This window comes from Saccharopolyspora sp. ASAGF58, from assembly GCF_012277335.1.
Classification (GTDB): Bacteria; Actinomycetota; Actinomycetes; order Mycobacteriales; family Pseudonocardiaceae; genus Saccharopolyspora; species Saccharopolyspora hattusasensis.
Genome location: NZ_CP040605.1, coordinates 1,200,810 through 1,560,000, shown reverse-complemented (window position 1 = coordinate 1,560,000; position 359,191 = coordinate 1,200,810). Strand labels below are relative to the sequence as shown.

At 68.8% G+C, this 359,191-nt stretch carries 336 protein-coding genes, 4 tRNA genes, 2 rRNA genes, 7 pseudogenes and 1 riboswitch (2 of these 350 only partly in view); of the genes and pseudogenes, 216 read left to right on the top strand and 133 right to left on the bottom strand.

Annotated elements, in window-relative coordinates; genetic code table 11:
• Both FDZ84_RS07090 and rrf read left to right on the top strand, forming a co-directional pair.
• Nucleotides 1-1,211 (top strand): 23S ribosomal RNA (locus FDZ84_RS07090); it begins 1,861 nt to the left of the window's first position.
• 121 nt (nucleotides 1,212-1,332) lie between these two features.
• A 5S ribosomal RNA gene (gene rrf, locus FDZ84_RS07085) occupies nucleotides 1,333-1,449 on the top strand.
• A gap of 122 nt (nucleotides 1,450-1,571) precedes the next feature.
• Here the strand turns inward: rrf and FDZ84_RS07080 are convergent.
• On the bottom strand, nucleotides 1,572-2,351 hold the full coding sequence (locus FDZ84_RS07080; RefSeq protein ID WP_246868854.1) for an RNA methyltransferase: 780 nt from the start codon (nucleotides 2,349-2,351) through the stop codon (nucleotides 1,572-1,574).
• Nucleotides 2,352-2,419: 68 nt separating this feature from the next.
• Between FDZ84_RS07080 and FDZ84_RS07075 the strand changes: the two genes are divergently transcribed.
• Nucleotides 2,420-3,853: a wax ester/triacylglycerol synthase family O-acyltransferase gene (locus FDZ84_RS07075; protein ID WP_168585243.1), complete on the top strand. Its 1,434-nt coding sequence runs from the start codon at nucleotides 2,420-2,422 to the stop codon at nucleotides 3,851-3,853.
• On the top strand, nucleotides 3,850-4,353 hold the full coding sequence (locus FDZ84_RS07070) for a hypothetical protein (RefSeq protein WP_168585242.1): 504 nt from the start codon (nucleotides 3,850-3,852) through the stop codon (nucleotides 4,351-4,353). Before FDZ84_RS07075 ends, FDZ84_RS07070 begins: the two co-directional genes overlap by 4 nt.
• A gap of 92 nt (nucleotides 4,354-4,445) precedes the next feature.
• On the opposite strand, the gene FDZ84_RS07065 is transcribed toward FDZ84_RS07070, so the two are convergent.
• From FDZ84_RS07065 to aroA, 5 genes are all read right to left on the bottom strand, one after another.
• Complete coding sequence (locus FDZ84_RS07065) at nucleotides 4,446-4,619, bottom strand: hypothetical protein (RefSeq protein WP_168585241.1); 174 nt, start codon at nucleotides 4,617-4,619, stop codon at nucleotides 4,446-4,448.
• 202 nt (nucleotides 4,620-4,821) lie between these two features.
• The gene (locus FDZ84_RS07060) at nucleotides 4,822-6,252 is read right to left on the bottom strand and encodes an NF041680 family putative transposase (protein ID WP_210435628.1); all 1,431 of its coding nucleotides are present in this window, start codon (nucleotides 6,250-6,252) and stop codon (nucleotides 4,822-4,824) included.
• A 165-nt stretch (nucleotides 6,253-6,417) separates the two neighbouring features.
• Nucleotides 6,418-7,278, bottom strand: coding sequence for a hypothetical protein (locus FDZ84_RS07055; RefSeq protein WP_168585240.1), 861 nt, complete (start codon nucleotides 7,276-7,278; stop codon nucleotides 6,418-6,420).
• A 158-nt stretch (nucleotides 7,279-7,436) separates the two neighbouring features.
• Entirely contained in the window at nucleotides 7,437-8,447 is a 1,011-nt protein-coding gene (rsgA, locus tag FDZ84_RS07050) for a ribosome small subunit-dependent GTPase A (RefSeq protein ID WP_168585239.1), read from the bottom strand.
• 19 nt (nucleotides 8,448-8,466) lie between these two features.
• Nucleotides 8,467-9,735 carry a 3-phosphoshikimate 1-carboxyvinyltransferase gene (aroA, locus tag FDZ84_RS07045; RefSeq protein WP_168585238.1) on the bottom strand — a complete coding sequence of 423 codons (1,269 nt, stop codon included), beginning with the start codon at nucleotides 9,733-9,735 and terminating at the stop codon, nucleotides 8,467-8,469.
• Nucleotides 9,736-9,942: 207 nt separating this feature from the next.
• Between aroA and FDZ84_RS07040 the strand changes: the two genes are divergently transcribed.
• Genes FDZ84_RS07040 through FDZ84_RS07030 form a run of 3 tightly spaced genes read left to right on the top strand, consistent with a single transcriptional unit; the run spans nucleotide 9,943 to nucleotide 12,070 of the window.
• Nucleotides 9,943-10,707: an SOS response-associated peptidase gene (locus FDZ84_RS07040; RefSeq protein WP_168585237.1), complete on the top strand. Its 765-nt coding sequence runs from the start codon at nucleotides 9,943-9,945 to the stop codon at nucleotides 10,705-10,707.
• Between the two features lie 38 nt (nucleotides 10,708-10,745).
• On the top strand, nucleotides 10,746-11,462 hold the full coding sequence (locus FDZ84_RS07035; protein WP_168585236.1) for an SOS response-associated peptidase: 717 nt from the start codon (nucleotides 10,746-10,748) through the stop codon (nucleotides 11,460-11,462).
• Nucleotides 11,459-12,070, top strand: coding sequence for an alpha/beta family hydrolase (locus tag FDZ84_RS07030; RefSeq protein ID WP_168585235.1), 612 nt, complete (start codon nucleotides 11,459-11,461; stop codon nucleotides 12,068-12,070). The genes FDZ84_RS07035 and FDZ84_RS07030 overlap by 4 nt, the downstream gene beginning before the upstream one ends.
• Before the next feature lie 179 nt (nucleotides 12,071-12,249).
• On the opposite strand, the gene ybaK is transcribed toward FDZ84_RS07030, so the two are convergent.
• Nucleotides 12,250-12,726, bottom strand: coding sequence for a Cys-tRNA(Pro) deacylase (gene ybaK / locus FDZ84_RS07025; RefSeq protein ID WP_168585234.1), 477 nt, complete (start codon nucleotides 12,724-12,726; stop codon nucleotides 12,250-12,252).
• A 299-nt stretch (nucleotides 12,727-13,025) separates the two neighbouring features.
• Here ybaK and FDZ84_RS07020 point away from each other — a divergent pair, with 299 nt between their 5' ends.
• Nucleotides 13,026-13,658, top strand: coding sequence for a sigma-70 family RNA polymerase sigma factor (locus FDZ84_RS07020; protein WP_168589860.1), 633 nt, complete (start codon nucleotides 13,026-13,028; stop codon nucleotides 13,656-13,658).
• The gene (gene rsrA / locus FDZ84_RS07015) at nucleotides 13,655-13,987 is read left to right on the top strand and encodes a mycothiol system anti-sigma-R factor (protein ID WP_168585233.1); all 333 of its coding nucleotides are present in this window, start codon (nucleotides 13,655-13,657) and stop codon (nucleotides 13,985-13,987) included. The genes FDZ84_RS07020 and rsrA overlap by 4 nt, the downstream gene beginning before the upstream one ends.
• A 74-nt stretch (nucleotides 13,988-14,061) precedes the next feature.
• Here rsrA and FDZ84_RS40535 read toward each other — a convergent pair whose 3' ends face one another.
• The gene (locus FDZ84_RS40535; protein ID WP_371812874.1) at nucleotides 14,062-14,139 is read right to left on the bottom strand and encodes a 50S ribosomal protein bL37; all 78 of its coding nucleotides are present in this window, start codon (nucleotides 14,137-14,139) and stop codon (nucleotides 14,062-14,064) included.
• 182 nt (nucleotides 14,140-14,321) lie between these two features.
• Here FDZ84_RS40535 and FDZ84_RS07010 point away from each other — a divergent pair, with 182 nt between their 5' ends.
• Nucleotides 14,322-14,537: a biotin/lipoyl-binding carrier protein gene (locus FDZ84_RS07010; protein ID WP_168585232.1), complete on the top strand. Its 216-nt coding sequence runs from the start codon at nucleotides 14,322-14,324 to the stop codon at nucleotides 14,535-14,537.
• A gap of 30 nt (nucleotides 14,538-14,567) precedes the next feature.
• A complete protein-coding gene (locus tag FDZ84_RS07005) occupies nucleotides 14,568-16,061 on the top strand; it encodes a PAS domain-containing sensor histidine kinase (RefSeq protein WP_168585231.1) in 1,494 nt (497 codons plus the stop codon).
• Nucleotides 16,062-16,346: 285 nt separating this feature from the next.
• On the opposite strand, the gene FDZ84_RS07000 is transcribed toward FDZ84_RS07005, so the two are convergent.
• Both FDZ84_RS07000 and FDZ84_RS06995 read right to left on the bottom strand, forming a co-directional pair.
• Entirely contained in the window at nucleotides 16,347-16,601 is a 255-nt protein-coding gene (locus tag FDZ84_RS07000) for a WhiB family transcriptional regulator (protein WP_010304783.1), read from the bottom strand.
• Nucleotides 16,602-16,849: 248 nt separating this feature from the next.
• On the bottom strand, nucleotides 16,850-17,776 hold the full coding sequence (locus FDZ84_RS06995) for a diacylglycerol kinase family protein (protein WP_168585230.1): 927 nt from the start codon (nucleotides 17,774-17,776) through the stop codon (nucleotides 16,850-16,852).
• Between the two features lie 423 nt (nucleotides 17,777-18,199).
• Between FDZ84_RS06995 and FDZ84_RS06990 the strand changes: the two genes are divergently transcribed.
• Complete coding sequence (locus FDZ84_RS06990) at nucleotides 18,200-18,637, top strand: hypothetical protein (protein ID WP_210435458.1); 438 nt, start codon at nucleotides 18,200-18,202, stop codon at nucleotides 18,635-18,637.
• 9 nt (nucleotides 18,638-18,646) lie between these two features.
• On the opposite strand, the gene FDZ84_RS06985 is transcribed toward FDZ84_RS06990, so the two are convergent.
• The 3 genes from FDZ84_RS06985 to sodN form a co-directional block, all read right to left on the bottom strand.
• Nucleotides 18,647-19,114, bottom strand: coding sequence for a GNAT family N-acetyltransferase (locus FDZ84_RS06985; protein ID WP_168585229.1), 468 nt, complete (start codon nucleotides 19,112-19,114; stop codon nucleotides 18,647-18,649).
• Nucleotides 19,115-19,188: 74 nt separating this feature from the next.
• Nucleotides 19,189-19,785 (bottom strand): acid phosphatase, encoded by a 597-nt coding sequence (locus FDZ84_RS06980; protein WP_168585228.1) that lies wholly within the window; start codon nucleotides 19,783-19,785, stop codon nucleotides 19,189-19,191.
• 321 nt (nucleotides 19,786-20,106) lie between these two features.
• Entirely contained in the window at nucleotides 20,107-20,514 is a 408-nt protein-coding gene (gene sodN, locus FDZ84_RS06975) for a superoxide dismutase, Ni (RefSeq protein ID WP_168585227.1), read from the bottom strand.
• A gap of 78 nt (nucleotides 20,515-20,592) precedes the next feature.
• Between sodN and FDZ84_RS06970 the strand changes: the two genes are divergently transcribed.
• Nucleotides 20,593-20,907 (top strand): S24/S26 family peptidase, encoded by a 315-nt coding sequence (locus tag FDZ84_RS06970; protein WP_168585226.1) that lies wholly within the window; start codon nucleotides 20,593-20,595, stop codon nucleotides 20,905-20,907.
• Nucleotides 20,908-20,911: 4 nt separating this feature from the next.
• Here the strand turns inward: FDZ84_RS06970 and FDZ84_RS06965 are convergent, their stop codons facing one another.
• A complete protein-coding gene (locus FDZ84_RS06965) occupies nucleotides 20,912-21,520 on the bottom strand; it encodes a dTDP-4-dehydrorhamnose 3,5-epimerase family protein (RefSeq protein WP_168585225.1) in 609 nt (202 codons plus the stop codon).
• 437 nt (nucleotides 21,521-21,957) lie between these two features.
• Here FDZ84_RS06965 and FDZ84_RS06960 point away from each other — a divergent pair, with 437 nt between their 5' ends.
• Together FDZ84_RS06960 and FDZ84_RS06955 are read left to right on the top strand one after the other, a co-directional pair.
• Nucleotides 21,958-23,157 (top strand): NADP-dependent malic enzyme, encoded by a 1,200-nt coding sequence (locus FDZ84_RS06960; protein WP_168585224.1) that lies wholly within the window; start codon nucleotides 21,958-21,960, stop codon nucleotides 23,155-23,157.
• Between the two features lie 314 nt (nucleotides 23,158-23,471).
• Nucleotides 23,472-26,285 (top strand): bifunctional diguanylate cyclase/phosphodiesterase, encoded by a 2,814-nt coding sequence (locus FDZ84_RS06955; protein WP_246868853.1) that lies wholly within the window; start codon nucleotides 23,472-23,474, stop codon nucleotides 26,283-26,285.
• Nucleotides 26,286-26,356: 71 nt separating this feature from the next.
• Here FDZ84_RS06955 and FDZ84_RS06950 read toward each other — a convergent pair whose 3' ends face one another.
• The gene (locus FDZ84_RS06950; protein WP_168585223.1) at nucleotides 26,357-27,901 is read right to left on the bottom strand and encodes a bis-aminopropyl spermidine synthase family protein; all 1,545 of its coding nucleotides are present in this window, start codon (nucleotides 27,899-27,901) and stop codon (nucleotides 26,357-26,359) included.
• Nucleotides 27,902-28,086: 185 nt separating this feature from the next.
• Between FDZ84_RS06950 and FDZ84_RS06945 the strand changes: the two genes are divergently transcribed.
• Genes FDZ84_RS06945 through FDZ84_RS06930 form a run of 4 tightly spaced genes read left to right on the top strand, consistent with a single transcriptional unit; the run spans nucleotide 28,087 to nucleotide 31,392 of the window.
• Nucleotides 28,087-29,184, top strand: a complete 1,098-nt coding sequence (locus FDZ84_RS06945) for an ABC transporter ATP-binding protein (RefSeq protein ID WP_168585222.1) — start codon at nucleotides 28,087-28,089, stop codon at nucleotides 29,182-29,184.
• Nucleotides 29,181-29,837, top strand: coding sequence for an ABC transporter permease (locus FDZ84_RS06940; RefSeq protein WP_168585221.1), 657 nt, complete (start codon nucleotides 29,181-29,183; stop codon nucleotides 29,835-29,837). The genes FDZ84_RS06945 and FDZ84_RS06940 overlap by 4 nt, the downstream gene beginning before the upstream one ends.
• Nucleotides 29,834-30,514, top strand: a complete 681-nt coding sequence (locus FDZ84_RS06935; protein ID WP_168589857.1) for an ABC transporter permease — start codon at nucleotides 29,834-29,836, stop codon at nucleotides 30,512-30,514. Before FDZ84_RS06940 ends, FDZ84_RS06935 begins: the two co-directional genes overlap by 4 nt.
• Nucleotides 30,514-31,392, top strand: coding sequence for an ABC transporter substrate-binding protein (locus FDZ84_RS06930; protein WP_168585220.1), 879 nt, complete (start codon nucleotides 30,514-30,516; stop codon nucleotides 31,390-31,392). Before FDZ84_RS06935 ends, FDZ84_RS06930 begins: the two co-directional genes overlap by 1 nt.
• Nucleotides 31,393-31,464: 72 nt before the next feature.
• Here FDZ84_RS06930 and FDZ84_RS06925 read toward each other — a convergent pair whose 3' ends face one another.
• A complete protein-coding gene (locus tag FDZ84_RS06925) occupies nucleotides 31,465-32,256 on the bottom strand; it encodes an IclR family transcriptional regulator (protein WP_168585219.1) in 792 nt (263 codons plus the stop codon).
• 93 nt (nucleotides 32,257-32,349) lie between these two features.
• Here FDZ84_RS06925 and hutH point away from each other — a divergent pair, with 93 nt between their 5' ends.
• The 5 genes from hutH (at nucleotide 32,350) to hutI (ending at nucleotide 39,386) form a co-directional block, all read left to right on the top strand.
• Nucleotides 32,350-33,909 (top strand): histidine ammonia-lyase, encoded by a 1,560-nt coding sequence (gene hutH, locus FDZ84_RS06920; RefSeq protein ID WP_168585218.1) that lies wholly within the window; start codon nucleotides 32,350-32,352, stop codon nucleotides 33,907-33,909.
• Nucleotides 33,906-35,558, top strand: coding sequence for a urocanate hydratase (gene hutU / locus FDZ84_RS06915; protein WP_168585217.1), 1,653 nt, complete (start codon nucleotides 33,906-33,908; stop codon nucleotides 35,556-35,558). Before hutH ends, hutU begins: the two co-directional genes overlap by 4 nt.
• Before the next feature lie 131 nt (nucleotides 35,559-35,689).
• On the top strand, nucleotides 35,690-36,871 hold the full coding sequence (locus FDZ84_RS06910) for an allantoate amidohydrolase (RefSeq protein WP_168589856.1): 1,182 nt from the start codon (nucleotides 35,690-35,692) through the stop codon (nucleotides 36,869-36,871).
• A gap of 5 nt (nucleotides 36,872-36,876) precedes the next feature.
• Nucleotides 36,877-38,193: a formimidoylglutamate deiminase gene (locus FDZ84_RS06905; RefSeq protein ID WP_168585216.1), complete on the top strand. Its 1,317-nt coding sequence runs from the start codon at nucleotides 36,877-36,879 to the stop codon at nucleotides 38,191-38,193.
• A gap of 35 nt (nucleotides 38,194-38,228) precedes the next feature.
• Nucleotides 38,229-39,386 (top strand): imidazolonepropionase, encoded by a 1,158-nt coding sequence (gene hutI / locus FDZ84_RS06900; RefSeq protein ID WP_168585215.1) that lies wholly within the window; start codon nucleotides 38,229-38,231, stop codon nucleotides 39,384-39,386.
• A gap of 406 nt (nucleotides 39,387-39,792) precedes the next feature.
• On the opposite strand, the gene FDZ84_RS06895 is transcribed toward hutI, so the two are convergent.
• The 12 genes from FDZ84_RS06895 to FDZ84_RS06840 form a co-directional block, all read right to left on the bottom strand.
• A complete protein-coding gene (locus tag FDZ84_RS06895; RefSeq protein WP_168585214.1) occupies nucleotides 39,793-40,707 on the bottom strand; it encodes a LysR family transcriptional regulator in 915 nt (304 codons plus the stop codon).
• Nucleotides 40,704-41,891, bottom strand: coding sequence for a glycine C-acetyltransferase (locus FDZ84_RS06890; RefSeq protein ID WP_168585213.1), 1,188 nt, complete (start codon nucleotides 41,889-41,891; stop codon nucleotides 40,704-40,706). Before FDZ84_RS06890 ends, FDZ84_RS06895 begins: the two co-directional genes overlap by 4 nt.
• The gene (gene tdh / locus FDZ84_RS06885) at nucleotides 41,891-42,931 is read right to left on the bottom strand and encodes an L-threonine 3-dehydrogenase (protein WP_168585212.1); all 1,041 of its coding nucleotides are present in this window, start codon (nucleotides 42,929-42,931) and stop codon (nucleotides 41,891-41,893) included. The genes FDZ84_RS06890 and tdh overlap by 1 nt, the downstream gene beginning before the upstream one ends.
• A 154-nt stretch (nucleotides 42,932-43,085) precedes the next feature.
• Nucleotides 43,086-43,391, bottom strand: a complete 306-nt coding sequence (locus FDZ84_RS06880) for a hypothetical protein (RefSeq protein WP_168584080.1) — start codon at nucleotides 43,389-43,391, stop codon at nucleotides 43,086-43,088.
• A gap of 764 nt (nucleotides 43,392-44,155) precedes the next feature.
• The gene (locus FDZ84_RS06875; protein WP_010304877.1) at nucleotides 44,156-44,332 is read right to left on the bottom strand and encodes a DUF6104 family protein; all 177 of its coding nucleotides are present in this window, start codon (nucleotides 44,330-44,332) and stop codon (nucleotides 44,156-44,158) included.
• A 334-nt stretch (nucleotides 44,333-44,666) separates the two neighbouring features.
• Nucleotides 44,667-48,290, bottom strand: coding sequence for a multifunctional oxoglutarate decarboxylase/oxoglutarate dehydrogenase thiamine pyrophosphate-binding subunit/dihydrolipoyllysine-residue succinyltransferase subunit (locus FDZ84_RS06870; RefSeq protein WP_246869133.1), 3,624 nt, complete (start codon nucleotides 48,288-48,290; stop codon nucleotides 44,667-44,669).
• A 746-nt stretch (nucleotides 48,291-49,036) separates the two neighbouring features.
• Complete coding sequence (locus FDZ84_RS06865) at nucleotides 49,037-52,711, bottom strand: ABC transporter ATP-binding protein (protein ID WP_168585210.1); 3,675 nt, start codon at nucleotides 52,709-52,711, stop codon at nucleotides 49,037-49,039.
• A gap of 364 nt (nucleotides 52,712-53,075) precedes the next feature.
• Nucleotides 53,076-53,930, bottom strand: coding sequence for an ABC transporter permease subunit (locus tag FDZ84_RS06860; protein WP_168585209.1), 855 nt, complete (start codon nucleotides 53,928-53,930; stop codon nucleotides 53,076-53,078).
• Nucleotides 53,930-54,898, bottom strand: a complete 969-nt coding sequence (locus tag FDZ84_RS06855) for an ABC transporter ATP-binding protein (protein WP_168585208.1) — start codon at nucleotides 54,896-54,898, stop codon at nucleotides 53,930-53,932. The genes FDZ84_RS06860 and FDZ84_RS06855 overlap by 1 nt, the downstream gene beginning before the upstream one ends.
• A gap of 462 nt (nucleotides 54,899-55,360) precedes the next feature.
• Nucleotides 55,361-55,588, bottom strand: a complete 228-nt coding sequence (locus FDZ84_RS06850; RefSeq protein ID WP_168585207.1) for a hypothetical protein — start codon at nucleotides 55,586-55,588, stop codon at nucleotides 55,361-55,363.
• A 459-nt stretch (nucleotides 55,589-56,047) separates the two neighbouring features.
• Nucleotides 56,048-57,163: an alanine dehydrogenase gene (gene ald, locus FDZ84_RS06845; protein ID WP_168585206.1), complete on the bottom strand. Its 1,116-nt coding sequence runs from the start codon at nucleotides 57,161-57,163 to the stop codon at nucleotides 56,048-56,050.
• Between the two features lie 315 nt (nucleotides 57,164-57,478).
• Entirely contained in the window at nucleotides 57,479-59,035 is a 1,557-nt protein-coding gene (locus FDZ84_RS06840; protein ID WP_168585205.1) for a CdaR family transcriptional regulator, read from the bottom strand.
• Nucleotides 59,036-59,148: 113 nt separating this feature from the next.
• Nucleotides 59,149-59,253, top strand: a riboswitch (glycine riboswitch).
• A 149-nt stretch (nucleotides 59,254-59,402) separates the two neighbouring features.
• On the opposite strand from FDZ84_RS06840, the gene gcvH reads away from it, so the two are divergent.
• Together gcvH and FDZ84_RS06830 are read left to right on the top strand one after the other, a co-directional pair.
• Nucleotides 59,403-59,774 (top strand): glycine cleavage system protein GcvH, encoded by a 372-nt coding sequence (gene gcvH / locus FDZ84_RS06835; RefSeq protein WP_168585204.1) that lies wholly within the window; start codon nucleotides 59,403-59,405, stop codon nucleotides 59,772-59,774.
• A gap of 27 nt (nucleotides 59,775-59,801) precedes the next feature.
• A complete protein-coding gene (locus FDZ84_RS06830; protein WP_168585203.1) occupies nucleotides 59,802-61,157 on the top strand; it encodes an L-serine ammonia-lyase in 1,356 nt (451 codons plus the stop codon).
• A gap of 229 nt (nucleotides 61,158-61,386) precedes the next feature.
• Here the strand turns inward: FDZ84_RS06830 and FDZ84_RS06825 are convergent, their stop codons facing one another.
• The 5 genes from FDZ84_RS06825 to FDZ84_RS06805 all read right to left on the bottom strand — a co-directional run bounded on the left by FDZ84_RS06825 (nucleotide 61,387) and on the right by FDZ84_RS06805 (nucleotide 65,787).
• On the bottom strand, nucleotides 61,387-62,262 hold the full coding sequence (locus tag FDZ84_RS06825; protein WP_168585202.1) for an NAD(P)-dependent oxidoreductase: 876 nt from the start codon (nucleotides 62,260-62,262) through the stop codon (nucleotides 61,387-61,389).
• A 16-nt stretch (nucleotides 62,263-62,278) separates the two neighbouring features.
• Nucleotides 62,279-63,130: an NmrA family NAD(P)-binding protein gene (locus FDZ84_RS06820; RefSeq protein ID WP_168585201.1), complete on the bottom strand. Its 852-nt coding sequence runs from the start codon at nucleotides 63,128-63,130 to the stop codon at nucleotides 62,279-62,281.
• Entirely contained in the window at nucleotides 63,127-64,242 is a 1,116-nt protein-coding gene (locus tag FDZ84_RS06815) for an FAD-binding oxidoreductase (RefSeq protein WP_168585200.1), read from the bottom strand. Before FDZ84_RS06815 ends, FDZ84_RS06820 begins: the two co-directional genes overlap by 4 nt.
• A gap of 446 nt (nucleotides 64,243-64,688) precedes the next feature.
• Entirely contained in the window at nucleotides 64,689-65,006 is a 318-nt protein-coding gene (locus FDZ84_RS06810; protein ID WP_168585199.1) for a multidrug efflux SMR transporter, read from the bottom strand.
• Nucleotides 65,007-65,046: 40 nt separating this feature from the next.
• Nucleotides 65,047-65,787 (bottom strand): SDR family NAD(P)-dependent oxidoreductase, encoded by a 741-nt coding sequence (locus FDZ84_RS06805; protein WP_168585198.1) that lies wholly within the window; start codon nucleotides 65,785-65,787, stop codon nucleotides 65,047-65,049.
• Between the two features lie 131 nt (nucleotides 65,788-65,918).
• Here FDZ84_RS06805 and FDZ84_RS06800 point away from each other — a divergent pair, with 131 nt between their 5' ends.
• Nucleotides 65,919-66,557: a TetR/AcrR family transcriptional regulator gene (locus FDZ84_RS06800; RefSeq protein WP_168585197.1), complete on the top strand. Its 639-nt coding sequence runs from the start codon at nucleotides 65,919-65,921 to the stop codon at nucleotides 66,555-66,557.
• A 55-nt stretch (nucleotides 66,558-66,612) separates the two neighbouring features.
• Here FDZ84_RS06800 and FDZ84_RS06795 read toward each other — a convergent pair whose 3' ends face one another.
• A complete protein-coding gene (locus FDZ84_RS06795; RefSeq protein ID WP_168585196.1) occupies nucleotides 66,613-67,104 on the bottom strand; it encodes a cupin domain-containing protein in 492 nt (163 codons plus the stop codon).
• Nucleotides 67,105-67,542: 438 nt separating this feature from the next.
• Here FDZ84_RS06795 and FDZ84_RS06790 point away from each other — a divergent pair, with 438 nt between their 5' ends.
• The 5 genes from FDZ84_RS06790 to FDZ84_RS06770 all read left to right on the top strand — a co-directional run bounded on the left by FDZ84_RS06790 (nucleotide 67,543) and on the right by FDZ84_RS06770 (nucleotide 75,913).
• Entirely contained in the window at nucleotides 67,543-70,320 is a 2,778-nt protein-coding gene (locus FDZ84_RS06790; protein WP_256413667.1) for a helix-turn-helix transcriptional regulator, read from the top strand.
• A 114-nt stretch (nucleotides 70,321-70,434) separates the two neighbouring features.
• Nucleotides 70,435-70,809, top strand: a complete 375-nt coding sequence (locus tag FDZ84_RS06785) for a VOC family protein (RefSeq protein ID WP_223839953.1) — start codon at nucleotides 70,435-70,437, stop codon at nucleotides 70,807-70,809.
• Nucleotides 70,810-71,077: 268 nt separating this feature from the next.
• On the top strand, nucleotides 71,078-72,769 hold the full coding sequence (locus FDZ84_RS06780) for a class I adenylate-forming enzyme family protein (protein WP_168585193.1): 1,692 nt from the start codon (nucleotides 71,078-71,080) through the stop codon (nucleotides 72,767-72,769).
• A gap of 192 nt (nucleotides 72,770-72,961) precedes the next feature.
• The gene (locus FDZ84_RS06775; RefSeq protein WP_168585192.1) at nucleotides 72,962-74,017 is read left to right on the top strand and encodes a methyltransferase; all 1,056 of its coding nucleotides are present in this window, start codon (nucleotides 72,962-72,964) and stop codon (nucleotides 74,015-74,017) included.
• 276 nt (nucleotides 74,018-74,293) lie between these two features.
• A complete protein-coding gene (locus tag FDZ84_RS06770) occupies nucleotides 74,294-75,913 on the top strand; it encodes an FAD-binding protein (RefSeq protein ID WP_168585191.1) in 1,620 nt (539 codons plus the stop codon).
• A gap of 58 nt (nucleotides 75,914-75,971) precedes the next feature.
• Here FDZ84_RS06770 and FDZ84_RS39945 read toward each other — a convergent pair whose 3' ends face one another.
• Nucleotides 75,972-76,085, bottom strand: a complete 114-nt coding sequence (locus FDZ84_RS39945; RefSeq protein ID WP_256413745.1) for a DUF397 domain-containing protein — start codon at nucleotides 76,083-76,085, stop codon at nucleotides 75,972-75,974.
• 104 nt (nucleotides 76,086-76,189) lie between these two features.
• On the opposite strand from FDZ84_RS39945, the gene FDZ84_RS06760 reads away from it, so the two are divergent.
• The gene (locus tag FDZ84_RS06760) at nucleotides 76,190-76,618 is read left to right on the top strand and encodes a hypothetical protein (RefSeq protein WP_168584079.1); all 429 of its coding nucleotides are present in this window, start codon (nucleotides 76,190-76,192) and stop codon (nucleotides 76,616-76,618) included.
• A gap of 330 nt (nucleotides 76,619-76,948) precedes the next feature.
• Here FDZ84_RS06760 and FDZ84_RS06755 read toward each other — a convergent pair whose 3' ends face one another.
• Complete coding sequence (locus tag FDZ84_RS06755) at nucleotides 76,949-78,355, bottom strand: adenylosuccinate lyase family protein (RefSeq protein WP_168585189.1); 1,407 nt, start codon at nucleotides 78,353-78,355, stop codon at nucleotides 76,949-76,951.
• 50 nt (nucleotides 78,356-78,405) lie between these two features.
• Nucleotides 78,406-80,316 (bottom strand): FAD/NAD(P)-binding domain-containing protein, encoded by a 1,911-nt coding sequence (locus tag FDZ84_RS06750; RefSeq protein WP_168585188.1) that lies wholly within the window; start codon nucleotides 80,314-80,316, stop codon nucleotides 78,406-78,408.
• Between the two features lie 252 nt (nucleotides 80,317-80,568).
• On the opposite strand from FDZ84_RS06750, the gene FDZ84_RS06745 reads away from it, so the two are divergent.
• The 3 genes from FDZ84_RS06745 to FDZ84_RS06735 all read left to right on the top strand — a co-directional run bounded on the left by FDZ84_RS06745 (nucleotide 80,569) and on the right by FDZ84_RS06735 (nucleotide 83,800).
• Complete coding sequence (locus tag FDZ84_RS06745; RefSeq protein ID WP_168585187.1) at nucleotides 80,569-81,804, top strand: aspartate kinase; 1,236 nt, start codon at nucleotides 80,569-80,571, stop codon at nucleotides 81,802-81,804.
• Between the two features lie 13 nt (nucleotides 81,805-81,817).
• Complete coding sequence (locus FDZ84_RS06740) at nucleotides 81,818-82,630, top strand: 2-amino-3,7-dideoxy-D-threo-hept-6-ulosonate synthase (protein WP_168585186.1); 813 nt, start codon at nucleotides 81,818-81,820, stop codon at nucleotides 82,628-82,630.
• A 66-nt stretch (nucleotides 82,631-82,696) separates the two neighbouring features.
• Entirely contained in the window at nucleotides 82,697-83,800 is a 1,104-nt protein-coding gene (locus tag FDZ84_RS06735; protein ID WP_168585185.1) for a 3-dehydroquinate synthase II, read from the top strand.
• A 121-nt stretch (nucleotides 83,801-83,921) separates the two neighbouring features.
• Here FDZ84_RS06735 and FDZ84_RS06730 read toward each other — a convergent pair whose 3' ends face one another.
• The 3 genes from FDZ84_RS06730 to FDZ84_RS06720 all read right to left on the bottom strand — a co-directional run bounded on the left by FDZ84_RS06730 (nucleotide 83,922) and on the right by FDZ84_RS06720 (nucleotide 85,241).
• Nucleotides 83,922-84,251 carry a DUF202 domain-containing protein gene (locus FDZ84_RS06730; protein WP_168585184.1) on the bottom strand — a complete coding sequence of 110 codons (330 nt, stop codon included), beginning with the start codon at nucleotides 84,249-84,251 and terminating at the stop codon, nucleotides 83,922-83,924.
• 1 nt (nucleotide 84,252) lies between these two features.
• Nucleotides 84,253-84,645 (bottom strand): YidH family protein, encoded by a 393-nt coding sequence (locus FDZ84_RS06725; RefSeq protein WP_168585183.1) that lies wholly within the window; start codon nucleotides 84,643-84,645, stop codon nucleotides 84,253-84,255.
• Nucleotides 84,646-84,743: 98 nt separating this feature from the next.
• Complete coding sequence (locus tag FDZ84_RS06720; protein ID WP_168585182.1) at nucleotides 84,744-85,241, bottom strand: SSI family serine proteinase inhibitor; 498 nt, start codon at nucleotides 85,239-85,241, stop codon at nucleotides 84,744-84,746.
• Between the two features lie 197 nt (nucleotides 85,242-85,438).
• Between FDZ84_RS06720 and FDZ84_RS06715 the strand changes: the two genes are divergently transcribed.
• Nucleotides 85,439-86,755, top strand: a complete 1,317-nt coding sequence (locus FDZ84_RS06715) for an MFS transporter (protein WP_168585181.1) — start codon at nucleotides 85,439-85,441, stop codon at nucleotides 86,753-86,755.
• Between the two features lie 600 nt (nucleotides 86,756-87,355).
• On the opposite strand, the gene FDZ84_RS06710 is transcribed toward FDZ84_RS06715, so the two are convergent.
• The 3 genes from FDZ84_RS06710 to FDZ84_RS38630 form a co-directional block, all read right to left on the bottom strand.
• On the bottom strand, nucleotides 87,356-88,678 hold the full coding sequence (locus FDZ84_RS06710; protein WP_168585180.1) for a long-chain fatty acid--CoA ligase: 1,323 nt from the start codon (nucleotides 88,676-88,678) through the stop codon (nucleotides 87,356-87,358).
• 117 nt (nucleotides 88,679-88,795) lie between these two features.
• Nucleotides 88,796-89,512, bottom strand: coding sequence for a MerR family transcriptional regulator (locus FDZ84_RS06705; protein ID WP_168585179.1), 717 nt, complete (start codon nucleotides 89,510-89,512; stop codon nucleotides 88,796-88,798).
• Nucleotides 89,513-89,803: 291 nt separating this feature from the next.
• The gene (locus tag FDZ84_RS38630; RefSeq protein ID WP_246868852.1) at nucleotides 89,804-90,112 is read right to left on the bottom strand and encodes a hypothetical protein; all 309 of its coding nucleotides are present in this window, start codon (nucleotides 90,110-90,112) and stop codon (nucleotides 89,804-89,806) included.
• 71 nt (nucleotides 90,113-90,183) lie between these two features.
• Between FDZ84_RS38630 and FDZ84_RS38625 the strand changes: the two genes are divergently transcribed.
• The 6 genes from FDZ84_RS38625 to FDZ84_RS06675 all read left to right on the top strand — a co-directional run bounded on the left by FDZ84_RS38625 (nucleotide 90,184) and on the right by FDZ84_RS06675 (nucleotide 95,238).
• Nucleotides 90,184-90,324 carry a hypothetical protein gene (locus FDZ84_RS38625; protein WP_246868851.1) on the top strand — a complete coding sequence of 47 codons (141 nt, stop codon included), beginning with the start codon at nucleotides 90,184-90,186 and terminating at the stop codon, nucleotides 90,322-90,324.
• 307 nt (nucleotides 90,325-90,631) lie between these two features.
• The gene (locus FDZ84_RS06695) at nucleotides 90,632-91,765 is read left to right on the top strand and encodes a CaiB/BaiF CoA-transferase family protein (protein WP_168585178.1); all 1,134 of its coding nucleotides are present in this window, start codon (nucleotides 90,632-90,634) and stop codon (nucleotides 91,763-91,765) included.
• A 220-nt stretch (nucleotides 91,766-91,985) separates the two neighbouring features.
• Nucleotides 91,986-93,164: an acyl-CoA dehydrogenase family protein gene (locus FDZ84_RS06690; RefSeq protein WP_168585177.1), complete on the top strand. Its 1,179-nt coding sequence runs from the start codon at nucleotides 91,986-91,988 to the stop codon at nucleotides 93,162-93,164.
• Nucleotides 93,165-93,206: 42 nt separating this feature from the next.
• Nucleotides 93,207-94,370, top strand: a complete 1,164-nt coding sequence (locus tag FDZ84_RS06685) for an alkaline phosphatase family protein (protein ID WP_168585176.1) — start codon at nucleotides 93,207-93,209, stop codon at nucleotides 94,368-94,370.
• 39 nt (nucleotides 94,371-94,409) lie between these two features.
• Nucleotides 94,410-94,862, top strand: a complete 453-nt coding sequence (locus tag FDZ84_RS06680) for a cytochrome b5-like heme/steroid binding domain-containing protein (RefSeq protein WP_246868850.1) — start codon at nucleotides 94,410-94,412, stop codon at nucleotides 94,860-94,862.
• Nucleotides 94,846-95,238, top strand: a complete 393-nt coding sequence (locus tag FDZ84_RS06675) for a hypothetical protein (protein ID WP_168585174.1) — start codon at nucleotides 94,846-94,848, stop codon at nucleotides 95,236-95,238. Before FDZ84_RS06680 ends, FDZ84_RS06675 begins: the two co-directional genes overlap by 17 nt.
• 310 nt (nucleotides 95,239-95,548) lie before the next feature.
• On the opposite strand, the gene FDZ84_RS06670 is transcribed toward FDZ84_RS06675, so the two are convergent.
• From FDZ84_RS06670 to FDZ84_RS06655, 4 genes are read right to left on the bottom strand one after another with little or no spacing between them, the layout of a single operon-like run.
• Complete coding sequence (locus tag FDZ84_RS06670) at nucleotides 95,549-96,064, bottom strand: hypothetical protein (protein WP_168585173.1); 516 nt, start codon at nucleotides 96,062-96,064, stop codon at nucleotides 95,549-95,551.
• Between the two features lie 23 nt (nucleotides 96,065-96,087).
• Nucleotides 96,088-96,852 carry a hypothetical protein gene (locus FDZ84_RS06665; RefSeq protein WP_168585172.1) on the bottom strand — a complete coding sequence of 255 codons (765 nt, stop codon included), beginning with the start codon at nucleotides 96,850-96,852 and terminating at the stop codon, nucleotides 96,088-96,090.
• 22 nt (nucleotides 96,853-96,874) lie between these two features.
• On the bottom strand, nucleotides 96,875-98,044 hold the full coding sequence (locus tag FDZ84_RS06660) for a WXG100 family type VII secretion target (protein ID WP_168585171.1): 1,170 nt from the start codon (nucleotides 98,042-98,044) through the stop codon (nucleotides 96,875-96,877).
• Nucleotides 98,041-98,367 carry a hypothetical protein gene (locus FDZ84_RS06655; protein WP_168585170.1) on the bottom strand — a complete coding sequence of 109 codons (327 nt, stop codon included), beginning with the start codon at nucleotides 98,365-98,367 and terminating at the stop codon, nucleotides 98,041-98,043. Before FDZ84_RS06655 ends, FDZ84_RS06660 begins: the two co-directional genes overlap by 4 nt.
• A 448-nt stretch (nucleotides 98,368-98,815) precedes the next feature.
• On the opposite strand from FDZ84_RS06655, the gene FDZ84_RS06650 reads away from it, so the two are divergent.
• The 5 genes from FDZ84_RS06650 (at nucleotide 98,816) to FDZ84_RS06630 (ending at nucleotide 106,415) form a co-directional block, all read left to right on the top strand.
• Nucleotides 98,816-100,300 (top strand): FAD-linked oxidase C-terminal domain-containing protein, encoded by a 1,485-nt coding sequence (locus tag FDZ84_RS06650; protein WP_168585169.1) that lies wholly within the window; start codon nucleotides 98,816-98,818, stop codon nucleotides 100,298-100,300.
• Entirely contained in the window at nucleotides 100,300-101,556 is a 1,257-nt protein-coding gene (locus tag FDZ84_RS06645; RefSeq protein WP_210435456.1) for an FAD-binding oxidoreductase, read from the top strand. Before FDZ84_RS06650 ends, FDZ84_RS06645 begins: the two co-directional genes overlap by 1 nt.
• Nucleotides 101,556-102,878 carry a (Fe-S)-binding protein gene (locus FDZ84_RS06640; protein ID WP_168585168.1) on the top strand — a complete coding sequence of 441 codons (1,323 nt, stop codon included), beginning with the start codon at nucleotides 101,556-101,558 and terminating at the stop codon, nucleotides 102,876-102,878. Before FDZ84_RS06645 ends, FDZ84_RS06640 begins: the two co-directional genes overlap by 1 nt.
• Before the next feature lie 91 nt (nucleotides 102,879-102,969).
• Nucleotides 102,970-104,184 (top strand): acetyl-CoA C-acetyltransferase, encoded by a 1,215-nt coding sequence (locus tag FDZ84_RS06635; RefSeq protein WP_168585167.1) that lies wholly within the window; start codon nucleotides 102,970-102,972, stop codon nucleotides 104,182-104,184.
• 14 nt (nucleotides 104,185-104,198) lie between these two features.
• The gene (locus tag FDZ84_RS06630; protein WP_168585166.1) at nucleotides 104,199-106,415 is read left to right on the top strand and encodes a 3-hydroxyacyl-CoA dehydrogenase NAD-binding domain-containing protein; all 2,217 of its coding nucleotides are present in this window, start codon (nucleotides 104,199-104,201) and stop codon (nucleotides 106,413-106,415) included.
• A 482-nt stretch (nucleotides 106,416-106,897) separates the two neighbouring features.
• On the opposite strand, the gene FDZ84_RS06625 is transcribed toward FDZ84_RS06630, so the two are convergent.
• The 3 genes from FDZ84_RS06625 to FDZ84_RS06615 form a co-directional block, all read right to left on the bottom strand.
• Nucleotides 106,898-107,149, bottom strand: coding sequence for a hypothetical protein (locus tag FDZ84_RS06625; RefSeq protein WP_246868849.1), 252 nt, complete (start codon nucleotides 107,147-107,149; stop codon nucleotides 106,898-106,900).
• Nucleotides 107,150-107,410: 261 nt separating this feature from the next.
• Nucleotides 107,411-108,244: a hypothetical protein gene (locus tag FDZ84_RS06620; protein ID WP_168585164.1), complete on the bottom strand. Its 834-nt coding sequence runs from the start codon at nucleotides 108,242-108,244 to the stop codon at nucleotides 107,411-107,413.
• A 469-nt stretch (nucleotides 108,245-108,713) separates the two neighbouring features.
• Entirely contained in the window at nucleotides 108,714-108,911 is a 198-nt protein-coding gene (locus FDZ84_RS06615) for a hypothetical protein (RefSeq protein ID WP_210435832.1), read from the bottom strand.
• A 66-nt stretch (nucleotides 108,912-108,977) separates the two neighbouring features.
• Between FDZ84_RS06615 and FDZ84_RS39940 the strand changes: the two genes are divergently transcribed.
• The 4 genes from FDZ84_RS39940 (at nucleotide 108,978) to FDZ84_RS06605 (ending at nucleotide 110,791) form a co-directional block, all read left to right on the top strand.
• Nucleotides 108,978-109,109: a hypothetical protein gene (locus FDZ84_RS39940; RefSeq protein ID WP_256413666.1), complete on the top strand. Its 132-nt coding sequence runs from the start codon at nucleotides 108,978-108,980 to the stop codon at nucleotides 109,107-109,109.
• 124 nt (nucleotides 109,110-109,233) lie between these two features.
• Complete coding sequence (locus tag FDZ84_RS38620) at nucleotides 109,234-109,695, top strand: hypothetical protein (protein WP_246868848.1); 462 nt, start codon at nucleotides 109,234-109,236, stop codon at nucleotides 109,693-109,695.
• A complete protein-coding gene (locus FDZ84_RS38615) occupies nucleotides 109,692-109,976 on the top strand; it encodes a hypothetical protein (protein ID WP_246868847.1) in 285 nt (94 codons plus the stop codon). The genes FDZ84_RS38620 and FDZ84_RS38615 overlap by 4 nt, the downstream gene beginning before the upstream one ends.
• Nucleotides 109,977-110,059: 83 nt before the next feature.
• Nucleotides 110,060-110,791, top strand: coding sequence for a DUF6319 family protein (locus tag FDZ84_RS06605; RefSeq protein WP_168585163.1), 732 nt, complete (start codon nucleotides 110,060-110,062; stop codon nucleotides 110,789-110,791).
• Between the two features lie 834 nt (nucleotides 110,792-111,625).
• On the opposite strand, the gene FDZ84_RS40530 is transcribed toward FDZ84_RS06605, so the two are convergent.
• Together FDZ84_RS40530 and FDZ84_RS40525 are read right to left on the bottom strand one after the other, a co-directional pair.
• Nucleotides 111,626-111,940, bottom strand: a complete 315-nt coding sequence (locus tag FDZ84_RS40530; RefSeq protein WP_371812952.1) for a hypothetical protein — start codon at nucleotides 111,938-111,940, stop codon at nucleotides 111,626-111,628.
• Between the two features lie 274 nt (nucleotides 111,941-112,214).
• Nucleotides 112,215-112,382 (bottom strand): annotated as a pseudogene (locus tag FDZ84_RS40525) (M14 family zinc carboxypeptidase); the annotation flags it as partial.
• 418 nt (nucleotides 112,383-112,800) lie between these two features.
• On the opposite strand from FDZ84_RS40525, the gene FDZ84_RS06595 reads away from it, so the two are divergent.
• Together FDZ84_RS06595 and FDZ84_RS06590 are read left to right on the top strand one after the other, a co-directional pair.
• Entirely contained in the window at nucleotides 112,801-113,907 is a 1,107-nt protein-coding gene (locus FDZ84_RS06595; RefSeq protein ID WP_246868846.1) for an MFS transporter, read from the top strand.
• A gap of 338 nt (nucleotides 113,908-114,245) precedes the next feature.
• On the top strand, nucleotides 114,246-114,665 hold the full coding sequence (locus FDZ84_RS06590; RefSeq protein ID WP_168585162.1) for a hypothetical protein: 420 nt from the start codon (nucleotides 114,246-114,248) through the stop codon (nucleotides 114,663-114,665).
• Here FDZ84_RS06590 and FDZ84_RS06585 read toward each other — a convergent pair.
• Nucleotides 114,658-115,038: a hypothetical protein gene (locus tag FDZ84_RS06585; protein WP_168585161.1), complete on the bottom strand. Its 381-nt coding sequence runs from the start codon at nucleotides 115,036-115,038 to the stop codon at nucleotides 114,658-114,660. The genes FDZ84_RS06590 and FDZ84_RS06585 overlap by 8 nt on opposite strands.
• Nucleotides 115,039-115,353: 315 nt before the next feature.
• On the opposite strand from FDZ84_RS06585, the gene FDZ84_RS06580 reads away from it, so the two are divergent.
• The 5 genes from FDZ84_RS06580 to FDZ84_RS06560 all read left to right on the top strand — a co-directional run bounded on the left by FDZ84_RS06580 (nucleotide 115,354) and on the right by FDZ84_RS06560 (nucleotide 121,808).
• Complete coding sequence (locus tag FDZ84_RS06580; protein ID WP_246869130.1) at nucleotides 115,354-117,420, top strand: transglycosylase domain-containing protein; 2,067 nt, start codon at nucleotides 115,354-115,356, stop codon at nucleotides 117,418-117,420.
• Nucleotides 117,421-117,765: 345 nt separating this feature from the next.
• Entirely contained in the window at nucleotides 117,766-118,722 is a 957-nt protein-coding gene (locus FDZ84_RS06575; protein WP_168585160.1) for a CPBP family intramembrane glutamic endopeptidase, read from the top strand.
• 116 nt (nucleotides 118,723-118,838) lie between these two features.
• Nucleotides 118,839-120,197: a serine hydrolase gene (locus tag FDZ84_RS06570; protein ID WP_168585159.1), complete on the top strand. Its 1,359-nt coding sequence runs from the start codon at nucleotides 118,839-118,841 to the stop codon at nucleotides 120,195-120,197.
• Nucleotides 120,198-120,366: 169 nt separating this feature from the next.
• Complete coding sequence (gene arfB, locus FDZ84_RS06565) at nucleotides 120,367-120,801, top strand: alternative ribosome rescue aminoacyl-tRNA hydrolase ArfB (protein ID WP_168589852.1); 435 nt, start codon at nucleotides 120,367-120,369, stop codon at nucleotides 120,799-120,801.
• 62 nt (nucleotides 120,802-120,863) lie between these two features.
• Nucleotides 120,864-121,808 (top strand): patatin-like phospholipase family protein, encoded by a 945-nt coding sequence (locus FDZ84_RS06560; protein WP_168585158.1) that lies wholly within the window; start codon nucleotides 120,864-120,866, stop codon nucleotides 121,806-121,808.
• Between the two features lie 64 nt (nucleotides 121,809-121,872).
• Here FDZ84_RS06560 and FDZ84_RS06555 read toward each other — a convergent pair whose 3' ends face one another.
• From FDZ84_RS06555 to FDZ84_RS06545, 4 genes and pseudogenes are all read right to left on the bottom strand, one after another.
• The gene (locus tag FDZ84_RS06555) at nucleotides 121,873-123,351 is read right to left on the bottom strand and encodes a sodium:solute symporter (RefSeq protein WP_168585157.1); all 1,479 of its coding nucleotides are present in this window, start codon (nucleotides 123,349-123,351) and stop codon (nucleotides 121,873-121,875) included.
• Nucleotides 123,348-123,575 (bottom strand): DUF3311 domain-containing protein, encoded by a 228-nt coding sequence (locus FDZ84_RS06550; protein WP_168585156.1) that lies wholly within the window; start codon nucleotides 123,573-123,575, stop codon nucleotides 123,348-123,350. The genes FDZ84_RS06555 and FDZ84_RS06550 overlap by 4 nt, the downstream gene beginning before the upstream one ends.
• A 27-nt stretch (nucleotides 123,576-123,602) precedes the next feature.
• On the bottom strand, nucleotides 123,603-124,142 hold the full coding sequence (locus tag FDZ84_RS39935; protein ID WP_371812799.1) for an amidohydrolase family protein: 540 nt from the start codon (nucleotides 124,140-124,142) through the stop codon (nucleotides 123,603-123,605).
• Nucleotides 124,143-124,276: 134 nt separating this feature from the next.
• Nucleotides 124,277-125,188 (bottom strand): annotated as a pseudogene (locus tag FDZ84_RS06545) (amidohydrolase family protein); the annotation flags it as partial.
• A gap of 587 nt (nucleotides 125,189-125,775) precedes the next feature.
• Between FDZ84_RS06545 and FDZ84_RS06540 the strand changes: the two are divergent.
• A protein-coding gene (locus tag FDZ84_RS06540; RefSeq protein WP_371812682.1) for an IS3 family transposase occupies nucleotides 125,776-127,022 on the top strand; the annotation gives its coding sequence in 2 pieces (ribosomal slippage) (nucleotides 125,776-126,082 and nucleotides 126,082-127,022; 1,248 coding nt in all).
• A 17-nt stretch (nucleotides 127,023-127,039) separates the two neighbouring features.
• Here FDZ84_RS06540 and FDZ84_RS06535 read toward each other — a convergent pair.
• Both FDZ84_RS06535 and FDZ84_RS06530 read right to left on the bottom strand, forming a co-directional pair.
• Nucleotides 127,040-127,429, bottom strand: a complete 390-nt coding sequence (locus FDZ84_RS06535) for a hypothetical protein (protein ID WP_168585155.1) — start codon at nucleotides 127,427-127,429, stop codon at nucleotides 127,040-127,042.
• Nucleotides 127,430-127,520: 91 nt separating this feature from the next.
• On the bottom strand, nucleotides 127,521-128,561 hold the full coding sequence (locus FDZ84_RS06530; protein ID WP_168585154.1) for an IS630 family transposase: 1,041 nt from the start codon (nucleotides 128,559-128,561) through the stop codon (nucleotides 127,521-127,523).
• Nucleotides 128,562-129,109: 548 nt separating this feature from the next.
• Here FDZ84_RS06530 and FDZ84_RS06525 point away from each other — a divergent pair.
• Together FDZ84_RS06525 and FDZ84_RS06520 are read left to right on the top strand one after the other, a co-directional pair.
• Nucleotides 129,110-130,150, top strand: a complete 1,041-nt coding sequence (locus FDZ84_RS06525) for an IS630 family transposase (protein WP_168585154.1) — start codon at nucleotides 129,110-129,112, stop codon at nucleotides 130,148-130,150.
• 281 nt (nucleotides 130,151-130,431) lie between these two features.
• Entirely contained in the window at nucleotides 130,432-130,926 is a 495-nt protein-coding gene (locus tag FDZ84_RS06520; RefSeq protein ID WP_168585153.1) for a S1C family serine protease, read from the top strand.
• Nucleotides 130,927-130,948: 22 nt separating this feature from the next.
• Here FDZ84_RS06520 and FDZ84_RS06515 read toward each other — a convergent pair whose 3' ends face one another.
• Complete coding sequence (locus tag FDZ84_RS06515; RefSeq protein WP_168585152.1) at nucleotides 130,949-132,310, bottom strand: IS4 family transposase; 1,362 nt, start codon at nucleotides 132,308-132,310, stop codon at nucleotides 130,949-130,951.
• Nucleotides 132,311-132,416: 106 nt separating this feature from the next.
• Between FDZ84_RS06515 and FDZ84_RS06510 the strand changes: the two genes are divergently transcribed.
• A complete protein-coding gene (locus FDZ84_RS06510) occupies nucleotides 132,417-133,064 on the top strand; it encodes a S1C family serine protease (protein ID WP_168585151.1) in 648 nt (215 codons plus the stop codon).
• Nucleotides 133,065-133,120: 56 nt separating this feature from the next.
• On the opposite strand, the gene FDZ84_RS06505 is transcribed toward FDZ84_RS06510, so the two are convergent.
• From FDZ84_RS06505 to FDZ84_RS06485, 5 genes are all read right to left on the bottom strand, one after another.
• Nucleotides 133,121-133,726 (bottom strand): ATP/GTP-binding protein, encoded by a 606-nt coding sequence (locus tag FDZ84_RS06505; RefSeq protein ID WP_168585150.1) that lies wholly within the window; start codon nucleotides 133,724-133,726, stop codon nucleotides 133,121-133,123.
• 77 nt (nucleotides 133,727-133,803) lie between these two features.
• Entirely contained in the window at nucleotides 133,804-134,334 is a 531-nt protein-coding gene (locus FDZ84_RS06500) for a DUF742 domain-containing protein (protein ID WP_246868844.1), read from the bottom strand.
• Between the two features lie 76 nt (nucleotides 134,335-134,410).
• Nucleotides 134,411-134,851 carry a roadblock/LC7 domain-containing protein gene (locus FDZ84_RS06495; RefSeq protein WP_168585148.1) on the bottom strand — a complete coding sequence of 147 codons (441 nt, stop codon included), beginning with the start codon at nucleotides 134,849-134,851 and terminating at the stop codon, nucleotides 134,411-134,413.
• Between the two features lie 51 nt (nucleotides 134,852-134,902).
• Nucleotides 134,903-137,857, bottom strand: coding sequence for a nitrate- and nitrite sensing domain-containing protein (locus FDZ84_RS06490; RefSeq protein ID WP_168585147.1), 2,955 nt, complete (start codon nucleotides 137,855-137,857; stop codon nucleotides 134,903-134,905).
• A 242-nt stretch (nucleotides 137,858-138,099) separates the two neighbouring features.
• Nucleotides 138,100-138,438 carry a hypothetical protein gene (locus tag FDZ84_RS06485; protein WP_168585146.1) on the bottom strand — a complete coding sequence of 113 codons (339 nt, stop codon included), beginning with the start codon at nucleotides 138,436-138,438 and terminating at the stop codon, nucleotides 138,100-138,102.
• Between the two features lie 426 nt (nucleotides 138,439-138,864).
• Here FDZ84_RS06485 and FDZ84_RS38610 point away from each other — a divergent pair, with 426 nt between their 5' ends.
• Together FDZ84_RS38610 and FDZ84_RS06475 are read left to right on the top strand one after the other, a co-directional pair.
• Nucleotides 138,865-139,029, top strand: coding sequence for a DUF485 domain-containing protein (locus FDZ84_RS38610; RefSeq protein ID WP_246868843.1), 165 nt, complete (start codon nucleotides 138,865-138,867; stop codon nucleotides 139,027-139,029).
• Nucleotides 139,030-139,144: 115 nt separating this feature from the next.
• Nucleotides 139,145-140,018 (top strand): annotated as a pseudogene (locus tag FDZ84_RS06475) (cation acetate symporter); the annotation flags it as partial.
• A 997-nt stretch (nucleotides 140,019-141,015) separates the two neighbouring features.
• Here FDZ84_RS06475 and FDZ84_RS06470 read toward each other — a convergent pair.
• Entirely contained in the window at nucleotides 141,016-141,567 is a 552-nt protein-coding gene (locus FDZ84_RS06470) for a GNAT family N-acetyltransferase (protein WP_168585145.1), read from the bottom strand.
• 368 nt (nucleotides 141,568-141,935) lie between these two features.
• Between FDZ84_RS06470 and FDZ84_RS37660 the strand changes: the two genes are divergently transcribed.
• The 4 genes and pseudogenes from FDZ84_RS37660 (at nucleotide 141,936) to FDZ84_RS06460 (ending at nucleotide 144,009) form a co-directional block, all read left to right on the top strand.
• A complete protein-coding gene (locus tag FDZ84_RS37660; protein ID WP_210435455.1) occupies nucleotides 141,936-142,223 on the top strand; it encodes a hypothetical protein in 288 nt (95 codons plus the stop codon).
• A pseudogene (locus tag FDZ84_RS37655) lies at nucleotides 142,223-143,031 on the top strand (hypothetical protein). The gene FDZ84_RS37660 and the pseudogene FDZ84_RS37655 overlap by 1 nt, the downstream one beginning before the upstream one ends.
• Complete coding sequence (locus FDZ84_RS37650) at nucleotides 142,929-143,186, top strand: SAF domain-containing protein (protein WP_210435453.1); 258 nt, start codon at nucleotides 142,929-142,931, stop codon at nucleotides 143,184-143,186. Before FDZ84_RS37655 ends, FDZ84_RS37650 begins: the two are co-directional and overlap by 103 nt.
• Before the next feature lie 70 nt (nucleotides 143,187-143,256).
• Nucleotides 143,257-144,009 (top strand): FadR/GntR family transcriptional regulator, encoded by a 753-nt coding sequence (locus FDZ84_RS06460; RefSeq protein WP_168585144.1) that lies wholly within the window; start codon nucleotides 143,257-143,259, stop codon nucleotides 144,007-144,009.
• Between the two features lie 232 nt (nucleotides 144,010-144,241).
• On the opposite strand, the gene FDZ84_RS06455 is transcribed toward FDZ84_RS06460, so the two are convergent.
• A complete protein-coding gene (locus FDZ84_RS06455; protein WP_168585143.1) occupies nucleotides 144,242-144,799 on the bottom strand; it encodes a MarR family winged helix-turn-helix transcriptional regulator in 558 nt (185 codons plus the stop codon).
• Nucleotides 144,800-144,853: 54 nt separating this feature from the next.
• Between FDZ84_RS06455 and FDZ84_RS06450 the strand changes: the two genes are divergently transcribed.
• Entirely contained in the window at nucleotides 144,854-145,576 is a 723-nt protein-coding gene (locus FDZ84_RS06450) for an SDR family NAD(P)-dependent oxidoreductase (RefSeq protein ID WP_168585142.1), read from the top strand.
• Between the two features lie 94 nt (nucleotides 145,577-145,670).
• On the opposite strand, the gene FDZ84_RS06445 is transcribed toward FDZ84_RS06450, so the two are convergent.
• Both FDZ84_RS06445 and FDZ84_RS06440 read right to left on the bottom strand, forming a co-directional pair.
• Nucleotides 145,671-146,039 (bottom strand): methyltransferase domain-containing protein, encoded by a 369-nt coding sequence (locus tag FDZ84_RS06445; RefSeq protein ID WP_371812798.1) that lies wholly within the window; start codon nucleotides 146,037-146,039, stop codon nucleotides 145,671-145,673.
• A gap of 7 nt (nucleotides 146,040-146,046) precedes the next feature.
• Nucleotides 146,047-146,119 (bottom strand) — tRNA-Arg (locus FDZ84_RS06440).
• A gap of 239 nt (nucleotides 146,120-146,358) precedes the next feature.
• On the opposite strand from FDZ84_RS06440, the gene FDZ84_RS06435 reads away from it, so the two are divergent.
• Nucleotides 146,359-147,276 (top strand): cation diffusion facilitator family transporter, encoded by a 918-nt coding sequence (locus tag FDZ84_RS06435; RefSeq protein ID WP_168585141.1) that lies wholly within the window; start codon nucleotides 146,359-146,361, stop codon nucleotides 147,274-147,276.
• Nucleotides 147,277-147,315: 39 nt separating this feature from the next.
• Here FDZ84_RS06435 and FDZ84_RS06430 read toward each other — a convergent pair whose 3' ends face one another.
• Together FDZ84_RS06430 and FDZ84_RS06425 are read right to left on the bottom strand one after the other, a co-directional pair.
• Nucleotides 147,316-147,987: a DUF305 domain-containing protein gene (locus FDZ84_RS06430; protein WP_168585140.1), complete on the bottom strand. Its 672-nt coding sequence runs from the start codon at nucleotides 147,985-147,987 to the stop codon at nucleotides 147,316-147,318.
• A gap of 3 nt (nucleotides 147,988-147,990) precedes the next feature.
• Nucleotides 147,991-148,776 carry a DUF3105 domain-containing protein gene (locus FDZ84_RS06425; RefSeq protein WP_168585139.1) on the bottom strand — a complete coding sequence of 262 codons (786 nt, stop codon included), beginning with the start codon at nucleotides 148,774-148,776 and terminating at the stop codon, nucleotides 147,991-147,993.
• A 212-nt stretch (nucleotides 148,777-148,988) separates the two neighbouring features.
• On the opposite strand from FDZ84_RS06425, the gene argS reads away from it, so the two are divergent.
• The 6 genes from argS to rho all read left to right on the top strand — a co-directional run bounded on the left by argS (nucleotide 148,989) and on the right by rho (nucleotide 158,204).
• Nucleotides 148,989-150,650 carry an arginine--tRNA ligase gene (argS, locus tag FDZ84_RS06420; protein WP_168589851.1) on the top strand — a complete coding sequence of 554 codons (1,662 nt, stop codon included), beginning with the start codon at nucleotides 148,989-148,991 and terminating at the stop codon, nucleotides 150,648-150,650.
• Nucleotides 150,651-150,718: 68 nt separating this feature from the next.
• The gene (lysA, locus tag FDZ84_RS06415; RefSeq protein ID WP_168585138.1) at nucleotides 150,719-152,140 is read left to right on the top strand and encodes a diaminopimelate decarboxylase; all 1,422 of its coding nucleotides are present in this window, start codon (nucleotides 150,719-150,721) and stop codon (nucleotides 152,138-152,140) included.
• On the top strand, nucleotides 152,137-153,441 hold the full coding sequence (locus FDZ84_RS06410) for a homoserine dehydrogenase (RefSeq protein ID WP_168585137.1): 1,305 nt from the start codon (nucleotides 152,137-152,139) through the stop codon (nucleotides 153,439-153,441). Before lysA ends, FDZ84_RS06410 begins: the two co-directional genes overlap by 4 nt.
• A 20-nt stretch (nucleotides 153,442-153,461) precedes the next feature.
• Nucleotides 153,462-154,526, top strand: coding sequence for a threonine synthase (gene thrC, locus FDZ84_RS06405; protein ID WP_168589850.1), 1,065 nt, complete (start codon nucleotides 153,462-153,464; stop codon nucleotides 154,524-154,526).
• A complete protein-coding gene (thrB, locus tag FDZ84_RS06400) occupies nucleotides 154,523-155,449 on the top strand; it encodes a homoserine kinase (RefSeq protein ID WP_168585136.1) in 927 nt (308 codons plus the stop codon). The genes thrC and thrB overlap by 4 nt, the downstream gene beginning before the upstream one ends.
• A 781-nt stretch (nucleotides 155,450-156,230) precedes the next feature.
• Nucleotides 156,231-158,204 carry a transcription termination factor Rho gene (gene rho / locus FDZ84_RS06395; protein ID WP_210435451.1) on the top strand — a complete coding sequence of 658 codons (1,974 nt, stop codon included), beginning with the start codon at nucleotides 156,231-156,233 and terminating at the stop codon, nucleotides 158,202-158,204.
• Between the two features lie 122 nt (nucleotides 158,205-158,326).
• Here the strand turns inward: rho and FDZ84_RS06390 are convergent, their stop codons facing one another.
• Nucleotides 158,327-158,701 carry a hypothetical protein gene (locus FDZ84_RS06390; protein WP_168585135.1) on the bottom strand — a complete coding sequence of 125 codons (375 nt, stop codon included), beginning with the start codon at nucleotides 158,699-158,701 and terminating at the stop codon, nucleotides 158,327-158,329.
• 277 nt (nucleotides 158,702-158,978) lie between these two features.
• Here FDZ84_RS06390 and rpmE point away from each other — a divergent pair, with 277 nt between their 5' ends.
• From rpmE to FDZ84_RS06315, 15 genes are all read left to right on the top strand, one after another.
• Entirely contained in the window at nucleotides 158,979-159,200 is a 222-nt protein-coding gene (rpmE, locus tag FDZ84_RS06385; RefSeq protein WP_010305211.1) for a 50S ribosomal protein L31, read from the top strand.
• 211 nt (nucleotides 159,201-159,411) lie between these two features.
• Nucleotides 159,412-160,479, top strand: coding sequence for a peptide chain release factor 1 (prfA, locus tag FDZ84_RS06380; RefSeq protein ID WP_168585134.1), 1,068 nt, complete (start codon nucleotides 159,412-159,414; stop codon nucleotides 160,477-160,479).
• A gap of 9 nt (nucleotides 160,480-160,488) precedes the next feature.
• On the top strand, nucleotides 160,489-161,361 hold the full coding sequence (gene prmC / locus FDZ84_RS06375) for a peptide chain release factor N(5)-glutamine methyltransferase (protein ID WP_168585133.1): 873 nt from the start codon (nucleotides 160,489-160,491) through the stop codon (nucleotides 161,359-161,361).
• Nucleotides 161,362-161,498: 137 nt separating this feature from the next.
• Nucleotides 161,499-162,149, top strand: coding sequence for an L-threonylcarbamoyladenylate synthase (locus FDZ84_RS06370; protein WP_168585132.1), 651 nt, complete (start codon nucleotides 161,499-161,501; stop codon nucleotides 162,147-162,149).
• A 146-nt stretch (nucleotides 162,150-162,295) separates the two neighbouring features.
• Entirely contained in the window at nucleotides 162,296-163,498 is a 1,203-nt protein-coding gene (locus tag FDZ84_RS06365) for a glycosyltransferase family 4 protein (protein WP_168585131.1), read from the top strand.
• Nucleotides 163,464-163,940, top strand: a complete 477-nt coding sequence (locus tag FDZ84_RS06360) for a hypothetical protein (RefSeq protein ID WP_168585130.1) — start codon at nucleotides 163,464-163,466, stop codon at nucleotides 163,938-163,940. The genes FDZ84_RS06365 and FDZ84_RS06360 overlap by 35 nt, the downstream gene beginning before the upstream one ends.
• Before the next feature lie 271 nt (nucleotides 163,941-164,211).
• Nucleotides 164,212-164,991, top strand: a complete 780-nt coding sequence (gene atpB / locus FDZ84_RS06355) for a F0F1 ATP synthase subunit A (protein WP_168585129.1) — start codon at nucleotides 164,212-164,214, stop codon at nucleotides 164,989-164,991.
• A gap of 60 nt (nucleotides 164,992-165,051) precedes the next feature.
• Nucleotides 165,052-165,309, top strand: coding sequence for an ATP F0F1 synthase subunit C (locus FDZ84_RS06350; RefSeq protein WP_029534827.1), 258 nt, complete (start codon nucleotides 165,052-165,054; stop codon nucleotides 165,307-165,309).
• A gap of 30 nt (nucleotides 165,310-165,339) precedes the next feature.
• Nucleotides 165,340-165,921, top strand: coding sequence for a F0F1 ATP synthase subunit B (locus tag FDZ84_RS06345; protein ID WP_210435655.1), 582 nt, complete (start codon nucleotides 165,340-165,342; stop codon nucleotides 165,919-165,921).
• Between the two features lie 21 nt (nucleotides 165,922-165,942).
• Nucleotides 165,943-166,773: a F0F1 ATP synthase subunit delta gene (locus FDZ84_RS06340; protein ID WP_168585127.1), complete on the top strand. Its 831-nt coding sequence runs from the start codon at nucleotides 165,943-165,945 to the stop codon at nucleotides 166,771-166,773.
• Between the two features lie 73 nt (nucleotides 166,774-166,846).
• Nucleotides 166,847-168,493 (top strand): F0F1 ATP synthase subunit alpha, encoded by a 1,647-nt coding sequence (gene atpA / locus FDZ84_RS06335; RefSeq protein ID WP_168585126.1) that lies wholly within the window; start codon nucleotides 166,847-166,849, stop codon nucleotides 168,491-168,493.
• An 11-nt stretch (nucleotides 168,494-168,504) separates the two neighbouring features.
• Nucleotides 168,505-169,431, top strand: a complete 927-nt coding sequence (locus FDZ84_RS06330) for a F0F1 ATP synthase subunit gamma (RefSeq protein WP_168585125.1) — start codon at nucleotides 168,505-168,507, stop codon at nucleotides 169,429-169,431.
• A 1-nt stretch (nucleotide 169,432) separates the two neighbouring features.
• Complete coding sequence (gene atpD / locus FDZ84_RS06325; protein ID WP_168585124.1) at nucleotides 169,433-170,863, top strand: F0F1 ATP synthase subunit beta; 1,431 nt, start codon at nucleotides 169,433-169,435, stop codon at nucleotides 170,861-170,863.
• Between the two features lie 173 nt (nucleotides 170,864-171,036).
• Nucleotides 171,037-171,402 carry a F0F1 ATP synthase subunit epsilon gene (locus FDZ84_RS06320; RefSeq protein WP_010305255.1) on the top strand — a complete coding sequence of 122 codons (366 nt, stop codon included), beginning with the start codon at nucleotides 171,037-171,039 and terminating at the stop codon, nucleotides 171,400-171,402.
• Nucleotides 171,403-171,414: 12 nt separating this feature from the next.
• Complete coding sequence (locus tag FDZ84_RS06315) at nucleotides 171,415-171,852, top strand: DUF2550 domain-containing protein (protein WP_168585123.1); 438 nt, start codon at nucleotides 171,415-171,417, stop codon at nucleotides 171,850-171,852.
• 457 nt (nucleotides 171,853-172,309) lie between these two features.
• Here FDZ84_RS06315 and FDZ84_RS06310 read toward each other — a convergent pair whose 3' ends face one another.
• Nucleotides 172,310-172,882, bottom strand: coding sequence for a cob(I)yrinic acid a,c-diamide adenosyltransferase (locus FDZ84_RS06310; protein WP_168585122.1), 573 nt, complete (start codon nucleotides 172,880-172,882; stop codon nucleotides 172,310-172,312).
• A 162-nt stretch (nucleotides 172,883-173,044) separates the two neighbouring features.
• On the opposite strand from FDZ84_RS06310, the gene murA reads away from it, so the two are divergent.
• The 5 genes from murA (at nucleotide 173,045) to ehuA (ending at nucleotide 177,455) form a co-directional block, all read left to right on the top strand.
• Nucleotides 173,045-174,301 carry a UDP-N-acetylglucosamine 1-carboxyvinyltransferase gene (murA, locus tag FDZ84_RS06305; protein ID WP_168585121.1) on the top strand — a complete coding sequence of 419 codons (1,257 nt, stop codon included), beginning with the start codon at nucleotides 173,045-173,047 and terminating at the stop codon, nucleotides 174,299-174,301.
• Between the two features lie 97 nt (nucleotides 174,302-174,398).
• Nucleotides 174,399-175,292 (top strand): ectoine/hydroxyectoine ABC transporter substrate-binding protein EhuB, encoded by an 894-nt coding sequence (ehuB, locus tag FDZ84_RS06300; protein ID WP_168585120.1) that lies wholly within the window; start codon nucleotides 174,399-174,401, stop codon nucleotides 175,290-175,292.
• Between the two features lie 20 nt (nucleotides 175,293-175,312).
• Entirely contained in the window at nucleotides 175,313-176,026 is a 714-nt protein-coding gene (gene ehuC, locus FDZ84_RS06295; protein WP_168585119.1) for an ectoine/hydroxyectoine ABC transporter permease subunit EhuC, read from the top strand.
• A complete protein-coding gene (gene ehuD / locus FDZ84_RS06290) occupies nucleotides 176,027-176,677 on the top strand; it encodes an ectoine/hydroxyectoine ABC transporter permease subunit EhuD (RefSeq protein WP_168585118.1) in 651 nt (216 codons plus the stop codon).
• 13 nt (nucleotides 176,678-176,690) lie between these two features.
• Nucleotides 176,691-177,455 carry an ectoine/hydroxyectoine ABC transporter ATP-binding protein EhuA gene (ehuA, locus tag FDZ84_RS06285; protein WP_168589848.1) on the top strand — a complete coding sequence of 255 codons (765 nt, stop codon included), beginning with the start codon at nucleotides 176,691-176,693 and terminating at the stop codon, nucleotides 177,453-177,455.
• A gap of 24 nt (nucleotides 177,456-177,479) precedes the next feature.
• On the opposite strand, the gene FDZ84_RS06280 is transcribed toward ehuA, so the two are convergent.
• Together FDZ84_RS06280 and FDZ84_RS06275 are read right to left on the bottom strand one after the other, a co-directional pair.
• Nucleotides 177,480-178,019: an NUDIX hydrolase gene (locus tag FDZ84_RS06280; RefSeq protein ID WP_168585117.1), complete on the bottom strand. Its 540-nt coding sequence runs from the start codon at nucleotides 178,017-178,019 to the stop codon at nucleotides 177,480-177,482.
• A gap of 47 nt (nucleotides 178,020-178,066) precedes the next feature.
• Nucleotides 178,067-179,425, bottom strand: coding sequence for an HNH endonuclease signature motif containing protein (locus tag FDZ84_RS06275; RefSeq protein WP_168585116.1), 1,359 nt, complete (start codon nucleotides 179,423-179,425; stop codon nucleotides 178,067-178,069).
• A 345-nt stretch (nucleotides 179,426-179,770) separates the two neighbouring features.
• Here FDZ84_RS06275 and FDZ84_RS06270 point away from each other — a divergent pair, with 345 nt between their 5' ends.
• The 3 genes and pseudogenes from FDZ84_RS06270 to nucS all read left to right on the top strand — a co-directional run bounded on the left by FDZ84_RS06270 (nucleotide 179,771) and on the right by nucS (nucleotide 182,909).
• Complete coding sequence (locus FDZ84_RS06270) at nucleotides 179,771-181,402, top strand: alpha-amylase family glycosyl hydrolase (protein ID WP_168585115.1); 1,632 nt, start codon at nucleotides 179,771-179,773, stop codon at nucleotides 181,400-181,402.
• Between the two features lie 611 nt (nucleotides 181,403-182,013).
• A pseudogene (locus FDZ84_RS06265) lies at nucleotides 182,014-182,142 on the top strand (endonuclease); the annotation flags it as partial.
• 107 nt (nucleotides 182,143-182,249) lie between these two features.
• Nucleotides 182,250-182,909 carry an endonuclease NucS gene (nucS, locus tag FDZ84_RS06260; protein ID WP_168589847.1) on the top strand — a complete coding sequence of 220 codons (660 nt, stop codon included), beginning with the start codon at nucleotides 182,250-182,252 and terminating at the stop codon, nucleotides 182,907-182,909.
• A gap of 108 nt (nucleotides 182,910-183,017) precedes the next feature.
• On the opposite strand, the gene FDZ84_RS06255 is transcribed toward nucS, so the two are convergent.
• The 4 genes from FDZ84_RS06255 to FDZ84_RS06240 form a co-directional block, all read right to left on the bottom strand.
• Nucleotides 183,018-183,155, bottom strand: coding sequence for a hypothetical protein (locus tag FDZ84_RS06255; protein ID WP_168585114.1), 138 nt, complete (start codon nucleotides 183,153-183,155; stop codon nucleotides 183,018-183,020).
• A 19-nt stretch (nucleotides 183,156-183,174) separates the two neighbouring features.
• A complete protein-coding gene (locus tag FDZ84_RS37645) occupies nucleotides 183,175-183,480 on the bottom strand; it encodes a hypothetical protein (protein ID WP_210435449.1) in 306 nt (101 codons plus the stop codon).
• A gap of 63 nt (nucleotides 183,481-183,543) precedes the next feature.
• Complete coding sequence (locus FDZ84_RS06245; protein ID WP_168584078.1) at nucleotides 183,544-184,005, bottom strand: hypothetical protein; 462 nt, start codon at nucleotides 184,003-184,005, stop codon at nucleotides 183,544-183,546.
• A gap of 617 nt (nucleotides 184,006-184,622) precedes the next feature.
• A complete protein-coding gene (locus FDZ84_RS06240) occupies nucleotides 184,623-184,805 on the bottom strand; it encodes a hypothetical protein (RefSeq protein ID WP_168585113.1) in 183 nt (60 codons plus the stop codon).
• Nucleotides 184,806-185,103: 298 nt separating this feature from the next.
• On the opposite strand from FDZ84_RS06240, the gene FDZ84_RS06235 reads away from it, so the two are divergent.
• The 14 genes from FDZ84_RS06235 (at nucleotide 185,104) to FDZ84_RS06170 (ending at nucleotide 199,291) form a co-directional block, all read left to right on the top strand.
• Nucleotides 185,104-186,786, top strand: a complete 1,683-nt coding sequence (locus tag FDZ84_RS06235) for a sodium:solute symporter family protein (RefSeq protein ID WP_210435654.1) — start codon at nucleotides 185,104-185,106, stop codon at nucleotides 186,784-186,786.
• A gap of 31 nt (nucleotides 186,787-186,817) precedes the next feature.
• Entirely contained in the window at nucleotides 186,818-187,075 is a 258-nt protein-coding gene (locus tag FDZ84_RS06230) for a hypothetical protein (RefSeq protein ID WP_168585112.1), read from the top strand.
• A 115-nt stretch (nucleotides 187,076-187,190) separates the two neighbouring features.
• On the top strand, nucleotides 187,191-188,171 hold the full coding sequence (locus FDZ84_RS06225) for a DUF3558 family protein (protein ID WP_168585111.1): 981 nt from the start codon (nucleotides 187,191-187,193) through the stop codon (nucleotides 188,169-188,171).
• Nucleotides 188,172-188,241: 70 nt separating this feature from the next.
• The gene (locus FDZ84_RS06220) at nucleotides 188,242-189,756 is read left to right on the top strand and encodes an aldehyde dehydrogenase family protein (protein WP_168585110.1); all 1,515 of its coding nucleotides are present in this window, start codon (nucleotides 188,242-188,244) and stop codon (nucleotides 189,754-189,756) included.
• A gap of 161 nt (nucleotides 189,757-189,917) precedes the next feature.
• A complete protein-coding gene (gene dhaK, locus FDZ84_RS06215) occupies nucleotides 189,918-190,913 on the top strand; it encodes a dihydroxyacetone kinase subunit DhaK (RefSeq protein ID WP_168585109.1) in 996 nt (331 codons plus the stop codon).
• A 13-nt stretch (nucleotides 190,914-190,926) separates the two neighbouring features.
• Nucleotides 190,927-191,565 carry a dihydroxyacetone kinase subunit DhaL gene (gene dhaL, locus FDZ84_RS06210; protein WP_168585108.1) on the top strand — a complete coding sequence of 213 codons (639 nt, stop codon included), beginning with the start codon at nucleotides 190,927-190,929 and terminating at the stop codon, nucleotides 191,563-191,565.
• Nucleotides 191,562-192,239 (top strand): dihydroxyacetone kinase phosphoryl donor subunit DhaM, encoded by a 678-nt coding sequence (gene dhaM / locus FDZ84_RS06205; protein ID WP_168585107.1) that lies wholly within the window; start codon nucleotides 191,562-191,564, stop codon nucleotides 192,237-192,239. Before dhaL ends, dhaM begins: the two co-directional genes overlap by 4 nt.
• A 162-nt stretch (nucleotides 192,240-192,401) precedes the next feature.
• A complete protein-coding gene (locus tag FDZ84_RS06200) occupies nucleotides 192,402-193,385 on the top strand; it encodes a hypothetical protein (protein WP_168585106.1) in 984 nt (327 codons plus the stop codon).
• A gap of 22 nt (nucleotides 193,386-193,407) precedes the next feature.
• Nucleotides 193,408-193,722: a hypothetical protein gene (locus FDZ84_RS06195; protein ID WP_210435448.1), complete on the top strand. Its 315-nt coding sequence runs from the start codon at nucleotides 193,408-193,410 to the stop codon at nucleotides 193,720-193,722.
• 45 nt (nucleotides 193,723-193,767) lie between these two features.
• On the top strand, nucleotides 193,768-194,517 hold the full coding sequence (locus FDZ84_RS06190) for an alpha/beta hydrolase (protein WP_168585105.1): 750 nt from the start codon (nucleotides 193,768-193,770) through the stop codon (nucleotides 194,515-194,517).
• Nucleotides 194,518-194,814: 297 nt separating this feature from the next.
• Nucleotides 194,815-195,567 carry a 3-hydroxybutyrate dehydrogenase gene (locus FDZ84_RS06185; protein ID WP_168585104.1) on the top strand — a complete coding sequence of 251 codons (753 nt, stop codon included), beginning with the start codon at nucleotides 194,815-194,817 and terminating at the stop codon, nucleotides 195,565-195,567.
• 29 nt (nucleotides 195,568-195,596) lie between these two features.
• Complete coding sequence (locus FDZ84_RS06180; protein WP_168585103.1) at nucleotides 195,597-196,925, top strand: MFS transporter; 1,329 nt, start codon at nucleotides 195,597-195,599, stop codon at nucleotides 196,923-196,925.
• A 4-nt stretch (nucleotides 196,926-196,929) separates the two neighbouring features.
• Nucleotides 196,930-198,738 (top strand): GAF domain-containing protein, encoded by a 1,809-nt coding sequence (locus tag FDZ84_RS06175; RefSeq protein ID WP_168585102.1) that lies wholly within the window; start codon nucleotides 196,930-196,932, stop codon nucleotides 198,736-198,738.
• 121 nt (nucleotides 198,739-198,859) lie between these two features.
• Nucleotides 198,860-199,291 carry an alpha/beta fold hydrolase gene (locus FDZ84_RS06170; protein WP_246868842.1) on the top strand — a complete coding sequence of 144 codons (432 nt, stop codon included), beginning with the start codon at nucleotides 198,860-198,862 and terminating at the stop codon, nucleotides 199,289-199,291.
• A gap of 211 nt (nucleotides 199,292-199,502) precedes the next feature.
• Here FDZ84_RS06170 and FDZ84_RS06165 read toward each other — a convergent pair whose 3' ends face one another.
• Nucleotides 199,503-201,311 (bottom strand): M protein, encoded by a 1,809-nt coding sequence (locus FDZ84_RS06165; protein WP_168585101.1) that lies wholly within the window; start codon nucleotides 201,309-201,311, stop codon nucleotides 199,503-199,505.
• 243 nt (nucleotides 201,312-201,554) lie between these two features.
• Between FDZ84_RS06165 and FDZ84_RS06160 the strand changes: the two genes are divergently transcribed.
• The 3 genes from FDZ84_RS06160 to FDZ84_RS06150 all read left to right on the top strand — a co-directional run bounded on the left by FDZ84_RS06160 (nucleotide 201,555) and on the right by FDZ84_RS06150 (nucleotide 205,268).
• Nucleotides 201,555-201,953 (top strand): SPW repeat protein, encoded by a 399-nt coding sequence (locus FDZ84_RS06160; protein WP_168585100.1) that lies wholly within the window; start codon nucleotides 201,555-201,557, stop codon nucleotides 201,951-201,953.
• A 128-nt stretch (nucleotides 201,954-202,081) separates the two neighbouring features.
• Nucleotides 202,082-202,744, top strand: a complete 663-nt coding sequence (locus tag FDZ84_RS06155) for a TetR/AcrR family transcriptional regulator (protein WP_168585099.1) — start codon at nucleotides 202,082-202,084, stop codon at nucleotides 202,742-202,744.
• A 106-nt stretch (nucleotides 202,745-202,850) separates the two neighbouring features.
• Nucleotides 202,851-205,268 carry a penicillin acylase family protein gene (locus FDZ84_RS06150; protein ID WP_246868841.1) on the top strand — a complete coding sequence of 806 codons (2,418 nt, stop codon included), beginning with the start codon at nucleotides 202,851-202,853 and terminating at the stop codon, nucleotides 205,266-205,268.
• A gap of 72 nt (nucleotides 205,269-205,340) precedes the next feature.
• Here FDZ84_RS06150 and mce read toward each other — a convergent pair whose 3' ends face one another.
• Nucleotides 205,341-205,787 carry a methylmalonyl-CoA epimerase gene (gene mce, locus FDZ84_RS06145; RefSeq protein WP_168585098.1) on the bottom strand — a complete coding sequence of 149 codons (447 nt, stop codon included), beginning with the start codon at nucleotides 205,785-205,787 and terminating at the stop codon, nucleotides 205,341-205,343.
• Nucleotides 205,788-205,919: 132 nt separating this feature from the next.
• On the opposite strand from mce, the gene FDZ84_RS06140 reads away from it, so the two are divergent.
• The 3 genes from FDZ84_RS06140 to FDZ84_RS06130 all read left to right on the top strand — a co-directional run bounded on the left by FDZ84_RS06140 (nucleotide 205,920) and on the right by FDZ84_RS06130 (nucleotide 209,169).
• The gene (locus tag FDZ84_RS06140; protein ID WP_168585097.1) at nucleotides 205,920-206,927 is read left to right on the top strand and encodes a hypothetical protein; all 1,008 of its coding nucleotides are present in this window, start codon (nucleotides 205,920-205,922) and stop codon (nucleotides 206,925-206,927) included.
• Nucleotides 206,928-207,146: 219 nt separating this feature from the next.
• Nucleotides 207,147-208,334 carry an acetyl-CoA C-acetyltransferase gene (locus FDZ84_RS06135; RefSeq protein ID WP_168585096.1) on the top strand — a complete coding sequence of 396 codons (1,188 nt, stop codon included), beginning with the start codon at nucleotides 207,147-207,149 and terminating at the stop codon, nucleotides 208,332-208,334.
• Between the two features lie 67 nt (nucleotides 208,335-208,401).
• On the top strand, nucleotides 208,402-209,169 hold the full coding sequence (locus tag FDZ84_RS06130) for a hypothetical protein (RefSeq protein WP_246868840.1): 768 nt from the start codon (nucleotides 208,402-208,404) through the stop codon (nucleotides 209,167-209,169).
• A gap of 6 nt (nucleotides 209,170-209,175) precedes the next feature.
• Here the strand turns inward: FDZ84_RS06130 and FDZ84_RS06125 are convergent, their stop codons facing one another.
• The 3 genes from FDZ84_RS06125 to FDZ84_RS06115 all read right to left on the bottom strand — a co-directional run bounded on the left by FDZ84_RS06125 (nucleotide 209,176) and on the right by FDZ84_RS06115 (nucleotide 211,843).
• Nucleotides 209,176-210,495, bottom strand: a complete 1,320-nt coding sequence (locus FDZ84_RS06125; protein WP_168585095.1) for a DNA polymerase IV — start codon at nucleotides 210,493-210,495, stop codon at nucleotides 209,176-209,178.
• Nucleotides 210,496-210,581: 86 nt separating this feature from the next.
• The gene (locus FDZ84_RS06120; RefSeq protein ID WP_246868839.1) at nucleotides 210,582-211,022 is read right to left on the bottom strand and encodes a nuclear transport factor 2 family protein; all 441 of its coding nucleotides are present in this window, start codon (nucleotides 211,020-211,022) and stop codon (nucleotides 210,582-210,584) included.
• A gap of 233 nt (nucleotides 211,023-211,255) precedes the next feature.
• Nucleotides 211,256-211,843, bottom strand: coding sequence for a sigma factor (locus FDZ84_RS06115; RefSeq protein ID WP_246868838.1), 588 nt, complete (start codon nucleotides 211,841-211,843; stop codon nucleotides 211,256-211,258).
• Here FDZ84_RS06115 and FDZ84_RS06110 point away from each other — a divergent pair.
• A complete protein-coding gene (locus FDZ84_RS06110; RefSeq protein WP_246868837.1) occupies nucleotides 211,842-212,126 on the top strand; it encodes a hypothetical protein in 285 nt (94 codons plus the stop codon). The two genes, FDZ84_RS06115 and FDZ84_RS06110, sit on opposite strands and share 2 nt — an antisense overlap.
• Before the next feature lie 124 nt (nucleotides 212,127-212,250).
• On the opposite strand, the gene FDZ84_RS06105 is transcribed toward FDZ84_RS06110, so the two are convergent.
• The 11 genes and pseudogenes from FDZ84_RS06105 to FDZ84_RS06055 all read right to left on the bottom strand — a co-directional run bounded on the left by FDZ84_RS06105 (nucleotide 212,251) and on the right by FDZ84_RS06055 (nucleotide 221,855).
• Nucleotides 212,251-212,661, bottom strand: a complete 411-nt coding sequence (locus tag FDZ84_RS06105; RefSeq protein WP_246868836.1) for a TipAS antibiotic-recognition domain-containing protein — start codon at nucleotides 212,659-212,661, stop codon at nucleotides 212,251-212,253.
• A gap of 189 nt (nucleotides 212,662-212,850) precedes the next feature.
• On the bottom strand, nucleotides 212,851-213,036 hold the full coding sequence (locus tag FDZ84_RS06100; RefSeq protein WP_168585093.1) for a hypothetical protein: 186 nt from the start codon (nucleotides 213,034-213,036) through the stop codon (nucleotides 212,851-212,853).
• Nucleotides 213,037-213,449: 413 nt separating this feature from the next.
• A pseudogene (locus FDZ84_RS38605) lies at nucleotides 213,450-213,611 on the bottom strand (helix-turn-helix domain-containing protein); the annotation flags it as partial.
• Nucleotides 213,612-213,870: 259 nt separating this feature from the next.
• Nucleotides 213,871-214,923, bottom strand: coding sequence for an ISAs1 family transposase (locus tag FDZ84_RS06090; protein WP_168585092.1), 1,053 nt, complete (start codon nucleotides 214,921-214,923; stop codon nucleotides 213,871-213,873).
• A 117-nt stretch (nucleotides 214,924-215,040) separates the two neighbouring features.
• A complete protein-coding gene (locus FDZ84_RS06085; RefSeq protein WP_246868835.1) occupies nucleotides 215,041-215,733 on the bottom strand; it encodes a DUF6879 family protein in 693 nt (230 codons plus the stop codon).
• 232 nt (nucleotides 215,734-215,965) lie between these two features.
• Nucleotides 215,966-216,910: an IS630 family transposase gene (locus FDZ84_RS06080; RefSeq protein WP_256413664.1), complete on the bottom strand. Its 945-nt coding sequence runs from the start codon at nucleotides 216,908-216,910 to the stop codon at nucleotides 215,966-215,968.
• Between the two features lie 96 nt (nucleotides 216,911-217,006).
• Nucleotides 217,007-217,984 (bottom strand): ABC transporter substrate-binding protein, encoded by a 978-nt coding sequence (locus FDZ84_RS06075; RefSeq protein WP_168585090.1) that lies wholly within the window; start codon nucleotides 217,982-217,984, stop codon nucleotides 217,007-217,009.
• Between the two features lie 43 nt (nucleotides 217,985-218,027).
• Entirely contained in the window at nucleotides 218,028-219,077 is a 1,050-nt protein-coding gene (locus FDZ84_RS06070) for an ABC transporter permease (protein WP_168585089.1), read from the bottom strand.
• Nucleotides 219,077-219,841: an ATP-binding cassette domain-containing protein gene (locus FDZ84_RS06065; RefSeq protein ID WP_168585088.1), complete on the bottom strand. Its 765-nt coding sequence runs from the start codon at nucleotides 219,839-219,841 to the stop codon at nucleotides 219,077-219,079. Before FDZ84_RS06065 ends, FDZ84_RS06070 begins: the two co-directional genes overlap by 1 nt.
• Nucleotides 219,838-220,884: a class I mannose-6-phosphate isomerase gene (locus FDZ84_RS06060; protein ID WP_168585087.1), complete on the bottom strand. Its 1,047-nt coding sequence runs from the start codon at nucleotides 220,882-220,884 to the stop codon at nucleotides 219,838-219,840. The genes FDZ84_RS06065 and FDZ84_RS06060 overlap by 4 nt, the downstream gene beginning before the upstream one ends.
• Entirely contained in the window at nucleotides 220,881-221,855 is a 975-nt protein-coding gene (locus FDZ84_RS06055) for a LacI family DNA-binding transcriptional regulator (RefSeq protein WP_168589841.1), read from the bottom strand. The genes FDZ84_RS06060 and FDZ84_RS06055 overlap by 4 nt, the downstream gene beginning before the upstream one ends.
• Nucleotides 221,856-222,125: 270 nt before the next feature.
• On the opposite strand from FDZ84_RS06055, the gene cutA reads away from it, so the two are divergent.
• Both cutA and FDZ84_RS06045 read left to right on the top strand, forming a co-directional pair.
• A complete protein-coding gene (gene cutA, locus FDZ84_RS06050; protein WP_168585086.1) occupies nucleotides 222,126-222,443 on the top strand; it encodes a divalent-cation tolerance protein CutA in 318 nt (105 codons plus the stop codon).
• 85 nt (nucleotides 222,444-222,528) lie between these two features.
• The gene (locus FDZ84_RS06045; protein ID WP_168585085.1) at nucleotides 222,529-222,879 is read left to right on the top strand and encodes a DUF3817 domain-containing protein; all 351 of its coding nucleotides are present in this window, start codon (nucleotides 222,529-222,531) and stop codon (nucleotides 222,877-222,879) included.
• A 1-nt stretch (nucleotide 222,880) separates the two neighbouring features.
• On the opposite strand, the gene FDZ84_RS06040 is transcribed toward FDZ84_RS06045, so the two are convergent.
• Nucleotides 222,881-223,381 carry a MarR family winged helix-turn-helix transcriptional regulator gene (locus tag FDZ84_RS06040; RefSeq protein WP_168585084.1) on the bottom strand — a complete coding sequence of 167 codons (501 nt, stop codon included), beginning with the start codon at nucleotides 223,379-223,381 and terminating at the stop codon, nucleotides 222,881-222,883.
• Nucleotides 223,382-223,520: 139 nt separating this feature from the next.
• Here FDZ84_RS06040 and FDZ84_RS06035 point away from each other — a divergent pair, with 139 nt between their 5' ends.
• Nucleotides 223,521-223,823 carry an MTH1187 family thiamine-binding protein gene (locus FDZ84_RS06035; RefSeq protein ID WP_168585083.1) on the top strand — a complete coding sequence of 101 codons (303 nt, stop codon included), beginning with the start codon at nucleotides 223,521-223,523 and terminating at the stop codon, nucleotides 223,821-223,823.
• A gap of 57 nt (nucleotides 223,824-223,880) precedes the next feature.
• Here FDZ84_RS06035 and FDZ84_RS06030 read toward each other — a convergent pair whose 3' ends face one another.
• Nucleotides 223,881-224,141: a hypothetical protein gene (locus FDZ84_RS06030; RefSeq protein ID WP_168585082.1), complete on the bottom strand. Its 261-nt coding sequence runs from the start codon at nucleotides 224,139-224,141 to the stop codon at nucleotides 223,881-223,883.
• Nucleotides 224,142-224,469: 328 nt separating this feature from the next.
• On the opposite strand from FDZ84_RS06030, the gene FDZ84_RS06025 reads away from it, so the two are divergent.
• Nucleotides 224,470-225,399 (top strand): tetratricopeptide repeat protein, encoded by a 930-nt coding sequence (locus FDZ84_RS06025; RefSeq protein WP_210435651.1) that lies wholly within the window; start codon nucleotides 224,470-224,472, stop codon nucleotides 225,397-225,399.
• Nucleotides 225,400-225,958: 559 nt separating this feature from the next.
• On the opposite strand, the gene FDZ84_RS06020 is transcribed toward FDZ84_RS06025, so the two are convergent.
• Nucleotides 225,959-227,377, bottom strand: coding sequence for a neutral zinc metallopeptidase (locus FDZ84_RS06020; protein ID WP_246868834.1), 1,419 nt, complete (start codon nucleotides 227,375-227,377; stop codon nucleotides 225,959-225,961).
• Nucleotides 227,378-228,050: 673 nt separating this feature from the next.
• Complete coding sequence (locus tag FDZ84_RS06015; protein WP_246868833.1) at nucleotides 228,051-229,301, bottom strand: peptidase; 1,251 nt, start codon at nucleotides 229,299-229,301, stop codon at nucleotides 228,051-228,053.
• Nucleotides 229,302-229,389: 88 nt separating this feature from the next.
• Between FDZ84_RS06015 and glgP the strand changes: the two genes are divergently transcribed.
• Nucleotides 229,390-231,942: an alpha-glucan family phosphorylase gene (gene glgP / locus FDZ84_RS06010; RefSeq protein WP_168585079.1), complete on the top strand. Its 2,553-nt coding sequence runs from the start codon at nucleotides 229,390-229,392 to the stop codon at nucleotides 231,940-231,942.
• Here glgP and FDZ84_RS40520 read toward each other — a convergent pair.
• Entirely contained in the window at nucleotides 231,864-232,493 is a 630-nt protein-coding gene (locus FDZ84_RS40520; protein ID WP_168585078.1) for an MFS transporter, read from the bottom strand. The genes glgP and FDZ84_RS40520 overlap by 79 nt on opposite strands.
• Between FDZ84_RS40520 and FDZ84_RS38590 the strand changes: the two genes are divergently transcribed.
• The 5 genes and pseudogenes from FDZ84_RS38590 to FDZ84_RS40515 form a co-directional block, all read left to right on the top strand.
• Nucleotides 232,423-232,608 (top strand): hypothetical protein, encoded by a 186-nt coding sequence (locus FDZ84_RS38590; protein WP_168584077.1) that lies wholly within the window; start codon nucleotides 232,423-232,425, stop codon nucleotides 232,606-232,608. The genes FDZ84_RS40520 and FDZ84_RS38590 overlap by 71 nt on opposite strands.
• 223 nt (nucleotides 232,609-232,831) lie before the next feature.
• Nucleotides 232,832-233,092: a hypothetical protein gene (locus FDZ84_RS05995; protein ID WP_168585077.1), complete on the top strand. Its 261-nt coding sequence runs from the start codon at nucleotides 232,832-232,834 to the stop codon at nucleotides 233,090-233,092.
• Between the two features lie 118 nt (nucleotides 233,093-233,210).
• The gene (locus FDZ84_RS05990; protein ID WP_168585076.1) at nucleotides 233,211-233,783 is read left to right on the top strand and encodes a TetR family transcriptional regulator; all 573 of its coding nucleotides are present in this window, start codon (nucleotides 233,211-233,213) and stop codon (nucleotides 233,781-233,783) included.
• A 152-nt stretch (nucleotides 233,784-233,935) separates the two neighbouring features.
• A complete protein-coding gene (locus FDZ84_RS37640; RefSeq protein ID WP_210435446.1) occupies nucleotides 233,936-234,601 on the top strand; it encodes an HNH endonuclease in 666 nt (221 codons plus the stop codon).
• A 339-nt stretch (nucleotides 234,602-234,940) separates the two neighbouring features.
• A pseudogene (locus tag FDZ84_RS40515) lies at nucleotides 234,941-235,066 on the top strand (NADP-dependent oxidoreductase); the annotation flags it as partial.
• 10 nt (nucleotides 235,067-235,076) lie between these two features.
• Here the strand turns inward: FDZ84_RS40515 and FDZ84_RS05975 are convergent.
• The 3 genes from FDZ84_RS05975 to FDZ84_RS05965 all read right to left on the bottom strand — a co-directional run bounded on the left by FDZ84_RS05975 (nucleotide 235,077) and on the right by FDZ84_RS05965 (nucleotide 237,550).
• A complete protein-coding gene (locus tag FDZ84_RS05975) occupies nucleotides 235,077-236,201 on the bottom strand; it encodes a hypothetical protein (RefSeq protein ID WP_246868832.1) in 1,125 nt (374 codons plus the stop codon).
• 297 nt (nucleotides 236,202-236,498) lie between these two features.
• A complete protein-coding gene (locus tag FDZ84_RS05970) occupies nucleotides 236,499-236,924 on the bottom strand; it encodes a rhodanese-like domain-containing protein (protein WP_168585075.1) in 426 nt (141 codons plus the stop codon).
• Nucleotides 236,921-237,550, bottom strand: coding sequence for a cysteine dioxygenase family protein (locus FDZ84_RS05965; RefSeq protein ID WP_168585074.1), 630 nt, complete (start codon nucleotides 237,548-237,550; stop codon nucleotides 236,921-236,923). The genes FDZ84_RS05970 and FDZ84_RS05965 overlap by 4 nt, the downstream gene beginning before the upstream one ends.
• 480 nt (nucleotides 237,551-238,030) lie before the next feature.
• Between FDZ84_RS05965 and FDZ84_RS05960 the strand changes: the two genes are divergently transcribed.
• The 4 genes from FDZ84_RS05960 to hrpA all read left to right on the top strand — a co-directional run bounded on the left by FDZ84_RS05960 (nucleotide 238,031) and on the right by hrpA (nucleotide 244,992).
• Nucleotides 238,031-238,798: an ABC transporter ATP-binding protein gene (locus FDZ84_RS05960; RefSeq protein WP_210435649.1), complete on the top strand. Its 768-nt coding sequence runs from the start codon at nucleotides 238,031-238,033 to the stop codon at nucleotides 238,796-238,798.
• Between the two features lie 77 nt (nucleotides 238,799-238,875).
• Nucleotides 238,876-239,658 carry an enoyl-CoA hydratase/isomerase family protein gene (locus FDZ84_RS05955; protein ID WP_168585072.1) on the top strand — a complete coding sequence of 261 codons (783 nt, stop codon included), beginning with the start codon at nucleotides 238,876-238,878 and terminating at the stop codon, nucleotides 239,656-239,658.
• Between the two features lie 96 nt (nucleotides 239,659-239,754).
• The gene (locus FDZ84_RS05950; protein ID WP_168585071.1) at nucleotides 239,755-240,933 is read left to right on the top strand and encodes a class I SAM-dependent methyltransferase; all 1,179 of its coding nucleotides are present in this window, start codon (nucleotides 239,755-239,757) and stop codon (nucleotides 240,931-240,933) included.
• Nucleotides 240,934-241,035: 102 nt separating this feature from the next.
• The gene (gene hrpA, locus FDZ84_RS05945) at nucleotides 241,036-244,992 is read left to right on the top strand and encodes an ATP-dependent RNA helicase HrpA (RefSeq protein WP_168585070.1); all 3,957 of its coding nucleotides are present in this window, start codon (nucleotides 241,036-241,038) and stop codon (nucleotides 244,990-244,992) included.
• A 369-nt stretch (nucleotides 244,993-245,361) separates the two neighbouring features.
• Here hrpA and FDZ84_RS05940 read toward each other — a convergent pair whose 3' ends face one another.
• The gene (locus FDZ84_RS05940) at nucleotides 245,362-246,207 is read right to left on the bottom strand and encodes a DegV family protein (protein ID WP_168585069.1); all 846 of its coding nucleotides are present in this window, start codon (nucleotides 246,205-246,207) and stop codon (nucleotides 245,362-245,364) included.
• A gap of 289 nt (nucleotides 246,208-246,496) precedes the next feature.
• On the opposite strand from FDZ84_RS05940, the gene FDZ84_RS05935 reads away from it, so the two are divergent.
• Both FDZ84_RS05935 and FDZ84_RS05930 read left to right on the top strand, forming a co-directional pair.
• Nucleotides 246,497-247,279: an electron transfer flavoprotein subunit beta/FixA family protein gene (locus FDZ84_RS05935; protein ID WP_168585068.1), complete on the top strand. Its 783-nt coding sequence runs from the start codon at nucleotides 246,497-246,499 to the stop codon at nucleotides 247,277-247,279.
• 35 nt (nucleotides 247,280-247,314) lie between these two features.
• Entirely contained in the window at nucleotides 247,315-248,265 is a 951-nt protein-coding gene (locus FDZ84_RS05930) for an electron transfer flavoprotein subunit alpha/FixB family protein (RefSeq protein WP_168585067.1), read from the top strand.
• Between the two features lie 61 nt (nucleotides 248,266-248,326).
• On the opposite strand, the gene rnhA is transcribed toward FDZ84_RS05930, so the two are convergent.
• On the bottom strand, nucleotides 248,327-248,785 hold the full coding sequence (gene rnhA / locus FDZ84_RS05925; protein ID WP_168585066.1) for a ribonuclease HI: 459 nt from the start codon (nucleotides 248,783-248,785) through the stop codon (nucleotides 248,327-248,329).
• Between the two features lie 296 nt (nucleotides 248,786-249,081).
• On the opposite strand from rnhA, the gene FDZ84_RS05920 reads away from it, so the two are divergent.
• The 6 genes from FDZ84_RS05920 to mnmA all read left to right on the top strand — a co-directional run bounded on the left by FDZ84_RS05920 (nucleotide 249,082) and on the right by mnmA (nucleotide 254,902).
• The gene (locus FDZ84_RS05920; RefSeq protein WP_246868831.1) at nucleotides 249,082-250,263 is read left to right on the top strand and encodes a glycosyltransferase; all 1,182 of its coding nucleotides are present in this window, start codon (nucleotides 249,082-249,084) and stop codon (nucleotides 250,261-250,263) included.
• A gap of 212 nt (nucleotides 250,264-250,475) precedes the next feature.
• Entirely contained in the window at nucleotides 250,476-251,240 is a 765-nt protein-coding gene (locus FDZ84_RS05915) for a GNAT family N-acetyltransferase (protein ID WP_168585064.1), read from the top strand.
• Nucleotides 251,237-252,082 carry a 1-acyl-sn-glycerol-3-phosphate acyltransferase gene (locus FDZ84_RS05910; RefSeq protein WP_168585063.1) on the top strand — a complete coding sequence of 282 codons (846 nt, stop codon included), beginning with the start codon at nucleotides 251,237-251,239 and terminating at the stop codon, nucleotides 252,080-252,082. Before FDZ84_RS05915 ends, FDZ84_RS05910 begins: the two co-directional genes overlap by 4 nt.
• Before the next feature lie 117 nt (nucleotides 252,083-252,199).
• The gene (locus FDZ84_RS05905; protein WP_168585062.1) at nucleotides 252,200-252,511 is read left to right on the top strand and encodes a hypothetical protein; all 312 of its coding nucleotides are present in this window, start codon (nucleotides 252,200-252,202) and stop codon (nucleotides 252,509-252,511) included.
• 63 nt (nucleotides 252,512-252,574) lie between these two features.
• The gene (locus FDZ84_RS05900; RefSeq protein WP_168585061.1) at nucleotides 252,575-253,810 is read left to right on the top strand and encodes a cysteine desulfurase family protein; all 1,236 of its coding nucleotides are present in this window, start codon (nucleotides 252,575-252,577) and stop codon (nucleotides 253,808-253,810) included.
• A 3-nt stretch (nucleotides 253,811-253,813) separates the two neighbouring features.
• The gene (mnmA, locus tag FDZ84_RS05895) at nucleotides 253,814-254,902 is read left to right on the top strand and encodes a tRNA 2-thiouridine(34) synthase MnmA (RefSeq protein ID WP_168585060.1); all 1,089 of its coding nucleotides are present in this window, start codon (nucleotides 253,814-253,816) and stop codon (nucleotides 254,900-254,902) included.
• Nucleotides 254,903-254,917: 15 nt separating this feature from the next.
• On the opposite strand, the gene FDZ84_RS05890 is transcribed toward mnmA, so the two are convergent.
• Complete coding sequence (locus FDZ84_RS05890) at nucleotides 254,918-255,094, bottom strand: hypothetical protein (RefSeq protein WP_168585059.1); 177 nt, start codon at nucleotides 255,092-255,094, stop codon at nucleotides 254,918-254,920.
• A gap of 2 nt (nucleotides 255,095-255,096) precedes the next feature.
• Nucleotides 255,097-256,287: an FAD-dependent monooxygenase gene (locus tag FDZ84_RS05885; protein WP_168585058.1), complete on the bottom strand. Its 1,191-nt coding sequence runs from the start codon at nucleotides 256,285-256,287 to the stop codon at nucleotides 255,097-255,099.
• A gap of 84 nt (nucleotides 256,288-256,371) precedes the next feature.
• Between FDZ84_RS05885 and FDZ84_RS05880 the strand changes: the two genes are divergently transcribed.
• From FDZ84_RS05880 to ligA, 7 genes are all read left to right on the top strand, one after another.
• Complete coding sequence (locus tag FDZ84_RS05880; RefSeq protein ID WP_168585057.1) at nucleotides 256,372-256,902, top strand: TetR/AcrR family transcriptional regulator; 531 nt, start codon at nucleotides 256,372-256,374, stop codon at nucleotides 256,900-256,902.
• 31 nt (nucleotides 256,903-256,933) lie between these two features.
• Entirely contained in the window at nucleotides 256,934-257,710 is a 777-nt protein-coding gene (locus FDZ84_RS05875) for an alpha/beta fold hydrolase (RefSeq protein WP_168585056.1), read from the top strand.
• Between the two features lie 141 nt (nucleotides 257,711-257,851).
• Nucleotides 257,852-259,384: a fatty acyl-CoA synthetase gene (locus tag FDZ84_RS05870; protein WP_168585055.1), complete on the top strand. Its 1,533-nt coding sequence runs from the start codon at nucleotides 257,852-257,854 to the stop codon at nucleotides 259,382-259,384.
• Between the two features lie 135 nt (nucleotides 259,385-259,519).
• Nucleotides 259,520-260,551, top strand: coding sequence for a methionine synthase (locus FDZ84_RS05865; RefSeq protein ID WP_168585054.1), 1,032 nt, complete (start codon nucleotides 259,520-259,522; stop codon nucleotides 260,549-260,551).
• Between the two features lie 205 nt (nucleotides 260,552-260,756).
• Nucleotides 260,757-261,767 (top strand): DUF6461 domain-containing protein, encoded by a 1,011-nt coding sequence (locus tag FDZ84_RS05860; RefSeq protein ID WP_168585053.1) that lies wholly within the window; start codon nucleotides 260,757-260,759, stop codon nucleotides 261,765-261,767.
• A gap of 51 nt (nucleotides 261,768-261,818) precedes the next feature.
• Nucleotides 261,819-262,514 (top strand): hypothetical protein, encoded by a 696-nt coding sequence (locus FDZ84_RS05855; RefSeq protein WP_168585052.1) that lies wholly within the window; start codon nucleotides 261,819-261,821, stop codon nucleotides 262,512-262,514.
• Between the two features lie 84 nt (nucleotides 262,515-262,598).
• Nucleotides 262,599-264,788, top strand: coding sequence for an NAD-dependent DNA ligase LigA (ligA, locus tag FDZ84_RS05850; protein ID WP_371812794.1), 2,190 nt, complete (start codon nucleotides 262,599-262,601; stop codon nucleotides 264,786-264,788).
• 198 nt (nucleotides 264,789-264,986) lie between these two features.
• On the opposite strand, the gene FDZ84_RS05845 is transcribed toward ligA, so the two are convergent.
• Complete coding sequence (locus FDZ84_RS05845; RefSeq protein ID WP_210435648.1) at nucleotides 264,987-265,640, bottom strand: amino acid-binding protein; 654 nt, start codon at nucleotides 265,638-265,640, stop codon at nucleotides 264,987-264,989.
• Nucleotides 265,641-265,969: 329 nt separating this feature from the next.
• On the opposite strand from FDZ84_RS05845, the gene gatC reads away from it, so the two are divergent.
• Genes gatC through gatB form a run of 4 tightly spaced genes read left to right on the top strand, consistent with a single transcriptional unit; the run spans nucleotide 265,970 to nucleotide 269,497 of the window.
• Nucleotides 265,970-266,269: an Asp-tRNA(Asn)/Glu-tRNA(Gln) amidotransferase subunit GatC gene (gene gatC, locus FDZ84_RS05840; protein ID WP_168585051.1), complete on the top strand. Its 300-nt coding sequence runs from the start codon at nucleotides 265,970-265,972 to the stop codon at nucleotides 266,267-266,269.
• The gene (gatA, locus tag FDZ84_RS05835) at nucleotides 266,269-267,801 is read left to right on the top strand and encodes an Asp-tRNA(Asn)/Glu-tRNA(Gln) amidotransferase subunit GatA (RefSeq protein ID WP_168585050.1); all 1,533 of its coding nucleotides are present in this window, start codon (nucleotides 266,269-266,271) and stop codon (nucleotides 267,799-267,801) included. Before gatC ends, gatA begins: the two co-directional genes overlap by 1 nt.
• Entirely contained in the window at nucleotides 267,798-267,995 is a 198-nt protein-coding gene (locus FDZ84_RS05830) for a hypothetical protein (RefSeq protein WP_168585049.1), read from the top strand. The genes gatA and FDZ84_RS05830 overlap by 4 nt, the downstream gene beginning before the upstream one ends.
• The gene (gatB, locus tag FDZ84_RS05825; RefSeq protein ID WP_168585048.1) at nucleotides 267,992-269,497 is read left to right on the top strand and encodes an Asp-tRNA(Asn)/Glu-tRNA(Gln) amidotransferase subunit GatB; all 1,506 of its coding nucleotides are present in this window, start codon (nucleotides 267,992-267,994) and stop codon (nucleotides 269,495-269,497) included. Before FDZ84_RS05830 ends, gatB begins: the two co-directional genes overlap by 4 nt.
• Before the next feature lie 91 nt (nucleotides 269,498-269,588).
• On the opposite strand, the gene FDZ84_RS05820 is transcribed toward gatB, so the two are convergent.
• The gene (locus FDZ84_RS05820) at nucleotides 269,589-270,728 is read right to left on the bottom strand and encodes a sorbosone dehydrogenase family protein (protein WP_246868830.1); all 1,140 of its coding nucleotides are present in this window, start codon (nucleotides 270,726-270,728) and stop codon (nucleotides 269,589-269,591) included.
• Nucleotides 270,729-270,837: 109 nt separating this feature from the next.
• A complete protein-coding gene (locus FDZ84_RS05815; RefSeq protein WP_168585047.1) occupies nucleotides 270,838-271,794 on the bottom strand; it encodes an alpha/beta fold hydrolase in 957 nt (318 codons plus the stop codon).
• Nucleotides 271,795-272,032: 238 nt separating this feature from the next.
• Between FDZ84_RS05815 and FDZ84_RS05810 the strand changes: the two genes are divergently transcribed.
• On the top strand, nucleotides 272,033-272,836 hold the full coding sequence (locus tag FDZ84_RS05810) for a DoxX family protein (RefSeq protein ID WP_246868829.1): 804 nt from the start codon (nucleotides 272,033-272,035) through the stop codon (nucleotides 272,834-272,836).
• 156 nt (nucleotides 272,837-272,992) lie between these two features.
• On the opposite strand, the gene ilvD is transcribed toward FDZ84_RS05810, so the two are convergent.
• Complete coding sequence (gene ilvD, locus FDZ84_RS05805) at nucleotides 272,993-274,837, bottom strand: dihydroxy-acid dehydratase (protein ID WP_168585045.1); 1,845 nt, start codon at nucleotides 274,835-274,837, stop codon at nucleotides 272,993-272,995.
• Nucleotides 274,838-275,295: 458 nt separating this feature from the next.
• Nucleotides 275,296-275,892, bottom strand: coding sequence for a PH domain-containing protein (locus FDZ84_RS38580; RefSeq protein ID WP_246868828.1), 597 nt, complete (start codon nucleotides 275,890-275,892; stop codon nucleotides 275,296-275,298).
• A gap of 402 nt (nucleotides 275,893-276,294) precedes the next feature.
• On the opposite strand from FDZ84_RS38580, the gene FDZ84_RS05795 reads away from it, so the two are divergent.
• From FDZ84_RS05795 to FDZ84_RS05760, 8 genes are all read left to right on the top strand, one after another.
• On the top strand, nucleotides 276,295-278,127 hold the full coding sequence (locus FDZ84_RS05795; RefSeq protein WP_168589833.1) for an acetolactate synthase large subunit: 1,833 nt from the start codon (nucleotides 276,295-276,297) through the stop codon (nucleotides 278,125-278,127).
• A gap of 139 nt (nucleotides 278,128-278,266) precedes the next feature.
• A complete protein-coding gene (gene ilvN / locus FDZ84_RS05790) occupies nucleotides 278,267-278,773 on the top strand; it encodes an acetolactate synthase small subunit (protein WP_168585044.1) in 507 nt (168 codons plus the stop codon).
• A gap of 147 nt (nucleotides 278,774-278,920) precedes the next feature.
• Entirely contained in the window at nucleotides 278,921-279,916 is a 996-nt protein-coding gene (gene ilvC / locus FDZ84_RS05785; protein ID WP_168585043.1) for a ketol-acid reductoisomerase, read from the top strand.
• Between the two features lie 183 nt (nucleotides 279,917-280,099).
• Entirely contained in the window at nucleotides 280,100-280,345 is a 246-nt protein-coding gene (locus tag FDZ84_RS05780; protein WP_168585042.1) for a DUF397 domain-containing protein, read from the top strand.
• A 716-nt stretch (nucleotides 280,346-281,061) separates the two neighbouring features.
• Nucleotides 281,062-282,657: a phosphoglycerate dehydrogenase gene (gene serA / locus FDZ84_RS05775; protein ID WP_168585041.1), complete on the top strand. Its 1,596-nt coding sequence runs from the start codon at nucleotides 281,062-281,064 to the stop codon at nucleotides 282,655-282,657.
• 260 nt (nucleotides 282,658-282,917) lie between these two features.
• Nucleotides 282,918-283,961: a 3-isopropylmalate dehydrogenase gene (locus FDZ84_RS05770; protein WP_168585040.1), complete on the top strand. Its 1,044-nt coding sequence runs from the start codon at nucleotides 282,918-282,920 to the stop codon at nucleotides 283,959-283,961.
• A gap of 438 nt (nucleotides 283,962-284,399) precedes the next feature.
• A complete protein-coding gene (gene cimA, locus FDZ84_RS05765; RefSeq protein WP_168585039.1) occupies nucleotides 284,400-286,037 on the top strand; it encodes a citramalate synthase in 1,638 nt (545 codons plus the stop codon).
• Between the two features lie 112 nt (nucleotides 286,038-286,149).
• The gene (locus FDZ84_RS05760; protein ID WP_168585038.1) at nucleotides 286,150-286,932 is read left to right on the top strand and encodes a fumarylacetoacetate hydrolase family protein; all 783 of its coding nucleotides are present in this window, start codon (nucleotides 286,150-286,152) and stop codon (nucleotides 286,930-286,932) included.
• Between the two features lie 256 nt (nucleotides 286,933-287,188).
• Here the strand turns inward: FDZ84_RS05760 and FDZ84_RS05755 are convergent, their stop codons facing one another.
• Nucleotides 287,189-288,418 (bottom strand): FAD-dependent oxidoreductase, encoded by a 1,230-nt coding sequence (locus FDZ84_RS05755; protein WP_168585037.1) that lies wholly within the window; start codon nucleotides 288,416-288,418, stop codon nucleotides 287,189-287,191.
• Nucleotides 288,419-288,521: 103 nt separating this feature from the next.
• Here FDZ84_RS05755 and gltX point away from each other — a divergent pair, with 103 nt between their 5' ends.
• The 5 genes from gltX (at nucleotide 288,522) to FDZ84_RS05730 (ending at nucleotide 291,884) form a co-directional block, all read left to right on the top strand.
• Nucleotides 288,522-290,018 (top strand): glutamate--tRNA ligase, encoded by a 1,497-nt coding sequence (gene gltX / locus FDZ84_RS05750; RefSeq protein ID WP_168585036.1) that lies wholly within the window; start codon nucleotides 288,522-288,524, stop codon nucleotides 290,016-290,018.
• Nucleotides 290,019-290,158: 140 nt separating this feature from the next.
• The gene (locus FDZ84_RS05745) at nucleotides 290,159-290,941 is read left to right on the top strand and encodes an HAD family hydrolase (protein ID WP_168585035.1); all 783 of its coding nucleotides are present in this window, start codon (nucleotides 290,159-290,161) and stop codon (nucleotides 290,939-290,941) included.
• Between the two features lie 170 nt (nucleotides 290,942-291,111).
• Nucleotides 291,112-291,183: transfer RNA gene (locus tag FDZ84_RS05740), tRNA-Gln, on the top strand.
• 33 nt (nucleotides 291,184-291,216) lie between these two features.
• Nucleotides 291,217-291,289, top strand: a tRNA-Glu gene (locus FDZ84_RS05735).
• Nucleotides 291,290-291,808: 519 nt separating this feature from the next.
• Nucleotides 291,809-291,884 (top strand) — tRNA-Glu (locus tag FDZ84_RS05730).
• Between the two features lie 122 nt (nucleotides 291,885-292,006).
• Here FDZ84_RS05730 and FDZ84_RS05725 read toward each other — a convergent pair.
• Complete coding sequence (locus tag FDZ84_RS05725) at nucleotides 292,007-292,708, bottom strand: IclR family transcriptional regulator (protein ID WP_168585034.1); 702 nt, start codon at nucleotides 292,706-292,708, stop codon at nucleotides 292,007-292,009.
• Between the two features lie 88 nt (nucleotides 292,709-292,796).
• Between FDZ84_RS05725 and leuC the strand changes: the two genes are divergently transcribed.
• The 3 genes from leuC to FDZ84_RS05710 all read left to right on the top strand — a co-directional run bounded on the left by leuC (nucleotide 292,797) and on the right by FDZ84_RS05710 (nucleotide 295,815).
• Nucleotides 292,797-294,200, top strand: coding sequence for a 3-isopropylmalate dehydratase large subunit (gene leuC / locus FDZ84_RS05720; protein ID WP_168585033.1), 1,404 nt, complete (start codon nucleotides 292,797-292,799; stop codon nucleotides 294,198-294,200).
• 165 nt (nucleotides 294,201-294,365) lie between these two features.
• Entirely contained in the window at nucleotides 294,366-294,968 is a 603-nt protein-coding gene (gene leuD / locus FDZ84_RS05715) for a 3-isopropylmalate dehydratase small subunit (RefSeq protein ID WP_168585032.1), read from the top strand.
• A 232-nt stretch (nucleotides 294,969-295,200) separates the two neighbouring features.
• On the top strand, nucleotides 295,201-295,815 hold the full coding sequence (locus FDZ84_RS05710; protein WP_168585031.1) for an HU family DNA-binding protein: 615 nt from the start codon (nucleotides 295,201-295,203) through the stop codon (nucleotides 295,813-295,815).
• Between the two features lie 374 nt (nucleotides 295,816-296,189).
• Here the strand turns inward: FDZ84_RS05710 and FDZ84_RS05705 are convergent, their stop codons facing one another.
• The 4 genes from FDZ84_RS05705 to tnpA form a co-directional block, all read right to left on the bottom strand.
• The gene (locus FDZ84_RS05705) at nucleotides 296,190-297,179 is read right to left on the bottom strand and encodes an NUDIX hydrolase (RefSeq protein WP_168585030.1); all 990 of its coding nucleotides are present in this window, start codon (nucleotides 297,177-297,179) and stop codon (nucleotides 296,190-296,192) included.
• Between the two features lie 5 nt (nucleotides 297,180-297,184).
• Nucleotides 297,185-299,491 (bottom strand): RNA degradosome polyphosphate kinase, encoded by a 2,307-nt coding sequence (locus FDZ84_RS05700; protein WP_168585029.1) that lies wholly within the window; start codon nucleotides 299,489-299,491, stop codon nucleotides 297,185-297,187.
• A complete protein-coding gene (cofC, locus tag FDZ84_RS05695; RefSeq protein WP_246868827.1) occupies nucleotides 299,484-300,227 on the bottom strand; it encodes a 2-phospho-L-lactate guanylyltransferase in 744 nt (247 codons plus the stop codon). The genes FDZ84_RS05700 and cofC overlap by 8 nt, the downstream gene beginning before the upstream one ends.
• A gap of 75 nt (nucleotides 300,228-300,302) precedes the next feature.
• A complete protein-coding gene (gene tnpA, locus FDZ84_RS05690) occupies nucleotides 300,303-300,722 on the bottom strand; it encodes an IS200/IS605 family transposase (protein WP_168585028.1) in 420 nt (139 codons plus the stop codon).
• Nucleotides 300,723-301,059: 337 nt separating this feature from the next.
• Here tnpA and FDZ84_RS05685 point away from each other — a divergent pair, with 337 nt between their 5' ends.
• The 4 genes from FDZ84_RS05685 to FDZ84_RS05670 all read left to right on the top strand — a co-directional run bounded on the left by FDZ84_RS05685 (nucleotide 301,060) and on the right by FDZ84_RS05670 (nucleotide 304,908).
• Nucleotides 301,060-301,836: a 1-acyl-sn-glycerol-3-phosphate acyltransferase gene (locus FDZ84_RS05685; RefSeq protein ID WP_168585027.1), complete on the top strand. Its 777-nt coding sequence runs from the start codon at nucleotides 301,060-301,062 to the stop codon at nucleotides 301,834-301,836.
• Nucleotides 301,823-302,830 (top strand): NAD(P)H-dependent glycerol-3-phosphate dehydrogenase, encoded by a 1,008-nt coding sequence (locus FDZ84_RS05680; protein WP_168585026.1) that lies wholly within the window; start codon nucleotides 301,823-301,825, stop codon nucleotides 302,828-302,830. Before FDZ84_RS05685 ends, FDZ84_RS05680 begins: the two co-directional genes overlap by 14 nt.
• Nucleotides 302,831-303,000: 170 nt before the next feature.
• Nucleotides 303,001-304,107: a cystathionine gamma-lyase gene (locus FDZ84_RS05675; protein WP_168585025.1), complete on the top strand. Its 1,107-nt coding sequence runs from the start codon at nucleotides 303,001-303,003 to the stop codon at nucleotides 304,105-304,107.
• Nucleotides 304,108-304,440: 333 nt separating this feature from the next.
• Nucleotides 304,441-304,908: a cysteine dioxygenase family protein gene (locus tag FDZ84_RS05670; protein WP_168585024.1), complete on the top strand. Its 468-nt coding sequence runs from the start codon at nucleotides 304,441-304,443 to the stop codon at nucleotides 304,906-304,908.
• A 212-nt stretch (nucleotides 304,909-305,120) separates the two neighbouring features.
• Here the strand turns inward: FDZ84_RS05670 and FDZ84_RS05665 are convergent, their stop codons facing one another.
• On the bottom strand, nucleotides 305,121-305,462 hold the full coding sequence (locus FDZ84_RS05665; protein WP_256413742.1) for an FMN-binding negative transcriptional regulator: 342 nt from the start codon (nucleotides 305,460-305,462) through the stop codon (nucleotides 305,121-305,123).
• A 39-nt stretch (nucleotides 305,463-305,501) separates the two neighbouring features.
• Nucleotides 305,502-306,164 (bottom strand): pyridoxamine 5'-phosphate oxidase family protein, encoded by a 663-nt coding sequence (locus FDZ84_RS05660; RefSeq protein ID WP_246868825.1) that lies wholly within the window; start codon nucleotides 306,162-306,164, stop codon nucleotides 305,502-305,504.
• 60 nt (nucleotides 306,165-306,224) lie between these two features.
• Between FDZ84_RS05660 and FDZ84_RS05655 the strand changes: the two genes are divergently transcribed.
• Together FDZ84_RS05655 and FDZ84_RS05650 are read left to right on the top strand one after the other, a co-directional pair.
• Nucleotides 306,225-307,637 (top strand): PLP-dependent aminotransferase family protein, encoded by a 1,413-nt coding sequence (locus FDZ84_RS05655; RefSeq protein ID WP_168585022.1) that lies wholly within the window; start codon nucleotides 306,225-306,227, stop codon nucleotides 307,635-307,637.
• A gap of 448 nt (nucleotides 307,638-308,085) precedes the next feature.
• Nucleotides 308,086-309,177 (top strand): D-alanine--D-alanine ligase family protein, encoded by a 1,092-nt coding sequence (locus FDZ84_RS05650; protein WP_168585021.1) that lies wholly within the window; start codon nucleotides 308,086-308,088, stop codon nucleotides 309,175-309,177.
• A 99-nt stretch (nucleotides 309,178-309,276) separates the two neighbouring features.
• Here FDZ84_RS05650 and FDZ84_RS05645 read toward each other — a convergent pair whose 3' ends face one another.
• From FDZ84_RS05645 to FDZ84_RS05635, 3 genes are all read right to left on the bottom strand, one after another.
• A complete protein-coding gene (locus FDZ84_RS05645) occupies nucleotides 309,277-310,347 on the bottom strand; it encodes an IS110 family transposase (RefSeq protein ID WP_168585020.1) in 1,071 nt (356 codons plus the stop codon).
• Nucleotides 310,348-310,648: 301 nt separating this feature from the next.
• The gene (locus FDZ84_RS05640) at nucleotides 310,649-311,182 is read right to left on the bottom strand and encodes a DUF3515 domain-containing protein (RefSeq protein ID WP_371812790.1); all 534 of its coding nucleotides are present in this window, start codon (nucleotides 311,180-311,182) and stop codon (nucleotides 310,649-310,651) included.
• A 132-nt stretch (nucleotides 311,183-311,314) separates the two neighbouring features.
• Nucleotides 311,315-311,548, bottom strand: a complete 234-nt coding sequence (locus FDZ84_RS05635; protein WP_168585018.1) for an Lrp/AsnC family transcriptional regulator — start codon at nucleotides 311,546-311,548, stop codon at nucleotides 311,315-311,317.
• 97 nt (nucleotides 311,549-311,645) lie between these two features.
• On the opposite strand from FDZ84_RS05635, the gene FDZ84_RS05630 reads away from it, so the two are divergent.
• Nucleotides 311,646-312,611, top strand: coding sequence for a thiamine-phosphate kinase (locus tag FDZ84_RS05630; RefSeq protein WP_246868824.1), 966 nt, complete (start codon nucleotides 311,646-311,648; stop codon nucleotides 312,609-312,611).
• Nucleotides 312,612-312,615: 4 nt separating this feature from the next.
• Here FDZ84_RS05630 and FDZ84_RS05625 read toward each other — a convergent pair whose 3' ends face one another.
• A complete protein-coding gene (locus FDZ84_RS05625; protein WP_168585016.1) occupies nucleotides 312,616-313,953 on the bottom strand; it encodes an MFS transporter in 1,338 nt (445 codons plus the stop codon).
• A gap of 373 nt (nucleotides 313,954-314,326) precedes the next feature.
• Between FDZ84_RS05625 and FDZ84_RS05620 the strand changes: the two genes are divergently transcribed.
• Together FDZ84_RS05620 and FDZ84_RS05615 are read left to right on the top strand one after the other, a co-directional pair.
• The gene (locus tag FDZ84_RS05620) at nucleotides 314,327-315,001 is read left to right on the top strand and encodes a uracil-DNA glycosylase (RefSeq protein WP_168585015.1); all 675 of its coding nucleotides are present in this window, start codon (nucleotides 314,327-314,329) and stop codon (nucleotides 314,999-315,001) included.
• A gap of 107 nt (nucleotides 315,002-315,108) precedes the next feature.
• Nucleotides 315,109-315,696 carry a hypothetical protein gene (locus tag FDZ84_RS05615; RefSeq protein ID WP_168585014.1) on the top strand — a complete coding sequence of 196 codons (588 nt, stop codon included), beginning with the start codon at nucleotides 315,109-315,111 and terminating at the stop codon, nucleotides 315,694-315,696.
• Nucleotides 315,697-315,869: 173 nt separating this feature from the next.
• Here the strand turns inward: FDZ84_RS05615 and rpmB are convergent, their stop codons facing one another.
• Entirely contained in the window at nucleotides 315,870-316,061 is a 192-nt protein-coding gene (gene rpmB, locus FDZ84_RS05610; protein ID WP_093262649.1) for a 50S ribosomal protein L28, read from the bottom strand.
• 291 nt (nucleotides 316,062-316,352) lie between these two features.
• Between rpmB and FDZ84_RS05605 the strand changes: the two genes are divergently transcribed.
• The 11 genes from FDZ84_RS05605 (at nucleotide 316,353) to FDZ84_RS05570 (ending at nucleotide 330,149) form a co-directional block, all read left to right on the top strand.
• Entirely contained in the window at nucleotides 316,353-317,906 is a 1,554-nt protein-coding gene (locus FDZ84_RS05605; RefSeq protein WP_168585013.1) for a DAK2 domain-containing protein, read from the top strand.
• Nucleotides 317,907-319,445: 1,539 nt separating this feature from the next.
• Nucleotides 319,446-319,922, top strand: coding sequence for a reverse transcriptase N-terminal domain-containing protein (locus FDZ84_RS37635; protein WP_256413663.1), 477 nt, complete (start codon nucleotides 319,446-319,448; stop codon nucleotides 319,920-319,922).
• A gap of 82 nt (nucleotides 319,923-320,004) precedes the next feature.
• A complete protein-coding gene (locus FDZ84_RS37630; RefSeq protein WP_210435444.1) occupies nucleotides 320,005-320,742 on the top strand; it encodes a reverse transcriptase domain-containing protein in 738 nt (245 codons plus the stop codon).
• Nucleotides 320,739-321,050: a hypothetical protein gene (locus FDZ84_RS37625; RefSeq protein ID WP_210435443.1), complete on the top strand. Its 312-nt coding sequence runs from the start codon at nucleotides 320,739-320,741 to the stop codon at nucleotides 321,048-321,050. Before FDZ84_RS37630 ends, FDZ84_RS37625 begins: the two co-directional genes overlap by 4 nt.
• Before the next feature lie 163 nt (nucleotides 321,051-321,213).
• Complete coding sequence (locus FDZ84_RS37620; protein ID WP_210435442.1) at nucleotides 321,214-321,552, top strand: hypothetical protein; 339 nt, start codon at nucleotides 321,214-321,216, stop codon at nucleotides 321,550-321,552.
• Nucleotides 321,553-321,578: 26 nt separating this feature from the next.
• A complete protein-coding gene (locus tag FDZ84_RS05595) occupies nucleotides 321,579-322,520 on the top strand; it encodes a reverse transcriptase domain-containing protein (protein WP_246868823.1) in 942 nt (313 codons plus the stop codon).
• 408 nt (nucleotides 322,521-322,928) lie between these two features.
• Nucleotides 322,929-323,165, top strand: a complete 237-nt coding sequence (locus tag FDZ84_RS05590; protein ID WP_168585012.1) for a hypothetical protein — start codon at nucleotides 322,929-322,931, stop codon at nucleotides 323,163-323,165.
• Nucleotides 323,166-323,179: 14 nt separating this feature from the next.
• Entirely contained in the window at nucleotides 323,180-323,641 is a 462-nt protein-coding gene (locus FDZ84_RS05585) for a hypothetical protein (protein WP_168585011.1), read from the top strand.
• A gap of 84 nt (nucleotides 323,642-323,725) precedes the next feature.
• Nucleotides 323,726-325,963 (top strand): ATP-dependent DNA helicase RecG, encoded by a 2,238-nt coding sequence (recG, locus tag FDZ84_RS05580; RefSeq protein ID WP_168585010.1) that lies wholly within the window; start codon nucleotides 323,726-323,728, stop codon nucleotides 325,961-325,963.
• A gap of 26 nt (nucleotides 325,964-325,989) precedes the next feature.
• On the top strand, nucleotides 325,990-326,253 hold the full coding sequence (locus FDZ84_RS05575; protein ID WP_210435440.1) for a PIN domain-containing protein: 264 nt from the start codon (nucleotides 325,990-325,992) through the stop codon (nucleotides 326,251-326,253).
• A 518-nt stretch (nucleotides 326,254-326,771) separates the two neighbouring features.
• The gene (locus tag FDZ84_RS05570) at nucleotides 326,772-330,149 is read left to right on the top strand and encodes a pyruvate carboxylase (protein WP_168585009.1); all 3,378 of its coding nucleotides are present in this window, start codon (nucleotides 326,772-326,774) and stop codon (nucleotides 330,147-330,149) included.
• A gap of 57 nt (nucleotides 330,150-330,206) precedes the next feature.
• On the opposite strand, the gene FDZ84_RS05565 is transcribed toward FDZ84_RS05570, so the two are convergent.
• The 3 genes from FDZ84_RS05565 to FDZ84_RS05555 form a co-directional block, all read right to left on the bottom strand.
• The gene (locus tag FDZ84_RS05565) at nucleotides 330,207-330,632 is read right to left on the bottom strand and encodes a PIN domain-containing protein (RefSeq protein ID WP_168585008.1); all 426 of its coding nucleotides are present in this window, start codon (nucleotides 330,630-330,632) and stop codon (nucleotides 330,207-330,209) included.
• Nucleotides 330,629-330,862 (bottom strand): DUF6364 family protein, encoded by a 234-nt coding sequence (locus FDZ84_RS05560; protein WP_168585007.1) that lies wholly within the window; start codon nucleotides 330,860-330,862, stop codon nucleotides 330,629-330,631. The genes FDZ84_RS05565 and FDZ84_RS05560 overlap by 4 nt, the downstream gene beginning before the upstream one ends.
• A gap of 298 nt (nucleotides 330,863-331,160) precedes the next feature.
• Nucleotides 331,161-333,239, bottom strand: coding sequence for a UvrD-helicase domain-containing protein (locus FDZ84_RS05555; RefSeq protein ID WP_168585006.1), 2,079 nt, complete (start codon nucleotides 333,237-333,239; stop codon nucleotides 331,161-331,163).
• A gap of 439 nt (nucleotides 333,240-333,678) precedes the next feature.
• On the opposite strand from FDZ84_RS05555, the gene rsmD reads away from it, so the two are divergent.
• The 8 genes from rsmD to FDZ84_RS05515 all read left to right on the top strand — a co-directional run bounded on the left by rsmD (nucleotide 333,679) and on the right by FDZ84_RS05515 (nucleotide 339,893).
• Nucleotides 333,679-334,239, top strand: coding sequence for a 16S rRNA (guanine(966)-N(2))-methyltransferase RsmD (gene rsmD / locus FDZ84_RS05550; RefSeq protein ID WP_168589831.1), 561 nt, complete (start codon nucleotides 333,679-333,681; stop codon nucleotides 334,237-334,239).
• A gap of 68 nt (nucleotides 334,240-334,307) precedes the next feature.
• Nucleotides 334,308-334,790: a pantetheine-phosphate adenylyltransferase gene (gene coaD, locus FDZ84_RS05545; protein WP_168585005.1), complete on the top strand. Its 483-nt coding sequence runs from the start codon at nucleotides 334,308-334,310 to the stop codon at nucleotides 334,788-334,790.
• 155 nt (nucleotides 334,791-334,945) lie between these two features.
• A complete protein-coding gene (locus FDZ84_RS05540; RefSeq protein WP_168585004.1) occupies nucleotides 334,946-335,371 on the top strand; it encodes a ribonuclease domain-containing protein in 426 nt (141 codons plus the stop codon).
• Nucleotides 335,372-335,565: 194 nt separating this feature from the next.
• Nucleotides 335,566-336,321, top strand: coding sequence for a DivIVA domain-containing protein (locus FDZ84_RS05535; protein WP_168585003.1), 756 nt, complete (start codon nucleotides 335,566-335,568; stop codon nucleotides 336,319-336,321).
• 527 nt (nucleotides 336,322-336,848) lie between these two features.
• The gene (locus FDZ84_RS05530) at nucleotides 336,849-337,592 is read left to right on the top strand and encodes an ESX secretion-associated protein EspG (protein WP_246868822.1); all 744 of its coding nucleotides are present in this window, start codon (nucleotides 336,849-336,851) and stop codon (nucleotides 337,590-337,592) included.
• A gap of 105 nt (nucleotides 337,593-337,697) precedes the next feature.
• Entirely contained in the window at nucleotides 337,698-338,027 is a 330-nt protein-coding gene (locus tag FDZ84_RS05525) for a hypothetical protein (RefSeq protein WP_168585001.1), read from the top strand.
• Complete coding sequence (locus FDZ84_RS05520) at nucleotides 338,024-338,602, top strand: DUF3558 domain-containing protein (protein ID WP_168585000.1); 579 nt, start codon at nucleotides 338,024-338,026, stop codon at nucleotides 338,600-338,602. Before FDZ84_RS05525 ends, FDZ84_RS05520 begins: the two co-directional genes overlap by 4 nt.
• 19 nt (nucleotides 338,603-338,621) lie before the next feature.
• Nucleotides 338,622-339,893, top strand: coding sequence for a hypothetical protein (locus tag FDZ84_RS05515; RefSeq protein WP_168584999.1), 1,272 nt, complete (start codon nucleotides 338,622-338,624; stop codon nucleotides 339,891-339,893).
• Between the two features lie 592 nt (nucleotides 339,894-340,485).
• Here FDZ84_RS05515 and FDZ84_RS05510 read toward each other — a convergent pair.
• The 3 genes from FDZ84_RS05510 to FDZ84_RS05500 are packed head-to-tail and all read right to left on the bottom strand — an operon-like array spanning nucleotide 340,486 to nucleotide 341,542.
• Complete coding sequence (locus FDZ84_RS05510) at nucleotides 340,486-340,824, bottom strand: hypothetical protein (RefSeq protein WP_168584998.1); 339 nt, start codon at nucleotides 340,822-340,824, stop codon at nucleotides 340,486-340,488.
• Entirely contained in the window at nucleotides 340,821-341,273 is a 453-nt protein-coding gene (locus tag FDZ84_RS05505; RefSeq protein ID WP_246868821.1) for a hypothetical protein, read from the bottom strand. Before FDZ84_RS05505 ends, FDZ84_RS05510 begins: the two co-directional genes overlap by 4 nt.
• Nucleotides 341,270-341,542, bottom strand: coding sequence for a zinc finger protein (locus FDZ84_RS05500; protein ID WP_168584997.1), 273 nt, complete (start codon nucleotides 341,540-341,542; stop codon nucleotides 341,270-341,272). The genes FDZ84_RS05505 and FDZ84_RS05500 overlap by 4 nt, the downstream gene beginning before the upstream one ends.
• A gap of 364 nt (nucleotides 341,543-341,906) precedes the next feature.
• Between FDZ84_RS05500 and FDZ84_RS05495 the strand changes: the two genes are divergently transcribed.
• From FDZ84_RS05495 to mutM, 11 genes are all read left to right on the top strand, one after another.
• Complete coding sequence (locus FDZ84_RS05495; RefSeq protein ID WP_168584996.1) at nucleotides 341,907-342,752, top strand: helix-turn-helix transcriptional regulator; 846 nt, start codon at nucleotides 341,907-341,909, stop codon at nucleotides 342,750-342,752.
• 10 nt (nucleotides 342,753-342,762) lie between these two features.
• Entirely contained in the window at nucleotides 342,763-342,969 is a 207-nt protein-coding gene (locus FDZ84_RS05490) for a DUF397 domain-containing protein (RefSeq protein WP_168584995.1), read from the top strand.
• Between the two features lie 180 nt (nucleotides 342,970-343,149).
• Complete coding sequence (locus FDZ84_RS05485; RefSeq protein WP_246868820.1) at nucleotides 343,150-343,698, top strand: ESX secretion-associated protein EspG; 549 nt, start codon at nucleotides 343,150-343,152, stop codon at nucleotides 343,696-343,698.
• Nucleotides 343,691-344,020, top strand: coding sequence for a hypothetical protein (locus FDZ84_RS05480; RefSeq protein WP_168584994.1), 330 nt, complete (start codon nucleotides 343,691-343,693; stop codon nucleotides 344,018-344,020). The genes FDZ84_RS05485 and FDZ84_RS05480 overlap by 8 nt, the downstream gene beginning before the upstream one ends.
• Nucleotides 344,017-344,598, top strand: a complete 582-nt coding sequence (locus tag FDZ84_RS05475) for a DUF3558 domain-containing protein (RefSeq protein WP_168584993.1) — start codon at nucleotides 344,017-344,019, stop codon at nucleotides 344,596-344,598. Before FDZ84_RS05480 ends, FDZ84_RS05475 begins: the two co-directional genes overlap by 4 nt.
• Nucleotides 344,541-345,104, top strand: a complete 564-nt coding sequence (locus FDZ84_RS05470; RefSeq protein ID WP_371812789.1) for a DUF5753 domain-containing protein — start codon at nucleotides 344,541-344,543, stop codon at nucleotides 345,102-345,104. Before FDZ84_RS05475 ends, FDZ84_RS05470 begins: the two co-directional genes overlap by 58 nt.
• Before the next feature lie 13 nt (nucleotides 345,105-345,117).
• Nucleotides 345,118-345,261, top strand: coding sequence for a DUF397 domain-containing protein (locus FDZ84_RS05465; RefSeq protein ID WP_168584991.1), 144 nt, complete (start codon nucleotides 345,118-345,120; stop codon nucleotides 345,259-345,261).
• 379 nt (nucleotides 345,262-345,640) lie between these two features.
• Complete coding sequence (locus tag FDZ84_RS05460; RefSeq protein ID WP_210435438.1) at nucleotides 345,641-346,213, top strand: DUF177 domain-containing protein; 573 nt, start codon at nucleotides 345,641-345,643, stop codon at nucleotides 346,211-346,213.
• Between the two features lie 2 nt (nucleotides 346,214-346,215).
• Complete coding sequence (gene rpmF / locus FDZ84_RS05455; protein ID WP_010305807.1) at nucleotides 346,216-346,398, top strand: 50S ribosomal protein L32; 183 nt, start codon at nucleotides 346,216-346,218, stop codon at nucleotides 346,396-346,398.
• A gap of 14 nt (nucleotides 346,399-346,412) precedes the next feature.
• On the top strand, nucleotides 346,413-347,162 hold the full coding sequence (gene rnc / locus FDZ84_RS05450) for a ribonuclease III (protein ID WP_168584990.1): 750 nt from the start codon (nucleotides 346,413-346,415) through the stop codon (nucleotides 347,160-347,162).
• Between the two features lie 65 nt (nucleotides 347,163-347,227).
• Nucleotides 347,228-348,118 (top strand): bifunctional DNA-formamidopyrimidine glycosylase/DNA-(apurinic or apyrimidinic site) lyase, encoded by an 891-nt coding sequence (gene mutM / locus FDZ84_RS05445; protein WP_168584989.1) that lies wholly within the window; start codon nucleotides 347,228-347,230, stop codon nucleotides 348,116-348,118.
• Between the two features lie 45 nt (nucleotides 348,119-348,163).
• Here mutM and FDZ84_RS05440 read toward each other — a convergent pair whose 3' ends face one another.
• Nucleotides 348,164-350,254, bottom strand: a complete 2,091-nt coding sequence (locus tag FDZ84_RS05440) for a glycosyltransferase family 39 protein (RefSeq protein ID WP_168584988.1) — start codon at nucleotides 350,252-350,254, stop codon at nucleotides 348,164-348,166.
• A 238-nt stretch (nucleotides 350,255-350,492) separates the two neighbouring features.
• On the opposite strand from FDZ84_RS05440, the gene FDZ84_RS05435 reads away from it, so the two are divergent.
• The 4 genes from FDZ84_RS05435 (at nucleotide 350,493) to FDZ84_RS05420 (ending at nucleotide 356,352) form a co-directional block, all read left to right on the top strand.
• Entirely contained in the window at nucleotides 350,493-351,752 is a 1,260-nt protein-coding gene (locus FDZ84_RS05435; RefSeq protein ID WP_168584987.1) for a bifunctional glycosyltransferase family 2/GtrA family protein, read from the top strand.
• Nucleotides 351,749-353,980, top strand: coding sequence for a glycosyltransferase family 39 protein (locus tag FDZ84_RS05430; RefSeq protein ID WP_168584986.1), 2,232 nt, complete (start codon nucleotides 351,749-351,751; stop codon nucleotides 353,978-353,980). The genes FDZ84_RS05435 and FDZ84_RS05430 overlap by 4 nt, the downstream gene beginning before the upstream one ends.
• A gap of 207 nt (nucleotides 353,981-354,187) precedes the next feature.
• Nucleotides 354,188-354,904: a response regulator transcription factor gene (locus tag FDZ84_RS05425; RefSeq protein ID WP_168584985.1), complete on the top strand. Its 717-nt coding sequence runs from the start codon at nucleotides 354,188-354,190 to the stop codon at nucleotides 354,902-354,904.
• On the top strand, nucleotides 354,901-356,352 hold the full coding sequence (locus tag FDZ84_RS05420) for a cell wall metabolism sensor histidine kinase WalK (RefSeq protein ID WP_168584984.1): 1,452 nt from the start codon (nucleotides 354,901-354,903) through the stop codon (nucleotides 356,350-356,352). Before FDZ84_RS05425 ends, FDZ84_RS05420 begins: the two co-directional genes overlap by 4 nt.
• A gap of 358 nt (nucleotides 356,353-356,710) precedes the next feature.
• On the opposite strand, the gene asnB is transcribed toward FDZ84_RS05420, so the two are convergent.
• Nucleotides 356,711-358,543, bottom strand: a complete 1,833-nt coding sequence (gene asnB, locus FDZ84_RS05415; protein WP_168584983.1) for an asparagine synthase (glutamine-hydrolyzing) — start codon at nucleotides 358,541-358,543, stop codon at nucleotides 356,711-356,713.
• Between the two features lie 431 nt (nucleotides 358,544-358,974).
• Here asnB and kdpF point away from each other — a divergent pair, with 431 nt between their 5' ends.
• On the top strand, nucleotides 358,975-359,070 hold the full coding sequence (gene kdpF / locus FDZ84_RS05410; RefSeq protein ID WP_010305839.1) for a K(+)-transporting ATPase subunit F: 96 nt from the start codon (nucleotides 358,975-358,977) through the stop codon (nucleotides 359,068-359,070).
• A protein-coding gene (gene kdpA, locus FDZ84_RS05405; protein WP_168584982.1) for a potassium-transporting ATPase subunit KdpA crosses the window boundary here: on the top strand, nucleotides 359,070-359,191 show its 5' portion. Its footprint extends 1,540 nt past the window's final position; the window shows 122 of its 1,662 coding nt (coding positions 1-122); the start codon lies at nucleotides 359,070-359,072; its stop codon lies beyond the right edge, outside the window. The genes kdpF and kdpA overlap by 1 nt, the downstream gene beginning before the upstream one ends.

Below are 359,191 nucleotides of genomic sequence, written 5' to 3'. Positions count from 1 at the left end.
AACTTTGGGAGAAGGGGGGCCACTGCTGGTGAACCGACGTGCTTGGGGAGCTGGTGGTGGTCGCAGAGGCCAGGGAGAAGCGACTGTTTACTAAAAACACAGGTCCATGCGAAGCCGTAAGGCGATGTATATGGACTGACGCCTGCCCGGTGCTGGAACGTTAAGAGGACCCGTGAACCCTTTGGGGTGTAGCGGAGAATTTAAGCGCCAGTAAACGGCGGTGGTAACTATAACCATCCTAAGGTAGCGAAATTCCTTGTCGGGTAAGTTCCGACCTGCACGAATGGCGTAACGACTTCTCCGCTGTCTCGACCACAGGCCCGGTGAAATTGCAGTACGAGTAAAGATGCTCGTTTCGCGCGGCAGGACGGAAAGACCCCGGGACCTTTACTATAGCTTGGTATTGGTGTTTGGTTCGGCTTGTGTAGGATAGGTGGGAGACTGTGAAGCATTCACGCTAGTGGGTGTGGAGTCGTTGGTGAAATACCACTCTGGTCGTTCCGGGCATCTAACTCGGGTCCGTGATCCGGATCGGGGACAGTGCCTGGTGGGTAGTTTAACTGGGGCGGTTGCCTCCTAAAGGGTAACGGAGGCGCCCAAAGGTTCCCTCAGCCTGGTTGGCAATCAGGTGTTGAGTGTAAGTGTATAAGGGAGCTTGACTGTGAGACTGACGGGTCGAGCAGGTGCGAAAGCAGGGACTAGTGATCCGGCACTGGCTGGTGGAAGCGGTGTCGCTCAACGGATAAAAGGTACCCCGGGGATAACAGGCTGATCTTGCCCAAGAGTCCATATCGACGGCATGGTTTGGCACCTCGATGTCGGCTCGTCGCATCCTGGGGCTGGAGTTGGTCCCAAGGGTTGGGCTGTTCGCCCATTAAAGCGGCACGCGAGCTGGGTTTAGAACGTCGTGAGACAGTTCGGTCCCTATCCGCCGCGCGCGTAGGAGACTTGCGGAAGGCTGTCCCTAGTACGAGAGGACCGGGACGGACGAACCTCTGGTGTGCCAGTCGTTCTGCCAAGGGCGTGGCTGGTTGGCTATGTTCGGGAGGGATAACCGCTGAAAGCATCTAAGCGGGAAGCCTGTTCCTAGATGAGGTCTCCCACCCGTTGTGGGTTAAGGCCCCCAAGAGATGATTGGGTTGACAGGCCAGATATGGAAGCACGGTAACGTGTGGAGTTGACTGGTGCTGATAGGCCGAGGACTTGCTCACAAAGATTGCTACGCACCCACTATACGGTTCTGGGGCAACAACCAGAACCTTTTGATAATTGAACATGTGTCATTCGTGTTCTGACGCCTGGTTTCCCGTCGTTTACGGCGGGGTGAGGGTTGTCGGTGGCGATGGCGGGGAGGGTCCGCCCGGTCCCATTCCGAACCCGGTAGCTAAGCTCCCCAGCGCTGATGGTACTGCACTCGACAGGGTGTGGGAGAGTAAGACACCGCCGACACACTATTTGAAGGGGCCCCTTCTTCCGGAACGGAAGAAGGGGCCCTTCTCATTTCTGCGTCCCATTGCGCGCCAATGCCGGTGGTAATGATCGGCGCGATGACGACCATTACCACCGGCGACTCATGAAGTCAGCTTGCGCCGGAGCAGTTCGAAGCACAGCACCGCCGCGGCGCTGGCGACGTTGAGCGATTCCACGCCTCCAGCCATCGGAATGGCCAGCGGCTGCGCGATGCGAGTCTGCACGTCCTCCGAAAGCCCGGCGGTCTCGCTGCCCAGCACGAACACCGCGCGCGACCCGAAGTCGGCGTCGAAGATGCTCTCCTCTGCGGACGCCTCCAGTGCGAACAGCGGATAACCCGCCTCGCTCAGCATTTCCGCTGCCTCACCGGCCGTCCTGGTACGCAGCACCGGGGCGTGGAACGCTACGCCGGCCGAAGCCTTGATAACCAGCGGATCGAGGCTGGCGACCCCGCGGTGCGGCACCACGATTCCGTCGATCCCGGCCGCGGTCGCGGTGCGCAGGATCATCCCGACATTCGCCGGTGTCGTCAGACCGTCGAGCAGCAGAATGGTTTGCGGCGCGTGCGCAGGCTCGGCGAGCGCATCCGAGAGCGGCCGCATCTTCCGTGCCACCACGTCGGCCACCACGCCTTGGTCGTGCCGACCGTTCCCGGCCAGCACCTTCACCCGATGCGCGCTCGCCCGCTGGATCTTCACCGCACGGTCGGCGGCGGCGTCCTTGATCTCCTCGATGATCGGCCCGCGCAGCCCCTCGGCGAGGATCACCTTGTCCACGCGCAGGTCGTGGTCCGCCAACGCCTCCAACACCGGCTTTCGGCCGTAGACGGTGACGAATCGATCTTTCGGGGAAACTTCGCTGGTCACGTTTTCAAGTGTCACATGCGCTCCCACGCCCGCCTCGACTGGAACCCTCGGGATCGGGCCGGTTGTGTGCCAGGATCGCGGTCATGTCCGATCGTCTCTCCGCAGTCGACGCCTCCTTCCTCTACCTGGAGGACTACACGACGCCGATGCACGTCGGCGGCGTCGCGGTGTTCCGGCGCCCGCGCACCGGGTTCGACTACGACAAGGTGCTGGCGCTGATCGACCGCCGCCTGGGCCTCGTGCCGCGCTACCGGCAGCGGGTGATGCAGGTTCCGGGCGGGCTCGTCCGCCCGGTGTGGGTGGACGACCAGGACTTCGACATCACCTACCACGTGCGTCGCTCGGCGCTGCCCAAGCCGGGCAACGACGACCAGCTGCACGACCTGGCGGCCCGGCTGATGTCCCGGAAGCTCGACCACACCCGCCCGCTGTGGGAGATCTACCTGGTGGAGGGTCTGTCCAAGAACCGGGTGGCGGTGATCACCAAGACCCACCAGGCGATGGTCGACGGTATCGGCGCGATCGACATCGGCCAGGTGATCCTGGACGTGGAATGCGACCGGGAGGTCCCGGACGCCGACGAGCTGTGGATGCCGCGCCCGGAGCCGAGCCTGGCCGAGCTGCTGGTCGAGGCGATGACCGATGCGGTGCAGCGGCCCGGTGAAGTGGTGGAGAACGTCCGGGCAGCGGTGGCCGACGCGACCGCGACGGTGCAGAAGGTCACGAGGGCGCTCGGCGGCGTCGCCTCGGCACTGCGGACGGCAGTGGTCCCGGCGCCGAGCGGGCCGCTGAACGCGCCGACTTCCACCCAGCGACGTTTCGCCGTCGCGAGGGCCAAACTCGACGATCTCCGTGCCGTCCGCCGGGCCCACGGCAGCACGGTCAACGACGTGGTGCTGGCGGTAGTGACCGGTGCCTTGCGGAACTGGCTGTTGTCCCGCGGTGAGGTGGTGACCCCGTCGATGACGGTGCGCGCGATGGTGCCGGTGTCGGTCCGCTCCGACGACGAGGCGCGGGCGACGTACCCGGAGACTGGCAGCCTGCCGGTCGGATCGGTCGGCGGCAAGGTGTCGGCTTATCTCGTGGATCTGCCGGTCGGTGAGGGCAACACCATCGTCCGGCTGCATCAGGTCAGTCATGCGATGAGGGCGCACGCGGAGTCCGGCCAGTCGGTGGCGGCCAGTGCGCTGGTGAAGGTGTCCGGGTTCGCGCCGCCGACCCTGCACGCGTTGGGTGCGCGGGTCGCGAACCAGTTCTCCGACCGGCTGTTCAACGTGCTGGTGACGAACGTTCCGGGACCGCAGGTGCCGTTGTACGCGGCGGGGGCGAGGATGATGGAGATGTTCCCGGTGGTGCCGTTGGCCAAGAACCAGTCGCTGTCGGTTGGCGTTACTTCCTACGACGGCGGCGTGTACTTCGGGTTGAACGCGGATCGGGATGCGATGCCCGATGTGGACGTGCTCGCGGCGATGATCGGAGAAGCAGTGGACGAGATGATCGGGACGGTCGACGCATGAGGGTTTACCTGCCCGCCACGGTGCCGATGTTGCGGCGGTTGGTGGAGGAGAAGCAGTTGCAGCCGTTGGGCGGGACAGCGTTCGCGTTGACACCGGCGCTGCGCGAGTCCTACGCCAGCGGCGACACGGAGGAGTTGGAGTACGCGGCGATGCGGGAGGCCGCTCGGGCGTCGCTGCGGTTGATCGCCGGTGATCTGGGCGCGGGCGAGAAGGTGGAGCTCCGGCGGGTGGTGATCTCCGTCGATGTCGAAGACGTGAATCTGCGACCGGACCTGGACCACGCTGTCGTGAAGGTGGCCGGGCCGGTGCAGTGGCGGCAGCTCGCGGCGGTGCACGTGGACGCCACGGAAGCCGAGGAGGCGGTGCGCGCCGCGGCTGAGGTCATCGACGCGGCTGATCTCGGCGACCCGGATGCGGAGTTCACCCTCGGCGAGGCCGAGGACCACGAGCTGGCCTGGTACGCGCCTCAGGAAGTGCCTTTCCTGCTGGAACTGATGTAGCCGATTCCACGCGGAAATCGGCGAAGCGTCGCGCTGCGACGTGGACCGGATGGTGCGGCCCGGGGCGGGGTGCCTCGGGCCGCACCGCGGTGTCACTGCTGCTTTTCCTGGGCCTGGTCCGCTGGCGGAACGTTGATCTGGACCGGCTTGCCCCAGTCGCTGTAGTGCACCGTCATGGTCGACTCGGGGATCTGCTGGCCGGCCACGTTGAGGGCGGGCGTGGTCGAGTTGGCCTTGATCGGCAGGCCCTCGGCGTCCAGCCACACGGTCTGCTTGATCTCGGAGACTCCGGCTCCGACCAGGGCCTCGTACGCCGCCTCGTCCTCGGCCTTGGCGCCGGCGACGGCCGCGTTGAGGTCGGTAACGATCTCGTAGCGGGTCGCGTCCTGGCCGTCGACCTGCTCCTTCGCGCTGGTGGTGATGCTGGAGCCGGGCGCGGCATTCGCCGACAGGCTCTAACCTTGTTGTTTAACCTTTGCGGTTTTGGTGCTGTTCGAGGGTGAGGTCGCGTTTGATGGTCTTGCCGACGTCGTGACGGGTGGCGCGGTGGGTGTTGCGGGAGCCGGTTGGGCGTCCGGGACCGGGTCGGGAGGGTTTCGGTGCGGCTGCCGGGGAACCGGTCTTCGCGTGGAGGTTGCGAAACCCCCGCCGGACGCGGGCGGGCGTCAGCCGACGGGCCTCGGTGACCGGTCTTTCCCAGGGCCGTCGAAGGTCTTCAGCGATGGGGCGGGCGAGGCGTAGTTGCGTGTGGGCGACCACGATGAGCCAGGTCCAGCGATCGGCCGAGCCGGGTGCCCGCAGTTTCGGGCGGGTCCACCCGAGGGTCTGCTTGAGCAGTCGGAAGGTGTGCTCGAGGTCGAATCGGCGGAGGAATGCCTGCCAGAGCAGATCAACCAACTCGGCGCTGGCGCCGGTGACCGAGGACCACAGCCACACCGGTTTGGGGTCCCGGTCTCCGGGCAGGTGGTCGACCTGTAAGCGGATCAGGGTGCCCTCGACGAGGGGTAGCTCGCCCTCATGGTCCAGCCAGGCACCGCGGTGGGTCAGGCGGGGGTGCAGCCGGTCCCAGGCCCGTGCCTGGGCGTGTCCATAGCGGGTGGTGTCGGTGCCGGTGGTGTGGTCGGGGGCATGCCAGCTGTTCTCCTCGGCGAGGGTGAACACGCCGCCGTGCTTGCGTGGCCGCCCGACGGTACCCGGCGGTCGGGGCGGTGCGGGCCGCAGCAGGACGCGGTCGGAGCGGATTCTGCCCACCAGCTCCACGGGCAGATCGGCGAGGACGAAGGCCAACCGGGTCACGTCGTAGCCGGCGTCGGTCACGATCAGGATGCGCGGATCGCCGGGCCGCCAGTGTCCGGCGTCCATGATCCGGCCCACGACCTCACGTAGCTGAGCGGCGGTGACCGCGGTGGCATCGTCGGCGGGCCCCAGCCGCACCGCATCCAGGATCGCCGTCCACGAGGTACGCCCCGTCTCCAGCGCGGCGACAAAGGAGTAGGGCCAGCCCGGGATGAGCTGCGAGGCGCTACGGGAGCGGCCATAGACATGGCAGAACAGCCGCTCGGGGCTGCACGCGGCGTCCGGGCGCAGCCAGGGCGAGACGTCCACGGCCAGGGTGATCCGCCCGTCAGCGGCACGCGGTAATGGCAGCCTGGCCAAGGTGGTGCGTAACCGGTCGACCTCGACGCGGCCGTGGTTGATCGCGTCGTAGCCGGCGCCATGCCCGCGCCGGTGCTCCGCGGCCAGGGACAGCTCGGCCAGGCTGGTGACCGGTCCATCGCTGCATAACACCGCGTCGGTCAGCTCGAACAACGCATCCGCCCGCCCGGTCAGACACTCGTAGAACCGTTGGCGGAACCCGGACAGCTCCCCGAGCGCATCAGCTTGGCCGGTGTCGTGCACACTCATCATCGAAGCCCTTGGTTGTGATCTTCCATCTGTCGCAAGAGGAATGATCAACCAAGGGCTTCATCTATGATCAACCGGGGCCCCACCACGGTGCTACCTGGTTAAACAACAAGCTAACATTCCGCGTTGCCCTTTTAGGGCGCTTTGCCAGAAGCCCGGTCAGCGCGGCGGTTGTTGGGCCTGCCGCGGCAGGTCCTCGAAGACGCCGACCTGTCCGGCCGGCGGGACCGGAATTTCGGTGGCCGCGCCCCAGTCGCGGTAGGTCGAAGTCAGCGACACCTTGCCGGCCTGCGCGACTTCGTGGCTGGCCGCGAACCGCGCGGGCAGGCCGGATTCGTCCAGCCACAGCTGGTATCCGAGTTCCGGTTCCCCGTCTTCGGCGGCCTGCCGGAACTGGGCGCGCTGTTGCGGGTCGGCGGCCACGTCGGCGGCCTGCGATGTGATGACCCGCAGGTCGTAGCGGGTGGTCGGCTTGCCGTCGACGGTGTCGGGCGCGCTCTGCTGGATGCGGGTGGCGGTTTCGACGCCACTGAAGGTGGCGCGCGGGTCGACGGCTTCGTGCAACTGGTGCAGTGCGGGACTAAGGAGTTTTGCGCCGAAATCTGCGCCGCCGGGGGTGATCTTGAGCCACGGCTTGTCGGGTGCGGGCCGCGTCAATGGGGTCTGCAGGTACCCGACACCGTCCACGATGGACAGCTCGATGTGCTGCGGTTTGTCCCCGGGGGCGCGGGTCTGGCCGCTGAACGCGAGATCGGCCAGCGGCCCCCGGTAGCGGACGGCGCCTTCCGCGGCCAGTTCGCCCACCATGCCGAGGCTTCCGCGAACGGTGCTGCGCACGCTGCCGCGTGCGTTGATCTTGCCGATCACCTGCGACAACATGGCGCCCGCGGCTGGGCGAGCGTCGGGTTGGGTGGCCATCAGCGCCCTGGCCTGCGGGAGTGGCTCGGTGCCGCAGGCGCTGAGTGCGGCGATCAGGGCGAGACCAGCGGACAACACCGCGGTCCTGCTGGCTCGTGGCATCGGGCGAGCTCCTCGGGCCGGTGGCGGCACTGTGCTCGTGCGGTTGTCCGCACGCCATATTGGCTGTGCGGGCGTGAGAATGACCCGCGCAGACCGAGCCCCACGCTAGCAACGATGTCGTGAGACCACAGGGGACGATCGCGACTCGTTCGGGGGGATCAGGCTTCGTCGAGTCCGGCACGGGAGCGCAGCAGGCGGCGCAGTGAGGCGAGCTGTTCGACGTTCCCGCCGTCGGACGCGTAGGTGTCCAGGTGGCACTCCGGATCGTCGGAACCGCCGAGGTGACCGCAGTTCGGCGGACATTCCTCGGCGGCTTCGGAGAAGCCCTCAAACGCGGCGATCACGTCGTCCGCGGTGACGTGCGCCAAGCCGAACGAGCGGATGCCCGGAGTGTCCACCACCCACCCGCCCCGCTCGGGTAGCGGCAGCGCGACCGCCGAGGTGGAGGTGTGCCGGCCCTTGCCGACCCCGCTGACCTCGCCGGTCGCCCGGTCCGCGGCCGGCACCAGCCGGTTGACCAATGTGGACTTGCCGACCCCGGAGTGGCCGACCAGCGCGGAGACCCGGTCGGTGAGCAGGGCGCGCAGCTCCTCGGGTTCGGCGTCCAGCCGGGTGATCGTGATCGGCATGTCCAGCGAGGAGTACGTGTCGATCCACTCGCCGGGGTCGGCGAGGTCGGCCTTGGTCAGGCACAGCACCGGGGTCAGCCCGCCCGCGTAGGCGGCGACCAGGCAGCGGTCGATGAAGCCGGGGCGCGGCGGCGGGTCGGCCAGCGCGGTCACGATGACCAGCTGTTCGGCGTTGGCGACCACGACCCGTTCGTAGGGGTCGGTGTCGTCGGCGGTGCGGCGCAGCACGCTGGTGCGGTCTGCGACCCGCACGATGCGGGCCAGCGTGTCGGGCTTGCCGGAGATGTCGCCGACCAGGTCGACCCGGTCCCCGACCACCACCGGCGTGCGGCCGAGTTCGCGGGCCCGCATGGCGGTGACCAGTTGGTCGGGGTCACCTTCCAACGCGCAGGTCCACCGCCCGCGGTCGACCGCGACGATCATCGCGGCCGCGGCGTCGGCGTGCTTGGGGCGTTGCTTGCTGCGCGGACGGCTGCCGCGGCGTCCGGGACGCACCCGCACATCGGACTCGTCCAGATCCCGCCAACCGCGCTTGCGCATCAGATCGCCGCCCCCGCGCTCACGCCGTTTCCCCGAGCATCGTCGCCCACATCCCCGGGAAGTCGGGGATCGTCTTGGCGGTCGTCGCGATGTCCTCGACGGCCACTCCGGGCACCCTCAGCCCGAGGATCGCGCCAGCCGTGGCCATCCGGTGGTCGGCGTAGGAGTGCCAGTTCCCGCCGGTCAGCGGCCGGGGCTCGATCAGCAGCCCGTCCTCGGTCTGCTCGACCGCGCCGCCCAGCTTGTTGAGCTCGTTCTGCAGCGCGGCGAGCCGGTCGGTCTCGTGGCCGCGCAGGTGCGCGATGCCGCGCAGTTGCGAGCGGCCGGGGGCTAGCGCCGCCAGCGCCGCGACCGTCGGGGCGAGCTCGCCGACGTCGTGCAGGTCGATGTCGATCGGGGTGAGTTCGTCGGGGCCGGTGACGGTCAGACCGGCCTCGGTCCGCTGCACGTGCGCGCCGATCTGGCGGAGGATTTCGCGGATGGCGTCGCCGGCCTGCGTGGTCTGCGCCGGCCAACCGGGCACGGTCACGGTGCCGCCCGTTACCGCTGCGGCGGCGAGGAATGGGGTGGCGTTGGAGAGGTCGGGTTCGATGTCGACGTCCAGCGCGTGGATCTTGCCCGGTGCCACCCGCCAGGTGTTCGGTTCCTGGTCGTCGACGTCGGCACCGGCGGCGCGCAGCATCGACACCGTCATCTCGATGTGCGGCAGCGACGGCACCGGCTTGCCTTGGTGCAGCACCGTGACGCCTTGCTCGAACCGCGGCGCGGACAGCAGCAGGCCGGAGACGAACTGCGACGACGCGGACGCATCGATGGTGACCGTGCCACCGGCGAGCTTCCCGGTGCCGTGCACGTCGAACGGCAGGGCGGTGCCGTCGATCTCGGCCCCCAGCTCGCGCAGCGCGTCGAGCACCGTGCCCAGCGGGCGCTGGCGGGCCTGCGGATCACCGTCGAAGGTGATCCGTCCGACTGCCAGGGCAGCGACCGGCGGCACGAACCGCATGACCGTGCCGGCCAGGCCGCAGTCGACTTCGGCCGGCCCGTGCGGCTCGGCCGGGGTGACCTGCCACGAGCCGTCCGGTCCGTCGTGCACCTCGACCCCGAGGGAACGCAGCGCCCCGGCCATCAGCTCGGTGTCCCTGCTGCGCAGCGGGGCGCGCAGGGTCGACGGGCCCTCGGCGAGCGCGGCGAGCACCAGCGCGCGGTTGGTGATGGACTTCGAACCGGGCACCGGGACGGTCGCGTGCACCGCGCCGCGGGCGACCGGGGCAGGCCAGAGCTGGGTCATAGGGCAATGATCCCCCACCCGGCTCCCCGTTTTCAGCGGCGGGGGCCACCCGGTGGTGCGTCTGCGCAGGTCGGTTCGCGTGGCGGCGCGAGTTGCGCCAGTGGTGGGCGTCGTGGTTCGGGTAGCGATGTCGCTCGCCTGCGGCGATCCGGGCTGCAAGGATGAGGTCGAGCGTTCCGCTACGAGGCGACGGAGGTTCGACCAGGCATGTGCGGCAGGTACGCCTCCACGAAGGATCCGGGCAAGCTCGCGGCCGAGTTCGCGGCGTTGGACGCCACCGGCGGGGCAGCCCCGGGCGCGGACTTCAACGTCGCGCCGACCAAGAACGTGTTCAGCGTCGTGCGGCGGCACCCCCGCGACGATGCCGGTGATCGGGACCTCGAACGGACCGAACGCACCATCCGGGTGATGCGGTGGGGTTTGGTGCCGATGTGGGCGAAGGAGAAGTCCATCGGCAGCCGGATGATCAACGCCAAGTCGGAGACGGTGACCACCAAACCCGCCTTCCGCAGCTCGATCAAGCGCTACCGGTGCCTGCTGCCCGCCGACGGCTGGTACGAGTGGAAGCGCGAGGGCGGCCGGAAGCAACCGTTTTTCATGACCTCCCCGGACGGTTCCAGCCTGGCGATGGCCGGGATCTACGCGTCCTGGCGCGACCCTCAGGCCGAGGACGCGCCGCCGCTGGTGACCTGCTCGGTGCTCACCACCAGCGCGATCGGGCAGCTGACCGACGTGCACGACCGGATGCCCCTGCTGCTGCCTGCGACGGCTTGGGAGCAGTGGCTCGACCCGGACCTCCCGGACGTCACCGATCTGCTCGGCCCGCCGCCGCGGGAACTGGTCGACGGACTGGAGATCCGACCGGTGTCGACCGCGGTCAACAGCGTACGCAACAACGGCGCGAAGCTCCTGGAGCGCGTGTCGCTCGGCGAGCAACCGCAGGCGGTAGGTTTGGATCGGGACGTGAAGTGAGCCGGCTCGGGCGCCGGGCGAACGCGGGGTGAGTTCTGATGTGTGGTCGGTACGCCGTCGGGCACGACCCGGCGGAGCTGGCCGAGGAGTTCGCGGCGGTGGATCGCGCGGCCGGTGCGGTGGGCGCGGATTTCAACGTGACACCGACCAAGACGGTGCCGATCGTCGTGCAGCGCGGTGCCGAACGCAGCATCCGGCCGGTGCGCTGGGGCCTGGTGCCGACCTGGGCGAAGGAGATCGGCAGCGGCCCGCCCATGATCAACGCCCGGGCCGAGTCGATCACGACCAAGCCGGCCTTCGCGGACTCGGCGCGACGCCGCCGCTGCCTGATGCCCGCCACCGGCTGGTACGAGTGGCGTCCCGGTGACCGGCGTCGGCAGCCGTACCTGTGCACCCGCGGGAGCGGCGCCAGCCTGGCGATGGCCGCGGTGTTCTCCGCCTGGTGGGCGCCGGACTCCACCGATCAGCCGTTGGTGACCTGTGCGGTCGTCACCACCGATGCCGTTGGCGAGCTGGCCGACATCCACCACCGCATGCCGCTGGTGCTGCCCGAGCACCGCTGGGCCGACTGGCTCGACCCGCGGCGCACCGAGATCGCGGACCTGCTGGAACCCGAGCGGGAGGTGCTCGACGAACTGGCGATCCACCCCGTCTCCACCGAGGTGAACAGCATGCGCAACAACCATCCGGACCTGCTGGAACGGGTCGAGCCGCTGCCCGAACCCGCCGAACAAGCCGCGCTGTTCGAGTCATGACCAGGGTCGAGGTCGAGACGCCGCACGGCCCGGCCCGGGCCGAACTGCACTGCGCCGAAGAGGGCCGCGCCGCGCTGCTGCTCGGGCATGGTGCGGGCGCTGGCATCGCCGCCCCCGACCTGGTGGCGGTGACCCGGGCCGCGACCGAAGCCGGGGTGCACGTGGCGCTGATCGAGCAGCCCTACCGGGTCGCGGGCCGCCGGGCACCCGCCCCGGCCAAGCAACTCGACACGGCGTGGCTCGCGGTGGTGGAAGACCTCGGCGAGCGCTGGTTCGCGGATCTGCCGCTGATCTTCGGCGGGAGGTCGTCCGGGGCGCGGGTGGCTTGCCGAACCGCGGAGGCGGGCGCGGCATCGGCGGTGCTGTGCCTGGCGTTCCCGGTGCATCCGCCGGGCAAGCCGGAGAAGTCGAGGCTCGGTGAGCTCGAGGGGGTGGAAGCTCCGGTGCTGGTGGTGCAGGGTGAGCGGGACGCCTTCGGCCAGCCGGAACCGTCGCACAACCGCGAAGTGGTGCTGGTTCCCGGCGACCACTCGCTGAAGGCCGATGTGGACGCGGTCTTCCGCGCGGCCCAGGAGTGGCTCGGACGAGTCCTCCGCCTCCTCGACTGAGTGCTAGGCTCCGGCTTCGGCCGCAATTTCAATGGAAATCGAAGGTCGAATTTCCATTGAAATTGCGGAAGTTGTCCACAGGCGTCGGCGTGTCGTGGTGCGACACGCCGATCATCCGCAATTTCCATTGAAATCGAAGGTCCAATTTCCATTGAAATTGCGGAAAATTTGGTGTCGGGTCAGCTGGCGATGTCGGCGATGCGGGCGTCGAGCAGCCGGACCAGGTCGTCGGCGGCCAGCTCGATCTCCAAGCCTCGCCGCCCGGCGCTGCAGTAGATCATTTCGAACCCCGTCGCCGACCTGTCGATCACCACCGGCAGCCGCTTCTTCTGGCCGAGCGGTGAGATCCCGCCCGCGACGTAGCCGGTGGCGCGTTCGGCGTCGGCGACCTCGGCCATCTTCGCCTTCTTCCCGCCGACGGCAGCGGCGAGCGCCTTCAGGTCGAGCTGCCCGGTGACCGGGACCACGCCGACGGTGAGCTTGCCATCGACCTCCGCCACCAGCGTCTTGAAGATCCGCTCCGGCGGCTGGCCGAGGGCCTCGGCCGCCTCCAGCCCGAACGACTCGGCGCGTGGATCGTGCTCGTACGCGTGCACCCGGTGAGAGATGCGTCGCTTGCTCAACAGCGCTGTAGCCGGAGTGCCCTTGCCTGCCATGCGCGTCACTCTAGAAGGCTGGAATAACCCTTGACGCAGACCGCGTTGCACGGTTCGTGACGATGGATTCGACGAACACCTGCGTGCTGGATCGCCCCGAGTGCGCACTGCTGCCACCACCAGATAACAGCAGGCGAGCGCGGGTATCCTGGAACACGGACCATGCGAAAGATCGCATGGGTTCGTCGCCTGCAGTCACCTCGTCCAGGCGGCGGGAAAGGAGCCAGGTGCCAAGCACTCCAGAGCACCCGGACGTAACCCGGCGGCCCGGCGATGACGGGCGGCTCAGCACTGCCGACATCGAGCCGACGGTTAACTCCTCCGAGGTCGACCGCAGCGAGGAGACCGACGAGCAGCGCGCGGCCCGCTTCGAACGGGACGCGATGCCGCTGCTGGACCAGCTCTACGGCGCGGCACTTCGGATGACCCGCAACGCGCAGGACGCCGAGGACCTGGTCCAGGAGACGTACCTCAGGGCCTTCTCCGCCTTCAAATCGTTCGCGCAGGGCACGAACCTCAAGGCCTGGCTGTACCGGATCCTCACGAACACCTACATCAACGGTTACCGCAAGCGGCAGCGGCAGCCGCAGCAGCAACCGACCGACGAAATCGCGGACTGGCAGCTCGCCCAGGCCGAGAACCACACCTCCAGCGGCCTGCGCTCGGCCGAGGTCGAAGCGCTGGACCGGCTGCCGGACACCGACGTGAAGGCCGCCCTCCAACAGTTGGCCGAAGAGTTCCGCATGGTCGTCTACCTCGCGGATGTGGAAGGCTTCGCGTACAAGGAGATCGCCGAGATCATGGGCACACCGATCGGCACGGTGATGTCGAGGCTGCACCGTGGTCGCCGGCAACTGCGTGAGATGCTCACCGACGTCGCCCGTGATCGCGGCTTCTTGCGGGAGACCAAGCGGGAGGTGAGCACTAAATGAATTGCGGCGGGCCCGACGGAGCCTCCTGCGAGGACGTGCTCGCTGAAGTGTGGCTGTTCCTGGACAACGAGTGCGACCAGCAACGGCGCGCGGCGGTGCAACAGCATCTCGACGGCTGCGGTAGCTGCCTCGAACACTTCGGCATCGAAGAGCACATCAAGGCGTTGCTGCATCGCAAGTGCGGCGGTGAGCACGCCCCCACGGAGCTGAAGGACCGGCTTCGGGCCTCCATTCGGGAGGCAGTGCTGCGGAAGGCGGAGGTGACCGTCGAGCGCGGCCCGGAAGGCACCTCGGTGGAGGTGCGGGCCAAGCGAACATCGGCGGAATGACCGCAAGACGACGAATGGCCCCGGACCGCCCGGTCCGGGGCCATTCTCGCGTTCGGCGGCTGGCGCCGCCGAATTCACGAGCCGTTGGGGCGCTTGCCGTGGTTGGCCTTGTTCTTGCGCCGGTCCTTCTTCTTGCGGGCCCGCTTACCCATGGCCTCTCCCTAAAGTTCGCCTGTCCGACCAGTCCGACCGGGGATGGGCGTTCGCGACCACCCGGTTTCCGCTGGGGTTTCGAGCATCCAGTTTGACATGGCCACCACCTGCCGCTGGCGGGTGGTTCCGGTCATGGTTTCCTAATCAGGGGCCCACCGGCTCCACGACGAGGAGGAACGCGATGGCCGAGGAGATCCGCGCCGAGATGGTCGCCAACGTGATGGCGGTGTCGGTCAGCGAGGGCGACTCGGTCGGCGACGGCGACTCGCTGGTGCTGCTGGAGTCCATGAAGATGGAGATCCCGGTGCTCAGCGAGGTCGCGGGCACGGTCAGCACGATGGCGGTTAAGCCCGGCGACGTGGTCCAGGAAGGCGATCTCATCGCGGTCGTGGAGTGACGCGGCCGCGCCGACGAAGAGAGGCGGATCTTGTCCACGCTGAGTGATCTGCTCGCCGAGCACACCGGACTGTCCGGCACCGCCGCCGACCACCTGCAGCTCGTGGTCGCCGAATGGCAGTTGCTGTCCGACCTGTCCTTCGCGGACTTCCTGCTCTGGGTCCCGATCGGCCCGCAGGAAGCGCCGGAAAGCCGGTTCCTGTGCGTTGCGCAGGCGCGGCCGACCACGGCGCCCACGGCCCACCCGGAAGACGTCGTCGGCACCGAGGTCACCCAGGAAGAGCACCCGCAGCTGCGGCGCGCCGCCCTGGAGGGCCGGATCTGCCGCGAGGAGGATCCGCGCTGGCACCTGGGCGTGCCGGTGCGCCGGGAGACGATCCCGGTGAAGCTGGGTGACGAGATCGTCGCGGTGCTCAGCCGGGACACCAACCTGGCCGTGCCGCGAGTGCCGTCGCCGCTGGAGATCTCCTACCTGGGCAGCGCGGCCGACCTGTGCCAGATGGTCGCGGACGGGACCTTCCCGACCCCGGAGCCGGCGCCCGATGTGCACACCAGCCCGCGGGTCGGCGACGGCCTCATCCGCCTGGACAGCTCCGGCACGGTGGTGTTCGCCAGCCCCAACGCGCTTTCCGCGTACCACCGGATGGGCCACGCCGCGGATCTGGTGGGCGCGCAGCTCGCCCCGCTGACCCGGTCGCTGCTCAACGATCCGTTCGACGCGGACGAGGTCGCGCAGCGCGTCCGCCGGGCGATGAGCGGACAGCCCAGCATGCGCATCGAGGCCGAGGCGCGGGGCGCGACGGTGCTGTTCCGGGCGCTGCCGCTGCGGCCCCGCGGGCAGCAGGCCGGCGCTTTGGTGCTGGTGCGCGACGTGACCGAGGTCAAGCGCCGGGACCGTGCGCTGATGTCCAAGGACGCGACGATCCGTGAGATCCACCACCGCGTCAAGAACAACCTGCAGACGGTGGCGGCTCTGCTGCGACTGCAGGGCCGGCGGACCGTGAACAATGAGGCTCGGCTTGCTTTAGACGAGTCGGTCCGGCGGGTCACGTCGATCGCGCTGGTCCACGAGACGCTGTCGATGTCCGTGGACGAGCGGGTGGATCTCGACGACGTGGTCGACCGCGTGATCCCGATGATGAGCGATGTCGCCGCGGCGGAGACCGGGGTCAAGGTGCGCCGTGAGGGTCGCTTCGGGGTGGTGTCGGCGGAGCTGGCCACGCCGTTGGTGATGGTGCTCACCGAATTGGTGCAGAACGCTTTCGAGCACGCATTCCCGGAAGGCCAGGGCGGTGAAGTCGTTGTGCAGGCGGAGCGTTCGGCGCGTTGGCTGGACGTCGTCATCTTCGATGACGGTCGCGGCCTTCCGAAGGGTTTCTCCCTCGAACGCGCCGAACGTCTCGGCCTGCAGATCGTGCGGACCCTCGTGGAATCCGAGCTCCGAGGGTCGTTGAGCTTGCGCGGTCGCGGCCGGCAACCCGGTACCGAGGCGGTGTTGCGGGTGCCTCTGAAGTACCGGCGCTGACGCCGTCCCGTGGGTGGGAGTGCCGCGCTGGTGCGTCGATCTCCGGTGACATGCCGGTCGGGTGGCGTGTCGTAGCCGATCGGGTCGGGTTCCTGGCGGAACTCAGCTCATCGAACGGAGAGCTTTGCGGTTCCTGCCGGGGCCGACATCGACGCGGATCGGCTGGGTATCTCGTCGGGGTTTGCATTGTCGGGTGCGATGGCCGTTTGTTCGACCGGGGCGAAAACGTGTGGTCGGCCACCGGGGGTGTGACCGACCCGGCACGTTTTCAGCGAGCTTCGCGACTCAGGCGTTGGTGCGGGCCCGGGTGCGAGCGTTGCGCCGCTTGAGCGCGCGCCGCTCGTCTTCGCTCATACCGCCCCATACGCCGGCGTCCTGCCCGCTCTCCAGTGCCCAAGCCAGGCACTCGGAGGCGACCGGACAACGGCGGCAAACGGCCTTCGCCTCGGCGATCTGCAGCACAGCAGGACCACTGTTCCCAACGGGGAAGAACAGCTCCGGGTCCTCGTCGCGGCAAACCGCACGGTGGCGCCAGTCCATCGTTCCTTGCTCCTCGCTAGGCGCGCCCACGCGCGCCGCTCGTTTCGTTCGGGGTGTTTGTGAATGCTTTCACGGAGTCCGTGTGCTTGTGAATACTTTCACGAACTGCCGCGATGTCAAGAGTTCGATCTCGTGTGGTGAGGGAACTCACCTGAAAGATCGACAGGGCTTGACCAGGGGTTTCGGTGTGTCATCGATCGCAGATGGGGGTCGCGAGTCGACAACTATGTCCATCCGTTACGAGAAGGTTATACGGCGACGCGGAGAGCATCTGGGACGGAGAAAAACTCGATCGCCGAACGCTCACCTAGGCAGTCACCGTCGACCTGCAGGCGCAACGGCTCCGTACAGGTTACGCGGAGATGGCCTACGTCCGCACGCTGAATTGAGTTTCTCGGGTGTGGTTTCCCTCTATCGCGTAGCATCTCCGCTACATGTTGTAACACAGGGTAAGCATTCATGTTGTGCAATGCGAAAACCCCGAGGCCGGTATCGAAGCTGGTGTCGGGGCTCATGCGCACGGGACGTGACCCGAGATACGTCCACGGATCGGCGTTCGAAATGAACACGCTGTGTAGTTGATGAATCGGTTCTTCGTGACCGATTTGCAAGCTGATCAACGGGGCCCGGCGCGCCATGCGGAAGTAGCAGCTCAACGCGGTGCGCGCGTACAGGGCGGGGGTCACGTTCTGGCCGCGGGAGCGTTGCCGCTCGACCTCGGCGACGACCTCGGCGTCCCAACCGACGCCGGCGTTGAAGGTGAACCACCGGTCGTCGGCCTTGCCAAGCCCGACCATCCGCCCGCTGCCGTCCGCCACCGCGCGCAGCAGCCGGTGGGTGGCCTCGACCGGGTCCTTGGGCAGACCGAGCGCGCGAGCGAACACGTTCGCGGAACCGCCGGGCACCACGCCCAACGTCGGCATCACCCGATCGCCGGGGTCGGCGGCCGAGAACATGCCGTTGACCACCTCGTTCACCGTGCCGTCGCCGCCGTGCGCGATCACCAGGTCGACGCCGTCCTCGACGGCCGCTCGCGCGGTGTCGGAGGCGTGGCCCCAGTACTGCGTTTCGACGACGTCCAGCTTCAGCTCGCTGGCCAGCGCGTGGGCGATGACGTCCCGGCCAGCCGCAGTGGTGGATGTCGCCTGCGGGTTGACGACGAGTACGGCGCGCACAACCGAAGCCTAGGCGAGGCCCGTGCGGGCCGACGCACCGTCCGGTGCTCCGCGTCGCAACTGCGGTTCAGATCTCCCGGTGATCCCCCTTCCGCAGCGGGCCGCACACGGACCGGCCGGCGTGCCGGGCTGCGGTGGGGCCGGCCGGCTGAGACACCAGGAACGGGTGCGCCGCGCCGTTGAGACTGCCACCAAGATCCGGCGGAACCCGGATGCGCAACCCCGGAGCGCATCCGACCGTTTTCCGCCGGTACCTGCCCGGCCGACGGCGGATCGCGAGGACACCCCGATATCCCCGACCGCCGCTCTAGCCATGAGTCGATCATTGCGCGTGACAGTGGTCGCAGCCATGCGGCGTTCGGGCGGTATTACCATCGGAGGCGCATACGCAGAGTCACCGATTTTGATCCGGGAAAGGCGACCGTGACCGTGCCGACCGAAGTCGTCCCGCGCACCATCCGCATCGCGGGTGTCCTGACCACCCTGCAAGGGGTGGCCGGGCTGATCTTCGTCGTGGCGCTGCTCGTCCGCAGCACCGCGCCCGACCTCGGGGGAGTGGGGCAGTTCGAGCGCGGCCAGATGTACGGCGAGGCCGGGTACTACACGCTGCTGGCGGGAGGTGTGCTGGCCGCGGGCATTGGCCTGTGGAAGGGCAAGCACTGGGCGCGCACGCCCGCCCTGCTGATGCAGCTGCTGCTGTTGGGCACCGCCTGGTACGCGTTCGGGCCGTCCTCGCAACCGGTGATCGCATTGGTGATCGCGGTGCCGGCGGTCGCGGTGCTGTGGTTCCTGTTCAACCGGGAGGGGCGGGCCTGGTCCTTCTCGTCGAGCACCGCCCCCGACGCCGATCGCGACGAATGAGCGGGCGCGTCAGGCGCTGAAGTTGCGCAGCGCGTCGCCGGTGAGGCGGTACGCGGTCCACTCGTCCATCGGGATCGCGCCCGCCGCCTTGTAGAAGTTGATCGAAGGCTCGTTCCAGTTCAGCACGGACCACTCCAGCCGCGCGTAGCCGCGCTGGACGCACTCCTGCGCCAGGGTCTGCAGCAGCGCCTTGCCGAGGCCGGAGCCGCGTTGCTCGGGGCGGACGTAGAGGTCCTCCAGGTAGATGCCGTGCACGCCTTCCCAGGTGGAGAAGTTCAGGAACCACAGGGAAAGGCCCGCGACCGCACCGTCCACTTCGGCCACGTGGCCGAACAGCGCCGGCGCCGGGCCGAACAGCGCGTCCCGCAGCTGCTGCTCGGTCAGGTGGCACAGCTCCGGCGCCTTCTCGTAGAGCGCGAGTTCGTGCACCAGCTCGACCATGGCGGGTACGTCGGCTCGGGTCGCCCGGCGAATCATCGATACCTCCACATGAGTTGCGTCGCCCCAGGATATTCGGGGGCGCGCACCAGCCGGCGCAACGGATTACCCGGTCAGCCCTGTTGCCAGGGCGGGATGTTCGACCGCTCCACCTGCGGGACGCCGCGCTCGTGGCCAAGCACCGTGATCCCGGCGGGATCCAGCGCGAAGCGCACCCCTGAAGTGGCCGACAGCCCCAGCCAGCGCGCGATCAGGCAGCGGCTGAAGTGGCCGTGCCCCACCAGGACCACGTCGGAACCGGTGTCCGCGATGCGGGTCAGCAGCTTGTCGGCGCGCGCGGTGACGTCCGCCGCCGTTTCCCCGCCCGGGCAGGGGTGCGTCCACACCGTCCAGTCCGGCACCTGCTCGCGGATCTGCTGGGCGGTCAGTCCTTCGTAGTCGCCGTAGTCCCACTCGGCGAGCAGCGGTTCGGTGCCCACATCGGCCAGCCCGGCCAGCGTCGCCGTGCGCTGGGCGCGCTGCCGGGGGCTCGCGAGCACTACGACCGGCCCGGCCGGGCGCAACGCGGAGAGCGTCTGCCCGGCCTGCCGCGCCCGCAGCTCGCCCTCGACCGTCAGCGGGATGTCGGAACGACTGGTGTGCTGACCGGTCTGGGACCACTCGGTCGTGCCGTGCCGGAGGACGTAAACGCGATGCTCATCCTGTGCCACGGCTCCGAGCGTAACCGCGCTGCGCGGGGCCTACCGTTCCAGCGCCGTGGCCACCAGCGCGGGACCTGCCTTCTCGGGTGAGCCGGCGTCGAACGGCGGATCTGGCCGTCGTCGAGCCGAACCGCGGCCGCCACGGCCTGCCTGCAAAGCGTTCCGCCAACGGCGCTCCACCAGTTTGATGGCCGCGTCCACCAATCGTTGATCGAGTCCAATCCGGGCAGTCTGCCCGGGCCGAAGACCGGGCCGGAAGGCGCACGACGAAAAGGACGCCGACCCGCGGAGTCGTCCCCGCTGGTCGGCGTCCTCCCGGAACTGCGGCGCTCAGCCCTGCTTGGTCTCCCAGAAGATCTTGTCGATCTCGGCGATGTAGTCGAGCAGCTGCTGACCGGTTTTGGCCTGCATGGAACCCTTGGTCCCGGCCGCGCCCGCGGCCTTGGTGGCCTTGTTGATCAGCTCGTGCAGCTGCGGGTACTTCTCGAAGTGCGGCGGCTTGAAGTAGTCGGTCCACAGCACCCACAGGTGGTGCTTGACCAACTCGGAGCGCTGCTCGGCGATCAGAATCGCGCGAGTGCGGAACTCCGGGTCCTCATTGGCCGCGTACTTTTCCTGGATCGCCTTGATGGACTCAGCTTCGATCCGCGCCTGCGCCGGGTCGTACACGCCGCACGGCAGGTCGCAGTGCGCGGTCGCCTCTAGGCGAGGGCTGAGGATTCGCGACAGGAGTCGCATGATTCCTCCCTGACAGTAAGTGCTCCGACAGGCCCGACCCTACTCTTGAAGATCCTCGACGTCCTACTGGAGGTGGCTGTGAAATCCCTCGGGCGCTGGCCCTGGCGGCGGTTGCTGGTGCGCGGGCCGTCAATGGTTCCCACCCTGCGGGATCGCGACGTGGTGCTGCTGCGGCTTCGGGGTTCCGCCCGGCCGGGAAACGTCGTGCTGGTGCGTTGGGCCCGGCGCCCGGGGCAGTTGTCGGTGAAGCGCGCGCTGCGCCGCGAAGGCGATGGCTGGCATGTCGAGGGTGACAACAACTTCGGCTCGACGGACTCGCGGGAGCTCGGGCCAGCCGAGGTGCTCGGCGTCATCGGGTGGCGCCTCTGGCCGAAGCCGGGCCGCTTGCGGTGACAGTTCAGCCGGCGCTGCGCAGGCTTTCGTAGTGGGCGAGGCATGTTTCGTAGTCCGGAAGCAGGCCCTTGCCGGCGGCTTCTGCCAGGCTCGGGGCGGCCCGGTCCTTTTCGGACAGGATCGGTTCGCCTTCGAGGTTGGACCACGGCAGCGCGAGTTCCGGGTCGAACGGGTCGATGCCATGCTCGGCGCCCGGGTTGTAGGGCGTCGAGCAGAGGTAGGTCATCACGGTGTCGTCGGTCAGCGCGGCGAACGCGTGCCCGAGTCCTTCGGCCAGGTAGACGGCGCGGTACGCGGTGTCGTCGAGCCGGACCGCTTCCCAGCGGCCGAAGGTCGGGGAACCGACCCGGATGTCGATGACCACGTCGAGTAGCGCGCCCTGCGGGCAGTACACGTACTTCGCTTGGCCCGGCGGCACGTCCGAGAAGTGCACGCCGCGGATGACGTTGCGCGCCGAGACGCTGTGATTGGCCTGCGCGACTCGCAGCGGGTGCCCCGTGGCGTCGACGAACGCCGCCTCCTGGAACGGGGCCACGAACAGGCCCCGGTGGTCGGGGAAGGCCTTCGGGGTGAACTCGTATGCACCCGTGATCTCAAGTCGGCGTACCTGCACGGCCGAAAGCCTATGAGGTTGGCTGGAATGCGGTTCGCTGGGGCGGAGTTGATATGGGTCATGCGAGCCATTGGCCTCCGGTTTCAAAACGGACGTACGTACTGCGAAATGGGGCACCGAAACCGGACGCACGTACTGCCGCAATTCCGATCCAAATAGGACGTGCGTACTGCCAAGCTGGTTTGACAAATTGTTGAACCTGCTGGTGAGGTTGTGTGATCCCGGTCGCTGACAGTGATCTCGCGGCCTGGCACACTGTTCGAACCGCAGCGTCCGCCGAGCCGCTGTCCGACCAGGGCGGCCGGTCTCGGCCATTTCAAGACGTTCGCCTGTCCGGCACGCAAGGGCAGGCGACGTCGCACGGGTGGCGAAGTGCCACCCGGTCCGCCCGGCCTGGAATGCGTCCGGGCCGCAGGCATGGCTACAGGAGGGACGCCGTGACCACCGTGAACGACAGCACCGCGAGCGGAGTCGGTGCCGAATTGACCAACGAGGAGATCTTCGCGGCGCACGAGGGCGGCAAGCTCGCCGTCGGAGTGACCGCGCCGCTGGATTCCGCGCGGGATCTGTCGATCGCTTACACCCCGGGCGTGGCGCAGGTCAGCCGCGCAATCGCCAGCGACCCGGCGCTGGCCGACCGCTACACCTGGACGCAACGGCTGGTGGCCGTGGTCAGCGACGGCACCGCGGTGCTCGGCCTGGGCGACATCGGGCCGCGGGCCTCGCTGCCGGTGATGGAGGGCAAGTCGGCGCTGTTCAAGACCTTCGCCGGCCTCGACTCGATCCCGCTGGTGCTGGACACCACCGACGTCGACGAGATCGTGGAAACCCTGGTCCGGCTGCGCCCGTCGTTCGGCGCGGTCAACCTGGAGGACATCTCCGCGCCGCGCTGCTTCGAGCTGGAGCGCCGGGTCGCCGAGGCGCTGGACTGCCCGGTCATGCACGACGACCAGCACGGCACCGCAGTGGTCGTGCTGGCCGCGCTGCGCAACGCCGCCAAGGTCGTCGACCGAGAGCTGGAATCGCTGCGAGTGGTGATCTCCGGCGCGGGCGCGGCCGGTGTGGCCTGCGCGAAGATCCTGCACACCGCCGGTGTCGAGGACATCATCGTGCTCGACTCGCGCGGGGTGGTCCACTCCGCGCGGGACGGTCTGACGCCGGTCAAGCAGGAACTGGCCGAGTTCACCAACCCGCGCGGCATCACCGGCGGGCCCGCGGAGGCGCTGCGCGGCGCCGACGTGGTGATCGGGGTCTCGGTCGGGCAGCTCCCGGAGGAGCTCGTGGCGACGATGTCCGACGACGCCATCGTGTTCGCGCTCTCCAACCCGGACCCGGAGATCCACCCGGACGTCGCCCGGCGGCACGCCAAGGTGGTCGCCACCGGCCGCAGCGACTTCCCGAACCAGATCAACAACGTGCTGGCGTTCCCCGGGATTTTCAAGGGAGCACTGGACGTCGGGGCGCGCGAGATCACCGACGGCATGAAGGTCGCGGCGGCCGAGGCGATCGCGGCGGTCGCCGCCGACGACCTCAGCGCGGACCACATCGTGCCCAGCCCGCTGGACCCGCGGGTGGCGCCGGAGGTCAGCGCGGCGGTCGCGAAGGCGGCGCGGGCCGACGGCGTCGCAACCGCGTGAGCCGTCGAGGCTGTCGTTCCGGGGCCGGACAGCGGTAGGTTCGGCTTGCAGTGGCGGGGCCGGGGGAGCCGGGTAGCGGCTCCCCCGGCCCCGCCGCATTGGCGGCCGACAACCGAATTTCGTCGGTCGGCGTCATCATGTCGTGCGACGGCTGTCACTCTTCCAGGGAATCGGTCCGTGCCCCGGCACCATGGCGTTACTGCCGGTGCGCGGACCGGTAAGGTCAGCTGCACGGTTCGCTGTGTTGCACGTCACTCGCCGGTGGCGTGTCGGGCGTCCGCGGGCGGCGGCCGGGCGGCTGCTACGCAGGAGGGGTGCTGTTGACCGAGCGGAGCGAGAGGAACCGGACGACCTCCGGCGGTCTCGGACTGGCCGGTGCCCGCGCCGAGGCGTTCGCGTTGGTTCCCCTGCCGGCCGCACCGGCCCTGCTCAGCACCGAGGACGGCGTCGTGGTGCGGGCGACGGAGCAGGCCGCGAAGCTCGCCGGCGAAACCAGCCCCGCCACCCTGGTCGGCTGCCGGCTCGCGGATCTGGTGGCGCGCGACGGGCAGGTTTCGCTGCTGCGGTCGCGCGGCGGCCGGGTCCCGGTCCGCCCGCTTAGCTGGCCGCACGCCGACGACGAACGGCTGCGCGTCACGGTGCTGATCGACGTTTCGGACCTGACCGAGGCCTCGCCGGAGACGTCCGGGGCCTCCGAGAACGAGCGGCGTTGGCTGATCGAGGCGCAGCGGATCGCGAAGGTCGGCAGCTGGGTGTTCTACCCGGAAACCGGTGAGCTGTACCAGAGTCCGGTGCTCACGGAATTCCTCGGCGGCTCCGGTGCGGAGGGCGCCACCGACGCCTTGTCGATGATCGCGGCGACCCATCCCGAGGACCAAGACCGCGCCGAGGAGTTCTACACCGAGGTGCTCACCGCCCCCGAAGGAGAACTGCTGGAGGTCGAGCTCCGCGACCTGCCCGGCAAGCGGATCTACCTGTGCACCGGGCGCGCCGAGTACAACCGCTCCGGCCGGGTGGAGCGGGTGCAGGGCACCGTTCAGGACATCACCGAGAACCGGGCGCTGGAGCGCCAATTGCGCGACGAGCGACGCAAGCTGCAGGACGCGCAGCGGATCGCCCGGCTCGGCACGTGGGAGTGGAATCCGCGGACCGATGTCTTCCGGTTGTCGCGGATGCTGCGCGAGATCATCGGCAAGCCCACCACCGCGCACAGCACCTTCGACACCTACCTGGAACGGGTGCACCCGGACGACCAGGACTGGGTCCGGCGGGCGTGGCAGCCGCTGAAGGAGCAGCACGAGCCTATCGAGGTCGAGCACCGCTACGTGCGCATCGACGGCACGATGCGGATCCTCCGCCTGCACGGCACCGCGATCCGGGACGCGGACGGCCAGGCCGTCCTGGTCGGCACCGTTCAGGACGTCACCGAGCAGCGCGCCGTGGTGACCCGCATGGAGCGGTCCAGCCAGCGCTTCACCGACCTGGTCAGTATCACGCCGGTCGGGATCGGCCTGTTCGACCGGGCGGAGCGGCTGGTCGACGCCAACGACGCGCTGTGCGACCTGCTCGGCTACCGCCTGGAGCAGCTGCGCGGCATGACGGTCCCGGACATCACGCACCCGGACGAGCGGGAGACCGGCCTGCCCACGCCCGCCGAGCGGCCGGGCATCCGGCGCCGGGTGCCGCAGCGGGTGTTGGTGCGCTCCGACGGCGAGCCGGTGTACTGCGAGCTGCGCACGTCCTCGTCGGTGCAGGACGACGGCACCCAGTTCTGGCTGGTGGTGTTCCAGGACATCACCGAGCGGCGGCGTGCGTCCGAAGCCCTGCGCTACCAGGCCACCCACGACGACCTGACCGGGTTGCCGAACCGGGCGGCGGTCAAGGACCTGCTCAGCCACCTGCTCGGGCGCGCCGACTCGCACCGCGTCGCGGTGCTGTTCTGCGATATCGACAACTTCAAGCGGGTGAACGACTCGCTGGGCCACGACGCCGGGGACGAGCTGCTGGTCGCGCTGGCGCGGCGGCTGGAAGGCGGACTGCCGGGCGGTTGCACGGCCGCCCGGCTTTCGGGCGACGAGTTCGTGATCATCTGCCAGGACATCGAGGCGGTCGGCGGCGTCGATTCCCTGGCCACCAGAGTTTCCGGGCTGCTGCGCACCGCGGTACCGGTGCACGGCCAGCTGATCCGGGTATCGGCGTCGATCGGCGCCGCCGTGCCCAACGGGTCGCGCGCCGGCGGCGAGGACCTGTTGCGGTTCGCCGATGCGGCGATGTTCGAGGCGAAGCGCCGCGGCGCCGGCAAGGTCTCGCTGGCCAGCCCCGCGCTGATGGCCTCGGCGGACCGGCAGCTGCACCTGGAGGGGCAGCTGCGGGAGGCGCTGAACAACGACGGCCTCGTCCTGCACTACCAGCCGGTGGTGAATTCCGACGGCGCGGTGGTCACCGCCGAAGCGCTGGTGCGTTGGCCGCATCCGGATCGCGGGATGCTCGCGCCGGACGCGTTCCTGCCGGTCGCGGAGCAGGGCGACCTGTTGCGGGAGCTCGATCGCTGGGTACTGCGGACCGCGCTCCGGGAGGCGGCGACGTGGCCTGCGCGCGGCGGTCGCCAGGCGGGCGTCGCGGTGAACCTGGCGGGTCTGGTGCCGGGTGGGCCGGAGTTCGTCGACGCGGTCGCCGACATCGTCGCCGAGTCCGGCATCGCCTGGAACCGGGTGATCCTGGAGCTGGTGGAGACGGCGCTGGTGGACCTGCCGTCGCGGACCCGGCACGAGATGGGCGAGCTGGTCGCGCGCGGCGTTCGGTTCGCCGTCGACGACTTCGGCACCGGCTACTCGTCGCTGGCCCGGTTGAAGGACCTGCCCGCGCAGATCATCAAGGTGGACCGCAGGTTCGTCGCCGGGGTCGGCGGCGACGCCTCGGACTTCGCGGTGGCGCGGGCGGTCGTGGACATGGCCCGCGCGATGGGCCGCCTGTGCGTGGCCGAGGGCGTGGAGACGGCGACGCAGTTCCACGTGCTGTGCGGGGTCGGGGTGGATGCCTACCAGGGGTGGCTGTTCTCCGGAGCGATCCCGGCCCACGAGTTCCGCGACCTCCTCGAACTAGGCCCGCTGCCCATCCCGGGAACGTGAGCCCGTGAGTGTTTGTGGGTGCTATAGCCCCCACAAACACTCACGGGCTCTGAACTGCGGAAATGATGGCGCTACGCCGTCATCGAGCGGACGAGTTCGGCGATCCGGTGGCGGGGCAGGTCGATCAGGCGCAGGTCCAGGTCGTCCGCGTTGGGCGCGAGCTCGGCGATGCGGTCCTTGGCCTCGCGCTTGGTCAGGCTCTCGTCGGAGTAGGTGATCAGGCCTTCCCGCCAGATGTTGCCGACCTTGCCGTGCGCCCGGTTCAGCAGGTAGCGCGCCACGGACGGGGTTTCCACCGCGTCCGCCACCACAACCGCGTGCTTCGAGTCCGGGCTGCTGCGGTGGAACCGCAGCCGGTACTTCGCCGCGACGAGCTCCGACAGGGCTTGCTGCGCGCGCTCGCTGGTGATGTCCGGGTGGTTGTTGTCGACCACGAATCCGGCGCGTTCGGCGTTGCACGCCAACAGCATCCGCAGTAGCCACGGCCCCGGATCGTTGCGCAGGTCGAACACCGGTGCGCCCTGCTGCTGCCGGATCGGCCGGGGCCAGCCAGGATCCCGCAACGTCGCGACCGGGCCGCCGACGCGCTCACCGACCGCCTCCATGAACTCCGCCGGCGCCGAGGCCTCCAACGCCTCCACCGACTGGGGGCCGTGCGTGTAGATCCCCGGCGCTTGGCGCAGGGCCAGCTTGCGGGTGTGCGCGGTCGGCTGGCACACGTACAGGTCGCTCGCGCTGCCGATGGCTTGCGCCCCGAAGTACCGGTGGAAACGCGGCAGGATCGCCTCGAACACCATGCCCAGCCGCAGCAACTCCTGCTGCACCTTGTGCCCCAGCGCCGGGGTCCGCGCGCTGTAGCCGTAGGCGATCAGGAGCCGGCTGTGCGGGCCAGCCAGGCATTCGGCGGCCCGCGTGGCGAACAGCCCGATGCCCTCCGGGGTGTAGGGCGGATCGGTGAACACCAGGTCTGCGCAGCCTTCCAGCACCGTCGGCACCCCGAACCGCAGGTCGGCGTGCAGGGTGCGGATGGTGAAGCCCTGTTCGGCCGCGACCGAGTCGATGTGCGCCAGGATCCGTTCGTCGAGGTCCACCACGGTCACCGACGCCGATGGCACGACCAAGCTCAACGCCAACGACGTCAGGTCGTGATCGCCCAAGCAGAGTAGCTGCGCGCCGCGCAGGTCGTAGTTGTCGCGCAGCCATTCGGCGCGGCGCAGCGCGGTTTCCGGCGTAGCCGTCACGTGGTCGAGCGCCGCGGCGGGCGCCGGGCCGCTCTCGACGAAACCGCGCATCCGCTCCAGCTGCTCGGCCCCAGCGGGCGGGGCGGGGCGCAGCTCGTCCAGCGCGAAGCGCTGCCGGTAGCGGTTGCGCGTTTCCGGCGTCAGCCGGTACGTCTCGCCGGTGGCTTCGACGTCGGGCCCGGCGGCGGCGAGCAGGTCCTCGACCGTGCGCCGCGCGACGGCCGTCCTGCGGATCAACTCGTCGAGCGGCAGCGCGCCTTCGGCGAGCTGGGCGAGGATCTCGCGCAACCGTCGGGCGAGGACTCCGGCGTCGGCGAGTACCGCGTGCACGGCGTCGATGGGCTCGGGAGTTGCGGGGTGCTGAGCAGTGTTCATCGGATTCCCAACCTTACGGCGTGCCCCGCGGCGTCGCCGCCGCGCCGGGCTCCCAATCGGTGGGATGGTGCAGCTGGGACGCCCCGAGAAGATCACGCGACGGTATCGGTCGATCGCACGATTGCACCGATCGAGCTAGGGTCGGCCAGGTTTGGGGGACCGCGACGATCTACGAGGGGGCTCGGGTGATCGAGTTCCAGGCCGTGCGCAAGCAGTACGGCAACGGCACTGTCGCCGTCCACGAGCTGAGTCTGTCGGTGCAGACCGGCACTATCACCGTGCTGGTGGGGCCGTCTGGGTGCGGCAAGACCACCTTGATGCGGATGGTGAACCGGATGATCGAGCCGTCGTCGGGGAAGGTGCTGGTGGGCGGCACCGACGTGCGCGAGCGCGATCCCGCGCAGCTGCGCCGCGGCATCGGCTACGTCATCCAGCAGGCCGGGCTGTTCCCGCACCGCAACGTGCTCGACAACGTGGCGACGGTGCCGCTGCTGCACGGTCGCAGCAAGCAGGAGGCGCGGCGGCGGGCCGGTGAACTGCTGGAGCTGGTGGGGCTACCGCAGGAGTTGGGCAAGCGCTACCCGGCCCAGCTCTCCGGCGGTCAGCAGCAGCGCGTCGGGGTGGCCCGGGCATTGGCCGCCGACCCGCCGGTACTGCTGATGGACGAGCCGTTCAGCGCGGTGGACCCGGTGGTGCGGGAGGGCCTGCAGGACGAGCTGCTGCGACTGCAGGACGAGCTGGACAAGACAGTGCTGTTCGTCACCCACGACATCGACGAGGCCGTGAAGCTTGGCGAGAAGGTCGCAGTGCTGCGCCAGGGCGGGCACCTCGCCCAGTACGCCCGGCCCGACGACCTGCTCGCCGACCCGGCGGACGACTTCGTGACCGCCTTCGTCGGCCGGGACCGCGGCTACCGGCGACTGTCCTTCGTGGACTCCGAGGGCGTGCGGCCGGAGCCGGTGGTCACGGTCGAGCTGGGCACGAAGGTACCGCCGGAACCGCGCTGGCGCTTGGCGGTCGACGGCGACGGCCGACCGCGGGGCTGGCTCCCGCCCGAGTCCAATGTGGATGGTGAGCTCGCCGAGGCGCAGCTCGTCGCCGGTGGGTCGCTCTACACCGAGCACACCCCGCTGCGCGGCGCGCTCGACGCAGCGCTGTCCGCGCCGTCCGGACAGGGTGTCGTCGTGGACGGCGATGGCCGGTTGGTCGGCGTGATCACCATCGACCACGTGCTCGACGTGATCGCACAGCACCGCCGCCGCGTCGGCGAAGGGCCGCCATGATCGATTTCTTCGAAAGCCCAAGCAACCGGGAAATGGTGCTCGGCCAGCTCGGCGAGCACATCTATCTCGCGCTGGTGCCGCTGCTGCTCGGCGTGCTGGTGGCGCTGCCGCTGGGGCGCCTCGCGCAGCAGGTGCGCTGGCTGCGCGGCTTGCTGCAGGGCGGGGCCAACGTCTTCTACACGATCCCGTCGCTGGCCCTGTTCGTGATCATCCCCGGGCTGGTGGGGACGCCGCTGCTGTCCTCGGTCAACGTGATCATCGCCCTGACGCTCTACACCGCGGCGCTGCTGGTGCGGCCGGTCCGGGACGCGCTGGACTCGGTGCCCGCGCACATCGTCACCGCCGCGACGGCGATGGGGTACCGGCCCGGACGGCGGTTCCTCGCCGTGGAGCTGCCGCTGGCGGTGCCGGTTCTGGTCGCGGCGGTCCGGGTCGCATCGGTCAGCAATATCAGCCTGGTCAGCGTCGGTGCGCTGGTCGGCATCGGCGGTCTGGGACGGCTGTTCACCGCCGGATTCCAACTGGACTACCCGGAGCAGATCGTCATCGGCATCGTGCTGACCCTGCTGCTGGCCCTGGTGGTCGACCTGCTGCTGGTGGCGTTGTGGCGGCGGTTGACGCCGTGGGCGCGGGCGGCGGTGAGCCGCGCATGATCAGCGAGCTGATCGCCTGGTTGACCGACCCGGGGCACTGGACCGGGCCGGGCGGGATCCTGGCGCAGACCCTGCTGCACCTGTACTACTGCGTGGTCTCCGTCGCCGCCGCGTCCGTGGTGGCCGTGCCGCTGGGTATCTACATCGGACACACCGGGCGCGGCGCGGTTCTCGTGGTGGGGATCAGCAACGCGATGCGGGCGCTGCCGACGTTGGGCGTGGTGACGCTGCTGGTGCTGGGCTTCGGGCTCGGGGAGGGCCCGGCGCTGGCCGGGCTGGTCATCCTCGCGGTCCCGGCGATCCTTTCCGGCACCTACGCGGGGGTCCGCAACGCGCCCGCCGACGCGGTCGATGCGGCCAAGGGCATGGGTATGACGCCCGTGCAGCGGCTGTGGCAGGTGGAGCTGCCGACCGCGTTGCCGCTGCTGTTCGGCGGGGTGCGCAGCGCGATGCTGCAGGTTGTCGCCACCGCAGCCGTCGCGGCCTACGTCGGGCTCGGCGGGCTGGGACGGATCCTGCTGGACGGGCTGAAGATCAGCGACTACGCGCAGATGGCCTCGGCCGCGATCGTCATCGCGGTGCTCGCGGTCCTGCTCGACTTGGTGTTGGCCGGCGCGACCCGGCTGTTGGTGCCGCGCGGTCTGGTGCTGGCCGCCCGACGAGGAGGTAAGGATTGATGAAGCGGTTGCTGATGTGCGCCGCCGCGGCGGCGTTGCTGCTGACCGGCTGCGGTTCGCAAAACCCGTTGGAGGCCAACCGGAACCAGGGCGGCGCGCTGGTGGTCGGCTCGGCCGACTTCGCCGAGAGCGAGCTGCTGATGAACATCTACGCCGAGGCGCTGAAGTCCACCGGCGCCGAGGTGGAGACCCGCCCGCGCATCGGCGCCCGGGAGTTCTACGTGAACGCGGTGCGCAACGGGGAGCTCTCGGTGGTCCCCGACTACACCGGGAACCTGCTGAAGTACCTGAACCCGCAGGCGTCGGCGACCGAACCCCAGCAGGTCTACGAGCAGCTCAAGCAGGCCGTGCCGGGCGAAATGGAGCTGCTGGAGCAGTCCCCGGCCGAGGACTCCGACGTGCTGACCGTCACCGCCGCCACCGCCGGTACCGGGGTGCGGTCGATGGCTGATCTCGGGCCGCGCTGCGGCGAGTTCGTGCTCGGCGCGCCGGCGGAGTGGAAGTCCCGCTGGGAAGCCAAGATCGCGGAGGACTACGGCTGCCGGTTCAAGGAGATCCGCCCCGTTGAGGCGGGCACCATCACGGTGGACGCGTTGACGTCCGGCCAGATCCAGGTGGCGAACCTGTTCACCACCTCGTCGCAGATCGCGGCGAACAACCTGGTGAAGCTGGCGGACCCGAAGAACATGTTCCCGGCGCAGAACGTGGTTCCACTTGCGCACAAGGGGAAGCTGACCCCGCAGCAGGCCGAGGCGCTGAACAAGGTGTCCCGCGCCCTCGACACGGACAAGCTGACGGAGCTCAACCGGAAGATCGAGGTCGACAAGGCCAACCCGGCCGATGTCGCCAAGGAGTTCGTCGCCTCGGCCGGCCTCTGACGTTCAACCCATGTCGTGAGTGCGAAAACCGGTAAGAGCCGGTTTTCGCACTCACGACACCGAGGCGTGCTGTTAGGCCGAGCGGCCGCTGATCCTGGTGGTCAGTTCCGCCGCCGTTCGGTGGACCTGGGCGGCCAGGTTCGGCCAGGTCTCGGCGCAGGGTTCGCCGCCCGGGGTTTCGCAGAAGTGGCGGAAGGTGACGCTGATCGCCGCGATGGGGCGGGCCCCGTGGTCGAACACCGCGCACGCCACCGACGCGAAGCCCGCCGTCACGAAACCGTCCTCGATCGCCCAGCCGCGTCGGCGCTCCTCCGCCAGCAACCGGCGCAGTTCGGGCAGGTTCCGCGGGCCCCGGTCGGTCCGCCGCACGAACCGCTCGCTCGACGGCAGCACGGCCCGCACGTGCGCGGCGGGCAAGTGTGCGAGCAGCGCGCGCCCGGACGCGGTCAGCTGCGCGGGCAGCCGGACGCCGACATCGGTTACCAGCGTCTGCGGCTGGGACGGGCGTTCCTTGATCAGGTAGAGCGACTCGCTGCCGTGCAGGACGCCCAGGTGCGCGGTGCGGCCCACCTCGTCCACCAGCCGGCGCAGCAGCGGCCCGGCGAGGCGTTCCAGCGGGTCGTGGCGCAGGTAGGCGGAGCCGAGCTCGAAGGCCGCCATGCCCAGCCCGTAGCGTCGCTCCTCCGGCAGGTGGGTCACGAATCCGGCGGCGACCAGCTCGGCCAGCAGGTGGTAGGTCGTCGACCGGGGCAGGCCCAGGTCACGGGCGATGACCCCGGCCGACACCGGCCCGGCGCGGCCCGCGAGCACCCGCAGGATGGCCAGCCCGCGTCGCAGCGCGGGAACGTCGCTGCTGCCGCCCACGACCCTCCGTTCGGGGGATTGGTGTCTGGAACTCCAGACACTCTCACCCTAACCGGGCTTCTGCCGACGGCGCAGTAGCGCTGATATGGAGTTATGCAGGACAACGTGCTCAATGTTGGTCCGGAGCCGCTCGACCGCGACGACGTAGTGGACGTCGCCCGCGGCGGCACGCGCGTGGAACTGACCCGGCTCGCCGAGCACGGCATAGCCGCGACGCGGAAGCACATCGAAGCGCTGGCCGCCGAGCAGCGCCCCACCTACGGGGTGTCGACCGGGTTCGGTGCGCTGGCCGTGCGGCACATCCCCAGCGACCGGCGCGCCGCCCTGCAGCAGTCCTTCGTGCGCTCGCACGCGGCGGGCGCCGGCCCGGCCGTCGAACCGGAGGTGGTGCGGGCCCAGATGCTGCTGCGCCTGCACACGATCGCGACCGGGCGCACCGGCGTCCGCCCGGAAACCGCGCACGCGCTGGCCGGGATGCTCAACGCCGGCATCGTGCCGGTGGTGCACGAATTCGGCTCGCTCGGCTGCTCCGGAGACCTCGCGCCGCTGGCGGCCGTCGCGCTCGCCCTGACCGGCGAAGGCGACGTCTTCGACGCCTCGGGGCGGCTCCGTCCGGCCGCCGAGGCGCTGGCCGGCGCCGGGATCGAGCCCGTGGTGCTCGCGGAGAAGGAAGGCCTGGCGTTGACCAACGGCACCGACGGCATGCTCGGCATGCTGGTGCTCGCGCTGGACGACCTGTCCGCGCTGCTGGACGTGGCCGATGTGACGGCGGCGATGAGCGTGGAGGCGCTGCTGGGCACCGACCGTGTGTTCGCCGCCGATCTGCAGCGCCTGCGCCCACACCCGGGGCAGGCGGTTTCCGCGGCGCGGATGTTGGCGCTGCTGGCGAATTCGCAGATCGTGGCCAGTCACCGCGGGCCCGAGTGCACGCGCGTGCAGGACGCGTATTCGCTGCGGTGCGCACCACAGGTGCACGGCTCGGCCCGGGACGCCGTCGGCTACGCCGAGACCGTGGCGGATCGGGAGCTCGCGGCCACCATCGACAACCCGGTCGTGCTCGACGACGGCCGGGTGGAGTCCAACGGCAACTTCCACGGCGCCCCGTTGGCCCATGCGCTGGACTTCCTCGCCATTCCGCTGGCGGACGTCGCGAGCATGGCCGATCGCCGCACCGACCGGATGCTCGACGTCGCGCGTTCGCACGGGCTGCCCGCGTTCCTCGCCGATGACCCGGGCGTCGACTCCGGGCACATGATCGCGCACTACACGCAGGCAGGGGTGGTCGCCGAGCTGAAGCGGCTCGCGGTCCCGGCGTCGGTCGATTCGATCCCGACGAGCGCGATGCAGGAGGACCACGTGTCGATGGGCTGGTCCGCCGCGCGCAAGCTCCGCCGCGGCATCGACGGCCTGACGACGGTGCTCGCGATCGAGCTGCTGACCGCCGCGCGAGCCCTGGACCTGCGTGCCCCGCTGGAGCCGGGCCCAGCCACCGGCGCGGTGCGGGACCTGCTGCGCACCCGGGTCCCGGGCCCCGGAGCCGACCGCCACATCGCGCCGGAGATCGCCGCGGCCGAAGAACTGATCCGTTCCGGCGCGGTGCGCGAAGCCGTCGCCGGCTTCACAAAATCCACAGTGGACCGGAGGGTGTCATGAGCGAAGCCCGACCCGTGCGCGCCCCGCGCGGGACGACGCTGACCGCGCGCAGCTGGAGCACCGAAGCGCCGCTGCGGATGCTGCAGAACAACCTCGATCCGGAGGTCGCGGAGCGGCCCGACGACCTCGTCGTGTACGGCGGCACCGGCAAAGCGGCCCGGAACTGGGCTTCGTTCGACGCGATGGTCCGGGAACTGACCACGCTGCGCGAGGACGAGACGCTGCTGGTGCAGTCCGGCAAACCGGTCGGCGTCCTGCAGACCCACGAGTGGGCGCCGCGGGTGCTCATCGCCAACTCCAACCTGGTCGGCGACTGGGCGAACTGGACGGAGTTCCGCCGCCTCGACGCGCTCGGCCTGATGATGTACGGGCAGATGACCGCCGGGTCGTGGATCTACATCGGCACCCAAGGCATCCTGCAGGGCACCTACGAGACGTTCGCGGCGATCGCGGCCCGCCGCTTCGGCGGCAGCCTCGCGGGCACCCTGACCATCACCGCCGGTCTGGGCGGCATGGGCGGCGCGCAGCCGCTGGCGGTGACGATGAACGACGGCGCCGCACTGGTCGTCGAGTGCGACCCCGAGCGCGCGCACCGCCGGGTCCGGCACGGCTACCTCGACGAAGTCGCCGGCGACCTCGACGCCGCGATCGAGAAGGCCGTCGCCGCGAAGAACGACCGGCGCGCCTACTCGGTCGCCGTGATCGGCAACGCCGCTGAGCTGCTGCCCGAGATGCTGCGGCGCGGCGTGCCCGCGGACATCGTGACCGACCAGACCTCCGCGCACGACCCGCTGTCCTACCTGCCACTGGGCGTCGACCTGGCCGACTGGCGCGACTGCGCGGCCAAGAAGCCCGACGAATTCACCGAGCGGGCGCGCGATTCGATGGCCAAGCACGTCGAGGCGATGGTCGGGTTCCTCGACGGCGGTGCCGAGGTCTTCGACTACGGCAATTCGCTGCGCGGCGAGGCCGAGCTCGGCGGCTACGAGCGGGCCTTCGCCTACCCGGGCTTCGTGCCCGCCTACATCCGGCCGCTGTTCTGCGAGGGCAAGGGCCCGTTCCGGTGGGCGGCGCTGTCCGGCGACCCGGCCGACATCGCCAAGACCGACCGGGCGATCCTCGACCTGTTCGGCGACGACGAGCACCTGGCGCGGTGGATCCGGCTGGCCGGCGAGAAGGTTTCGTTCCAGGGGCTGCCCGCGCGGATCTGCTGGCTCGGCTACGGCGAGCGGGCCGAGGCGGGCCTGCGGTTCAACGAGATGGTGGCCTCCGGCGAGCTCGAGGCGCCGCTGGTGCTCGGGCGGGATCACCTGGATTGCGGGTCGGTGGCCTCGCCGTACCGGGAGACCGAGGCGATGGCCGACACCTCGGACGCGGTCGCGGACTGGCCGCTGCTGAACGCCCTGGTCAACACGGCCTCCGGCGCGACGTGGGTGTCGTTGCACCACGGCGGCGGGGTCGGCATGGGGCGGTCGCTGCACGCGGGCCAGGTCACGGTCGCCGACGGCACCGAGCTGGCCGCGCAGAAACTGGCGCGGGTGCTGACCAACGACCCGGGCACGGGCGTGATCCGGCACGTCGACGCGGGCTACGAGCGAGCGGACGAGGTCGCCGCCGAACGCGGCATCCGAACTCCGCTCGTCGGCTGAGCACCCGTGAGCGTTTTTGGGCGCTATAGCAACCAAAAACGCTCACGGCCTCGGAAAGATCCAGGGCGGGCAGTTCTGCCCATGACGCGAGTGTTCGGGAAGGAGCGGCTGTGGCGGGACCGAACGAGTTGATGGCGGCCATCGCCGATGTCGGCGCGGACCGGCGCCGGGGCGGGTACTCCCGGCACGTCTTCGACGATGCCGAACGGGAGTTGCGCGAGTGGTTCGTCGAGCAGGCCGAGGCGCGCGACCTGCGGGTCACCACCGACCGGAACGCCAACATCTGGGCGTGGTGGGGCGAGCCGGGCGATGACGCGGTGGTGACCGGCAGCCACCTCGACTCGGTGCCCGGCGGCGGGGCGTTCGACGGGCCGCTGGGCGTGGTCAGCTCGTTGAGCTCGGTGGACCTGTTGCGGGCCAAGGGTTTCACCCCCCGAAAGCCGCTCGCGGTGGTGGTCTTCGCGGAAGAGGAGGGCGGCCGGTTCGGCGTGCCGTGCCTGGGATCCAGCCTGCTGGCCGGGACCATCGACGCGGACCGGGCCCGCGCGCTCCGCGACCCGAACGGGGTGACGTTCGCGGAGGCCATGAGCTCCTTCGGCGCGGACCCGGCGCGGCTGGGGCGGGACGAGGAGGCGTTGCGGCGCATCGGGCAGTTCGTCGAGCTGCACGTCGAGCAGGGGCGCGGCCTGATCGACCTGGGGCGGCCGGTGGCGGTCGCGTCGTCGATCCTGGCACACGGCAGGTGGCGATTCCGGTTCGGCGGTCAGGGAAACCACGCCGGCGCGACGCTGATCGCCGACCGCCACGACCCGATGCTGCCCGCGTCGCGGCTCATCCTCGAAGCGCGCCGGATCGCTGAAGGCGTCGACGGCGGACGGGCGACGGTGGGGCGGCTGGTCCCGAACCCCGGCGGCAGCAACGTCATCGCGTCCACTGTGGACGTGTGGTTGGATGCGCGGTCGCCAGACGACCGGTCGACGAGGTCCATCGTCGAGGACCTGTCCGGGGCGGCGGGGGAGTTCGCTGCCGCGGAGGGCTGCCAGGTCGAGGTGGTCGAGGAATCCTACGGGGACAACGTGCACTTCGACACCGCGTTCCGTGACCAGCTCAGCGGCCTGCTCGACGACGCGCCGGCGTTGCCGACCGGGGCCGGACACGACGCGGGGATCCTAGCCGCCGAGGTGCCGACTGCGATGCTCTTCGTGCGCAACCCGACCGGCATCAGCCACGCCCCGGAAGAGCACGCGGAGCCCGACGACTGCGATTCCGGTGCACACGCGCTCGCCCGGGTCCTGGAAAACCTCGCGGGGTGACGCGGATGGCCACGTACTGGTGCGAATGGGCCTGGCTGCCGGGCGGCCCGGAGCGGGGCGTGCTCTTCGAAGTCGATGGCGGCCGCATCAGCGCCGCAGGTCCGGCCCGAACCCCGCCCGAGCACTCCGAACGGCTGCCGGGAATGACGCTGCCCGGGCTCGCGAACGCGCATTCCCACGCCTTCCACCGGGCGCTGCGCGGTCGGCACAACGGCGCGCGCGGCACCTTCTGGACCTGGCGCGACCAGATGTACCAGGTGGCGGCGGTGCTGGACCCGGACAGCTACTACCGGCTCGCCCGCGGCGTCTACGCCGAGATGGCGCTTGCCGGGATCACCTGCGTCGGCGAGTTCCACTACGTGCACCACGCCGCGAGCGGAACCCGCTACGACGACCCGAACGCGATGGGCCACGCCCTCGTGCAGGCAGCGCAGGACGCGGGGATCAGGCTCACGCTGCTCGACACCTGCTACCTGGCAGGCGGTTTCGGCAGGCCACTGGACGGCGTGCAGCGGCGCTTCTCGGACGGCGCTGCGACTAGCTGGAGCGACCGGATCGATCAGTACATTATGGACAGAGATCGGGTTCGTCTCGGAGCCGCCCTGCATTCGGTCCGCGCGGTACCCGCCGAGGAGATCCCGGAGGTGGCGGGCTGGGCTCGCAAGAGCGAAGCGCCGTTGCACCTGCATCTTTCCGAGCGGCGCGCCGAGAACGAGGCATGTCTGGCGGCGCATGGCTGCACGCCGACCCAACTGCTGGAATCGCACGGCGCGCTCGGCGCGGATGTGACGGCGGTGCACGCCACCCACCTGGCCGCATCCGATGTGGCGCTGCTGGGCGGTAGCGGGACCGGGGTGTGCCTGTGCCCGACGACCGAGGCCGACCTGGCCGACGGGATCGGTCCGGCGGCGGCGTTGCGCGTCGCGGGAAGCACGCTCGCGATCGGCAGCGACGGGCATTCGGTGATCGACCCGTTCGCGGAAGCCCAGGCCGTCGAGTCGTACTCGCGGCTGAACACCGAGACCCGCGGGCACTTCGCGGCCGACGAGTTGCTGGAGATGGCGACCACGGCCGGGCACCGGTCGCTCGGCTGGCCCGATGCGGGCTGGCTCGGCGTCGGCGCCCGCGCCGACTTCGTCGCCGTGGATCTCGGGTCGACCCGGCTGGCGGGCGTTGCGCCGGAGGCCGTCCCGGCGGTCGCGCGGGCCGACGATGTGCGGGTCGTGATCGCCGATGGTCGCCGCATCGTGCAGGACGGTCGCCACCAGGCGATCGACGCGGCGGGAGAACTCCACGACGCGATCAGCGCGCTCCGCGCGTAAGCAATTGGCATACCAAGAACGGAAAGCAACAAACGATGACAGGCACTGTTATTACTGGAATCGGCGAGCTGGTGACGAACGACGACGAGCTCGGCACGCTCACCGACGCCGCGCTGGTCATCGACCGGGACCGGGTCGTCTGGGCCGGGCCTGCGGCTAGCGCCCCGGACGCTGACGAGCGGTTCCACGCCGCCGGGCGAGCGGTCCTGCCGGGCTGGGTCGACAGCCACACGCACCTGGTGTTCGCCGGGGACCGCACCGCGGAGTTCGCCGCCCGGATGGCCGGAAAGCCCTACCAAGCGGGCGGAATCGCGGTGACGGTAGGGGCGACGCGGGGCGCCACCGACGAGGAACTGGCCGCCAACCTGCGCAAGCACATCGCCGAAGCGGCGGCGCAGGGCACGACGTGCATGGAGACCAAGACCGGCTACGGGTTGACGGTCGCCGACGAGTTGCGGTCGGCGAAGATCGCCGCCGAAGCCGATGAGGTCACATTCCTCGGCGCGCACCTCGTGCCACCGGGCGAGGATGCGGACGCCTACGTGGATTTGGTGTGCGGGAAAATGCTCGATGCGGTGGCCCCGCACGTGGGTTGGTGCGATGTGTTCTGCGAGAAGGGCGCATTCGACGTAGACCAGTCCACACGGATCCTGGAAGCGGCCAAGGAGCGCGGGCTGGGCTTGCGCGTGCACGGCAACCAGCTCGCGCCCGGGCCCGGCGTGCGGTTGGCCGTCGAGATGGGAGCCGCGAGTGTCGACCACTGCACCTATCTCGCGGAGTCCGATGTGGACGCACTGGCCGGTTCTGAAACCGTGGCGACGCTGCTGCCCGCTTGCGACCTGTCGACGCGGCAGCCGTTGCCGGACGCCCGGGCGCTCATCGACGCTGGCGCCACGGTTGCCTTGGCATCCAACTGCAATCCCGGTTCCTCCTACACGTCGTCGATGGCGTTCTGCGTGACGACGGCTGTGCTGCAGATGCGGATGAGCATCGAGGAAGCGGTGCGCGCGGCGACCTGGGGAGGTGCGCGTGCGCTGCGCCGGGAATCCGGCGATGGCGCGGTCGGCGTGCTCCGGCCCGGCGCGCGGGCGGACGTCCACATCCTCGACGCCCCGAGCACGACCTGGCTCGCCTACCGCCCCGGCGTCCCCCTCACCCACGCCGTCTGGCGCCGCGGCAACCGGATCCGCTGAACGCCGGCAGACCACGGTTGCGCCTGCTCAGGACCCGTGAGTGGTTTCGGGCTATGGGGCTGCTCGGGATCTCGTTGTGCGGCAGCCGTGCGTCCTTGTTGGCTGGCGTGGAGCGAACGGCCTGTTCGCGTTCGATAGGAGGCGTGAAGTGAACGGTCCGTTCGCTCGCACTCATCACGGGACCCTGGACAGTTCGGGTGCCCTGGCCCGGCGAGGGAGTGTTAACTGCCTCGGCGCTTCAAAGACACGAGTGGCCCCACCACGGCGCCACACCGAAACGGCCTCTATAGATCCGCGTTCCCCGCAGCACATCCAGCCAGCGGGTAACATTTCCGTCCACACCGGGCCACAGCAAGCGGTCATTCGGCGAAACTTGCTGATCAACGCGCGCTAGAGGGTCGCTTCCTCACGACGGGCGAATGGTCCCGCGTTCCTTGTTCGCCAGCAGTGCGTCCAGCACGACGCGGACCAGCGGGTGGTCCTCCCGCCCACACTGGACCGCGGCGAAGACGCGGCGGGTCGGCGGTCTGCCCGCGACCGGTAGCGCAACCACGCCCTGATCACCAGCGATGGCCGTGCGGGGTACCAGCGCGACACCGGTGCCCGCCGCGACCAGCGCCACCACGGCGTGGAAATCGTCGGAAGTGTGCGTGATGTTCGGGACGAAACCCGCGTTCTCGCAGCACACCTGCGCCACCGCGCGGCAGGGGTTGCCCGGCAGCGGCGCGATCCAGTCGTCGTCGCGGAGCTCGTCGAGCGCGACCGCGTCCGCCGCGCTGAGCCGATGCTGCGGCGGCAGCACGACGTCGAACGGCTCGGTGTAGAGCGGAAACCGGCTCACCCGCCGGGCATCGGCCTGCAGCGTCGAGGTGTACTCCATCGAGATCGCGATGTCGATCTCCCCGGCCAGCAGCATCATGAGGCTGTTGTGCGCCTCGGCATCGCGCACCAGCACCCGCACATCGGGTGCCCGCTGCCGCAACACGACGATCGAAGGTGCCACGACCTGCGTGATCGCCGACGCGAACGACGCCACCTCCACCGTGCCGACGGTGCCCGCCGCGCAGGCCGCCAGGCTCGCCTCCGCTCGCTCCAACTCGGCCAGCACCGCCTTGGCGTGCTCGACCAGCAGCTCACCGGCCGCGGTCAGCCGGACACGACGACCCTGCCGGGCCAGCAGCGACTGCCCGACCTCGTTCTCCAACGCGGTGAGCTGCTGCGACACCGCCGACGGCGTCAGGTACAGCTTCTCCGCGGCAGCGCGCACGGTGCCGTGGTCGGCGAGCGCGCGGAGCACCAGAAGCCGCCGCGGGTCAATCACCGGGCGATGATACCCATCCGTTCGCGGGCCGCGACGAACGCCGAAACCGCACTTTCTACGTCGTCGGCGCGGTGCGCGGCCGACATCTGGGTGCGGATACGGGCCTTGCCCACGGGCACCACCGGGTAGGAGAAGCCGATGACGTAGACGCCCTCCCCCAGCAGCAAGTCCGCCATCCGTGCGGCCTCGGCCGCGTCGCCGATCATCACCGGAATGATCGGGTGCTCGCCCGGCAGCAGGTCGAAGCCCTCCTCGGCCATGCGGCGCCGGAACAGCGCACTGTTGTGCCGCAGCCGCTCCCGCAACTCCGGCTGCGCGGCCACCAAGTCCAGCGCGGCCAGCGAAGCCGCCACGATCGACGGCGCGAGCGAGTTCGAGAACAGGTAAGGCCGGGAGCGCTGCCGCAATAGCTCGACGATCTCGGCCCGCCCGGACACGTAGCCGCCGCTCGCCCCGCCGAGCGCCTTGCCCAGCGTCCCGGTAACGACGTCGACCCGGTCGGAGACGCCGAACAGCTCCGGGGTGCCCGCCCCGGTCGGCCCGGTGAACCCGACCGCGTGCGAATCGTCGACCATCACCAGCGCCCCGTACTTCTCGGCGAGCGCGCAGATCTCGTCCAGCGGAGCCAGGTAGCCGTCCATCGAGAACACGCCATCGGTGACGACGAGCTTGCGCCGCGCGTCGGTGTTCTCCTGCAACAGCCGCTCCAGGTCGGCCATGTCGCGATTCCGGTACCGGCCGCGGCGGGCCTTGGACAGCCGGATGCCGTCGATGATGCTCGCGTGGTTAAGCTCATCGGAGATCACCGCGTCGCGATCGTCGAGCAGGGTCTCGAAAACCCCGCCGTTGGCATCGAAGCACGAGCTGTACAGGATCGTGTCATCGGTGCCGAGGAACCCCGAGAGCCGCCGTTCCAACTCCTTGTGCGGGGCCTGCGTGCCGCAGATGAACCGCACCGAAGCCATCCCGAAACCCCACTTCGCCAGCGCCTCCTCGGCGGCGGCGAGCAGCGCGGGATGATCCGCCAACCCCAGATAGTTGTTGGCGCAGAAGTTCAGCAGCTCGGCGCCGCCGACACCCACTCGCGCGCTCTGCGGCGAATCCAGCACCCGCTCGTCCTTGTACAGCCCGGCGGCCCGGATCTCGGCCAGCTCAGCCCGGACGTCGTCAGCGATCGTGTACATCAGGCGGACCCCTTCGTCGTCCAGTCGAGGATGACCTTGCCGCAGCGGCCGCTGCGAGCCGTCTCGAACGCCTCTGCGTGCTCCGTGTACGGGAAGCGGTGCGTGATCACCGGCATCAGGTCCAGCCCGGACTCCAGCAGCACCGACATCGAATACCAGGTCGCGAACATCTCGCGCCCGTAGATGCCCTTGACGGTGAGCATCTTGAACACCACCGCGCTCCAGTCCAGCGAGAAGTCCTCAGCCGGCAGCCCCAGCATCGCGATCCGGCCGCCGTGCGCCATGTTCGCCACGACCTCCCGCAACGCCTCAGGCTTCCCGGAAACCTCCATCGCGACGTCGAAGCCCTCGCTCAGCCCCAGCTGCTGGTGCGCGTCGGCGACCCGCGCCTGCGAAACGTCCACGGCAAGATCCACACCGACGCGGCGCGCCAGCTCCAACCGGTGCTCGCTGACGTCGGTGATCACCACGTGCCGCGCGCCCGCGTGCCTGGCCACGCTCGCCGCCATCAACCCGATTGGCCCGGCACCGGTGATCAGCACGTCCTCGCCTACGACCGGGAAGCTGAGCGCGGTGTGCACCGCGTTGCCGAACGGGTCGAAGATCGCCGCCACGTCCGGATCGACCTCGCCGCGATGAACCCAGACGTTCTGCTCCGGCAGCACCGCGAACTCGGCGAACGCGCCGTTGCGGTGCACCCCGAGACCTTCCGTGTGTGCGCACAGGTGACGGCGGCCGGCGAGGCAGTTGCGGCACCGGCCGCACACCAGATGCCCCTCACCGCTGACGAAGTCGCCGACCGCGGCCCGGGTGACTGCAGCACCGGTGGCCACCACCTCACCGGCGAATTCGTGCCCTACCACCAGCGGGGTCGGCACGGTGCGAGCCGCCCACTCGTCCCACGACGCGATGTGCAGGTCCGTGCCGCAGATCCCGGTGCGCATCACCCGCACCACGACCTCGTCCGGGCCGGGCGCCGGGTCGGGGAGTTCGGTCAGCTCCAGGCCGGGCGCGGGCGTGGTCTTCACCAGAGCGCGCAAGGTTCCTCCGCTCTCGACGGCTTGTCGCAACGGAGTCTGTCCCGGTGCGGTGGGCAGGTCCATCGCGACTTTCTGCACTGGCTGGTTAGCGGCACTGCACAGCACGCCGCGCCCCATCCGCCTTCGACGAGTGGGGCGCGGCGCAGCCGGATGGTTATCCCTTCCAGGACGACCCGCCCTGCAGCGTCTGCGCCTGCTGGGTGGACGACCGGGAATGCTGCTGCCCGTGCTGGGTGGACGACTGGGTGTGGTGCTGTTGCGTTTTCTGGTACTTGTGCTGCTCGTTCACGCTCACCTGGCCGTGCTTGGTCGGCCCCTGCGGCCCACCGACGGCACCGGCGATCTCGGCGAGGATCTGGTCCGGGGTCGACGGCCGCGGGGCGTCGCTGGCCGCGGCCGTTCCGGCAGCCCCCAGCACGGCAAGACCGGTGAGCAGGGCGCCGGCGAGAAGACGTCGCATGAAAATCCTCCGAAGTGCGTTGGAATTGCCAGCGCAGAGGCGATCACACATCGGCCGCGCTCGCCGCACACATCACTCCGTAGTGGATCAAGCACCCCGCCCAGCCACCCGGCCAGGGGAGCACCCCTCGGCTCTTCCGCCGCGCCGGGCCGGAGCAAGGGAACCTTCCTGTCACCGACGGTCGCGCAGGAGCGACGTGAGCAAGGGAACCTTCCTGCCATCGCGCAGGAGCGACGTGAGCAAGGGAACCTTCCTGTTACCGACGGTCGCGCAGGAGCGACGTGAGCAAGGGAACCTTCCTGTTACCGACGGTCGCGCAGGAGCGACGTGAGCAAGGGAACCTTCCTGTCACCGCGGAGGACAAGTTCCCTGCTGTTCTCGGTCGAAGACGGGAAACCGGGCCATTCCACGTCCACCTGCAATGCCCGCGGGGCGGCCATGTGCTGCGCCAACTGGCCGGTCGCCCTCGGCGAGCAAACGTCCAGACCGACAGCCTTCACGAATGCTCGCTCCGCTCTGCTCCCCGATGGCGTCGATCCATCAGCGACCAGGCTTCAGGAGCGCGAAAGGCGTGCGGATCTTCGTCCCGTAGGCGGCGCAGCGAGGTGGACGACGTGCTCAGCGCGCGCCGAAAAATGCGAGCAAGACCTCGGATCATGCGGATTCCTCCTCGTGGCCGCGGAGCCGAGAAGGGACGAGCCCTGCTGCCACCCGCGTGGGTGGGGCAGGGCTCTTCGAGTTGTGGCTTTCGCAGTCACTCGCCGTCACTCGTCGTCGGCGTCGTCGCGGGCGAGGAAGGTGGCGAGGCGTTCGGTGGCGTCCTCGAAATCGGGGTTGAGGTCCACGAAGGCCCGCATCCGGTCGGCGACCCAGGCCAACGTGACCTCGTCATCACCGCGACGATCTTCGAGTTCCTCAATGCCGCGGTCGGTGAAGTACACCGTGTCCTCCTAAATTTGTCCGTCCGTGACCGGTGCGATCGGGGTTGGCAGAACAGCAGAGTACGAAACGCCTCGACGGATGCAGCACTGGAACCACGAGTGTTCGGTGACAGGAAGGTTCCCATGCTCCACGGACGTTTCCGGGCTGTCCGCCGGAGACCCGGGAGCCGAACTCTATGCCGCCGCCCCAAACTGATCCCAGCCGGGGAGCCTGAAGTGAGGATGGGAACCTTCCTGCCACCCGCAAGCCGCCGTGGCGCGGGTTCGGCAGTGGCACAGCGCAAAAACGGGCCGCCGGTTCCGGGTGGAACCGGCGGCCCGCTCCAGCCGCGGATCAGGCGAAGGCGTTCTGCACGACCTCGGCCTGCTCGACCTCGTGGACCTTGGCCAGGCCGGTGGCCGGGGCGGCCATCGGACGGCGCGAGACCCGCTGCAGCTTGCCGACCAGCTGCGGGAACAGCTCCGGCAGCGCCAAGCCCAGGAACGGCCAGGCACCCTGGTTAGCTGGCTCTTCCTGCGTCCACCGGATCGACGTGGCGTTCGGGTACCGCTCGAACAGCGCGCCCAGCTTGCGGTGCGGCAGCGGGTAGAGCTGCTCCAGCCGGACGATCGCAGTGTCGGTGATGCCGTGCTTGTCCCGGTGCGCCGCCAGCTCGTAGTACAGCTTGCCGGTGCACAGCACCACGTTGCGCACCGCAGCCGGGTCGGGCTGCGCCAGGTCGTCGATCACCGAGGTGAACTTGCCTTCGGTGAAGTCCTCGACCGGACTGGTCGCGGCCTTCAACCGCAGCATCGACTTCGGCGTGAACACCACCAGCGGGCGGTGGATGCCGTCCAGCGCGTGACGGCGCAGCAAGTGGAAGTAGTTCGCCGGAGTCGACGGCATCGCAACCGTCATCGACCCCTCGGCGCACAGTTGCAGCCACCGCTCGATGCGACCGGACGTGTGGTCCGGGCCCTGGCCCTCGTGCCCGTGCGGCAGCAGCATGACCACGTCGGACCGCTGGCCCCACTTCGCCTCACCGGACGAGATGAACTCGTCGATGATCGACTGGGCGCCGTTGAAGAAGTCGCCGAACTGCGCTTCCCACAGCACCAGGGAGTCGGGGTTGCCGACCGAGTAGCCGTACTCGAAGCCCACGGCCGCGAACTCCGACAGCGCCGAGTCGTAGACCAGGAACTTCGCCTGGTCGTCCGACAGGTTCTGCAGCGGAGTGAACTCGGAGTTGTCCTTGCGGTCGATCAGCACCGAGTGCCGCTGGACGAACGTGCCTCGCCGGCTGTCCTGACCGGTCAGGCGCACCTGGCGGCCCTCCATGACCAGCGAGCCGAACGCCAGCAGCTCGCCGAACGCCCAGTCAATGCCGCCCTCGCGGCCCATCTTGGCGCGCCGCTCCAGCACCGGCTTGACGCGCGGGTGCGGGGTGAAGCCCTCGGGCAGGTTGATGTGCGAATCGGCGATGCGCTCCACGGTCTCCCGCGGGATCGCGGTCGTCAGTCCGCGCGGCACCTGCTGCTCGGACTCCACCGACGGGCTCGGCGCCGGCGGGTGCTTCTCCAACTCGCGGACCTCGTTGAACACGTGCTCCAGCTGAGCGGCGTAGTCCTTCAGGGCCTTCTCGGCCTCTTCGACGGTGATGTCGCCGCGGCCGATCAGAGCCTCGGTGTAGACCTTGCGGACGCTGCGCATCTTGTCGATCGCGTCGTAGATCTTCGGCTGCGTCATCGACGGGTCGTCGCCCTCGTTGTGCCCGCGGCGGCGGTAGCAGACCATGTCGATCACGACGTCCTTGCCGAACGCCTGGCGGTACGCCACGGCCAGCTTGGCGACCCAGACGCAGGCCTCCGGGTCGTCACCGTTGACGTGAAACACCGGGGCACCGATCATCTTCGCCACGTCGGTGCAGTACTTGCTGGAGCGCGAGTGCTCCGGCGCAGTGGTGTAACCGACCTGGTTGTTGACGATCACGTGCACCGTGCCACCGGTGCGGTAGCCACGCAGCAGCGACAGGTTCAGCGTCTCGGCGACCACGCCCTGGCCGGCGAACGCGGCGTCACCGTGCAGCAGCACCGGCAGGACGGTGAAGCCCTCCTGGCCCTTGTCCAGGATGTCCTGCTTGGCGCGGACGATGCCCTCGAGCACCGGGTCGACGGCTTCCAGGTGCGACGGGTTCGACGTCAGCGACACCTTCGTCTCGCCGTCGCCGAACATCCGGAAGTACTTGCCCTCGGCACCGAGGTGGTACTTGACGTCGCCGGAACCGTGCGCCTGCCCCGGGTCCAGGTTGCCCTCGAACTCCCGGAAGATCTGCGAGATCGGCTTGCCGACGATGTTGGCCAGCACGTTCAGCCGACCACGGTGCGGCATGCCGATGACGACCTCGTCGAGCTCGTGCGCCGCCGAGGTGTCCAGCACTGCGTCCAGCAGCGGCACAACGGTCTCGGCGCCTTCCAGCGAGAACCGCTTCTGCCCGACGTACTTGGTCTGCAGGAACGTCTCGAACGCCTCGGCCGCGTTGAGCTTCGACAGGATGTACTTCTGCTCGGACGGCTCGGGCTTGGTGTGCGGCTTCTCGACCCGCTGCTGCAGCCATTCGCGCTCGTCGGGTTCGAGGATGTGCATGTACTCGACGCCGACAGTGCGGCAGTAGGAGTCGCGCAGCACGCCCAGCACGTCGCGGAGCTTCAGGTGCTCCTTGCCGGCGAAGCCGCCGACGGCGAACTCCCGGTCCAGGTCCCACAGGGTGAGGCTGTGCGAGAGGACGTCGAGGTCCTCGTGCCGCCGCTGCCGGTAGTTCAGCGGGTCGATGTCGGCCATCAGGTGGCCGCGAGTGCGGTACGCGTCGATCAGCTCGAGCACGCGGGCGGTCTTGTCCACCGCGCCCTCGGGGATGTCCTGCGTCCAGCGCACCGGCTCGTACGGGATGCGCAGCGAGGCGAAGATGTCGTCGAAGAACCCGTCCTCGCCCAGCAGCAGCTGGTGCATCTTGCGGAGGAAGTCGCCGGACTCCGCGCCCTGGATGACCCGGTGATCGTAGGTGGACGTCAGCGTCACGATCTTGCTGATGCCCATGTCGACCAGCGTCTTCTCGCTGGCGCCCTGGAACTCCGCCGGGTAGTCCATCGCGCCGACGCCGATGATCGCGCTCTGACCCTTGGTCAGCCGCGGCACCGAGTGGTTGGTGCCGGACGGGCCGGGGTTGGTCAGCGAGATCGTGGTGCCGGCGAAATCGTCGGCGGTCAGGGCGTTGCCGCGGGCCTTGCGGATGATGTCCTCGTAGGCCTGCCAGAACTGGTGGAACGTCATGTCCTCGCAGCCCTTGATGGAGGCGACCACGAGGTTGCGAGACCCGTCCTTGGCCGGCAGGTCGATCGCCAGGCCCAGGTTGATGTGCTCCGGCGTGACGGCAGCGGGCTTGCCCTTGGCGTCCTCGCCGTAGTGGCGGTTCATGTTCGGGAAGTCCCGGACCGCCCGGACCAGCGCGTAGCCGATCAGGTGCGTGAAGGAGACCTTGCCGCCCTTGTTCCGCTTGAGGTGGTTGTTGATGACGATGCGGTTGTCGAACAGTAGCTTGGCCGGCACCGCGCGCACGCTCGTCGCGGTCGGCACGGTCAGCGACTGATCCATGTTCTTGGCGATCGCGGCAGCGGCCCCGCGAAGCGTCTTGACGTCCCCGCCGGCCTGGGGCTCCTTCACGGGAGCGGCCCTGGCGGCCTGCTGCGGCGACGGCTTAGGCGCGGGCTTGCTCGCCGGGGGCGCGGTCGTGGCGGCGGCCGGCGGGGCCTGACCATTGGTCTCACTGGGGCGCGTCACCGTGGCCGTAGTCGTCGGAGCCGCTGCAGCGGCGGCCGCAGCAGCGGTGTTCTCGATTGCTGCCTGGCCCGGCTTGTAATCGGCGAAGAATTCGTGCCACGCCGAGTCTACGGAAGTGGGATCTTGGAGGAACTGCTCGTACATCTCCTCGATCAACCACTCGTTGGGGCCGAACTGTGACGCAGGGCTGCTGGACACGGCTGGCGTTCGCCTCGATCCATATGCTCGTGATTTACAGACACACTCAGGTACCAGGCTAGCGGTCCGATTCGCGAGGTTGACACACAGTGCGGCCGTTCGGTCGACGAGGTCGGTCACAAAATCGATCAGGAAAGACCAGCTCGCGGGTAACGGGCCCCGGTCCGCTCGCGTCAACGATCATCGACCGCACTCGACATGCCCCACTCGAAGTCGGCGTTGCTCGGTACTACTCCATCTGGGTTGTCGCCCAACACCAGTATGACGTTTCATCGACACGCTGTGTTCCCGTCCCGCGGGCGAGGTTTCTCGCATTTCGGACGGCGCGGCACTCCAGTCCCACCCGCCCCGGGACAGTGTGACCGATCCCGCTCGCGGTTGCGGAACGTGTCCGAAAAGTCCCCATCCGTGCAAGCCGACGTCACTGTCGTCCGCTGCGGGGCGGTGACAGGAAGGTTCCCTTCCACCACCCCAGCAACGCCTGTGCCGGGCTGCGGATGACAGGAAGGTTCCCTTCCTCACGTCAGGACCCATGCTCGCGCGCCCCGTCGGTGACAGGAAGGTTCCCTTGCTCCACTCCGGCACCACGCCGAGCCGCTGGGGCGTGGAATGACAGGAAGGTTCCCTTCCTCACATCACATGGGCCCGGCAGATGCGGTGGATGACAGGAAGGTTCCCTTGCTCACGTCCGGTTAGGCGATGTTGGTCTCGCCGATCTCCGGGGTCTCCTCGCTCGGTGCACCGTCCGCCGCCCGCCACAGGCGCGCGTAGTAACTGTTGTCCGCGAGCAGTTCGGCGTGGCTGCCCTGCTCGACGATCCGGCCTCCGTCGACGACCACGATGCGATCGGCGCGGGCGGCGGTGGCTAGCCGGTGCGCGACGACGAACGTCGTGCGCTGGGCCGCGACCTGGTCGCTGGCCGCAACCACCATCGATTCCGTCGCGGGGTCGAGCGCCGCGGTTGCCTCGTCGAGCAACAGGACGTCGGGGTCGACCAGTTCTGCCCGCGCAAGCGCGACCAGCTGTCGCTGGCCCGCCGACAGTCCGCGCCCACGCTCGCCCACCTGCTGACGGAAGCCTCGCGGCAGCATGGCTATCCCCGGCAGCGCCCCCACCGCCCGGGCCGCTGCTTCGACCTCGGCCGGATCGGCGTCCGGGCGCGCGTAGGCGATGTTGGTGGCGATGTCCCCGGTGAACAGGTGGCCTTCCTGCGGGACCACGGCGAGCCGCCGGTGGAACGCCGCCAGGTCGTAGCTGCGGATGTCCTGTCCGTCGACCAGCACCGCGCCGTCGGTGGCGTCGTAGAACCGGGCGATCAACTTGATCAGCGTCGACTTCCCGGCGCCGGTCGCGCCGACCAGCGCCACGGTCTCGCCGGGCCGCACACGCAGCGCGATGTCGCGCAGCGCGAACTGGTCGGTGCCGGGGTAACGGAACGACACCGATCGCAGCTCGATGCCGCCTTCGAACCGTTCCGGCACCGGGGTGGGGTCGGTGGCGGCGGGCACCGAAGTGGGCGTCCGCAGCAGTTCCCCGATCCGCCGCAACCCCACCTTGGCCTGCTGGTAGCCGTCGAAAACCCCGGATAGCTGCTGCACAGGCGAGAAGAACAAGCCGAGGTAGAGCAGGAACGCGACCAGCACCCCGGCGGTCAGGTCGCCCGACGCGACTCGCGCCGCGCCTACCCCCAGCACCACTGCCTGCGCGATCTCCGACAGCAGCGCGACGAACGGGAAGTAGGTCGCGATGTAGCGCTGGGCGCGCAGCCGGGACCGCCGGTAGGCGTCGCTGCGCTGCGCGAACACCTTCGCAGCGTGCCCTTCGCGGCGGTGCGCCTGCGCCACCCGCATCCCGGCGACGTTCTCCTGCAGGTCGGCGTTGACGGTGCTCACCCGCTCGCGCGCCTCGGCGTAGGCGGTCGCCGAGACCTTGCGGAAGATCAAGGTGGCTACCAACAGGACCGGCAACACCGCCATCGCCACCAGCGCCAGCGAAACATCGGTGATCAGCAGTGCGCCCGCGATGCCGAACAACGTCAGCACGCTCACCACGAAGGTCGCCAGCCCAGTCTGCAGGAACGTCGACAACGCGTCGACGTCGGTGGTCATCCGAGTCATGATCCGGCCGGCGAGCTCGCGCTCGTAGTAGTCCAGCCCGAGCCGCTGCAGGTGTGCGAAACTGCGCAATCGCAGCAGGTAGAGCAGGGTTTCGCCGGTTCGCGAGGTGATGACGGTCTGCAGCTTGACCACCAGCCAACCCCCGGCGACGATCACGGCACCCAGGCCCGTGGCGATCCACAGCGCATCGAGGTCGCCTGCGCTCACACCGCCGTCGATGCCCTGGCGGACCAGTGAGGGCAACGCGATCGACGTCAGCGCGTCCCCGGCCACCAGCAGCGCTGTCAGCAGCAGGCCCCAGCGGATCGGCCGCAGCAGCCGGGGGAGCTTGAAGTCCGGGTCCGGCGCGGTGGGGTCTTCGCCGCGCAGATCGGGCTGGTCGGTCGCGGGCGGCAGCTTCCGGATGCCTTCGATCAACTCGGGTGTCGGCGGCATCGTCATGCCGCCCATGCCGCGCGATCCGGGCGTCGTGGCGGCGTTGCCGGTGACCGCCGGTTCGGCGTCGTCCTCCGGTGGCCAGAGCTCCGGCGTGATGCCTTCAGAACCGGGCACGACCCGGCCGTCGCAGCGATTGTCGATCAATTCCCCAGGCCCGGCGAGCAGCGACCGGAACAGCTCGCAGCGCTGGTTCAGCTCGTCCTCGGTGCCGATGTCGACGACGTGTCCTTCGTCGAGCACCGCGATCCGGTCGGCCAGGGCCAGCGTCGACCGGCGGTGCGCGATCAGCAGTGTGGTGCGCTGCGCGGTGACCAAGCGGAGGGTGTCGTGGATGGCCGCTTCCGTCGCCGGATCCACCGCCGACGTCGCGTCGTCGAGCACCAGGATGCGCGGGTTCGAAAGCAGCGCCCGCGCGAGCGCCACGCGTTGGCGTTGCCCGCCGGACAGCGTCAGGCCGCGCTCGCCGACCGTCGTGTCGTATCCGTCGGGGAGAGTGCTGATGAACTCGTGCGCTTCGGCCGCTTTTGCAGCGGCGATCACGTCGGCTTCCGAAGCGTCAGGACGGCCGTAAGCGATGTTGCCGCGAATGGTGTCGGAGAACAGGAACGCCTCCTCGAACACCAAACCGACCGCGGCGCGCAGCGAATCCAGCCTCAGGTCGCGGATGTCGTGGCTCACCGAGCCGTCGTCGGCGGGACCGATCTTGATGCTCCCCGAGTGCAGGTCGTAGAAGCGCGGCAGCAGCAGCGACACCGTCGACTTGCCCGATCCGGCGGGGCCGACCAGCGCCACCGTCTCACCCGGACGGACCTGCAACGACGCGTTGCAGAGCACTGGCTGATCACGGGTGTAGCCGAAGCTCGCGTCGTCAAGCCGGACCTGCAGCGGCCCTTCCGGCAGCGTTGCCGCTCCGGGCTTCTCCTGCACCTCGGGCTGGGAATCGATCAGCTCGTGGATGCGTTCGACACCGGCGCGCGCGAGCTGCGCCTGGATCATCACGCTCGACAACATCCGGGCCGGACCGGCCAACATCGCCACGTACCCGGCGAACGCCACGAACGTCCCGAGGCTCACCTGGTCCTGCAGCACCATCCAGCCGCCCAGGCCGAGCACTCCGACCTGCCCGGCGGAGGGCAGCGCGGCCAAGCTCGCCGCAGGCATGGAAGTCATCCGGGCCGCGCGCAGCCGCTCGCCGAACAGCCGACGAGCACGGCGCTCCAGCCGCCCGACCTCGCGGTCTTCCTGGCCGAAGCCCTTAACGACCCGGACACCCGTGACGGTTTCCTCGACGTGCTGCGCGATGTCCGCGGCCCGCTGCTGCGCCGACCAGGTCGCCGGGAACAGGCTCTTCTTGCTGCGCGCCGAAACCACCGCGATCAGCGGCGCCACGACCAGCGACACCACCGTGAGCAGCGGCGACAACCACAACATCACCACGATCGCGAAAAGCGCGAGCACCGCGGTTCCGGCCGCCAGCGGCAGCATCGACAGCAGCGAGTTCACCATTTGCAGATCGCTGATGGAGCGGGACACGACCTGCCCGGTGCGCAGCGCATCCTGCTTCCCGCCGTCCAGCCGCTGCATCGCCGCGAAAACCGCGCGGCGCAGGTCGTGCTGGACGTCGAGGGCGAGCCGCCCGGCGCTGTAGCGGCGGACGAACGCCGACGCGAAGCGGAACACGCCGAGCGTGAGGAGCGCGATCACGATCCACAACAAGCGGTCGGTGCTGTGCGCGACGGCATCATCCACCGCGGCCTTGGTCAGCAGCGGAACCAAAGCCTCCAACCCGACAGCCGTTACGGACGCGCCCATCGCCAACGTCAGAGCAACGGGGTGCCGACGGCAAGCGGCGAAGAGGCGACGGATCCAACCGCCGGAAGACGGACGGGGATTACCGGAGTCGCTCACACCCGCCAGGTTATGCCGCCCTACCGACCATGCAGACCGGCCGAACGTTCTGTGATCCCCGCCAAAGGGAGAGGCGGTTAGAGCAAGGGAACCTTCCTGTCACCACGGCAGCCGGGACCGGCGCCGGGAGTGGCAGGAAGGTTCCCTTCCTCGCAACGCCAGGCGTGGCCAGTGCCCGGAGTGGCAGGAAGGTTCCCATGCTCACGTCGCTGGACCTCTCCGATGGTTGGGCGATGGCAGGAAGGTTCCCATGCTCACGTCGTCCGCCTCAGCTGATGTCGCGTCGGCGGCTGACCAGCCAGCCGCCGGCGATGAATACGGCGGCGTATCCGAGGAAGGTGAGCAGGCTCGCCCACCACGGGTGGCCGTAGCTGCCGCCGAAAAAGAGGTGCAGGAACTCGAAGGCCGCTCGCGGTGTGTTCGGCTCGTCGGGCCCCGCCACCGCGGTGACGAACAGCGGCACCGCGAGGTTCGCGACGATGCCGTTCCCCGCCGTCCCGGGCAAGTAGGGGCTGATACCGGCGGCGGGGGATTCGATCAAGCTCAGCGAGAGGATGAACTCGACCATGAACTTGTAGACCAGCGGCACGATGATCGCGAGCACGGCGTTCGCGACCAGCGCGCCGAAGCCCACGCCCAGCAGCGTCCACAGCACCATCGCGAGCACCGCCGCCGCGCCGACGCTGAGCCAGTCGCCCAGGCTGCCGAAACCGCCGAAGTCCCGGCCCGCGCCCACCAAGCCCCCGACGCTCGCGAAGAGCACATTCGCGAGGCCGTAGATGAGACCGACGCCCGAGCAGGCGATCAGCTTTGCCGCCAGCACCGCACTACGCGGGTTACTTGTGAGATAGGTCGTGGTGATGCTCTTGTTCCGGAACTCGCCGGCGAAGGCCATGGCGCCGAAGAGCGCCGCGAAGATCGTGCTGAAGTTCGTCGACATCGACACCGAAAGCAGCCCGAGGGGCACCGCCCGGTCGAACTGCTCCACCGCGTCGATGAGCGCGACGATGGAGCTGCCCAACCAGCCCGCGCCGAAACCGAGCAGCGCCACTGGGATGAGCAGCGCCCACCACAGGCTGGTGCTGAAGATCTTGCGGAACTCCGCCTTGACGAGCCCGCCCATCAGGCATTCCCCCCGAATCCTTGGCCGCCCGGGGCAGACCACTGCGCGCCGTGCTGCTGGACGCCGTTGTACTGGCCGTTGGTGAGCTGGAAGAACAGCTGCTCCAGGCCGATCCGCTCGTCCTGCATCCCGTACAGCGCGATCCCGGCCTCCAGTGCGAGGTCCGCGACCGCGCGGGAGTCGGAGCCGGTCACGGCGATCCGGCCGTCCGGGAGGTATTCGATGCTGTACCCCGCTTCCTGCAGCTTGTCGACGAGCTTGCTGGGGTCGGCGGCCTGCACGAGCGCCCGGGAGCGTTGCGCGGCGCGGAGCTGATCGAGGTGGCCGTCGAAGACGCAGCGCCCGCGGCTGATGATCACCAGCTGGTCCACGGTGTGTTCGATCTCCCGCAGGAAGTGGCTGGACATCAGCACCGTTCGACCGCTCGCGGCGAAGGCCTTCAGGAAGTTCCGCAGCCAGGCGATGCCCTCCGGGTCCAGCCCGTTGGCCGGCTCGTCCAGCACCAGCACCTGCGGGTCGCCGAGCAGCGCGGTGGCCAACGCCAGCCGCTGCCGCATGCCCAGCGAGAACGTGCCCGCCTTGCGCTTCGCGGCGGCGCTCAGCCCGACGAGTTCGAGAGCCCGGTCCACCTGCGCGTCCGGCACGTTCATCGCGGCGGCGTAGCACCGAAGGTGCTGGCGCGCGGTGCGGCCCGGGTGGAAGCTCTGCGCGTCCAGTACGGCTCCGACCACGGTCGCAGGGTTCGGCAGCTGGTGGAACGGCAGGCCGTTGATCGTGGCCGTGCCCGCAGTCGGCGTGACCAGGCCGAGGAGCATCCGCAGCGTGGTCGTCTTGCCCGACCCGTTGGGCCCCAGGAACCCGGTCACCGAGCCGGGCCGCACCGTGAAGTTCAGGTCCTGCACCGCGTTGACCGGGCCGAAGCTCTTGCTGAGTCCCTGCACAATGAGCCGGCCACTGCCGTCGTGCACGCGTCCCTCCATCCGTCACCCGTTCAGCCGTCGGTGACCATCCTGCCGGACAACGACGTGTGCTCAGGCGCGGAGCCTTAGTTTTCCCAGGTTGTTATCAGCGGCCCGCGGCGGATCCGGTGGGGGCGAGGAGCCCTCAGGGCCAGCGGATGGACCGGTCGATCACGGACGCCCGGTAGACCCTGCCTGACCCGTTTCGAGGTGGCCGATCGTCATAGGAGTGAGCGGCGGCGGGGTGGAGGTGGGTGCGAGGTGGTCATGCCGGGGCGGATGAACTTGTTGGTGTCCCAATCGCTCGGCCCGGGACCTGTCGAGGAGACGATCGGGTCGGGGATGACTTCGACGTCCTTCGTGTCAATCCTCCGACCTGCGCCGCAGCTTCCGTCGCAGCGCTTCCAGACCGGTGCCGCAGGCGTGCGCGGGCTGCCCGAAATGATCATCGATGATGCTGGCGGTGCGCCGTCAGCCACACGGTGCACGGCCACGGCCGGCTGCGCGGCGCGCCCTGGCAGGAGCGGCACCTGCCGGCCTCGTCCGGATCGTGTTCGTCGAGCAGGGCGCGGAGGTGAGCAGGTAATAGGAGGTGAGCAGGTAGAGCTGGGTGCGGGCGAGGGGCAGCAGCACTTCGGGGGTGTCGTCCGCGGTTGTGAGGTCCACTCCGTCGAGCTGATCGAGGACAGCTCTTCGCAACGCGCGTCTGTCACGTCGTCTCCCACCGTCGTTTTCGAGTGCGTCGGTGCTGCCGACGGGATCGCGGGAACGGGTGCCCCGCCGACTCCATTGGGTGACGTCGGCAGTCGGGGCGCACGCCTGTACGGACACCACTGGATGCTCACCCCGTCGAGTGGTTATAGGTTCGGCTTGAAATTGGCGGCCATGCGGCGGCCCGCGTCGTCGGCAAATGGGCGATCGTGGCCTACACTGACGGTGGCGGCCTGCTCCCGGTGACCCCCAGGCTGGTTGAGCGGGCCGCCCCGTTCGGCTGTTTGAGCCCGTCACCCTTTCGGTGGTCTGAGTCCGTTCGTGCGACTGAACGGTGTCCCGGATCCTGTTGCGACGACTTCCAAGCCAGCGGGCATTCGAAGCTGTTGGGAGCAAGGGAACCTTCCTGCCATTCGTGGCAGGAAGGTTCCCTTGCTCCCAGTGCGATCAGCCCAGGACGCTGCTGAGCGGGGTGCTGGTGAGGCCGTGCGCCTCGGCGACCGGCTCGTTGACCAGCTTGCAGTCGTGGGTGTTGAGGCCACCGGCCAGCGCGGCGTCCGCGCGGCAGGCCTGCTGCCAGCCCTGGTCGGCGATGCGCAGCACGTACGGCAGCGTGACGTTGGTGAGCGCGTGCGTCGACGTGTTCGGCACCGCGCCCGGCATGTTTGCCACGCAGTAGAACACCGAGTTGTGCACCCGGTACGTCGGGTCGTCGTGCGTGGTCGGGCGAGAGTCGGCGAAGCAGCCGCCCTGATCGATGGCGATGTCCACCAGCACGCTGCCCTGCTTCATCTCAGACACCAGGTGGTTGGACACCAGCTTCGGCGCCTTCGCACCCGGGATCAGCACGGCACCGATGACCAGGTCCGCGGCCCGCACCGCCTGCTCCACCGAGTACCGGTTGGACGTCACGGTGCGGATTTGGCCGTGGAAGTCGCGGTCGATCTCGCGGAGCTTGTCGACATTGGTGTCGAGCAGCTCGACATCAGCACCCATGCCCATCGCGACGCGCGCGGCGTTGAGGCCAGCGACTCCACCGCCGATCACCACGACCCGCGCCGGGTGCACGCCGGGAACACCGCCCGGCAGCACGCCGCGGCCACCGCTGGGGCGCATCAGCGAATAGGCGCCGACCTGCGGGGCGAGACGCCCGGCGACCTCGCTCATCGGCGCCAGCAGCGGCAGGCTGCCGTTGGCGGTCTGCACCGTCTCGTAGGCGATACCGGTGACCCCGGACTTCAGCATCGCGTCGGTCAGCTCGGCGGAAGCCGCCAGGTGCAGATAGGTGAACAAGACCTGGTCCCGGCGCAGCCGCGGGTACTCCTCGGCGATCGGCTCCTTGACCTTGAGGACCAGCTGGCCTTCCGCCCACACCTCCTCGGCGGTGGGCAGCACCTTCGCGCCGGCCGCGAGGTAGTCCTCGTCGGGGATCGAAGAGCCCGCGCCGGCGTTCGTCTCCACGAAAACGTCGTGGCCGCGGGTGGTCAGCTCGTGCACGCCCGCAGGTGTGATCGCGACCCGGTACTCGTTGTTCTTGATCTCGCGCGGCACTGCGATCTTCACGGCGGAATCCTTTCGTCTCCTGTTGCGCACAACAATCCGCTGCCACTGCGGGGGGCGCATCATTCCCGCCGAATGAGATTGCCCCGCGCGCTTTGTGCTCGCAGCACAAAGCGCGTGGAGCGCCGATCCAGCGCCCGGACGGGGGCACGGACGGGGGCACGGACGGGCGGACCTGACAGGAAGGTTCCCTTCCTCGCAACCGACCGGCAGCCCGGCGAAAGCAAGGGAACCTTCCTGCCACGACAGGAAGGTTCCCTTGCGCACGTCACCGAGGGGTTCTGCGCGCCCGGCTGTGACAGGAAGGTTCCCTTGCTGTCAGCCGTGCTGCGCCCATCGGTCGGCGAGCAGTTGCGCGAACAGCGCGGAGCGGACGTTGGGGTCTTCGAGGTCGACGTCCACGAGTTGGGTGAGCCGCTTCATCCGGTAGCGGAAGGTGTTCGGGTGCACGCGCAACTCGCGGCTCGCCTGCCGGGGATCGCCGGGGTGGCGCAGCCACGCGTGGAGCGTGGCCAGGTATTCGGTGCCCTGCGTTCGGTCGTGCTCGCGCAGCACCGGTAGCGGGCCGAGGGCACCGATACCGGCGTCGGTCGCCGCACCGGCCATCCGGCTGAGCACCAGCAGATGCCAGTTCTCCTCGTACACCGCCACCCGTTGCTGCAGTTGGCCGGTGCGCAGCAAGCTGATCAGCTCCTCGGCCTGCGACCGCGACTGGGGCAGCTCGGCGACCGCCACCGCGGTGCCCACCGCGATCAGCGGGCGCGGCGAAACGTCGTGGGACGTGAGCGCTGCCCGCAGATCCGGCCAGCCGCCCGCGCGCCCCCGGTCGGGCACCAGCGCGTAGAGCATGGTGCCGATCTCGGTGACCAGCGGGCGCCGCCCGATTCCGCGCGTGATCCACTCCCACATCGCCAACCGGTGCCCTTCCGCGGGGCTGGCGGACGGGGGCATTTCGATGGCGACGACCCGGTGCGCTTCGGCGGGCACCGCCAGCTCGTTCGCTGCCGCCCGCCAGCCTTCGCCGCCCTCCAGCAGCAGCCGCACCTGCTCGGCAGATCGGCGGCGCTCCGCGTCCGCCACCGCACGCCACCGCAGCAGTTGCAGCGCGACCAGCGGTGCGGTGTCGGCGAACGCGGTGGAGCGTTCTTCGGATACCTCGCCGGGGACCACGGCCCACATCGAGCCGAGCAGTTCACCGCCCATCCGGATCGGCACCACCAGCCGGGGCAGGGTGCCGTCCTGCTGGGCGGGCACGAAGATCGCCGAACTGCCCTTGCTGAGCTGGCGGAACGTGCCGCGGGCGCGGAACTTGGCGAGCACGTCGTCGGGCTGCCTCCGGCCCATGATCGTCGAGACCCGCGCCGGGTCGGTGAGGTCCTGCCGGGCGGAGTAGGCCAGGACCTGGGAGCGCGCGTCCTCGATGGTGACCGGCGCGTCCACCACGTCCGCCACCGCGTCGGCGAGCCGGAACAGGTCGCCGACCCCGGTGCTGGGCGCGTCGGCCTCCTCGATGTCCGTCCCGGCCAGCGCGGCACGGATCAGCCACACCAACTGCGCCCACGCCGTGCCAGGGCGGACCTCGACCAGCGCCACCCCCGCGTCCCGGGCTGCCGCGGCCACCGCGTCGTCCGCCGAAATCGGCGGTTTGAGCAGCACCGCCGCGGCACCCTTCGCGCCGCAATCCCTCGTCAGCGCCACCGCGTGCTCGCGGTCCGGGATGGCCACGCCCAACACGAGGTCGCCGCCCGCCGCCGTCGGCGGCTCATCGGGTTCGGCGATGACGACGTCCCCGACGCACACTCTCGGTTCCGGGGCGACCACGGTGCGCAGCAGTGTGGGGCCGACCCGCTCGACCAGTGCCCGGATGTCCAGCATCACCGGCCTCCTGAATACCTCGGGCCGCCTCCGTGCGTTGTGGGGGAGGGCATTGACACCAGGGCTGGCCCGTTTATCGTTGCTGAGCACACCGACAATCGCATACCGGCCGTCGACCCCGTGCGGGAGAGACCCTGCGAGCTCACGCCGAGCCCCCAGGGCGCCGAAGGAGCAAGACTCCCCACAAACTCTCAGGCACCCATGACCGTTCGGGCGAGGCAACTCTGGAAAGCGTGCGTCTCATCGACGCTCCACCCACGGTGCAAGCCGCGAGGCCCGCGGCGAAGCTCTCAGGTTCCGCAACAGAGGGGGAGGCCCAGCCACCACGGGCACGAGTGCCCCCCCGACTGCCTTGGAGCCTCCCGACATGTCCCTGCCTGCGCACCTGCGTTATTCCGAAGAGCACGAGTGGATCGAGGACCGCGACGAGCTGGTCCGCATCGGCATCACCCAGCACGCCGCGGACGCGCTCGGCGACATCGTCTACGTGCAGCTTCCCGAGGTGGGCGACAAGATCGAAGCGGGCCAGGCCTGCGGGGAGCTGGAGTCCACAAAGTCCGTCAGTGACCTGTTCGCCCCGGTGACCGGCGAAGTCGTGGCGCTCAACGAGTCCGTCGTGGACGACCCGGCGCTGCTCAACGCGGAGCCGTTCGGCGACGGATGGCTGCTCGAAGTGCGCCCGACCAGCACCGGTTCGCTGCTCACCGCTGAGCAGTACGCCGAGCTGATCGCGGAGTAACGGGCCAAGCGAGGTAGGAGGCGGTCAATGGCGATCAGCGTCTTCGACCTGTTTTCGGTGGGTATTGGGCCGTCCAGTTCGCACACGGTTGGTCCGATGCGTGCGGCGCGGTTGTTCGTGCAGCGGTTGCACAGCGCGGGCCGGTTGCCGCAGGTCGAGCGGATCAAGGCGGAGTTGTTCGGGTCGTTGGGTGCGACCGGGCATGGGCACGGTAGCCCGAAGGCTGTGCTGCTGGGTTTGGAGGGGCACAGTCCGGAGACTGTTGATCCGGCGGCGGTAGAGGGCCGGGTCACCGAGATCCGTGACTCCGGCCGGTTGCGTTTGGATGGGGTGCAGCAGATCCGGTTCATCGTGGACCGTGACTTGGTCATGCACCGGCGCAAGTCGTTGCCGTTGCACCCCAACGGGATGCGCTTCGCCGCGTTCGGTGCCGATGATGCCGAGCTGGACAGCGCGGTGTTCTACTCGGTGGGCGGTGGCTTCGTCGTCGACGAGGACGCTACCGGCACTGATCGGATCAAACCGGACGAGACCGCAGTGCGGTACCCGTTCCGCACGGGTGTGGAACTGCTCGCGCGGACCGAGCAGTCAGGGCTGCCGATCAGCGGTGTGATGCTGGCAAACGAGTTGTCCTGGCGTGGTGAGGATGCCGTGCACAAGGAGTTGCTCGGTATCTGGCAGGTCATGCGTGAATGCGTTGACAACGGCTGCCGCAACTCCGGTGAGCTGCCCGGTGGGCTGAAGGTCCGTCGTCGGGCGGCGGAGCTGGCGGCTTCGTTGACCGAGCGCGACGATCCGCTGGAGTGGGTCACGCTGTTCGCGCTCGCGGTCAACGAGGAGAACGCGGCTGGTGGGCGGGTGGTGACCGCGCCGACCAACGGTGCGGCCGGGATCGTTCCTGCGGTCCTGCATTACTACACGCGGTTCGCGCCTGGCGCGGATGATGCTGGTGTCGTGCGGTTCCTGCTGGCGGCGGGTGCGGTCGGCGTGTTGTTCAAGGAGAACGCGTCGATTTCGGGTGCGGAGGTCGGTTGTCAGGGCGAGGTGGGTTCCGCGTGTTCGATGGCTGCTGCCGGGCTCGCTGAGGTGCTGGGTGGAACGCCGAGACAGGTGGAGAACGCCGCGGAGATCGCGATGGAGCACAACCTCGGGTTGACCTGCGACCCGATCGGTGGGTTGGTGCAGATTCCGTGCATCGAGCGCAACGCGGTCGCGTCGGTGAAGGCGATCACGGCTGCGCGGATGGCGTTGCGTGGCGACGGCAGCCATTTCGTTTCGCTGGACAAGGTGATCAAGACGATGCGGGAGACCGGCCGCGACATGAAGGTCAAGTACAAGGAGACGGCCCGCGGCGGCCTCGCCGTCAACGTCATCGAATGCTGACCCTTCCGCCCGACCAGCGCGAGGATGGGAACCTTCCTGTCACCGCCGGCCGCCGGAGAGCTCTGCCGCGTGAGCATGGGAACTTTCCTGTCACCGCTCGGCTCTGCCGCGCGAGGATGGGAACCTTCCTGTCACCCGGCGTGCGGTGAAAGCGTCCAGATGCCGACGGTGGAGTCCTTCCGCCGTCGGCATCGGCGTGCCCGTTGGTGCGAGGATGGGACCCTTCCTGTCACCGGTCTTCGTCGTCGCCGAGCGGCCAGATGCCGTGCACCGGGGCCCAGCCGAGGAGTTGCCGCGCCGCTTCGCTGCTGACGCGGTGCGAGGGTTCGGCTGCCGCGTTCGGGTCGTGGCGGGGCGGCGGGCTGTCGTCCGCGCGGGCCAGGTCGCGGTAGTAGTCGGCGACCCGCACTGGTTGGTCCGCCACGTTCAGCGTCTTGCCCGCGCATCCGCGCTCCAGCGCGGCGACCACCGCGTCCGCGTAATCGCGGGCGTGCACCATCGACACCCACTCACGGCCAGCACCGGGGATGGGCAGGTCTTCGGCGCGCAGCCGGGCGCGCTGTTGGTCCTGCACCGTTCCCGGGCCGACGAAGCGCCCGCCACGCAGGATGCTCCACGCGATCTCGTCGGCGGGCAGCTTGCGTACTGCGGTCTCCATCGCCAGGACCGGGTCGACGAGGGTCGCCCGTTCCGGCCGGTGGTCCAGCGGTGCGGCCTCGGTCAGCTTGTCGTCGCCGCCGTCGGCGTAGACCATCGTGATGCTCATCTGGACGAAGCGGCGCACCTCGGCTTCCTGCAACGCCCCGGTCACCACGGCGGTCCCGGTGCTGCGCAGCGCAGTGTTCCGCGCCCAGCCGCCCGGCGCGGTCGGCATGGCGGGGACGGCAGTGGCCGCGTTGACCACCGCGTCCACCTCCTTGAACTCCGCCGCCAGCAAGCGTTCCGCCGCCGGGTCGAGCAGCGAGGCGCGGACCCGGCGGGCCTCGCCCGGTAGCCGGTCGAGGCGATCGGGCGCCATGACGGTCACATCGTGTCCTCGGCGCAGCAACATGGGGACGAGGTGGCGCCCCAGGACCCCGCTGGCCCCGATGGCGAATACGTGCATCGGTTCCCTCGTTTCGTCAATTCCGCAACTGTTCGGCGAGGCCGGCGGCGAACGACCGGTAGTCGCGCGGCGGGCGGCCGGTGATGTCGTTGATCGCCGTCGTGACCACCTCCGCGTCGCCGGCCCGGTAGGTGGCGTAGAGCTGCAGGCGCGCCGCCACCGCCCAGTCGGGGACCCCGGCCGAGCGCATGGCCGCCGCGACCTCCGCCGGCTCCGCATCCACGTGCCGGATCCGGCGACCGGCCACTTCGGACAGGATCGACGCGACTTCCCGGTAGCTGAGGGCTTCCGGCCCGGTGAGGTCGTAGTCGCCGACAGCGTCCGAGGTCAGCAGGGTCACCGCCGCGAGCCCGATGTCCCCGACGTCGATCATGCTGACCCGCGCCGCCCCGACCGGCAGCACGATCGCGTCGCGCCTCCGGATGGTCGGCAGCCACTGCAGCGCGTTCTGCATGAAGGCGTTGGGCCGGAGCACCGCGTGCGGAAGACCGGAGGCGCGCAGCTCGTCGTCGCCGACGCCGTGCTGGTGGTGGATGCTCGACTCGGCACCGGGCCGCGCACCGAGCGCGGACAGCTTCACCACTCGCTTGACCCCGGCCTCCGCGCTCGCCGCGATCAGATTGCGTTGCAGCACAAGCTGTTCCGAGTGGAAAGGGGTGAGCAGGAACAGCCGTTCCGAGCCGTGCAACGCGCGCAGCGTAGCCGCGCGATCGGTGAGATCGCACTCGACGACCGTCGCGTCGGGCGACAGGTCGCGGTTCGGCGAGCCGGGGCGCACCAGCACGCGGGGACGGTGGCCGAGCCGCACGAGCTCCCGCGTAACCGCGCGTCCGACGACGCCCGAGGCACCTGCGACGGTGAGGGTCATGCAGCCCCCAATGCGCGGGCTCCGGCGAGTTCCAGGTCGGCCGGGAGCCCGTCGTCCACCGCCGAGTCCGCCAGCAGTTCGCCCAGCTCCGGGGCGAACTTGAACAGGTTGTGCCCGGCGATCGCGGTTACACCGGGGGCGTGCCACGCGCGGAGCGCGTCGCTGCCAGCGGGCAGCTTGCTCATGATGCACACCCGGACGCCCACCGGTTCCGGGATGAGCCCCGGCAGGGCGCGCTCGACGTAGCCGGTGACCCGGCGGACGTGGTCCTCCATGCCTTCCTCGCCGGTCAGCGCGCCGCGCGCGTCGAACGGCACGTCGACGCCGTCGCCGATGAGCCCCAGCACGTACTGGTCGGTGTACGGGATCACCGAGCCGTACACCATTTCCCCGAACTCGCCGGACTTGTCCACCCAGCATGGCGTCGGGGCGCCGCGCAGCTCCTCGCGGATCCGGTAGTGCGGGCGGGCGTGCAGCGCGCAGTCCAGCGGGATGTCCCAGCCGAGGCGGGCGGCCAGGCGCGGCGTGTCGACGCCGGCGCAGAGCACGACGTGCCGCGCGTGGTAGATCGCATCGGCCGTCTGGAACTCGACCTTGCCGTTGTCGAGCACCAGCAGGCTGTGGATGTCGTTGGCGACGATGTGGCCGCCGACCCAGCCGGTCAGCGTCTCGATCACGTGGTTGACTCGCAGCGCCCCGGCCGTCGGGTCCACCAGCAGCGGGCCACCGATCGGCCCAAGCGCGCCGAACACCTGCTCCCGGTCTGCCTCAGGCACGTAGTGGTGCGGCACCTGGTGCGCTTTCAGACCGAGGGTGTCGTCGGCGGTGGTGCCCAGGTAGGCGCAGCCCTCGGTGCCGACCATCTCGACCCCGGAGCGCCGCTCCCACTCGCGGTAGCCGGCCAGGCCGCGCACGGCGAGGTCGACGATGTGCGGGTCGTCGTGCCGGTGCCGGAAGGTGCGGGAGAGCCCGCCGGATTGCCCCGCCCCGGGGCGCCTGCCGTCGAAGCACTTCACGTCGGCGCCGCGCCGCAGCAGGGCGTCCGTGGTGGACAGCCCGAGTACCCCGGCGCCGATCACCGCGATGTCCAGTTCCCTCTTGTGCTCAGCCATTTCCCGCTCCTCCAGCCGTTGCCGGCGTCTGGTTCTCCTTGCGGCAGCCGGATCCCAGGATGCTTGGCCGGGCCCCGCCGCGACATCACGTGTTCTCGGGAGCCGCAAAGAGAAGATGCCGCCTCGCACGGGCGAGACGGCATCTCCTGCAGGGGAGGGGGAATAGAAGTGTCTGCAGTGGTCGATTTGATGCAGGCAGCATGCCTGCGACGGGGCGGGTTCTTGCCTTTGCAGCGGCGAAGCCGCTTAGCGCACCTAAGCAACTTGCACGCCGCGGGTTCTCAGACTGTGCCGACCCCGTCGGGGTTCTTGGCGAGGCCAGTCCCCGAAGCCGCGTATTGGTCGTGCGTAAGTTGGTGATCGCGGAGACCAGGCGGCGTCTGTAATTCCCGCAGGGGGCCGCCACCCGCACCGCTGAGCAAAGCGAGTTCTTACAGTCTTCGCGATCAGCCTTCCACGAATTTGAGTCCGGCTATGCCGACCACGATCAGCCCGAGGAAGGCCAGCCTGGACACCGTCACAGGTTCGCTCAGGAAGAGCATCCCCACCGCAGCGACGCCAACGGTGCCGATGCCGACCCAGATCGCGTAGGCGCTGCCGACCGGCAGGTCCTTCAGCGCCACCGAAAGCATGCCTAGGCTGATCATGGCGACGGCGATGCCCAGCAACGCCGGCCACACCCGGGTCAGGCCTTCGGCGTGCTTCAACGCCAACGACCAGACGATCTCCAGCAGGCCCGCTACGACGAGGATGACCCAAGCCATTGCTGCTTCCCTTGTTCCAGAAGGTGAACGCACGCCGCCGTCAGGCGTTGGCGCCGGCGTCGACGAGGATGCCGGTGCCGGTGATGTTGCGACCGCCCTCGCCGGCCAGGTACGCGACCGCCGCCGCGATGTCGGCCGGGGCGTTGTAGCGGCCGAGGGCGGTCAGGGCGCGCTCGGCGTCCGCCTCCTCGCCGTCGGCCGGGTTCATCTCGGTATCGGTGGAGCCCGGGTTCACCAGGTTGACCGTGATGCCGCGCGGACCGAGGTCGCGGGCGAGGCCCCTGGTGAAGCCGGTCAGCGCCGACTTGCTCAGCGAGTACAGGCTCAGGCCGGGGCCGGGAGTCCGGTCGGCGAGGTTGCTGCCGATGCTGATGATCCGGCCGCCCTCGGGCAGGTGCTTGACGGCGGCCTGCACCGCCACGAACACCGCCCTCACGTGGATGCCGACCGTCTCGTCGAACTGCTCTAGCGTCAGTTCGTCGATGGTCGCCCACGGGAAGATCCCGGCGTTGTTGACCAGGATGTCCAGCCGGCCGAACTCCGCGACCGTCTGCTCGACGGCGCTGGTCACGGCCGCTGCGTCGGTGGCCGGGGCCGCGAACGCCGCGCCGCGTCGCCCGGCTCCCTTGATCTTGTCGACCACGCCGTTGGCCCGGTCGGCCGAGGTGTTGTACGTGATCGCGACGTCGGCACCGTCCGCGGCCAGTCGCTCGGCGACTGCCGCACCGATGCCGCGGGCACCACCGGTGACCAGCGCGACCTTGCCATCCAAGCCCGTCATGAAGCCCCTCGCTTTTCTGTGTCGAACGATATATAAATGGTTATCACCGCTACCCTTGGGTGTCAACAAGCCCGCTGGGAAAGGTGTGAAGCGGTGCGGGACCCGCGCCGTCTTGGGAGGAGGGGAAGCCGATGTCGCCACGTGGGCGCCCGCGCAGCTTCGACCGGGAGGCCGCCCTGCGAACCGCCATGGAGCTGTTCTGGGAACGAGGGTACGAGGCCACATCCCTGAGCGACCTCACCGGCGCGATGGGGATCAGTTCGCCGAGCCTGTACGCCGCGTTCGGGTCCAAAGAGGACCTTTTCCGGGAAGCGGTCGGGCTCTACAACGGCGCCGACGAGGCGGTCGGTGAAAGGTCGTTGCAGCGGCAGCCGACCGCTAGGCGCGCGATCGAAGCCATGCTGCGCGACAACGCCGACGCCTACGTGGATCCGAGCACTCCGCGCGGATGCATGGTGGTGCTCGCGGCCACCAACTGCACTCCGGAGAACGGGCGGATCCGGGATTACCTCGCCGAATGCCGGAGGGACGACTTCCGTGCCGTGCGGGCCAGGTTGGATCGCGGCATCACCGACGGGGATGTGCCGCCCGGTGCGGATCTGGAGACGATCTCCTCCTTCTACCTGACAGTCCTACAAGGACTGTCCATCCAGGCCCGGGATGGGAGCTCCCGCGAGACCATGCACGCGGTCATCGACTGCGCGATGCTGGCCTGGGACGGGATGGTGGCTGCGGCGGTGGAGAGCCGCGATGCCTCGTTACCGGTCTGAACCGGTGGCCCGGCATCGACGGTGCCTGGTGCCCGACGCGCGCTCCAGCAGGCGTTCAGTCGGACTCGATGCCGTACTTCTCGGTCGCGACGCGCATCGACCGCTCGACGTCGGCCGCGAATTGGCTCGGCGGCGGCGCCGGCTGCCCCGGCACCACTTCCGCGCCCACTTCCAGGAAGAATTTCTCGAATCCGCTCGGCATGAAAAGCATGAGCATTTTGGCGGGGGTGTCGAAAATGTTCTTGAATCCGTGCGCCTTGCCGCGCGGCAGATAAATGAAGGAGCCCGGCTCGGCGATGAATTCGCGATCGATGTCGACGACCTGGAGGCGCCCTTCGACGAGGTAGAAAGCCTCGTCCTCGTTCCAGTGGATGTGCGGCGGCGGACCGCTGCCCGGCGGGATCTCGGCCTCCATCACGCCGATCAGCCCGCCGGTTTCCTCCGCGCCGACCTTGAGTGTGTAGCGGTCGCCGCTGAAGGCCCAGACGCTTTGGCCAGCGCCGGGCGGTACGTGGATCGCCCGGTGGACGATCTCCGGTGTGCTCATGTTGTTCGGACTCCTCTCGACCAGCGGGTGCGCGCTTTCGAGCTTTGGCGATCGGCGGGGTCCGGACATCACGTCATCGCGGGATTCCCGCTGGATGGGCGTTCCCGAATTGCCCATCGTGGAATGTGTCCGAGATCACCGTTGCGCGGGTTGTCCGCGCCGCGCTGGTCCGAACGGTGGCGTGTGCTGCCGCCGCCGAGAATTGGCGGTGCGGATGGCGCGGATATGCTATGAAAGGGAAATGGCCGAGAGGTTACGGACTTTGATACCAAAGTGGCGTCGCCTAGTAAAGATCTAACTGTAGTCTCGTAGTGCGGCACTCGGGTGAAGTATGTCCCTTTGCCGTTCTTGGAATAATAGGCCGGGCGCTGATCGTTCGGGTACTGTCGCGTCAGCTATCTGCGTTCGTCCGATGCTGCTCACTGAGGGGGACACACGATGGACACTGATGCGTTACCGCTGATCGGTCGGGAACGTGTCTTGGGTGAATCGCGCGAGTATTTGCTCCAGGTCGCCGAGGGGGCCGGGAACTGCGTGGTTGTGGAAGGTCCGGCAGGCATCGGCAAGAGCCGACTGCTGCAGGAAGTGGTGGCCGAAAGCCACGCGCTCGGCCTCGGCGTCATCACATCGCAAGCTGTCAAATTGGACAAGAACACACCGTTGATCACCTTGCGGTCGCTGTTCCGCTCGTGCCACCTGTTCGGCCCGCAGCTGCCCGCGGGACCGGGCTTGAACACCTCCACGCTGTGGGCGGTGGACCAGATAACCGAGTTGATAGCGCAGCAGGCCCGCAAGCAGCCGATGCTGATCGCCCTCGACGACGCGCACTGGGCCGACGAGGCGACGGCGCTGGCGCTGCGGGTCCTCGTGCCCGCCCTGCAATCGGATGGCGTGCTCTGGTACTTCACCCGCCGCCCTTACCCGATTCGCGGCTGCGCGCAGGAAGCGCTGGACTGGCTCATCGGTGAGGGCGCCCAGAAGCGCCAGCTCGAACCGCTCTCCGACGACGCGGTCGCGCAGCTGTGCACCCGGATACTCGGCTGCAAACCGGACGCAGCGACCCTGTCCTACGCCGCGCGCAGCGGCGGAAATCCCTTTCTGCTGCGGGAAATGCTGCGCGGGCTGCCGGGGGACGGCCTGCCGGTGCCGCCCGCCACGCTGACGCCGACGTTCTTCGACGCGGTCGGCGAGCGGATGCAGGACCTGCCGGAAGAAACCCGCCGCGCGCTGGACGCGATGACGGTGTTCGGCCGGCCCTTCGGAGTGCACGAGGTCGCGGCGCTGCTCGGGCGCCCGGCGGTGGAGCTGCTCGGCACGGTTGCGATGCTCGTCGACGCCGAGGTGCTGGTGGAGCAGGGCGCGAAGCTGTCCTTCCGGCACGAGCTGATCCGCGACGCGCTCTACTACCGGATGCCGGAGCCGACCCGGGCGACTCTGCACCAGGAGGCCGCTTCGGTGCTCGCCCAGCACGGCCGGTCGGCCACCGAACAGGTCAAGCACCTGCTGCTCAGCGGAGGCGGCTGGATGGACGTGGCGACCGTGGTGAAGCGCGCGGTGCAGGAGATCGCGCCCGCGGCGCCGAACACCGGCGCCGACCTGATCCTCCGCAGCCTGCCGCTGATCGACGAGGGCAGGCCGATCCGCGCGGAACTGGCGGCCGAGGCGGTTCGGCTGCTGGTGCTGGCGGGTCGCCCGGCGGAAGCGATCGAACTCGGGCAGCGCTTCCGCGGCGGCGGGCTGTCGCAGAACACGGAGGCGATGCTGCTCCTCGGGCTCACGGAAGCGCTGCATACAGTTGGCGAGCACTCGCGGGTCCTGGAGCACACGGTGCTCGCCCTGCCCCGCGCGAAATCGGACTCGCTGGCGCGCGCCGAGCTGCTCGCGATGCACGCGCACGGGCTCGCCTCGCTCGGCGATCTGGAGGCGGCGTCGGCGGCAGCGACCAACGCGGTGCACGTCGCGAACCGCGCGAGAACGCACGGCGCGCTGGTGTGCGGGACGGGCGCGCGGAGCAGGGTTTCCCTTGCGCAGGGCGATATTCCGGCCGCCATCCGGTACGCGACCGAAGCGGTGCGGCTCGGTGACCGTGTCGGCGTTGTCGGGCGGACCCGGCACCCCAGGCTGCACCTCGTCGCCGCGCTGACAGCAGCCGACCGCCTCGCGGAGGCCGAGGAGGAGCTGACCAAGGACGAGCAGGACGTCGCAGAACTGGAGACGGTGTGGTCGCAGCCGCCGCGCTACCTGTGCCGGGCCGAGCTGCTGCTCGCCGCCGGTCGGCTAAACGACGCCGCGGCCGAGGCGGAAGCCGGCGTGCTGCTGACCGAACAGCTTTCCGCCAAGGCCTTGGCCGTTCCGCTGCTCGCGTTGCGGGCCGTCGTTTCGTTGCGCGTGGATGTGCAGGCCGCCTGGAAGCACCTGAACCAGGCCCAGGAGATCGTGGAGACCGGGCGGCGCCGCCTACCGGACCTGCTGGTTTGCGCGCGGCTGCTCGCCGAGGAAGCCGAAGGCGACCCGGACAAGGTCCGGCTGGAACTGGTGGAGGTCCTCGACCGGGTCAAGCGCAGCAACGCGTTGCTGGTCAGCGCGCCGGAGCGGATCCCGGCGCTGGTGCGGGTGGCGCTGCGGGTCGACGCCCGCGAGGCGGCAGCGCAGGTGGTCGGCTCGGCAACCGAGCTGGCGCGGCGCAACCCCGACGTCGCGGTGCTCCTCGGCGCGGCCAAGCACGGTGCCGGTCTGCTGCGGCGCGACGTTCGTGCCCTGCGCAGCGCCGTCGAGCACTACCGGGCGGGATCGCGGCCGGTGATGCTGGCACAGGGGTTGGAGGACCTGGCGGCGGCCGAGGCGGATTTGGGCAACTTGGAGAAGGCCGCGCAACTGCGCATTGAGGCCGAGTCCGGGTACGTGCGGTGCGACGCGCCGCTGGACGCCGCCCGGGTGCGCGGGCTGCTGGCGCGGACCCCGAACGTCCAGGTGCAGCGGCGACAGAACTCCCGCAAGACGGGCTGGGAAAGCCTGACCCGAGCGGAACTCCGCGTGGTGCGGCTCGTCGCCGAGGGGCTCACCAACCGGGAAGTGGCGAACCGGTTGTACCTGTCACCGCACACCGTGGACAGCCATCTCCGGCACAGCTTTGCCAAGCTGGGGATAACCAGCCGCGTCGAGCTGGCCCGGCGGGTGATGATGCACGACCAACCGGCAACTCACGCGAACACGTGATGACCGGCGGCGGACCGGGCGGGGATGCTGGTGCAGGGTCGGCCGGAAACCCGCCGGAATAGGCGGAAGTCCTTTCCACCGACCGAATCCACCCGATTCCCGTTAGGAGCTGTGGTGTCCACAAACGTAGTCGGACCGGACTTTCTGACCCTGCAGGTGCGCGATCTGGAGCGGGCGCGGCGGTTCTACACCGAGGTCGTCGGATTCTCCACTGTTGAATCCAAGGTGCCCAACGCGGCGGTTCTGGGCGCCGAGCCCATCCGCATCGCGCTGCGCCAGGCCACGATCGACCTCGACGAGGTCGCCAAGGTCGGGCACGGCGTGGTCGTCTGGATCAAGGCGGAGAACCCGGACAAGCTGCACGCGCAGCTCACCTCGGCCGACGTGCCGATCAGCAAGCCGATCTGCGACGGCTCCTGCGGTCGCGAGTTCATCTTCGAGGACCCCGACGGCTACCTGATCACGATCTACGAAGGCCAGCCCGGATGAGGACTTCGAAGGTGTTCGCCCAGCGGTGCGGGTAGCGGAATCTCAGAGGTCTTCTCGCCGCGGATCCCTGGCTGGTTCGCCACGCCGGGGCCGTCCTCGCGAGAAGACCCCTGAGACCCGCGGCCGACACCGATCGAGGAGCAACACCTGGTCCTCTGTAGACGATTGTGTCGTCCGTTGCGGCGCGCCGCCGGGCCGGCGTGCCGTATCCCTCCTGTCGTCCGCCCGGGTCGAACGCGTCCCGAGCGGTCCCCGAAGGAGCGCCAGCATGATCGCACTTGACAACATCCGTCCCGATGCGCGCCTGCCGCTGCCTGCGCGGCTGAAGTTGTTGCTGGACCGGGAACTGGGCATGGGCAACTTCCTGGACCGCGCGGTGGCCAACAACCCCGCTCCGAACCGGGCGTTCCTCTTCGCCCAGCGGCCGGGAAACCCGGAAACCGCCCCCGAAGCCGACGTGGTGGCCTACAGCCTGGTCCGCCTGCTCGGAGTGCGCAACGCCTACGCCTCCTGGTACCACGCGCAAGGCGTCGGCAAGGGCGACGTGGTGGGCGTGCACGTCCCGGAAGGCATCGACTCGTTCCTGCACTTCCTGGCGTTGACGTCGCTCGGCGCGATCGCGGCGCTGGTCAACGGCCGGATGCCGGCGGAAGTCGCGGCCGAGTACCTCGGCCGGATCGGAGCGCTGGGCGTGGTGGCCGACGAGCCTCGCCTGGCTCGGTTGCGCGCCGCCGGACTGGACACCGAGCGGCTCGCGTTCCACGCCGACCCGGCCGACCTGCCCACCACGCCCGCGGCCGGCGCCAGCTACCCGGGTGTCTTCCCGTACGCCCACGCCGACGACGACCTGGTGATGGTCTGCCACACCTCCGGCACTACCGGCCCACCGAAGGCGGCCAGCTTCGGGCACCGCCAGTTCTTCCTCGGCAAGCGCCAGCGGCTGTGGAACTTCCCGGCAGCCGCACGGAACCGGCTGCTCACCGCGCTGCCTCAATCGCATTCGGCCGGTATCAGCTACCTGATGACGACGACGCTGCTCGGCCTGCCCACGCTGGTGATGGCCGACACCACCGGCACGGCGGTCCGGGCGGCGATGCGCCGGTTCCAGCCGACCATCGTCGCCGCATTCCCGCAGACCTGGGCCGACCTGGCCGAGATCGGCCTGGAGGCGACGGGCGCGCAGCACGTGCACACGTGGATCAACACCGGCGACGCCGCGCACGAAGCGCACATCAAGGAGCTGATCGTGCACGGCCGGCGCCCCGGCTTGCTGCGATCGCGGCCCGGCAGCCGGTTCATCGACGGCCTTGGCTCCTCCGAGATGGGCATGGCGCTGTTCCGCAAGGTCCGCGAGCTGGGCAGCACCGACTACGGCCGCTGTGTGGGAACGCCGATCAAGGTGGTGCGCCGCGCCGTGGTCCTCGACGACGACGGCCGGGAGCTCGGGCCGGGACGCGCCGGGCGGCTGGGCGTGCTCACCCCGACGCGCACGCCGGGCTACTGGAACAACTCCGACGCGACGGTGAAGTCGTCCTTCGCGGGGTACTGGCTGACCGGCGACGTGGTCTACCGGGACGAACGCGGCCGGTTCATCCACCTCGACCGGGTGCCCGACGTGATCCGCACCGCGGACGGCCCGGTTTACAGCCTCCCCCTGGAAGAGGCGATCCTCGTGGCCTGCCCGTTCGTGGCGGACTGCTCGGTGATCGGGGTCCGCGACCCCGGCTCGCCCGACGCGCAGGCGCCGCTGGCCGTGGTGCGCCTGCGCTCCGACGCGGAGGAGGTGGCGGACCTGGCCGGTCCGATCAACGCGGTGCTCTCCGCCGCCGGACTGTCCGAAGTGCACGGTGTGGTGGTGGCCCGCGAGGACGCGGACTTCCCGACCGGGCCCACCGGCAAGATGCTCAAACGCCAACTCCGCGAACGCTTCGCCGACCACCTGACCGGGATCACCGCCTGATGCCGCGACGGACCGGGGTGTGCCGCAATTTCCATTGAAATCGAAGGTCCGATTTCCATTGAAATTGCGGAAGAACGCGGTCCGGTCGTCTCGGGAGGCGGAGGTCGAAGTTGAGTTCAACGTCAGTCAACAGGACGTTCTTTGCAGACCGGGCGTTTTCGCGTCCCGGCCCGAGGTAGTGGAAGGGGAGTCATGAACGAACCCGGCTCGGCGGCGCCCTACGGCGTGCTCTCCGAAGGAGCGCAGGTGCCGCCCGCGGTCCGCATGTACGAAATGCTCTACAGCTCGCTGGTCAGCCAGCTGCTGATCGCGGTGGCCGAGCTCGGCGTGGCCGACGCGATCGGTGGGGAGCCGACGCACGTCGACGACATCGCCGCCCGCGTCGAGGCGGACTCCGACAGCCTCTACCGGGGGCTGCGCGCGCTGGCCAGCGTCGGGGTGTTCACCGAGGTCGAGCACCGGGTGTTCGACCTGACCCCGCTCGCGGCGACCCTGCGCAGCGACGTCGAGGGCTCCATGCGAGACCTGGCCCGCTACGTCGGACTGCCGGAGCGGCAGCGCTCCTTCGGTGCGCTGGTCTACAGCCTGCGCAAGGGCCGCCCGGCCTTCGAGCACGTGCACGGCCGCACCTGGTGGGAGCACTTCGCCGACCACCCCGAGCTGGCGACGCTGTTCAACAACGCGATGGGCAGCATGGCCCGGCTGGTGAACTCCGCGATGCTGCAGGCCTACGACCTCACCGGCGTGCGGCACGTCGTCGACGTCGCGGGCGGGCAGGGCCACCTCGTCGCCACCATCCTGGCGCACTACCCGGAGATGACGGCCGTGGTCTTCGACCTGCCGCGGGTGGTGCCGGAGGCTGAGGCGGTGCTGGAGGCCGCGGGCCTGTCGGATCGTGCGAGGTGCGTCGGCGGCGACTTCTTCGAGTCGGTGCCGACCGGCGGCGACTTGTACGTGCTGTCCTGGACCATCCACGACTGGAAGGACGAGGACGCGATCAGCATCCTGCGCAACATCCGGGCGGCGATGAAGCCGGGCAGCCGGCTGATCGTGATCGACGAGGTGCTGCCGCCCGGCGACACACCGCACTTCGGCAAGTTCGAGGACATCGTGATGCTGAGCCTGCTCTCCGGGCACGTCCGCACCGAGCCCGAGCTGGCGGCGCTGTTCGAGAAGGCGGGCCTGCGCCACGAGGAGACGCGGGCGACGAGCTCGCCGACGAGCGTGGTGGTGGCGGTCCCGGTCTGATCGACCGAACTCCTCGCAAGCACTCGTGCCCGGCCGGCCCCCCGGCAGGGCACGAGTGCGTTTGCCCGAAAAGCGCCGCCACCGAGCGTTATTCATCACGTGATCGCGTGATGTCTTTCGGCGCAAGTGGCTACACGATTGGCCGTAGCCGCCCGTGATCGGCGCGCCGGACGCGACTCTGCGTCATCAGCGTCTGCTCCATGAGGTCGATGTTGGTCCGGCCCATCCGCGGATCGCGACGGCGCAGGGGACCAAGTCACACTCGGAGGAGTTCGCATGAGCGCGTTATCGCGCCGCAACCTGCTCACCTGGGCGGCTGCTCTCGGCGGTTCCGTCGCCGTCGCCTCCCGCACCGAAGCACTCGCGGCACCGCCAGCCCCGCAGCAGCCCGTCGGCCCGGCCGCCCGCACGGCCATCACCGTCGGCCCCGCGGACGTCCGCTTCGCGGGCCTCACCCGGGGCCAGAACCAGCGTTTCGCGAGTAACCCCGAAAGCGTGTGCCTGCCCGCCACAACGGAGCAGGTGGTGGCCGCCGTCGGCGCCGCGGTGCGCCGCGGCAAGCGCATCGCCGTGCGCAGCGGCGGGCACTGCTACGAGGACTTCGTCGACCACCCCGACGTGCGGGTCCTCATAGACATGACCCAGATGACCGCGATCGCCCACGACACCAAGATGAAAGCGATCATGGTCGAGGCCGGCGCGGAACTCGGCGATGTCTACGACACCCTCTACAAGCGCTGGGGCGTCTGCCTGCCCGGCGGATCCTGCTACACCGTCGGCGTCGGCGGGCACGTCACCGGCAGCGGCTACGGGCCGCTGAGCCGCCGGCACGGCTACATCAGCGACCACGTGCACGCGGTGGAGGTCGTGGTGGTCGACGCCGGCGGGAAAGCGCGCGCGGTCGTCGCGACCCGGGCGGCCAACGACCCCAACCGGGAGCTGTGGTGGGCGCACACCGGAGGCGGCGGTGGCGGTTTCGGCGTCGTGACCCGCTTCTGGTTTCGCGCCCCGGACGCCACCGGCACCGACCCGGCGAAGCTGTTGCCGACCCCGCCGCGTGAGGCCTGGATCCACCGCCGCGAGTGGGCCTGGGACCAGATGACCCCGGAGCGGTTCGCCCGGCTGCTGCGCAACTACGGCACCTGGCTGGAACGCAACAGCGGCCCGGACAGCCCCTACACCGGGCTGTTCTCCCGGCTGGAGCTGACCACCCGCGCTTACGGCCCATTCCACCTGGTCGTGCAGATCGACGCGGGCCTGCCTAACGCCGAGCGGCTGCTGAACAACTTTCTCAACGCGGTCGGCGAGGGCGTCGGGGTGACGCCCGCCGTCACAGACCACCGGAAGCTCCCGTGGCTGCACGCGACCGGCTGGCCCGGGATGTGGATGAGCAACCCGACCGACCGCTACAAGTACAAGTCCAGCTACCACCGCAAGGGCTTCACCGACGCGCAGATCGCCGCGCTGTACGAGCAGCTGACCAACACCGACTACGCGCAGCTGCCGTTCGTGGTGTCGATCGCGTCCTTCGGCGGAAAGGTGAACACCCTCCCCGCCGACGCGACCGCCAACCCGCACCGCGACTCGGTGATGAAGCTGCTGTGGGGCACGGCGTGGCAGGCGGCGGCCGACGACGACCGCCACGTGGGCTGGCACCAGCGGTTCTACCAGGCGGTCTACCGGGACACCGGAGGTGTCCCGGTGCCCAACGACGTCACCGACGGCTGCTTCATCAACTACTGCGACATCGACATCAGCGACCCGGCGTGGAACTCCTCGGGAGTGCCGTGGCACGACCTGTACTTCAAGGGGAACTACCCGCGCCTGCAGCAGGTGAAGAAGGCCTACGACCCGGGCGACGTCTTCAAGCACAGCCAGTCGATCCGCCTGCCCTGACAGGCACAGCGCGGCCGCGGGTGGTGCCAACACCCGCAGCCGCGCCGGCGTTTGCGAGTCACCAGCGGCGATCCCGTAACCCCGAGACGAACGCCGCCCATTGCTGCTGGGGGAACACCAGCACGGCGCCCTTCCTGCTGCTCTGGCGGACGGATACGAAAACTGGCCGCAAAGAGCTGATCCGCAAGACCTGTGATCGTCAGTGGGAGTCGGTGTGTCCGCCGTGCAGCGATCGAACAACGGGTACGCACCCGGATCCTGCGGCACTTCGGTGAGATGCCGCTGTCCAAGGTCGCGCAACCCGGCGCGGTGCGGGACTGGATGGAATGGCTGCGCGCTGATCCACGGGTGAGCGTGAACTATCAGGCGCAGCTGTTCGACGTGCTGTCGTCGATCCTCTCCGGCGCTGTCGCCGATAAACGCGTGCCTGAGAATCCGTGCCGAACGGGCAGCATCCGGCGTCCGCAACCCACCCCGAGTAAGACGGTGGCCTGGGATGCCGCACGGGTTTCGGCAATCGCCTCGGCGCTGCCCCTTCGGCAACGCATCGCCGTCCCGCTGGGATCCGGTGTGGGCAGCCACAAAGACCCGGGCTTCACGCTCCGCGTGTACACCCACCTGTTGCCCTCGTCGCACAACCGAGCACGGGCCGCGATCGACGACTTCACGGCCCAGCTCACGACCAACGATCAGCTCGCAGCCTGACACGGCCTAGAGACGGCCTGACAAGATCCACAAACCTTAAACCGCTGGTCAGAGCACATATGCTCCCAGATGGTGCCCTTCACCTCAAAAAAATCACCCAGAACGGGCTGGTGCGGGGACTTCCCCCGGCCACTCCGCACCGGCCCATCCCCGGTGACCGGGCGCGAACACCCTCCGCGCGCCCGGTCACCGGCACTCCCGTAACGAGGCGTAGGTGGTTGCCTCGGTCAATACGCCGGCCGCGCGCGATGAACCAGTTCGCCAACGTTCGCCAGATCTGCCCGCCCGACGCGGAGTTCTCGGCGTTGTGATTGTCGCTGCATCCCGTGATCAGGCGGTCCCGTATTCGTCGAGTGCCCGCTGTACGAACAGCGAGGCCGCGCCGAGGTAGTTCTGCGGCGTTAGCAGGTCCTGGACTTCCGCAGCATCGAGTCCGGCTACATCGGACTCGCGGAGTTCGGGAGCGTCCGCCAGGAGCTCGTCGAAGGTGCCGTGGCCAGCGGCAGCGTCGGCCGCGATGCGGGCCAGTACCTGCTTCGCGCGGGCTTTGCCCAGGGCGGGGGCGAGCGCGACGTTGACCCGCTCGGCGACGATCGCGCCTCCGGTCCGGTGCAGGTTTTCCAGCATTCTGTCCGGGAAGACCGTGAGCCCCTCCGCCAATTCCGCCGCCGTGTGTGCTGCGCCGCCCGCTGCGCGCAGGCCGTCCCGCAGCGGTTGCCACTCGGCGTGCCAAGCCCCGGCCGGGCGTTCGTCCTCGGCGAGCATGCACTGGGCCAGCACCCCGGCTGCCGGGGCGACCTGCCGGGCCGCAGCCACGACCAGGGTCGACAGCACGGGATTGCGCTTCTGCGGCATCGCCGAGGAAGCCCCGCGCCCGGCCGGGCCGGGCTCGACGGCCTCGCCGACCTCGGTGCGGCACAATACCTGCACGTCCACGGCGAACTTGCCCAAGGTTCCGGCGACGATGCTGAGCACCCAGCCGAGGTCCGCCAGCGGCACGCGCTGCGTGTGCCAGGGCAGGACCTGCACGGCCAGGCCGAGTTCGGCCGCCATGCCCTCGACCAGCTCGGCCACGAGATCGGTGCCAGTGGCCTCCCGCGCATAGGCCGCATACGCGGCGGCGGTGCCACCAGCCCCGCCGATCGACACCGGCAGCCCTTCGGTGCGCAGCCGGTGCATTCGGCGGCGGGCCTCGCCGATCCCGGCCAGCCATCCCGCCGCCTTGAGCCCGAACGTGGTCGGCACGGCGTGCTGTGTCAGCGTCCGGCCCGCCATCGGCGTGTTCCGGTGCTGCTCCGCCAGCGACGCCAACGCGGCCGCGCAACGGTCCAAACAGGACTCCAGCTCGGCGAGGGCCCGGCCGGCGATCAGCATCGTCGCGGTGTCCAGCACGTCCTGGCTGGTGCAGCCGCGGTGCACGTGGTCGGCGGCGGCCGGGTTCTCCGCGGCCACCAGCGAGGTCAGCGTCGACACGAGCGGCACCACCGGGTTGGCGGCCTCCCGCGCCCGCACGGCCAGCTCGCCGACGTCGAACCGCTCGGGCCGGGCCACCGACTCGATCACCGGGACCGCGGATGCGGGAATCACCCCGAGCCGAGCCTGCACCCTGGCCAGCGCGACCTCCACCTCCAGCATCGCGCCGAGCCACGCGTCGTCGGAGGTCGCGGCGTGCACCGGGGTACCCGCCCACACCGGAGAGAGCAGGCCCGCATCCGAGCCGGCCGGACTTCCGATCATCGAGCTGTTCCTCCCGTCTGGGCGGCAGTTTCGACTGAAACCGCCGGTTTCTAGCGCCCCGAGCTGGTCGGCAACCAGTCGAGCGGGTTGTGGTAGTCGGCGTACAACCTCGGGGCAGGTGCGCTGCGGGGCACCGCGAGGCACGCGCGCGCGATGCTGTCCGCGTCGGAGAGGCTCACCGAGTTGACGCCGGGCCGCGCCCCGGCCGCGGTGACCCAGTGCACTGCCTCGGTCGGCACCCCGAAGGCGAAACGCCGCGGATGCGGGCGGCCGGCCGCGTCGATCAGGTGGTACGGGCGGCGCGTGACTGCGAGCCCACCGGTCCGGTAGGCGCCGTTCGGATCGGCGATCCGGTACGCCGCGCACTGCCCGGTCCGTTGCAGCCAGCGCAGCAGCGGATCGGCCGAGCGCCGCAGGTCCGGTTCGGGCAGCCGCGCCTCGATCAGCGTCGTCACCCGGACCGGTGGCGCCGCCACCCCGCGCGCGCAGACCGCGAACGAACCGTCGGTCGTAGACACCTGCATGCCGGGGCCGAGCACGTGCACCACGCCCGCCTCGATCAGCGCGATCAGCTCGGCGATCCGGCGGGCCGGCGGGCCGATCGACAGGAACGCGTTCTCACCCGTGTACCAGAGCTGCACCTCGTCCCGGTAGGAGCTGCCGGTGATCCCGCCGTGGTCGATGACCAGCCGGATCTCGTTGCGCAGGTCCCGGAGCACGTCCAGCGCCGCTTTCAGCGGCCCGGCGACGTTGCCCCGCTCGGCCTCGGCGAGGTCGCGTTCGAGGTGCTCCAACAGCCAACCGTGGAACTCGTCGCGGTCGGCGAAGACCCGCTCGCCGCAGGGGCGCGTCACCCGGTCCCAGTCCCACCATTCTTCGCGCGGCACGGCGAAGCGGCGCAGCACCGCGAGTTCGGCGACCTCATCCCCGATGGCGCGCAGGTAGGCGTGGCGGAACGCGCGGGCAGTGCTGGCGCTGCGGTGCTGCCCGATCCAGGTCGTGTAGTACACCGCCCGGACCTCTTCGGAGACCAGCGGCCACACGTCGACGCGGAACGAGGGCGGAGTGCCTTCGGCGGCCTTCTGCTGGAGCCCGGCGATCACCTCCGGTGTCAGGAACAGCGGTTCGTGGCGCCCCGACACCCCCTTCTGGTTCTGCCCGCGCGCGTGGTAGGGAACACCCCGGCGGGAACCCGCGAAGAGCACCGGCTCGCGCCCGGACGGGAGGTACTGCAGCTTCCCGGACACCGGCACGAACCGGCCGCCCCGGCCGGCGGTCAGCAGCGCCAGGTAGTCGAAGAAGTTCAAGCCCAACCCACGCAGCCCGATCGGCTCACCCGGGCGGATCGACGAAAGGTCCACTTCGGACGGATTGCTCGGCGGCACGTAGCGCAACCGGTGCCGCCGGGCGAACCCCGCCAGCTCCTGCTCCGCACCGGTCGATTCGGCATCGACGTGCCCCTGCGCGAGCACCACGGCGTCCGCCACCAGCTCAGCGCCGTCCGCGAGCCGAACGCGCTGGCGCTGCGCCTCATCGCGAATCGTGACAGCGGTGTCGCGGTGCCACCGCACCGTGACGTTGGGTGGCGCGGTCGCGATCACGTGGTCGAGGAACCAAGCGAGGTAACGACCGAAGAGTGCGCGGGTCGGGTACTCGTCCGGCTCGAGCGGCTCCGCGTCCGGATCGGCACTCGCCCACTCGTGCAGGCTCGGCCCGGGGCGGATCGGCCCCTCGCAGTCGACGCTGTCATCGGTGAAGGCGGTGACCTGCGAAGCCACCGTGTTCATCAGCAGCAGCGGGCTCTGCTCGGTCCACCACACCCGGCCGCCCGCCCCGGCGAACGGGTCGACCAGGTCGACCTCGACGGGCACCGCCGGCCCGAGAAGTTCGCAGCAGTTGGCGCTGATCCGCTCCAGCACCGCAAGGCCACGCGGCCCCGCACCGATCACGCAGATCCGCATCGGAGTTTCCCTCGATCGCACGGCATCCTCGAATCTCCCGGCCGAACAACGTCGCACCGTCCGATTCAAGACCGGCGGGCCCCGCCGCACAGCACGTCTTTCCGGGATATCGCGGGGCAAACCGGGCGGCCCCTCGACAATCACGTGTTCCCGCGATGACGTCCGACGCGGAGTTCGATTAGAAAGATTTTGCACGACAGAACGTTTCGTCCCCGGCGCCGGTTCTGCCGCGCCCCTCGCGATGAGGTGTCGATGAAACCATTGGTGCAGAAGTACGGCGGCACCTCCCTGGGCACCGCCGAACACGTTCGCCGGGTCGCCGAGCGGATCGACGTCTCCCGGCAGACCGGCCGGCCTACGGTCGCGGTGGTGTCGGCCCGCGGCGACACCACCGACCGACTGCTGGCCGACGCCAGGCAACTACACCCGCACCCCGCGCCGCGGGAAACCGACCAACTGCTGGCCACCGGCGAGGTGGCCTCGGCCGCCCTAGTGGCCACCGCGCTGCACCGGCGCGGCACCCGGGCCGTCTCGCTCACCGGCGCGCAGGCCGGCATCCGCACCACCGGGCCGCACGGTGCGGCCCTGATCAAGAGCATCGACACCCGGGCGGTGCGGGCGCACCTCGAACGCGGCGCGGTCGTGGTCGTCGCCGGGTTCCAGGGCATCGACGCGGCGGGGGAGCTGTTCACCCTTGGTCGCGGCGGGTCGGACACGACGGCGGTGGCGCTCGCCGCCGAACTCGGCGCCCGGTGCGAGATCTACACCGACGTCGACGCCGTCTACACCGCCGACCCCAGGCTGGTGCCGCGGGCGCGGCCGCTGCCCGAGGTCGCGGCGCCGCTGATGGCCGAGATGGCTTTCGCCGGGGCGCGCGTGCTGCACGCCCGCGCAGTGGAACTCGCCGCCGTCAGGGGCGTTCCGCTGCTGGTGGCGAGCGCCATGGACGACCGGCCCGGCACAACGATCACCGGAGGGAGCTCCAACGGCATGCTGGAGAAGGAAGGATTCGTCACCGCGATCACGCACGACGCCGACATCGCCCGGTTCACCATCCGGCTGGACCCCGGCGACCCCGACCGGCCGCACCGGGCGCTGCGCGCCGTCGCGGAGCAGTCCATCCCGGTCGACCTGGTGACCTGGGCCGATGACCGACCGGCGCTGAGCTTCAGCATCACCGGCAACGCCGTCCACCAGGTGCGGCGGCACGTGGAACTCGCCGTGCCCGACGCCGACCGCGACGTCTCGGTGCAGCGTGAACTGGGCAAGATCTCGTTGCTGGGCACGGGAATGCTCACCCGGCCCGAATACGCGGTGCGGGTGCTGAGCACCCTGGCCGCGCTGGGCGTCCCCGCGAACTCCTTGCACACCAACCAGTTGCGCGTGTCAGTGCTGATCCCGGCCGAGCATACCGCCGCGGCCGTGGCCGCATTGCACGATGAATTCGAACTGGACCGTCCCCGCCCCGATCCCGTCCCCACCTCGTGAACAGGAGGACCCGGTGTCCACCACCCGATCGTTCGGCGCGCAGCTGAGGCTCCGGCGGATGTCCCGCAACGGCGACGACCGCTTACTCGTGGTGCCGATGGACCACTCCGTCACCGACGGCCCGTTACCAACCCCCGGCGGCCCGGGCGGCTTGGCGCCGACGTTGGCGGCCAGCGGAGTCGACGCCATCGTGCTGCACAAGGGCGCGCTGCGCTACGTCGATCCGGCGGCCTTCACGAACATGTCGCTGATCGTGCACCTCAGCGCGAGCACGGCACACGCGCCGGACCCCGATGCCAAGTATCTCGTCGCCAGCGCGGAAACCGCGCTGCGGCTTGGCGCCGACGCGGTGAGCGTGCACGTCAACCTGGGCTCGGCGCAGGAGCGCCAGCAGGTCGCCGACCTGGCCGCCGTCGCCGAGGAAGCCGACCGCTGGAACCTGCCGCTAATGGCGATGATCTACCCGCGCGGCCCGCAGATCACCGACCCCCGCGACGTGCGGCTCATCTCGCATGCCGCCACCCTCGCGGCCGACCTGGGCGCGGACCTCGTCAAGACCGTCTACCCCGGCACGGTCGAGGCCATGGCCGAGGTGGTGGAGTCCTGCCCCGCGCCGATCGTCGCCGCGGGTGGCCCGCGCGTCGAAGACGAGGCGCAGGTGCTGGCCCACGTCGACGACGTGCTGCGCGCGGGCGCGGCCGGTGTGGCCGTGGGGCGCAACATCTTCCAGGCCCCGAACCCGGGGGAGCGGGCCCGCCGGGTCGCGGCCCTGGTCCACCCCGCCCTGGAATTCACCGACGACCTGGTGCCGGAACTGGCCTCCTGACCCGGCCCAGACGCGCGGGTGATCGCCCGCGAAACCGAGTCACGCAACCTGAACGAGGAGCGAGCAATGAGACTGACGTGGTTGGACATCCGCGGCGTCGACGCCGAGATCAAGCCCGCCATCGTCGAGGAGGCAGTGCACCAGCGGGTCAGCGCCGTCGTGGCCGACGAGCCCGGCGAACTGGTCGACCTGCCGCCGACGGTGCGCAAGGTGCTGCTGCCGCGCGGCCCGCTGCCCGAGGACCTGGGGCCGGCCGACGTGGTGATCGTCGACCCGCAGCGGCACGGCGACCCGGCTGTGCTGGCGGCCCGCCACCCGGGCGTCGAGTTCGGGCCGTTCGTGGAGATCGTCGACGCGCCCACCCTGGAGGTCGCCTGCGAGGCGGCGCGCACCCAGCGGTGGAGCGTGCTTTGGTTCCGCGACCCGACCAAGATCCCGCTGGAGATCGTGCTCGCCGCGGCGGCCTCAGCCACCGGCAGCATTATCACGGTCGTCGAGGACGTGGAGGAGGCCGAGATCGTCTTCGGCGTCCTGGAGCACGGCTCGGACGGCGTGCTGCTGCAGCCGGAGAAGGTCGGCGACGCCACCGCGCTTGTCGCGGCCTCCGCGGGCGGCTCGCCCGACCTGGAGCTGACCGAACTGGAGGTGGTGCGCACCGAGCACGTCGGCATGGGCGAGCGGGCGTGCGTGGACACCTGCACCTACTTCGGCGAGGACGAGGGCATCCTGGTCGGCTCCCACTCCAAGGGCATGATCCTCTGCGTCAGCGAAACCCACCCGCTGCCGTACATGCCGACCCGCCCGTTCCGGGTCAACGCCGGGGCGATCCACTCCTACACCGTGTCCCACCAGGGCCGCACCAACTACCTGAGCGAGCTGAAGTCGGGCAGCAAGGTGCTCGCGGTGGACACCAAGGGCCGCACCCGCGTGGTCACGGTCGGCCGGGTCAAGATCGAGAGCCGCCCGCTGATCTCGATCGAGGCGATCAGCGCCTCGGGTCAGCAGGTGAACCTGATCCTGCAGGACGACTGGCACGTCCGGGTGCTGGGACCGGGCGGCGTGGTGCTCAACAGCACGGAGCTCAAGCCCGGCGACCGCCTGCTCGGCTACCTGCCGGCGGAGGACCGCCACGTCGGTTATCCGATCAAGGAGTTCTGCCTGGAGAAATGAGCCGACGTGGTTGAAGGGCCCTCGCCGCCGACCCGGCGGCGAGGGCCCCTTTGCTGGGCGGGCTGAGGCTGGGTTCTGGTGGCAGGAAGGTTCCCTTGCTGTCAGGTGGGCAGGCTGAGGCTCAGGCGAACAGCACGTAGATCAGGCCGGAGCAGCCGGCGAGCACCGACAAGGCGGCGGCCGCCGCCGGTAGCGCCCCGCCGGGCAGCGGGGTCTCGGCGTGCAGCCCGCGTTCAGTCCGGAGGTGCCGCCGCCAGGCGAGCCAGCTGATGGCGGCCCCGAGCGGCAGGGTGAGCGCGCCGCAAACCGCCGCCGCGAGGGTGCTCTCGTGCGCGATGAGCCGCAGCAGCACCAGCATGCCGACGACGAAGGTGAGCACGGTGCGCAACCATGCGAGCGTGGTCCGTTCGATCTGCAGCCCTGGATCCCAGGGCCCGCTGGGGCGCTCCACGTCAGAACCCGGACACGAAAAGCAGGACGCAGGCGGCGATGCCGATCGCGCCGAGCCCGTAACCGATGACCGGCGCCAACCGCGGCGCGGGCAGCGGCCGACCGCGCCGCAAAGCCCGCTCGGTGGCCATCCACCGGGCGAAAGCCGTTGCGCTGCAAAGCACCCCACCCAGCAGCAGAAGGACCGCCAGCGCCGTCCGCAGTGGACTCGCCTGGCCGGTGGCCGCGTTCAGGGCCTCGATGCCCACACCCCCGGCCATCAGGGCCAGCGCGGTGCGGATCCAGGCCAGGAAGGTGCGTTCGTTGGCGAGGGTGAACCTCGGGTCTGGGTCGGAGCCGTCCCGGTACAGCCGCCGTGGCCAGCGCGAATCGCGGTCTTCAGGGTCGGTCGCCATGGGCTCACGGTAACCCTCCCGAACCGTGGGACGAGAGACCTCGCCCGTCGGTCGCGGCCGGTGTCGGGCCCCGCACGCAGCGGGGCCCGACCGCGGCATCAGAAGGAGAACACCTTCCCAGTAGCAGCGCCGGCCACGCAGTCGTTCGGGAAGGTCTTCTCGAAGGTGACCGGCTTGCCCTGCCACCTGCCCTTCGCCGAGAGCGTCACCGGTTTGTAGTTGAGCGGGCATGCGGAGTGCTCGGTGGTGAGCTTTGTGAAGTCGCCGTTGGCGTCCGTCAGTGCCTGACACGCGTCATTCGCGTAGGGATGCGATCCGCCGGTGGGCTCGCAGGTCAGGAACGCGGTCCTGATGTCCTCGCGCGCCTCGCCGCGGATCGACAGGTTCATCATGCTGCCGTGCGCCGACGACGCGGGTTCCGCGTTCGCGAGCGCCGGTGCCAACGCGGTGCCGACCAGAGCCGCGGCGGCGAGGCAGGTCCGGGCGATGAGCCGTTTTGCAGCCATCTCGTCATTCCTCCTGGGTTTTTGAGTGACGATTCGCTTCTCTTTATCGCCGAAGCTGAGGAAACCGCGGCAGATGCGACGGCGGATCACTGAACCGTGTTTCGCCCGAACAGGTTTCCATCACGACCTGTCACGAAAAGGCGTGGTCAGGCGGGAGAGGTAGTCGCCCACAAGCGGTGAGCTGCTCGATAAGGTGGTGGACCTTTCGGCGATCACTGGTCATTGTTGAGCGGGACCACGTGACGCCCGGTGGCCCTTCCTGGCGTCCGCAACAGACAGGAGGCCTGATGGCGACGGTAGCCGCGGGGCCGGACAGCGCCACGGTGCGCAAGGCGGCGTTCGCCAGCGCGGTGGGCAACACCATCGAACTGTACGACTTTCTGATCTACGGCACCGCCGCGGCCGTGGTGTTCAACAAGCTGTTCTTCCCCGCCGGTGACCCGTGGGTCGGGTCCCTGCTCGCGTTCGCCACGTTCGGCGCCGGCTTCCTGGCGCGACCGCTGGGAGCGGGCGTGATCGGCCACTTCGGCGACGTGGTCGGGCGCAAGCTGATGCTGGTCATCACGCTGAGCGTGACCGGCGTGTGCACCGCGGCGATCGGACTGCTGCCGACCTACCAGCAGGTCGGGATCTGGGCGCCGGTGATGCTCGTGGTACTTCGGCTGGTGCAGGGCTTCTTCCTCGGCGGCGAACAGGGCGGTGCGGTGCTGATGGCCGTCGAACACGCGCCGCCGCACCGGCACGGCTGGTACGGGGGATGGACCTTCCTGGGATCGCCGAGCGGCATGTTCCTGGCCACCGGCGCGTTCGCCGGCGCCACCGCGATCTCCGGGGACGCCTTCCTCACCTGGGGCTGGCGGGTCCCGTTCCTGATGAGCCTGGTGCTGGTGGGAGTGGGCCTGTACGTGCGGCTGCGGCTGGCCGAAAGCCCCGAGTTCGCGAAGATCCGGCAACGCGGCGAGCGTGCCCGGCTGCCCGTTGCCGAAGCGTTCTCCCGCTCGTGGCGGCAGATCCTGCTGTCGGCCGGGGTGAACCTGGGGTTCAACACGTTTATCTTCATCCTGACGACGTTCCTGCTGACCTACGGCACCCAGAAGCTCGGTGTGACCCGCGACGTGATGCTGCTCGGCAGCCTGTGCGGGTCGGCGGCGCAGATCGCCGGGATCCTGCTGTTCTCGCATCTGTCGGACCGCATCGGCCGCACCCAGGTGATGCTCGGCGGCGGGATTTTCCTTGCGCTGTACGCGTTTCCGATGTTCTGGCTGCTGGACACCGCGAACCCGGCGCTGATCGTGCTGGCGATGACGCTGGGATGTGCCGGTTCGGCGGCGGTTTTCGGGCCGATGGCGGCGTTCTGCGCCGAACTGTTCGCGACGAAGGTCCGCTACACCGGTGTTTCCCTGGGCTACCAGAGCGGTTCGGTGTTGGGCGGCGGGTTGTCGCCGGTGGTGGCGACCGCGCTGCTCACGACCTCCGGCGGGTTGTCCTGGCCGATCGCGGCCTACCTGGTGATCGGGGCGCTGATTACGGTCACCTGCCTCGCCATCACGGGTGAACCGACCCGCTGGGCCCGCACGGACGAACCCGAACCCGCGACGACCTAATCGCTTGCTGGCAGGGAGGTTCTCCCTTTCTGCTGGACCACCGTGCGCGATGCCAGGAAGGTTCCCTTGCTCGCGTCCCGGGAAGCTGCCGTGACAGGAAGGTTCCCTTGCTCGCGTCCCGGGAAGCTGCCGTGACAGGAAGGTTCCCTTGCTCGCGTCCCGGGAAGCTGCCGTGACAGGAAGGTTCCCTTGCTCGCGTCCCGGGAAGCTGCCGTGACAGGAAGGTTCCCTTGCTAGCGCTGTCGGGTCACTCGCCGTAGAGCTGGTCGATGATGTCGGCGTACTTCTCGTGGATCACGCGGCGTTTGAGATTCAACGTCGGGGACAGCTCACCGCCTTCCTCCCCGCAACTGGTCGAGGATCCGGTAGCGTTGACTGCGGGAAACGTAGCGCGCAGACCCTTAGCTCCAGCTAAGGGTTACCGCGTCAAGTTCGCGGTTGACGTGGGCAGCGGTGACCCTGCCAAGGTTATTTTCCTGCCCTCTGCATAATGATCAGCTGTGGGCTTCGAGGTTGCTCGGCGGTGAAGCAGGAACCAACGGGAACCCGCGAGGCATTACCGCTCCGACCAACGCTTCCGTTGGCCGGAGTCCCTCGGCTTTAGTTATCCAGAGGTGCTGGGAGCGACGGGGAGGACGCCAAGGTCAGGTAACCGTCGGCGTCCAGCACCCCGACGTCACCGGTGCGCAGCCATCCGTCGGCGTCCGCGGCGGGCCTGATCGCCCCGTCGGGCTGCAGGTAGCCCGCGCATACCAGCGGACCGCGCACCAGCACTGCCCCGTCGGCGGCGGTGCGGACCTCGACGCCGGGCACGGCGCGGCCGACGGTGCCCGGGCGGTGGGCGCCCGCGTGGTTGGTGGTGACGCAGCCGGTGGTTTCCGTCATGCCCCAGAGCTCGAAGATGTCCACGCCGATCGCGCCGAAGAACTCCAGCAGGGCGGCCTCGATCGGGGCGGCACCGCTGGCCGGCCACACGGCGTGGTCCAGCCCGATGCGGGCCCGCAGCCAGCGCAGCGCCTGCGGATCGGAGCGCCGCTCGGCCGGAATTTTCCGGATCGCGGCGGCGAGCTTCTCCCAAACCCTGGGCACGGCGAAGAAGAGGGTCGGCCGGGTGCGGACCAGGGCCGCGAGCATTCGGCCTTGATCGGCGCAGAAGTGCACGTGCGCGACATCGTGGATCGCCGCGTAGAGCCCGATCATCCGCTCCGCGATGTGCGCCAGCGGCAGGTAGCACAGCCGCGGCGCGTGTCGCTCGGGCTTCGTGGCCTGGTGCAGCGCGGCCGCCGCGAAGCAAATGTTCCGGTGGGTGAGCACCACGCCTTTCTGCTCGCCGGTGGTTCCGGAGGTGTAGAGGATCGCGGCCGGGTGGTTCGGTTGGATCGCCTGCCACGCCCGCTGCACCAGTTCGGGATCGTCGCGCAAGTGCTGCTCGCCGAGCCGCCACAGGGTTTCCCAGGTGCGGAACCGGGGATCGGCGGACACCATCGCCGCCTCGTCGAGCACCACGATGTGCTCGATGGTGGACGTGTTGCGCAGCGCCTTCGACCAGCGCCGCAACTGGTCGGCGACGTCGAGCACGACCACCCGCGCCCTGCTGTGCTGGGCGATGTGGTGCACCTGGTCCTGGCTGAGCGTGGGGTAGAGGGTGCTGGGCACCGCGCCGAGATGGGTGGCCGCGACGTCGATCAGCCAGTGCTCGGCGCGATTCGCCATCATGATCAGCATCGTTTGGCCGCTTTGCAGGCCCATCGCCGCGAGCCCGGCGGCCAACGCGTGTACCCCGTGGTGCGCCTCGGCCCAGGTCCAGGTGCGTCCGTCGTCGGTAAGCGCCGGACGCTGCGGGAACTCCGCGGCGTTGCGCGAGAACAGTTGCGGGATGGTCGCTTCCAGCGCGGCGGTGGCCCAGGCTTCCGAAACGCTCATTTGGCCTCCCCTCGGCACACCTTCGAAGTGGCGTGCGTCACGACGCGATGAAACCTCACGGGTGGCGTCGCTGGCGAGCGGCCGAAAGCCGGAATCCGATAACGTGATCCGGTCAAATCAGACGTGATCGCGGATCACGTCGTTGACGGCCCGCTGGAATCCGTTCACCAGGACCTGGATGGTCAGCGGTCGCAGTTGGTCGGTCGCGGCGCGGACCCGCTCGCGTTCGTCCTCCGGCCGGCCGCGCTCGACGTAGGGGCGCAGCACGTTCGCGGCGAACAGCTCGCGCAGGTCGGCCGCGATCTGCGCGGTGTGCTGCTCGACGATCCCCTTGGCCTGCAACAGCATTTCCAGCGGAAGGTCGAGGTCCAGGATCTGCAGGCCGACGCCCAGCATCGCCGGGCTGGGCAGCCGGAGCCTCGCCGAGTCCGGAATCCGCTGCAGGATGCCGAGTTCGATGAGCTGCTCCACCAGCGCGTCGTCTAGGTGCCGGCCGGCGCGGCGGTCCAGCTCGTGCCGCTCCAGGTCTTCGGCGTGCTCGTCCGTCCACGGCGCGATCAGCGCGCGTTGCAGCGCGAGTTCGTCCGGCGAGGCGTCGGCCGGGATGCGCTCCAGGTGGCGCTCGATCGCCGACAGCGTGAAACCGAGCGCCTGCAGTTCGCGGATCAGGTCGAGTCGGGCCAGGTGATCGCCGCCGTAGAGGCCGAGCCGGCCGCGCAGCCGGGGCGGCGGCAGCAGGCCGCGCGAGGAGTAGAACCGGACGGTGCGCACGGTGACTCCGGCGCGGGCGGCCAGTTCGTCGATGGTGAGCTCTTCGTCCGCAGTTCGGAGCATGGCCGCAACGTTACTCCTCGGCCGCTGTAACACCAACGGTGTCTCATCGACGCTGTGATCCCAGCTGGCTGGGTTCGGGCAGGTCAAGCCACATTATCGGGGGTTTGATCATGGTGCCCGACGCTGCCTGTCGGAGGTCTGCGCCGGGCGCTCCGGACCTAGCCGACTCGCAGCGTCGGGGCTTCTCGTCCGCATTCGATGGCAGGGGCCGCGGTAAACCCTTCCGGCATCTGCGCGAGCTGGACGGGTGCACCTGCGGTCCGAGCCCGTAGAACTTCTGGAAACCCATGATCACCGGTCGCCACGCGTCCGGGTCGATGCGGTCGGTGGTTCCCTCCATGCGGATCTCCTCGTGCACGTGCACGAGGAGATCCGCACCTCCACGGCCACGATCCCGCCGCGCTGCGCCTCGTCGTCCTCGGCCACCGGATGCTCCGCTTCGACGACTGCTTCCATCGCCACCGGGCACTCGGCGGCTCGTGGCGGCGACACCGTTTCGGAGGCGACCGGCGTGAGTTCCGCGCGGCCGAACCTGTCGGACTCGAACCGGTAGCTCGCCTCGTGCTTGTAGGGCGGAATCGGATTCCAACCCGGGGTCATACGCCAGCCGATCGACGACGTGCGCGAGCGAATCGGACGGCAGGTTCAGGACGCATTCGCCGGTCCGCCGCGTGTTCTGGACGGTCTTCGAGTGGGTGCTCATTCCGAGCGTGCCTCGCCAGGCGTGCCAGAAAGCCGACGACATCGGGGCGAGGTTGGCGGATCCGTCTTCGTTCAGCGTGGAGATCAGCACCGTCGGCGTCCCGAAGTAGAGAATGCTAGTTCGATTCGGGTGTGCGTCGAGGTCTTTGCCATCATGAGATCGATCTTTGTGGCGGGAGATGCCACCGGGCTGGCGGCAATCAGACCTCTCGTTGCACGCGCCCACGGCACCACTGCGAGAGCTGCGCGGGAGCCAGGTGCCCGTCTCGTGTGCTGTGATGCAGGTCCGCTCGAACCTGCTCCGAACGCAGGGCGTTCGGGGCAGGTCAAGGCCTTGACCGCCGTAACACCAACGGTGTAACACTAGAGTAGTCGCGATGCTTGTGATGCGCGACACAGGCTGCGGAGAGGTGTGGCGTGACAGGTACAGGCGGGCCGCTGGCCGGGATCAAAGTCGTCGAGCTCGCAGGGATCGGGCCCGCCCCGTTCTGCGCGATGCTGCTGGCCGACCTTGGTGCCGACGTGGTGCGGGTGGACCGTCCCACCGCCGTCGGCGGCAAGACCGACCTGCTCAACCGCGGCAAGCGCTCCGTGCAGGTGGACCTGAAGCACGAGCGCGGCGCGGAGGCGGTGCTGGCGCTGGTCGAGCGGGCGGACGTGCTGCTGGAAGGGTTGCGTCCCGGCGTCACCGAACGCCTCGGGGTGGGGCCGGAGCAGTGCTGGGCCGTCAACCCGAAGCTGGTCTACGGGCGCATGACCGGCTGGGGGCAGCAGGGGCCGTTGGCGTCCACCGCCGGGCACGACATCGACTACATCTCGCTGACCGGCATGCTGCACGCCATCGGCCGAAAGGGCGGTCCGCCGCAGGTCCCGGCGAACCTGCTCGGCGATTTCGGCGGCGGCGCGATGTACCTCGCGGTCGGCGTCCTCGCCGCGCTGCTGGAGGCCCGCACCAGCGGCCGTGGCCAGGTCGTGGACGCGGCCATTGTGGACGGTGCTGCGCACCTGGGGACCATGCTGTTCGGGTTCCTGGCCAACGGCGGTTGGCGCACCGAGCGCGGCACGAACCTGCTGGACACGGGTGCCCCGTACTACGACGTTTACGAAACCTCGGACGGCGAGCACGTTTCCGTCGGCGCGCTGGAACCGCAGTTCTACGCCGAACTGCTGGACCGGCTGGGCCTGGCGGGCGAGGTGCCAGACCGCGACGACCCGGCGAACTGGCCGGAGCTGAGAGAACGGTTCGCCGCTACCTTTCGGCAGCGCACCCGGCAGGAGTGGGCGGAGGTGTTCGCGGACTCCGACGCGTGCGTCGCTCCGGTGCTCTCCATGACCGAAGCGGAAGTTCACCCCCACATGGCGGCCCGCGAAACGCTGGTCCGGCGAGACGGCACCCTGCAACCGGCGCCCGCGCCGCGGTTCAGCCGGACCCCGAACCCGCCGCCCAAACCGGTGGCTGAGCCCGGCGCCGACACCGAAGCCGTGCTGCGGGACTGGAAGATCCCGACCGAACTGCTCGGCTCCGGCGCATTCGGTCTGGGGAAGCCATGAACGTCTCCGCCCCGGCGGCCCGCCGACCGGGCGGGGGGTGGCAGGAAGGTTCCCTTCCTCGCGCCGGCCCCCACCCGCGCCCCAGGCGCGCGCCTGCGGCTGGATCCGGTCCGTCGGTGACAGGAAGGTTCCCATGCTCTCGCCGCGCCGGGGCTGGGGTGACAGGAAGGTTCCCTTCCTCGCACGACCGGCACGAGCACTGATTAGGAGGCGTGAACCGATGCGCAGGGAGTTGTTCGAGCCCGAGCACGAGGCGTTCCGCGAGACGGTGCGCACCTTCGTCAACAAGGAACTGGTGCCGCACATCGAGGAGTGGGAGGCCGCCGGGGTGGTCAGCCGCGAGGCGTGGCTGGCGGCCGGATCTCAGGGGCTGCTGGGCTTCGCCGTCGACGAGCAGTACGGCGGCGGTGGCGTCGACGACTTCCGGTTCAACGTGGTCTTCGACGAGGAACTCGTCAACGCGGGCATCTCCGGCTTCGGTTCCCTGCTGCACAACGACATCATCGCGCCCTACCTGATGGCGCTTGCCGACGAAGAGCAGAAGCAGCGCTGGCTGCCCGGGTTCTGCCGGGGCGAGATCATCACCGCGATCGCCATGACCGAGCCGGGCGCGGGCAGCGACCTCCAGGGCATCCGCACCACCGCGGTGCGCGACGTTGGGGGCACCTCCCGCTCGAGCGAAGCCGCGAGTGGGGGCGACTTCATCCTCAACGGGCAGAAGACCTTCATCAGCAACGGCATCCTCGCGGACCTGGTGATCGTGGTGGCCCGCACCGACCCGGACGCCGGACACCAGGGCATCAGCCTGCTGGTCGTGGAGCGCGGCATGCCGGGCTTCGAACGCGGCCGCAACCTCGACAAGATCGGCCTGAAGTCGCAGGACACCGCGGAACTGTTCTTCAACGACGTGCGGGTGCCGGCGCGCAACCTGCTCGGCGAGGAAGGCCAGGGCTTCATCTACCTGATGCAGAACCTGCCGCAGGAGCGGCTGTCGATCGCGGTGGCCTCGGCCGCCACCGCCGAGAAAGTCCTGTCGATCACCAAGGACTACTGCCGCGACCGCACCGCTTTCGCCCGCCCGATCGGCAAGTTCCAGCACATCCGCTTCGAGCTGGCGGAGATGGCCACCGAGGTCGAGATCGGCCGGGTGTTCACCGATCGTTGCATCATGGACCACGTTCGCGGTGAACTGGACGTCGAGCACGCCGCGATGGCCAAGTGGTGGCTCAGCGAGTTGAACAAGCGGGTCGTGGACCGCTGCCTGCAGCTGCACGGCGGCTACGGCTACATGACGGAATACCCGGTCGCCAAGGCGTATCTGGATTCCCGGAGCCAGACGATCTACGGCGGCACCACCGAGATCATGAAGGAGATCATCGGGCGGTCGATGGGATTCTGACGGTCGTGAGCGCCGCCGCGCTCACGAGAGAGGCAGGGCGCCATGGATTGGATCGTCGCTCCCGACGGTGCCGGGCGCGCACTGCCCGACGTCCTCCCGTCGCTGCTCGGCGCGATGGGCGTGACCGGGTTCGCCGACACCATCGGGTTCCCGGCCTGCCGCACCGCCGGGGTGCTGCTGATCGACGGTCTCGGCCGGGACTTGCTGCAGGAGCACGCCGGGGACGCGCCGTTCATGGCGAGCCTGCTGACGACGCCACCGCTGAAGGCGGGTTTCCCGACGACGACGGTCACCAGCATCACCTCGCTGGGCACCGGCCGGTGCGCGGGCGAGCACGGTCTCGTCGGCTACAGCTTCGCCGAGCCGTCGGGCGGCCTGTTGCATCCGCTGAGCTGGGGAACGCACGGCACGGTAGGCGATTCCACCGGAGGCCGTCGAAGTCTGCTCGACCAGTGGCCGCCGGAGCAGGTGCAACCGACGCCGACGGTGCTGGAACGGGCGGTCGCGGCGGGCGTCGAAGTCCGGACCGCCGTGCCCGCGGAGTTCAAGAACACGGGGCTGACCAGGGCAGCGTTTCGCGGCGGGGATTTCCGGGGCTTGCGGGCCCTGGGCGATCTCGCAGCCGAGCTGCTCGCCGCGCTGAGCGCCGGCGGCCCGGCGCTGAGCTACGGCTACCACGGTCATCTCGACCTGCTCGGGCATGTGCACGGCCCGGGCTCGTTGCCCTGGCGCCTGCAACTGACCGTGCTCGACCGGCTGGTTGCGACGCTGGCTGAGCGGCTCCCGCCGGGCGCGGTGCTGGCCGTGATCGCCGACCACGGCATGGTCCAGGTCGACCCGGTTGAGGCAATCGATGCAGACACCGACCCGGCGCTGCAAGCCGGTGTGCGGTTGCTGGGCGGCGAAGTCCGTGCCCGCCACGTCTACGTCGAGCCCGGTGCGCTGGCCGATGTGCATGCCGCGTGGTGGGAGACGATCGGCGACCGGGGCGTGGTGCTCACCGGCGAGCAGGCTATCGACGAGGGCTGGTTCGGTCCCGTGGTGGCCGATTCGGTGCGCCCGCGCATCGGCGACGTGCTGGCGATCATGCGCGATTCCGGGGTGATCCGGTCGGTGGTCGAGCCAGGCGAGTCCGCGCTGCGCGGGCACCACGGGTCGCTCACCTCGGCCGAGCAGTTGGTGCCGGTGCTCGTGCTGGGCGGATGAGGGACGATGTGCGACGAAGGGCTGTTCGGGCCGCAAACCGTGACCTGGCAGCTGCACGCCGATCCGGCGATGTGGTTCGCCGGCATCTGCAGCCTCTACCTGCAGGCGCTGCATCCCCAACCGGCGAGCGGGGAATCTCGTATCTGTTCCCTGCCGGTCGTCTCAATGGCGGACGTCGCGGACCGGGATGCGCAATGGATAGTGATCGACGATCAGGTTCTCGACGTCACGGAATTCACTGCACAGCACCCCGGCGGATGCGCCGTGATGTACGCCAACATCGGTCGTGACGCGTCGCGGGACTACCACCACGTTTCGGCCCACCACAGGAAATCCGTGGCCCGGAAGATCGAGCAGCTCGGCGTCGCCAGGATCGATCCGCGCGACCGGGCCGAAGATTCGCCTGAGTGGCAGCGGCTGCTCGATTACCTGTGTCTGTTCCGGAACTCGTTCGCCGTGCAACGCGGCGATACACGTGATCCGGGTTCTTGAGTTGGTGTTCTCCGGTCAGTCTTACTGCCATTTGCTGGATGATCACCTTCCCTCGTTCATGCAGACTCTTGAGTGCATCGGTGCGGACCCGCGCGCGACTCAGCCTACGGACAGCGCGGTCTTCACCAGCAACGTCAAATCGGTGACCGAAGGCGTTCTTGCCGCCGGTGACGCGGCGACCGCTCGAGCCATTCTTGAGCGCCTGCGACCCTCGGTCGCCAACTTGATGGACACGCTCATTCGTATCAGTGCCAACGCGACTCGCCCGGGAACGCGCGATGCCGACGACAGCGATTCAGTCCAACACGCCCAGCAAGCCGTCGACCACATCGGACAATGGATCGGGGAAGAGCATGAGTACTGGTGCCACGGTTGACACCACGGCCAAGCAGGACCGTACGATTCCTGAACAGAGACGGCGGAGTTCGCTGAACCCGGTCCCTGAACAGCGTTCGGCGGGATCGCTGGACCACTGTGTCTGCGGGGCGCCAGCGACACCCGTTTCGACGAGACCCAGGAGGCTTTTAACGAATTGGTGGATGCCTTCGCGGGACCGCACGGGTTGCTTGGTGTGCACAAGGGAAAGGTGCTCGATGCCGCCTACCAGTACTTGAAGGCCCCGATCGTGTTGATCTGGGAAGGGAGCAAGGGAACCTTCCTGTCACCTGACCGCCGGCGGCGACGCCCTACTGCCGGAGCAGGAGGTTGGAGCCGTCGGCGAAGTCGATGGATGCGAACGGCGTGCCGAAGAACGCCCGGCCCAGCAGCACGTCCCGGATGCCGCGTACCGCGTTCGGCGGCTGCTCCCACCAGGTGACCAGCGGTGCCGCGGGTTGGTCGATGAATCGTGCCGGGATGACCACGGCGATGCGCTGCGTCGTGGTGACCAGCCAGGCGTAGCCGTTGCCGGCCGCCAGCACGTCCGCGACCTGCACGGCGAGCTGGTGGCCGTCGGCGGCCGTCGCCCATCCGCGAATCCCGCGGTCGTGCACCCACTCGTCGCCGACGTGTTCGCCGCGCGCGACGAGCTCGGACGGCTTGAGGTAGTCCGCCGACACCGCTTGGGCGCACTTCGGCACCGGGTTGACCGGCACATGCGGTGCCTTCGGGCTACCGGCCACTGTGGACGCCAGGAAGCCGGGTCGGCGTTCGAAGATCCGGTGCATCGACTCGCCCTGGCGCAGCCAGCTCTGCGCGGCCACCTGTGCGAGGTCCTTCGGTGTTGTTACCAACTTCCGACCCCGTTTCCGCGCACCAGGCCGAGGACCCGGTTCGGATCGGTTCCGGCCGGGATCCGCAGTTCGAGCCTGGAACCGTCGGCGAAGTTGATCCGCAGGTAGGAGCTGCTGCGATTGTCCTTGTCGTAGTCGTGCCCGCGAAATTCGCGTGGCACGACGCCGTAGCCGCTGATCTGCTCGGTCCCGACGTTCGCGCGTTCGACCACCTGCGGTGTCCGGGTCTGGCCGTCGTGGTCGAAGTAGCGGCCCTTGTTGTTGATCGTGCTGCCCATCGTGCCCGCGAAGTCGTCGGCGAGCTGGTAGGCGGGGCCGGTGGCCTTCTTGATCTTCTCCAGGCCCTTGTCGAACCAGTCCTTGGAGCCTTCCGGGATCTCGGTCAGCTCCAGCAGCGCCAAGCGGCCGGGAGTGGCCACCAGGACCCCGGGGAGTTCTCCGGGGGAGGCCTCGCCCTGCGTGCCGGTCATCCTGACCGCGGTGGCGTCGGCACCCCGGGCCGCCACCACCGCGGTGGGCAGGTTGCGCTGATCGGCGGGTTCATCGCCCCAGGTCATCAGCGAGTTGATGCGGAAGGGCAGCGAGCCCACCTGGAACGCGGCGCGGGTCAGGATGTTCCGCCGCCGCTTGCCGTGCTCGTCGAGACCATCCACTTCGAACAGCGGGATGTGGTACGGGTCGGGGAAGGCCCAGACGATCGGCTCGCCCGGCTCGCACCACCACGAGCGTGCGCTGAGGATCAGGTGGTCCAGGGTCATTGCGCTCGACGCCCCCACGAGGTCACGAGAATCCCTTCTCCTGCGCGGACTTGCTCTCCTCCGGGGTGAGCTGCCCGCTGATCCGCTGGTTGGTCTCGTCGTACATGGCCTTCGGGATCTCCTTCACGGCCTGTCCCTCGGCAGTCTCCATCACGCCGCTGACGGCAGCACCACCCAGGGATGCCTTCCCGCCGAGTGCCCCGCCGATGACCTTGCCCGCGAGGTTGGCGGCCAGCGCCTCCTCACCGGTCTTGTGCAGCCCCTGGCTCTTCATGAAGACGTTGCTCGTCTTCGAGGTCGCGAACTCGCGCAGTACCTCACCGGTGTTGGGATCCTTGACCTGCTCGATCTTGCCCTTGGAGAGCTGCCGGGTGAGCAGCCTGCCGAGCCGGCCGGACTCGCGGATCTTGTTGAGCAGTTCTTCCAGCTTCTTGAGCCACTTGTAGAGCTGGGCCTGGATCTTGGCGACCTGCGCGGCGATCCGGCCGCCGGTGATGCCGACCGATGCCGTCGTGGTGGCGCTGGCGGCACCGACCGAGGCGCCTGCGGTGATCCACGAGGCGGCGAGTGCGGCGAGCCACTGGATGATCAGGCTGATGATGAGTTCGGTCAGGATGTTGATGACGAGCTCGACGAACATGTCGAACATGTCCGCAATCCCGTCGAGCGTTTCCTTGAGTCCGCGGACGTCCTGGGCCAGCGCCTTGGTGCCCTCGCCGAATTCGTTCATCTGGTTGCGGAAGGCGTCGCCGTCCTGGCCGACCCACGACGCGGCGGTCGCCTCGGCGCGCTTGGGCTCCTGTTCGCCGACCGAGTCGAGCCACTTCGCGACCTCTTCCCAGCCCTTGCCGGTGGCCCGCATCTGCTCGGGGTCGCCGATGGCCTGCTCGGCGATCTCGATCAGCGGCGTCATCACGATCGACACCAGGAAGCCGAGGCCGTTGTCCAGCAGCGCCTGGCCCGGGTTCTGCAGGAGTTCCATCTGCTCCTGGCGCGCCGAGATGACCGCGGAGGTCCACTCGGGTGCGGCGGAGCCGTCGGCGAAGCTGCCGCCGTCGGTGTTGACCGCCGCGTCCCGGAGGCCGTACGCGGCGTTGGCGGCGGAGGAGCCGCGGGTCAGGGTCTGCTCCGCCCAGTTCTTGCGGGTGGAGTCGCCCTGGTTCAGTTCGGTGAACGTCCCTGGCCCCGTCATCCGGCAAGCCCCTCCCCGGCCTTGTTGAGCAGTTCGATGATCTGCTGCTCAGTGTCGTTGTAGTCCTTGACGGTGTCGTCGAGGGACTGCTTGGTCTCGACGAGGAACTGCTGCGCCTTCTGGGCCATCTCCTGGCAGCCCTGCAGCGTCTCGAAATACTTGTCGCTGATGCCGACGGCATTGCCGATCGGGCCGAAGCACTGGTCGTCGGTCCGGGCCTGTTCGAGCAGTTGCGCCAACTGCCCGAACTTGTCGGCCAGGCTCTCGCAGCCACCGCCGTGCCCGGACAAGGTCCCGGGCGTCATCCGCAGCTCGCCGCCCACGGCGCCTCCCTCAGTGTGAATTGACTGGTTGTCGTCTCCTTGTCGGTTTCGACGTCGGTCAGGAGCTGCCGGTTCCGTTCGATTCGCGGCGTCTTGGTGGATCTGTCTCATTGCCGCGGCCGGCGCGGTGGGCCACTCGGCGCGAGGATGGGAATCTTCCTGTCGCCTGCCGGTCCGGGGGCGTGAGCATGGGAACCTTCCTGTCATTGCCAGCCCGGCGGCGGGGCCGTGTTGCGCCGCCGCCCGGCTCGCCTTGCGGGTGGGTTGGCAGGAAGGTTCCCTTGCTCTGGTCATGACGGGTGCTGGGGGCGATCCTGGTTCTGTGCGGGACTCGAGCGTCACGGCGGGGCCATCTTGTCGACCTCTTGTATCTATGTTGTGGACAACCTATGGTTCCCCGTGACCGGAATGGTCTTTCCACAGCCGGAAGAAGTCCGGGAGGCTGAGCATGCAGTCGACCAGCACCGAGGCCGAGCAGGCGCTCGACCAAGTCGTGCAGCGCTTCCGCGCGGCACTGCCCCCCAACGCGGTGATCACCGACCCGCAGCGGCTGCGCACCTACGAGTGCGACGGACTGGCGAGCTACCGAGTCGTGCCCGCCGTGGCGGTGCTGCCCGAAACCGCCGAGCAGGTCCGCCAGATCGTCCGGATCTGCGCCGAGCACCAGGTCCCGTTCGTCGCCCGCGGCTCCGGCACCGGGCTGTCCGGTGGGGCGCTGCCGCACGCATCGGGCGTGCTGGTGGTGACCTCGAAGATGCGGCGGATCCTGGAGATCGACCTCGCCAACGAGCGGGCCGTGGTGGAACCGGGCGTGATCAACCTCGACGTCACCAAAGCCGTCGCCGCGCAGGGCTACTATTTCGCGCCGGACCCGTCCAGCCAGCAGGTGTGCTCGGTGGGTGGCAACGTCGCGGAGAACTCCGGCGGCGCGCACTGCCTGAAGTACGGCTTCACCACCAACCACATCCTCGACCTGGAAGTCGTCACCCCGGACGGAGACATCGTCGAACTCGGCGGCGACGCGCGGGAAGCCCCCGGATACGACCTGCTGGGCGCCTTCATCGGAAGCGAGGGCACGCTCGGCGTGGTCACCAAGATCACCGTGCGGCTGCTGCGCAAACCCGAAGCGGTGCAGACCCTGCTGGCCGGGTTTCCATCGACCGACGAGGCGGGCGCGGCGGTGTCGGCGATCATCGCCGACGCGGTCACCCCGGCGGCGATCGAGATGATGGACGCGCTGGCCATTGAGGCCGCCGAGCAGGCCGTGCAGTGCGGCTACCCGGAAGGCGCCGGTGCGGTGCTGGTCGTCGAGCTCGACGGCCCGGCCGCCGAGGTCGCGCACACCTTCGCCGAGGTCAAGCGGCACTGCGAAGCGCACGGCGCGTTCGAGATCCGGGTCGCCGCCGACGACGGCGAGCGCGCGATGATCTGGAAGGGCCGCAAGTCCGCGTTCGCCGCGGTGGGCCGCATCAGCCCCGACTACATCGTGCAGGACGGGGTGATCCCGCGGACCGCGCTGCCCGAGGTGCTCGGCCGCATCGCCCGGCTGTCCGCCGAATCCGGCGTGCGGGTCGCCAACGTCTTTCACGCCGGCGACGGCAACCTGCACCCGCTGGTGCTCTTCGACGACGCCGAACCGGGCGCGAACGACCGGGCCGAGGCGGTCTCGAGCGCGATCCTCGACCTGTGCATCGAGCACGGCGGCTCGATCACCGGCGAGCACGGCGTCGGCGCGGACAAGGTCAAGTACATGGGCCGGATGTTCACCGCGGACGACCTCGACACCATGCAGCGCGTACGCTGCGCCTTCGACCCGGTCGGGATCTGCAACCCGGGCAAGGTCTTCCCGACGCCGAGGCTCTGCGGCGAAGTGCCCGGGCCCCGGCGCGGCGCGCATCCACTGACCGAAGCGGGATTGGCGGACCAGTTCTGATGCCCACCACAACCAAGGACGCCGCGCGCGAAGCACTCGTGGCCGCGCTCGGTTCCGAATGCGTGCGGGACGCGACGAATACCGACGTGGTGTCGGGCGTCCGCCCGCACTGGGTGGCCACTGTGGACGGAACCGAGCGGACGTCGGTCGCGATGAAGGTCGCCGCCGAGCACGGCCTGCGGATGGTGCCCAAGGGGTCGGGCAGCAAGCTCGACTGGGGCAGCGCTCCGGAGGCGGTGGACCTGCTGCTCGACGTGTCGGCCGCCAAGGGCATCGTCGACCACGCCGCGGGCGACCTCGTCGTGCACGCCCTGGCGGGAACACCGATCGCCGAGGTCAACAACACCGTGCGCGCCGCCGGGCAGCAGCTGGCGATCGATCAGCCGCTGCCGACCGCGACGCTTGGCGGGATCATCGCCACCGGCACCGCTGGCCCGTGCCGGCACCTCTTCGGCGGGGTGCGTGACCTGCTCATCGGCATCACGGTCGTGCGGGCCGACGGCACCGTGACCACCGCCGGCGGGAAGGTCGTCAAGAACGTCGCCGGCTACGACCTCGGCAAGCTCTACACCGGTTCCTTCGGCACGCTCGGGGTGATCACCGAGGCGGTGTTCCGGTTGCACCCGGTCGCCGCCGAGCACCGCTGGATCACCGTCACCACCGACGCCCCCGCGACGGCCGCGACCGCAGCCGACATCGTCCGGCATTCCCAGGCGATGCCCACCGCGATCGAGCTCGATCGTCCCGAGCCCGCCGGACCGATCACGATCTGCGCGCAGCTCGAGGGCAGGCCCAACGCCACGCACGACCGCGCGGTCGAGCTGGCCGCCGCCATCGGGCACGGCGCGGAAGTGCTGGACAAGGCCCCGTCCTGGTGGGGCCGCTACCCGTTCGACCCGGTGGGTGGGATCGGCCTGCGCCTGGGCGCGGAGCCGACGGCACTGCCCCGAGTGCTCAGCGGCGCGCAAGAAGCGGCCGCGGCGAGCGGCCTGCCGTTGGCGATACGCGGAGCGGCCGGGCTCGGCGTGCTCAACGCCGGGCTGCCCGGCGACACCGACCCCGCAGCTGTCGTCGAACTCGTCAAGGCACTGCGCACCGGCTGCGACTACGCGGTGCTGGTCCGTGCGCCGAAGGATGCCGCGATCGACCCGTGGGGGCCGATCGCACCGGGACTGCTGGCGCTGATGCGCCGCACCAAGGACCAGTTCGATCCGGAACACCGGCTCGGCCCCGGTCGGTTCGTGGGAGGAATCTGATGACCGAGACCCCGGCCCGCCCGGGCGCCTTCGACGCGCTGCACCCGCCGCAGCGCGAACTCGTCGACGACTGCGTCCACTGTGGATTCTGTCTGCCCAGCTGCCCCACCTACGACCTGTGGGGCGAGGAGATGGACTCGCCGCGCGGCCGCATCTACCTGATGAAGGAAGGGCTCGAAGGAGAGCCCATGACCGACACCATGGTCGGCCACTTCGACGCGTGCCTCGGCTGCATGGCATGCGTGACCGCCTGCCCGTCCGGGGTGCAGTACGGCACGCTCATCACCGAGACACGGGCGCAGGTCGAGCGGAACCACCAGCGCGGACGCTGGGAACGGCTCCTGCGCACGGCGATCTTCACGCTGTTCCCGTACCCGCGCCGCCTCAAGGCGATGCGCGGACCGCTCGCGCTCTACCAGCGGCTCGGCATCGGAAACCTGCTCAAGCGGTCCGGGCTGCAGGCGTTGCTGCCGGACGGGCTGCAGGTGATGGAATCCCTCGTGCCGCCCATCGGCCGCGCCCCGAAGCTGGGGCACCGGATACCGGCGCGCGGCAAGCGGCGCGCGACCGTCGGGATGATCACCGGCTGCGTGCAGAGCGCCTTCTTCCCCGACGTCAACGCGGCGACGGCACGCATCCTCGCCGCCGAGGGCTGCGACGTCGTGATCCCACCGGCGCAGGGCTGCTGCGGCGCGCTCAGCGAGCACTCGGGGCGGGAAGAGGAAGCGATCAAGTTCGCCCGCGACCTGCTCGACACCTTCGAAGAATCCGGAGTGGACTACGTCGTCATCAACTCGGCCGGCTGCGGCTCCACGCTGAAGGAATACCCGCGGCTGCTGCAGGACGACCCCGAATACGCCGAACGCGCGGAGCGCTTCTCCGCGCGCGTGCGGGACATCGCCGAGCTGCTCGTCGAACTCGGACCGGTCGCGAAGCGGCACCCGCTGCCGGTGCAGATCGCCTACCACGACGCCTGCCACCTCGCGCACGGCCAAGGCATCCGGTCGCAGCCCCGTGAACTGCTGCGCGCGATCCCCGAGCTTGAACTCAAGGAGATCAACCGCGGCGAACTGTGCTGCGGCTCCGCTGGCGTCTACAACCTGCTCCAACCGGAGCCGGCGCGCGAGCTCGGCGACCGAAAGGCCGAGAACGTCCTCGCCACCGGAGCGAAGCTGCTGGTGACGGCGAACCCGGGCTGCTCGATGCAGATCCGCACCGCGCTCGAGCGCCGCGGCGAGCACCTCGCGATGGCGCACACCGTCCAAGTGCTCGACGCGTCCATCCGTGGCCAGGGCGTCGAAACCCTGCTGCCACGGGTGTGATCGCTCGACAGGCGGTGCAGCCATTGACTGTGACAGTGTTGGTGTCACACTCTGGGTGGAGCACCTGCCGCAACGAGGAGGCACGCCACAAATGTCCGAGGCGTTCGTCTACGACGCGATCCGCACACCACGCGGTCGCGGCAAGAAAACCGGGTCGCTGCACGGGGTGAAGCCGATCAGCCTGGTCGTGGGCCTGATCCAGGAGCTGCAGCGCCGCCACCCGCAGCTGGATCCCGCGCTGATCGACGACATCGTGCTGGGCGTGGTCTCGCCCGTCGCCGACCAGGGCGGCGACATCGCCAAGGCCGCCGCGCTCGCCGCGGGCCTGCCCGACACTGTCAGCGGTGTGCAGCTCAACCGCTTCTGCGCCTCCGGCCTGGAGGCGGTCAACATCGCCGCCCAGAAGGTGCGCTCCGGCTGGGAGGACGCCGTGCTCGCCGGCGGCGTCGAATCCATGTCCCGGGTGCCGATGGGCTCCGACGGCGGAGCCTGGGCGATGGACCCCGAAACGAACTTCGCCACCTCCTTCGTGCCGCAGGGCATCGGCGCCGACCTGATCGCCACGATCGAGGGCTTCGACCGGACCACTGTCGACGCCTACGCGGCCGAGTCGCAGAACCGCGCCGCCAAGGCCTGGGCCGACGGCCGCTTCGCCCGCTCCGTGGTGCCGGTGACCGACCGCAACGGCAGCACCGTCCTCGACCGGGACGAGCACATCCGCGCGAACACCACGGTCGACAGCCTCGGCGGGCTGAAGCCGTCCTTCGCCGACATCGGCGAGCTCGGCGGATTCGACGCCGTCGCGCTGCAGAAGTACCACTGGGTGGAGCGCATCGACCACGTGCACACCGCCGGGAACTCCTCCGGCATCGTCGACGGTGCCGCGCTGGCCCTGATCGGCGGCGAAGCCCTCGGCGAACGCACCGGGCTGCGCCCCCGCGCCCGGATCGTCGCCGCCGCCCTCAGCGGCGCCGACCCGACGATCATGCTGACCGGGCCAGGCCCGGCGGTGCGCAAGGCGCTGGGCAAGGCAGACCTGAGCATCGACCAGATCGACCTGATCGAGATCAACGAGGCCTTCGCCGCGGTCCCGCTGAAGTTCATGAAGGAATTCGGCGTGAGCCACGACAACGTCAACGTCAACGGCGGGGCCATCGCCATGGGCCACCCGCTGGGCGCCACCGGGGCGATGATCCTGGGCACCCTCATCGACGAGCTCGAACGCCGCAACCTGCGCTACGGCCTGGCGACGCTGTGCATCGGCGGGGGCATGGGGATCGCGACTGTCGTCGAACGGATCGGCTGAAGGACACATCAGACATGAGCGAGCAGAACACCATCCGCTGGGAATCCGACGCCGACGGCATCGTCGTGCTGACCCTGGACGACCCGCAACAGCAGGCCAACACCATGAACGAGCGCTACCAGCGCAGCATGGCGGAAACCGTGCAGCGCCTGGAGGACGAGCGCGACAACATCACCGGCGTCGTCCTCACCTCCGCGAAGAGCACCTTCTTCGCTGGCGGTGACCTCCGCGAGCTGGTCCAGGCCCGGCCCGGCGACGCCGAACGGGTCGCCGAGACCATCACCGGCGTCAAGCGGCAGCTGCGGCGCCTCGAAACCCTCGGCGTGCCGGTGGTCGCCGCGCTGGGCGGCACCGCCCTCGGCGGCGGCCTGGAGATCGCGCTGGCGTGCCACCACCGCATCGCGCTGAAGAACCCCAAGGCCAGTTTCGGGTTCCCCGAGGTCACCCTCGGCCTGCTGCCCGGCGCCGGCGGTGTGGTCCGCACGGTCCGCCTGCTCGGCATCGCCGACGCGCTGCTCAACGTGCTGCTGCAGGGCCAGCGGCTGCGGCCCGAGAAGGCCGCGGAGATCGGCATCGTCGACCAGCTCGTCGACACGCCGGAACAGCTGCTGACCGCCGCCAAGGAATGGATCAAGGCCAACCCCGACGCCGCACAGCCGTGGGACCGGCCCGGGCACAAGATTCCCGGCGGCACACCGTCGAACCCGAAGTTCGCCGCGAACCTCCCGGCGTTCCCCGCCAACCTCCGCAAGCAGCTCAAGGGCGCGCCGCTGCCGGCCCCGCGCAACATCCTGGCCGCCGCGGTGGAAGGCGCGCAGGTCGACTTCGACACCGCGCTCACCATCGAGGGCCGCTACTTCGTGGAACTGGTCTGCGGCCAGACCGCCAAGAACATGAGCAAGGCGTTCTTCTTCGACCTCCAGCACATCAACTCCGGCGGCAGCCGCCCAGCCGGTGAACCCGAGTGGCGGGCACAGAAGGTCGCGGTGCTCGGCGGCGGCATGATGGGCGCCGGTATCGCCTACGTGTGCGCCAAGGCCGGTATGGAGGTCGTGCTCAAGGACATCTCGCTGGCCGCGGCCGGGAAAGGCAAGGACTACTCGGCGAAGCTGCTGGAGAAGGCCATCGCCAAGGGCCGCTCGACGCAGGCCAAGGCCGACGAGCTGCTGGCCCGGATCACGCCCACCGACCAGCTCGAACCGCTGGCCGGCTGCGACCTGGTCATCGAAGCCGTCTTCGAGGACCCGAAGATCAAGCACCAGGTGTACGCGGAGGTGCAGGACGTCGTCGAAGGCGACGCGCTGATCGCCTCCAACACCTCCACGCTGCCGATCACCGGCCTCGCCGAGGGCGTGCGCCGCCGCGAGGACTTCATCGGCCTGCACTTCTTCTCACCGGTCGACAAGATGCCGCTGGTGGAGATCATCTGCGGCGAGCACACCAGCGAGCGGGCCTTGGCGCGCGCGTTCGACGTCGTGCAGCAGATCAACAAGACGCCGATCGTGGTCAACGACAGCCGCGGCTTCTTCACCAGCCGCGTCATCGGCACCTTCGTCAACGAGGGCGTGTCGATGCTCGCCGAAGGCGTGCACCCGGCGTCCATCGAGCAGGCCTCGGCGCAGGCCGGGTTCCCGGCGCCCGTCCTGCAGCTTTTCGACGAGCTGACCCTGACGCTGCCGCGCAAGATCCGCGACGAGACCAAGCGCGCCGTCGAGGCGGCCGGCGGAATCTGGACCCCGCATCCGGCAGAGCAGGTGCTCGACCGCATGGTCGACGAGTTCGACCGCAAGGGCCGTTCCAGCGGCGCCGGTTTCTACGACTACGTCGACGGCAAGCGGGTCGGGTTGTGGCCGGGCCTGGTCGAGCACTTCGGCACGGCCGAGCGGGATCCGGCCGAGGTGAGCCTGACCGACCTCACGGAGCGGATGCTGTTCGTGGAGGCGCTGGAAACCGTCAAGTGCCTCGACGAGGGCGTGCTGCGGTCGGTCCCGGACGCCAACATCGGATCGATCCTCGGCATCGGGTTCCCCGCCTGGACCGGCGGTGTCGTGCAGTACATGAACGGCTACCCGGATGGGCTGGCCGGATTCGTCGCGCGCGCCCGGGAACTGGCGGAACGCTATGGGCAGCGGTTCGAGCCGCCGGCCTCGCTGGTCCACCGGGCCGAGGCGGGGGAGCCGTTCGACCTCGGCGAACCCGACCCGGCCATCGTCGCCGCTACGGCGGCGTGATGCGCGAGTCGGCGTAGACGCCGAACTCGTCGAGCAGTTCCTCCTCCACCAGCAGCGCGGAGCGGGCCGGCACCGACGAGGTTCTTCACGTTTACAAGGGGTCTCACATCAGTAACAGACACAACTTCTGGCAACCTGCTTAGCGGGTGCACGAAGAAGCCGACGCCGGTGCGGAGCTGATCGTGCTGCCGGAGCTCGCCAACATCGGCTATCCTGCCAGCGCCGAAACAGATCGCCATCGTCTCGGACGAGATCTACCGCGATCTCGCATACGGCGACCAGGTTTCCAGCGCGGCGGCCATGCTGCCGGACCGGTGCTTCCTGGATGACGCTGCATAGCGACGACCCGACCGCGTTGCCCTGGATCGAGGACGCGCTCGCGCAGCTGACCACCGCACTGGACGCGATCCGGAAATCCTGAGCGGCCAACGGGAAAGGCGCCGGAACCGCACGGTCCCGGCGCCTCTTCTGGCTGGCCGTGATCAGCCCATCTTGGGGTGGTCGACGATCGGCGCGTTGACGCAGTTGTTGATCTGCGGCGACAGCAGCGACACCACGGCGCCGAGGACGGCGACGTTGTTGCCGCAGGCCTGCACCGGGACGGCGCTGGCGTTGTTGTCGTCCAGCAGGTTGACGCCGTGGTTGTTCGCGCTGTCGGCGAAGGCCGGGGAGGCGATTGCCATCATCGCTGCGGCCGTCGTGGCAACACCAGCAATCGCTGCACCGATACGCACTGTGCTTCTCCTTAGGTGACTGAACATTCAGCGGTCATACCGCGCGACGCCGGGAAATCGCGGGAAGACGCCCCGTACGAAGGCGACCGCGCGGCAGAGTCTGCGCGAGGCCATCGGCGAAGTCGGACCGAATCGGGTGTTTCCGCACAAGTTCCCACCATGGAGTGATTTATTCCAATGTGGGCGTTATTCGAGCGTTGCAGGAGAACGAAAAAAAGTGGCCCCGGAGCCAAATCCGGGACCACTTGATCGGATCGTCGATCAGCGCAGCGGGCGGGTGACGCTGTCGATCGTCGGGAGCTGCCCGGTGATCCGATGCACCGGAGCCTGCGGGAGGAGACCGGTGGCCTGCTGGGTGAGGTCGTTCGCCGCCGGGCCCAAGCCGCCGTTCAGCTCGGAGGTCACCGGAAGCTTGCCGACCGCTGGCAGGAGCCTCGCCGCCTGCGGCAGGGCGACCGGCGCACCGGGGCGCAGGTCGTTCTGCAGGACGGGAGCAACGGCACCGACTGGGTTGGCCAGCGGTTCCGTCTCGTAGCCTTGGGCGGCGGTCAGGTCGATCGCGGTGTCCAGCGCCGACGTGCCCTGGTGGCCGGGCTCGCGCGGGCCGACCTCGGTGTCCAGCAAAGCGGCGTTCGGTATGCGTTCGGTGACGACGCCGAGGTGGTTCGGGACCACCGAACCACCGACGGCCGGCCGGGTCTTGGTCATCTGCTCGACGCGGGTGGTCTCGGCGAAGACATGCCCGAGCACCTGGTTCGGCTTGCCAGGGGCGAGCAGCGGGCGGCCGTCCCGCAACTCGCCGCCCATTCCGTGGGCAGTGGTCGTAATGTCCGCGCCCACCTTCTTGACCAGGTTTGGGGTGTTCACGTGCAGTTCGGTGTCCGCGCACGGAGCCTTGGTCGGGCCGTACCCGGGGCCGTCCTGCAGTTGGCAGGCGTTCAGCGGGGCGAGGACCCCGATTTGGTCCGGAACGGGCGACAGGTCCGGCTTCGGGAGGGCGGTGCTCTCCGCGGCAGCGGTGGCACCGGTCCCGACTGCGGCGAACCCCGCGGCCACAACGGCTGCCTTCACTGTGCGCGTGGTCCAGGGGCGCAAGATTTGTTCTCCTTGGTCTGGCGTGTTGGCACGGCTGACTCGGTATCGGAGACCCCTCTGCCGATCTTGAGCCCATACCCAACCCAACCGCCTGAACGAGTGAGTTTCACGCGGACTCACGGCGTTCACTGAGCGACGGAATCCTGCAAACCGCCGCCTCGGGCCCGCGTCCGGAGCCCCTCGGGGATCGGCGCGCCGGCAAGCACCGGACATGGCGCCCCGGCCCGTCGGCGGATGGCAGAAAGGTTCCCATGCTCCGGAAACGCGGGACGGCGTCCGGTGTGGATGACAGGAAGGTTCCCATGCTGCAACGGCACGAAAGGCGTGCTGGCAGGCGTTAGGTGACAGGAAGGTTCCCTTGCAGCGGAAACGCCGGGAGCTATTGGCACGCGGGTGACAGGAAGGTTCCCTTGCTACAAGGCGAGGATGCGCGGTGGGTTTACTGTGCGTGTCGGGGCTGCCGGATGTGTCAGTGGCCCGGGGTGAGGCTGGGGGCGAACAGTTTCATCAGGTGGCTCGTGGCTTGCTCCGCGGTGATATCCGGGCGGCGGTCCCGCCACAGGGCGAGCCGCTCGGAGGCGCCGATGATCGCCTCCGTGAACGCCTCCAGCTGCACCGGATCGAGGTCTGGGCGCGCGGCCCCGAGCAGTCCGGAGGTGAATTCCACGACGAGTGCAACGGCACCTGGACGGTGTCCACCGCGGACGGAACTGAGTAATTCGGTCGCGCGCTGATGTCCGGCGTCGGCGCCCTGCGCATCCCGAGCTACCCGGAACTGCCCGGCGTGGAGAGCTTCGAGGGTCAGGTGTTTCACTTCGCCGAGTGGAACCACGACTACGACCTTGAGACAAGTGGGTCGCGGTGATCGGCGCTGGTGCAAGCGCCATCCAGTTCGTGCCGCGCATCGCCAAGAAGGCGCTCAACTGCACCTGTTCCAGCGCAGTCCGCCGTGGGTCCAGCCAAAACCGGACCGGCCCATCCCGGAGTCGGTGCAGCGCCTTTTCCGCAACGCTCCACTGGTCCAGCGGGCTGCCCGCGCTGCGCTGTACTGGGTGCTGGAAGCGCGCTACTCCGCGGTGTTCAACCGCCGCCTCGGCAAGATCGTCGAGCAGCTGACCGAGCGCTACATACGCAAGGCAGTCAAAGACCCGAGGCTGCGCGCCGCGGTGACGCCGGACTACTCCATGGGCTGCAAGCGGATCCTGCTCTGCATCGACTACCCGGCTGAACATGTCCCATGTCGACGTGGTGACCACTGGGGTGGCCGAGGTCAGACCGCGATCCGTGCTGACTGGAGATGGACAGGAGCACCCTGTCGACGCGATCATCTACGGCACCGCTTCCACGTCACCGACGCGTTCGACCACCTGAGCATCGTCGGCCGCGACGGACGCAAGCTCTTCCTGCTGGGGTCCAACACCGGGCTCGGCCACAACTCCGTGGTGTTTTGATCGAGTCGCAGATCAACTATGTGCTCAGCTGTCTGCGGCCGGTCTGCCGCGGCAAGCTGGGGCAGATCGACGTGCGGCAGTTGGTGCAGGACTCCTTCAACTCCGACATCCAGACCGCGCTCGCCGACGCGGTGTGGTCGGCCGGTGGCTGCCGGAGCTGGTACCTCGACGAGAACGGCGTCAACCGCACGATCCGGCCCGGATTCACCTGGAAGTACTGGCTGCGAACCCGGAAGGCGGACCTGGGCGACTACGGGACGACGGTCCGCCAATCCCGTTGAAGCTTCGCACGGGCGTTCGATATAGTGGTGGCGTCACTGTCTAGCAGCCCCGACCGGGGCTCACCCTTGAGCAAGGGGCGGCGATGTCACCGCTGTCGTCCGACGAACTCCGCGAACTCCGCGAAGACCTGAGCACCGGAACCACCCCGACGGTGTGGTTCACCGGTTCGGCCGTAGGCGTCCCGGAAGGCCGATCCGGCAAGGTCGTCGCGCTCGGCGAACCAGCTGAAGGCGACTTCATCCAAGTCCGCCCGGCCGGATCGAGGGACGTGTTGTCCTTCTCGGCCACCGAGGTCACGAAGGTTAAACCACCCCGCAAGAAAGCGGCACCACCCGAGCCACCGGCGAAGTCCGCGGCGAAGCCGCGGACGGCCGACGCTCCACCGGCGAAGCCGCCGGTGGGACGGGCGAAGCCGACTGCGGAGCAGGCGAAACCAGCGGCTCCGGCAAAGCCCCGCGCCGCCGCGGCCTCGGCTCCCGCAGGTGCCTCGACGTCGGCGAAGCCGGCCGGGGACGCGGCGCCACGCCGCAAGCCGCGGCAGGCGAAGCCGATCGGCGGAGCGACGGTGACGCTGACAGCCGACCAGGACGGTCAGTGGAGCGTCGAGGTCAGCACCGGCAAGAAGCGCGTGGTGCGCCCGACACCGGTCGCCGCGAACGCCGTCGCCCAAGCCGCGAAGGCGCTGCACGACGACGTCGCGGCAGCCGTGGAACCGCTGGTCGACGCCGCCCGCGAACAGCAGCGCGCCCGCGTCGAGCAACTGCGCGCGGAACTCGCCGCGGCGCAGGCGGCGCTCGACGAACTGGGGTCCTGAATCCCGCGGCGCTGAGCCGGATTGCCACGTCCGAAGCTCGCCAGCATCGGTCCTCGTCCTCCGATTCACTCATGTCAGGCAAGAAGCCTGGTCGTGGTGAAGAGGGGTTCGGTGATCGGACCGGCACCACAGGTGCGCGGGTCCAACTGGCAGCTCGCCGCGCTGCTGGGCGGGATTGTCCTCGGCAATGTGGACATAGCCATCGTCAGCATCGCCGCGCCGTCGATCCGCGATGACCTGTCCGCATCGGGCCTTCAGCAGGGACGTGGTGAGGCCGCCCCTGCTCGCCACCGCATTCGCCGGGATTGGCGCTTGCCGGTGGTGGCCTGCCACGTCCAACGGGGGCCTGCTGAAGCCCTGCTCGGCCTCGGTGGGTTGGGGTATGGAGCGGCGTTCAGCGCCACGCTCGACCACGTGACGAGCATCGGCGAAACCCGCCACGCGACTGACGTGAGTGGACTGTTCAACACAATCCTGCAGATCGGCGGGGTGGTGGGAGTCGCTGTTTTCGGCACGGTCTACCTGGATCTGGCGCCAACCAGCGGCGCTGCAGCGGTATCCGCCTTCAGCACCGTCACCTTCGCACTCGCGGCTTTGGCCCTAGCAGCAGCGGCAAGCGCCAACAAGCGATCAGCAGCGCCCGAACCCCAGTCCCCTCGGGGAGCTGATGTGAGCATGGGAACCTTCCTGTCACCTACCACCCAGGGAATCTACCGCGACCAGGTCTTTTCCATGGTGTCCGTAAGACGAGCGGCGCTCGCGATGCGCGGATGCAGTCGACGAGCGCCGCTCACGGCTGATCGATTGGTCGGGATTCGATGTCGGTGGTCGCCGTCATGGTCTGCTGGCCGCGGTCGGCGGCGGAATCCGGTCGTAGGCGGCGGGGTCGAGGTGGTCGGCCTGGCCGCTGGCGACAGACGAGAGGATCCCTTCGAGTCCGATGTAGACCGCTCGGGTCAGCATCCCACGATGCTGCTCGCCGAGGGTCTGGGTCTGGCCGCGCACCTCGAACAGCACCACGCCGCTGCCGTTGAGCTGGAACGCGCCGAGTCCGGTGCCCGGCAGGTTGATGTCCTGCGAGTAGAGGGTGATGTTGCCGCAGTCGGGGTTCTTGCTGGCCGCGGCCCGCAGTGCGTTGTATGCGGCCACGTTGAGCTGTTTCTCCGGGCTGATGAACCAACCCGGCCGACCGCCGCTGCCGGGGAAGTCCTGCGGCTGCGGCTGGTAGTCGAGGTTTGGGTTGTAGTCCCGGTTGACGTCGAAACCGGGCCGCGCGAGTAGTTATCGCCTTGCGGGGCGCGGTGTAGTAGTTCCACGCCGGCGGTGCGGTCGCCAGCTGCGGGAAGCGCTCCTGCACCTCCTGCCACGTCATGTCGTTGCCGCGTCGGTCCAGTACCGCCCCGCCAGGATTGATCTTCGGCATCGCCACCACGGTCAGCTTCTCGCGGATCTGCCTGGCCCGGCTGGAATCCGAGGTGCCCAGGAAGTCGAGCAGATCGAGCACCGCGTCTGGTCCGGTCTTCTCGTTGCCGTGGACCTCGGCGGTGACGAACACGACCTTGGGGCCGGTGCCGACGCGCGCGAGGAACATGTCACGGCCCGGCTCGACTCACCGACGGTCTCCACCGCGACCCGCCCCGCGCTGACCCGCTCGATCCGATCGAGCTCGACGAGGAGTTCGTCGTAGCTGGTGAACTCGCTGATCGGGTTCTCCCGCGGCTCTTCGCTGCACGGTGGTGGGCCGGCATCGTCACCGGAGCGGTGGCCGCCGCAGGAAAGATTGCCGACCCCGCGACCACGGCTGCCAGGGCCAGCACGCGCATCCGGTTCATGCAGAACTCCTCGCCGTCGCAGTGACGGCCCCAGCCAAACCGATCACGGCCAAAGCCACAATCGGCCATGAGTGGACATCTCGGACTCTTGGAGCCGGATGGACAAAAGTTGGCTGCACGCCTATCAAAGAACTGGTGCGAATCCCGGAAGAACCCCGCGTCAAGGACACAACAGCGTTGCAGCATCGGTCTTTTCGGCATCTGCTGGTAGCGACCGTCGGCGGTTTTGCGGGATACGTGCTGCTGCTTCCGGTCGTCCCGCTATGGGCGGTAACGGGCGGTGCTGGTGAGGTTGCGGCCGGCGCGACCAACGCCGTTTTCATGCTGGTGACAGTTCTGACCCAGCTCGGCATGCCATGGCTGCTCAAACGCATCGACCACCGCGTTGCTTTCGCCTCGGGCACGATGCTGATCGGCTTGCCGACCCCGTTGTACGCGCTGTCCAGCGACCTGTGGCTGCTGCTCGGTGTTTCCAGCATGCGAGGAGTCGGCTTCGGCCTCCTCACGGTGACCGGCGCAGCGCTGGTGGTCGAGCTCGTACCCGCTGCGCAACGCGGCCGGGCGGCTGGGCTCTACGGGTTGTCGGTCGGCCTGCCAAACGTCCTGTTCCTCTCCGCTGGCGTGTGGTTGACGCAGCAGATCGGATTCGGCCCGCTGTTCTGGATCGCTGGTGCCCTGCCCGTGGCGGCCACTGCTGCTGTGCTGGGGATGTCGCGAGTGCGGGCTAAGCCCGCGCAGCACTCAGACGCCCCTGCGTTTCCCCTCGCGTTGCTGCCGCCCTGGACCGTCATGACCGCTGCGGCGGTTGCAGCTGGTGGGCTCACGGCGTTCCTGCCGTTGGCAGTCGCTGGGTCGGTTGCCCCGGCCGCGCTGATGGTCTTCGGCGCCTCCACGATGCTGGGCCGGTGGGCCGCAGGACAGTTCGGCGACCGACTCGGCCAACACCGCGTCCTGGTCCCCGCCGTGCTGCTGGCAGGCCTGGGCACGGGCTTGCTCGCGGTTGCTGCGTGGGGAGCCGACCCGCTCGCCCTGCTCGGCGCGGCCGCCTTCGGAGCCGGGTTCGGTGCGGTGCAGAACATCACCCTGGTCGTGATGTTCGAACGAACCGAGTCCGGGCCCGCCAGCACCGCGTGGAACATCGCCTACGACGCGGGCCACGGCCTCGGCGCCATCGGTTTCGGCGCCCTGGTCACCCTGTCCGGCTACCCGACGACCTTCGCGGTCGCGGCGATCCTCATCACCATCTGCATCCCCCTGACGACCGCCCGCCGCAGGCGGAGCTGAGAGCAAGGGAACCTTCCTGTCACCAGCGGCTGCCGTCGGCGTTCACCGCAAATGCAGGGCCGGTCCTGCCGCGTGCCTTGGACAGGCCGGAAACGTGCAGCATGGGAACCTTCCTGCCATCCGGTGCACGAGTGGTGATTGAGAAGGGCCGGATACTGGCCGGCGAGCGGTGACAGGAAGGTTCCCTTGCTCACGCCAGCCGGTGAGGTTGTGGTGTGTTTTTGGACACAAGTGCCGCGTGATTTCAGCACGCCGGATCGTGATTCATGAGGCGGGTGGGAACGGGCTGTGACGACGCCGGGCCGCCCGCCTGCTCGGGACCGCCTAGAATTCGGGACGTGTACCGCAGCCTGTTGACTCCGCGTTGGCTGCTTCTGCACGCGCTGTTCGTCGTGGCCACGGTCGCCACCGGTTTCCTGGCCGTGTGGCAGTGGGATCGTGCGCACGAAGCTGGGGGGAGCTTCCAGAACCTCGGCTACGCGCTGCAGTGGCCGCTGTTCGGCGTGTTCACGATCTTCTTGTGGATCCGCCTGACGCGCATGGAGGTGCACCGCGGGGACGAGGCAGAACCGGAAGCTGCATTTCAGGAAGAAGCGGTCGGACCGGAGGTCACCGAGGAGGCGCCGCCCGTAATGCGGCGGAAGCGGCCGCTCGTGCCGCCACCGGCGCCGCCGGTCGATGCTGGGGGTGATCCGGAACTCGCCGCCTACAACCAGTACCTGGCGGAGTTGAACGAGACGGATCGGCGCGCTAGCTGAACGTGATGTTGCCCTTGATCTCGCGCGCCTGAATCAGGTTGTTGACCTCGCCGTGGTTCACGTTGACCACGCCGTCGTCGGCGGCCGAGATGGCTTTGTGCACTTCGGCGCCTTCGGCGCGCAGCTGCTCGGCGAAAGCGGCATCCTCTCCGCAAACCTGGTCCAGCCGTTCGGCCAGGGCCTTGATCTGCGGCTTACCCGCGGACTCCTGCTCGGCGGCTTCGAGCGCGGCCTGCGTCTCCGGATCGTTCTGCGACCTGCGGCGCACGAGCTCGCGTACCTTCACTAGGGCCTGGCTTCCGGCTTTGCCCAGCGCGGTGGCAACCTGCCCGGCGAGCGCGGTGGCCAGGGAATCCAGGAACGGGTCGGTCATTTTTCCTCCGCGTGATCAACTACGGTGGTCACCAAGTGTAGTGATCTGATCCGGACCCGTGGGGTTGTCGGCCAGGACTCGGCCATTTGGTGCAGCGCCGCCGGGATCGGAGGATGTGATATCAACGAATCGACTGACAGCAAAGAGAAACAGGTGTCGACTGGTTCCGCGTGTGCGGGTCGGCGGTAAGCTCGTCGGCCAGTCGGTGGATGGACAAGACGGGGCCTGGGTGGGCACTGCGCCCCGCGATCGGTGGTCAAGTCGTTTGGACACTTGGTGATTGGGGCTGGCGTGCGCAGCGGCGTGCTGTTGAAGATGTTCGGGCTGTGCGTCCTGGCCGGCGTGCTGGTAGCGGCGTTGCTGCTGCCGATGGCGACCGGTGCCGGGGCGATGGTCAACCAGACGAGCGACGCCATGTCCAGAATGTCAGGTTCCCTGGCGAGGCGGGACATGCCGCAGGTAACCACCGTCACGGACAAGGACGGCGCGCCGATCGCGTACTTCTTCAAGGACTACCGCATCGAAACGCCGCCGGACCAGATCTCGGACACCATGAAGGCCGCGATCACCGCGGTCGAGGACAAGCGCTTCTGGGACCACGGCGGCGTCGACTGGCACGGCACCATGCGTGCGCTGGCGACCAACGTCAGCAGCGGTTCGGCCGCGCAGGGTGCATCCACGATCACCCAGCAGTACGTGAAGAACTACCTCGTGCACGTCGCGGCGAACAACGCGGTGGAGGCCGAGAAGGCCAAGGAATCGACGGTCGCCCGAAAGCTCCGCGAGGCGAAGATCGCCGTCGAACTCGAACACACCATGACCAAGGAGGAAATCCTCACCGGATACCTCAACGTGGTGCCCTTCGGCAACCAGACGTTCGGCGTCGGTGCGGCGGCCCAGACCTACTTCGGCACCACCTCCGACAAGCTGACCATCGCCCAGGCCGCGCTGCTCGCCGCGATCGTCAACCAGCCGGGGTCGCTGAACCCCAACAGCAACCCGCAAGACGCGATGCAACGGCGCAACCTCGTGATCGACCTGATGGCGGACCCGAACAACAACATTCGCATCACCAAGGAAGACGCGGAAATCGCCAAGAAGGAGCCGCTCGGCGTGATGTCGCCTCTCGGGCGGCCGCCGAACGGCTGCGTCGGCGTCGGCGACGGTGCCACCGACGGTTTCTTCTGCACCTACCTCGTCGACTACCTCGACCGGCTCGGCATCGACAGCGACAAGCTGAAGAGCGGCGGCTACACAATTCGCACCACTCTCGACCGCAAGGCCACCGACGCGGCCAAGGCCGCCGCCGAAGCGCAGGTACCTACCCAGACCGAGGGCATCGCGAACGCGATGGCGATGGTCGAACCAGGCAAGGACAAGCACAAGGTCCGGGCGCTGGTCGCCAACCGCGACTACGGCAACGACGCGAGCAAGGGCCAGACGGCCTACGACATCGTCAGCAGGGTGCAGCCCTTCGGTGCCGGCTCGATCTACAAGGTGTTCACAGCGGCCTCCGCGATCGAACAAGGCATGAGCATCTACGACACGCTCGACGTGCCGCCGTCCTACACGTCCCGCGTGTACAAGAACGGGACCGCGCCGTACACCGTCTCGAACGCCGACGGGGTGCAGCCGGGGCCGAGGACGCTGCAGATGGCGTTGGCCACGTCCCCGAACACGGCGTTCGTGGCATTGCAGGAGAGGGCCGGACTCAACAACGTCGTTGACATGGCCGCGCGTCTTGGGCTGCGGAACGGGATGACCGCCGTCAACACCAGCGGCCAGGGCCTGAAGCCCGACGGCTCGAACGGCCCGTCCCAGGCCGACGCGATCAAGAAGGGCAACCGCGGCGCATTCACCCTCGGCTACACCCCGACGAGCGTGCTGGAACTGTCCAACGTCGCCGCAACGATCATGAGCGACGGCGTCTACTGCCCGCCGACGCCGATCGAAGAGATCAAGGACCGGCACGGCAACCCCGTGCAGCTCAATGAACCCGGCTGCGAGCAGGCCGTGTCCCCGCAGGTCGCGGCGGCGCTGGCCCAGGGCATGAGCAAGGACGACACCGACGGCACGTCGCGCGCGGCAGCGCAGAGCGTCGGCTGGAACCGCCCCATGATCGGCAAGACCGGGACGACCCAACTCCACCAGTCCGCGGGGTTCTTGGCGGCAACCCCGCAGATGGCGGGTGCGGTCCTGACCTACGCTGACGGGAACAGCCCCCAAGGGATCTGCGACGGCGGTGGCGACGCGCCCCCGTACCTGTGCGGCAAGAACGGCGGCAACATCTACGGCGGCAAGGTGCCGGCCCGAACCTGGTTTGCCGCGATGACGAAGGTCCACGAAGGCCTACCGGCAGCACCGCTGCCGGGCACCCCGTAAGGGATCTGACGCAGATGAGGTCCGTGCCCGCTCGTTCGGCAGGCACGGACCTTTCGAATGCGAGCCAGGTTTAGAGGACCGGCTCGCGGACGCGCTGACTTTCGCTGCTGTCAGCCCACAAGGGCGTCTCGTCGGATGCCCGCTTCGCGCCCCCGCATGGCGGCGCCAGCGAACCGCCATCACGGCCATCTCCGGACGTCCCCCGCCTGCTTCCCGAATTGGTCAGCGCTGCAGGTGGACGTGTGAGCATGGGAACCTTCCTGTCAGGAATGACAGGAAGGTTCCCATGCTCACAGCAGGGGCGACCCTCAGCAGGAGCTCAGCAAGGGTTGGCAAAATGCCGACGTGAGCACCGAGCATGACCGGGTCGATGTCCGGGGCGTTGTCAGTTTCGTCGCAATTACCTATGTGCCGGCATGGCTGTTGACCTTGCCGTTGTGGCTGACCGGCAAAGGACTGTCGTGGAATTGGGCACCGCTCTTTCTCGCGGTCATGATGTTCATGCCCGCTGTCGCGGCGTTAGTGGTCAACAAGTGGATCAGCCCACGACCGAAATTGCTGCGCAGCCTGGGAATCACAAATCCCGGCGGCATCAAGAAATGGTGGCCTTATGTCCTGATTGCCTGGGTGGGGCCTCCGCTGGTGATGGCCCTCGCGCTGTTGGTGGGCTATTTGCTGGGGGTCTACCAAGCCGACTGGACAGGTTTCTCCGGGCTCGCAGAACAGGCCGGGCCCACAGTGGTGGGTTCGGCACCGCAAACGCCACCCGGGGTGATCGCGCTCATCCAGATCGCAATGGTCTTCGGACTGGGCTGGTTGCAGATCATTCCCGCGCTCGGTGAAGAACTGGGGTGGCGTGGCTACCTCACTCAGGCGCTGCTGCCCCTCGGGCAGCCCGGCGCGTTCCTCACGACCGGGGTGCTCTGGGGTCTCTGGCACGTGCCGGTGCTGATCCTCGGCTACAACTACCCGACGCTCCCCATCGTGGTGGCGGTCATCATGATGGTGTGCTTCTGCACCCTGGTGGGAACGTTGCTCGGCTGGCTCAGGCTCGTTTCGCGCAGTGTCTGGCCGCCGACGATCGCCCACGGATTTCTCAATGCGGCGGCTGGTTTGGGCACGGTCTTCAGCATGGCCGGACATCCCGTCGACAACGCGTCAGTGGGCCTTCTCGGGTGGACCGGATGGATCGTGCTCGTCCTGCTCATCCTGGTCCTCGCAATGCTAGGGAAACTGCCGGTGCAGTTTCCTGCAGAGATGGTCGGAATCACCCGAGGAGTCAACCGGCGCAGTCGACGCTGACGACTCCACGAGAGCATGGGCACCTTCCTGTCACTCGCCGAGGAACAGGCCGTCTGACGGCGTGGGAACGCCGAATGCTCCACCCTCGCGATTTGGCGGAGTGAAAGCATGAGGGCATGACGAGTCTGCTGCCCTCCACCCAGCGCGCACTGCTGCGGCGTCTGGCCGTGGAACAGAGTGAAAACCGTGTTCCCTCGTTGATCGCGGGGCTGATCCGCGATGGTGAGACGATCTGGGTGGACACCCGCGGACAAGTCGGCGGTCGGCCCTCCACAACGGACACCCAGTACCGAGTTGGTTCGATCACGAAAACCTTCGTCGCGGTGCTGGTGATGCGGCTGCGCGACGAGGGTCGCCTCGACCTCGCCGACAAGCTCGACGAGTACGTGCCGGGCACCTCGATCGGAAAGCAAAGCATCGGCCAGATCCTCTCGCATTCGAGTGGGCTGACTGCGGAACCCGCTGGGCAGTGGTGGGAGCGAACCCCGGGCGGCAGCGCCGACGAACTGCTGTCCACCATCGACGAACACGCACGGCGCCCGACACCTCGGCACGGCTTCCACTACTCCAACGTCGGCTTCGGGGTGCTGGGCGAGCTCGTATCCCGGTTGCGCGGAGCTCCGTGGGGCGAGGTCCTGCAACGCGAGATCCTCGAACCGCTCGGCATGAAACGGACCACGCTGAGCCCCGTCGCGCCGCACGCGGAGGGGTTCGCCGTGCACCCGTGGGCGGACGTGGTCCTTCCTGAGCCAGCCGAGGATGCGGGGGCGATGGCCCCTGCCGGCCAGCTGTGGTCGACCTTCGAAGACATGGCCAGCTGGGCGCGTTTCGTGAGTGGCGACACCGGCGAGGTGCTGCACCCAGCCACGGTTGCCGAGATGCGGTTGCCCGGGTCGGTCGACGATGGCCCCGAATGGCGGGGCGGCTACGGGCTCGGATTGCAGCTGATGCGGTACCGCGGACGCCGACTGGCCGGGCACACCGGCTCGATGCCCGGCTTCCTGGCGACTGTTTGGACAGACCCCGCCGAAGCCACCGGCGTGATCTTCATGGCCAACACCACAGCAGGTGTCACAGGGGCGTTGGCGACCGATCTGCTGGATTTGCTCGCAGAACACGAACCACGGATCCCGGCCGCGTGGGAGCCCCGCGGAGACGTGGACCTGCAACTCCTGGAGCTCACCGGCCAGTGGTATTGGGGCCCGACACCTTATGCGCTGCGGGTTCTTCGCGATGGGCTGCTCGACCTCTCGCCGTGGCAGGGACGCGGGCGAGCCTCACGATTCCGGGCCAACCCGGATGGCACCTGGACCGGACTGGACGGCTACTACGCAGGAGAGATTCTGCGCGTGGGCCGGGACGAAAGCGGTGTTCCCACGCACCTGGACCTGAACACGTTCATCTTCACCCGCACTCCGTACGACTCTGATGCCCCGGTCCCCGGCGGCGTAGCCGGCTGGCGCCCAGCGCGGTAACCCCCGGCTGGGAGCGCGAGCATGGGAACCTTCCTGTCACGGCCATGACAGGAAGGTTCCCCATGCTTCAACAGCCGGAGCCGCTATCCAGACGAGGCATTCCGGCCTCGATTTCGGCGGGTGGTGCCGTCGCTGCACTGCGGAAACGGTGTGGGGCATCCTGATTGGTATGCCCGCAGACCTGCCCGTCACCAGCCGCTGGACCATTCCTGCGGCCGAGCTATCCGAACGTTTCTCGCGATCCTCCGGTCCTGGTGGGCAGGGTGTTAACACGACGGACTCGCGGGTCGAACTTTCCTTCGATCTAGCTCGCTCAGCGTCGGTCCCAGAACTCCTACGGCAACGTTCGATGGAGCGCCTCGCTCACCGCCTCGTCAATGGCGTGATCACGATTGCGGCCTCGGAGTATCGCGCGCAGCTTGCAAACCGTGAAGCGGCGCGGGAACGGCTGGCAAAACTGCTAGCCGAGTCCGTCGCTCCACCCGCCCCCAAACGGCGCCGCACCAAGCCGACCAAGGGATCGCAGCAGCGCCGTCTCGCTGGTAAAAAGCGGCGCGGCGAGGTGAAGCGGCAGCGTCGTCGAGGTGATCCCGGCGACGGCTGACGTGTGCCGCCGGTGTTCGCGACTAGCCTCGGGACAGGACTAACGCAGAAGGGACATTGCTGATGCGTACGGCTTGGGTCTTGCCGGGTGGCTCCACCTTCGGAGCAATCCAGGCCGGCCTCGTTACGGCATTGTTCGAGGCCGGTGTCGAACCCGACCTGCTCGTCGGGACCTCCGCTGGCTCGCTGAACGCAGCATGGTTTGCTGGCGACCCGACGCCTCGTGGGGCGGCAAAACTCCGCGAGCTCTGGATGTCGATGCGGCGCACGGATGTCTTCCCGATCCAACCCACGCGGATATTCGCGGGAAAACTCGGCTTGTCGAACCACGTGATGGGCAACCACGGGTTGGCGCGCTGGCTGCACAACAACCTGCCGTTTCGCCGGTTGGAGGACGCGCAGATCTCGGTGACCGTGACCGCAACCGATCTGGACACCGGTGAGCCGGTGTATTTCGAAAGCGGTCCGGCGCTTCCTCCGCTGGTCGCGTCGTGCTCGATTCCTGGGATGTTCCCGCCGGTGAAGGTTGGGGACCGTTGGCTGGTGGACGGTGGCCCGGCGGCGTTCATGCCCATCAGCCGCGCTGTTGAGCGCGGGGCGGAGCGTGTTTTCGTGCTGCCGTGCGGCGGCACTGAACCGTTCGAATTCAACCGGCGCAGGCGCGGGATCGGTTCGATCGCGACCTGGCCACCGCCGAAGACGCCGCCGAGGTCGGTCGGCGGAGTGAACGGCGCAGCGCTCGGGGCAGCGATGGTGTCTGCCGCGCGGCTTGATATGCAGTTGAACGCGACGCGCTGCGAGCTCTACGTGGTGCCCGCCCCATCGGTGGTGGGCCTCTCGCCGTACTCGTTCGCGCACGCGGGTGCCCTGATCGACGCTTCTTGGGAGATCGCCAAACGGTGGTATCCCACAGCCAAGCCAGTGCCATCCGGACCCGTCGACATCGGTGGCAACCCGAGCACCAGCGGTCGGTTCGGGGTTTCCGAATCAGCTCCCAACGCTCAATGACCCGTCGATGAGAGCAAAGGAACCTTCCTGCCAGCTGGTCGGAAGGTTCCCTTGCACTCGATAGTCACGCCCGCGGTGATACTGCTTCGGATAGTTCATCCACGGCGAGTCGTTCCGGTGGTGCGGTAGCGGGGCGCGCGAGAGTCACCGCAAGGTTGACCAAGATGTTGACCGCGAGCCCGAGCAATCCGACGTTGATCCCAAGCCAGGGGTCGTTGCCGGTGACAACGAGCACGGCGACAACGACCACTCCCGCTGCGAGCCCGGAGGCAGCGCCCGCGGTCGACATGCGTTTCCAGAGCAAACTGATCAGCACTACCGGAAGGAGTTGCGCCAGGCCTTGGTAGGAGAGGACTGACAACTGCACCAGGGTGCTTGGCGAGATGAAGGTGAACACGAACGCCACCAGCCCGACGAGGAAGGTGACCAGTTGGGACAACTGCTTCTGATGTGGTGCCGTTCGGGGATGCACGCCGAGGACGGACCGCCCCCACATCGTGCCGATCACGAGCATGAAGACCGCCATCGGAACGATCGATGACAACGCCCCGGCGACCCCGACGAGGCCGACCAGCCAAGCCGGCATCGAGTCGACGACGAGCTTGAACATCGCCAGGTTGGAATCCTCAAGCCCAGGAACCACGAACACCGCGGCCAAACCCAAGAGGATCGGAACGAACAACAACACCTGGTAGAAAGGCATAATGATCGCGTTGCGGCGAAGCACACCCGGATTCTTCGCCCCCAGGTAACCGGCCACAGTGGTCGGAAAGATCGTGTAGACGACACCGTTGAGCAGACCCGTGGTGGCGAACCACAGCATGCCCAGGGACTCCGTGCCTTGACCTGGCAGTACGAGCCATTCGGGGCGTTCCGCAACGAGCCGATCCAGCATCGGGCCGAGGCCGCCGAAATATTCCACCGGAACGCAGATGAAAACGACCAGCAACGTGATGATCACCAGGCTGTCCTTGAGGATGGACACCCAGGCACTACCGCGCAGACCCGAGAATATGATGAACGCTTCGGTCACGACGAATGCGATGAGATAGCCGGTTCCCAAGCTGATCGTGCCGTAGCTGATCGTGGAAACGACAACACCCATCCCCGTGATCTGAAGTTGGATGTACGGCAAGAGGAACACAGTGGTGAGTATCGCCACCGCGGCCCCGAACCACGGCGAATCGAACCGGTATGTGGTTATGTCGGTGATGTTGTGCAGCTTGTTCCGGTGGGCGTAATGCCACAGGATCGGCCCGATGACGTAGCCGACGGCGAAACCGATCGCCAGGTATGCCAGCAGGTAGAACACCGGCATCCCGTAGTTGTAGGACCAGCCGGCCGCGCCGAGGTAGCTGAAGCTCGTGTAGGTCTCGCCCGCCATCAGCACGAAGATCAACGCAACGCCGAGGCTCCGGCCACCGATCGACCATTCGGCGAGATTCGCGCGGTCCCGGCCCCGTAGCGAAAGGAGGCCCAATGCGACCGCCGCCAGCATGAACACGGCGAAAATTCCGACCGAAACCGCAGCGCTAGTACTCATTCGCCGTCACCACGCCGACGCTCCCGATCACTTCGCCACAACGGATCTTTGCGAGCGGCAAGCCAGATGCACGCCGGGGTCAGCAACGTCGCCAAAAACGTCCAGAACATGAAGAACGGCAAGCCCAGAACAACGGGTTCGATCCTGTTGTATAGCGGGAGGGCCAGCACATAAAGCACGAATGGCCCCAACAACCACCACAGCGATTTTCGTTCCTTGAGCACGTATCCCTCCCGGCCGTCGAATCCGACTCAGCGAGGGAACCTTCGCGGCGTGGGTGACAGGAAGGTTCCCATGCTCCCTCCAATCAGGCCAGTGCGTCGCGCGCCTGTTCTGATGCTGGGTTCGATGTTGGTTGTTTCGCAGTCCTGGTCGTCGTTTCGAGAGTCACGGCCGATCCTCCTTGTCGCGCCAGGCCGGCCGCCCGCCGACACAGGTTTGGTGAGGGTGAATGCCCGATAGGGTTTCGGGTCGACTGCCAGCGGAGCGTCCGACAGCACGACGAAATCCGCGAGAGCCTCACCCGAACACGCCGTGCCGCGCAACAGGTTGCCGACGCAAAGTCGGCCTTTGACGGAGGCTTCGCCGGTTGCGTGTGCTGAACGGGTGGTGTAGATCACGAGCGCTTCCTGAGCACTGATCTCCTGCGACGGCCCGAGAACACGTCCTACAGTCCGCCCGGCCGTGAAGGTTTGGGTGACGCAACTGGCGAGGTTCGAAGGGACCACAGGGGAAATCGCTCGACCCGCCACTGGAACGCCCGCATCCAGCAGGCTTCGATGGGAGTACATCCGCTCCAGCCGGTCCTCGCCGTAGTAGTCGAGGAGCTTGTCACCGTGGAACGCAACATAGCTACCGAACGGAGAGCAATGGCGTCCAAGGCTTTCATCCGCGCTAGAATCTCCGTGTCCACCATGCTGCAGTGCTCAAGCCGATGTGCTGTCCTGATCACCGGATGTGCTGCTCTGGCCCGTTCAAGGCTGTCGAGGACAAGCTTGATCGCCCGGTCGCCGTTGACGTGGATCGAGAGCCGGGATCCGGCGGCATGCACGCGAAGCGGCAAGTCGTTGAGTTCGTCGGTGCGCAGTGTTTGGATCCCGTGATCATCGGTGCCGTAGAACGGCTCCTCGACCAGGCGGGTTCCGCCTGCGACGGCTCCGTCCGCGAACGCTTTGACACCGCCTATTCGAAGCCAGTGGTCGCCGAAACCAGTGCGCAGCCCAGCCGCGTGGAACGTGTCTACATGCCGATAGGTCAGCAGCGCGGTGAGCTCACCGCGTTGGTGCGCCTCCTGCAACAACGTCAGCTCGGCGGGGTCGACCATCGCGTCGCCGACACTTGTTATTCCCGCGGCATTGAGCTCTCGAAGCGTGCTTTTTAGCTGTGCCAGTGCGGTTTCACCGTCCTGAACTGGGAACACCAGGCGCCCGTAGGAGAGAGACGGATAAGCCAGTTCGAACAGCGACTGCTCGTGCACCACCCCGTTGAGGTGGCCTGCAGCGTCTCTGGTGAGCCCCCCACCGGGCGGCGCGGCGCTCTCACCGATGTTGATCAGAAGCACCGGATGGGTATAGGTGACCTCGTCGAGGTCCGCGCGGGTCAGCGGCTTGCCACCAGTCGACTTTCCGTGGTCGTAGCGAGTCCCGAGCACCCATTGCCCGGGAAGCGTGTCGCGGGCGCCGCCCCTGAGCTCATCAAGCAAAGCAACATGAGAAATCGCCGCCGACACGTCGACGCCCCGCTGGTTCGCAGCCATCATCGTCGGATGCTGGTGAGCGTCGTTGAACCCCGGAACGATCGTCGCGTCTCCGAAGTCCACCAGCTCGGCTTCGGGCATGCGGCGGCGCAGGTCACCGAGATCACCGACGCCGACAATCCATTCGCCCAGGCTCGCCAGAGCGGGCCGATCCGCATCCACGTGCGGCTGGTCGGCCATTGCGACGAGCCGGCGGGCAGTGACCAGAGTTGGTGGTTGTCCAGCGCTTGCCACAGCACCTCCCACGACGCGGTCGATGCCTGGCATGCTGCCCCGGAAACCCGTCGAGCACCAGCCCCGGACCCAATGCCATGGACCCTCAGGCCGCGTTCCGTTCACGCAGAGCCGCTGGTGGCGCGCCCCGTGACTGGACACCCCGGAACGGCGTTGGTGAGTCCTTGAACGTGCGGAGAATTGCACGTGGCACTGCTGTTCCGCGCCTGCTGCCGAGCTCCATCTCGGCGACGAGGTCCTCGAACCGGCAGAGATTCTCCTGCTGAATCGCCTCGAACAGCAGGCTTTCCGTCACGGTCCAGGTCTGCCAAGTACGGGCACCATCCATGACTGCCCGCACCGGAGGGGCGACCGGAATACCGTTGACATGAATTGGTTTCGGTAGTCGGGTTGGACCACCCCGGGTTTGTTGGAGGCCGTTGGTTCTGGAAAGGATGAACGGCATGGCAGCAGCGAGGAAGTACCCGGTGGAGTTGAAGGAGCGCGCGGTGGGGATGGTGCGTGATCTGGAGCGGGAGCTGGGTCCGGGGCGTGGGGCGATCGCGCGGGTGGCCCAGCAGTTGGGGGTCAATCCGGAGGCGTTGCGGTACTGGTTACGTCAGGACGATCAGGGGCGGCGGCCCTCGGGCGAGCGGGTGGCGGGCTCGATGTCGGAGGCTGACGCGCGGATCGCTGAATTGGAGCGGGAGAACCGCGAGCTTCGCCGGGCGAACGAGATCCTGAAAGCGGCCTCTGCTTTTTTCGCACGGGAACTGGACCCTCGACCGCCGAGATAGCCGGGTTCGTCGATACCTACAGCGGCGAATTCGGTGTCGCCCCGGTGTGTGAGGTGATCGGGTTTGCGGTCTCGACGTATTACGCGACGAAGAAACGTCAGGAGCAGCCGTCGGATCGCCGGTTGCGGGATGAGGAACTGATCCCGGAGATCCGGGCGGTCTGGGAACAGCAGGGCAAAGGCATGTACGGAGCCCGGAAAGTGTGGAAACAGCTCTTACGCGAGGGGGTGAAGGTGGCGCGGTGCACGGTTGAGAGACTGATGCGTGCCGAAGGCATGACCGGGGTCGTGGCCACACGGCACCGGCCGCGGACGACGATCCCCGGCAGTGCGGACACCAGGCCGCGTGACCTGGTGGAACGAGATTTCAGGGCGCCGGCGCCGAACCAGCTGTGGGTCACCGATGTGACCTATGTGGACATTCTCGATGGCGATTTCTGCTATACCGCTTTCGTGACGGATGTGTTTTCCCGTGCGATCGTGGGCTGGCAGGTGTCGGACAACCTGAGAACCGAGCTTGCGCTAGACGCGCTCGATATGGCATTGTGGTCCCGGAGAGAGCATCTCAGTAAAGCATTGGTGCATCACAGCGATCGAGGTGTTCAATACACCTCGATCCGTTACGGGAAACGGCTTGCCGACGCCGGGATCGAACGATCTGTTGGCAGTACGGGCGATTCCTACGACAATGCGCTGGCAGAGTCGGTCAACGCTCTCTACAAAAAGGAACTCATCGGCCGGAACGGCCCATGGAAAAACGCTGCCGAGGTCACCTTGGCGACCGCGGAATGGGTTTACTGGTATAATCATGAACGGTTGCACTCCTGGTGCGGCGACAGGCCACCGATGGAGTTCGAGCAAGCCTTCTGGCAACGCAGACACGTGCAGCCCCCGACAGCGGCATAGCCCCACGAGACAGATGATCAGGTCTCCACAAAACCCGGGGCGGTCCAGGTTGTCCGTTCGAATTTCGTTCCGGGGTAGCTCTGGACCTTGCGGCGGTGCGGGATCAGCACGTGAATGTCCGCCTCTTCCGGGGGAGTTCTCAACCCGAGCAGCCGTGCGGCGTGCAGGCCCGTGATCATCGCCCCGGGCCCGGCACGTAGTAGCGCCGCGTTGATGCGATCTCTGATCGTCGGTGGTCCTGGCGCGATGAGCAGGACGCCAGGAGCGAGCCGCGTCCAGGGCCCGCCGGGGCGAGCCTGACGATACGACGTCGACTGAGAGATCCCGAGATTCTCCAGCTCGACGACGCGAAGAACCCGTCGATCGGTGCACGGCATGACTGAGCTTTTGGTGACCGTTGTACGCATGCCAAGCACTATCCAGCATGCCAAGTCGATAGCTTCGCTGATTGCCCAGATTCGGTACTGTGTCGGGCACCCTTTTTTGAGCAGCGGACTGCTAAGCACCTGGCCAAAAGTCTTGTCCGAAACCTTCGGGTAGCCAGGGCGTGGTCCAGGGGGCTGCAGTGGCGAGTGTTTGTTCGGGGGTGCGACCGCGGAAGTAGGCGTGGGTTTGCCGGACACGGTCGGCCATGGTGGCGGGTGCGGTGTTGGCGATCCACTGTTTGAGCCCGGCCCAGACTCGCTCGACCGGATTGTCCTGCGGGCTGTACTTCGCGCCCTCGATCAGCATGAGGCGCGGGTGTTCGGCCAGCCACCGCTTGGTGATCCCGCTGTGGTGGGTGGATCCGTTGTCGCAGACAACGGCCACGACCGGCGCGTTGGGGTAGGCGTCGAGCAGGAGTTGGAGGAAGTAGCAGAACACCACGGAGACGTTCTTCACCGAAATGTGGTGGTGCCAGGCCCCGGTAGCGAGGTTGACGGCGCCGTGCACGGTGCGGCGAACGTTGCTGCCGGGAGTGAGAATCCTGTGTCGCAGGCCGGCGGGCATCCAGCAGGCCCGGACTCGGGCCAGTAGGTCGAGGTGGGTTTCGTCTTCGGCCAGTACGACCGATCCGGCGGGGAGAGCAGCGATGCGGGTCTGAATGTCGGCGCAGATGGTGTCGTGGTCGGGGTCTCCTTTGGCGATCAGGCGGGGGCGGCACCAAGTGGCTTGTTCGCGCAGCCGCCGGTAGAAGGTGCGCAGGCTCATCTGTGGTCGCCCGGCCGCACGCCAGACACGGTTGGTGGTCCAGGCTTTCGGGGTCTGTAACAGGTTTCGGATGCGTTGCCCGAGCCGTGGGCTGCCCAGGCGGGGCCGTCCACTGCGCGGCCGGTCGGGCAGCCCGTCGATGCCGTCGCGGGTGTGACGGCTGATCCATCGCCGCACGGTGACTGGGTCGTAGTGCAGTAGTTCGGCGATTTCGGGGGCACTCATCCCGGCTGCGGACAGCAGGATCATGACGATGCGGGCGGCGACACGCCACTGCCGGTGCAGGGCGGTGATCAGATCGCGGTGCTGTGCGGGGGTCAGGTCGGCGTAGATGTGTGCCGGGCGCATACTTGTTGTGGCCTCGTCGGGTCGATCCAGTTGTGGTGACCAGATCCAACCCGACGAGGTTCTTCACGTTCACAAGGGGTCTCACATCAGTAACAGACACAACTTCTGGCAACCTGCTTAGGGCGCGAGCATGGGAACTTTCCTGCCATCCGATGAAAGGAAGGTTCCCATGCTCCTAGCCTGCGTTTCCCCGCTAGCTGATTGCTCGACAGCATTTCCCTTGGGGCGCTTAGGTTTCGACCCGGGCCACTGTATTACCCAGTACGGCAGCGGCCAGTCCCGACGGCCCATGGCGTAACATCGAGTTTCCGCGGCCTCACGTCGGTGACCTGCGAGCACACCACAGCGGTGATCGAGCTAGTTGGGTAATACGCCGGGGATCATGAAACGTGCCCTCTGATCAGCCGAAACTCTGATGTTGATCATGTTAAGCAGGTTGCCAGAAGTTGTGTCTGTTACTGATGTGAGACCCCTTGTGAACGTGAAGAACCTCGTCGGGTTGGATCTGGTCACCACAACTGGATCGACCCGACGAGGCCACAACAAGTATGCGCCCGGCACACATCTACGCCGACCTGACCCCCGCACAGCACCGCGATCTGATCACCGCCCTGCACCGGCAGTGGCGTGTCGCCGCCCGCATCGTCATGATCCTGCTGTCCGCAGCCGGGATGAGTGCCCCCGAAATCGCCGAACTACTGCACTACGACCCAGTCACCGTGCGGCGATGGATCAGCCGTCACACCCGCGACGGCATCGACGGGCTGCCCGACCGGCCGCGCAGTGGACGGCCCCGCCTGGGCAGCCCACGGCTCGGGCAACGCATCCGAAACCTGTTACAGACCCCGAAAGCCTGGACCACCAACCGTGTCTGGCGTGCGGCCGGGCGACCACAGATGAGCCTGCGCACCTTCTACCGGCGGCTGCGCGAACAAGCCACTTGGTGCCGCCCCCGCCTGATCGCCAAAGGAGACCCCGACCACGACACCATCTGCGCCGACATTCAGACCCGCATCGCTGCTCTCCCCGCCGGATCGGTCGTACTGGCCGAAGACGAAACCCACCTCGACCTACTGGCCCGAGTCCGGGCCTGCTGGATGCCCGCCGGCCTGCGACACAGGATTCTCACTCCCGGCAGCAACGTTCGCCGCACCGTGCACGGCGCCGTCAACCTCGCTACCGGGGCCTGGCACCACCACATTTCGGTGAAGAACGTCTCCGTGGTGTTCTGCTACTTCCTCCAACTCCTGCTCGACGCCTACCCCAACGCGCCGGTCGTGGCCGTTGTCTGCGACAACGGATCCACCCACCACAGCGGGATCACCAAGCGGTGGCTGGCCGAACACCCGCGCCTCATGCTGATCGAGGGCGCGAAGTACAGCCCGCAGGACAATCCGGTCGAGCGAGTCTGGGCCGGGCTCAAACAGTGGATCGCCAACACCGCACCCGCCACCATGGCCGACCGTGTCCGGCAAACCCACGCCTACTTCCGCGGTCGCACCCCCGAACAAACACTCGCCACTGCAGCCCCCTGGACCACGCCCTGGCTACCCGAAGGTTTCGGACAAGACTTTTGGCCAGGTGCTTAAGAGGGAAACTCAGGCTAGCCGTTCGGCGCCCGGCGCGGGTTGGTTTCCGACGAAGTCGACAGCTGGCACAAAGGTAGTTCTCAGATTTGCGCGGCACTGTTGGTGGCATGACAGCAGCTGGTTCCGGCGGAGCGCCGGAGTACAGAGATGGCATGCAGCACACACCGGGGCAGGAAACCGCTCCTACCGAATCATTCGGCCCTGCAGCCGGACCGCTGCCGGGCACCTCGAGTACCTACCGGGCCAATCCCGGGACCGCGGAGCCCCGACGTTGGAAAGGCGTGGTCGCGGCTGCGCTGATCGCCGGAGTGATCGGGGGAGGCATCGGGGTCGGTGGCGGAATGATCATCACTGATGGTGGTGGCTCCAGCCTCGTGCTGTCGCAGCATGACCCTGTTACCGGCACCCAGATCAACGCTCAGACCGGCACCGTGCAGTACGCGGCTGGTAAAGCATCGTCGAGCACGGTCGACATCACTGTTCGCGGCAGCCGAAGCGGTTCGGAAGGAACCGGCGTGGTGTTGACCCCGGACGGATACGTGCTGACCAACAACCACGTGATCGGTTCTGGCGGCGAGATCACCGTTACCCTGCCCGACGGGACGACGAGAAGCGCAAGCGTCGTTGGCACCTCACCCTCATACGACCTGGCGGTTATCAAGCTCAACGGGGCGAGTGGGCTAACCCCAGCGGAACTCGGCAAGTCCTCAGAGCTGACGGTTGGGCAGCCCGTCGTCGCCATCGGCTCGCCACTGGGGCTAGAGGCAAGGCCGTGAAGTTTGGCTGTTGTAGTGATCGTCAAGGGTCTGCGGGTGTGAGGATGTCGACGCCGACAGTGGCTTTGTAGCTGGTTCGGTCGATGTTCGGGCCTCGGGCCTGGTATTTGGAGATGGCGCGTTTGACGATGCGGGGACATACCCGTAGTCGTCGGGCGGGCAGCAGGTCGGCCAGGATATGGCGGCCGATGGTGCCGACCAGATCGATGACCGTGTCGGCGATGACGTTGGCGGCCTGGATGAGTTGGTCACGGGCGGCCTGGTAGGCGATGGTGAAGCTGGCTCGGTCGGGATCAATGTCGGGTTGGGTGTTGGTGGCGTCGGCCATCGCGGTGCGCAGCAGGTGGTAGGTGACCAGCAGGGCGTAGATCTCCTGTTCGGCACCGGCCGGGGTGCGGGCGCGTAACACCCGGCCGCCGAGGATGGACGATTTCAGTTCCAGGTAGGCGGTTTCGATCTCCCACCGGTGGTGGTACAAGGTGATCAACTCGGCGGCCGGGTAGTGCTGGTGATCGGTCAGTGTGGTGGCCAGCCGGTAGACACCGGTGTGCCGACCGGCGGTGGTGGAGATGGTGATCTCGCACTCGACGACCCGTACCAGCAGCCGGCCCAGCATCGACAGGTAGGACCCGTCGGGGTATCGGGCCAGGACTGGCATCTTGCGGCCGTTTTTCAGCCGGACGAGGACGTCGGCGCCGGTGTCTGCGATCTCAGTGATGAGGTCTTTGGCGCCGAAGTTGCGGTCGGCCAGCAGGATCATCCCTGGTCGCAGACTGCGCAGCAGGTGTGGTGTGTAGGTGGTCTCGCCGGTGGTGGTGGGGCCGAACACCGCGTCGATCAGGGTGCGTGTGCCGCAGGCGAGCAGGGCCACCAGCCGGATCTGGGGGTAGCCGGTGCCACCGTGGTTGCCGCGGTGTTTGGTGAAGCGGGCCAGCATTCTGGGGTTGTCGGGCACGGTCAGGGTGGTGCCGTCGATCGCACAGACCAGCAGGCCACGCCACCAGGTTCCGCGCTGCCCCACCGTGGCTGCCGGTCCGCGGAGCAGGTCGAACAACCATCGCAAGGGCGCGACGCCGATCCTGCGGCGGGCTTGCGCGAGTCCGCTGGTGGTGGGGGTGACCAGGGGCAGGCCAGTGAGCGAGGCGGTGAGTTTGCGCCATACGCCGGGATAGCCGATCTCGGGGAACAGACACGCGGCCAGCAGCAGGTAGACCACCACCCGTGAGGGCAGATCCCGCAGCCGGGACTGCGTGGTGCGGGTGGCGGTCAGGGCCTCATCGACCATCTCGAAGGGCAGGTGCTGGGTGAGTTCACCGAGGTGGCCGGGTGCGAACCGGCCCCCGGACACGGTGATCGTGCGGGTGATGACAGACTGGGTATCCAACGGAGTTCCTGCTATCTGGTGATCTTGGTCGACACCGATCTAGCAGGGACTCCGTTGCCCGTTCCCGGGGGGTTGACAAACCGGCTCACGCCTTAACTACCCGGCCTTGGGGCTAGAGGGAACGGTTACCTCGGGGATCGTCAGCGCGCTGAACCGAACCGTCGAAGTGCAGGGGGAGGACGGCCAGCCCGTCATCTACAACGGCATTCAGACCGATGCGTCGATCAACTCGGGCAACTCGGGCGGCCCACTGGTGAACGTGGACGGCCAGGTGATCGGCATCAACACCAGCATCGTTTCCAACAGCAGCTCCTCAGGAAACATCGGACTGGGGTTCGCGATCCCGATCGACACGGCGAGCCGCATCGCGAACGAACTCATCAGCGGTGGCGTGGCGTCAAAGCCCCAACTCGGTGTCACCGGAACCAACAGCCAGTCGGGAGCAGCGACCATCAACTCGGTCGTGCCCGGTTCTGCCGCAGACCGTGCAGGCATCAAGGCAGGGGAGACGATCGTCAAGGTCGACAACCGGGCGGTCAGCAGCTTCTCGGACCTGGTTGCCCAGGTCAGCGCCCACGCGCCTGGCTCGAAGGTCACCCTCACCGTCGCGGACTCCGCGGGCGGCAACCAGCGGCCCGTTGATGTCGCCTTGGGCAGCGAACAGGACAAGACCGCTGAAACAGCCGACGACGCACGGTTCCAGCAGCAAAGCCCATTCACGTGGCCGAACGGCCAGCTACCAGGTGACAGGTAGGAGTGCGGTAGGGGATCCTGCCTGGGATGACCGTAAGGTTCCCTTGCTGCACCAGACTAGGCGGTGCGGCGCAGCCACCAGTGCATGGCGTACTCGACCAGCCGGATCAGTGCTTGCTTGGTGGATTCGCGATTTCGGGCGTCGCAGGTGACGATCGGGACGTCGGCTGGAATCGCGATGGCTTCCCGGACCTCTTCGACGCGGTGGAGCAGGGTTCCGTCGAAGCAGTTGAGCCCTACGATGTAGGGCAGTCGGCGGTCTTCGAAGAAGTCGATGGCTGAGAAGCAGTCCGCAAGGCGCCGGGTGTCGACGAGCACCACGGCGCCGATCGCGCCCCGGACCAAGTCGTCCCACATGAACCAGAAGCGCTGCTGGCCGGGGGTTCCGAAAAGGTAGAGGATCAGATCGGAATCCAGCGACAACCTGCCGAAGTCCATGGCCACCGTCGTGGTGTTCTTGTTCGGGGTGGCGTGCAGGTCGTCGATGCCTTTGCTGGCTTCGGTCATGACGGCCTCAGTGGTCAGCGGAACGATCTCCGACACGGAACCGACGAAGGTGGTTTTGCCGACTCCGAAGCCACCCGCGACGACGATCTTCGCCGAGGTTGCGGTCGTGGACCGACCACCGGTTTGCGCGGGACAGGATCGCGTTTCAGGTGTCATGTCTGCCAACCTCAGGTATCGAGTCGACCGGGCGTCTGCGGTTCGCGAGCTGCTCCATGAGATCCGCGCCCAGACGTTCAGAGCCGGCGAAGCCCACCAAGAACCCTTTCCATCAACAACAAGTGCCGTTTGCTGCCGTTTTCGCTCACTGTTCGGTGCACCATGATCAGGCCGAGGTCGGCCATGTCGCTGAGCAGGACCTTCGCCACGCCGAGCGGAACGTTCAGCAGCGCAGCGATTTCCGCCACCGAACGCGGACGCTGGCACAGCTCGGCGACTGAGTGGTGTTCGAGCCTCTGTAGCCTCCCCGGTGGACCCGATTCGCTGGTGGACACCAGGGTTTCCAGCTCCAGCCGGTGATTCGACCGGGTGCGCCCACCCGTCCATGTGTATGGCCGGATGTAGGTGGCTGCAGCTTCGAACTCCTGGGGGTTCGCTTGCTCACGAGCCGCGGACAGGGCCGGGAGGTCGACCGGTTCGGACGACGGCCAGGGCGGCTCCGGCCTCGGCGGTGCCGATTCCTGCGGTTCGGGCTCGTCGCGAGCCCGTTTGCGGCGGCGCCCGCGACGGCCGCTGTCGAGGGTGAACCGGTTGAAGACCTCGGCCATGGCGTCAGCTTCGGGTGACTCTCGGTCATCCCAGCGGTGTCGCCCGGACGAGTCCGGACCTGTGCTCATGCCGTCCTCACACCGACTGGCCGGTCATCACCCGATTCGTTCCCTGCAGTTGGGAGCGCAGTTCGGGGGTCAGAATCTGGCCGACTCGTTCCACCAGCAAAGCCATTTCGTAGGCGATCAGGCCCATGTCGCAGTGCGGCGCGGCCAGCACCGTCAGGCACGAGCCGTCGCTGATCGCCATCTGCAGCATGAGGCCGCGTTCCATTTCAACCACGGTTTCGTTCACGGCCCCGGCTTCGAAGCATCGCGCCGCGCCTTGGGTGAGGCTGAGCAGCCCTGATGCGACCGCCGCGAGTTGGTCGGCCCGGTCGGTGGGCAGTCTCGCGGATGCCGTCAGCAGCAGCCCGTCGGCTGAGACGACCACGGCGTGCGCCACGCCTGGAACTCTCTCGGTGAAGTCCGTGACCAGCCAGCCGAATTGGTTCGGTTGGGAGTTTTGGGCGTTCATCGGCCCTCCTGTCCTCTCCACTGATTCGGGTTGTCACCGGCGTTAGTCGGCTTAGCGCGCGTCGCGGAGGCTGTGCTTGCCTTCGCGGACTCCGCGTTGGAAGCTGGCCAGCCGCCCACGCATCAGGTCCGCATCGCGGCGCGGCGTCACAGCCGGATCGGTAGCCGTTCCCGGCACCAGTTGGGCTCTTGGGGTTCGCCGGGGCAGCCCGGCAGTGGTGTAGTCGACGGATTCCTGGTCGATGAGTGGCTCGGGTGCTGCGGCGGCGCCGTTGGTGCTTGGCTCTGGGACCACCTGCGGCGACGCCCCTGCCGGTGCGGTGCCGTTGTGAGGGGCCGAGTGCTGCCTGTGGCGGCCACGCCGAACACCGGCCTGGAAGTTCGCCAACCGGCTGCGGGCAACATGCGGATCGCGGGGCGGCCGTGCCCGTTCGCTGTGATCGGCTCCGGCGCTCCCGGCCACCAGGTTCGCTCGCGGGACCCGCAGCGGAAGACCCGCAGTGGTGTAGTCGGCGGGTTCTGCGGCCGCAACCTTCTCTGCCCGCTGTCGTACTTCGTCGTTCGCGAAGGTCCACACGCTCTGGCCGCGGTGACCGTTACGCGCGGGCTGGGAGGAAGGGAACCTTCCTGTCATCGGTGGCAGGAAGGTTCCCATCCTCTCAGCATCTGCTGCGGGAGCGGGCCATTGGATGGCGGGGCGGGTGGCGGTGTGGGAGGACTGCGACGGCACCTGGAACCACGCGGAGGCGAGGTTGTTGAAGATCGGTGCCGGGGCTGTCTCGTCGTTGTGCTGTTCGGGGATCTGCGCGGGCGCTGGGGTGATCTCCTGGGTGTTGGACAGTTCGCCTGGCGGCACGGGCGGAGCCCCGTTGGCAGGGGAACGGAACAGGTGGATTCCGTTGTGCACGAGGTGGCGCTGGCTGGACGCGTCCTGTTCGGCCGCCTCCCAGTCGAACTCCTCGACCAGCGTGTCAGCGGTGCGGTCGTTGGGCACGATGCCGTTGGCCGCGACCGGCAGTGCCGGGCCCGCCACATCCACCAGCAGTTCGGGGCCGAGGCTGACCGCGACGTGCACCCCGACCGCTTCGGGTCCGGGGCGCAGTTCGGCCCGGATTCCGTGGCGGCTGGCGAGCCGGCCGACGACGAACAGGCCCATGCGCCGGGACGTCGACAGCTTGATCTCTTCGTCGGTGGCCAGCCGCTGGTTGACGGCGGTCAGCTCATCCGGGGACATGCCAATGCCGCGGTCGACGATGCCGACTTCCAGCGATCCGTCGCCGCGCCGATGTCCGGAAACCGTGACCTGGGTTTCCGGGGCTGAGAAGTTCGCCGCGTTGTCGAGGAGTTCGGCCAGCAGCCGCACCAGGTCGCTGGCAGCGTATCCGACGATCTTGACGTCCGGCAGCGGCTGGACGATCACCCGCGGGTAGTGCTCGATCTCCGACACTGCGGCCCGGATCAGATCCGCGGGCGACGTCGGCTGCGAGAACCGCCGCGCCGGGTCAGCCCCGGAAAGCACCATGAGGTTCTCGTTGTTGCGGCGCATCCGGGTGGCCAGGTGGTCCAGCTGGAACAGCGTCGCCAACTGGTCGGGGTCTTCCTCGTCGCGTTCGAGCTGCTCGAACAGCCGGAGCTGCCGTTCCAGCAGGCTCTGGCTGCGTCGCGACACGTTGACGAACGAATCGCTGTAGCTGCGGCGGAGTTCGGCCTGCTCGGTGGCGAGGTTGACGGCTTGGGTGTGCACGTCGTCGAAGGCCCTCGCCACTTCGCCGATCTCGTCAGTGCTTTCAACCGGCACCTGGTCGACGGGGGATCGGCTGGCGTGACCGGCGCGGATGTCGGCGACAGCTTGCGGCAGCTGGTGGTTCGCCGTGTCCAGTGCGGTGCGCCGCAGGATATCGAGGGAGCCGAGCAGGTGCCTGGCGACCACCACGACGATCGCGCCCGCGATCAGCAGCGCCGACAGCAGGATCACAGACTCCAGCCCGGCCATGTTGCTGGAGGTGTCCTGCAAGGCGAACGCGGTGTCGTGCAGCTGCTGGTCAAGGTGCGTTTGGAGCGTGTAGAGCGCTTCAAGCGCCGTCCGGGACTGGTCCTTCCACGCCGAGGGCGATATCAGCTGCGTGGAGATCCGCGACTTGCTGTTGTCGCGTTCGACCATTGCCAGCTGCACCGACGTTTCCCGCGCCGGCACCTCCGGCTTGGCGTAGAGCTGGTCGTAGCGCATCCGCTGTGGCGGCGTGGCGGACGCGCGGAATTCCTTGACCGCGGAGGTGCGGCGCGATTCGCTGGCCGCGAGCCGAGTCAGGTTGTCGGTGGTGAAGTTGCCGCGGGTCAGCCCCACGAGTACCAGGGCCTGCTGGAGCTGCATCTCCTCGCTGATCTGCGCCAGCTCGTGCGCGCTGATGGCGGTGGACACCAGTTGGGACGACGAGATCTGGCTGGTCAGCGTGCGGTCGAGCGCAAGCAGCACCCCGACGAACTCGGTGTAGGTGTTGATCACTACCCCGGGGTCCGGGTGGCCGCCCAGCACCTGCTGGCGGATCGGAGCGAGCCCGGTGAGCTGCCGGTCGGTGTCCTGCCGGGCGAACCGGACCGCATCGCTGTCCGGGACGGCCCGCAGTCGCTGGTGGATCTCGTCCAGGGCCCGGTCAGTTGCGGTGTAGCGTTCCTGCACTTCCGGCGCGGAAACCGGCCCGCGCACCAGGAATTCCGCGGCCTTGCTGCGTTCCTGCTGCAGTTGGCCAACCGCCGCGCGCACGACGTTGCCGGCCGCGACCACCCGGTCCAGCTTGGCGTATTGGTCGGCCTGGTTGATCTGGCTGAGGATCTGCAGCACGCCGAGCACCAGTGCGAAGATCACCGGAACGAGTACGACGGCGGTGATCTTGACCGGTAGTTTCCAGTTGCGCCAATTGGTGATCCACCCGGTGAGCTTTTGTGTGGTGCGCGACCACGTGGACGCCCGGGTTGCGTTCGCGGCCGGGTTTTCGAGTCCGCTGCTCACGACGCAGTCCTTTCCCGCGCGGTCGAAGTCTGCACCGACGGCGCGTTCATGTGGTGGGCAGCCTGGGCCCGTCTGTGGTGTGCGCGGCAGGTCTTGGTGGCTGGTGGCGCTGCTCGCGGCCGGTTTTCGCTGGTGGCCGGTGCGGTCGTCGACACCGGAGTCCGGAGCCTGCGATCGATGTCGGGGGTGCTCGCGGCCGCACCGGATTCTTCGTCGCCGAGTGTCGGTGGCAGAACACTACCTCAACGAAATGATCTCCTCCGCATCTCGGATTTGGTTTGCTGACCAGCGAATTCGTCGCCGGTGGAGATTATTCTTGCCGGGGCGGTGCCGGATGGGGAAAGTCGTGAACACTGATTGTGGTCGTCGTGGCAATGTCTGGATGCGCTTTTGTCGCTCGATAGGTAGATGTTGAAGCTACGAATGATTTTTTCGGCCAGGGGGCTGGGGGAAGTGCCGCCCGGGTTCCCGGCGAGTCCGCTGGCTGCCTTGTTGACCAGCTGAAACTGGCTTCCCGCCAGGGTTTTTCGGGTGCTAGCAGGTAGGCATGATGGTGCTTCGGGGCTGATCAGATACATCACGTTGACCACATACCGTGATCGACGAATTCATCAATGTGTGTGCTGTGTTGTTGCAGAACGCTGTGTGGGCCGGTTCGCTGGCTAGACTTCCGGGCTGGTTGGCAGCGCAGGCAGCGCGGTTCACCGACACCTCGGATTCGCAAACCACTCGATATCGCCGGATCGAAGCGGGATCCAGGTGATCGGCCACGGAGCGCGGGGTACTCCGAAGCATCGGCCGAAATCACGTCGATGCAGTTCTACTGCTTGGAAGGACGCATGCCCAACGCAACTCAGCCCCCGCCGCCGCGCACCCCAGCGGCGGGCCCGCAGCGGCCGCCACCTTCGGTAAGGTAGGTCGACAAGCCCGCGCCGCGAGCTCATCGACCGCCGGCACCGGACTACGAGCGCATCGCGCGAAGCCCCGAATTCCTCGACCTGCGCGCCATGCTGCGCCGCTTCGCCTTTCCGATGACCGCGGTATTCCTCATCTGGTACCTCGGATACGTCATCATCGCCGCCTACCAGCCGGAATTCATGAGCATTCGGCTCGGCGGCGAGGTCAACATCGCCCTCGTCATGGGGGCGGCCAGTTCGCGACCACGATTCTGATCACCGCTCTCTACCTCCGGTACGCGGCTCGCCAGATCGATCCGCGGGTGCAAGCGCTCTACCAGGACGCGGTCGGGGAGGACCCTCGGTGATCGACACCAACCCGGTGCTCAACATGAGCATCTTCGGGGTGTTCGTGCTGATCACGCTCTACATGGTCTACCGCGTGAGCAGCACCGGCACCGCGACCGACTACTTCGCCGCCGGTGGCCGGTTCACCGGGGCGCAGAACGGCATCGCCCTGTCCGGGGGACTTCCTGTCGGCGGCGTCGTTCCTCTGAATCGCCGGGGCTATCGCGGTGCACGGCTACGACGGCTTCCTCTACTCGATCGGCTTCCTAGTCGGCTGGCTGATCAACCTGCTGCTGGTCGCCGAACTCCTGCGCAACACCGGGCGCTTCACGATGGGTGACGTGCTTAGCTTCCGGATGCGGCAGCGGCCGGTCCGCGCGGCCGCCGCAGTGTCCACATTGGTGATTTCGTTCGTCTACATGATCGCCCAGATGGCTGGCGCGGGCAGCCTGGTGGCGCTGCTGCTCGACGTGCACAGCTCCGGCGGCCAGACGCTGGTCATCGGCGGCGTCGGTTTGGTAATGGTCGTCTACGTGCTGGTGGGCGGCATGAAGGGAACCACCTGGGTGCAGATCATCAAGACAGGCATGCTCCTGCTGTGCGCGGTCATGATGACCTTGTTCCTGATGGGCAAGTTCGGGTTCAGCATCACCTCGCTCCTGCAGCACGCGGCGGAGCAGAACCCGTTGGGGGACCGGATCTTCTCGCCCGGCGCGAAGTACGGGCAGAGCGACGTGACCAAACTGGACTTCGTGTCGCTGTCGCTGGCGTTGGTCCTGGGCGTCGCTGGGCTGCCGCATGTGCTGATGCGGTTCTACACAGTGCCCGATGCGCTGCAGGCACGGCGCTCCGTGGTTTGGGCGACCTCCACGATGGCCGTGTTCTACCTGTGCACCCTGGTGATCGGGTACGGGGCGGGGCGGTCAAGCCAGGTGAGCGAGAAGCGAACCGCGGAGATGGAAGTGCGCTCCCTCACCGGCATCGGCTCGTGAGCTGAAGCATGGGAACCTTCCTGCCACCTCCGTGACAGGAAGGTTCCCATGCTCTCCCCCGGGGTGGGCTCGAGGTCAGGCGAACCAGCCCATCACGCGATCCCAGAGGGACGTAACCGAAGCGGGAGTCGCGGGTCGCGTGGTCTCATGGGTGCCTTGGTCGTGTGAGGCGGCAGGCGTCAAGCCTGCGGGTTGCTGAGCTTCGAGCGCGCCGGTTTGCGCGGTGCCCTGTCGTCCAAAGATCACGCCCGAGCAGGAGTAGAAGGCCTCCGGGCTGTCGGTCCCGCAGGTTGCGTTCGCCCACGGTGACATGCAGGCGCCGGCCGGTCGCGCCTACATCTGCTACCGGCCAGCACATGCTCTACATGATCTGGCAGCGCACCGACAGCCACGATGGACAAGCAGCCGAGAACAGCAGGCGCGGCAGCCTTATGACGCACGTTCACGTCGATTCTCCTCGCTACCCGCCGGTGCCGACGTCGGCCGCAGGCGGCGCACATCGATCACCGGTACGTCGTTTCTGGATGAATCGATGTTGACTTGGCAGGTGATGCGACGTCCATACGCAGAATTCTGCTCTTATGCAGTGGAAACATTGATCGAATGGTCTGTTTTAGCAGGTAGGGGTCGGTGTGGTGATGGTTGGGAATTATATGTAATGAGGGCCGACCGGGCTATAGACGGTCCTTAATTGCGAATTGTCGCCGTATGTATGAGGTGTTCGGTGGTGTCGTTACTTTCTCGCGCATTAAGTTTCCTGAACGTGGTGTTCGGCGGCTGTTGCCGGCAGGAAGGCTCCCATGCTGCAGTTGGGCGGCCGCGCGTTCCTTCGCGTGGCTATCGTGCCCGTCGAGCGTGGTGACGCTGCCCGGGTGAAGCATGGGAACCTTCCTGTCACTGGCGCGGTCCACCTCGGGTGCATTCAGCGCGGGATCGGGATTTCGAAGTGGATGGCCGGGCTGTGCTGGTGATCTCCGCGCGCGTCGTAGATCTCCTTCGCCATCGCGCGCCAGAAGGGTTCGGCTCCTTCGATCGCCGGGTTGGTGTGCAGGTAGATCGCCGAATATCCGTCGGTGTCGGCGACGAAGTCGCAAGCCATCGCAACCAGGGCGCGTGCGAGGCCGTGTCGGCGATGCGCTCTGTCGACGTAAACCCGGAACAGCTGGGCGGTCTCGCCGCTCGGGTAGTGGTCGACGATCCATTGTGGATGTGGCGGGCTGCTGGGTCCGTTTGCGCGCACTGCGGTTGTCGCCGCGACCTCGCCGTTGCGGACCGCGACGAACAGGGCGTGCCGGGGGTTTTGGAGGTAAGCGTGCTCGATGCCGATCACGTCCGTGTGCCATGTCGAGTCGTAGCCGTGTCCGAACTCCTTGTAGAAGGTGTCGAGCATGACCTTTCGTGCGCCGTCGACGTCGGATGGTTTGGCGGCCCGAAGGGTGTACTCGCCGATGCGGTGTTCGAGGTTGTGCTGCATCGCGTCCTCTCTGGCGATTTGATGGTCCGTGTTCGCTTCGGATGGCAGGAAGGTTCCCTTGCTGCAGAGCCGAGGCGGCTGAAACCGCTCCAGCAACGCAATGATAATCGTTTTCAACAAATTGAGAGAACGGTGGTCCCGCTTCCGAACTGTGCTGTCGCGGTTTGGGTGACAGGAAGGTTCCCATGCTGTCGCCCTCTGTGGCGGATTGACGGTGGGCGGGGGTGGCGTTAGGTTCGACGCCAGTTATGGTCAGACCGTATGGCCAGTAAGGGGCTTGATGAAATTTCCACACTTTGTTGGGTGAGCGGGCACGGGATCGGGGACCGGTCAGGGTCGGGGTGCTCGGGGCGGGGAAGTTCGCTTCGATGTACCTCACCCAGGCGTTGAGCACCGAAGGCGTGCACGTCGTCGGTGTCGCAGATCTGGCGCCACAGCGGGCACGCGCAGCGCTGGAGCGCACCGGTTGGCCAGCGGAGCGTTACGCGGCGGCCGACTTCGACGAGGCGTTGCGCAGTGGCGGGACGCATGTCACCGACAGCGCCGATGCGTTGATCGATGCTCCGGACTGGACGTGGTCCTGGAGATCACCGGCGATCCGGTGGCAGGCACGTATCACGCTGTCCGGGCGATCAATGCCGGTCGGCACGTCGTGATGGTCAACGTCGAGGCCGACTGCATGGTGGGGCCGCTGCTCGCCGAGCGGGCCCGGAAATCCGGGGTCGTCTACTCGATGGCATACGGTGACCAGCCGGCGCTGATCTGCGAGCTCGTCGACTGGGCGCGCACGGTCGGCTTCGAGGTGGTGGCCGCGGGCAAGGGCACGAAGTACCTGCCGGAATACCACGCTTCCACCCCGGACACGGTGTGGGACCACTACGGCTTCACGCCGGAGCAGCTCGACCGCGGGGACTTCAACCCGAAGATGTTCAACTCGTTCCTGGATGGGACGAAGTCGGCAATCGAGATGGCGGCCGTGGCCAACGGCACCGGGCTGGTGCCGCAGGATGAAGGTCTGTTCTTCCCGCCGTGCGGCGTCGACGACCTGGCAACCATGTCCGGCCTGCAGAGATCGGCGGTCAGCTGGCCCGCCGGGGCACCGTCGAGATCGCCTCCAGCCTGCACCGCGACGGCACCGAGGTGGCGCGAGACCTGCGTTGGGGCGTCTACGTCACCTTCGAAGCGCGCACCGACTACGCCGTTCAGTGCTTCGCCGAATACGGTGTGCGCACGGATGAGACCGGACGCTACGGCTCGCTTTACCGGCCGTACCACATGATCGGGCTCGAACTCGGCGTCAGCGTCACTTCGGCCGCAGTCGCGGCGAGGCGACCGGATGCCCGACCGGCTTCCGCAGCGACGTGGTCTCGGTCGCCAAACGCGCGCTCAAGGCCGGGGAAATCCTCGACGGTGAGGGCGGCTACATGGTTTACGGCAGGCTTGCCCCGGCTGAGGTGTCGCTGAAGTCGGGGGCGTTGCCGATGGGGTTGGCGCGTGGTTTCAAGCTGCGCAACGACGTTCCCGAAGGCGGCGTGCTCGGTTGGGACGACATCGAAGTGGACGAAACAATGCTGGCAGTGCAGTTGCGGCGCGAGCTGGAACGGACAAGGCGCGGCTGACGCCGGACAGCGGCGGACGTCGCCCGTAAGGTAGAGCGGTCCTGGGCACCGCTGGAGATCGAGGAGAAGCATGAGTTCCGCGAGCCCGAGCTCATGGGAGCCGGTGCGCAAGGTCCGCACTTACGAGCAGGTCATGGCGCAGATCGAGCAGCGCATGCTGGAGGGGCTGCTCGCCCCGGGCGACCGGCTGCCCAGCGAACGTGAACTCTCACAGCTCCTCGGCGTCAGCCGCCCGTCGCTGCGCGAGGCGCTGCGCGTGCTGGAAGCGCTCGGCATTGTCGAAGTTCGGCCCGGCCGCGGCCCCGAAGGCGGGACGGTGTTCGTCGGCCGTCCCGGTGAGGGCTTCGCGATCCTGCTGAAGATGCAGTTGGCGCTCGGGCATTTCAGCGACACCGACGTCCTCCGCACCCGGCTGATGCTGGAGGAGTGGGCGGTCGCCGACGCGGCGCGCAACGCAACCCACGAGGACCACGAAGCGTTGCGCGGCATCCTGGACCAGATGGACGCGCCGGAGCTCACCGCCCGCGACTTCAACCGGCTGGACACCGAATTCCACGTGCGGGTCGCGGAATCCACCGGGAACTCGCTGGCCTCCTACCTGATGAGCTCGCTGCGCACCGTCATCCAACGCCAGATGGTCGACGCGTACGAGCAGCTGGCGGACTGGCGCGAGACCGCGAAGGCGGTGCGCGCCGAGCATCGGGAGATCCTGCGGGCCATCGAGGAGCACGACGCGCCGCGGGCTGTCGAACTCGTCCGCGGCCACATCAACGACTTCTACGAGCTCGGCTCGTTCTCCGGCGGAGCCGAGAACGATCAGTGACCGCAAGCCCACCACGTGCCGGAGCGGTTCAGCCCGCGAACTTCGGCATCACCTGGCGCAGTTCGGCTTCGGAGCTGTTGGGCAGCGATTCGCCTTCTGCGGGCGGGTGGAGCATGGGAACCTTCCTGTCACCTAACGTGATCCCCGGCAAGTGGAACCTGTTCGGCACCCGCCCCAACCTGGAAGCTGAACCGGCGGAGCAGGACCCCGAATGAGTCCGAAGTGGACGAGCTCAGCCCGCCGGTTCGTCCCGGGGCGGTCCGACGAGCGATTGTTCGAGCTTGGCGAGGAATCCGGTGAGGGACGCACGTTCGGCCGCGCCGAGCGCGCTGATCAGCTGCGACTCGTGTTCGAGCAGCTCGCGCACGGTGGCTTCGATGAGGCGGTGACCGGCGTCGGTCAGCCGGACGGCCACCGCTCGGCGCGATGCCGTCGACGGTGCTCGGGCGACCAGCCCGGCCTGTTCGGCCCGGGCGATGCGCTGGGAGACCGCGCCGGGGGTGACCAGCGTTCGGCGGGTGATCTCGCGGGTGGTGAGTTCGTACGGCGGCCCGGCGCGGCGGATCACGCTGAGCAGGTCCAGCGTGGACGGATCGATCCCGAGCCTGTTCAGGGTGCGCCGCCGGTCGTCGGCGAGGACCTTCGCCATGCGCCAGATCGGGGTGATGACCTCGATGGAATCCGTGTTCACGCCGGGGAGTTCGCGTTGCCAGGCGGTGGCGATGTCCGCCGCCGGCCACGTGGAGGTCGAAGCGAGCGGATAACCCTCGGCGTCTGAACCGTTGGACATCGACAACCCTCCCGCGATATGTTTAGCTCTAAACGTATCATTTGGGGGTCAACAGTGAACCGCATCGTGCTGGTGACCGGAGGCGGTAGCGGAATCGGCAAGGCTGTGGCGGCAAGATTCCGCGCCGACGGGGACACCGTGATAATCACCGGCCGCGACCAGGAACGGCTGGCGGCCGCGGCGGCCGAGCTAGACGTCCGCTCGATCGCCTGCGACGCGGCCGATCCCCGGCAGCTGGCAGACCTGGCCGCCGAACTTGGGGAACACCTCGACGTGCTGGTCAACATGGCCGGCGGCAACACCGACCTCCAGCGGTCCGGGGAACCGGCGGACCTGGAGCAGGTGAAGGACGCGTGGCGCGCAAACCTGGACGCCAACCTGCTCAGTGCAGTACTCACAACGACGGCCGTGCTCGACAAGCTACGGCCGGGCGGCACCATCATCAACGTCGGATCCATCGGCGCCGAATACGCCTCGACGTCCTACGGTGCGGCGAAGGCGGCGCTGGCGGCCTGGAACGCCGGCCTGTCCGCGCAGATCGGCCCGAAGGGCCTGACGGCCAACCTGATCGCTCCCGGCTACATCGAGGAAACCGGGTTCTTCCACGGGCAGCTCAGCGAACAACGCCGAACGGCACTGATCGACTCGACTCACAACGGGCGGCCGGGTCGCCCGAGCGACATCGCCGAGACCGCGCAATTCCTGGCATCCGAGGGCGCGAGCCACATCACGGGCCAGACCCTGCACGTGAACGGCGGCGCCCACACCACCCGATGACGGGACGAATCACCCCCTTGGCGGAGAACCCGCCAAGAGGCTGATCTCTGTGCGCCGGTACGCCTTCCGGTTCCAGGCCGGACATGTGCGGAAATCAGGGGAGGCGGCGTGCGAAAAGGACCGCTTGCGGACGATTCTCATCCGGGACGAGCAGTATTTGGGCCTCGACCATGAACCCGGCTTCCCGCAGCCAGGTTGCCACCTGGTCCGGCCGGCGGCGGTGGACGTGGGCCCTCATCGGGTGGCCAGCATAGCCCTCCGTCTTCAGCCGCGACTCGTCGCCAGCATGAAACATGAGCTGGAGCGGTCCGCCCGGGCGCAATGCGCGGTGGAAGTGCTCGAAGACGGCGGGCACCTCGTCGTCGGGGATGTGGATCAACGACTTCCAGGCGAGCAGGCCAGCCGAAAAGCAGATCCGCCCCTGAGGGCATTCTGCCGACTCAGGGGCGGGTCTCGCTGGCACTGCTATGCGCCCTCGACAGGACTCGAACCTGTGACACCTGCCTCCGGAGGGCAGTGCTCTATCCGCTGAGCTACGAGGGCTTGTCGCTGCGGACGATCGTTAGCTTAGCGCACCCGGCAGATTCCCTTCGAAGGGGGTCGGATTGCCCCTTCTTGCATTTCACCGCACCTTCGCGGAGGAGTTGGAGCAAGGGAACCTTCCGGTCACCGATGGCAGGAAGGTTCCCTTGCTGCGTTCCGGCGGGTGGGGTCGAGCCTTGACGCGTGCATTCATGCATACTTCACTATGTATCTGAGAGGCGGCGTGAGGAGGACGGTCGATGGGTCAGGGGCACGGGCACGGCTCGGCCGCCGATGCGGTCAGCGCATCCGGTCGTTACCTGCGGCGGTTGGTCGCGTCGTTCGCGATCCTGCTCGCGTTCTTCGTCCTTGAAGCGGCGGTCGGCTTCCTCACCTCATCGCTGGCGCTGCTCTCCGACGCCGGGCACATGCTCACCGACGTGCTCGGGGTCGGCATGGCGCTGGCCGCGATCACCGCGGCGCGGCGACCGGTCGGGGACAAGCGGACCTTCGGCCTCTACCGCATGGAAGTGCTGGCCGCGCTCGCCAACGCCGTGCTGCTGTTCGGCGTCGCCGGCTACATCCTCTTCAAGTCCATCGCCCGGTTCCAGGAGCCGCCGGAGGTCGCCGGCCTGCCGATGATGCTGACCGCCGCCGCCGGCCTTATCGCCAACCTGGTGGTGTTCGCGCTGCTGCGGCAGGGCGCCAACGAGAGCCTGAACGTGCGCGGCGCCTACCTCGAAGTGCTCGCGGACACCATCGGTTCCGTCGGCGTGCTGATCGGTGGCGCCGTGACCTGGGCGTTCGGCTGGTACCTGGCCGACCCGATCGTCGCCGTCGCCGTCGGACTGTTCGTGCTGCCGCGAACCTGGAAGCTCGCCCGGCAGGCGCTGCGGATACTCGTCCAGCAAGCGCCCGAGGGTGTGGACGTGCCGGAGCTACGGGCCGATCTCGCCGCGCTGCCATCGGTCACCGAGGTGCACGACCTGCACGTGTGGACCCTCACCTCGGGGATGGAGGTCGCCTCGGCCCACCTCACCACCGGGGCCGACGCCGACCACGGCGGCGTGCTGATCGCGGCGCAGCGCCTACTGGCCGAGCGCTACCAGATTGACCACGCGACCCTGCAGGTCGAACCCGCGGAATGCGCCAAGCGCTGCCAAGCCCTGACCTGGTGATCGCCGCCCGGCGGTGACAGGAAGGTTCCCATGCTCGCGTCAGCGCAGCGGGTGGGCGCCTCGTTCGGAGAGCATGGAGCGCATCAGGTCGCTCTCGCTGCGCTGCGAGCCGAGCATGTTCTTCGCCAGCTCACGTACCGCCGGCAGCGCCGCGTGCGTCGCGCCGTAGTCGGCCATCGGGGCGCCGCCTTCGTGGTGGCGCAGCATCAGCTGCAGGAAGTAGACGTCGAACTCCGGGCCGCGCAGCGACTGCAGCCGGGACATCTCCGCGCTGGTGGCCATGCCGGGCATCGGCCCTCCCGAGGACGCCCCGGCCGCCGCGGGGGCGGTGTGGTCGTGGCCACCGTCCGCCGTCATCCACGTCATCAGCGGGCCGACGGCCTGCGCGGGTTGACCCCACAGGCTGAGCCAGCCCTGCATCCGGCCGATCTGATCGCGCTGGTTGGTTTCGATGTCGAACGCCAGCTGCCGCACATCGACGTCGGCGGCGCGCTCCCGCGCGAGCGTCGCCATGGTCACCGCCTGCTGGTGGTGCACCGACATGTCCTGCGCGAACCCGACGTCGACCGCTGTCGGCTTCGGTTCGGCGCTGTCGAAGGACGGCACCCGGATCAGCAGACCGAGCGCCGCCCCGAGCAGCAGCAGGGCGACCGCGGCCGCGACGGCCACGAAGATGCGGGCCCCGAGCGGCCGCCGCGCCTCAACCGACACCGCTCACTGACCCATCTCGCCGGAAGCCTGGGAGGAGCCGCGGCCGTCCATCGGGACCGCGTCGGGGCCGGGCGGGGTCCCGTCGAACTTCGGCGGGTTGTTCGTGTCGAACGCGCCCGGGTAGGCCTGGCAGGAGCCGCCGATCTCCGGGTAGACGCCGTTGTTGTTCAACCGCAGCGCGGTGATGAACTGGTCGATGCGCTGGTCGTCGGCGCGGTCGACCTTGAGCTGGTGGCCCCACGACTGCAGCGAGATCGCGCTGTCCAGACCCGGGTACGGCGACATCATCGTGTAGGGCTTGGCGTCCACGCGGGCCTTGAGCCGTTCCAGGCCGGGCTCGTCGACCTTGTCCGGGTTGTAGGCGATCCACACCGCGCCGTGCTCCAGCGAGTGGACCATGTTCTCGGTGCGCACCGCGTCCGGGTAGACCACGCCGGTGCAGTCGGCCCAGATGCCGTCGTGCGGGCCGCCGAACGGCGGGCTTTGGTCGTAGGCCACCCGCTGCGCGGCGGTGATGTGCATCTGGCCTGGGTAGTTCACGACGGTAACGCCGGGGATCGTCTTGGACGGGTCCGGGTTCTGCGGCGACGGCTTGAACGCCTCGGCCGCCTGCTCCGCCGCTGCCTGGGCCTGCCGGACGGATTCCTGCCCGGACCACCGGGAGTACGCGTAGCCGAAGATCACGGCCGCGAACACCACCACGACGGTGACGCCGGAGATCAGCATCCAGGGGATCGACCGCTGGTGCACCACGGCGCCGCGCACCGCTTTGTTCTTCCTGTTCGCCATGCTGTTCGCAAACCTCGTCTCGACAAGAACCACCGTGGGGATCCGGCCCGTAAGTGTAGAGATTGCGGGCGCTTCGGGTGGCCGTGCGTCCAATGCTCGCCACCACGTTCTCACATATGAGTGACGATGTGATCACGCGGCGTGGTGTGCCCGGTCTCGCCGTGCCCAACCCGTTGGCTGAGCAGCGAGGACGCATCCTTAGACTGCATAGGGTGACTCCCGCCGCGCTCGCAGAACTGGTCCGCAACACCGCCGTCGAGGTCCTCACCGCCAGAGACCTGGACATTACGGTCCTGCCGGAGGCGGTGACGGTTGAGCGACCCCGCAACCCGGAGCACGGCGACTACGCGACCAACCTGGCCATGCAGGTCGCCAAGAAGGCCGGCGTTTCGCCGCGGGATTTCGCCGGCTGGCTGGCCGAGGCGCTGACCGGGCAGGACGCCATCGACTCTGTGGACGTCGCCGGGCCGGGCTTCCTCAACCTGCGGCTGGCCGCCGACGCGCAGGGCCAGGTCGTGCGCGAGGTGCTGAACGGCTCCGCCGCGTACGGCCGCGGCGACCTGTACACCGCGCTGAAGGTCAACCTGGAGTTCGTCTCGGCCAACCCGACCGGCCCGATCCACCTGGGCGGCACCCGGTGGGCGGCGGTCGGCGACGCGCTCGGCCGCGTGCTGGCCGCGCAGGGCGCCGAGGTGACCCGTGAGTACTACTTCAACGACGCCGGCGCGCAGATCGACCGGTTCGTCCGGTCCCTGGTCGCCGCCGCGAAGGGCGAGCCCGCCCCGGCGGACGGCTACGGCGGCGACTACATCGCCGACATCGCCGCGGCCGTGCTCAAGGCCGAGCCGAACGCCATGGAGCTGCCCGAAGCGGAGCGCGACGAGACGTTCCGCCGCGTCGGCGTCGGGCTGATGTTCGACGAGATCAAGCAGAGCCTGCACGAGTTCGGCACCGACTTCGACGTGTTCTTCCACGAGGACTCGCTGCACACCTCCGGCGCGGTCGCCGAGTGCGTCGAGGAGCTCAAGAAGTCCGGTCACGTGTACTTCTCCGACGGTGCCTGGTGGCTGCGCTCCACTGAGTACGGCGACGACAAGGACCGGGTGCTGATCAAGAGCGACGGCGCGCCCGCCTACATCGCCGGCGACGTCGCCTACCTGCGGGACAAGCGCCGCCGCGGTTTCGACCTGTGCATCTACATGCTGGGTGCCGACCACCACGGCTACATCGCCCGGCTGACGGCGGCCGCCGCGGCGCTGGGCGACGACCCCGCCGTCGTCGAGGTCCTCATCGGGCAGATGGTGAACCTGGTGCGCGACGGTGCGGCGGTGCGGATGAGCAAGCGCGCGGGCACCGTCGTGACCCTGGAGGACCTCGTCGACGCCGTCGGTGTGGACGCGGCCCGATACTCGCTGATCCGGTCCTCCGCGGACTCCGCGGTCGACATCGACCTGGACCTGATCAGCAAGCGCACCAACGAGAACCCGGTCTTCTACGTGCAGTACGCGCATGCCAGGCTGGCCTCGCTGCAGCGCAACGCCGCCTCGCTCGGCATCGGGCGAGGCTCGGTGGACAACGCCGACCTGTCGCTGCTCACCCACGAACGTGAGGGCGACCTGATCCGCACCCTGGGTGAATTCCCGCGCGTGGTGCGCTCGGCCGCCCAGCTGCGGGAACCGCACCGGGTGGCCCGCTACCTGGAGGACGTGGCCGCCGCGTACCACAAGTTCTACGACGCGTGCCGCGTGCTGCAGCCCGGTGACGACCAGGCGAGCCCGTTGACCATCGCGCGGCTGCAGCTGTGCGAGGCGACCCGCCAGGTCCTCGCCAACGGCCTCGGCCTTCTCGGGGTCAGCGCCCCCGAGAAGATGTAGGGCGCTGACGCGAGCCGATGTACGTAACAACGGCCTGTCCAGCAGCAGGCCGCGCGAAGGAGCTATAAATGCGCGCCCATCCCGCCGGGCCGCGGCATGCCGATGTCGTGCCGCCCGGCAACACCGCAGGGCCCGTTCCGAGCACCGCCGGAGAACTCGACCTGCTGCACCCGCACGTGTGGCCGCGCAACTGCGAGCGCGGCGCCGACGGCGTCACCCGGTTCGCCGGGATCGACGTCCGGGAGCTCGTCGAACGCTTCGGCACCCCGCTGTTCGTGCTCGACGAGGACGACTTCCGGTCGCGCTGCCGCGACTACGCCGAAGCCTTCGGCGACCCGGCCGCCGTGCACTACGCCTCGAAGGCGTTCCTGTGCACCGAGGTCGCCAAGTGGGTCGCCGAGGAGGGCTTGAGCCTGGACGTGTGCAGCGGCGGCGAGCTCGCCGTGGCGCTGCGCGCCGGGTTCCCGCCCGAGCGGGTCACCTTCCACGGCAACAACAAGTCCGTCGCCGAGCTGACCGCCGCGGTCGAGGCCGGGGTCGGTTCCGTGGTGCTGGACTCGTTCCACGAGATCACCAGGCTGGACCACATCGCCTCCGAGCGAGGCGTCCGCCAGCACGTGCTGGTGCGCATCACCGTCGGCGTCGAGGCGCACACCCACGAGTTCATCGCGACCGCGCACGAGGACCAGAAGTTCGGTTTCTCGCTGGCCAACGGGCAGGCCGCCGAGGCGGTGCACCGCGTGCTCAAGGCCGACTCGCTGGTGCTGTCCGGCCTGCACAGCCACATCGGCTCGCAGATCTTCGACGTCGACGGCTTCGAGCTGGCCGCGCACCGGGTGGTCCGGCTGCTGGCGGAGCTGCGCGAGGAGCACGGCGCCGACGCGCTGGCCACCGCTTCCACCGTGGATCTCGGTGGCGGTTTGGGCATCGCCTACACCGCCGGGGACGACCCGCTGCCGCCGGCGCAGCTGGCGGTCCGGCTGCACGAGATCGTCGGAAAGGAAGCCGGGAACGCCGGAATCCCGGTGCCGAAGATCGCCGTCGAGCCCGGCCGCGCCATCGTCGGCCCGGGCATGGTGACCGTCTACGAGGTCGGGACCATCAAGGACGTGGCGCTCGGCAGCGACGTGGAACGCAAGTACGTGAGCGTGGACGGCGGCATGAGCGACAACATCCGCACCTCGCTCTACGACGCCGTCTACGACTGCCGTCTGGTGTCCCGCGCCGCCGAGACGCCCGCCGCGCTGTCCCGCATCGTGGGCAAACACTGTGAATCCGGTGACGTAGTGGTGCGCGACAGCTGGCTGCCGGAGGACATTGCTCCAGGAGACCTGCTAGCGGTGGCCGCCACCGGCGCGTACTGCTACGTGATGGCCAGCAACTACAACCGCCTGCCCAAACCGCCCGTGGTGGCGGTTCGCGATGGTCAGGCGCGGTTGCTGCTGCGCAGGGAGACTGAGGACGACCTGCTCCGGCTGGAGGTTGAGTGATCCACGACCGTGAACCGATCAGGGTCGCGCTCTTGGGGTGCGGGACCGTCGGTACCGAGGTGCTGCGCCTGTTGCAGGACCAACCGGAGGAATTCGCCGCGCGCACCGGCGCGCCGATGCTGGTGACCGGGGTGGCCGTGCGCCGCCCGCACAAGCACCCCGACGTGCCCGAGCACCTGCTCACCACCGACGCGCAAGCGCTGGTGGAGGGCGATGTCGACGTCATCGTGGAGCTGATCGGCGGCATCGAACCGGCCCGCAGCCTGCTGCTGACCGCGCTGAAGTCCGGCAAGTCGGTGGTGACCGCGAACAAGGCGCTGCTGGCCGAGCACGGCTCCGAGCTTTACGCGGCGGCCGACGCCTCGGGCGCCGACATCTACTTCGAGGCGGCCGTGGCGGGCGCGATCCCGCTGCTGCGCCCGCTGCGCGAGTCGCTGGCCGGGGACCGGATCAACCGGGTCATGGGCATCGTCAACGGCACCACCAACTACATCCTGTCGGCGATGGACTCCACCGGCGCCGGCTACTCCGAGACGCTGGACGAGGCCGGTCGGCTGGGCTACGCCGAGGCGGACCCGACCGCGGACGTGGACGGCTTCGACGCCGCCGCTAAGGCCGCGATCCTGGCCTCGCTGGCCTTCCACACCCGGGTCACCGCCAGCGACGTCCACCGCGAGGGCATCTCGGCGGTGACGCCCGGCGACATCGCCGCTGCGCGCACCCTGGACCGCACGGTGAAGCTGCTGGCGATCTGCGAGCGGGTGGTCGACGAGGACGGCACCGAGTCGGTGTCGGCCCGCGTGCACCCGGCGATGATCCCGCGCAGCCACCCGCTGGCCGGGGTCGGTGACGCGTTCAACGCGGTGTTCGTGGAGGCCGCGGCCGCCGGTCAGCTGATGTTCTACGGGCAGGGCGCCGGGGGGGCGCCGACCGCCAGCGCGGTGCTCGGCGATCTCGTCGCCGTCGCCCGTAACCTGGTCGTGGCGGGCAAGGGGCCCCGTGAGTCGGCGCACGCGCAGTTGCCGATGCGCCCGATGGGCAAGACCCCGACCCGCTACCACATCAGCCTCGACGTGGCCGACAAGCCGGGCGTGCTCTCGCAGGTCGCGGCCACGTTCAACGAGCACGATGTGAGCATTTCGGTGGTGCGCCAGCAGGGCAGGGGAGCGGAGGCCAGCCTCGTGGTGGTCACCCACACCGCGCCCGATGCGGCACTGAGGTCCACAGTGGACAAGATCGCGCAGCTACCGGTGGTGCGCGAGGTGGTCAGCGTGATGCGCGTGGAAGGTGAATCGTCGTGACGAACGTCCAGGGTGTGCCGGTGCAGTCCGGTGCTGGGTGGCCTGGCCTGATCGAGGCGTACCGGGACCGGGTCCCGGTCCCGGACGGGGCGCGCATCGTGACCCTGCAGGAGGGCAACACCCCGCTGGTGCCGGCCCACCACCTCTCCGAGCTCACCGGTTGCACCGTCTACCTGAAGGTGGAGGGCGCCAACCCCACCGGTTCGTTCAAGGACCGTGGCATGACGGTGGCCATCACGCACGCCCTCGCCGAGGGCAGCAAGGCCGTCATCTGCGCCTCCACCGGCAACACGTCGGCCTCGGCCGCGGCCTACGCCGCTCGCGCCGGGCTGACCTCGGCGGTGCTGGTGCCGCAGGGCAAGATCGCGCTCGGCAAGCTCGCCCAGGCGGTCGTGCACGGCGCGAAGATCCTGCAGGTCGAGGGCAACTTCGACGACTGCCTGGAGTTGGCCCGCAAGACCTCCGCCGAGCACCCGGTGACCCTGGTCAACTCGGTCAACCCGGTCCGGCTGGAGGGCCAGAAGACCGCCTCGTTCGAGATCTGCGACGTGCTCGGCCGGGCGCCCGACGTGCACTGCCTGCCGGTCGGCAACGCCGGCAACATCACGGCCTATTGGAAGGGCTACACCGAGTACGCGGCCGACGGCGTGATCGAGCACACGCCCCGCATGTTCGGCTTCCAGGCCGCCGGTGCCGCGCCGCTGGTGCACGGCCAGGCCATCGCGCAGCCGGAGACCATCGCGACCGCGATCCGGGTCGGCAGCCCGGCGTCGTGGGCCGGTGCGGTGCGCGCGAAAGACGAGTCCGGCGGGCTGTTCGAGGCGGTGACCGACGAGCAGATCCTCGCCGCCTACCGGACGCTGGCCGCGCGGGAAGGCGTCTTCGTCGAGCCCGCCTCGGCGTCCAGCGTCGCCGGCCTGCTGGCCACCGCCGCGGACGGCCGGCTCCCGGCCGGTTCGGTCGTGGTGTGCACGGTCACCGGCCACGGCCTCAAGGACCCGGACACCGCTCTGTCCGGCATGGTCGAGGTCGAGCCGCTGCCGGTGGACCCCGGCGCGGTCGCCACCGCGCTGGAACTGGCATGACCGGACTGCCGGTATCGGCCGTCCGGGTGACCGTGCCCGGCTCCACCGCGAACCTCGGCTCCGGTTTTGACACCCTGGGCATGGCGTTGTCCTTGTACGACGCGGTTTCCGTGCGGGTCGTCGATGGAGCCGCGGGTTCGGCGTGCGTGTCGGTCGAGGGGCAGGGCGCCGCCGAGCTGCCCACCGACGAGCGTCACCTGGTGGTGCGGGTCATCCACAAGGCGTTGGCCGAACTGGGTTTCGCGGCACCGGCGCTGCGGTTGCACTGCCAGAACTCGATTCCGCAATCGCGCGGGCTGGGCTCCTCGGCGGCGGCCATCGTCGCCGGGGTCACCGCCGCCTTCGGGCTCGCCGGATTCGATTTGCGCGACAAGGAAAACGCCGACCGGGCGTTGCAGCTGGCCGCGGTCTGGGAAGGGCATGCGGACAACGCCGCGGCGAGCCTGTTCGGTGGATTCGTCGTCGCCTGGCAGGAATCCGGGCGCTTCCACGCGGTCCGGATGCGGCCGCACCCGGACGTGTCACCGATCGTCCTTGTCCCCCAAGAGGAGTCGTTGACGCACACCACCCGCGGTTTGTTGCCCGAACGGGTTCCGCACGCGGACGCGGCGTTCGCGGCCAGCCGTGCGGCGCTGGCGGTGCACGCCATCACCAGCGATCCGGCTTTGCTGCTGGCCGCCACCGACGACCGGCTGCACCAGAACTACCGCGAGCCGGCCTGGCCGGAAACCATCGCGCTGGTCCGCCGGCTGCGCGCGGCGGGCATCGCCGCCGCCGTGTCCGGAGCGGGCCCGACCGTACTGGCGTTCCCGCCCGGCGGGGCGCTTCCGGCCGGCATTGCGTCCGGCATTGCGCCGAACGGCTTCGACGAGCTGCGCCTTCCGGTCGATCCGGCCGGCGTGCGGGTCGAGCCGCAGGCCTGACCCGGGGCCGTGAACCATGCCGAAAAGCCCAGTTCACGGCCCCGGAACCCGGCGTCTTGCGGCCGAGTGGTACAAAGGAAGTGTCGTCGGCCGCTGGCAGCGGCTCCCGTTGGGTAGTTGTCGACGGCGTGATCTGCGACGGGCATGCCATGCCCAGGGGGGTTGTTGCACCCGGACTACGGGGCGTCTACCCTCAAGGTCAATCAGTCACCGCGCCCAGGGCGCCGGTGCATGCCCGGGACATCGTTTTCCGGGGCGCATCTCCCGCTGTGAATTGAACTCCACCCGGTACGGGTGAAGATCAACTTAGCGAGTCCGGGGCGATCGCGGTGACCGAGGCAGGAGTTGTCAACTCAATTGAGTTCGCTTCGGGACGATCGGCGGTGCACATCCGTTGCCGATGTCGGGGTGGGGGCCTTAAGTTCCACGGTGTGGCCCCCGAGGTGACCATGACGCCGGCTCGACGCCCCGTAGCTTCCCGGTTCTCCACCGGGGCGCAAGGTGAGTCGGGAATTCCTGGAATGAGGCGGCAGCAGGGCGTGCATCGGCATGTGTGGATCGGAGTGGATGCGTCGCACATGGACCACGCGAGCCGGGTACCTCCCACCGCCCGGTGCTGCTGGTTTCCCGAGCCATCGCCGAAATCGGTCGCGCCGCGTGCGCGGAGCTGACCCGAACCGGCAAGAGGGCTGGTAGCACACACCGGCCGCCCGCACTCCAAGAGCGGGCGGGCAATCCGCTGGGTCGCGTAGGAGGCGCGGTCCGGTCAGGAAGGACATTCGTGAGCAACACCGAACTGTTGAGCAGCGAGGCGACGAACGCCTCTTCGGCTGGCCAGCAGGAATCCGAGGCCAACGGCACCCCGCGGCGACGTGGCGGACTCTCCGGCATGGTTCTCGCCGAACTGCGCCAACTCGCGGGGGAACTGGGGATCGAGACTGGTGGTCTGCGCAAGGGCGACCTGATCGCCGCGATCAAGGAGAAGCAGGGCGGCACGACCGCGCCGCGGACCCGCTCCGTCAAGAAGAGCACGGCCCGCGCCGAGGAGATTCCGGCCGCCAGGGCCCACCAGCCGGCGCTGGACGAGACCGAGGCCGCCCCGCGCGAGACCCCGGCCGAGTCCGGCAGCGGCACCAACGGTGCCCGCACCCGTGCCCGGCGCCCGCAGGCCGTCGAGTCCGCAGGTGAGGACGACAACCGGCGCGGTAACCGTCGCCGCCGTTCGCCCGGCCGGGCCAGCGCGGCCGCCGAATCGGGTGGTGCCGACGAGCAGCGCGGCACCGAGCGCAAGCCGGAGGGCCGCGACAACCGCCAGGAGCGGGACAACCGCCCGGACCGGGACAACCGCCTGGAGCGGGACAACCGCCCGGACCGGGACAACCGCCAGGACCGGGACAACCGCCTGGAGCGGGACAACCGCCTGGAGCGGGACAACCGCCAGGAGCGGGACAACCGCCAGGACCGCGGCAACCGGCAGGACCGGGACCGCGACAACCGGCAGGACGACGATGACGACGAGGGCGGTCGTCGGGGTCGTGGTCGCCGGTTCCGTGACCGCGACCGCCGCCGCAACCGCGGCCGCGGCGAGGGCGGCGAGCCCGAGGTCCGCGAGGACGACGTGCTGCTGCAGGTGGCCGGCATCCTGGACGTGCTGGAGAACTACGCCTTCGTGCGCACCTCCGGCTACCTGGCCGGCCCGAACGACGTCTACGTGTCGTTGTCGCTGGTCCGCAAGTACGGGCTGCGCCGCGGCGATGCGATCAAGGGCGTCATCCGGCAGCCCCGCGAGGGCGAGCAGCAGCGGCAGAAGTTCAACCCGCTGGTTCGGGTGGACTCCATCAACGGCCTGGAGCCGGACGCGGCGAAGAACCGCCCCGAGTTCCACAAGCTGACCCCGCTCTACCCGAACGAGCGGCTGCGCCTCGAAACCGAGCCGCACAACCTGACCGGCCGGATCATCGACCTGGTGATGCCCGTCGGCAAGGGGCAGCGCGCGCTGATCGTCTCGCCGCCGAAGGCCGGTAAGACGATGGTGCTGCAGGCGATCGCCAACGCGATCACCACCAACAACCCCGAGTGCCACCTGATGGTCGTCCTCGCCGACGAGCGTCCGGAAGAGGTCACCGACATGCAGCGCTCGGTCAAGGGTGAGGTCATCGCCTCCACCTTCGACCGGCCGCCGTCGGACCACACCACGGTCGCCGAGCTGTCCATCGAGCGGGCCAAGCGGCTCGTCGAGATGGGCCACGACGTGGTCGTCCTGCTGGACTCGATCACCCGACTGGGCCGCGCCTACAACCTGGCGGCCCCGGCGTCCGGGCGAATCCTGTCCGGTGGTGTGGACTCCACGGCGCTGTACCCGCCGAAGCGGTTCCTCGGCGCGGCCCGCAACATCGAGAACGGCGGCTCGCTGACCATCTTCGCCACGGCGCTGGTGGAGACCGGTTCCACGATGGACACGGTCATCTTCGAGGAGTTCAAGGGCACCGGTAACGCGGAGCTGAAGCTGGACCGCAAGCTCGCGGACAAGCGGCTGTTCCCGGCGGTGGACGTCGACTCCTCCAGCACCCGCAAGGACGAGATCCTGCTCTCGCCCGACGAGCTGGCCGTCACGCACAAGCTGCGCCGGGTGCTCGCCGCGCTCGACGCGCAGCAGGCGCTGGAACTCCTGCAGGACCGGCTGCGCAAGACGCGCACCAACATCGAGTTCCTGATGCAGGTCGCCAAGACCACCCCGGGCAAGGACGACGACTGACCGGTTCCCACCGGCTGTCCCGTTCCGCGCGACGGCAGGGCCCGCACCGACCCCGGTGCGGGCCCTGCCGTTTTTCTGGGGGTGGGTGACAGGAAGGTTCCCATGCTCACACCCGCGCGGCGTCAGGCTCGGGCGCACTCCGGGGTGTCCCGGTCGCGGTAGGCGCGGACCAGCAGGGCGGCCAGCAACGCGGCGCCGACCGGGCCGACGGCGAGCGCGGCGACGACGGGCAGCCGCAGCCCGTCCATGGCGAGGGCGCAGGCAACCATCAGCAGCGGGTAGCTGAACCGCAGGCCGCGGCGCTGCCAACGGAAGTTCCAGCGGACGTGGCTCGCGGTGAACAGGGCCAGCCCGGTGGCGAACCCGAACAGCAGCGGCGCGGAGAGGCTCAGGTCCTGGTCGAGGCTCGGGTCGCGCACGAGCAGCACGTCGAGCAGGGCGGCTACCCCGGCCGCGCTGCATACGAAGAGCAGGGGCAGGAACACCCACGACTTCACGGTGAGCCTTCCAAGGACCGAACACAGCTGCACGCGTCGAGGATGGACGGCGTACCACCCCGGACGCACCCTCGACCGGGGGTCGCTCGGCAGGCGGTTCGTTTGGTGCGTTGGGCGGTTGCGCGGACGCGCCGAAAGGCCCGGCGGAATACCGGATGGGCCCCCTGCGTTGCAGGTCACGAGCCCTGGTCTGGCAGAATGCAGGGTTGATCCGGCACCGGTTCACCGCGCGGCAGCGGCCGCGTGGACCCGGCGGCCAAGTAGAGAGGACGAGCCGTTGAAGAGTGGCATCCACCCCGAGTACGTGGTCACGCAGGTGAACTGCGGTTGTGGCAACAGCTTCACCACCCGCAGCACCCGCAAGACCGGCCAGATCACCGTCGAGGTGTGCTCGAACTGCCACCCGTTCTACACGGGCAAGCAGAAGATCCTGGACACCGGCGGCCGCGTGGCCCGCTTCGAGGCCCGCTACGGCAAGCGCCAGAAGGCACAGAAGTAGCTGCACCGACGGCGCCCGTCCCACGCGAGCAGCGCGGGACGGGCGCCGTCGCCACGTTTGGTGTCCGAACGCCCGCCAGCAAAAGAAGTCCCGCAAGGCACTTCTGAGAACCCGCGGCGGTGCAAGTTGCTTGCCCCACCGCAAGTTGCTTGCCCCACCGCAAGCGGCTGACGCCGCTTGTTAAAGAGGAACCAGCGGAAGAGGGTCGCCAGTGGAGACATCGAAGCTCGAAGTGCTGCTCACCGAGTACGCGGAACTGGAGCAGCGACTGGCCGATCCCGGCGTGCATGCCGACCAGGCCAACGCCCGCAAGCTCGGCCGGCGCTACGCCGAGCTCGCCCCGATCGTGCGCACCGCGCGGGAGCTTGACCAGGCCCAGTCCGATCTGGATACGGCCCGCGAGTTCGCCGCCGAGGACGCCGCCTTCGCCGAAGAGGCCGGCTTGCTCGCCGAGTCGGTCCCGGTTCTGGAGGCGAAGCTCACCGAACTGCTGCTGCCCCGCGACCCGCACGACGGTTCCGACGTGCTGCTGGAGGTCAAGTCGGGCGAGGGTGGCGAGGAGTCCGCGCTGTTCGCCGGCGACCTGCTGCGCATGTACCTGCGGTTCGCGGAGCGCCAGGGCTGGCGGGCCGAGGTACTGGACAAGACCGAATCCGACCTCGGCGGCTACAAGGACGCCACGGTCGCCATCAAGGCCAAGGCCGGCGACACCAGCCCCGACGGGGTCTGGTCGCGGCTGAAGTTCGAGGGCGGCGTGCACCGCGTGCAGCGGGTGCCGGTCACCGAGTCGCAGGGCAGGGTGCACACCTCCGCCGCCGGGGTGCTGGTTTACCCCGAACCGGAGGAGGTCGAGGTCGAGGTCGACGAGAAGGACCTGCGCATCGACGTCTACCGGTCGTCCGGGCCGGGCGGGCAGAGCGTGAACACCACCGACTCGGCGGTGCGGGTCACCCACCTGCCGACCGGCATCGTGGTGTCCTGCCAGAACGAGAAGTCGCAGCTGCAGAACAAGCAGCGCGCCATCCAGGTGCTCAAGGCCCGGTTGCAGGCGCTCGCCGAGGAAGAAGCCGAGCGGGAGGCTTCGGAGGCAAGGCGCAGCCAGGTGCGCACAGTGGACCGTTCGGAGCGCATCCGCACCTACAACTTCCCGGAGAACCGCATTTCCGACCACCGGGTGAACTACAAGGCCTACAACCTGGACCAGGTCCTTGACGGCGATCTCGATGCGGTGCTGGCAGCCCTGCTCGCCGCCGACCGGAAAGAACGCCTCGCGCTTTAAGCTAACCGTGTGACGCGACAGCCCCTACGCCTGGCCATTCTCGAGGCGGAACGCATCCTCGCCGCGGCGGGCGTGGCGAGCCCGCGCACCGATGCCGAACTGCTTGCCGCGCACCTGCTCGGGGTCGAGCGCACCAAGTTGATGATGGTGCCGCTGGTGGACCCGCCGGTCGTCCAGGCGCTGCACGATCTGGTGCGCCGCCGGGCCGCGCGGGTGCCGCTGCAGCACCTCACCGGTGCCGCGTCGCTCGGCGCCGTGGCGCTCGAAGTCGGGCCCGGCGTGTTCGTGCCCCGGCCCGAGACGGAACTGCTGCTCGTTTGGGGCCTGGCGACGCTGGAAGGCGTGGAGCGGCCGACCGTGGTGGACCTCTGTACGGGGTCCGGGGCGCTGGCGCTGGCGATGGCGAACGCCCGCCCGGACGCCACCGTGCACGCGGTGGAGAAGGAGCCCGCCGCGCTGGCCTGGGCGCGCCGCAACGCCGACCAGCAGGCGCAGGCCGGTGACACCCCGATCCATCTCTACGCGGGGGATGTCACCGACCCGATGCTGTTCATGGAGCTGGAGGGCCTGGCCGACCTGGTCCTCTGCAACCCGCCGTACGTGCCGGAGGGCACCCCGGTGCCGCCGGAGGTCCGCGACCACGACCCGCACCAGGCGGTGTTCGGCGGCCGCGACGGCCTCGACGTGGTCCGGCACGTCGTGGGCTGCGCGGCGCGGCTGCTGCGTCCCGGCGGTGGGGTGGCCATCGAGCACGACGATACCCACGGCGGCTCGGTGCCCGCTCTGCTGCGCGCCCGCCGCGTCCTCGAAGACGTCCAGGAGCACACCGACCTGGCCGGTCGCCCCCGCTTCGCCACCGCCCGCCGCACCCGGCCGGAGTGACAGGAAGGTTCCCATGCTCCAGCCGCCGGGCCGGGATCAGCTGCGGTCGTTGACGAACTCGCGCAGCAGGCCCGCCGGACGGCGATGAGCCGCACCACTCGAACGGGGCCGATCCCGGGCGTGCCAGGATTCGGGGTGTGAGCACCGTCTATGACTGCACCAGTCCGGACAGCCGCGAGGAAGGCCTGGCCGCCGCGGCCAACGCGGTTCGCGCGGGCGGGCTGGTAGTGCTGCCCACCGATACCGTCTACGGCATCGGCGCGGACGCCTTCGACTCCAACGCCGTGCACGCCCTGCTCGCCGCCAAGGGGCGCGGCCCGGACATGCCGGTGCCGGTCCTGGTCGGCTCCTGGTCCACTGTGGACGGGCTGGTGATGTCCGTTCCGCAGCAGGCGCGCGCGTTGATCGAGGCGTTCTGGCCCGGCGGGCTGTCGCTAGTGCTGCCGCAGGCGCCGTCGCTGTCCTGGGACCTCGGCAACACTCGGGGCACGGTGAACCTGCGGATGCCGCTGCACCCGGTGGCCCTGGACCTGCTGCGCGAGGTCGGCCCGATGGCCGTCTCCAGCGCCAACCGCACCGGCCACCCGCCGGCCGGCAACGCCGACCAGGCGCGTGAGCAGCTCGGCGACTCCGTGCAGGTCTACCTCGACGGTGGCCCGTCCGGGGAACCCGTCGCCTCCACCATCGTCGATCTCACCCAGGGCAAGCCGCGGGTGCTGCGGGAGGGCGCGGTGAGTCTCGCCGACCTGTCCGAGGTGCTCGGCGAAGAGCTCGAAGCGGACCGGTGAAAGCGCCCCGGGCGCGGGCCGATAGCGTTAGCACTCGCCAGCCACAACGTGAACAGCGATGAGGAGCGCCGGGCTTGAGCAATCCGTTCTGGGGGCTGAACACCGAATTCCCGCGGGCCTCGGCGCAGCGCGGGTGAGCCACCGGTATGGACAATGCGCCGTGGGCTCCGGCCGGGCTACCCGCCCGTGAGTACCTCCTCGTCATGCTCACCGCTGCGGCGGCGACCTTCCTGCTGACCGGGCTGGTCCGGTTGCTGGCGATCCGCGTCGGCGCGGTCGCCTACCCCCGCAAGCGGGACGTGCACGTCAAGCCGATGCCGCGGATGGGCGGGGTCGCGATGTACGGCGGGGTGCTGGTGGCGATGTTCCTCGCCGCCAACCTGCCGACGCTGTCGCGCGGCTTCTCCTACTCCAACGACATCCTGGCCGTGGTCATCGCCGGGGGGCTGATCGTCCTCGTCGGAGCGCTGGACGACCGCTTCGAGCTGGACTCCCTGACGAAGCTGGCCGGGCAGGTCACCGCGGCCGGCATCCTGGTGCTCTTCGGTGTGCAGTGGTTCATGTTCTGGGTCCCGTGGGGTGGTGGGGACGAGGGCCACGTGGGTCAGCTGATGGTGCTGGGCAGCAACCAGGGCCAGCTGCTGACCGTGTTGCTGGTCGTCGCGATGATCAACGCGATGAACTTCGTGGACGGGCTGGACGGGCTGGCCTCCGGCATCGGCCTGGTCTCGGCCACCGCCACCTTCGTGTTCTGCCTCGGCGTGCTGGACCGGCAGGGCGGCGACGTCAACGCCTACCCGCCTGCGCTGATCGCGGCCGCGATCGCCGGGGCCTGCCTGGGCTTCCTGCCGTACAACTTCCAGCCCGCGAAGATCTTCATGGGCGACTCGGGTTCGATGCTGATCGGCCTGATGCTGGCCACCGCCAGCACGTCGGCGTCCGGCCGGATGAACTACGCCTACATGAACCCGACCGACACCATCGCGCTGCTGTCGCCGCTGCTGGTGGTCGCGGCGGTGCTGTTCGTGCCGCTGCTGGACCTCATCATGGCCGTCGTGCGCCGCACCCGGGCAGGCAAGAGCCCCTTCCACGCCGACAAGATGCACCTGCACCACCGGCTCCTGGAAATCGGGCATTCGCAGCGCCGCGCGGTGCTGCTGATCTACCTGTGGGCGGCCGTCATCGCCTTCGGCGCGGTGTCGTTGACGCTGTTCAACGCGGTTGTTGTGGCATGGGTCGTAGGCCTCGGGGTGTTGCTGGCGGCTATCATCTCGGTGATTCCGCGAATGCGCACCCGAGCGATCGAGAGTCCCGATGAGCGAAGCGACCGACGCGCCGACCCCCGCTGAGTCCCCCGAGGCGGCCGAGACCGCGAACCCGCACGCGGAAATCGTGCGGAAGCTCGCATCGGCCATGCTGCGCACCGCCGTGTGGCCGGGTGTGGCGACGGTGGCCATCGGGGCGACCGTGGCGACCGTGCTGTTCGGGGTCCCCGGGCTGATCGGTGCGCTGGTCGGCGGCGTCGTGGCGTTCGCCTCGTCGCTGCTGACGATCTGGCTGATGCGGTTCACCGGTGGCATGAACCCGCACTTTGTGATGGTCGCCGCGCTTGGCGGCTACATCGGCAAGATGATCGTGCTGCTGGTGGTGATGACGCTGCTGGGCGGCATCGACGCGATCCACCGGGAATCGCTGGCATTCACCATGCTGGCCACCGTGATGGTGTGGGCGGGCGCCGAAGTGGTGGCTTTCAAGCGCACCAAGATTCCCACCATCGTGCCGGGGAACTGATCGGTTTCGGCGGGGTTTCCCCGTGGTCGGCCGTTGGCCGGATGGGTGGTGCCCGACCACATGTCGGGTGGCTACTTACCCGCTGATATCGTCCCGCGGCAGAAGCCTTCCCTGCGCAGCGCGGGTCGGAGGACTCCACGGAGGTCCTGCGATCCCACGCGGTGGGGAGGGCCCCTCCGCGTGCCAGATCGCGTATCAGGTACGTTAAGTGCAAAACGTGACGATTCCCCCGGCAGAGTGAAGTTCACCGGGAGAACCGGAAGGAGCCCAGTTGGGCGCGCTGATGCTGGCCGAGGTCGGAACATTCCAACCGCCGGGTGCCGATAGCTTTGTCCTTCCGCCGATCTTCGGCGGAGTCACCAAGCCGATGCTCCTCGTCGTGCTGTCGGCGATCATCGTGGGCGCCTACTTCGTGATCGCCACCCGGAACCTGAAGCTGGTCCCGGGCAAGGGGCAGTTCGTTGCGGAGTTCGTCTACGAGTTCAGCCGCAACAAGATCGCGCGGGAGCAGATCGGCGCCAAGGACTTCCGTCCGTTCGTGCCGCTGATCTTCACGTTGTTCACCTTCATCCTGGTGAACAACATCTTCGGCATTGTCCCGGTCATCCAGTTCCCCACGATGTCGCGGATCGGTTTCCCGATCGCGCTGGCCGTCGTGGTGTACCTGGTATTCCACGGGGTCGGCTTCGCCCGGCACGGTTTCCTGGGCTACTTCAAGCACGTCATGTTCCCACCCGGGGTGCCCAAGCCGATCTACATCCTGCTTGCCCCGATCGAATTTCTGCAGAAGTTCATCGCGCAGCCGGCGGCCCTGGCGGTCCGGGTCTTCGCCGCGATGTTCGCCGGACACCTGATCCTCCTGGTGTTCACCTTGGGTGGGGAATTCCTGCTCATCGAGGCGAGTGGGGCGTTCAAGCCGATCTCGATCGTCGCGTTCGCCTTCTCCATTGCCTTGACGTTCGTCGAAGCCTTGATCCAGGTGCTGCAGGCCTACATCTTCGCGCTGCTGACCGCGAACTTCATCGGCGCGGCGCTGTCCTCCGAGCACTGACGAGAAAGACCAAGACCTCCGATCCGCGCCGAGAAGCGGACCGAGTGAAAGGTAGTGAAAGTGAGCAACATCGTTCTTGCGCAGGCCGCTGAGGCCGCGGGCAGCATCAACCCCGGTCTGGCCGCGATCGGCTACGGCCTGGGCGCTGTCGGCCCCGGTATCGGCGTCGGCCTGATCTGGGCGGCCGTCATCAACGGCACCGCCCGCCAGCCGGAGGCCCAGGGCCAGCTGCAGGGCATCGCCTGGATCTCGTTCGTTCTGGTCGAGGTGCTGGCGCTGATCGGTCTGGTCGTCTACTTCATCGCCTCCGCTGCCTGATAACGGCTTAACGCGTTGGGAGACGTTGTGGTGAAGACGCAGATGCTGCTGGCCGCGGCTGGCGAGCACAACCCGATCATCCCCGAACCAGCGGAGATCGTGGTCGGTCTGATCGCCTTCCTGCTGCTGCTGTTCGTGCTGTGGAAGTACGCGATCCCGCGCTTCGAGAAGATCTACGCGGAGCGCAGCGAGCGGATCGAGGGCGGTATCGCCAAGGCCGAGGCCGCCCAGGCCGAGGCCCAGCGGACGCTGGAGCAGTACAAGTCGCAGCTGGCCGAGGCCCGTGCGGAAGCGGCCCGGATCCGCGATGACGCCCGCGCCGAAGGCCAGCAGATCCTGGAAGAGATGCGCGCCCAGGCGCAGACCGAGTCCGAGCGGATCATCAACCAGGGCCAGACCCAGCTGGCGCACCAGCGGGCCCAGATCGTCGCCGAGCTGCGGTCGGAGCTCGGCCGCCAGGCGGTCGACCTGGCCAGCCGGGTCGTCGGCGAGTCCCTGGAGGACGAGGCCCGTCGGCGGGGCACCGTCGACCGGTTCCTCGACGAGCTGGAGGCCGCCTCGGCCCCGGTGTCGTCCGGATCGGCCGCATCGTCCCGGTCTGGTCAGGCCTAACCGAGTGAAAGGCGCTGAGAGTTGAGCACCCTCGTGAACGCCGCGAGCCGCGAGGCGCTGGCAGCCACCGAGCTGCAGCTGCTGCAGGCCACCGATGGGGCCCAGGCCGCGGAGATCACCGGGCTCGCCGACGAGCTGTTCGGCGTGGCCGCCCTGCTGGGCCGCGAGTCCACGCTGCGGCGGGCGCTCGCCGACGCCTCCACCGACCCGCGGTCCAGGGAGGACCTGGCCCGCGGGCTGTTGGCGGACAAGCTCGGCGCGCGGGCGCTGCCGGTGGTCGTCGAGGCCGTCCGGGCCCGCTGGTCCAGTCCGACGGACCTGGTCGACGGGCTGGAGCGGTTGGCCCGCACCGCGCTGCTGGTGCAGGCCGAGCGGGCCGGCCGGCTAGACGCCGTCGAGGACGAGCTGTTCCGGCTGGGCCGCATCATCGGCTCCCAGGTTGACCTGGAGCGGTTGCTGTCGGACCCGACGGGGGACGAGGCGGGCAAGCACGCGGTCGTCGACCAGCTCATCGAGGGCAAGGTCGAGCCGGTGACCCTGAGCCTGGTCCGCCAGCTGGTGGCCCGGCCGCGCGGCCGGCGGGTCAGCGAAGGGCTGGAAGAGCTGGCCGAGCTGTCGGCGAAGCGCCGCGAGCGCTCGGTGGCGCACGTCCGGTCCGCGATCCCGCTCAGCGATGAGCAGCAACAGCGGCTGTCGCGCGCCTTGCAGCGGATCTACGCGCGGCCGATCGCCGTGCACCTCGAGGTCGACCCCGGTGTCGAGGGCGGGCTGCTGATCCGGGTCGGCGACGAGGTCATCGACGGCAGCATCACGGGACGCCTGCAGTCCCTTCGACGTGACCTCGCCGACTGACCGACTGGTCGACCGGCAAGGGGCGTCGAACACCAACTCCCTTCCAAGAACTAACCGAGGGCAGGAACGAGACATGGCGGAGCTGACGATCTCGTCGGACGAGATCCGCAGTGCGATCGAGAAATACGTCTCCAGCTACTCCCCGGAGGTCAGCCGCGAGGAGGTCGGGGTCGTCACCGATACCGGTGACGGCATCGCCCATGTCGAGGGTCTGCCTTCGGTGATGACCGAGGAACTGCTGGAGTTCCCGGGCGGCATCTACGGTGTCGCGATGAACCTGGAAGCTCAGGAGATCGGTGCGGTCATCCTGGGCGAGTCCGAGAAGATCGAAGAGGGCCAGGAGGTCAAGCGGACCGGCAAGGTCCTCTCGGTCCCGGTCGGCGACGGCTTCCTCGGCCGCGTGGTGGACCCGCTGGGCGAGCCGATCGACGGCCTCGGCGACATCGCCGCCGAGGCGCAGCGCCCCCTGGAGCTGCAGGCCGCGACGGTCGTGCAGCGCAAGGGCGTGCACGAGCCGCTGCAGACCGGCATCAAGGCCATCGACTCGATGACCCCGATCGGCCGCGGCCAGCGCCAGCTGATCATCGGCGACCGCAAGACCGGCAAGACCACGGTCGCGGTCGACACGATCATCAACCAGAAGTCCAACTGGGCCAGCGGCGACCCGGACAAGCAGGTCCGCTGCATCTACGTCGCGATCGGCCAGAAGGGCTCCACGATCGCCGGCGTGAAGCGGTCCCTGGAGGACGCCGGTGCGATGGAGTACACCACCATCGTCGCCGCGCCGGCCTCCGACTCGCCGGGTCTGAAGTGGCTGGCCCCGTACGCGGGTTCGGCCATCGGCCAGCACTGGATGTACCAGGGCAAGCACGTCCTGATCATCTTCGACGACCTGACCAAGCAGGCTGAGGCGTACCGCGCGATCTCGCTGCTGCTGCGCCGCCCGCCGGGTCGTGAGGCCTACCCGGGCGACGTGTTCTACCTGCACTCGCGCCTGCTGGAGCGCTGCGCGAAGCTCTCCGACGAGATGGGCGCCGGCTCGATGACGGGTCTGCCGATCATCGAGACCAAGGCGAACGACGTGTCGGCCTACATCCCGACGAACGTCATCTCCATCACCGACGGCCAGTGCTTCCTGCAGTCCGACCTGTTCAACGCGGGTCAGCGCCCGGCCATCGACGTCGGTATCTCGGTGTCGCGCGTCGGTGGTTCCGCGCAGATCAAGGCGATGCGGTCGGTCACCGGCTCGCTGCGTCTGGACCTGGCCCAGTACCGCGAGCTGGAGGCGTTCTCCGCCTTCGCCTCGGACCTGGACGCCGCTTCGAAGGCCCAGCTGGACCGCGGTGCCCGGCTGATGGAGGTCCTCAAGCAGAGCCAGGGCGAGCCGCTCCCGGTCGAGGAAGAGGCCGTTTCCCTCTACATCGCCATCAAGGGGCACCTGGACTCGGTGCCGGTCGCCGACGTGCGCCGGTTCGAGAGCGAGTTCCTGGGGTACGTGCGGCGTACCAGCGAGACGACGCTCAAGGACATCGTCGAAACCGGCAAGCTCTCCGAAGACGCTGAGAAGGCCATCGTGTCGGCGGTCGAAGAGTTCAAGAAGCAGTTCACGGGCTCCGGCGGCGAGTCGGTCGTCCCGGCCGAGCCGGACGCCGAAGCGCTGGCGGCCGACGAGGTGGGGCAGGAGACCGTGAAGGTCAACCGCCCCGCGCCGAAGAAGTGACCGGGTAAGTCATGGCTCAACTTCGGGAACTCCGGAATCGGATCCGGTCGATCAAATCGACCCGGAAGATCACCAAGGCGCAGGAGCTGATCGCTACCTCGCGCATCATGAAGGCGCAGGCCAGGGTCGAGGCTTCGCGGCCGTACGCCGAGGAGATCACCAGCGTCCTGTCTGCGCTGGCCGACGTGAGCACGTTGGACCACCCGCTGCTGACCGAGCGCTCGAACCCGAAGCGCGCCGGCGTGCTGGTCGTGACCAGCGACCGGGGTTTCTGCGGTGGCTACAACGCCAACGTGATCAAGGCGGCGGAGGAGCTGCAGGCGCTGCTGCGCGAGCAGGGCAAGGACCCGGTGCTGTACGTCATCGGCCGCAAGGGCGAGACGTACTACCGGTTCCGCCAGCGTGAGATCGAGGCGAGCTGGACCGGGTTCAGCGACCGCCCCGACTACGCCGACGCGGCCGAGATCGGCGAGACGCTGGTCAAGGCGTTCCTGGCGGGCGCCGACGACTACCTCGACGAGGGGGGGCCGGACGGTAAGCTTGGCGTGGACGAGCTGCACCTGGTGCACACCGAATTCGTCTCGATGCTCACCCAGCGGCCGGCGGTCCGCAGGATCGCTCCGCTCGAGGTGGAGTACGCCGAGGAGCCGGTGAAGACGCTCAAGTCCACGTACGAGTTCGAACCGGACGCCGAGACGTTGTTCGCCGCGCTGCTGCCGAAGTACATCAAGACCCGCCTGTTCGCGGGCCTGCTGGATTCGGCTGCCTCGGAGCACGCGGCCCGCCGGACGGCGATGAAGTCGGCGACGGACAACGCCGACGAGCTGATCCGCAACCTCAGCCGTGAGGCCAACCAGGCCCGCCAGGCCCAGATCACCCAGGAAATCAGCGAGATCGTCGGCGGTGTCGAGGCGCTCTCGTCCGCAGGAAGTGAGTGACATGACTGCTGCTACTGCCACCACCACTGGCACGGGCCGCGTCGTCCGGGTGCTCGGCCCGGTCGTGGACGTCGAGTTCCCGCGCGACCAGGTGCCAGACCTGTTCAACGCCCTCACGGTGGACATCACCGCCGAGGGCATGGCGAAGACGCTGACGCTGGAGGTCGCCCAGCACCTGGGTGACAGCGTCGTGCGTACGATCTCGATGCAGCCCACCCAGGGTCTCGTCCGCGGCGTCGTGGTCACCGACAGCGGTGCCGGCATCTCGGTGCCGGTCGGCGACATCGTCAAGGGCCACGTGTTCAACGCGCTGGGCCACTGTCTCGACGAGCCGGGCTACGCCTCGGACGCCGAGAAGTGGGCGATCCACCGCAAGGCGCCGAGCTTCGACCAGCTCGAGGGCAAGACCGAGATGCTGGAGACCGGCATCAAGGTCATCGACCTCCTCACCCCGTACGTGCAGGGCGGCAAGATCGGCCTGTTCGGCGGTGCCGGTGTCGGCAAGACGGTGCTGATCCAGGAGATGATCCGCCGGGTCGCCAAGAACTTCGGTGGCACCTCGGTGTTCGCCGGCGTCGGTGAGCGTACCCGTGAGGGCAACGACCTCTGGGTCGAGATGGACGAGTCGGGCGTGCTCGCCGACACCGCGCTGGTGTTCGGGCAGATGGACGAGCCGCCGGGCACCCGTATGCGGGTGGCGCTGTCCGCGCTGACGATGGCGGAGTACTTCCGCGACGTGCAGAACCAGGACGTGCTGCTGTTCATCGACAATATCTTCCGGTTTACCCAGGCCGGCCAGGAGGTTTCGACCCTGCTGGGCCGGATGCCGTCCGCGGTGGGTTACCAGCCGACGCTGGCCGACGAGATGGGTGAGCTGCAGGAGCGCATCACCTCGACGCGGGGTCGTTCGATCACCTCGATGCAGGCGATCTACGTGCCCGCGGACGACTACACCGACCCGGCCCCGGCGACCACCTTCGCCCACCTGGACGCGACCACGGAGCTCTCCCGTGCGATCTCGCAGAAGGGCATCTACCCGGCGGTGGACCCGCTTTCGTCCACGTCCACGATCCTCGACCCGGCGATCGTCGGCGAGGAGCACTACCGGGTGGCGCAGGAGGTCAAGCGGATCCTGCAGAAGTACAAGGAACTGCAGGACATCATCGCCATCCTCGGTATGGACGAACTGTCCGAAGAGGACAAGGTGACGGTGCAGCGGGCGCGTCGCATCGAGCGCTACCTGTCGCAGAACTTCTTCGTGGCCAAGCAGTTCACCGGCCAGGAGGGCTCCTTCGTTCCGCTGAAGGAGACCATCGAGGCGTTCGACAAGCTTTGCAAGGGCGACTTCGACCACTACCCGGAGCAGGCGTTCCTGTCCATCGGTGGTCTCGACGACCTGGAGCAGGCGTACAAGAAGCTCACCGCCGAGTAGTGAGCGCCGGACCCCGCTGACGGGGACGGCAGACCGGCAACGGGGTCGGGGTCCGAGCGGACCCCGACCCCGCTTGCCAAGCACCGCGACAAGGCAATTCCAGCCCGGCCAGTCACGATCGCCCTGGTGGCACCGGATAGACTGCGGGCACACACCCGACAAAGGAGACGCGCGTGGCCAACATGTCCGTCCAACTGGTCGCCGTCGAGCGCCGCCTGTGGTCCGGGGAGGCGACCGCCGTGGTCGCGCAGACCACCGAAGGGGAGATCGGCATCCTGCCGGGGCACGAGCCCCTGCTCGGCGAGCTGATCGAGGGTGGCGTGGTGCGTATCACCACCACCGACAAGGAGACCGTGACCGCCGCGGTGCACGGTGGTTTCCTTTCCGTCACCGCGGACGGTGTGAGCGTGTTGGCGGAGACCGCGGAGCTCGCCTCCGAGATCGACGTGGCGCAGGCCCGCGAGGACGTCAAGAGCGCCGATGAACAGGCCCGGGCACGGGCCTTGAGCCGATTGCGAGCAGCCGGCCACTCGGCCTGAACCGGGCCGCGCATGGGTTCCCCGGTCCTGTTGCTCGCGGTGGCCTTCGGGCTGCTGCTGATCGCTGCCGTGGTCGTCGCGGCGCTCGCGTGGCGGCGGCTGCGGGAACTGCGCGCCGGGGGCATCGACGTGGCGTTGCGCGCCCGCAAGGACGGCGGTGGCCGCGGCTGGCACCTGGGTGTCGCGCACTACCGGGGCGAGGAGTTCGCCTGGTACCGGGCGTTAAGCCTGCGATCGGGGCCGAACTGGGTGATCAACCGCCAGGACGTGGAGATCGCGCGGCGCCGCGAGCCGTCGATGGCGGAGGCCTACGCGATGCCCACCGGGTCGACGGTCCTCGACCTGACCGGCCCGGAGCTGGAGCTGGCGATGAGCAACGACGCCCTGACCGGCTTCCTGTCCTGGCTCGAATCCGCCCCACCGGGCCGATCGGTGCCCTGGGCATCCTGAAACCTTCCAGCGGGGTCCGCTTCCGGGCCCCGCTTTTTCGCGACGTTCGGGACGTGCCGCGACGACCCGCTGATCAGGTGTTTCGCCAAGGAGGTCTAGTTCCGCACCTGCCAGCCCGTTACCCGCTCACTCACCGCCTACGATCACTGATCGTATTCGGACTTATTCGTCTCTAGCCTAGGGTGAGCTGGCGGAAGAACACCCGTGAGCGTTTTTGGGTGCCATAGCACCCAAAAACACTCACGGGTGTTCTCTGCTTACCGAAACGCTCGTCGCGAACCGCATAGCCGCGAACACGCCCCCGCTGCTTCCCGCCATGGCGCGGCCAGGCGTTGTTCGATAGCGCGGATTGCCCTGGTGAGACTGGTTTTCTGGAGCACCCAGGCACCGCAGGGACAATCGGTAACGGATCATGGACGCCGTCGCCTCATGCCCGCAGGAATTTGGACTTACTCGTCTAGGCGTTGCCGCCCGGCTTCCAGAGGACGTCGCCGTCCGGGTTCGCCACCCGGGCGAGGATGAACAGCAGGTCCGACAGCCGGTTCAGGTACTTGGCGGGCAGCGGCGAAGTGCGCTCGCCGTCGGCTTCCTGCAGCGCCCACGCCGACCGCTCGGCGCGCCGGGCCACGCACCGTGCCTGGTGCAGCAGCGCGCCGCCGGGGGTGCCGCCGGGGAGGATGAACGAGTCCAGCTTGCCCAGGCGCGCGTTGAACTCGTCGCACCAGCCCTCGAGGCGGTCGACGTAGGCCTGGGTGACGCGCAGCGGCGGGTACTTCGGGTTCTCGACCACCGGCGTCGACAGGTCCGCTCCCACGTCGAACAGGTCATTCTGCACCGCCCTCAGCACCTCGACGACGTCGCCGGCGAGCTGCGCGGTTGCCAACGCCACGCCGAGCACCGAATTCGTCTCGTCCACATCGGCGTAGGCGATCAGCCGCGGATCGGTCTTGTGCACCTTGGAGTTGTCCGACAACCGAGTCGTGCCCGAATCGCCGGCCCGCGTGTAGATCTTCGTCAGGTGGACTGCCATGCCGACAGCCTAGGCGGATGCCGCCGGTGCCCGGGCGTGCGTGACAGGAAGGTTCCCATGCTGCAGTCCGACCGCGCTGGGGGTGACAGGAAGGTTCCCATGCTCGCCCCGATCGCAACCCGATCCGATGGCGGTGGGGGTCGGGCCGTAACCTCGATGCTCGTGAGTGAGCACTTCCGGGTACACGGCGGGGCGCGCCTCGTCGGCGAAGTCGACGTGGTCGGGGCGAAGAACAGCGTGCTGAAGCTGATGGCTGCGGCGCTGCTGGCGGAGGGCACGACGACGATCGTCAACTGCCCGGAGATCCTCGACGTTCCGCTGATGGCCGACGTGCTGCGCAGCCTCGGCTGCGAGGTGTCGATCGACGGCGGCACGGTGCACATCACGACCCCGGCGTCGATCAACCACGAGGCGATCTCGCCGTCGATGGGCAAGCTGCGTGCGTCAGTGTGCGTGCTGGGCCCGCTGGTGGCCCGGTGCCGCCGCGCGGTGGTGACGCTGCCCGGTGGTGACGCGATCGGTTCCCGCCCGCTGGACATGCACCAGAACGGCCTGCGGCAGCTCGGCGCGACCAGCCACATCGAGCACGGCGCGGTGGTTGCGGAGGCGGAGAACCTGCGCGGCGCCCAAATCTGGCTGGACTTCCCCAGCGTAGGTGCGACCGAGAACATCCTGATGGCCGCGGTGCTGGCGGAAGGCACCACGGTGATCGACAACGCGGCGCGGGAGCCGGAGATCGTCGATCTCTGCGTGATGCTGCAGCAGATGGGCGCCAAGATCGAGGGTTCTGGTACGTCGACGTTGACGGTGCACGGCGTGTCCTCGCTGAAGGCCGTCGAGCACCGCGTGATCGGGGACCGGATCGTCGGCGCGACCTGGGCGTTCGCGGCGGCTGCGACGCGCGGCGACATCACGGTGCGCGGGGTCGATCCGCGGCACGTGAACCTGGTGCTGGAGAAGCTGCGCAGCGCGGGCGCCGAGGTGACCACGTCAGAGGAAAGCTTCCGGGTGGCGATGCACGGCCGCCCGCACGCGGTGGACTTCGTGACGCTGCCGTATCCGGGTTTCCCGACCGACCTGCAGCCGATGGCGTTGGCGTTGTCGGCGGTCGCCGACGGCACGTCGATGATCACCGAGAACCTGTTCGAGTCCAGGTTCCGGTTCATCGAGGAGCTGGTCCGGATGGGTGCCGACGCCCGCACCGACGGGCACCACGCGGTGGTGCGCGGCCTGGAGCGGCTTTCCAGCGCCCCGGTGTGGGCGACCGACATCCGCGCCGGGGTGGGCCTCGTGCTGGCCGGGCTGTGCGCGGACGGCTCGACCGAGGTGTGGGACGTGTTCCACATCGATCGCGGCTACCCGAACTTCGTGGAGAACCTGCGCGGTCTCGGCGCCGACATCGAACGCGTGACCGACTGAGCGGTCCACCAACCCGACGCCCTCAAGTGATGCAAGTCACGCGTTTGGGCCTGACCATGGGCGAGAACCCTGCTCCCGCTTCGAAGGGGCGATGGTCATGGCGAGCAGAGGCTGGACGCGGCGAGATTTCCTGAAGGGCTCCGGCGCGGCGGTGGGCGCGCTGGTGCTGGCCGGGTGCACCCGCACCGGAGGGGGTGGTGCGGGTGGTGATCCGCTCCAGGCGGCCCGAAGTTCCGGCACCATCCAGGTCGGCATAGCCGGTGAGGCGCCCTACGGCTTCACCGACGCATCCGGCAAGATCACCGGCGAGGCCCCGGAGGTGGCGCGGGCGGTGTTCCGGAACCTCGGGGTGAACACCGTGCTGGCCTCGCAGGTCGACTTCAACCAGCTGATCCCGGCCCTCAACGCGGGCAAGTTCAGCGTGGTCGCGGCGGGCATGTTCATCACCCCGGAGCGCTGCAAGAACGCGGCGTTTTCGATCCCGGACTACATCGCGCCGACGGCGTTCCTGGTGCCCGCGGGAAACCCCGAGGGCGTCACTAGCTTCGAGGACGTGGCGAAGAAGAAGCTCAACCTCGCGGTCCTCAGCGGGGCGGTGGAGAAGGACTACGCGCAACGGCTGGGCGTGCCGGACGCGCAGGTGCAGGTCTTCGACACGCAGAACGCGCTCCTGCAGGCGGTCACCAACAAACGGGTCTACTGCGCAGCGTTGACCAACATCTCGCTCAACGACCTGGTGCGGAAGAGCCCGGGCGCGCAGGTCGAGGTGACCAAGGGCTTCACGCCGGTGATCAACGGCAGGCCCGAGGTGCAGGCGGGCGCGTTCGTGTTCCGCACGCCGGACACCTCGCTGCGCGATGCGTTCAACACCGAGCTGAAGAAGCTGCACGACAGCGGCGAGTGGGTCCGCATCGCCGAGCCGTTCGGCTTCACCCAGGACAACCTGCCACCGGCCGGGGTGACCACGGAGGCACTGTGCGCCGGTAGCTGATCCCGGCGACGGGAGCCGACATGTTCGAGAACTTCTCGCACTTCCTCTCGGTCCTGCTGCAGGGTGTGCCGCCGACGGTGATCGCGACCCTGTGCGGCATAGCGCTGTGCATCGTGCTGTCGTTCACGGCTGGACTCGGCATGCTCGCGCCCTGGCGGTGGGTCCGCGTCATCGCCCGCAGCTACGTCGAGGTTTGGCGCGGCACGTCCGAAGTGGTCCAGCTGTTCTGGATCTTCTTCGCGGTGCCATTGCTGGTCGGTTTCGAGCTGTTGCCGCTGTGGGCGGGCGTCCTCGTGCTCGGCCTGAACCACGGCGCGTACGGCGGCGAGATCGTGCGCGGTGCGGTGCAGGCGGTGCCGAAGGAGCAGTACGAGTGCGCGGTCGCGCTGAGCTTCAGCCGGGTGCAGCGGATGCGGCGGGTGATCCTGCCGCAGGCGGTGGTGGAGATGATCCCGCCGTTCAACAACCTGTTCATCCAGCTGCTGAAAAGCAGCGCGCTGCTGTCGCTGATCTTCGTGCACGACATCACCTACCAGGGCCGGGAGGTACTCGAACCGAACTTCACCGGCCAGACCGCGCTGATCTACCTGCTGATGCTCGCGCTGTACCTGGTGCTGGCGGTGCTGGTCACGATGGTGATGCGGGTGCTGGAGCGGCGGGCCGCCGCGGCCGTCGGCCGCGAACCGGTCGAACCGTCGAAGGCGCTCGGCCGGGTCGAAGGCGGGGCGATCTAGTTGATCTGGGACTGGGAGTTCACCGGCCGGATCATCCCGGACATCCTCGGCGGCCTGGTGTTGACGTTCGAGGCCACGGTGCTGGGCTCGATCGTGGCGTTCGCGCTCGGTCTTGTGCTGGCCCTGCTGCGGCGATCCAGGGTCCGGCTGGTCAGCACGGCGGTCTGGGCGTTCATCGAGTTCGTCCGCAGCACGCCGCTGCTGGTGCAGCTGTACTTCCTGTTCAACGTGCTGCCGGGCATCGGCCTGAAGTTCTCGTCGCTGACCACCGGAGTGATCGGTCTCGGAGTGCATTACGCCTGCTACACGGCGGAGGTCTACCGGGCCGGCATCGAAGGTGTGCCGCGAGGTCAGTGGGAAGCGGCGACGGCGCTGAGCCTGCCGATCCGCAGGGTGTGGACGAGCGTGATCCTGCCGCAGGCGATCCCGCGGGTGCTGCCCGCGCTGGGCAACTACACGATCTCGATGTTCAAGGAAACGCCGCTGCTGCTGGCGATCGGGGTACTCGACCTGGTGGGGGCGGCGCAGGAAGCCGGGTCGGACGCGTACCGGTACGTGGAGCCGCTGACCTTGGCGGGCATCTGCTTCCTGCTGCTCAGCTATCCGTCGTCGCTGCTGGTGCGGAGGTTGGAACGGCGTGTTGGGGTCTGAGGCGGGCGGCGAGATGATCCGGTTCGACCGCGTGGTCAAGCGGTTCGGCGACAACGTGGTGCTGGACGAACTGGACTTCGCGGTCCGCCCAGGCGAGCGGGTCACCCTGATCGGGCCGAGCGGATCGGGCAAGACGACGATCCTGCGGTTGCTGATGACCCTGGAGCGGGTGGACGGCGGCACGATCCACGTGGGCGAGGAATGCCTCACCCACGTGCGCCGCGGCGAAAGGCTGGTGCCCGCCGACGAGAAGCACCTGCGCAAGGTGCGACGGCGGATCGGCATGGTGTTCCAGCAGTTCAACCTGTTCCCGAACATGCGGGTGCTGCGCAACGTCACGGAGGCACCGGTCCACGTGCTCGGCAAGTCCACTGCGGACGCCGAGCGGCGAGCGCGGGAACTCCTGGACATGGTGGGTCTGGCGGACAAGGTCGACGCCTATCCGACGCAGCTCTCCGGTGGCCAGCAGCAGCGCGTGGCGATCGCCCGAGCGCTGGCGATGAGCCCGGACGTGCTGCTGCTCGACGAGATCACCTCGGCGCTGGACCCGGAACTGGCGGCCGAGGTGCTCGACGTGTTGCGAGATCTGGCGCGCACCAGCGACATCACGATGCTGTGCGTGACGCACGCGATGAAGTTCGCCCGCGACGTCTCCCACCGGGTGCTGATGTTCGACAAAGGCAAGATCATCGAGGACAAGCCGCCGGCCGATCTGTTCGAGAGGCCGGAACAGGAGCGCACCCGGGCGTTCCTGCGGTCGGTGCTGGCGGAAGCCTGACCTGTCGGCGCCGGTGACGGCCGTTCAGGCGGGGTTCCGGCGTTCGTGCAGGAGCAGCAGCGTGTAGGCGGCGACCGACTGCGCATCGGTGACCTCGGCTGCGGCGATCATCTTCTCGAATTCGGCCCGGGGGAACCAGGCGGCCCGCATGTCCTGCTCCTCCGACTCGCGTTCGTGCTCGCCCGGCGTCAGCCCGGTGGCCAGGAACACCCGCCCGCGCTGGCTGGATATGCCGGGAGCCACGTCGAGGGTGCCGATCTCGACGAGGCTCGCTGCCCGCAGGCCGGTTTCCTCGCGCAGCTCCCGCACGGCGAGCTCGGTCGGCTCGACTTCGAGCCGGTCCGGAGCGGTGCCCTGCGGGAACTCCCACCGCCGCAGGCCCAACGGGTACCGGAACTGCTCCACGAGGTGAAGCCGATTGCCGTCGAGCGGGATCACCAAGGCGTAGTCGGGCTTGTCGACCACGCCGTAGACCCCGTCGGAACCATCGGCGCGCCGAACGCCGTCCTCGCGGACGGTCATCCACGGGTTGGCGTACACCTCGCGACTGCTCGTCTGCTGCATACGGCCATGGTGCCCGACGCGGGCCACGCTGTGGTGGCACAACCTGGTCAACATGCGGGCGTGGTCGCATACCCGCCCGACATCGGCAGGTGCCAATCAATGATCGCGCGGTGTTGGGTGGGTAGTGCTCTACCGCCTGGTCGTGGTGTTCGTTTGGGGTCCACTGTGGGTGGTGGGATGAACGCGGGTCGCCCACCGCGCATGGTGATTTCCCATCGCTGGTTGTGCAGGGTCCGGTGGTGGTGACCGCAGAGCATCACCATGTTGCTCAGCTCGGTGGTTCCACCGTCGGCCCAGTGGGCGAGGTGGTGTGCTTCCGGGGTTCCCGGCGGCCGGTCGCACCCCGGGAACGCGCACACCCCGTCCCGCTGCAGCAACGCCGCGCGGATCTGGGCGGGCGCGGTCCGCTTCGCCCGGCCCACGTCCAGCGGGAGCCCGTCCCCGTCGAGGACCATCGGCAACACCTCGGCATCGCAGGCGATCCGTCGGGCGTTCTCGGCGGTGATGGCCCGTTCGGTGTTGAGGGTCCCGGGCATACCGGTCTCGGCGGCGACGAACCCGAGCCCCTTCTTCAAATCCTCGAAATCGATAGAGATCGTCAGGTGCGGGCGCTGCCCACCCGTGCGCGGAACCCCGTCATGATCCAGCGCCAGGTCCAGGATCGCGGCGAACCCGTCGGCGTTGCGCTGCCCCACCGTGCGCGGATCCTTCTCCCCCTCCACCTCCGGACGGGGAGCGGCCAGGGGCTGCATCAGCGCTGCGAACTTCGCCCCGGCCTCGCGGTCGAGGCGGGCTTTGATGACCGTCATCCCGTCCCGGGCAACCGTGTAGTGCAGCTCCCGTGACTTGTGCTGGTCTTCCTCGTCGTCGTAGGCGCCGTCCTGGTCCAGCAGGTAGCGGATGCGCTCGGCGAGTTTCTCCAGCTCACGAGGCGTCATCATCCGCGCATACCCGACGAGGGTCGATTCGACCTCACCGACCTGATGACAGCGCGCATACTCCGGCAGCCGACGGACCCCGTCCACGATCACGCGCGCGTGCTCCAACCCGATCGCACCCTCGGCCAAAGCCGCGGCGGTCTCGGGTAGGTCGGCGGGCATGACCTCGCCATACAAGCTCTGCCGGTCTTCAACATTGCGGGCGACCTTGACGCGGGTTTGCGCATCACGCGCATCGATGTTGAGCAGCCCCTGCAACCACACCTGCGCCGACCGGAACCCCAACTCGGCATACACACCCCGGTGGTCGGCTTCGGCGATGCACTGCAACTGCTCCATCATCAACACCCGCATCCCCTCCTCCAGTTCACGGATACGGGCGGCGAGTTCGGCATCCGTGCACGACACCGCCGACCGGGCACCAGCGGTGCCGACGGCCGGATCCTGGGTGTTCAACAGCGGTGTCATACCAAGTATTCTCCCGCATTAGCACACCAGTTCGCACGTCTTTTATGGTCGCTTGATCAGGTGAAAGAACCCATCTTGGGGACGAAAACCCAAGCAGCAGAAGCAAAAACACCGGAAGTGCGACACCGCAAGGGCTTCAAGCGCTGTAGAGGCGGTTTGAGAACTCGTTCCCTTAAAGGTCCCAACCCCCGAGCCAAACCCCACCAAACCGACCGACCCCAAAAACCAAGCCAAAAAGCGCAACACCCAAAACCCTGCGAACCTCAACGCCAACAACCAACCCAGGCCAACAACCAACCCAGGCCAACAACCAACCCAGGCCAAGAGCACCACCGAAGGACGCCAATGCCCCACCCCTGGTGGCGAAACGCGGTCACGTACCAGATCTTCCTCCGCAGCTTCGCCGATGCGAACGCCGATGGAGTCGGCGACCTTCAGGGCGTGACGTCCAGGCTGGACTACCTCAACTGGCTCGGTGTGGACGCGATCTGGCTAACGCCCTGCTACCCATCCCCATGGGTCGACGGCGGCTACGACATAACTGACCACCGCGGCATCGACCCGTCCCTGGGCACCCTGCAGGACTTCGACCGGATGGTGTCGGCGGCGCACGAGCGAGGTATCCGAGTCCTGATCGACATCGTCCCGAACCACACCTCGGACCGACACGAGTGGTTCCGGCAAGCCCTGGCAGCCGGCCCGGGTTCCCCTGAGCGCGACCGCTACATCTTCCGCGACGGCAAGGGCCCGAGAGGGGAGTGCCCGCCGAGCAACTGGGAGTCCCGCTTCGGCGGCAGCGCCTGGAGCAGGGTGCCGGACGGCCAGTGGTACCTGCACCTGTTCGCCCCGGAGCAGCCCGACCTCGACTGGGCGAATCAGGAGGTTCGCGCCGAGTTCCTGGACGTTCTGCGATTCTGGGGACGACGCGGTGTCGACGGATTCCGGGTGGACGTGGCCGCGGCGCTGGTCAAGGACCTGCGGGAGCCGTTGCGCGAGGTCGTCGGCGGGGAGGGCAGCTCCGGGCTGGACGATTTCGCCGCCAACCCCGACCACCCGTTCCTGGACCGGCCGGAGGTCCACGATGTCTACCGCGACTGGAACCGGGTGTTCCACGAGTTCGACCCGCCGCTGGTCGGGGTCGCCGAGGCGTGGGTGCGGGGCGACCGGCGGGTCCGCTACATCCGGCCGGGAGAACTGCAGCAGGCGTTCAACTTCGAGTTCCTGCGGGTGCGCTGGCAGGCTTCGGAGTACCGGCGGATCGTGTCGGAGTCGATCGACGGGGCGTCCTCGGTGGGGACCACGGCGACCTGGGTGCTGGCCAACCACGACGTGGTGCGGCAGGCATCAGCGCTGGGCCTGCCAGCCGACGTCGACCTGCGGGTGTGGCTGGCGTCCGACGGCACCGAATCACCGCCGGACCTGGAGTTGGGCACCCGCCGGGCACGGGCGGCGATCCTCTTCGCGCTGGCGTTGCCCGGGTCCGCCTACCTGTACCAGGGCGAGGAGCTGGGGCTGCCGGAGGTCGCGGACCTGCCAGCGGACGTTCTGCGGGACCCGAAGTGGATGAACTCCAGACACAAGGAGAAGGGCCGCGACGGCTGCCGGGTGCCGCTGCCGTGGACCCGGGACGGGGTGTCCTTCGGTTTCAGCGCCGCGCCGCCCTGGCTGCCGCAGCCCGCCGATTGGGGCGACTACTCGGTCGAGTCACAGCGCGGCGACCCGAGCTCGATGCTGGAGCTCTACCGCGCTGCGCTGCGAGTGCGCCGCGGGTTCAGCAGCGACGAACGGTTCGGCTGGGACGACCAGCACAATTTCGGCGATGTCCTGGCCTTCTGGCGTGGGAGCAACATCCTGGTCCTGGTCAACACCGGACCGGTCGCCATCCTGCTCCCGCCGGGAGAGCTCCTCCTGTCCAGCGCAGCACCGGAAGAGGGCTACCTCCCCGGCGACGCCACGGCCTGGCTACGCCAACCCTGACGAGAGCATGGGAACCTTCCTGTCACCTCCGGCGGCAGCGGGTTGGAGCATGGGAATCTTCCTGTCACCTCCGGCGGCAGCGGGTTGGAGCAAGGGAACCTTCCTGTCACCTCCGGCGGCAGCGGGTTGGAGCAAGGGAACCTTCCTGTCACCTCCGGCGGCAGCGGGTTGGAGCAAGGGAACCTTCCTTTCACCTCCGGCGGCAGCGGGTTGGAGCAAGGGAACCTTCCTGTCACCTCCGGCGGCAGCGGGTTGGAGCATGGGAACCTTCCTGTCACCTCCGGCGGCAGCGGGTTGGAGCATGGGAACCTTCCTGTCACCTCCGGCGGCAGCGGGTTGGAGCAAGGGAACCTTCCTTTCACCTTCCGGCGCGCCTTGGTACCGAGCGTCGCGCCGGCCGACAGCGCGATGAGCGGCACCGGGCCGAGGAGCCGGCGCAGTTGGGTGTGCGCGCCGTCTTCGGCGAGTTGTTCGCGGGCTTGACGCGCAGCAGGGTTCGGGCGAACGACACGGGGCGTAGCCGTATCCCGCCCAGCGGGAAGATCGAGGTCCGACCTGTCCGGGCCCCGGGGGTGCTCGACTTCTCGATCGACGTCCGTACTCTGTGCCGGGTGCGACTTGTCATTGCCCGTTGCCAGGTGGACTACGTCGGTCGGCTCACCGCGCACCTGCCCATGGCGCAGCGCTTGCTGCTGGTCAAGGCCGATGGTTCCGTGTCGGTGCACTCCGACGACCGCGCCTGCAAATTCCGCTATCCGTGGTCGAGACATCTGTCTCTGTTCGCGGGGTGGCTTCGCGGTGCTGTCCGAGGATGCGCCGGATGCTCGCTCTTGCGGAGGTGTGCCCAGTGAGGTTGGTCGTCGCTCGTTGCCAGGTTGACTATGTCGGTCGGCTTACGGCGCATTTGCCGATGGCGAATCGGGTGCTCATGGTGAAAGCGGACGGCTCTGTTCTCGTCCATTCGGATGGCGGCTCCTATAAGCCGCTCAATTGGATGTCGCCTCCTTGTTGGCTTATTGAGGATCCGGATGTCTGGACGGTGCAGAACAAGGCCGGGGAGAAGCTGGTCATCCTGATCGACGAGATCATGCATGACTCGAAGCATGAGCTAGGTGTCGATCCCGGTTTGCAGAAGGATGGAGTGGAGGCACACCTGCAGGAGTTGCTGGCCGAGCACGTCACCACTCTCGGCAAAGGGTGGTCGTTGGTGCGCCGGGAGTACCCGACCGCGATCGGCCCGGTGGATCTGATGTGTCGAGATGCGGCCGGGGTCAGCGTCGCGGTGGAGATCAAGCGACGTGGTGAGATCGACGGCGTCGAGCAACTGACCAGGTACCTGGAACTGCTCAATCGCGACCCGTTGCTGGCCCCGGTGAAGGGCGTGTTCGCCGCCCAGCAGATCAAGCCTCAAGCCCGCACCCTCGCCGAGGACCGGGGCATCCAGTGCGTCGTGCTGGACTATGACGCCTTGCGCGGCACCGACCCCGACGAGTTCCGTCTGTTCTGACACGGCTCCGCTCCTCGTCCGTCGCCAGCGGCGGGCGAGGAGTCACAGAGGCGTGGCAGGAGTGTGCGTGAGCCGAACAGGCTTCTCCGGTAAGGGCTGGAGGGCTGGTCACTGCGCGTTGAGCTGATCTCGGTCGTGGTCTTCGGCCTCAAGGATTGCTTCGTTGGCGGCGGGGTTCCACCAGCGGGCGAGGGCTGTGTCGAAGAGCCGATGGAGGTCGTCGGGTTCGAGGGCGTCGACCTCCACCTAGACGAGCTGGCCGTGTTCAGCGACGAACCGTGGCGCGCGGGTCGGTGCCCTTCCCTGGCTGGGGCGGCAGATCGTATTCGCGAACATGCTCGGCGGTGAGGCTGACTCGTTCGGCGTGGTCCCAGCACGCGGTGCGGGCGAGGAAGTCTCGTTCGAGGTCGACGCCAGAGGGATCGAGGTCTCCGGCGAAGAGCAACACGGCGGCGCGGCCTGCGGACAGCCACGACCCCACCGCGGCCCCTGCGGGATTCCAGGTCCCCACCGCCGACCGGCCCCACAACGACTCCAGGGCCTCGCCGACCTCGTCGTCGGCCACCGTCACCAACGGCCGGGCTCGCCGATCTTCACCGCGGTCGTGCCGACCGCGATGGCGTAGCTGTCGTGGCTAATGACTGTCGTGGTTACGGTATGCCGATTCCCAGGATTGGAGCTTGCGGCGAATCTCGTTATCGAGAGACGTACGGTCGCTTGGTCGGTCCTCGTAGCGAGTGCGCAGCGTGCGCATCGTCGTGAGCAGATCGCGTTCTTGCGCTGGCTCGTAGAAGCCGACACCGCGGATCAGGGTGACCGCCTGATACGGGGTGATGGCCTCCTCCCGCAGAGATCCCGCGGCGTTGAGGCACGCCATCGGGAAGTAGGCGTCAGGCGTAGCGCGACCGACCAGAACCGTGGGCGGGATCCGCAGCAGCGCCGGCGCGGCGATCTCCTCGTCGCGCGCGGCGTGCCGCTGCGGATCCGCAGCGACCTCGGCTAGTGGCTCCCGGAGTCGGGCGAGGCATTCCAATCCCGCCTGCTCCCACACGCTGGTGCTCCGGCGCTGGATCGGGTCGTCCAGAAAAACCAGCACGGACCGATAAGACTCCACGACGCCGCTAGCGCCCTCGTCGGCGTAGGCCAGCAACGCACAGCCGTGAATGAACCAGGTCAGCGCCCGCTGCGGCGCCTGCTCCGGGTGTGGACGGGCATCTGCTGTTCGTCTTCCTGGAGCTGTTGGATCCGTGCCCGGACTCCCGCTGGCCGCACCCTGATCAGGGTAGGGCGTCGGGCTCAGACACGGAGTCCATCCCAGTCCTAACACCCCGCCCAGCAATGGCCGCCAGCAGCCCGGCGCCGGGGGCACGGTGCAGACGAATGTCACGCTGCAACGGCGGTAATCAGCCCGAGAAACCAGCCCCATCAGCACCGTGACCACGCCACCGAGGCGTTGCAGCCAAGGCCCGTTAACCCCGATCACGTCAGAGAGGCCTGTCGCTTGAAACCGGCGACAAACAGCCCTGCCGCTCCTGCCACTCGCCAGCGCACCCGGCACTTCTGCGCCGCCTCCGCAGCGGTCACCGCCGGCTTCTGCCCCCACAAGACCCGCCAGATATGCCACATAGCCTGGCACGAGCGGTACCACGCACTGGCGGACCGGCTGGAGGCAGAGTGGCCGGCAACGGCGTTGGCGCGTAGCGCAACCCCGAGTCAGCCGCGGTCGGACTTGCCGCAGGAGCGCAGTCGCACGGCCGTCCACGGGTCCAGCAGCCCGGCGAAGTGCCGGAGGAAGGGGTCTGCTCGGCCGCGGGCTGGTTGTGCGTCGTTCCCGGTCTGGTCGTTCGGGTCGTCCGCGAGTCCGGCGATGATCGCCAGATCGATCCGGGCGTTCACAGCTTCACCCCCGTCGCTGCGCATGTGCCAACAGTGACGATACCGGTCACACTCCGTTGCGGGGAGCGCTTTTTTGCAGATCACTCGCATGGCCGCGGCGGGTCGCGCTCCCTTGTGCGGCGGGTGATCGGCGGGGCGTCTCATCGGGCGGAAGTCGCCTGATCGATTTAGTGTCGAGTTTCAACGAAATGGTGCCGGTTCGATGTGATCCGTCCCACTGTGCGGTACTGTCCGGCTGCTGTCGCAAACGTGGTGGTTGTCGTTCGAGTTTGTTGGGTCTGGAGGTGGCGTGACGGTGGTGCTAGCCCGGGGTCAGCTGCTTGACGCCAACGCGGTGGATTTTGCGTTGTTGGCGTTGTACTTCGCTTTTGTGCTGGGTATTGGGTACTTGGCGCGGCGTGCGGTTTCCACCAGTCTGGACTTTTTCTTGTCGGGGCGGGCGTTGCCGGCGTGGGTGACGGGTTTGGCGTTCATCTCGGCGAATCTGGGTGCGATCGAGATCATCGGTATGTCGGCGAATGGTGCCGAGTACGGGATGCCGACGATGCATTATTTCTGGATCGGTGCGGTGCCGGCCATGCTGTTCTTGGGCGTGGTGATGATGCCGTTCTACTACGGCTCGAAGGTGCGCAGTGTTCCGGAGTTCATGTTGCGGCGGTTCGGGAAGGCGGCGCATCTGGTCAACGGGATCAGTTTCGCGGTGGCGCAGATCCTGATCGCGGGTGTGAACCTGTATTTGCTGGCCAGCATCGTGAATGCGTTGCTGGGTTGGCCGTTGTGGTTGTCGGTGTTGCTGGCGGCGGCGATCGTGTTGTCGTACACGGCGTTGGGCGGGTTGTCGGCGGCGATCTACAACGAGGTGTTGCAGTTCTTCGTGATCGTGGCGGCGTTGTTGCCGTTGACGATCGTGGGGTTGGTGAAGGTCGGCGGTGTGCAAGGTCTGGTGGCGAAGGTGTCGGCGGGTCCGGGGGGTGCGGCGCAGCTGTCGGCGTGGCCGGGCACCCAGTTGACGGGGTTCGACAACAGCGTGCTGAGCGCGGTGGGTCTGGTGTTCGGGTTGGGGTTCGTGCTCAGCTTCGGGTACTGGACGACGAACTTCGTCGAGGTGCAGCGGGCGATGGCGTCCAAGAGCATGTCGGCGGCGCAGCGGACGCCGATCATCGGGTCGTTCCCGAAGATGTTCATCCCGTTCATCGTGGTCATTCCGGGGATGATCGCGGCGGTGCTGATCCCGGAGTTGGCGGCGTACAAGCAGGCCGGTGGCACCGGTGGCGGGGGTGTGGATTACAACGATGCGATCTTGTTGTTGATGCGGGATTTGCTGCCGAACGGGATTCTGGGGATCGCCCTGGCCGGGTTGCTGGCATCGTTCATGGCGGGGATGGCGGCGAACTTGTCGTCGTTCAACACGGTGTTCACCTATGACATCTGGCAGTCGTACGTGGTGCGGGACCGGGCGGATGGTTATTACCTGCGGATGGGTCGCTCGGTGACGGTGGCGGCGACGCTGGCGGCGGTGGGCACGGCGTTCATCGCGGCGGGTTATTCGAACTTGATGGATTACCTGCAGCAGTTGTTCTCGTTCTTCAACGCGCCGTTGTTCGCGACGTTCATCCTGGGGATGTTCTGGAAGCGGATGACCCCGCATGCGGGGTGGGCGGGTCTGGTGCTGGGCACGGTGTCGGCGGTGGTGGTGTTCGGGCTGTCGGAGTCGGGGGTGCTGGACCTGCCGGGGCAGGGCGCGAGTTTCGTGGGTGCGGGTGCGGCGTTCGTGGTGGACATCGTGGTCAGCGTGGTGGTGTCGTTGGCGACGCGTCCGAAGCCGGAGACGGAGTTGGCGGGGTTGGTGTACTCGTTGACGCCGCGGGCCAGCCGGCAGGCCGCGACCAGCGGGGAGGACGCGGGCTGGTACCGGCGGCCGGGTCTGCTGGCCGGGATCGCCCTGGTCCTGATCATCGCCCTCAACATCGTCTTCGGCTGACGCTGACCGAAGCAGACAAGGAGGTCTCCCCATGGCGAGCCGGGGTTCGGGGCACACCGCTGGTGCCTTCGACATTCGGACGATAATCGCGCTGCTGTTCGGCATCTACGGCATCGTGCTCACCATCGTGGGCGTGGTTCAGCCGCATGCCGAGATCGACAAGTCCGCCGGGGTGAACATCAACCTCTGGGCCGGCATCGGAATGATCGTTTTCGCGGTGGTGTTCGTGACCTGGGTGCGACTGCGCCCCATCGTGGTGCCCGACGAGGCCGGGACGTCCGGGGAATAGGCGCGAGCACCCGCCGTGACGGCGTCCGTACCCCCGGGTGCGGACGCCGTCCGCGTTCCGGCGGATCCGCGGGTTCCCGTCCACGATGGCCGATCGGCTAGATAGTGTGATCGCCGTGCCCCGACCAGTGACCTCGATCGTCGCGCTGCTCGCTGCGCTCACCACGCTCGCAGCGGCGGGCTGCGCCGCGGACGGCAAGTCGACCTCGGCCCGGCGGGCCGTCGAGGTGTCGAAGTTCGAGCTGAACAAGCCCGGGCTGCTGGACCAGGCCTTCGCGCCGGACCGGCTGCGCGGGGTGGACGTGTGCGCCACGCTGCAGGCGATCGACCTGGGCAGGTTCGGCGCACCAGCCCCGGAATTCACCCCGGACGGCCTCGGGACCTGCGCGAACTACATGAAGGACCGCAATGGCAAGTCGTTCAACGTCACGCTCTACTTCGACGAGAAGGTGTCCGATGTCGGGGCGCACCGCATCGGCGGGCTGCCCGCCGCCATCTACGAGAACGGTTCGGGCTCCTGCTTCACGTCCGTGGCGTACGCCGGCGCCGACGCCGAGCAGTTCGCCGACCCGCGCGGGCTGGAGATCCAGCTGAGCAGTGAGCAGGCGGACGTCTGCTCGCCGGCCGTGCAGATCCTGACCGACGTCGTCGACGTGGTGCGGACGAAACCGCCGGTCAGCCCCCGTTCGTCGGGTGGGCTGGCCGGGTTCGACCCGTGCGAGATCCTCGACCCGGCCGCGATCCGCGACGCGGCGATGGGCAGCCCGGCGAATTCGGCCGGTGGGGAAGGGCTCTACTCCTGCGAATGGTCGGCGGACAACTCCGTGATGGTGACCATCAACTTCGGCGTCGGTGCCTTGGACGGCAGCCCGCTGGCGCCGGTGGACCTCGCCGGCGTGCCGGGCCTCGTGGTGCCCGGCAGCTCCGACCCGCCGACCTGCGCGGTCGAGTGGGAGCACCGCAAGAACGCCAACGCGGCGGGCGAGAGCGAGTTCGTGCAGATCGAGATCACGAACATGGGCCGGATCCCGATGAATCCCTGCGTGAACGCGACCAATCTGGCGAAACAGGTGCGGGCCAAGCTGCCGACCGCATGATCCCGGTCCGCCACCGAATTCCGTAGGCTTCACGATGACAACGACCGACGTAAAGGTGGGGAGGCCGGCGATGACCCAGACCGCCCGTGGCAGCGTCGAGATGCCCAACGGGACGACCGAGGAGCCACCGACGTTCGAATCGATCGACCCCCGCACCGGTGAGGTCGTGGGGCGTCACCCGATCCACGACGTGGCGGAGGTCGGCGCGCGGGTGGCCGTGGCGCGCGAGGCCCAGCCGGGGTGGGCCGAGCTCGGCTTCTCCGGGCGCAAGCAGCGGCTCGACGCGTGGCGGAAGCTGCTTTCCAAACGCGTCGACGAGCTGGCCGCCGTCGTCTGCGCGGAGACCGGCAAGCCGCTCGACGACGCCAAACTGGAACTGGTCCTGGTGATCGACCAACTGCACTGGGCGGCGGGCAACGCCGAAAAGGTGTTGCGCCGCCGGAAGGTCTCCTCCGGCGTCCTGATGGCGAACCAGGCCGCGACCGTCGAATACCTGCCGTACGGCGTGATTGGCGTGATCGGCCCGTGGAACTATCCGGCGTTCACGCCGATGGGCTCGATCGCCTACGCGCTGGCCGCGGGCAACGCGGTGGTGTTCAAGCCCAGCGAACTCACCCCCGGCGTCGGGCAGTGGTTGGTGGACAGCTTCGCCGAGGCGGTGCCCGAGCACCCGGTCTTCCAGTTGGTGACCGGTTTCGGCGAGACCGGCGCGGCGCTCTGCGCCTCCGGGGTGAACAAGGTCGCCTTCACCGGTTCGACCGCCACCGGCAAGCGGGTGATGGCGTCCTGCGCGGAGAACCTGATCCCGGTGCTGGTGGAGTGCGGCGGCAAGGACGCCTTGATCGTTGACGCGGACGCCGACCTGGCCGCTGCCGCCGATGCGGCCGTGTGGGGCGCGATGTCCAACGCCGGGCAGACCTGCATCGGTGTGGAGCGGGTCTACGTCGTCGACGCCGTCGCGGACCGGCTCCTAGAGATGATCGCCGAGCGGGCCGGGAAGCTGCGTCCGGGCGGTGAGCCGGGCGCCAACTTCGGCCCGATCACGATGCCCTCCCAAGTCGACATCATCCGCGGCCACATCGACGACGCGCTGCAGCGCGGCGGCCGGGCCGTGGTGGGCGGCGAGCATTCGGTGCGTCCCCCGTTCGTCGAGCCCGTGGTGCTCACCGACGTGCCGGAGGACTCCACCGCGGTCACCGAGGAGACCTTCGGGCCGACCATCGTGGTGCAGCGGGTTCGCGACGCCGACGAGGGCGTGGCCCGCGCCAACAACTCCCGCTACGGCCTGGGTGCGTCGGTGTTCTCGCGGGCCCGGGGCGTCGAGCTGGCGCGGCAGCTGCGCACCGGGATGGTCGCGGTGAACTCCGTGATCGCCTTCGCCGGTGTGCCGTCGCTGCCGTTCGGCGGGGTCGGCGACTCCGGGTTCGGCCGGATCCACGGCGCGGACGGGCTGCGCGAGTTCGCCCGGCCGCAGTCGGTGACCCGGCTCCGGTACCGGCTCCCGCTGAACCCGATGAGCTTCGGCCGGGCCAAGGGCACCGTCCGGCGCGTGGCGCGGCTGATGCGGCTGGTGCGCGGACGCTGATCCGACTCCGCTTGATCGACTCGGCGTTTCGCCTGGGCTTGCGCTGTGGGTGACAGGAAGGTTCCCTTGCTCTCGCACCCCGCGACCGGGCGTTGGGGTGCGGAGTCGACGGTTAGTCGATCGGCGCCCGGCGTCGGTGCGGCAGGCAAGGAGGCCAGCGGGTGAAGAAGATCATCAACGATCCGGCGGACGTGGTCGCCGAGTCGCTGCGGGGCATGGCCTCCGCGCATCCGGACCTGCTCCGTGTCCGCACCGATCCCGCGGTGATCGTGCGCGCGGACGCCCCGGTGTCCGGCAAGGTCGCGGTGGTTTCCGGCGGCGGCTCCGGGCACGAGCCGCTGCACGGCGGGTTCGTCGGGCCGGGGATGCTTTCGGCGGCGGTGCCGGGCCCGGTGTTCACCTCACCCACCCCGGATGCGGTGCAGGCGGCGATCGATGAGACCAACGGCGGCGCGGGCGTGCTGCTGGTCGTGAAGAACTACACCGGTGACGTGCTCAACTTCGAGACCGCCGCCGAGCTGGCCGGGATGGACGGCGTCGAGGTCCGCAGCGTGATCGTCGACGACGACGTGGCCGTGAAGGACTCCACGCACACCGCGGGTCGGCGCGGCGTGGGCGGCACGGTCCTGGTGGAGAAGATCGTCGGCGCTGCCGCCGAGCGTGGCACGGACCTGGACAGGTGCGAAGAGCTGGCCAAGCGGATCGTGTCGCAGGTGCGCTCGATGGGCATGGCGGTGAACGCGCCGACCGTGCCGCACGTCGGCCAGCCGAGCTTCGACCTCGCCGCGGACGAGATGGAGATCGGCATCGGCATCCACGGCGAGCCCGGCCGGGCCCGGGTGCCGCTGGCCTCGGCGGACGAAATCGTCCGGCGGCTGCTGGACCCGATCGTCGAGGACCTGCCGTTCGCTTCCGGGGACGACGTCCTGCTGTTCACCAACTCGATGGGCGGTACCCCGCTGCTGGAGCTCTACCTCGCGCACGGCATCGCCGAGCGGTTGCTGGCGGAGCGCGGCATCCGTGTCCGGCGCCGCCTGGTCGGGCCGTACATCACTAGCCTGGAGATGCAGGGCATGAGCCTGACGCTGCTGAAGCTGGATGACGAGCTGACCGAGCTCTGGGACGCGCCGGTGCACACCGCCGCGCTGCACTGGTGAGGGAGAACGCGGGATGGGTTGCACTGCACACGATGTGGTCGTCGCGTTGCGTGCGGGCGCGGCCACCGTCGCCGAGCACCGCGACGAGCTGATCCAGCTGGACCGGGCGATCGGCGACGCCGACCACGGGGAGAACATGGACCGCGGCTTCCGCGCTGTCGTGTCCAAAGTGGACACGGTGGCGCCGGAGACGCCGGGCGCGGTGCTGAAGCTGGCCGCCACCGTGCTGATCTCCACCGTCGGCGGCGCGTCCGGACCGTTGTACGGCACGGCGTTCCTGCGCGCGGCGGCCGCGGTCGGCGCAGCCGAGGAGCTCGACGGCGCGGCGGTCGCCAAGGCGCTGCAGGCCGGGATGGAAGGCGTCGTCGCCCGGGGCCGGGCGGCCGTCGGCGACAAGACGATGGTCGACGCCCTCTCGCCGGCGGTGGAAGCTGCCAAGGGCGCCGCGGAATCCGGTGAGAGCGCGGCGAAAGTGCTGGCCGTCGCCGCCGAAGCCGCGCACCAGGGCACCCAGGCGACCGAACCGCTGGTGGCCCGCAAGGGACGCGCGTCGTATCTCGGCGAGCGCAGCGCCGGGCACATCGACCCAGGCGCGCGCTCGACCGCATTGCTGCTGTCCGCATTCGCCGAAGCCACGAGGTCCCGCTCATGAACGTCGGACTGGTCATCGTCTCGCACAGCACCCGGCTCGCCGAAGGCGTCGTCGAACTCGCCCGGCAGGTCGCGCCCGACGTGCGGGTCATGCCCGCAGGCGGACTGCCGGACGGCAACCTCGGCACAGACTTCGAGAAGGTGTCCGCCGCCCTCTCGGACGCCAACACCGGTGCCGGTGCCGTCGTGCTCTACGACCTGGGCAGCGCGCAGATGCTCGCCGAACTCGCCGTGGAATCGCTGGGAGATCCGAGCACCGCGCTCGTCGTCGACGCGCCGCTCGTGGAGGGCGCGGTCGCCGCGGCCGTCGCGGCGCAAGGCGGCGGCGACATGCGGGGAGTCGCGCGGGCCGCCGAGGCGGCGGCCGAGGGCGGCGAGCTCGCCGAACCGGGCGCGCCGACGGCGGAAGAGGAAGTCCGCCAGGAACTGGAACTGGCCAACGAAGTCGGCCTGCACGCCCGCCCGGCGGCCCTGCTGGCCCGGAGCCTGACCGGGTTGCAGGCGAACGTCACGATCTCGTTGGGCGACAAGGAAGCCGACGCGTCCAGCGTGCTCGGCGTCATGGGCCTGGGCGCGCGTAAGGGCGACCAGATCGTCTTGCACGCCAACGGCCCGGACGCGCGCCAAGCGGTCGAGCGCATCCTCGACCTCGCCAACCGCAACTTCGACGAGTAGCCGGCTCCCGGACGGAGCCTCGACGAGCCACCGGCGTCTCGGATGACAGGAAGGTTCCCTTGCTCCGACCCTGCAGCGCCGGGTGTGACAGGAAGGTTCCCTTGCTCGCGTCGGCAGCGGTGTGGCTGGCCGTTGGGGCGCGGGCGCGGTTAGGGTGAGTTGATGTCGCTTCTCCGCCACCGAGGCATGCCGCTGCTGCTCCTCCTGGTGCTGCTGGTGGCGGGGTGCACGCCGGAGACCCCACCGCCCAGCCAGTCCGGCAGCCGGCAAAGCGATGCGGGCACGGCCCGAGCTGAACTCGGCGATCTGCGCACAGTGGACCCCTGCACGCTGGCCGATCCGGCCACGCTGCAGGGGTTGGGGCAGACCGAGAATGCCGGCACGGTGTCGCTGGACTACTGCCTGCTGCACGTGAAGCCGAATGACGGCTCGCTGGTCCAGCTCGCTATCGGGGAACTCGCCGACACCGTCCCGAACCAGCAGGGCAGCCCGGTCGTCCAGCGCGGGTCGCTGCGGATCGTGCAGGACGCGCCGCTGCCCGGGCACTGCACCCGGCAGATCCTTTTCGCCGACAACATCGCGATGCAGGTCAGCGCCGATCTGCTGGTCGGCGACCCGGCCGCCGGGCTCTGCGCGATCGCCCAGGCCGGGGCCGACGCGGCGGTCGACGCGCTCGAACAGCACCGGGTTGGGCACCGGGCGTACGCGGCGAACTCGCTCGCCCTGGTGGATCCGTGCACGCTGCTGGATTCCGCTGCCGTGCAGCAGATTCCCGGGTTGGAAGAGGCGCAACCGCAGCCGACCCCGGCCGGGCACCAGTGCATGTGGGGTGCGCCGGAGGCAGATTCGCCGCGGGTCCAGTTCCTGCACACCGCCGGTGATCCGCCGAAAGTCCTGCACGGCGCCGCCGTCGAGGAGTCGATCGCGGACCGGCGCACCGTGCTCAGCATCGTAGGCGGTGACCCAAAGGTTCCGCTGTGCTCCGCGGAAACCGGGCGCCTCCCGTTCGGCGACCCCGCCGCCGGTCAGGTCGAGGTGGCGATGCTGGTCGTGGCCGTTCCAGGCATGACCGGCATCGATGCGTGCGAGTACGCCCGCGGGCTGGCCGGGCAGGTCTGGCCGCACCTGCCGACGTCCGCGCCGTAGCCGGGCCGTTACCGTTGCGGACGTGCCTCGACGTAACCGACCACAGCGCCCCAAGGGCCTGACCCAGGACACCAGCCACCGTGCGATGGGCACCGCGTTCGGCATGTCCCGCGTCGAACACGGCCCGGACGGCGACTGGATGGTGCGCACCGTGCCGGCCGCGCAGGCCACGAAGGTCTACCGGTGCCCGGGCTGCGACCACGAGATCAGACCTGGCATCGCGCACGTGGTGGCCTGGCCGGAAGCGGAGCAGGGCGGCGTCGCGGACCGGCGCCACTGGCACAACGGATGCTGGAACGCGCGCGGTCGGCGCGGGCCGACGCGGCGCTGGGCGTAGCACGTCACACCATGTCTGCCACTCGTTCGTGGCAGGATCGGGGCGATGAGCACCGAGATCCGCGCCAACACGATGCTGCCGGCCCGCCGCGAACAGATCACCCTGCACACGGCCGACGGGCTGGAGCTGATTGGTGAGCTGGCCTTGCCGGAGTCCCGGCCGCCGCGGGCGACGCTGATCTGTTTGCACCCGCTGCCCACCCACGGCGGCATGATGGATTCCCACATCTACCGCAAGGCGGCGTTCCGGCTGCCCGCGCTCGCCGGCCTCGCAGTGCTGCGGTTCAACACGCGCGGCACCGTCAGCGAGGCGGGGCGCAGCGAGGGTAGCTTCGACGGCGGCAACAGCGAGCGGTTCGACGTGGCCGCGGCGCTGGAGTTCGCCGAGTTCCACGACCTGCCGAACGTGTGGCTGGTCGGCTGGTCGTTCGGCACCGACCTGACGCTGGTGCATGGCCTGGACCCGCTGGTCGAGGGCGCGGTGCTGATCTCCCCCCCGCTGCGCTGGAGCACCGAGGAGCACCTGGCGGCCTGGGCCGAATCGGGCAAGCCGGTGCACGCGCTGATCCCGGAGTTCGATGACTACCTGCGCCCGGACGAGGCGCGCCGGCGGTTCGCGGCGATCCCGCAGGCCGAGGTGACCGGCTTCCCGGACACCAAGCACCTGTGGGTAGGCAAGGCGGAGGCCGCGCTGGACGCGATCGTGCGGGTCGTGGCGCCGGACGTGCCGACGCCGCTGCCGCGCACCTGGGACGGTCCGTCGGAAACCCGCCAGGTCACCATCATCGACTCCTGACCGCCCCGGTTTGCGGGCGACAGGAAGGTTCCCTTGGTAGTGGGTGCTGCAGCTGACCAGGAGCGACGCTGCCTACGCGACCGGGGTCGTCCTGCCCGTCGACCGGGGACTAGCGGCGGACTAGCGGCGGACTAGCGGTGACTAGCGGTGACTAGCGGTGAGCTGACGCCGACCCGGTGCCGGGCGGTTTGGCACCCGCCCGGCGCCAGTCATGGGGAACAGGGCCATGGAAGCCAGTGATGTTGTGGTGTCTGCACACATAGGCGTTGCGGGGCTCGCCGCTTAACGTCCTGTGACATGAGTGACAACCGGCTGGACGGGCGCGTTGCGCTGGTGACCGGCGCGGGCAGCGGCATCGGGCGAGCGTGCGCGCGGGCCCTCGCCGAGTCCGGGGCGAAGGTGCACATCGTCGATCTCGATCAGCCCGCCGCCGAGCGGGTCGCCGCCGACGTCGGAGGCTGGGCGCACGTCGTCGACCTTGCCGATGCCTCAGCGGTCGACTCGCTTCCCGCCGAGGTCGACGTCCTGGTCAACAACGCGGGTTTCCAGCACGTCGCCGCGCTGCCCGAGTTCCCGCCGGAGACCTTCGTCCGCATGCAGCAGGTGATGGTGACCGCCCCGTTCCTGCTGGCCCGCAAGGTGCTGCCGCACATGTACTCCCGGGGCTGGGGCCGGCTCGTGCACGTCTCCAGCGTTCACGGCCTGCGGGCCAGCCAGTTCAAGGCCGGTTACGTCGCCGCGAAGCACGCGCTCGAAGGACTGTCCAAAGTGGTCGCACTGGAGGGTGCCGAGCACGGCGTGACCAGCAACTCCGTGAATCCCGGCTACGTCGACACGCCGCTGGTGCGCGACCAGATCGCCGGGCAGGCCGCCGCGCACGGCCTCGACGAGTCCGATGTCGTCGAGCGGATCCTGCTGCACCGCGCCGCGCTCAAGCGGCTGATCGATCCCGATCGGGTCGCCGAGCTCGTGCGCTGGCTCTGCGGGGAGCACGCGGCACACGTCACCGGCGCTTCCGTACCGATGGACGGCGGCTGGACCGCCGCCTGACCCGGCCCAGACACAAAGGAGTGTTTCCCTTGGCCAGCAACCAGAACGGCTCGATCGCGCGGGTCGTCGGAGCCAGCCTGATAGGCACGACCATCGAGTGGTACGACTTCTTCCTCTACGGTTCGGCCGCCGCGCTGGTGTTCAACCACCTGTTCTTCCCCCAGGCGGATCCGCTGACCGGCACCCTGCTGGCGTTCACCACCTACGCCATCGGGTTCCTCGCCCGGCCGCTGGGCGGGCTGGTGTTCGGACATTTCGGCGACCGGATCGGGCGCAAGAAACTGCTGGTGCTCAGCCTGCTGCTGATGGGCGGTTCCACCTGCGCGATGGGACTGTTGCCCACCTATGCAGCGGTCGGCGTGGTCGCGCCGCTGCTGCTCACGTTGTTGCGGCTGGTCCAGGGCTTCGCGCTGGGCGGCGAGTGGGGCGGCGCGGTGCTGATCGTGTCCGAGCACGGCGACGACCGGCGCCGCGGGCTGTGGGCGTCGTGGCCGCAGTGCGGGGCTCCCGGCGGGAACCTGCTGGCCACCGCGGTGCTCGCGGTGCTCGCCGCGACGCAGTCCGACGAGGCGTTCCTGGCTTGGGGCTGGCGGGTTCCGTTCCTGCTCTCCGGCGCGCTGGTGGTGATCGGCCTGTGGATCCGGCTCGCGGTCAGCGAGTCGCCGGTTTTCCTGGCCGCGCAGGCGAAGGCCGAGCAGCGCGAAGAGACCAAGACCGTCCCGGTGGTCGCGGTGTTCCGGTCGCACTGGCGTCAGGTGCTGGTCACCATCGGCTCGCGGATGGCCGAGAACGTGTCGTACTACGTGCTCACCGCCTTCATCCTGGTCTATGTCACCGGTCCGCTGGTGTTGCCGAAGTCGGTCGGGTTGAACGCGGTGCTGATCGGCTCGCTGCTGCACTTCGCGACGATCCCGCTGTGGGGCGCGCTGTCCGACCGGATCGGGCGCAAGCCGGTCTACCTGTTCGGAACAGTCGCGATGGCGGCGTGGGGCTTCGCGTTTTTCGCCCTGCTGGACAGCAAATCGGCCGTGGTGATCACGGTCGCGACGACCGTGGGATTGTTGCTGCACGGCGCGATGTACGGGCCGCAGGCGGCGTTCTTCGCCGAGCAGTTCCCGACCCGGGTGCGCTACACCGGGCTTTCCATCGGCGGGCAGCTGTCCTCGATCGCCGCGGGTGCGCTGGCGCCGATCGTCGCCGTGGCGCTGCTGCAGGGCTTCGGCAGCACCGTCGCGGTGTCGGTCTACGTCCTCACGATGTGCGCGATCACGCTGGTCGCGGTCGTGTTGGCGAAGGAGACGGCGGGCAGCTCGCTGCACGACGAGGCACCGGAAGCCCGTGCAGCAGTGACAAGATGAGCAGGTGAACGACGACGTGGTCCGGCTGCTCGAACTGCTCGCCGCAGGCGCGAGCAGCGAGCAGCTGGCGCACGTGGCGGTCGAGAACCCGCAGCTGGGCAAGGTCACCGCGCTGGCGCTGCGGGTCCACAGCACACTAGGTGCGCACCGCCGCCGCGAGGCCGAGCTGAGCGCGTTGTTCGACACCGCGAGCGACCTGGCCAGGCTCCGGGACACCGACGCGGTGCTTCGGTCGATCGTGCGCCGCGGCCGCACGCTGCTCGGGGTGGACGTCTCCTACCTGAGCCTCAACGACGAGGTCGCCGGCCGCACCTACATGCGGGTCACCGACGGGTCGGTGTCGCGGTTGTTCCAGAAGGTCACGCTCGGCATGGGCGAGGGGCTGGGCGGGCTGGTAGCGCAGACCGCCCAGCCGTACGCGACCCACGACTACTTCGCGGACGAGCGGTTCCGGCACACCGGGCCGATCGACTCGGCGGTCCGCGACGAGGGGCTGACCGCGATCCTGGGCGTCCCGCTGGCGCTCGGCGACCAGGTCATCGGCGTGCTCTACGCCTCTGACCGGACACGCCGCGAGTTCACCCCGGACGAGGTCGCCCTGCTGTCCTCGTTGGCGGACCACGCCGCGATCGCGCTGGACAACGCCGCGCTGCTGGAGGAGATCAGCGCGCACAGCGAGGCCCTGCACCGCGCGGAGGAGGCCCACGACCGGCTGATGGATCTGGTGCTGCGCGGCGGCGACGTGCCCGAGGTGGCCGCGGCGGTAGCCGATGTGCTGCGTGGTGCGATCGGGATGTTCGACGCGGACGGCACCGAGCTGACGGGTTCGGGCTCCGCGCCGCCCGAGCCGTCGGCGGAAGCGGTCGCGACGTCTCGGGCAGCCGGTCGTGCAGTGTCCACATCGGACGGTTGGGTGTGTGCGGTGCAGGCCGGACCGGAACTGCTCGGCAGCATCGTGCTGGTCGGGCGGGCGGATCTGGTCGACGCGGACCGGCGGCTTTTCGAGCGGGCGGCGGTGGTCACCGCCTTGCTGCTGATGCTGCGCCGATCTGTGGCGAAAGCGGAGGACGAGGTGCGCGGCGAGCTGCTCACCGACCTGCTGACCTCGCCCGACCGTAACCCGGGCGCGCTGCTCGCCCGCGCCGAGCGGCTCGGACTGGACCTCGTCGAGCCGCACGCGGTGCTCATCGCGCACGCCGACAGGGTGCCCCGCACGCGGCTGGCGGTGGCGGCCGGCAGGTGCGCCGCGCTCGCCGGCATGCACGCCGAGGAGGTCGTCCTCCTGGTGCCCGCAGGCGATCCGGGGGCGACGGCGTCCCGCATCGCCGCCGAACTGCGATCCATCGTGGACACGCCGGTGACCGTCGGCGCGGCCGGTCCGGCGCGTGGGCCGCAGGAGATCGCCGCGGCCCACGCCGAAGCGGCCCGCTGCCTGCGCGTCTTGCTCGCGCTCGGCCGGATCGGCGAGGGTGCGGCCATGGACGGGCTCGGGTTCCTCGGCGTGCTGCTGGGCGAGCAGACCGACTTGGGCGGTTTCGTGCGCCGAACGATCGGACCGGTGCTCGACTACGACGCCCGGCGAGGCACCGAACTGGTCGACACGCTGCACGCCTACTTCGCCGCGGGGGCGAACCTCACCCGGGCCAAGGACGCCCTGCACGTGCACGTCAACACGGTCGTGCAGCGGCTGGACCGCGTCGGTTCCCTGCTCGGCTGCGACTGGCAAGCGCCGGACCGAGCGCTGGAGATCCAACTCGCACTGCGCCTGCACAATTTGCAGGCCTCGCGGATCCGCCCAGCCCAACGCCCGTGAGCGTTTTCCGGTGCTATGGCACCCAAAATCACTCACGGCCAGGTGGCGACCTTCGCCGCGGCGGCGCGTGGGGTCGGTAGCGGAAAGTCCGGCCGCGAGCGTCCGCGACGGCGCCCGGCCTGTGGACCAGCGGGGGCTCGGCGAGAGCGCGCTGGACGGTTCCGGCGCGGCCGCCGACATCCTGGCCCTGCTGGACCGGTCGGAGCTACCGCAGGTCGTCCTGGGCGGATGCTCGATGAACGACGACCAGAGGTCGTCGCCAGCGTCCGGGACCTGGTCTACGCCCAGTCCGCGGATGGTGTCGCCTGGGCGCAGCCGGCGATGGCGGGACGCCCCGAGGGTGTCGAAACCCTCCGGTCCTAATACCGGCCCGGCGCTGGTGGTCGTCGGCGAGGAGGACACCCTGACGCCGCCGGAGAACGCGGGCGAACTCGCCGGCGCGCTGTCAGGAAGCGAGCTCGTGACGCTGCCCGGTGCCGGGCACCTGCCGTCGATCGAGTCGCCGGACGCATTCGCCGAAGCCGTCCGCCCCCGGCTTTCCCGGCTCGGCTGAGCGCTAGTTCTCGCCCGGTGGTCGGGCATCCCGCTCGATGCTGCGATCAGGCGACATCTTCGAAACGGCCGAGCAGTTCAAGTGATCCGAAGCGGACGCCGCTGGGCCGCACGAAGTACACGCCGGACCGCCGCCTGTCGTGGGTCCGACCAGTACTCGAGGGCGAGCGGGCCACTAGTTCGCGAAGGTCTTGGCTCGTCAGGAGCTGCGGTCACCGACGCTGCTGGTTGGTGGCGTCGATGCGGGTGGCGCTGTGGGAGCGCTGCTGGCCCTTGCCGTCCGGCACCGGCAGCTGGATGCGGCGCGTCGGCTCGTCGTGCGGGCCATGGCCGCGGGCCGTGTCCCGGTGGATCTGCTCCGTCGGCCCGTCGTCGACGGCTGCGCCGCCACCCGACGGCTTGCCGCCCTGCCCCTTCGGCTTCGCCTGCTTCGCAGGCTGTGCCTCGACCTGCTTCGCGGCTCCGGCCTGCGGCGACTTCGTCGCCTCGGGCGCCGGCTTCGCCTGGTCACCCGACTTCGCGGCCCCGCCCGACTTCGCGGCCCCGCCCGGCTTCGCCGCGTTGCCCGGCTTCGCCGCGTCGTCGCGGGAGTCTCGGGCGAGGGCGGCTTCGGCGTCCTCGCGGGCTTGTTCCCGGGCTTCCGCCGCCGCTTCCCGGAGCTTGTCCTCTTCGGAATCCTCTTGGGCGAGGCGTTCCAGGAGGGGCGTCGTCTGGCCGAGCATCTCGGCGGCGTCGCGGAGCTTCTTCGCCACCGATTCGCGCAGTTCCGTCAGGGAGTGGACCTGTTTGTCGGCCTTGGCGAGGCGGCGCTGGACTTCCTCGGTGGTCGTGCCGAGGCGGCGCTGGGAGTCCTCGCGGGCCGTCGCGACCAGGCGCTTGCTCTCGCGGGTCGCTTCGTCGATGAGGCGGGTCGCCTCTTCGGTGCACTCGCGGACCATCCGCTCGGACTTCTCCGTCGCTTCGTGGACCATCCGCTCGGACTTCTCCGTCGCTTCGTGGACCATCCGCTCGGACTTCTCCGTCGCTTCGCGGACCAGCCGCTCGGACTTCTCCGTCGCTTCGCGGACCAGCCGCTCGGCTTCCGCCTTGCTCTCGCGGATCCGCTTCTGCGCGGCCTCGGTGCTTTCCCGTTCGCGCTTCTGCGCGGCCTCGGTGGACTCGCGGGTGAGCTGCTGGGCCGCTTCCGTGCTTTCCCGTTCGCGCTTCTGGGCGGCCTCGGTGGATTCGCGGGTGAGCTGCTCCGCCTTCGCGGTGGCGTCGGTGACCATGCGGTTCGCCTGGTCGGTGGCTTCGCGGACCCGGCGGTGCGCCTCGTTGGTGCCTTCTCGTAGGCGGCGGTTGGCCTCTTCGGTCGCTTCCCGGACGCGGCGCTCGGCTTCGGCCTTGCTGGTGGCTTCCTGCTCGGCGAGGGTCCGCATGGACTCGCTGCGGCGCGCGGCCATCGCGATCTCGAAGTCTTCTTCGACCTGGGTCCGGCGGGCCTCGGCCTCCTGGTCGGCGCGCTTGCGGTTCTCCTCGGCCTCGCGGGTGATCCGCCCCGCTTCGGCCTTGGCCTTGTCCATCAGCGAGCGGTGTTCGGTCTCCATCTCGCTGCGTCGGCTGTCGACCTCGGAGATCAACCGCTCGTAGCGGTTGCGGAGGTTGTTCGCCTCGGACTCGGAGCGCGCGCGGATCTGGGCCGCGTCGTTCTCGGCGCGGCCCCGGATGTCGTTCGCCTCGTCCTGGGCGAGCCGCAGCATCCGCTGCAGCCGCTCGCTGAGGCCTTCCAGCGTGGTCGGCGGCTTGGCGAGCCGTTCGACCTGGCCGCGCAGGTTCTCGATCTCGGACCGGGCCGATTCGAGCTGCTTCGACAGATCCCGCGCCTGGGAGACCGCGGCGTCGCGATCCGCGGAGAGGATGCGGATGTCGGCGTCGAGTCGCTCGAGGTGCTCATCGACCTGGGCGCGGTCGTAGCCGTTCTTGCGAGCGAGGTCGAATCCCGATCCCAGTGGCAGCAAATCGCGGTCGTCGGCAAGGCCCATGGCAACCAAGTTACCTGGAAGACGACGTTGTTGTGGGAGATGTGGCACGTATCCGCCGGATTTTCCTCGCCCGGCGCGGAACCCTCCGACGAGCACCCCGGAGGAGGTTTCGCCGCGGGGTGCCGGTGGTCACCCGCGGAGGGCGGATCCCGGTCCGTCGGCGGAAGTGGCGAACGGGGCGGGTACCGGACTCTTGACCGGCTGGCCAACCAAGGGTGAAGATGGAGGCGTAAGTCGGGTGCAGTGGAGGTGATCGACGTGGCGGATAGGTCGAGCGGTTCGACTGTCAAACCGTGGATCCGCTGGCAGGACTGGGCCGGAGTGGTGCTGGGCGCCTACCTGATCCTCGCGACGATGTGGACGTCGACGAATGGGTCGGCGATGTCTGCGATGATCGTGCTGGGTGCGCTGCTGCTGATCGCGAGCGTGTGGTCGCTCGCCGTGCCGGGGTCGATGACCAGCGAATACAGCCACATGCTGTTGGGTGTGCTGCTGTTCATCTCGCCGTGGGTCCTCGGCTACAGCATGTTCACGGGAGCCTCGTGGACTTCTTGGATCGTCGGCGTCCTGGCCGTCATCGCCGGTGCCGCCGCACTGCCCGAGGCCAACGCCGCACACCGCGGGGTGGCCGGCCAGCATTAGGTGGTCGCTCGTACGATCACGACCACTCGCGAGTGCGACACAGCGCGGTCCGGCGGTAACGTCCGGGCCGCGCGTTCTTTTGGTCAACTCGCCCGGTGGAAGCCGGCCGGAAGTTGGAGGTCGGATCCATGGCGCAGGCACCGGGTGATCGCGGCGCCCGCAAGCGTCCGTCCACTTCGGACGAACTCGTCGAGGCGGCGCAGGGCGATCAGGGCGAGTCCGCGCGGGAGCGCATCCTGGCCGCGGCCGGCGAGCTGTTCGCCGAGCACGGCTTCGACGCCACGCCCACCTCCCGGATCGCCGAGCGGGCCGAGGTCCCCAAAGGACTGATCCACTACTACTTCCGGCGCAAGCAGGACCTGCTGACGGCGCTGGTGGAGCGGCTGCCCGAGGACCTGGTGGAATCCGATCGGGTGGCGGTCCGGGGCGATGTCGCGGGCAGCCTGCGCCGGCTGGTCGGCGAGCTGGACGCGCGGCTGGAGTCGTCGTTGCTGCTCAGCCACCTGCTGTGGCGGGAGGCGGACACGCACGTCGCGGTGCGGCAGGCGCTGCAGCGGCGGTTCCGGACGGTGGTGGAGCTGATCCGCAGGGTGATCGAGCTGGCGCTGCCGCCGGGGCCGGTGAGCTGCGACATCGACACCGCCGCCGTGCTGCTGGCCAGGGTGGTCAACCACCGGCACTCGGTGGCCCGGCACGGCGCGCACGATGACGAGCTGGACCGCGAGATCAGCTTCGTCGCGAGGGCGCTGGAGCTGAGCGTCGGTAAGCCGCGGAAGATCAAGCCCGCCTGATTTTCCTCCTCAGCGCTCATTTTTCGCGGCGTCACTGAACTGATCCTGAAGTTCTTTCAACCTTGTGAAAGATCGTTGCCCGCGCTAGAACTCCTGCAGTTGGCCGATGCGGGAGGTTGTGGTGGAGGGTGTTGGGCACGTTCGGTTTTCCAGGCGGCAAGGGCTCGTCGCGACGGCTGCCGGTATCGCCGGAGCCGGCGTGATGGCGACGGCGGCGGATGCGACTCCCAGCGGCTCGGCCGCCGGTGACTTGCACTACCGGGTGCGGGGGCTGCGGGCCCCGGTGGAGTTGATCGAGGACCGCTACGGCGTCCCGCACCTCTACGCGACCAGCGAGGACGACGTCTTCCTCGCCCAGGGCTTCAACGCCGCGCGGCAGCGGCTGTTCCAGATCGACCTGTGGCGCCGCCGCGGCCTGGGGCGGCTCGCCGAGGTGCTCGGCCCGGATTACGTCGAGCAGGACCGCGCCACCAGGTTGTTCCTCTACCGGGGCGACATGGACGTGGAATGGGCGCGCTACGCCAAGGACGCGCGGCGGATCGCGACGCAGTTCACCGCTGGGATCAACGCCTACCTGGACTGGCTGGACGAGCACCCGGAGAAGCTGCCGCCCGAGTTCGGCATCCTCGGATACGTGCCCGCCCGGTGGGAACCGGAGGACGTGGTGCGCATCCGCAGCCACGGGCTCACCCGCAATCTGACCAGCGAGGTCAAGCGCGCCAAGGTGGCCTGCGCCGCCGGGGTGGACGCCGACCTGGTCCGGCAGGGCCTGCAGCCCGATCGGCGGACGACCGTGCCCGATGGCTTCGACCCGTGCGCGATGCCCGCGGACGTGCTCGAGGTCTTCGAGCTGGCCACCCAGGAGGTCGCGTTCACCAACGGCGCGATCACCAGGGCGCTCCGCGACGCGACCACCGAAGGCAGCAACAACTGGGTGATCGGCGGGCAGCGGACCGCCACCGGACGCCCCATCCTGGCCAACGACCCGCACCGGGCCTACTCGGCTCCGTCGCTGCGCTACATCGCGCACCTGTCGGCCCCCGGCCTGGATGTCATCGGCGCGGGCGAGCCGGCGCTGCCGGGGATCTCCATCGGGCACAACGGGACCATCGCGTTCGGGCTCACCATCTTCCCGATGGACCAGGAAGACCTGTACGTCTACCAGCTCGACCCGGACGACCGCACCCGCTACCGGTACCGCGACGGGTGGGAGTCGATGACGATCCGGCGCGAGAAGGTGGCCGTGCGCGACGAGGCTGAGCGCACCGTCGAACTGGCTTTCACCAGGCACGGGCCGGTGATCCGCGTGGACGAGCGGCGGAACCTGGCGTACGCGGTGCGGACGGGGTGGATGGAACCGGGCATGTCGCCTTACTTCGGCAGCGTCTCCTACATGCGGGCCCGCAACTTCGACGAGTTCACCAAGTCGATGTGCAACTGGGGCGCGCCCACGGAAAACCAGGTCTACGCCGACGTGAAGGGCAACATCGGCTGGGTGCCGGGCGGCCTGGCACCCAGGCGCGTCGGCTACGACGGCCTGCTGCCGGTGCCCGGCGACGGCCGCTACGAGTGGAACGGCTTCTACTCCGGTGACGACCTGCCGCGCCAGCTCAACCCGGCGGACGGGTTCATCGCCACCGCGAACCAGTTCAACCTGCCGCCGGAGTACCAGGACAAGGGCCTCGGGTTCGAGTGGACCAACCCGTTCCGGCACCAGCGGATCGTCGAGGTCCTTTCGCGGCAGGAAAAGCACAGCGTGGCCGATTCCGCGGCGCTGCAGAACGACCAGCTGTCCATCCCGGCCCGGCGACTGATCGCGCTGCTGTCCAATCTGGACAGCGGCGAGTCCGGTCTTCGCCGCGCGCTGCGCCTGCTGCTCGGGTGGGACGCCGTGGAGGCCGCCGATTCGAACGCCGCGGCGCTGTTTGAGGTGTGGCTGGCGAAGCACCTCGGGCCGGGATTCGTGCGCGCCGCGGTGCCGAAGGCGGCCGGGGTGATCGAGGACGCCGACACGTTGGTGCTGCTGGGCGAGTTGGAGAAGCCCGGCAGGTGGCTGCCCGACGCGGCGGCCCGCGACCGGCTGCTGCTGGACACGCTCCGCTCCGCCTACGCCGAGGTGCAGGAACTGCTGGGGCGCGGCGAGGGGAACTGGAGGTGGGGCAAGCTGCACCACAGCTTCTTCGGGCACCCGGCGTCGGGGGCGTTCGACGACTCCGATCGCGCCCGGTTCAACGTCGGCCCGCTGCCGCGCGGCGGCTCGCCGGACACCGTGAACCAGTCGTCGTACCGTACCCAGGACTTCCGGCAGACCAACGGCCCGTCGTTCCGGATGATCCTCGACGTGGGGAACTGGGACTCGTCGATCGCGGTCAACACCCCCGGCCAGTCCGGCGACCCGGATGACCCGCACTACCGGGACCTGGCCGAATCCTGGCGCACCGGGAAGTACTTCCCGCTCGCCTACAGCCGGGCGGCCGTCGAGAAAATCGCCGAACGCCGGATGCTGCTGCTCCCGGCGACATAAGCCGTGAGTCTTTCGGGTTGCTGTGGCGGTTGCTGTGGCAACCCGAAAGACTCACGGCCGACGATGGCATCCTCAGTGGACTTCGGCGGGCTCGACCAGTTCGACGAGGACGCCGCCGGCGTCCTTCGGGTGCACGAAGTTGATGCGGCTGTTCGCCGTGCCTCGGCGTGGTTCTTCGTAGAGCAGCCGCAGCCCCTTGGCGCGAATCGCCTCCGAGGCCGCCTCGATGTCAGTCACCCGATAGGCGAGTTGTTGCAGGCCGGGGCCGTTGCGGTCCAGGAACTTCGCGATCGCCGAATCCTCGCGCAGCGGCGCGAGCAGCTGGATCTGCGTGGCACCCGTGGTGTCGCCGGGCGCGCGCAGCATCGCCTCGTGCACGCCCTGCTCCTCGTTGACCTCGGAGTGGGTGACCTGCAGGCCGAAGGTGTCGCGCTGGAAGGCGATGGCCGCGTCCAGATCGGCTACCGCGATGCCCACGTGGTCCACCGCCGTGACCAGACCGCTCAATTCAGCTCGCATGGCGGCAGCCTAACTCGCGGCCGCAATCTCCGGGAATACCGGCAAATCCGGAAGATCGAATTGCCCCAACGAGCGGAGTCGGGTGACCTTGCTACGCACGGCATGTGGCTGATTCACCCGAGAGGGGCAAACATGGTCAGCAGGCAACGTGGACCGGCCCGCAAGATCGCGATCCTGGTGGCATCGCTCGGATTCACCATCGGACTCGGCGTTCCCGCCGCGCTGGCCGCCGGTGGCGGAGGCGTGAACAGCGGCGGAGGCGGCGACAACCCCAGGGCGGACCAGCTGCGCCGAGACCGGGCGTGGGTGGCGCCCGGGCCGCTGGTATTCGGGGCCGAACCGTACGAAGCGGCGAGTTCCGCCGCGGCGACCGCAGCCGGAGCGGCCAACTGCACGATCAGCGCCCAGGTCGCCACCAACCTGACGCTGTCCACGACCTGGCCCGAAGTGGCCGGATCCGGCGAAGCCCCGTCGCCGATGACCCTGTCCCGCTACGACGACCAGACCTCCCTCGCCGACCCCGAACGGCGCGCGAAGGGCCTGTTCTTCAACCCCGGCGTCGGCATCTGGCAGCTCGACTCGGCCGGGCTCGGCGCCGGCGAAACCGCCGCAACCGCCATCGACTCGGTCGGTGCCGCGAAGAAGATGGCAACGTACATGGTCAACAAGTACTGCGCCGCGATCAACGGCGGATCGACCGCCGCGAGCGCCCGCGCCGCCGCTTGGAAGGGCTGGCACGCCTGCGACACCGGCTCCTGCGAGTCGATCTACCAGCGGCTGGAAGCCGGCGGTGTGACCAAGGACGACAGCGTCAACAGGTACGGCGGGGCCCAGCCGCGCACCTGCACCTACGAGGGCGCCGAATACGACTGCCTGCACGTCGACCCGAGCAAGGCGCAAGGCGAAGACGCCTGGACCGCACCCGACTTCGGGCCCGCCCCGGTCCCGGAGCCCTTCTACGTCTTCACCTACGCCGAAGGCGGCAAGAAGTACGAGGTGCGGTACTGGCTGAAGGCCGAATCCGGCGCGGACACCGACGTGTCGGCCTCCCGGGAACTCGGCGTAAACGCCCGCACCAAGCTGTCCTGGGCCGAGGAATCCGGCCTCTGCGACACCACCACCGGCACCGGCAACTGCTGACCAACCGCAGCGGTGCGGGCGGGAGGAAGGGAACCTTCCTGTCACCGATCGGCGGGCGGGAGGAAGGGAACCTTCCTGTCACCGGCGGCCGCTTATGGCGGTCGTCACAGGCGGGACCGGGTGCCATCACAGGTATGGTCCGGGCATGCCCGCAGGGCCATGATGGTGCTGCGACGCATCGATGACGTGGTAGTCAGCGAAGACGCACGGGAGGCAGTGGTGGGTAGTTCTGTGATCGTGGCGGGTGCGCGGACCCCGATGGGGCGGTTGCTCGGCTCGCTCAAGGACTTCTCCGGTGCGCAGCTGGGTGGGGTTGCGATCAGGGCGGCGTTGGAGCGGGCTGGGGTGGGTCCGGATCAGGTCGGGTACACGATCATGGGTCAGGTGCTGACCGCTGGTGCGGGGCAGATCCCGGCGCGGCAGGCGGCGGTGGCCGCGGGTATCCCGATGGATGTACCGGCGTTGACGATCAACAAGGTGTGTCTGTCGGGGTTGGATGCGATCGCGTTGGCTGATCAGCTGATCCGGGCGGGTGAGTTCGAGATCGTGGTGGCCGGTGGTCAGGAGTCGATGACGCAGGCGCCGCATCTGCTGACCGGGTCGCGGGAGGGTTTCAAGTACGGCGACGTGCAGCTGCTCGACCACCTGGCCCACGACGGCCTGTTTTGCGCGTTCGACCAGGTCGCGATGGGTTTGTCGACCGAGAAGTACAACGCTGGGTATGGCGTGAGCAGGCAGGAGCAGGACGCTTTCGCGGCTCGTTCGCACCAGCGTGCCGCTGCGGCGGTGGAGCGGGGTGTGTTCGCGGAGGAGATCGTCCCGGTCGAGGTGCCGCGCCGTAAGGGTGATCCGGTGGTGGTGGATGCCGATGAGGGCATTCGTGGTGACACTACGGTTGAGACGTTGGCGAAGTTGCGTCCGGCTTTCGCTGCGGATGGCACGATCACGGCGGGTTCGGCGTCGCAGATTTCCGATGGTGCGGCGGCGGTCGTGGTGATGAGCAAGGCCAGGGCCGAGGAGCTGGGGTTGAGCTGGTTGGCCGAGATCGGCGCGCATGGTGTGGTGGCGGGTCCGGATGCGAGTTTGCATGAGCAGCCGTCGAATGCGATCAGGGCCGCGTGTGTCAAGGAGGGGGTCGACGCCGCGGGTCTGGATCTGGTGGAGATCAACGAGGCGTTCGCGGCGGTGGGGATCGTGTCCGCTCGTGCGTTGGGTGTGGGTGAGGACAGGGTCAACGTCAACGGTGGTGCGATCGCGTTGGGGCATCCGATCGGTATGTCGGGTGCGCGGTTGGCATTGCATCTGGCGTTGGAGCTCAAGCGTCGTGGTGGTGGCACCGGTGCGGCGGCGTTGTGCGGCGGCGGAGGCCAGGGCGATGCCTTGATCCTCCGGGTCCCCAAGGCCTGATCCGTCCCGGACCGACCCTGAGATCGACCCGGAGATCCCGCACCGATCGTGATCAACTGGCAGCGGCGTGGCTACCCTGGACGGCATGAAGTGGCTTCCAGGGGGATGGCAACGGGCCGACCGGGTCGAGCATGAGCGGGCGACTGTCCCGGCACACCCCCGCGGCACCGCCCGCTACACGTCGGAGCACGCCGGTCCGCCGGAGCCCGCCACCCGGGTGCAGCCCGGCGGCGGGCACCGGCCGACGCTGCTGGGCGCCGACGCGCACGACGTCGACGTCAGCGCCAGCAGCTTCAAGGCGCTGCTCATCGGCGGCGGCATCAGCGGGCTGCTCACCGTGCTGATCGCGGCGGTGCTGGTCAACAACGGCAACAGCGTCGGAATGTGGATCTGGCAGCTCGTCTTCGGCGTGATCTTCCTGTGGTTCATCACCGCCTCCCGGGGCATGCTCAACAGCCGAGGCTTCCTGTTCGACCGCAGCGGTTTCTACGTCCGCACCCGCGGCGAGGTGTTCGGCATTGCGTGGGACGAGATCAAGGCCGTCGGGATCGGTACGCTGCCCTGGGTCCAGCATCGGCGCCCGGTCGCACCGGAGCAGCGCCACGCGCTGGAGCTCTATCCGGCGGATCCGGGGTTCGCGACGCGGCACCCGGAGCTCGAGCGCTGGCGGGTGGGGGAGGCCTCGTCGCTGCCGGGACTGCCCGGCGAGCGCTACCGGTTCCACCTGCCGCCGTTCAGCCGACTGCCGAAGGAACTGGAGGGGGCGGTGCAGGCGATCGCCCCGCAGAAGTGGGTCGGCCAGTACAAGCGGCAGCTCCCGCCGCCGCAGGCCTGAGCGCGGCTACCAGCCGAGGCTTTCCATCGGATCCGCCGAGGTCAGAGCCGGATCGTCGGTGGCGAAGGTGCGGGCCACCCCGCGCCCGCTGACGGCGGTTTCGAACCGGACGGTGACCCGGCCGTGCCCGGCGCCCTGCACCCAGCCGTGCCCGAACTCGTCGTGTCGCACGTCGTCGCCCGCCCGCCAGTGCCGGCTCGACGGCTCCGGGCGCGGCTCGGCGACCGGCCGCGAGATGGGAACCGGGGCTTCCTGTCGGTCGGCGGGGTTGTCGAACAGCGGCTCCTGCTCGGAGGTCGCCAACCCGGAGTAGGAGACGCCGACCAGCCGGACCGGGGTGCCCGGCGGGACGGCGACGGGCAGCAGCCGCCGCGCCGCGGCGGAGAGTGCGCCGAGATCGCTGGTCGCCGACGCGAACGTTTCCGCGCGGCTGATCGTGGTGAAGTCGGAATCCCGGATCTTGATCGTCACGGTGCGGGCGGCGCGCCCCGACGAAACCAGCCGGCGGTGCGCGGACTCGGCCATCCCGGCGACCTCGGCCTGCAGCCGCACCGGGTCGGAGATGTCGATGTCGAACGTCGTCTCGGCGCTGACCTGCTTCGCTTCGGCGCGCTCGGCCACCGGATGCTCGTCGATGCCGTGCGCGAGCCGGTGCAGTTCGGTGCCGTGCGCCTGCCCGAGTAGCGACGTCACGTCGCCCAGCCGCAGCGCGGCGAGTTCGCCGATCGTCTGGACGCCGATGCGGTGCAGCTTCGATTCCGTCACGGGCCCGATGCCCCACATCTTGCGCACCGGCAGCCCCAACAGCAGTTCGAGCTGCTGCTCCGGCGGCACCACGAGTGTCCCGTCCGGTTTGGCCAGGCCCGACGCGATCTTGGCGAGCTGCTTGCCGGAACCCGCGCCGATCGATGCGGTCACGCCGACCTCGCGGTGCACCCGCGCGCGCAGCCGCGTGGCGAATTCCTCCACCTGCGGCGTGGCGGTCCCTGCGAGTTCGGTCGGTTCCAGGAACGCCTCGTCGACCGAAACCTGCTCGACGACGTCCGAAACTTCTCGGACGATGCCCAACACCCGCTTGCTGACGGCCTGGTAGACCCGGAACCGGGGCGGGAGCACCACCGCGACCGGGCAGCGACGACGGGCCTCGGCCATCGACATCGCGGACCGCGCGCCGAACTCCCGAGCTTCGTAGCTGGCGCCGGCGACGGTGCCGCGAGGGCCGAGCCCGCCGACGAGCACCGGGCGTCCCCGGACGGTGGGGCGGGTCAGCTGCTCCACGGACGCGAAGAACGCATCCATGTCCATGTGCAGCACCCACCTCGGCATGCACGTAATTCAACGGGATGCGTCTGACATCTGCCGTCGCGGTGCCTCCCCGGTCTGGCCTGCCGGCGGCGGGTCTCCTTCAGCGCTCACTGCGGCCCGACGTCGTGAGCGGTGCCAGCGGCGATGGTTTGTAGTTTGTCCGGGTTGGCCACGTTGTGGATGGTGGTGATGCGGCCGTCGGGGTCGAAGTCGAAGGTGACAGTGGCGATCACGCGGCCCGGTTCGCTGAACACGATGCCCGGCCCGCCGTTGGTCTCGGCGAGTTCGGCGTTCATGTCGGCGTGCTCGACGCCCTGGTAGGTGGCGGTGCTGATGGCTGCGAACCAGGCGGCCACCGTGTCCGCGCCCACGACCGGACGCAGGGCCTGGCGGACCTTGCCACCGCCGTCGGTCCACAACGTGACGTCCGGGGACAGCAGCTCCATGAGCGTGTTGATGTCGCCACCCGTCGTGGCGGCGAAGAACCGCTCGGTGATCTCCTGCTGCTGCGCCCGGTCGGCGGTGAAGCGCGGCCGCCGGGCCTGCACGTGCTCGCGGGCGCGGTGCGCGGCCTGGGGGACTGCGGCTTCGGAACCACCGCGTACACCTCAGGGTGCGACACCGACCGCAGCGCGGAGTCGATGATGATGGAAGCTGCCGCCCCACCCGTGACATGAGGCCGGTGTGATGTGCGACACGGTCAGGGCTGGCGGGTCCGCCGGAGGCGCTGGCCAAGGTCGCGGCGAGCCCGGGGGCTGGAAGGAGTAGCGGTCGCACACGTTCACGGTCGCGCACTTCGGACCGCCCCGATCCGGCAAAGCCGCTGAGAGGAAGGGAACCTTCCTGTCAGCCAACCCCGGGGGGACACGAGCCGGGTGCGGCGGCGGCGGACACGGCGCTCTACCGCCTCAGCGATTTCGGCATGGTTGAAGGCGAAGACCTCCTTCAGCCCGAACACGGCGTGCTCGGGCGGGCTCAGCGTTCCCAGCACCACTAGCATCGCCATGGACACCGACTCGGCGTCCGCGACGGCGTCAGCGGTGTCGCCACTGGTGAGGATGGGCTCCGGAAGCCATGGCCCCACATAGGTCTCGCGTTTGTGCCGGGTGGAGCGCAGCCGTTCCAGCGCCAGGTTCGACACGATCCGCGTGAGGTACGCCTTGGGGTCGGCCACCTGTGAGCGGTCGGCGGCCGACCACTTGATCCAGGCGTCCTGCACCGCGTCCTCGGCATCGGCAGCGGTGCCGAGGACGCGGTAGCCCACCGAGAACAGCAGGTTGCGGTGCTGGTGGGCGACGTGGCCGCGATCCGCCAGGGCTACGGCGTCATGCACGGCACCTGCCAGGGCGGCATGCCGACCGGTGTGCATGCCGCGTTGTCGATCAAGCGCGCTGAAAGGCAAGCAGCCCAAGGCTTTCCGCTTCGGCTACTACCACGCGCCGGTGAGCCTGGGACGGCACGACGCGGTTGTGCAGTTCACGCGCCCCGATGACAGCCCTCGCCGGATTTGTCTGACCGGCCGCATGGCGGCCCGGTATAAGGCGACGGTGACTGCCTCGCCGTGGCCCTACGGCCGCATGAAGAAGATGCCTGCCTCGGGTGCGTTCTGGCCCCGCGGCGGCCGCTTCACCCGGGTCCGGGATGCCCGGTGACCTATCCGGCCCCAACCTCGACCAGCAGGTGTTCGTGCGGGCACGCAGTCTTCGGGTGCCTGTCCACGCCGGAGGGGGCTGGTTAGCGGTTTCAACTGAAACTGCACCCGACGAGCTGACTTCGTCAGCGCAGCTTCGCCCACGCGTAGGTGATCATCGCGTCGCGCAGGTAGGCGGCCATGCCCTTCGGCTTCCTGCGCTCGGTGCGCCTGCGGAACTTCGGCTGGTTGACGTACATTTCCGCCAGTCGCAGGTAGGAGGCCCGGTCCGGGGTCCAGAAGTGGCAGAGCCAGCGGTAGTGGTCGTGGATCACCTGCTGGGTGCGGGGGTCGTTGCCGGGGACGCCGGTGGCGAAAAGTTCGGCGATCGCGGCGCTGATGCGGTTCCAGTCCTCGCCAATCCGCTGCGCGATCGCCTTCCGCTGCTCGGGGGTCATGGCGCCGTCGACGCCGGCGGGGGTGAAGTTGCCGATCAGCGCGGTGCCGTCATCGACTGCTTCGGCCTGGTCGAGACCGGGGCTCCCAAACGGCTGCACGGCGTCCCTTCCTCCCCTGATGCGCGGGCACGGCGCATGACGATCAAGCAACGGACAGTGATCATCAGTGCCCGTGATCAAGTTCGTGCTCACCTGCCCGTGGCACATTAATGGCGCAAGGCGGACGCTGCGCGTGATTGGAGCGATCCGGTACCACCCTGTGATGCCCTGGTGTCGTGCGGTCCGGGCTCAGTCGTCCGCCGGACCAGCCGTGTCGTCCTGCTCGTCGGCCGCCGGCCGCTCGCGCGGCGCGAGGAACACCACACCGCTTTCCAGGTCCAGCGGCCCGCTGGGGTCGTGATCGCGCGAGATGCCGGTCTGATCGCCTTCGTGCTGCAGCTTCCGGCCAGGGAAGAGTTCACCGTATTTGCCCATGCGTCCAAGGTAGTCCGCGAACCGGTTCCCTCCCGGGGCTCGAAGCCGTTCCCGGCCCCCAGGATCAGCAGTGGGACTTGTAGAAGTACTTTGCAAACATCCGTTTGAACAGTGCAAACGCTGGAATCTTGCGACTGAGTCAGCACGGAATCAGCACGGGCTAGGGCGTGAGTACAGCCCGCGCGTATTCGCGGGTCTGGATTAGCCCTGTGGGAATGGGCGGGTAAGAACTGGCGGACGATTGAGGCTGATTCGGCTAGTGCTTTGATCTCAGCTTGGCTGCGCCAAATCCCTAGCTTCGCGGATGACCGGAGTGAGGTGTACTCGACATTTGCTGACCGGGTGAGTGCTAGGAGCTCTTCCCTGGCGTCTGGTGGCACGTCTAGTGCCGTCATGATGCGTTCTACGTCAGCAAAGGTCGGCCGGGTCTTACCAGACTCGATCCGGCTGATTTTGGATTGGGACATAGCAGCACGAACGGCCAGCCTCTCACCAGAGATCCCGGCCGCTTTGCGTAGCTGCCTCAGCGTGTCCGCAAGGTTCTTGCGCTGCTGATCGGTATCAGGTTCGAGCATTCCACTCGCCCAGCGGCACAGCGTGCGCTAGGGCTGTGGCCCAGGGCAAAGGCAAGATCACTGTGTGTTGCGCCCCGCAACTTGGAGTGACAGGACGGGGAGTGTTCGTGTGCGGTCCCTGCTGATCCATTCGGTTGTCCGGCGGATGTCGTTGTGTCCAGTTATGCGAAGCATCGATATTGCGGTATTCCGTAATGTTGCCAGTATATGGGCGCCGGTGCCGGTATAGATTTGTTGTGCGTCTTCCCGGTATGTTGTGTCACGGACGTGATGGCTTTTGTTTTCTATTCCCCAGTGGTCGCGGACTTGGTCGTGTAGGTCTTCGGCGGTGACTGTGGTGGTGTTCTGGCTGGTGATGATCCAGGCGTGCTCTTTGCTGACGAGTTCTCCGGAGAGGGTTTTTTTCTTCTCGTTTGACGCAGGCTACGGAGCGCGCGTGTGGGAAATCGATTCCGTCGGCGTCGGTAATCCAGGTAGTCCAACGGCGTATCCGGCCGTGGGTGTCATCGACGACGACATGATGCGGGGCTTTCCGCAAGAACGGAAGAGTGTGGTCGTATATCTTTTTCTTAAGCGCCGCTTGATTTCCCTTTACTGTCATGACGTAGTCGAATCCGCGTTCGCCGGCGATGTATTCGGCGGTCTCTCGCTGGGTGTGCACGGCGTCCATGGTGACCACCACACGGCCGTCCACACCGCGGGAGACACCGTCGAGCAGGGTCTTGACCTGGGTGATCTCGTTGGTTCCCGAGGGAACGGCCACTTGGGCGACGGTGACACCATCGCAGTGGATCATCGCGGAGAACAGCGTGAACGACTCGTGATCCCCGATCCACGAACCGCGCAGCACTTTGCCGTCGATAGCCAGTCGCAACGTGCCGCCCGGGATAGGCCGGGCATGACGCAGCAGCCACGGCCCGATCAGTCCTTCCAGCTTCGCTACATCGACATTTTCCAGTGCGCGCCGGATCGTGGACGTATCCGGGACACGGAAAAACCCACAGAACCAGCACCATCGTCCACCTATTTTCCGCAGTAACGACGCCGGCAGATCGGCGACCTGGTCGGCAATCTGCCGAAAATTCGACGCGCCCGCCAGCACTGCGATCAACGACGCCGCGAGAAGGAACGCCAAACTGTACACACGGCCCTTCCGCTTACGGCGATCCGGCACCTTGCCGAGCAACTTCATCAGTTCCGCCAGATCGGCATCATCACCGTCGGCGCTACCCGGAAACGACGCCCATGACGAGCCATGAGAAAATGACAACGGATGGCCTTCTTCTGGAGTTTGGTTTTTCGCAATTTCCATGATCCCAGAAGGAGGCCATCCTCCATCTCCCGGCCCAGCACGCCAACCCGGCCGGCTACCCTACGAGCCGAGTTGATCACTCCGCGCGATCTTGCCTTAGCCCTGGGCTGTGGCCTGTCATTTGAGGTATTGGGTGAGGTCCGGTTTTTCCCGCTGGTCTCGATTGAGCAGTGTGCCGTCAGGGTTGAAGTTCAGATCTACAACCAACGACTCATCGAAGATCCAGAAGTCATGCGACGGTGGGTCAAGATCAATGTTCATCAGGTCCAAGATCCTGATGTCCTCCCCGGCTTCGATGTTGCCGGGGATGGCCCAATCCAGCTGATACCGCTGGTATTCGGTCAGCGGTTGCCGGACCGTGCGGACGCGTCCGATGGTCTTGCCTGCCGACACGAACGAACGCACCCGGTCGTGCCATGCCGCGTTGTGGCCCTCCGGCGCTGGCGCCCCGCTACGCCAGAGCTCTAGGTTCTCTTGCTCTCGTGGAAGGTTGTAGGTGGGTTGGCACTCGAATCGCCAGGCGGACCGCTGGTAGTCAGAGAACCGTTTCCCGAACTGGTCCCCGTCTAGGATCACTTCAGCGTCTCCCTGAGCTGTTAAACCGTCCGGGTTGGCCCCGGACACGATGAGGGCTGCTACTGCATTGAGGATGATCTCAGGGGGCAGTTCGACGGCTGTTTCACCGGCCGCTAGAGACAAGCCGTCGGCCTCGGTGATCCAGTCGCCTTGTACGACGGCCGTACCTCGGTCTGAGATGTAGACGGCTGGACAGTCACTGTCGGCACAGCCGGACACCTTGCGTAGCTTCATGGCCCCGGACCTCTGCGGTCCGGGGCTTCGCTGTGTCCGAGTCAGCACCTAGACAGCACGAGCTAGGGAACACGCAGTGACATACCGGGGTATGTCAGGCATGGGTAATTATTGATCTGGGTGGCAAATGTGTGATGTCAGGCGGCGTAGCGGACTTCGGGTTTGCCGAAGTAGGAGCGAGCTCGGTCGGGCAGCTTCTGGAGGCGGTGGAGGAAGGAGCGTACCGCTTGTTTCAACTCGTCGCGGGTTTCGGGGCTGTGCTGGTGGACATGGTGCGTTTGAGGTCGGCATTGAGTATCTCGTCGGGGTTGAGTTCGGGGCTGTATCCAGGCAGGAAGTGCATCTCGATCGCCTCAGCGTGCTTGGTGATCCATTGCTGGATGGTCTTGCGGCGGTGGACGGGGTGTCCGTCGACGATCAGGTGGACCTTGCGGTCCAGATGGCGGGTCAGCCGGTCCAGGAACGGCAGGAACACCTTGCCGTTGAACGAGCCGGTGTAGACGGTGAAGTACAGCTCGCCTTTGTTCCCGATCGCGCACATGGCGTTCACGCTGAACCGTTTGCCCGTTTTGCCCACCACCGGTGTCTGGCCCGCCGGTGCCCAGGTGCGGGCCACGGTGGCGTCGGAGCGGATCCCGGTCTGGTCCAGCCACAGGATCAGTGCGCCCTCGCGGCGGGCGCGGGCGGCGATGGCCGGGTAGTCCTCCTCCAGCCATCGGCGTACGGACTCGGGGTCCTGTTCGTAGGCCTTGCGGATCGGTTTCTGCGGCGACAATCCCCAGGAACGCAGGTAGTTGCCGACGGTGCGCAGGTTCAACACGATGCCGTGGCGCACCCGGATCAGCTCGGCCACTGTCTTGCGGGTCCACACCAGGCCGGTCAGCCCGAACGTGGCCGGGGTGTGCTCGGCCACCGCATACCGCAGCTTGCGCTGCCGGCGGGCACTCAACGCTTTCTGCTCGCCGGGTTTGCGACCCCGGCGACGCCCGGTGAGACCCTTCGAGCCGCGTTTCCGCCACGCCTGCACCCATCTGGACACCGACTGCGGGGCCACCGCGAACACCCGGGCCGCCTCGACCTGCGTCATCCCACCATGAACAGCAGCGACCACCCTGCGCCGCAGATCCTCCTGCGCCTCAGGCGATAACCTCCGCGTGTCCCGCACACCAGCGATCATGCCAGAACAACGAAGATCACACCTATAAGTTCCCGATCAATATGTCTGACCAGTACGTTTGACGCTATTGACCAGAGGTGATAAAGGCTTCCGATTTCAGCAGTGGGACTTGTAGAAGTACTGCGCCTGCTGGTCCATGTTGTCGCGGGTGATGGCGATCATCTCGGTCCGGGTCTCCCGCTCGACCGGCTGGCCCTTGATCGCCGCGATCGCGCGCTGGACGCCTTCCTGGCCGATCTTGCCGGGGTTCTGCGCGATCAGCGCCTGGACCCGGCCGTTGCGCAGGTCGTCCACCTGCTTGGGGCTGGCGTCGAAGCCGACCAGCTGCACCTGCCCCGACTTGCCCGCGTTGGATAGCGCGGTGGCGGCGCCCTCACCGGTGTTGAGGTTGGTGCCGAACACACCGACCAGGTCCGGCGTCGCGGCCAGCGTCGACGACACGATCTGCGCGGCCGTGGCCGGTTCGTTCTCGGTGTACTGGGTGGGCAGCAGCTTCAGGTTCGGGTGCTTGCCTATTTCCTCCTCGAAGCCCCTGGCCCGCTCGTCGGTGGTGGAGGTGCCCGCCTTCGTGTTCAGCGCCAGCACCGATCCCGGCTTGTCGCCGACCAGCTTCGCCAGGGTCTGCGCGGCCAGCTGGCCGCCCGCATAGTTGTCGGAGGACAGCGAGGTGACCGCGATGGAGCGGTCCTCCAGCGCGGTGTCGACCTCGACGACCTGGATGCCGTTGCTCTTGGCCTGTTGCAGCGGCGCGGCCAGCGCCTTGTCGTCGGTGGGCGCGATGATCACCGCGCCGGGCTTGGTGCTGACGATGCCGCCCAGGATCTGCGACTGCTCGGCCTGCTCGAACTTCTCCGGGGCCTGCGTGTTCAGCTGGTAGCCCTGCGCGGCGGCCTCCTGCTGCGCCGCGCATTCGATGGACACGTAGAACGGCTCGCCGCGCATCCCGGTGATCAGGGCGAGGTTCTTGTTGTTGGGGTCGGTCTGCCCGCTGCCGGTGTCGCCGATCTGGCCTGATCCGCAGCCGGCCAGCAGCAGCACCGCTCCCAGCGCCAGCGCGGTCTTGTGCGTTCTCATCAGGGTTCTACCTCCACACGCCGTTGTGCCGATGATCGAGAGGTCAGCGGCTGTTTCGCGCCCGCCGTCTGCGCTGGTCCAGCCACACTGCGGCGACCAGGACCGCGCCGACCGCGATCGGTTGCCAGAACGGCCGCACCCCGGCCATCACGAACCCCGCGTCGAGCACCGCCGGGATGAACACGCCGATGACGCTGCCGACCACGGTGCCGATGCCGCCGAACAGGCTGGTCCCGCCCAGCACGACGGCCGCGATCGCGTTCAGGTTGTCGTTGCTGTGGCCGCTGATCGTGGTGGTGCCGAAGTAGGCCAGCGACATGAACCCGGCCAGCCCGGCCAGCGCCCCGGTCAAGGTGTAGATGGCGACCAGGTGACGGGTGACCCTGATGCCGCTGCGGCGGGCGGCCTCGGCGTTCGAGCCGATCGCGTAGGTGTAGCGGCCGAAGGCGGTGGTGTGCAGCAGCCAGAGCGCCAGCAGCGTGATCACCGCCGCGAGGATCACGAGGTTCGGCACCACGACGAACGACGTGCCGGTGCCGAGGGTCTTCCGCAGCGCACCGGGCACGGTGCGCACGTCGATGCCGTTGGTGAGCAGCTGGGCGGCACCGAGTGCCGCGCCGAACGAGCCGAGCGTGACGATCAACGCCGGGACCCGGGCGACGGCCACGAGCAGCCCGTTGAGCAGGCCCCACAGCGCGCCGCCGACCAGCGCGATCAGCAGGCCGATCAAGATCACGCCCCAACCGGCGTTCGTGGCGTCGCCGTCGCTGAGCCATTCCATGGTCATCGCGGACACGACGCCGGCGAACACCAGCACCGAACCCACCGACAGGTCGATGCCGGAGGTGATGATCACGAAGGTCATGCCGACGGCGAGCATCAGCAGCGGTGCCGCCTGCACCAGCAGGTTCTGCACGTTGAACAGGGTGGGGAAGGCGTCCGGGCGGATCGCGCTGAACAGCACGCACAGCGCGACGAGCACCAAGCCCGTCCACAGCGTGTTCGAGGCGGTCAGCCGCGCGCCGAGGCTCTTGGCCGACGCGGCCACATCTTCGTCCGCAGTGGATTTCTGAGTTCTCTGCTCGGTGGGCATCAGCTCGCGTCCTCCTGCGACAGTGCACCGGTCATGGCGCCGACCAGGTCTTCCAAGGTCGCCTCCGCGGCGCTGAACGCCGCCACCCGGCTGCCGAGGCGCAACACCTCGACGCGATCCGAGACCGACAGGACCTCCGGCATGTTGTGGCTGATCAGCACCACCGAGATGCCGGTGTCGCGGACCCGGCGGATCACGTCCAGCACGCGTTCGCGCTGCACGACACCCAGCGCGGCGGTGGGTTCGTCCATGAACACGAGCTTGTCCGCCCATGCGACCGAACGCGCCACAGCGACGCTCTGGCGCTGCCCACCGGACAACGAGCCGATCGGAACCGAAAGGTCTTGCAGCGACACCCCGAACTTGGCGAACTGCTCGGCGGCCTGCGTACGCATCTTCGCCTTGTCCAGCATGCCGAGCCGACCGAGCATCCCGGGCCGCCGGATCTCCCGGCCCAGGAACAGGTTCGCGGCCGGGTCGAGGTCCGGCGCCACCGCGAGGTCCTGGTGGGCGGTCTCGATGCCGTGCGCCCGGGCGGCGGCGGGGGAGTCGAGCGTCACCGGCTTGCCGGAGACCAGGATCTGCCCCGAATCCGGCTGCTCGACCCCGGAAAGGCATTTCACCAGCGTCGACTTGCCCGCGCCGTTGTCCCCGACGAGGGCGACGACCTCGCCCGGACGAACTGTGAACGACGCGCCGCGCAGCGCCTCCACGCTCCCGTACCGCTTGACCAGATCGCGACCTTCCAACAGCGGTTCGGTCATCTCGGGCTCCCGGCTCCCGGCGGGCGGCAGTGCACAACGGTGAGGTCTCCTTCGAGCTGGGCGGCCCCGGCGGAATGCGGGACGACGGCGGTGCTGCCGCGGTGCAGCGGCAGGTCGACGTCGCCGGAGCGCAACTCCCCGCTGCCGTCCAGCACGACGAGCACGCCGAAGGACGGTTCGAGCTCGACGGTGCCGTGCAGCCGGTCGGCGCGGAAGAACGGGGCGGCGTCCTCGGCCAGCAGCGGAACACGCGGGGCGACCTCGTCCGCGGTGCGCTTGATCAGCGAATTCAGGATCGAGTCGTTGAAACCGGATCGGTTGAGGGTCTCGAGCGCGGTCCGCTGGTCCAGGCCGAGGAACGCTCCCTCGGCATCGGCCAGGAACCCCTGCCACTCCAACGTGATCGAGAAGTCCGTCGGCTGCTGCAACTCGACGATGAACACGCCCTCGCCGATGGCGTGCGGCGTGCCGGCGGGAACGTGCACGGTGTCGCCTGGCCGTACGCGGATCTCGTTGAGCGAACCGAGCATCGCCGAGGAATCCTGGGTGGTCACCCACTCGGCGACCACCTCCGGCGCGACGTCATCGCGGAAACCCAAGTACACCACCGGGTTCGGGCCGGAGGTGCCGATCACGATCCACGCCTCGGTCTTGCCGAACCGGGAACCCAGGTGCTGCCGGGCGAAGGCGTCCGAAGGATGGCAGTGCACCGGCAGCCGTTGCCCCGCGTCCAACAGCTTGACCAGCAGCGCGGTGCTGTCGCCGAAGGCCGCCACGTGCTCGCTCCCCAACCACGAGCCGGGGTCGGCGGTCACCGCGTCTCGCAGCCAACGCCCGTCCGGCAGGCGCGACAGGCCCGACTCGGCCTGGCCGAAGCGCGTCGTGGTGGATGCGACCCAGTCCTCCGGGCCGAACTTCTGGTCGTCGTCTCCGCCGCGCAGCGCGGCGATCGACGCACCGCCCCGGTAGAACTGGCGGGGCTGGTTGGACGGCAGGGCGATCGCGGACGCCGGGGCGGTCTGATCATTGTGGACAGTACTCAACGTGTTGCCTCTCCAGAACCTCTTGCCAGCAGGCGAGTGGGAACGACCATGCGACGTGGTGGGGTGCGGTCGCCGCCCAACCGCGCGAACAGCAACTCCGCCGCCGACCGCCCCAGCGCCCACGTGTCGTGGGTGACCACGCTGATCGGCGGGTCGAGGAGGTCGGCGAGCTCGAAGTCGTCGAAGCCGACGAGCGCCGGCCGCGACGGCTGACCGGCCAGCGCCCGCAGGGCGTGGATGGTGATCCGGTTGTTGCCGGTCACCAGCGCGGTCGCGCGACGCAACGTGGACCGCAATGCCCGCGCCACCGACTCGTCGGTATGCGGGCCCATCAGGACCAGGTCGGGAGAGAACGGCACCCCGGCCTGTGCGCAACCTTCCCGGAAACCGCGCAACCGCTCGGCGGCCGTGTGGATTTCCGGGGCGTCGCCCAAGAACGCGATCTTCCGGTGCCCGTGCTCGGCCAGGTGGCGCACGGCGAGCGCGGTGCCGCCGGCGTTGTCGATCAACACGGTGTCGGCGTCGAGGTTGCCCGGCGGCCGGTCCACGAACACCACCGGCGTCCCGGCGTTGATCTCGTGCGCGATGTACCCGTGCTGGTGACCGGCGGGAATCACGAGCAGCCCGTCGACCCGGCGGGCGCAGAACTCCAGCACCAGCTCGCGTTCCCGAGCCGGGTCCTCGTCGGACGAACCGGTCAGCACCTGCTTGCCCTGCACCCGCGCGACTTCCTCGACCGCGCGGGTCAGCACCGAGTAGAACGGGTTCGCCAGGTCCTCCAGCACCAGGCCCAGCGTGCCGGTCCCGGTGCCCCGGCGGAGGTTGCGGGCGCTGAGGTTGCGGCGGAACCCGAGCTGGTCGATGGCGGCCAGCACCCGCTCCGCGGTCGCCGGATGCACGCCGCTCTCGGCGTTGACGACCCGCGAAACGGTCTTGATGCTCACGCCCGCCAGCCGCGCCACATCGTTCATCGTGGCGCGCCGGACGTTTCCGAATTCAGACAACGTTGTCATGACGAGCGGCATTGGATCGCGACCCGCCGACGCCTGTCAATGGCACCGGCCGATTCTGCATGCACCTGGCCCCGGAACATCCGCCGATCGGACCACCACCCACCGCCGCGACCCGGGGCCGGAGGTGACAGGAAGGTTCCCATCCTCACACCCGCCGAACCCCGTCCAGCGCCGCGCCCACCCGGCCTGAAGATCGGCTCCGCGGCGGGTGCTGGCTACTCTGGGCTCATGGCTGATCATGTGCAGGTCGTGACCACCACCGGCTCGGAGCAGGCGGCCGCCGAGCTGGCTCGCGGTGTCGTCGAGGCGCGGCTGGGGGCGTGCGTGCAGGTCGTGCCCATCCGCAGCTTCTACGTGTGGGAGGGCGCGGCGCAGGACGACGCCGAATGGCAGCTACAGATCAAGACCTCCGCCGGGCGGCTCGCCACGCTGGTCGAGCACCTCCGGGCCAATCACAGCTACGACGTGCCGGAGATCATCGCCACGCCGATCATCGGCGGCAACCCCGACTACCTGGCCTGGGTCGACGACCAGACCCGTCCATAACGGACCGGGATCGGTGTGACCGGCGACACCCGGCACACTCGCAGGGGATTGCCGTTGGAACGGAAGTGGGTTTGACGTGCCGCGTATGTATGCCGGATGGTTCCGGGCGGTGGCGATCGCCGAGGCGTTCTCGTGGGTCGGTCTGCTGGTGGCGATGGCGTTCAAGTACGGCCTGCAGCAGCCGCTCGGCGTGACGGTCATGGGCTGGGTCCACGGGCTGGTGTTCACCGCCTACGTGGTGACCTGCCTCGTCGTGTTCAGCCCGCTGCGCTGGCGGTTCGGGGTGCTCGTCCTGGCACTGGTGGCGTCGATCCCGCCACTGGCGTCGGTGTGGTTCGAGCGCTGGGCGAACCGTCGCGGGCTGCTGGCCGAATCGGATTCGGACGAGCCGACGTTCTGGGGCCGGGTCCGGTACGCGCTGCGCGAGTTGAACTGACTCAGAAGTCCCCGGCCGCGTGCCGCACCTTGCCGAGCAGCTCGGTGAGCTGCTGGGTCTGCCGCTCGGTGATGCCGCGCAACCCGAAGTCGATCTCGGTGACCGATTCGGTCGCCTTCTTCATCAGGTCCCGGCCGTCCTCGGTGATCTCCACCAGGGTGGTGCGCCGGTCCGTGGGGTGCGGCACCCGCCGGACCAGACTGTCCTGCTCCAGTCTGTCGACGATGTTGGTGACGCTGGTCGGGTGCAGCTGGAGTCGGTCGCCCATGACGCGCATCGGAAGGCTGCCGCGCCGCGAGAAGGTCAGCAGCACCAGCGCCTCGTAGCGGGCGAACGTCAGGTTGTGCGGTCGCAACGCGCTGTCGACCGCCGATTGGAGGATCTGCTGGACCCGCATCACGCTCGTCACTGCGGCCATCGTCGTCGACGGGCCTACCCGGTCGGCCCAGATCTCGGCCGCGCGAGCGATGGGGTCGAAGGGCAGTGGGCTACGGGTGCTCATGGTGTTCGACGCTAGCAGCGGTTACCGGCGAGTTCACCGCTGTGGTGCAGCAGCGGCCGAAATCAGCGGAACCGCCGCAGCGTTGGACATGATCGGGTCGACCGTCGGACGGCGGTGCAGACGGAATGGAGGAGCAGACGTGCTGGTTGCGTTCAGCGTGGCCCCGAGCGGGGTCGGGGACAGCGACAGTGTCAGCGAAGCGGTCGCGGCCGCGGTCAAGGTGGTGCGGGAGTCCGGTCTGCCGCACGAGACGACCTCGATGTTCACCACAATCGAGGGAGAGTGGGACGAGGTGATGGACGTGGTGAAGCGCGCCACCGAGGCCGCGTCGGCCAACGCACCGCGCACCAGCCTCGTGCTCAAGGCCGACATCCGTCCCGGGCACACCGATCAGCTGCACGCGAAGGTGCGCCGGGTCGAGGAGCACCTGCGCGGGGAGTAGGCGCAGCAATAGACCGGGGGCGGCTTCGCGGCCGCCCCCGGTCCGGTGTTGCTGGGGTCAGAGCCCGGCCTTCGGGTGGTCGACGACCGGCGCGTTCACGCACTGGTTGACCTGTGGCGACACGATCGGCACGACGACGCCGATCAGCGCGCCGACGTTGTTGCCGCACAGCTGCACCGGGGCGGCGCTGATGTTGTTGTCGTTGACCGCGTTGACGCCGTCGTTGTCGGCGCTGTCCGCGAACGCGGCGCTGCCGAGGGTGAGGACGCCGAGGGCGGCGGCACCGGCGACACCCGCAACACGGGTAGCAATACGCACTATTTCGTACCTCTCGTTGAACAACTGGCTGAAGGTCCCCCATTTGGAGGCCCCGCAGACCCGCGAGAAAGCAACCGTCCCTCGCGGGCTCCACTTTTCCCTTCGGCGATCAGATCCGCCGAACCTTAGGGGTGAATCGGCCCTGCCATCCGCTCGAGCGACATCTGTTCACTGCTTCGGTTTGATCTAGGGACTTTGTCGGCGTGTCGATTTTGGTTGCTCGGCGTCGTGGGTCGCGGAACATTCACCGCCCAGCTGCCACGCGGCCGGTGGGACATGTCAGGATGGAGGCGTGACGAGGCCGGATCCACGCCAGAACGCAGCAGCTATGTCCGCCGCGATGGCGGGCGCAGTCGACCTGTCGGCCCTGAAGAACCGGGCCGAAGCAACCTCCAGGGCCGCCCGCCAGGCACCCGCAACCAACGGCGAAAGCGGTGCGGCGCCGACGACCGCTGCGGTGATCGACGTGACCGAGGCCACCTTCCAGGCCGAGGTCGTCGAGAAGTCCATGCAGGTGCCTGTGGTTGTCGACCTCTGGGCGACCTGGTGCGGTCCGTGCAAGCAGCTCTCCCCGGTGCTCGAACGACTCGCCCGGGAGGCCAACGGCGCCTGGGTGCTGGCCAAGATCGACGTCGACGCGAACCCGCGCATCGCGCAGCTGTTCCAGGTGCAGTCGGTGCCCATGGTGATCGCCATCGCCGGTGGGCAGCCGGTGGACGCCTTCGCCGGTGCCCTCCCGGAACCGCAGATCCGCCAGTGGATCGACTCGCTGCTGAACGCCCTGCGCGACCAGATGCCCGGCATCCGCGCCGCCGAAGAGGGCGTCGAGCCGGCCGCCGAGGAGCCCGAGGACCCGCGGTTCACCGCCGCCGAGGACGCGCTGGAGCGCGGTGACTACGCCGCCGCCGAGGCCGCCTACCAGCAGATCCTCGCCTCCGAGCCGAACAACGAGCAGGCCAAGGCGGCGCTGTCGCAGGTCCGCTTCACGGCGCGCGCCGAGCAGGCCGACCCGGCCGCGATCGAGCGCGCCGAGGCGGCCCCGGAGGACATCGACGCCCAGCTCGCCGCCGCCGACGCGGAGGTCGCCGTCGGCCGGGTTGCGGAGGGCTTCGACCGGCTGATCCGCGCGATCAAGCGCACCTCCGGCGACGACCGGGACCGGATCCGCCAGCACCTGATCGAGATGTTCGAGATCTTCCCGGAGGGCGACGACCGGGTCGTGGCGGCCCGCAGGGCGCTCGCCAGCGCCCTGTTCTGAACCCAGGATGCATGGGGAGCGGCGATTTCGCGGGAAATCGCCGCTCCTTCCTTTCCTGGTGATGGGCCGCCTCCGCGCGCCAAGCCGGCTCGGGGTTCGTCGACGATCGGTTAGGCGATCAGCCTGTCGCGCAACGCGGTCAGATTCGCTTCGGAGAGGCCGCCGGAGCGCAGGTACGCGGCCATGTCGCGCGACGTCGCGGCCTCGCGGATCAGTTCGTCCTCGCTGGTGCCGTGCTGAGCGATGAGCTGCTTGTCCGGCTCGCGTTCGTCGTCCCGGGTGAGGTCGATGATCGTGCGGATGCCGTGTCGTTGGAGCGCCGACCAGTCGCCGCGGTGAGCGCGGCCGGGCCTTCTGCGCGAGCCACCGCACCTTAACGGGTTTTCCGCCCGCGCCCACGCTGAGACCGCCGAGGTCCCGTGCGTTGAGGAGGCCGTCCCAGTCGATTCCGCCCGAGGGTCATGCCCGTGGGACGCCCGTGACCGGTTCGGGTCGTTCCGGCGAAAAGAAAAGCGGTGTCGCCCCGGTAATCCGGGACGACACCGCAGGTTCGGTCAGCTCAGCCGCCGTACTTGGTGCTGCACGGGGCAAATCCCTCCTGGACGCCGACCCGGAAAGCCTCCACCCGCGCGAACCCGACGGGCACCTGGTCGCCGTGGACGTTCGCCGCGATCAGGCCGTTCTCGCCGAGCAGCGCCGACACTCCCTCGTCGATGTCGTCCGGCACGATCCGCAGGTTGCCGACGGGGTTGCGCTGCCCGATCGGGTCCTCGACCAGCAGCCCGCTCCACGAACCGACCATGCAGGCGGTGCGCAGGCCGGCGGCCTCGTCGTCCAGCGGCAGGCCCGCGGCCTTCTGCACCGACAGCGCATACCTGGACGCCACCTGGGCGTATGCGGCGAAATCGCCGTAGCCGCTGGTGTCCCCGTTCTTGCTCGGCGGTTGGGCGATCTTCTGCAGGGCGGGAATGTCCAACGAGATCGTGTTCGTGCTCGGGCAGTAGGACGCAGGTGAGGTGGCCTGCTCGCGACCGCACGGCTTCAGTTCTTTGACGATCTTGGGCGGCTCGGCGCCGGTGTCGCGGAACACCGTGCGCAGGCTCTGCTCCACCGCGTTGAGGCTCTTCTGGTCCACCGGGAGATCAGTGTCCTGCTTCTGGATCGGCTTCCACGCCTGGAAGAGCGTGGTGCGCTTCTGGACGTCGCCGAAGTCCATCTTGGCGCAGCGCTGCGGGCCCTCGCTGAAGCCGAACTGGAACGCCGTGACCCGGTCGAACGCGGATCCGTGCGCGCTTCCGTCCCGGAAGTCGGAATCACCCGGGGAGTCCCGGATGAAGTTCAGCACGCCCATGACCTGGTTGAGGCCTTCGCCGGTGGAAACCTGGAAGTACTTCGAGGATCCCTCGGCGACGTGTCGGAAGTACGCGCCGGTGAAGCAGTCCGCCTGCTGCTCCAGCACGATCACCTGGTCGTTCGACGTGGCCGTGCCCGCGCGGTGCTGCACGGCGTGCCCCATCTCGTGCGCGAGCACCGTAACCACGGCCATCGGCCCGAAGCTGTTGTTGAGCTCCGGGAGCAGGGTGCTGCGGTCCCACGCGATGAAGTCCTCCGGTGGGCAGTAGAACGCGTTGACCACGCCGGCGGTGTTCTCCCCGCAAAGTTGGATGCCGGGGCCGCCCGAGTCATATGACACCAACCGCCTGACCGGCTCGAAGCGCTTGCCGGGGAAAGCCTTCGGGAAGGTCTCGGTCCAGTAGGTGTCGATGTCGGCGACCGCGTTGCGCGCGAGCTTGTCCATCGCGCCGTTGTCGGTGCCCTCCACAGATAACGACGACTCCGGCGCGCCGTCCTTGGGACCGCTGGGACCGTTGCTGGCGGGCAGGCCGGCGACTTCGGTGGTCGAATAGCCGCCGAGCGTCGTCGGGGTGCCGCTGACCACCTGCGAGCACCCGCCGACGAGGGCGGTGCATGCGAGCACCGAGACAGCGGTACCGAGGATCCGCTTCCGCCGTCGGCTTCTTGTCGATACCGGTACCACTGCCGCGCCCCATCCTGCTGACCGAAGTCCTCCTGCCACCGAGCCGGCCCCGAGCCGCCCGATGCCCGAAGCAGCCTATCGGTTGCGAGATCGACCCCACGTGCGATCTGGCCGGATCCGGGGCCGGCCGGATGGCAGGAAGGTTCCCTTGCTCTCGTAGGGCTGCGGGTGGATGGCAGGAAGGTTCCCTTGCTCTCGTAGGGCTGCGGGTGGATGGCAGGAAGGTTCCCTTGCTCTCGTAGGGCTGCGGGTGGATGGCAGGAAGGTTCCCTTGCTCTCGTAGGGCTGCGAGTGGATGGCAGGAAGGTTCCCTTGCTCTCGTAGGGCTGCGAGTGGATGGCAGGAAGGTTCCCTTGCTCTCGTAGGGCTGCGGGTGGATGGCAGGAAGGTTCCCTTGCTCTCGTAGGGCTGCGGGTGGATGGCAGGAAGGTTCCCTTGCTCTCGTAGGGCTGCGAGTGGATGGCAGGAAGTTCCCGGCCGGGAGCTCAGGCTCTTGATGCAGGCGGCAAAGCTCCACCAGGAGGTCGCCCGTTAGCGCCAGGACACCGCCCGTAAGGAGCGCCACCGGCCCGGGATCATCCGGGCGCGCGCCGCCTACGACGCGAAGTCCTGATCAGCCGCAGGATGCCGCGCCGCCGAGAGCTCCGGTGCGCAAGGCCGCGATCCGGTCGAATCCCGTCAGCGAATTCGCGCCATGCGCGTCGCGGGAGACGTCGTCGGATTCGAGTGTGATCGTGACGGCTTCGTCGAAGTCGCCCGCCGACAGCGCGGGTTGCGCAGCCGTGTAAGCGCCGGTGAGGCAGACGATCTGCTTGCCCGCTACGGCTCCGGTGGTGGGGCGGCCGAGTTCGGTGAGGGCGGCCAGCGCGAATCGGGAGGCGAGCAGCGTGGTGACGGCCTGGTCGCCGATTCTGCGATGCGGTCCGGCCAGCGCTGCGCGGTCGACGACGATAGTCGGGGGTTGCGGGCAGAACTGCGCGGCGCCGGTTGTTCCGGGACATCCGGGCGCGGAGCGGACGGCAGGCGGGGTCCACCGCCCGCCGCGCTGCGTGACGAGAGCGCCGAAGTAGCCGAAGATGCGATCGGTGCGCAGGACGTCGTCCAGCGGTTTGTTCGGATCGTCCGGAGTTGCTTCCGCCAGCGATGTTCCGGTCACGTCGGCGCAGCGTCGCGCGCCCTCGAGAAATCCGCTCTGGAAGGCCGAAATGCGGTCGAAGGCGGTGCCGTGGGCGTCGGTGCTCTTCGTGCTTACCGGGTCGCGGAAGATGATGAGCGCACGCATCGCGCGGTCCAGTTGCCCGGGGTTGATGCGCAGGTGCTCGGCGTGACCGTCCACGACCCAGCGGATGAACGAACCCGAGTAGCAGTCCGCCATCGCTTCGAGACTTATCGGAGCGCCATCGGCATCCAGTCCGGCGCGTCGCTGCACCGCGTGGCCGATCTCGTGCGCGAGCACCACAGCAACCGATGCGTCGCCGTAGTGCTCTCGCAGGACCGGGACCAGCGCTGCGCGGTCCCAGGCAATGGCGTCGACCGTGGCGCAGTAGTACGCGTTGCCTTCGATGTCCTTCACATCTGCCGCACAGGGCGGCGGGGCGCCGGTGCCGTTGGTGTCGACCGAGAAGAAGCCGCCGTCGAGGTCCCGCCAGGGTGCGCCGAACACCGCCGGGTACTGCGCTGCCCAGTACCGCTGGAGGTCGGTGACGATCGTGGCCGCGAGCCGGTCGGTGTCGCCTTGGTCGGTGCCGTGCACGAACGACGGGGCGACCGTGGGATCGGCCACAGGGTCCGGTTGCGGTGGTGTTGCCGCGCAAGCGCCGGCGATCAGCAAGCTCACCAACGCCACCAGTCCAATCGCGCGCACGCAGCCAAGCTTCCCATCGGCCACGAGCGGCGTCGGGGCTGGCACGTCCGCGAACGGGCCGCCGCGTTCCAAGATATTGTCCGCTCCTGTGAGAGCAGTCCACCGCTTCACCGTGCGTGCCCACCTGCCCGAGCCGTTGAGCGCGCTCGGCACGCTGGCGACCAACCTCCGCTGGGCCTGGCATCCGCCGACCCAGGACCTGTTCGCGGCGGTCGACCCGCAGGTGTGGTCGTCGGTGGGTGCGGATCCGCTGCGGCTGCTCGCCGAGGTGCCCGCCGAACGGCTGCGGCAGCTGGCCGGTGACCAGGACTTCCTGGCGCGCACCCGGGCCGTCGACGACGACCTGCGCCGGTACCTGGCGGTGCCGCGCTGGTACCAGCAGCGGCAGGACGAGGACGCCGGGCTGCCCGCGTCGATCGCCTACTTCTCGATGGAGTTCGGCCTCACCGAGGCCCTGCCGAACTACTCCGGCGGACTCGGGGTGCTGGCCGGCGACCACCTGAAGTCGGCCTCCGATCTGGGCGTGCCGATGATCGGGGTTGGGCTGCTGTACCGGTCCGGGTACTTCCGGCAGTCGCTGTCAGCGGAGGGCTGGCAGGTCGAGCACTACCCGGTGCTGGATCCGCGCGGCCTGCCGCTGGAGATGCTGGCCGAGCCGTCGGGGCGGCCCCTGCAGGTGCGGGTCGCGATGCCCGCCGGCCGTACCCTGCACGCCCGGATCTGGAAGGCGCAGGTCGGGCGGGTTCCGTTGCTGCTGCTCGACAGCGACCTGCCGGAGAACGACGACGACCTGCGCGGCACCACCGACCGGCTCTACGGCGGCGACGCCGAGCACCGGATCCGCCAGGAGATCCTCGCCGGGATCGGCGGCATGCGCGCGGTCCGCGCCTACTGCGAGCTGACCGGCCACCCGCAGCCCGAGGTGTTCCACACCAACGAGGGCCATGCCGGATTCCTGGGCCTGGAGCGGACCCGCGAGCTGCTGGAATCGCCGGGCCTGAAGTTCGACCAGGCGGTGGCCGCGGTGCGGGCCGGGACGGTGTTCACCACGCACACCCCGGTCCCGGCCGGGATCGACCGCTTCCCGGTCGACCTGGTCAGGCACTACTTCGGCGACGGCTCCGAGCAGGCGCTGCTGCCCCGCGTGCCCACGGACCGGGTGCTCGCGCTGGGCGCCGAGGACAACCCGGGCATGTTCAACATGGCCCACATGGGGCTGCGGCTCGCGCAGCGCGCCAACGGTGTTTCCGAGCTGCACGGCAAGGTCATCCGCAAGATGTTCCGCAACCTGTGGCCGGGCTTCGGCACCGAGGAGATCCCGATCCGCTCGGTCACCAACGGCGTGCACGGGCCGACCTGGTCGGCGCGGGAACTGGGCAAATTGCTCGGCGAGTCCGAAATGGACAGCGGTGCCGGGCTGCGCGGCATCGAGCCGGTCAGCGACTCGCTGCTGTGGGAACTGCGCTGCTCGCTGCGCCAACGCCTGGTGGACGAGGTGCGTCGCAGGCTGCGTGCCGCGTGGCTGCGGCGTGGCGCTTCGGACCTGGAACTCAATTGGTGTGACACGGTTTTCGACCCGGACGTGCTCACCATCGGTTTCGCCCGCCGGGTGCCGACCTACAAGCGGGCCACGCTGATGCTGCGCGACACCGAGCGGCTGCGCGAGCTGCTGCTCGACGCGGACCGCCCGGTGCAGATCGTGGTCGCCGGGAAGTCGCACCCGGCCGACGAGGGCGGCAAGGCGATGATCCAGCAGATCGTGCGCTTCGCCGACCAGGCCGATGTGCGGCACCGCATCGCGTTCCTGCCGGACTACGACATGTCGCTGGCCAAGTACCTGGTGTCCGGTTGCGACGTGTGGCTGAACAATCCCGTGCGCCCGCTGGAGGCGTGCGGTACCTCGGGGATGAAGGCGGCGCTCAACGGTGCCCTGAACCTGTCGGTGCGGGACGGCTGGTGGGACGAGATGTTCGACAGCCACAACGGCTGGGCCATCCCGAACGCCGACGGGGTCGGCGACCCGAACCGGCGCGACGACCTGGAATCCGCGGCCCTGTACGAGCTGATCTCCGACCACGTGGCCCCGATGTTCTACGAGCGCAACACGGACGGTGTGCCCGGCAAGTGGATGTCGATGGTGCGGCACACCCTGGCGACGCTGGGGCCGCGTGTGCAGGCGTCGCGGATGATCCGCGAGTACGTCGACAACCACTACATGCCGGCCGCGCGGTCGGCGCGGGCCGTCACGGCGGACGACTACCGCGGGGCGCGAGAGATCGCCGACTACCGCGCCCGGTTGCAGGCGGCCTGGACGTGGGTGCGGATCGGCGACGCCGAGATGTCCGTCGACGACGGCGGCACCCCGCTGCTCGGCGGGCAGGTCACGGTGCGGGCGCGGGTCGACCTGGCCGGGCTCGATCCGTCCGATGTGGACGTCGAGGTGGTGGTTGGGCGAGTGGACGACTCCGACGTGCTGCACGACTTCGTCACCGAGTCGATGCACCCGGCGGAAGGCGGCCACTACGAAGCGTCGGTGACGCTGCCGCACGCGGGTCCCGCGGGTTACACCGTCCGGGTCCTGCCCCGGCATCCGCTGCTGTCCGGTCCCGCCGAACTCGGCAAGGTCGTCCTCGCGAGCTGACCCGTCACCGCCGCGCCACCACCGCGATCGGCAGCACCGCGGCCAAGGTGCCGGCCACCCCACCCACGGTGGCCGGCCCGTAACCGGGCACCGGGGCGAGGTAGCCGAAGGTGACGACGACCGAGCCGAAGGCCAACGAGGTGATCGCGAACGACAACCACAGTTGGGGGCCGAGCCATGGCGCGCAGCTCGGCGGCGACGCTCCGCGGCTGCTCCGAGGTCTCCGCATCGGCGCGGACGGTGAACAGGGAGCACGCGAGGCTCACCGCAGTGAGGACGGCGACTGCCCAGAACACCGACCGCCAGCCCGCGAGCTGGCTGAGGGCGGTGCCCGTCGGCACTCCGACGATGGTGGCGAGGGTGAGCCCGCCCGCGATGATCGCAACGGCCCTGCTCCGGGCGTTCTCCGGTACGAGGCCGGCTCCTGTGGCGACCGCGACGCCCCAGAAACCCGCGTAGCAGAGCGCGCCCACGATGCGGGTGGCGACCAGCACCCAGTACCCGGGTGCCAGCGCGCCCCAGCACGTGCGCGCCGATGAAGCGATCGACATCGACCTCTCGGGCAACGGCCGGCCGGGCTGCTTCGCCATCAACGCGGCCATCGAGCGCGCGAGCTCGGACCCGACGGAAGGTCGAGGTGGGCCGGAACTTCGGGCGGTGGAGTGAGCGCTGTGCGAAACCATCGGGCGCTGCCACAGGCCGTGGCGAAAGACCGTGGGCCCGTGAGCGTTTTCGGGTGCTATGGCGCCCAAAAACACTCACGGCTGGTCGTTCGCTGACCCCTGCAAGATGGCGCAGCTGCTGGGCCATCGTTCGGATAACTCCACGTAAGGATCCTTGACTCCGGAGGCGAAATTCAATCGGAGTCAGGGGTTCGGTAGTGTGATGGGTGGAGCGGGATGCTGCGGCGGTGGCCGCGGTTCGGGACGACGTCGTGTACTGGATCGTGGGACGACATATGCTTCGCGCTGCAGTCGCGTGCCTGATTGCCCTGTTGCTCGCCGTGGTGTTGGCTCGGCTGCTGTTCTCGACGCCGGGGCGGCACGGCTATGCCGAGGATTGCGCGTTGACGGTTTGGCAGTTGCGCGCGGAGATCGAAGCCGAGTGTCGCAAGGCTGATCGCTATGGCCGCCACGCCTTGCGGTCGTAAGTGTTCGGTCGGCGGTCCCGTGTTTATGGCCGGCGAGACACCGATCAACTGTTGGTCATGTCTCGACCGGCCTGATCGATTTCAACTGGTTGGTTGGTTCGGCGAGTACAGTTCAGGTGTGTCCCGCAGCGCCGAAGCCACCAAAGCTCGGATCTTCGAGGCGGCGATCGCCGAGTTCGCCGCTTACGGCATCGCCGGTGCGCGCGTCGACCGGATCGCCAAGCAGGCGCAGGCGAACAAGCAACTGATCTACGCCTACTTCGGCAGCAAGGACGCGCTGTTCTCGACGGTGCTGGAACGAACGATGGACGAGCTGGCCGCCGAGATCCCGATGGGTGGCGACGACCTGCCCGGCTACGTCGACCGCCTCGCCGACTACCACGTCGCGAACCCGCACGTGCTGCGCCTGCTGCTGTGGGAAGCCCTGGAGCGCGGCGAAACCGGCGTCGTCGCCGAGTCCGAACGCGCCGAGCACTACCGGCACCAAGCGGAAGCAATCCGCCGTGCCCAGGAAAGCGGCAACGTGACCGACGAGTTCGACCCCGGGATGCTCGCCCTGCTGTCGATCGGCTTGATCAGCTGGCCGCTGGCCGTGCCGCAGTTGCGCCGCATGATGCTCGGCGACGCGAAGCCGGCGGATTTGCGGGCGGCGGCCCGAAAAGCCGTCGAGCGCCTTACCGAACCCCGCTGATCGCAAGAGTTCCCGCGGCCCGGAACGCATCTGGGCCATCTGTGTGATCTTGAAGAGGAGTCGTCAAGAACCCCCGGTGCTGAATCGGTCGCGCACGGTAATTTCCCGGGTGCTTCGGGCCTCGCGGTCCGCCGGGCGACCTGGGGGTTCGAGTGGCTGGCTTCGTCGATTCGGTGCTGAACCTGGTTCTGCTCGCGGCATTGGCCTTCGTCGTGGTCGCGGGGCTGTCCCTGTGGCAGCGCCAGTGGCCGAAGACGCCGCCGTTCGCCCGGCCCCGCGGCACCAGCAGCACGCAGCTCCGCCCCGACGGCAACGCCGACTTCTTCCACGACCGGGGATTCCTGTTCCTCCGGCGCTGGTTCTTCGTCGGCACCGGCTGCCCGCCGACGCGCATCGACCGGCGACGGCTCGACGGGATACGCGTCGAGCAGCTGAACCGGCCGGTGCGTGTGGCGTCCTCCGGCGGCCGGACGTGGTGGTGGTTCGAGAGCTCCTTCTACTGGGAGTCGGGTGGTTACTCTGCGCAGGACGTCGTCGCCCTGGTGCGGGACCGGCAACGCAAGGAGAAGGCCAGGCTGGACCGCGCGCACCTGCTGCTCAACACCGACGCGCGCTCACCCGGCCGCCGCCCGGCGATCCCGCGCGAGGTCAAGATGCGGGTGTTCCAGCGCGATGGTGGCCGGTGCGTCCAATGCGGCACCGGCTTCGAGATCCAGTACGACCACATCATCCCGGTCGCGCTCGGCGGCAGCTCGACCGAGGAGAACCTTCAACTGCTGTGCGCCCAGTGCAATCAGTCGAAGGGCGCGAACCTCTGAGGGCCTACCGGTTGGTTAGAGCCACGATTTCCGGTGAGCGGCTGATCCCCACCTCGTCGCGGAACCGGCGGGCGAACGTCGGCCGCTCATCCGCGCGTGCCCGGCGAGATCGACCAGCGTCGGCCACGTGCAAGCGGGTGTCATCCCGCTCGGCCACGCTGACCGCCTGGCAGGCGTTGGTGGAGACCGCGCATTTGCAGGCCGGGCAGCGCGTCCTGATCCACGCGGCCGCAGGTGGGGTCGGCCACTTCGCCGTCGCCGAGGCAGAACGGTTTGGAGTGCGGGTGGAGCTGATGCTCGTCGAGGCCGGTCAGGCGGGCATGCGCGCCGTCGGCCGAACTCGTCGAATCCGGCCGACTGTGCGTGGCGATCGCGGGCGTGTTCCTGCTGGCGCAAGCGGCCAAAGCGCACGCGCTCGGCGAAACCAACCGCACAACAAGGAAACTGGTGCTCTCGGTGGAGTGATGCGACGCGATCATGCCACGGAAAGCCGCTCGCGGGTCTCGACGACCCTCGGCGACCACGGGGCCAGCTCCTCGGCCTTGGCCAACGCGACCCGCGCGGCGGCGTTGTCGTGGCAAGCCATGTGCGCGCGGGCGAGCGTGACGAGGTCGTCGGCGCGGGATAGCGGTGAGTGGTTGTAGTCGGCTCCGGTCGTGGCGAGGAGGACGGCGCGGTCCGCCTCGCCCTCGATCAGCGCGAGCAGTCCACTCGCACCGCTGAGCTCGAACTCCGGGAAGCCGAGCCGGATCGCGTCGTCGAGTGCCTTCTTCGCGGTCGGCAGCAAGGTTTCCGCAGGCAGCTGACCGGCCTCCACGGCCTTGAAACCGAGGCCCGCGAGGCCCGCCAGCACATAGGACATTTTGCGCGGTGGGAGTTCGTCGTTCTCAGCCAGATTCTTCAGCATCAGCAGAACCCCCGGCGCGTATTCGCCGCGGGCCTCCATCACGGCGGCCTGGCACGAGATCGTGGCGTTCAAACCCGGGTACTTCGCGGCGAGTTCATCGGCATGCGTCTGCGCGCGCTCGATGGCTCCTTCGCGCAGGGCCTCGTAAGCGCGGGCAGCCATCGGTGCGGCCAGGAAATCGGTGCGTTCGGGGTCGCGCATGCGCGGCAGCGAGAAGAGCAACCAACCGGTCGAGGTGGTCAGTGGAACCCGCCTCGGCCACAACTTGTAGAGCATGAGCGGCGTTGCGGCGAGCACGAAACCGCGGCCGAACGGACCGTCGGCGAGCAACCAGCCGACCACGACGACGGCGACACCGACCAGCGCCGACAGCAGGCCCGCCAGCCAGCAACGCAGGATCACTGGGGAACGCCACGGACCGATCTGCGAGCGCAATGTGACCGGCAGCCAGCGGATCGTGAAGGCCACCCGGCCGATCCGCCACGACGCGACCTCCCGCATCGCGCCGAACACCACGTGCCGGACCCGCAGCCCGAAAGCCACCGAGCCCACGAGCAAACCCAGCTGGGTAGCCATCGGCAGCAAGATCACCCCGGCCAGGGCGCCGAGCCAGCCGACGGCGGCACCGACCGGGCCGGTGCCCGCGACCAGCTCCACGGCCGCTACCGCTACCGCGCCCACGACGGCGGTCACGACCCAAGGGCGGAACAAAAGACTCTGAGCTCGCACAAGGTTGGAAGCGTACGGGACCGGGCGGGCCTCGATGTGCCGTTTGGGCAGGTCGTTGACCGGGAGTTCAGGCGGGCGCTGTGGCACATCCGGCTCTCGGGGCGCAGATCGTGCTCGTCACTCCCCGGTCCACAGTGGGCCCGGTACCGGTAATCGTCTTGCGCCGCCTCATCGGTCCGCCCCGGCGGCGGGCGTGAGGAAGGGAACCTTCCTGTCACGGGTGGCAGGAAGGTTCCCTTGCTCGCAGTGGGTGCGCGGGCGTCAGGCGTTGGTGGTGACCGGGAGGCCTGCTGCTTTCCAGGCCCGGAAGCCGCCGGCGAGGTCGGTGGCCTTGGACAGGCCGAGGGTCTTCGCCTGGGCGGCGGCGAGGCTGGAGGCGTAGCCCTCGTTGCACACCAGGACGACCGGGCGGTCGGGGTGCAGACCGTCCAGGCGGTGGCCGCCGGCCGGGTCCAGGCGCCATTCCAGAACGATCCGCTCCACGGTCAGCGCACCCGGGATCTCGCCTTCGACGAGCCGGTCGGACTGCGGCCGGATGTCGATGATCAGGCCGCCTTCCTTCTGCAACGCGAGCGCTTCCTGCGGGGAGACCCGGGCCAGCTTCGCACGCGATTCGGACAGCAGATGCTCAATGCCGAACGGGCCGGCCGTGACGCTGTCCTGTCGTTGGGTCGGGATCGCGGTCATCCGAGCTCCTTCGGGTGTGGTGCGGGCGTTTGCGGAACGTGCGGCCGTTGCGGCGGGACCGGCGGCACGTCAGCCAGATCCGCGTAATAGCGGACCGGCAGCAGCGGTGGCGAATATGCGTGCACGCTCGCCGAGTTCACCGAGCTGACGTTGCGGACCTGGTGCGCGCGCCCGCTGCCGAAGCCGACGCTCGAGCCGACGTCGTGGTGCATGGTGCGGATCGGGCCCGCTGGATACCGGTAGTCCTCCCGAAGCGCGCCGAACAGCACGGAGAATGAGCCGGACGCGCCGCCGTGGTCGTGCGGTTGGGTGCCCTGGCCGGGCGCCCACGACAGCAGCCACAACTCGACGCCCGCGGTCAGGCCGAGCTTGGCCCACCAGCGCTGTTCGTCGTCGATGCGCACGACGTCGAGCAGCGGGCCGGTCAGTTCGGACGCGACCAGGCTGGTGAGGTCGCGCAGTTCGCGCGGCGTCCACAAAAGGTGGTCGGGGCGGATCAGGTCGTGCAGCAACGGCAGGTCGAGCCCGGGGTGCAGTTCCACCACGCCCGGCTCGGGAACCGGTTCTGTCGGGGTGTACGCGGACAGTTGGTCGGCGTTGGACGGGTGCTGTCGCACAGCGCTCATGCGTGTCTCCAAGTTCGTCTTGCGGTGAGCACGGCACGACGCGCACACCCTGCCGAGGCGGGGGCATGCATCAGTGGATGGATTCGTCGGACCGCGCGATGAGAGCCTGGAAAGGCGGAGCAGACCGCTTCAGCGACACGCGGAGGTTACGACCAGGAACAGGTCGATCACGCGATCGCGGGTGAGCAACGAATCGGACACGTCACCGATCGTGGCACGGGCCGGGCCGCAGTTCCAGCACGATCGCTATCGTCCCGGTATCTGGGCGCCCGCGGATCGTACCCGGCCGGGGCATTCCGGGCAGGTGGGCGCAGGGTGCTCCCGGCCGCAGCCGCCGTAGGTGCAGGCGGAACAATGGGGCCTCGGAGGGACCTGCCGGATACCTGCGGCGGTCCGGACGGAGATGAACCGCCTGCGCGTCGCCGCGGCGCTGCGGTCAGTCACGGCTGGGAGGTAGACGTGGACGACCTGGTCATCCGGATGGATGGCGTCGGTGTTCGGCGGGGCAAGACCACGCTGGTGGCCGATGTGAATTGGTCGGTGGAACTCGACGAGCGCTGGGTGGTGCTCGGCCCCAACGGGGCGGGCAAGACGACGTTGCTGAAGATGGCCAGCACCGAGATGCACCCGAGTGAGGGCAGCGTCGACGTGCTCGGCGAACGGCTCGGCAAGACCAACGTGTTCGAACTCCGGACCCGCATCGGCCTGTGCTCGGCGGCCCTGGGTGCCCGCATCCCCGGCGACGAACTGGTCCGCGATGTCGTGGTCAGCGCCGGATATTCGGTGCTCGGCCGGTGGCGCGAGGAATACGACGCGATGGACACCGACCGCGCCGCCGAACTGCTCGACATGCTCGGCGTGGCGCACCTGGCCGACCGCGAGTACGCGACGTTGTCCGAGGGGGAGCGCAAGCGCACCACCATCGCGCGGGCCCTGATGACCGATCCCGAGCTGCTGCTGCTGGACGAGCCGGCTGCTGGGCTGGACCTGGGCGGACGGGAGGACCTGGTGGCGCGGTTGTCCGCGCTGGCCATGGACCCGGACGCGCCCGCATCGGTGCTGGTCACCCACCACGTCGAGGAGATTCCTCCGGGCTTCACCCACGGCCTGCTGCTGCGTGAGGGGAACATCGTCGCGCAAGGCATGCTCGACGACGTGCTCACCGAGGACAACCTGTCCAAGACCTTCGACCAGGACCTGGAACTGCAGCGCAGCGGCGACCGGTTCTTCGCCCGGCGGCGCGGCTGAGATCCGCGACACAGCAGGTTCGGGGTGGTGCGCGATAGCCTGCCCGCGAGGTTGCGGTTCGACGAGGAGGTTGCTGCGTGGGCGAGTTCGTCAGGCTTGAGGTGGACGGCGCGATCGGGACGATCCGGCTGGATCGGCCGCCGATGAACGCGTTGAACCGGCAGATCGAGACGGAGTTGCGGGACGCCGCGATCGAGGCCGCCGAGCGCTCCGACGTTCGCGCCGTGATCGTCTACGGAGGCGAAAAGGTCTTCGCGGCGGGCGCGGACATCAAGGAGATGGCCGAGATGTCCTACGCCGACATGGCCCGCAAGGAGGAGCGCGGCCTGTCGGATGCGATGAGCCACGTCGCCGCCATCCCGAAACCGACCGTGGCCGCCCTGACCGGGTACGCCCTCGGCGGCGGTTTCGAGCTGGCGTTGAGCTGCGATCGGCGCATCGCGGGGGAGAACGTCAAGGTCGGCCAGCCTGAGATCCGACTGGGTGTGATCCCCGGCGCGGGCGGCACGCAGCGGCTCGCCCGCCTGATCGGGCCCAGCAAGGCGAAGGACATCGTCTACACCGGGCGTTTCGTCGACGCCCAGGAAGCGCTGTCGCTGGGCATGATCGACGAGGTCGTGGCGCCCGACGAGGTGTACGCGGCGGCGCGGCGCTGGGCCGAGCAGTTCACCGGCGGTGCGGCTCGCGCGCTGGCCGCGGCCAAGGCGGCGATCGACGGTGGGCTGGATGTCGGCCTGGACACTGGGCTGAAGCTGGAGACCCACCTTTTCGCAGGCACTTTCGCCACCGAAGACCAGAAGATCGGGATGCGCTCGTTCATCGAGAACGGCCCGGGCAAAGCCAAGTTCACCGGGAACTGAATCCGGACGGAACGGATCGTGACAGCTCGCCTCGCCAGCTCGTCCTGCGGCTTCGCTGCCGGAGCGTGGTTCCGGCAGCGGTGTTGAGGAGTTCTGGTGGGGTACAGCTTCGATTTGGAGGACGTCGTCTTCCTGCGCTCGGCGGCCGGTCGGGATGCCGTCGCCGAGCTCTCCGGGCTCGCGCTGACCAGTTCGACGCGGCTCAAGGACGTCGCCGCCGCCCGCAAGCTCGTCGGTGAGCGGTTCGCGGCCGCCGCGTTGGAGACGGCCGTGCTGCGGCGTCGTGCCGAGTCCAAATTGGATGATTGCGCGGATTGGCTGTTCACCGACGCGGCGTTGCAGCAGGCGACGGCCAGCATGGTGGCCAGGCATCGCGCACAGCGGTTGGCCGGGCGTGACGTGCACGACGTGACCTGTTCCATCGGCGCGGACCTGGTTGCGCTGACCGCCGTCGCGGCGCGCTGCGCCGGCTCCGACCTCGATCGTGTCCGGTTGTCGATGGCCCAGCACAACCTCGCGGTTTCCGGGCGGTCGGCGGTGCTCGTGGAGGCCGACGCGTTGCATCCGGCGACCCGGGGCACGACCGTGGTCGCGGACCCGGCGCGCCGGGACGACGCCGGTCGGCGGCGCTGGAACCCGGCGGACCTCGTCCCGCCGCTGGACGATCTGCTCGACGTGTACGCCCGACGCGATCTCGTGGTTAAGTGCGCACCGGGGTTGGACTTCGCGGCGGTCCCGGACACCGCCGAGGCAGAGGTGGTGTCCCTGGCCGGGCAGGTCCGGGAAGCCGCGCTGTGGTTCGGCGGGCTGGCCGACCCGGTGGTTCGGCGCCGGGCGACGGTGCTGCGGCCGGATGGCACTGGCTGGACGATCACCGACGCGGAGCCGGACGACTGCCCGGCCGTCGAAGTTCGGCAGTGGATCGTCGACCCGGACGGCGCCGTGGTGCGCGCCGGCCTCGTCAGGCACTACGCCGCGCGGCACGGGCTCGCCCAGCTCGACCCGCGCATCGCCTATCTGACAGGCGACGATCCGCCGCCGGGCGTCCGCGCCTTCCGGGTCTTCGATCACGGCCGGTACGGCGAGAAGTCGCTGCGCACGCTGCTGCGCAGCCACGACGTGGGTAGGCTGGAGATCCTCGTCCGCGGTCTCGACGTGGACCCGGATGCCCTGCGCCGCCGGCTCAAGCTGAACGGCACGCAGGAAGCGACCGCGGTGCTGACCCGGGTCGGTGACTCCGCAATGGCATACCTGTGCCACGCCGAGTGGGTCTGAGTGCCCTGGGTCACTCGATTTCCCCTTCCGGGTGTGCGCGCCGTGGCTGCGGCGAAAACCAGAGGCAGCCGACGCAACGCCTTCTCTATGCTTGGACGGAGTATGGGTACGTCGTCTGTTGAATCTCCGCTCGTCGATCTGCGAGAACGGTTGCCTGAGCTGATGCTGCACGACCAGCGTCGGCTGCGTCGTCGCATCGAGGGAGCCCGCAAGATCCGCGATCCGCAGGCACTGCAGGCCGTGACGGCCGAGATCGCCGGCGACGTCGAGGCCGCGGAGCGGCGGATCGAGCAGCGCCGGGGCAACGTGCCCAAGATCAGCTATCCCGAGGCGCTGCCGGTCAGCCAGCGCCGGGACGACCTGCTCGCGGCGATCCGCGACAACCAGGTCGTCATCGTCGCTGGCGAGACCGGCTCCGGAAAGACGACGCAGCTGCCGAAGATGTGCCTGGAGCTGGGCCGAGGCGTCCAGGGCATGATCGGCCACACTCAGCCCCGGCGGCTGGCCGCCCGCACCGTTGCCGAACGCGTCGCCGAGGAGCTCGACTCCGAGCTTGGCAGCGCCATCGGCTACCAGGTGCGCTTCACCGAGCGGGCCGGCGCGGACACCCTGGTCAAGCTGATGACCGACGGCATCCTGCTGGCCGAGATCCAGCACGACCGGCTGCTGCGGCGCTACGACACGCTGATCATCGACGAGGCGCACGAGCGCAGCCTGAACATCGACTTCATCCTGGGCTACCTCAAGCAGCTGCTGCCGCGCCGCCCCGACCTGAAGGTGATCATCACCTCGGCCACCATCGACCCGGAGCGCTTCTCGCGGCATTTCGACGACGCGCCGGTGATCGAGGTCTCCGGGCGCACCTACCCGGTCGAGTTGCGGTACCGCCCGCTGCTGGACGACTCGGACGAGACCGAGGACGTGGTGCGCGACCAGACGCAGGCCATCTGCGACGCGGTGGAGGAGCTCTGCGCCGAGGGGCCGGGCGACATCCTGGTCTTCCTCAGCGGTGAACGGGAGATCCGGGACGCCGCCGACGCCCTGAAGCAGCAGAACCTGCGCAACACCGAGGTCCTGCCGCTGTACGCGCGGCTGACGGCTGCCGAGCAGCACCGCGTGTTCCAGCCGCACAGCGGTCGGCGGATCGTGTTGTCCACCAACGTGGCCGAGACCTCGCTGACGGTGCCCGGCATCAAGTACGTCATCGACCCCGGCACCGCCCGCATCTCCCGGTACAGCTTCCGGACGAAGGTGCAGCGGCTGCCCATCGAACCGGTCTCGCAGGCGTCGGCGAACCAGCGGAAGGGCCGCTGCGGCCGGGTTTCCGAAGGTATCTGCATCCGGCTGTATTCCGAGGAGGACTTCGAGTCCCGCCCCGAGTTCACCGATCCGGAGATCCTGCGCACCCACCTGGCCTCGGTCATCCTGCAGATGACCTCGCTGGGGCTGGGCGAGATCGAATCGTTCCCGTTCCTGGAGCCGCCGGACCGTCGCCAGATCACCGACGGCGTCAACCTGCTCCACGAACTGGGCGCGCTGGACCGCTCGAAGACCGAGCTGCACAAGCGGCTGACCCCGATCGGCCGCAAGCTCGCCCAGCTCCCGATCGACCCGAGGCTTGCCCGGATGGTGCTCGAAGCGGACCGCAACGGCTGCGTGCGCGACGTGCTCGTCATCGCCGCCGCGCTGTCCATTCAGGACCCCCGCGAACGACCGGCGGAAAAGCAGCAGGCCGCCGACCAGAAGCACGCGCGGTTCGTCGACAAGGACGCCGAGTCCGATTTCCTCGCCTACCTCAGCATGTGGCGGTACCTGCGCACCCAGCAGAAGGAACTGTCGTCCAGCCAGTTCCGGAAGCTGTGCCGGACCGACTTCCTCAACTACCTGCGGGTCCGTGAGTGGCAGGACCTCTACGGCCAGCTGCGGCAGATGGTCAAGTCGATGGGCATGACCCTCGGCGACCAGCACGCCGACGCGGCGCGGATCCACCAGTCGGTGCTGGCCGGTCTGCTGTCGCACATCGGTCTCAAGGACGTCGAGAAGAAGACCGAGAAGAAGTCGGGGCCGCCCGGGCGTGGTTCGAACGAGTACCAGGGTGCGCGCAACGCCCGGTTCGCCGTGTTCCCCGGTTCGTCGCTGTTCAAGAAGCCGCCGCGCTGGGTGATGGCCGCGGAACTGGTGGAGACCTCCCGCCTCTGGGCGCGCATCGCCGCTCGCATCGAACCGGACTGGGTGGAACAACTCGCGCAGCACCTGGTCAAGCGCAGTTACAGCGAGCCGCACTGGGAGAAGGACCGCGCCGCGGTGATCGCCGCCGAACGGGTCACCCTCTACGGCGTGCCGCTCGTGGTCGGCCGCAAGGTCAACTACGGGCGCATCGACCCGGAGCTGAGCCGCGAGCTGTTCATCCGGCACGCGCTGGTGGAGGGCGACTGGGACACCCGGCACGCGTTCTTCCACGAGAACCGGGCGATGCTCGACGAGGTCGAGGACCTCGAAGAGCGAGCCAGGCGGCGCGACATTCTGGTGGACGACGAGACGCTGTTCGAGTTCTACGACCAGCGAATCGGCGTGGACGTGGTTTCCGGCAGGCACTTCGACGCGTGGTGGAAGGAGACCGCCAAGGAACAGCCGGACCTGCTCAACTTCGAGAAATCGATGTTGATCAACCAGGAATCGGCGGCGGTAAGCGACCAGGACTACCCGGACTTCTGGCCACAGGGCGGTCACCGGCTGCCGCTGTCCTACCAGTTCGAACCCGGCGCCGACGCCGACGGGGTGACCGTGCACATCCCGCTGGCCGTGCTCAACCAGATCGAACCGGACGGCTTCGACTGGCAGATCCCGGGCCTGCGCGAGGAACTCGTGACGGCGCTGCTGAAGTCGCTGCCGAAGACCCTGCGCCGGAACTTCGTCCCGGCCCCGGACTTCGCCAAGGCGGCGCTGTCCCGCATGACCTCGCCGGACGGCGCGCTGCTGGACGGCCTGCAGCGGCAGCTCCAGAGCATGACCGGGGTGGTGGTGCCGCGCTCCGAGTGGGACCTCGACCGGGTGCCCGACCACCTGACGATGACCTTCCGGGTCGTGGACGGCAAGGGGTGCAAGCTCGCCGAGTCCAAGGACCTGGAGTCGCTCAAGCAGCGCCTGAAACCCAAGCTGCGGGCGGAGATCTCCGCCGCTGCGGACGACGTCGAGCAAAGCGGGTTGCGTTCCTGGGACTTCGGCCGGTTGCCGCGCACCTTCGAGCAACAGCGGTCGGGGCATGCCGTGAAGGCGTACCCGGCGTTGGTGGACGAACGGGACAGCGTCGCGGTGCGGATGTTCGACACCGAAGAGGAGCAGCAGCACGCGCTGTGGGACGGCACCCGCCGGCTGTTGCTGCTGAACCTCCCGTCGCCGGTGAAGTCCATCCAGCGGGGGATGAGCAGCACCACCCGGCTGGTGCTGGGCAGCAGCCGGTACGGCGACCTCGCCGCCGTGCTTGACGACTGCGTGAGCTGCGCCGTCGACAAGCTGATGGCGGACAAAGGCGGGCCGGTGTGGGACGAGGCGGCGTTCGACTCCCTCCAGAACAACGTGCGGGCATGGCTGGGTGAGGTCACCGTCGAAGCGGTGTCCAAAGTGGAGCAAGTCTTGGCGGCGGCGCAGCGGGTGGAGGCGTTGTTGGCCGACCAGCCCGCAGGGCTGCACGCCGACGCGATCTCCGACATCCGCGCCCAGCTGGACGGGCTGCTGCACCCCGGCTTCGTGACCGGAACGGGCTTCGCGCGGCTGTCCGATCTGGCGCGCTACCTGCGGGCGATCGAGCAGCGGCTGGACAAGCTCCAATACCACCCGCAGCGCGACCGGGACTGGATGTTCCAAGTGGACGAGGTCCAGCAGCGCTATCGGGATCTGTTGGCCGGGGTGCCGCAAGGGAGTTCCCCGAGCGAGGCGTTGCGGAGCATCGGATGGCTCATCGAGGAGCTGCGGGTGAGCCTGTTCGCGCAGACGCTCGGCACGTCGCAGCCGGTGTCGGTGAAGCGCATCCACCGCGCGATGGACAAGTTGGAGCGCTGATCCGGCGCTCGTCGCCACAGTCGACGAGCCGGACAAGCACTTGAGCACGGTCGAAACATGCATGACTGATCCCCTCCGGGTTCGGGTTGGTATGTCGGGCGAACACGGCGGCGGATGGCCGTGTTCGGTGCTTCCGAAGCGCTATTTGCTCCGAGCCGCATGCTTGGAGGACTGGCGCGCTTCGAACCGCCCAACATCGAGTATTCACGCTCGAACAACCGTTCGCATCACTCGACGGGGTGGAACCTGCTGGGAAAGCGCGGGAATCGGCGCCTCGAGTAGGTCATCGACCCGAAAACCCGTTGGGGGTGGGGAAAAGCTCCGTACTCGCCGTCGTCCGGCGAACGCAGCGCAGTGCGGCTTTGCCGCTCAGGTGGCGGGGGAGATCGTCACGCCCAGGGCGCCGGGCCCGGCGTGCGCGCCAAGGACCGCGCTCGTTTCCTCAAGGGTGATGCGGCGGACCTGGGGAAGTTGGGAGCGCAGGTCGTCGAGCACGCGCTGGGCGCGATCGGCGAACTGGAAGTGCTCGACACCGATGTCGACCGGACCGCTGCCGGATCGCTGGACCGCGTTCGCGACCGCCTTCTTGAGCGCCCGGTCCGGTCCGAAGGCCTTCGCCAGCTGGTCGATGATGCCTTCCTTGAGGACCAGCACCGGCTTGATCGACAGCGCCTGGCCGAGCCAGGCCTGGGCGCGCCCGATCCGGCCGCCGCGGTGCAAGTACTCCAGGGTGTCCACGTAGAGCAGCTGGGTGGTGGTGCGCAGACGCCGGTCCAGCACGCTCATCACGCCCTGCGGGGTCGCGCCGGCGACGGCGGCCTCGGCCGCGGCCATCACCGGGAAGCCCAGGCCAAGGCCGACCAGCCGGGAGTCGACCACGTAGACGGGGATGCCGATCTCGGTGGCCGCGGCGCGGGCGGACTCGCAGGTGCGGGACAGGCCCTCCGAGATGTGGATGGAGATGATCGCCTCGGCGCCGGAGGCGGCGGCGTCCGTGTAGTTCCAGTAGAAGGCCGGTGGTGGCGGTTCGCCGGTCTCCACCGGGATGCCGTCGCGCATCGCCTGGGCCAGCGTCGGGTGCGGCACCCGGCGCTCGTCGTTCTGCTCGTCGCCGATCTTGAGCTCCAGTTGGACGACGGAGATGCCCAGCTGCTCGGCGACGTCGTGCGGGATGGAAGCCGTCGAGTCGGTCACGATGGCGACGCGTTGCCTCATGCGGGCCAGGCTACTAATTGGTAGGAACTCGGTACATCTACCCCGGCAGAAAATGTCGTCACGGCGACCGGAAGAATTCGACGCCTGCGGGGGTGAGTAACGTCACGTGTGGGGCCTGGTTGCACCGGTGCTACCGGCTAGTAACATTCCGGGTGGTTGGCGTCACTGTGCTTTTCGCACAATGACGTGGCAAGGTCAACCTACCCGGACTGCGCAGCGCCGGGTCCGCAAGCAAAGCCGCTGGAGGACCAGCGAGCGTCGTCTGTCCGCAGGAGGTCGAAGAGGGCCCATGAACATCGTTGTCCTGGTCAAGCAGGTGCCCGACACGTATTCCGAGCGGAAGTTGTCTGCTGCGGATCACACCCTGGACCGTGAGTCGGCCGATGCGGTGTTGGATGAGATCAACGAGCGCGCGGTGGAGGAAGCGCTGTTGATCAAGGAGGCTCAGGGTGGCGAGGTGACCGTCGTGTGCATGGGTCCGGAGCGTGCCACGGATGCGATCCGCAAGGCGCTGTCGATGGGTGCGGACAAGGCGGTGCATCTCTCGGATGAGGCGCTGCATGGTACGGATGCGCCGTCGACCGCTCGCGCGCTGGCGAAGGTGATCGGGACCCTCGAGGGTGTTGATCTGGTGATCGCCGGTAACGAGGCCACGGATGGCCGCACCGGTGCGGTGCCGGCGATGGTGGCCGAGGTGCTGGGCTGGCCGCAGCTGACGTTCGCCCGCAAGGTCGCCACCGACGGTTCGAGTGTGAAGATCGAGCGGGAGACCGATGCGGGGATCCTGAATGTCGAGGCGGGGTTGCCGGCGGTGGTGTCGGTGACGGAGAAGATCAACGAGCCGCGGTACCCGTCGTTCAAGGGCATCATGGCCGCGAAGAAGAAGCCGGTCAGTGTGTTGTCGCTGGTGGATGCCGGGATCGACGCGGGCGAGGTGGGGCTGGCAGGTGCCGGTTCGCAGGTGGTGGAGTCGGCGCCGAAGCCGCCGAAGTCCGGTGGTGTGAAGGTCACCGACGAGGGCGAGGGTGGCGTGGCCGTCGCCGAGTTCCTGGCCGGCGAGAAGTTGCTTTGAGAGTCGTTCACGGTTTTTCGAGGAGGCATTGATTCATGGCTGAGGTTCTGGTCCTCGTCGATCACGTGGACGGCGAGGTCAAGAAGGTCACGTACGAGCTGCTGACGGCGGCGCGTCGGTTGGGTGAGCCGTCCGCGGTCGTGGTGGGCGGGCCGGGCACCACCGGCAAGCTCGCCGAGAGCCTCGCGGCTTACGGTGCGGCGAAGGTGTATGCGGCGGAGTCCGCGGAGGCCTCGGAGTTCCTGGTGACCCCGCAGGTGGGCGTGCTGGCCAGCCTGGTTGGCAGCGCCGGCCCGGCGGCGGTGCTGGTATCGGCGTCGATCGATGGCAAGGAGATCGCCGGTCGGCTGGCGATTCGCATCGGTTCGGGTTTGCTGTCGGAGGTCGTGGGCCTCGACGCCGACGGTGTGGGGGCGCACTCGCTGTTCGGTGGCGCCTACGACGCCAAGGCGAAGGTCACCAAGGGCACGCCGGTCGTCACGGTGCTGCCGGGTGCGATCGAGCCCGAGCAGGCCGCGGGCGCGGCTGTGGTCGTGTCGGTGGAGGTTCCGGCCGCTACGGGTGCGAGGATCACGGGTCGGCAGCCTGCTGAGGCCGGGGACCGCCCGGAGCTCACCGAGGCCTCGATCGTGGTCTCCGGTGGCCGTGGTGTCGGTTCGGCGGAGTCGTTCGAGGTTGTGGAGAAGCTGGCCGATAGTTTGGGTGCCGCGGTGGGTGCCTCGCGTGCGGCGGTGGACTCCGGCTACTACCCGCACCAGTTCCAGGTCGGGCAGACCGGTAAGACCGTGTCCCCGCAGCTGTACATCGCGCTGGGCATTTCCGGTGCGATCCAGCACCGGGCCGGTATGCAGACCGCCAAGACGATCGTCGCGGTGAACAAGGATCCCGAGGCCCCGATCTTCGAGATCGCCGACTTCGGCGTCGTGGGTGACTTGTTCAAGGTCGCCCCGCAGCTCACCGAGGAAATCACCAAGCGCAAGGGCTGAGCCCCGAGCTGATCTGACGCAGAAGGCGGGCCGCACCCGGGTGCGGCCCGCCTTCTGTGCGTCAACCCGCGCGAGCTTCGTCCCGGCCCTGGCAGGCGAGCCGGTCGGCGCGCTCGTTCTCCGGGTGGCCGTTGTGCCCCTTCACCCATTGCCACTGCACGTCGCCGTGACGCGCGCATTCCGAGTCCAGGCGCTGCCACAGGTCGGCGTTCTTGACCGGCTGCTTCGCGGACGTCAGCCAGCCGTTGCGCTTCCAACCGTGCATCCACTGCGTGATGCCCTTGAGCACGTACGTGCTGTCCGTGTAGATGCGCACGGTCGGCATCGGCCGCGTCAGCGCGGCCAAGCCCTCGATGACCGCCATGAGCTCCATCTTGTTGTTCGTCGTCGCGGCGTTCTTGCCGTAGAGCTCACGCTCGTGGTCGCCGTAGCGCAGCACGACGCCCCAGCCGCCGGGGCCGGGGTTCCCGCTGCATGCGCCGTCGGTGTAGAGGTCGACGCGGTCGGTCGTTCGCTGCATACCCCGGAATCTAACCGGCGGCGGATCGGGGGGCCGCCGCGGCGGTGACAGGAAGGTTCCCTTGCTCGCAGCCGCGGGGAGTCGGGCGCCGTTTGGTGAGTGGCAGGAAGGTTCCCTTGCTCGCGCTGGGCGCGGTTCGGTGACAGGAAGGTTCCCTTGCTTCGGGGTGAGGGGCGGGGTGACAGGAAGGTTCCCTTGCTCGCGGGACGTTGAAAATCGGGTGCGGGTGTCGGTGAGGGGTGGCATGCTCGGCCGACGTGCGAATCCTCTTCACCGCTGCGCCCGGTTATGGGCTTATGTTGCCGATCGTCCCGTTGATCTGGGCGGCTCGGGCTGCCGGGCACGAAGTTCTGGTCGCCACCACCGCCGAGATGACCGATGTCGGCGCACGCGCCGGGTTGCCCGTCGTCGACGTGTTCCCGGAGCACGACGTGTGGGACGTGCTGCTGCGCGGGATCAATGCGAGGGAGAAGTCGCCGGAGCTCGAGCGGCTCGGCGTGGCCAAGGGGATGTCCGAGGCGTACGAGAAGGCCACGCAGGCGGGCAGCCCGTTCGGGTTGTTCACGCTGACGATGACCGAAGGCACCATCGACGCCGGGCGGGCGTTCGGCGCGGATCTCGTCGTCCACACCACCGACCACGCGGCCGGGCGGCTGGCCGCGGTGGCGCTCGGGGTGCCGGTGCTGGAGGTGGGCAACCGCGTCTCCTGGTCGTCGCGGGACGGGGATTTCCGAGACGGGCGCAATTTCTACGAGAACGACGAGATCACCCTCGCGCTGCGCGACAAGCTGGGCATTCCCGATGGTTGGCCGCGGGTGATCGCGCGGATCGATCCACGGGCGCCCAGCATGGGCGGGCTGGTAGGCGACGAGCCGGACAAGGAGGACGGCGTCCCCTGGTGGTCGATGCGGTTCGTGCCGTTCAACGGTGGCGCGGTGGTTCCGGAGTGGGCTCTGCGGCGGCCGGAACGGCCGCGCGTCGGCGTCACGCTCGGGACCGTGGTGCCGATCATGTCCGGCATCAGCAGCCTGTCCGTGGTGATCGAGGCGCTCGGTGCGCTGGACGTGGAGGTGGTCCTGGCGACCGGCCAGACCGATCTCGCCGAGCTCGGGACGCTCCCGGCCAACGTGCGCTCCGTCGGCTTCCTCCCGCTGTCGACGTTCCTGCCGACCGCTTCGCTGATGGTGCACCACGGTGGTTCAGGCACCACCGCCGCGCCGCTGCACTACGGGGTTCCTCAGCTGGTCCTGCCCGCTTTCGCGGACAATCCGATGTCGGCGCAGCGGGTGGTGGACCGGGGTGTCGGGCTGTCCCACGATCCGGCCACTGTGGACGTCGCCACGGTGCGGTCGATGGCCGAGCGGCTGCTCACCGAGCCCGGGTTCCGCGCGGCGGCGCGCGAGGTGAGCGGGGAGATGGCCACCCAGCCCAGCCCGTCGTCGATCATCGAGCGCGCGACCGCGCTCGTCGGCCAGTAGGTTCCGCAGCTGGCCTCCCAAGAGGCTGGGACGAAATCGACCCGGGTCGCGCGGCAAGAGCCCGCGGCCAGGGGTGCTGTGCTGTTCGGGTGGGTTCCAGGCGACCGTTCGGGGCAATGATCTGGTGCCGCACCTGGGATTCACCGAAAGTTCCTGCTCCGTGTCATCGGCTGGTGTGTTGGGCGTTCGCCGCGCGGCGATACACCTGCGGCATGTCCGAGACGCAGCTGCTGGCCAGTGCCGCACCGAGTGCGGCGGCCGACGCCCACTACTCGCTGCTGGTCGCCAGAGACTCCGACGAAGTGCACGCCGCGCAACGCCTGCGCTACCAGGTGTTCGCCGAGGAGATGGGGGCCACGGTCACCGGTCGCGAATTCGGGGTCGACCGGGATTCCTTCGACGACTACTGCGACCATCTGATCGTCCGCGACGACCGCTCCGGCGCGGTGGTCGGGACCTACCGGATGCTGCCGCCGGATCGGGCGAAGGCAGCCGGAATGCTCTATTCAGAAACCGAGTTCGACCTTTCGGCGCTCGACCCGCTGCGCCCCTCGCTGGTGGAGACCGGGCGGTCGTGCGTGCACCCGGACCACCGCAACGGCGCCGTCGTCAGTCTGGTGTGGACCGGGATCGCGCGCTACATGCTGCTGCACGGTCACACCATGCTCGCGGGTTGTGCTTCGGTGCCGCTGGACGACGGAGGCGATCAGGCGGCGCACGTGTGGAACACGGTGTCGGCGAAGCACTACGCGCCGGAGGAACACCGCGTGCGCCCGTACCGGCCTTGGGAGTCGTTCGAGGTCACCGGACGTGCGCCGATGCCGCCGCTGCTCAAGGGGTACCTGCGGCTTGGTGCTCAGGTGTGCGGGCCTCCGGCGCACGATCCGGACTTCGGCGTGGCCGACTACTTCGTGCTCCTGGACCTCAAGCGCGCCGATCAGCGGTACCTGCGCTTCTTCCTGGGCGACGCGGCATGAACCAGTGGACGCCCACGTCGCAGTGCGGGCCGGATTGCCTTCCGCCGCGCGACAAGCAGGCGGAGGTGGGGCTGCCCCGGGTGGTGCTGCGGCTGGGCGGCACCGTCGGATTGTTACTGGTCGGGTGCGTCCTCACGCTGGCGCTGCCGGTGCTGCCGGCGGCTTCGCGGGATCGGGCGTTGCGGACGTGGTTCCGGATGCTGTTGTGCGTTCTGGGAGTTGGCCTCGCGTTCGGGGAGCGGATTCCGCCGGGCGGCGCGCTGGTGGTCAGCAACCACGTTTCGTGGCTGGACGTCGTAGCGCTCCAGGCGCTTCACCCAATGCGGATGCTGGCCAAGGTCGAGGTCCGGTCCTGGCCGCTGCTGGGGCCGCTCGCCGGGCGGGCCGGCACCGTTTACATCGATCGCGACCGGCTGTCGGCGCTGCCCGGCGCGGTGCGGACGATCGCCGACGAGTTGCGCGCCGGGGCCGTGATCGGTGCCTTCCCGGAGGGGACGACCTGGTGCGGGCGGGCTTCCGGGCGGTTCCGGCCCGCCGTCTTCCAGGCCGCGGTGGATGCGGGTGTGCGGATGCAGCCGGTTGCGCTGGTCTTCCGGACAGAGGTCGGCGAGCCGACCACTGCGGCGGCGTTCCTGGGCGATGCCACGCTGGTCGATTCGGTCCTCGCGGTGGCGCGGATGCGGGGCCTGGTCGTGGAATTGGTGGTGTTGCCCGAGCTGGTCGGCACCGACCGCCGGGAGTTGGCCGAGCAGGCCCAGTCTGCGATCGTTGCGGCCACCGGTGCTTCGCCGGGCCACCAGGCTTCGCCGGAGCACCGCAGCGCACACGACCTCGCCGCATGACACCCGTGGTGCTTTCGGGTGCTTTAGAGGCTGTTTTGGAGGTGACTGTTGTCGCAGGTCAGATGTCGTGAGTGCGAAAGCCGGTTCTTACCGGCTTCGCCACTCACGACTGGCGGGTTGGGCACCGCGCTGGCCACGATCGTCGCCGCCGCTGTGCACAGCAGCCTGTGCTGCTCGTCGCCCATGCGGTGCAAGGGCTGCGGTGGCGGGGTGCTCATCGTCGCGCTCTACGTGATGATCGGTCGGGTCTTTCCGGAGGAGCACCGGCCTGCGGCGTTCGCCGCGATGTCGTCGGCGTGGGCGGTCGCCGCGCTGACCACCGGGGCCGCGCCGACCAGGGGCGTCGTGCCGCTGGATCTGGCGCTGCTGGCCGGTGCCGTGCTGGCCGGTTTGCTGCTCGTCCGCTCGGGCCGTGCGCAAACGTCCTGACCTGCGCCTTCCGCCGGACCGAGGGGTGGCCGCCGGGGCGGCTGCATTACCCTGGACAGCGCGATGACTTACCTCGACCACGCTGCCACGACACCGATGCGGCCAGGGGCGGTCGCAGCGATGAGCGAGGCGTTGACCAGGATCGGCAACGCCTCGTCCCTGCACACCTCGGGTCGCCGGGCACGCCGCGCCGTGGAGGAGTCGCGGGAGGACGTCGCCGATGCGCTGGGGGCCCGGCCGTCGGAGGTGCTGTTCACCGCGGGCGGGACCGAGAGCGACAACTTGGCGGTCAAGGGGATCTTCTGGGCGCGTCGGGCCGCGGATCCCACCCGGCGCCGCGTCCTCGCCTCGACCGTCGAGCACCACGCGGTGCTGGACGCCGTCGAGTGGCTGGCCGAGCACGAGGGTGCCGAGGTGACTTGGCTGGCAGCCGACTCGAACGGCCGGGTGCGCCCGGAGGTGTTCGAGGCGGCTCTCGCGGAGAACCCGGACGACGTGGCGTTGGCCACCGTCATGTGGGCCAACAACGAGGTCGGCACCGTCAACGCGATCTCGGAGCTGTCCGCGATCGCCGACCGCTGCGGGGTGCCGCTGCACACTGATGCCGTGCAGGCCGTCGAGACATTGCCGGTGGACTTCGCGGCCTCCGGGGTCGCGGCACTGACCATGACCGGCCACAAGGTCGGCGGCCCGTACGGGGTCGGTGTGCTGCTGCTGTCGCGGGACGTCAAGTGCACCCCGGTGCTGCACGGCGGCGGCCAGGAGCGCGAGGTGCGGTCCGGGACCCTCGACACCCCTGGAGTGCTGGGGTTGGCGTCGGCCGTGCGCGAGGCGGTCGGCGCGCGCGAATCGCAGGCGCCGCAGTTGACCAAGCTGCGCGACGAGCTGATCGCCGGCGTGCGCGCCGTGGTGCCGGACGTGGTGCTCAACGGCGATCCAGGGCACGACGTCGTGGGCGGTGGACCGTCCCGGTTGCCCGGCAACGCGCACTTCACGTTCCCCGGCTGCGAGGGCGACAGCCTGTTGATGTTGTTGGATGCCAAGGGGATCGAGTGCTCCACCGGCTCCGCCTGCACCGCGGGGGTCTCGGAGCCCAGCCACGTGCTGCTGGCGATGGGGGCGGACCCGAAGGCCGCGCGCGGGTCGCTGCGCTTCTCGCTGGGGCACACTTCGACCGCAGCCGATGTACAGGCACTCACCGAGGCGATCGGGCCGGTGGTGCAACGAGCGCGTAGCGCCGGCCTGCCCGGGTTGCGCCGATCTTCGGCGGGGTCGACGACCGCCGCCACGGAGGTGTGAGGCGTGCGAGTACTGGCAGCCATGAGCGGCGGGGTCGATTCCGCCGTCGCCGCCGCGCGAGCGGTCGCGGCGGGCCACGACGTGGTCGGCGTGCACCTGGCGCTGTCGGCGAAGCCCGGCACGCTGCGCACCGGCGCCCGCGGGTGCTGCACCATCGAGGACTCCCGGGACGCCCGCCGCGCCGCGGACCTGCTGGGCATCCCGTTCTACGTGTGGGACTTCGCGGAGCGGTTCACCGAGGCGGTCATCGAAACCTTCGTCGGCGAGTACGCCGCGGGCCGCACCCCGAACCCGTGCCTGACCTGCAACGAGAAGATCAAGTTCGAGGCGCTGCTGGAGAAGGCCATGGCGCTGGGCTTCGACGCGGTCTGCACCGGGCACTACGCCCGACTGTCCATCGTGGACGGTGTGCCGGAGTTGCGGCGCAGCCGGGACGACGGCAAGGACCAGTCCTACGTGCTGGCCTCGCTGACCGCGGAGCAGCTGCGGCACTCGATGTTCCCGCTCGGCGACTCGCTGAAGTCCGAGGTGCGCGTCGAGGCCGCCGAGCGCGACCTGGCGGTGGCCAAGAAGCCGGACAGCCACGACATCTGCTTCATCCCGGACGGCGACACCAAGAAGTTCCTGGAGACCAAGCTCGGGCAGACGCCGGGCAAGCTGGTGGACGCCGAAACCGGCGCGGTGCTCGGCGAGCACACCGGCGTGCACGGGTTCACCGTGGGCCAGCGCAAGGGGCTCGGCATCGACGCCCCGGCCTCGGACGGCCGGCCGCGCTACGTGCTTTCGCTGGAGCCGGTGTCCGGGACCGTCCAGGTGGGTTCCGCGGATCGGCTGTCGGTCAGCGAGATCGACGCGAAGCGGCCCATCTGGCCGTCCGAGCGGCCGTTGGACGGCCCGACGGAATGCGTGATCCAGGTCCGGGCCCACGGCGGCACGGCCGAGGCGGTCGCCGAGGCCGACGAGGACGGCATCCGAGTCCAGCTCCGCCAGCCGCTGCGCGGTGTCGCTCCGGGGCAGGCGATCGTCCTCTACCACCAGGACGCCGCGGGAGACCTCGTCCTCGGCAGCGGCCTCATCTCCGCCACCCGCTAGCGGTCGCAGTCCTGATCAAGAGCGCTCGACGAGCTCGGCCAGGTGCTGCGGGTGGGCTGGTTCGCCGTGGATGCTGATCGTTCGCCGCTGGTGCGCCACCGGCCACGAATCGAGCTGGACGGTGCACCACCGGGCGATGGCCGCCCGGCCCGCAGTCCTTCGGTAGATGCTCGCGTTAACGCGCCGCTTCACGGTCACGACCCCGGTGCGTAGTCGCGGAGGCTGATCGCGTTGGCGGCGTGCTGGATCTCCTTGGGCAGGCCGCTGGTCCGGGGCAGGTAGCGCATCAGGCGGAACGCCTGGTTGCGAAGCCACAGGCCGGTGGCGGTCTTCGGGATCAGCGTTTTCGCGCCGTCCGTCGCGATCTTCTGGTTCAGCGTCACGTAGTTCCGCATTTCCGCCTCGTAGCGGCGGAACGCGGTGCGGTGATCCCCGTCGGCGGCGAGCAGTTCGCCGGCCAGCACGTAGGCGCCGACCAGCGCGAGGCTGGAGCCCTGGCCGGACAGCGGGGACGGGCAGTAGCCCGCGTCGCCGACCAGCACCACGCGTCCGCGCGTCCAGTCGTCGAGTCGGATCTGGGCGATCGAGTCGAAGTAGAAGTCCGGTGCGCGGCGTGCGGCGTCGAGCAGGCGGGGGGCGATCCAGCCCTCGTCGGCGAAAGCCTTGTCCAGCAAGGCGATCTGGGTCTGCGGGTCGCGGGGGTCGAAGCGCAGTTCCGGTGATTTGAAGCCGAGGATCGCCTTCGCCCCGGTGTCGGTTCGCGCCTGGTACAAGCCCGCCACCTTGCCGGGTGTGTTGCGGATCGTGGTCCAGCGGTCCAGGTCGAGGAAGTTGTCGGTGCTGAAGATCGAGACGTGGTAGCCGAGGTAGCGGCGGAAACCGGGCTCCGGGCCGAACGCCAGCCGCCGGACGTTGGAGTGCAGCCCGTCGGCGCCGACCACGAGGTCGAATTCGCGCGGCGCGTGGTGCTCGAAGGTCACGCGAACGCCGTCGGCGCCCTGGTCGATGGCGGTTATGGAGTCGCCGAAGAGGTACTCGGTTCCGCTGGTGCGCTCGTGCAGAATCCGGGTGAGCGTGCCGCGCATGATCTCGATGTCGCGTTCGCCGCCGAGCAGTTCGTCCATGCGGACTTCGGCCACCGACCGGCCCGCCGCACCGAGGACGGTCATGCCCCTCATGCCGGTGCGCGCATCCTGCAGTTCGGCCAGGATGCCCATCCGCTCGGCCACCTCGACCGACGCGCCACGCACGTCGACGGCGTAGCCGCCGTCGCGCATCGCGGGTGCGCGATCCACCACGGTCGGGTTGAAACCGTGCTTGCGCAGCCAGAACGCCAGGGCCGGCCCGGCGATGCTGGCACCGGAGATCAGGATGTTCTTCGTCATGGGGCTAAGCTAGCCCGCTACTTACCGGTCGGCAAGTAACTTACCGGTCGGCAAGCAGTAGGATCCGCCGGGAGGAGGACGCCGATGCCGAGGACACGGGTCGACACCAGGGCGGAGATCCGCGCGGTCGCCGCGGAGCTGTTCGCCCGCCAGGGGTTCGAGAAAACGAGCCTGCGGGAGGTCGCCGAGCGGCTCGGTATCACCAAAGCCGCGCTGTACTACCACTTCCCGTCCAAGGCGGACCTGATGCGCGGCATCGTGCAGCCTTTCGTCGACGAGATCGAGGACCTGCTGGCGGACCGCGAGGCGGCCGCGGAGGTCGATCCGCGCCAGTTCCTGGCCGACTACTTCGACGTGGTCCTGCGGTACCGGCAGGTCTTCGAGCTGGTCCTGCGGGACGTCTCGGCGTTGGCGCAGCTCGATCTGATGCAGCAGATGCTCGCCTGGCGCGACCGCGTCTACGCATTGCTGGTCGGCCCCGACGCATCACCTGCGCAGATCGCTCGGGCGACCGTCGCGATCGGCGGGTTGCAGGACTGCGCGACAACCGAAGGGCCGCCCGAGGAATTCCGCGACGCCGCCCTGGAAGCGGCGATTGCCGCGTTGAGCAAGTGACAGCACCTCTGCGCGTCGACAGAATGTGCGCATGACTTCACTGCATGTCGCGGAAAGGGGCGACGGAGCGCGCGCGATCCTCGTGCACGGTTCGGGCACTTGGGCGGCGCACGAGGTTTTCGGGTTCGGTGCCCAACTCCCGCTGGCCGGCGAATTCCGGCTCGTTCTCCCGGATCGGCGGGGCTACGGAGGCAGCCCGGACGTCGAACGCAGCGACTACGAGCAGGACGCCGACGACATCGCCGAGTTGCTCGACGGCGGAGCGCACCTGGTGGGGCACTCTTCCGGCGGCGTGGTCGCGATGCTGGCCGCCTCGCGGAACCCGGAGTCGGTTCTTTCCCTGACGCTCATCGAACCGGCTTGCTTTCAGCTCGCCGCGGATGCGCCGTTGGTCGCTGAGGCGTTGGAGCGCAACCAGGACGCGATCGCGTCGGTGCCGCCCGAACTGTCCGACGAGGACCTGGTTCGGCTCAACTTCGAGTCCGTGGGCTTCGAAGCGCCGCCGGTGACGCCGGAGCTCGTGCGGGCGACGCGTACCGCGCTGCGCGAGATACCGGCTTGGGGAGCACAGATCCCGGTCGAACCCCTCGCTGCGGCGGCCTGGCCGATGAGGGTGGTCACTGGGACCTGGGACGACGCGCCGCGGGCGTACCGCGAGCACGGAGGCGAGCCGATCATGGAGTGCGCGCGTGTGACAGCGCGGCGCATCAACGCCGATCACCTGGAGGTGCCGGGCGCGTCGCACTGGCCGCACAGCCAGCGGCCCGATGTCGTCAACGACGCACTGCGCGAGTTGTGGCGCCGCTGACGGCCTAGTGCGCAGCGGGGTTCGCGGGTAGTGTCTCCCGGCGTCCGGGATTTCCGCAATTTCAATGGAAATCAGAGCTCTGATTTCCATTGAAATTGCGGCACCGTGCACCACACCAGCACCGTGAACTGGGGAGGTCCTGTGCTCGATTTTCGGGCCAGCACGGTCGCAGGCGTGTTGCGGCGCAGCGCCGCGCGAGTCCGGGACCGCGAGGCTCTGCGGTTCGTCGACAGTGCTGGGCAGGAATGGGTTTGGACCTATGCCGAACTCGATGCTGCGGTTACCCGCGCCGCCGGGGTGCTGCTGGCCGCCGGGGCGAACCAGGGCGACCGGATCGCGGCTTACGGCAAGAACTCCGACGCCTACGTGATCGGATTCCTCGCCTGCGCGCGGGCAGGCCTGGTGCACGTGCCGATCAACTACAACCTGACCTCCGGCGAGCTGGGCTACCTGCTGGAGCAGTCGGGGAGCAGCATCGCGCTGGTGGATCCTGCCTTGGCCGACAAGCTCGCCGCAGTCCGTCCCGGCACCGCGGTCGAGCGCGTGATCCCGCTGCGCGACAGCGCGGATTCGCTGCTGGCGCAGTGCATCGACGGCCCGTTGCCGAAGTTGGACGTCGCCGTCGCCGACGATGCGCTGGTCCAGCTGCTCTACACCTCGGGCACGACCTCGCAGCCCAAGGGCGCGATGATGACGCATCGCGCGCTGCTGCACGAGTACGTGTCCTGCGTGGTCGCGCTGGATTTCCGCGAAGACGATCTGCCGCTGCACGTGATGCCGCTGTACCACTCGGCGCAGATGCACGTGTTCCTCCTGCCGCAGCTGATGATCGGCTCCACCAACGTGCTGATGGAAGTGCCGGAGCCGGGCGACATCCTGCGGCGGATCGAGGAGGAGCGGATCAGCGCGTTCTTCGCCGCGCCAACGGTTTGGGTGGCGCTGGCCAACCACTCCGACTTCGCCACCCGCGACCTGAAGACGCTGCGCAAGGCCTACTACGGCGCCTCGATCATGCCCGGGCCGGTGTTGCAGCGGTTGCGCGATCAGCTGCCGGAACTGGGGTTCTACAACTGCTTCGGGCAGTCCGAGATCGCTCCACTTGCGACGGTGCTGCGCCCGGAGGAGCACGACGAGCGGCCGGATTCCGCCGGGCGGCCCGTGCTGTTCGTGGAGGCGAAGGTCGTCGACGAGCAGGGCGAGGAGGCCGCGCCGGGGGAGTTGGGCGAGATCGTCTACCGGTCGCCGCAGCTGTGCACCGGGTACTGGGACAAGCCCGCGGAGACCGCCGAGGCGTTCCGCGGCGGCTGGTTCCACTCCGGCGACCTGGTGCGACGTGACTCGGAGGGCTACTGCTTCGTCGTCGACCGGATCAAGGACGTGATCAACACCGGTGGCGTGCTGGTCGCATCCCGCGAGGTGGAGGACGCGCTGTACACGCACCCGGCGGTGGCCGAAGTGGCGGTGATCGCGGTGTCCGATCCGAAGTGGATCGAGCGCATCGCGGCGGTGGTGGTCGCCAAGGCCGAGGTGACGGAGGCGGAACTGCTGGAGCACGCGCGCGGCAGCCTGGCCGGCTTCAAGGTGCCGAAGGAGATCCGCTTCGTCGACGACCTGCCGCGCAACAGCTCGGGCAAGCTCCTCAAACGCGTCCTGCGCGACGAGCTCACCGACTGATCGCAGCTTCGTTTTGGCTGGTCAAGGACCGTGAGTGGTTCTGGGCGCGATAGCACCCGAAAACGCTCACGGGCGCTGAGCCGCGTTGGCTGTGCCCCGTCGGGCGGCGCGCGGCGGGCTGTCGATAATGGCGGGGTGAGTGACGCACCTTGGGGCCCTGGGATCGCCACAGCCATCGGATCGATGCCCGGGGACGATCCGGTCGAGGCGGCGCGCACTGTCGTCGGCGAACTGCCCGACTTGACGCCCTTCCCGGAGCTGCCGGGGCGCGGCGTCGGTGCCGATATCCTCGGCCGCACCGCCGGGCTGCTGGTCGACCTCGCCGTCGAAGTGGTGCCGTCGGGCTACCGGGTAGCCTCCCGCCCCGGCCGGGACCACCAGCGCGCCATCGACCTGATGCGCTGGGACCTGGACGCCGTGGAGCAAGCGGCCGCCGAAGCGGGTGCTCCGCGGGCGGTGAAGGTGCAGGCGGCGGGCCCGTGGACGCTGTCGGCCGGGATCGAGCTGCACCGCGGACACCGGGTGCTGACCGACCAGGGCGCGCTGCACGACTTCACGGAGTCGCTGACCGAAGGCCTGATCGCGCACTCCGAACAGGTCGCCGCTCGCACCGGCGCCAGGGTCGTCGTCCAGCTCGACGAGCCGTCGTTGCCCGCAGTGCTGGCGGGGTCGCTGCCTACGCCCTCCGGTTACGGCAAGGTGTCCGCGGTCCCGGAACCGGACGCGCAACGCGTGCTGGCCGAGATGATCGAGAAGCTCGCGGCCGCAACGGGTTCGCCGGTCGTGGTGCACTGCTGCGCGGTCCGCCCGCCGGTCGCGATGCTGCGCCGGGCCGGCGCCGGGGCTATCGCGCTGGACGCCACCAGGCTCGGTGACGTGTCCGGTTCGTTCGCCGACGAACTGGGGGAGGCCTGGGAAGAGGGCACCACGTTGTTCCTCGGACTGGTCCCGAGCACGGAGCTGAGGGGCGAAGCCCGCCTCCGCCGAATCGCCCGACCCGCGTTCGACCTGGCCTCCCGCCTCGGCTTCGCCCGCCGGGCGCTGGCCGAGCGCAGCGTGCCGACCCCGACCTGCGGCCTCGCGGGAGCGACACCGGCCTGGACGCGCCGCGCGATCAGCCTCACCCGCGACCTCGCCAACCTCTTCGCCGACGAAGCCGAGCAGTAGCGAACCGCCCACCGCAGCCTGATCGATCGGCTGCCGTGAGGAAGATCGGGATTCCGAGCTGCGGAAGGCTCGCGAGCTTTGTTCGTCCACTTTGGACTTGCGTTTCGATCCGCGGGCAGCTGGCTGCTGGTTGGGTTTGCTTTCTTGTCGGTGCGTGTTTTCGGAATCCGCAGTGTGGAAGTCGTTGCGCTGGTAGGAAGAACTCGTGGGCGGTCATTGCATCAGCGAGCTCGAGCGGGCCGAGTGGATTCGGCGGAGCACCATCCAGGAGGCTGCGTGCCTGACTTTCGTGCGGGGCGACGGCGTCGGTGAGGTGGCTGCGGACTTCGGTGCCGTCGCCGGGTTCGGTCGGCCGCTGGACATCGACGACTTCTGCGAGGAAGCTTTCGCCCACCAGGAGAAATACCCCATGATCGCGCTTCGGCAGGTCGGGGGCTGGGTGCTCGTGGTCGAGGACAGCGGTCTGCAGGGGCAGCGGCCGGAAGTGCTGCGCCAGGCCGCGCGGCAGGCCGCCGTCTCGGTGTTCTGGGACGCGAGCGCGCTCACCCGCTTCTCGCATGCGGTGCTCGGCGATGTCCGGACCTCGTTCGAGGCGGTGCTGCCTGAGTACCGGGAGGGCAGCCGGCCGGACGAGCTGGAAGTCGTCCGCGCCGGATTGCCCTGGTCACAGGCCGATCCGGTGGCGCTGATGCTGGCCTTGGCCGGGCGGCTGACCGGGCTGTCGCCGACCCCGGACTGGCTCGTCGGCGACTTCCAGACCTTCCCGGTCGCGCCGTGGCCCGACGACCTGGTCGGGGAGCCGAATCCGCTGGACGAAATCGCCGGCTACCCGCCCGAACTGGTCGCGGCGCTGCGCCTGGCCGCCGAGCCCGATCGGCGACGGGCCGTCGCCGTGGCCGCGCGGCACGTGGTCGCCACTGTCGGCTGTGTCGACCACCCCGTCGTGCGGCGGACCCTGTCATCCCTGATCAGAGGGGGTTGGATCGACCGCGGTGCGCTCGGCGCGGTGGTCCGGGAATGGTCCTGGCAGAGCACCTGGAGCCGCCCGTGCAGCAAGATCCGCAACCAGCTGCGCGCGGTTGAGGCGTTGCGGCAGGCAACTCACGAGGATGCGCTGACCGCGCTGGCCGGGGTGCTGGTCGGGGCGCGGCAGGTGCGCGGGGTGGAGGCGGGTGAGCTCGCGCGCATCGTCGCCGCCGAACTCGCGGACCGGTGAGTCCGCGGGATCGGCCCCGAAGACAGCACGGTACCCGGCACAATGGTGGGCATGTTCAGGTTCCTCCGCCGTCGCAACGCCGAAGCCCCGGACAACGCCGAGACCGCTGAGCCGGTCGATGTCCACGCCGAGGCGGCCGATCGCGCCACGCGGTTCTGGCAGCGGTGGGACGACCTGCTGCCGGAGATCGCCTCCGCGCTCGGCGACAGCGTGCCGCAGCGGATCGAGAGCCTGGTGGCCGAAGCCCTCGCCGAGGTGCACCCGAACCTGACCTTCGCCATCGAGCACGGCGAGAAGGCGGTGTACGCGCTGGTCATCAGCGCCCAGGCCGACCCCGGACTGCGCCCCTACACGGACGCCTGGATGGCCGCCGCCCCGGCCGCCGACACGCTTTGGGAGTACCACGACTCCGTACCGCCGGTGCCGGACCCGACCGACGTCACCGTGAACCTGCGGGGCGAGAAGTACCCGCTGGCCGACGTGCGGGTCGTAGCCCAGGTCGACGAGGCCGAGGGGGTGGTCGACGTCGCCGTCTACCACCCCGGCTTCAGCGGGCTGGCGGAGAACGCGCGCCGGGCGCTGACGTTCCTGCCGCTGGACGCGACCCTCGGCGAGCGGCTGGCGGCCGACCGGCTGGGCCGGGTGGAGACCGCGGAACTGGAACCCGAAGGCGCGATCGGCCTGCTGGAGCTCCGCGAACTGGTCCGCGAACTCGACCGCACCGCATTGGCGCCGACCGAGTCGTGAGTGGCGAAGCCGGGTTCTTGCCGGATTGACCGCTCACGACGAGTCGTGCGTGCTGTTGTCGGGGACGCTCGCTAGTCTCGGGTCGTGACCAGCAAGGATGTGGACCGGGACTCCGCCGCGAACGACACCGCGGCCACCGCCGAGGAGGTCGTGCCCAGCGACCCTGCCGCGGGCCGCGCGGCGGAAGGCGTCGAAGACGTGCCCGCCGAGGTGCGCGAGCGGTACGCGGAGCTGGCCGAGGAAGTCCGCGGCCACCAGTTCCGCTACTACGTGCTGGACTCGCCGACGATCTCCGACGGCGAGTTCGATGGGCTGTTCGCGCAACTGCAGGAGATGGAGGCCGAGCACCCCGCGCTGCAGGCGCCGGACTCGCCGACGCAGGTGGTGGGCGGCGCCTTTTCCACCGAGTTCACCCCGGTCGCGCACCTGGAACGGATGCTGAGCCTGGACAACGCGTTCAGCACCGAGGAGCTGCAGGTCTGGGTCGACCGGGTGGAGCGCGAGGTAGGCACCGACGTGCACTACCTATGCGAGCTGAAGATCGACGGCCTGGCGATCAACCTGCTGTACCGGGACGGGCGGCTGGAGCGCGCCCTGACCCGCGGCGACGGCCGCACCGGCGAGGACGTGACGCTCAACGTCCGCACCATGGGCGATGTGCCGGAGCAGCTGACCGGGACCGACGAGTTCCCGGTGCCGGCGCTGGTGGAGGTCCGCGGCGAGGTGTTCTTCCGCGTCGACGAGTTCGCGGAGCTCAACGCCAAGCTCGTCGAGGCGGGCAAGCCCCCGTTCGCCAACCCGCGCAACTCCGCCGCCGGGTCGCTGCGGCAGAAGGACCCGCGGATCAGCCGCAGCCGACCGCTGCGGTTGATCTGCCACGGCCTGGGCAAGCGGGACGGCTTCGAACCGAACCGCCAGTCCGAGTCCTACGCCGCGCTGAAGGCGTGGGGCCTGCCGGTGTCCGGACGCACCGTCGTATTGTCCACTATGGACGAACTGGTCGGGCACATCGACTACTGGGGCAAGCACCGCGACTCCGCTGAGCACGAGATCGACGGCATCGTCATCAAGGTCGACGAGGTCCCGTTGCAGCGCCGGCTCGGCACCACCTCCCGCGCGCCGCGCTGGGCCATCGCCTACAAGTACCCGCCGGAGCAGGCCACCACGAGGCTGCTGGACATCCAGGTCAACGTCGGCCGCACCGGCCGGGTCACGCCGTTCGCCGTGATGGAGCCGGTGAAGGTCGCCGGGTCCACGGTGTCGATGGCGACCCTGCACAACGCCGACGAGGTGCGCCGAAAGGGCGTGCTGATCGGCGACCGCGTGGTGATCCGCAAGGCCGGCGACGTGATCCCCGAGGTGCTGGGCCCGGTGGTCGACGTGCGCACCGGCGACGAGCGCGAGTTCGTCATGCCCGCCGTGTGCCCGGAGTGCGGGTGGCCGCTGTCGCAGCAGAAGGAAGGCGACGTCGACCTGCGCTGCCCGAACGCCCAGGGCTGCCCCGGTCAGCGCCGCGAGCGGCTGTTCTACCTGGCCAGCCGGAAGGTCCTGGACATCGACGCGCTCGGCTACGAGGCGGCGAACGCGCTGCTGGCGGCCGGGGTGGTGGAGGACGAGGGCGACATCTTCGACCTCGATGAGCCGAAGCTGCTCAAGACGCCGCTGTTCCGCAACAAGGAAGGCGACCTGTCGGCCAACGGCGCCAAGCTCCTCTTGAACCTGAACACGGCCAAGGAGAAGCCGCTGTGGCGGGTGCTGGTGGGGCTGTCGATCCGGCACGTCGGGCCGACCGCCGCGCAGGCGCTGGCCCGCGAGTTCGGCTCGCTGGACCGGATCGAGGAGGCGTCCGAGGAGGAGCTCGCCGCCGCGGACGGCGTCGGGCCGACGATCGCCACCGCGGTGCGCGAGTGGTTCGAGGTCGACTGGCACCGCGAGGTGTTGCGTAAGTGGCGGGCCGCCGGGGTGCGAATGGCCGACGAGCGCGACGAATCGATCCCGCGCACCCTCGAAGGCCTGTCGATCGTGGTCACCGGCACGCTGCAGACATTCTCCCGCGACGAGGCCAAGGAGCTGATCATGGCCCGCGGCGGGCGGGCGGCCGGTTCGGTGTCGAAGAAGACCGCCTTCGTCGTGGTCGGCGACTCGCCGGGCTCGAAGTACGACAAGGCCATGCAGCTCAAGGTTCCGGTGCTGAACGAGAACGGCTTCCGGGTGCTGCTGGACGACGGTCCGGAGGCCGCCGCCGAGGTCGCGCTGCCGACCGAGGAGGAGTGACGCCGTGAGAGCCTGTCTGGACATACATCAGGAGGGGCACCCGCAGTCCAGGGAACCTCTCAGGTTCCGCTAAGCGACCACCCACCCAGACCATTCACCAACAGGCTCTGAGTCCTTCGGGCCGTTGCGGCGGCCGGAGGACTCACCCCTTCGATTTCAATTGGAAATTGCGGACTTGAGAGGTTGAGTGCGGCGTGCTCAGCCGTCGAGGACGACCGAGACGATGCCGGCCAGGTGGGCCAGGCGGGCGAGCTCCGCGGTGCGGAACATCGGGCCTCCCGGGCGGCCCGCCAGCAGCACCCGGTCCGGCTTGCCGATCGGCGTCGCCGCCAGCTCGGTGCCGAGCTCCTTCCAGGTGTCCGGCACCCAGTCCTCGTCGTCGTCCAGGATCGTCGCCCGCGGCAGCGGCAGCCACGGCAGCTCCAGGTAGCCCTCCTGCGGGGCCGAGGTGCTGGCGGCCAGCTGCTCCGCCCCGCCCGATCGGTGCCCGAAGATGATCGCCCAACCAGATCGGATGATCTTGGGGACGCCCTCGGCGAAGATCTGCAACCCGCGCCCCGGCTCGGCCGCGATCTCCTCGACGAGCTCCAGCTCGCGGTGCGTGTCCAGCACGCCCGCGTAGGGCCGGACCGCATCGACCTCGACGCCGTGGACCGACTCGGCCGCGGTGATCAGCACATCTGGCAGCCGACCGGAGGGCAGCTCCACGACCAGGTCGTCGATCGCCACGCCGTTGCTGCGCTCGACCACGTCGACGCTGAGGATGTCGGCACCGATCTCGCCGAGCGCGCTCGCCACCGACCCGAGATTGCCGGGCCGGTCCGGTATCTGCACCCGGATGAGGAAGGACACCGGACTCAACGCCTCCAGCTTCGTGCGCGACACCTCGCCGGCCGCGCTGCTCACCACCGCACTTGACCGCGTTACCGCGGCCCCTAGTGCGAGGAACTGGCACTGAAATTGTGTCAGACGCCGCGCCCCACCGGTGCCCCCGGCGTCCACGGAGTGGAAAGACCTGCTGTTTCCCGCCGTACCGTCGTCCTGTAGTTGCCTCGTCGCTGCAAGTGTTGCCGCTGTGTCGCGAGACCGGGGCCGCGGACCTCCCCCCGGCGGCCGGACCCAGGCACCGCCATAGACTGAGCGGTACCCGTGAAACCGGACATGACCAGGGAGCCTTCGCAGTGTCCAAGATCTCCCGCGACGAGGTCGCGCACCTCGCCGGCCTGGCGCGGCTGGCTGTCACCGAGGCGGAGCTCGAAACCTTCGCCGGCCAGCTCGACCAGATCCTCGATGCGGTGGCCAAGGTGGGCGAGGTCGCTGCGGACGACATCCCGCCGACGTCCCACGCCGTGCCGGTGACAAACGTTTTCCGCGAGGACGAGGTGCGGCCGGGCCTGTCGCGCGAGCAGGCGCTCGCCGCGGCGCCGGCCGCCGAAGAGGACCGGTTCCGCGTGCCGCGGATTCTCACCGAGGAGGCCTGATGACGTCGACCGCATCCGGCGGCAGCCTGACCGGGCTGACCGCATCCGATCTCGCCGCCAAGCTGCAGGCGGGCGAGGTCACGTCGGTCGAGGTGACGCAGGCGCACTTGGACCGGATCGCCGCCGTCGATTCGGAGGTGCACGCCTTCCTGCACGTCGACGCCGACGGCGCGCTGGCCGCCGCGCGGCGGATTGACGAGGATCGCGCCGCCGGGAACGTCACGTCGCCGCTGGCCGGCGTGCCGCTGGCGCTCAAGGACGTGCTGACCACCACCGACATGCCCACCACCTGCGGCTCCAAGATGCTGGAGGGCTGGGTCCCGCCGTACGACTCGACCGTGACGCGCCGGTTGCGCGAGGCGGGCGTGGTCATCCTCGGCAAGACGAACATGGACGAGTTCGCGATGGGCTCGTCGACCGAGAACTCCGCGTACGGCCCGACCCGCAACCCGTGGGACCTGGAGCGCATCCCCGGCGGTTCCGGCGGCGGTTCGTCGGCGGCGCTGGCCGCGTTCGAGGCGCCGCTGGCGATCGGCACCGACACCGGCGGCTCGATCCGCCAGCCCGGCGCGGTGACCGGCACGGTCGGCGTCAAGCCGACTTACGGAGGCGTCTCCCGCTACGGCCTCGTCGCGTTCTCCTCCTCGCTGGACCAGCCCGGTCCCTGCGCCCGCACGGTGCTGGACGCCGCGCTGCTGCACGAGGTGATCGCCGGCCATGACCCGATGGACTCGACCTCTATCAACCAGCCGGTGCCGCAGGTCGTTACCGCCGCCGAGCAGGGCGCTTCGGGCGGCCTGCAGGGCGTGCGCGTCGGCGTGGTCCGCGAGTTCTCCGGCGACGGCTACCAGCCGGGCGTGCAGCGGGCCTTCGACGCCGCCGTCAAGCAGCTGTCCGCGCTGGGCGCGGAGGTCATCGAGGTCTCCTGCCCGCACTTCAACTACGCGCTGCCGGCGTACTACCTGATCGCGCCGAGCGAGTGCTCCTCCAACCTGGCCCGCTTCGACGCGATGCGCTACGGCCTGCGCGTGGGCGACGACGGGGCGCGCAGCGCGGAGGAAGTCATGTCGCTGACCCGCGAGGCCGGGTTCGGGCCAGAGGTGAAGCGGCGAATCATGCTCGGCACCTACGCGCTGTCGTCGGGCTACTACGACGCCTACTACGGCCAGGCGCAGAAGGTGCGGACGCTGATCACCCGCGACTTCACCGCCGCCTTCGAGCAGGTCGACGTGCTGGTGTCGCCCACCACGCCGACCACCGCGTTCAAGATCGGCGAGCGGGTCGACGACCCGATGGCGATGTACCTCGCGGACCTGTGCACCATCCCGTCCAACCTGGCCGGCAACGCCGCCATGAGCGTCCCGTGCGGACTGTCCGATGAGGACGGTCTGCCGGTCGGGTTGCAGATCATGGCCCCGGCGATGGCCGACGAGTGGCTGTACCGGGTCGGCGCGGCCTACGAGGCGGCGCGCAACGCGAGCCAGGACGGCCCGCTCATCAACCGTGTTCCCCGGCTGGAGGTCGCGCGATGAACCCGAAGATCAAGGCAGCGTTCCAACTCGCCTCCGTGCTCTCGGCCGGCCTCGGGCTGCGGGCGAGCTTCCGCGCGGCGCGGGAGAAGAACGACAAGCTCGCGCTGGCGGACGCGATCATCACCGCGCTCGGGCTGATCACCGGCACCGCCCTGGCCGTGCGGGCGCTGCGCAAGGGGGAGGACGACAAGTGACCGCCGTCGCTGAGATCATGGACTACGACGAGGTCCTCGCGCGGTTCGACCCGGTGCTCGGGCTCGAAGTGCACGTGGAGCTGTCCACCCGGACGAAGATGTTCTGCGGCTGCGCCAACGCCTTCGGCGCCGAGCCGAACACTCAGGTCTGCCCGGTGTGCCTGGGCCTGCCGGGCTCGCTGCCGGTGGTCAACGGCAAGGCCGTGGAGGCGGCCATCCGGATCGGGCTGGCGCTGAACTGCCAGGTCGCCGAGTGGTGCCGGTTCGCCCGGAAGAACTACTTCTACCCGGACATGCCGAAGAACTTCCAGACCTCGCAGTACGACGAGCCGATCGTGCACGACGGCTACCTCGACGTGGTGCTGGACGACGGCGAGATCTTCCGGGTCGATATCGAGCGGGCCCACATGGAGGAGGACACCGGTAAGTCCTCGCACATGGGCGGCAGCACCGGCCGCATCCACGGCGCGGAGTACTCCCTGCTGGACTACAACCGCGCCGGGGTGCCGCTGATCGAGATCGTCACCAAGCCGATCGTCGGCGCCGGGGAGCGGGCTCCCGAGGTCGCGCGCGCCTACGTTACGGCGCTGCGGGATCTGCTGCGCGCGCTGGACGTTTCCGACGTGCGGATGGACCAGGGTTCGCTGCGCTGCGACGCGAACGTGTCGCTGATGCCGAAGGGCACCGCGGAGTTCGGCACCCGCACCGAGACGAAGAACGTCAACTCGCTGCGCAGCGTGGAGCGCGCGGTGCACTTCGAGATGCGGCGGCACGCCGCGGTGCTGGCCTCCGGCGGCTCGATCCTGCAGGAGACGCGGCACTTCGACGAGTCCACCGGCACCACGTCGGCGGGCCGCCGCAAGGAGACCTCGGAGGACTACCGCTACTTCCCGGAGCCCGACCTGGTGCCGGTCGCGCCCTCCCGCGAGTGGGTCGCGGAGCTGGCCAAGACCCTGCCCGAGCTGCCGTGGGAGCGGCGTAAGCGCGCGCAGGAGGACTGGGGCCTGTCCGACGAGGAGCTGCGCGACCTGGTTAACGCCGGGGCGCTGGAGCTGGTGGCGCAGACCGTCGACGCGGGCGCGCCCTCCGGCGACGCCCGGTCCTGGTGGGTTTCGTACCTGGCGCAGCAGGCCAACACCCGCGGCGTCGAGCTCGCCGACCTGGAGATCACCCCGAAGCAGCTGGCTCGGGTGATCGCACTGGTCGCCGAGGGCAAGCTGACCAACAAGCTGGCCCGGCAGGTCGTCGACGGGGTGCTCGCCGGTGAGGGCGAGCCGGACGACGTCGTCGCGGCGCGCGGCCTGGAGGTCGTGTCGGACGATTCGGCGCTGCAGTCCGCGATCGACGAGGCGCTGTCGGCGCAGCCGGACATCGCGGACAAGATCCGCGGCGGCAAGGTGCAGGCGGCGGGCGCGATCGTCGGCGCGGTCATGAAGGCCACCAAGGGCCAGGCCGACGCCAAGCGGGTCCGCGAGCTCGTCCTCGCGGCCTGCGGCCAGTAGGAACTGAGTGAAGGGTGCCTTCGGGCTGGCTTAGGGAGAGACCCGTGAGTGTTTTTGGGCGCTGTGGCACCCAAAAACACTCACGGGTCTCTCAGTCCTTGCCCGCGGAGCCGCCCGACGGGGGCTCGATGCGCAGGGCGCGGTCGTCGCTGGAGACCGGGCGACCGCCGTCCTTGTTCGCGGTGCCCAGCCAGATCAGGCCGTCCGGGCCGAGCGCCGCGGCGGAGAACCGGCCGTAGGTGTTTTCCATGACCTTCGTCGGCTGACCGGTGAAGGTGCCGTCCGGCGCCGGGTGCAAGGTGTACAGCGCGGCGGCATCGCGCAGCGCCACCACCACCATCGCCGGGTCGGCGGCGCAACCCGCCACACCCGGCCGCTCCGCCCAGGTCCACGCCGGCGAGCCCAGCGGCTTCCCGAGCTGTACCCGGTACAGGGCGTCCTGGCTGCCGCTGCGATCGGTCACCCAGTACATGCCCAGCGCGGGCGTGCCGCACAGGCCTCCCGGCTCGGTCAACCCGCTGGCGACCACCGGCGACTTCGGGTCCGGATTGCCCACGGCCGGCTTGCCGGAACCGTCGATGCGCAGCACTTTGCCCGCCAGCGACTGCGGATTAGAGGCGCTGGCCGGGCTGCCCGCGTTGCCAGTGGCGATCAGCAGTGAGCCCTGGCCGTCGTCGAGCATCGCCCCGGCGTTGCCCGTCGAACCCTTCGGAATGCCGGTCAGCACCGGCTTGGGCCGGTCCCCGGCCGCGACCCGCACGACCTGGTTGTCGCTGCTGGTCGTGACGTAGGCGTAAAACAGCTCGTCCTCGTGGTAGGTGGGAGACAGCGCCAGCCCGGTGAGCCCGCCGCCGCCACTCGGATCGACCGGGATCCGGGCCAGCTCAACGGGTTTCGTGCCGCGCTGCACGCGCAGCACCCGCCCGGTGGCCCGCTCGCCGACCAGCGCGCCCTGACCGTCGGGCAGCACCGCGATCGCGCCGACCGGGTCCAGGCAGGTAGCCACCACGGCCGGATCGGGATCCTCGCAGCCGACCGGCGCGTTGGGCTGCTGCGGTGCGGTGCCTGGTCCCGGCGGCGTGGGCTCGCTCTCGAACGACGGCTGCGGACCGGCCTGCGGCTCCAGTGACGGAGGGTCGCCCCACGGCCTGGTGTGCTCGTCGGGGAATTGCGCGCATCCCGCCAGCAGCGTGCCGAGCACAGCGGTCATGCCCAGCAGGAGACGACGCATGCGAACCGAGACTGCCACGACGCCCGAGCCTATCGGCCGAAGGGTAAACCCCGGGTGAGGACGTGCACGAACTACCTCCGAGGTGTCGGGCGGGGGGCAACATGGCAGCTCAGCTGATCGGGTTCTCGGCTCGGCGGCGGGGGCCTGGTTCCGGGAGCGGCAGCCGGATGCGGCGCACCGGGGGCGGTGGCGGGTCGATGCCGAGGCGGGCGCACTCCACCGCTTCGGCCCGGCGCAGCAGCAGGGCCAGCTCCTCGCGCACCACGTCGGGGGCTTCGAACGGGATGAAGTGCGACGTCGCCAGCATCCGCATCCGCGCTTGCGGCAGCGCCGCGACCGCCTTGGTGGTGCTGGCGAAGTCCGACAGCAGATCGTGCCGTCCGGTGAGGACGGTCAGCGGGCAGCTCAGCCCGGCCACCTGGGTCCGGGCCGAGGCGCTCCAGGCGAGGCTCAACGCCAAGTGCCACTGCCAGTCCTCGTGCAGCAGCTGCCGCACCACGGCCGCGGCTACCGCCCGATCCGTTTCGGGGTGCAGCAGGCCGCTGTACCGGACGAGCCGCGCTGAGAAGTCCGTGACCGGCAGTCGCGACGTGATCGACGAAAGCAGGCCGCCGACGAGCCGCAGCGAGGCGGACCCGCCGGCCGCGAGCAGCCGGCGGGCGAGTTCCGGCACGCCGAAGGCGGCCAGCAGCGCGTCCGCGCCCGCCGTCGGCGGCCCGGCGAGCAGCATCAGCCCGCGGACCCGGTCCGGGAACCGCCGGGCGAGCTCGACCGCCACCACCGTGCCGGCGGACCAGCCGACGACAGTGCAGTCCTTCACCTCGGCGTCGTCGAGCACCGCCAGCGCGTCGTCGACGTGATCACCCAGCGTGTTCTCGGGGTCGCGGTTCGGGGTCCAGCCCATCGTCCGAGCCGACGAATCCACCGGCAGCAACTCAGGCGCCCCACCGACCTCAGGACACACCAGGACCGCCTGCGAAGCCGCGATCCCCTGCGGGGAAGTCCAGCCTCGAGACGGTATCCCGCCTGCGGAAACGTCGAATTCCCGGAACAACTGATCGGCCATCGGACCATTTTCCCCCAGCCGGTGTTACGCAGTATCGAACAAATCACGTGTCGAGAAGCTTCTGCCGGAAAGGCTCGCATGTTGGGGTGACCATGCCCTAGCCTCGTCCGGCGTGAGGATTCACGACGATCGCCCCGGCGGTGCGGGCGGCTACCCCGACGATCGCAACTACGGCGCGCACGCCCAGCAGCCAGCGGCAAGCGCGCAGGGTGCGTCGAGTGCGAAGAGTGCACCGAGTGTGAAGAGTGCGCACAGCACGCAGAGTCTCGGTGCGCAGAGCACGCAGAGTCTCGGTGCGCACAGCACGCAGAGTCTCGGTGCGCAGAGCACGCAGAGTCTCGGTGCGCACAGCACGCAGAGTCTCGGTGCGCAGAGCACGCAGAGTCTCGGCGCGCAGAGCACGCAGAGTCTCGGCGCGCAGAAATACCCCAACTACGACGACGATGATGGCTACAGCGACGCCGAGGCCACGCCCGTGGTCGATCGGCGCGCTGCTGCTCCGTCCGACTACTACGACGAGATCGGCGACCCGCGCAAGCCGTTCGGCTGGAACGCGGGCACCGACCTCGGCCTGCTGATCCTGCGGCTGGCGCTGGGCGGAATTTTCCTCGCGCACGGCGCGCAGAAGCTCTTCGGCGTTCTCGGCGGCCCGGGACCCGAGGGGTTCGCCATGGCGCTGAGCAAGATGGGCTTCGGGCAAAGCGCCGCGCTGGCCCTGCTGACCGGCGGTACCGAGCTCGGAGCCGGTGCGCTGCTGGTGCTCGGCCTGTTCACCCCGCTAGCCGCCGCCGGGATCGTCGGCGTGATGGCCAACGCGATCTTCCTCAAGCTCGGCGCCGGGTTCTTCGCCGCCGCCGGTGGTTTCGAGCTGGAGGCGACGCTCGGCGTGCTGGGACTCGGGTTGATGTTCACCGGCCCCGGCCGGGTCGCCCTGGACTACGGGCGGGTCTGGTTCCGGCGCCCACTGCCCTTCGGCTTCATCGGCCTGATCATCGCGGTTGCCGCATCGGCGGCCGTCCTGGTCCTGTTCCACCGCCCCTGACCAGAACGCGAGAAAACGGGCCCGCACCTCTCTTGGTGCGGGCCCGTTTTCACGTTCAGCCGAGCCGCGGACGGGCACCTTTGCCGAGCAAGCCGGCAAGGGTCCCGTCACGCGTTGGCCGTGGAGCCACTTGCGTCCGCCAGTCCGGAGACAGGTCTACTTGTTGACGTCGCGGACTGCTCCGTAGGATGCGGAGGTGGCGAGGCGGGCGTAGGCGCGCAGCGCCGCCGTGACCTTGCGGTCTCGGCCGACCGGTTGCCACGGGTGCTCGCTGGCATCCATCTTGGCGCGGCGTTCGGCCAGTACCTCGTCGGACACCAGCAGTTCCAGCTTCCGCTCGCGGACATCGATGAGGATCTGGTCGCCGTTCTCGACCAGCCCGATCGTGCCGCCGTTGGCGGCCTCCGGCGAGATGTGCCCGATGGACAGGCCGGAGGAACCGCCGGAGAAGCGGCCGTCGGTGATCAGCGCGCACTTCTTGCCCAGCCCCGAACCCTTGAGGAACGCGGTCGGGTGCAGCATCTCCTGCATGCCCGGGCCGCCCGCGGGGCCCTCGTAGCGGACCACCAGGACCTCGCCCGGCTGGATCTTCTTGTTCAGGATCACCGACACGGCCTGCTCCTGGCTCTCCACGACCCGAGCCGGACCCTGGAAGTGCCACAGCTCTTCCTCGACACCGGCGGTCTTGACCACCGCGCCTTCGTCGGCGAGGTTGCCCTTGAGCACGGCCAGTCCGCCGTCGGCGGTGTAGGCGTGCGCGACGTCGCGGATGCAGCCCCCCGCGGCGTCGGTGTCCAAAGAGGACCAGCGGTTGTCCGTGGAGAACGCCTGCGTGGTGCGAACCCCACCCGGCGCTGCGTGGAACATCTCGATGGCCTCCTCCGACGGCGATTCGCCGCGGATGTCCCAGCTGGACAGCCATTCGGTCAGGCTCGCGCTGTGCACCGAGGAAACGTCGCGGTGCAGCAGGCCGGCCCGGTCGAGCTCGCCGAGGATCGCGCTGATGCCGCCGGCCCGGTGCACGTCCTCCATGTGGTAGTCGGAGTTCGGGCTGACCTTCGACAGGCACGGCACCCGGCGGCTGATGTCCGCGATGTCGTCCAGGGTGAAGTCGATCTCGCCTTCGAGCGCGGCGGCCAGCGTGTGCAGCACCGTGTTCGTGGAGCCGCCCATCGCCATGTCCAGCGCCATCGCGTTCTCGAACGCCTTCTTGTTGGCGACCGAGCGCGGCAACACCGACTCGTCGTCCTCGCCGTAGTAGCGCTTGGCGATGCGCACCACAGTGCGGCCAGCCTCCTCGAACAGGGCGCGGCGCGCGGCGTGGGTGGCCAAAGTGGACCCATTGCCGGGCAGCGCCAGACCGAGTGCCTCGGTGAGGCAGTTCATCGAGTTGGCGGTGAACATGCCCGAGCAGGAACCGCACGTCGGGCAGGCCGAGCGCTCGACCTCGGAGAGCCCGGCGTCGTCCACCGCGGAGTTCGCGGACGCCGAGATGGTGGTGATCAGATCCGTCGGCGCGTGCGCGACCCCGTCCACCACGACCGCCTTGCCGGCCTCCATCGGGCCACCGGAGACGAACACCGCCGGGATGTTCAGGCGCATCGCGGCGTTGAGCATGCCGGGGGTGATCTTGTCGCAGTTGGAGATGCACACCAGCGCGTCGGCCTGGTGCGCGTTGACCATGTACTCCACCGAGTCGGCGATGAGCTCGCGCGAGGGCAGCGAGTAGAGCATCCCGCCGTGGCCCATGGCGATGCCGTCGTCCACCGCGATGGTGTGGAACTCCCGCGGCACGCCCCCGGCCTCACGGATCGTCGCGGCGACCACGTCGCCGAGGTCACGCAGGTGCACGTGGCCGGGCACGAACTGGGTGTAGGAGTTGGCGATCGCCACGATGGGCTTGCCGAAGTCGTCGTCGGTCATGCCGGTGGCTCGCCACAGTGAGCGGGCGCCGGCGGCATTGCGTCCGTGCGTCGTGGTGCGAGAGCGCAGCTGGGGCATATAGACCTTCTTACGGATTTTCGGGGCTGGTTTGCTTAGAGCCTGTTGGTGAATGGTCTGGGTGGGTGGTCGCTTAGCGGAACCTGAGAGGTTTCCTGGACTGCGGGTGCCCCTCCTGATGTATATCCAATACGCGGCGGAGGGGCCGTCCTCGCCAGAAAACCTCTCAGAACCCGCCGATGGTCGTCTTGGCAAGGTGGATGCAAGCGGCTGCGCCGCTTCCAAAGGCGCGGACGGCATTCGCCCGCAGGCTCTTAGCGGTGCAAGTAGCGGAACCTAAGAAGTCAGGTGGGCTAAGCGACTTCGCCGCTTGCGGCGGCTTTCGGCCTTGCGGGTTGAGCGGCGCGGCTTGCGGTCTACCGCCGGAAGTGGCGTCGCCACTTGCCTGACGACAACGTGTTGAGCTCATTCGCCCGGGCAGCGCCTTTTGGGCGCGGAAAGTTGCGGTGCGGTCGACATTACTCCTGCGTGGTCGGGTCGGGCAGCCGCCCACCGCTGATCGCCGCGACCCGGGGCAGGTCGCGCACCCGCACCGCCGGGAGTTGGACCTCCTTGCCGGAACGCAGCACGGCCTTGAGCCAACGCCGCTCGTTCAGCCGCAGCGACACCACGTCGTCCCAGCTGAACTTGGTGCGGCCGAACGAGGTGCGCACCACGACCTGCCGGGCGTCGACCGTGGTCCGGGTCCGCAGGATCCACACCAGCAGCCCGAGCGGGATCAGGTAGAGCAGCAGCGCCCAGGTGCCCGCAGTGGTGGCGAGCGGGGTGGCGCAGATGGTGATCGCCAGCACGGCCAGCAGCGCTACCGGGGTGATCCGGAACGTCAGGGACTTCGGGGCGTCGGGCTTTGCCGGGGCCCCGGCCTTGTCGCTCTGCTCCGCCTCCTCGACCGGCTCCGCCTGCTCGGCCTTCTCGACCGGCCCCGCCTGCTCCGCGTCGGAAGGCTCGGCGTCGGCCCGCTCGGCGCGTTCCGCGTCGGAGGGCTTGTTTCCGGAGGGCTCCGTGGCGGGCTGCTCGGCGTCGGGCTGCTCGGGCTCCTGCGGGGTCTCACTCACGTCCCGATGGTCTCACCTGCGAAATCCGGGCTTCGTGGGCGGTCGCCGACGGCGCGGCCGGAAACGTCCCGTTCACGGCCGCGGGCGCGGCGGACGTCACATCGACCGGCGTTCGAGACCCGCCATGGCCTTGTTGACCAGGGATTACTCCCGATCCGGGCGGCTCGGCTCGGCATCCCAGGTGTCCACCATCCGGGAAGATCGTCCCGCATGGTTTGACGTGGGGGGCCGCTTTGATTAACGTCCTAGCCATGCTGCGACTGCACGACATTCTCGTACTTCCCCGGCGCGTCGACGCCTAGGAAGTTCGCAGCGTCGACGCGCCAACCCTCGTTAGGCCTATTTGGGGTCTACGGGGGTTTTTTCGTGTCCGGTCCAACTCCCGACCCCGAGGCAGACCCGATGACCAGCGCCAATACACGGCAGAATCCGGTCCCGGCGCCCCCGCCAGGACGCCGTCCCAAGCCCACGCCGCCCAGCGGTGCCCCAGTGAAGATGACCGGTGCGCAGGCACTCGTGCGTTCACTGGAGTCCGTTGGCTGCGAGATCGTCTTCGGGATTCCGGGCGGCACTATCCTGCCCTCCTACGACCCGCTCCTCGACTCCAACAAGGTCCGGCACGTGCTGGTCCGCCACGAGCAGGGTGCCGGGCACGCGGCCACCGGCTACGCGCAGGCCACCGGCAAGGTCGGGGTGTGCATGGCGACCTCCGGCCCGGGCGCGACCAACCTGGTCACACCGCTCGCCGACGCGCACATGGACTCGGTCCCGGTCGTCGCGATCACCGGTCAGCAGAGCACCGGCATGATCGGCACCGATGCCTTCCAGGAAGCCGACATCTGTGGCATCACGCTGCCGATCACCAAGCACAACTTCCTGGTCACCGACCCCGAGGAACTGCCGCGGACCATCGCCGAGGCGTTCTACATCGCCTCCAGCGGCAGGCCCGGCCCGGTGCTCGTGGACATCCCCAAGGACGTCCAGCAGGCGACCATGTCGTTCTCCTGGCCGCCGGAGATGAAGCTGCCCGGCTACCGGCCGACCAGCAAGCCGCACGGCAAGCAGGTCCGGGAGGCCGCCAAGCTGATCACCGAAGCGCAGCGGCCGGTGTGCTACGTCGGCGGCGGGGTCATCAAGGCCGAGGCGCACGCCGAGCTGCGGGAGTTGGCCGAGCGCACCGGCATCCCGGTGGTCACCACGCTGATGGCGCGCGGCGCGTTCCCCGACTCGCACCCCCAGCACCTGGGCATGCCCGGCATGCACGGCACGGTCGCCGCGGTCGCCGCGATGCAGCGCGCCGACCTGCTGATCGCGCTGGGCGCCCGCTTCGACGACCGGGTCACCGGCCAGCTCTCGTCGTTCGCGCCCGACGCCAAGGTCGTGCACGCCGACATCGACCCGGCGGAGATCTCCAAGAACCGCTACGCGGACGTGCCGATCGTCGGCGACTGCAAGGAAGTGATCAGCGAGCTGATCGACGCGGTCACCGCCGCCACCGGAGAGCGCGGCACCGCCGACCTGGCGCCCTGGTGGGAGTTGCTCGACGACCTGCGCAAACGGTTCCCGCTGGGCTACGAGTGGCCGGGCGACGGCAGCCTGTCGCCGGAGTACGTCATCGAGCGGCTCGGCAGGCTGGCCGGGCCTGACGCCATCTACACCGCCGGCGTCGGCCAGCACCAGATGTGGGCCGCGCAGTTCGTCGGCTACGAGAACCCGCGCACCTGGCTGAACTCCGGGGGCCTCGGCACGATGGGCTACGCGGTGCCCGCCGCGATGGGCGCCAAGGCCGGGATGCCGGGCAAGACGGTGTGGGCCATCGACGGCGACGGCTGCTTCCAGATGACCAACCAGGAGCTCGCCACCTGCGCCATCGAGGACATCCCCATCAAGGTCGCCGTCATCAACAACGGCAACCTCGGTATGGTCCGGCAGTGGCAGAACCTGTTTTACGCCGAGCGCTACTCACACAGTGACCTCGGCACCCACAAGCACCGTATCCCGGACTTCAAACTGCTGGCCGAGGCCTACGGCTGCGCGGGTCTGCGGTGCGAGTCCAAAGAGGACGTCGACAGCGTCATCCAGCGGGCCATGGAGATCAACGACCGACCCGTCGTGATCGACTTCGTGGTGGGCGAGGACGCCCAGGTGTGGCCGATGGTGGCCGCCGGTACCGGAAACGACGAGATCATGGCGGCGCGCGGTATCCGCCCGCTGTTCGACGAGGAGGAGGCATGAGCAGCTCTGTGTCAACCTCGGTCCTGCTCAACCGCACCTCAGGGGACCGTGACGCAAACCAGCCACAAGAAACCTCGAAACGAGCGATTGAGCTGGACGCAACCACAACTGCGAATCTCGGAGAGGCGGGACTGAGCCGATGACCCGACACACGCTGAGCGTGCTGGTGGAGAACGTCCCCGGGGTGCTCGCCCGGGTGGCCGGCCTGTTCTCCCGCCGCAGCTTCAACATCGATTCGCTCGCGGTCGGCCCGACCGAGCACCCGGACATCTCCCGGATGACGATCGTGGTCGCCGTCTCGGACCAGCCCCTGGAGCAGGTCACCAAGCAGCTCAACAAGCTGGTGAACGTGATCAAGATCGTGGAGCTGGAGACCGACGCCGCGGTGCAGCGGGAGCTGCTGCTGGTCAAGGTCCGCGCCGACGCGTCGGTGCGCAGCCAGGTGCTGGAGACGGTGCAGCTGTTCCGCGCGAAAGTGGTGGACGTCTCTCCGGAGGCGCTGACCGTCGAGGCCACCGGTACCGCCGATAAGCTCGACGCGTTGCTGCGAATGCTGGAACCCTACGGCGTCCGCGAGATGGTGCAGTCGGGAACGATCGCGATCGGGCGTGGCCCGCGTTCCATTACGGCCACCGCAGTGCGCTGATCCGGCGCCTGGCGCCACAGAGCCGAAAACCGAAGAGCCTGTCGCCGAATTTCTCCGCGAAGCCGTCCCGGCGGGTACTCCCTGGACGAGGAACCACCGCTTCGGCGGCAGGCACGAAGAATTCCCGAAAGGAAACGCTGAATCACCATGGCAGTTGAAATCTTCTACGACGCGGACGCTGATCTGGGCATCGTGCAGGGGCGCAAGGTCGCGGTCCTCGGCTACGGCAGCCAGGGCCACGCCCACGCGCTGAGCCTGCGGGACTCGGGTGTGGACGTGCGGGTCGGTCTCCCGGAGGGGTCCAAGTCGCGTGCCAAGGCGGAGGAAGAGGGCCTGCGGGTGCTCACCCCGGCCGAGGCCGCCGCGGAAGCCGACCTGATCATGATCCTGGCGCCCGACACCAAGCAGCGCGAGATCTACGCCAACGACATCGCGCCGAACCTTAAGCAGGGTGACGCGCTGTTCTTCGGCCACGGCTTCAACATCCGCTACGGCCTGATCCAGCCGCCGGCGGACGTGGACGTCGCCATGGTCGCGCCGAAGGGCCCGGGCCACCTGGTGCGCCGCCAGTTCGTCGACGGCAAGGGCGTGCCCTGCCTGATCGCGGTCGAGCAGGACGCCTCCGGCAACGCCGAGGCGCTGGCGCTGTCCTACGCCGCCGCCATCGGTGGCGCGCGGGCCGGCGTCATCAAGACCACCTTCAAGGAGGAGACCGAGACTGACCTGTTCGGTGAGCAGGCGGTCCTCTGCGGTGGCGCGAGCGCCCTGGTGCAGAACGGCTTCGAGGTGCTGGTCGAGGCCGGCTACCAGCCGGAGATCGCCTACTTCGAGGTCCTGCACGAGCTCAAGCTGATCGTGGACCTGATGTGGGAGGGCGGCATCGCCGGCCAGCGCTACTCCATCAGCGACACCGCCGAGTACGGCGACCTCACCCGCGGCCCGCGGGTGATCGACGCCCACGTCAAGGAGTCGATGCGCAAGATCCTGGGCGAGATCCAGGACGGCACCTTCGCCAAGGAGTGGGTGGCCGAGGACGAGGCCGGGCGGCCGAACTTCGCCAAGCTGCAGGCGGAAGGCAACGCCCACCAGATCGAAGAGGTCGGCAAGAAGCTCCGCTCCCTGATGTCCTGGACCAACAAGTAAGAGGTTCAGGTCTTCGGCGGCGTGCCAACCGCACGTCCGGCCGATGCGAAAGGCCCGGTGAGCTCCACGAGGGATCACCGGGCCTCGGCTTCCCGGCCGGGAGCCGGTCGGTTCCCCGGCCCGGGTTTCGCGGTTGCCAAAGGGCGAAACCGGTCGCTGCGGGTGAGGGATAGGGTACGTATCGTGAGTGCAGAAAACGAGATTGTCGACAACAAGGCGCACATCCGCCACCAGCTGGACTTCACCAACGCGGAGTGGATCACCAGCACCGACGAACCGGACGAGCCCGGCGTCGAGATCGCTTTCGTGGACGGCTATATCGGCATGCGCAACGGCGCCGAACCGGAGGGTCCGGTCCTGGTCTTCACGCCGGAGGAGTGGGAGGCCTTCGTCGCGGGCGCCAAGGACGGCGAATTCGACGAACCGTGATCTTCCGAGTTCCGGGGTTCTTCTACGTGGCGGTCGGGTGGCGGAACCTCAGAGCCTGTTGGTGAATGGTCTGGGTGGGTGGTCGCTTAGCGGAACCTGAGAGGTTTCCTGGACTGCGGGTGCCCCTCCTGATGTATGTCCAATACGCGGCGGAGGGGCCGTCCTCGCCAGAAAACCTCTCAGAACCCGCCGATGGTCGTCTTGGCAAGGCGAATGCAAGCGGCTACGCCGCTTCCAAGGCGCGGACGGCATTCGCCGACAGGCTCTCAGACGCCTTCTCGACTCCGGGAACCCCGACGCACGTATGACCAATACGTCGCGTCGGGGCTTTTTCTCGCGAGATGGCCCGGGGGCGGGGTGTCCCCGCAGGCCACTGCTGAGAACCCGTGGCGGTGCCGGTCGGGAGGTGGCAGCAGATACCGGCCTCCCACCGGCACCAGAAGGTCGTCACGTGTACGGGTGGTTGCCGTGCGTGCCGGTCACTGGCCGCACAGCCGCCGCTCGCGTGACAACGTGTCCCCGCGGACTCGTGGCGTCGTTCCTGCGGCCCGGCTGATCTGCGACAATGCCGAAGAATCGGGTTTAACGGGCCGGGCCTTTGCGCCGGCGGTGATCCGGGCAACACCCTTGTGAACGCTTTCTCAATCTCCCGTTAAACTCCGATCCGTCCGGGCACATCGCCGTGCCGACCGTGATCTTCCAACTGGAGTTCGCCCGTGACCAACGCAAGCCGTCCTGTCGTCCTGATCGCCGAGAAGCTGGCACCGTCCGTGATCGACGCCCTCGGGGACGAGGTCGAGATCCGCAACGTGGACGGCACCGACCGGCCGGCGCTGCTCGACGCCGTCGCCGACGCCGATGCGCTGCTGGTCCGTTCCGCCACGAAGGTCGACGCCGAGGTCCTGGCGGCGGCGAAGAAGCTCAAGGTCGTCGCCCGCGCCGGGGTCGGCCTGGACAACGTCGAGGTACCCGCCGCCACCGAGCGCGGCGTGATGGTCGTCAACGCCCCCACCTCCAACATCGTCTCGGCCGCCGAGCACGCGATGGCCCTGCTGCTGGCGGTGGCGCGCAACGTCGCGCAGGCCGACGCCAGCCTCAAGGGCGGCGAGTGGAAGCGCAGCTCCTACACCGGCGTCGAGCTCAACGGCAAGACCGTCGGCGTGGTCGGCCTGGGCAAGATCGGCCAGCTGTTCGCACAGCGCGTCGCCGCCTTCGGCACCAAGCTGATCGCCTACGACCCCTACGTGTCGCCGGGCCGCGCCGCGCAGCTGGGCATCGAGCTGGTCTCCCTCGACGAGCTGCTGGCCCGCGCCGACGCGATCTCCATCCACCTGCCCAAGACCGCCGAGACCCTCGGCCTCATCGGTGCCGAGGAGCTGACGAAGGCCAAGCCCGGTCTGCTGGTCGTCAACGCCGCCCGCGGCGGCCTGATCGACGAGGACGCGCTGGTCGACGCGCTGCGCAACGGCCAGATCGGCGGCGCGGGCATCGACGTGTTCAAGACCGAACCCACCACCGACAGCCCGCTGTTCCAGCTGTCCAACGTCGTCGTCACCCCGCACCTGGGCGCGTCCACCGCGGAGGCCCAGGACCGCGCGGGCACCGACGTGGCCCGCTCGGTGCGGCTGGCGCTGCGCGGCGACTTCGTGCCGGACGCGGTCAACGTGCAGGGCGGCGCGGTCGGCGAGGAAGTCCGCCCGTACCTGGCGCTGACCCAGAAGCTGGGCCAGGTGCTGGCCGCGCTGGTGGGCAGCACGCCGAGCTCGGTGACCGTGGAGGCCCGCGGCGAGCTGGCCGACGAGGACGTCTCGGTGCTGCAGCTCGCGGCGCTGCGCGGCGTGTTCGCCGGTGCGGTGGAGAACCAGGTGACGTTCGTCAACGCGCCGCAGCTGGCCGAGGACCTGGGCGTGCAGGTGGAGGTCAAGACCTCCTCGGAGAGCCCGAACCACCGCAGCGTGGTGTCGGTGCGTGCGGGGCTGCCGGACGGTCGCACCGCCGTGGTCTCCGGCGCGCTGTCGGGGCCGAACCAGGTGGAGAAGCTCGTCGAGGTCAACGGCAGGCACTTCGACCTGCGGGCCGAGGGCAACGTGCTGCTGCTGGAGTACCCGGACCGGCCGGGCGTGATGGGCAAGGTCGGCACGCTGCTCGGCGAGGTCGGCGTGAACATCGAGGCGGCCATGGTCAGCCAGACCACCGAGCGCTCCGAGGCGATCATGCTGCTGCGCGTGGACCGTCCCGTCGAGCCCGGAGTGCTGGAGCCGATCGGCGCCGCCGTCGGGGCCCGCGTCGTGCGCACCGTCAGCTTCGAGTGAGCTCGCCCGGTCCGGTCCCGCTGAGTAGGTGGGACCGCGACCGGTAATTCGGACGAGTGAGGCAGGGGCTTCCGCAATCTTGGGACGGCCCCTGCGTCGCATCTGCGGCCATGGGCCTATCGCCCGTATGGGTGTCCCACTCCCCGGGACAGTTCATCCACTTGGTGGGCCCGGCGTGCCGCTGCCCGCAGCCCTGCCGGTAGCCTTCGGCTCAACAGTTCGAGCCCCGCGGGTCGGGGTGGTTCTCGGGAGGTGTGTAGATGCGGCTCGCTGTGATCCCCGGCGACGGGATCGGGCCGGAGGTTATTGCCGAGGCACTCAAGGTGCTCGGCGAGGTCGTGCCGGATACCGAGATCACTCGATACGACCTGGGAGCCGCGCGCTGGCACGCGACCGGGGAGCTGCTGCCCGAGTCCGTCCTGGGTGAACTCCGGCAGCACGACGCGATCCTGCTCGGAGCGGTGGGCGACCCGTCCGTGCCCAGCGGGATCCTGGAGCGCGGCCTGCTGCTGCGGCTGCGCTTCGAGCTCGACCACCACGTGAACCTGCGGCCGGCCCGGCTCTACCCGGGCGTGAAGAGCCCGGTGGCCGACCCCGGCGAGATCGACATGGTCGTGGTGCGCGAGGGGACCGAGGGTCCGTACGCCGGCAACGGCGGCCTGCTGCGCAAGGACACCACGCACGAGATCGCGACCGAGGTCAGCATCAACACCGCGTTCGGCGTGGAGCGGGTGGTGCGCGACGCGTTCGCCCGCGCCGCCTCCCGGCCGCGCAAGCACCTGACGCTGGTGCACAAGACCAACGTGCTCACCCACGCCGGATCGTTGTGGTCGCGCGTGGTCGAAGAGGTCTCGCTGCAGTACCCGGACGTCACCGTGGCCTACCAGCACGTGGACGCCACGACCATCCACCTGGTCACCGACCCGGGCCGGTTCGACGTGATCGTCACCGACAACCTCTTCGGCGACATCATCACCGACCTGGCGGGCGCGGTCACCGGCGGCATCGGGCTGGCCGCCAGCGGCAACATCGACGCCACCCGGCGCAACCCGAGCATGTTCGAGCCGGTGCACGGCAGCGCGCCGGACATCGCCGGGCAGGGCGTGGCGGACCCGACCGCGGCGGTGCTGTCGGTCGCGATGCTGCTCGACCACGTCGGCCTGACCGATGCCGCCAAGCGGGTCGAGGCGTCGGTAGCGTTCGACCTGGCCACCCGCGACCACTCGGCCCCGGGTGCCACCTTCGCGGTCGGCGACCGCCTCGCGGCGCTGGTCTCCTCCCGCGAGGTCGCTCCGCAGGCCTGATCGGAGTTCGAAGTGGAGGAGGGCGTCCCGGTCGGGGCGCCCTTTTCGCCGGCCCGATGTGCAACCGGCGAGTCGCACCAAAACGCGAGTGACGCGGTCGACGACAACACCGGCGGCTGGGAGCAGGTGTGTCGCCTGCTGCTTCTCCACCTTCTGCTCGAGCTCGTCCAGCAAGCGACGCCAACGGGTAACCCGGTTCCTGGGACGGCAGGTCCTGACGTCACGTCCGGATGCTGGGAATTCGTGGTCATCTGGTGATCCGGTGGTGCATTGTGGCAGCATAGGTGCGTGGCTTTCCGCAGTGTGATCATTATTGGCGAGCGCGCCGGGTAGACGACTCCGCACCCCGGCGCGCTGACCTCTCGCATCCGCGGGGGGTCTTTTTTGTTGCCTGCGCTGCCGCTGCAATCCATCTCCGACGCCGACGGGAGAAAACCAGTGACCCGCACCAACCCGGCCGGAACGCCGCTGGGCGACGACTTCCACCTGTACGACACGACCTTGCGGGACGGCGCGCAGCGCGAGGGAATTTCGTATTCGGTCACCGACAAGCTGGCGGTCGCGCGGCTGCTGGACTCCCTGGGCGTCGGCTTCATCGAGGGCGGCTGGCCCGGCGCGCTGCCCAAGGACACCGAATTCTTCCACCGCGCCGCCGCCGGAGAACTCGATCTCGAACACGCCGCGCTGGTGGCCTTCGGCTCCACCCGCCGCGCCGGGATCAAAGTGGACGAAGATCGGCAAGTCCGGGCCCTGCTCGATTCGCGGGCCCCGGTGGTGACCTTGGTGGCCAAATCGGACCGGCGGCACATCGAGCGGGCGCTGCGCACCGATGTGGCCGAGAGCTGCGCGATGGTGGCGGACACCGTGCGTTACCTGGTCGGCGAGGGGCGCCGGGTGTTCCTCGACGCCGAGCACTTCTTCGACGGCTACGCCTTCGACCCCGACACCTCGCTGCGCGTGCTGGAATCCGCCGCGAACGCGGGCGCCGACGTCGTCGTGCTGTGCGACACCAACGGCGGGCAGCTGCCGCTGCAACTGGCCGAGACGGTCGGCGAAGTCGTATCGCGCACGGGATTCCGCGTCGGGATCCACTGCCAGGACGACACCGGATGTGCGGTGGCCAACAGCATCGCGGCCGTGCAAGCCGGTGCGACGCACGTGCAGTGCACCGCCAACGGCTACGGGGAGCGGGCGGGGAACGCGGATCTGTTCGCCGTGATCGGCAATCTCGCCATGAAACTGGAGATGCCGGTGTTGCCGGAGGGAAAGCTGCGCGAGCTGACCAGGGTTTCGCACGCGCTGGCCGAAATCGCCAACCTGGCACCTGACACGCACCAGGCCTACGTCGGCCAGTCGACCTTCGCGCACAAGGCCGGGCTGCACGCGAGCGCGATCAAAGTGGACCCCGAGCTCTACAACCACATCGACCCGGCGGTGGTGGGCAACGGGATGCGGGTGCTGGTCACCGAAATGGCCGGGCGCGCCAGCCTGGAGCTCAAGGGCGCCGAGCTCGGTCTCGACCTCACCGAGTCGCCGGCCGCCGTCACGGGGGCGGTGCGCCAGGTGAAGGAGCTAGAAGCCCGCGGCTGGTCTTTCGAAGCGGCCGACGCGTCGCTGGAACTGTTGCTGCGCCGGGAAATGGCCGTCGCGGCCGGCAGCGAGCCGGTCGATGCGCCGTTCGAGCTGGAGTCCTACCGGGTGGTGCTAGACCACCGTTCGGACGGCGACGTGGTCTCCGAAGCTACGGTCAAGGTGCACGTCGTGGGGGAGCGCGTGATCGCCACCGCAGAGGGGAACGGGCCGGTCAACGCCCTCGACGCCGCGCTGCGCAAGGCGTTGGTGCCGCACCTGCCGTGGCTGGAAACCGTCGAACTGGCCGATTACAAGGTCCGCATCCTCATCGACGCCCCCGGCACCGACGCGGTCACCCGGGTGCTCGTGGAATCCCGCGACGGCGAGGAGGAGTGGACCACTGTGGGCGTGCACGGCAACATCGTCGAAGCGAGCTGGCTCGCGCTCTGCGACGCGCTGGTGTACAAGGCCTTGCGGCGCAACGCGATCAGCGCCCGCGGCTGATCGCGTCGCTGTGCCCCGGCCGGGGAATGGGTGAGGGGCACCCGGGCCCAAGTATGTTTGTTGTCATGGGTGCCCCTCACCCGAAGTCCGCAGTTGATCCCGGAGGTTCGTCTTGCGCTTGGCACGTGTCGCCCACTCCGACGGGGTGTCCTTCGTCGCACTGGAGCCGGATCCGGCCGCACCGCAGGAGAAGGTGCTCGCGGTCGAGATCGACCAGCACCCGTTCGGCGACCCGACGTTCACCGGTCGCAAGTGGCCGGTGGCCGATGTCCGGCTGCTCGCCCCGATCCTGCCCACGAAGGTCATCTGCGTGGGCAAGAACTACGCCGAGCACGCCCGCGAGATGGGCTCGGAACCACCGGAGAACCCGGTGATCTTCATGAAGCCGTCCACCTCGGTGATCGGCCCCAACGCCGCCATCAAGCTGCCGCCGAACTCCGAGCGGGTGGACTTCGAGGGCGAACTCGCCGCCGTCGTCGGGCAGCCGTGCAAAGACGTGCCGGAGGCCCGCGGCACCGAGGTGCTGCTGGGCTACACGATCGCCAACGACGTCACCGCGCGCGACCAGCAGAAGGCCGACGGGCAGTGGACGCGGGCCAAGGGCTACGACACGTTCTGCCCGCTGGGCCCGTGGATCGACACCGCGGCGGACCCGGCGGACCTCGGGATCCGCACCGAACTGGACGGCGAGCTCAAGCAGGACTCGCGCACCTCGCTGCTGCTGCACGACGTCGCGGCGCTGGTTTCGTGGATCTCGCGGGTGATGACGCTGCTGCCCGGCGACGTGATCCTCACCGGCACCCCGGCCGGCGTGGGCCCGATGCAGGCGGGCCAGAAGGTGTCGGTGTCCATCGACGGCCTCGGCACCCTCACCAATCCCGTCCAACAGGGATAGAGCCGGGCCAGATCTGGGATAGCGCGGGGATAGTGCGGGGCTAGATCCGGGCTATTGCAGGGATAGTGCGGGCCTAGATCCGGGCTATTGCAGGGATAGTGCGGAGATAGTGCAGGGGTAGAGCGGGTTTTCGGGCCCGTTCTTCCGCGCAGCCGATCCGGGTACCGGAACCCCAGGCACCACCCGGTCTCCGCAATTTCCATTGAAATCGGACCTTCGATTTCAATGGAAATTGCGGGTTTCCACGGCCCGGTCGTCAGCGGAGGGCCGCCTTCGGCGGGCGTTCGCGGACCGCTCCGTAGGCGAGGACGTACGCGGGGATCCTGCGCAGCCACGGGGCGTTCGAGACCGCCCGCAGGGGGAGCGGCAGGCGCGCGGTGCTGCCGAAGTCGATTTCTCCGCGCAGCGCCGGGGAGATCACGTTCTCGTGAATAATGCGCTGCAGCCGCTGGATCAGCACCGTGGTCGGCCAGCGCCGCCGCTGCACCGCCGCCACGTGCTTGCGCTCCAAACGCCCGTTGCGCAGCGGCTCGGCGAGGTGGCGCGCCGCCGCGACGGCGTCCTGCACCGCCAGGTTGATCCCGATGCCGCCGACCGGTGACATCGCGTGCGCAGCGTCGCCGATGCACAGCAGGCCCGGCACGTGCCACTTGCGCAACCGGTCCAGGGTCACGTGCAGCAGCTTGACGTCCTCCCAGCTCTGCACTAGGTCCCGCCCGGCCAGCCAGGGGAAGAAGCGGACCAGGCGCTCGTTGAACTCCTCGATGGGCCGGTTGCGGCCCTCCGCGTCGGTGCCCTTGCCGATGATCGACGCGACCTGGAAGTAGTCGCCGCGGTCGAACATGGCGGTGAAGGTGCGTTCGCGGATCAGGCCGATGCCGCCCGCCAGATCGCCGGTTTGCCGCGGAATCCGGAACCACCGAACGTCCATCGGCGTAGGGAAGTCCTGCAGGCCGAGCTCCGGCATCTCGCGCACGAAAGACTTCCGCCCATCGCAGGCCACCGTGATGGTGGCGCGCAGTTCGCCGGTCTCGCCGTCGGTGGTGCGGTAGCGCACCCCGTTGACCCGGCCGCGTTCCCGGATCAGTTCCGTCGCCTCGGTGTTCATCCGCAGGGTGAACGTCGGCTCCTGCTTGCCTGCGTCGGCCAGCATGTCCAGGAAGTCCCACTGCGGGACCATCGCGATGTAGTTGTATTTCACCTTCAGCGACTTGAAGTCCCCGAAGGTGAACAGCTCGCCCGCCTGGCCGATGGGCAGCCGCACCTGGTTCAGGCGGCGCTGCGGGAGTTCGGCGAACCGCTCGGCCAGGCCCAGGTCGTCGAGGAGCTGCAGCGTGGTGGGGTGCACCGTGTCGCCGCGGAAGTCCCGCAGGAAGTCGCCGTGCTTCTCCAGCACGGTCACCTCGACGCCGGCCCTGGCCAGCAGCAGCCCCAGCACCATCCCCGCCGGTCCGCCGCCGACCACGCAGCAGGTGGTTCGCTCCATTGCGATCCCCTCCAGTTTTTCAACGGTCGTTGAATAAATTCAGGATGCCTTGCCCGGATGCGCCCGTCAACCGCCGACGGCGGGTGGCTAGGCTTGATGTGTTATGAGCACGCCAGAAGCCGCAGCAAAAGTCGACGCCAGGCCCGTCCGAGCCCGGTTCTGTCCCTCGCCGACCGGCACCCCGCACGTCGGCCTGATCCGCACGGCCCTCTACAACTGGGCGTTCGCCCGGCACAACAAGGGCACCCTGGTGTTCCGCATCGAGGACACCGACGCCAGCCGGGACACCGAGGAGTCCTACCAGGCGATCCTCGACGCGCTGCGCTGGTTGGGCCTCGACTGGGACGAAGGCCCCGGTGTCGGCGGACCCTACGGCCCCTACCGGCAGAGCGAGCGGCGCGACAGCTACGCTGACATCGCCCAGCGACTGCTGGCCGCCGGCGAGCTCTACGAGTCCTACTCCAGCCCGGACGAGATCGAAGCCCGCCACAAGGCAAAGGGGCGCGATCCCAAGCTAGGCTACGACAACTACGACCGCGACCTCACCGACGAGCAGCTCGCGGCCTTCCGCGCCGAAGACCGCAAGCCCGTGCTGCGGCTGCGGATGCCCGACCGCGACATCACCTTCACCGACCTGGTGCGCGGCGAGATCACCTTTCCCGCCGGCAGCGTCCCGGACCCGGTCCTGGTGCGCGCCAACGGCGACCCGCTCTACACCCTGACAAACCCGGTCGACGACGCGCTGATGCACATCACCCACGTGCTGCGCGGCGAAGACCTGCTGTCGTCCACGCCCCGCCAGATCGCGCTCTACGAGGCGCTGCAGCGCATCGGTGCCACCGACTTCACGCCCGAGTTCGGCCACCTGCCGTTCGTCATGGGCGAGGGCAACAAGAAGCTCTCCAAGCGCGACCCGCAGTCCAACCTGTTCCACCATCGCGACCGGGGATTCCTCCCCGAGGGCCTGCTGAACTACCTGGCGCTGCTCGGCTGGTCCATCTCCGACGACCGCGACGTGTTCAGCCTCGACGAGATGGTCGACGCCTTCGACATCGGCCGGGTCAGCGCCAACCCGGCGCGCTTCGACCAGAAGAAGGCCGACGCGATCAACTCCGCGCACCTGCGCGCCCTCGCGCCCGACCACTTCGTCGACCGCGTGGTGCCCTACCTCATCCAGGGCGGCGTGCTCCCGGCCGAGCCGACCGAGCAGCAGCTCGCCACCGTGCGCGCCGCGGCGCCGCTGGTGCAGGAGCGGCTGATCGTGCTCTCCGACGCGGTCGGCATGATGGGCTTCCTGTTCGCTGGCGAGGACTTCGCGCCCGAACCTGCCTCCGCCGAGAAGGCCCTCGGCGAAGACGCCAAGCCGGTCCTGGAAGCCGCCATCAACGCCCTCGAAGCGCTGCCGGAATGGACCACGGCCGCCATCGAGCAGGCGCTGAAGGACTCCGTCGTCGACGGGCTCGGCATCAAGCCCCGCAAGGCCTTCGCGCCGGTGCGGGTGGCGATCACCGGGCGCACCGTGTCGCCGCCGCTGTACGAGTCGATGGAACTTCTCGGCCGCGACATCTCCCTCGAACGCCTGCGGAAGGCCCTCGGCTGAACCAGTGAGCTCCGGCACGAGGTCGTGGGTGCGCTCGTACCCACGACCTCGTGCCGCCAACCGGACTCAACCGAAACAGGCCAACAGGATCACCAAATTGGCCGAGTCGGACGCAGCGGGTGAACGCCTAGCCTCTCGGGGTGACATCCGCGCCTGAAATTTCGACCATCCATGAACTCGGCCAGATCAAGGCGGTCTGCCTCGACCTCGACGACACCCTGCTCGACAGCGGCAGAGCCGCGCGGCATGCCCTGCGGGAACTCGTCGGCACCGACCGCGCCTGGCAGGTGTGGCAGCGCACCACGGACCAGCACTACGTGCGGTTCGTCACCGGCGAGATCGACTTCGACGCGATGTGCGTCGAACGCACCAGCGCGTTCTTCGCGGCCTTCGGCGAAGAACTGGAAACCTCCGAAGCCGCCCGCCGCGAAACCGTGCGCATGGCCGCCATGCAGCGCGCCTGGACCCTGTTCGACGACGCCCGGCCCTGCCTCGACTGGCTGCGCGCCAGCGGCCTCCAGCTCGCCGCGATCACCAACGCCCCCAGCGGCTACCAGCGCAAGAAGATCGCCGCCGTCGGCCTCGCCGACGCCTTTGACGCGCTCATCATCTCGGCCGAGATCGGTGTCGCCAAACCGGACCCGCGCATTTTCCACGCCGCCTGCGACGAGCTTGGCCTCCGCCCCGAAGAAGTCGTCCACGTCGGGGACAAGCTCGACACCGACGCCCTCGGCGCCAGCCGCGCCGGCCTCCACGGCGTCTGGCTCAACCGCGGCGGAACCCAGGACCCGTCCGCCGGCGTGCCGAGCATCACGAGCCTCTACGAACTCCCGGAACTCCTCGTGAGCGACCTGCCCGCGGTACCCTTCCGAGCGGACGGCGCTCAGGCCCCGCACCGCGCCGCCGAGCTGATCCGCCACTAGGCCGCCCCGGGTCGCTGCGACCGCCGCTACCTGCGACGATCCCAAACAGAGGGGGGCGATTTTCGGGCCTCTGAAGGGATGGTCTAACATTCTTATCAACGCGGCGGGCAGCGATCCGAAAGCCGAACTCCTCGCAGGAGATCGGAAACGGAGCTGGCCGTTCGGCACCATGGGGTATGGTGTAATTGGCAGCACGACTGATTCTGGTTCAGTTAGTCTAGGTTCGAGTCCTGGTACCCCAGCGAGCAGATCACCCCGTGATCTCTCAACAACGCGGTCCCGTCGTCTAGCGGCCTAGGACGCCGCCCTCTCAAGGCGGTAGCGCGGGTTCAAATCCCGTCGGGACTACAAGGGTGGGAGGGTCATATCTGCGATTCCGCAGATATGGCCCTTTCCGTTTTTTGTTTGGGGGGCCGAGCCCCCCATGCCCCCCACGGTGCGGGGGTTGCTTTCTTGTTTGCTCCTTGGGATTGGGGCGTACCCGGTCTGGGTTTCCGACCAGCGGACGGACCATCTGGGGCTTGGGAGTCCAGCCCGGCTTCATTCGGGCATCTGGCGTGGGGTCTTCTGGGGCTTGGGGAGTCCGGACCGGCTTCATTCGGGCATCTGGCGTGGGGTCTTCTGGGGCTTGGGGAGTCCGGACCGGCTTCATCTGGGTGCTTGGGGGGTTCGGGGTGGGGCTTGGGGCTAATTTTGTTTGGGCATTGGGGGTTGCTTGGGTTGTGGTGGTGGTTTTGGGTTTTTGGAATCGGTTTTGTGGACCGCGGTCGCCGTGCGTCTTGTGTGTTGGCGGTGGGGGGTGGGGGGTCGGTAGGGGGTGGGTGTTCTAGGGGCTTATGGGGTGTTGTAGAGTTCTTCTTGTTGCGCGGTCCCGTCGTCTAGCGGCCTAGGACGCCGCCCTCTCAAGGCGGTAGCGCGGGTTCAAATCCCGTCGGGACTACCAGCAAGTGCCCCGCTCGCAGAGTCTGCGAGCGGGGCACTTCTCGTTCCGCCACTTAGCAATGCGCCAGGCGTCGTGCGGCGTTCTTGGCGGTGCGGGTTTTGGCCCGCACCGCGCTGTTGGGGTTATAGGCGGTTTTGGAGGGCATCTGCTGCTGCTAGCAGGTCTGCTGCCCAACGGGCTCCCGGGCGGCGGCCCATTCTGTCGATCGGGCCCGAGACCGATATGGCCGCCACCACGTTGCCTTGGGCGTCGCGGACCGGGGCTGAGACGCTTGCCACCCCCGGCTCCCTTTCCGCCACGCTTTGGGCCCAGCCTCTTCTGCGGACCTCCATGAGGATTCTCTCGCCGTAGACCGCTTCCGCGAGGACCGCTCTCTGGGTTGCGGGGTCCGACCAGGCCGCCAGGACCTTGGCTCCCGAGCCTGCCGTCATCGAGAGGGGCGTTCCCACCGGCACCGTGTCCCGCAGGCCGCTCGGGGGTTCCGCCGTTGCTATGCACAGGCGTTGCATTCCGTCCCTCCTGTAGAGCTGGACGCTTTCTCCCGTGACATCCCTTAGCTTGGGCAGGACCGTCGTTGCTGCTTCGAGGAGAGGATCTACCGCTCCCCCCGCCAGTTCCGCCAGGGCCGCTCCTGGGCGCCAGCGTCCGTCCGAGCCCCTTCTCAACAGGCGGTGGACCTCCAGGCCCACTGCTAGGCGGTGCGCCGTTGCCCTTGGCAGCCCCGTACGGCTGCACAGTTCGGCTAGGCCGCACGGTTCGCTGGCCACCGCCTGGAGAACGGCCACCGCCTTGTCCAGTACTCCGATGCCGCTATGCTGTCCCACGTACCGATACTAGCTTCCCGGCATCTGGGAAGTCCATTCTGTGGGAAGGCCCTTTTCCGGGTCTCGGCAGGCTCGACTGGGAGCAACGATGGGAAAAACGCTCGCGGAGAAGGTTTGGGAAGCGCACATCGTGCGCCGTGGTGAAGGGCACGAGCCAGACCTGCTCTACATCGATCTCCACCTGGTGCACGAGGTCACCAGTCCGCAGGCCTTCGAAGGGCTTCGGTTGGCGGGCCGGCCGGTGCGCCGCCCCGATCTGACGCTGGCCACCGAAGACCACAACGTGCCCACCACCGGGATCGACCTGCCGATCGCCGACCCGGTGTCCCGCACGCAGGTCGACACCTTGCGGAAGAACTGCGAGGAATTCGGCATCCGCCTGCACCCGATGGGCGACGCCGAGCAGGGCATCGTGCACGTCGTCGGGCCGCAGCTCGGCCTGACGCAGCCGGGCACCACCGTGGTCTGCGGCGACAGCCACACCTCGACGCACGGCGCTTTCGGCGCGTTGGCCTTCGGCATCGGCACTTCCGAGGTCGAGCACGTGCTGGCCACCCAGACGCTGCCGCTGAAGCCGTTCAAGACCATGGCCATCAACATCGAAGGCACCCTGCGCCCGGGAGTCACCAGCAAGGACGTGATCCTGGCCGTTATCGCGAAGATCGGCACCGGCGGCGGCCAGGGCTACGTCCTGGAGTACCGCGGCGAAGCGATCCGCCAGCTGTCCATGGAAGCCCGCATGACGATCTGCAACATGTCGATCGAGGCGGGCGCGCGGGCCGGCATGATCGCGCCCGACGAAACGACTTTCGACTACCTCGAGGGGCGCCCGCACGCCCCCGAGGGCGCCGAGTGGGGCGCCGCCGTCGAGTACTGGAAGACGCTGCGCACCGACGACGACGCCACATTCGACGCAGAAGTTACGCTGAACGCGGATGAACTGACCCCGTTCGTCACCTGGGGCACCAACCCGGGGCAGGGCCTGCCGCTGGGCGAGCAGGTGCCGGACCCGGCGCAGATCGTCGACGAGGGCGAGCGGTTCGCCGCCGAGAAGGCCTTGGCGTACATGGGCTTGACCCCCGGGACGCCGCTGCGCGAGGTGTCCGTGGACACCGTGTTCCTCGGCTCCTGCACCAATGGCCGGATCGAGGACCTGCGCGCCGCCGCCGAGGTCCTCAAGGGCCGCAAGGTCGCCGCGGACGTGCGGATGCTCGTCGTGCCCGGCTCGATGAAGGTCCGCCAGCAGGCGGAGTCCGAAGGGCTGCACGAGGTTTTCACCGCCGCCGGCGCGGAATGGCGTTCGGCCGGTTGTTCGATGTGCCTGGGCATGAACCCGGACCAGCTCACGCCGGGCGAGCGCAGCGCGTCGACCTCCAACCGCAACTTCGAGGGCAGGCAAGGCAAGGGCGGCCGCACCCACCTGGTCTCCCCGCTGGTCGCCGCGGCCACCGCCGTGCGCGGAACCCTGTCCGCCCCCGAAGACCTCGACTGAAAGTTGAACTCAGCTCGCGCAGGTGGTCCCGTGCGGAACCTCAGACGTCTCCTCGGTCCGGTATCCCCGACGGGACTCGCGGGTGGTCACCGTGCGTGCGTGGGCCAAGCGGCTGCGCCGCTGCAAGGACGAAAACTGGCACCCCACCCATCAGGAGCAGTGACGATGGAACCGTTCAAGACGCACACCGGGATCGGCGTCCCGCTGCGCCGGTCCAACGTGGACACCGACCAGATCATCCCGGCGGTCTACCTCAAGCGGGTTTCCCGCACCGGCTTCGAGGACGGCCTGTTCGCCGCCTGGCGCGCGGACGAGAACTTCATCCTCAACCACGAGACCTTCCGCAACGGCAGCGTGCTGGTCGCCGGCCCCGACTTCGGCACCGGGTCGTCGCGCGAGCACGCCGTATGGGCGCTGAAGGACTACGGCTTCAGGGTGGTCATCTCCAGCCGCTTCGCGGACATCTTCCGCGGCAACTCGGGCAAGCAGGGGCTGCTGGCGGCCCAGTGCGAGCAGTCCGATGTGGAACTGCTGTGGAAGCTCTTGGAGAACGAGCCGGGCACCGCCGTGACGGTCGATCTGGAGCGGCGGACCGTGCACGCCAAGGACCTCACGGTGCCCTTCAGCATCGACGACTACACCCGCTGGCGGTTGCTGGAAGGGCTCGACGACATCGGTCTGACCCTTCGCCACGCCGAGACGATCGACACTTTTGAGCAAGCTCGCCCTAGCTTCAAACCGGCGACCCTGCCCGCTCGGCAGGGCTGATCGAGAAGCCTTCCGGGGGCGAGTTTTTCCCGTTGTGAAAGGAAAAACTCGCCCTTCGGGGGACAACTGAACAGTTGCTCCAGGAGCCCCGCGGACCCCGTTTCCCGGACGCGAATGCCCACGCCCCAACGAAAAAAAGAGGCGTGGCGAATGGCATTTGTTTGTCCGGGGCTTTACCGTTGACATTGAGTCGGCCCAACGGGGCCGTTGTTGTGTCCTGGGAGGGACTGAAGTGAACAAGGCCCAGCTTATCGAGGCTCTGGCGGAACGCCTCGGAGACAAGAAGACCGCCAGCCAGGCTGTGGAAAGCGTTGTGGACATCATCGTTCGCAACGTCAACAAAGGCGAGAAGGTCAACATCACCGGCTTCGGGGTTTTCGAGAAGCGGGCCCGCGCCGCACGCACCGCTCGCAACCCGCGCACCGGTGAGAGCGTGAAGGTCAAGAAGACCAACGTGCCCGCCTTCCGCGCCGGCACCCAGTTCAAGGAAGTCGTGGGCGGACAGCGGAAACTGCCGCGCGTCTCCGCTGCCAAGGCGGCCACCACCCGTGGTGCCACCACCAAGACCGCGGGCGTCACCAGGGCCGCTGCCGGTACTCGCGCCAAGGCTGCCACCACCACCCGGGCGGCCGCGACGAAGACCGCGACCGGCGCCGCCGCAGCGAAGGCGACCGCCACCAAGGCGGCCCCGAAGCGGACCGCCACCAAGGCGACCGCTGCGAAGGCGACCCCGGCGAAGTCCACCGCGAAGCGGGCGACGACGGCCAAGGCCACCACGACCGCGGCCAAGACGACCCGTCCGGCTACCAAGAAGGCGACGACGACGCGCAAGACCACGAAGAAGTGATCGCGGGCTTCCGCAGCGAGCACCAGTGGACCGAGCGGGCGGCGAGATAACCCCCACGTGGGTTACGAGCCGCCCGCTCACGGCGTTCCCCCGGTCGCCCGGTCATCGCCCCGACGTCAGGCGATGACCGGAAACGGCCATGAGAAGGCCGTGACCGCCGCATCTCCGGCGGTCGCACGAGTTTCACCCGTGGGCTATGAGCAACGCCCACACGGCGCGATCAGCGCCGGACAGCGCCCGTCCAGCACCTCAGCGCGCGTGGTGCGGTGCGGGCGCGGTCGTCAGCTGGAGCCGGGGCGTCGGCGGAATATTTCGCCGGCACCGAAATTCGCCGACGCGTCCGTCTCTTTTCTGCGCTCTCCCCGCTTCGCCGGTTAGGCGAGCGGGTCCGCGAGGTAGTCGGCCGCGGCCAGCCGCAGTGCCGGGCCGCTCCCGTTGCCGGAATACCGGTCCCCGCTGAACGTCAGCGTCCACACGCTGCCCTTGCGGCTGGCTACCTCGCCGAGCGGCAACCCGGCGGAATCGGCCAGCCGCGCCACCAGGTCCGGGATGACGCCGCCCTGGCTGCACACCACCGCGGGGCCCGCGCCGGCCGCCACCCGCAGCATCAGGTCGACGCCCGCGTCCGGATCGCCCAGATAGCCCTCTTCGGAAAACAGCGGCTCGATGGCAATCCCGATTCTGAGGTCTTCGGCGATCGGCGCCACCGTTTGTTCGCAGCGCAGTCGCGGTGCGGAATAGATCCGGGCCGGGCCGAACAACGGCAACAGCGAATGCAATGCATCGCTCTGTTGCCGTCCCGCTTCGGTGAGTGGCCGAAGGGTGTCGTCGCCCGTCCATTCGGAGCGTTTGCCCGCTTTCGCGTGCCGCACCAGCAACACGGTCGCGGACTCGGCCGGCAACTCCTCGAATGCGTCGAGCACGCCGACGTCGTGCGGATAGCTCAGCCGGCCCCGTGCCTGGTCGGTACGCAGCCAGCGCAGTTCGTCCACTTCGTCGTTTGGCGCGAATACGCCGTCAGCCGCCCGGGCGGTGAAGTAGTCGACCACCTTCGGCGCGCGGCCGCCGTTGGATTCCGGCACCGAGTAGTTCACCCGCGTCAGGAAACGCGACAGCACGCAGGAAAACCCGGTCTCCTCGGACACCTCGCGGACCGCCGCGTGCGCGGAGAGCTCGCCGGGGTCGAGCTTGCCCTTCGGCAGCGACCAGTCGTCGTAGCGGGGCCGGTGCACCAGCGCCACTTCGGGGCCGTCGCCACCATCGCGCCAAAGCACCGCACCGGCCGCCCGGACCGGGGCAGGCGGTGCGTCGACTGGTTCGTCGTCGATTCCGCCGGGCGCCGGCTGGTTCTCGGTCACGCTCATCTTCCTCAGGACACCTTGGCGCCGTGCAGGCGCAGCATTTCCGCTTGGTGATCGCGAACTTGCTCTCCGCTGCGCGGCGACGCCTCCCAGTCGCCCTTCGCGTTGAGCACCCAGCAGCGGGTGGCCGGGTGCAGCGTCGAATCCAGCATCGCGTCGAGCTGCCGGGTGAGCTTGATGTCGGTGACCTGCACCTGGGTTTCGATCCGCCGGTCCAGGTTGCGGTGCATCATGTCGGCGCTGCCGATCCAGTGCTCGTCGATGCCGACGAAGTGGAACACCCGGGAATGCTCCAGGAAGCGGCCCAGGATCGAGCGCACCTCGATGTTCTCGCTCAGACCCTCCACGCCGGCCTTCAGCGAGCAGATCCCGCGCACCACCACGCGCACCGGCACACCGGCCAGCGAAGCCCGGTACAGGGTGTCGATGATCTGCTCGTCGACCAGCGAGTTCACCTTCATCCTGATGCCGCACGGCAACCCCTGCCGGGCACGCTCGATCTCGGCCTCTACGCGCTCCACGATGCCGTTGCGGATGCCCTGCGGCGACACCAGAATCCGGCGATACTGGCCGTGCCGGGCGTAGCCGGTGAGCACGTTGAACAGGTCGGTGAGGTCGGCGCCGATCTCCGGGGAGGCCGTCAGCAGGCCCAGATCCTCGTACATTCGCGCGGTCTTCGGGTTGTAGTTGCCGGTGCCCAGGTGGCAGTAGCGGCGGATCGTGGAACCTTCCTGGCGCACCACGAGCGCGGTCTTGCAGTGCGTCTTCAACCCCATCAGGCCGTAGACGACGTGCACCCCGGCGCGCTCCAGGGTCCGCGCCCACTGGATGTTGGCCTGCTCGTCGAACCGCGCCTTCAACTCCACCAGCGCCACCACCTGCTTGCCCGCTTCGGCGGCGTCGATGAGGGCGTTGACGATGGGCGAGTCACCGGAAGTCCGGTACAGCGTCTGCTTGATGGCCAGCACGTGCGGGTCGGCCGCGGCCTGCTCGATGAACCGCTGCACCGACGTGGAGAACGAGTCGTAGGGATGGTGCACCAGCACGTCGCCCTCGCGCAGCGTGGAGAAGATGCTCTTCGGCGTCTGGCCCTCGGCGAACGCCGGGTGCGTCGCGGGCACGAACGGCGACTCCTTGAGGTCCGGGCGCTGCAACCGGTCCAGCTGGAACAGGCACGACAGGTCCAGCAGTCCCTTGACCTCAACCACGTCGTGCTGGTCGACCTCCAGCTCGCGCAACAGGAGTTCGAGCATGTTCTCGCTCATCGTGTCGGTCACTTCCAGCCGCACCGGCGGCCCGAAGCGGCGGCGCGCGAGTTCCCGCTCCATCGCCTGCAGCAGGTCTTCGTCGCGGTCCTCCTCGACCTCCAGGTCGGCGTTGCGGGTGACCCGGAAGATGTGGTGCTCGGCGACCCGCATCCCGGGGAACAGCTTCCCGAGGTGCGCGGCGATGAGTTCCTCCAGCGGCAGGAAGGTGGCGGTCTCGTTCTCCCGGTCGGATTCGACGCGGATCAGCCGCGGCACGTTGTCGGGCACCTTGACGCGCGCGAAGCGCCGCAGCCCGGCGTCCGGGTCGGCGACGGTGACCGCGAGGTTCAGCGATAGCCCCGAGATGTAGGGGAACGGGTGCGCCGGGTCGACCGCCAGCGGCGTGAGGACCGGGAAGATGTGGTCCTCGAAGTAGCGGCTCAGCTTGGCCTGGTCGTCGCTCCCCAGCTCGGACCAGCGCAGGAACCGAACGCCGTGCGCCGCCAGCTCCGGCAGGAGATCGTCGAGGAAGACCCGGCCCTGCTTCTCCACCAGGTCCTGGTTGCGGGCGGAGATCCGGACCAGCTGCTCGTGCGGGGTGAGCCCGTCGGAGCTGCGCACCGAAAGCCCGGTTTCCTCGCGGCGCTTCAGCCCGGCGACCCGGACCATGTAGAACTCGTCCAGGTTGGACGCGAAGATCGCGAGGAACTTGGCGCGCTCCAGCACCGGCTGCGACCGGTCCTCGGCGATCGCGAGCACCCGCGCGTTGAAGTCCAGCCAGGACAGTTCGCGGTTGAGGTAGCGTTCCTCGGGCAGGTCGGTGGTGGCAGCCGCGCGGGTCACCGCGGGCGGGGCCGCCGGAACCCGGGCGCCCTCGGAGGTCGTGGTCTGGGCCGCCTCCGGGGTGGCCGCAGTGCTGGCTGCCGGTGCGTCGGCAGCGACGGGATTGCCGGCGCGGCGAGCGGGGCGTGGCGTCCGCTGCGCGGACCGGCCGTTGGAGGTTCGCTTGGCGGGCTGCTTCGGGACCCTGTCGCTGCTGTCGGTGCTCACCAGCCCATTGTCACTCATCAGGGCGTTCTGAATCGACCGCTGACGTGGCCATGTGACGTTCGCGGTCTTGGGGTGAACACTCCCGTACGGGTCCTTGAACACCAGGCGGGCGAGCGCCGCTGGAGGAAATCCGGCGGGCGGTGTTCGGGCCGAGACCTAGCGTCATCGCGACGGCCAGATCGGCCTCGGTGTCCACGTCGCAGCGCAGCGAGTCCCAGCCGCCCAGGAGCGTCTTCGCCCCGGACCCGGCGTGCGCGTCGGCGGAGCCGGGCCCGAAGCGGGGGGCAAGCGGCTGGCCGGGCACGGCCAGCAGCAGCGTGGTGCCGGTGCCTTGCCGGTCGGGGCAGAACGCGCGATCGTCCCCGGCGGCGCTGATGGCGGCGGCGAGGTCGGTGGGCCGCAGGGCGGGCAGATCCGCCTGCAACGCCCCGACTCGCGATGTGGCGGTCCGCTGCCGCAGCTGGGCGTCGCCGTGCCGCAGCGCGGCGTTCAGCCCGGCGGCGGGGGTGTCCGCGAGAACCTCGACTCCGTCGGCGGTGAACGCCTCGGTGAGCGTCGGGTCGGAGGTCACCACCACGACTCCGGCGACGCCCGGCGCCTGGCGCGCGGCGGTCACTGTGTCCAATGCCACGGCTGTGACCAGGTCGGCGTGCGCGGCCGGCCGGCGCGCCCCCCGGTCGGCGGCGCCGAGCAGCCGCGACTTCGCCAGGTGCAACGGCTTGATCGGCACGATGAGGAACAACCCTGCGGTCACCGAAGAAACGTAGCGCGGATGCCCGGTTCTTTAGGCGGGGAGAAAGCGCGTCGATTCCGTGCTTGAGCCGACCACTCAAATAGCGGGACGGGTATGCCGTTCGATGTACTGGCGTACCGCGGAAATGGGAGCGCCACCGGCCGACCCGGCAAAGTACGAGCCCGACCACAGCCGGGCACCTCTCCAGTAAGCGAACTGCAGGTCTTCGAAGTCCTTACGCAACAGCCGGGAGGATACTCCCTTGAGGGAGTTGACCAGCTTCGACACCGCGACCTTGGGCGGGAAGCTGACCAGCAGATGCACGTGGTTGGCTTCGCCGTTGAACTCTTCCAGCTCGGTTTCGAAGTCGCCGCATACCTCCCGCATGATTTCTTCCATGCGGGTCAGGTGTGTGTCGGTGAACACAGGGTGCCGGTACTTCGTGACGAAAACCAAGTGGGCATGCATGAGGGAAACTACGTGTCTGCCAGTGCGGAACTCGCTTTCGATGGCCATAAACTAAATGCTACAGTGATCCACCTGGCGACAGCGGTGACGACCGGGGAGGCCGGGCATGCCCGGTACACGTACCGGCTTCGCTTGTCGTCGGCCTCCCGGCGTGCGCTGCTGGCCGAGCGGGGATCGGTGCCGGCGGGTATGGAACCAGTGCGTGGTCACTTGCCGTCAGGCGCACCACGCGGAGGCCCGGCGTCGGCCGGCGAAGGGCAAGCCCGCGTCACAGGGATACCGCACCCGGGCGCGGCACCCATTCGGTTCGGCCGTGCGGGATGTCTGGTCGCCCGGCCCGGCAGGTAACTTGTCGGGGCGCTTGCGACCAGTTGAAGGAGATCCCGTGGCGGAACCGAAGAGCCTCCGGCGCCAGCGGAGGCAGACCAGCGAAAAGGCGCAGGGCATGGGCAAGTTCTGGCTCGGCCTCACCCGCGGGGTCTTCTACCCGCTGACCGCGGCGCTGGCCCGCACCGAGGTGACGGGGCTGGAGCGCATCCCCGCCGAGGGGCCCGCGCTGCTGGTGTTCAACCACGTCTCTCACCTGGACCCGATCTTCGATGCCGTGACCGTGCACCGCGCCGGCCGGGTGCCGCGGTTCCTCGCGAAGAACACGCTCTGGAACGTGCCGGTGCTCAAGAGCGTCCTGGTCGGCGTCGAGCAGATCCCGGTCTACCGCGGCACTGCCGACGCGCGGAAGAGCCTGCGGGACGCGCACGACGCCCTGCAACACGGCAAGACGATCGTGATCTACCCGGACGGCACCATCACCAAGGACCCGGACGGCTGGCCGATGACGCCGAAGGTCGGGGTGGCGCGGCTGGCGCTGGCGCACGACATCCCGGTGATCCCGGCGGCCCGCTGGGGCACCCGGGACATTTACGACCACTACGAGAAGAAGTTCCGGCCGTTCCCGCGCAAGATCGTGCGAATCGCCTTCGGCGAGCCGCTGGACCTGTCGGCCTACCGCGGCATGGAGCACGACACGCACGCACTGCGGGATGTCACGCACCTGGCGATGACGGGCGTGCGGGATCTGCTCGGCGAGATCCGCGGCGAGCAGCCGCCGACCGAGTTCTACAGCCCTGCCCGCAAGAGCCGGGGTGACGATGGCGAGGCCTGAGCGGATCACGGTCCTCGGTGCCGGTTCCTGGGGCACCACGTTCGCGAAGGTGCTCGCCGACGCGGGCAACGAAGTCGTCCTGTGGGCGCGGCGCGCGGAGATCGCCGCGGCTATCAACGAAAGCCGCAGCAACCCCGCGTACCTACCGGACATCCAGCTCCCTCCGACGCTGCGCGCCACCGACGACGCCGCCGTTGCCGTCTACGGCGCGAGCGCGGTGGTGCTCGCGGTGCCCAGCCAGACGCTGCGCGAGAACCTAGCCGGGTGGCAGCCCCTGCTGCCGTCCGAAGCGACGCTGGTGAGCCTGGCCAAGGGCGTAGAGCTGAGCACGCTGAAACGGATGAGCGAGGTTGTCGGCGAGGTCGCCGACGTGCCGATGGCGCACGTCGCGGTCGTCTCCGGGCCCAACCTGGCCAAGGAGATCGCCGCCGAGCAACCGACCGCCACCGTGGTGGCGTGCCCGGACCACGGCCGCGCCGTCGCGCTGCAGCACGCCTGCTCGACGCCGTACTTCCGGCCCTACACCAACACGGACCTCGTCGGCATCGAGATCGCCGGGGCGTGCAAGAACGTGATCGCGCTCGCGTGCGGGATGGCCGCAGGGTTGGGGTTCGGGCACAACACGATGTCCTCGCTGATCACCCGCGGCCTGGCCGAGACGACTCGGCTCGGCGTCGCGCTGGGCGCCGACCGGATGACGTTCGCGGGCCTCGCGGGGCTGGGCGACCTGGTCGCCACCGCCATGTCGCCGCTGTCGCGCAACCGGACCTTCGGCGAGCGGCTGGGGCGCGGCGAAACCATGGCACAGGCGCAGGAGGCGGCGCACGGGCAGGTTTCCGAGGGCGTGAAATCGTGCTCGTCGATCCGGCAGCTGGCGGCGCGGCACGGCGTCGAGATGCCGATCACGGACGTGGTGCACCGGGTCTGCCACGAGGGACTCGCACCCGCCCCGGCGGCCGCCGAACTGCTCGGCCGCGAGCGCAAACCCGAGTGAACTCGCGCGCGGCCGTTTCGAAACCACCCGGGCACGCGAACGGGCATCGTCGCGGATCCTCGGCGAGGCTTGAACGCGCGTTGCTCCGGGACCGAGGTTCCCGGACCACCTACGCAGAATGTGCCCGAGTCCGGGCTCGGAAACGCACGGCGGCAAGAGGCAGGAGAGTTGTGACCACATCGGATCTTGGCGACGGGACGCGGTGCGTGCGCGGCGGGCACCCGGAACCGGCCGGCGGGACGCCGCTGCTGCCGGGGCCGGTCTTCGCCGCGCCGTTCCACCTGGGTGCGGACGTCCAGGGCAGCGATTTCTACGGCCGGGCGGGCAATCCCACCTGGCGGGCGCTGGAGTCGGCCATCGGCGACCTCGACGGCGGACACTGCGTCCTGCTGCCGTCCGGCATGGCGGCGATCAGCACCCTGCTGCGTGCGCTGCTGCGCCCCGGCGACGCGGTGGTCCTGCCCAGCGACGGGTACTACGCGACGCGCCAGTTCGTGCGCGACGAGCTGGGCGACCTGGGGCTGGACGTCCGGGAGATCGACACGCCGGGCCCCTGGCACGACGACGTGTTCGCCGGGGTTCGCCTGGTGCTGCTGGAAACCCCGTCGAACCCCGGGCTGGACGTGTGCGACATCGCGGAGCTCGCCGACCGCGCGCACGCCGCGGGTGCGCTGCTGGCGGTGGACAACACCACGGCGACGCCGCTCGGGCAGCGACCGCTGGAGCTGGGCGCGGACATCGTGGTGGCCAGCGACACCAAGGCGCTGTCCGGGCACAGCGACATCCTGATGGGGCACGTGTCGGTCCGCGACGAGGAGCTGGCGCAGCGGCTCGTGCGGGCGCGGACGCTGTCCGGCTCGATCCCCGGCCCGTTCGAGACCTGGCTGGCGCACCGCAGCATGGGCACGCTGGACCTGAGGTTGGCGCGGCAGGCCGAGAATGCCGCCGCGCTCGTCGAGGCGCTGCGCGGGCACCCGGCGGTTTCCGGGCTGCGCTGGCCCGGCCTGCCTGGTGATCCGGCGCACGATCTTGCACGGCGGCAGATGCGCCGCTGGGGCGGGGTGTTCCGGTTCGAGCTGGCGGATGCGGCGGCGGTCGACGAGTTCGTCCGGCGCAGCGAGCTGGTAGTGGCGGCGACGAGTTTCGGCGGCCTGCACAGCACGGTCGACCGCCGGGCCCAGTGGGGCGACCCGGTGCCGGCGGGCTTCGTCCGGTTCTCCGCGGGCTGCGAAGACCCCGCGGACCTGGTCGCGGACGCCCTGCAGGCACTCGCCTGACGCCCGCGGGTTCACATCTTTACCCAGCTTCCCGAACAGTTGGGCGCCCTGCGTCGAACCTGGCACCTTCGATTTCCATTGAAATCGCGGTGCCGCAGTGTGAGATCTTGCGGGTTCGAGTTGACGTGAGGGCGGCGGACTGGTTCAGTTCACGGCGTGTTGTTGCGTGCTATGACTGATCGACGGGGTCACATCGACCTGCGCCGCGTCGCCAGCGCGCTCTGTCTGTGTTCTTCGTGTTGATCGTTCTCCCGTAATTCCCGGGTGTTTCCGGCGCGCCGGTGCGCGCGCTGACGGCCCCGGGGCTCATCACGATCCCGAAGGACAACCGCCGTGTTCGCCGTTCCTCCGAATACCGTTGCCGCGCCTGCCGATCTCACCATCGCGCACCCGGTCCGCATCGCCCGTGAACTCGCTGCCGACCGCGGCTCGTGGACGCACCTGCTGCGTTACGACCCGGACCAGCGGTGGTCCGGCCTGATCACGCGTACCGCGAGCTACGAGGCGTGGCTGCTGAGCTGGCTGCCGGGCCAGCGCACCGATCTGCACGACCACGGCGGTGCCACCGGCGCCTTCACCGTGGTCACCGGCACCCTGACCGAGCGCGTCGTCCAACGCGGTGGCAACGAGGTGCTGCACCCGCTGGTGGCGGGCCAGTCCCGCGTCTTCGGCCCGGACTACGTGCACCAGGTGCACAACAACGGCCCGGACCCGGCGGTGAGCATCCACGTCTACCGGCCCACCCGCGCCCGGATGACCCTCTACACCAACGACCCCGTCACCGGCCTCAGCCAGGAGTGACCGACATCGCGGGTCCGCAGTTTCAGCTGAAACTGCGGAGTTCCGGCACCGTCAGGATTCGGCGCGCCGCCGCATGCGGCGGAGTTGCTGGGCGGCCGTGGCCCGGTCCCGGGACCGTCCCTTCGGCCAGCCGGCGGGCGACCGAGTCCCGCAGCGACACCGATTTAGATTTAGCGACACCGATTTGTTGTCGCCGTACTTGAACTTCGCCGTCACGGACTCGACGTGAAGGACCGCGCCCGCGGATTCCCTTGAGCATCCGGTGGAACGGACCGTCGTGCGCGGCGATCTCGGCAGTCCCGCCCGCCGGCTGGAAGCGCTCCACCTGGCGTTGCAGCAGGGTGGCCTTTGGCGGCCGGGGCGTCCACCAGCTCCGCTTCGCCCGAGAGCTGCACGCTGGCGTAGTTGCTCGTCGGCACGCCCGAGCTGGTCGGGGTGTCGCCCTCGACCCACCACGGGCCGGGGATGTAGGCGTAGTCGTCCACAATCGACAGCACGCGGCGCGGATCGTGCTCCAGCGCGCGCCAGATCGGGTTGGGGCGCGTGAGGTGCAGCAGGTCGGTCGCCGCCGAGATTTTCCAGCTCCACGATGCTCATGCCGGTTGCTCCCGTTCGCCGACGTGCGACGGAACCTCGAACCCCGACGGGAGGTCCGCCGACGGTTCCGGCGGGCCCCAGTGCGTTCTCAGCGGGAGCACCCCGGCCCAGGCCGTGGCTTCCTCGACGTCCTCGGCGTCGTCGTTGGGCCCGCCGTTGCGGATCTTCACCGCCGCCTCGGCGAGGTCAACGGCGATGACCGCCGTCGCAGCCAGCTCCCTCTTGTTCGGCTGCCGCGCGTGCTCCCACGAACCGGGCGCGAGCTGCTCGGTGATCACCCGCAGCGCCTGCAGCTTCTCGTCGACGTCGGTGACGTCCCGGGCGCGTCCGTGGATCATCGCGGAGCGGAAGTTCACGGAGTGGTGGAACAGCGAGCGTGCGTAGACGATCCCGTCGAGGTGGGTGACGGTGACGCAGACCTCGACGCCTTCGGCGGCCTCCCGCAGGCTGCGCGCACCGGTCGAACCATGGACGTAGAGAGTGTCGCCGCTGCGGCCGTAGCCGGTGGGCAGCACCCGGGGCGAACCGTCGATCAGCAGCCCGAGGTGGCAGATCAGGCCCGCGTCCAGGGTGGCGTGCAGGTCGCTGCGCTCGGTGCGGGCCCGCGCGCTGCCGCGACGGATGGTGGTCCGGTCTGTGGTGGAGAGCTGTCGGGTCACGTGGAACAGGATCTTTAAGAAAGTGGCATTATCGAAGTGCCAATCAGGGAGAATTTCGAAATGCCACATTCCGTGCCCGCGGCCAGCTCGCCGCTGCTGGAGCTGGCCATCGAGCTGCACCGCGACGACCGCCGACCGCTCGCCGTGCAGCTCGCCGACGCGCTGCGGCATGCGGCGACGAAGGGGCAGCTCCGCGGTGGCGACCGCCTGCCGTCCACGCGCGCGCTCGCCCGCCACCTCGCGGTGAGCCGAACCGTGACAGCCGCCGCCTACGAGCAGCTGCACGCCGAGGGCTGGATCGCCGGCCGGCGCGGCTCGGGCACCTACGTCACCACGAGCCCGCCCGGTTCTCAGACCGAGGCCGCCGCAGGAGCCAAGCACGGCGACAGCCGACCGGACGAACCGGTGGTCGTGCTGACACCCGGCGTGCCGTGGGTGGAGGGCATCGACCGGGCGGCGTGGCGCCGGGCCTGGCGCGCGGCGGCTGACACCGGGCCCGATTCCAGGCCGCATCGTGCCGGGGCGGTCGAGTACCGCGAAGCCATCGTCGAGCACCTGCTGCGGCACCGCGGTCTGGTCGTCGGCGGCCTGACGGTGGAGAACGTGCTGGCCACCGCCGGCACCACGTCGGCCGTCTTCGAGCTGGCATCCGCGGTGCTGCGCCGTGGCGCGACGGTCGCCGTGGAGGAGCCCGGCTACCAGCGAGCGGTGGGCGCGCTGCGGGCGGCGGGCGTGCGGGTGGTGCCGGCTCCGGTCGACCACGCGGGAATCGTGGTCGATGCCATTCCGCGCGGCGTGCGGGCGGTCTACTGCTCGCCCGCGCACCAGTACCCGATCGGCGGCCGGCTGCCCGCGGAGCGCCGGATCGCCCTGGTGGAGCGGGCGCGTTCCGAGGGCTGGCTGATCATCGAGGACGACTACGACGGCGAGCTCCGCTACGACGTGGCGCCGCTGCCAGTGCTCGCGTCGATGGCCCCGGACGTCGTCGTGCACCTGGGCACGACCAGCAAGATCCTCACCCCGACACTGGGAGCCGGCTGGATGCTGGCACCAGACAAGGTCGCCGCTTCGGTGCTGCAGCACCGGGATCTCACCGGCACCAGCCCGGCCCCGGCAGGGCAGCGCGTGCTGGTGGAACTCGCGCGCCACGGCGACCTGGGGCGCCACCTGCGGCGGCTGCGGCGAGAACTCTCGCAGCGCCGGGCACTCGTGGTGGACAAGCTCGCCGCCGAGGACGTCGAGGTGTTCGGGGACCGGGCCGGGGCGCACGTGGTGCTGCCGCTGCCGGACGCGGAGACCGAGCAGCGGGTGGTCGCGGCGGCCGCCGAACGCGGCCTGGTGCTCGACGGGCTGCGACGCCACCACTGCGGTCCGCAGCAGTGGTTCGGGTTGGCGCTCGGCTACGCCGCGTGCTCGCGCAGCGAACTGGAACGCGCGCTGCCGATCCTGGCCCAGCTGTGCGGAAAGAGGTGACGCACTTCGCCAGGTCAGGCGCTTGCCGGGCGGAACTCGCTTGCGTCGTCGCGGGTTGGGCGCTGTGAGGAGCGTTTAGCCCGGTTCGGTATCGGGGTGATCCGGGATGTGTTTTTTGCCTGCGTTCGGCGTTGATCTGGAGGTGACCGGTACGGATGAGGAGTCGGATTCATCGGCGGAGTCGGAGTTGGAGTCGGAGTTGGTGCGGGACATGCTGGCGGTGGTGACGTCGTTTTCGGGCCGGTTATGCGGATCGCTACGAGCGTTTCGGTACGCAGGACGCCGTGAGTGTTTTTGGGTGCTATGGCACCCACAAACGCTCACGGGTTTTCTTCCGCCACTCACCCTAGGAGCGGTTCCGAGTCGAAGATCACGCGCGTCCCACCTCGAGGTCTCCAACCAAGCCGTTGTGAAACGACCTCCGAATGCGGCAGGTATGGTCCGGCGCATGACACAGCGCAAGACCCGGGTGGCCGTCGTCTTCGGCGGACGCAGCACCGAGCACGGCATCTCCTGCGTGTCCGCCGGTAGCGTGCTCGCTCACCTCGACCAGGACCGTTTCGAGATCCTGCCGGTCGGCATCACCCGCGAGGGCGCTTGGGTGCTGGGCACCGACGACCCGAAGCAGCTGGAGATCCGGGACCGCCAGGCGCCCGAGGTCGCGCCGAACACGGCCATCGCGCTGCCCGGCGACCCCACCCGCCGCGAGCTGGTGCTGCTGGAGCCGGGCCGGGGCGGCGAGGTGCTGTCGTCGGTCGACGTGGTGTTCCCGGTGCTGCACGGCGCGTTCGGCGAGGACGGCACCATCCAGGGGTTGCTGGAGATGGCCGACGTGCCCTACGTCGGGCCGGGCGTGCTCTCAAGCGCCGTGTCGATGGATAAGGAGTACACCAAGAAGCTGCTCGCCGCGGAGGGCTTGGAGGTGGGGCGCTACGAGGTGCTGCGCCGCGACCAGGCCAAGCTGGACGACGCGCAGCGCGAGCGGCTCGGGCTGCCGGTGTTCGTCAAGCCAGCGCGGGCCGGGTCGTCGCTGGGAATCAGCAAGGTCGACGACTGGGCCGAACTGGACGCGGCGATCGCCGAGGCGCGGCGCACCGACCCGAAGGTGATCATCGAGTCGGCGGTGGTGGGACGCGAGATCGAGTGCGGCGTGCTGGAGTTCCCGGACGGCCGGATCGAGGCCTCACAGCCCGCCGAACTCCGGGTGACCGGCGATTCCGACTGGTACGACTACGAATCCAAGTACCTCGACGACGTCACCGAGTTCGACATCCCGGCCAAGATCGGCGACGACGCGATCGAGGAGCTGCGCGATGCCGCGGTGCGCGCCTTCCGCGCCCTGGAGTGCCAGGGCCTGGCGCGGGTCGACTTCTTCCTCGCCGGGGACGGCCGGCTGATCGTCAACGAGGTCAACACGATGCCGGGCTTCACGGCGATCTCGCTCTACCCGCGGATGTGGGCGCACACGGGCATCGACTACCCGACCCTGCTGACCACGCTGATCGAAACGGCGATCGCCCGAGGCACCGGCCTCCGCTGACGAAAAATCGAAGCGAACGGCCTGTTAACCGCGCTAGAAGGCGCACACTGTCCGTTCGCTTCATAACCGAGTTGGGGCGAATGGATGCTCCTATAGATGTCAAGCGGCGGTTTTTGGAGGGGTTTGTTGTGTTGTGGGGGTGGTGGTGAGTGCGTGGTAGACCTCGCGGGCGACGTAGCGTTTGAGGCAGCGGATGATGTCTTTTTTGGTGAGTCCTTCCTGGGTGCGGCGTTCGACGTAGGCGCGGGTTCGTTCGTCGTGGCGCATGCGGACCAGGACGATGGTGTAGAGGGCGTTGTTGGCGGCGCGGTTGCCGCCGCGGTCGAGGCGGTGGCGGTCGGTGCGGCCGGAGGAGGCGGGGATGGGGGCGGCTCCGGTGAGGTGGGCGAACGCGGCTTCGGAGCGCATGCGTTCGGGGTTGTCGCCGGCGGCAACCAGGAGGGTACCGGCGGTCTGGGTGCCGACGCCGCGGAGTTCCAGCAGCTCCGGGCAGGCCTGCAGGATCAGCGGGGCGATGGCGTTGTCGAGTTCGGCGATCTCGGTGTCGAGGGCCTGGTAGCGCCGTGCCAGTAGGCGCAGGGCGGCGCGGGTGGCCGTCGCCGGGTGGGCTAGGTCCTGGCCGGGTCGTAGCCGGGCCAGGGTGGTGATCAGTGCGGCGGTGTTCAGGCCAATGGTCTGTTCGCGTAGCACCGCGGGTGCGGAGACCAGCAGTGAATGGATCTGGTTGATCGCCTGGGTGCGGGCTTTGACCGCGCTGGTGCGGGTCACGCGCAGGGCGCGGATGGCCTCGACCACACCGTCACGGCTTTTCGGGATGCCGGTGGCGCGTTCGGCCAGGACCGCGGTGGCTGCGGCGTAGGCATCGATCGGGTCTGTTTTTCCTTTTAGGCGACGGGTTTTACGGTCGGGGCGATCCACCTCGATGACGGTGATGCCAGAGGCGGTGAGTACCCGGGCGAGCTCGGCGCCGTAGGCACCGGTTCCCTCGACCCCGATCGCGACGAGCTGTCCGTGCGACCGCATCCATTCCAGTAGCCGCCGGTAGCCATCGGTGGTGGTGGGGAACTCCTTGTCGGCCAGGTGCCGGCCCACCTGGTCGATCACCGCGCCGTGATGGGTCTGGCCATGGGAATCGACTCCGCCGATGACCCGCGGGCTTTCTTGCGTCATGCTGGTCCTGTCCGTCCTTGTGTCCGTTACCTCGGGCGGCACGCGCCGGTCGGGCGGGAGGACAAGACAGTGACGGGGCTTCTAGCCAAGCTCCTATAAGGTCACAAACGCCCGTCCGGCCGCGTGCGTAGCAACGCCCGGTAAGGCCGACAGATCCGTTCCAGGACAGGCAAGCCGTCAGTCCGTTCGAGGGTCAGACCCACCAGCGGCGTCACTACACACATCATCACTGTCCGTTCGCTGCGTTAGGCGGTGCGAATGGTCCGTTCACGTCCGAGCAGTCCCCGTTCGAGGGCGCCGGTCAGGGGAAGACCGGTTGCTTGGGGAGGGTGTTGCGGAGGATGTTGGAAAGGTCCTGGAGGGGGCCGGTTCCGGTGCGCTCCGGAGCGGTGAGCGCGACGTACACCGGGCGGTCGACCGCCAGCCACGAGGTGTCGCCACCTTGGTTGATCTCCAGCCAGCTGACGCCGAAGACGTCCACCAGCTGCGCCGTCGGCGTCAGCTCCGCGGGCGCGTCGATGCCGCAGCGCACCGTCAGCGGGTCGTGCTTCGCGTCTCCCCAGGCGACGGCTCCCGCCGCCGCCGGCTCCGCCAGCGCGCGGCGCGGTACGAGCTCGCCGCCTACTGCGAGCTCGCTCGGCAGCGCCGCGAGCACCGTCGCGCATTCCTGCGACGACGCCTTCGGCGCCGGGACCGGAGCGAGCGGAAGCGGCCCGCTTCGCCGGGCCGCTTCCGCTTCTGCTGCAGCTTTTTGCGCCTGGTGCTCGCCATACCAGCCGTACGCGCCGATGCCGGCGACCGCTAGGGCGAGGAGTACGCCGAGCGTGATCGCCACGATCAACACCGGCCGGGGCAATCCGGGCGCTGATTGATGAACCACGTCGTCCACTACAGCACGGCCGTTGCCGGGTGTGGCCACCGGCCCGGCCGTGCTCCTACCGGGTGCGGGCTGCCCACCCGCGGGTCGTCAGAGGTGCACTACAGGACAGGTGAGGGTCCGGGTGATGCCTTCGACGTTCTGGATCTTGGCGACGACCATCTTGCCGAGCTGGTCGACATTCTCGGCTTCGGCGCGCACGATCACGTCGTACGGACCGGTGACGTCCTCGGCGCTGATGATGCCCGGCGAGCCGGCGATCTCGTTGGCGACCGCGGCGGCCTTGCCGACTTCGGTCTGGATGAGTATGTATGCCTGAACCACGGCGTGCCCCTTCGTCTTGCCGATGTGCTCGGGGTAGGAAACTGGCAGAAAGCTACCCCATTGGACCGAGCGGATGCTCAAGAAAGGAAGGTCCCAGTTGGGTCCTGATTCGTCGCAGGACGCACAGACCGTTTCCCAGTTGGGTGAGTTCGGTCTCATCGATCGGGTGACTGCCGGGCGACCGCAGTCACCGGGCACGTTACTCGGGCCGGGGGACGACGCGGCCGTCCTGGCGGCCCCGGACGGCCGCGTGGTGGCTACCACCGACGTGCTGGTGGAACAGGTGCACTTCCGTTTCGACTGGTCGACACCGCACCAGGTCGGCCGCAAGGCGGTCGCGGTGAACCTGTCGGACATCGCCGCGATGGGCGCGGTGCCCACCGGCCTGCTGGTGGGCCTGGCCTGTCCGCCGGACCTGCCGACGAGTGTGGCCGATGAGCTCCTCGGGGGCATGTGGGAAGAAGCACAGCAGGTCGGCATCGGCATCATCGGCGGCGACATGGTGTCGGCGACCTCACTGACGATCTCGATCACAGCACTGGGCGACCTGCAGGGCCGGGAGCCGGTGACGCGGTCGGGCGCCCGGCCCGGCGACGTGGTCGCGGTGGCCGGGCGGCTCGGCTGGTCGGCGGCCGGTCTGGCCGTGCTGGGGCGGGGTTTCCGCTCGCCGGTCGCGGTCGTCGGCGCGCACCGCGTCCCGGAGCCGCCGTACGCGGCAGGACCGCAGGCGGCCGTCGCCGGCGCGACGTCCATGGTGGACACCTCGGATGGGCTGCTGGCCGATCTCGGGCACATCGCCGCGGCGTCGCAGGTGGCCATCGACATCCGCACCGACCAGATCGAGGTGCCGCAGCGGCTCAACGAGGTCGCCTCCGCGCTGGGCGCGGACGCCCGCCACTGGGTGCTCACCGGCGGCGAGGACCAGGCGCTGGTGGCGACGTTCCCGCCGGGGCGCCCGTTGCCAGAGGGCTGGCGCGCGCTCGGGGTCGTCGCCGAGGGCTCCGGGGTCACGGTGGACGGCGGCGAGTACGAGGGTTCGGGGGGCTGGGAGCACTGGCGGTAGGACGTCAGTTCGCCGGCGATGCCGACGTGGCAGGTGCGTCCTGCATCAGCGGCTTCTTCGCCGTTTCCTTCATCAGCAGGATCGGCACCAGCGCCACCAGGGCCGCGGCCATCAGGTAGAAGGCCGGGAACATGGTGTTGCCGGTCGAGGTGACCACGGCGTCGTTGACCAGCGGTGCGGTTCCGCCGAAGGCCGCCGTGGAGATGTTGTAGCCGATGCAGAAAGCCGCGTAGCGGACCTTCGTCGGGAACATCGCCGGGAGCGTCGCCGCCAGCGGTCCGATCAGCTGCACGTGCCCGATCGCGAGCAGGCCCAACCCCAGGATCGTGGTCAGCACGGTGCCCTGGGAGATCAGCAAGAACGCCGGAATCGGCAGCACGATGAAGCAGATCGCCGCGGACAGGAACAGCGGCTTGCGGCCGATCCGGTCCGACAGCGCGCCCACCGGAGTGATGATCACCAGCATGAACACGACCGTGAGCAGCAGTGGGAGCAGCACCTGGTACTCCTGGCCGTCCGGCACGTGGAGCGCGTCGCCGAGGTACGTCTCCATGTAGGTCAGGATCGTGTAGTTGGCGACGTTGATCAGCACCACGATGCCCATCAGGATCAGCAGCTGCCGCCACCATTCCTTGATCAGGTCCCTAAGCGGCGACTTGGCGACCTGGTGGGTCGCTTCCAGGTTCTTGAACGCCGGGGTGTCCTCCAGCTTGCTCCGCAGGTAGAGGCCGACGGCGCCGAGCGGACCGGCGATCAGGAACGGAATGCGCCAACCCCAGCTTTCCATCGAGGCGCTGTCCAAATTCAAGATCAGGATCGTCGGCACCAGTGCGCCGAATCCGAATCCGACGAGGGTGCCGAATTCCAGCCAGCTTCCCCAGAAGCCGCGGCGGCGGTCCGGCGCGAACTCGGCGATGTAGGTCGCGGCGCCGCCGTATTCACCGCCGGTGGAGAAGCCCTGCAACAGCCGGCACAGCAGCAACAGCATCGGAGCGAAGATGCCGATGGTCCCGTAGGTGGGCAGCAGACCGATGACGAACGTCGAGCCGGACATCAGCAGGATCGTCACCGCCAGCACCTTCTGCCTGCCGATCCGGTCGCCCAGCGGCCCGAAGAACAGGCTGCCCAGCGGCCGGAACAGGAAGGAGATGGCGAAGACACCGAAGGCCGAGACGGTCTCCAGCGGGCCGGGGAAGAACTGGTGGCCGACGTATGCGGCCACATACGCATATACGCCGAAGTCGTACCACTCCGTGCAGTTGCCGATTGCCGCTGCGCCGACCGCGCGGCGGAGCAGGGATCGCTGCTCGGCTGATGTTTCGGCTGTTTCCTGCGAAGTCATGAGTTTTCGGCCCACCTCCGGGTCATGCCATCCGCCCCCCGACGGGTCATTCGAACTCCGGTGAACCTAGCCGAGCGACCTGGGGGAGGGCCACCAAAAGACCGGGATTGCGTTATTCCGATGTTATTTCCTTTATGCAAAACGTCACCGATCGGACGGCCTGCGCGTTGTGCCACGGAGTCGCTGATTTGACAGCCCAATTTGCTGGATGACGGGCGAAAATGATGCTTTTGTGTGACGGCCGGATACGGATGTGTGCGATATCGCGCGACGCATTACTTCGATCGAGTGTGACTTGCAACACGTAGACAGATTTGCGGTCGATCTTGGGGCTGTCGCGAGGTCGATCTCCGTCGCTCGCTAGGGTGCTCGCATGACCGCACGTCCGCTGCATGAGCTCGTGGAGGCCGGGTGGGCGAAAGCCCTGGAACCGGTCGCCGATCAGATCAAGAAGATGGGCGAGTTCCTGCGCACCGAGGTCGCCGAGGGCAGGACGTACCTGCCCGCCCCGGAGAACGTGCTCCGCGCCTTCCAGCAGCCGTTCCACGACGTGCGGGTGCTGATCGTCGGCCAAGACCCGTACCCGACGCCCGGGCACCCGGTCGGCCTGAGCTTCTCCGTCGCGCCCGGCGTCGCGCCGCCACGCAGCCTGGTCAACATCTACCGCGAGTACAGCGAGGACCTCGGCCACCCCGAGCCCTCCAGCGGCGACCTCACGCCTTGGACCGAGCGCGGCGTGCTGCTGCTCAACAGGTCGTTGACGGTCCGGCCCGGCAAGCCCGGCTCGCACCGCGGCAAGGGCTGGGAGGAGGTCACCGCGCAGGCGATCCGCGCGCTGGCCGCCCGGGAAGTGCCGCTGGTGGCGGTCCTGTGGGGGCGCGACGCCCGCGACCTGCGCCCGCTGATGCCCGGAGTGGAGTGCGTCGAATCGCCGCACCCCAGCCCGATGTCGGCCGACCGCGGCTTCTTCGGCTCCCGCCCGTTCAGCCGGGTCAATGAGATCCTCGCCGGCCGCGGCGCCGAGCCCGTGGACTGGAAGCTGCCCTAGTCGGCCCGCGACCCGTTCCGCCTGGTCGCGGCGTATGGATTTCGGTTCCGCCCGGTCGTACATTGGCCCTTGCCGGGAGATTCGTTCGGGGCGGAAGAAGGCTCGTTATGGGAGCCGGCCGGAGCGAAAACGACCTGCGGCGTCGGGTCCGCGGGATATTTCCGGGCGCGAACCCGCTGCGGCGGCGCACCGACTACTTCGAACCCGTCGCGCTGCTGGTGGTCGTGCTGATCGCGGTCGTCACGGTGGTGGCGTCCATCGTTATCGCGCAGTCCGAGCTGCGCGACCGGCTCGGCGAGGCGGATCGGGAGCAGGCCGCCAAGCACCAGGTGGTGGCGACGGTCGTCGCGGAGGTCGGTAATTCCGGCGGGAACGCGCAGCGGCCGGTAGCGGTGCGCTGGGGGCAGCCGCCGGACGAGCACTTCGCGGTCATCGAGCTGCCGGCGCGAACCCCGGCGGCAGGCACCGTCCCAGTGTGGCTGGACCAGCAGGGTCAGCTGACCGCGCCACCGCTCACCCGCGCCGAGGCTACCCAAGCCGCCGGGCTGGCCGGGGCAGGCGTGCTGATCGGTTCGGCGATGTTCACCGGGGTGGCGCTGGCCGGGGTGAGGTTGTTCGTGACCCGCAGGCGGCTCGCCGCGTGGGCCGCGGAGTGGGAGAAGGTCGGGCCCCAGTGGCGGAACCACGCTTCGTGAGCCAGGGCACGCGGTCGCTTTGCGCCGCGGTGCAGGTAGCGCACGATGAAAAAGGGCAGCGGCTCAGGCCGCTTGCCTGACGTCGAGGCGCAGTTCAGTGCGTGGGACTCGGACGGAGCGCGCACGCAGAAAACCCCGAGGCGCTCGGCCTCGGGGTTTTCTGCGCAATCACGTCAGCCGCGGACGACCTTGCCGGCCTTCAGGCAAGAGGTGCACACGTTCATGCGCTTGCGCTGCGAAAGACCGATCTTGGCGTGCACGGTCTGAATGTTCGGGTTCCACCGGCGCTTGGTCTTCCGATGGGAGTGCGAGACCGAGTTGCCGAAGCCTGGTCCCTTACCGCAGACGTCGCAGACGGCAGCCACGTCAGACACCCCTTACTTTGCTTGACGGTTACAGCGATGAGAGCCGCAAGCGCATCACCCTCGCCTGAGGGCACTTGCGTGAGCGCTTGCTCTTCACCGCCGTAGCCGGCGGCCTCCCGGAGAGCCCGGTCGCCCGGGGTCATCGCCACCCTGGGACCGGATCAGTCTAGCCCACCGGGTAGGGCGCATTCGGCGGAGGGGGGGGACGAGTGCCGACGCGGGCCGAACCCGGCGCGGACAGCGACTAGTCTCGGACAATCCGATCCTAGGTGGTTGCGTGGGAGGTCGCGGGTGTTGCGGACGCTGACTGCGGCGGCTGCCCGCCGATGGGCGGACCTGGCGCTGGCCGCGCTGGTCGCCGAGCGCGATGCGATCGACCGGATCAACGTCTACCCGGTCGCCGACGGCGACACCGGCACCAACCTGCTGCAGACGATGCGCGCGGCGGTGGAAACGCTGGACGCGGTCGAGCCGGACACGCTCGGCGGTGTCCTCGACGCGCTGTCCAAGGGCGCGCTCGGTGGTGCGTGCGGGAACTCGGGCATGCTGCTGTCGCAGGCCCTGCGCGGGGTCGCCGAGTCGCTGCGCGACGTCGCGGAGGCGGACGGCCGAGCGCTCGGCGCGGCGCTGGTCCGCGCCGATGGGCTGGCCAGGCAGGCCGTTGCCGAACCCGTCGAGGGCACGGTGCTGTCGGTGTTGCGCGCTGCGGCGCGTGCGGCGGTTGGTTCGGACGAGCTGGAAGTGGTCGTGCACGAGGCGACCCGAGCGGCCATCGGCGCTCTGGCTGCGACGCCCGCGCAGCTCGCGGTGCTCTCCGACGCAGGTGTAGTCGATGCCGGCGGGCGGGGTTTGGTGATCATGCTCGACGCGCTCCACGCGGTGGTTCGCGACGGCGAGTGGCTCGCGCCGAAGGCTCCGGTCCCGGGGGATTCGGGAGTGCTGGAGCACGAGTCGCAGTACGAGTACGAGATCATGTACCTGCTCGCCGACACCGATCAGGACCGGGTCTCGGCGCTGCGAGAAGCGTTGTGCGGGCTCGGTGACTGCGTGTCCGTGGTCGGTGACGGCGGGGCTTCCTGGGCCGTGCACGTGCACTGCGACGACATCGGCGCGGCGATCGAAGCGGGCATCGAGGCCGGGCGCGTGCACCGGATCAAGGTCACCAGGTTCGCCGATCAGCAGGCCGCTTTCGCACGGGACGTCGCGGTGCTCGCCTGCGTTCCCGGCGGCGCGCTGGGGGAGCTGTTCGCCGCGGAGGGCGCCGACGTGCTGGTCGTCGGCACGGAGTTAACCGCGGACGGGCTGCGCGAGGCCTTCGATTCGACCGGTGCCGCGCACGTTGTGGTGTTGCCCAACGACGCGGCGACGGCCGCCGCGGTGGAGCGGTCCGGGGTGATCGGCGAGGGGCAGGACGTGGTCGTGGTGCCGATGGCCTCGCCGGTGCAGGGACTGGCCGCGCTCGCGGTGCACGACCCGAGCCGCCGCCGGGCCGATGACCAGGTGGCGATGGCCGAGGCGGCGGCCGCGACCCGGCGCGGCGAGCTGCGCATCGCCGATGCCGAGGCGTTGACCTGGGTCGGCCGTTGCCTGCCCGGCGACGTGCTTGGGTTGATCGATGGCGAGGTCGTGCTCATCGGCGACGACGTGCCGGCCGCGGCCCGCGATCTCGTCACCAGGATGCTCACCATCGGTGGCGAGTTGCTCACCGCGCTGGTCCAGGCGGATGCCCCGGGGGGGCTGCCGGATGCGCTGGCCGAGCACCTGCGGCACTCCCATCCCGAGGTGGAATTCGCCTGCTACCCGGGCGGCGACCTCGGCGCCCTCCTCCTCGTCGGCGTCGAGTAGCGCCCGTCCCGATCGGTTGTGCGCGTGGCCTGAGCGCCGAAGGTGCTGAGCCCGCTGGGGACCTCGTTCTGTCTGGAGGTTCCAGTGGCAGCTCCAGCGCAAGCGGCCTGGTTCCGCTGCGCCAACCGGCGTGGAGCGAATGGCCTGTTCGCTTCGCTAGGACGAGTAAGTCCAAATTCCTGCGGGCATGAGGCGAGGACGTCCGTGATCCGTTTGTGAAGACTGACCTGGACACCCTCGTGATCGCACTCTACGTGAAAATAGAGCGCGCCACGAGGCTCTGCTGCCTCCGGACGGAGGTGAAAGACCGTTCGTTGCCTCGGCGTCGTAGCGGTGGGGTGAAGCTGGAGGAAGTCCAATCCGGGGATCGCCGGGGAGGATGGGAGCATCCTCGACAAAGTCGCGTCGGCTCAGGACTGCCGGATGGGCCGGGCGTGGTGAGCAAGACGGGAAGGTATACGAGAGGAACCGGCTTCGTTACGCCTCTTAATCACGTGCCAGCTCTAACCCGGTGGATTCGGGCTGGATTGTGGTGCGAACTTGCCTCTCATTGCGGGCGAGGAACTTCCGGAAGGGTCTTCGATGCCTGGTCTGGAAGGCTGCGGCGAATTGTCTACGGCGTAACCGCAGCGATGCCACAGGGGCAAAGCCGGGTGCCTAACCCGTCGACCGGACAGCAGGGAACGTGGGAACCATCCGTGTGCGCTCCTTTTCGTCAGCCCTTTCCAGGGGCTGGTGTCGGGATAGGCGCGATGCCCGCCGAAGGCGCGGATGGGGCGGAGCCGCCGTAGTACTCCGAGCCGGGGAAAGCCCGCGCACATGGGGAAGGGCGGCAGCGTGTCATCCAAGGAAGGAAAGTAATGTCCGAAGACGCACTGGTGAATACCGGTGCCGCCACCTGGCCGGATCCGTATTCGGCCGAGTTGACGGTACGGAGAATGCAGACCAAATTGCACCGCTGGCTGTGATCCGTTCTTCCGAAACCGCCGATGGCGGGGGATGGAAGGGGCCGGGGCAGATTGTCCTGGTTACAACTGAATTGTCCGATGGCCGGTGCGATCCCGGCCCCTCATGATGCATGGAGGAAAAGCGACGTCCCCATGGCTGCGACTGGTTATCAAGGCTGTGGAAGCAGGGACGTGACGGGGATAACCGGCGACCTCGACGTCCGGGACGCCTCTAGCAGGCCGCCTATGGTCAGGAGACGAACGCACGCCCGAACTGTCGTTAGCAATATCAGACCCACGCGAGGTAACGGGTCTGGCCCGCAAGGGCATGGTCCATCGGGGCGGATAGGTCCATCGGTGTCCGCCCGTGCATCCGCCACGGTGGCCCGGCAGACAGTGCGGACCTACGGGCAGCGTCAAACGGACGATTCGGAACGGAGTAACCCCGTGCAGGCTCTCACCGGGTTTGGTGAGTAGGCGACCAGGCCGCATGCCGGTATGGGGAGGGATTGCCCGAGAAGCGAACGCGTGGGGTAACGCCCACGATAGGCCGACGCGGGCACGGTCATGTGGAAGGAAAGGGGTGTGAGTAGTGGGGAGAAACGGAAACGACGGCCGTCCCGGTGACGGGCGGTCGATCGGAGACTGGGCATCGGTTCCCTGGCGGAAGCTGGAGACCACGGTGTACCGCCTGCAAAAGCGCATCTTCCGAGCCTCGTGTCGTGGCGACGTGGCGGTAGTTCGTAGTTTGCAACGCTTGTTGATGAAATCGGAAGCCGCTCGCTGTCTGGCGGTGCGCCGGGTGACGCAGGACAACCAGGGCAAGCACACGGCCGGGATCGACGGAGTGGCTTCCGTCCCGGCCGACCAGCGCTGGTTGCTGGTGCAACGCCTGCGGCGTCCGGAGACGATCAAACCGAGACCCGTGCGTCGGGTCTGGATTCCCAAGCCCGGCAAGGCGGAGAAGCGCCCGCTGGGTATTCCCGTCATGCTGGATCGGGCACTTCAAGCACTGGCGAAGCTGGCGCTGGATCCCGAGTGGGAAGCCAGGTTTGAGCCGAACAGCTAGGGTTTCCGCCCGGCCCGTTCGGCGCATGATGCGATTGCGGCGATCTTCGATGCGACCTGTAAGAAGGACAAGTCCGTCTTGGATGCAGACTCTGGAGGCTACCTGGCGGGGCAGCCCGCAAGGTGGGGTCATTTCACCGTTGCTGGCGTTGATCGCCCTGCACGGTCTGGAAACAGTGATCACCTCAGCGTTCGGCAGCCGAGACCGACCTCAGGTCGTGGTCTATGCCGACGACTTCGTGGTCCTGCATCCAACCCGTGCGGGGATCGAGAAGGCCCAGCACATCGCGGAGGAACGGTTGAGCGGGATCGGGTTGCGGCTGAAAACGGCCAAGACCCGGATCACTCACACCCGGCTTGCCCTCGATGGGCCAGCCGGTTTCGAGTTTCTGGGTTTCCACATCCGTCGCTACGTGACCAAGGAACATCGGCCAGGTAGTGACGGGCGGAAACAGCCCGTGGTCAAGACGCTGATCAAGCCTAGTAAGGATGCCGTCAAGCGGCATCATCGAGCCATGCGGGACATCGTCCGAGCGCGGAAGACAGCGCCGCACGAGGCGCTGATCAGCGCGCTCAACCCGGTGATCCGGGGTTGGTCGATGTATTACCGCACGGTGGTCGCCAAGAAGGTCTTCGCCTCCTGTGACTACCGGTTGTCTCGACGTTGCTGCATTGGGCCGGCCGCCGTCACCCGAAGAAGAGCGCGGGATGGGTATTCGCGAAGTATTGGCGACGACGCGATCAAGGCCGTCTGGAGTTCGCCACTCTGGACGGTCCGCGGCTCGCTGTACATGCGGACATTCCCATCAAGCGCCATGTGAAGGTGCGCGGCCACGCCAGCCCTTATGACGGGAACCTGGTCTACTGGGCCAACAGGCTGCGTGACCACCCGCTGACGACGAGCAGGACGGCGATCCTGCTTCGCCGCCAAAAAGGGAAGTGCGCACACTGCCGACTGCTGTTCACCGATGCGGACACCACCACCATAAAACAGTTCGCCCCTCCCCAATGGAACGGGCTGACTGACCTCACGAGGATGCGTGCCCTGCATCAGCACTGCCGCGACAACACCAGCGACCAGACCAAACGAGTCGACATCGCCGAGGTATTCACGTCAAGAACCACATGATCGAGGAGCCGGATGAAGCGAAAGTTTCACGTCCGGTTCTGTAGGCGAGCCGCCTCCGCGAGGGGGCGGCTTAGCCAGCGCGGGAGATGACCCCTCCCGCCGGTTCGGTGACCTGTTCAACCTTGTCCACGACCGGGCGTTCCTGATGGATGCGTGGGAACGTGTGTCCGCCAACAAGGGCGGCAAGACCGCGGGGATCGACAAGATCACTGCGGCCACGGTCGAGGCGTGGATCGGGGTCGAGGCTTTCCTGGACCGGCTCCGGGATTCACTGAAATCGGGTGAATACCGGCCGGTCGAGGTCCGAAAGGTGATGATCCCCAAAGGGGTAGGCACGGGAAAGTATCGGAAACTCGGTATTCCCACCATCGCTGACCGGGTGGTCCAGGCAAGTCTGAAATCGGTGCTCGAACCCATCTTTGAGGCAGGCTTCAAACCGTGCTCATATGGGTTCCGCCCGAAACGACGTGCACACGACGAATCGCCGAGATTCACTATCTGAATTCTGGTTCCCGAGCATATCGATGGGTGCTGGAGTGCGACATCAAAGCCTGCTTCGATGAAATCGATCACGCGGCATTGATGGATCGCCTTCGGGTGAGGATCAAGGATAAGCGTATCTGTATGCTGGTGAAGGCGTTCCTGAAATCCGGGATCCTTAACGAACTCGGAGATCGGGAAGAGACAATGACCGGAACCCCACAAGGCGGTATCCTTTCCCCGTTGCTCGCCAATATCGCCTTATCCGCACTGGACGACCACTTCGACCAGGAATGGCGGGGAAAGATGGGAACACCCTATCAACGGTCCAAACGCAGAAAGAACGGCCACGGCAACTGGAAGATCATCCGGTACTCGGATGATTTCGTCTTGATGGTGTCGGGCGACCGCCACCATGCCGAGGCCCTGCGGGAGGAGGTGTCGGCCGTGCTCGCTCCACTGGGGTTACGACTGGCACCGGAGAAGACTCGCGTGGTCCACATCGACGAGGGCTTCGACTTCCTCGGTCATCACATCCGCCGTCAGCGGAAACGGGGAACATCGAAGCACTACGTCTACACGATGCCGTCCAAGAAGGCCATCAAGTTTATCAAGGGCAAGATATCGGAGCAGACGTACAGGTCAACTCGCCACATAGAGCTGGACGAGCTGCTGCGCAGTCTCAACCAGACCCTACGAGGCTGGGCGACCTTCTTCCGATACGGGGTGTCCAAGGCGGTGTTCAGCGCGGTCGACTACCACGCATGGGGTCGGCTGATGCGCTGGATACGCGCCAAGTACGCGGGCAAACACCGGCTTGGGATGAAGGAACTCCGCCGCCGCTTCTGCGATCAGGGATGGCGGTTCGCCTACAACGGGGTCGTGTTCACCGGCGCAGCCAGCGTCACCGTGGAACGCTACCGCCATCGCGGCGGCACTATCGCGACCCCATGGACCCCGAACCCGGCAACCGCCACCACAGGCAGTTGACCAGCGGAAAGACACGTGGAGCGCCCGGTGCATTGAGAGGTGCACGCCGGGTGCGGGAGGGGGCCTGCGGGAAATGACCGGTGGAGACACCGACACCACGCCCGTGGGCCTACCTCACCGATGACCTGGCCGGTTTAGCGCGGCTGCCAGGTCGGTCACCCAAGCTCAGCCACTCCGAGTTGAGGAATCTCACCGTCCGGTGCTCGTCACGGTGGGCTGGTGCGATCACCCGGGCATCCGAGGACCAGTACCGGTTGTCCCTGCGGTTCCTGGGCGCTCCAGAAAACCAGTCTCACCAGGGGCAATCCGCGCTATCGGACAACGCCTGGCCGCGCCATTGGCAGGAGGCGGCGGGGGCGTGTTCGCGGTTATGCGGATCGCGACGAGCGTTTCGGTAAGCAGGACGCCGTGAGTGTTTTTGGGTGCTATGGCACCCACAAACGCTCACGGGTGTTCTTCCGCCACGCGATGCTGGCTGCCGCCGGGATCGCCGGCCGCGTCGGCTGGTTCGCGTGGCGCATGCCTGGTGTCGCTGCCGCGGTGGCTCGCGACCGCCTGACCAGCGGTCGGTCCGGTCGGCGATGCCCGGCCGGGCCGACGGGCAGCGGCGGTGTGGCGCTAATGTCGTTACTGGTCGTCGACTGACCCGGGAGCGTCCAGTGAGAGTCCGAAGCCGATATCTGTGGTTCGTCGGTGGCTGGACCGTGCTCGTCGCGTTGCTGATGATCGCGATCCCGCTACTGCTGCGCACCCGGCTGCCCGAGCCCATCGCGGTCGAGTGGACGTCGTCGGGCGCGCCGGAGAGCTCCAGCTCGCTGCGCGACTTCCTGTTCGACAAGCTCGTCTGGTGGCTGGCGGTCGCTGCGGTGTGGAGCGTCTTCGGGGTCCGCGGGGTGCTGCGGCGGCGCGGCCTGGCCTGGGCCGGAGCGGCGCTGGGCGTCTTCGGCGCGCTGATGCTGGGCACCGTCGTGCTGACCACGCTCACCAACCTGAACGCCTCGGACTTCCGGGACACCGTCGACCTCCACGCGCAGGGCTGGCTGCTGCTGGGCGGCGCGCTCGCGGGTTGGCTGGGATGGCGGTTGGGCAGCCAGAGCGCGCGGGTCGCCGCCACCGACTGATCGACTCGTCGGTGCCGTCCAGTAACTTGCGGGTGCCTGCCCGGCGGGACGACCGGTGACGATGCGCACGGCGGAGGACAAGCAGTGACCACATTGGACGCGAAGCTCGATCGGGTGCTCGGCGCCAAGTCCGGCAAGGCGCTCGATTCGGCGCTGGGCCTGGCCACCGTGGGCGATTTGCTGCGCCACTACCCGCGCCGCTACGCCGAGCGCGGCGAGCTGACCGCGATCGCCGGGCTGGAGATCGGCGAGCACGCCACCGTGCTGGCGCAGGTGGAGCGGGTCAGCAAGCGCACCATGAAGTCCCGCCGCGGCACCATCGTCGAGGCCCGCATCACCGATGGCCACCGCTCGCTGAGCTGCACGTTCTTCAACCAGGCTTGGCGGGAGCGGGAGCTGCTGCCGGGGCGGCGCGGCATGTTCGCGGGCAAGGTCACCGCCTACCGCAAGCAGCTGCAGCTGGCCCACCCGGAGTACCAGCTCTTCGACACGGAGAAGACCGATCTCGGTTCGGCGGCCGAGGAATTCGCCGCCGCGCTGATCCCGGTCTACCCGGCCGCGCATGGCCTGCCGTCGTGGTCCATCGCGCGGTGCGTGGGCCAGGTGCTGGACGTCTGGGACGGCACCGACGACCCGCTGCCGGTGGAGCTGCGCGACCGGAAGCGGCTGGCGGACCTGGAATCGGCGCTGCGCAAGATCCACCGCCCGCAGAACTTCGGGGAGGTGACGGTCGCGCAGAACCGGTTGAAGTGGGACGAGGCGCTGGCGGTGCAGCTGGCGCTGGCGCAGCTGCGCGGCGCGGCGAAGTCGCATCCGGCGCCGGTGTGCCGGCGGCGCGACGACGGCGTGCTGGCGGCGTTCGACCAGCGGATGCCGTTCGAGCTGACCAAGGGGCAGCGGGAGATCGGCGAGCAGATCGCCGCCGACCTGTCCGCCGAGCACCCGATGAACCGCCTGGTGCAGGGCGAGGTCGGCAGCGGCAAGACGGTGGTGGCGCTGCGCGGGATGCTGCAGGTGGTGGACTCCGGGCGGCAGGCGGCGATGCTCGCGCCGACCGAGGTGCTCGCCGCGCAGCACGCCCGCTCGCTGCGCGAACTGCTCGGCGACCTGGCGATGGCCGGTGAGCTCGGCGGCGCGGACGATGCCACCCGCGTCACGCTGCTGACCGGTTCGCTGAACGCGGCGCAGCGCAAGAAGGCCTTGCTGGAGGCGGCTTCCGGTGAGGCCGGGATCGTCGTCGGCACGCACGCGCTGATCCAGGACCGGGTGTCGTTCGCCGATCTCGGCCTGGTCGTGGTGGACGAGCAGCACCGCTTCGGTGTCGAGCAGCGCGACGCGTTGCGGGCGCGCGGCGGGGACGAGGTGTCGCCGCACGTGCTCGTGATGACCGCGACGCCGATCCCGCGCACGGTGGCGATGACGGTCTACGGCGACCTGGAAACCTCGGCGCTGCGGGAACTTCCGCGCGGTCGCTCGCCGATCAGCACGAGCGTCGTTCCGGTGGCGGAGAAACCGGCTTGGCTGGACCGGGCCTGGGCGCGCATCCACGAGGAGGTCGCGGCCGGGCACCAGGTCTACGTGGTGTGCCCGCGGATCGGCGACGACGAGGAGAACCCGGGCAAAGGCAAGAAGAAGGCCGCGAAGTCCGCTGTGGACGACAGCGACGGGGGCGGCGAGGAGCCGCCGCCGGAGGAGGACGAGGAGCGGCGGCCGCCGGTGGCGGTGCTCGACGTCGCGGAGCAGCTCGCCGCCGGGCCGCTGGCGGGACTGCGGCTGGGCATCCTGCACGGCCGGCTGGCCGCGGACGACAAGGACGCGGTGATGCGCGCGTTCGCCGCTGGGGAGCTGGACGTGCTGGTCGCCACCACCGTCGTCGAGGTCGGCGTCAACGTGCCGAACGCGACCGTCATGGTGATCATGGACGCCGACCGGTTCGGCGTCAGCCAGCTGCACCAGCTGCGCGGCCGCGTCGGCCGGGGCAGCGCGCCGGGCCTTTGCCTGCTGGTCACCGAGGCGATGGCCGGCACCACCACGCGGGACCGGCTGGACGCGGTGGCCTCCACCACGGACGGCTTCGAGCTCGCCCGCCTGGACCTGGAGCTGCGCCGCGAGGGCGACATCCTCGGCGCGGCGCAGTCCGGCCGGAAGTCGGGCCTGAAGATGCTGTCGCTGCTGCGCGACGAGGACGTGATCGCCCAGGCCAGGGAGGAAGCCGACCGAGTGGTCGGCGAAGACCCCCAACTGCGGAAGCAGCCGGGCCTGGCCCGGATGGTCGCCGAAGTGGTCGATGCCGACCGCGCCGAGTACCTGGAGAAGACCTGAGACATTTTCCGCTTGAAGTGGTGCACGTGATCCGCGGGCTCGCGATGGCGAAGAAGATCCCAGCGAACGCAGCGAGCGATGCCGTCGCTGCGTTCGCTGAGTTCACGTTCCGGCTGATACCTGCGTCAGGGTCGCTGCTGGACCGTGTCTGGGAGCTGCGGCATAACGTTACGGCTTACGACGCCGCTTATGTTGCGGTTGCTGAGCAGCTCGGTGTTCCGTTGGTTACCGGCGATGTCCGTCTTGCTGCAGCCGATGGTCCGAAATGCGAGATCCGTGTTCTGCGCTGAGGTTGGACGAACTCCCTGCCGGGATGTGCTGTCCTGGGTCGGGCCGTTATCCGGACTGGAAGCTCTCGGCGAAGGTTGTAGATAAGTGAGGCCGCAGAGCTCGGCTCCGTTCGGGGGGCCGTGAGGGTGAACGCACGCGGTCGACGCGTCGGTCGCCAGGATCGGCGTGCCCCTGCGGATGGTGAGCCCGTCCAGTCCATGTTTTCGGCGGCGTACAGCTCCGAGATGGAGCCTTATTTCCGACGTCGTCCATGATCTTGCGCTTTTCGGGGGGCGTCCAGCCGTCGATCGGGCGGCGACGTGGGGCGTACGCCATGCCCGGGCGAGAATAAGAGATCGAAAATTCCATGGAAACGAAATTTGGAGATTTTTCTTTTGGTTTAGACCTTATGTCGAATCTGCGTTTGAGCAGGTAGTCGAGGCATCGAGGTGTCCATCACCTGAGAGGTTCTCCCGGAAGAGGGAATTTTCGCGGTACTGTGCTAACACCGACCGACACCTGTCCAGGAGGAGCCGGCATGTTCCGCAAGGTCCTTGTCGCGAACCGCGGCGAGATTGCGATCCGCGCGTTCCGCGCCGCGTACGAGCTGGGTGCGGGCACGGTCGCGGTGTTCCCGCACGAAGACCGCAACTCGTTGCACCGCCTGAAAGCCGACGAGTCGTACGAGATCGGCGAACCTGGTCATCCGGTCCGCGCCTACCTGTCCGTCGAAGAGATCATCAAGGCCGCGCGCCAGGCCGGCGCGGACGCGGTCTACCCCGGATACGGGTTCCTCTCCGAGAACCCCGAGCTGGCGCGGGCCTGCCAGGAAGCCGGGATCACCTTCGTCGGCCCCGGCCACGAGATCCTGCAGATGACCGGGAACAAGGCGACCGCGGTCGCCGCCGCCCGCGAGGCCGGGGTTCCGGTGCTGGACTCCTCGCTACCGTCCCGGGACATCGACGAGCTCCTGGCCGTCGCCGAGGACATGACGTTCCCGGTGTTCGTGAAGGCCGTCGCCGGCGGTGGCGGGCGCGGCATGCGCCACGTCGACGCGGTGTCCGGGCTGCGCGAGGCGCTGGAAGCGGCGATGCGCGAGGCCGAATCGGCCTTCGGTGACCCGACGGTCTTCCTGGAGCAGGCGGTCATCAACCCGCGGCACATCGAGGTGCAGATCCTCGCCGACGCCGCGGGCAACGTGATCCACCTCTACGAGCGGGACTGCTCGGTGCAGCGCCGCCACCAGAAGGTCATCGAGATCGCCCCGGCGCCCAACCTTGACCCGCAGTTGCGGGAGCGGATCTGCGCCGACGCGGTCGCCTTCGCCCGCAAGATCGGCTACGTCAACGCGGGCACCGTGGAGTTCCTGGTCGACGAGCAGGGCCGCCACGTGTTCATCGAGATGAACCCGCGCATCCAGGTCGAGCACACGGTCACCGAGGAGGTCACCGACGCCGACCTGGTCCAGTCGCAGCTGCGCATCGCCGCCGGCGAGACGCTCGAAGACCTCGGCATGACGCAGGACGCGATCCGGTTGCGCGGCGCCGCCCTGCAGTGCCGCATCACCACCGAGGACCCGGCCAACGGGTTCCGCCCGGACACCGGCATGATCAGCGCCTACCGCTCGCCGGGCGGCGCGGGCATCCGGCTCGACGGCGGCACCGCGTTCGCCGGCACCAGCGTCAGCGCGCACTTCGACTCGATGCTGGTGAAGCTCTCCTGCCGGGGCCGCGACTTCGCCACCGCCGTCGCCCGGGCCCGCCGCGCGGTAGCCGAGTTCCGGATCCGCGGCGTATCCACGAACATCCCCTTCCTGCAGGCCGTGCTGGACGACCCGGACTTCGCCGCGGGCAAGGTCACCACCTCGTTCATCGGCGAGCGGCCGCACCTGCTCACCGCCCGTCACTCCGCCGACCGCGGCACCCGGCTGCTGAACTACCTCGCTGACGTGACGGTCAACCGGCCCAACGGCAAGCGCCCGACCACCCCGGACCCGGTGTACAAGCTGCCGGAGATCGACCTGTCGGCCGCCCCGGCGGCCGGTTCGAAGCAGCGCCTCACCGAGCTCGGTCCGGAAGGTTTCGCCCGCTGGCTGCGGGAAACCAAGGCCGTCGGCGTCACCGACACCACCTTCCGGGACGCCCACCAGTCGCTGCTGGCGACCCGGGTCCGTACCAAGGACCTGCTCGCGGTCGCGCCGCACGTGGCGCGGATGACGCCGGAGCTGCTGTCCCTGGAGTGCTGGGGCGGTGCGACCTACGACGTGGCGCTGCGGTTCCTCGCCGAGGACCCGTGGGAGCGGTTGGCGAAGCTGCGCGAGGCGGTGCCCAACATCTGCCTGCAGATGCTGCTGCGCGGGCGCAACACGGTCGGCTACACGCCTTACCCGACCGAGGTGACCGAGCACTTCGTGCAGGAGGCCACCGACACCGGCATCGACATCTTCCGCATCTTCGACGCGCTCAACGACGTCGAGCAGATGCGCCCGGCGATCGAGGCGGTGCGGGCCACCGGAAAGTCGATCGCCGAGGTGGCGCTGTGTTACACGGCCGACCTGTCCAACCCGGACGAGAAGCTGTACACACTGGATTACTACCTGCGACTGGCGGAGCAGATCGTCGACGCCGGTGCGCACGTGCTGGCCATCAAGGACATGGCCGGGCTGCTGCGGCCGCCGGCGGCGGCGAAGCTGGTTTCCGCGCTGCGCAAGGAATTCGACCTGCCGGTGCACCTGCACACCCACGACACGCCGGGCGGCCAGCTGGCCACCTACCTGGCGGCCATCCAGTCCGGTGTGGACGCGGTGGACGCCGCGACGGCGTCGCTGGCCGGCACCACCTCGCAGCCCGCGCTGTCGTCGGTGGTCGCCGCCACCGACTACACCGAGCAGGCCACCGGGCTGGATCTGCAGGCGGTGTGCGACCTGGAGCCGTACTGGGAGTCGGTGCGCAAGGTCTACCAGCCCTTCGAGGCGGGCCTGGCCTCGCCGACCGGGCGCGTGTACAAGCACGAGATCCCCGGCGGCCAGCTGTCGAACCTGCGCACCCAGGCGGTCGCGCTCGGGCTGGGCGACAAGTTCGAGGAGATCGAGGCGATGTACGCCGCGGCCGACCGGATCCTCGGCCGGCTGGTCAAGGTGACCCCTTCGTCGAAAGTGGTCGGCGACCTGGCGCTGCACCTGGTGGGCGCCGGGGTGGACCCGTCCGACTTCGAGGCCGACCCGCGCAAGTTCGACATCCCGGACTCGGTGATCGGGTTCCTGCAGGGCGAGCTCGGCGACCCGCCGGCGGGCTGGCCGGAGCCGTTCCGCACACGGGCCCTGGAGGGCCGCACCGCGGTGCGCAAGGTCGCGGAACTGTCCGAAGAGGACCGCGCCGGGCTGGAGTCGGACCGCCGGGGCACCCTGAACCGGCTGATGTTCGCGAAGCCGACGAAGGAGTTCACCGAGCACCGCGAGGCCTTCGGCGACACTTCCCTGTTGCGCAGCAAGGACTTCTTCTACGGCCTGCGGCCGGGGGAGGAGTACTCGGTGGACCTGGAGCCGGGCGTGCGGCTGCTCATCGGGCTGGAGGCGATCAGCGAGCCCGACGAGCGCGGCATCCGCACCGTGATGGCGGTCCTGAACGGCCAGCTGCGGCCGATCCAGGTCCGCGACCGCTCGGTGGCCACCGCCCTGCCGATCGCGGAGAAGGCCGACCGGTCCAACCCAGGCCACGTGCCCGCCCCGTTCGCGGGCGTGGTGACGCTGTCGGTCGCGGAGGGCGACGCGGTAGAGGCGGGCCAGACCATCGCCACCATCGAGGCGATGAAGATGGAGGCCGCGATCACGGCCCCGCAGGGCGGCCGCGTCAAGCGCCTGGCGATCGGAGCGGTCCAGCAGGTCGAAGGCGGAGACCTGATCATCGAACTCGGCTGACCACCGTTGACCCCAACGCGGGCCGTCCCCTCCAGGGGGTGGCCCGCGTTCGGCGTTTCAAGGGCGGAACGGGTTCTCGATCAGGAGGTTCCCGAACCGTCGGCCGTGCTGCATGTCCTCGGTTAGCAGCTTTGTCGCACCCGATCGCAACGCAGCTTCGACGATGAGCGCGTCGTAGAACGCGAGCGTGTGGTCCTCTTCCAGCTTGCTGGCCGAGACGATCAGCAAGGCGTCTGTTTCGACCGTGCGCCATTCGCTGTAGTTGGCGACTCGCTCCCGTGCTTCCCAGCGGGAAAGCGGCTTCTTCAGCTTCTTGGTCGAGGCGTTGTAGAACTCTTGAAGAACCTGCGTGCTTAATGCGCCGGTGTCGGTCTCCCACAGGTCGGTCACGATCGAGACCGCTGTGCGGTGCTTGTCCAAGTCGTGAGTGTCATGCGCGTAGATCAGGATGTTGGTGTCAACGAACGTCAGTGCCTGATTCACCTGTCGTAGAGCTCCTCGCGTGTCCACGTGATTCCGCCGCGATCCTCTGCCTGGCTCAGTGCTTCTAGCGCCGCCCGCTTGGCTTCTCGATAGCGAAGCTTCGCCGCGGTGAGTTCCTTGAGCTGGACCGTGAGCAACCCGCTGACCGAGGTGCCCTCCTCTGCTGCCAGTACCTTCGCTTGGTGGATTATTTCCTCGTCTAACTGGATGGTGACGTTGCGCTTAGCCATGCACCACAGTTTAGAGCGTGGACCACGCTAATTCCACATATTAGAGATTGCACGATCGGGGGCTGTGAGCGGACCAGTGGTGCATGGTCTGCCGACGGCTTGCTGGCGGAGCAACGCGGGTTCGTCGGCTCCGGCCCGCGTTCGTTTTCTTCACCGCGCGGGTCGACGACTACGGGCTCGGCGGGGCGCACAACTTCGAGGCGGACCGGCCGCCGCCAAAGAGCGAGGGGCAGTCGACCGACTGTGGCTGTGCCGGTCGAAGGCGCCCTTCGTTTTTTTGGTCCCCGGTTGGCTGGGATTACGGGGTTTTGAGGACCGTGAGGAGCTGGGTGGCTCGGCTGAGGGCGACGTAGAGGGCCCGGCGGCCGGTGCTGGATTCCGCAGCTAGGCCGTCCGGGTCGACGACCACCACCGCGTCGTACTCCATGCCCTTGGCCTCCAGGCTGCCGACCACGCGGAGCCGATCGGAGTCGGCGTCCGAGCCGTCCGCGGTCACCACGTCATCCACAGTGGATAGCCATTCGCGGACTTCGTCGCGGCGGGCCATCGTGGTGATCACGCCAACCGTGCCCTCGGCCGCCGCGACCAGCTCCGCCGCGGCGGTTCGCGTCTCCCGCGGCAGCTCGTCCGCGGACACCTCGCGCACCGCCGGGTCGATTCCGGTGGTACGCACCGCGACCGGCAGGTCGTCGGCCGGTACCAGGTCGCGGACCGCATCGGCGGCGACGGCGAAGATCTCCGCCGAGTTCCGGTAGTTGGTGCGCAGCGTGAACCGGCGGTGCGTGCGCTGCTCGCTCAGGGCCTCCGCCCGCGCCGCCGCGGCCTCCGCCGGATCGGGCCACGACGACTGGACCGGGTCGCCCACGATCGTCCAGCTCGCGTGCCGCCCGCGGCGACCCACCATGCGCCACTGCATCGGCGAGAGGTCCTGCGCCTCGTCGATCACCACGTGCGCGTACTCGTCGTAGTTGACCGCGCGGCGCGACTGCTCCGCATCCGGGGCGGTGCGGCGCCGCTTCGGCGGCGGCCCGGCAAGCACCCGCAGCTCGTCGATCAGCGCGATGTCGGCGACCGTCCACTCGGTCACCTCGGTCCACGACTTGGCCAGCAGGTCGACCTCCTCGGCCGACAGCAACCGGCGGGCGGCCTGGGACAGCCGCGCCGGGTCGGACAGCCAGCGCAACACCTGCATCGGGTACAGCGGCGGCCACCAGGCGACCAGGAACCGGTGGAACTCGATGCGGTCGCCGATCTCGGTGATCAACCGCTCGCGGTCCGGCTGGAAGTCCTCGTCGGCGGCCTGCTTCGCCTTCTGCCACAGGGCTTCCAGCAGCGCGTCGGCCGCCCGCATCCGGGTCCGGTTGGGCTGCCCGCCCTTGCCGTGCAGCGAGCGGCGGATCCGCGTCAGGTCGTCGGCCTGCAGCTTCAGCACCGTGCCCCGGTAGAACATCTTCAGCTGCTCCGGCGCGTCCGGCGGCGGCAACCGCAGCGCCCGCCGGAGCACCTTCACCATCCGCGACGAGCCCTTGACCTCCGCCGTGCGCGGATCGTCGATCTTGGCCGTGCCGATCCCGTCCAGCACCTCGCCGAGCGCCCGCAGTTCGACGTTGTGCTCGCCCATCGATGGCAGCACGCGGGAGATGTAGGACATGAACACCGGCGACGGCCCTACCACCAGCACGCCGGGCCCGCCGAGCCGGCGCTGGTCGCGATAGAGCAGGTAGGCGGCGCGGTGCAGCGCCACCGCGGTCTTGCCGGTGCCCGGCCCGCCGGTGATCTCGGTGACCCCACCCTCGGGCGCCCGGATCGCGTCGTCCTGCTCCTTCTGGATCGTGGCGACGATGTTGCGCATCGAGTCGCCGCGCGACCGGGTCAGCGCCGCCATCAGCGCGCCGTCGCCGATCACCCGCATGTCCGCCGGCGCCCGGTCCGGGTCCAGCAGGTCGTCGGAGAGGTCGACGACCTGCTCGCGGGAGGAGCGGATCACCCGGCGGCGCACCACGTCCAGCGGCTGCTCGGGGGTGGCCTGGTAGAACGCCGCCGCCAGCGGGGCCCGCCAGTCCACCAGCAGGTTGTCGAACTGCGGGTCGCGGATGCCCAACCGGCCGATGTGCGCGGCGTCACCGCTGGCGAAGTCCAGGCGGCCGAATACGAGCCCCTCGGACTCCGCGTTCAACGCCTGCAGCGTCCGGTTCGCGTGGTAGAGCATCACGTCGCGCTCGTTGAGCGCCTCGGGCGTGGCCTCCTGCCCGTACTCGTAGCTCTTGTCGCGCATCGCCTCGGCTTCGGCACGCAATTCGTCGAGCCGGGCGTAAACCCGATCGACGTGCTGCTGCTCGACCGCGATCTCGGCCTGCTTGATGGACGCTTCGGACACCTGTGTCATTCTCCCCGTCTGGCGCAGTGGGCAGACCAGTCAGCTTACGACCCGCCGCGGTGCCGGTTTGCTGCTCCCAGGAGCTAAGAACCCACATACCCAGGCGTAAACTCCAGCGAAACGCGTTGTTAGTTGCACGGCTCGCCTTGCGTGGCGGTGCGGGTAGCGGAACCTCAGACGCCTTCTCGGCTCCGGGATCCCCGACTCATGTATGACCAATACGCCACGCTGGGGCTGTCCTCGCGAGAAGACGTCTGAGAACCCGCGGCGGTGCGAGTTGCGTGCGTGGTGAAAAGAGAAACCGGCTGATGCCGCTTGCCTGACGTTGCTTGCGTGATGCCGCTTGCCTGACGTTGCGCTTCATTTGCCGGGTGGTGTGCCCTGCGTGACTTCGAGGACCGCGGGCGGTGGTCGGGAGGGCGTGCGCGACGATGGTCGGGTGACGCGGATCGTGGCCGGAAGCGTGGGCGGGCGGCGCATCGAGGTGCCCCCGCGCGGCACCAGACCCACCTCGGAGCGGGTGCGGGAAGCCCTGTTCAGCGCGCTGGAATCGGTCATCGAGCTGACCGGCGCGCGGGTGCTCGACCTCTACGGCGGCTCCGGGGCGCTTGGCCTCGAAGCCCTGTCGCGTGGCGCGGGCCACGCCACCTTCGTCGAGTCGGACCGGCGCGCCGCCCAGCTGCTGCGCCGCAACGCCGCAACGCTCGGGTTCCGCGAGGTCCGGGTGGAGCAGGCGAAGGCCGAGACACTGATCGGCACCCCGACCGCGCAGCCCTTCGACGTGGTGCTGGCCGACCCGCCCTACGACCTCGCGCCCGAGCAGCTGCAGCGCGTGCTGGTCGGGCTGGTCCAGAACGGCTGGACCGCGCCGGGCAGCCTCGTGATCGTCGAGCGCGCGGTGCGCAGCGGCGAACCGGACTGGCCGCCGTCCCTCCACGCGACGCGCACCAAGCGCTACGGGGACACCGCCGTGCACTGGGCCGTGCACGAGGAACAGTGATCCCGCGCCGGTGACCCGCGCCACGTGATCGTGGGTGCATCCGCGAACGGCTGCTAACGTGCGAGGTCATGAGGCGTGCCGTGTGTCCAGGCTCCTACGACCCGGTGACGAACGGTCATCTGGACATCATCGAGCGAGCGTCGAAGCTGTTCGACGAGGTCGTCGTCGCGGTGCTCATCAACAAGAACAAGAAGAGCCTCTTCACCGTCGAGGAGCGGCTGGAGATGCTGCGCGAGGTCACCGCCCAGTGGCCCAACGTGCGCATCGACTCCTGGCACGGCCTGCTCGTGGACTACTGCAAGGCGCACGAAATCGGCGCGATCGTCAAGGGCCTGCGCGCGGTCAGCGACTTCGACTACGAGCTGCAGATGGCGCAGATGAACCAGCAGCTGTCCGGGGTCGAGACGATGTTCATGTCCACCAACCCGCTGTACAGCTTCCTGGCCAGCTCGCTGGTCAAGGAGGTCGCCACCTACGGCGGTGACGTGTCGAACCTGCTGCCGCCGAATATCGAGCAGCGGCTCCGCGAACGGCTGGCCGAGCGCGGCTGAACCGCCGCGCCAACGCCCCGACCCGCGCGGCATCCGGGCCTCCCGCCGTGCTACGCCGTTCGGATTAACGCGTGTCCTTCGACCGTGCCCTATGACATTTCGGGTTCACGTCAGCTTCAGTGCGTGAACACGCCATCGACGTAGCGTGGCCGACCATGAAGCGGATCACATCGAAGACAGTGCAGATCCTGTTGGCCGGTCTGATCGCGGTCGTGGGCCTGGTCGGGTACCAGGCGAGCGCCCTGTCCGCCGCGCCGACCGCGCCCGTCGCGCAGGCGCCGTGCGGGGACACCTCCGGCTTCCAGAAGGCCGACCTCTCCGCCCTGCCCAAGGAGGCGACCGACACGGTCAACCTGATCAAGCAGGGCGGCCCCTACCCGTATCCGCAGGACGGCCAGGTCTTCTCGAACCGGGAAGGCATCCTGCCGAAGTGCGACAGCGGGTATTACCACGAGTACACCGTCAAGACGCCCGGCAGCGACGACCGCGGCGCGCGCCGCTTCGTGGTCGGCAACGGCGGCGAGTACTTCTACACCGACGACCACTACGACAGCTTCCGGCTGACCAACATCAACGCGTAGTTCCGTGCGCCGTGCGCGTCCCGGGGTGCCCGGGGCGCGCACGAGTGCGTTCGGGGCTTGACACGCGGATACCGGATTTCCCCCGCCGCGCCGCCAAGCGCGGGCAGACTGCTAGCAGAACAACCCATGATCGGCGGTTGCGGGTGTTCTGACATGCTTGCCGCTGCGGCGGCTACGACGGCAGGGAGATCAAGGTGTACCGGGTGTTCGAGGCGCTCGACGAGCTGGTCACGATCGTCGAGGAAGCGCGTGGCGTGCCCATGACGTCGGGGTGCGTGGTGCCCCGCGGCGACGTGCTGGAGCTGCTCGACGACGTGCGGGACGCGATCCCGCAGGAACTCGACGACGCCCAGGACGTGCTCGACCACCGCGACGAGGTGGTGTCCACCGCCGAGGCGCAGGCCGACAAGTCGGTCACCGACGCCCGCAACGAGGCCGACCGCACGATCGCCGCGGCGCGAGCCGAGGCGGAGCAGCTGCTCGCCGACGCCCGCGAGCAGGCCGACGAGATGGTGGCCGAGGCGCGGGCGCAGGCCGAGCAGGCGGTGACCGCCGGCCGCCGCGAGTACGAGGACTACGTCGGCCGCGCCCAGTCCGAGGCCGACCGCATGGTGCAGGCCGGTCGGGCCGCCTACGAGCAGTCGGTGCATGAGGGCAAGTCGGAGCAGGCCCGGCTGGTCGCCGACACCGAGGTCGTGCAGGCGGCGAACACCGAGGCCAAGCGGATCGTCGACGAGGCCAACGAGGACGCCGAGCGGCTGCGCAGCGAGTGCGACGCCTACGTCGACTCCCGCCTGGCCGACTTCGAAGACCTGCTCGGCCGCACGCTGCGCACCGTCGGCAAGGGGCGCCAGCAGCTGCGCAGCCCGATGGGTGCCCCGTTCGACTACGAGGAGTGGAACCCGGCCCGACCGGGGGTTCCGCAAAATGGGGGCGATGGGGGCCGCTAGCGGATTCTGGGCTGTTTCCGCAGCTCAGCCCCCGCCTTTTGTTCATCCTCCTCTCGGGTGGTTGTTGCGAACGAACTCCGCGAACCGCTGGGCCTTGACCGCACGCCGGTGTTCTGCTGCGTCATTCCCTACCGCAGCGAGATCTTCGCGGCTGACACCAAATCCTGTCACTGGCTACCGAACCAGCGAACCACCGGACGGGCCACCAGTGCGGCGACTTGTCGCACCCTCCGTATGAACTGCCACACAAATCTGCCGCCTTCTCGTGTTCTGGTGACCGTAGCAGCCGGAATGCGTTTACTCGACCATTCGAGTGAGAGCGCCATCGCTGGTCCAGCTTCCGACATGCTCCGCGCCGGGTGTCGATATGCTGCCGTGCGGCCAATCGGCCCGAAAAGTCCAATGTGGAACGTGCAGGGGTTTGGGTGGAGTGCAGTTTCTGGGAGTTCGGCGCCATTGTGCGCCACGAGAAAGCTCGTCACCAGGCTGGCTTGGACTCGGCGACAGAGGCACAGCGTAGGTTCGACGTGCCGACGTTCGTGATCGCCCGCAGCAGCGGACTCGACCAGCCCGACGACCCGCGTGCCGCGCTGGAGGCCGCCGCAGACAGCGCGCGGGCCAAGGGCTGGATCGAGCGATCTGGACGGTTGAACGATCAGTGGTACGAGATCGTCTCTGCGCTGGTCTACGGCCAGTCCTTCGCCTACCTCTACCTCACCGAACCCGAAAAGCCCGAGACCCGGGCGATGGTTGCGGTCAGCCATCTGGCGTTTCGCCTGATCCTGCGCGGCGACCGAGTGTGGATCGACGAAGTCGGCCCGAATGCTGCCGAGCAGGTGTTGGTGGCCTGTCTGCCCGACGTCAGCCCAGCGTCAGGGCAGCTGCCGACCGCGGTGCTGCAAGCGGCTGGGATGGAAGCGGAAGACCACCAAGCCGACCAGGGCGACTGGATCGCCTACGAACTCGGCCAAGCGGGCATCCCGACCGAGGACGCCAAGATGGTCGGCGCGTTGTCGACGCTCGGTGATCGGGTGACCGGGCAGTTCAACGTCGGAGTCCGCGAACCCGATGGCACACGACGGCTGGCGCCGTGGGCGATCACGGTCCACCACAATCCATCGGGACGGGTAGCGCAGATTCCGCAGCCGCCGCGTGGTGAGCAGATCCTGCTTACCCCGGCCAGCAACAAGACGCTGGCCGCAGCGCTGCGCGCCTATCGCGACGAGCTTCGCTTGCAGGTCCTGGATGCCCGTCGGCCGCGGAGAAGGTGAGCTGCGGCGATTTGGGTAATTCTACTCGACTTTGCCCACGGGCTCGGTGGCTTGTGCCAGGATCACGCCCCGGGGCCGCAAGCTCGGCAAAGGGGAAGCCAAGTAATGAGTAAGCCGGTAAGCGTCAACGGCCACCAGACGTTCTACGTCGACCTCGACCGTGCGCCCGAGCTCCTGGCAGAACTCGAAGGTGTACGCGAGAAGTACGTGGAAGCCCAGGATATGGCACAGGAGCTGCGCAGCATCATGCCGCCGTTCGGCGATGACGTCACAGTCGAGGTGTTCAAGAAGCTCGGAAAACGAGCGCAGGGCGGCGAGGGCAGCCTGTACGACACCGCTCAGGGCATGATCGACTGGATCGACGGCTTCAAGGCCGCCGTGCAGAAGGCGATCGACGAGCACAAGCGCATTGACGAAGAGACCCGGATGCCATGACCGTGCACACCACACGCACTACCTTCGCAGCGGCTACGAGTCTGCTCGTTCTCGGGCTGGCGGCCTGCACCGCACCCGGAACACCGGAACCAGCACCCAGTTCGGAGACCAACTCGGCCGCGAACGACCCGTTCCACATCGAGCAGCCCAAGAACCTCGCAGCGGTATCCGAGCCGTGTCAACTGCTGACATCCGCACAAGCGCAACAGCTCGGGGCTGGATCCCCGGAGCCGGATAGCTCCGAGTGGGGACAGGGAGCCTGCAAGTGGCGTAACCAGCAGTTCTCGACCAAGGTTGCTCCAGACACAGCCCAGGGGCAAGGACTGCGTTGGGCTGCCAAGATCGACGGCGATGACCAGGGCAACCCGAATGTAAGAGTGAACGGTTACCCGGCCGTACACGGCGGCATCAGCGGCATTCGCTGCAGCACGACAGTGGGGGTTTCCGACACCCAAGCCCTGATGGTGCACTTCACGACGGGCTCCGAGGGGCGCGGGAATCCGGAGTACACGGACCCGTGTGCGATGTCAGACAAGATCGCGGGCATGGTGCTGGAGAACATTCCTCCAGCCTGAGACGGGTACTGAGGGGATCATGGAGCTGTTCGGTTGGTTGTTCGGCACCCGGGAGGTACCGGGGCGGGCGCAGGCGGAGTTCGACCACCCCAAGATCTACGGCGAGGTCGAGTCCGGGCCCGGGGTGAGCGCGGCATCGCGGGCGGCGGCGAACTGGCGGGACCGAGTGAGCACCGCGTTCGGCGACGCCGATGGGGACCTGGATCGGGTGTTGAAGAAGTTCGACGTGGTCCTGCAGGGCGCCGCCGCCGAGCAGGCCACGGACGCGGTGACGCCGTTGTCGCAGGCGACTCGGCAGTCGATCGAGGTGGCCGCGCAGGTTGGGGTGGCGGTCGAGCAGCAGGCCCAGGGCTCGGCGGATTTCAAGAACGCCTTCCCCGCGCCCTATCAGGTGCCGCCGGACAACATCGGCTGGACCGACTACGTCAACCCCGTCTCCTACGGGGTCAAGAGCGGTGTGCGTGCCGCGCACGAGGAGCACCACGACCAGGTTGAGACTCAGGCGCGCGAGCAGTACGAGTCCTACACGCAGGCCAGCAACGACCGGGCCAACACGGTCCAGCGGTTCGACCCGCCGCCGCAGTTCACCGCCGACGTCGCGCCTGCGGGCACTGCGTCGGTGAACAAGGTCGACCCCAGCACCGGCTTTACCAGCACGCGCACGGGTAGTGGAACGGGCGTGTCGCGGATGTCACCGGGGTCCTTTGACGGCGCTGGTCCGACGACGCCGGGTGGGCATCCGCAGGCCAGTCCCGCGCCGCAAGCGCCTGCCGAGTCGGGGTCGGCGTGGGCGACGCCGCCCGTGGCCGGTACGCCGGTGCCTGGTGGCACTGCTCCGACGCCAGGTCCTGGTGTCGGGGGTGGCTTCGTCGGAGGTGCGGTGATTCCGCCCGGCAGCACCGGGGGGCCCGGTGTTGGGACAGGCGGCCGAGTCGGTGGAGGCGGGACAGGAACCGGTCGCGGTGCGGGTGGTGTTGGCCGGGGTCACGGTGTCGGTGGCGGAGGTGGCCGCGTTCCGGGCTCCTCCGGCGTCGGTGGCTTGACGTCGGGCAGTTTCAGCGGGGCGGGTGCCCGCGGCGGAGCTAGCGGTGTCGCTGCTGGTGGAGGCTCCGCAGTGCGCGGTAAGCGTGAGGACGAGGACAAGGAGCACACCAACAAGTACCTGGAACCGACCAACGAAGCGTGGAAGGAACTGGGCTTGCCGCAGGTGGCCCCGCCGGTGTTCGGTGACTGGGCAGCCAAGGAGCAGGAGGGCAAACCTCCGCGTCCTCCGGAGAAGGACAACCCGTAACGGGTCACCTTCCCCCACTGCTGGCCGCGTGCTTTCCGTTTTCCGTTCGGGAAGCACGCGGCCAGCTCCCTTCTTTCACGCTGTGCCCGGTCTGGGAACAATCTGAATCCGCCTGGTGCGGACCTGTTCGGAGCACCACGAGCACACCGGCCGATCGTCCCTTTCGGACACTTCGGTGGGTGGGGTGAGCGCGCCGCATACGGCGGTGAGCTTGCCGTCCTTGCGCGGTAGAGGTTTGGTGGGCAGGACGTGGTTGTGGTAGCCGAACGCGGCCCAATACCCAGTCGGAACGTCCTCAACGGACTGATCATCTGACATGACGTCGTGTCTTTCCTCTCGGGGTTTTGGTGGCGGCGGCCGGGTCGGTGCGTCGGGGGAAACACCGACCCGGCCATCCAGAAACTCCTGGCGCACGGGGGATCGGTTGCGGCGGTGTGCCGTGCGTCGATCGCCGCCAGCCACGATGCAAGTCGGCCGGGTGGCTGTCGCGCGCCGGGAGCTGAACCGGCGAGGGCGGTGCACCGAGGGGCGGCGCATCGCCCTCGCCGGGCGACTTGGTGCCGGTCGGGGAAGTCACGACACCGAGCCGGGTCTACAGGTTCTGCAGTCCGACGAGGACTCGCCGCAGCGCGCCCGGATGACGGGCAAGCGCTACTTGGTCGCTGATCGGCAGGCCGGTGGAGGCCAGCGGCAGGAGGCGGGTTTCTTCGACGGCCAAGGCGTCGGCCAGGTCCCCGCGGATTGTGATCGGTTCGCGGAGGTGGAGCCGGCCGCCGCTAGTCTCGGCGTCGATCCGCTTGACCAGGTACTCGACCGTGAGCGCGCCCTCGCCGCTCCCGCCGTGCTGTGGCCGAGCCAGGAAGTAGCGGCAGCCCCACCAGTACAGGAGCACGACTGCAACGACCCCCACTGCGATACCCACGATGATCATCCGCAAGCCCTTCCTTGATGGTGTGGCTGGTGGTGGAGAACAGGCCGCGCGACGTGCGCGGGTGGCCCGGCAAGCGACGTCGGGCGGATGGTGATCGGTCGGCCGATGTCGGCAGGCAGGCCGCACAGCGGATGGGCGTGCAGCACCGCGATCGGGGCGTCAGCGTCGCCGGGCGGTGGGAGCGTGAGCACCGCGCGCAAGGTCCACACGGCCGACGAGTGGTAGTGCCAGGAGACGACCTTGGGCCGGAACACGTCGGTGTCAGCCAACGTCGGGGTGCGGTAGGCGGTGGCGTCGTCCGCTCCGCGGAGGATCACTACGTCGGCGCAGGTCGGCCACCGGAATGCGTGGGCGACCAGTTGGGGACCGGTCTTCGGGCCGAACACGTAGAGAACACCGCCTCGGCGGCGTAGCTTGCCCAGCAGCTCATCGACCTCGGTGTGGCTCACTTCCCCCGCCTCCCCCGGAGCTCGTCGGCGCCCCTGCCCTGGTTTCTCGGAAACGGCATTGGGATGCCCGCGAGTACGTGTGCCGCCTTGTTGCACTCCGGGCAAGTCGGCCAGAGCCAGGCCAGTTCGCCGGATTCCGGTCGGACGTGCCGATCACACAAGGCGGTGATCTCCGCACCGTCCGGCCAACCCCCTGCGGGCCGCTGATCGGTCGTGGCGTGCCGCTGACCGGCGGCAGGAGCCCACGAGAAGGGATGCGGCCGGTACATCAAGGCACCGCTTTCGAGGGTGCGGGACCGGTGGTCAACGCAGCGATCTCCACCGGTCCCGCGATACCGCCGCGCGCCGAGTGAGTGGTGGCAACTCGTCGCTTCACGGCGGAGCCGTATGGCCTCTGCGTCCCGGCAGCGATCACGACCGCCATCTGGGGCACCTCCGTCCCGTCGTCCCCACAGGGCGCAACTTGCACCAAAACCTCTTGTGCTGTGTATAGCATCACTGGATGTGCAGGTCACTATATAAGGCGCACTGCGACTTCTTGTTCCGTCGAAAGGGTCACTCACATTGAAGGCCGCATCACTCGTGCAGACTGATCGAGAACTCCCGAGGCGTGTGGAGAGGATGGTGTCGTGGATGGCCGGTAAGCAGTCCCGGGGCCCGAAGGTGTTGCGCGTTCAGCTCGGTCGGGAGCTGCGTGCGCTGCGTGACGAGGTCGGACTGTCGCGCGAGGACCTTGCCGACCGGTTCGGATGGCATGCCACGAAGGTCAGCCGCATCGAACAGGGACAGGCGACAGTCACGGCGGAGGAGGTGAACAACCTTCTTGACCTGTTCGACGCATCGGAGGAGACGGCGGAGCGGGTGCGCAAGCTTGGCCAGGAGGCGCGCAAGCGCGGGTCGTACGGCAAGGTCCCGGACTGGGCTCGTGGCTACATCGGGATGGAATCCGATGCGGACAGGCTTCGCGTTTATGACGCCGAGCTTGTCAGTGGGCTGCTGCAGACCGAGCGATACGCCAAAGCTGTGATCGCCACATCCGTAGTCGTAGCGCCTGCGGAGATCGATCGAACCGTGAACAACCGGATCAAGCGGCATGAGCTCCTGACTCGTGAGAATGCGCCCGAAGTCCACGTCATCCTCGGTGAAGCGGCGTTGTATAGGCAGGTCGGTGGCCCGGACGTGCTCAAGGAGCAACTTCAGCATCTCAAGGATGTCGCGGGACTCCCGGACGTGACTCTTCAGGTCCTCTCCTTCGCCGCTGGCGAGCACGCAGCGTTGGGAACGGGATTCACGCTCTTGGACCTTGTCGACGTCGGCGCGACGTACGTCTACCTCGAGGATCTGACGAGCTCCGATTTCTGGGACAAGCGGGCGCATACTGACGTCTACGAGCTGGTGTTCTCGCGGCTTGGGGTAGCCGCATTGAGTGAACGTGAGACACTTGCCGCGCTTGACGCAGCGATAGCTCGACTGTCATGAGTGGTGAACGATGAAAAACCCGAACCTGGCCCAGGTGCCCTGGCGCAAGAGCAGCCGCAGCAGCGGCGGTGCTAACAACTGCGTCGAGGTGGGGCTTGCGACCGAGGTGGTTGGGGTTCGAGACACCAAGGACCGCGACGGCGGCACGCTGGTGTTCGACCGCTCCGCGTGGGGAGCCTTTCTTCCCCGCCTCAAGGCCGGTCGCTTCGATCTCTGAAGGATGGCCTAGCATGTGGGCCCCCGATCCAGCTGGATCGGGGGCCCACGGTTTTATTGGGTGTGTCCCACATCTGTCCCACGAGTCTCGTTCCGCCGCAGGTAGGGGCCTCGCTCGCCCGGCTACGAGGAGTGGAACCCGGCCCGACCCGGAGGTTTCGGAGCGGCCGAGCAAGTATTGGTGGCCTGTCTGCCCGACGTCAGCCCAGCGTCAGTGTGGCGGGTGCTGCTGCCGACCGCGGTGCTGCAAGCGGCTGGGATGGAAGCGGAAGACCACCAAGCCGACCAGGGCGACTGGATCGCCTACGAACTCGGCCAAGCGGGCATCCCGACCGAGGATGCCAAGATGGCCAGCGCGTTGTCGAAGCTCGGCGACCGGGCGACCGGGCAGTTCAAGGTCGGAGTCCGCAAACACGGCGGCACCGCTCGTCTCGCGCCGTGGGCGATCACGGTCCACCACAACCCCACGGGGCGGGTAGCGCAGATCCCGCAGCCGCCGCGGCGAGCAGACCTTGCTCACCTCAGCCAGCAACAAGACGCTGGCCAGCGCGTTGCGCTCCTATCGCGACGAGCTCCGCTTGCAGATCCTCGACGCCCGTTGGCTGCGTGGAAGGTGAGCTGCGACGTTTGGGTAGTTCTACTCGACTTTGCCTACGGGCTCGGTGGTCTGTGCCAGGATCACGCCAATGGGGTGGCAAGATCGGTAAAGGTGAGGGCAAGTAATGAGTGAGCCGGTAAGCGTCAACGGCCACCAGACGTTCTACGTCGACCTCGACCGTGCGCCCGAGCTCCTGGCCGAACTCGACGGTGTGCGCGCCAAGTACGAGGAAGCACGGAAGACGGCAGCAGAACTTGGGAACATCATGCCGCCGTTCGCCGACGATGTGACCGTCGAGGTCTTCAAGAAGCTCGGCGAACGCGCTCAAGGCGGTGAGGGCTGCCTCTATGACACTGCGCAAGGCATGATCCAGTGGATCGACGACTTCAAAGCCGCGATCCAGAAGACGATCGACGAGCACAAGCGCATCGACGAAGAGAACCGGATGGCATGACCGTGCACACCACGCGCACCACCCTCGCAGTGACAGCGAGTGTGCTGCTCCTTGGCTTGGTCGGCTGCTCCCCCGCCACCGGCGGCGAACCAGAACCGAGTACGGGAGGTGAGACAACTGCAGCGGCTAGCGACCCGTTGCACATCGACAAGCCCAAGAATCTCAAGGCAGTAGCTGACCCGTGCCAGCTGCTGACGTCGGCCCAGGTCCAGCAACTCAAGGCTGGAACACCTGCGCCTGGACAGTCTGAGTGGGGCCAGACGTCTTGTACGTGGCGGAACCAGGAGCTGCGGATCGACATTTCGCCCGACACCGTTCAAGGCCAAGGACTGCGCTGGATGGCGAAGACGGCTGGCGACAACGGCAAACCGAACGCCAACGTCAATGGCTACCCAGGTGTGCGCTACGGCGTGAGCAGGGGTTCGTGCGGTACCTATGTCGGAACTTCGGACAAGGACTTGTTCCTGGTTTATTTCCAGACCGGCAGCGAGGGTAGCCGCAACCCGGAGTATGCGGATCCGTGTGCGATGTCGGACAAGATCGCGGGCATGGTGCTGGAGAACCTTCCTCAGGCGTGAGATGCGAGCTGATCCCAGGGCTGCTGCAGACCGAGGAATACGCGAGAGCCGTGACCGTGCTCGCGCGGCACATGACCGAAGCTGCCGAGGTTGAACGCAAGGTCGAGCTGCGCATGGCCCGGCAGAAGCGGCTCTTCGCGGACGAGCCGCTGGAGCAGATCGCTGTGATCTCCGAGGCGGCGCTGCATCGCTGTGTGAAGACCAAGGATGTCTCGGCAAGGCAGCTGACTCATCTGCTGGAAATGGGCGAACGACCCAACATCGAGATCCACATTTTGCCGTTCGACGACGGCCTGCATGCGTCGCTGTCCGGCAGTTTCGCGCTGCTCGACTTTCCACCTGAGACGTGGCCGCCCGCCGCATACCAGGAGTACGCCGTCGGCGGCCACCTTGTGGACGATCTGGAAATCGTGGCTGCGCTGGATACGCTCTTCGGCGAACTTCGAGAGCGGGCGCTGAGTGAACGGGACAGCGCCCGCCTGATCTCGAAACTCGTACACAAGTGAAGGGCGAGAACTTATGAATCTCTCTCGCGTCTCTTGGCGCAAGTCTAGCTACAGCGGTGGCGGAAACGCCTGCGTCGAGAGTGGCGTGGCGCCTGCGGTCCTTGGTGTGCGTGACACCAAGGACCGGTCCTATGGCACCCTCGCGGTGACGCCCTAGCGGTTCGCCGACTTCCTGACGGCGATCAAGGCTGGCAAGCTCGAACGCTTAGCTGCAGCTGCGGCCCCCGTTCCACGGATGGCGGAACGGGGGCCGCAGCGCGTTCATAGACCGGCGTGTCCCACATCTGTCCCACGTGGCTCGTTCCGTCCCAGATAGGCCCTACTGGGCCGTTCGGCTACGAGGAGTGGAACGCCGGCTACAGCGCCGGCGCCAACTGATCTTTTCCCGTCCTCCGCAGCGGATTCGCCGCGGAGGGGCTGGTGTCGCGGGCGGAGGGCTGTCGCGTACCCTGGGAAAGCTGGCTGGGATGATGCGCAGCTGTTCATCCACCGATGCCGCACCACCTGCCCTGTTGAATTGACCACCGAAACTTGTGATGTCTCAGAAACATGCAGCGCGCACCGCGCACGTCGGCCCTTGGGTGATCGACACCCGGGAGATCGGCCACCGGGCCGGCAGCAGCCGCGCCTACACGCGCAGTGCCCCGGCACTGGCCGGGTTCGGGCTGGAGATGATCAAGGTGCCCGAGGGCGAGCCGATAGAGCTCGACCTGCTGGCCGAGTCGGTGGTGGAGGGCGTGCTGGTGTCGGGCATCGCCGCGGCCACCTTGGCCGGCGAGTGCGTCCGTTGCCTGGACCCGATCTCCGACGAGGTCGAGGTCGAGGTGCGGGAGCTGTTCGCCTACCCGGACAGCGCCACGGACGTCAGCACCGATGACGACGAGGTGGAGCGGGTCGTGGACGACCTGATCGACCTCGAACCGGTGGTGCGGGACGCGATGTTGCTGTCGCTGCCCTCGGCGCCGTTGTGCTCGCCGGACTGCCCGGGGCTGTGCTCCGGGTGCGGCGTGAAGTGGGCCGATCTCGCCCCCGATCACACGCATGAGACCATTGATCCTCGCTGGGCCGCACTGCAAGAGCGGCTCGGCGGGACCGAGGAGGAGAAGTAGTCGTGGCCGTCCCGAAGCGCAAGATGTCCCGGGCCAACACCCGTCACCGCCGGTCGCAGTGGAAGACCTCGGCGCCGACGCTGGTGCAGTGCTCCAACCGCGCCTGCCGTGAGCAGAAGCTGCCGCACGTGGTCTGCCCGGCCTGCGGCCAGTACGACGGCCGCCAGGTCGTCCAGCCCGCCTGATCGGCGGCCGCGTAGTGGGGGGAAAGCAGTCGCGGACCCGCAAGGTCGATCGGGCTCCGCTGTTGGCGGCGCTCGGCGTCGAGCTCGACGCCGAGCTGCTCACCCTTGCCCTCACCCACCGCTCGTACGCCTACGAGAACGGCGGTCTGCCGCCGAACGAGCGGCTGGAGTTCCTCGGGGACGCGGTGCTCGGCCTGGTGATCACCGATCACCTGTACACCGAGCACCCGGACCTGCCCGAGGGGCAGCTCGCGAAGCTCCGCGCCAGCGTGGTCAACATGCATGCGCTGGCCGGCGTCGCCCGCGGGCTCGGTGAGGGAGGTCTGGGCGAGTACCTGCTGCTGGGCAGGGGCGAGGAGCTCACGGGGGGCCGGGACAAGGCGAGCATCCTCGCGGACGGTCTGGAAGCCGTGCTCGGCGCGGTTTACCTGGCGAAGGGCATCGGCGTCGCCCGCGATGTGGTCCACCGGCTGTTCCAGCCGCTGCTGGCCGAGGCGCCGCAGCGCGGTGCCGGGCTGGATTGGAAGACGAGCCTGCAGGAGCTGACCGCGTCGACCGGGCTCGGCGTGCCCGAGTACCGGGTCGAGGAGCAGGGGCCGGACCACCGCAAAGAGTTCAGCGCCTACGTGGCGGTCGGCGGTCAGACCTACGGTCGCGGCGACGGCCGCACCAAGAAGGAAGCCGAGCAGAAGGCCGCCGAGGCGGCCTGGCGGCAGCTCTCCGAGCAGCAGACCACCGAAGACGCCGGGACACCCTCCGCGTAGCGCCGCCTGCCGGGAAGGCGGGGGCCGCGCGCCGGGGTTCGGCGTGGGTGGTCGAAGATGTTTTCGTGCCTGAGTTGCCTGAGGTCGAGGTCGTCCGGCGGGGTGTCGCCGAGCATGCGGTCGGCCGGACGTTGTCCAGCGTCGAGGTCCGGCATCCGCGCGCGGTGCGTCGGCACGTGCCCGGTCCGGATGATTTCGCAGGTCGGCTCGCCGGGCGTCGCCTGAGCGCGGCGCGGCGGCGCGGCAAGTACCTGTGGCTGGAGCTCGGTGACGAGGCGGGTTCGCCCGATTCCGGCGGTGAAGCGCTGGTGGTGCACCTGGGGATGAGCGGCCAGCTGCTCGTGCAGCCCGGCGACGCCCAGGACGAGCAGCACCTGCGGGTGCGGTTGCGGTTCGCCGACGGCGGGCCGGAGCTGCGGTTCGTCGACCAGCGCACCTTCGGCGGCCTGCACCTGGCCGATCTGGTTGAGGTGGACGGGATCGCGTTGCCGAAGCCGGTGGCGCACATCGGGCCCGACCCGCTGGAGCAGGTCTTCGACGTGGACGCGGTGGCCGCCCGGTTGCGGTCGCGGCGCACCGGGATCAAGCGGGCCTTGCTCGACCAGAGCCTGGTTTCCGGGGTCGGCAACATCTACGCGGACGAGGCGCTCTGGCGGGCCAAGCTGCACTGGGCGCGGCCCACGGCCACCTTGACGCGTCCCAAGATCCGCGAGCTGTTCGGTGCCGTCACCGACGTCATGCAGGAGGCGTTGCAGGTCGGCGGTACCTCGTTCGACGCCTTGTACGTCAACGTGAACGGCGAGTCCGGTTACTTCGACCGCTCGTTGGCGGTGTACGGGCAGGCGGGGTGCCCGTGTCCGCGGTGCGGAGCCTCGGTGCGGCGCGACGCGTTCATGAACCGCTCTTCCTACACCTGCCCGGTGTGCCAGCCGAAGCCCCGCAACGCCCACCTCTGAGCACGTGGAACCGCGCTGTTCCACCCCGCCGCCAGCTCGCGGAGCTCAACTGGCGCGGGTTGGGGACTGGCAGTCGTAGAGGTGGGTTTTGGCGTCGGCGTCGCCGCCGTACTCCGCCGGCGCGACGACGGTACAGTGGCTCGCCACCCAGGCCATCGAGTCGTCGACGACCTTGGTGTCCACCTCGCCGCCCATGGCTTGGACGCCGGAACTCCCGCTGGTCCACACGTAGCGGAGCGCGCCGCTGCGGACGTATTCCTCCAGCTCGCCCACCGTCGGCGTCGGGTCGTTGCCGTTGTAGCCGCCGACGGCCATCACCGGCTGGCCGGTGTCCAGGATGATCGGTGCCGCGACCATCGAACCCACCACCGCTACCAGCCAGGTCTCGTCCCGGTGGTGCTCGACGAGGTAGCGGGTGAGCTCGGCGCTGACCTTCTCGGCGCGGCCGGGGCCTTCCCGCATCTCCGCCTGACCGGCGAAGCGGGGCTGCCCGTCGCCTCGCATCCTCGTTGGCATACCGGCAAAACCGCCGTTGCCGGGATGGCCGCCGAACCGGTCTCGCGGCCCGCCGGGCCCGCCGCTGGGACCGGCCGACGGGAACGTCGCGGCAACTGGTGTCGACAGCGGCGTCAGCGCGTACGCGGTGGGGCCGGCCAGCACGGTGACCAGGCCGAACAGCGCGGCCACGGCGATCGACCGGCGGTGTCGGTGCCGGCGAACCGGGGGGAGCAGCAGCGGGATCGTCATCGCGATGGTCGCGAGCACGGTCTCCACGACGACGAGCGGGGCCAGCCACGGCACGAAATCGCTGTTCTGGCCCAGCAGATGGGCGCTCCAGAACCCGGTGGTGACGATGGCCGTAGGCAGCAGCAGTCCCCACCACCCGGAATCCCGGGCCAACCGCATCATGCTCGCCACACCCATGCCGACCACGGCCGCCAGCGGTGCCGCGAGCGCAACGGTGTAGTAGGCGTGCCAGATCCCGGAGGCGAAGGTGAACACCACGGCCGTGACGGCGAGAGTTCCGGCCCACAGCAGGAAATCCGCGCGTTGGACGTCGCGTCGCGGGCGACGCCACAGGTCGACGATCACCGCCACGGCGCCGAACAGCGCCAGCGGGTAAAGCCAGCCGATCTGCGGCGCGACGTCGCTGCTGACCAGTCGCGACCAGTTTTCGCCGCCCGGGCCGCCGATCATGAGCCCAGGACCTTCCGGCATCCCGCCGCCTGGAGTCGCGGCGAGACCGGGCATTGCGCCGGAGACGTGCATCCCGCCACCGCCTCCCATGCCCGGCGACATGATCCGGTCCTGGCCCTCGATTCGGCCGAAGCCGTTGTAGCCGACCAGCAGGTTCCAGACCGTGTTGTCCGTGCTGCCTCCCACGTACGGCCGGGAGCCCGGCGCGGCCAGGTCCACAATGGTCAGCCATGACAAGCTCACCACCGCGAGCACGCCCGCTGCTGCGCCGAGGTTGAGCAGCTTGCGCGGCCAACGCGGCGGTGCCGCCAGTAGGTACACCGCGGCGATCACCGGCACCACGAATCCGGCCTGCAGCATCTTGGTGTTGAAAGCCGAACCGACGGCCACGGCGCTCCATACCAGCGGTAGCAGTTTGCCGGACCGGATTGCGTTCGACGCGGCCCAAAGCGCGACGGCGAGCAGCAGCGCGAGCAGCGCGTCCGGGTTGTTGTGCCGGGACATCACCACCGCGATCGGGGTCAGGGCCAGCGCGACCGCTGCGACCGTCGCGGCGACATGGCCGCAACTCCGGCGCACCACGTGGTGCACGATCCAGACCGTCAGCACGCCGGCCAGCGCCTGCGGCAGCAGCAGGCTCCAGGTGTTGAAGCCGAACGCGCGGGCGGAAAGTGCCTGGATCCACAGCGCCAGCGGCGGCTTGTCGACGGTGATGAACGAACCCGCGTCCAGTGCACCGAAGAAGAACGCGTGCCAGCTCTGGCTCATGCCGAGCACCGCCGCCGAGTAGTAGGTGTTGGCCCACTCGTTGATCGACAACGACCAGGTGCCGAGGAACGCCGACAAGGCGAGCACCGCCCAAAGGGCCGGCCGCGCCCACCCCGGGTCATCTCGTGGCCCGAGGAACAGGCGCGGCAGGAGCCGGCGTTCGGTTGTCATCGCGATTTCCTCTCACACGGCCGGTTCGCCGAACGGGCCCGACTTTGGCCCGCGCGCCTGGGAAAACCGTGGGAAATCCCCGAGAACATCGTGATCCGCTCCGAGCTCTGCTCGGCTGAACTGCGAAAACGCGCGGAAGCGGACGACTCCCAGGTAATTCCCAGCTGGCGCCCACGGCCCTCGCACCTCGCCCCGGCTTGATGGACACCGCAACAGGCCGGAAGTGAGGTGGTGGGAGATGAGTGCCGTGCCGCAGCTCGGTGTCGCCGCGCAAGCACGCCGCGCGGCAAGCCGAACCGCGACGGTCGACGTGGTGATCCCGGTTCACAACGAGGAACGTTCACTGCCCGGATGCCTGGAGGTGCTCGGCAAGCACCTCGCCGAAGGCTTCCCCTTCTCGTGGACCATCACGGTGGTCGACAACGCGAGCACGGACGGCACGCCGGGAGTCGCCCACGAGCTGGCCGGCGCGATGGACAACGTTCGGGTGCTGCACCTGGACCGAAAAGGTCGTGGGCTGGCGCTGCGCACCGCGTGGGGTTACAGCGACGCGGATGTCGTGGTGTACATGGACGTCGACCTGTCGACCGGTCTGGACGCGCTGCTCCCGCTGGTCGCCCCGCTGGTCAACGGGCATTCGGATCTGGCCATCGGTTCCCGGCTGGCGACCGGCGCCCGAACGGTGCGCGGCCGCAAGCGGGAGCTGATCTCCCGCTGCTACAACAAGTTGATCCGCTGGACTCACGGTGCCCGGTTCACCGACGCGCAGTGCGGTTTCAAGGCAGCGCGCACGGATGTGGTGAAGCCGCTGCTGAAGCACGTGCAGGACGATTCGTGGTTCTTCGACACCGAACTGCTGCTGCTGGCCGAGCACAACGGCCTGCGGGTGCACGAGGTCCCGGTGGACTGGGTCGAAGACGTCGACACCCGGGTCAACGTGGTCAAGACCGCCACCGACGACATCGCAGGTCTGATCCGGGTGGCGCGCGCCAAGATCACCGGAGCGGCGAAGGTCCCGGGGCTGCCGCAGCGGCCCGCGCCGCGAGCCGTACACCCCCAGGCCGTGTTGGCGAAGCGGGAGAACGGCCTGCTGTGGCAGCTGGTTTCGTTCGGCGTGATCGGGCTGGTGTCCACAGTGATCACCTCGGTGCTGTACGCCGTCCTGCGCTCGTGGTTGCCGCTGCTGCTGGCGAACCTGGTGGCGTTGACCGTCACCACGTTGTGGAACACCGAAGCCAACCGCCGGTTCACTTTCCTGAACCAGTCCAGTTCCTCCGGGCGGGTGCACCTGCAGGGGCTGGTCGTGTTCGCTCTCTACTACGTGGTCACCTCCGGTGCGCTGCTCGGATTGCACGCCTGGCAGCCGGATCCGTCGCGGTGGCTGGAAGTTCTCGTGCTCGTGGTGTCTTCGGTGGTCGGGACGGGGCTGCGGTTCGTGCTGCTCAGGTCCTGGGTGTTCCGGCCCGAGGCACCGTCCAAGGAAGAGGAAGAGGGATGACGTCGGTTGATACGACGACCCGGCACCACCGGGTCGAGGAGGCGGAGCCGCGTCGCGGGACGGCGCCGTGGCAATGGCTTTCGCTCGCGGCGATCTGCGTGCTGGCCGGGGTGCTGTACTGCTGGGGAATCGGCGGGTCCTGGGGAAACTCGTACTACTCGGCGGCCGTGAAGTCGATGTCGCAGAGCTTCGAGAACTTCTTCTTCGGCTCCTTCGACCCGGCCGGCGTGGTCACCGTCGACAAGCCGCCGATGGCCCTGTGGGCGCAGGTTCTGTCGGTGAAGGTGTTCGGGTTCAACCAGTTCGCAGTGCTGTTCCCGCAGGTGCTGGCCGGTGTCGCGGCGGTCTTCCTGCTGCACCGCACGGTTCGGCGCTGGGCGGGCGAGCACGCCGCGTTGCTCGCGGCGCTGGTCATGGCGCTGACACCGATCACGGTGATGATCAACCGGGACAACAACCCGGACACGCTGCTCGTGCTGCTGGTCGTCGCGGCGGCTTATGCGATGACGCGGTCCTTCGATTCGCGCAAGGCCACCGGTTGGGTCGCGTTGGCGGCGTTCCTGGTCGGCTGCGGCTTCCTGACCAAGATGCTGCAGGCCTGGATGGTCCTGCCCGCCTTCATCGCGGCCTACCTGGTCGGCAGTCGCGCCGGGTGGGGGCGGCGGTTGCTGGATCTGGGCGTGGCAGCCGTGGTGGTGCTGGTCAGCTCGTTCTGGTGGGTCGCGGCGACCGCGCTGTGGCCTTCGCCGAAGCCGTACATCGGCGGCAGCACGGACGGTTCCGCCTGGAATCTGGTGTTCGGCTACAACGGTTTCGCCCGGATCTTCGGCCGTGGCGGCAACGCCGGTCGAAATTTGGGCGGCGGTGGCGGCTTCCAGCTGCCGTCCGGTGGTCCGGGCCGTGGGGGCGGCGGTTTCTCCGGCTCGTCGGGCGTCCTGCGGTTGTTCAACGAGGAGCTCGCCGGACAGATCAGTTGGCTGTTGCCGCTGTGCGCGTTGGTGCTGGTCGCGATGCTGGTCGTCGGGGTCCGGCATTGGCGCGGCGGCCGACCGCTGGACCGCGGGCAGGCCGCGGGCTGGGTGCTCTGGGGCGGTTGGCTGGTGGTCATCGGCCTGATGCTCAGCTTCGCGCAGGGCACCATGCACCCGTACTACACGACGCTGCTCGCGCCCGCGGCCGGCGCCGTGGCGGGGGCCGGGGTGGTCCGGTTCTGGCGCTGGTACCGGGAACCGCGGGGCAAGGCGTGGCTGCTGCTTCCGGTCGGTGTCGTGATCACGGTGGCGTGGGCGATGGCCGTCGTCGCGCGTGATCCGAGCTGGCATGCGTGGGCCGGGTATGCGGCCGTGGGGTTGGGCGTCCTCGCGCTGGTCGTGCTGCTGATCGGTCGGCGCGGCAAGGCGGCGCTGGCCAGAACCGGCCTGGTGCTGGGCTTGGCCGCCGCTTTGGTGGTGCCGACGGCGTGGTCGGCGCTCGGCGCGGTCAGCGGCCAGAGCGGCATGGGCGGCGCGAACCCGATGGCCGGCCCGGCGGTGAGCATGCGCCGACCGGGCAACGACATGCGGTTCCCGGGAGCGGTGCCGCCGAACGGTCAGGGCCAGGACGGCGCGCAGCAGCCGCAAAACTCGGTCGAGCGGGGCAGCGCCGAGGAAGGGCCGGTCCTTTTCATGGGCGGCAGGGGCGGTGAATCGCTGACCGAGGAGGAACGGAAGATGCTCGACTACGTCCGGGCCAACGCAGGTGACCTCGACGTGCCGCTGGCGGTCGAGGGCGGCTCGATGGCCGCGTCGTCCTACATCATCAACTCGGACCTGAGGGTCGTCGGCATGGGCGGTTTCAGCAGCAGCGACGAGGCTCCGTCGGTGGCCCAGCTGGCGGAGTGGAAGCGGTCCGGTCAGCTCGGCTACGTCCAGCTCGGCGGCATGGGCGGCCCGGGCGGCATGCAGCGCAACGACGGCATGGGCTCCCGGGACGGTATGGGCGGCCGGGAGGGCATGGGCTACCGGGACGGCGTGGGCTCGCGGGACGGCGTGGGCGGCGGCGATGCTCAGCCGGGCGGGGACGGTTCCCAGCCGCCCGCGGGTGCACAGCCTCCCGGTGGCATGCCGGGGCGTGGCGGCCAGGTCAGCCAGGAGCGCGACCAGTGGGTGAAGCAGAACTGCACGCTCGTCAACCCGGCCTCCTGGGGCAGTGCGGCGGACACCCCGCTGCAGCTCTACAGCTGCAAGTGAGGCGGCGTGGGTGCGCGCTCAGGCTGCGCACTCACCCCGGACAGCCCCGTGTCCTGCCTGGTCAGGGCCCGTGGTCGCGGTAGCAGCCCAACGTACTCACGGGCGATCAGCTGCGAAACATCGGCCCGATGCGATGCGCGGCGGTGATCTCCGGGGTACGAATCCGGTTCCCAGGTTCCTTCCAGCTTTCTCCCAGGGAGGTGGGCGATGCTTGACGGCGTGGCGGATACCAACAGTGCGCGCGTGCTGGTCGTCGACGACGAGCCCAACATCCTGGAGCTGCTCACCGCAGCGCTGCGGCTCAGCGGCTTCGAGGTGCGCGGCGCGGGAACCGGCGCCGACGCGCTGCGGGCCGCGGCGGAGTTCCGGCCAGACATCGTGGTGCTCGACGTGATGCTGCCGGACCGGGACGGGTTCTCGGTCGCCTCCGCGCTGCGGGCCAACGGCAACGCCGTGCCGGTGCTGTTCCTGACCGCGCGCGACGCCGTCGAGGACCGCATCGCCGGTCTGACCGCCGGTGGCGACGACTACGTCACCAAGCCGTTCAGCCTCGACGAGGTGGTGCTGCGGCTGCGCGCGATCCTGCGCCGGGTGCAGCCCGCGCAGGTCAACGACTCGCGGCTGCGCTACCACGACCTCGAACTGGACGAGGAGACCTACGAGGTCCGCCGGGCGGGACGGCTGGTGAGCCTGTCGCCGACCGAGTTCAAGCTGCTGCGCTACCTGTTGATCAACGCCGAGAAGGTGGTCAGCAAGGTCCAGATCCTGGACCGGGTGTGGAACTACGAGTTCGGCGGGGACAGCCGGATCGTCGAGTCCTACATCAGCTACCTGCGGCGCAAGGTCGACTCGGTGTCCCCGTCGCTGATCCACACCATCCGCGGCGTGGGTTACGTGCTGCGCTTGCCTCCGGAGCAGCGATGACGGTCGTGTTCCGGACGCTGCGCGGGCGGCTGGTGTTAGTGCTGGTCGGGGCGCTGGTGATCGGCCTGTTCCTGGTAGGCGTGACCAGCACCGCACTGCTGAGCCGGTCGCTGCTGGAGCGCACCGACGACCGGTTGGCGGAGCTGTCCGGGCCGTGGGAGCGCGGGTTCCGGCCGCCGCCGGAACCGCCCAGGGGCGGGCTGGCCGAAAGCCCCGGGCGAGGCGACCTGCCCACCGAATTCCGGGTGCTGATCTTCGACTCGGCCGGCGCGCAGGTCGGCGGGGTACTCGGGCAGACCTCGGGCGATCTTGGCGGGCCGGTGCTGCGGACCCCGGAGCGGGGCCCGCAGATCAAGACGGTGCCCGATCAGGCTGGCGGCGCAGCCTGGCGGGTGCGCGAGATCACGCTGCCCGACGGGCGGCATGCCGTGCTCGCGCTGTCGCTCGCCAACGTCGATGCGACGGTGCGCCAGCTGATCGTCATCGAACTGGTGGTCGCAGGTGGTGTGCTGCTCGTGCTGGCTGTGGCGGCGGCGCTGACGGTGCGGCTCAGCCTGCGGCCGCTGAACCGGATCGAGGAAACCGCCGATGCCATCGCGGCCGGGCAGCTCGATCGACGTGTGCCGGATCAGGACCCGCGCACCGAGACCGGGCGGCTCGGCGCGGCCCTGAACACGATGCTCGGGCGGCTGGTGGACGCGTTGCAGCAGCGCGAGCAATCAGAGCTCCGGCTGCGGCGGTTCGTCGCGGATGCCGGGCACGAGCTGCGCACGCCGTTGACGTCGATCCGGGGGTTCGCGGAGCTGTACCGCCGCAGCGACCAGCACCGTCCGGAGGACGTGCGGATGATGATGCGGCGCATCGAGTCCGAGGCGGTGCGCATGGGCGGCCTGGTCGACGACCTGTTGCTACTGGCCAGGTTGGACCGGGAACGCACCATCGACCTGGTCGACCTGGGCCTGGCTCCGCTGGTGCAGGACGTGGTGCACGACGGGCGGGCGCGCGACCCCGAGCGGGAAATCGTGCTGCGGGAACCGGAAAAGCCGCTGCGGGTGCTCGGCGACAGCCCCCGCCTCCGCCAGGTCCTGACGAACCTGGTGAACAACGCCCTGATGCACACCCCGCCGGGCTCGCGGATCACCGTCGAGGTCGCGCGGGGTTCCGCCGGAGGAGGAGCCCTCGCCGCGGCGGGCGCGGAGCTGCCCGCGGGCACACCGGTGGCGATCGTCTCGGTCGCCGACACCGGCCCGGGCATCCCACCGGAGCACGCGCCGCGGATCTTCGACCGCTTCTACCGGGTCGACGACGGCCGCCACCGCGAGGCCGGCGGAACGGGCCTCGGCCTGGCGATCACGACGGCGATCGCCGAGGCGCACAACGGCCGGGTGGAACTGCACGCCAACGCCGAAGGAGGCAGCACCTTCCGCCTCCTCCTACCCCTGACCTAATCCACCCACCCGAATCCGACGCAACACCCCAAATCCGACGCACCTCCCGCGACCTGCCGTGACATCCGTGCTCTGGCGTGACATCCGGGATTTGACGTGACATCCGGAATTTGACGTGACATTCGGGATCCGACGCAACACCCGCGATCTGGCGTGACATCCGGAATCTGACGTGACATTCCGGATCCTGTTCGGTGCCCGGGATCCGAACGAGTTGTCCCGTATCGCGGAACTCCAGTTCCGTTTCCGCAATTTCAATGGAAATCGGACCTCCGATTTCCATTGAAATTGCGTCCTTCCGGGGCTCGGTCCCTCCTCTTCTGGGAGCGGGCAACGGGGTTTCGGCGGGGTTTCGGCGTCAGAGCTTGACCGTGGGGTGGTGGATGTCGTACCAGGTCGACAGGTCGAGGGCCCGTTCGAAGGTGAAGCGGGCCTCCTGGTCGATCCCGGTCGGGTCCTGCGCCAGCGCCTCGCGCAGCCACTTCTGGTCGAGCAGGGACAGCGCCGGGTCGCCCGCCGCGACCAGGTCCGCGACCTGCCGCTGCAGCACCGCCGCGTACTTCGGGTCCTGCGTGGACGGGTACGGGCTCTTCACCCGCTCCACCACGGATTTCGGCAGGGTGTCGGCGGTGGCGTGGCGCAGCAGGCTCTTCTCCCGCCCGTCGAAGGTCTTCAGCGACCACGGCGTGTTGAAGACGTACTCGACGAGCCGGTGGTCGCAGAACGGCACCCGCACCTCCAGGCCGACCGCCATGCTCATCCGGTCCTTGCGGTCCAGCAGGACGCGGACGAACCGGGTCAGGTGCAGGTAGCAGATCTGCCGCATCCGGCGGTCGAAGTCGCTCTCCCCGTCGAGCACCGGGACCGAGCTGACGGCCTCGCGGTAGGCATCGGCCACATAGGACTCCAGGTCCAGCGCCGCCGCCACGTCCGGGCTCAGCGTGTTCGTCCGCCTGACGGGTTGCGTTCGTGCGGCGACCCACGGGAAGGTGTCGGCCTGCTGTGCCTGCGGGTCGTGGAACCACTTGTAGCCGCCGAAGACCTCGTCCGCGGACTCGCCGGACAGCGCCACCGTCGAGTGTCCACGGATCGCCTTGAACAGCAGGTACAGCGACTGGTCCAGGTCGCCCAGGCCCAGCGGGAGGTCGCGGGCCTGCACGGTGGCGCGCCGCACGGCGGGGTCGGCCAGGGCGTCCGGGTCGAGCACGATGTCCTGGTGCAGCGAGCCGACGTGCTCGGCGACGTCGTGCACGTACGGGGTATCGGGCGTGGCGCGCATCTCGTCGGGCACGAAGTTCTCGGTCTGGCCGACGAAATCGACCGCGAAACTACGTACCTGCTCGCCACTCCGTGCCAGCTGGAGCCCGGCGAGCGCGGTGATGGTGCTGGAGTCCAGGCCGCCGGATAGCAGCACGCAGCGTGGCACGTCGGAGATCAGCTGCCGCCTGACGATGTCGTCCAGCAGCTCGCGCACGTGCGCTACCGAGGTCTCCTGATCGTCGGTGTGCGCGACGGCCTGCAGCCGCCAGTAGGTGTGCTCGCGCGGGCCCTTGCGGTCGACGGTGACGATGGTGCCGGGCTCGACCTCGCGCATGCCGGACCACATCGCCTGCCGCGGCGTCTTGACCATCACGAACAGCTCCCGCAGCCCGTCGGCGTCGACGGCCTTCTCGGCCAGCGGGTTCGCCAGGATCGCCTTCGGCTCGGAGCCGAACAGCACGCCTTGCTCGGTCGGGTAGTAGTACAGCGGCTTGATGCCCATCCGGTCGCGGATCAGCAGCAGCTGCTCGGTGCGGGTGTCCCAGACGGCGAACGCGAACATGCCGTTGAGGTGTTCGGCGACCTGCGCGCCCCACCTTAGGTAGCCGTGCAGCACGACCTCGGTGTCGCTGTCGGTGTCGAAGTGGTGGCCTCGGCGCCGCAGTTCGTCGCGCAGCTCGGTGAAGTTGTACGCCTCGCCGCTGTAGACGATCGCGACCTCGCCGTCTGGGGTTGCGGCCTCCATCGGCTGCGCCCCGCCGGGCAGGTCGATGATGGCCAGCCGCCGGTGCCCGAGCGCGGCGTGCGGGCGCACCCAGGTGCCGCCCGCGTCCGGGCCGCGGCAGGTCATGGTCGCGCACATCCCGTCGATGGTGGGCTGCTCGCGGGTCAGGTCGCGCTGGAAGTCGATCCAGCCGGAGATGCCGCACATGTCGGTGTTCTCCTTCGTGTGGTGGATCTCGCGTGGGGACGCAGCTGCCGGGTTTCGGGTGCTTTGCGCCACACGCGTTTTCATTAGCAATGTTAACGAGATAGTTGCATTTATGAAACTAACTCACGGAGTGAAGTCACCCACTTACAAACCGTGCGGAACCACGAAACCACCCGAAAACGACGGCGGCCAGTTCACTCGATCGGGCGCATCAAGAACGCATCAATGCGCGCGGAGCAGGCGTCAAGGAGCCGTCATGGGCCTTGGCCGCGCCCGTTACGGGGGATTTCGCTGGATCCCAGGCGGCCACCACTAGCCGGTGGCCCGAATTCGAGTGAGGAGTGCGCAGCGGTGGCTGATCTCGCCTTCGCCGTGTTGCTGATCGGCGGGTTCCTCGTACTTGCGTTGACCCTCCGCGGTTTGGAGCGCTTGTGAGCACTGTGCTTGCCAACGTCGCCGGGGGCGTGTTGGCGCTGCTTTTGATCGGTTACCTGTTCGTCGCACTTATCCGGCCGGAGAAGTTCTGATGAGTTCCCTGACGGTCGGCCTGGTCCAGGTCGGCCTACTGATCCTGGCCATCGGCGTGGTCTACCGGCCCCTCGGTGACTACCTGGCCCAGGTCTACACCAGCGAGAAGCACTGGCGCGT

What these genes read in the sequence shown, in the direction of transcription:
- rsrA (WP_168585233.1), top strand. Translation starts at nt 13,655, where the DNA reads ATGAATTGCGGCGGGCCCGACGGAGCCTCCTGCGAGGACGTGCTCGCT.
- FDZ84_RS06930 (WP_168585220.1), top strand. Translation starts at nt 30,514, where the DNA reads ATGAAGCGGTTGCTGATGTGCGCCGCCGCGGCGGCGTTGCTGCTGACC.
- FDZ84_RS06665 (WP_168585172.1), bottom strand. Translation starts at nt 96,852, where the DNA reads ATGACCCTGGACCACCTGATCCTCAGCGCACGCTCGTGGTGGTGCGAG.
- FDZ84_RS06040 (WP_168585084.1), bottom strand. Translation starts at nt 223,381, where the DNA reads ATGAGCACCCGTAGCCCACTGCCCTTCGACCCCATCGCTCGCGCGGCC.
- ilvD (WP_168585045.1), bottom strand. Translation starts at nt 274,837, where the DNA reads ATGCCCCAGCTGCGCTCTCGCACCACGACGCACGGACGCAATGCCGCC.
- FDZ84_RS06790 (WP_256413667.1), top strand. Translation starts at nt 67,543, where the DNA reads ATGGACACTGATGCGTTACCGCTGATCGGTCGGGAACGTGTCTTGGGT.
- leuD (WP_168585032.1), top strand. Translation starts at nt 294,366, where the DNA reads ATGGAACCGTTCAAGACGCACACCGGGATCGGCGTCCCGCTGCGCCGG.
- arfB (WP_168589852.1), top strand. Translation starts at nt 120,367, where the DNA reads ATGCCCGCAGACCTGCCCGTCACCAGCCGCTGGACCATTCCTGCGGCC.
- FDZ84_RS06500 (WP_246868844.1), bottom strand. Translation starts at nt 134,334, where the DNA reads ATGGCCGAGGTCTTCAACCGGTTCACCCTCGACAGCGGCCGTCGCGGG.
- FDZ84_RS05820 (WP_246868830.1), bottom strand. Translation starts at nt 270,728, where the DNA reads ATGCGTCGTCTCCTGCTGGGCATGACCGCTGTGCTCGGCACGCTGCTG.
- FDZ84_RS06635 (WP_168585167.1), top strand. Translation starts at nt 102,970, where the DNA reads ATGTCCGAGGCGTTCGTCTACGACGCGATCCGCACACCACGCGGTCGC.
- gcvH (WP_168585204.1), top strand. Translation starts at nt 59,403, where the DNA reads ATGTCCCTGCCTGCGCACCTGCGTTATTCCGAAGAGCACGAGTGGATC.
- FDZ84_RS06110 (WP_246868837.1), top strand. Translation starts at nt 211,842, where the DNA reads ATGCCGCGTTGTCGATCAAGCGCGCTGAAAGGCAAGCAGCCCAAGGCT.
- FDZ84_RS06935 (WP_168589857.1), top strand. Translation starts at nt 29,834, where the DNA reads ATGATCAGCGAGCTGATCGCCTGGTTGACCGACCCGGGGCACTGGACC.
- FDZ84_RS06890 (WP_168585213.1), bottom strand. Translation starts at nt 41,891, where the DNA reads ATGTACACGATCGCTGACGACGTCCGGGCTGAGCTGGCCGAGATCCGG.
- FDZ84_RS06330 (WP_168585125.1), top strand. Translation starts at nt 168,505, where the DNA reads ATGGCTCAACTTCGGGAACTCCGGAATCGGATCCGGTCGATCAAATCG.
- FDZ84_RS05900 (WP_168585061.1), top strand. Translation starts at nt 252,575, where the DNA reads ATGACTTACCTCGACCACGCTGCCACGACACCGATGCGGCCAGGGGCG.
- FDZ84_RS06640 (WP_168585168.1), top strand. Translation starts at nt 101,556, where the DNA reads ATGACCGAGACCCCGGCCCGCCCGGGCGCCTTCGACGCGCTGCACCCG.
- FDZ84_RS05440 (WP_168584988.1), bottom strand. Translation starts at nt 350,254, where the DNA reads ATGACAACCGAACGCCGGCTCCTGCCGCGCCTGTTCCTCGGGCCACGA.
- FDZ84_RS05465 (WP_168584991.1), top strand. Translation starts at nt 345,118, where the DNA reads ATGAATCTCTCTCGCGTCTCTTGGCGCAAGTCTAGCTACAGCGGTGGC.
- FDZ84_RS06070 (WP_168585089.1), bottom strand. Translation starts at nt 219,077, where the DNA reads ATGCCCACCGAGCAGAGAACTCAGAAATCCACTGCGGACGAAGATGTG.
- rnhA (WP_168585066.1), bottom strand. Translation starts at nt 248,785, where the DNA reads ATGCAGCGAACGACCGACCGCGTCGACCTCTACACCGACGGCGCATGC.
- FDZ84_RS05855 (WP_168585052.1), top strand. Translation starts at nt 261,819, where the DNA reads ATGTTCAGGTTCCTCCGCCGTCGCAACGCCGAAGCCCCGGACAACGCC.
- FDZ84_RS07030 (WP_168585235.1), top strand. Translation starts at nt 11,459, where the DNA reads ATGACCAGGGTCGAGGTCGAGACGCCGCACGGCCCGGCCCGGGCCGAA.
- FDZ84_RS06755 (WP_168585189.1), bottom strand. Translation starts at nt 78,355, where the DNA reads ATGATCGGAAGTCCGGCCGGCTCGGATGCGGGCCTGCTCTCTCCGGTG.
- FDZ84_RS05815 (WP_168585047.1), bottom strand. Translation starts at nt 271,794, where the DNA reads ATGGCCGATCAGTTGTTCCGGGAATTCGACGTTTCCGCAGGCGGGATA.
- tnpA (WP_168585028.1), bottom strand. Translation starts at nt 300,722, where the DNA reads ATGGCCATCGAAAGCGAGTTCCGCACTGGCAGACACGTAGTTTCCCTC.
- FDZ84_RS06075 (WP_168585090.1), bottom strand. Translation starts at nt 217,984, where the DNA reads ATGAGAACGCACAAGACCGCGCTGGCGCTGGGAGCGGTGCTGCTGCTG.
- FDZ84_RS05650 (WP_168585021.1), top strand. Translation starts at nt 308,086, where the DNA reads ATGACACAGCGCAAGACCCGGGTGGCCGTCGTCTTCGGCGGACGCAGC.
- FDZ84_RS05700 (WP_168585029.1), bottom strand. Translation starts at nt 299,491, where the DNA reads ATGAGTGACAATGGGCTGGTGAGCACCGACAGCAGCGACAGGGTCCCG.
- FDZ84_RS05460 (WP_210435438.1), top strand. Translation starts at nt 345,641, where the DNA reads ATGTCTCAGAAACATGCAGCGCGCACCGCGCACGTCGGCCCTTGGGTG.
- FDZ84_RS06725 (WP_168585183.1), bottom strand. Translation starts at nt 84,645, where the DNA reads ATGGCGACCGACCCTGAAGACCGCGATTCGCGCTGGCCACGGCGGCTG.
- ehuB (WP_168585120.1), top strand. Translation starts at nt 174,399, where the DNA reads ATGGCGAGCAGAGGCTGGACGCGGCGAGATTTCCTGAAGGGCTCCGGC.
- FDZ84_RS06705 (WP_168585179.1), bottom strand. Translation starts at nt 89,512, where the DNA reads ATGCTCCGAACTGCGGACGAAGAGCTCACCATCGACGAACTGGCCGCC.
- FDZ84_RS06230 (WP_168585112.1), top strand. Translation starts at nt 186,818, where the DNA reads ATGGCGAGCCGGGGTTCGGGGCACACCGCTGGTGCCTTCGACATTCGG.
- FDZ84_RS06455 (WP_168585143.1), bottom strand. Translation starts at nt 144,799, where the DNA reads ATGTCCAACGGTTCAGACGCCGAGGGTTATCCGCTCGCTTCGACCTCC.
- FDZ84_RS39940 (WP_256413666.1), top strand. Translation starts at nt 108,978, where the DNA reads ATGTCCGGCGTCGGCGCCCTGCGCATCCCGAGCTACCCGGAACTGCCC.
- FDZ84_RS06950 (WP_168585223.1), bottom strand. Translation starts at nt 27,901, where the DNA reads ATGAACACTGCTCAGCACCCCGCAACTCCCGAGCCCATCGACGCCGTG.
- FDZ84_RS05570 (WP_168585009.1), top strand. Translation starts at nt 326,772, where the DNA reads ATGTTCCGCAAGGTCCTTGTCGCGAACCGCGGCGAGATTGCGATCCGC.
- FDZ84_RS06805 (WP_168585198.1), bottom strand. Translation starts at nt 65,787, where the DNA reads ATGACGGGCTTGGATGGCAAGGTCGCGCTGGTCACCGGTGGTGCCCGC.
- FDZ84_RS06715 (WP_168585181.1), top strand. Translation starts at nt 85,439, where the DNA reads ATGGCGACGGTAGCCGCGGGGCCGGACAGCGCCACGGTGCGCAAGGCG.
- FDZ84_RS05770 (WP_168585040.1), top strand. Translation starts at nt 282,918, where the DNA reads ATGCGGCTCGCTGTGATCCCCGGCGACGGGATCGGGCCGGAGGTTATT.
- FDZ84_RS06795 (WP_168585196.1), bottom strand. Translation starts at nt 67,104, where the DNA reads ATGAGCACACCGGAGATCGTCCACCGGGCGATCCACGTACCGCCCGGC.
- lysA (WP_168585138.1), top strand. Translation starts at nt 150,719, where the DNA reads ATGCGCGCCCATCCCGCCGGGCCGCGGCATGCCGATGTCGTGCCGCCC.
- FDZ84_RS05480 (WP_168584994.1), top strand. Translation starts at nt 343,691, where the DNA reads ATGAGTGAGCCGGTAAGCGTCAACGGCCACCAGACGTTCTACGTCGAC.
- FDZ84_RS06815 (WP_168585200.1), bottom strand. Translation starts at nt 64,242, where the DNA reads ATGGCTGAGCACAAGAGGGAACTGGACATCGCGGTGATCGGCGCCGGG.
- FDZ84_RS05435 (WP_168584987.1), top strand. Translation starts at nt 350,493, where the DNA reads ATGAGTGCCGTGCCGCAGCTCGGTGTCGCCGCGCAAGCACGCCGCGCG.
- FDZ84_RS37660 (WP_210435455.1), top strand. Translation starts at nt 141,936, where the DNA reads ATGTACCTCACCCAGGCGTTGAGCACCGAAGGCGTGCACGTCGTCGGT.
- hutH (WP_168585218.1), top strand. Translation starts at nt 32,350, where the DNA reads ATGCAGGACAACGTGCTCAATGTTGGTCCGGAGCCGCTCGACCGCGAC.
- gltX (WP_168585036.1), top strand. Translation starts at nt 288,522, where the DNA reads ATGAGCACGCCAGAAGCCGCAGCAAAAGTCGACGCCAGGCCCGTCCGA.
- FDZ84_RS06140 (WP_168585097.1), top strand. Translation starts at nt 205,920, where the DNA reads ATGGTCAGCAGGCAACGTGGACCGGCCCGCAAGATCGCGATCCTGGTG.
- FDZ84_RS06580 (WP_246869130.1), top strand. Translation starts at nt 115,354, where the DNA reads ATGTTCGGGCTGTGCGTCCTGGCCGGCGTGCTGGTAGCGGCGTTGCTG.
- FDZ84_RS06905 (WP_168585216.1), top strand. Translation starts at nt 36,877, where the DNA reads ATGGCCACGTACTGGTGCGAATGGGCCTGGCTGCCGGGCGGCCCGGAG.
- FDZ84_RS06685 (WP_168585176.1), top strand. Translation starts at nt 93,207, where the DNA reads ATGGATTGGATCGTCGCTCCCGACGGTGCCGGGCGCGCACTGCCCGAC.
- FDZ84_RS06985 (WP_168585229.1), bottom strand. Translation starts at nt 19,114, where the DNA reads ATGATTCGCCGGGCGACCCGAGCCGACGTACCCGCCATGGTCGAGCTG.
- FDZ84_RS05795 (WP_168589833.1), top strand. Translation starts at nt 276,295, where the DNA reads ATGACCAGCGCCAATACACGGCAGAATCCGGTCCCGGCGCCCCCGCCA.
- FDZ84_RS05655 (WP_168585022.1), top strand. Translation starts at nt 306,225, where the DNA reads ATGCCACATTCCGTGCCCGCGGCCAGCTCGCCGCTGCTGGAGCTGGCC.
- FDZ84_RS05940 (WP_168585069.1), bottom strand. Translation starts at nt 246,207, where the DNA reads ATGAGGCAACGCGTCGCCATCGTGACCGACTCGACGGCTTCCATCCCG.
- FDZ84_RS06800 (WP_168585197.1), top strand. Translation starts at nt 65,919, where the DNA reads ATGTCGCCACGTGGGCGCCCGCGCAGCTTCGACCGGGAGGCCGCCCTG.
- FDZ84_RS06555 (WP_168585157.1), bottom strand. Translation starts at nt 123,351, where the DNA reads ATGAGTACTAGCGCTGCGGTTTCGGTCGGAATTTTCGCCGTGTTCATG.
- FDZ84_RS05510 (WP_168584998.1), bottom strand. Translation starts at nt 340,824, where the DNA reads ATGATCATCGTGGGTATCGCAGTGGGGGTCGTTGCAGTCGTGCTCCTG.
- FDZ84_RS06840 (WP_168585205.1), bottom strand. Translation starts at nt 59,035, where the DNA reads ATGCTGGACATCCGGGCACTGGTCGAGCGGGTCGGCCCCACACTGCTG.
- FDZ84_RS06190 (WP_168585105.1), top strand. Translation starts at nt 193,768, where the DNA reads ATGAGCACCGAGATCCGCGCCAACACGATGCTGCCGGCCCGCCGCGAA.
- FDZ84_RS07040 (WP_168585237.1), top strand. Translation starts at nt 9,943, where the DNA reads ATGTGCGGCAGGTACGCCTCCACGAAGGATCCGGGCAAGCTCGCGGCC.
- FDZ84_RS05645 (WP_168585020.1), bottom strand. Translation starts at nt 310,347, where the DNA reads ATGACGCAAGAAAGCCCGCGGGTCATCGGCGGAGTCGATTCCCATGGC.
- FDZ84_RS06865 (WP_168585210.1), bottom strand. Translation starts at nt 52,711, where the DNA reads ATGGGCGCGTCCGTAACGGCTGTCGGGTTGGAGGCTTTGGTTCCGCTG.
- atpD (WP_168585124.1), top strand. Translation starts at nt 169,433, where the DNA reads ATGACTGCTGCTACTGCCACCACCACTGGCACGGGCCGCGTCGTCCGG.
- rsgA (WP_168585239.1), bottom strand. Translation starts at nt 8,447, where the DNA reads ATGCGCAAGCGCGGTTGGCGGGATCTGGACGAGTCCGATGTGCGGGTG.
- FDZ84_RS06065 (WP_168585088.1), bottom strand. Translation starts at nt 219,841, where the DNA reads ATGACCGAACCGCTGTTGGAAGGTCGCGATCTGGTCAAGCGGTACGGG.
- FDZ84_RS05525 (WP_168585001.1), top strand. Translation starts at nt 337,698, where the DNA reads ATGAGTAAGCCGGTAAGCGTCAACGGCCACCAGACGTTCTACGTCGAC.
- FDZ84_RS06650 (WP_168585169.1), top strand. Translation starts at nt 98,816, where the DNA reads ATGCAGTCGACCAGCACCGAGGCCGAGCAGGCGCTCGACCAAGTCGTG.
- FDZ84_RS05540 (WP_168585004.1), top strand. Translation starts at nt 334,946, where the DNA reads ATGAAGCGGATCACATCGAAGACAGTGCAGATCCTGTTGGCCGGTCTG.
- FDZ84_RS05960 (WP_210435649.1), top strand. Translation starts at nt 238,031, where the DNA reads ATGGATGGCGTCGGTGTTCGGCGGGGCAAGACCACGCTGGTGGCCGAT.
- ilvN (WP_168585044.1), top strand. Translation starts at nt 278,267, where the DNA reads ATGACCCGACACACGCTGAGCGTGCTGGTGGAGAACGTCCCCGGGGTG.
- FDZ84_RS06870 (WP_246869133.1), bottom strand. Translation starts at nt 48,290, where the DNA reads ATGTACGAGCAGTTCCTCCAAGATCCCACTTCCGTAGACTCGGCGTGG.
- leuC (WP_168585033.1), top strand. Translation starts at nt 292,797, where the DNA reads ATGGGAAAAACGCTCGCGGAGAAGGTTTGGGAAGCGCACATCGTGCGC.
- FDZ84_RS06775 (WP_168585192.1), top strand. Translation starts at nt 72,962, where the DNA reads ATGAACGAACCCGGCTCGGCGGCGCCCTACGGCGTGCTCTCCGAAGGA.
- FDZ84_RS06860 (WP_168585209.1), bottom strand. Translation starts at nt 53,930, where the DNA reads ATGGGCGGGCTCGTCAAGGCGGAGTTCCGCAAGATCTTCAGCACCAGC.
- FDZ84_RS06525 (WP_168585154.1), top strand. Translation starts at nt 129,110, where the DNA reads ATGCGCCCGGCACACATCTACGCCGACCTGACCCCCGCACAGCACCGC.
- FDZ84_RS06460 (WP_168585144.1), top strand. Translation starts at nt 143,257, where the DNA reads ATGAGTTCCGCGAGCCCGAGCTCATGGGAGCCGGTGCGCAAGGTCCGC.
- FDZ84_RS07070 (WP_168585242.1), top strand. Translation starts at nt 3,850, where the DNA reads ATGAGGGTTTACCTGCCCGCCACGGTGCCGATGTTGCGGCGGTTGGTG.
- FDZ84_RS05830 (WP_168585049.1), top strand. Translation starts at nt 267,798, where the DNA reads ATGAACCCGAAGATCAAGGCAGCGTTCCAACTCGCCTCCGTGCTCTCG.
- FDZ84_RS05475 (WP_168584993.1), top strand. Translation starts at nt 344,017, where the DNA reads ATGACCGTGCACACCACGCGCACCACCCTCGCAGTGACAGCGAGTGTG.
- coaD (WP_168585005.1), top strand. Translation starts at nt 334,308, where the DNA reads ATGAGGCGTGCCGTGTGTCCAGGCTCCTACGACCCGGTGACGAACGGT.
- FDZ84_RS06820 (WP_168585201.1), bottom strand. Translation starts at nt 63,130, where the DNA reads ATGACCCTCACCGTCGCAGGTGCCTCGGGCGTCGTCGGACGCGCGGTT.
- FDZ84_RS06880 (WP_168584080.1), bottom strand. Translation starts at nt 43,391, where the DNA reads ATGCGACGTCTTCTCGCCGGCGCCCTGCTCACCGGTCTTGCCGTGCTG.
- FDZ84_RS05500 (WP_168584997.1), bottom strand. Translation starts at nt 341,542, where the DNA reads ATGTACCGGCCGCATCCCTTCTCGTGGGCTCCTGCCGCCGGTCAGCGG.
- FDZ84_RS07035 (WP_168585236.1), top strand. Translation starts at nt 10,746, where the DNA reads ATGTGTGGTCGGTACGCCGTCGGGCACGACCCGGCGGAGCTGGCCGAG.
- FDZ84_RS05680 (WP_168585026.1), top strand. Translation starts at nt 301,823, where the DNA reads ATGGCGAGGCCTGAGCGGATCACGGTCCTCGGTGCCGGTTCCTGGGGC.
- hrpA (WP_168585070.1), top strand. Translation starts at nt 241,036, where the DNA reads ATGGGTACGTCGTCTGTTGAATCTCCGCTCGTCGATCTGCGAGAACGG.
- FDZ84_RS40520 (WP_168585078.1), bottom strand. Translation starts at nt 232,493, where the DNA reads ATGTCGATCGCTTCATCGGCGCGCACGTGCTGGGGCGCGCTGGCACCC.
- FDZ84_RS06435 (WP_168585141.1), top strand. Translation starts at nt 146,359, where the DNA reads ATGGGTCAGGGGCACGGGCACGGCTCGGCCGCCGATGCGGTCAGCGCA.
- FDZ84_RS05970 (WP_168585075.1), bottom strand. Translation starts at nt 236,924, where the DNA reads ATGACCGCGATCCCGACCCAACGACAGGACAGCGTCACGGCCGGCCCG.
- FDZ84_RS06830 (WP_168585203.1), top strand. Translation starts at nt 59,802, where the DNA reads ATGGCGATCAGCGTCTTCGACCTGTTTTCGGTGGGTATTGGGCCGTCC.
- FDZ84_RS40535 (WP_371812874.1), bottom strand. Translation starts at nt 14,139, where the DNA reads ATGGGTAAGCGGGCCCGCAAGAAGAAGGACCGGCGCAAGAACAAGGCC.
- FDZ84_RS06570 (WP_168585159.1), top strand. Translation starts at nt 118,839, where the DNA reads ATGACGAGTCTGCTGCCCTCCACCCAGCGCGCACTGCTGCGGCGTCTG.
- FDZ84_RS06085 (WP_246868835.1), bottom strand. Translation starts at nt 215,733, where the DNA reads ATGAAGCTACGCAAGGTGTCCGGCTGTGCCGACAGTGACTGTCCAGCC.
- mce (WP_168585098.1), bottom strand. Translation starts at nt 205,787, where the DNA reads ATGCGAGCTGAATTGAGCGGTCTGGTCACGGCGGTGGACCACGTGGGC.
- FDZ84_RS05625 (WP_168585016.1), bottom strand. Translation starts at nt 313,953, where the DNA reads ATGACTTCGCAGGAAACAGCCGAAACATCAGCCGAGCAGCGATCCCTG.
- FDZ84_RS07010 (WP_168585232.1), top strand. Translation starts at nt 14,322, where the DNA reads ATGGCCGAGGAGATCCGCGCCGAGATGGTCGCCAACGTGATGGCGGTG.
- FDZ84_RS06165 (WP_168585101.1), bottom strand. Translation starts at nt 201,311, where the DNA reads ATGGGCCTTGCCGACGACCGCGATTTGCTGCCACTGGGATCGGGATTC.
- FDZ84_RS06745 (WP_168585187.1), top strand. Translation starts at nt 80,569, where the DNA reads ATGAAACCATTGGTGCAGAAGTACGGCGGCACCTCCCTGGGCACCGCC.
- hutU (WP_168585217.1), top strand. Translation starts at nt 33,906, where the DNA reads ATGAGCGAAGCCCGACCCGTGCGCGCCCCGCGCGGGACGACGCTGACC.
- dhaM (WP_168585107.1), top strand. Translation starts at nt 191,562, where the DNA reads ATGAACGTCGGACTGGTCATCGTCTCGCACAGCACCCGGCTCGCCGAA.
- FDZ84_RS05755 (WP_168585037.1), bottom strand. Translation starts at nt 288,418, where the DNA reads ATGGAGCGAACCACCTGCTGCGTGGTCGGCGGCGGACCGGCGGGGATG.
- FDZ84_RS06735 (WP_168585185.1), top strand. Translation starts at nt 82,697, where the DNA reads ATGAGACTGACGTGGTTGGACATCCGCGGCGTCGACGCCGAGATCAAG.
- FDZ84_RS06150 (WP_246868841.1), top strand. Translation starts at nt 202,851, where the DNA reads ATGCGGGAGGTTGTGGTGGAGGGTGTTGGGCACGTTCGGTTTTCCAGG.
- FDZ84_RS37630 (WP_210435444.1), top strand. Translation starts at nt 320,005, where the DNA reads ATGCAGACTCTGGAGGCTACCTGGCGGGGCAGCCCGCAAGGTGGGGTC.
- FDZ84_RS06760 (WP_168584079.1), top strand. Translation starts at nt 76,190, where the DNA reads ATGCCGCTGTCCAAGGTCGCGCAACCCGGCGCGGTGCGGGACTGGATG.
- ybaK (WP_168585234.1), bottom strand. Translation starts at nt 12,726, where the DNA reads ATGGCAGGCAAGGGCACTCCGGCTACAGCGCTGTTGAGCAAGCGACGC.
- FDZ84_RS06495 (WP_168585148.1), bottom strand. Translation starts at nt 134,851, where the DNA reads ATGAACGCCCAAAACTCCCAACCGAACCAATTCGGCTGGCTGGTCACG.
- FDZ84_RS06470 (WP_168585145.1), bottom strand. Translation starts at nt 141,567, where the DNA reads ATGCAGCACAACCTCGAACACCGCATCGGCGAGTACACCCTTCGGGCC.
- aroA (WP_168585238.1), bottom strand. Translation starts at nt 9,735, where the DNA reads ATGACCCAGCTCTGGCCTGCCCCGGTCGCCCGCGGCGCGGTGCACGCG.
- FDZ84_RS07055 (WP_168585240.1), bottom strand. Translation starts at nt 7,278, where the DNA reads ATGCCACGAGCCAGCAGGACCGCGGTGTTGTCCGCTGGTCTCGCCCTG.
- FDZ84_RS06425 (WP_168585139.1), bottom strand. Translation starts at nt 148,776, where the DNA reads ATGGCGAACAGGAAGAACAAAGCGGTGCGCGGCGCCGTGGTGCACCAG.
- FDZ84_RS07075 (WP_168585243.1), top strand. Translation starts at nt 2,420, where the DNA reads ATGTCCGATCGTCTCTCCGCAGTCGACGCCTCCTTCCTCTACCTGGAG.
- gatA (WP_168585050.1), top strand. Translation starts at nt 266,269, where the DNA reads ATGACGTCGACCGCATCCGGCGGCAGCCTGACCGGGCTGACCGCATCC.
- FDZ84_RS05935 (WP_168585068.1), top strand. Translation starts at nt 246,497, where the DNA reads ATGAACATCGTTGTCCTGGTCAAGCAGGTGCCCGACACGTATTCCGAG.
- FDZ84_RS06660 (WP_168585171.1), bottom strand. Translation starts at nt 98,044, where the DNA reads ATGACGGGGCCAGGGACGTTCACCGAACTGAACCAGGGCGACTCCACC.
- FDZ84_RS05880 (WP_168585057.1), top strand. Translation starts at nt 256,372, where the DNA reads ATGCCGAGGACACGGGTCGACACCAGGGCGGAGATCCGCGCGGTCGCC.
- FDZ84_RS05875 (WP_168585056.1), top strand. Translation starts at nt 256,934, where the DNA reads ATGACTTCACTGCATGTCGCGGAAAGGGGCGACGGAGCGCGCGCGATC.
- FDZ84_RS06080 (WP_256413664.1), bottom strand. Translation starts at nt 216,910, where the DNA reads ATGATCGCTGGTGTGCGGGACACGCGGAGGTTATCGCCTGAGGCGCAG.
- ehuA (WP_168589848.1), top strand. Translation starts at nt 176,691, where the DNA reads ATGATCCGGTTCGACCGCGTGGTCAAGCGGTTCGGCGACAACGTGGTG.
- FDZ84_RS05910 (WP_168585063.1), top strand. Translation starts at nt 251,237, where the DNA reads ATGAACCAGTGGACGCCCACGTCGCAGTGCGGGCCGGATTGCCTTCCG.
- FDZ84_RS38610 (WP_246868843.1), top strand. Translation starts at nt 138,865, where the DNA reads ATGCTGCGCCGCTTCGCCTTTCCGATGACCGCGGTATTCCTCATCTGG.
- FDZ84_RS06560 (WP_168585158.1), top strand. Translation starts at nt 120,864, where the DNA reads ATGCGTACGGCTTGGGTCTTGCCGGGTGGCTCCACCTTCGGAGCAATC.
- FDZ84_RS05425 (WP_168584985.1), top strand. Translation starts at nt 354,188, where the DNA reads ATGCTTGACGGCGTGGCGGATACCAACAGTGCGCGCGTGCTGGTCGTC.
- FDZ84_RS06270 (WP_168585115.1), top strand. Translation starts at nt 179,771, where the DNA reads ATGCCCCACCCCTGGTGGCGAAACGCGGTCACGTACCAGATCTTCCTC.
- FDZ84_RS05620 (WP_168585015.1), top strand. Translation starts at nt 314,327, where the DNA reads ATGACCGCACGTCCGCTGCATGAGCTCGTGGAGGCCGGGTGGGCGAAA.
- FDZ84_RS06125 (WP_168585095.1), bottom strand. Translation starts at nt 210,495, where the DNA reads ATGCCGAGGTGGGTGCTGCACATGGACATGGATGCGTTCTTCGCGTCC.
- FDZ84_RS06770 (WP_168585191.1), top strand. Translation starts at nt 74,294, where the DNA reads ATGAGCGCGTTATCGCGCCGCAACCTGCTCACCTGGGCGGCTGCTCTC.
- FDZ84_RS06200 (WP_168585106.1), top strand. Translation starts at nt 192,402, where the DNA reads ATGTCGCTTCTCCGCCACCGAGGCATGCCGCTGCTGCTCCTCCTGGTG.
- dhaL (WP_168585108.1), top strand. Translation starts at nt 190,927, where the DNA reads ATGGGTTGCACTGCACACGATGTGGTCGTCGCGTTGCGTGCGGGCGCG.
- FDZ84_RS05420 (WP_168584984.1), top strand. Translation starts at nt 354,901, where the DNA reads ATGACGGTCGTGTTCCGGACGCTGCGCGGGCGGCTGGTGTTAGTGCTG.
- FDZ84_RS06585 (WP_168585161.1), bottom strand. Translation starts at nt 115,038, where the DNA reads ATGACCGACCCGTTCCTGGATTCCCTGGCCACCGCGCTCGCCGGGCAG.
- FDZ84_RS06690 (WP_168585177.1), top strand. Translation starts at nt 91,986, where the DNA reads ATGCGCAGGGAGTTGTTCGAGCCCGAGCACGAGGCGTTCCGCGAGACG.
- FDZ84_RS06750 (WP_168585188.1), bottom strand. Translation starts at nt 80,316, where the DNA reads ATGCGGATCTGCGTGATCGGTGCGGGGCCGCGTGGCCTTGCGGTGCTG.
- FDZ84_RS05560 (WP_168585007.1), bottom strand. Translation starts at nt 330,862, where the DNA reads ATGGCTAAGCGCAACGTCACCATCCAGTTAGACGAGGAAATAATCCAC.
- thrB (WP_168585136.1), top strand. Translation starts at nt 154,523, where the DNA reads ATGACCGGACTGCCGGTATCGGCCGTCCGGGTGACCGTGCCCGGCTCC.
- FDZ84_RS05490 (WP_168584995.1), top strand. Translation starts at nt 342,763, where the DNA reads ATGAAAAACCCGAACCTGGCCCAGGTGCCCTGGCGCAAGAGCAGCCGC.
- FDZ84_RS06045 (WP_168585085.1), top strand. Translation starts at nt 222,529, where the DNA reads ATGTATGCCGGATGGTTCCGGGCGGTGGCGATCGCCGAGGCGTTCTCG.
- FDZ84_RS06115 (WP_246868838.1), bottom strand. Translation starts at nt 211,843, where the DNA reads ATGCACACCGGTCGGCATGCCGCCCTGGCAGGTGCCGTGCATGACGCC.
- FDZ84_RS06360 (WP_168585130.1), top strand. Translation starts at nt 163,464, where the DNA reads ATGAGCGAAGCGACCGACGCGCCGACCCCCGCTGAGTCCCCCGAGGCG.
- ilvC (WP_168585043.1), top strand. Translation starts at nt 278,921, where the DNA reads ATGGCAGTTGAAATCTTCTACGACGCGGACGCTGATCTGGGCATCGTG.
- atpA (WP_168585126.1), top strand. Translation starts at nt 166,847, where the DNA reads ATGGCGGAGCTGACGATCTCGTCGGACGAGATCCGCAGTGCGATCGAG.
- FDZ84_RS05965 (WP_168585074.1), bottom strand. Translation starts at nt 237,550, where the DNA reads ATGAGCGCTGTGCGACAGCACCCGTCCAACGCCGACCAACTGTCCGCG.
- FDZ84_RS05930 (WP_168585067.1), top strand. Translation starts at nt 247,315, where the DNA reads ATGGCTGAGGTTCTGGTCCTCGTCGATCACGTGGACGGCGAGGTCAAG.
- FDZ84_RS38630 (WP_246868852.1), bottom strand. Translation starts at nt 90,112, where the DNA reads ATGACCCCGGGTTGGAATCCGATTCCGCCCTACAAGCACGAGGCGAGC.
- FDZ84_RS06365 (WP_168585131.1), top strand. Translation starts at nt 162,296, where the DNA reads ATGGACAATGCGCCGTGGGCTCCGGCCGGGCTACCCGCCCGTGAGTAC.
- FDZ84_RS06710 (WP_168585180.1), bottom strand. Translation starts at nt 88,678, where the DNA reads ATGAGCGTTTCGGAAGCCTGGGCCACCGCCGCGCTGGAAGCGACCATC.
- FDZ84_RS39935 (WP_371812799.1), bottom strand. Translation starts at nt 124,142, where the DNA reads ATGTACTCCCATCGAAGCCTGCTGGATGCGGGCGTTCCAGTGGCGGGT.
- FDZ84_RS06100 (WP_168585093.1), bottom strand. Translation starts at nt 213,036, where the DNA reads ATGGGCAAATACGGTGAACTCTTCCCTGGCCGGAAGCTGCAGCACGAA.
- FDZ84_RS05520 (WP_168585000.1), top strand. Translation starts at nt 338,024, where the DNA reads ATGACCGTGCACACCACACGCACTACCTTCGCAGCGGCTACGAGTCTG.
- FDZ84_RS06310 (WP_168585122.1), bottom strand. Translation starts at nt 172,882, where the DNA reads ATGGCAGTCCACCTGACGAAGATCTACACGCGGGCCGGCGATTCGGGC.
- FDZ84_RS06155 (WP_168585099.1), top strand. Translation starts at nt 202,082, where the DNA reads ATGGCGCAGGCACCGGGTGATCGCGGCGCCCGCAAGCGTCCGTCCACT.
- asnB (WP_168584983.1), bottom strand. Translation starts at nt 358,543, where the DNA reads ATGTGCGGCATCTCCGGCTGGATCGACTTCCAGCGCGACCTGACCCGC.
- FDZ84_RS06535 (WP_168585155.1), bottom strand. Translation starts at nt 127,429, where the DNA reads ATGCGTACAACGGTCACCAAAAGCTCAGTCATGCCGTGCACCGATCGA.
- hutI (WP_168585215.1), top strand. Translation starts at nt 38,229, where the DNA reads ATGACAGGCACTGTTATTACTGGAATCGGCGAGCTGGTGACGAACGAC.
- FDZ84_RS06810 (WP_168585199.1), bottom strand. Translation starts at nt 65,006, where the DNA reads ATGGCTTGGGTCATCCTCGTCGTAGCGGGCCTGCTGGAGATCGTCTGG.
- FDZ84_RS06185 (WP_168585104.1), top strand. Translation starts at nt 194,815, where the DNA reads ATGAGTGACAACCGGCTGGACGGGCGCGTTGCGCTGGTGACCGGCGCG.
- FDZ84_RS05495 (WP_168584996.1), top strand. Translation starts at nt 341,907, where the DNA reads ATGGCCGGTAAGCAGTCCCGGGGCCCGAAGGTGTTGCGCGTTCAGCTC.
- FDZ84_RS06315 (WP_168585123.1), top strand. Translation starts at nt 171,415, where the DNA reads ATGGGTTCCCCGGTCCTGTTGCTCGCGGTGGCCTTCGGGCTGCTGCTG.
- sodN (WP_168585227.1), bottom strand. Translation starts at nt 20,514, where the DNA reads ATGCGACTCCTGTCGCGAATCCTCAGCCCTCGCCTAGAGGCGACCGCG.
- FDZ84_RS06090 (WP_168585092.1), bottom strand. Translation starts at nt 214,923, where the DNA reads ATGGAAATTGCGAAAAACCAAACTCCAGAAGAAGGCCATCCGTTGTCA.
- cutA (WP_168585086.1), top strand. Translation starts at nt 222,126, where the DNA reads ATGGCTGATCATGTGCAGGTCGTGACCACCACCGGCTCGGAGCAGGCG.
- FDZ84_RS07000 (WP_010304783.1), bottom strand. Translation starts at nt 16,601, where the DNA reads ATGGACTGGCGCCACCGTGCGGTTTGCCGCGACGAGGACCCGGAGCTG.
- ehuC (WP_168585119.1), top strand. Translation starts at nt 175,313, where the DNA reads ATGTTCGAGAACTTCTCGCACTTCCTCTCGGTCCTGCTGCAGGGTGTG.
- FDZ84_RS06280 (WP_168585117.1), bottom strand. Translation starts at nt 178,019, where the DNA reads ATGCAGCAGACGAGCAGTCGCGAGGTGTACGCCAACCCGTGGATGACC.
- FDZ84_RS06530 (WP_168585154.1), bottom strand. Translation starts at nt 128,561, where the DNA reads ATGCGCCCGGCACACATCTACGCCGACCTGACCCCCGCACAGCACCGC.
- FDZ84_RS06605 (WP_168585163.1), top strand. Translation starts at nt 110,060, where the DNA reads ATGTCACCGCTGTCGTCCGACGAACTCCGCGAACTCCGCGAAGACCTG.
- FDZ84_RS06825 (WP_168585202.1), bottom strand. Translation starts at nt 62,262, where the DNA reads ATGCACGTATTCGCCATCGGGGCCAGCGGGGTCCTGGGGCGCCACCTC.
- FDZ84_RS06505 (WP_168585150.1), bottom strand. Translation starts at nt 133,726, where the DNA reads ATGACACCTGAAACGCGATCCTGTCCCGCGCAAACCGGTGGTCGGTCC.
- FDZ84_RS06220 (WP_168585110.1), top strand. Translation starts at nt 188,242, where the DNA reads ATGACCCAGACCGCCCGTGGCAGCGTCGAGATGCCCAACGGGACGACC.
- FDZ84_RS05705 (WP_168585030.1), bottom strand. Translation starts at nt 297,179, where the DNA reads ATGAGCGTGACCGAGAACCAGCCGGCGCCCGGCGGAATCGACGACGAA.
- FDZ84_RS06025 (WP_210435651.1), top strand. Translation starts at nt 224,470, where the DNA reads ATGTCCGCCGCGATGGCGGGCGCAGTCGACCTGTCGGCCCTGAAGAAC.
- FDZ84_RS05430 (WP_168584986.1), top strand. Translation starts at nt 351,749, where the DNA reads ATGACGTCGGTTGATACGACGACCCGGCACCACCGGGTCGAGGAGGCG.
- FDZ84_RS05615 (WP_168585014.1), top strand. Translation starts at nt 315,109, where the DNA reads ATGGGAGCCGGCCGGAGCGAAAACGACCTGCGGCGTCGGGTCCGCGGG.
- FDZ84_RS06630 (WP_168585166.1), top strand. Translation starts at nt 104,199, where the DNA reads ATGAGCGAGCAGAACACCATCCGCTGGGAATCCGACGCCGACGGCATC.
- FDZ84_RS06645 (WP_210435456.1), top strand. Translation starts at nt 100,300, where the DNA reads ATGCCCACCACAACCAAGGACGCCGCGCGCGAAGCACTCGTGGCCGCG.
- FDZ84_RS05920 (WP_246868831.1), top strand. Translation starts at nt 249,082, where the DNA reads ATGTTGCCGATCGTCCCGTTGATCTGGGCGGCTCGGGCTGCCGGGCAC.
- FDZ84_RS05885 (WP_168585058.1), bottom strand. Translation starts at nt 256,287, where the DNA reads ATGACGAAGAACATCCTGATCTCCGGTGCCAGCATCGCCGGGCCGGCC.
- FDZ84_RS06780 (WP_168585193.1), top strand. Translation starts at nt 71,078, where the DNA reads ATGATCGCACTTGACAACATCCGTCCCGATGCGCGCCTGCCGCTGCCT.
- FDZ84_RS06910 (WP_168589856.1), top strand. Translation starts at nt 35,690, where the DNA reads ATGGCGGCCATCGCCGATGTCGGCGCGGACCGGCGCCGGGGCGGGTAC.
- FDZ84_RS06055 (WP_168589841.1), bottom strand. Translation starts at nt 221,855, where the DNA reads ATGAACGATGTGGCGCGGCTGGCGGGCGTGAGCATCAAGACCGTTTCG.
- FDZ84_RS06275 (WP_168585116.1), bottom strand. Translation starts at nt 179,425, where the DNA reads ATGACACCGCTGTTGAACACCCAGGATCCGGCCGTCGGCACCGCTGGT.
- FDZ84_RS05915 (WP_168585064.1), top strand. Translation starts at nt 250,476, where the DNA reads ATGTCCGAGACGCAGCTGCTGGCCAGTGCCGCACCGAGTGCGGCGGCC.
- FDZ84_RS06940 (WP_168585221.1), top strand. Translation starts at nt 29,181, where the DNA reads ATGATCGATTTCTTCGAAAGCCCAAGCAACCGGGAAATGGTGCTCGGC.
- FDZ84_RS05515 (WP_168584999.1), top strand. Translation starts at nt 338,622, where the DNA reads ATGGAGCTGTTCGGTTGGTTGTTCGGCACCCGGGAGGTACCGGGGCGG.